Source organism: Methylophilus sp. 3sh_L, from assembly GCF_046766015.1.
Taxonomy (GTDB): Bacteria; Pseudomonadota; Gammaproteobacteria; order Burkholderiales; family Methylophilaceae; genus Methylophilus.
Genome location: NZ_JBKOUF010000001.1, coordinates 395013 through 852229 on the forward strand (window position 1 = coordinate 395013; position 457217 = coordinate 852229).

General features: G+C 50.7%; 459 protein-coding genes, 7 tRNA genes and 1 pseudogene (2 of these 467 cut by a window edge). 284 read left to right on the forward strand and 183 right to left on the reverse strand.

The window, feature by feature from the left end; translation table 11 throughout:
* Window positions 1-397, reverse strand: the 5' end (the start) of a protein-coding gene (locus ACIDF8_RS01995; protein ID WP_412008950.1) for a PLP-dependent aminotransferase family protein. The gene continues 1022 nt to the left of window position 1, outside the view; the window shows 397 of its 1419 coding nt (coding positions 1-397); its start codon is at window positions 395-397; its stop codon lies beyond the left edge, outside the window.
* A gap of 112 nt (window positions 398-509) precedes the next feature.
* On the opposite strand from ACIDF8_RS01995, the gene ACIDF8_RS02000 reads away from it, so the two are divergent.
* The 7 genes from ACIDF8_RS02000 to ACIDF8_RS02030 all read left to right on the forward strand — a co-directional run bounded on the left by ACIDF8_RS02000 (window position 510) and on the right by ACIDF8_RS02030 (window position 5713).
* The gene (locus ACIDF8_RS02000; protein ID WP_412008951.1) at window positions 510-854 is read left to right on the forward strand and encodes a hypothetical protein; all 345 of its coding nucleotides are present in this window, start codon (window positions 510-512) and stop codon (window positions 852-854) included.
* Between the two features lie 135 nt (window positions 855-989).
* Entirely contained in the window at window positions 990-1304 is a 315-nt protein-coding gene (gene rplU / locus ACIDF8_RS02005) for a 50S ribosomal protein L21 (RefSeq protein ID WP_018986099.1), read from the forward strand.
* A gap of 47 nt (window positions 1305-1351) precedes the next feature.
* Complete coding sequence (gene rpmA / locus ACIDF8_RS02010) at window positions 1352-1609, forward strand: 50S ribosomal protein L27 (protein WP_049637894.1); 258 nt, start codon at window positions 1352-1354, stop codon at window positions 1607-1609.
* A gap of 216 nt (window positions 1610-1825) precedes the next feature.
* Window positions 1826-2878 (forward strand): Obg family GTPase CgtA, encoded by a 1053-nt coding sequence (gene cgtA, locus ACIDF8_RS02015; protein ID WP_412008952.1) that lies wholly within the window; start codon window positions 1826-1828, stop codon window positions 2876-2878.
* A gap of 5 nt (window positions 2879-2883) precedes the next feature.
* Window positions 2884-4005 carry a glutamate 5-kinase gene (gene proB / locus ACIDF8_RS02020; RefSeq protein WP_412008953.1) on the forward strand — a complete coding sequence of 374 codons (1122 nt, stop codon included), beginning with the start codon at window positions 2884-2886 and terminating at the stop codon, window positions 4003-4005.
* A gap of 68 nt (window positions 4006-4073) precedes the next feature.
* A complete protein-coding gene (purE, locus tag ACIDF8_RS02025) occupies window positions 4074-4568 on the forward strand; it encodes a 5-(carboxyamino)imidazole ribonucleotide mutase (protein ID WP_412008954.1) in 495 nt (164 codons plus the stop codon).
* Entirely contained in the window at window positions 4565-5713 is a 1149-nt protein-coding gene (locus ACIDF8_RS02030; RefSeq protein WP_412008955.1) for a 5-(carboxyamino)imidazole ribonucleotide synthase, read from the forward strand. The genes purE and ACIDF8_RS02030 overlap by 4 nt, the downstream gene beginning before the upstream one ends.
* A gap of 64 nt (window positions 5714-5777) precedes the next feature.
* Here ACIDF8_RS02030 and ACIDF8_RS02035 read toward each other — a convergent pair whose 3' ends face one another.
* Window positions 5778-6242: a PH domain-containing protein gene (locus tag ACIDF8_RS02035; protein WP_412008956.1), complete on the reverse strand. Its 465-nt coding sequence runs from the start codon at window positions 6240-6242 to the stop codon at window positions 5778-5780.
* Window positions 6243-6392: 150 nt separating this feature from the next.
* Window positions 6393-6764, reverse strand: coding sequence for a 30S ribosomal protein S20 (gene rpsT / locus ACIDF8_RS02040; protein WP_412008957.1), 372 nt, complete (start codon window positions 6762-6764; stop codon window positions 6393-6395).
* A gap of 209 nt (window positions 6765-6973) precedes the next feature.
* Here rpsT and murJ point away from each other — a divergent pair, with 209 nt between their 5' ends.
* From murJ to ACIDF8_RS02080, 8 genes are all read left to right on the forward strand, one after another.
* On the forward strand, window positions 6974-8518 hold the full coding sequence (murJ, locus tag ACIDF8_RS02045; protein WP_412008958.1) for a murein biosynthesis integral membrane protein MurJ: 1545 nt from the start codon (window positions 6974-6976) through the stop codon (window positions 8516-8518).
* A 34-nt stretch (window positions 8519-8552) separates the two neighbouring features.
* The gene (locus tag ACIDF8_RS02050; RefSeq protein ID WP_412008959.1) at window positions 8553-9266 is read left to right on the forward strand and encodes a hypothetical protein; all 714 of its coding nucleotides are present in this window, start codon (window positions 8553-8555) and stop codon (window positions 9264-9266) included.
* 12 nt (window positions 9267-9278) lie between these two features.
* Window positions 9279-10433: a M48 family metallopeptidase gene (locus tag ACIDF8_RS02055; protein WP_412008960.1), complete on the forward strand. Its 1155-nt coding sequence runs from the start codon at window positions 9279-9281 to the stop codon at window positions 10431-10433.
* A 24-nt stretch (window positions 10434-10457) separates the two neighbouring features.
* Window positions 10458-11027 (forward strand): PsbP-related protein, encoded by a 570-nt coding sequence (locus tag ACIDF8_RS02060; protein WP_412008961.1) that lies wholly within the window; start codon window positions 10458-10460, stop codon window positions 11025-11027.
* Window positions 11028-11036: 9 nt separating this feature from the next.
* Window positions 11037-11939: a bifunctional riboflavin kinase/FAD synthetase gene (locus tag ACIDF8_RS02065; RefSeq protein ID WP_412008962.1), complete on the forward strand. Its 903-nt coding sequence runs from the start codon at window positions 11037-11039 to the stop codon at window positions 11937-11939.
* Between the two features lie 83 nt (window positions 11940-12022).
* Complete coding sequence (gene ileS, locus ACIDF8_RS02070) at window positions 12023-14881, forward strand: isoleucine--tRNA ligase (protein WP_412008963.1); 2859 nt, start codon at window positions 12023-12025, stop codon at window positions 14879-14881.
* Window positions 14874-15347 carry a signal peptidase II gene (lspA, locus tag ACIDF8_RS02075; RefSeq protein ID WP_412008964.1) on the forward strand — a complete coding sequence of 158 codons (474 nt, stop codon included), beginning with the start codon at window positions 14874-14876 and terminating at the stop codon, window positions 15345-15347. The genes ileS and lspA overlap by 8 nt, the downstream gene beginning before the upstream one ends.
* Before the next feature lie 57 nt (window positions 15348-15404).
* A complete protein-coding gene (locus ACIDF8_RS02080; protein ID WP_412008965.1) occupies window positions 15405-15779 on the forward strand; it encodes a DUF1905 domain-containing protein in 375 nt (124 codons plus the stop codon).
* A 67-nt stretch (window positions 15780-15846) separates the two neighbouring features.
* On the opposite strand, the gene ACIDF8_RS02085 is transcribed toward ACIDF8_RS02080, so the two are convergent.
* Window positions 15847-18147, reverse strand: a complete 2301-nt coding sequence (locus tag ACIDF8_RS02085; protein ID WP_412008966.1) for a putative bifunctional diguanylate cyclase/phosphodiesterase — start codon at window positions 18145-18147, stop codon at window positions 15847-15849.
* Window positions 18148-18191: 44 nt separating this feature from the next.
* Window positions 18192-19088 (reverse strand): DUF808 domain-containing protein, encoded by an 897-nt coding sequence (locus tag ACIDF8_RS02090; RefSeq protein WP_412008967.1) that lies wholly within the window; start codon window positions 19086-19088, stop codon window positions 18192-18194.
* Window positions 19089-19151: 63 nt separating this feature from the next.
* On the opposite strand from ACIDF8_RS02090, the gene ACIDF8_RS02095 reads away from it, so the two are divergent.
* The 6 genes from ACIDF8_RS02095 (at window position 19152) to ACIDF8_RS02120 (ending at window position 26232) form a co-directional block, all read left to right on the forward strand.
* Window positions 19152-19586: a DUF2946 domain-containing protein gene (locus ACIDF8_RS02095; protein WP_412008968.1), complete on the forward strand. Its 435-nt coding sequence runs from the start codon at window positions 19152-19154 to the stop codon at window positions 19584-19586.
* A 64-nt stretch (window positions 19587-19650) separates the two neighbouring features.
* Window positions 19651-19899, forward strand: a complete 249-nt coding sequence (locus tag ACIDF8_RS02100; RefSeq protein WP_412008969.1) for a helix-turn-helix domain-containing protein — start codon at window positions 19651-19653, stop codon at window positions 19897-19899.
* Between the two features lie 77 nt (window positions 19900-19976).
* Window positions 19977-20726, forward strand: coding sequence for a PEP-CTERM sorting domain-containing protein (locus ACIDF8_RS02105; protein WP_412008970.1), 750 nt, complete (start codon window positions 19977-19979; stop codon window positions 20724-20726).
* Window positions 20727-20788: 62 nt separating this feature from the next.
* Complete coding sequence (locus tag ACIDF8_RS02110; RefSeq protein ID WP_412008971.1) at window positions 20789-21508, forward strand: PEP-CTERM sorting domain-containing protein; 720 nt, start codon at window positions 20789-20791, stop codon at window positions 21506-21508.
* Window positions 21509-21570: 62 nt separating this feature from the next.
* Entirely contained in the window at window positions 21571-23850 is a 2280-nt protein-coding gene (locus ACIDF8_RS02115; RefSeq protein ID WP_412008972.1) for a TonB-dependent receptor, read from the forward strand.
* Window positions 23851-23880: 30 nt separating this feature from the next.
* Window positions 23881-26232 (forward strand): TonB-dependent receptor, encoded by a 2352-nt coding sequence (locus ACIDF8_RS02120; RefSeq protein ID WP_412008973.1) that lies wholly within the window; start codon window positions 23881-23883, stop codon window positions 26230-26232.
* A gap of 38 nt (window positions 26233-26270) precedes the next feature.
* On the opposite strand, the gene ACIDF8_RS02125 is transcribed toward ACIDF8_RS02120, so the two are convergent.
* Both ACIDF8_RS02125 and ACIDF8_RS02130 read right to left on the reverse strand, forming a co-directional pair.
* On the reverse strand, window positions 26271-27548 hold the full coding sequence (locus tag ACIDF8_RS02125; protein ID WP_412008974.1) for an HD-GYP domain-containing protein: 1278 nt from the start codon (window positions 27546-27548) through the stop codon (window positions 26271-26273).
* Window positions 27541-30480, reverse strand: coding sequence for an EAL domain-containing protein (locus ACIDF8_RS02130; protein ID WP_412008975.1), 2940 nt, complete (start codon window positions 30478-30480; stop codon window positions 27541-27543). Before ACIDF8_RS02130 ends, ACIDF8_RS02125 begins: the two co-directional genes overlap by 8 nt.
* Window positions 30481-30575: 95 nt before the next feature.
* Between ACIDF8_RS02130 and ACIDF8_RS02135 the strand changes: the two genes are divergently transcribed.
* The 5 genes from ACIDF8_RS02135 (at window position 30576) to ACIDF8_RS02155 (ending at window position 35902) form a co-directional block, all read left to right on the forward strand.
* Window positions 30576-31802, forward strand: a complete 1227-nt coding sequence (locus tag ACIDF8_RS02135; RefSeq protein WP_412008976.1) for a sialidase family protein — start codon at window positions 30576-30578, stop codon at window positions 31800-31802.
* Between the two features lie 118 nt (window positions 31803-31920).
* A complete protein-coding gene (gene clpB, locus ACIDF8_RS02140; protein ID WP_412008977.1) occupies window positions 31921-34503 on the forward strand; it encodes an ATP-dependent chaperone ClpB in 2583 nt (860 codons plus the stop codon).
* A 99-nt stretch (window positions 34504-34602) separates the two neighbouring features.
* On the forward strand, window positions 34603-35136 hold the full coding sequence (locus ACIDF8_RS02145; RefSeq protein WP_412008978.1) for a hypothetical protein: 534 nt from the start codon (window positions 34603-34605) through the stop codon (window positions 35134-35136).
* Window positions 35137-35146: 10 nt separating this feature from the next.
* Window positions 35147-35566 (forward strand): secondary thiamine-phosphate synthase enzyme YjbQ, encoded by a 420-nt coding sequence (locus tag ACIDF8_RS02150; protein WP_412008979.1) that lies wholly within the window; start codon window positions 35147-35149, stop codon window positions 35564-35566.
* Window positions 35567-35599: 33 nt separating this feature from the next.
* Window positions 35600-35902: a hypothetical protein gene (locus ACIDF8_RS02155; protein WP_412008980.1), complete on the forward strand. Its 303-nt coding sequence runs from the start codon at window positions 35600-35602 to the stop codon at window positions 35900-35902.
* Window positions 35903-35908: 6 nt separating this feature from the next.
* Here ACIDF8_RS02155 and ACIDF8_RS02160 read toward each other — a convergent pair whose 3' ends face one another.
* Both ACIDF8_RS02160 and gpmI read right to left on the reverse strand, forming a co-directional pair.
* Entirely contained in the window at window positions 35909-37282 is a 1374-nt protein-coding gene (locus ACIDF8_RS02160) for a murein hydrolase activator EnvC family protein (protein ID WP_412008981.1), read from the reverse strand.
* Between the two features lie 14 nt (window positions 37283-37296).
* A complete protein-coding gene (gpmI, locus tag ACIDF8_RS02165) occupies window positions 37297-38847 on the reverse strand; it encodes a 2,3-bisphosphoglycerate-independent phosphoglycerate mutase (protein WP_412008982.1) in 1551 nt (516 codons plus the stop codon).
* A 146-nt stretch (window positions 38848-38993) separates the two neighbouring features.
* Here gpmI and ACIDF8_RS02170 point away from each other — a divergent pair, with 146 nt between their 5' ends.
* The 4 genes from ACIDF8_RS02170 to ACIDF8_RS02185 all read left to right on the forward strand — a co-directional run bounded on the left by ACIDF8_RS02170 (window position 38994) and on the right by ACIDF8_RS02185 (window position 41317).
* Window positions 38994-39413: a rhodanese-like domain-containing protein gene (locus ACIDF8_RS02170; RefSeq protein WP_412008983.1), complete on the forward strand. Its 420-nt coding sequence runs from the start codon at window positions 38994-38996 to the stop codon at window positions 39411-39413.
* A gap of 11 nt (window positions 39414-39424) precedes the next feature.
* Window positions 39425-39682: a glutaredoxin 3 gene (gene grxC, locus ACIDF8_RS02175; RefSeq protein ID WP_412008984.1), complete on the forward strand. Its 258-nt coding sequence runs from the start codon at window positions 39425-39427 to the stop codon at window positions 39680-39682.
* A 95-nt stretch (window positions 39683-39777) separates the two neighbouring features.
* Window positions 39778-40254 carry a protein-export chaperone SecB gene (gene secB / locus ACIDF8_RS02180; RefSeq protein WP_412008985.1) on the forward strand — a complete coding sequence of 159 codons (477 nt, stop codon included), beginning with the start codon at window positions 39778-39780 and terminating at the stop codon, window positions 40252-40254.
* A gap of 70 nt (window positions 40255-40324) precedes the next feature.
* Window positions 40325-41317, forward strand: coding sequence for an NAD(P)H-dependent glycerol-3-phosphate dehydrogenase (locus tag ACIDF8_RS02185; protein ID WP_412008986.1), 993 nt, complete (start codon window positions 40325-40327; stop codon window positions 41315-41317).
* 37 nt (window positions 41318-41354) lie between these two features.
* On the opposite strand, the gene ACIDF8_RS02190 is transcribed toward ACIDF8_RS02185, so the two are convergent.
* From ACIDF8_RS02190 to ACIDF8_RS02210, 5 genes are all read right to left on the reverse strand, one after another.
* Window positions 41355-41777, reverse strand: a complete 423-nt coding sequence (locus ACIDF8_RS02190; RefSeq protein WP_412008987.1) for a cupin domain-containing protein — start codon at window positions 41775-41777, stop codon at window positions 41355-41357.
* Between the two features lie 137 nt (window positions 41778-41914).
* Window positions 41915-42529 carry an FKBP-type peptidyl-prolyl cis-trans isomerase gene (locus ACIDF8_RS02195; protein ID WP_412008988.1) on the reverse strand — a complete coding sequence of 205 codons (615 nt, stop codon included), beginning with the start codon at window positions 42527-42529 and terminating at the stop codon, window positions 41915-41917.
* A 294-nt stretch (window positions 42530-42823) separates the two neighbouring features.
* Window positions 42824-44461, reverse strand: coding sequence for a chaperonin GroEL (gene groL, locus ACIDF8_RS02200; protein ID WP_412008989.1), 1638 nt, complete (start codon window positions 44459-44461; stop codon window positions 42824-42826).
* Between the two features lie 109 nt (window positions 44462-44570).
* Window positions 44571-44858 (reverse strand): co-chaperone GroES, encoded by a 288-nt coding sequence (locus ACIDF8_RS02205; protein ID WP_018986062.1) that lies wholly within the window; start codon window positions 44856-44858, stop codon window positions 44571-44573.
* Between the two features lie 341 nt (window positions 44859-45199).
* The gene (locus ACIDF8_RS02210; RefSeq protein WP_412008990.1) at window positions 45200-45562 is read right to left on the reverse strand and encodes a helix-turn-helix domain-containing protein; all 363 of its coding nucleotides are present in this window, start codon (window positions 45560-45562) and stop codon (window positions 45200-45202) included.
* A gap of 430 nt (window positions 45563-45992) precedes the next feature.
* Here ACIDF8_RS02210 and ACIDF8_RS02215 point away from each other — a divergent pair, with 430 nt between their 5' ends.
* From ACIDF8_RS02215 to ACIDF8_RS02240, 6 genes are all read left to right on the forward strand, one after another.
* On the forward strand, window positions 45993-46910 hold the full coding sequence (locus tag ACIDF8_RS02215; RefSeq protein WP_412008991.1) for a Tn7 transposase TnsA N-terminal domain-containing protein: 918 nt from the start codon (window positions 45993-45995) through the stop codon (window positions 46908-46910).
* Between the two features lie 9 nt (window positions 46911-46919).
* Window positions 46920-48905: a hypothetical protein gene (locus ACIDF8_RS02220; RefSeq protein ID WP_412008992.1), complete on the forward strand. Its 1986-nt coding sequence runs from the start codon at window positions 46920-46922 to the stop codon at window positions 48903-48905.
* Window positions 48906-48910: 5 nt separating this feature from the next.
* Window positions 48911-49849: a TniB family NTP-binding protein gene (locus ACIDF8_RS02225; protein WP_412008993.1), complete on the forward strand. Its 939-nt coding sequence runs from the start codon at window positions 48911-48913 to the stop codon at window positions 49847-49849.
* Complete coding sequence (locus ACIDF8_RS02230; RefSeq protein WP_412008994.1) at window positions 49846-50859, forward strand: TniQ family protein; 1014 nt, start codon at window positions 49846-49848, stop codon at window positions 50857-50859. The genes ACIDF8_RS02225 and ACIDF8_RS02230 overlap by 4 nt, the downstream gene beginning before the upstream one ends.
* Window positions 50860-50861: 2 nt before the next feature.
* Entirely contained in the window at window positions 50862-51800 is a 939-nt protein-coding gene (locus tag ACIDF8_RS02235; protein ID WP_412008995.1) for a TniQ family protein, read from the forward strand.
* Between the two features lie 213 nt (window positions 51801-52013).
* Window positions 52014-52190 carry a hypothetical protein gene (locus tag ACIDF8_RS02240; protein ID WP_412008996.1) on the forward strand — a complete coding sequence of 59 codons (177 nt, stop codon included), beginning with the start codon at window positions 52014-52016 and terminating at the stop codon, window positions 52188-52190.
* 84 nt (window positions 52191-52274) lie between these two features.
* On the opposite strand, the gene ACIDF8_RS02245 is transcribed toward ACIDF8_RS02240, so the two are convergent.
* The 4 genes from ACIDF8_RS02245 to ACIDF8_RS02260 form a co-directional block, all read right to left on the reverse strand.
* Complete coding sequence (locus ACIDF8_RS02245) at window positions 52275-53699, reverse strand: hypothetical protein (protein WP_412008997.1); 1425 nt, start codon at window positions 53697-53699, stop codon at window positions 52275-52277.
* A 116-nt stretch (window positions 53700-53815) separates the two neighbouring features.
* Entirely contained in the window at window positions 53816-54271 is a 456-nt protein-coding gene (locus tag ACIDF8_RS02250; protein WP_412008998.1) for a DUF6527 family protein, read from the reverse strand.
* 8 nt (window positions 54272-54279) lie between these two features.
* Window positions 54280-55479, reverse strand: coding sequence for a ThiF family adenylyltransferase (locus ACIDF8_RS02255; RefSeq protein ID WP_412008999.1), 1200 nt, complete (start codon window positions 55477-55479; stop codon window positions 54280-54282).
* Window positions 55451-55678, reverse strand: coding sequence for a multiubiquitin domain-containing protein (locus tag ACIDF8_RS02260; RefSeq protein WP_412009000.1), 228 nt, complete (start codon window positions 55676-55678; stop codon window positions 55451-55453). The genes ACIDF8_RS02255 and ACIDF8_RS02260 overlap by 29 nt, the downstream gene beginning before the upstream one ends.
* Window positions 55679-55792: 114 nt before the next feature.
* Here ACIDF8_RS02260 and ACIDF8_RS02265 point away from each other — a divergent pair, with 114 nt between their 5' ends.
* The 3 genes from ACIDF8_RS02265 (at window position 55793) to ACIDF8_RS02275 (ending at window position 58964) form a co-directional block, all read left to right on the forward strand.
* Window positions 55793-56956, forward strand: coding sequence for a patatin-like phospholipase family protein (locus ACIDF8_RS02265; RefSeq protein WP_412009001.1), 1164 nt, complete (start codon window positions 55793-55795; stop codon window positions 56954-56956).
* Window positions 56957-57001: 45 nt separating this feature from the next.
* Window positions 57002-57646 carry a PEP-CTERM sorting domain-containing protein gene (locus tag ACIDF8_RS02270; protein WP_412009002.1) on the forward strand — a complete coding sequence of 215 codons (645 nt, stop codon included), beginning with the start codon at window positions 57002-57004 and terminating at the stop codon, window positions 57644-57646.
* A 394-nt stretch (window positions 57647-58040) separates the two neighbouring features.
* Window positions 58041-58964 (forward strand): 3'-5' exonuclease, encoded by a 924-nt coding sequence (locus tag ACIDF8_RS02275; RefSeq protein WP_412009003.1) that lies wholly within the window; start codon window positions 58041-58043, stop codon window positions 58962-58964.
* 528 nt (window positions 58965-59492) lie between these two features.
* Here ACIDF8_RS02275 and ACIDF8_RS02280 read toward each other — a convergent pair.
* The 4 genes from ACIDF8_RS02280 to ACIDF8_RS02295 all read right to left on the reverse strand — a co-directional run bounded on the left by ACIDF8_RS02280 (window position 59493) and on the right by ACIDF8_RS02295 (window position 63287).
* Window positions 59493-59822, reverse strand: a complete 330-nt coding sequence (locus ACIDF8_RS02280; protein WP_412009004.1) for a hypothetical protein — start codon at window positions 59820-59822, stop codon at window positions 59493-59495.
* A 128-nt stretch (window positions 59823-59950) separates the two neighbouring features.
* Window positions 59951-60835 carry a plasmid partitioning protein RepB C-terminal domain-containing protein gene (locus ACIDF8_RS02285; RefSeq protein WP_412009005.1) on the reverse strand — a complete coding sequence of 295 codons (885 nt, stop codon included), beginning with the start codon at window positions 60833-60835 and terminating at the stop codon, window positions 59951-59953.
* Window positions 60832-61719, reverse strand: a complete 888-nt coding sequence (locus ACIDF8_RS02290; protein ID WP_412009006.1) for a plasmid partitioning protein RepB C-terminal domain-containing protein — start codon at window positions 61717-61719, stop codon at window positions 60832-60834. Before ACIDF8_RS02290 ends, ACIDF8_RS02285 begins: the two co-directional genes overlap by 4 nt.
* Window positions 61719-63287 carry a recombinase family protein gene (locus ACIDF8_RS02295; RefSeq protein WP_412009007.1) on the reverse strand — a complete coding sequence of 523 codons (1569 nt, stop codon included), beginning with the start codon at window positions 63285-63287 and terminating at the stop codon, window positions 61719-61721. The genes ACIDF8_RS02290 and ACIDF8_RS02295 overlap by 1 nt, the downstream gene beginning before the upstream one ends.
* Window positions 63288-63477: 190 nt before the next feature.
* Here ACIDF8_RS02295 and ACIDF8_RS02300 point away from each other — a divergent pair, with 190 nt between their 5' ends.
* Both ACIDF8_RS02300 and ACIDF8_RS02305 read left to right on the forward strand, forming a co-directional pair.
* Window positions 63478-63810 (forward strand): YegP family protein, encoded by a 333-nt coding sequence (locus ACIDF8_RS02300; protein ID WP_412009008.1) that lies wholly within the window; start codon window positions 63478-63480, stop codon window positions 63808-63810.
* Window positions 63811-63897: 87 nt separating this feature from the next.
* On the forward strand, window positions 63898-64311 hold the full coding sequence (locus tag ACIDF8_RS02305; RefSeq protein WP_412009009.1) for an ester cyclase: 414 nt from the start codon (window positions 63898-63900) through the stop codon (window positions 64309-64311).
* A 46-nt stretch (window positions 64312-64357) separates the two neighbouring features.
* On the opposite strand, the gene ACIDF8_RS02310 is transcribed toward ACIDF8_RS02305, so the two are convergent.
* Complete coding sequence (locus ACIDF8_RS02310) at window positions 64358-64669, reverse strand: hypothetical protein (protein ID WP_412009010.1); 312 nt, start codon at window positions 64667-64669, stop codon at window positions 64358-64360.
* 328 nt (window positions 64670-64997) lie between these two features.
* Between ACIDF8_RS02310 and ACIDF8_RS02315 the strand changes: the two genes are divergently transcribed.
* From ACIDF8_RS02315 to gspN, 12 genes are read left to right on the forward strand one after another with little or no spacing between them, the layout of a single operon-like run.
* Window positions 64998-65600, forward strand: coding sequence for a type II secretion system protein N (locus ACIDF8_RS02315; RefSeq protein WP_412009011.1), 603 nt, complete (start codon window positions 64998-65000; stop codon window positions 65598-65600).
* Window positions 65601-65622: 22 nt separating this feature from the next.
* Window positions 65623-67818 (forward strand): type II secretion system secretin GspD, encoded by a 2196-nt coding sequence (gene gspD, locus ACIDF8_RS02320; protein WP_412009012.1) that lies wholly within the window; start codon window positions 65623-65625, stop codon window positions 67816-67818.
* Window positions 67815-69281, forward strand: a complete 1467-nt coding sequence (gene gspE, locus ACIDF8_RS02325; RefSeq protein WP_412009013.1) for a type II secretion system ATPase GspE — start codon at window positions 67815-67817, stop codon at window positions 69279-69281. The genes gspD and gspE overlap by 4 nt, the downstream gene beginning before the upstream one ends.
* The gene (gene gspF / locus ACIDF8_RS02330) at window positions 69278-70483 is read left to right on the forward strand and encodes a type II secretion system inner membrane protein GspF (protein ID WP_412009014.1); all 1206 of its coding nucleotides are present in this window, start codon (window positions 69278-69280) and stop codon (window positions 70481-70483) included. The genes gspE and gspF overlap by 4 nt, the downstream gene beginning before the upstream one ends.
* A gap of 10 nt (window positions 70484-70493) precedes the next feature.
* On the forward strand, window positions 70494-70922 hold the full coding sequence (gspG, locus tag ACIDF8_RS02335; protein ID WP_412009015.1) for a type II secretion system major pseudopilin GspG: 429 nt from the start codon (window positions 70494-70496) through the stop codon (window positions 70920-70922).
* Between the two features lie 29 nt (window positions 70923-70951).
* Entirely contained in the window at window positions 70952-71440 is a 489-nt protein-coding gene (locus ACIDF8_RS02340) for a prepilin-type N-terminal cleavage/methylation domain-containing protein (RefSeq protein WP_412009016.1), read from the forward strand.
* Entirely contained in the window at window positions 71437-71814 is a 378-nt protein-coding gene (gene gspI, locus ACIDF8_RS02345; RefSeq protein WP_412009017.1) for a type II secretion system minor pseudopilin GspI, read from the forward strand. Before ACIDF8_RS02340 ends, gspI begins: the two co-directional genes overlap by 4 nt.
* Window positions 71811-72389: a type II secretion system minor pseudopilin GspJ gene (gene gspJ, locus ACIDF8_RS02350; RefSeq protein WP_412009018.1), complete on the forward strand. Its 579-nt coding sequence runs from the start codon at window positions 71811-71813 to the stop codon at window positions 72387-72389. Before gspI ends, gspJ begins: the two co-directional genes overlap by 4 nt.
* Window positions 72386-73288, forward strand: coding sequence for a type II secretion system minor pseudopilin GspK (gspK, locus tag ACIDF8_RS02355; RefSeq protein WP_412009019.1), 903 nt, complete (start codon window positions 72386-72388; stop codon window positions 73286-73288). The genes gspJ and gspK overlap by 4 nt, the downstream gene beginning before the upstream one ends.
* Window positions 73285-74496 carry a type II secretion system protein GspL gene (gspL, locus tag ACIDF8_RS02360; protein ID WP_412009020.1) on the forward strand — a complete coding sequence of 404 codons (1212 nt, stop codon included), beginning with the start codon at window positions 73285-73287 and terminating at the stop codon, window positions 74494-74496. The genes gspK and gspL overlap by 4 nt, the downstream gene beginning before the upstream one ends.
* Window positions 74493-74987 carry a type II secretion system protein GspM gene (gene gspM / locus ACIDF8_RS02365; protein ID WP_412009021.1) on the forward strand — a complete coding sequence of 165 codons (495 nt, stop codon included), beginning with the start codon at window positions 74493-74495 and terminating at the stop codon, window positions 74985-74987. The genes gspL and gspM overlap by 4 nt, the downstream gene beginning before the upstream one ends.
* Window positions 74988-74992: 5 nt before the next feature.
* Entirely contained in the window at window positions 74993-75748 is a 756-nt protein-coding gene (gene gspN, locus ACIDF8_RS02370; RefSeq protein ID WP_412009022.1) for a type II secretion system protein N, read from the forward strand.
* A 52-nt stretch (window positions 75749-75800) separates the two neighbouring features.
* On the opposite strand, the gene ACIDF8_RS02375 is transcribed toward gspN, so the two are convergent.
* The 6 genes from ACIDF8_RS02375 to ACIDF8_RS02400 all read right to left on the reverse strand — a co-directional run bounded on the left by ACIDF8_RS02375 (window position 75801) and on the right by ACIDF8_RS02400 (window position 82401).
* Window positions 75801-76658, reverse strand: coding sequence for a helix-turn-helix domain-containing protein (locus ACIDF8_RS02375; RefSeq protein ID WP_412009023.1), 858 nt, complete (start codon window positions 76656-76658; stop codon window positions 75801-75803).
* Between the two features lie 347 nt (window positions 76659-77005).
* The gene (locus tag ACIDF8_RS02380; RefSeq protein WP_412009024.1) at window positions 77006-78622 is read right to left on the reverse strand and encodes a carboxylesterase/lipase family protein; all 1617 of its coding nucleotides are present in this window, start codon (window positions 78620-78622) and stop codon (window positions 77006-77008) included.
* A gap of 267 nt (window positions 78623-78889) precedes the next feature.
* Complete coding sequence (locus ACIDF8_RS02385; protein ID WP_412009025.1) at window positions 78890-79645, reverse strand: AAA family ATPase; 756 nt, start codon at window positions 79643-79645, stop codon at window positions 78890-78892.
* 78 nt (window positions 79646-79723) lie between these two features.
* Complete coding sequence (locus ACIDF8_RS02390; protein ID WP_412009026.1) at window positions 79724-80401, reverse strand: class I SAM-dependent methyltransferase; 678 nt, start codon at window positions 80399-80401, stop codon at window positions 79724-79726.
* A complete protein-coding gene (locus ACIDF8_RS02395; RefSeq protein ID WP_412009027.1) occupies window positions 80391-81935 on the reverse strand; it encodes an MFS transporter in 1545 nt (514 codons plus the stop codon). The genes ACIDF8_RS02390 and ACIDF8_RS02395 overlap by 11 nt, the downstream gene beginning before the upstream one ends.
* A complete protein-coding gene (locus ACIDF8_RS02400; protein WP_412009028.1) occupies window positions 81928-82401 on the reverse strand; it encodes an Rrf2 family transcriptional regulator in 474 nt (157 codons plus the stop codon). Before ACIDF8_RS02400 ends, ACIDF8_RS02395 begins: the two co-directional genes overlap by 8 nt.
* A 258-nt stretch (window positions 82402-82659) precedes the next feature.
* Between ACIDF8_RS02400 and ACIDF8_RS02405 the strand changes: the two genes are divergently transcribed.
* The 4 genes from ACIDF8_RS02405 to ACIDF8_RS02420 all read left to right on the forward strand — a co-directional run bounded on the left by ACIDF8_RS02405 (window position 82660) and on the right by ACIDF8_RS02420 (window position 87691).
* On the forward strand, window positions 82660-83217 hold the full coding sequence (locus ACIDF8_RS02405) for a flavin reductase family protein (protein WP_412009029.1): 558 nt from the start codon (window positions 82660-82662) through the stop codon (window positions 83215-83217).
* 409 nt (window positions 83218-83626) lie between these two features.
* Complete coding sequence (locus ACIDF8_RS02410) at window positions 83627-84136, forward strand: sigma-70 family RNA polymerase sigma factor (protein WP_412009030.1); 510 nt, start codon at window positions 83627-83629, stop codon at window positions 84134-84136.
* Window positions 84133-85116: a FecR domain-containing protein gene (locus ACIDF8_RS02415; protein WP_412009031.1), complete on the forward strand. Its 984-nt coding sequence runs from the start codon at window positions 84133-84135 to the stop codon at window positions 85114-85116. The genes ACIDF8_RS02410 and ACIDF8_RS02415 overlap by 4 nt, the downstream gene beginning before the upstream one ends.
* A gap of 100 nt (window positions 85117-85216) precedes the next feature.
* Complete coding sequence (locus ACIDF8_RS02420) at window positions 85217-87691, forward strand: TonB-dependent siderophore receptor (protein ID WP_412009032.1); 2475 nt, start codon at window positions 85217-85219, stop codon at window positions 87689-87691.
* 183 nt (window positions 87692-87874) lie between these two features.
* Here the strand turns inward: ACIDF8_RS02420 and ACIDF8_RS02425 are convergent, their stop codons facing one another.
* The 8 genes from ACIDF8_RS02425 to ACIDF8_RS02460 form a co-directional block, all read right to left on the reverse strand.
* On the reverse strand, window positions 87875-87985 hold the full coding sequence (locus tag ACIDF8_RS02425) for a hypothetical protein (protein ID WP_412009033.1): 111 nt from the start codon (window positions 87983-87985) through the stop codon (window positions 87875-87877).
* 23 nt (window positions 87986-88008) lie between these two features.
* Window positions 88009-89337, reverse strand: coding sequence for an allophanate hydrolase (gene atzF, locus ACIDF8_RS02430; RefSeq protein ID WP_412009034.1), 1329 nt, complete (start codon window positions 89335-89337; stop codon window positions 88009-88011).
* Between the two features lie 49 nt (window positions 89338-89386).
* On the reverse strand, window positions 89387-90949 hold the full coding sequence (locus ACIDF8_RS02435) for a hypothetical protein (RefSeq protein WP_412009035.1): 1563 nt from the start codon (window positions 90947-90949) through the stop codon (window positions 89387-89389).
* 33 nt (window positions 90950-90982) lie between these two features.
* A complete protein-coding gene (locus ACIDF8_RS02440) occupies window positions 90983-91666 on the reverse strand; it encodes a cysteine hydrolase family protein (RefSeq protein WP_412009036.1) in 684 nt (227 codons plus the stop codon).
* A gap of 185 nt (window positions 91667-91851) precedes the next feature.
* Window positions 91852-92220 (reverse strand): oxalurate catabolism protein HpxZ, encoded by a 369-nt coding sequence (gene hpxZ, locus ACIDF8_RS02445; RefSeq protein WP_412009037.1) that lies wholly within the window; start codon window positions 92218-92220, stop codon window positions 91852-91854.
* A 14-nt stretch (window positions 92221-92234) separates the two neighbouring features.
* Window positions 92235-93599, reverse strand: coding sequence for an AtzE family amidohydrolase (locus tag ACIDF8_RS02450; protein WP_412009038.1), 1365 nt, complete (start codon window positions 93597-93599; stop codon window positions 92235-92237).
* 5 nt (window positions 93600-93604) lie between these two features.
* Window positions 93605-93817 carry a hypothetical protein gene (locus ACIDF8_RS02455; RefSeq protein ID WP_412009039.1) on the reverse strand — a complete coding sequence of 71 codons (213 nt, stop codon included), beginning with the start codon at window positions 93815-93817 and terminating at the stop codon, window positions 93605-93607.
* 99 nt (window positions 93818-93916) lie between these two features.
* Window positions 93917-94615, reverse strand: a complete 699-nt coding sequence (locus tag ACIDF8_RS02460; protein ID WP_412009040.1) for a GntR family transcriptional regulator — start codon at window positions 94613-94615, stop codon at window positions 93917-93919.
* A 459-nt stretch (window positions 94616-95074) separates the two neighbouring features.
* Here ACIDF8_RS02460 and ACIDF8_RS02465 point away from each other — a divergent pair, with 459 nt between their 5' ends.
* A complete protein-coding gene (locus ACIDF8_RS02465; protein WP_412009041.1) occupies window positions 95075-96985 on the forward strand; it encodes a putative bifunctional diguanylate cyclase/phosphodiesterase in 1911 nt (636 codons plus the stop codon).
* Between the two features lie 8 nt (window positions 96986-96993).
* Here ACIDF8_RS02465 and ACIDF8_RS02470 read toward each other — a convergent pair whose 3' ends face one another.
* Window positions 96994-98175: an EAL domain-containing protein gene (locus ACIDF8_RS02470; protein WP_412009042.1), complete on the reverse strand. Its 1182-nt coding sequence runs from the start codon at window positions 98173-98175 to the stop codon at window positions 96994-96996.
* Between the two features lie 341 nt (window positions 98176-98516).
* The gene (locus ACIDF8_RS02475; protein ID WP_412009043.1) at window positions 98517-99665 is read right to left on the reverse strand and encodes a diguanylate cyclase domain-containing protein; all 1149 of its coding nucleotides are present in this window, start codon (window positions 99663-99665) and stop codon (window positions 98517-98519) included.
* 322 nt (window positions 99666-99987) lie between these two features.
* Between ACIDF8_RS02475 and ACIDF8_RS02480 the strand changes: the two genes are divergently transcribed.
* The 22 genes from ACIDF8_RS02480 to ACIDF8_RS02585 all read left to right on the forward strand — a co-directional run bounded on the left by ACIDF8_RS02480 (window position 99988) and on the right by ACIDF8_RS02585 (window position 125067).
* Window positions 99988-100491: an RNA polymerase sigma factor gene (locus ACIDF8_RS02480; protein WP_412009044.1), complete on the forward strand. Its 504-nt coding sequence runs from the start codon at window positions 99988-99990 to the stop codon at window positions 100489-100491.
* Window positions 100492-100520: 29 nt separating this feature from the next.
* Entirely contained in the window at window positions 100521-101573 is a 1053-nt protein-coding gene (locus ACIDF8_RS02485) for a FecR family protein (RefSeq protein ID WP_412009045.1), read from the forward strand.
* 337 nt (window positions 101574-101910) lie between these two features.
* Window positions 101911-105531: a TonB-dependent receptor domain-containing protein gene (locus ACIDF8_RS02490; RefSeq protein ID WP_412009636.1), complete on the forward strand. Its 3621-nt coding sequence runs from the start codon at window positions 101911-101913 to the stop codon at window positions 105529-105531.
* A gap of 193 nt (window positions 105532-105724) precedes the next feature.
* Window positions 105725-106708: a hypothetical protein gene (locus ACIDF8_RS02495; protein WP_275356146.1), complete on the forward strand. Its 984-nt coding sequence runs from the start codon at window positions 105725-105727 to the stop codon at window positions 106706-106708.
* A gap of 109 nt (window positions 106709-106817) precedes the next feature.
* Complete coding sequence (locus ACIDF8_RS02500; protein WP_412009046.1) at window positions 106818-107606, forward strand: hypothetical protein; 789 nt, start codon at window positions 106818-106820, stop codon at window positions 107604-107606.
* 60 nt (window positions 107607-107666) lie between these two features.
* A complete protein-coding gene (gspG, locus tag ACIDF8_RS02505; RefSeq protein WP_275356144.1) occupies window positions 107667-108086 on the forward strand; it encodes a type II secretion system major pseudopilin GspG in 420 nt (139 codons plus the stop codon).
* A 31-nt stretch (window positions 108087-108117) separates the two neighbouring features.
* Window positions 108118-109311 carry a type II secretion system F family protein gene (locus tag ACIDF8_RS02510; protein WP_412009047.1) on the forward strand — a complete coding sequence of 398 codons (1194 nt, stop codon included), beginning with the start codon at window positions 108118-108120 and terminating at the stop codon, window positions 109309-109311.
* 126 nt (window positions 109312-109437) lie between these two features.
* Window positions 109438-111147: a GspE/PulE family protein gene (locus ACIDF8_RS02515; protein WP_412009048.1), complete on the forward strand. Its 1710-nt coding sequence runs from the start codon at window positions 109438-109440 to the stop codon at window positions 111145-111147.
* Window positions 111128-112033, forward strand: coding sequence for a hypothetical protein (locus ACIDF8_RS02520; protein ID WP_412009049.1), 906 nt, complete (start codon window positions 111128-111130; stop codon window positions 112031-112033). The genes ACIDF8_RS02515 and ACIDF8_RS02520 overlap by 20 nt, the downstream gene beginning before the upstream one ends.
* Before the next feature lie 11 nt (window positions 112034-112044).
* The gene (locus ACIDF8_RS02525; protein WP_412009050.1) at window positions 112045-112557 is read left to right on the forward strand and encodes a hypothetical protein; all 513 of its coding nucleotides are present in this window, start codon (window positions 112045-112047) and stop codon (window positions 112555-112557) included.
* On the forward strand, window positions 112545-113147 hold the full coding sequence (locus ACIDF8_RS02530) for a hypothetical protein (RefSeq protein ID WP_412009051.1): 603 nt from the start codon (window positions 112545-112547) through the stop codon (window positions 113145-113147). The genes ACIDF8_RS02525 and ACIDF8_RS02530 overlap by 13 nt, the downstream gene beginning before the upstream one ends.
* Window positions 113144-113701, forward strand: coding sequence for a hypothetical protein (locus ACIDF8_RS02535; RefSeq protein ID WP_412009052.1), 558 nt, complete (start codon window positions 113144-113146; stop codon window positions 113699-113701). The genes ACIDF8_RS02530 and ACIDF8_RS02535 overlap by 4 nt, the downstream gene beginning before the upstream one ends.
* Window positions 113698-115686 (forward strand): type II and III secretion system protein, encoded by a 1989-nt coding sequence (locus tag ACIDF8_RS02540; RefSeq protein ID WP_412009053.1) that lies wholly within the window; start codon window positions 113698-113700, stop codon window positions 115684-115686. Before ACIDF8_RS02535 ends, ACIDF8_RS02540 begins: the two co-directional genes overlap by 4 nt.
* On the forward strand, window positions 115686-116168 hold the full coding sequence (locus ACIDF8_RS02545; protein WP_412009054.1) for a type II secretion system protein: 483 nt from the start codon (window positions 115686-115688) through the stop codon (window positions 116166-116168). Before ACIDF8_RS02540 ends, ACIDF8_RS02545 begins: the two co-directional genes overlap by 1 nt.
* Window positions 116169-116171: 3 nt before the next feature.
* Window positions 116172-116543: a type II secretion system protein gene (locus tag ACIDF8_RS02550; protein WP_412009055.1), complete on the forward strand. Its 372-nt coding sequence runs from the start codon at window positions 116172-116174 to the stop codon at window positions 116541-116543.
* Window positions 116530-117018 carry a type II secretion system protein gene (locus ACIDF8_RS02555; protein ID WP_412009056.1) on the forward strand — a complete coding sequence of 163 codons (489 nt, stop codon included), beginning with the start codon at window positions 116530-116532 and terminating at the stop codon, window positions 117016-117018. Before ACIDF8_RS02550 ends, ACIDF8_RS02555 begins: the two co-directional genes overlap by 14 nt.
* Before the next feature lie 282 nt (window positions 117019-117300).
* Entirely contained in the window at window positions 117301-117939 is a 639-nt protein-coding gene (locus tag ACIDF8_RS02560) for a MotA/TolQ/ExbB proton channel family protein (RefSeq protein WP_412009057.1), read from the forward strand.
* Window positions 117940-117943: 4 nt separating this feature from the next.
* Complete coding sequence (locus ACIDF8_RS02565; RefSeq protein ID WP_412009058.1) at window positions 117944-118357, forward strand: ExbD/TolR family protein; 414 nt, start codon at window positions 117944-117946, stop codon at window positions 118355-118357.
* Window positions 118358-118363: 6 nt separating this feature from the next.
* The gene (locus ACIDF8_RS02570) at window positions 118364-119179 is read left to right on the forward strand and encodes an energy transducer TonB (protein WP_412009059.1); all 816 of its coding nucleotides are present in this window, start codon (window positions 118364-118366) and stop codon (window positions 119177-119179) included.
* A gap of 531 nt (window positions 119180-119710) precedes the next feature.
* Window positions 119711-120232: an RNA polymerase sigma factor gene (locus tag ACIDF8_RS02575; protein WP_412009060.1), complete on the forward strand. Its 522-nt coding sequence runs from the start codon at window positions 119711-119713 to the stop codon at window positions 120230-120232.
* On the forward strand, window positions 120232-121212 hold the full coding sequence (locus tag ACIDF8_RS02580; protein ID WP_412009061.1) for a FecR family protein: 981 nt from the start codon (window positions 120232-120234) through the stop codon (window positions 121210-121212). Before ACIDF8_RS02575 ends, ACIDF8_RS02580 begins: the two co-directional genes overlap by 1 nt.
* A gap of 90 nt (window positions 121213-121302) precedes the next feature.
* Window positions 121303-125067 carry a TonB-dependent receptor domain-containing protein gene (locus ACIDF8_RS02585; RefSeq protein ID WP_412009062.1) on the forward strand — a complete coding sequence of 1255 codons (3765 nt, stop codon included), beginning with the start codon at window positions 121303-121305 and terminating at the stop codon, window positions 125065-125067.
* 127 nt (window positions 125068-125194) lie between these two features.
* Here ACIDF8_RS02585 and ACIDF8_RS02590 read toward each other — a convergent pair whose 3' ends face one another.
* From ACIDF8_RS02590 to ACIDF8_RS02605, 4 genes are all read right to left on the reverse strand, one after another.
* The gene (locus tag ACIDF8_RS02590) at window positions 125195-126052 is read right to left on the reverse strand and encodes a DUF6279 family lipoprotein (protein ID WP_412009063.1); all 858 of its coding nucleotides are present in this window, start codon (window positions 126050-126052) and stop codon (window positions 125195-125197) included.
* A 162-nt stretch (window positions 126053-126214) separates the two neighbouring features.
* Window positions 126215-126745: a YMGG-like glycine zipper-containing protein gene (locus ACIDF8_RS02595; protein ID WP_412009064.1), complete on the reverse strand. Its 531-nt coding sequence runs from the start codon at window positions 126743-126745 to the stop codon at window positions 126215-126217.
* Window positions 126746-126754: 9 nt separating this feature from the next.
* Entirely contained in the window at window positions 126755-127174 is a 420-nt protein-coding gene (locus ACIDF8_RS02600) for a hypothetical protein (protein WP_412009065.1), read from the reverse strand.
* A 132-nt stretch (window positions 127175-127306) separates the two neighbouring features.
* Window positions 127307-128743: a diguanylate cyclase domain-containing protein gene (locus ACIDF8_RS02605; RefSeq protein ID WP_412009066.1), complete on the reverse strand. Its 1437-nt coding sequence runs from the start codon at window positions 128741-128743 to the stop codon at window positions 127307-127309.
* Window positions 128744-129039: 296 nt separating this feature from the next.
* On the opposite strand from ACIDF8_RS02605, the gene ACIDF8_RS02610 reads away from it, so the two are divergent.
* The 4 genes from ACIDF8_RS02610 to nhaA are packed head-to-tail and all read left to right on the forward strand — an operon-like array spanning window position 129040 to window position 133012.
* On the forward strand, window positions 129040-129597 hold the full coding sequence (locus ACIDF8_RS02610; RefSeq protein WP_412009067.1) for a hypothetical protein: 558 nt from the start codon (window positions 129040-129042) through the stop codon (window positions 129595-129597).
* On the forward strand, window positions 129597-130655 hold the full coding sequence (locus ACIDF8_RS02615) for an aldo/keto reductase (protein WP_412009068.1): 1059 nt from the start codon (window positions 129597-129599) through the stop codon (window positions 130653-130655). Before ACIDF8_RS02610 ends, ACIDF8_RS02615 begins: the two co-directional genes overlap by 1 nt.
* A gap of 28 nt (window positions 130656-130683) precedes the next feature.
* Window positions 130684-131805, forward strand: coding sequence for a phospholipase A (locus ACIDF8_RS02620; RefSeq protein WP_412009069.1), 1122 nt, complete (start codon window positions 130684-130686; stop codon window positions 131803-131805).
* A gap of 37 nt (window positions 131806-131842) precedes the next feature.
* Window positions 131843-133012, forward strand: a complete 1170-nt coding sequence (gene nhaA, locus ACIDF8_RS02625; RefSeq protein ID WP_412009070.1) for a Na+/H+ antiporter NhaA — start codon at window positions 131843-131845, stop codon at window positions 133010-133012.
* Window positions 133013-133038: 26 nt separating this feature from the next.
* Here the strand turns inward: nhaA and ACIDF8_RS02630 are convergent, their stop codons facing one another.
* A complete protein-coding gene (locus ACIDF8_RS02630; protein ID WP_412009071.1) occupies window positions 133039-133242 on the reverse strand; it encodes a hypothetical protein in 204 nt (67 codons plus the stop codon).
* A 351-nt stretch (window positions 133243-133593) separates the two neighbouring features.
* Between ACIDF8_RS02630 and ACIDF8_RS02635 the strand changes: the two genes are divergently transcribed.
* Window positions 133594-133821, forward strand: a complete 228-nt coding sequence (locus ACIDF8_RS02635; RefSeq protein ID WP_412009072.1) for a DUF2171 domain-containing protein — start codon at window positions 133594-133596, stop codon at window positions 133819-133821.
* 86 nt (window positions 133822-133907) lie between these two features.
* Here ACIDF8_RS02635 and ACIDF8_RS02640 read toward each other — a convergent pair whose 3' ends face one another.
* The 3 genes from ACIDF8_RS02640 to ACIDF8_RS02650 all read right to left on the reverse strand — a co-directional run bounded on the left by ACIDF8_RS02640 (window position 133908) and on the right by ACIDF8_RS02650 (window position 136149).
* Complete coding sequence (locus ACIDF8_RS02640; RefSeq protein ID WP_412009073.1) at window positions 133908-134180, reverse strand: hypothetical protein; 273 nt, start codon at window positions 134178-134180, stop codon at window positions 133908-133910.
* A 234-nt stretch (window positions 134181-134414) separates the two neighbouring features.
* A complete protein-coding gene (locus ACIDF8_RS02645) occupies window positions 134415-134879 on the reverse strand; it encodes a PA2169 family four-helix-bundle protein (protein ID WP_412009074.1) in 465 nt (154 codons plus the stop codon).
* 148 nt (window positions 134880-135027) lie between these two features.
* Window positions 135028-136149, reverse strand: a complete 1122-nt coding sequence (locus ACIDF8_RS02650; protein WP_412009075.1) for a mechanosensitive ion channel family protein — start codon at window positions 136147-136149, stop codon at window positions 135028-135030.
* A 197-nt stretch (window positions 136150-136346) separates the two neighbouring features.
* Between ACIDF8_RS02650 and ACIDF8_RS02655 the strand changes: the two genes are divergently transcribed.
* A complete protein-coding gene (locus ACIDF8_RS02655) occupies window positions 136347-136982 on the forward strand; it encodes a Yip1 family protein (protein ID WP_412009076.1) in 636 nt (211 codons plus the stop codon).
* A 12-nt stretch (window positions 136983-136994) separates the two neighbouring features.
* Here ACIDF8_RS02655 and ACIDF8_RS02660 read toward each other — a convergent pair whose 3' ends face one another.
* From ACIDF8_RS02660 to ACIDF8_RS02680, 5 genes are all read right to left on the reverse strand, one after another.
* Window positions 136995-137651 (reverse strand): LuxR C-terminal-related transcriptional regulator, encoded by a 657-nt coding sequence (locus ACIDF8_RS02660; RefSeq protein ID WP_412009077.1) that lies wholly within the window; start codon window positions 137649-137651, stop codon window positions 136995-136997.
* A 67-nt stretch (window positions 137652-137718) separates the two neighbouring features.
* Window positions 137719-138456, reverse strand: coding sequence for a hypothetical protein (locus ACIDF8_RS02665; protein WP_412009078.1), 738 nt, complete (start codon window positions 138454-138456; stop codon window positions 137719-137721).
* Between the two features lie 64 nt (window positions 138457-138520).
* A complete protein-coding gene (locus tag ACIDF8_RS02670; RefSeq protein ID WP_412009079.1) occupies window positions 138521-138925 on the reverse strand; it encodes a hypothetical protein in 405 nt (134 codons plus the stop codon).
* On the reverse strand, window positions 138900-140306 hold the full coding sequence (locus tag ACIDF8_RS02675) for a PQQ-dependent sugar dehydrogenase (protein ID WP_412009080.1): 1407 nt from the start codon (window positions 140304-140306) through the stop codon (window positions 138900-138902). Before ACIDF8_RS02675 ends, ACIDF8_RS02670 begins: the two co-directional genes overlap by 26 nt.
* 60 nt (window positions 140307-140366) lie before the next feature.
* Window positions 140367-141680 carry a class I SAM-dependent methyltransferase gene (locus ACIDF8_RS02680; protein WP_412009081.1) on the reverse strand — a complete coding sequence of 438 codons (1314 nt, stop codon included), beginning with the start codon at window positions 141678-141680 and terminating at the stop codon, window positions 140367-140369.
* Window positions 141681-142230: 550 nt separating this feature from the next.
* Here ACIDF8_RS02680 and ACIDF8_RS02685 point away from each other — a divergent pair.
* The 3 genes from ACIDF8_RS02685 (at window position 142231) to ACIDF8_RS02695 (ending at window position 144044) form a co-directional block, all read left to right on the forward strand.
* Entirely contained in the window at window positions 142231-142572 is a 342-nt protein-coding gene (locus tag ACIDF8_RS02685; RefSeq protein WP_412009082.1) for a hypothetical protein, read from the forward strand.
* Between the two features lie 117 nt (window positions 142573-142689).
* Window positions 142690-143553 (forward strand): SDR family oxidoreductase, encoded by an 864-nt coding sequence (locus ACIDF8_RS02690; RefSeq protein WP_412009083.1) that lies wholly within the window; start codon window positions 142690-142692, stop codon window positions 143551-143553.
* 98 nt (window positions 143554-143651) lie between these two features.
* A complete protein-coding gene (locus tag ACIDF8_RS02695) occupies window positions 143652-144044 on the forward strand; it encodes a hypothetical protein (protein WP_412009084.1) in 393 nt (130 codons plus the stop codon).
* 126 nt (window positions 144045-144170) lie between these two features.
* Here the strand turns inward: ACIDF8_RS02695 and ACIDF8_RS02700 are convergent, their stop codons facing one another.
* Window positions 144171-144296, reverse strand: coding sequence for a hypothetical protein (locus tag ACIDF8_RS02700; RefSeq protein ID WP_412009085.1), 126 nt, complete (start codon window positions 144294-144296; stop codon window positions 144171-144173).
* A 116-nt stretch (window positions 144297-144412) separates the two neighbouring features.
* Here ACIDF8_RS02700 and ACIDF8_RS02705 point away from each other — a divergent pair, with 116 nt between their 5' ends.
* From ACIDF8_RS02705 to ACIDF8_RS02715, 3 genes are all read left to right on the forward strand, one after another.
* Window positions 144413-144964 carry a c-type cytochrome gene (locus ACIDF8_RS02705; RefSeq protein ID WP_412009637.1) on the forward strand — a complete coding sequence of 184 codons (552 nt, stop codon included), beginning with the start codon at window positions 144413-144415 and terminating at the stop codon, window positions 144962-144964.
* Between the two features lie 122 nt (window positions 144965-145086).
* Window positions 145087-145428, forward strand: coding sequence for a hypothetical protein (locus tag ACIDF8_RS02710; protein WP_412009086.1), 342 nt, complete (start codon window positions 145087-145089; stop codon window positions 145426-145428).
* Between the two features lie 148 nt (window positions 145429-145576).
* Window positions 145577-145915 carry a four-helix bundle copper-binding protein gene (locus tag ACIDF8_RS02715; RefSeq protein WP_412009087.1) on the forward strand — a complete coding sequence of 113 codons (339 nt, stop codon included), beginning with the start codon at window positions 145577-145579 and terminating at the stop codon, window positions 145913-145915.
* 119 nt (window positions 145916-146034) lie between these two features.
* Here ACIDF8_RS02715 and ACIDF8_RS02720 read toward each other — a convergent pair whose 3' ends face one another.
* Window positions 146035-146343, reverse strand: coding sequence for a BON domain-containing protein (locus ACIDF8_RS02720; protein ID WP_412009088.1), 309 nt, complete (start codon window positions 146341-146343; stop codon window positions 146035-146037).
* 337 nt (window positions 146344-146680) lie between these two features.
* On the opposite strand from ACIDF8_RS02720, the gene ACIDF8_RS02725 reads away from it, so the two are divergent.
* Window positions 146681-147475 carry an alpha/beta fold hydrolase gene (locus ACIDF8_RS02725; protein WP_412009089.1) on the forward strand — a complete coding sequence of 265 codons (795 nt, stop codon included), beginning with the start codon at window positions 146681-146683 and terminating at the stop codon, window positions 147473-147475.
* A gap of 122 nt (window positions 147476-147597) precedes the next feature.
* The gene (gene pqqA, locus ACIDF8_RS02730; protein ID WP_081624291.1) at window positions 147598-147669 is read left to right on the forward strand and encodes a pyrroloquinoline quinone precursor peptide PqqA; all 72 of its coding nucleotides are present in this window, start codon (window positions 147598-147600) and stop codon (window positions 147667-147669) included.
* A gap of 64 nt (window positions 147670-147733) precedes the next feature.
* Here pqqA (ACIDF8_RS02730) and ACIDF8_RS02735 read toward each other — a convergent pair whose 3' ends face one another.
* The gene (locus tag ACIDF8_RS02735; protein ID WP_412009090.1) at window positions 147734-149869 is read right to left on the reverse strand and encodes a TonB-dependent receptor; all 2136 of its coding nucleotides are present in this window, start codon (window positions 149867-149869) and stop codon (window positions 147734-147736) included.
* 251 nt (window positions 149870-150120) lie between these two features.
* Between ACIDF8_RS02735 and pqqA (ACIDF8_RS02740) the strand changes: the two genes are divergently transcribed.
* Window positions 150121-150192: a pyrroloquinoline quinone precursor peptide PqqA gene (gene pqqA / locus ACIDF8_RS02740; RefSeq protein WP_081624291.1), complete on the forward strand. Its 72-nt coding sequence runs from the start codon at window positions 150121-150123 to the stop codon at window positions 150190-150192.
* Between the two features lie 66 nt (window positions 150193-150258).
* Here pqqA (ACIDF8_RS02740) and ACIDF8_RS02745 read toward each other — a convergent pair whose 3' ends face one another.
* Window positions 150259-150792, reverse strand: a complete 534-nt coding sequence (locus ACIDF8_RS02745) for a carboxymuconolactone decarboxylase family protein (RefSeq protein WP_412009091.1) — start codon at window positions 150790-150792, stop codon at window positions 150259-150261.
* A gap of 105 nt (window positions 150793-150897) precedes the next feature.
* Between ACIDF8_RS02745 and ACIDF8_RS02750 the strand changes: the two genes are divergently transcribed.
* From ACIDF8_RS02750 to ACIDF8_RS02775, 6 genes are all read left to right on the forward strand, one after another.
* The gene (locus ACIDF8_RS02750; RefSeq protein ID WP_412009092.1) at window positions 150898-151716 is read left to right on the forward strand and encodes an AraC family transcriptional regulator; all 819 of its coding nucleotides are present in this window, start codon (window positions 150898-150900) and stop codon (window positions 151714-151716) included.
* A 180-nt stretch (window positions 151717-151896) separates the two neighbouring features.
* On the forward strand, window positions 151897-152445 hold the full coding sequence (locus ACIDF8_RS02755; RefSeq protein WP_412009093.1) for an RNA polymerase sigma factor: 549 nt from the start codon (window positions 151897-151899) through the stop codon (window positions 152443-152445).
* Between the two features lie 8 nt (window positions 152446-152453).
* Window positions 152454-152891: a cupin domain-containing protein gene (locus ACIDF8_RS02760; RefSeq protein ID WP_412009094.1), complete on the forward strand. Its 438-nt coding sequence runs from the start codon at window positions 152454-152456 to the stop codon at window positions 152889-152891.
* A 59-nt stretch (window positions 152892-152950) separates the two neighbouring features.
* A complete protein-coding gene (locus tag ACIDF8_RS02765; protein WP_412009095.1) occupies window positions 152951-154015 on the forward strand; it encodes a YheT family hydrolase in 1065 nt (354 codons plus the stop codon).
* A gap of 429 nt (window positions 154016-154444) precedes the next feature.
* Window positions 154445-154921: a DUF4394 domain-containing protein gene (locus ACIDF8_RS02770; protein ID WP_412009096.1), complete on the forward strand. Its 477-nt coding sequence runs from the start codon at window positions 154445-154447 to the stop codon at window positions 154919-154921.
* Complete coding sequence (locus ACIDF8_RS02775) at window positions 154918-155223, forward strand: DNA adenine methylase (RefSeq protein ID WP_412009638.1); 306 nt, start codon at window positions 154918-154920, stop codon at window positions 155221-155223. Before ACIDF8_RS02770 ends, ACIDF8_RS02775 begins: the two co-directional genes overlap by 4 nt.
* A gap of 201 nt (window positions 155224-155424) precedes the next feature.
* Here the strand turns inward: ACIDF8_RS02775 and ACIDF8_RS02780 are convergent, their stop codons facing one another.
* The 4 genes from ACIDF8_RS02780 to ACIDF8_RS02795 all read right to left on the reverse strand — a co-directional run bounded on the left by ACIDF8_RS02780 (window position 155425) and on the right by ACIDF8_RS02795 (window position 158205).
* Window positions 155425-155859 (reverse strand): GlcG/HbpS family heme-binding protein, encoded by a 435-nt coding sequence (locus ACIDF8_RS02780; RefSeq protein ID WP_275356106.1) that lies wholly within the window; start codon window positions 155857-155859, stop codon window positions 155425-155427.
* 281 nt (window positions 155860-156140) lie between these two features.
* Complete coding sequence (locus ACIDF8_RS02785; protein ID WP_412009097.1) at window positions 156141-157388, reverse strand: type II toxin-antitoxin system HipA family toxin; 1248 nt, start codon at window positions 157386-157388, stop codon at window positions 156141-156143.
* Window positions 157369-157713, reverse strand: a complete 345-nt coding sequence (locus ACIDF8_RS02790; RefSeq protein ID WP_412009098.1) for a helix-turn-helix domain-containing protein — start codon at window positions 157711-157713, stop codon at window positions 157369-157371. The genes ACIDF8_RS02785 and ACIDF8_RS02790 overlap by 20 nt, the downstream gene beginning before the upstream one ends.
* Window positions 157714-158128: 415 nt before the next feature.
* Window positions 158129-158205, reverse strand: a tRNA-Met gene (locus ACIDF8_RS02795).
* 125 nt (window positions 158206-158330) lie between these two features.
* On the opposite strand from ACIDF8_RS02795, the gene ACIDF8_RS02800 reads away from it, so the two are divergent.
* Window positions 158331-158981, forward strand: a complete 651-nt coding sequence (locus ACIDF8_RS02800) for an HD-GYP domain-containing protein (RefSeq protein ID WP_412009099.1) — start codon at window positions 158331-158333, stop codon at window positions 158979-158981.
* Window positions 158982-159037: 56 nt separating this feature from the next.
* On the opposite strand, the gene ychF is transcribed toward ACIDF8_RS02800, so the two are convergent.
* Entirely contained in the window at window positions 159038-160123 is a 1086-nt protein-coding gene (ychF, locus tag ACIDF8_RS02805; protein ID WP_194748399.1) for a redox-regulated ATPase YchF, read from the reverse strand.
* A 213-nt stretch (window positions 160124-160336) separates the two neighbouring features.
* On the opposite strand from ychF, the gene ACIDF8_RS02810 reads away from it, so the two are divergent.
* Window positions 160337-163105, forward strand: a complete 2769-nt coding sequence (locus ACIDF8_RS02810; RefSeq protein ID WP_412009100.1) for an EAL domain-containing protein — start codon at window positions 160337-160339, stop codon at window positions 163103-163105.
* A 33-nt stretch (window positions 163106-163138) separates the two neighbouring features.
* Here the strand turns inward: ACIDF8_RS02810 and pth are convergent, their stop codons facing one another.
* The 8 genes from pth to ACIDF8_RS02850 form a co-directional block, all read right to left on the reverse strand.
* The gene (pth, locus tag ACIDF8_RS02815) at window positions 163139-163711 is read right to left on the reverse strand and encodes an aminoacyl-tRNA hydrolase (protein ID WP_412009101.1); all 573 of its coding nucleotides are present in this window, start codon (window positions 163709-163711) and stop codon (window positions 163139-163141) included.
* Window positions 163712-163821: 110 nt separating this feature from the next.
* Window positions 163822-164430: a 50S ribosomal protein L25/general stress protein Ctc gene (locus ACIDF8_RS02820; protein WP_412009102.1), complete on the reverse strand. Its 609-nt coding sequence runs from the start codon at window positions 164428-164430 to the stop codon at window positions 163822-163824.
* 110 nt (window positions 164431-164540) lie between these two features.
* The gene (locus ACIDF8_RS02825) at window positions 164541-165476 is read right to left on the reverse strand and encodes a ribose-phosphate pyrophosphokinase (RefSeq protein ID WP_412009639.1); all 936 of its coding nucleotides are present in this window, start codon (window positions 165474-165476) and stop codon (window positions 164541-164543) included.
* Between the two features lie 124 nt (window positions 165477-165600).
* Window positions 165601-165677: transfer RNA gene (locus ACIDF8_RS02830), tRNA-Gln, on the reverse strand.
* Between the two features lie 45 nt (window positions 165678-165722).
* Entirely contained in the window at window positions 165723-166604 is an 882-nt protein-coding gene (ispE, locus tag ACIDF8_RS02835; RefSeq protein ID WP_412009103.1) for a 4-(cytidine 5'-diphospho)-2-C-methyl-D-erythritol kinase, read from the reverse strand.
* Between the two features lie 38 nt (window positions 166605-166642).
* Window positions 166643-168118: a surface-adhesin E family protein gene (locus tag ACIDF8_RS02840; RefSeq protein ID WP_412009104.1), complete on the reverse strand. Its 1476-nt coding sequence runs from the start codon at window positions 168116-168118 to the stop codon at window positions 166643-166645.
* Window positions 168119-168195: 77 nt separating this feature from the next.
* Window positions 168196-168822 carry a lipoprotein insertase outer membrane protein LolB gene (gene lolB / locus ACIDF8_RS02845; RefSeq protein ID WP_412009105.1) on the reverse strand — a complete coding sequence of 209 codons (627 nt, stop codon included), beginning with the start codon at window positions 168820-168822 and terminating at the stop codon, window positions 168196-168198.
* 5 nt (window positions 168823-168827) lie between these two features.
* Window positions 168828-170546: a tetratricopeptide repeat protein gene (locus ACIDF8_RS02850; RefSeq protein ID WP_412009106.1), complete on the reverse strand. Its 1719-nt coding sequence runs from the start codon at window positions 170544-170546 to the stop codon at window positions 168828-168830.
* A 283-nt stretch (window positions 170547-170829) separates the two neighbouring features.
* Between ACIDF8_RS02850 and ACIDF8_RS02855 the strand changes: the two genes are divergently transcribed.
* Genes ACIDF8_RS02855 through mutM form a run of 5 tightly spaced genes read left to right on the forward strand, consistent with a single transcriptional unit; the run spans window position 170830 to window position 175755 of the window.
* The gene (locus ACIDF8_RS02855) at window positions 170830-171771 is read left to right on the forward strand and encodes an ABC transporter ATP-binding protein (protein WP_412009107.1); all 942 of its coding nucleotides are present in this window, start codon (window positions 170830-170832) and stop codon (window positions 171769-171771) included.
* A gap of 23 nt (window positions 171772-171794) precedes the next feature.
* Window positions 171795-172538 (forward strand): ABC transporter permease, encoded by a 744-nt coding sequence (locus ACIDF8_RS02860; RefSeq protein ID WP_412009108.1) that lies wholly within the window; start codon window positions 171795-171797, stop codon window positions 172536-172538.
* Window positions 172539-172568: 30 nt separating this feature from the next.
* Window positions 172569-173963, forward strand: coding sequence for a GldG family protein (locus tag ACIDF8_RS02865; RefSeq protein ID WP_412009109.1), 1395 nt, complete (start codon window positions 172569-172571; stop codon window positions 173961-173963).
* 36 nt (window positions 173964-173999) lie between these two features.
* On the forward strand, window positions 174000-174896 hold the full coding sequence (locus ACIDF8_RS02870) for a DUF4340 domain-containing protein (protein WP_412009110.1): 897 nt from the start codon (window positions 174000-174002) through the stop codon (window positions 174894-174896).
* Window position 174897: 1 nt separating this feature from the next.
* Complete coding sequence (gene mutM / locus ACIDF8_RS02875) at window positions 174898-175755, forward strand: bifunctional DNA-formamidopyrimidine glycosylase/DNA-(apurinic or apyrimidinic site) lyase (RefSeq protein ID WP_412009111.1); 858 nt, start codon at window positions 174898-174900, stop codon at window positions 175753-175755.
* Here the strand turns inward: mutM and ACIDF8_RS02880 are convergent.
* From ACIDF8_RS02880 to ACIDF8_RS02910, 7 genes are all read right to left on the reverse strand, one after another.
* A complete protein-coding gene (locus ACIDF8_RS02880; protein ID WP_412009112.1) occupies window positions 175752-177203 on the reverse strand; it encodes a sensor domain-containing diguanylate cyclase in 1452 nt (483 codons plus the stop codon). The two genes, mutM and ACIDF8_RS02880, sit on opposite strands and share 4 nt — an antisense overlap.
* Before the next feature lie 154 nt (window positions 177204-177357).
* A complete protein-coding gene (locus ACIDF8_RS02885) occupies window positions 177358-178824 on the reverse strand; it encodes a sodium:solute symporter family protein (RefSeq protein ID WP_412009113.1) in 1467 nt (488 codons plus the stop codon).
* A gap of 136 nt (window positions 178825-178960) precedes the next feature.
* The gene (locus ACIDF8_RS02890) at window positions 178961-179407 is read right to left on the reverse strand and encodes a DUF2147 domain-containing protein (protein WP_412009114.1); all 447 of its coding nucleotides are present in this window, start codon (window positions 179405-179407) and stop codon (window positions 178961-178963) included.
* A gap of 8 nt (window positions 179408-179415) precedes the next feature.
* The gene (ubiB, locus tag ACIDF8_RS02895) at window positions 179416-180963 is read right to left on the reverse strand and encodes a ubiquinone biosynthesis regulatory protein kinase UbiB (RefSeq protein ID WP_412009115.1); all 1548 of its coding nucleotides are present in this window, start codon (window positions 180961-180963) and stop codon (window positions 179416-179418) included.
* Entirely contained in the window at window positions 180963-181559 is a 597-nt protein-coding gene (locus ACIDF8_RS02900) for a ubiquinone biosynthesis accessory factor UbiJ (protein WP_412009116.1), read from the reverse strand. Before ACIDF8_RS02900 ends, ubiB begins: the two co-directional genes overlap by 1 nt.
* 4 nt (window positions 181560-181563) lie before the next feature.
* The gene (gene ubiE / locus ACIDF8_RS02905; protein WP_412009117.1) at window positions 181564-182331 is read right to left on the reverse strand and encodes a bifunctional demethylmenaquinone methyltransferase/2-methoxy-6-polyprenyl-1,4-benzoquinol methylase UbiE; all 768 of its coding nucleotides are present in this window, start codon (window positions 182329-182331) and stop codon (window positions 181564-181566) included.
* Window positions 182315-182710 (reverse strand): gamma-butyrobetaine hydroxylase-like domain-containing protein, encoded by a 396-nt coding sequence (locus ACIDF8_RS02910; RefSeq protein ID WP_412009118.1) that lies wholly within the window; start codon window positions 182708-182710, stop codon window positions 182315-182317. The genes ubiE and ACIDF8_RS02910 overlap by 17 nt, the downstream gene beginning before the upstream one ends.
* A 227-nt stretch (window positions 182711-182937) precedes the next feature.
* Here ACIDF8_RS02910 and ACIDF8_RS02915 point away from each other — a divergent pair, with 227 nt between their 5' ends.
* A complete protein-coding gene (locus ACIDF8_RS02915) occupies window positions 182938-184893 on the forward strand; it encodes a dynamin family protein (RefSeq protein WP_412009119.1) in 1956 nt (651 codons plus the stop codon).
* A gap of 79 nt (window positions 184894-184972) precedes the next feature.
* Here the strand turns inward: ACIDF8_RS02915 and rpoH are convergent, their stop codons facing one another.
* Window positions 184973-185827 carry an RNA polymerase sigma factor RpoH gene (rpoH, locus tag ACIDF8_RS02920; RefSeq protein WP_412009640.1) on the reverse strand — a complete coding sequence of 285 codons (855 nt, stop codon included), beginning with the start codon at window positions 185825-185827 and terminating at the stop codon, window positions 184973-184975.
* Between the two features lie 520 nt (window positions 185828-186347).
* Complete coding sequence (locus ACIDF8_RS02925) at window positions 186348-186800, reverse strand: hypothetical protein (RefSeq protein ID WP_412009120.1); 453 nt, start codon at window positions 186798-186800, stop codon at window positions 186348-186350.
* A gap of 412 nt (window positions 186801-187212) precedes the next feature.
* On the opposite strand from ACIDF8_RS02925, the gene ACIDF8_RS02930 reads away from it, so the two are divergent.
* The 3 genes from ACIDF8_RS02930 to ACIDF8_RS02940 all read left to right on the forward strand — a co-directional run bounded on the left by ACIDF8_RS02930 (window position 187213) and on the right by ACIDF8_RS02940 (window position 191422).
* Window positions 187213-187377 carry a hypothetical protein gene (locus tag ACIDF8_RS02930; protein ID WP_412009121.1) on the forward strand — a complete coding sequence of 55 codons (165 nt, stop codon included), beginning with the start codon at window positions 187213-187215 and terminating at the stop codon, window positions 187375-187377.
* A 119-nt stretch (window positions 187378-187496) separates the two neighbouring features.
* Window positions 187497-189368, forward strand: coding sequence for an alpha-amylase family glycosyl hydrolase (locus ACIDF8_RS02935; protein WP_412009122.1), 1872 nt, complete (start codon window positions 187497-187499; stop codon window positions 189366-189368).
* A gap of 2 nt (window positions 189369-189370) precedes the next feature.
* Window positions 189371-191422, forward strand: a complete 2052-nt coding sequence (locus tag ACIDF8_RS02940; protein WP_412009123.1) for an amylo-alpha-1,6-glucosidase — start codon at window positions 189371-189373, stop codon at window positions 191420-191422.
* Between the two features lie 36 nt (window positions 191423-191458).
* Here the strand turns inward: ACIDF8_RS02940 and ACIDF8_RS02945 are convergent, their stop codons facing one another.
* Window positions 191459-192067, reverse strand: a complete 609-nt coding sequence (locus tag ACIDF8_RS02945; protein ID WP_412009124.1) for a hypothetical protein — start codon at window positions 192065-192067, stop codon at window positions 191459-191461.
* 161 nt (window positions 192068-192228) lie between these two features.
* Here ACIDF8_RS02945 and ACIDF8_RS02950 point away from each other — a divergent pair, with 161 nt between their 5' ends.
* The 17 genes from ACIDF8_RS02950 to ACIDF8_RS03030 all read left to right on the forward strand — a co-directional run bounded on the left by ACIDF8_RS02950 (window position 192229) and on the right by ACIDF8_RS03030 (window position 208106).
* Entirely contained in the window at window positions 192229-193413 is a 1185-nt protein-coding gene (locus tag ACIDF8_RS02950) for a porin (protein ID WP_412009125.1), read from the forward strand.
* A 41-nt stretch (window positions 193414-193454) separates the two neighbouring features.
* Complete coding sequence (gene fmdA, locus ACIDF8_RS02955) at window positions 193455-194678, forward strand: formamidase (protein ID WP_412009126.1); 1224 nt, start codon at window positions 193455-193457, stop codon at window positions 194676-194678.
* Window positions 194679-194690: 12 nt separating this feature from the next.
* Window positions 194691-195029, forward strand: a complete 339-nt coding sequence (locus ACIDF8_RS02960; RefSeq protein WP_124552087.1) for an FmdB family zinc ribbon protein — start codon at window positions 194691-194693, stop codon at window positions 195027-195029.
* A 61-nt stretch (window positions 195030-195090) separates the two neighbouring features.
* Entirely contained in the window at window positions 195091-196329 is a 1239-nt protein-coding gene (gene urtA, locus ACIDF8_RS02965) for an urea ABC transporter substrate-binding protein (protein WP_412009127.1), read from the forward strand.
* A gap of 121 nt (window positions 196330-196450) precedes the next feature.
* Window positions 196451-197368: an urea ABC transporter permease subunit UrtB gene (gene urtB / locus ACIDF8_RS02970; protein ID WP_412009128.1), complete on the forward strand. Its 918-nt coding sequence runs from the start codon at window positions 196451-196453 to the stop codon at window positions 197366-197368.
* Between the two features lie 111 nt (window positions 197369-197479).
* Window positions 197480-198772, forward strand: coding sequence for an urea ABC transporter permease subunit UrtC (gene urtC, locus ACIDF8_RS02975; RefSeq protein WP_412009129.1), 1293 nt, complete (start codon window positions 197480-197482; stop codon window positions 198770-198772).
* Window positions 198769-199512 (forward strand): urea ABC transporter ATP-binding protein UrtD, encoded by a 744-nt coding sequence (gene urtD, locus ACIDF8_RS02980; protein WP_412009130.1) that lies wholly within the window; start codon window positions 198769-198771, stop codon window positions 199510-199512. Before urtC ends, urtD begins: the two co-directional genes overlap by 4 nt.
* A 30-nt stretch (window positions 199513-199542) precedes the next feature.
* Entirely contained in the window at window positions 199543-200232 is a 690-nt protein-coding gene (gene urtE / locus ACIDF8_RS02985) for an urea ABC transporter ATP-binding subunit UrtE (protein WP_412009131.1), read from the forward strand.
* A 143-nt stretch (window positions 200233-200375) separates the two neighbouring features.
* Complete coding sequence (locus ACIDF8_RS02990; protein WP_412009132.1) at window positions 200376-201242, forward strand: urease accessory protein UreD; 867 nt, start codon at window positions 200376-200378, stop codon at window positions 201240-201242.
* Between the two features lie 49 nt (window positions 201243-201291).
* A complete protein-coding gene (gene ureA / locus ACIDF8_RS02995; RefSeq protein ID WP_018985924.1) occupies window positions 201292-201594 on the forward strand; it encodes an urease subunit gamma in 303 nt (100 codons plus the stop codon).
* A gap of 251 nt (window positions 201595-201845) precedes the next feature.
* Window positions 201846-202154 carry an urease subunit beta gene (locus ACIDF8_RS03000; RefSeq protein WP_412009133.1) on the forward strand — a complete coding sequence of 103 codons (309 nt, stop codon included), beginning with the start codon at window positions 201846-201848 and terminating at the stop codon, window positions 202152-202154.
* 10 nt (window positions 202155-202164) lie between these two features.
* Window positions 202165-203868 carry an urease subunit alpha gene (gene ureC / locus ACIDF8_RS03005; RefSeq protein ID WP_412009134.1) on the forward strand — a complete coding sequence of 568 codons (1704 nt, stop codon included), beginning with the start codon at window positions 202165-202167 and terminating at the stop codon, window positions 203866-203868.
* 197 nt (window positions 203869-204065) lie between these two features.
* Window positions 204066-204566 carry an urease accessory protein UreE gene (gene ureE / locus ACIDF8_RS03010; protein WP_412009135.1) on the forward strand — a complete coding sequence of 167 codons (501 nt, stop codon included), beginning with the start codon at window positions 204066-204068 and terminating at the stop codon, window positions 204564-204566.
* Complete coding sequence (locus ACIDF8_RS03015; protein ID WP_412009136.1) at window positions 204563-205261, forward strand: urease accessory protein UreF; 699 nt, start codon at window positions 204563-204565, stop codon at window positions 205259-205261. Before ureE ends, ACIDF8_RS03015 begins: the two co-directional genes overlap by 4 nt.
* Window positions 205262-205290: 29 nt before the next feature.
* Window positions 205291-205944 carry an urease accessory protein UreG gene (ureG, locus tag ACIDF8_RS03020; RefSeq protein WP_412009641.1) on the forward strand — a complete coding sequence of 218 codons (654 nt, stop codon included), beginning with the start codon at window positions 205291-205293 and terminating at the stop codon, window positions 205942-205944.
* A 176-nt stretch (window positions 205945-206120) separates the two neighbouring features.
* The gene (locus ACIDF8_RS03025; RefSeq protein ID WP_412009137.1) at window positions 206121-206684 is read left to right on the forward strand and encodes a HupE/UreJ family protein; all 564 of its coding nucleotides are present in this window, start codon (window positions 206121-206123) and stop codon (window positions 206682-206684) included.
* A 180-nt stretch (window positions 206685-206864) separates the two neighbouring features.
* On the forward strand, window positions 206865-208106 hold the full coding sequence (locus ACIDF8_RS03030; RefSeq protein ID WP_412009138.1) for a leucine-rich repeat-containing protein kinase family protein: 1242 nt from the start codon (window positions 206865-206867) through the stop codon (window positions 208104-208106).
* Between the two features lie 63 nt (window positions 208107-208169).
* Here ACIDF8_RS03030 and ACIDF8_RS03035 read toward each other — a convergent pair whose 3' ends face one another.
* From ACIDF8_RS03035 to ACIDF8_RS03050, 4 genes are read right to left on the reverse strand one after another with little or no spacing between them, the layout of a single operon-like run.
* Window positions 208170-208862: an N-6 DNA methylase gene (locus ACIDF8_RS03035; RefSeq protein ID WP_412009642.1), complete on the reverse strand. Its 693-nt coding sequence runs from the start codon at window positions 208860-208862 to the stop codon at window positions 208170-208172.
* Between the two features lie 14 nt (window positions 208863-208876).
* Window positions 208877-209326, reverse strand: coding sequence for a hypothetical protein (locus ACIDF8_RS03040; RefSeq protein WP_412009139.1), 450 nt, complete (start codon window positions 209324-209326; stop codon window positions 208877-208879).
* Entirely contained in the window at window positions 209319-209489 is a 171-nt protein-coding gene (locus ACIDF8_RS03045) for a hypothetical protein (protein ID WP_412009140.1), read from the reverse strand. Before ACIDF8_RS03045 ends, ACIDF8_RS03040 begins: the two co-directional genes overlap by 8 nt.
* Window positions 209482-210021: a PDDEXK nuclease domain-containing protein gene (locus ACIDF8_RS03050; RefSeq protein WP_412009141.1), complete on the reverse strand. Its 540-nt coding sequence runs from the start codon at window positions 210019-210021 to the stop codon at window positions 209482-209484. Before ACIDF8_RS03050 ends, ACIDF8_RS03045 begins: the two co-directional genes overlap by 8 nt.
* A gap of 161 nt (window positions 210022-210182) precedes the next feature.
* On the opposite strand from ACIDF8_RS03050, the gene ACIDF8_RS03055 reads away from it, so the two are divergent.
* A complete protein-coding gene (locus ACIDF8_RS03055; RefSeq protein ID WP_412009142.1) occupies window positions 210183-213650 on the forward strand; it encodes an ATP-binding protein in 3468 nt (1155 codons plus the stop codon).
* Window positions 213647-214579: a response regulator gene (locus ACIDF8_RS03060; RefSeq protein WP_412009143.1), complete on the forward strand. Its 933-nt coding sequence runs from the start codon at window positions 213647-213649 to the stop codon at window positions 214577-214579. The genes ACIDF8_RS03055 and ACIDF8_RS03060 overlap by 4 nt, the downstream gene beginning before the upstream one ends.
* Before the next feature lie 82 nt (window positions 214580-214661).
* Here the strand turns inward: ACIDF8_RS03060 and ACIDF8_RS03065 are convergent, their stop codons facing one another.
* Entirely contained in the window at window positions 214662-215216 is a 555-nt protein-coding gene (locus tag ACIDF8_RS03065) for an outer membrane protein (RefSeq protein ID WP_412009144.1), read from the reverse strand.
* Window positions 215217-215251: 35 nt separating this feature from the next.
* Window positions 215252-215902, reverse strand: a complete 651-nt coding sequence (locus tag ACIDF8_RS03070; RefSeq protein WP_412009145.1) for a hypothetical protein — start codon at window positions 215900-215902, stop codon at window positions 215252-215254.
* A gap of 260 nt (window positions 215903-216162) precedes the next feature.
* Between ACIDF8_RS03070 and ACIDF8_RS03075 the strand changes: the two genes are divergently transcribed.
* Window positions 216163-217581 (forward strand): DHA2 family efflux MFS transporter permease subunit, encoded by a 1419-nt coding sequence (locus ACIDF8_RS03075; RefSeq protein ID WP_412009146.1) that lies wholly within the window; start codon window positions 216163-216165, stop codon window positions 217579-217581.
* 65 nt (window positions 217582-217646) lie between these two features.
* Here ACIDF8_RS03075 and ACIDF8_RS03080 read toward each other — a convergent pair whose 3' ends face one another.
* Genes ACIDF8_RS03080 through ACIDF8_RS03090 form a run of 3 tightly spaced genes read right to left on the reverse strand, consistent with a single transcriptional unit; the run spans window position 217647 to window position 220153 of the window.
* Window positions 217647-218426 carry a ferredoxin--NADP reductase gene (locus ACIDF8_RS03080; RefSeq protein WP_313986601.1) on the reverse strand — a complete coding sequence of 260 codons (780 nt, stop codon included), beginning with the start codon at window positions 218424-218426 and terminating at the stop codon, window positions 217647-217649.
* A 48-nt stretch (window positions 218427-218474) separates the two neighbouring features.
* Window positions 218475-219404, reverse strand: coding sequence for an FAD-binding protein (locus ACIDF8_RS03085; protein ID WP_412009147.1), 930 nt, complete (start codon window positions 219402-219404; stop codon window positions 218475-218477).
* On the reverse strand, window positions 219401-220153 hold the full coding sequence (locus ACIDF8_RS03090; RefSeq protein WP_412009148.1) for an electron transfer flavoprotein subunit beta/FixA family protein: 753 nt from the start codon (window positions 220151-220153) through the stop codon (window positions 219401-219403). The genes ACIDF8_RS03085 and ACIDF8_RS03090 overlap by 4 nt, the downstream gene beginning before the upstream one ends.
* Before the next feature lie 150 nt (window positions 220154-220303).
* Here ACIDF8_RS03090 and ACIDF8_RS03095 point away from each other — a divergent pair, with 150 nt between their 5' ends.
* Complete coding sequence (locus tag ACIDF8_RS03095; protein ID WP_412009149.1) at window positions 220304-221242, forward strand: LysR family transcriptional regulator; 939 nt, start codon at window positions 220304-220306, stop codon at window positions 221240-221242.
* Between the two features lie 13 nt (window positions 221243-221255).
* On the forward strand, window positions 221256-222902 hold the full coding sequence (locus ACIDF8_RS03100; RefSeq protein ID WP_412009150.1) for an electron transfer flavoprotein-ubiquinone oxidoreductase: 1647 nt from the start codon (window positions 221256-221258) through the stop codon (window positions 222900-222902).
* A gap of 778 nt (window positions 222903-223680) precedes the next feature.
* On the opposite strand, the gene ftsX is transcribed toward ACIDF8_RS03100, so the two are convergent.
* Genes ftsX through ftsY form a run of 3 tightly spaced genes read right to left on the reverse strand, consistent with a single transcriptional unit; the run spans window position 223681 to window position 226248 of the window.
* A complete protein-coding gene (gene ftsX, locus ACIDF8_RS03105; RefSeq protein WP_412009151.1) occupies window positions 223681-224571 on the reverse strand; it encodes a permease-like cell division protein FtsX in 891 nt (296 codons plus the stop codon).
* A 10-nt stretch (window positions 224572-224581) separates the two neighbouring features.
* Window positions 224582-225259 carry a cell division ATP-binding protein FtsE gene (ftsE, locus tag ACIDF8_RS03110; RefSeq protein ID WP_412009152.1) on the reverse strand — a complete coding sequence of 226 codons (678 nt, stop codon included), beginning with the start codon at window positions 225257-225259 and terminating at the stop codon, window positions 224582-224584.
* Window positions 225260-225261: 2 nt separating this feature from the next.
* Window positions 225262-226248: a signal recognition particle-docking protein FtsY gene (gene ftsY / locus ACIDF8_RS03115; protein ID WP_412009153.1), complete on the reverse strand. Its 987-nt coding sequence runs from the start codon at window positions 226246-226248 to the stop codon at window positions 225262-225264.
* Window positions 226249-226396: 148 nt separating this feature from the next.
* Here ftsY and ACIDF8_RS03120 point away from each other — a divergent pair, with 148 nt between their 5' ends.
* Both ACIDF8_RS03120 and ACIDF8_RS03125 read left to right on the forward strand, forming a co-directional pair.
* Window positions 226397-227797: a M16 family metallopeptidase gene (locus ACIDF8_RS03120; RefSeq protein WP_412009154.1), complete on the forward strand. Its 1401-nt coding sequence runs from the start codon at window positions 226397-226399 to the stop codon at window positions 227795-227797.
* Between the two features lie 32 nt (window positions 227798-227829).
* Window positions 227830-229155 (forward strand): M16 family metallopeptidase, encoded by a 1326-nt coding sequence (locus ACIDF8_RS03125; protein WP_412009155.1) that lies wholly within the window; start codon window positions 227830-227832, stop codon window positions 229153-229155.
* A gap of 52 nt (window positions 229156-229207) precedes the next feature.
* On the opposite strand, the gene ACIDF8_RS03130 is transcribed toward ACIDF8_RS03125, so the two are convergent.
* Window positions 229208-229405 carry a PLDc N-terminal domain-containing protein gene (locus ACIDF8_RS03130; protein WP_412009156.1) on the reverse strand — a complete coding sequence of 66 codons (198 nt, stop codon included), beginning with the start codon at window positions 229403-229405 and terminating at the stop codon, window positions 229208-229210.
* 148 nt (window positions 229406-229553) lie between these two features.
* Here ACIDF8_RS03130 and rsmD point away from each other — a divergent pair, with 148 nt between their 5' ends.
* From rsmD to ACIDF8_RS03155, 5 genes are all read left to right on the forward strand, one after another.
* Window positions 229554-230114: a 16S rRNA (guanine(966)-N(2))-methyltransferase RsmD gene (gene rsmD / locus ACIDF8_RS03135; RefSeq protein WP_412009157.1), complete on the forward strand. Its 561-nt coding sequence runs from the start codon at window positions 229554-229556 to the stop codon at window positions 230112-230114.
* 71 nt (window positions 230115-230185) lie between these two features.
* A complete protein-coding gene (coaD, locus tag ACIDF8_RS03140) occupies window positions 230186-230674 on the forward strand; it encodes a pantetheine-phosphate adenylyltransferase (protein ID WP_412009158.1) in 489 nt (162 codons plus the stop codon).
* A 35-nt stretch (window positions 230675-230709) separates the two neighbouring features.
* Window positions 230710-230964 (forward strand): YfhL family 4Fe-4S dicluster ferredoxin, encoded by a 255-nt coding sequence (locus tag ACIDF8_RS03145; RefSeq protein WP_275356035.1) that lies wholly within the window; start codon window positions 230710-230712, stop codon window positions 230962-230964.
* 55 nt (window positions 230965-231019) lie between these two features.
* Window positions 231020-231427 (forward strand): lactoylglutathione lyase, encoded by a 408-nt coding sequence (gene gloA, locus ACIDF8_RS03150; protein WP_412009159.1) that lies wholly within the window; start codon window positions 231020-231022, stop codon window positions 231425-231427.
* Window positions 231420-231674 (forward strand): hypothetical protein, encoded by a 255-nt coding sequence (locus ACIDF8_RS03155; protein WP_412009160.1) that lies wholly within the window; start codon window positions 231420-231422, stop codon window positions 231672-231674. The genes gloA and ACIDF8_RS03155 overlap by 8 nt, the downstream gene beginning before the upstream one ends.
* 34 nt (window positions 231675-231708) lie before the next feature.
* Here the strand turns inward: ACIDF8_RS03155 and ACIDF8_RS03160 are convergent, their stop codons facing one another.
* Window positions 231709-231927 (reverse strand): hypothetical protein, encoded by a 219-nt coding sequence (locus tag ACIDF8_RS03160; RefSeq protein ID WP_412009161.1) that lies wholly within the window; start codon window positions 231925-231927, stop codon window positions 231709-231711.
* A gap of 57 nt (window positions 231928-231984) precedes the next feature.
* Here ACIDF8_RS03160 and ACIDF8_RS03165 point away from each other — a divergent pair, with 57 nt between their 5' ends.
* Complete coding sequence (locus ACIDF8_RS03165) at window positions 231985-232116, forward strand: hypothetical protein (protein ID WP_412009162.1); 132 nt, start codon at window positions 231985-231987, stop codon at window positions 232114-232116.
* Between the two features lie 113 nt (window positions 232117-232229).
* Complete coding sequence (gene ppc / locus ACIDF8_RS03170; RefSeq protein ID WP_412009163.1) at window positions 232230-235010, forward strand: phosphoenolpyruvate carboxylase; 2781 nt, start codon at window positions 232230-232232, stop codon at window positions 235008-235010.
* Between the two features lie 145 nt (window positions 235011-235155).
* Here ppc and ACIDF8_RS03175 read toward each other — a convergent pair whose 3' ends face one another.
* Window positions 235156-235359 carry a CsbD family protein gene (locus ACIDF8_RS03175; protein WP_412009164.1) on the reverse strand — a complete coding sequence of 68 codons (204 nt, stop codon included), beginning with the start codon at window positions 235357-235359 and terminating at the stop codon, window positions 235156-235158.
* Window positions 235360-235585: 226 nt separating this feature from the next.
* Between ACIDF8_RS03175 and ACIDF8_RS03180 the strand changes: the two genes are divergently transcribed.
* From ACIDF8_RS03180 to kdsB, 9 genes are all read left to right on the forward strand, one after another.
* Window positions 235586-236884: a lipoprotein-releasing ABC transporter permease subunit gene (locus tag ACIDF8_RS03180; RefSeq protein WP_412009165.1), complete on the forward strand. Its 1299-nt coding sequence runs from the start codon at window positions 235586-235588 to the stop codon at window positions 236882-236884.
* Window positions 236877-237581, forward strand: a complete 705-nt coding sequence (lolD, locus tag ACIDF8_RS03185) for a lipoprotein-releasing ABC transporter ATP-binding protein LolD (protein WP_412009166.1) — start codon at window positions 236877-236879, stop codon at window positions 237579-237581. The genes ACIDF8_RS03180 and lolD overlap by 8 nt, the downstream gene beginning before the upstream one ends.
* 5 nt (window positions 237582-237586) lie before the next feature.
* Window positions 237587-240010 (forward strand): DNA internalization-related competence protein ComEC/Rec2, encoded by a 2424-nt coding sequence (locus ACIDF8_RS03190; protein WP_412009167.1) that lies wholly within the window; start codon window positions 237587-237589, stop codon window positions 240008-240010.
* A gap of 129 nt (window positions 240011-240139) precedes the next feature.
* Window positions 240140-240745, forward strand: a complete 606-nt coding sequence (locus ACIDF8_RS03195) for a MotA/TolQ/ExbB proton channel family protein (protein ID WP_412009168.1) — start codon at window positions 240140-240142, stop codon at window positions 240743-240745.
* A 33-nt stretch (window positions 240746-240778) separates the two neighbouring features.
* Complete coding sequence (locus ACIDF8_RS03200; protein ID WP_412009169.1) at window positions 240779-241207, forward strand: ExbD/TolR family protein; 429 nt, start codon at window positions 240779-240781, stop codon at window positions 241205-241207.
* Between the two features lie 95 nt (window positions 241208-241302).
* Complete coding sequence (msbA, locus tag ACIDF8_RS03205; protein ID WP_412009170.1) at window positions 241303-243057, forward strand: lipid A export permease/ATP-binding protein MsbA; 1755 nt, start codon at window positions 241303-241305, stop codon at window positions 243055-243057.
* The gene (lpxK, locus tag ACIDF8_RS03210; RefSeq protein WP_412009171.1) at window positions 243057-244082 is read left to right on the forward strand and encodes a tetraacyldisaccharide 4'-kinase; all 1026 of its coding nucleotides are present in this window, start codon (window positions 243057-243059) and stop codon (window positions 244080-244082) included. The genes msbA and lpxK overlap by 1 nt, the downstream gene beginning before the upstream one ends.
* Window positions 244072-244254: a Trm112 family protein gene (locus ACIDF8_RS03215; RefSeq protein ID WP_412009172.1), complete on the forward strand. Its 183-nt coding sequence runs from the start codon at window positions 244072-244074 to the stop codon at window positions 244252-244254. The genes lpxK and ACIDF8_RS03215 overlap by 11 nt, the downstream gene beginning before the upstream one ends.
* Window positions 244255-244256: 2 nt before the next feature.
* Window positions 244257-245003, forward strand: coding sequence for a 3-deoxy-manno-octulosonate cytidylyltransferase (gene kdsB, locus ACIDF8_RS03220; protein WP_412009173.1), 747 nt, complete (start codon window positions 244257-244259; stop codon window positions 245001-245003).
* 53 nt (window positions 245004-245056) lie between these two features.
* Here kdsB and ACIDF8_RS03225 read toward each other — a convergent pair whose 3' ends face one another.
* From ACIDF8_RS03225 to ACIDF8_RS03260, 8 genes and pseudogenes are all read right to left on the reverse strand, one after another.
* Window positions 245057-245560, reverse strand: a complete 504-nt coding sequence (locus tag ACIDF8_RS03225) for an FxDxF family PEP-CTERM protein (RefSeq protein WP_412009174.1) — start codon at window positions 245558-245560, stop codon at window positions 245057-245059.
* A gap of 115 nt (window positions 245561-245675) precedes the next feature.
* Window positions 245676-246021 (reverse strand): annotated as a pseudogene (locus ACIDF8_RS03230) (DMT family protein).
* 59 nt (window positions 246022-246080) lie between these two features.
* Window positions 246081-246419, reverse strand: coding sequence for a P-II family nitrogen regulator (locus ACIDF8_RS03235; RefSeq protein WP_412009175.1), 339 nt, complete (start codon window positions 246417-246419; stop codon window positions 246081-246083).
* Between the two features lie 99 nt (window positions 246420-246518).
* Window positions 246519-248120: an NAD+ synthase gene (locus tag ACIDF8_RS03240; protein ID WP_412009643.1), complete on the reverse strand. Its 1602-nt coding sequence runs from the start codon at window positions 248118-248120 to the stop codon at window positions 246519-246521.
* A 22-nt stretch (window positions 248121-248142) separates the two neighbouring features.
* A complete protein-coding gene (locus ACIDF8_RS03245) occupies window positions 248143-249165 on the reverse strand; it encodes an ankyrin repeat domain-containing protein (RefSeq protein ID WP_412009176.1) in 1023 nt (340 codons plus the stop codon).
* Window positions 249166-249176: 11 nt separating this feature from the next.
* Complete coding sequence (sucD, locus tag ACIDF8_RS03250; protein WP_412009177.1) at window positions 249177-250058, reverse strand: succinate--CoA ligase subunit alpha; 882 nt, start codon at window positions 250056-250058, stop codon at window positions 249177-249179.
* Between the two features lie 2 nt (window positions 250059-250060).
* A complete protein-coding gene (sucC, locus tag ACIDF8_RS03255) occupies window positions 250061-251230 on the reverse strand; it encodes an ADP-forming succinate--CoA ligase subunit beta (RefSeq protein WP_412009178.1) in 1170 nt (389 codons plus the stop codon).
* A gap of 137 nt (window positions 251231-251367) precedes the next feature.
* Window positions 251368-252138: an elongation factor-1 alpha gene (locus ACIDF8_RS03260; RefSeq protein ID WP_412009644.1), complete on the reverse strand. Its 771-nt coding sequence runs from the start codon at window positions 252136-252138 to the stop codon at window positions 251368-251370.
* A 162-nt stretch (window positions 252139-252300) separates the two neighbouring features.
* On the opposite strand from ACIDF8_RS03260, the gene serB reads away from it, so the two are divergent.
* The 6 genes from serB (at window position 252301) to infA (ACIDF8_RS03290) (ending at window position 256857) form a co-directional block, all read left to right on the forward strand.
* Window positions 252301-253140, forward strand: coding sequence for a phosphoserine phosphatase SerB (gene serB / locus ACIDF8_RS03265; RefSeq protein WP_412009179.1), 840 nt, complete (start codon window positions 252301-252303; stop codon window positions 253138-253140).
* 142 nt (window positions 253141-253282) lie between these two features.
* Window positions 253283-254803: an LA2681 family HEPN domain-containing protein gene (locus ACIDF8_RS03270; RefSeq protein WP_412009180.1), complete on the forward strand. Its 1521-nt coding sequence runs from the start codon at window positions 253283-253285 to the stop codon at window positions 254801-254803.
* Between the two features lie 289 nt (window positions 254804-255092).
* Window positions 255093-255689, forward strand: coding sequence for a nucleotidyltransferase domain-containing protein (locus ACIDF8_RS03275; RefSeq protein ID WP_412009181.1), 597 nt, complete (start codon window positions 255093-255095; stop codon window positions 255687-255689).
* The gene (locus ACIDF8_RS03280; protein WP_412009182.1) at window positions 255661-256074 is read left to right on the forward strand and encodes a hypothetical protein; all 414 of its coding nucleotides are present in this window, start codon (window positions 255661-255663) and stop codon (window positions 256072-256074) included. The genes ACIDF8_RS03275 and ACIDF8_RS03280 overlap by 29 nt, the downstream gene beginning before the upstream one ends.
* 269 nt (window positions 256075-256343) lie before the next feature.
* Window positions 256344-256550 carry a cold-shock protein gene (locus tag ACIDF8_RS03285; RefSeq protein WP_194748312.1) on the forward strand — a complete coding sequence of 69 codons (207 nt, stop codon included), beginning with the start codon at window positions 256344-256346 and terminating at the stop codon, window positions 256548-256550.
* Window positions 256551-256620: 70 nt separating this feature from the next.
* On the forward strand, window positions 256621-256857 hold the full coding sequence (infA, locus tag ACIDF8_RS03290; RefSeq protein WP_018985872.1) for a translation initiation factor IF-1: 237 nt from the start codon (window positions 256621-256623) through the stop codon (window positions 256855-256857).
* 100 nt (window positions 256858-256957) lie between these two features.
* Here the strand turns inward: infA (ACIDF8_RS03290) and groL (ACIDF8_RS03295) are convergent, their stop codons facing one another.
* From groL (ACIDF8_RS03295) to ACIDF8_RS03305, 3 genes are all read right to left on the reverse strand, one after another.
* Window positions 256958-258577, reverse strand: coding sequence for a chaperonin GroEL (gene groL / locus ACIDF8_RS03295; protein ID WP_412009183.1), 1620 nt, complete (start codon window positions 258575-258577; stop codon window positions 256958-256960).
* Between the two features lie 35 nt (window positions 258578-258612).
* Window positions 258613-258930, reverse strand: coding sequence for a co-chaperone GroES (locus tag ACIDF8_RS03300; protein WP_412009184.1), 318 nt, complete (start codon window positions 258928-258930; stop codon window positions 258613-258615).
* Between the two features lie 151 nt (window positions 258931-259081).
* Complete coding sequence (locus tag ACIDF8_RS03305; RefSeq protein WP_412009185.1) at window positions 259082-259975, reverse strand: LysR family transcriptional regulator; 894 nt, start codon at window positions 259973-259975, stop codon at window positions 259082-259084.
* 121 nt (window positions 259976-260096) lie between these two features.
* Between ACIDF8_RS03305 and ACIDF8_RS03310 the strand changes: the two genes are divergently transcribed.
* The 3 genes from ACIDF8_RS03310 (at window position 260097) to ACIDF8_RS03320 (ending at window position 264484) form a co-directional block, all read left to right on the forward strand.
* Window positions 260097-260315 (forward strand): hypothetical protein, encoded by a 219-nt coding sequence (locus ACIDF8_RS03310; RefSeq protein ID WP_412009186.1) that lies wholly within the window; start codon window positions 260097-260099, stop codon window positions 260313-260315.
* Window positions 260316-260389: 74 nt separating this feature from the next.
* Complete coding sequence (locus ACIDF8_RS03315; protein WP_412009187.1) at window positions 260390-261919, forward strand: NADH-quinone oxidoreductase subunit L; 1530 nt, start codon at window positions 260390-260392, stop codon at window positions 261917-261919.
* Window positions 261920-261955: 36 nt separating this feature from the next.
* A complete protein-coding gene (locus tag ACIDF8_RS03320; RefSeq protein ID WP_412009188.1) occupies window positions 261956-264484 on the forward strand; it encodes a YbcC family protein in 2529 nt (842 codons plus the stop codon).
* A gap of 89 nt (window positions 264485-264573) precedes the next feature.
* On the opposite strand, the gene ACIDF8_RS03325 is transcribed toward ACIDF8_RS03320, so the two are convergent.
* The 4 genes from ACIDF8_RS03325 to ACIDF8_RS03340 all read right to left on the reverse strand — a co-directional run bounded on the left by ACIDF8_RS03325 (window position 264574) and on the right by ACIDF8_RS03340 (window position 268375).
* Entirely contained in the window at window positions 264574-265278 is a 705-nt protein-coding gene (locus tag ACIDF8_RS03325; protein WP_412009189.1) for an EAL domain-containing protein, read from the reverse strand.
* Between the two features lie 187 nt (window positions 265279-265465).
* Complete coding sequence (locus tag ACIDF8_RS03330) at window positions 265466-266290, reverse strand: ferritin-like domain-containing protein (RefSeq protein WP_412009190.1); 825 nt, start codon at window positions 266288-266290, stop codon at window positions 265466-265468.
* A complete protein-coding gene (locus tag ACIDF8_RS03335; protein ID WP_412009191.1) occupies window positions 266220-267683 on the reverse strand; it encodes a sensor histidine kinase in 1464 nt (487 codons plus the stop codon). Before ACIDF8_RS03335 ends, ACIDF8_RS03330 begins: the two co-directional genes overlap by 71 nt.
* An 11-nt stretch (window positions 267684-267694) precedes the next feature.
* A complete protein-coding gene (locus ACIDF8_RS03340; protein ID WP_412009192.1) occupies window positions 267695-268375 on the reverse strand; it encodes a response regulator in 681 nt (226 codons plus the stop codon).
* A gap of 196 nt (window positions 268376-268571) precedes the next feature.
* Here ACIDF8_RS03340 and ACIDF8_RS03345 point away from each other — a divergent pair, with 196 nt between their 5' ends.
* The gene (locus ACIDF8_RS03345; RefSeq protein ID WP_412009193.1) at window positions 268572-268766 is read left to right on the forward strand and encodes a hypothetical protein; all 195 of its coding nucleotides are present in this window, start codon (window positions 268572-268574) and stop codon (window positions 268764-268766) included.
* A gap of 176 nt (window positions 268767-268942) precedes the next feature.
* On the opposite strand, the gene ACIDF8_RS03350 is transcribed toward ACIDF8_RS03345, so the two are convergent.
* The 14 genes from ACIDF8_RS03350 to ACIDF8_RS03415 form a co-directional block, all read right to left on the reverse strand.
* Window positions 268943-269794 carry an SMP-30/gluconolactonase/LRE family protein gene (locus ACIDF8_RS03350; RefSeq protein ID WP_412009645.1) on the reverse strand — a complete coding sequence of 284 codons (852 nt, stop codon included), beginning with the start codon at window positions 269792-269794 and terminating at the stop codon, window positions 268943-268945.
* Window positions 269795-269836: 42 nt separating this feature from the next.
* Window positions 269837-270469, reverse strand: coding sequence for a hypothetical protein (locus ACIDF8_RS03355; RefSeq protein WP_412009194.1), 633 nt, complete (start codon window positions 270467-270469; stop codon window positions 269837-269839).
* A 7-nt stretch (window positions 270470-270476) separates the two neighbouring features.
* A complete protein-coding gene (locus tag ACIDF8_RS03360) occupies window positions 270477-271694 on the reverse strand; it encodes a PQQ-dependent sugar dehydrogenase (protein WP_412009195.1) in 1218 nt (405 codons plus the stop codon).
* A complete protein-coding gene (locus tag ACIDF8_RS03365; protein ID WP_412009196.1) occupies window positions 271691-272983 on the reverse strand; it encodes an FCSD flavin-binding domain-containing protein in 1293 nt (430 codons plus the stop codon). The genes ACIDF8_RS03360 and ACIDF8_RS03365 overlap by 4 nt, the downstream gene beginning before the upstream one ends.
* Complete coding sequence (locus ACIDF8_RS03370; RefSeq protein ID WP_412009197.1) at window positions 272983-273333, reverse strand: c-type cytochrome; 351 nt, start codon at window positions 273331-273333, stop codon at window positions 272983-272985. Before ACIDF8_RS03370 ends, ACIDF8_RS03365 begins: the two co-directional genes overlap by 1 nt.
* Before the next feature lie 182 nt (window positions 273334-273515).
* Window positions 273516-274001: an ankyrin repeat domain-containing protein gene (locus ACIDF8_RS03375; RefSeq protein WP_412009198.1), complete on the reverse strand. Its 486-nt coding sequence runs from the start codon at window positions 273999-274001 to the stop codon at window positions 273516-273518.
* A gap of 95 nt (window positions 274002-274096) precedes the next feature.
* Window positions 274097-278008 (reverse strand): phosphoribosylformylglycinamidine synthase, encoded by a 3912-nt coding sequence (gene purL / locus ACIDF8_RS03380; protein WP_412009199.1) that lies wholly within the window; start codon window positions 278006-278008, stop codon window positions 274097-274099.
* Window positions 278009-278165: 157 nt separating this feature from the next.
* Window positions 278166-278675 (reverse strand): PepSY domain-containing protein, encoded by a 510-nt coding sequence (locus tag ACIDF8_RS03385; RefSeq protein ID WP_412009200.1) that lies wholly within the window; start codon window positions 278673-278675, stop codon window positions 278166-278168.
* A gap of 88 nt (window positions 278676-278763) precedes the next feature.
* Window positions 278764-280554 (reverse strand): ferrous iron transport protein B, encoded by a 1791-nt coding sequence (feoB, locus tag ACIDF8_RS03390; protein ID WP_412009201.1) that lies wholly within the window; start codon window positions 280552-280554, stop codon window positions 278764-278766.
* Window positions 280551-280817, reverse strand: coding sequence for a FeoA family protein (locus tag ACIDF8_RS03395; protein ID WP_412009202.1), 267 nt, complete (start codon window positions 280815-280817; stop codon window positions 280551-280553). Before ACIDF8_RS03395 ends, feoB begins: the two co-directional genes overlap by 4 nt.
* A gap of 163 nt (window positions 280818-280980) precedes the next feature.
* Complete coding sequence (locus tag ACIDF8_RS03400; protein ID WP_412009203.1) at window positions 280981-281790, reverse strand: peptidylprolyl isomerase; 810 nt, start codon at window positions 281788-281790, stop codon at window positions 280981-280983.
* Window positions 281791-281847: 57 nt separating this feature from the next.
* Window positions 281848-282111, reverse strand: a complete 264-nt coding sequence (locus ACIDF8_RS03405; protein WP_412009204.1) for a BolA family protein — start codon at window positions 282109-282111, stop codon at window positions 281848-281850.
* The gene (locus ACIDF8_RS03410) at window positions 282111-282410 is read right to left on the reverse strand and encodes a YciI family protein (protein WP_412009205.1); all 300 of its coding nucleotides are present in this window, start codon (window positions 282408-282410) and stop codon (window positions 282111-282113) included. The genes ACIDF8_RS03405 and ACIDF8_RS03410 overlap by 1 nt, the downstream gene beginning before the upstream one ends.
* A gap of 79 nt (window positions 282411-282489) precedes the next feature.
* Window positions 282490-283029, reverse strand: a complete 540-nt coding sequence (locus tag ACIDF8_RS03415) for a septation protein A (protein WP_412009206.1) — start codon at window positions 283027-283029, stop codon at window positions 282490-282492.
* A 131-nt stretch (window positions 283030-283160) separates the two neighbouring features.
* Between ACIDF8_RS03415 and ACIDF8_RS03420 the strand changes: the two genes are divergently transcribed.
* The 3 genes from ACIDF8_RS03420 to ACIDF8_RS03430 are packed head-to-tail and all read left to right on the forward strand — an operon-like array spanning window position 283161 to window position 285296.
* Window positions 283161-284012, forward strand: coding sequence for a 3',5'-nucleoside bisphosphate phosphatase (locus ACIDF8_RS03420; RefSeq protein WP_412009207.1), 852 nt, complete (start codon window positions 283161-283163; stop codon window positions 284010-284012).
* 9 nt (window positions 284013-284021) lie between these two features.
* A complete protein-coding gene (locus ACIDF8_RS03425; protein WP_412009208.1) occupies window positions 284022-284633 on the forward strand; it encodes an L-threonylcarbamoyladenylate synthase in 612 nt (203 codons plus the stop codon).
* Between the two features lie 21 nt (window positions 284634-284654).
* Window positions 284655-285296: a site-2 protease family protein gene (locus tag ACIDF8_RS03430; protein WP_412009209.1), complete on the forward strand. Its 642-nt coding sequence runs from the start codon at window positions 284655-284657 to the stop codon at window positions 285294-285296.
* Window positions 285297-285482: 186 nt separating this feature from the next.
* Here ACIDF8_RS03430 and ACIDF8_RS03435 read toward each other — a convergent pair whose 3' ends face one another.
* Window positions 285483-289127, reverse strand: coding sequence for a DUF748 domain-containing protein (locus ACIDF8_RS03435; RefSeq protein ID WP_412009210.1), 3645 nt, complete (start codon window positions 289125-289127; stop codon window positions 285483-285485).
* Between the two features lie 192 nt (window positions 289128-289319).
* On the opposite strand from ACIDF8_RS03435, the gene ACIDF8_RS03440 reads away from it, so the two are divergent.
* Window positions 289320-290180, forward strand: coding sequence for an HlyC/CorC family transporter (locus ACIDF8_RS03440; protein WP_412009211.1), 861 nt, complete (start codon window positions 289320-289322; stop codon window positions 290178-290180).
* A 95-nt stretch (window positions 290181-290275) separates the two neighbouring features.
* On the forward strand, window positions 290276-290689 hold the full coding sequence (locus tag ACIDF8_RS03445; protein WP_412009212.1) for a hypothetical protein: 414 nt from the start codon (window positions 290276-290278) through the stop codon (window positions 290687-290689).
* Between the two features lie 90 nt (window positions 290690-290779).
* Here the strand turns inward: ACIDF8_RS03445 and mscL are convergent, their stop codons facing one another.
* Window positions 290780-291199, reverse strand: a complete 420-nt coding sequence (gene mscL, locus ACIDF8_RS03450; protein ID WP_412009213.1) for a large conductance mechanosensitive channel protein MscL — start codon at window positions 291197-291199, stop codon at window positions 290780-290782.
* A gap of 163 nt (window positions 291200-291362) precedes the next feature.
* Here mscL and panC point away from each other — a divergent pair, with 163 nt between their 5' ends.
* The 6 genes from panC to ACIDF8_RS03480 all read left to right on the forward strand — a co-directional run bounded on the left by panC (window position 291363) and on the right by ACIDF8_RS03480 (window position 296351).
* A complete protein-coding gene (gene panC / locus ACIDF8_RS03455; protein ID WP_412009214.1) occupies window positions 291363-292217 on the forward strand; it encodes a pantoate--beta-alanine ligase in 855 nt (284 codons plus the stop codon).
* Between the two features lie 107 nt (window positions 292218-292324).
* Window positions 292325-292705 carry an aspartate 1-decarboxylase gene (gene panD, locus ACIDF8_RS03460; RefSeq protein ID WP_194748281.1) on the forward strand — a complete coding sequence of 127 codons (381 nt, stop codon included), beginning with the start codon at window positions 292325-292327 and terminating at the stop codon, window positions 292703-292705.
* 35 nt (window positions 292706-292740) lie between these two features.
* Window positions 292741-293091, forward strand: a complete 351-nt coding sequence (gene rsfS, locus ACIDF8_RS03465) for a ribosome silencing factor (protein ID WP_412009215.1) — start codon at window positions 292741-292743, stop codon at window positions 293089-293091.
* Between the two features lie 32 nt (window positions 293092-293123).
* A complete protein-coding gene (gene rlmH / locus ACIDF8_RS03470) occupies window positions 293124-293591 on the forward strand; it encodes a 23S rRNA (pseudouridine(1915)-N(3))-methyltransferase RlmH (RefSeq protein ID WP_412009216.1) in 468 nt (155 codons plus the stop codon).
* A 2-nt stretch (window positions 293592-293593) separates the two neighbouring features.
* Complete coding sequence (locus tag ACIDF8_RS03475; RefSeq protein ID WP_412009217.1) at window positions 293594-295027, forward strand: cryptochrome/photolyase family protein; 1434 nt, start codon at window positions 293594-293596, stop codon at window positions 295025-295027.
* Between the two features lie 256 nt (window positions 295028-295283).
* Complete coding sequence (locus tag ACIDF8_RS03480) at window positions 295284-296351, forward strand: VacJ family lipoprotein (RefSeq protein ID WP_412009218.1); 1068 nt, start codon at window positions 295284-295286, stop codon at window positions 296349-296351.
* Between the two features lie 104 nt (window positions 296352-296455).
* Here the strand turns inward: ACIDF8_RS03480 and pmbA are convergent, their stop codons facing one another.
* Window positions 296456-297778 (reverse strand): metalloprotease PmbA, encoded by a 1323-nt coding sequence (gene pmbA, locus ACIDF8_RS03485; RefSeq protein WP_412009646.1) that lies wholly within the window; start codon window positions 297776-297778, stop codon window positions 296456-296458.
* Window positions 297779-297851: 73 nt separating this feature from the next.
* On the opposite strand from pmbA, the gene yjgA reads away from it, so the two are divergent.
* Window positions 297852-298415 (forward strand): ribosome biogenesis factor YjgA, encoded by a 564-nt coding sequence (gene yjgA, locus ACIDF8_RS03490; protein ID WP_412009219.1) that lies wholly within the window; start codon window positions 297852-297854, stop codon window positions 298413-298415.
* Window positions 298416-298486: 71 nt separating this feature from the next.
* Window positions 298487-298738 (forward strand): sulfurtransferase TusA family protein, encoded by a 252-nt coding sequence (locus tag ACIDF8_RS03495; RefSeq protein WP_412009220.1) that lies wholly within the window; start codon window positions 298487-298489, stop codon window positions 298736-298738.
* Between the two features lie 74 nt (window positions 298739-298812).
* Here ACIDF8_RS03495 and ACIDF8_RS03500 read toward each other — a convergent pair whose 3' ends face one another.
* Window positions 298813-300798 (reverse strand): site-specific recombinase, encoded by a 1986-nt coding sequence (locus tag ACIDF8_RS03500; protein WP_412009221.1) that lies wholly within the window; start codon window positions 300796-300798, stop codon window positions 298813-298815.
* 51 nt (window positions 300799-300849) lie between these two features.
* On the reverse strand, window positions 300850-301644 hold the full coding sequence (locus ACIDF8_RS03505; RefSeq protein WP_412009222.1) for a PDZ domain-containing protein: 795 nt from the start codon (window positions 301642-301644) through the stop codon (window positions 300850-300852).
* An 84-nt stretch (window positions 301645-301728) separates the two neighbouring features.
* On the opposite strand from ACIDF8_RS03505, the gene mog reads away from it, so the two are divergent.
* From mog to ACIDF8_RS03530, 5 genes are read left to right on the forward strand one after another with little or no spacing between them, the layout of a single operon-like run.
* Window positions 301729-302334: a molybdopterin adenylyltransferase gene (mog, locus tag ACIDF8_RS03510; protein ID WP_412009223.1), complete on the forward strand. Its 606-nt coding sequence runs from the start codon at window positions 301729-301731 to the stop codon at window positions 302332-302334.
* A gap of 24 nt (window positions 302335-302358) precedes the next feature.
* Entirely contained in the window at window positions 302359-302715 is a 357-nt protein-coding gene (locus tag ACIDF8_RS03515) for a VanZ family protein (protein WP_412009224.1), read from the forward strand.
* Window positions 302708-303652 (forward strand): thiamine-phosphate kinase, encoded by a 945-nt coding sequence (gene thiL, locus ACIDF8_RS03520; RefSeq protein ID WP_412009647.1) that lies wholly within the window; start codon window positions 302708-302710, stop codon window positions 303650-303652. The genes ACIDF8_RS03515 and thiL overlap by 8 nt, the downstream gene beginning before the upstream one ends.
* Complete coding sequence (locus tag ACIDF8_RS03525) at window positions 303636-304139, forward strand: phosphatidylglycerophosphatase A (protein WP_412009648.1); 504 nt, start codon at window positions 303636-303638, stop codon at window positions 304137-304139. The genes thiL and ACIDF8_RS03525 overlap by 17 nt, the downstream gene beginning before the upstream one ends.
* A complete protein-coding gene (locus tag ACIDF8_RS03530; protein ID WP_412009225.1) occupies window positions 304139-304663 on the forward strand; it encodes a CinA family protein in 525 nt (174 codons plus the stop codon). Before ACIDF8_RS03525 ends, ACIDF8_RS03530 begins: the two co-directional genes overlap by 1 nt.
* Here the strand turns inward: ACIDF8_RS03530 and ACIDF8_RS03535 are convergent.
* On the reverse strand, window positions 304660-305028 hold the full coding sequence (locus tag ACIDF8_RS03535; protein WP_412009226.1) for a hypothetical protein: 369 nt from the start codon (window positions 305026-305028) through the stop codon (window positions 304660-304662). The two genes, ACIDF8_RS03530 and ACIDF8_RS03535, sit on opposite strands and share 4 nt — an antisense overlap.
* A gap of 245 nt (window positions 305029-305273) precedes the next feature.
* Here ACIDF8_RS03535 and recA point away from each other — a divergent pair, with 245 nt between their 5' ends.
* From recA to ACIDF8_RS03570, 7 genes are all read left to right on the forward strand, one after another.
* A complete protein-coding gene (gene recA / locus ACIDF8_RS03540) occupies window positions 305274-306302 on the forward strand; it encodes a recombinase RecA (protein ID WP_412009227.1) in 1029 nt (342 codons plus the stop codon).
* A 5-nt stretch (window positions 306303-306307) separates the two neighbouring features.
* Complete coding sequence (gene recX / locus ACIDF8_RS03545; RefSeq protein ID WP_412009228.1) at window positions 306308-306766, forward strand: recombination regulator RecX; 459 nt, start codon at window positions 306308-306310, stop codon at window positions 306764-306766.
* A complete protein-coding gene (gene alaS, locus ACIDF8_RS03550) occupies window positions 306756-309392 on the forward strand; it encodes an alanine--tRNA ligase (RefSeq protein WP_412009229.1) in 2637 nt (878 codons plus the stop codon). The genes recX and alaS overlap by 11 nt, the downstream gene beginning before the upstream one ends.
* A gap of 25 nt (window positions 309393-309417) precedes the next feature.
* Entirely contained in the window at window positions 309418-310647 is a 1230-nt protein-coding gene (locus ACIDF8_RS03555; protein ID WP_412009230.1) for an aspartate kinase, read from the forward strand.
* Window positions 310648-310804: 157 nt separating this feature from the next.
* A tRNA-Ser gene (locus ACIDF8_RS03560) sits at window positions 310805-310898 on the forward strand.
* Window positions 310899-311008: 110 nt separating this feature from the next.
* Window positions 311009-311085 (forward strand) — tRNA-Arg (locus ACIDF8_RS03565).
* A gap of 229 nt (window positions 311086-311314) precedes the next feature.
* Complete coding sequence (locus ACIDF8_RS03570; RefSeq protein ID WP_412009649.1) at window positions 311315-312244, forward strand: polyprenyl synthetase family protein; 930 nt, start codon at window positions 311315-311317, stop codon at window positions 312242-312244.
* Window positions 312245-312293: 49 nt separating this feature from the next.
* On the opposite strand, the gene ACIDF8_RS03575 is transcribed toward ACIDF8_RS03570, so the two are convergent.
* Window positions 312294-312692: a hypothetical protein gene (locus tag ACIDF8_RS03575; RefSeq protein ID WP_412009231.1), complete on the reverse strand. Its 399-nt coding sequence runs from the start codon at window positions 312690-312692 to the stop codon at window positions 312294-312296.
* Between the two features lie 214 nt (window positions 312693-312906).
* On the opposite strand from ACIDF8_RS03575, the gene ACIDF8_RS03580 reads away from it, so the two are divergent.
* The 5 genes from ACIDF8_RS03580 (at window position 312907) to ACIDF8_RS03600 (ending at window position 315888) form a co-directional block, all read left to right on the forward strand.
* Window positions 312907-313779, forward strand: coding sequence for a prepilin peptidase (locus tag ACIDF8_RS03580; RefSeq protein WP_412009232.1), 873 nt, complete (start codon window positions 312907-312909; stop codon window positions 313777-313779).
* A gap of 12 nt (window positions 313780-313791) precedes the next feature.
* Window positions 313792-314394, forward strand: coding sequence for a dephospho-CoA kinase (gene coaE, locus ACIDF8_RS03585; RefSeq protein WP_412009233.1), 603 nt, complete (start codon window positions 313792-313794; stop codon window positions 314392-314394).
* Between the two features lie 69 nt (window positions 314395-314463).
* Window positions 314464-315237 carry a cell division protein ZapD gene (gene zapD / locus ACIDF8_RS03590; protein ID WP_412009234.1) on the forward strand — a complete coding sequence of 258 codons (774 nt, stop codon included), beginning with the start codon at window positions 314464-314466 and terminating at the stop codon, window positions 315235-315237.
* A gap of 26 nt (window positions 315238-315263) precedes the next feature.
* Entirely contained in the window at window positions 315264-315425 is a 162-nt protein-coding gene (locus tag ACIDF8_RS03595) for a DNA gyrase inhibitor YacG (RefSeq protein WP_412009235.1), read from the forward strand.
* Between the two features lie 19 nt (window positions 315426-315444).
* Window positions 315445-315888, forward strand: coding sequence for a copper chaperone PCu(A)C (locus tag ACIDF8_RS03600; protein ID WP_412009236.1), 444 nt, complete (start codon window positions 315445-315447; stop codon window positions 315886-315888).
* A gap of 1 nt (window position 315889) precedes the next feature.
* Here the strand turns inward: ACIDF8_RS03600 and ACIDF8_RS03605 are convergent, their stop codons facing one another.
* The 5 genes from ACIDF8_RS03605 to ACIDF8_RS03625 are packed head-to-tail and all read right to left on the reverse strand — an operon-like array spanning window position 315890 to window position 318955.
* Window positions 315890-316117, reverse strand: coding sequence for a VF530 family DNA-binding protein (locus tag ACIDF8_RS03605; protein ID WP_412009237.1), 228 nt, complete (start codon window positions 316115-316117; stop codon window positions 315890-315892).
* Window positions 316118-316161: 44 nt separating this feature from the next.
* Entirely contained in the window at window positions 316162-316563 is a 402-nt protein-coding gene (locus ACIDF8_RS03610; RefSeq protein ID WP_412009238.1) for a DUF1801 domain-containing protein, read from the reverse strand.
* Between the two features lie 56 nt (window positions 316564-316619).
* Complete coding sequence (locus ACIDF8_RS03615) at window positions 316620-317138, reverse strand: hypothetical protein (RefSeq protein ID WP_412009239.1); 519 nt, start codon at window positions 317136-317138, stop codon at window positions 316620-316622.
* Between the two features lie 2 nt (window positions 317139-317140).
* Window positions 317141-318094, reverse strand: coding sequence for a Nudix family hydrolase (locus ACIDF8_RS03620; protein WP_412009240.1), 954 nt, complete (start codon window positions 318092-318094; stop codon window positions 317141-317143).
* 3 nt (window positions 318095-318097) lie between these two features.
* Window positions 318098-318955 (reverse strand): ATP-binding protein, encoded by an 858-nt coding sequence (locus ACIDF8_RS03625; RefSeq protein WP_412009241.1) that lies wholly within the window; start codon window positions 318953-318955, stop codon window positions 318098-318100.
* Between the two features lie 179 nt (window positions 318956-319134).
* On the opposite strand from ACIDF8_RS03625, the gene ACIDF8_RS03630 reads away from it, so the two are divergent.
* Entirely contained in the window at window positions 319135-319701 is a 567-nt protein-coding gene (locus ACIDF8_RS03630; RefSeq protein WP_412009650.1) for a Maf family protein, read from the forward strand.
* Between the two features lie 46 nt (window positions 319702-319747).
* Window positions 319748-321214, forward strand: a complete 1467-nt coding sequence (gene rng, locus ACIDF8_RS03635) for a ribonuclease G (protein WP_412009651.1) — start codon at window positions 319748-319750, stop codon at window positions 321212-321214.
* A gap of 56 nt (window positions 321215-321270) precedes the next feature.
* Here the strand turns inward: rng and ACIDF8_RS03640 are convergent, their stop codons facing one another.
* Genes ACIDF8_RS03640 through ACIDF8_RS03650 form a run of 3 tightly spaced genes read right to left on the reverse strand, consistent with a single transcriptional unit; the run spans window position 321271 to window position 323371 of the window.
* Window positions 321271-321819: a YggT family protein gene (locus ACIDF8_RS03640; RefSeq protein ID WP_412009242.1), complete on the reverse strand. Its 549-nt coding sequence runs from the start codon at window positions 321817-321819 to the stop codon at window positions 321271-321273.
* Window positions 321819-322649, reverse strand: a complete 831-nt coding sequence (gene proC / locus ACIDF8_RS03645) for a pyrroline-5-carboxylate reductase (protein ID WP_412009243.1) — start codon at window positions 322647-322649, stop codon at window positions 321819-321821. The genes ACIDF8_RS03640 and proC overlap by 1 nt, the downstream gene beginning before the upstream one ends.
* Window positions 322650-322654: 5 nt before the next feature.
* Window positions 322655-323371 carry a YggS family pyridoxal phosphate-dependent enzyme gene (locus ACIDF8_RS03650; RefSeq protein WP_412009244.1) on the reverse strand — a complete coding sequence of 239 codons (717 nt, stop codon included), beginning with the start codon at window positions 323369-323371 and terminating at the stop codon, window positions 322655-322657.
* A gap of 66 nt (window positions 323372-323437) precedes the next feature.
* Here ACIDF8_RS03650 and ACIDF8_RS03655 point away from each other — a divergent pair, with 66 nt between their 5' ends.
* The 6 genes from ACIDF8_RS03655 (at window position 323438) to ACIDF8_RS03680 (ending at window position 329793) form a co-directional block, all read left to right on the forward strand.
* Window positions 323438-324481, forward strand: a complete 1044-nt coding sequence (locus ACIDF8_RS03655; RefSeq protein ID WP_412009245.1) for a type IV pilus twitching motility protein PilT — start codon at window positions 323438-323440, stop codon at window positions 324479-324481.
* 9 nt (window positions 324482-324490) lie between these two features.
* On the forward strand, window positions 324491-325654 hold the full coding sequence (locus tag ACIDF8_RS03660; protein ID WP_412009246.1) for a PilT/PilU family type 4a pilus ATPase: 1164 nt from the start codon (window positions 324491-324493) through the stop codon (window positions 325652-325654).
* 288 nt (window positions 325655-325942) lie between these two features.
* Window positions 325943-327148 (forward strand): helix-turn-helix transcriptional regulator, encoded by a 1206-nt coding sequence (locus ACIDF8_RS03665; RefSeq protein WP_412009247.1) that lies wholly within the window; start codon window positions 325943-325945, stop codon window positions 327146-327148.
* A gap of 266 nt (window positions 327149-327414) precedes the next feature.
* Window positions 327415-328251, forward strand: coding sequence for a PEP-CTERM sorting domain-containing protein (locus tag ACIDF8_RS03670; RefSeq protein ID WP_412009248.1), 837 nt, complete (start codon window positions 327415-327417; stop codon window positions 328249-328251).
* A gap of 247 nt (window positions 328252-328498) precedes the next feature.
* A complete protein-coding gene (locus ACIDF8_RS03675; RefSeq protein WP_412009249.1) occupies window positions 328499-329092 on the forward strand; it encodes a PEP-CTERM sorting domain-containing protein in 594 nt (197 codons plus the stop codon).
* A 53-nt stretch (window positions 329093-329145) separates the two neighbouring features.
* A complete protein-coding gene (locus ACIDF8_RS03680; protein WP_412009250.1) occupies window positions 329146-329793 on the forward strand; it encodes a PEP-CTERM sorting domain-containing protein in 648 nt (215 codons plus the stop codon).
* Window positions 329794-329895: 102 nt separating this feature from the next.
* Here the strand turns inward: ACIDF8_RS03680 and ACIDF8_RS03685 are convergent, their stop codons facing one another.
* Genes ACIDF8_RS03685 through ACIDF8_RS03715 form a run of 7 tightly spaced genes read right to left on the reverse strand, consistent with a single transcriptional unit; the run spans window position 329896 to window position 335511 of the window.
* Entirely contained in the window at window positions 329896-331197 is a 1302-nt protein-coding gene (locus ACIDF8_RS03685) for a dihydroorotase (RefSeq protein ID WP_412009251.1), read from the reverse strand.
* Window positions 331194-332150, reverse strand: coding sequence for an aspartate carbamoyltransferase catalytic subunit (locus ACIDF8_RS03690; protein ID WP_412009252.1), 957 nt, complete (start codon window positions 332148-332150; stop codon window positions 331194-331196). Before ACIDF8_RS03690 ends, ACIDF8_RS03685 begins: the two co-directional genes overlap by 4 nt.
* On the reverse strand, window positions 332143-332676 hold the full coding sequence (gene pyrR / locus ACIDF8_RS03695; RefSeq protein WP_412009253.1) for a bifunctional pyr operon transcriptional regulator/uracil phosphoribosyltransferase PyrR: 534 nt from the start codon (window positions 332674-332676) through the stop codon (window positions 332143-332145). The genes ACIDF8_RS03690 and pyrR overlap by 8 nt, the downstream gene beginning before the upstream one ends.
* A 12-nt stretch (window positions 332677-332688) precedes the next feature.
* On the reverse strand, window positions 332689-333192 hold the full coding sequence (ruvX, locus tag ACIDF8_RS03700) for a Holliday junction resolvase RuvX (protein ID WP_412009254.1): 504 nt from the start codon (window positions 333190-333192) through the stop codon (window positions 332689-332691).
* Window positions 333185-333790: a YqgE/AlgH family protein gene (locus ACIDF8_RS03705; protein ID WP_412009255.1), complete on the reverse strand. Its 606-nt coding sequence runs from the start codon at window positions 333788-333790 to the stop codon at window positions 333185-333187. Before ACIDF8_RS03705 ends, ruvX begins: the two co-directional genes overlap by 8 nt.
* Window positions 333791-333811: 21 nt before the next feature.
* A complete protein-coding gene (ribBA, locus tag ACIDF8_RS03710) occupies window positions 333812-334918 on the reverse strand; it encodes a bifunctional 3,4-dihydroxy-2-butanone-4-phosphate synthase/GTP cyclohydrolase II (protein ID WP_412009256.1) in 1107 nt (368 codons plus the stop codon).
* Window positions 334918-335511: a riboflavin synthase gene (locus ACIDF8_RS03715; RefSeq protein WP_412009257.1), complete on the reverse strand. Its 594-nt coding sequence runs from the start codon at window positions 335509-335511 to the stop codon at window positions 334918-334920. The genes ribBA and ACIDF8_RS03715 overlap by 1 nt, the downstream gene beginning before the upstream one ends.
* An 80-nt stretch (window positions 335512-335591) precedes the next feature.
* On the opposite strand from ACIDF8_RS03715, the gene ACIDF8_RS03720 reads away from it, so the two are divergent.
* From ACIDF8_RS03720 to ACIDF8_RS03735, 4 genes are read left to right on the forward strand one after another with little or no spacing between them, the layout of a single operon-like run.
* Window positions 335592-336428 carry a neutral zinc metallopeptidase gene (locus tag ACIDF8_RS03720; protein WP_412009258.1) on the forward strand — a complete coding sequence of 279 codons (837 nt, stop codon included), beginning with the start codon at window positions 335592-335594 and terminating at the stop codon, window positions 336426-336428.
* Window positions 336429-336481: 53 nt separating this feature from the next.
* Complete coding sequence (locus ACIDF8_RS03725; protein ID WP_412009259.1) at window positions 336482-337072, forward strand: NUDIX domain-containing protein; 591 nt, start codon at window positions 336482-336484, stop codon at window positions 337070-337072.
* Between the two features lie 9 nt (window positions 337073-337081).
* A complete protein-coding gene (locus tag ACIDF8_RS03730; protein WP_412009260.1) occupies window positions 337082-337918 on the forward strand; it encodes an NAD-dependent epimerase/dehydratase family protein in 837 nt (278 codons plus the stop codon).
* Window positions 337911-339134: a lytic murein transglycosylase gene (locus ACIDF8_RS03735; protein WP_412009261.1), complete on the forward strand. Its 1224-nt coding sequence runs from the start codon at window positions 337911-337913 to the stop codon at window positions 339132-339134. The genes ACIDF8_RS03730 and ACIDF8_RS03735 overlap by 8 nt, the downstream gene beginning before the upstream one ends.
* Before the next feature lies 1 nt (window position 339135).
* On the opposite strand, the gene ACIDF8_RS03740 is transcribed toward ACIDF8_RS03735, so the two are convergent.
* A complete protein-coding gene (locus ACIDF8_RS03740; RefSeq protein WP_412009262.1) occupies window positions 339136-339804 on the reverse strand; it encodes a 2OG-Fe(II) oxygenase in 669 nt (222 codons plus the stop codon).
* 96 nt (window positions 339805-339900) lie between these two features.
* Between ACIDF8_RS03740 and ACIDF8_RS03745 the strand changes: the two genes are divergently transcribed.
* The 10 genes from ACIDF8_RS03745 to ACIDF8_RS03790 all read left to right on the forward strand — a co-directional run bounded on the left by ACIDF8_RS03745 (window position 339901) and on the right by ACIDF8_RS03790 (window position 347839).
* Window positions 339901-339977, forward strand: a tRNA-Val gene (locus ACIDF8_RS03745).
* 103 nt (window positions 339978-340080) lie between these two features.
* Window positions 340081-342003, forward strand: coding sequence for a threonine--tRNA ligase (thrS, locus tag ACIDF8_RS03750; protein ID WP_412009263.1), 1923 nt, complete (start codon window positions 340081-340083; stop codon window positions 342001-342003).
* Window positions 342004-342046: 43 nt separating this feature from the next.
* Window positions 342047-342613, forward strand: a complete 567-nt coding sequence (gene infC / locus ACIDF8_RS03755) for a translation initiation factor IF-3 (protein ID WP_412009652.1) — start codon at window positions 342047-342049, stop codon at window positions 342611-342613.
* A 68-nt stretch (window positions 342614-342681) separates the two neighbouring features.
* Window positions 342682-342879, forward strand: coding sequence for a 50S ribosomal protein L35 (gene rpmI / locus ACIDF8_RS03760; protein WP_018985786.1), 198 nt, complete (start codon window positions 342682-342684; stop codon window positions 342877-342879).
* Between the two features lie 10 nt (window positions 342880-342889).
* Complete coding sequence (rplT, locus tag ACIDF8_RS03765; RefSeq protein ID WP_194748232.1) at window positions 342890-343249, forward strand: 50S ribosomal protein L20; 360 nt, start codon at window positions 342890-342892, stop codon at window positions 343247-343249.
* Between the two features lie 75 nt (window positions 343250-343324).
* Window positions 343325-344326, forward strand: coding sequence for a phenylalanine--tRNA ligase subunit alpha (pheS, locus tag ACIDF8_RS03770; protein ID WP_412009264.1), 1002 nt, complete (start codon window positions 343325-343327; stop codon window positions 344324-344326).
* Window positions 344327-344378: 52 nt separating this feature from the next.
* Window positions 344379-346727 carry a phenylalanine--tRNA ligase subunit beta gene (gene pheT / locus ACIDF8_RS03775; RefSeq protein WP_412009265.1) on the forward strand — a complete coding sequence of 783 codons (2349 nt, stop codon included), beginning with the start codon at window positions 344379-344381 and terminating at the stop codon, window positions 346725-346727.
* A 167-nt stretch (window positions 346728-346894) separates the two neighbouring features.
* Window positions 346895-347209, forward strand: coding sequence for an integration host factor subunit alpha (locus ACIDF8_RS03780; RefSeq protein ID WP_194748229.1), 315 nt, complete (start codon window positions 346895-346897; stop codon window positions 347207-347209).
* A 14-nt stretch (window positions 347210-347223) separates the two neighbouring features.
* Window positions 347224-347652, forward strand: a complete 429-nt coding sequence (locus tag ACIDF8_RS03785) for a MerR family transcriptional regulator (protein ID WP_412009266.1) — start codon at window positions 347224-347226, stop codon at window positions 347650-347652.
* Window positions 347653-347762: 110 nt separating this feature from the next.
* A tRNA-Pro gene (locus ACIDF8_RS03790) sits at window positions 347763-347839 on the forward strand.
* A 291-nt stretch (window positions 347840-348130) separates the two neighbouring features.
* Here ACIDF8_RS03790 and ACIDF8_RS03795 read toward each other — a convergent pair.
* Window positions 348131-350233, reverse strand: coding sequence for an EAL domain-containing protein (locus ACIDF8_RS03795; protein WP_412009267.1), 2103 nt, complete (start codon window positions 350231-350233; stop codon window positions 348131-348133).
* A gap of 213 nt (window positions 350234-350446) precedes the next feature.
* Here ACIDF8_RS03795 and ACIDF8_RS03800 point away from each other — a divergent pair, with 213 nt between their 5' ends.
* The 4 genes from ACIDF8_RS03800 (at window position 350447) to thiD (ending at window position 355231) form a co-directional block, all read left to right on the forward strand.
* Window positions 350447-351439: a hypothetical protein gene (locus ACIDF8_RS03800; protein ID WP_412009268.1), complete on the forward strand. Its 993-nt coding sequence runs from the start codon at window positions 350447-350449 to the stop codon at window positions 351437-351439.
* 11 nt (window positions 351440-351450) lie between these two features.
* Window positions 351451-353133, forward strand: a complete 1683-nt coding sequence (gene recJ / locus ACIDF8_RS03805) for a single-stranded-DNA-specific exonuclease RecJ (RefSeq protein WP_412009269.1) — start codon at window positions 351451-351453, stop codon at window positions 353131-353133.
* A gap of 85 nt (window positions 353134-353218) precedes the next feature.
* On the forward strand, window positions 353219-354325 hold the full coding sequence (gene rluB / locus ACIDF8_RS03810) for a 23S rRNA pseudouridine(2605) synthase RluB (RefSeq protein WP_412009270.1): 1107 nt from the start codon (window positions 353219-353221) through the stop codon (window positions 354323-354325).
* Window positions 354326-354358: 33 nt separating this feature from the next.
* The gene (gene thiD / locus ACIDF8_RS03815) at window positions 354359-355231 is read left to right on the forward strand and encodes a bifunctional hydroxymethylpyrimidine kinase/phosphomethylpyrimidine kinase (RefSeq protein WP_412009271.1); all 873 of its coding nucleotides are present in this window, start codon (window positions 354359-354361) and stop codon (window positions 355229-355231) included.
* A 73-nt stretch (window positions 355232-355304) separates the two neighbouring features.
* On the opposite strand, the gene prmB is transcribed toward thiD, so the two are convergent.
* The 8 genes from prmB to xseA all read right to left on the reverse strand — a co-directional run bounded on the left by prmB (window position 355305) and on the right by xseA (window position 365302).
* On the reverse strand, window positions 355305-356207 hold the full coding sequence (prmB, locus tag ACIDF8_RS03820) for a 50S ribosomal protein L3 N(5)-glutamine methyltransferase (RefSeq protein ID WP_412009272.1): 903 nt from the start codon (window positions 356205-356207) through the stop codon (window positions 355305-355307).
* Window position 356208: 1 nt separating this feature from the next.
* Window positions 356209-357351, reverse strand: a complete 1143-nt coding sequence (dapE, locus tag ACIDF8_RS03825; protein ID WP_412009273.1) for a succinyl-diaminopimelate desuccinylase — start codon at window positions 357349-357351, stop codon at window positions 356209-356211.
* A 23-nt stretch (window positions 357352-357374) separates the two neighbouring features.
* The gene (locus ACIDF8_RS03830) at window positions 357375-357728 is read right to left on the reverse strand and encodes an ArsC family reductase (protein WP_412009274.1); all 354 of its coding nucleotides are present in this window, start codon (window positions 357726-357728) and stop codon (window positions 357375-357377) included.
* 79 nt (window positions 357729-357807) lie between these two features.
* Window positions 357808-359880: a putative bifunctional diguanylate cyclase/phosphodiesterase gene (locus tag ACIDF8_RS03835; RefSeq protein WP_412009275.1), complete on the reverse strand. Its 2073-nt coding sequence runs from the start codon at window positions 359878-359880 to the stop codon at window positions 357808-357810.
* Between the two features lie 272 nt (window positions 359881-360152).
* Window positions 360153-360980 (reverse strand): 2,3,4,5-tetrahydropyridine-2,6-dicarboxylate N-succinyltransferase, encoded by an 828-nt coding sequence (gene dapD / locus ACIDF8_RS03840; protein WP_194748213.1) that lies wholly within the window; start codon window positions 360978-360980, stop codon window positions 360153-360155.
* A gap of 100 nt (window positions 360981-361080) precedes the next feature.
* Window positions 361081-361908, reverse strand: a complete 828-nt coding sequence (locus ACIDF8_RS03845; RefSeq protein WP_412009276.1) for a M48 family metallopeptidase — start codon at window positions 361906-361908, stop codon at window positions 361081-361083.
* 174 nt (window positions 361909-362082) lie between these two features.
* The gene (locus ACIDF8_RS03850; RefSeq protein ID WP_412009277.1) at window positions 362083-363966 is read right to left on the reverse strand and encodes a potassium transporter Kup; all 1884 of its coding nucleotides are present in this window, start codon (window positions 363964-363966) and stop codon (window positions 362083-362085) included.
* 121 nt (window positions 363967-364087) lie between these two features.
* Window positions 364088-365302: an exodeoxyribonuclease VII large subunit gene (gene xseA / locus ACIDF8_RS03855; RefSeq protein ID WP_412009278.1), complete on the reverse strand. Its 1215-nt coding sequence runs from the start codon at window positions 365300-365302 to the stop codon at window positions 364088-364090.
* A 161-nt stretch (window positions 365303-365463) separates the two neighbouring features.
* On the opposite strand from xseA, the gene ACIDF8_RS03860 reads away from it, so the two are divergent.
* Both ACIDF8_RS03860 and ACIDF8_RS03865 read left to right on the forward strand, forming a co-directional pair.
* Window positions 365464-366492 (forward strand): transglycosylase SLT domain-containing protein, encoded by a 1029-nt coding sequence (locus ACIDF8_RS03860; RefSeq protein WP_412009279.1) that lies wholly within the window; start codon window positions 365464-365466, stop codon window positions 366490-366492.
* A 174-nt stretch (window positions 366493-366666) separates the two neighbouring features.
* Entirely contained in the window at window positions 366667-367167 is a 501-nt protein-coding gene (locus ACIDF8_RS03865; protein WP_412009280.1) for a disulfide bond formation protein B, read from the forward strand.
* Here ACIDF8_RS03865 and ACIDF8_RS03870 read toward each other — a convergent pair.
* Both ACIDF8_RS03870 and ACIDF8_RS03875 read right to left on the reverse strand, forming a co-directional pair.
* Entirely contained in the window at window positions 367112-368188 is a 1077-nt protein-coding gene (locus ACIDF8_RS03870; protein WP_412009281.1) for a hypothetical protein, read from the reverse strand. The genes ACIDF8_RS03865 and ACIDF8_RS03870 overlap by 56 nt on opposite strands.
* A gap of 50 nt (window positions 368189-368238) precedes the next feature.
* Window positions 368239-369366, reverse strand: a complete 1128-nt coding sequence (locus ACIDF8_RS03875; RefSeq protein ID WP_412009282.1) for a GGDEF domain-containing protein — start codon at window positions 369364-369366, stop codon at window positions 368239-368241.
* 227 nt (window positions 369367-369593) lie between these two features.
* Between ACIDF8_RS03875 and cysM the strand changes: the two genes are divergently transcribed.
* The 4 genes from cysM (at window position 369594) to ACIDF8_RS03895 (ending at window position 373212) form a co-directional block, all read left to right on the forward strand.
* The gene (gene cysM, locus ACIDF8_RS03880) at window positions 369594-370487 is read left to right on the forward strand and encodes a cysteine synthase CysM (RefSeq protein ID WP_412009283.1); all 894 of its coding nucleotides are present in this window, start codon (window positions 369594-369596) and stop codon (window positions 370485-370487) included.
* Window positions 370487-372472, forward strand: a complete 1986-nt coding sequence (locus ACIDF8_RS03885; protein ID WP_412009653.1) for a hypothetical protein — start codon at window positions 370487-370489, stop codon at window positions 372470-372472. The genes cysM and ACIDF8_RS03885 overlap by 1 nt, the downstream gene beginning before the upstream one ends.
* Window positions 372473-372544: 72 nt before the next feature.
* The gene (locus tag ACIDF8_RS03890) at window positions 372545-372766 is read left to right on the forward strand and encodes a hypothetical protein (protein ID WP_412009654.1); all 222 of its coding nucleotides are present in this window, start codon (window positions 372545-372547) and stop codon (window positions 372764-372766) included.
* The gene (locus ACIDF8_RS03895; RefSeq protein ID WP_412009284.1) at window positions 372763-373212 is read left to right on the forward strand and encodes a YdbL family protein; all 450 of its coding nucleotides are present in this window, start codon (window positions 372763-372765) and stop codon (window positions 373210-373212) included. Before ACIDF8_RS03890 ends, ACIDF8_RS03895 begins: the two co-directional genes overlap by 4 nt.
* 95 nt (window positions 373213-373307) lie before the next feature.
* Here ACIDF8_RS03895 and ACIDF8_RS03900 read toward each other — a convergent pair whose 3' ends face one another.
* Entirely contained in the window at window positions 373308-373955 is a 648-nt protein-coding gene (locus ACIDF8_RS03900; RefSeq protein ID WP_412009285.1) for an outer membrane beta-barrel protein, read from the reverse strand.
* 486 nt (window positions 373956-374441) lie between these two features.
* On the opposite strand from ACIDF8_RS03900, the gene ACIDF8_RS03905 reads away from it, so the two are divergent.
* Window positions 374442-374921: a hypothetical protein gene (locus ACIDF8_RS03905; RefSeq protein WP_412009286.1), complete on the forward strand. Its 480-nt coding sequence runs from the start codon at window positions 374442-374444 to the stop codon at window positions 374919-374921.
* A gap of 129 nt (window positions 374922-375050) precedes the next feature.
* Here the strand turns inward: ACIDF8_RS03905 and ACIDF8_RS03910 are convergent, their stop codons facing one another.
* The gene (locus ACIDF8_RS03910; protein WP_412009287.1) at window positions 375051-375758 is read right to left on the reverse strand and encodes a hypothetical protein; all 708 of its coding nucleotides are present in this window, start codon (window positions 375756-375758) and stop codon (window positions 375051-375053) included.
* 291 nt (window positions 375759-376049) lie between these two features.
* On the opposite strand from ACIDF8_RS03910, the gene ACIDF8_RS03915 reads away from it, so the two are divergent.
* Entirely contained in the window at window positions 376050-376820 is a 771-nt protein-coding gene (locus ACIDF8_RS03915) for a 3'-5' exonuclease (RefSeq protein WP_412009288.1), read from the forward strand.
* 152 nt (window positions 376821-376972) lie between these two features.
* On the opposite strand, the gene ACIDF8_RS03920 is transcribed toward ACIDF8_RS03915, so the two are convergent.
* The gene (locus ACIDF8_RS03920) at window positions 376973-377458 is read right to left on the reverse strand and encodes a hypothetical protein (protein WP_412009289.1); all 486 of its coding nucleotides are present in this window, start codon (window positions 377456-377458) and stop codon (window positions 376973-376975) included.
* 272 nt (window positions 377459-377730) lie between these two features.
* On the opposite strand from ACIDF8_RS03920, the gene rlmD reads away from it, so the two are divergent.
* The gene (gene rlmD / locus ACIDF8_RS03925) at window positions 377731-379104 is read left to right on the forward strand and encodes a 23S rRNA (uracil(1939)-C(5))-methyltransferase RlmD (RefSeq protein WP_412009290.1); all 1374 of its coding nucleotides are present in this window, start codon (window positions 377731-377733) and stop codon (window positions 379102-379104) included.
* Between the two features lie 67 nt (window positions 379105-379171).
* On the forward strand, window positions 379172-380575 hold the full coding sequence (locus ACIDF8_RS03930; protein ID WP_412009655.1) for an ABC transporter substrate-binding protein: 1404 nt from the start codon (window positions 379172-379174) through the stop codon (window positions 380573-380575).
* Window positions 380576-380672: 97 nt separating this feature from the next.
* Here the strand turns inward: ACIDF8_RS03930 and ACIDF8_RS03935 are convergent, their stop codons facing one another.
* Window positions 380673-381362, reverse strand: coding sequence for a VIT1/CCC1 transporter family protein (locus tag ACIDF8_RS03935; RefSeq protein WP_412009291.1), 690 nt, complete (start codon window positions 381360-381362; stop codon window positions 380673-380675).
* A gap of 145 nt (window positions 381363-381507) precedes the next feature.
* Between ACIDF8_RS03935 and ACIDF8_RS03940 the strand changes: the two genes are divergently transcribed.
* From ACIDF8_RS03940 to ACIDF8_RS03990, 11 genes are all read left to right on the forward strand, one after another.
* Window positions 381508-381996 (forward strand): L,D-transpeptidase family protein, encoded by a 489-nt coding sequence (locus ACIDF8_RS03940; protein WP_412009292.1) that lies wholly within the window; start codon window positions 381508-381510, stop codon window positions 381994-381996.
* Window positions 381989-382900, forward strand: coding sequence for a nickel ABC transporter permease (gene nikB / locus ACIDF8_RS03945; protein WP_412009293.1), 912 nt, complete (start codon window positions 381989-381991; stop codon window positions 382898-382900). The genes ACIDF8_RS03940 and nikB overlap by 8 nt, the downstream gene beginning before the upstream one ends.
* Window positions 382897-383694 carry an ABC transporter permease gene (locus ACIDF8_RS03950; RefSeq protein WP_412009294.1) on the forward strand — a complete coding sequence of 266 codons (798 nt, stop codon included), beginning with the start codon at window positions 382897-382899 and terminating at the stop codon, window positions 383692-383694. Before nikB ends, ACIDF8_RS03950 begins: the two co-directional genes overlap by 4 nt.
* Window positions 383691-384395, forward strand: a complete 705-nt coding sequence (locus ACIDF8_RS03955; protein ID WP_412009295.1) for a queuosine precursor transporter — start codon at window positions 383691-383693, stop codon at window positions 384393-384395. Before ACIDF8_RS03950 ends, ACIDF8_RS03955 begins: the two co-directional genes overlap by 4 nt.
* The gene (locus ACIDF8_RS03960; protein ID WP_412009296.1) at window positions 384392-385510 is read left to right on the forward strand and encodes a methyltransferase; all 1119 of its coding nucleotides are present in this window, start codon (window positions 384392-384394) and stop codon (window positions 385508-385510) included. Before ACIDF8_RS03955 ends, ACIDF8_RS03960 begins: the two co-directional genes overlap by 4 nt.
* A 22-nt stretch (window positions 385511-385532) precedes the next feature.
* Window positions 385533-386579 carry a beta-N-acetylhexosaminidase gene (gene nagZ / locus ACIDF8_RS03965; RefSeq protein ID WP_412009297.1) on the forward strand — a complete coding sequence of 349 codons (1047 nt, stop codon included), beginning with the start codon at window positions 385533-385535 and terminating at the stop codon, window positions 386577-386579.
* Window positions 386580-386649: 70 nt separating this feature from the next.
* Window positions 386650-387549, forward strand: coding sequence for a lipid A hydroxylase LpxO (gene lpxO, locus ACIDF8_RS03970; protein WP_412009298.1), 900 nt, complete (start codon window positions 386650-386652; stop codon window positions 387547-387549).
* A gap of 113 nt (window positions 387550-387662) precedes the next feature.
* On the forward strand, window positions 387663-388349 hold the full coding sequence (locus ACIDF8_RS03975; protein ID WP_412009299.1) for a Bax inhibitor-1/YccA family protein: 687 nt from the start codon (window positions 387663-387665) through the stop codon (window positions 388347-388349).
* 242 nt (window positions 388350-388591) lie between these two features.
* Complete coding sequence (locus ACIDF8_RS03980; RefSeq protein ID WP_412009300.1) at window positions 388592-391165, forward strand: TonB-dependent receptor; 2574 nt, start codon at window positions 388592-388594, stop codon at window positions 391163-391165.
* Between the two features lie 317 nt (window positions 391166-391482).
* A complete protein-coding gene (locus ACIDF8_RS03985; protein ID WP_412009301.1) occupies window positions 391483-392397 on the forward strand; it encodes a PEP-CTERM sorting domain-containing protein in 915 nt (304 codons plus the stop codon).
* 82 nt (window positions 392398-392479) lie between these two features.
* A complete protein-coding gene (locus ACIDF8_RS03990) occupies window positions 392480-393301 on the forward strand; it encodes a PEP-CTERM sorting domain-containing protein (protein WP_412009302.1) in 822 nt (273 codons plus the stop codon).
* A gap of 87 nt (window positions 393302-393388) precedes the next feature.
* On the opposite strand, the gene tadA is transcribed toward ACIDF8_RS03990, so the two are convergent.
* Genes tadA through ACIDF8_RS04005 form a run of 3 tightly spaced genes read right to left on the reverse strand, consistent with a single transcriptional unit; the run spans window position 393389 to window position 395265 of the window.
* Window positions 393389-393853: a tRNA adenosine(34) deaminase TadA gene (gene tadA / locus ACIDF8_RS03995; RefSeq protein WP_412009303.1), complete on the reverse strand. Its 465-nt coding sequence runs from the start codon at window positions 393851-393853 to the stop codon at window positions 393389-393391.
* Window position 393854: 1 nt separating this feature from the next.
* Window positions 393855-394310: a phosphate-starvation-inducible PsiE family protein gene (locus ACIDF8_RS04000; protein WP_412009304.1), complete on the reverse strand. Its 456-nt coding sequence runs from the start codon at window positions 394308-394310 to the stop codon at window positions 393855-393857.
* Window positions 394311-394347: 37 nt separating this feature from the next.
* Window positions 394348-395265 (reverse strand): LysR family transcriptional regulator, encoded by a 918-nt coding sequence (locus tag ACIDF8_RS04005; protein WP_412009305.1) that lies wholly within the window; start codon window positions 395263-395265, stop codon window positions 394348-394350.
* Window positions 395266-395426: 161 nt separating this feature from the next.
* On the opposite strand from ACIDF8_RS04005, the gene ACIDF8_RS04010 reads away from it, so the two are divergent.
* From ACIDF8_RS04010 to ACIDF8_RS04120, 23 genes are all read left to right on the forward strand, one after another.
* Window positions 395427-396137: a pirin family protein gene (locus ACIDF8_RS04010; RefSeq protein WP_412009306.1), complete on the forward strand. Its 711-nt coding sequence runs from the start codon at window positions 395427-395429 to the stop codon at window positions 396135-396137.
* Window positions 396138-396168: 31 nt separating this feature from the next.
* Window positions 396169-396741, forward strand: coding sequence for a flavodoxin family protein (locus tag ACIDF8_RS04015; protein ID WP_412009307.1), 573 nt, complete (start codon window positions 396169-396171; stop codon window positions 396739-396741).
* Between the two features lie 53 nt (window positions 396742-396794).
* Window positions 396795-397367: a YceI family protein gene (locus tag ACIDF8_RS04020; RefSeq protein WP_412009308.1), complete on the forward strand. Its 573-nt coding sequence runs from the start codon at window positions 396795-396797 to the stop codon at window positions 397365-397367.
* Between the two features lie 66 nt (window positions 397368-397433).
* The gene (locus ACIDF8_RS04025) at window positions 397434-398513 is read left to right on the forward strand and encodes an alkene reductase (protein WP_412009309.1); all 1080 of its coding nucleotides are present in this window, start codon (window positions 397434-397436) and stop codon (window positions 398511-398513) included.
* A 174-nt stretch (window positions 398514-398687) separates the two neighbouring features.
* Window positions 398688-399479: a triose-phosphate isomerase gene (tpiA, locus tag ACIDF8_RS04030; protein WP_412009310.1), complete on the forward strand. Its 792-nt coding sequence runs from the start codon at window positions 398688-398690 to the stop codon at window positions 399477-399479.
* Window positions 399480-399531: 52 nt separating this feature from the next.
* Window positions 399532-399876 (forward strand): preprotein translocase subunit SecG, encoded by a 345-nt coding sequence (secG, locus tag ACIDF8_RS04035; protein WP_412009311.1) that lies wholly within the window; start codon window positions 399532-399534, stop codon window positions 399874-399876.
* 6 nt (window positions 399877-399882) lie between these two features.
* Window positions 399883-399967 (forward strand) — tRNA-Leu (locus ACIDF8_RS04040).
* Window positions 399968-400107: 140 nt separating this feature from the next.
* Window positions 400108-400437: an NADH-quinone oxidoreductase subunit A gene (ndhC, locus tag ACIDF8_RS04045; protein ID WP_036307833.1), complete on the forward strand. Its 330-nt coding sequence runs from the start codon at window positions 400108-400110 to the stop codon at window positions 400435-400437.
* Window positions 400438-400443: 6 nt separating this feature from the next.
* Entirely contained in the window at window positions 400444-400923 is a 480-nt protein-coding gene (locus ACIDF8_RS04050) for a NuoB/complex I 20 kDa subunit family protein (RefSeq protein ID WP_018985714.1), read from the forward strand.
* A 43-nt stretch (window positions 400924-400966) separates the two neighbouring features.
* On the forward strand, window positions 400967-401563 hold the full coding sequence (locus ACIDF8_RS04055) for an NADH-quinone oxidoreductase subunit C (protein ID WP_412009312.1): 597 nt from the start codon (window positions 400967-400969) through the stop codon (window positions 401561-401563).
* Window positions 401556-402809 (forward strand): NADH-quinone oxidoreductase subunit D, encoded by a 1254-nt coding sequence (locus ACIDF8_RS04060; protein WP_412009313.1) that lies wholly within the window; start codon window positions 401556-401558, stop codon window positions 402807-402809. Before ACIDF8_RS04055 ends, ACIDF8_RS04060 begins: the two co-directional genes overlap by 8 nt.
* A gap of 57 nt (window positions 402810-402866) precedes the next feature.
* Window positions 402867-403346 carry an NADH-quinone oxidoreductase subunit NuoE gene (gene nuoE / locus ACIDF8_RS04065; protein ID WP_287032018.1) on the forward strand — a complete coding sequence of 160 codons (480 nt, stop codon included), beginning with the start codon at window positions 402867-402869 and terminating at the stop codon, window positions 403344-403346.
* A gap of 10 nt (window positions 403347-403356) precedes the next feature.
* Window positions 403357-404691: an NADH-quinone oxidoreductase subunit NuoF gene (nuoF, locus tag ACIDF8_RS04070; protein WP_412009314.1), complete on the forward strand. Its 1335-nt coding sequence runs from the start codon at window positions 403357-403359 to the stop codon at window positions 404689-404691.
* Window positions 404692-404717: 26 nt separating this feature from the next.
* Entirely contained in the window at window positions 404718-407150 is a 2433-nt protein-coding gene (nuoG, locus tag ACIDF8_RS04075) for an NADH-quinone oxidoreductase subunit NuoG (protein WP_412009315.1), read from the forward strand.
* Between the two features lies 1 nt (window position 407151).
* Window positions 407152-408180, forward strand: a complete 1029-nt coding sequence (nuoH, locus tag ACIDF8_RS04080) for an NADH-quinone oxidoreductase subunit NuoH (RefSeq protein ID WP_412009316.1) — start codon at window positions 407152-407154, stop codon at window positions 408178-408180.
* A gap of 41 nt (window positions 408181-408221) precedes the next feature.
* On the forward strand, window positions 408222-408713 hold the full coding sequence (gene nuoI / locus ACIDF8_RS04085) for an NADH-quinone oxidoreductase subunit NuoI (protein ID WP_412009317.1): 492 nt from the start codon (window positions 408222-408224) through the stop codon (window positions 408711-408713).
* Between the two features lie 16 nt (window positions 408714-408729).
* Entirely contained in the window at window positions 408730-409353 is a 624-nt protein-coding gene (locus tag ACIDF8_RS04090) for an NADH-quinone oxidoreductase subunit J (protein ID WP_412009318.1), read from the forward strand.
* 2 nt (window positions 409354-409355) lie between these two features.
* The gene (gene nuoK, locus ACIDF8_RS04095) at window positions 409356-409661 is read left to right on the forward strand and encodes an NADH-quinone oxidoreductase subunit NuoK (protein WP_194748169.1); all 306 of its coding nucleotides are present in this window, start codon (window positions 409356-409358) and stop codon (window positions 409659-409661) included.
* A gap of 5 nt (window positions 409662-409666) precedes the next feature.
* Window positions 409667-411742: an NADH-quinone oxidoreductase subunit L gene (gene nuoL / locus ACIDF8_RS04100; protein ID WP_412009319.1), complete on the forward strand. Its 2076-nt coding sequence runs from the start codon at window positions 409667-409669 to the stop codon at window positions 411740-411742.
* Window positions 411742-413250, forward strand: a complete 1509-nt coding sequence (locus ACIDF8_RS04105; RefSeq protein ID WP_412009320.1) for an NADH-quinone oxidoreductase subunit M — start codon at window positions 411742-411744, stop codon at window positions 413248-413250. The genes nuoL and ACIDF8_RS04105 overlap by 1 nt, the downstream gene beginning before the upstream one ends.
* 17 nt (window positions 413251-413267) lie before the next feature.
* Window positions 413268-414713 (forward strand): NADH-quinone oxidoreductase subunit NuoN, encoded by a 1446-nt coding sequence (gene nuoN, locus ACIDF8_RS04110; protein ID WP_412009321.1) that lies wholly within the window; start codon window positions 413268-413270, stop codon window positions 414711-414713.
* A gap of 1 nt (window position 414714) precedes the next feature.
* Complete coding sequence (locus ACIDF8_RS04115) at window positions 414715-414996, forward strand: DUF2818 family protein (RefSeq protein WP_412009322.1); 282 nt, start codon at window positions 414715-414717, stop codon at window positions 414994-414996.
* A gap of 158 nt (window positions 414997-415154) precedes the next feature.
* Window positions 415155-415688 carry a phosphatase PAP2 family protein gene (locus ACIDF8_RS04120; protein ID WP_412009323.1) on the forward strand — a complete coding sequence of 178 codons (534 nt, stop codon included), beginning with the start codon at window positions 415155-415157 and terminating at the stop codon, window positions 415686-415688.
* Between the two features lie 73 nt (window positions 415689-415761).
* On the opposite strand, the gene ACIDF8_RS04125 is transcribed toward ACIDF8_RS04120, so the two are convergent.
* Window positions 415762-416016, reverse strand: coding sequence for a DUF2798 domain-containing protein (locus tag ACIDF8_RS04125; RefSeq protein ID WP_412009324.1), 255 nt, complete (start codon window positions 416014-416016; stop codon window positions 415762-415764).
* Window positions 416017-416134: 118 nt separating this feature from the next.
* Between ACIDF8_RS04125 and ACIDF8_RS04130 the strand changes: the two genes are divergently transcribed.
* From ACIDF8_RS04130 to infA (ACIDF8_RS04140), 3 genes are all read left to right on the forward strand, one after another.
* Window positions 416135-417064, forward strand: a complete 930-nt coding sequence (locus ACIDF8_RS04130) for a LysR family transcriptional regulator (protein WP_412009325.1) — start codon at window positions 416135-416137, stop codon at window positions 417062-417064.
* Between the two features lie 257 nt (window positions 417065-417321).
* Window positions 417322-417528: a cold-shock protein gene (locus tag ACIDF8_RS04135; RefSeq protein WP_018985697.1), complete on the forward strand. Its 207-nt coding sequence runs from the start codon at window positions 417322-417324 to the stop codon at window positions 417526-417528.
* A gap of 100 nt (window positions 417529-417628) precedes the next feature.
* Window positions 417629-417865, forward strand: coding sequence for a translation initiation factor IF-1 (gene infA / locus ACIDF8_RS04140; protein ID WP_412009327.1), 237 nt, complete (start codon window positions 417629-417631; stop codon window positions 417863-417865).
* Between the two features lie 15 nt (window positions 417866-417880).
* On the opposite strand, the gene ACIDF8_RS04145 is transcribed toward infA (ACIDF8_RS04140), so the two are convergent.
* From ACIDF8_RS04145 to ACIDF8_RS04165, 5 genes are all read right to left on the reverse strand, one after another.
* Complete coding sequence (locus tag ACIDF8_RS04145; protein ID WP_412009656.1) at window positions 417881-418363, reverse strand: arsenate reductase ArsC; 483 nt, start codon at window positions 418361-418363, stop codon at window positions 417881-417883.
* A 1-nt stretch (window position 418364) separates the two neighbouring features.
* The gene (arsB, locus tag ACIDF8_RS04150; protein WP_412009328.1) at window positions 418365-419405 is read right to left on the reverse strand and encodes an ACR3 family arsenite efflux transporter; all 1041 of its coding nucleotides are present in this window, start codon (window positions 419403-419405) and stop codon (window positions 418365-418367) included.
* 4 nt (window positions 419406-419409) lie between these two features.
* Window positions 419410-419868, reverse strand: coding sequence for an ArsI/CadI family heavy metal resistance metalloenzyme (locus ACIDF8_RS04155; protein WP_412009329.1), 459 nt, complete (start codon window positions 419866-419868; stop codon window positions 419410-419412).
* Entirely contained in the window at window positions 419865-420200 is a 336-nt protein-coding gene (locus tag ACIDF8_RS04160; RefSeq protein ID WP_412009330.1) for an ArsR/SmtB family transcription factor, read from the reverse strand. Before ACIDF8_RS04160 ends, ACIDF8_RS04155 begins: the two co-directional genes overlap by 4 nt.
* A 367-nt stretch (window positions 420201-420567) precedes the next feature.
* Window positions 420568-421311, reverse strand: a complete 744-nt coding sequence (locus ACIDF8_RS04165; RefSeq protein WP_412009331.1) for an SDR family oxidoreductase — start codon at window positions 421309-421311, stop codon at window positions 420568-420570.
* Window positions 421312-421443: 132 nt separating this feature from the next.
* Between ACIDF8_RS04165 and ACIDF8_RS04170 the strand changes: the two genes are divergently transcribed.
* Entirely contained in the window at window positions 421444-422088 is a 645-nt protein-coding gene (locus ACIDF8_RS04170; protein WP_412009332.1) for a TetR/AcrR family transcriptional regulator, read from the forward strand.
* Between the two features lie 6 nt (window positions 422089-422094).
* Here the strand turns inward: ACIDF8_RS04170 and ACIDF8_RS04175 are convergent, their stop codons facing one another.
* Both ACIDF8_RS04175 and ACIDF8_RS04180 read right to left on the reverse strand, forming a co-directional pair.
* Window positions 422095-422649 (reverse strand): TetR/AcrR family transcriptional regulator, encoded by a 555-nt coding sequence (locus ACIDF8_RS04175; protein ID WP_412009333.1) that lies wholly within the window; start codon window positions 422647-422649, stop codon window positions 422095-422097.
* Window positions 422650-422687: 38 nt separating this feature from the next.
* Entirely contained in the window at window positions 422688-423422 is a 735-nt protein-coding gene (locus tag ACIDF8_RS04180; protein WP_412009334.1) for a hypothetical protein, read from the reverse strand.
* A 221-nt stretch (window positions 423423-423643) separates the two neighbouring features.
* On the opposite strand from ACIDF8_RS04180, the gene ACIDF8_RS04185 reads away from it, so the two are divergent.
* The 6 genes from ACIDF8_RS04185 to ACIDF8_RS04210 are packed head-to-tail and all read left to right on the forward strand — an operon-like array spanning window position 423644 to window position 429002.
* Entirely contained in the window at window positions 423644-424690 is a 1047-nt protein-coding gene (locus tag ACIDF8_RS04185; protein WP_412009335.1) for an AAA family ATPase, read from the forward strand.
* A gap of 16 nt (window positions 424691-424706) precedes the next feature.
* On the forward strand, window positions 424707-425567 hold the full coding sequence (locus ACIDF8_RS04190) for a DUF58 domain-containing protein (RefSeq protein WP_412009336.1): 861 nt from the start codon (window positions 424707-424709) through the stop codon (window positions 425565-425567).
* A 9-nt stretch (window positions 425568-425576) separates the two neighbouring features.
* The gene (locus ACIDF8_RS04195) at window positions 425577-426542 is read left to right on the forward strand and encodes a hypothetical protein (RefSeq protein ID WP_412009337.1); all 966 of its coding nucleotides are present in this window, start codon (window positions 425577-425579) and stop codon (window positions 426540-426542) included.
* A complete protein-coding gene (locus ACIDF8_RS04200) occupies window positions 426542-427510 on the forward strand; it encodes a vWA domain-containing protein (RefSeq protein WP_412009338.1) in 969 nt (322 codons plus the stop codon). The genes ACIDF8_RS04195 and ACIDF8_RS04200 overlap by 1 nt, the downstream gene beginning before the upstream one ends.
* A complete protein-coding gene (locus tag ACIDF8_RS04205; RefSeq protein ID WP_412009339.1) occupies window positions 427507-428043 on the forward strand; it encodes a hypothetical protein in 537 nt (178 codons plus the stop codon). Before ACIDF8_RS04200 ends, ACIDF8_RS04205 begins: the two co-directional genes overlap by 4 nt.
* Window positions 428043-429002, forward strand: a complete 960-nt coding sequence (locus tag ACIDF8_RS04210) for a vWA domain-containing protein (RefSeq protein WP_412009340.1) — start codon at window positions 428043-428045, stop codon at window positions 429000-429002. Before ACIDF8_RS04205 ends, ACIDF8_RS04210 begins: the two co-directional genes overlap by 1 nt.
* On the opposite strand, the gene ACIDF8_RS04215 is transcribed toward ACIDF8_RS04210, so the two are convergent.
* Together ACIDF8_RS04215 and ACIDF8_RS04220 are read right to left on the reverse strand one after the other, a co-directional pair.
* Window positions 428999-430156 (reverse strand): metallophosphoesterase, encoded by a 1158-nt coding sequence (locus ACIDF8_RS04215; RefSeq protein WP_412009341.1) that lies wholly within the window; start codon window positions 430154-430156, stop codon window positions 428999-429001. The genes ACIDF8_RS04210 and ACIDF8_RS04215 overlap by 4 nt on opposite strands.
* A gap of 104 nt (window positions 430157-430260) precedes the next feature.
* A complete protein-coding gene (locus ACIDF8_RS04220) occupies window positions 430261-431133 on the reverse strand; it encodes a zinc dependent phospholipase C family protein (RefSeq protein ID WP_412009342.1) in 873 nt (290 codons plus the stop codon).
* 146 nt (window positions 431134-431279) lie between these two features.
* Here ACIDF8_RS04220 and ACIDF8_RS04225 point away from each other — a divergent pair, with 146 nt between their 5' ends.
* From ACIDF8_RS04225 to ACIDF8_RS04235, 3 genes are all read left to right on the forward strand, one after another.
* Window positions 431280-432479, forward strand: a complete 1200-nt coding sequence (locus ACIDF8_RS04225) for a glycosyltransferase (RefSeq protein WP_412009343.1) — start codon at window positions 431280-431282, stop codon at window positions 432477-432479.
* A gap of 126 nt (window positions 432480-432605) precedes the next feature.
* On the forward strand, window positions 432606-432974 hold the full coding sequence (locus ACIDF8_RS04230; RefSeq protein ID WP_412009344.1) for a putative quinol monooxygenase: 369 nt from the start codon (window positions 432606-432608) through the stop codon (window positions 432972-432974).
* A 108-nt stretch (window positions 432975-433082) separates the two neighbouring features.
* Window positions 433083-433805, forward strand: a complete 723-nt coding sequence (locus ACIDF8_RS04235; protein WP_412009345.1) for an MgtC/SapB family protein — start codon at window positions 433083-433085, stop codon at window positions 433803-433805.
* A 91-nt stretch (window positions 433806-433896) separates the two neighbouring features.
* Here the strand turns inward: ACIDF8_RS04235 and pstB are convergent, their stop codons facing one another.
* From pstB to ACIDF8_RS04265, 6 genes are all read right to left on the reverse strand, one after another.
* On the reverse strand, window positions 433897-434676 hold the full coding sequence (gene pstB, locus ACIDF8_RS04240) for a phosphate ABC transporter ATP-binding protein PstB (RefSeq protein WP_412009346.1): 780 nt from the start codon (window positions 434674-434676) through the stop codon (window positions 433897-433899).
* A gap of 25 nt (window positions 434677-434701) precedes the next feature.
* Window positions 434702-435640 (reverse strand): phosphate ABC transporter permease PstA, encoded by a 939-nt coding sequence (pstA, locus tag ACIDF8_RS04245; protein WP_412009347.1) that lies wholly within the window; start codon window positions 435638-435640, stop codon window positions 434702-434704.
* A gap of 103 nt (window positions 435641-435743) precedes the next feature.
* The gene (gene pstC / locus ACIDF8_RS04250) at window positions 435744-436670 is read right to left on the reverse strand and encodes a phosphate ABC transporter permease subunit PstC (protein WP_412009657.1); all 927 of its coding nucleotides are present in this window, start codon (window positions 436668-436670) and stop codon (window positions 435744-435746) included.
* Window positions 436671-436778: 108 nt separating this feature from the next.
* Window positions 436779-437774, reverse strand: coding sequence for a PstS family phosphate ABC transporter substrate-binding protein (locus tag ACIDF8_RS04255; protein WP_412009348.1), 996 nt, complete (start codon window positions 437772-437774; stop codon window positions 436779-436781).
* Window positions 437775-437896: 122 nt separating this feature from the next.
* Window positions 437897-438898 carry an inorganic phosphate transporter gene (locus tag ACIDF8_RS04260; protein WP_412009349.1) on the reverse strand — a complete coding sequence of 334 codons (1002 nt, stop codon included), beginning with the start codon at window positions 438896-438898 and terminating at the stop codon, window positions 437897-437899.
* A 9-nt stretch (window positions 438899-438907) separates the two neighbouring features.
* Window positions 438908-439564, reverse strand: coding sequence for a DUF47 domain-containing protein (locus ACIDF8_RS04265; protein ID WP_412009350.1), 657 nt, complete (start codon window positions 439562-439564; stop codon window positions 438908-438910).
* 170 nt (window positions 439565-439734) lie between these two features.
* On the opposite strand from ACIDF8_RS04265, the gene prfB reads away from it, so the two are divergent.
* The 5 genes from prfB (at window position 439735) to ACIDF8_RS04290 (ending at window position 446007) form a co-directional block, all read left to right on the forward strand.
* Window positions 439735-440839 (forward strand): peptide chain release factor 2 gene (prfB, locus tag ACIDF8_RS04270; protein ID WP_412009351.1). Its coding sequence is split into 2 segments (ribosomal slippage): window positions 439735-439815 and window positions 439817-440839, totalling 1104 coding nucleotides; the frame shifts between segments, so codons are not numbered across the junction.
* Window positions 440840-440842: 3 nt separating this feature from the next.
* Window positions 440843-442111 carry a hypothetical protein gene (locus ACIDF8_RS04275; RefSeq protein ID WP_412009352.1) on the forward strand — a complete coding sequence of 423 codons (1269 nt, stop codon included), beginning with the start codon at window positions 440843-440845 and terminating at the stop codon, window positions 442109-442111.
* A 4-nt stretch (window positions 442112-442115) separates the two neighbouring features.
* A complete protein-coding gene (locus ACIDF8_RS04280; RefSeq protein WP_412009353.1) occupies window positions 442116-442769 on the forward strand; it encodes a hypothetical protein in 654 nt (217 codons plus the stop codon).
* Window positions 442770-442802: 33 nt separating this feature from the next.
* Complete coding sequence (locus ACIDF8_RS04285) at window positions 442803-445583, forward strand: ATP-binding protein (RefSeq protein WP_412009354.1); 2781 nt, start codon at window positions 442803-442805, stop codon at window positions 445581-445583.
* Window positions 445584-445704: 121 nt separating this feature from the next.
* Window positions 445705-446007 (forward strand): EF-hand domain-containing protein, encoded by a 303-nt coding sequence (locus ACIDF8_RS04290; RefSeq protein ID WP_412009355.1) that lies wholly within the window; start codon window positions 445705-445707, stop codon window positions 446005-446007.
* A 40-nt stretch (window positions 446008-446047) separates the two neighbouring features.
* Here the strand turns inward: ACIDF8_RS04290 and ACIDF8_RS04295 are convergent, their stop codons facing one another.
* Window positions 446048-446389, reverse strand: a complete 342-nt coding sequence (locus tag ACIDF8_RS04295; protein WP_412009356.1) for a YchJ family protein — start codon at window positions 446387-446389, stop codon at window positions 446048-446050.
* A 457-nt stretch (window positions 446390-446846) separates the two neighbouring features.
* Here ACIDF8_RS04295 and ACIDF8_RS04300 point away from each other — a divergent pair, with 457 nt between their 5' ends.
* From ACIDF8_RS04300 to ACIDF8_RS04310, 3 genes are read left to right on the forward strand one after another with little or no spacing between them, the layout of a single operon-like run.
* A complete protein-coding gene (locus ACIDF8_RS04300) occupies window positions 446847-448292 on the forward strand; it encodes a TolC family protein (protein ID WP_412009357.1) in 1446 nt (481 codons plus the stop codon).
* Between the two features lie 7 nt (window positions 448293-448299).
* On the forward strand, window positions 448300-449502 hold the full coding sequence (locus ACIDF8_RS04305; RefSeq protein ID WP_412009358.1) for an efflux RND transporter periplasmic adaptor subunit: 1203 nt from the start codon (window positions 448300-448302) through the stop codon (window positions 449500-449502).
* A complete protein-coding gene (locus ACIDF8_RS04310) occupies window positions 449503-452559 on the forward strand; it encodes an efflux RND transporter permease subunit (RefSeq protein ID WP_412009359.1) in 3057 nt (1018 codons plus the stop codon).
* A 72-nt stretch (window positions 452560-452631) separates the two neighbouring features.
* On the opposite strand, the gene ACIDF8_RS04315 is transcribed toward ACIDF8_RS04310, so the two are convergent.
* Together ACIDF8_RS04315 and acs are read right to left on the reverse strand one after the other, a co-directional pair.
* Window positions 452632-454206 (reverse strand): peptide chain release factor 3, encoded by a 1575-nt coding sequence (locus ACIDF8_RS04315; protein WP_412009360.1) that lies wholly within the window; start codon window positions 454204-454206, stop codon window positions 452632-452634.
* A gap of 134 nt (window positions 454207-454340) precedes the next feature.
* Window positions 454341-456317 (reverse strand): acetate--CoA ligase, encoded by a 1977-nt coding sequence (gene acs / locus ACIDF8_RS04320; RefSeq protein WP_412009361.1) that lies wholly within the window; start codon window positions 456315-456317, stop codon window positions 454341-454343.
* 117 nt (window positions 456318-456434) lie between these two features.
* On the opposite strand from acs, the gene glnE reads away from it, so the two are divergent.
* A protein-coding gene (gene glnE / locus ACIDF8_RS04325; protein WP_412009362.1) for a bifunctional [glutamate--ammonia ligase]-adenylyl-L-tyrosine phosphorylase/[glutamate--ammonia-ligase] adenylyltransferase crosses the window boundary here: on the forward strand, window positions 456435-457217 show its 5' end (the start). Its footprint extends 1935 nt past the window's final position; only the first 783 of its 2718 coding nucleotides appear in the window; the start codon lies at window positions 456435-456437; the stop codon falls past the right edge of the window.

The following is a 457217-nucleotide window of genomic DNA, read 5'->3' on the forward strand; positions in this document are numbered from 1 at the left end:
CTGTGCTGGCCATATGGTCGGCCAATTTGGCCAGCGGGAACAGGCCTGGGTTGGGAAAGGCAGAGCCAAACGGGATTTGCTGCGGGTCTTTGATGCGCTCCAGCAAGGTGAATACCAGATCGCTGACTTGCAGCGTGGTTGGTTGACCGGCATTGTGAGCGGGTTGCGGCACCAGACGTTCGCCTCGCAATGGTCCCACCACATAGTAACCAGAGCGCGGACGCGTCACAATCAGGCCGCGTGCCTCCAGCAGGTAGTAAGCCTGGAATACGGTGGAAGCATTGACTTGCTTGCTGGCCTGGATTTGCCGGATAGAAGGCAATTTATCACCCCGCTTCAGCAATCCTTGTTGAATCGCGCTGGCGATTTCTTCGGCAATCATTTCATATTTTTTCAAGCCATATCCTGACGAGCGGGTTCATCTGATATGGTCAATTTAAAGCAAACTGCTGCTGTCATGCAATATGGGGTGGCATTAAGCTTGGCGTTTTTACTAGTCGGAATGATGAATGACTTTTTTGGGGAGACGCAATACAGGCGTCGAGTGGATGACGCAGCAAAACAAGAAGCTTTACGCGGTCATGTTGCAAGATGGCCAATCGCTTGTGCTTGCGGTAGAAGATATGTTTACAGTGCAATTGAGGCAAAGGAGCCGCGTGTTGCTTAATGTGCGATTTCAGCCTTTAAGCTCGCTCAATAACCTTGAAATGCAACCGTTGTACCGGGTGGCTGACGTGCAGAGGGAGGGTGCGCTAGATCCTCTGCTCGAAGAAGAGTTGCTTGCATGTGTGTTTACGGTCTACCAGTATTATACGCAGGGCAGTATCCACGCCTGGCGACCTGGCTTAAAATAACGCGTTGCCGCAATCCGGCGGCCTGGGATTGGCCGTTCCTGCGCATGATTGAAATTAAGCTGAAATATATTTGCATTATCGAATAAATTGCGTATAATTGCGGGTTCTTTAAAAGGCGATGTTTAAGGCATTATTATGTACGCAGTGATTAAAACAGGTGGCAAACAGTACAAAGTAGCCGCTGGTGACAAAGTAAAAGTTGAGAAATTGACTGGCGACGTTGGCTCCACAGTAGTGATTGACAAAGTGTTGTTGATTGCGGACGGCGAGACAACTACGATTGGCGCACCGTTGGTAGCTGGTGCAAAAGTGAATGCCACAGTGGTTTCACATGGCCGTGGTGACAAAGTGATGATCTTCAAAATGCGTCGTCGTAAGCACTACCGCAAGACTCAAGGTCATCGTCAGAGCTACACAGAAATTCAAATCGACACTATTTCAGCAAAATAAGCACGTTCTGCTTGAGTAGAGCAGATTGCTAGAATAAGGAATCAAACATGGCACACAAAAAAGCAGGCGGTAGTTCACGTAACGGTCGCGACTCACAAGCCAAACGCCTGGGCGTTAAAGCTTTCGGTGAAACAGTAGTTAACGCTGGCAGCATCATTGTTCGCCAACGCGGGACTAAAATGCACGCTGGCGAAAACGTCGGTATGGGCAAAGACCACACCCTGTATGCATTGGTAGAAGGCAAAGTGAAATTTGCTGTTAAAGGCGCATTGAAGCGTCATACCGTGAGCATCGAAGCGGTCTAATCGCACTTTTATGAAAAAAGCCCTGTCGCTTGACGGGGCTTTTTACTTTATAGTTATCAGATTGTAGCCTTGTATGGTTGTGCGCTGGATTTGTCCGTGCGCCATAGGAATTTTAAGATGCAGTGCAAGGCGCACGGTAGGCAAAAACTTGAATCTACAATACGGGTTTTTGCGCGCCAGGTTACGCAGTAATGCGCTTAAAAGGCAAATTGAATCATGAAGTTTATTGACGAAGCGACCATCAAAGTCTACGCCGGTGACGGTGGTAACGGTGTGGCGACGTTCCGCCGTGAAAAATACGAGCCTATGGGCGGCCCTAATGGTGGCGATGGCGGCCGTGGCGGCTCTATCTTTGTGGTGGCTGACCGTAACATCAATACGCTGGTGGATTACCGTTATACGCGTACCTTTAAAGCACAACGCGGCGAGAACGGCAGTGGATCTGACTGCTACGGTAAAGGCGGTGACGACATGATTCTGCGCGTCCCTGTCGGCACAACCATTAGTGACAAGGCGACTGGCCAGATGATGGTCGACCTCAATACAGATGGCCAGAAAGTGCTGATCGCCAAAGGCGGCACCGGCGGCCTCGGCAATATTCATTTTAAAACCAGTACCAACCGCTCACCGCGCCAATGTACCAAGGGTGAGCCTGGCGAGGCTTTTGAGTTATACCTAGAGCTGAAAGTGCTGGCCGATGTGGGCCTGCTGGGCATGCCCAATGCCGGTAAATCTACTTTTATCCGCTCAGTGTCTGCGGCGAAACCTAAAGTGGCGGATTATCCATTTACGACTTTGCACCCTAATCTGGGGGTGGTGCGTGTGGATAGCAACCGCAGCTTTGTGATTGCCGATGTGCCTGGCCTGATTGAAGGTGCGGCAGAAGGTGCCGGCCTAGGTCACCAGTTCTTGCGCCATTTGCAGCGTACCTCCTTGTTATTGCATCTGGTAGACCTTGCTCCGTTTGATGAAAGCGTGGATCCGGTGCAAGAAGCCAAGGCCATCGTTAACGAGCTGAAAAAATACGACCAGGAACTCTATGAGAAGCCACGCTGGCTGGTGCTCAATAAAATAGATATGCTGGAAGACAGCGCAGAAAAAGTCGCTGACTTTATCAAAGCCTATGGCTGGAGTGGTCCGGTATTTCCTATCTCCGCCATCAGCGGTGTTGGTTGCCAGGCCTTGACCTATGCCATCATGGACCATATTGACCAGTCACGCGCGCAACGTGACGTAGAAGAAGCGCAGACTCAGCCCATTACAGAATAAGTTTTATGAGCGTTTCACTCATACAAGACAGCAAAACCTTGATCGTCAAGGTCGGTTCCAGCCTGGTGACCAACAATGGTCAGGGCTTGGATAAAACTGCGATTGCCGCTTGGGCGCAGCAAATCAGTGCCTTGGTGAAGCAGGGCAAACAAGTCGTGCTGGTCTCCAGTGGCGCGGTTGCAGAAGGCATGCAGCGCCTTGGCTGGAAAAAACGTCCGGTAGAAGTGAATGAGTTGCAAGCCGCCGCGGCTGTCGGCCAAATGGGGCTGGTGCAGATGTACGAACAATGTTTTGCACAACATGGGTTGCATACGGCACAGTTATTGTTAACCCACGAAGATCTGGCCGATCGCAAACGTTACCTGAATGCACGCACCACCTTGCGCACACTGCTAGACCTCAATGTCATCCCGATTATCAATGAAAATGATACGGTGGTGACCGAAGAAATCCGTTTTGGCGATAACGACACTTTGGGTGCGCTGGTGGCCAACCTGATTGAAGCCGATGCATTGATTATTTTGACTGATCAAAAAGGACTTTATTCCGCGGATCCGCGCAAAGACCCAAATGCCGTGTTTATCAATTTTGAAACCGCAGGCAATCCTGAACTCGAAAGCATGGCTGGCGGCGCAGGCTCCGCTGTAGGGACTGGTGGCATGTTAACCAAAATATTGGCCGCCAAGCGCGCTGCTAACAGTGGTGCGCACACCGTGATTGCCTCCGGGCGCGAGCCTGAGGTCTTGGTGCGGCTGAGTCAAGGCGAGGCAATTGGGACGCACTTGAAAGCCGTACGAATGAAAACGCTGGCCAAAAAACAATGGCTGGCTGATCATTTGCGCGTAGGGGGTAAATTGGTGCTGGATGACGGCGCGGTGAACGTCTTGACCAAAGACGGCAAAAGCCTGTTGCCGATAGGTGTGGTGGATGTGCTGGGCCAGTTTGAGCGCGGGGATGTGGTGGCTTGTGTCGATGCCGCCGGTAAAGAATGGGCGAGGGGCATCGTCAATTACAATGCTAATGAAGTGCGGCGCATTAAACGCAAACCCAGTAGCGAAATAGAAAGCGTGCTGGGCTATGTGGAAGAAAAAGAATTGATACACCGAGATAATTTGGTGTTGTTATAAGCAAATGTAGATGGCTTCAGAAGCCATCTACGCATGACAAGTGAACACATTGATTAAAAGGTAACGGGATGAGTAAACCTTTGGTAGCGATTATTATGGGGTCCGACAGTGACTGGCCGGTGATGAAGAATGCCGCGCAAATGTTGGCCGACTTCGGTGTGGCTTATGAGGCGCGAGTGGTCTCTGCCCATCGGACGCCTGACCTGATGTTCCAGTTTGCGGAGTCTGCTGCTGGCAACGGTTTTCAGGTGATTATTGCTGGTGCTGGCGGGGCTGCACACTTGCCTGGCATGGTGGCAGCAAAAACCACCTTACCGGTATTGGGTGTGCCCGTCCCTTCCAAACATCTGCAAGGCCAGGATTCATTGTTGTCTATCGTGCAGATGCCTAAAGGGATTCCAGTGGCTACTTTTGCGATTGGTGATGCAGGTGCGGCCAATGCCGGTTTGTTTGCGGTGGCCATGCTTGCCAATCAAGACCAATCCTTGGCTCAGAAATTAACAGCCTTCCGCACCAAACAAGCTGAAAAAGTGCACGCAATGGAGTTGAGCGAAAAACCATGACATCATCCGTGATTCAACCTCCTGCCATGTTGGGCATGTTAGGCGGCGGCCAGCTCGGTCGCTTTTTTGTGATTGCAGCGCACGAGATGGGTTATAAAGTCACCGTGCTGGATCCTGACCAGAACAGTCCGGCAGGCATGATTGCCGATGTGCATTTATGTGCTGCCTATGACGATGCGGCCGCCTTGAAAACCATGGCGGAAACCTGCCAGGCAATTTCTACCGAGTTTGAGAATGTGCCAGCCGAAACGCTGGCGACTTTGGCCAAGTCTACAGTCGTCCATCCAAGCGCGGGTGCGGTAGCGATTGCCCAGCATCGGGTGAAGGAAAAAACCTTCTTTCAAGAAGCAGGCTTGCCGGTGGGACCGTTTGTGCCGGTCATGGCCGAGACTGATTTGCCTGCCGATGGCGAGATGTATCCAGCAGTATTGAAAGTCGCGCGCTTTGGTTACGATGGTAAAGGTCAGGCGCGTGTTGCCAACCGTGAACAAGCGGTGGCCGCGTTTCAAGGCTTTAAGCAAGAAGTCTGCGTGCTGGAGAAAATGCTGCCTTTGGATCTGGAAGTCTCTGTTGTGCTGGCCCGCGATGTGCACGGCAATATTGCCGCCTTCCCAACCGCAGAAAATAGCCATTTGAACGGGATTCTGGATGTCAGCATCGCCCCTGCGCGCTGTTCTGAAGTGATCAAAGCCAATGCACAAGAGCTCGCCAAAAAGCTGGCGACCAAGCTCAATTATGTAGGCGTGTTGGGCGTTGAGTTTTTTGTGGTGGGCAACCAGTTGCTGGTGAACGAGATTGCGCCGCGCCCTCATAACTCGGGCCATTACACCATCGATGCTTGTGTGACCAACCAGTTTGAACAACAGGTTCGCGTCATTACTGGTCAGGCATTGGGTAGCGCAAAGCTGCATAGCAATGCCGTGATGGTAAATATTCTTGGCGATAGCTGGTTATATAGCGGTAAGCAGTTAGAGCCGGCCTGGGATAAAGCCTTTGCCCACGGCAACCTCAAAATGCATTTATATGGTAAGCATGAGCCGCGCAAAGGCCGTAAAATGGGTCATTTTACGGTGATTGGCGATGATGCGCAGGCCGTGTTGAATGCCGCCAAAGTGGCGCGTAGTGAGTTACATATTGGCGAATAACTGAGTGCCAGCGCCATTAAAAAAGCCCGGTTATCCGGGCTTTTTTCGCTCTGAAGCAGGGAGATTAGGAGAGGTTTGCCTGCACCTGCTTTCTAAATTCAAGCGGTGCAGCAATCTGGTCAAATGTTTCTTTGGTGCCACCTGTGCCTGTGACGGTAATCGTCCCAAAGCCTAATACTCTGCCGAGGATGCTTTGATTGACGCCTATGCCCTCCACTTTATGCAGCAGTACTTCCAGCGAGTGGCGTCTGATAAAGCCGATTTTGATCAGGACGCGTTTGTTGGTAATGGCAAACTCGGACGTTTTGTAGCGAATGTAGCTGCTGATGCCGCTGATCAAGGCCAGTAACAAGCCGAGTAGGCTCAGCGCCCATAGCAGTTGATGAGCCTCTGCCAGGCGCAGGTTGAAAGCGCACGCCAGTACGCTGAGCAATAAGTAGACAAAAGTATTCAGGAAAATAATCCAGTGTACTTGTGCATGGTAAATCACTACCTCATTAGCAAGCAAGTTTTTGTCAATAAAGCTCAAGGGGCTCTCCTGGGCAAGATGGTGATTTCAGCTGTGATCATAACAGCAAGAGCGGTTTTAATGATGCGTTAGATCAAGGCGGCAAAAAGATTTAGACAATAAAAAAGCCGGACATCTGTCCGGCTTTTTTAGTACGCACCCCTACTGAAATTATTCAGCGGCTTTTTTCGCGCGAGGCTTGGCAGCTTTTTTAGCTGGTGCAGCTTCGGCTTTAGTGGCAGCTGCTTTTTTCACAGAAGCCAAAGTCGCTGGTGCGTCACCGGACAATGCTTTGATTGCAGCAGTCAAACGGCTCTTATGACGAGCAGCTTTGTTTTTGTGAATGATTTTTTTGTCAGCGATACGGTCAATCACGCTAACATTTTCTTGGTAAGAAGCCACAGCAGCAGCTTTGTCACCAGATTGAATCGCTTTGATTACTTTTTTGATCGCAGTACGCAAAGTTGAACGCAACGCAGCGTTGTGTGCATTAACTTTGACGGATTGGCGCGCGCGTTTGCGGGCTTGTGCGGTATTTGCCATATTCGTTTTATCCTGTAACTTTCAAAAGGGGTGTGATACGAAACCGTGCATCATACTGTTTTTGCTTTGTTTTTGCAAGATAAAAACGCATTTTCCTCGACTGCGGATGGCTGCATGGTAAAATCTGCCAAAATTTTAACCAGTTAACCGTTCGTTGCGGGCGGGCGACGGTCAAAAAAATAAACCAAGGCCTCTATTCTCCACCATTTATGAACTTGCTCAAAGCATTGGCCACCGTGGGTGGCATGACCTTTATTTCTCGCCTGCTCGGGTTTGTGCGAGACACGCTGATTGCCCGTATCTTTGGGGCGGGGATGGCCACCGATGCTTTTTTTGTCGCCTTTAAAATTCCCAACCTGTTGCGCCGCATTTCAGGCGAAGGGGCTTTTAGCCAAGCATTTGTTCCTATCCTCTCCGAATATCGAAAACAACGCACCCCCGAAGCGACCAGGGCGTTGATCAATCATGTTGCCAGTTTGCTGGGCTTGTTCCTGGTGGGCATTACCATTGTCGGCATGCTGGCAGCACCGTTAATTGTGCGGCTCACCTCACCTGGTTTTGTCAGTGATCCGGCCAAATTTGCGCTGACGACAGAGCTGTTGCGTATCACCTTTCCTTATATCCTGTTTATTTCGCTAGTCTCCATGGCTGGGGGCGTACTCAATGCCTACAGCAAGTTTCAGGTGCCCGCATTCACGCCTGTCTGGCTCAATTTGAGTTTTATCACTGCCGCAGTTTTTATTGCGCCTCACTTTCACAACTCGGTGTATGTGCTGGCTTGGGCTGTGTTTGTTGGCGGCATTATCCAGTTGCTGTATCAACTGCCTTACCTGCAACAGATCGGTATGTTGCCGCGCTACGAACTGAATTTGCAAGATGAAGGCGTGCGCCGCATTCTCAAACTTATGGGGCCCGCGATTTTTGGCGTCTCCGTCGCGCAAATTTCGATTGTGTTGAATAACATTTTTGCTTCATTCATGCCCACCGGCAGTGTGTCCTGGCTATATTACGCTGATCGCCTGATGGAATTCCCGACCGGCGTGCTGGGCGCGGCATTGGGCACGATTTTGTTGCCTAGCTTATCCAAGGCGCATGTGGATAAATCCAGTGCCGAGTTTTCCCAGTTGCTGGACTGGGGCTTGCGCCTCACATTTATGCTGGCGATTCCGGCGGCTGTGGCGATGGCTGTGCTGTCCAAACCATTGGTGGCGAGTCTGTTTTATTACGGCAAATTCACCCCGGTCGATGTGGCGCAAACCGAACGCGCCCTGATTGCCTACAGCCTTAGCTTGCTGGGCCTGATTATGGTCAAGGTGCTAGCCCCTGGCTTTTATGCCCGCCAAAACGTCAAAACGCCTGTCAAAATCGCAATTTTTACCCTGGTGATGACCCAAGTTATGAATGTCGGCTTTTTACTGTTCACTCAGTTGCAGCATGCCGGACTGGCCCTGGCCGTCGGGTTGGGGGCTTGCCTCAACGCAACCTTGCTGTGGGTAACCTTGCAGAAAACCGGTGCTTTCCAGCCACAACCTGGCTGGACGGCGTTTTTAGCCAAGCTCCTGGTTGCCGTGACCGTGATGGCAATCGTGCTACATCAGGTTGCGATTGCGTTTGGTGAATGGCTGGCTATGTCTCCTCTGACACGAATCTACCATCTTGTTGCGATCGTTTTGTTAGGAATGTTCGTGTATTTTGCTATGCTAGGATTGCTAGGGTTTAAGCCTAAGGATTTTTCACGCAGAGTACAACGCTAGCGTCAGATTCAACAAAATAATAAAGGGAGAATGTATGAAAAGAAGCCTCATCGTTTTTTTATTCGCATTAATAACAACGCCGCTTCAAGCGGCGGATACCAGTATTAAAAAAGCCCATCTGGATGTTGCAAGCTTACCCAAAAAAATCTTGCTAATTGAGCCTGAAATTTACGTCAAAGAGTTGTCCGTGGGTGGCGTTGCTGAAAAAGTAGATGATTGGTCTACGCAAGCAAAAACCAATGTGCGCACTGCATTGGCTCGTCAAATTAATGACAGACGTTTATTTGACAAATTAGAACTGCCTGAAAATATGACTTCTGAAGAGCTGGCCAGCCTGGACGAGCATGTTGCCTTATATGATGTGGTTGGCTCTAATGCTTTTTATTTTGGGCGGGCAGAGTTTGATGCATGGAAGCACAAAAAGAATGATTTTGATTACACGCTAGGCCCTGGATTAAAGGCGCTTTCAGATAAAACCGGTGCAGATGCCGCCTTGTTCATTATTGGCGAGGATTTTATCTCAACAGGAGGGCGTAAAGCTGCCCGTGTTTTTGCTGCATTATTTGGCGTGGTGATTCCTGCGAGTCCAACCTTTTTGTCTGCTGCCCTGGTCGATTTGAAAACCGGAGACATCCTTTGGATGAATTATGGGTTTGCCTTGGATAGTAAAGACCTGCGAAAGCAAGAGGATGTGAATAAAATGATGAATGATATGTTCATCAACTATCCTGGTCGTGTTGGTTCGTAGGGAATGCACATCATGTGGGCGCATTGCAAAAAAATCAGCACACTGATGATTGGTTTATTCATTTTTAATCAATCTTGCGTTGCAGAAATACGCCAGCCTTATGCGGACGCGAATGCGTTGCAAGCACTTGAGCCTGATGAACAGCGATTATGGTCAGCCAGTAACGATTTTGAAAAGGCGATTCGCAAAGGCGGGCAAATCTATGCCTCGCCTGAGCTAGAGGCTTATTTGCAAAGTGTTATGGACAAGCTTTATCCGGAATTTGCTGGCAAAATTAAAGTACATGTTGTTAACTCGCCAGTATTAAATGCCTTTGCTATTCCTAACGGCAATATCTATATGCATACCGGATTGCTTTCCCGGTTCGATAACGAGGCTCAGCTCGCTACTGTTCTTGCCCATGAAGGCGCACATTTCGTTTACAGGCATGGATACTTTAATCAGCAATCTGTTAAAGGTTCCTCTGCTTTTGCAACAATCACCGCAGTGATCGGTGTGCCGATAGTCGGGCTGATTGGTAACATCATCGCCACCTCTTCAATATATGGCTACTCTCGAGAGCTAGAAACCGAGGCTGACAATATGGGTTTTAATCGGCTGATTAAAGCCGGTTATGATCCCAGCGAGGCGCATAAGGTTTTTGAGCATCTTGCCAAGGAGGTGAAGCTGTCTGATGTTCAGGAGAGTTTCTTCTATTCCACCCATCCCAAGCTTAAAGACCGGGTTGATAATTTTACTAAATTAGCAGCCTTACACCCGAATAGCGGGGTGATGAACACCGAACAATACTCGGCTAATGTGGACAAGCTACGGATGGAGTCTTTGGAGCAGGAGCTCAGTTTTGGCCGCTATAAGCATGTGATTGCGTTGTTATCTGATGAAACGGTGCTTCAGCGCTATCCATCGACTGTTCATTACTACCTAGGCGAGGCCTATCGTAAGCGTAATGAAAAAGAGGACGCCGAAATTGCAATGCGCGAGTTTGACAAGACGATTGCGCTTAATGCGTCTTTTGCACCCGCTTATCGAGCAAGAGGCCTGCTTTTGATGAGCCAAAATAAAACTGAACAAGCCATTTCCATGTTCAGGCGATATTTGGAGTTGGCGCCTGAGGCTAGCGATCAAAGCTATGTAAATGGATATCTTGAAACACTTGCTAAACAATAACTTAAAATTTCATAAAGGCAAAAAATGCGTTTTTTTAAAATAACCTTAATCGTTGGATTGATGATCTTAGTGGCTTCATGTGGCGGCCCATTTACGCGGTTAACAAAATCAGAATATGTCGATGCGAATAAAAGTTTTAGAGTGAATCTCCCGATTGGTTGGGTGCAGGTAACCGGGCCGCAAAGTGGTGATGCATTGTGGATATCGAAAGATGGCTACAGCTTGCAGTCGATCAGAATTGATGCAGTGAAACCAGAAAAAGCGTTTCCTACCATTAAAAAAGCAGCATCGGCGACGCTACCAATCTCTGATCTGGCAGAGTTAGAACTGGCCGAAATAAAAGCGAAGAGTAAAAATGCAGCGAGTATTAAAGTGCTTGAAAATACATTGGAAACTATTTCTGAGCAAAAGGCATTCCGGTTACATATTCAATATCTAAACGAGAAAGGTCTTCGATTCGAGCAATTAACGTATGGACTGGTGAGTGCTAAAAATTATTATCGGATCACTTATCAAGCGCCAACACTGCATTATTACGAGCGTGATAAACAAGCATTTAACCAAACGGTGACAAGTTTCAAGGTTATTAATTAAGTCGGTTACGTGAAAATCTACAGACACTTCCCCCAAGCATCTCAGCCGCAGGCAATTGCCATTGGTAATTTTGATGGCATGCATTTAGGCCATCAGGCGTTGCTCAGGCAGCTGATTGCTTACACGCAAACCTACAAAATCACGCCAGCGGTTATGACGTTTGAACCGCACCCGCGGGAATTTTTCACGCCACAAAATGCCCCTGCGCGTTTGGCTTCCATGCGTGAGAAGCTGGAATATTTTGCCGAGTGTGGGGTGCAGCATGTCTATGTGCAGCGCTTTAACCAAGCCTTTGCCGGGCAGAGTCCAGCTTCGTTCATGCAAGTGCTGCGCGACCAACTCAATGCCAATGTGGTGATGGTTGGGGAGGATTTCTGTTTTGGTGCCAAGCGGGCAGGCAGTGTGCAAACCTTGATTGAGCATGGATTCAATGTGATCCCGCTACCGGAGGTGCAATTGCAGGGCGAACGTGTGTCGAGCACCTTAGTCCGCGACGCATTGGCGGCAGGGGACTTGCTCAAGGCGCAGGCCTTGCTGGGCCGCCCTTACAGTATCAGCGGCAAGGTGGTGCATGGCGCCAAACTGGGCCGCCAGCTTGGCTTCCCTACCGCGAATGTGCATATGCGCCACGAACGGCCTGCACTGACGGGGGTTTATGCGGTAAAATTGAACAATTTACCGGCTGTGGCCAATTTGGGCAATCGCCCGACGCTGGAAGGCATCCCGAAACTTAAGCTCGAAGTGCATGTGTTTGATTTTAATGGTGATCTTTATGATCAGCATGTGCATGTGCAGTTTTTCCATAAACTGCGTGACGAACAGAAGTTCGCCGGACTAGATGCGTTAAAAGCGCAGATTGCGCTGGATGCCTTGCAGGCAAAGCAATATTTTACCGCCGATGAACGCGGATAAACGCCGATAGCCTTCTATATTTTGATAGAGGGTTTTATCGGCGTGCATCTGCGTTCATCGGCGGTTCACATATGGATTTTTAAATGACCGACCAAAGCAAAGATTCAAAATATAAACTGAATTTACCGGAAACCAGTTTCCCCATGCGCGGAGACCTCTCCAAGCGTGAACCCGCCTGGTTGAAGAGCTGGCAAGAGCGCAAGGTGTACGAGCGTATCCGCGCCAAGCGCAAGGGTGCGCCAGCTTTTATCCTGCATGATGGCCCTCCCTACGCTAACGGTGATATTCATATTGGTCACGCCGTCAACAAAATCCTGAAAGACATCATCATCAAGGCCAAAACCATGAGTGGTTTTGACGCGCCTTATGTGCCAGGCTGGGATTGCCACGGCCTGCCGATTGAGCTCGTTGTCGAGAAAAACCACGGCAAGAATATAGACCCGGCCAAGTTCCGTGAACTTTGCCGCGCCTACGCCGCCGAGCAGGTCGAAAAACAGAAGAAAGACTTTATCCGCCTGGGTGTGCTGGGCGATTGGGATCACCCATACCTGACCATGGCGTTTGATACCGAGGCCGATATCATGCGCGCCTTGGGCGAAATCTACCAGAATGGCTATTTGTATCAAGGCTCCAAACCCGTGCACTGGTGTGTGGATTGCGGCTCTGCGCTGGCTGAAGCTGAGGTGGAGTATGAAGACGTCAATTCACCTGCGATTGATGTTGGGTTTAAGGTCGTGGACAACACGGCGCTTGGCAACGCATTTAATACCACGGTGAGCGGCGATGCGTATGCTGTGATCTGGACAACGACGCCTTGGACCTTGCCTGCCAACCAGGCGGTGAGTGTGAATGCCGAGTTGGAATATGATTTGATCCAGACCAGCAAGGGTTTGCTGATACTGGTGCGTGACCTGGCCGAAAAAACCTTGGCCAGATATGCGGAAGAAAATACTTCTGTGCTGGCCAGTTGCAAAGGCGAAGCCTTGCGTGGACTCTTGTTGCAACATCCGTTCGATCACCGTCAGGTGCCAGTGATCACCGGTGACCATGTGACGACCGATGCGGGTACCGGTTTGGTCCACACGGCGGCAGCGCACGGTAACGATGACTGGCTGGTCATGCGCGCCAATTTCCCTAACGAGAAACCGCGCGTTTTGATTGGTGGCGATGGCAAATTCTTTAGCAGCGAACTGGTTGAGCTGGCCGAGATTCGTGGATTAAGCCGCCAAGATGCGAATAAAGTCATTCTCGCTAAATTGCAGGAAAACGGCGTGCTGTTTGCCTCTGCCCGTTTGAACCACAGCTTCCCACATTGCTGGCGTCATAAAACGCCATTGATGCAATTGGCAACACATCAGTGGTTTATCGGCATGAATTCGGTAGGCAAAGATGGCAAAGCCTTGCGTGAACATGCGAACACAGCCGTAGATGCGACACAATTCTTCCCGAGCTGGGGCCGTGCCCGTTTAGAGGCGATGATCAAAAACCGCCCGGACTGGTGTGTCTCCCGCCAGCGTAACTGGGGCGTGCCTATGCCGTTCTTTGTGCACAAAGAAACCGGAGAGCCGCATCCACAGACCATGCAACTGCTGGAAACGGTATGTAAACAGGTCGAACAGCAGGGCATCGAAGCCTGGTTTAGCCTGGATGGCGATACTTTCCTCGCGCAACATGCGCCTGAAAATGCAGCCCAGTATAAAAAAGTCACTGATACGCTGGACGTCTGGTTTGACTCTGGCGCCACGCATTACGCGGTGGTACGGTCAGCGCATCATGCTAGCTTGTCTGTGGCAGCCAACCAGCGTGAGGCTGAACATCAGCCAGTGGCTGACTTGTATCTCGAAGGCTCTGACCAGCACCGTGGCTGGTTCCAGTCCAGCTTGCTGACTGGGTGCGCTATTGATGGCAACGCACCTTACAAAGCTCTGCTCACGCATGGCTTTGTGGTGGATGGTGCGGGTCACAAAATGAGTAAGTCCAAGGGCAATGTGGTTGCGCCACAAAAAGTGATGGATACTTATGGTGCTGATATCCTGCGCTTGTGGGTAGCCTCGACCGATTACTCTGGCGAGCTGACCATCAGTGATGAAATCCTTAAGCGCGTGGCCGATGGCTACCGCCGTATCCGCAATACACTGCGTTTCCTGCTATCTAATCTGGCTGATTTTGATGCCAGCAAAGACCTGCTGCCCGTCGATCAGTGGCTGGAAATTGACCGTTACGCGCTGCATCTGACACAACAGCTGCAGACAGGCATCCTGGCGGACTACGATAAATACGAATTCCACTTGGCGGTACAGAAATTCGTCAGCTTCTGCTCTGAAGACCTGGGTGGTTTTTACTTGGATATCCTTAAAGACCGTTTGTATACCAGTGGTGAAACTTCACATGCACGCCGTGCAGCACAAAGTGCGTTGCATCACATCACACATGCCATGATGCGTTTGATGGCGCCGATTTTGAGCTTTACGGCGGATGAAATTTGGCAGACCTTAGGCCTGGATAATGTCGCCACTGTGTTTGAAGAAGATTGGTATGAGTTGCCTGCGCATGGACTGAGTGACACGCAATTACAACACTGGCAAAGCATTATTGCCCTGCGTGCGCAAGCCGCTAAAGAGATTGAAGTCTTGCGCGGCGAAGGCAAAGTGGGGTCTTCATTACAGGCCGAGTTGGAGTTCCATGTTGCGCCAGAAGCCTTTGAGGCTTTAAGCAGGCTGCACGATGACTTGCGCTTTGTCATGATTACCTCTAGCGCGACCACCTACAAAGTGGCTGATCCCGCCGCGCAGAAAATCCTGGTGAAGCCGAGCGCACACCAGAAGTGCGACCGTTGCTGGCATTACCGTGCTGATGTCGGCAGTGATGCTGCTCATCCGACCATTTGCGGTCGTTGTGTGAGCAATCTGTTTGGCAAAGGTGAAGTGCGCAAATATGCCTAATGTGCGTTCGGCTTTGCCCTGGTTGGTGTTGAGTGCGATTGTGGTTGCGCTCGACCTGTATACCAAACACGTGATCCAGCAATTATTTGTGTATGGCGAGCATCTGCCGGTGACAGGCTTTTTTGACCTGGTGCGCTATCACAATACCGGTGCGGCATTTAGCTTTTTGGCCAATGCCGGCGGCTGGCAGCATGGCTTTTTTACCGCGGTCTCTACGCTGGCCTCCGCCGTGATGGTGTATTTACTGGTCAAGCATCCACAGAAAAAGTTATTCTGTTTGGGGCTGGCGCTGGTGTTGGGCGGTGCCTTGGGGAATCTTTATGATCGCCTCACGCTTGGCTATGTGGTGGACTTTCTGCTGTTTTATTATCAGCAATGGGCTTGGCCTGCGTTTAATGTGGCAGACAGTGCCATCTGTGTCGGCGTGGGTGTGTTGATGCTGGATAGCTTTAAACAGCCTCATTGACACGCGCCAAGCTGTGCTTCCAGCATCCTGTGAACCTGAGGTGAGGAGGTGACTGACATGGATGGTTTGGAATATACGTTTACTGATGTGGTCAGGCTTTGGCAAGGCAGCAAAAGTAGCTGGCATTACGTTAGCCTGCCGCAAACAATGTCTGATGAAATTCACACCCTCAGCCAATACCATCAAAGCAAACGGCGCGGTTGGGGAGCGGTAAAGGTGGTTGCGACTGTTCTTGCCTGCCAAAGCCAATCCATACTCAATCAATCAAGGTCAGATTCATCAATGCCAGGCGAATCCATTATCTGGCAGACCTCTATTTTTCCGGCGTTTGACCACAAGCGCTATGCTTTATTTTTAAAAGCCGAGATTCGCAAACGTGCGGAGTTGTATGCGGGCGATGAAGTGACGATTCAGCTCCAACTGCAGTTTTGACGCGCTAAGGATGCACGTGGAGCCGGTCTTAAAGATGTCCTGGTTTGTTCGTGTGCAATCGTCAAGTTTAAGCACTGAGCGGTTGTGTTTTGGCCGCGGCCAGTAGTGGATAAATATCTGCAATGCCCATTGGTCGGCCGAGCAAAAAGCCCTGGATGCAGTCGCAGCCGATTTTACGCAAAAACTCCAGTTGCGCTTCGGTTTCAATCCCTTCTACCACGACCGACAAGCCCAGAATGCCAGCGGTTTTGATAATGGTGCTGACAATTTCGCTGTCTGCGCTGCTTTCCGGCACATCAATCATAAAGGCACGGTCAATTTTGAGCTCATCCAGCGGCAGGTGTTTGAGTTTAAACAATGACGAGTTGCCCACACCAAAATCATCAAGCGAGATGCGTACACCCAAGGCTTTGAATTGTTTTAAGGTCTCCAGCGCTTGCTCTTCATGTTCAAAGACGGCGCTTTCTGTGATTTCTAGGGTGAGCAGGGCGGCAGGCAGGTTGTAGCGTTGCAGTTGCCCGGCAATGCGCAAGGGCAGGCTATGGTCACGGAACTGGCGCGGGGAGATGTTAATCGATAGCCCGATCTCATGACCGCTGTCTTTAAGCAGTTTGGCCCAGTGCTTGAACGCCTCGGCAATAATCCATTCCCCCATAGGCAAAATCAGGCCAGATTGCTCTGCATAAGGGATAAATTCGGCCGGTGACACGATGTCGCCCTTGCTGGTTTTCCAACGGATCAGGGCTTCAATATTGGCAATACGTGGCTGTTGTTTGCCCAGGCTGAAAATCGGTTGAAACTGTAAAAAGAATTCTTGTTTTTTGATGGCTTTGCGCAATTGCACATCCAGCTTGAAACGGTTTTGCGCCAGCCGGGTATGCTCTTTGCAATAAAACAGATACGGATGTTGGGTGCCGTGTTTGGCATGCGCGAGTGCGGTGTTGGCATTACGTGCCAGATGTTCGGCATCCTCGGCATCTCGGGGAAACAGGCTGATGCCGATATAGGCATCCAGGATCAATTCGTGACCTTCAATCAGCACCGGCTTATGCACAATTTTGCATAAGTTATTCGCCAGATGGACCAATTCAGCATCGGTTTTGCGCGTGGTAATCAGGGCAAATTTATCGCCATGCACGCGGCCTAATTCGCCAGATTCGTGCGTGATATATTGCAGGCGCTGGGCGATTTCCAGTAAATACAAGTCGCCGGTATGGTGGCCGAAACTGTCGTTGATGCTTTGAAAATGCTTTAAATCAATCATGAGCAGGGCGACGGTGTCGCTGGCATCGGCCGCTGTGATGATGGCGTGTTCTAGCAGGGTGTGTATGGCCAGCCGGTTGGGGAGCCGCGTGAGCGGGTCGTTGCGTGAGAGCTGCTGGAACTGACGCTCTTTTTCGGCCAGCAGGTTTTCGGCGAGTAGCAGTTTTTCACTCTCACGCAGCAAGATACTTTGCCGTAGGGCCGAGAACACCAGGATCATCATGACCGAACCAATGGCAATGTAATAGGCATAAGGGTGCGGGCCGCTTTGCCACCAGATGAGCGCCAGTGTACACATGCTAAAAACAAAGGTAATGGCAGGAATCCAGCCGCGAACGCGTCTGCATTGCCGGTGATACGACACTCGCTTGGCAATCCTGACTTGCCAGCCATAAAGCCCGGTGCCAATTAATAGATCTGCCACTGAAAAACCATAATTGGTCCAGAGGTTAGTTTGCGGCACATGGTTGAGTGCGTTCAGGTTCCATTGCATCCAGCACGCGCCCAGCAAGGTCAGGCCAGCGCTGAGCATGAGCCAAGGCATCATCCATGCGGGCCGCAGGTAGGGGATCAGCAGCAAGGAGACCAGTGCAGCACTGAGCAAGCTGGCAGGATAAGCACTGAGTACGGCCAACTGTAGCGGGCTGACTTCGGCAGATTGCGGCAAATATAGAATTAAAATGTAGCTGAGGACGGCGATACTGAACGAAATGGTATCAATCGAAAAGGCCCAGGTTTTGGCGGCAGAAAGCTGGCTACGTAAGGCGGTGATAAACCCAATGATCAGGAAGATCCCCATCAGCGGGTAAAAAATATCGGACTGGGCAGGGAAGGCGGTTTGTTTGGTCAGTACTTCAAATATCCACAGCACGCCACCCGTGAAGTAGGCCAGTGCGCCAAAGACAAACCAGCGTTTACAGGGGCGCTGTGAGGCATTTGTCCGGTAGTATCCCAATAAGGCCAGCATCAGGCACGAAGCATTGGTCACAAACCAGTGCACGTTATCCAGCCATAACATTTGTGCGGGTGTTGCCTGCAAAGAGCCGAGCAGGCAAGCAACGGAAACCGATAAAGCAACCACTACAACTTTACGCGAAAGTATCATGAAGCCCCCTTTTTAAGTAATTCTAACAAGGGCTTAGAAAAAAACTAGTGTTTCTTTCTAAATATCATCGCGATATGGATTAATGTGTAGCAGATGGCACCTGCCAACAGTCCGGTAAGTGCGTTCCACAGCAGCATCCACTGTGGGAATTGCTCAATCAAAGCATGCAATGGGTGGATGCCATGGACGAGGATACCGCCGCCGACCAGAAACATGGCCGCGGTGCCGACGATGCTGAGTAAACGCATCAGGGATGGGACGGTTTGCACTAAGCCCCAGCCGGTTTTGCGTGCGGCAGAGGCCATAAAATGATTGCCGCTTCGTTGCATCAGCCATAAGCCGATATCATCCATTTTGACGATCAAAGCGACGAGGCCATACACCCCCAACGTCATGACCACAGCAATCAGGGAGAGTACCAGAATGCGTTGCGTGATGGCGGCATCGGCGACAACGCCCAAGGCAATCACAATAATTTCGGCGGACAGAATAAAGTCTGTACGCACTGCCCCTTTGATTTTTTCCTGCTCTAGGGCGACCAGGTCAGTCTCCGGTTGCTGCATGGCGGCGTGGATTACTTGTTCACTGCTGTCTGAGTGCTTGTCGTGGCGCAGTTTGTGCCAGACTTTCTCAAAGCCTTCAAAGCATAAAAACGCCCCACCCAACATCAGCAAGGGGGTGATCAGCCAAGGTAAAAATGCACTGATCAACAGCGCGGCAGGCACCAGCACCAGTTTATTCAGCAATGATCCGCGCGCCACTGCCCATACCACTGGCAGCTCTCTCTTGGCAGCAATTCCGGTGACTTGCTGCGCATTGAGCGCAAGGTCGTCACCCAGCACGCCCGCGGTTTTTTTGGCTGCAAGTTGGCTCATCACGGAGACATCATCCAGCATGGTGGTGATGTCATCAAGCAGTGCCAGCAGGCTAGGAGTGGCCATGGTTTGTCCTGTATCAATCAGAAGTGGTTGTTTATTTTAAAGGATTGCCGTTAAAATGGCGGCATGGTAACGCGCAAATTTCAACGTTGGATGGCACGCATGGCCTTGATGGCAATCATGCTGGCTGCGCTCGTGCCGACGTTAAGCCTCGCGTTTCCCATGCAATCAGGCAAAAGTTTTATTCAGGAAGTGTGTTCCTCACAAGGCAGCAAGCTGGTGATTCAGGTAATCACCACGCAAGGAAAGTTACGCGCCACCTTGATTGACTACCAGCCTGCACAAAAGCCAGTTTCGCTGGGGCATCATCTCAATCATTGTCCGTTCTGCCATATGGCGATGGATGATGTGATGTTGCCAGGCTATAACCCGGCATACATTCTGTTTCAACAAGCCCAGGCTGAGATTGCTTTAAGCGATTATCAAGCCCCGGTTGTTGCCAGTGTTTTCCCCACCGCGCACCCCACGCGCGCACCCCCACTGACTCCAAACTCAATCTAGCACCGTCTGTTTTCTGGACGGTTTATGGGTATGCCTGCCATGCAGGTACAAATGGAGTCATGACATGATCGTCATCAACCTTCAGGCAATGATATTTGCCAAACAGGTGGAGTGGAAACGCCACATCACCCTCAAAGAAATCGCTGAGTCTACCGGCATCAGCCGCATGACTTTGCACCGCATGGTCAAAAATCCTTCTTACAACGCATGCACCGAGCATCTGGGCAAACTTTGCACCTATTTCGCTTGTGACATCAGCGCGCTCATCCGCTGGCAACCCGAAACGGATGCCAGGCAAGTGTTTGCCGCCTGATGCGTGATGTTTTCCCTGCTGGTGACTAACCAGTAGGGCGCATGCCGTTTACAAAAAATATTTCTGAGGAAAAGTCTATGAAAAAAACCTTCTTGGCCCTGGCCTTGCTGGGACTCACACAACCTGCGTGGGCGCATTTAAGTTATACCGGACGTGACTTTGGCACATTCTCTGGCCTGGTCAATGCCAGCAATAGCATCACCACCACCGTCAACACCAACTATGGATGGGCGGGCGCCGCTGACGGCAACCTGGGCGATAGCCATATCGGCCGCGCTTTCCGCTTCACTCTGCAAAACAATGCCTGGGTGGATTTCACCGTGAATGCGGCCTCTGCCGATTTATTGCCTGCCTTCTCGATTTACTCTGGATTAGCCGCCATCAGAACGGGCGGTGTTTTCCCTGGCACGCAAACCAGCGCCGATTACGATAGTGCCAACGCTTCTATCGTCTGGCGCTACAGCTGGGCGCAAGCCAACCTGGGCTCCAACAAGTCGTATACCGACACCGATGGTAGCTGGAACGCACTGGGTAACTGGAAAATGGGCGGTGATGGCGATGCGATTGGTATCGACAGTGAGTTGAGCAGTTTTATCTACAAAGGCTCTGCCACAACCGCGACTGATGTGGTCACCGGCAAGTTTCTGCTGGGCGCAGGCGATTACACCATCATGATCGGTGGTAACAACGCCGCAAACCAGCTGGCGACCACTTTTGGCTATACCGCCTCACTCAATGTCACTGCCGTCCCCGAGCCGGAAAACATGGCCTTGGTGCTGGCAGGTCTGGCATTGATCGGCTGGCAAGTGCGCCGTAGTAGCAAATAACCCACCACATGAATCGTTGGTGAGCGTGCTGAACGCCCTCACCAACATGATAGGAGAAGATAATGAACGCATTGAAAAAAACATTGGCAATCACTGCCCTGACCTTGGCAACCAGCCCAGCATTTGCTGCGGTATCTACTTACAACGTGACCACCACCTGGTTTGAGCCAGACACCCAGCCAAAAAATTCTATTTTTGAAGGGTCGTTTAGTTACGATTCAGCAACAAAAACGATTACCGGTCTGGCGGGTAAATTGAGCGAGTCTATGACTGGTACAGATGCCTCCAATATGACCTGGTTAAATCTGGATTACCAGTTGGTTTCTTGGTACGACGCTGCATTAGGCGGTACTTTTGCTGCCACCTTTAAAAACAGTAACACGAATACCTTCTCAACCCTGGCTGGTGGGGATGGCTGGAGCCCGCAGGCGGGTGTGGATATCGGCGGAGTTTATTACGGCTATCCGCGTCCGGCAAACAATCCAGGAAACGCTTACGCCCTGATCTTTGTGCCTGACAGCCCGTTGACTGCACTGACACAGGCTCAAATCAACAAACTGGCTTATGCCGACTGTGCGCCTGGCGGCATGATGGGCGCTGTTTGCATGACTGGGACCTCAGCGGCTGGATATGGCTCGGTGGGGACCATGAGTGGTTATCCCGTCAGTCAGGTGATCAGCATGGTAACTGTCCCGGTGCCTGAGGCAAGCAGCTATGCAATGTTGAGTTTGGGCCTGGTCATGACCGGCATGATGGCGCGCCGCCGCCGTGAGCAAGTATAACTAGGGCGAGTGTTAGGACATGGCAAATGCATGCGCATTTGCCATGCTTGACTGAAGAAACCATGAAATTATTTAGATTGTTCACGGCTTTGCTCATCTCGCCCATGCTTGGTTACGCTGGCCAGAGTGCCGAGAAAAGCGAAAAAAGCTTGCAATTACCAGCCGTACAAGTTGATCAGGAAGAGTCGCTAGGCGGGATTCATTTCAAGGGCGATAACATCCCTTTGCAAGCGATCCGGCAAAAGAGTGTTAACACGACTGACACCGCTCAATTGCTGGAAGAGATTCCTGGCGCCAGTAGTTTTAGTGCTGGCGGCATTTCAAGTCTACCAACCATACATGGGTTTGCAGATGACCGTAACCGTACGCAAGTGGATGGCATGGATTTGATGAGTGCATGCCCTAATCACATGAATCCGGCGTTGTCGTTTATCAATCCGGCGCAAGTGGGCAGCATTCAGGTCTATACAGGCGTTGCCCCAGTCAGCGTGGGTGGCGATAGTATCGGCAGCACCATACAAGTGGATTCAGCACGCCCGCACTTTGCGAATGACGATCAAGCTTATACCAGCTTTGGGCAATTGGGGACGTTTTACCGGAGCAATGGAGCGGCAAGAGGGGCCAATGTGGCCGTGGGTGCGGCAACCCGTCAGTTTAGCCTGGCCTATACAGAAACTTATGCTGATGCGAATAATTACCAGGCAGCAGGCAATTTCAAAAAACCAATTCTGAAAACGACTCCGACTGAAGATCGGGTGGGCGAAAAAGAGGTGGCGAGCTCTGCTTTCCGCCGATCGCATAATCAAGCGTTGGGCATGGCGTGGAACGTGGATGACAAACACCTGTTTGAATTGAAGTGGGGTCGGCAAAGCATAGATTGGGAGGGGTTTCCCAATCAGCGTATGGACATGGTCTCCAGCGAGTTCGATCCGAATAATGGTTCCAGCCTGTTAACGCACAAGCCTGCAAACGTGAATAAAAACGTCAACATCCACTATCTGGGGACATACGATTGGGGCGAGCTTGAGATGCGCTATTTTCATCAAGACACCAGACACGCCATGGATATGTTACGCAGCCGCGCGTTTGGCATGTATATGCCGATGCTAAGCGACGCACGCACTGATGGCGGCAGCATCAAGACTACTTTGCTACTGAATGCGCGTGACACGCTGCGACTTGGGATGGATTTCCAGAATTACCGCCTAGATGATTGGTGGACGCCTATTGATGGTTTCAATATGGGGCCCAACACTTTCCAGAACATACGTAATGGCAAAAGAGACCGTCTGGGTGTCTATGGCGAATGGGAGGCGATATGGGATCCAGCATGGGTGTCCTTGTTCGGGCTACGCACAGACAGTGTCCGCTCATCTGTTGATCCGGTGCAAGGGTACAACACCACCTATAGCGTGGATGCTGCCAAACTGAATAATGGCAATCGCAACACTCAGGTGCAGCAATATGATTTAACAGCGCTGTTGAAATATCGCCCTGACGCCAACCAGGCTTATGAAGTTGGTTTCGCCCGCAAGAATCGCTCTCCCAATTTATACGAACGCTATGCATGGTCAACCAATAGCATGGCTGCCTTGATGAATAACTTTGCTGGGGATGGCAATGGTTATGTGGGTAATCCCGATTTAAAACCTGAGCTCGCCTATACCTTGAGCATTGCCGCAGATTGGCATGATGCCAATCATGAAAAGTGGTCGTTGAAAACGACGGCTTATGCCACTTATGTTGACAATTATATTGATGCTAAACGCCTGCAACGCAACACTTCTGCCGGAAGTGGCTGTAATGGTACTAACGTCACCACCACCAATTGCTATGTCTTGTTGCAGTATGAGAACGTAGATGCGCTGTTATACGGGGCGGATTTGTCCGGCAGCTATCAGTTTGGACGATGGGCCAGTGTGGGCAACTTTTCAGCGACAGGCGTAATTAGTTACGTGCGCGGCAATAATGAGACCACTGGCGGGCACCTTTATCACATGATGCCGCTTAATCTGAAAGCTGGCGTTCAGCATCAATTGGGTAAGTGGACCAATCGTTTTGAACTGCAAAGCGTGGCAGAGAAAGTACGTGTCTCAGAAGTCAGAAACGAAGTAAATACGCCTGGATATACGATCTTTCATTTGCGTAGCAGCTATGAGTGGCAGCATGCGCGCCTCGATTTTTCTGTCGAAAACCTGTTCAACAAATTTTATTTATTGCCCCTGGGCGGGGCATATGTGGCTGAGGGCAACTCCATGACGACGGGGGGCGCGGCCTATTACGGGATGAATGTGCCCGGCATGGGGCGGTCAGTTAATGTGGCCTTTAATGTGTTTTATTAACCAACTACTTAAAAAATCAGGGAAGAAGTCATGATGCAGTTGCGTTTGCCAAACAGCGTTTGCTGGGGTGCCAGCCTGGTGTTGGGGGTGGCATCCATGCCAGTGTATGCCGATCATAATCTGGTCGAGCTGGATGATGTCGAGGTGTCCGGGACGGTGGATAGCCGGATTGTGGATTATCCTGCCACGGTAGAAAGCTTTAACAAAAAACAGATTCAGGACAGCGTGAATGCCACCACGGCTGCGCAGTCGATGAAGTTTTTGCCCAGTTTGCAAATCCGGGAGCGCTATATTGGCGATAGAAATGGCATTATTGCCGGGCGGACCGTGGGGACACTTTCAAGTGCGCAAACCATGCTGTACGCAGATGGTGTGTTGCTGTCCAATTTGCTTGGAAACTCGTTTGCCTTCCCGCCGCGCTGGGGCATGATTAGTCCGGATGAAATTGAGCAGATTAGCATGATGTATGGCCCTTTTTCTGCCATGTTTGCCGGTAACTCTTTTGGCGGCGTGGTCAGTGTAAAAACCAGGATGCCTACCAAGCTGGAGGCGCATACCAATGTGCAGTATTTCCGCCAGAATTTTGATTTATACCATTCAACACTGAATCTTGAAGGCCAGCACCTTTCTGCCTCGCTGGGCGACAAATGGAATGATCTGAGCTTATCGCTGAGTGCTGATTATTTGAAGAATGAAGGTCAGCCCATGGACTTTGTCGTCCGCGATTTGAGTGCTGGTGGCAGTGCTGCCGGAGGCGTAGCCGTCACCGGGGCTTCGATAGATAAAAATGATAAAAATTTGCCGCGTAATGTATTTGGTGCCGTAAGTATGGAGCGGCCGGAGCAAACGAACCTGAGATTCAAGGCCGCATACGATGTGACGGATACTGTCAAAGCGACCTATACGCTGGGGCTTTGGCATTTAAACAGTCACACGGATGTGCAGTCTTACCTCAAGGATGCCAGCGGCAACACGGTTTACAACAACCGCGTCCGGCTCAATGGCCTGCGCTACGATTTGAACGGGTTTAATCCGTCAAAAGCTGATGCAACTCATGTTATGCAGGCCATAGACCTGAAATCGGATAGCAAAGGGTTTTTTGACTGGCAACTGACGTTTTCTGATTATGACTATCAGCAGGACAATAACAGCCAGTCAAATCTTACGACCTCGACCACGACACTTGCTGCCGGTAACCCTTATATTACCCGTACCGGCCGCGTCACAGATATGTCAGGCACGGGTTGGACGACGTTTGATGCACGTGCCACCTTCAGGCCGGCAGAGGCTGGCTGGGGACGTCATATTGTCGATGTGGGCTATCATATTGATGAGTATGATCTTAGCAGCACTACCTTTGATACGGCAGACTGGCAAGTGGCTAATAAAGGTAACCTGAATAGTAGCTCGCGTGGCAGTACGCGTACGCAAGCGTTGTTTATTCAGGATAAATGGCAATTTCACCCGCAATGGTCGCTCACTGTAGGCGGCCGCGCTGAGCGCTGGCAAGCCATGGATGGCCGCAATCAGGCGGTGACTAGCGGAGTGTTATCTACTGCGAGTTATGCGACGGCTGAGGCAAACCGGTTTTCACCCAAGGTCTCATTGAGTTTCGAACCCGTACCTGAGTGGGGATTCCGTGCGTCATTTGGACAGGCATTCCGTTTTCCGACGGTGAGTGAGCTGTACCAGCAAGTCACCCAAAGCAGTCAAATTGTTCAGAACAACCCCAATCTCAAACCGGAGGAGGTGTTGTCAGCTGAAATCACTGCCGAACGAAGATTTGCCAGTGGGCTGATTCGCGCCAGCGTATTTAATGAAGAAAAATATGATGCCTTGATCTCGCAGACCATCGCCAATGGCCGTGCGATTCCATATGGTACTGGCGTGTGTACGGCGGGTGCAGGGGGCTGTTCCTTTATCCAGAATTTAGATCATATCAGGACCCGTGGGATAGAATTATCCACGGAATGGCAGGATGTCTGGATCCATGGCCTGGATATTCTGGGCAGTGCCACGTTTACTGACGCAGAAATTGTGCGTAATCGTGTAGACCCCAGTATTCAAGGCAACAAGGCACCGCGGATTCCACGCGAAATGTTCAAATTGGTGACGACTTATCATCAAGGCAACCAGATCACTTACAGTGTGAGTGCCAGGTATAGCGGCCGCCAATACAACCTGCTGGATAACAGTGATGTGAATGATGATACCTACATCGCAGCCAGTAAATTCTTCTTTGTCGATGTTAAGGCTAACTACCACATGAGTAAGCGCTGGACGGCCAGTGTCGGCATCGATAACTTAAACAATGATCAGGCCTACGTCCGGCATCCCTACCCGCAACGGACGGGGTATGTGCAAGTGAAGTTTGATTATTGACCCACACAAGGCATCGTGCGGGTCATCCCAAACGATATTCAGGCGCTGGCGTAAACCTTGTCCAGAAAATAACTGGTCCGCTGTTTAAGCCGCATTCTCTTTTGTAAAATCTCGGGCAGCTGCTCTGGCTTGAGGCATTGGATAATATTAATATCCAGTGCCTCCCTGAGGTCGATAGTCTCGCCTTCTGTCTCCGGGTCATCTTCCAGAATCTGCACGAACGGACGCAACGGTTGTTGCGGGTTGGTTGACAATACCGTCGCCAGTTGCTGGTCAGACATGCGTACCACGCTGCCTGGCGGATAAATGCCTAGACACTTGATAAAACGCCGCAAAATGGTCTGGTCGAACTGATGACGTTGCTGTGCAAACATCATGCTCAAGGCCTCATAGGGAGTTTTGGCCAGGGCCGGGTTTGCCGGGTTGCACAGGTTGTCATACACGTTGGCGATGATCAAGATATGTGACAACGGGTCAATCTGTTCTGCCCGCAGACCTTTGGGGTAACCGCTGCCATCGGCAAATTCATGGTGCTGGGCAATCAGCGTCATGATTTTTTTCGGTACGGCCACCTCTTTGAGCATGTTCAAGCCTAAGGCGACGTGCGTTTTATAAATCCCGGTTTCCTGCAAGGTCAGCGGTTCTTTTTTCAACAGGATCTTGTCGCTGATCTGCCGTTTGCCGATGTCGTGCAGAATGGCTGCCATCCCTAACACAACCGCATCTTCATCACTAATATTCAGATTTTTTGCCAGAATCATGCTGGCGACCAAAGTATTCAGCTCATGCTGATAATGCTGATCGCCGACGCGGTGACCGCTCATGGCATGAATCGCAATATCGCCTTCGGTCAAGGTACTGCTGACCAGATCCTGTACCAGGGTCTGCGCCAGCCCATAAGCCTGGTCGGGATGCTCGGTAGAGAGCTTCTGAATATTTTTGACCTCGGCACTGGTGCGCATGAACTTTTGTTCACTCTCATTGATGACCTGCTTGAGCACTTGCTGTTTCTTTTGTGCAGCATTGAGCGGTGCGGTTTCCTTGGTGGTTTCCTCTTCCGGGAATAAGGCTTTCTTGACCAGAAACTCCACCACATTGGCATTTTTCTTCAGCGGTGCGCTGCTGCTCCGTCGCGGGTCATAGCGCAATTGCTTGAGCCCTAGCGATTTAATCGTGTCAATTTGCGCACTTTCAGTGATCTTGAAATTGCTGACCGAGAATGGATGATCCATCCAACCGAGATCAAGGTGGATATACAACCCCACTTGCAGTTGGTCTGGGCTAATGTAGTAAGTGTCGGAGGCTTGATTATGCATGGCGTTTTATTTTTCTTTGATTGTTTAATGTTAACAGTTTTACAAAATCGTCCGCATTGACCGGATAGGCGTACAGATAGCCTTGCGCTGTCTGGCACCCCAGTCGCTGTAAGAATTTCTCCTGCGCTTCGGTTTCTACCCCTTCCGCCACCACAGTAAATCCCAACTGGGTGGCCATGGCGTAAATCGCGCTGGTAATGGCGGCATCATCTTTGTCATCTGGCAGGTCTTTGACAAAGCTGCGGTCTATCTTGATCTGGTCTAGCGGCAACCGTTTCAAGTGTGACAGCGAAGAATAGCCGGTACCAAAATCATCAATCGCAATGCTGATTCCCAACAGCTTGAGTTGATTAAAGGTATCGATCACGTGTTGCGTGTGCTGCATTAAGGTGCTTTCGGTGATTTCGAGTTCAATGATGGAAGGATCACATTCACTTTCCATCAGGATGCCATAGACCGTATCGGCAAACTTGCTTTTCATGATTTGCACGCCAGAGACGTTGATCGCAATTTTCTTGAACTCCGGGTGCTGCTGATGCCAGGCGTGCGCTTGCCGTACTGCCTGGGCGAGCGCCCATTCGCCTATGCTCAGAATCAAGCCGGTTTCTTCTGCCAGCGGGATAAATTTGGCTGGCGAGATAATGCCTTGCGTCGGATGCATCCATCGGATCAGGGCCTCAGCCCCAATAATCATGCCGGTGTTGAGGTCAATCTGCGCCTGGTAGAACATATTGAGCTGGTTTTTATTGAGTGCCTGCCGCAACTCGGTTTCCAGTTGAAAGTGCTCTACGGCATCGCGGCTGAGCGCAACATCGTAAAAGGCCACATGATTTTTACCATTATTTTTGACCTGGTACATGGCCAGGTCGGCAGCCTTGATCAGGCTCTCGACGTCCTGGCCATCCTGAGGGTACATCGAGATACCAATGCTGCCACTGATAAAAATCTGGTGATGATCAATATTGAATTCACGCCGTAATGCTTCCAGAATGTCGTGCGCTTTTTGCGCGGCATCGGCTTTGCTGCGCAGGTTCTCGAGCATGATGATGAATTCGTCCCCGCCGAGGCGGCCAACAATGTCAGACTCCCGCACCGCGTTACGCAAACGGTCAGTTACGCTCAACAAGAGTTGGTCACCTGCATAATGGCCGAGGCTGTCATTGATGTTTTTAAAGCGGTCCAGGTCGATAAACAGGATCGCTGCCTGTTGTTCATTGCGGCCAGAGCGCTGAATCGCATGTGCAAACAGGTGATTGATCAGGCGGCGGTTAGGCAGGCCGGTCAGCGGGTCATGATTGACCAGCGAGTTCAATTGCCGCTGCGAACGCTTCATTTCAGAGATGTCCGCAAACACCCCTACATAGTTGGTGATGGCATTGGCATGGTTACGCACGGCCGTAATGGTCATCCACTCGGTATAGCTTTCACCATTTTTGCGCACATTCTCAATTTCACCAGACCATTTGCCATGGCGTTTGAGCGCGCCAAACAAGCCGCGTGGACGCTGCTTGAAGATTTGCGGCTTGCTGCCCAGGACCTCTTCTTCCGTGTAGCCGGTGATCAAGGTATAGCCCTGGTTGATCCCTACCAGCTCGCCGGCCGGGTTCACAATCATGATGCCTTCGGTGGTGCTGTCAAACGCGATTTTTGCCAACTTGAGATGCTTGCCGGTCTGTTCACGGTTGATGGCGACGCTTAAGGTGCGGCCGATGGCCATCAGGGAGCCCAGCTCTTGTGAGCTGGTGGGTTCTGCGTCAAAGCAGCGCTCAATTACCATGGAGCCCCACCAGTGGTCGTCCAGCATGAGCGGCACGATCACCAGGTTCACCGTGTCATGAGACTTGAGCAGTGCACGTTCCGCTTCTGGCAAGTTGAGTGCCTCGCACATCACCGGTTGCCCTTTAGCGAGCAGGGCATACCAGCGCTGCAGCTCTGGCGATAAGAAAGAGACTTTTTCCCAGTGCTCGTAGGTGGCGTGAAAACCGTTCATCGCCCAGTGGAACAGGGCTTTGGAACGGATGTCGGTCTTATTGCGGCTATGAGTGGTTTCATGTTGCAGCAAGGTTGCCCGGCTAAAACGGAAGGACAGGCAGCATTGTTGCAGCACGTTTTCTGCCACACTTTGCCAGCGGTCAGTCGAGTGCAACATCCAGTCGCATGAGATCAAGGTATCCAGCACCGCGCTACGGTTGTTGAGCTGGGTTTCAATAAATTTTTGTTCACTGACATCGCGTGCCACCGTGATCAGGTGACTGGGCTCGTCATTACGGTCGTAATACGCGACTTTATGTACTTCCAGGGTTTTGTGCCCGCCTTGTGGCAAATGCACCAGCTCTTCATTGTGATAAGGCTGGCGGGTTTGCCAGACCTGCTGGTCTGATTTTTCGTGATGTTCAAAGCTATTGCGGAATACCGGATGCAGGGTGTCTGCAATTTGACGGTTATTCAGGAACTCAAAGTCAAAACTGTCGATCTGGAACGTGTTGAGCATTTGCTGGTTGGCCACCATCCAGCGGTTGTCACTGTCCTTGATGCTAATGAGGTCTGGGCTCATATCTATCAATGAATGCACAATCGATTGCATATGCAGTAATTGATCAGTTAAGGTCCGCTCTTCCTCTTCGAGCAGGAGGCCGACTGCCCCACGGCTGTGTTGCGGGTAAAACAGTCTGCAGGTGAAGTTGCGCTTGCGCCCCTTCAGGGTGAGGCTGATTTTAAGCTCGGTGTTGCCTTGTTGTATGGCTTCGGTGAGCTGCTGGCGCACCTCTTTGGGCAAGGTTTCTTCCTCTGGCGCAAGTAGCGTCAAGGCTTGTGCATTTGCCGCCAGGCATTTTGCCCGGCGATTGATGGCCAGCATAGCCAACTCTGGCATGGCGACCGCAAATGGCTGCAACCATGCTGTGCTATGATGATCAAAAGCGGTGGGTAACATAATTAAATCTGCTTGATTCCGGGCGGTTATCTAGTTCGGATAAGTGGGTTAACGGCGCAATTGGCGCTAAACTTTAGCGAGTTTCACTTGTGTTAATGAACGTCAATCTTATTGGTAAAAGTCGCCTGCACAGGCTGAGTTTAAACGTGTTTTTGAGCCTGTTTCTGCTGATGACAGCATGGCTGGATTGTGCACACGCACATGAGGGGCATGACGGACATGCTGAAGCCCCCGGCCTGGCCATTAGTGTGGCCGCTGATGCCACAGGCCGGATCTGGCTGGCTCAAAGCAGGCAAGGGCAGGTGTGGGTGACATCGCTGGATGCCAGTGGCAAGCCGCTGGGCCGCGAGACCGCGGTGAATCAGGTCGCGATGAAAGTGGCTGCGGATGGCGAAGCCCGGCCTAAAATCGCGGTTGCGCCCAATGGCCATTTATATGTCACCTGGACCGAATCCCTGAAAAAACCTTATGCGGGCTATGTCTGGTTTGCGCGCTCCGTCGATGGCGGTAAAAGCTTTGAGGCGCCATATATCGTGCATCAGCACCGCGATGAAATTACCCACCGGTTTGACAGCCTGCAGGTTGCGGCCAATGGCACCATTACCGTGGCCTGGGTCGACAAGCGCGATTTGCTGGCCGCCAAGGCGGCGGGCAAGCCTTATGACGGTGCCGCGATTTATTATGCGGTTTCAACGGATCACGGCAAAACGTTTGCGCCGGAACAAAAACTGGCGGATAGCAGTTGCGAATGTTGCCGGATTGCCATGACTAGCAAACCAGATGGAACGGTGGCCGTGCTCTGGCGGCATGTGTTTGAAGGGAGTGAGCGCGACCACGCCATGGCCGAGATTGGCTCATCCGCCAAACCGGTACTGGTGCGTGCCAGTTATGGCCACTGGAAAATTGATGGCTGCCCGCATCATGGGGCGGCGATTGCCGTGGGTGAGGGCTTTGGCTACCATCTGGCTTATTTTGACGGTGCAGGCGACAAACCAGGCTTGCGCTTGGCGCGGATGGATGATCATGCCTGGGTGACTTCCCCGCCCAGGCGGATTGGTGACCTCAAACGTAACGCCAGCCATCCCGCACTGCTCAGCCAGGGCGATCAGGTCTGGCTAGCCTGGCAAGAGCGCGATGCCAATGGGATGGATATTCTGGCCATGGCCTCTCAGGATGGCGGGCGCACCTGGGGAACGCCCAGTCTCATGTTGCATAGTGCTGGCAAGCTGGATTACCCGCAATGGCTGACATTACAAGGCCAAGTCTCCCTCGCCGTGAACACCGCTGATCAAGGGTTGAAAGTGTTGCCGTTTAACCGCTGACGGCAGCAAAAACGGTTCAATTTGATCTGGCTCTATTGAAAACGTAAAAACCCGCCGCATTATATGGGTATCCAGCCGCAAGTCAGCGGCGATACTTTAAATCAAGAAAGGGTTTGCCATGCGTTTTGATAAACTCACTACCAAATTTCAACAGGCACTGGCCGATGCGCAGAGCATGGCCGTGGGTGCCGATCATCCCACCATCGAGGCGCCACACTTGTTGCTGGCCATGCTCAATCAGGACGACAGTGGCGTTTCTGCCTTGTTATCACGCGCTGGCGTGCAAGTGAACCCGCTCAAAACCAGTTTGCAGCAGGCTATAGACAACCTGCCCAAAGTCAGTGAAAACAGCGGTGATGTCAGCGTGTCGCGCGACCTCAATAATCTGCTCAATGTCACAGACAAGCTCGCGCAAAAGAGTGGCGACAGCTACATTGCCAGTGAGATGTTCTTGCTGGCCTTGGCCGAAGACAAAGGTCAAACCGGGCAATTACTCAAGCAGCATGGCTTGAGTCAAAAAGCACTCGAGCAGGCGATTAAGGCGGTGCGTGGCAATGAATCCGTCAACAGCCAGGAGGCAGAAGGCCAACGCGAAGCACTCAAGAAATATACGCTGGACCTGACCGAGCGTGCGCGTGCGGGCAAGCTGGACCCGGTCATTGGCCGTGATGATGAAATCCGTCGTGCGATTCAGGTGTTGCAACGCCGCACTAAAAACAACCCGGTGCTGATTGGCGAACCTGGCGTGGGTAAAACCGCCATTGTCGAAGGCCTGGCGCAACGTATCGTCAATGGCGAGGTGCCTGATTCGCTCAAAAACAAAAAAGTTTTAAGCCTGGATATGGCCGCCCTGTTGGCAGGGGCCAAATACCGCGGCGAATTTGAAGAGCGCTTGAAAGCAGTGCTCAAGGAGCTGGCCCAGGACGAAGGCCAGACCATCGTATTTATCGACGAAATCCATACCATGGTGGGCGCTGGTAAGTCTGAAGGCGCCATGGATGCCGGCAATATGCTCAAACCCGCCCTGGCACGTGGCGAATTGCACTGTGTGGGCGCGACCACGCTGGATGAATACCGTAAATATATTGAGAAAGATGCTGCGCTTGAGCGCCGTTTCCAGAAGGTGCTGGTAGACGAGCCCAGTGTCGAGGCGACCATTGCCATCTTGCGTGGTTTGCAGGAGAAATACGAGCTGCACCATGGCGTCGAGATTACCGACCCGGCGATTGTGGCGGCGGCTGAGCTTTCCAACCGCTATATTACGGACCGCTTCTTGCCGGATAAAGCCATCGACTTGATCGACGAGGCGGCCTCGCGCATCAAGATGGAAATCGACTCCAAACCAGAGGTCATGGATAAACTTGATCGCCGCCTGATTCAGCTCAAGATTGAGCGTGAAGCGGTGCGCCGCGAAAAAGATGAAGCCAGCCAGAAACGGTTTAGCCTGATTGAAGATGAAATCAGCAAGCTGGAAAAAGAGTATGCCGACCTGGAAGAAATCTGGAAAGCTGAAAAAGCCGCCGTACAAGGCTCGGCAGGCGTGAAAGAGGCGATTGAAAAGGTCAAACTGGAGATGGAAGCGGCCAAGCGCAAAGGCGATTGGCAACAGGTCTCAGAGTTACAGTATGGCAAATTGCCACAGCTGGAAGCCCAATTGAAGCAGGCCTCGACCGCAGAAGCCCATGGTGCGGTCAAACACAAAATGCTGCGCACCGAAGTAGGCGCCGATGAAATCGCTGAGGTGGTCAGCCGCGCGACGGGAATCCCGGTCAGCAAGATGATGACCGGCGAGCGCGAAAAGTTGCTGAATATGGAAGGCCGGCTGCATGAGCGTGTCGTCGGGCAAGACGAAGCGGTACGCCTGGTTTCGGATGCGATTCGCCGCTCACGCAGTGGCTTGAGTGACCCTAACCGGCCTTATGGCAGTTTCCTGTTCCTGGGGCCGACTGGCGTGGGTAAAACCGAGTTGTGCAAGGCACTGGCTAACTTTTTGTTTGATAGCGAAGAGCATCTGGTCCGTATCGACATGAGCGAGTTTATGGAGAAACACTCTGTCTCCCGCCTGATTGGTGCGCCCCCAGGCTATGTGGGCTATGAGGAAGGCGGTACGCTCACCGAGGCGGTCCGCCGCAAGCCTTATTCTGTCGTGTTGCTGGATGAGGTGGAAAAAGCACACCCGGACGTCTTTAACGTGTTGCTGCAAGTGCTGGATGATGGCCGTTTGACCGATGGTCAGGGCCGCACGGTAGACTTTAAGAATACCGTCATCATCATGACTTCTAACCTGGGTAGCCAGATGATACAGAGCATGAGTGACCAGGATTACCAGGTAGTGAAACTGGCGGTCATGGGCGAGGTGAAAACGCACTTCAGGCCAGAGTTTATTAACCGGATTGACGAAGTAGTGGTGTTCCACTCATTGGGCGAGGCGCATGTGAAATCCATTGCCAATATCCAGTTGCAACTGCTGGCTAAACGGCTGGCTGCCATGGACATGCAGCTGGACATCACTGATGCGGCACTGGCTGAAATTGCCAATGCCGGTTTTGACCCGGTGTATGGGGCCCGGCCACTCAAACGCGCGATACAAAGTGAAATTGAGAATCCGCTGGCACGTGAAATCCTGGCTGGGCAATTTGCGGCCAAAGACACGATACAAGTGGATTTTCAGGGTGGAAGAATGCAGTTCCGTAAAGCCTGATGCGCTGAGGTGGCTGCAAGCCGTCTGAACCTGTCCTGCGGGCAAAGGGTCATATTCGTATGACCCTTTTTTATGGGGCCCGTGTAAAATGGAGCAACTATGCGTGACTCACAAGTTTGGCGTTCGTCCCTGATGATTTTATTGCTCGGTTTGATGGCCGGCTGCGCGACGCAGCCGCCCCAGCCGGTGCAAATTGACCGTATCTCTCCCGAGCAATTGGCTGCGCTGGTGCCGCCACCGCAGTCTACCCTGACGCTGGATGAGATTGTTGTGATGACCAAGCAAGGCAAGACCGATGCCGAGATTATTGATGCGATCAAGCAGTCCCAGTCCCGCTACGCATTGACGCCTTCACAGGTCGTGTCCTGGCACCAAAAAGGCATTTCCAAAGGCGTGCTGGACTACATGCAGCAGGCCAATGCCCTCGCCGAACAAAATGCAATTGCCGATGAAATTAACAAGCGCGAAAAAGCACGCGCTGAGGCGGAGGCTAAATTAAAACGTGAACGGGATTACGCCAGATTGCGTAGCATGGATCCGTGGTTTTATGGCCCTGGCTTTTATGGCGGCCCCGGTTTTTATGGTCCATGGGGGCCAAGGCCCTATTGGGGCGGCGGCTGGCGTTACTGGTAAGGGATGATGAATGCGACAATTGCACGAAACACTTTCTATTAATGCCCAAGGCCGGCGGTTGTATGACATCACGCCGCAGGTATTGCAGTGGGTGCAGCACTCCGGCATCCAGTCCGGCTTGCTTACCCTCTATATCCAGCATACTTCAGCCAGCTTGCTGATTAATGAAAATTACGACCGCGATGTGCTAGTCGATCTGGAAGCCTTTTTTAACCGGCTGGTGCCCGACGGCGATGATCTGTTCATCCATACGGTTGAAGGGCCGGACGACATGCCCGCCCACGTACGCACGGCGCTGACGCAAACCAGCTTGTCTATCCCGGTGCTGCAAGGTCGCGTTGCGCTTGGCCAATGGCAAGGGATTTTTTTGTTTGAGCATAGACACCTGCCTGCGCGCAGGCGTGTCCTTATGCATGTGATGGGCGAATAAGATTTTTAATTGTTTTGAAGTATTGGTATAGACGTGCGTTATTCTGAATTAATGGTATCCCTGACTTGTAGTTTTTTTGTGGTGGCTTGTAGCGAAGAGGCCCCCGACCAGACTTCTACCTCGCTGCCGCTGCCTGCTGGGGATGTGTCACCAATCGCAGATGCGATGCCTGCCAGCGTTGCCCAGCCGCGATTACAGCAAACGCCATTACTGCATACCGCCGTACAGCAAGCGCAGGACTCATCGCTGACGATGTCGCAAGCGGAATTGGACAAATTGTACCTAGAGGCCAGACAGCAGATCCGTGAAGCGGCGGTCCCGGTCGAGCATTACTAGGATCAGTTAACGCACGCTGCTCCATTGCAGCGGATCAAACGGCACACTGTTGCGGCGCAGCTCGTAATACACCCCATTTTCAGCGTTGCCGCCGCTATTGCCCACTGCGGCAATCGTATCTCCCGCTTTAACGCTTTGGCCTGAGGATTTGTACAAGGCTTCGTTATTACCATACAAGCTCATGTAGCCGTTGCCATGGTCAATCACAATCAGGTTGCCAAAGCCGCGCATCCAGTCTGCAAATACCACTTGCCCGCCCGCCACGGATTTGACCTCGCTACCCTCTCTGGCACGGATGAAAATGCCTTTCCAGCTGACGCCGGTCTCGGCGCGTGCTGAGCCAAACCGGTTGATCACGTCACCACGTACTGGCAAGCGTAAGCGGCCTCGTAGCTGGGCAAAGTTTTCCTTGTTGGCGTTGTATTCAGGCAGGGTTTCATTTTTGGCAATCACGGTGCTGTTTTGTGTGTCGCTGCCGGCGTCATCGACCGTCGCTTGCGGCGTATGCTCAAACGTGCGCCCCCCCGATTTCTTTTTGCGGGCCAGTTCGGCGGCTTTTTTCGCCGCGGCTTCTTTTTCACGCTTGGCTTTCGCCAACGCTTCCTGCTCGCGCTTCTTGGCCTCCGCCAGCAACCGCTGGAACAGTTGCGACAAGGCTTCTTCGTCTTTTTTCAGCCGCGCCAGTTGTTGTTCCTGGGTTTCGATTTGCTTGGACAGCTCTTTTAATGCCTCACTGCGCCGCGATTTCTCGTTTTCGAGCTTCTGTGTGGTATCGCTGTACTGGCTGGCCAGACGCTCGGTCTCTTGCAGCTGCTCGCTTGTTTGCGCACGGACGTGATCTATGGCTTCCTGGTTGCTTTGTAAGGACTGAATCTGCTGCTGATGCGCCGCAGTCAGGTAGCCCAGATACTTGAGATTGCGCGCCGTATTGTTAGGGTCTTGCTGTTGTAACAGCATTTGCAGCGGGCTATGGTTGCCGTGACGGTATTGCTGGTTGAGTTGCGCATTCAGGGATTGTTTTTGCTGGTTGACCTGGCGTTGCAGCCCGGACAATTGCTTTTGCAGGTCTTGCAGTTTGCTGCGGTTTTCCAGTTGCGCATCTTGAATTTCGCGCAATTTTTTGCGCGAGGCACTGATGGCGGTCTCCGAAGCCTTGAGTGCGTCATTTGCATCTTGCTTGGCGGCGTGCGAGGCTTTAAGCGCATTGGCGAGTTGCTGGATTTTCTCCTTAACCTGCTCCAGGTCGCCTTTTGCTGTTTCTGCTTTATCAGTGGATGCCGCTTCTACTGGCGTGACTAAGCTGGCAAGCAGCAGCCAGACGGCAACCAGCATGGCGCTGGTTGCCGGTGTTGCACGCCGGCGAATGATGGATTCAGTCATGCCCCGCCGACCCGTCAGGCCGCTGCATGCAGCTGTATGAGCGGCTGGCCGGTCATTTCAACGGGTCGTTGCAGCCCCATCAGGGAGAGCAGGGTGGGGGCGATATCTGACAAGGCGCCACCGCTGCGGATGCTGGCTTCGCGGCCAATATAAATGAACGGTACCAGGTTGGTGGTGTGCTGGGTATGGGCCTGTGCGCTGGCGTGGTCGAACATGCTTTCGGCATTGCCGTGGTCGGCGGTAATAATCACTTCGGCCCCGGCTTTTTGCGCAGCAGCCACTACGCGCCCGATACAGCTGTCCAGCGTTTCCACGGCTTTAATCGCCGCTTGCAGGTTGCCGGTATGGCCCACCATGTCACCGTTGGCATAGTTGCAGATCACCGCCTGGTATTGTTGGGATTCAATGGCCGCGACCAGTTTGTCTGTCACTTCTGGCGCACTCATTTCCGGTTGCAGATCATAGGTGGCGACTTTAGGGGAGGGGACCAAAATGCGATCTTCGCCAGCGAAAACGGTTTCTTCACCGCCATTAAAGAAAAATGTCACATGAGGATATTTTTCAGTTTCGGCAATCCGCAGTTGCTTGAGCCCGAGCTTGGCGACATATTCGCCAAAGGTATTCGGGACGGTGTAGGGGGCGAAAATCGGTTCCGCCAGCGTCTGGTTTTTGTCGTACTGGGTCAAGGTAAAATAATGGCTAAAGTGCGGCACGCGGCTGCGCTCAAAGCCAGTAAACTGCTGGTTGAGCAAGGCATCAGTCAGCTGGCGGGCGCGATCACTCCTGAAGTTCATAAACACCAGGCAATCACCGTCTTCCATCCGCACTGGTGGCTCGCCCGCCGCGCGTATGGCGGTGCACTTCACAAACTCATCGCTTTCATCGCGCGCATACGCCTGCTGCAAAGCTGTCAGGCTATCTGCCGCCACATATTCAGACGTGCCATTGACCAATAACTCATAAGCGACAGATACGCGCTCCCAGCGCTTGTCGCGGTCCATGCCATAAAAACGGCCACCGACAGAAGCCACTTTGCCAACGCCAAGCGTCTTGATATGGTCTTCTAGCGCTTGCAGGTAAGGCTGCGCGCTTTTAGGCGGCGTGTCACGGCCATCGAGGAAAGCGTGCACATACACTTTGTTCAGGCCTTGCTGCTTGGCCATCTCCAGGAGGGCATGGATATGCGGCTGGTAACTATGCACGCCCCCATCAGACAGCAGCCCCAATATATGCAAGGCTTTGTTGTTGGCCTTGAGTGCCTGCATGGCATTGACCAGCGCCGGTAACTTGAAAAACTCGCCACTGCTGATGCTGTTATTAATACGCTCAAAGTCTTGAAAGATAATACGGCCCGCCCCAATATTGAGATGACCCACTTCAGAATTACCCATTTGGCCATCCGGCAGGCCGACATAATGTTCGGAGGCATTGATCAGGCCATGCGGGTAAGTGGCTTTAAGTGTGTCGAGGTTGGGGGTGTTTGCCTGTAAAACGGCGTTGTGTTCGCGGGTCTCGCTGTGACCAAAACCATCGAGGATCAGCAATATGACAGGTTTGATAGACATGGCTAACAATCTTTAAAAGTGGTGACGAAACGTCGGATTGATGAATTCGTCTATTATAATCGCAACCGCTGGCCACGCCTACCCGACAGGCCAGTGTCCTGACGAGCATGTGCTGATCGTCCTAACCCAAATAAGTGAGTATGGCTGTGGAATTTTTTAAACATAATGTATTGTTAATCGGGCTGGCAATTGGTTCTGGCCTTGCGCTGGTCTTGCCCATGTTCAGCCGTTCTGCAGCGGGGGCCACTGTGCTCTCGGTCACTGAAGCCGTGGTGCTGATGAATAGAAAATCTGCTTTGGTACTGGATGTGCGCGAAGCAGATGAGTTTGCGCAGGGCCATTTGCAAGGTGCGCGCCATGTGCCGCTGGCGCAGCTGGCTGACCGCCTGAGTGAAATCCAAAAGTTCAAGGAGAAACCGGTGCTGCTGGTTTGCCAGCGCGGCCGCCGCGCCAACGCAGCCGCCAAATTGCTCAAGGCGCAGGGATTTACCCAGTTAAATGTGCTCAAAGGCGGGATGGCCGCCTGGGTGGAGGCCAAGATGCCAGCCACCAAATCCCCTGCTTGAAAGGAATGATGATGGCAAAAGTAGTGATGTACACCTCCGCAGTCTGCCCTTATTGCATCAATGCCGAACGGTTATTGAAAAACAAGGGCGTGACCGAGATTGAAAAAATCCGCGTCGATTTGCAACCGGAATTGCGTGAGGAAATGATGGAGAAAACCGGGCGCCGTACCGTGCCGCAGATTTTTATTGGTGAGCATCATGTGGGGGGCTTTGATGACTTGCATGCCCTGGATGTACAGGGTGGGCTGGACCCGTTGCTGGCGGCGTGAGTTGACCTGTCTGCTGTCATAAAAAACCCATAGTCAGGCCAGGGATGTCCGGTTAGAATAGCGCCTTTGTGTATTGATAATTTTAAGGACGATTCATGGCTCAGGAACCACAAAACCAAGCGGACCAAAACGCAGCACCGATTTTCAGCATCGAAAAATTGTACGTGCATGATGCCTCTATTGAAGTGCCAAACGCCCCAGCGATTTTTACTGAGCGCACCACTCCACAAATCAACGTAGAGCTGGGCAATGCTGCACAACAGGTTGAAGACGGTATTTTTAACGTCTCTATCAAAGTGACCGTGACTGCGAAAATCGAAGATAAAACCGCGTTCCTGGTAGAAGTGAACCAGTCCGGTATTTTTGCCATCCGCAACGTGCCGCAAGAAAACATGGAGCCTATCCTGGCAGTGGCTTGCCCTAACATCCTGTTCCCATACGCACGCGAAGCCATCTCAGATATGGTCACCCGCGCAGGCTTCATGCCAGTGCTGTTGAACCCGATCAACTTCGAAGCCTTGTACCTGCAACAGCAGCAGCAAGCCGCGCAAGCTGCTGGCGCGCCTAACTAAATTTTTCACTTACTTTTGCTTCAATTAGGCAGTCACCGCAAACGGCGGTGACTGATCAGGATCCATCCAAATGAGTAAAGTTGCCGTTCTTGGCGCGGGTGCCTGGGGTACTGCACTCGCCATGCATATTGCCTTGCAACACGAGGTGGTGTTGTGGGCGCGTAATAGCGGGCACGTGTCCGGCATGCGCAAAGCGCGCGCTAACCCGCTTTACCTGGGCGACTTTGTTTTCCCTGAAAAACTCACAGTAGAAGATGATTTGGCGGCTGCGATTGATGGCACCGATTTGATTTTATCTGTGGTGCCTACGGCAGGTTTCCGGCCAATTTTGCAGCAACTTAAAGGCTTGGGCATTCAACAGCCCTTGATCTGGGCGAACAAAGGCCTGGAACCGCAAACCGCCAAATTGCCTTTTGAAGTCGCACAGGAAGAGTTGGGCGCTGAATACCCTTGGGGCGTGTTAAGCGGCCCCAGCTTTGCTGCCGAACTGGTGCGTGGCTTGCCGACGGCCATTACACTCGCCGCTAATCACCGCGAACTGGCGCAGCAATCCGCACAGCTGATTCATGGTGGCTGCCTGCGTGTCTACGATAGCATAGACGTGGTTGGTGCCTCGGTGGGCGGGGCGGTGAAAAACGTGATGGCGATTGCCGCCGGCATCTCAGATGGCATGGGCTTTGGTAACAATGCGCGCGCGGCCATGATCACGCGGGGCTTAGCCGAAATCACCCGGTTTGGCATGGCTTTAGGCGCCAAGGCCGAGACCTTTATGGGTCTGGCAGGGGCGGGGGACTTGATCCTGACCTGTACCGGCCAATACTCGCGCAACCGCGAAGTCGGCTTGCAACTGGCTTCGGGTAAATCGCTAGAAAGCATCCTGGCGGGCTTGGGCCATGTGGCCGAAGGCGTGAATACCGCACGGGAAGTCATGCGCCGTGCCGAAACCATAGACGTCGAAATGCCGATTACTTTTGAAGTCAATCAACTCCTCACTAACCAGAAAACGGCGCAAGAAGCCGTTAGTGCCTTGTTAGGCCGTGGTCAGCGCCAAGAGTCCGTCTAAGCTTTTTTGCTTTTTGTTTTTTCTACGGCTTGATTGATCAGGCAAGCACGGTGGCCTGGGCGGCATAGACCCGCACACTCTCCTGTTCATTCGCATCATTACGCGCAACCAGCGCAATGGCTTCGCTGTCTTGGCTCAAGTTGACCGGCTGATGCGGTACCCCTGCAGGGATGAAAATAAAATCACCTGCCTTGTTGAGGCAGGACTTGCTCAAATTTTCCCCATAAAACGTTTGTACTTCGCCCTTAAGCAGGTAAATCGCCGTTTCAAATCCCTGATGGTAATGTGGCTGCGCTTTGGCGGCAGGCGGAATCACCACGATATTCATCGAAATCCCGCTGGCCCCCGCCGTCATTTGAGAGATACCCACGTAATTGGGAAGGTGCTGAATGGTGTCTATGCTGTGCTCAGGGCGCACAGTGACAATTTCACCCGTTAAATTTAATTGAGGATCTTGCATCGCTGGCGCCCTGTCATGTGAAAGATGCATAAAGTCTAACAATAGCCCTGGCGTGAAAGCAAGCGGAAGAACCGCTCCATGAAAAAAGGCGCCCAACGGGCGCCCTAATCAGCATTTATCTGTGTGCGTTGGCGGGCTTATTCAATCGCTAATAACTCAACCTGGAAAACCAGGGTTGCATCTGGACCAATCACCGGGCCGCTTCCATTGGCGCCATACGCCAAGTTTGACGGAATCGTCAGTTCAAACTTGCTACCCACGTTCATCAACTGCAAGCCTTCCACCCAGCCAGCAATCACGCCAGTCACCGGGAACACAATCGGCTCACCACGCTGGTAAGAGCTATCAAACACGGTGCCGTCAATCAGGGTGCCGTGGTAATGCACTTTTACACGGTCAGCGGTGGTCGGCTTGGCGCCATCACCCGCTGTCAGCTGCTTGTACTGCAAGCCACTCGCGGTCGTCGTCACGCCTTCTTTTTTCGCGTTCTCAGCCAAATAAGCCTCGCCCGCAGCTTTGTTTTTAGCATGTGCAGCCATCTGTCTTGCCTGGCTCTCTTTTTGCACTTGCTCCACCGTGCTTCTTTTCTCATCGTCAGATAAACGTGAAGGATTGCCTGCCATCACATCGCTCACTGCCAGCGCAACCGCAGCGGCATCTAGTTCCAAGCCATCATTGTGCAATTGATGGGCCATGTTTTCACCCACAATATAGCTAAGGCGTTGAGTGAGTGAGTCAAGTTGTGTTGTCATGGTGTCTACTTTCGTGAAGTGATGAGGTTGCGGAGAGGTTCCGCGTAGTCTCTCATTATCGCTGAGAATGGCAGATAAAACAAAACCCGCCGAAGCGGGTTTTGTTTAGCTGAGTGCTTATTAGGGCAATTCGGCGAGATAAAGCGGGGAGTGTAAGGCGCTGATCCGAAGACAGTACAATAAGTACGGCAAGGATAAAGCAACGCAGCAATCGCCGCTTTAGCGACGCTGAATTTACATCATGCCGCACCATAGGTTTTGTATGGGCGGCTAAATGATGTAATCAAACAAAGGCTACATCATGCCGCCCATGCCACCCATCCCGCCCATATCCGGCGCAGCTGGTGCATCTTCTTTAGGCAGTTCAGCGACCATGCAGTCAGTCGTCAGCATCAGGCCAGCGACAGAAGCTGCGTTAGTCAATGCAGAACGGGTCACTTTGGTTGGGTCCAGCACGCCCATTTCAACCATGTCGCCATAGGTTTCGTTGGCAGCGTTGTAACCGTAGTTGCCTTTACCAGCAGCTACGTTACTTACAACTACAGATGGCTCAGCACCAGCGTTAGAAACGATCTGGCGAAGTGGCTCTTCAACCGCTCGCAGAACGATCTTGATACCAGCATCCTGGTCAGCGTTTTCGCCTTTGACTTTAGCAATCGCGTCACGAGCACGGATCAATGCAACACCGCCACCAGCCACGATACCTTCTTCAACCGCAGCGCGAGTCGCGTGCAACGCATCTTCTACGCGGGCTTTTTTCTCTTTCATTTCAACTTCAGTGGCAGCACCTACCTTGATCACAGCAACACCGCCAGCCAGTTTGGCTACGCGCTCTTGCAGTTTTTCACGGTCGTAGTCGCTAGAAGCTTCTTCGATTTGGGTTTTGATCTGGCCGATACGTGCTTTGATCGCTTCTTCGTTACCAGCGCCATCAATGATGATGGTGTTTTCTTTACCCACTTCGATACGTTTCGCTTGACCCAGGTCGTGCAGTTGCACGCCTTCCAGTTTCAGGCCAACTTCTTCAGAAATCACAGTACCACCGGTCAAGATCGCGATGTCTTCCAACATGGCTTTACGACGGTCACCAAAACCAGGTGCTTTCACAGCGGTGGTTTTCAGGATGCCGCGGATGTTGTTCACAACCAAAGTTGCTAATGCTTCGCCATCTACATCTTCTGCGATGATCAACAATGGACGGCCGGCTTTAGCCACTTGCTCCAGGGTTGGCAGCAGGTCACGGATGTTGGAGATTTTCTTGTCGTGCAACAACACGAATGGGTTATCCAGCAACGCAATTTGGCGCTCTGGGTTGTTGATGAAGTATGGAGACAGGTAACCGCGGTCAAATTGCATACCCTCAACCACGTCCAGCTCGTTGCTCAAGCCAGAACCGTCTTCAACAGTAATCACCCCTTCTTTACCCACTTTGTCCATCGCATCCGCAATGATCTGGCCAACAGAAGTGTCAGAGTTAGCAGAGATAGAACCTACTTGAGCGATTTCTTTGCTAGTCGTACAGGGTTTGGATTGCACTTTCAATTCAGCAATCGCAGCTTCAACCGCTTTGTCGATCCCGCGCTTCAGGTCCATTGGGTTCATGCCAGCAGCCACAGATTTCATGCCTTCACGGATGATGGCTTGCGCCAATACAGTCGCAGTGGTCGTACCGTCACCAGCGATATCGTTGGTTTTAGAAGCCACTTCTTTTACCATCTGTGCGCCCATGTTTTCGAATTTGTCTTTCAATTCGATTTCTTTGGCGACAGACACACCATCTTTAGTGATGGTTGGTGCGCCAAAAGAACGCTCCAATACCACGTTACGGCCTTTAGGGCCCAAAGTTACACGAACAGCGTTAGCCAATACGTTAACGCCATTTACCATTTTTTGGCGAACGTCATCACCAAATCTTACGTCTTTAGCTGCCATTTAAATTCTCCTAAATACTTCAATCAGTTTTACTAGAAATTGTTTAAAACCATGACGTGCTGAAACGGGATGAGTGCAAAACAGCAATCGCCCGTTGCAAGTCGTCAAATTACTCAACAATCGCCATAATGTCTTCTTCGCGCATCACCAACAGCTCTTCACCGTTGACTTTCACTGTTTGGCCGGAGTATTTGCCGAACAATACTTTGTCGCCGACTTTCACGTCCAAAGCGATAGCCTTGCCGTTTTCATCTTTTTTGCCATTGCCAACTGCCTGAACCACACCTTGGTCTGGTTTCTCAGTCGCACTGTCAGGGATCACAATGCCAGAAGCAGTAGTGCGCTCTTCAGCAGCGCGTTTAACAATTACACGGTCGTGCAACGGACGAATGTTCATTAGATTCTCCTTGGAGTTTTCCTAAAGTGTTATAGGGATAACGTTAAAACTAAAACAATAAAAGCGGTACGCATTTTAGCACTCGCGCACCTTGATTGCTAATTGGGGTGGGATTTTTTGATTTCAAGGGGGAACACATAAAAATTTTGTGGGTTTTGTTGTCTTCAGCTCTCGCTTGCAATTTAACTCTAGAGTTTTGCAACTTAACTCTAGAGAGTCATCTGAATAAAATCATATAGTTAGTGAGTTTTTTGATATTCAAAGTACGATTGAAAGAGTTTTTAGAGAGTTTGGACTCTAGATTAATAAATCGAATGTTCTTAAGTTAACAGGTTAATTTATTAAAGGTTAGAAATAATCAACCTGTACATCTGAAGCCTTTTTTCATCATCCATCACACCGATTTCAGCTTCACTTTTTGCAAGTATACTCAGCGCCTTTTTTTCAATCTCGTCTTTCCGGCTTTCGTCGAAACTTTTTTTCTCATTCGGGCTTAAAGTCCCAAACAGTATGTAGTGAATATTGATACCCAGTCCTGAAAGTGCGTCCAGATATTTCAGGGTGGGCAAATTAATACCTTTTTCGTACTGAAATTGTGTGGCCTTACCAATCCCAAGCTTGTCGGCAATACTATCCTGAGTAAAGCCATGCTTTTTACGTTCTTCCTTAAGGCGCATGCCTATTCCATCTTGAAGTGTCAGCATAAGAGTCAATATGGTTCCTGTACAGATGTTCAATAATTATTATACATTTGTATAATAATTTTCATATATATAAATAATTAATTATATTTATGATGTTTATATGTTTTTTATTATGGTGATATTATGACTTTTATTGGGTGTATTATTGAGTTGGGATTTAAAAAAACTAGAAATCTATGCTGTAGTCCACCTTCATATCCATCAAGGTTAGGTGCAGCCGAAACAAAAGACGAAGGCGTTTAAGACAAAACGCTATAAAAGAAAGGATAGTTTAATGACATAAAAAAACCGGAATCATCATTTAAGAATCATCCGGCTTCTTACCGCTAACGCGGGGTACCACTTCGTCAAAGTTAGTATCTCTCAGTGTGCGAATGAAGTCAAGGTTTTCTATTGCCTAAAAATTTGTATCAATAAACTGGGAGTTTTGATGAAAAGTCATCCTAAGGACGACGCTCGACCTGCAAGGTCGTTGCACAAGTCTGCACCTTACCGCACTGTTGGCGGTATCCAAGTTAACGGCTTTGCCGTTGAGTACGAGTCATACAACGAGCGTAATGCGATTCTCTTGCTCGCAATTTGCCATGACGTTATAAGTATCAGAAGTCAGCCAATCACCCTTCGCTATAACGATGAAAAAGATCATAGTCGACATCACATTCCAGACTTTGAAATCGTGACAAGCGGCGGAGATGTTTACTATCTAGAAGTTAAAGCGATTGAGAACCTTCTTCAGCCTGACAACCTTCAGAAGTACAGCCTCATTGCGAGGGCTTACATCAAGCAACAACTTGCCCTTAAATTTCTGACGAATATACAGATTGAGCAACAACCATTATTTGATGCTGCCAAGTTGCTATTTAGGTATCACAACTTTCCGGTTAGCACGCAGCTTATCCAGCAAGCGAGCTTAGTTCTGGCAAATGGTGCGATGGGTATTCGGGATTACATTCAAGTCACCAATGCTCAGTTGCGCGACGTGTATGCACTCATCGCACAAAAACATATTGCTTTCGATTTAAACAGACCTTTGGGCATGAACTCTTCCATAAGCTTACCCAATCAGCCATATGAAGGGGTTACCTTTGAAAAGATTATTTCCTCAACCCGGTATGGTGATTTTCTGGAAAGGTTGGCTGTGGGTCATGTCCAGGCAAATCAATCACTCATGGCAACTGCGAAGGCTTGGCGACAACTTGATAACCGTCCTCAGCTTTGGGGAGTGGTCGGAGGGTTTAGCGAGTTACCGCCTCTACGTGATGCCCGTCAGGGAGAGTTTTATCGCAGCCCTGGCCGCAGAAGATCTTCTGCGCCTGGTCAACGTAATCAGAACACTGATTGTGAGTGAGGGGCCAAAATGCGACAGTTCCAAATTGCAAAAGGCCTGGTTATCAGAAGCCATGGTCAACTTTACGAGTTCACAGATAGAGCGATAAGTGAACTCTACTTTCAGTCACCTGAAAATGGTCAACGAATTGTTATCAAGGAGGCTGACTTCTTGTCCTCTGTCGAGGATGGCACCGTGCATATTTTAGATAGCCGGTCATCCCAGAAAATACTTCTCACGGAGGACTTGCAACAAACTGCAGCACCACTGATTGTCGATGTGGAAAATAAGTATCTAAAGGATTTACAGCGGCGTTTATATTACATCCATAGCATACAAAAGGCTGAAATAAGTAGAGGGTGCCGCGAAAAAATCAAAAACGAAATTCCTAAACTCGCCGCAGAGCTAAAGGATGAGTCTCCACCATCGGCATCTGCTGTTCAGGCATGGCTACTCATATATGAAAGAGCAATTGATCCTAATATAAAGTTGATCACAAAAAATGCTTACAGAAAGCGCGTCAACCAGATCGATCTTGAAAGTGAGCTGTTTTTGCAAGATCAGATACAGCTGCATTACGCTCAAATGACTCGCCCAAGCGTTGCAGATGCGTTCAAACATTATTTGCGGAGCTTGGAGCTTGAAAACAAGGGCCGTTTGGCGGATGGCGCAGCCATCTTGCAGCAAGTGTCTTACAAAACCTATTACAACCGCACCAAGCAACTTCCCCAGAAAGAACTTCTTATTGCAAGACACGGCTACGAAGTAGCACGCAAGCAGTTAAAAGTCAGTCAGGGACATCTGCCTGCCGATTATCCATTAGATGTGGTCGAAATTGATCATACCTTGATGAACCTTTATGTGGTCGATGATATTTCTTATCTCCCATTAGGCCGACCCTGGATTACAGCAATCAAAGATCGCCATACAAATGTATTGCTCGGATTCTATATTTCTTTCCATGCTGGCGGCTTGCAAGCAATTTTTGGTGCGATTAAACACTCGCTTCGCTCACATCAATATGCTTTTGAAGAGTGGCCAGAACTTGAAAATAGTTGGACTGCATTTGGTCTAGGAACTATATACTGTAGTGATCGAGGTGCCGACTTTATGTCACAGCAATATTGGCGCGCATTGTTGGATTTGGGTGCCAGTTATGAACTCTGCGAACGTAGAACGCCATGGCTAAAGGGTTCGATCGAAAGGTTCTTTTTGACCTTAGAGCGGACCTTTTTTGAAACGTTACCGGGTAAAACCTTTAACAGTCTGGCTAAACGCCAGGATTATGATCCCAAGCAGCATGCGGTGATCCGTTTCTCAACGCTAGTCTTTTTAATGCATAAGTGGGCGGTTGATTATCATAATGTCACGCCTCACTCGCGCAAAATGGCTACCCCTTTGGAGCTTTGGAATGAAGGGATTGGGTTTGCGCCACCCCCTTTACCAGCCTCAACACAATCCCTGGATATTATTTTGGGCGAGCGCCATCAAGGGATGGTTCGAAATGAGGGCATTCAATACTTGGGGCTCCACTACGCTGATCCTGGACTTCAGGAGCTAGTAGATGAACTGGGTCGTGGCTTTACTGCTGATTTCGTCGTTAACCCCGATAATCTGGGCTATATCCAACTCAAACATCCTCGTACTGGCCAATATCAGCGCGTCAATTGCACGCGACCTGATTACTCTCATGGCTTGACACTATTCCAGCATAAGTATCTGAGGCATGAAGCCAAGATTTATTCAAAAAGTAATCACTCCATTGAGCAACTGCTTGATGTTCGCGCTGTGATGGAGGACAAAATCAAAGAGGATATTGCGCTTAAGGATTCTGCGCATAAGAAGCAACTAGGTCGAATTGCAGCAATTAACTCGAATGCCGTTTTGGAGAAACAAACACGATCCACAACTGCGGTGTTCGCGAATGTACAGCGAAGCAAAGCGTTGGTTGTTGACGGAGATGCTACTGAAATTCCAACACCATTTACAAACATCCCACATTATCAATGGGAGTAAAGTTTATGGCCGGATTATTTGATAAACAACCATCCCTGAGATTTAACCAACGTATCACCAAATTCGACCGCCAACATGCACTGAATGGCACTCCCGCCCAGAAGTATGCATTTATGGAGAATGTTGCCATTAATGTAGATAGTTTTCAGAATGCACGTGATTTTATTGATGCGCTTTTGATGCGAACCACAAGGGCTAAACGTCCAGGAGGTCTTTGGATTGTCGGTGAAGGAGGTGTAGGGAAAAGCTTTATATTAGCGGACCTGATAAACCGCTACCCCCAAATGGATACTGATGTTGCAAGAATTACTCCTGTACTGGGTATCAGTTTCGAAGAGCGACCTTCAGTTTCATCAATTTTAATTGAATTATTGATTCAGCTTGGCCAGGACCCGCAGCTTATTCATTACCGGCGTAATGCAGACTTACAACGCATGTTAATTGATGCTTTACCAAGTTGCGGCACGATGGCTATTTTTTTTGATGAAGCCCAACATCTCTGGTTAACTGCAAGGTCAAGGAAAAGTCTTGATCGCAAGGGCGGTGCGTTGGGTGACTTCATCAAGCAGCTATACGATAAAACGCATGTTGCTTTTATCTTCTGCGGCACTCCCGGATTGACTGAGATATTCAAAGAAGACTCTCAGGCTAACACTCGATGGTCCGGTACCTTGCAGCTTAAGTCTTTTAATTACGATAGCGTCTTCATAGGCTTATTGAAGGTACTTGATCAAGCCGCTCCATTAAGGGAAGAATGTGGACTTGCTAAAAACTATGCCGAAAAACTCTATCAATCGACACGAGGTAATTTTCGATTACTAAAACGGCTGCTTGCAGAGGCGGTGTATATCGCGGCAATGCAGGATGCCGACAAGTTAAGTGCAGAGCATCTGGCAGAGGCGCATTTTGGGATTTTTTGTGATCAGGAGAATCCTTTTAAATGAGTGCTCCTGTGCGTTTGATTCATCGTGTTGAGCCTTTGTTAGGGGAGAGTGCCACTGGCTTCTTGATGCGAGTTTCGCATTTAAATGGGTTGCAGTCTCCCTTGGAGTTGCTTAAGTATGTGACTGGTAGCGAGTCAGCGACAGTGCAGTATCAGCATATCTCTGAGCTGGCTTATTTCTGCAGGAATACAGTTGATGAAATGCTACAGCTTTCAGGTTATGAAAAATGGGTCAATTCAGAACCGCATTGGTCACTGCAATCAGAATGGCTAACAAAGTCAGTCTTTGTGCAAAATCGGCTCACGAAAGTTTGCCCTGTTTGTCTCGCAGAATCCCCTTATTTACGTGCGCTATGGGCGTTGAGTTTCTACAATCATTGCGCCTGGCATGACTGTCAATTGATTGAGCGATGTCCTGGTTGCAAACGACTGTTGAAATGGGATCGACGTCGGCCGGAATATTGTAGTTGCCGCCAATATTTAGGCAGTGTAGGCGTTGGGAGTTTGCAAGGTAATGGCTTGTTACTATCAAAAGCGATTGCCTTTAGGCTGACTGGTGATGATTTTCTCGTAAGATCTACCATGAACCAAAAGCTCTTTGAGCAGTTGGTAGGGTTGAGTATCGATGGGATCTGTAAATCGATCTGGTTCCTAGGGCATTGCCTTCCGGAGTTGGGGCAGCATAGCACAGGCCACGGGAGAAAAAAGCCATCCTCAGGGGTGTTTGAATTGATGGTGGATAATGCCTTTTTTAACTTGTGCAATTGGCCGGGTGCCATTGGCCAACAATTAGAGCGGCTGATCTCTCAGCAATTACAGCCAGAGTTTTCTGCGGTGGCCTTTCACTATCTTCTTAGACCCCTGGATCACTATCTAAAAACTAGCCTGGATAATGCAGAGCTTGCGTTTATTGGTCACGTTTATGAGCAACATTTACAGAAAATCTGGCGCAGGTTTGGCAAAAAGAACACTGGTTCTCGCTATGAAAAACAATTGATTCTGGATTTTTGAATATGCACATTAGACCAGATAGGCGTGTTTTACTTGCGCAGCAACGATTACAGAGAATTCATCCTGAAGTAGATTTTTCTGCGATACAACATCGATTACTTGGGATGCCACCAGTCATGGAGGGCGAGGTGTTTAGCTCGTGGATAGCGAGAGGGTTACACACAGGCATCATCAAGAGAAAGCAGATTCGTGAATTGCTTGATTTTTCTTCTGCTTTTTATCTCGCAGATACTCAAGCAAATCGATTTAATCTGCCTGATCTGACAATGAGGTTTAATCTGGGAGCGAGTCACCTATTGCCAAGCATGTTTATTTTTAACGAAGCTGTGTTGAGCCTTTTTCAATTATTGAGCATAACAACCAATGTCATTGAGAAGTCTCCCATTTATCGTTTTTGTCCGCAATGTTTGAGTGAGGATGAAATACCTTATATGCGTAAGTTCTGGCGATATGCATTCTCATATGTCTGTCAAAAACATGGCTGCTTGCTTATGGAGAGGTGTCCAAGCTGTCAATTGACAATTGATCCAGAAGCTTATGATTCGCGCTCGGCTAGGAATACTAAGCTTTCGATATTTCTTCAATGTGCTCATTGCTACTCAATGTTGTATCCATCCAAATCTGTTCAGATCAGTGATCGCTTATTGGATATTTTATTTTCTGCTCAGAACATCTTGATAGATAGAATGGGCAAGCATCAGCCAATTAGCGATTATCTGATGCAAGTGAGCTATCCAACTAAGAAAGAAACTCATCAGCTTTATATCGGCATCCGTGGTCAAAAACTATTTGATGATTCTTCAGGAAAGATTCAATCATTATTTAAGCGCCAAGGTCTTTTTAATACGACGCATTGGTACCCGTCAAAAACAATCGTTGTTGTAAATGCAACTTCAAAGTTAAAAGCGGCTGAACGCTGGATATTATCTAGTATGCGCTAGATGTAATCGTTCAAGTTGAATTATTGAGGAGATAACTGTGGGTATTGAAAGCTATACATTTAACGTGATTTGGTCTGAGGAGGATGCCGAGTACGTGGGCCTTTGCTCAGCATTTCCATCTTTAAGCTATTTGGCCAAGACTCAAGAGGATGCGCTAGCCGGTATTCAATCGGTCGTGGCAGAAGTGGTTCTAGATTTGATGGCGGATCACACATGATGCAACGCTCTAGCAGCATTCGTTATGAACTCGAGGCTGGAAAATGGCCAACGAATTATATCTGTGTGGCCGTCGTTCGTTCAGAAGGAAACCTTGGCAGAGGACATGTCCAGTTTTTTCTGGATTTGAAATTCGACTTTCCAGAACTGTCAGCTGTTGAAGGTGTGACCTGAATGCAAGGCTACCATTGAAAAAGCACGTGAGTTCACCTGATTGGTTAACACCATCAGAATGCTCATTATTGTGAGCGCTCAAGCTTATTGGAATGCTCTATTCTTAAATAAATCCTGTTGGCTTGTATAGCTTTGAATTGTTTTGATGCCTTCTTCAAATAGAATATTTGCATTTGGTAGACGCATAATTTCTGTATGTGCCCACTCTAAATCTTCCCTTGTAAGAACTAAAATTCCTGAGCTTTTAGCTGCCTCAACATCTACCTTCACTTGTTCCAAAGTCATTGCTGTGATAATGGCCGGTAAAGTTCGGATATGCTTCATATTGGAATTATCAAGCACCTGTCTTAATCCGGCTACACGTGCCGCTAACTTGGACAATTTACTCTCGGCTCTTAACAAGCCTAAAGTGCATTCAACTACAACAAAATCTCCATTTGGTGTAGCTAAAACGGTATCGAAAGAATCACGGGTTTTATTATTCAATCCAAAATTAGCTGGAGCGAAACCCAGAGCCCATAGTACCCAGCTGATTGCCGCTTCAAAGTCATCAGCTGCGCGTCCTTTAGGAGGAAGTTCAGGAAATAGATAGCTACGCAGTAAAGAACTATTAGGATCTACAATCGATAGAATTGCAGAGCGGGGATTTTGCAAGCAATGAGAGTCTACAAACCACTTAACCTCATGAGCAAGACCATCATAGGAAGCAATACATTGAACAACGGCCCCTAGAGGCACCTTGATTTCGACTGAACCTTCGTTTGCTAACTCTTTTTTTGTCCAAGATAACTCATTACCTTGTTTGGCATCTCTAAGTACTACTCTACCTTTATCGACTACTCGATAACCGATTTGTACTTTTTCAACATCCAATTCTTGAGACAGCCATATTCCGATTTTTGCAACCTCACCCTGTACTTCAGACGTTCCAAGCACTTCAATCGCTGTTAGTGCCACTACTTCTAGTAAGGAGATATCTAAGTCGTTTCCAGACAATAAACCATATTCAGATTTAAGTTCGTTCAAGTTATCAAAAGGAACTGTAGCTGCTTTTAATTTCCAATCTGTATCGGGTTGCTGCACGTAAGAGTTTATGTGAGCTCCTCTGATGCTCAGAACAGCTAATCTGTTTCCCGCTTTAATTCCATCATGATGAAGCAAGATTGGAGAGGACGCAGATATACCAGTATCCTCAGAAACAGGCATTATTAAAACTCCATGATCAGGTATAGTCAGGCCCTCTGGAGAAGTTAGTGACTCAATAATTGATTCGATAGTTTGTCCGCTTTCCCCGATATTCCATTCACCACATTCTAAATTACCGGCTTTGAACTTCTTGGGAGGGGCTTTTCTATCATTGACTGCTAAGTAAATTCTCGCTGTTATGATTATTAATTTATCCCCGTCTTTCGCAGCAAGATATGTCAACCTGGCAGTGCTGTATCCTTTTCGCCAACTATTTAATGACTCAAAAAATTTTGATACTTGCTCGCTTGAATAAGAATCCATTTTCCCAACCTTATGATATTTGATGTGCTTAAACCTGCTACGTAAGTATTGATGAATCTATGACCAACTAAAAGCACTCAAATTTGAGAAAGAACTCATGTGGGAATTTCAAATAGCTATGAGAAGAAGCCTTTTAACCACTTTTTGAAACTATCGAAAAAACCAGAGGATAACGGAACTTCAGCAGTCGGTTGAGTATTGGTCGATGGATTTAGACGATCCCGATTGATTCTATCAATCTCAATTTTTTTATCAGCTGCATCTCTTCGTCTAACCCCTCTAATTTCCTCTTCACTAAATTCTCTGGACCAGCGGATCGCATTATTGGTAATCCAATAATGTGATTTGCATGGAAAATTCCAATTACCAATAGATGGATATAAGCTGACCAGGCCACCTTTTACCCTTAAACTCCAACTTGCAGGTGATAAGGGCGTAACAACCTTATTGCCGCATCCGCAAGCGCAAAGATGAGCTGCTATAGAGTATTTTTCACTGATATAAAGTTTTCCCTCTTGTAGTTCTTTGGGGATAAAATCCACAAATTCTGGAGTGATGGTTTCGATTTTCATGAGAAAAATCAACCCTTCTTAGTTCTGGCCAGTGACATAAAATTGACAGTAAATAGCGCATTTGAAAAATTGAAATCATCTCTGTAGAAGTTAGAGAATTGCTTCCACTTCATCACTGCTAATTGCGCATTCAAAGCGTTCATATCTGCAATCTGAATATTGAGTTTGTAAACTTCATCTTCAGCAACGACTTCGTTGAGTGGAGCATTTTGTTCAAAAAAATCTTCAGCACCTGGCTCATATAAAGTTACCCGGCACACGCCTGCCAATTGCTCTACTCTTTTATCGATATAAAGATTCATACCCACATCAATAAAGGGTATTCCTTGAGCCTTCAGATGTTCATAAATAAGCTTTCGAGTAGTTCCATTATCGACGCTTAGGAAAACGAAACTGAAATTTGTTAACTCTTGGAGGTTACTGGCATCAAGAAAATATGGATGTTCGAATATCCCGGTATGCATAGCTTGATACTTTGTTTTGAAGTATTGCGTTTTAATCTGTCTTACCGAAATCTCCTCGAATGTGGCCGCCCCTGGAGCTCTAAAAGCATTGTGTTGTTCGAACACATCCCCATCAAAAAGATGGATTTCTTTCACTGGCGTTTTAGCCAACTGATCTAGAATGTAAGAACCAGTTCCGCCAACGCCTACGATTGCAATTCTTTGATGTTCTAATCGCGCAGTAATTGCCTTAATTTCGGCTCTAACCGACGCCGTATCTGAGTAAGCAAAGGGTCCTGATGAGTCGGTGATTAACTCAGCCTCGTTTCCCATATCTTTAGCATCTACAGTGCTATCTATAGCCTTTGCTTGGGCTTGAATCAAATTTAAATAGTGCGTGAGCTTACAGTAGTAATTTGGATAACTATCTACTCCGAGCGGTTTATTGGAAAACCGATGTTTTATGGTACAACCGGGGTAGATCTCTCGCACACCATCTTCATTTCTGAAGGCTTCAATTGGATTACCGTTTGATAAGCAAGGGTATTCCTCAGTCCACCATACTTGATGGTTTTCTGGTGGCTGTATATTGCCAGCACTTGAGATGTAAGGGCAAATCAGCGTTCCTCTAGAAACAGTCCGTGCGGAAGTAACGAAAGGAACATTGAGTATCTTAATATGATCTTGTTCTAAGACTACCTTGTATCCATCTGCAATTAATAGGTTTAACCCAAGATCAGGACCTATAGGTTGTGATAACTTCAAATTGCATTCCATTCTGAACTGCTACTGACTGACCGAGCGCCAATGAACCTGTTGCACCATTTTCTAATGCATAAGTTACGGAAAATAAAGTGTCTGGTTGACTGCCTGGAAAGGCAATCTGCACGATCTGCGCATATGTAACATTTGTATCAGTCCAAAACTCTTGTGAGCCATTGACTACTATAGATATTTTACTCATTCTTACTGCTCCATTTTTTTGAAATTAATTAATAATATCTGATATTCTCCTTGAAGAAAATGAATGATATTTAAATATAAAAAGTGCAATTAAACTTTTAGGGAGAGTTGATAAATGGCATCACCTAAAATGTATCAAACCATTGTTCTAAGTGGCGGCGGTGCTAAGGGGCCATATGGGCTTGGCGTGTTGTTAGCGTTAGAAAAGTATCACACAAAATTCCAAAAAAATGTCGAGAAAATATACTGTGGATCATCAGTAGGCGCGTTGAATGCAACAATTGCAGCCCAAGGTGACTTAGCTGTGCTTGATAGCTTATATAGTACTATCAGAACTAAAGATATTTTAGGAACTGATTCACCAGATGTCAGTATTCCTAAACTTGTTTGGGCACACTTAAAGAATGATCCTTTTCATTATTTCAAGAATGATGCTCTGAGAAAAACAATTGAAAAATATGTTGAATTTGAAAAACTTTCAAATGCTCATTTGTTAATAACAGCTACCAACTACATCACTGGCGAATTGGAAACTTTTTATATTTCTAGCTTGATGGATGATTTTGTTGAACAAGATAAAAATCTTGCTCCAGAGAGAAGACGATTAGCACATTATCATCGAATTAGTAATCAAGAGGAGCTGGTGAATGTTCTCTTGGCAACAACTGCTATACCGTTTTATTTCCCTCCTGTAACAATAGGCGACTCGAAATATGTAGATGGAGGGATTGGGAACAATACCCCATTCAAACAAGCTGCGTATTTCCAAAGATTTCTGGGGTTGGATGATTCAGTTATATTTGAACCGGTAATTGCCGTCATAAACGACCCATCGCGTTTCAAAATCGAAAATAGTCAACATTGCGATATGTCTGGCGTCATCAGACGAACTTTAGATATATTCAATAACGAGTTGATGAGCGAGTCACATTCATCTTGGGAGAGAATCAATTTTGATCTCGGAATCGAAGAAGACCGTGATCGTTTAATTGACAGTCAAATATCTAGCTTTGAGAGTATTAATAAAGAAACCCGTGGTGAGCTTGCAGAAAAAATCAGCAATGCAACAAGTACACTTAAGAAAAAACTACCTCAAAAAAGATTTCCATTATTGGTAATTAGGCCTAACGAAATCATTCATGAAAATATTCTAGATTTCAACCCTGATAAATCCAAAAAAATAAAACGCAATGGCGTTGCTTCTTGTTTGTTACTATTTTATCTACAAAACTGGATAACTAGAGAGAATCAAAAAGACTGGGATAATGAAATTAGTTAGCAATGTAAAATCCAATTGAAGCTTTGACTGAGAGGAGATATGACAATGATTAAATTCTTAGCGTGCCTGTCGCTGTTGGCTTTCGGGACAGCTCAAGCAACTGTAATTGATACTACAACTGGTGGCTATGTGTCGGTATCACCTTTCGGTGAGCCAACGACCGCCACTTTTGGACAAACGATTACTACTGATTCATCAGGTGGCTATCTAGACAACTTTTCGTTTTACATGACTGGCTTGAGTGAAAATTTCAAGGCATATGTATATGCATGGGATGGATTCAAGGCTGTTGGAAATGCCCTATACGATAGTGCAACCACCAACATTGGAAATCCTGGCAGTACGTTTCAAGAAGTAACCTTCAACCCAAATGTTTTATTGGCAGGCTCAACACAATACGTACTTTTCTTCTCAACCGCCGGATTTCATGACGGCGTTACTAATGTGAATAGTTGGGGTTATGTGGACAATGAGAACGCTTATATTGGAGGCAGTTTTGTCTATGACAGAAATGGAAATGATTTTCTTCAACTGACTACCAATAGATGGGACAGTCATGGAACTGACGGTTGGGGTGATTTGGCATTCAAATTGCAGATTTCTGCAGTTCCAGAACCATCGGCTATATCCGCTTTTTTCTTAGGCATGGGTGTTGTGTTAACCGCATTCAGAAGAAAACACAAGCGATGATGAAACAGAAACCCGGCCTAAAGCGTTTCTGTTTCTAGGTTAATGGGAGTTTTTTGACCTGGTTAATTGTGATCATAATTTTTCGAAGAATATTAAAAGCCGCAAACATTTTTCTGATCGCTGGTTTGCTAACTATCTGATCATTACGTTGACTGTCCATCAAGGCATTGAGAATGACAGTGCTGATTAAGAATACTTAATATCTATTAAATATAAACATGACACATTCTTCTAGGGAGGGCATTATGATTTGTCTAGCAGAGCGGGTGAAGTCCAATAAGTGCTCTATGTTTTAGAGCTTGTAAATGACAAAATCAGTTTCGCTGACCTTTTTCCAACAAAAAAACTGTTCTGAAAAATAAAAGTACCCATCAATCATCAATGGAATGTCCACGTGAAAAACACAGAAAGTAATGAAGAGCACCTTGAAGCGCATTTAGAAAGCCTCAAGTCATTAGGCTATCGCTTCACACGTCCTTTAGTAATCAGATCCAGTTATCTCATTGCACCAACCAGTGAAAAGATGTTGCGTGCTGTTATTTTGGATACCGAGACGACTGGAACCGACTATGTTCAAGACAAGGTGATTGAACTGGGTATGGTAGCTTTTGACTATTGCCCGCAGACCGGCATGATTGGGGATGTGCACGGTACTTACAATGAGTTAGAAGATCCAGGATTTCCCATTCCTCCAGAATCCACAAAGGTACATCATATTACTGACGACATGGTCGCTGGTAAATCTATCAACGATGAGGAGGTGGAAGCTTTCATTGCCCCGGCTTCAATCATCATCGCTCACAACTCCAGATTTGATCGGCGTTTTGTTGAGTCTCGCTGGCCAATCTTCAAATCAAAGCCATGGGCTTGCACATTTGCCCAGATTGACTGGGATTCAGAAGGACTAGGTAGCAGTAAACTAGAGTTTCTTGCCTATCGCTCAGGATTTCATTACGAAGGCCACAGAGCCTCAATTGACTGTCATGCCTTGTTAGAGGTGCTGCACTGCGCCCCAACGGAGTCAGGTATTTCACCCATGAAACAAATGTTGGATAACGCCAGGCAAAAGGAATATAAAGTTTCTGCACTGAATGCGCCTTTTGACTCTAAAGATTTACTCAAACTTAGAGGGTATCGCTGGAACCCAGATCGCAAGGTTTGGCATACATTCATTCAGGAGCCTTCGTTCGAAGCTGAGGTCGAGTGGTTGAAGGCAGCGGTCTACAATAACAGGAGCTCTAAAATAGAGAGAGAAAAAGTCGATGCATTTAATCGGTTTTCTGAGCGCGCCGGCGTCGTAGAGATCATAGATATCTAGGTCTTACTTTTTACTCTGTAATCACACATTTTGCTCCACGAGCCTATACGGTATCTGATCTCAAACACGGGAGAGTTTTCTGCAGACGTATAAGTTAATTCCCTTTTGTTTAATAGAGCCCAGTCGATACCGCCCTCTAGGTTGTCTACGTATCTTGGCTTTTCCCAATCACTCCATTCACTACAATTCTCATATGGAAATTTAAAAGTGAATATTTGAGATGGTGAAAAATAGGTCTGATTTTCAGTGAGGAATTTTAGTATTAAAACCCTACGTTTTCCGTCCAGAGATCCTTTCCCGTTGTATATGTTGTAAGCCCCATCTTTTTTTACCCAATTCATCTTCAGTGTTTCACTTGTAGTGTAACTATCTCCAACAAACTCTGTTTGGGGTTTACCAGGGAGTATCTCAGACTCATTCCATCTGAGTTGCCACTGAATATGTAAATCAGGATCTCTAGCGTGAGCGATGGAAAATGTAGTTGAGCATAGGGAGCTAAGAAGGAACGTCTGAATCAATGTTATGAGCTTAAGCAGATAAAAGCGATTCATTATTTGAAACCTTATTGTTATTTGTTTTGTAAGGGCTGGTGAGCGAGCGTAGCCAACGAATGACCGCGGCTAATTCAGCTTCATCAGTTAAGAATTTCAAACTATTAATTGTGGATTTCGTTTCATCAATTCCATTTTTTGCTCTCACAGATATGTACCCATCAAATCTGTTAGCCGATACTTCACAAGAATAATGGGTATTCATAAAGTTGACCCGCCAGCTTCCTTGATTAGAGGGGTAATCTTCAAAAGACAGTATTTTATATCCTGCTTTTTCCAATGTTTCATAGAGAATTCTTTGGTTCAAATTGCACCCCCCCTTGTATTTATTTTGGTTGAATTTCCTCCGGATATGATCTTAGCTCTTTTTTGATAATATTTGTTAAGTTTTGGTTGGGCCTTGCATATGTAAGTCTCCCTAGAAGAAGTGGCTCACTATATTTCAGCAATCAGTTGTAGTTGCTCCAGATACTCTTTATTGCTTTTGGATAGCCAGTTAATGACGCGCGCATTGTTGAGAATTGTCTTGATATGAGTTTTGATAATGGTCAGTTGAAGATTGTCTGGGCCGTAGCTTTCTTCTAGCAGCTTTGTGTCTGCCTGGACTAAGGCCAGTTCTTTTTCCAATTGTTGCAGGCTTTGAAGAGCGCTACTGTTTTTTGCAACTTTCGGGTTCTTGCTTTCTACAAGCTGGTCGGATGGCGTTGCATGAAGCATTGCCGTTGCGAACTTTAATGAGTAGTTATTCAGATTAATCATAATGTTCGCTACATCTATCTGTCGAAAAGCTTTCATACACTTGAGTACTGGAAATACTCTTTTGGGTACGGGTTTATCGGCCAGAAGGGTTGCAACCTCGTCACAAATCCCATCCAGCAATCTAAACCGTTGTCGAATAGCGTCAACTGAAATGCCAAGTGCCGCAGCCAATGTTTTCGCATCAACGCCATTTTCTTGAGCCTGGACGATCATCCGATGCTCCTGAATAGAGGATAGTCGATTAACACTCTTATTATATGTATAGCCCTCATCATCTTTGGAAATCAGGCAGGTCGCTTCCTGAAGATTCAGGTCTTTCATTGCTTCAGCGCGCAGATGCCCATCTAACAGCAGAAATTTATCTTGATGTTCCGGGTGCTGAATAACAACCAATGGCTCTACCAAGCCAATCGCCTTGATTGATATCTTGATTTGCTGATATTTGGTGCCGTTCTTGATGGTTGGCGGTAATTGTAGAGAGTAAATCAGCCTGTCGACAGGAATCTTCACCGTGTGATTTTCAAAGCCCAGATGCACCTGCTTTTTGGATACTTGGATCACAGATAACCTCCATTCCGAGCAAAATCAATTAACGGTTTGGGTACATTGTTCAGATTCTCTGATATCAACAAATCACAAAATTCTTTATCACTGTAGAGTTCTTTGAATATTTGTTGAGCCAGCAAAATTGTATTTTTTGCATGCTCAGATTTCTTTTGAATGAGCCTGTGTCTTTCAGTGTCTTCTTGGTAGAGTTGGGCTAGCTCTTCCGTGCTAAGTTTTTTAGTTGGCTTATTAAGTCCAAAGCCTCCAATTGGCTTTCTTTTGCCACTTCGAATACGTTGTTCCAGAATCCGTCTGGCTGCACTGATTTTCTTGCCTTTAAGCTCACCTCTTTCATAAGACTCTAGCAGCAGTAACTGGGCATCTGAATCACTTACTCTAGAAATCTCGACGGCTAAATTTAAAGGGATATGACCAGCTTCGGCAGCAGCTAATAACCTACGCTCCCCTTTTTCAAGCAGGTGAGTAACGTTGTTGACCCATGAGGCTGTATAGCCAATCTTCTTGGCAATTTCAGTATCAGTGTACCCACGATTTTTAAGGCTAGTTATCTGATCCATCATTTCACTTGCTCTTGGCGTACGTCGTGCGATGTTTTCAACGATGCTCATGACGTAGCCAGTCTCGCTGTCTACATCAATGATGATGGCTGGGACCATGGTTTGTCCTAACATCTGAAAAGACTCTAATCTTCCCTGACCACATACCAATGCATAACGGCCATCAGCAGGATCCCCCAGCCGCCTCACCGTGATTGGTCGTTTAAGGCCAACCGTATCGATGTTTTCCGTGATCGATTTATGTATTCTGGCATTCCGGACTCTTGGGTTCGCAATTTTTATAGAGTCAATTGGAATCATTTGTATAGCGGTTTTAGTCATTAAGCGACCTCCTGAAGCGCTTCACGACTGGTTAACTGATAAAACAATTCCAGTGTATCGACGCGGTAAACATCCAATATAAAAGTATTGAATTCATTGAAGGGCAGAGTTTCTGGAGAGAAATCCGTAAGGGGCAAAATGTAATAATCAAATATGGTTGTATTGCATGGAGCCATGCGCACCACAATTGTCATGTCAGGTTTAAGGCTGCTATCTAGCCTGATGATCCATCGATTCCTGCCATTCTGGCCAAGCTTGCATCTCGCTATGACGAGCGAGATCGTGAGTTCACCATTGACCGTAAACAGGCCGCTATCAGGATTTGAGGTAACCCAGCCGCCACGCTTTTCGATGTTAGATGTTATTTCTGAAATAAGATCAGGGTACCGTTTACGTAATGTTCGATTGATTTCAAGGTAAGCGTAATCGCGCCGAGGATGAAATCCGATCAGGCTGTACGCTCGTAACAGAGTGCCAAATCGATTCCGGTATGTCATGCTGGATGGAGCATCATCCTCTTCATCAATGATGATGGCGGAAAGCGCGCCATGACGCGCCAAGATTCCTTTCAGGATATCAAGCATATGGTTGTCATCCAGGTGTTTGGATCTTTTCTCAATGACAGCCTGAACTTGCCTGAAGGTTTCTATCGGAACGATTGCTTCAAAAGCACCATCTTTGCGCACCCATTTGGATGGGTCATTTTTCTCAAGTCTCATTTTCAGTTTGAATGAAATGCGATTGAAAACGTTATTGCCTATGTACTTTTCATTGGTCAGTATCTGGTGGACTACTGCTCGGGTCCATGGTCGACCCGTTTCTGAAATAATTTTCTGATTATTGAGGAGGTTGGCGATATCACGCTCAGGCATGCCATCCTTCAGAAATAAGCGATAGATGAAATTGACGGTTTCAATTTCTTCAGGTGGCCCGGGGACAAGGAGTATGCGATCTGTTTGGATGCTTTTATGCTCACCCCGTTTAAGCATCCCTTTAACGTTGTGATTTTCATCAATCAGTTGCCGACGTAGACCATATCCCGGGGAGCCACCTTGGCGGTAGCCCTTTTTAATTAGTGTGGTTTGGCCGGCGAATACCTTGACTGACAGTTCCCGCGAGTATTCCGCTGCCATACTGCGTTTGATGTTTTTGATGATGGTAGACTGAAGAGAGCCATCGTTACTAAACTGCTCAGCACAATAGATGACTTGAATGCCATTTCGTTTGCATGTCTGCTCATACATGGCAGCTTCATCAGGGTCTGGAAAACGTCCCCATCGGCTGACGTCATAAACAAGAATGGCTCGGTATTCAATATCGGACTTTTGAACATCTTCCAGAAGCTGTTGCAGCTCCTGTCTTCCGTCAATTCGTAGACCGCTTTTGCCTGCATCAGCATAAGTGCGCACAATACGCATGCCATGACGTTTGGCATATTCTGCAATGGCTAATTGTTGATTTTCAGTGGAGTAGCGCTGATGCTCAGTCGACATGCGTACATACTGCGCAACTGGTATGTCAGCATCGGCACTTTTTTCTATACTGCTTATGTTGTTTTGGTAAGACACCATTACTCCACACACCAGCAAAAGAGCCTCTTATGCTTCCATCGTTTAATGATATTTAGATGACGGTTTGATGAAGATTGGTTATGACTCAATAAAAGATGAAAAGTGGTAAGTTTGTCCTACAAAACCTAAATATGCTAAAGTGATTTTGCGATGTATAGATTTCTAATTACTTCTAAGGAGAGATAGCATGGCTGGGTGGTACGAATTGAATAAGCATAAAAATGAACAGTTTGGTTTTGTGTTAAAGGCGGGTAATGGGGAGGTGATTCTTACCAGCGAGCAGTACACCACAAAAACATCTGCTCAAAGTGGAATTGCATCAGTACAGGTTAATAGTCCAATTGATGCGAGATATGAAAAGAAAACGGCTTCAAATAATAGCCCCTACTTTAATTTGAAAGCTTTGAATGGCCAAGTGATTGGCACTAGTCAAATGTACTCTAGCACCACAGCCCGTGATAATGGAATCGAGTCTGTTAAAACCAACGGACCTACAACAACAATCAAGGACAATACCTAGCAATACTATAAAAAAAGCCTGTAATACAGGCTTTTTTAATTTATAGCGCTTGTTTTAGATATCTCATGAAGGATAGAGGATACGCTAATGACAAAAGCTGAATTACAAAGCATCTACCGCGACTACATTGCTTGCCTCAATAAGCAAGACTGGCCGATGCTGGCGTGCTTCGTTGACAATGATGTAAGGCATAACGGTAACCAGATAGGGCTTGCGGGCTATCGTAGTATGCTGGAAGCAAACTTCGCCGACATCCCTGATTTGCACTTCAACATTGAGTTATTGGTTGCCGAACCACCTCATATAGCAAGCAGGTTGCACTTCAACTGCACGCCACGTGGGAAGTTTCTTAACCTCAACATTAACGGAGCAAACGTATCGTTTACCGAAAACGTCTTCTATAAATTTCATGACCAGAAGATCGTACAGGTGTGGTCGGTCATCGACAAGACTGCAATCGAAGCTCAGCTCATGGCCGATTCCGATCGAAGTGACGCCTAACCCATTATTCCAGCAGACTACCTTTGGCTGCCGCTGAGTTTAAACGTTATCCATCGCGCTCAAACAACCGCTGAAGCATTCTTTCCGGATTGGCTAAAAAATCATGCGTAATTTGGTAGTGCTCTGTTTTTTTGTATTCGACACGAGAGAGTCCAGCTTGCGAGCAAGAGTATATCCAAGCGTCTGGATACGCCATGAGAATCGGTGAGTGCGTGGCAATAAGAAACTGCGAATCATCATCAATCAAATCATGGATTCTACAGAGCACTGCTAATTGTCGTTGAGGTGATAACGCCGCTTCAGGCTCGTCAAGAATGTACAGTCCTTTACCTCCGAAACGATTCATCATCAGTGCCAAAAATGACTCACCATGCGATTGTTCGTGAAGGGAGCGCCCTCCGTAAGAGTCAATGACTGGAGGTCCAAAAGATGGCGCATCATCCAGTCTTTCAATCTCACTAGTGATTAATCACCAGCCGTTTTAAAGCCGACACCTCATCTGGACCACCTTCAATTTATAGCTCAAGTTCCAATCGTAGGAATTTACCAAAATCGCTTTTTTTTGATATCTCTGTAATATTTGCTTAGATATACTTCGCCGAAAATAAGCTTGTAAATTGAGTGAGTCACTCAATTTATAGAGATAAAAATATTTAAAAGCGATTGGGTGTGGGGTTGATAGAGCAATGGTTTTTAGTAGGGTTGTATATCCACTATTTAGCTGGATTAAGCCAATCAATTTTGGCTTAGCTCTAGTTAATTTATTTTCTCTCTGTATAGCAGCGTGGGTAGGCTCTGATTTATTTTGGAGTTTGCAAAATCATCCTAAGCCCCTTATACCGAACCCAATCATCACTGATCCAGTAAAAGCTAGTGAGGCCATTACTAGTCGGTTTCCATTTGGAAAAAGAACTACAGAAAAGTTTATAGGCACTCCTTCTGTCGATTCGAGTTTTACGCTCCAAGCAGCAATAACTAAAAGCGCCAAGCAACCAGGTTGGGCTGTGCTTTCTGATAGTGCAGGAGCTCAATTCTTTTTGGTGGAAGGACAGGTGGCTGTAAATGGTATAGCACTGGAGAAAGTATTTCCGGACAGAGTTGAGGTGTCCAGGAATGGAGGCTCTTTAACAATTCCCTTGGCAGAGCGAAAAGTACTCTCGACCCAGTCAAATCAAATGGTTCAATCTAAGACTGTATACGGTCCACCTAACTCTCAGCCGTTAGTAAATACCCAACCACTACAAAGCCCAAGTCAGTTGTTTCCAACGGGCTTGCCCACACAACCGTGAAGTACACGGGCGATTGCATATCATGAATACCACTGTTCACTCCACGTCATTCAAAATCAGGCATTTATTGTCCACCTTGGTTTTGTTAATCACTCTTGATTCGTCAATTTCATGCGGAGCTTTAGATAGTAAAACCAACCTAGACGATTCTGTCTCCCTCAGTTTTGTTAATGCTGATATCAATGTGGTCATTCAGGCAATATCTCAAATATCAGGTCGCAACTTCATTGTAGATCCAAGAGTGAAAGGCACACTCAACATCGTTACTACCAAACCAGTAACGCACAACATGTCTTATTCAATTCTTTTATCGGCTTTACGCTTACAAGGTTATGCAGCAATTGAAGGTGAAGGCATCACAAAAATCGTCCCGGAAGTTGATGCAAAGTTACATGCCGTTCCAGTGGGGAAAAGTAGATCTGGAGACAGATTACTTACACAAATCTTCAACTTGAAAAATGAGTCCGCCACGCAACTGCTTCCAATCATCAGACCCTTAGTTTCTCCCAATAATACTGTCGCAGCGTATCAAGGCAATAATTCAATTGTCGTCACGGACTATGCAGACAACATTGAGCGTATTTCTCAAATCATTGAATCAATTGATCTGCCGCAAGGAAATATGCGCATCATCCCTCTAAAGCATGCTTCAGCTTTGGACTTAGCACAAACGGTGACACGCTTACTAAGCGATGCTTCTTTTGGTGGGGTTGGAGCAGGTGTTACTTCAGGAGTCATTGGAGACTCTAGTCAAAGAGTGTCAGTGATTGGAGATCCAAGAACGAATAGCTTATTAGTTCGTTCAGATAACGCTTCAAAAATAAATGCAGTACGGCAGTTGGTGACGAATCTAGATTTACCAGGTGCCTCAGGCAACATTCACGTAGTGTATTTGAAAAATGCTGAAGCCATTAAATTAGCACAGACATTAAGATCTTTGATGTCGAATGACAATGTCATGGGTGCAGAAACCTCTTCCAACCAAATTAGCATGTCACAACCAGTCGGTGCAGGCAATGCGTTAGGAACTGGTGGTGTGATAGGCAGTGCTACTAATACTACAAGTACCACGACTTCATTTAGTGGCAACAACTCAAACAACAACAGCTTTAGTGGTCAGAGCTTCATTCAAGCGGACTCCAACACTAACTCTCTAATTATCACTGCTCCAGAGGTGGTCTATAACAATATACGCAAAGTAATTGATCAGCTCGATAAAAGACGAGCTCAGGTTTATGTTGAAGCTCTCATCACAGAGGTGAGCACAGAGAAAGCAGCTGAGATCGGCATTCAGTGGTTAGCTGCAAAAAGTGGATCTACAAGCCTAATTGGAGGTACAAATTTCAACACAGGTGGAAATAACTTACTTACTTTGGCTTCAGGCTTGACTTCGAGTACGTCCTCTGCCCTTCCAGGCACAGGTCTGAATTTGATTCTAGGGGGCGGAACTGTAAGTATCGCCGGTAGAGAAATTGCAAACCTGAACTTGTTAGCTCGCTTTTTGGAGTCCGATTCCAAAGCTAATATCCTATCAACTCCAAACCTCATTACTTTAGATAACGAGGAAGCAAAGATTGTGGTTGGTAGCAACTTACCTTTCGTCACAGGCTCATACGCTACCACTGGTGGCAACACCACCACATCACCTTTTACCACCGTTGAGCGGAAAGATGTTGGTCTAACTCTAAGAGTTAAACCTCAAATCTCTGAAGGCGGTACGGTTCGTTTGCAGATTTACCAAGAGGCATCTGCTGTCATTGATTCAACTGTAACTGCCGTTAACGGACCATCCACTACTAAGCGCTCAATTGAATCAACTGTACTTGTCGATGATGGATCAGTAATCGCACTGGGTGGTCTGGTAGAAGACACCTTCAACGGAGGAATGCAAAAGGTGCCACTCTTAGGTGATTTGCCGGGAGTTGGTAGCTTGTTCCGTTACAGCACTCGCAAGCGAGGGAAAACTAATCTCATCGTATTTTTGAGGCCAGTAATTCTCAGAGATGCTGCCAGTCTGAATAGCATTTCCGCTGATCGCTATGAGTACGTGATTGGACAGCAAAGAGCTATCGAAAAGGCTGATGATTTGATGCGTGGAGAACCCAGCACTCCTCAACTCCCACCTAAAAGCACGCCCGCACCCACTGTTCCTTATTATCCGGATTCTCAACCGGTCCCGGAAGCTAATGGTCCGATATCTCATACCCAGGTGAAATGAAAAACGCGACACTACCTTACGGGTTTGCCAAGTCCCAAGGGATATTGATCTCAACCTCGGAAACAGAACAACCTAAAATAATTATCCGTGAAGGTGCAGACTTGACGGCATTAGCTGAAGTGCGTCGAAACATTGGCACTCCAATGCAAATCAAAACTGTGCCGAAAGCTACTTTCGAATTACACCTCTCTGAAACCTATTCCAATAACGACACCAATGCAGCAGAAGTCGTGGCAGACGTTGGGCAAGAGATAGATCTTAGCCAATTAATTACTGAATTGCCGGCTGTTGAAGATCTTTTAGACACACAAGATGATGCTCCCATCATTCGTATGATCAATGCACTTCTGACACAAGCAGTGCGACAAGGCGCAAGTGATGTGCATATTGAGCCGTACGAGCGAAATTCAGTTGTTCGTTTTAGATGTGATGGCGTATTAGTCGATGTTGCTCAACCTCATCGAGCATTGCATGCCGTCATGGCATCCAGAATAAAAATCATGGCTAGTCTTGATATTTCTGAAAAGCGATTACCCCAAGACGGTCGTATTGCACTGAAATTGGCTGGTCGCCAGGTAGATGTCAGGGTTTCCACATTGCCTACCACTCATGGCGAGCGTATCGTCTTACGCTTACTGGATAAGGGCAACGGTCAGCGTACCTTGGACAGTTTGGGTATGGCTGAAAGTACGGTGAATGGTTTTACTAAACTTCTTGAAGAGCCGCACGGCATAGTGCTAGTCACAGGCCCAACTGGCTCTGGCAAGAGCACTACACTATATGCTGCATTACAGGGCATGGATGCATTGTCTTTAAATATCGTTACGGCTGAAGACCCAGTTGAATATGACCTTCCAGGAATAGGTCAGATTCAGGTAAATACCAAAATCAGCTTGAGTTTTGCACGGGTATTGAGGGCAATACTTAGACAAGACCCTGATGTCATCATGATTGGCGAGATACGGGATTTAGAAACTGCACAAATTGCAGTTCAAGCCAGCTTAACCGGCCACTTGGTATTGGCATCTTTACATACGAATGATGCAGCATCTGCAATTACTCGCCTTGTAGACATGGGAATAGAACCTTTCCTGCTTTCATCGACATTGCGAGGTGTTCTAGCCCAACGGTTAGTCAGAAAGCTTTGTTCCAAATGCAAAGTCCCTTATGAAGTCACCGCTGCTGATACTGATCTATTAGTTCATCCCATTCCTCAAAAACTTTGGAAGGCCGCCGGCTGTCCAGAGTGCTCACAATCAGGGTACGGAGGTCGCACAGGTGTTTATGAATTGATAGTCGCTGACGAACCATTTCAACGTTTAATTCACAACAAAGCAGATGAATCGGCTCTTAGAGAGTATGCGATAGGCAATGGTAGTTCCAGTCTTCGTACAGACGGGAATCGTTTACTTGCCGAGGGGGTTACCTCGATTGAAGAACTATTGAGGGTGACGAGAGAATGAGTGCTTTTTACTATAGAGCAATTGATTCAAAAAATAATGAGTCTACGGGGGTCCTAGAAGCTGAAAATAGCAAAGCAGCCAGAGCCCTTTTACGCGATAGAGGCTTATTCCCAATTGAGGTATTTTCGATCAATTACGCAAACTCTGGAAAAGTAAGCAAGTCTCGTAAAATAAAGGAAACCGAACTTGCGCTACTCACTCGTCAATTGGCCACATTACTCACTTCTGGTTTAACAATTGAGCAATCTCTAGCCGCGCTAATAGAGCAAGCTGAAAATGAAACCAGCCGACAATTATTAGCGGGCGTCCGTTCTGAAATATTGAGTGGTTATAGTTTCAGAGCTGCTTTGGATCGTTACCCATCTGCTTTCTCGACTCTGTATAGAGCTTCAGTAGCTGCTGGCGAAAAGTCAGGAAAACTCGCCAGCATCATGAGCGAACTGGCTGACTATCTAGAACGCAGCCATTCACTTCGTAGTAGTACTTTGCAGGCCTTGCTATACCCCATGATCGTAGCCTGTGTGGCTTTAATGGTCATCATAGGTTTAATGACTTACGTTGTGCCACAAGTAGTCACGGTGTTCCAACAAGGCAAACAAGCATTGCCCCCATTAACGACAGCTCTAATTTTTGTCAGTGATTTTTTACGCAGCTGGGGATGGTTGCTGCTGTTAATTATCATTACAGCAGTGTTTGCATTACGCACTGCGCTTCAGGATCAGAATCTCAAAAGACGTTGGGATGATTGGTTGCTGACCTTGCCAGTGATTGGGCGCCATCTGCGTACACTAGATGTCACCAGGTTTGCTAGTACCATCTCAATTCTGTCTAGTAGTGGAGTGCCCTTGTTATCAGCTCTAGATGCTGGCGCTCAAGTAATTAGTCGAATACCTCTGGCTGAAGCTGTAACTGCCGCATCTTTGAAAGTCCGTGAAGGGCAACCATTATCTAAAGCTTTGGGAGGGAGTCGTCAATTCCCGCCATTGCTAATTCATATGATAGCTAATGGCGAAGCTACAGGGCGGACTGATGAGCTCCTCGCTAAAGTTGCTCAACTGCAACAAGCTGAACTTGAATCAAAAACCTCCACATTAACAACTTTGCTCGAACCGGTTTTACTTCTGGTCATGGGCGGGTTTGTGATGCTAATCGTCATAGCAGTGATGCAGCCCATTATTGAGATTAACACCCTCATGAAGTAAAGGAATCTCCATGCCAAATATTAAAAGTACTAATCGCGGTTTCACTTTGATCGAAGTGATGGTTGTTATCGTCATCTTGGGGGTATTAGCAGCACTTGTTGTTCCCAAAGTGATGGGTCGTCCGGATGAAGCAAGAGCTGTAGCTGCAAGACAGGATATCTCAGCCATTATGCAAGCCTTGAAACTATACAAACTCGATAATCGCCGTTATCCAACTAACGATCAGAACTTGAGTGCTTTAGTCATCAAACCTTCAACACCTCCAGTACCAATCAACTGGAAATCGTATCTGGATAAATTGCCAATGGATCCATGGGGCAATCCTTACCAATACGTAGTACCTGGCCGCAGAGGTGAGGTAGAAGTAATGAGCTTTGGTGCCGATGGCACTGTTGGTGGTGAGGGTCTGGAAGCAGATATCGGATCTTGGGAGCTGTGATCTCAATTCAAAACAAATGAGTCCAGATCATGTGTAAATGTTTGATCGTCAGTAAAGGGTTTAGCCTCATTGAGGTAATGGTCGTACTGATCATTATTGGCGTGGTTGCAAGCGGTGCAGTGATATCTTTCGAAAGCATCCAAAAGCGTGACGCTGAACGTACGCTTCGTAGACTGAAGTTAGTGTTAGAAGCATGCGCAGATCGAGCTATCGTAAATGGCCGACCCATTGCATTGGAGCTACTTCCAAACGGCTATCGCTTCTCTGCACTTGATGCAGATGACACATGGCGTCCGCTGGAAGATCCTCCAGTGTTTACCGAGAAGCAACTTTCAACTGGCTTATATTGGGCAGGTTTAAGCATTGAGGGAAGATTGGACCAATCTCTAAATCGGCTTCAGTTTGGCACTCAGCCCACTGAGTATGTACTTCGAGTTACTACTTCAACTGGTGAAGTCAGATTTATTGGTAAAGCCACAGGGAATGTGGAAGTGAGCATCTTGGGTAGTCCATCATGAAGCATCGTTCCCAATTTGGATTCACATTGTTAGAGACCCTGGTAGCGTTAGCGATTTTGGCTATTGCTCTGACTTCGATATTCCGTGCATTAGGAATGGCAACATTAAGTTCTATAGAGATACGTAATCGACTGGTTGGAAATTGGGTGGCAGAGAACAATTTGGCAGAGTTACGAGCTTTAAAGGCATGGCCATCGCCAGGTACATCTGAGGGTACTTCTGAGCAAGCAGGTTACAACTATCGATGGAGAGCAGAGGTTATTTCTACTCCCAACCCATTAATAAGAAGAGTAGACATCGATGTGTATGCTCAAGACTCTAGCACTCATAGCGTCGCTCATTTGAGTGGTTATGTTTCTAAGGAGCAGATGTGAGTTATCGCACCTCTTTAGGACTGACGTTGATTGAGCTAGTTATCGCTATCGCAATTCTCCAGATTTTAGGATTGTTGTCCTATCGTGCCTTAGCAGAGGTCATTCATTCAAATGAGCGCTTGGATAGTGAGTTCACACGGTGGCGCAGTATCAGCCATAGTATTCAGCACATTGATACAGAGTTGCAACAAGTCATCGGTACAAGTAGAAAAATTGATGCCAAAGACAAACCAACTCCCCAAGCAACAATGACATTGGTGCGTAATGACTTCGGAAATCAAGAATTGCATTTTCAACGGTTGGACAACAACCAAGGATCGATTCGAGTTTCTTATAGGATTAGGCAAGGCAACCTTGAGTGGTTGAGATGGAATTCACTTGAAAGCGGCAATATGCCTAAAGTGGATGTTTTGTTAGAGAACGTAGCTAGGATTAACTGGCAGTTCATCAATAATGGAGAACGCCTCGCTAATTGGCCACCAAGTTCATCTACATCGCAAATTCCAGATGGCGTACTTATAAAACTGGAGCTACCCGATCAAGGGACTATAACCCGAATGGTTGCCTTGCGATGATCAGTTTGACCAAAGCGAGTTCAAGTCAGCAAGGTGCTGCAGTAATCATGGCTCTATTTACTGTGGCACTGGTAGCTGGCATCGCCACAACATTGGTGAGTAATTTGGGCGTTGCAATGAATTATGTAGAGGGTCGTCATGATCAGGCTCAAGCGAAGCAACTTGCGAGGGGCGCATTAGACTGGGCTAGAAATGTACTTGCCGATGACTTTCAAAATAATGCCGAAATTGATCATTTTGGTGAGGCATGGGCTGTGAGAGTTCCTCCCACGCCAGTGGAAGAAGGCCAAATGAGTGGAGAATTACAAGATATGTCTGGGCGATTCAATTTAAATAGCCTGGTAGCTGCTGAGGGCCCAAACGCAAAGAATGCAGAGATTTTTGTAAAGTTATTAGGTTTAAACGGTGTCCCGCAGAACGAAGCTCAAAAGCTATCGTCAGCAGTGCAGCAATGGCTAATGAAGAACAAACCTACATCTACTCGTTTGGTAGATGTAAAAGAACTACTTTCAATCAAAGGGTTTACTCCTGAAGTAGTAACTAGACTAAGTGCATCAGTTGCTGCGCTTCCTACTGAAGAAAATATCATCAACGCGAACACAGCACCAGCTCTCGTTCTTGCAGCCGCAGTCCAAAATCTGAGTATAGACCTCGCTAGGCAGGTTGTAGCAGAAAGAAACCGCACTTGGTTCAAGGATGCATCCGATCTTAAAACAAGGCTGGCAAATCATCAGCTCGAAATTGGAAGCTCAACATTCGGTGTCATGAGTCGATTTTTCTTAGCCACAGTAAGAGCCAAGTATGGCGTGTCCATGATCAGGATGGAAGTCTTGCTTGATCGAAGCCCTCAACTATACGGCAGTGCTTGGCCCGCAATTATTTGGCAAAAAACGTTATGACAAGACTGATACTTTCTATTGATGAACATTGGCCTTCTAAACCGGAGTGTTCTTGGGTTTTACTCGAAGGTGATAATAAAGTTATTTCCGAGGGCAATTCATCTGCACACCATTGGCCAACTGCAACCACTCACGATGTAGTTTTGGTTGGTTCACAATGTCTGTGGTTAGAGGTTGCTCTCCCCAAAGCATCGAAACGAGATACTCCACGGTTAATAAAATACGCGTTGGAAGATAAATTAATCCAAGACCCAGAAACTCAGCATCTCACAGTTACACACCGTAGAACAGCAGATGATGAAGACATTAATATTGTTGGAGTTTTAGTAGTTGGTCGCGAGCGCATGCGGCAGGTGCTTAATTTATTAAGCGCAGTGGGACGTAACCCCGACCGAATCTTATCTGAATTACAAACTGCTCCACTGAGCAGTGAGGGCTGGCAAGTTAGCTTAAGTAAGAATCATGGTGTCTTAAGAATGGACTCACATAAAAGTATTTCCGTGGATGTGGCCGTGATGGAGGAATTTTTGGAAGCACAACTTGCAACAATAATGGGAAATGAACGAAGGCCAAATGAGGTATTGTTCTCAGTAACACCTGGTGTACAAGATCCAGACTTTCAGTCTATTGCTAAACAAGTGGGTGTTAAGGTAACGAAAACAAAGCCCTATATTTGGTGGAAGTTTTTACGTGATAAAACCAGCAATTTATTGCATGGCGAGTTTGAGCTGAAAAATTCAAACTCTATTTTCACAGGGTTTAAGGCGCCGTTATTAATTACCTTGGTGTTTCTATCAATTTGGGGCTTTGCTATTTTGTTCGAGGTCGCTTGGCTTAGCTATCAACAGAAAACGTTAAACAGTCGGATTGAGCAAATTTATCAAAACCAATTTCCCAATTCTGTGATGGTGGCCCCGGCTTCTCAGATTAATCAGCATCTGAATGTTGAACGATCAAAGCTTGGTTATTTGAGAGATGACGATGCTCTTGCTTTATTGGCTAAATTAATTGAAGCCATGGGGGCCAATGCAGCTAACGGTATCTTAGAAGTTAACTATAACGAAGGGTTGTTAGATGTGACTCTGACTGAACCAGCCTCTACAAAAGCGGAGCAAATAGTTAGCTTACTTTCAAGCCGTGGGCATGCTGCTCAATTGGAACGAAGTGAAAACCTCGCACGAATCACACTTCATCTGGAGACTCAATGATGAAGCAGCCTAACTCCATACTTCGATTGTCTCAATGGTGGCAAAACGCCTCTTCTAGAGAACGAAGCTTAGTTTTAACTGCAATATTAGTATTGAGTCTTTACTTAGGTTCTGAACTCTTTACTTGGGCTACTACTTCCAGAGAGAGATTGCTCAAGAATGTGCCTAAAACTGAAATGAAGTTGAAACAGATTCAAGAAGCAGTTAACGAGATGTCCAAATTGAAATCTGAACCTGTTTTAGTGCCTCCTAGAAATGATACCTTGCTGAATATCGTCAAAATATCAATACAGTCACATGGACTTAATGTCACCGTTGCTCAATCTGGAAATGAGCTTCTAATGAAAGGGAGTGTCAATTTCAACGCGCTCATAGAATGGCTTGCTATTGTACAAAAAGATTATGCACTTAGGATCCAAAGAATGAAAATCACCCGCGAAAATGAAGGCACGATGGTTAATTTGTCTCTCATTCAATTTGAAGAAGTGTAGCTCAAATGCCTTGGGGTAAATTTCTAATTTTTGGAGTTTTATTGGTGGGGTGCGTTGTTGCTAAAGCCCCTGCATCTAAGGTTGATGAGTTATTAATAAACTATACAGATAGTAGGTTGAGACTGTTACAGCCAGAGGGTACTCTATGGCACGGAAAGGGACTGCTGGCGAGTCAAACTTTGGATGGCCGGAGCTTGGTTACTTGGTTACCTCTGACATGGGATATTGATCCAGCTTCTATTAGTCATTTGAGTTTCATTTGGAATTTCAAAAATGCTGGAATTCCGTTTGGCAAGGTGGAAGTATCTTCGAATGAATTTAGCCTTCAGGAAGTACAACTCAACGCGCCATTGGAGGCAGTGACTGCAATATCATCTGAACCACTTGCGCGAATTGGTTGGCATGGCGACATCAGCTTAAATCTTGCCAATTTGAATTGCACAAAACTACTCAAATGTGACGGTAAGGGGACTGTCTTATGGAAGAATGCGCATGCAGATCCATTTCCGGGGCGTGCCTTCGGTGACTACCAGGTTGTAGTTGTTGCTAATAAAGGCAATATTGAATACTCACTTAAAACCCTTGACGGAGAAATCAAAGCGGTTGGGGATGGAACAGTATCTCATAGTGGTACTTATTCCTTTAAGGGAACTGTTATCGGTGATCCTGAGTTTCTAAAACGACTGCCAAATATTACGGATGGGAAAGCAAGAGCAACCGAAGAGCCGGGTAAATTTCAAATCAACATATCTAATAGTTGAATTGCCTCAATACGACTCTCTATCCGGTGCTTATAAACTTAAGATTTCTGGATCAATTTTTAGACTCTCGAAAATAAACTAATGGTGTTACGCCAGTCACCTGTTTAAACGTTTTTGTGAAATGACTCTGGCTGCTGAATCCAAGTGTAAGTGCCAAATTAGCAATGTTTAATCCATTTTGGGTAGATTTCAGTAACGCTTTCGCTTTTTCTATCCTTCTAGTAATCATATATTGATGAGGTGAACAGTTTGTCGTGGCACGAAATGCTAAACAAAAATGACTGACTGATAGCCCTACCAAATTAGACAACTCTTCAAGTTTGATATTGTTACTTAATTCATCTTCAATGTAACTTAGAACCAAATTCGATTTATTTTTGCTAAGTTCTAACTTAGTGGAATTCAGTTTACGATCCGCTGCTTGTAACAACTTTGCAGTCAAAAATGCAGCACTCCCATCTATTAGTAAGGAATCATGGGGGTCAGCATTATGCATACTTAGCATAAGTTCTTGTATGACAGCCTTGCTGCTCATATCACACAAATATGAAAAACTTGGGCTTTTATACAGAGCAGATTTAGTTCTAGGGCTAAATTGGTCTATAAATTCGTCTTTTACAGTAATTTCTAGAAATTGGCATTTAGCCAAGAACTCCCCAGAAATCCTTGAACCCGCATTGATGAAGGCAACGTGGCCGCTAGTAAATTTAGCGTCTGGTCGACTTAACCCATCCAGTTTTCGATTAATGTGATCTCCGTGTCCTTTAACAATAATAAAAATTGAGGCTAGAGAGTTTTCAATGTCGTAAGAGTCCCATTGTTCCGACTCGACAGTATCTGTAAAACATGCCCCACCAAACCAACTTTTTGTTAACGAAGAGTTTCGTATTTCTTCAAGCTTCCGGTTCATATATCCCCCACCAGATAATGCAATAATGTTTTTTATTATTCAAAAATTATAATATTGAATATTTTAAAAAGTAATATTTTACATATAAAAATCAGCATCTTACCACTTTTAACATTGTGATTTGTAAGCTTGCAACAGGCCTAAATTTTATTTTTAAATATAAGATTTTTTTATAAAAATCAGCAGTTTTTGATATACATACTTAATAGCAGGAAAGGAATTCATGGGCGGCAATATTCAAACACGTTGATATGTTCAAAGTACCCTGGCGAAACTTTTAGAAATTTATTTCCATACAAAGCAAATAAAAAAGCCGCTTTAAAGCGGCTTCGATACTCGAAATACTCTTAAATACTATCCCAAAGTGCGCAATTATGACTATCAGCGAAGTTTGTGATTGTTTGAGGTCTTGGCAATTGTAAACTTTGCACCGACTCTCCTACTAAGTCATATGCTGGCCAAGTTGGAACAGTTCCAGCATTTGGGGTACCGCTCTTAGCGAAGTTGGTCCAATAGCTCACCATATCGTTAGACAATATTTCTTGACTCGCATTAAGAGCTTTAGCTACGCCACTGCCTCCTTTGTATAGCGGAAACAAGTATTGCATTTCTAAAGTATGTGCGGCGAGATGAGGAAGAAATGTTGATTCTGGAGCATAAGACGGTGCTGTTCTATCCGCAAATTCATAAGCATAGACTGGAACATGCTGAACCATTTTTCTCATTATCCGGTGAGTTGAGCATGCAAATGAGCTATCAGTTATAGTTGCTACCAGTGCTTGAGAAGGTGAGGGGTAATTAGCTTCGGGATATTGTGCCAACACTGCTGCAGCATTAGCTCCATAAGCAGTATTTATTCTTGCAGCATATGTACCTGGAGCAACTTCAAGAGATGGGTCCAAAGCCGCAAAAAAGTTCCATTCATCTTTATTTAGACCCACTAGCAGAGGTACATTGGAAATATTTCCATTATCAATTGCTGTAATAAATGATTCAGGAATGATTGTGCCATCGACAATTACTCCTACAGAGTAGAGATTATCACCGCCAATTTGTAAAAGTTGTTGAGCAGTCAAAGATCGTAAGCAATCAGCGGTCTGAACAGTACATCCAGTATTGTTAATCGCGTTTTGTCCGATAGCCTCTGCAGCAGCCAATGTTGGTAGTGGTTGTTCAACAACCCCGTTGGGTGAGCTTTCTGAAATGGCCTTTTGAAATAATCCATTTGATGCTGGCGCAACATAATGGGCCATAACATTGAATCCACCTGCTGATTCACCGAAAATTGTCACGTTATTTGGATCACCTCCAAAATTTGCAATGTTTTGCTTTACCCATCTCAATAGTTGTTGTTGATCCATAATTCCGTAGTTAGAATTTGCGTGACCTTCTGCAGTTATTGCTGGGTGCGCGAAAAACCCAAAAATATTTACACGATAATTAAAGGTGACTACAACCGTATTACCATCACGGACTAACTTACTCCCGTCATAATGGCTACCACTGCCATTGAAATTACCCCCACCGTGTATCCAGACCATTACCGGCAAAGGAGTTTTAACCTCTTTAGGAGTGAAAATGTTTGCATATAAGCAATCTTCACTGGTGCTTGGGTTTCCAAATACGCCCAATGTATTGCTTTGCGCACAGTCGGAACGATAGCTTTTTGTATCTAAAATTTGGCTTCTTTTAGCAGCGGCAGTAGGGGGCATCCATCTTAGGGCGCCTACCGGAGGGGAAGCGTAGGGAATGCCTCGGAATTGACGAACACCACTCTCTACAAAACCGTTAATTGTTCCCTCGGTAGTTTGTGCTGTCACTGAGTCATCATGATGACTCCCTCCGCCACAAGCTCCAAGCATCAATGTCAGCCCAGTCATTATGACCAAACCTGCACTTTTAATTATTCCTTGTATTTGCCCACCTGTCTTTATTGGATATTTTCCCAATCCTAATAATTTCATTATATTTTTCCTCACATAAATTTTGTTGTTACTCGGACCTCTTATCCAAGTAGCAAAAATTTTATAAGGGCAAAAGTAGTGCATATATCAAATTCAAAGTTTTTTGATATTTTCAACTTTTGAATTGTCGTCTGCAATTTAACCCAAGATCAAAGTCGGTCATCGACAAGACTGCAATCGAAGCTCAGCTCATGGCCGATTCCGATCGAAGTGACGCCTAACCCATTATTCCAGCAGACTACCTTTGGCTGCCGCTGAGTTTAAACGTTATCCATCGCGCTCAAACAACCGCTGAAGCATTCTTTCCGGATTGGCTAAAAAATCATGCGTAATTTGGTAGTGCTCTGTTTTTTTGTATTCGACACGAGAGAGTCCAGCTTGCGAGCAAGAGTATATCCAAGCGTCTGGATACGCCATGAGAATCGGTGAGTGCGTGGCAATAAGAAACTGCGAATCATCATCAATCAAATCATGGATTCTACAGAGCACTGCTAATTGTCGTTGAGGTGATAACGCCGCTTCAGGCTCGTCAAGAATGTACAGTCCTTTACCTCCGAAACGATTCATCATCAGTGCCAAAAATGACTCACCATGCGACTGTTCGTGAAGGGAGCGCCCTCCATAAGAGTCAATGACTGGAGGTCCAAAAGATGGCGCATCATCCAATCTTTCAATTTCGGTGGATACATTGAAAAAGCTTTCAGCTCTTAGAAAAAATCCATCTTTGGGCTGCCGGATACCTTTTGCAATCCGAATGTATTCATTTAATTCTGAATGTGATGCTCTTGTTCCAAAACGGAAATTCCTTGTGCCGCCTTCAGGGTTAAAGCCTAGAGAAACCGCAATAGCTTCAAGTAATGTTGATTTTCCTGAGCCATTTTCACCGACGAGAAATGTGATCTTAGGATGCAACTCTAGAATATCTAACGAGCGGACAGATGGCAGGGAAAACGGATAGCGTTCAAATGAATCAATATTCTCTCGCTTTAAACTTACATGCCTCACATATTGAGATGAAATCATTGGTCTCATGCTTTCCTGTAACTTGGGCAGATAATTGGAAAGGTGTCGAAATTAGCGATTACTCTTGAAAACGATCGTTCAGGATTTATATCCTACCCAGCCTCTAAATGTAAATCCGGCATAGAATAATTCAATATTATTAAAACCGGCTTTCTTCAAAAGGGCTGAGTCTTCTGCAGGTTCTAAAATGGGTAATTGAGATCTCAGCGTAGCCATCTGGTTATTCATAAGTTCTGCCGGAATTCCAGAACTGATTGCGAAGGCTCTGCATCTCTTTTCATTTCGTTGATCATTAGAAAAACTATGGTGAACAACGACAAGTGGGGCATGAGGCTTTAAACGCTGATGTATTGCTTGTAATGTTTTCAGGCGTTTTGCCGAATCCATAAAATGGAGTGTCAAAAGGCATGATGCTGAATCATAGGGCCCATCAGGAGCAACTTCAATTTCTCCAAGGCAAAAATTTACCTTATTGGCGTTTTCTTTTAGTCTCTCTGATGCAAGTCCGATCATTTCGATTGATGTATCTACACCATCAAAAATCCAGTCTGGGTACATCTCTATAAACTTTTCGAGCTCGAGGCCGCCACCTGCACCTAAAACTAATACTTTGGCATTAGGAGGCGCATTTTCTGCAAGCAATATTCCAGACATTCTGTACATGTCAATCAGTCCTGGAACAATTTTCTGCGTGCGCTCTGCGTAATCCAGGTTTAGGTGGACCTTATGAAATTCAGGTGCCTTTCTAGCTTGCATGCTTTTTCCGCCAATAATTATCTATGTACTCGGTTGCCAGGATATACATAAAGAGCATCGCTAATATTAAAACGCCAGCCCACATGGATGATCTCCATCCATCAATAAAGGAAACCTTGGCAATCTGGATCAATGACTGGTCAGCGCTTTCAATGGCGTGAGCAATACCCATGTGGATGGTTTCCCATAGATCACTGGATTCGCTATTTTGATGTTGATTGACCGAAGTATGATATTGCGTTGCAAACACACCTGCCAGAATTGTGACTCCTAATGCTGTTCCCAACTCTCTTGTAAGATCGTTGATGGCAGAAGCAACGCCTTGCTTTTCAGGAGGTATAGACCAGGTAATTATCTCTGTAGAAGGGGCCATGGCTAAACCGGTTCCGATTCCCCATGCCAGCATTCCAGGAAGTAAGGCCATATATCCACTCTCAAAAGATACACTCATAGCCATATATGCGAGCCCTAATCCGCTTAGAAGCACACCAAGCGCAATGGTGATTACCAACCCAATTTTCTTAGTTATCTTGGATCCCATTCCAGATGCGGCCATCATCACAAATGCCATCGGCATTAACGCAGATGTGGCCTTCAAGCCTGACCAATGTAGTACTGATTGAAAGTACGGAAAAATGACAATGAATACACCGGCTTGCACTCCAAACAGGACAAATAATGTTGCAGCACCCATTAACAGAGATTTATCACTCAAAAATCTCAATTCAAGTAAAGGTTTGATTGAACGCGACTCCTGATTGATAAAGCAGATAGTGCCAATAACCCCCACCAACATGCTTCCCACAGACATGGGCGAGCACCAACCAGATTTAGCGATGCTATCTAGTGCGATGATCATACTCAAGACGGAAATAATTGCCCAAAATGCGCCATAAAAATCGAATGGATCTTTTACAGCCAGTGTTGAGTTGGGTATCTTTTTAATAGTGATTGCTAACGAAACTATAGCCAAGATGACTGGCAATACGAATAGCCATCTCCAGCTAACTACATCTACTAGAAATGCTGATAGAAACATTCCAATGATTCCACCACCTCCAGCCACGGCCGTCCAGATTCCAATTGCTTTGGAGCGTTCATCTTTGGGAAAGTTAGAAGTTATTACTGCAAGCGTAACGGGCATTACTAAAGCTGCCGCAACACCACTTAATGTTCTGGCAAAAAGCATGATGTATAAATTAGGCGCTGCAAACGAAATGACATTAGCCAAGCTAAATAAGATTAATCCATATATCAAGCCGTCTCTAGATCCAACACGATCGCCAACTGCACCCATAGGAAGTAAAAGCGCAGCCAAACTCACAGCATAAATATTTACAATCCAAAACACTTCATTTTGAGTCGAATTTAGTGCTACAGCCATTTGCTGTTGAGATACATTCAATCCGGAAACGGCAGCGATGACAGCCATTAACGCAACACAGGCTCCGGCTAGTATCCACTTCCGCTGTTGGGGAGAGCTGAGTAATGAGGCATCCTCATTACTCTTATCCATACCTAATAAGTCATTCATTGTTATCTGCCTTGGTATTTTTTTGAGCTTGAATTTTCCGTTTCTCAATCCGCTCAATTACATCGTGAGTTAATGAAGCTAAAGTGATTGCATCCAAACCTGCTATTAATATCTCTTGTGCCTGGCGATAGGTGACTTCCAAAGCCGAGTTGACTGATGCTTCAACAATGCATTCTGGATGTTCGGATCGAGGGCCAATTGCCAACAGGGATGGAGGGCCCAATGCTTCATAAACATCTTTAAGAGTGGTTGTTGAAAGATCGCAAGTCAGTAGCCATCCACCGCCATGACCTTTCTCTGATTGGACGTATCCTTTTCTGCGAAGTCCGGCCATGACTCTTCTAGCTACCACTGGGTTTGTGTTCATGGCTTTTGCCATATCCTCAGATCGAAGTGGAACCTCCGGTTTCTGAGCCATGTGAAGAAGTACATGTAATACGTTTGATAATCTAGAGTCTTTTTTCATGTAACAAATTGTGTTACATGAAAGGTTTTATGTCAAGACTCTCCACAGATGTCTTGTAATTCTGTTTTTGTAATCTGCGTACTACTCTCGATGCCATGAAAATGGAGGCTCAACATTGGGCTGGGTAATAACTGCAAATTTAAAGGCGATTCTTGCCGATTGAATTAACGTTTGAGATTTATGTCATTTATCAGTAAGAAAATTCTCAAAAGAATTTGGTACGGAAGTTTTTGTAGTACTGATCTCAAAGGAAAAAAGATGAGAGAAAAAACAGACTTTCCAGTTAGCAATACGCGCCAACTGTTAGAGCCCGGCCCCATTGTCTTGATAAGCTCAGCGCATAATCGAGAACAAAATATCATGACCATGGGATGGCATATGATGATGGAATACACTTTGATAGGTTGTTACATATGGGACCAGAATTATTCACGCCATTTAATCGAAAAAAGTGGTGAATGCGTTATCAATATCCCAACTGTGGAGTTGATTGAGAAGGTCATTGATATTGGAAACATGCATCATGTACCGAAAGAAAAGGACAAATTTGAGTTGTTCGGCCTAACACCCCGGCCTGCAAAAAAGGTGAACGTACCTCTGATTGATGAGTGTTACGCCAATATTGAGTGTAGTCTAATTGATAAAAGCTTAATCAAAAAATACAGTCTATTCATATTCGAGGTTTTACACGTACATATTGATGAGCAAGAGTCTTTGCCTGAAACCTTTCACTACTTAGGAGACGGGCAATTCCGCATAATGGGGGATGCGCTAAAAAGTTATAAAGATCGCTTCCAACCAGATCGATTACAGTGAACTTAATTAAGACTCAGTAGCTACTAAATATCTGCATCAGTAATTTTTTACTGGCTTGGTCTATTTGAGTTCAGTCCACAATTTAGAAACAAGATTAGACAAGCCCTAGGGTTGAGTCTCAAGTTGATTTGCAAAAAACCTGTTAAATCTCAACTTTTGTTGCAAATGGTTTGAAATATGGCTTTGCAAGACTTGTTGTAAGCCTTTGATTCATATTGATGTTGGATCTTGATCTAAATTGCAGACGACATCAGCAATTTAAATTGAGATTTCTAAAACTTAACTCTAGAGTTCTTTATTTTGGCGCATCGATCAAAGTATTGAGAATAGTCTCTAATTAGGCATTGAACCTAAGTTTGATCTTCTGATTGTGTTAAAATGAGAACTATTATCATTTCCATTAATTATCATGTTAGCGAAAGAATTGATAGGACATCAGGCTGTTGAAAGTCTTTATAACGATCATCATCACTGGTTAAAAAGTTGGCTGCGTCGACAGCTGTATTGCAATGAAAGGGCCGCCGATTTAGCACACGATACGTTTGTCCGTGTGATCTCTGCACGAAACGCCAGCCAGATCGTGGAACCTCGGGTGTACCTGGCAACGATTGCACGGCGGCTAATGGTGGATTACTTTCGCCGGGCTACCTTGGAGCGTGCTTATTTGGATGCCTTAAGTACCATGCCAGAACCTATACATATTTCGGCGGAAGAGCGCGCGGTTATGGTTGAAACCTTATGTGAAATTGATGCCATGCTGGATGCATTGGGTGAAAAAACACGCCAGATATTTTTAATGTCACAGCTAGATGGCATGACGTATCCTGAAATATCCGTCCAAATGAACCTCTCTGTCAGTGCTATCAAAAAATACATGGCGCGAGCCATTGAGCATTGTCTGTTATTTTCCCTTGCATGAGTGCATTGTTACCAGACCCTAAAACCGCTAGGCGTGTGATCCATGAGGCAGCAGGCTGGTATAGCCAGCTCTGCTCAGGCGAGGCCACAGCCGAAGATCGAACTGCATGGCAACGATGGCTCGCGCAGGGCTGGGAACAGCAATGGGCCTGGGCGCAAGTTGAGTCCTTGCAACAACAACTACAACTTGCACCAGCAGAAGTGACGCATGAGGTATTGCATGCGAGCAGCGAATCCATGCAGGCTCGCCGCCGCGAATGGCTAAAAGGGTTGGGTATATTTGCATTTATGACGCCATTCGCCTGGTATGGCTGGCGCAATCAGTCATGGCATTACATGCTGGCCGATTACAGTACAACGACCGGTGAGCGTCGCGAATGGATCCTCTCTGACGGTACGCGACTGGTATTAAATACCAACAGCGCAGTCAGCATTTCTTTTGATGCACACATGCGCGTAGTGAAGCTCATCAAAGGGGAAATTTTCATTCAAACTGGACACCCAGACCTTGGGAAGCGTCCTTTTATTGTGCAGACTGCCCAAGGCAGTCTGCGTGCACTGGGCACCCAGTTTATTGTCAGGCAACAACAGCTGACCGCGATCTGGTTGGGCGTGATAGAACATGCCGTTATCGTCACACCAAACACCGGTCGACCGGCGTTTCAGGTCAATGTCGGCCAGCAGGTCACGCTGGATGACGGCGGCGATGGTGATGTCAAGCCATTAACTGGAAATGAGAAGGGTTGGTTACGTGGCATGCTGGTCGTTACTGATTGGCGCTTGGCAGATGTCGTTGCAGAGCTCAGTCGTTACCGGGTCGGTGTGTTGAGATGTGATCCCAGGCTTTCTGATCAGCGCATTTCAGGTGTTTTCCCGCTCGATCAACCTGAGATCGCACTGGAAGCTATCCAGACGGCATTGCCTCAAGTAAGTATTGTGTATTTCACGCGCTACTGGGTCAACTTATCTATTGCAACTTAAAGTTCTTTCAAAAAAACATAAAAAACTCTGTTTTGCGTTGTCCCTTTTTAAGTTTCGTTCGACCAATGCTATGAAAACATGCATCGCAAAGGAAGACGAAATGAATATAAAGCAACCAGCCCGAACACGAGCCTATATGAAGCAGCGAACGCTGGCCCAGCTTCTCACCGTGACATTGGGGCTAGCCGTATTACCGCTTTCTGCCGGGCTCTCACTGGTGATGGCCGCAGAAAACGAAGCGACGCGTATTTACAATATTCCTGCTGGTGCACTGGATAGTGCGCTCGCTAATTTTGCCAGTGAAGCCGGGGTTGTACTCTCATTTGAGGCTGAACAGGCAAAGCTACTCATGACTCAAGGCCTGAAGGGGAGTTACACGCTTAAGAAAGCATTTGAGGCACTACTGCAAGGATCAGGGTTACAAGTGATAGAAGTACACCCTGGCCGTTTTACCCTCAAAAAAATCGATCTTACAGCTGGAGCAACAGGTGTCGCGGATACTTTGCCAGAAGTCAAAGTCATTGCCCAGGCTGATAACCAAACTGACCTGATGTCTGCATATGCTGGAGGACAGGTGGCCCGTGGGAGTCGTCTCGGCTTGCTTGGCAACAAGGATGTCATGGACACGCCTTTCAATACCACGAGTTACACCGCTGAGCTTATGGAAAACCAACAGGCGATCACCGCTGCTGATGTCGTTCTCAACGATCCTTCAGTGCGAACAGTGTCTTACAGCCTAACTAACGCAGCCGCAGGGGGGGATATTTTCCTGATTCGCGGATTTCAGGTTCAGGATTCTGTGTTATTTGATGGGATCAGCGGCATTGCATCCAATCGATCCGCGCCCGTCGAGATGGCGGAGCGTATAGAGGTGTTGAAGGGATCTAGCGCCCTCTTGAATGGCATGGCGCCCGGTGCGGGAGGATCTGTCGGCGGCAGTATCAACATGGTGCCAAAGCGGGCGGGTGACAAGCCATTGACGCGGTTGACCACCTCATATATGTCTAATAGCAACTTCGGAGGTCATGTCGATATTGGGCGCCGTTTCGGCGAGGATAACGCCTGGGGTGTCCGCTTCAATGGCTTATATCGTGACGGCAAAAATGCTACCGCCGGGCAATCGATTGAAATGGGCATTGCTAGCCTCGGTATCGATTACCGAGGCGATCATCTGCGTACATCGCTGGATGTAGGCCATCAGATCATGAACAACGAGGCCCCTCAGGGCGCGGCAGGCTTCGGCATAGCAGATAACATCAGCATTCCCTCTCCTCCAAACGCAAAGAAACGGATTGCTCAGAATTGGGAATATGCCAACTCCAAGAGCAATTACCTTCTGATAAAAGCCGAGTATGACCTCACCTCCAACTGGACACTTTATGGCGCAGCAGGTGGCAGCAATACTGCCTCAAGTTATCTTTCCACCGACATCAATGTGGTCGATACACAAGGCAATGCACAGGCTACGGTGTACTACTGGCCCAACTGGACAAATTATCGCACTGCTCAGGGCGGGATACGTGGCAGTTTTAGCACAGGTGCTGTGAGCCATCAACTCAATCTCAATGCCAACTATCTGATGAAAGATAGCGGTTATACGGCGCAGTACTATGGCTTCAGCAGCTTTGATACCAATATCTATAACCTGCCTAGTATTAGCCGCCCATCCACTGCTAGCATGGACTCGCACCCCGATAAGACCAATCGCTTGCAACTGCCATCATTGGCGGTGGCCGACACTTTGGGCCTGCTTGATGACCGCCTGACCGTTACCTTAGGCGGACGTTATCAACGCGTGGAAGTGATTGACTACAGCAGCACTGGGGAAAGCACCACCTCCTATGACAGTGATGCTGTGACACCTGTGCTGGCCGCGGTGATAAAACCAGGGGCAAACTGGTCGATATACAGCAACTACATTGAAGGCTTGACACAGGGCGATACCGCGCCCATCGGCACTACCAATGCAGGTAAGGTATTTCCCCCGGTCAAGACCAAACAACACGAGATCGGAGTGAAATACGACTTTGGTTACTTTACTACTACACTTAGCGCATTCCAGATCGCAAAGCCAAACGGACTGAATGTTTCTAATGGGGATGGCATCTCGACCTATCAAATCGTGGGCGAGCAACGCAATCGTGGTGTTGAGCTGAATATTTTCGGCGAGATTCAAGGCGTTCGCCTGCTTGGCGGAGCCACTTACATTCAACCCCAACTCACACATGCCAGCAGTGATGCCTATAACGGAAATACCGCGCCTAATGTCTCGCGCTGGCAGTTGAACCTAGGCAGCGAATACGATCTATCATTTGTGCCTGGAATGACACTGACCGCACGCATGATGTCGACTAGCGCCCAGTATCTGGACGAAGCCAATACCCGCACCATTCCGGGGTGGACACGTTGGGATGTTGGTGCGCGCTACAAGACCATGGCTGCTGAACGGCCATTGGTACTGAGGCTGGGCATACAAAACCTGTTTGGTCGTGATTACTGGAGCAGCGGCTCTGGCAGTTGGCTGTATCTTGGTCAGCCGCGTACGGTAATGCTATCTGCCACTATCGACTTTTAAATCGTCATCATGCTTAGTGAAACGTCATTTGGATCACTGATGCTGATACGCTTAATTGTTTATTGACTCCAGTGTTTGATGCTGTGACTCCAGATAAGCCCGCCAGCCGCCAAAACTCGATATCTATGTTGCGGTTGCGCTGACATTGGCTTCGCACAAAAAACCAGCCACTTGTCCGCCATCTTACAGGGTGTGGGTGGCGCGCACAAAGGTGGCTTGCAATGCCAGCAGTTGCGGGTTGAGTGGCTGGCCTTGCATATGGGCGCCGCAGACGGCGACTTCTATCATGCTCATGAGGTTTCCTTGTTTTTGTGGGCTTATCGTCCCAGGCGTTGGGCGAGGTCAGCCAGTGCTTGGTCGTGAAAGGCGGGGGCGCAGAGGGTGATGCCAAATGGTAAGCCGTTTTGCTGGAATCCGGCCGGGATGGCGATGGCAGATAAATCAAGCAGGTTCATAAAGTTGGTGTAGTAACCCAGGTTGCTGTTGGTTTGGATTGGGTCTTGTTCTACTTCTTGGATGGTGTAAATCGTGCCTGCCGTCGGCGTCACTATCAGGTCTACTTCGGCCCAGTGTGGCTTTACCTGTGCCTGGTTGGCTTTGAGCTGGTATAGCGTACGGTAGGCATCCGCTGCGCTGAATTTACTGGCGCCTTGAATAATCTTGCGTGTGACCGGGTGCATGGCTTCTGCGTGTGATTCGATAAAGGGCTGGATGGCCGCGTAACGCTCGGCGACGATGGCGCCTTCATAAAGCAAGCGCGCGGTGTTTAAAAACACCGAAAAATCGACTTCAACTTTTTGCGCACCGATGGCTTGCAGGGCTTGAATGGCTTGGGCAAACAAGGCCGGGGTCTCGGTATTGCCAAAAAAGTTGAGTTGGTCAGCCTGTGGCACCCCAAAGCGGAACTGGGCTGGAAATTGGCGGGGGGCGTATGTGGGTGCCGGGCGTGAGTAGGCATCTTGGCTATCTTCACCTTGTGCGATTTGCAGCACGGTTTGCGCATCCTCAGTGGTGCGGGCAAAGATGGAGACACAATCGAGTGAGCGGCAAGCTGGCACCACGCCGTGCGTGCTGAGCAAGCCACAGGTGGGTTTGATGCCCACCAGGTTGTTAAATGCGGCCGGGACGCGGCCAGAGCCAGCGGTGTCTGTGCCCAGGCTAAAACTGGCCATACCTAGCGCCACTGCGACGGCAGAGCCAGAACTGGAACCACCGGAAATATAGGCGGGATGAATGCTGTTTTTGCAGGCGCCATAAGGCGAGCGCACGCCGACCAGGCCGGTGGCAAATTGATCCAGGTTGGTTTTGCCGATCGGGATGGCGCCTGCGGCAATTAGTTTTTTAACCACTGTGGCATGTTGGTCGGCTGTGTAGGCAAAGTCCGGGCAAGCAGCGGTGGTCGGATATCCGGCCAGGTCTATATTGTCTTTGATGGCAAACGGGATGCCGTACAAAGGCAGGCTGGCCGGATCCATGGCTTCCAGTTGGCGGGCGTAGGTCAGCATCTCTTCCAGGCTGAGTCGGTAAATCCAGACGTGATGGGTGTCTTGAGCGTGGATTTTTTCTGCCAGTTGCCGCACCAGCTGGCTGGGTTTTAAACGGCCAGCCAGATAAACAGCGCGTAAATGCGAGAGGTTCAAATTCATGGGGCGCGGCTCCAGTGAGTAGGTGAGGTTTAGTGCCTACTGGCGCTATTTAGTGTTGGCTGGCGAGCCCGCTGGGCATGGGGTTCAAGCGTGCATACTTGCTGCTGAGCCCGAGCATGACCGCCACCACGAGATAGCTGGCCGCAATCGGCAGGGATTGACCGATACCAATCGCTTCGCCATGCATGAGACCGAAGAAGCTAAATACGGCCGCAGCCAGCGCAAACCCGGCGGCTGTGGCCAGTTTGCGCTCTATGACCAGGGCAGCAATGGCGCCCAGCATTAACCCGCCTAAAATGGCGCCTCCGCCCAACACCTCCAGGCCGTGGTACAACACGCCGACCTGGCCTAGCTTATCCAGCCCCAGTGTGGCGGCGTTGGTGCCAGCCACCGCGAGGACGTTGTCAATTTGCAATTTGCCCCAGGCGGCGACGTGTGGCAAAAAGGCCAGGATAATGGCTGGTGCGTGGCTTTTCGGCGTTTCTTGAAACGCTTGGGCACCAATCAGCATGCCGATATAGAGCAGGATGGGGGAGATGGCGACCACCGGAATCAATGAGGCCATGAGGGCGATGATACCCAGCCAGGAGAGTAGCAAAACGATGATGCCGGTCGCGGCTGAGTAGCCGATGCGTCCGCCCATGGCTTTCCAGCCGGGGTGGCCGATATATACCGCATTGATAAAGGGATTGCCCATCAGGCAGCCAATCAGGCTGATCACGCCATCGGCCGTCAACACCCTTGTCGTCGGGAAGCTGTCGCCCCCGGCCGCCGCGCTCTCAACGTTGTCCATCGCTTCCACCAGGTCATAAATGCCAAACGGGATGGCGGTCACCAGAATCACCCCTAAAAACTCAAAGCCGGAAAACACATGGTTGATGGCGGGCAAGGGGATGGAAAAGCCAAAATTGGCAAGGGCGGCGCTGACGTTATTCAGACTCATGTGGGCATAATCGAGTCCGAACAGGTTGGAGCCCCAGGCGATCAGCGTACCGGCGGCAATGGCGACCAGCCCGGCCGGGATGCCCTTGAAATAGCGCACGCCGCCAAACCAGCTGGCGAGGATAATGGCAAAGCAGACCACGCCGACCATGGGCGTCATAAACATCTCTAGCGCCGGGCGCAAGCTGATAAATGCGACCGAGACGCCCGCCAGCGTGCCCAATAAGGCGGCGCGCGGGGTGATTTTGCGGATCACCGGGGCAATAAACCCACCCAGCATCAGCACGAAGCTCTGGATAAATACCCAGGCTAACCCAGCCTCCCAGCCTTTGACCGGGTCGCCGCTACTGAGCGAGATCGGCAGCATAATGACAAATACCACCACAAACATGTGCGGCACGCTGACACCAGAGGGCAGTGCGCAGACATCGTTGCGACCGGTCTGCCTGGCGAGTTGATAGGCCAGCCAGGCGTAATACATCGTGCTCAAAAACAGCATGAGCCCGGTAGCAGGCAAAATGCGGCCAAATACCATCTCGTCCGGCATTTTGAGCACGAACCTGAGCAGGCCGGTGAGCACCAGCAGGTTGACCAGAATATTGGTGCCAAAACCAAAGAGCGCGTTCCAGTCGCCGGGGGACCAGAGTTTGATGCCTGAAGCCGTTTTCATGATGGGGATTCTCCTCAAATGGCGGATGCCTGATTATTTTTGCAATGCGTTGACCAGTTGCTGGCTATCGGTGACCCAGCCAAAAATCGCGCCTTGGGCGGCAAACATGCGCAGGCTGACGGCGTGAAATTCGGGGTTGTATGAGGCGCAACAGTCGCCTGGAATCAGGCATCTGAAGCCGCGGTCATTGGCTTCGCGCACACTGGTATGCACGCAGACTTCGGTTGTCACCCCGCAGACGATCAGCGCCTCGATGTTGTGCTTGCGCAATAGCAGCTCCAGGTCAGTTGCATAGAAGGCGCCTTTGCCTGGTTTGTCGATCACGGGTTCGCCTGCGATGGGTGCGAGCGCCGGGATGATCTCGTGCCCCGGTTCACCGCGGATCAGGATACGGCCCATGGGCCCTGGATCACCAATGCGTAGTTTGGGCGAGCCGCGTTCCACTTTGGCTGGAAAGGCATCCGTCATATCTGACCGGTGGCCTTCACGGGTATGAATTACCAGCATGCCTTGTGCCCTAGCCGCCGCCAGCACTACCTGGCATGGAGCAATGGCAGCTTTAAGCAAGCTGACATCATTGCCCAGACTTTGCCCAAACCCGCCTTCTTCAATAAAGTCGCGTTGCATGTCGATGAGCATGAGTGCGGTGCGTGCAGGGTCAAACACAAAGGATTCTGGCGTGGCTGAAACGGTGACGGTTGCTTGTTTGGGGATCATTTGAAATTACTTTATAAAATGCATCAATGTATACAACAAAGCAAATCATATGCCTGAGTTGTGTCTAGCCAAGGTTTAAAAAACTGCTTTTAAAACAAGGTGATTCTTTTTTGAGGATGCTTGGATGGGGCTGGAATGGATGCCTGTGCTGGCCAAAAGAGTGCGGCTCGCACCAATGGCGCGCATTAGCCTGGCATCAAGGAGACATGCGCTGCCGCAATTTTCCAGCCTTGTTCCGTGCGTATCCAGCTCTGGCTTTGACGCCCTGTGCCTTCCGCACGCCTGAACTCGGTACTGGTATTGGCATAGTCGTGACCATAGGTGGTGATCACCGTGTTAAACAAGGTGCGGGGCGGTGGGGGTGTGCGTTGTTTTCTGAACGCCACAATCTGCTCCCAGCCATACAGGTTTTCGGCCGCGCCGTAGCGGACGGCAAGCGGGCTTTGCCAGAAAAACTGGATGAGTGCGTCCACATCGTTACTCACCAGGGCGCGCTCATAGTCAGCAAAGACGGCTTCGACTTCTGCCAGGACAGGCGGATGATTAATTAGCATAGATAACCTCTATCTCAGTTTCTAACCACGGGCGACTGGCAGACCGACAACGACTGCAAATGCTGTGCGACTTGCAGTAACGTTGCTTCGCGGCCAGGGGCAGCTATCAGTTGTACCGCGATGGGTAACTGACCGGGCAAATGGACAGGCACCGCGACCACAGGCAAGCCAATAAAAGAAATGGGCTGGGTAAACATGCCCATATTCGGCCGCAGCGGCATGTGGTTGCCGTTGATCACCATGTCTTCCTGCCCCAGCGGTTGCGCGCAGCAAGGGGTGGCTGGCGCGATCAGCACGTCCGTGTGGGTAAACAGTTGCATGGCTTGCTCAAAAAACCAGCGGCGCAAGCGCTGGGCCTGCAGATACCAGGTGGCTGGAATTGTGGTCCCCGCGGCCAGCCTGGGGCGGATCAGCGGGTCAAAGTCGGCTGCCTGCATTCGCAAACGGGTCAGGTGGCGGTTACCGCCTTCACTGGCAGTAATCAGGTAAGCGGCAGAGCGGGCGCGGGCGACTTCGGGCAATTCAAGCACTTGATTCACCTGCAAGGCGTTGCAAACGGTGGTCACGGCTTGCTGCGCTTGCGCATCGCCTTGCTCAAAATAGCCGCCCAAGCGCGCAATGCGCAGCGGGCCTTTCGCCAACGGGGCGATCTCAACCTCTGACGGTTTGCCTTGCAATACCGTAAAACACAGGGACAGGTCTTGCGCCGAGCGGGCAAAAATACCGGCATGATCAAAACTGTGCACAAATGGAAACATGCCTTGTAAGGAGAGAGCGCCATAGGTGGGTTTTAAGCCAAACAAGCCGCACATGGAAGACGGGACGCGCACCGAGCCATTGGTATCCGAGCCCAGCGTCAGCGGCACCAGGCCAGCAGCGACGGCAGCCGCTGAGCCACCGGATGAGCCGCCTGCGCTACGTGTGGGGTCATGCGGGTTGCGGCTGGGGCCAAAATGATGATTTTCTGTAGTGAAGCCGTAGGCATATTCATCCATATTGAGGGCGCCGAGCAAGATGGCCCCCGCTTGTTGCATGGTGTTGACCAGCTGCGCATCGGCGGTGGCTGGTGGATGGCTTTGGTTGATTTTGGCACCGGCCAGGGTAGGCAGCCCGGCAATATCAAACAGGTTTTTCACGGCATATGGCACGCCAGCCAAAGGCGGCAGGGTCTCGCCACGGGCGCGTGCTGCATCCACAGCTGCCGCTTCTTGCAGCGCGCGGCCAGCGGTCACGGTGGTAAAGCTGTTATAGCGGCCATCATGGCGTGCAATATCGGCCAGCGCTGCCTCGGTCACGCGCACCGCACTTACTTCTCCCAGGCGGATTGCCTGGGCAATCGCAACGGCCGTTTGACTGCCATTCATCTGACTTTCATCCATGGCGATTATCCCTCTGTCAGTGGGCGGAACTCTGGCGCGGGTTCGATGTGCTCATCCAGCGGCCACTGCATGACCCGTTCAGCATGGCTTAATAGCAAGCGGTAATGCTGAGTCGTTTGTTGCAGGTCATGTTCGTTCAGCGTGATGCCCTGCAGTTGCAATTGGCTGGCAACAAAGGCGGGCGTGATTTCGGACTCAGGCAGGATAGCGTGCGACAAAACAAACTCCTCAATACAGTTTTTGATATGCAATATTGTATACAACAAACATTAAGCAATTGCTATACCAGTGCCGTGATTGGCTTATTTTTCTTGGGGTTATTCGCTGGGGTTGGATAGAAACTTTTGCCGCGCCAACGCAGTCAGCGTCAGGGTTTTGGCGAATTCCCGGCTGCGCTGGATATGCCGCTTCATCGCTTGTTTTGCCTTGCTGGTGTCGCGCTCTTTAATGTGCTGCAAAATCTCAAAATGCTCTTTATAGGTGCGCTGGCTGCGGTTATCCGAGTTCAAGTCCAGGCGGCGGATCACCCGGATGCGGTGATTGATGTTTTTCAACAGCGAGGCTAATACCGGTTTATCGCTGGCGAGCGCCAGGCCCACATGAAAAGATTCATCTTTTTCGCCGAGGTCTATGCCATGCTGCAATTCATTATCGTGAATATCCGGGTGCCATAACGCCATCATCTGCTCCAGCTGCTTGTCAGTCATGGCATTCACTGCAGATTCCACAATCAGCAGCTCAAGGGCAATGCGCGCCTCGTAATACTCCATGAGCTCATTCACATCCAGCTCACGGATAAAGCAGCCTTGTTTGGGGCGTATGCTCAAAAAACCTTCAATCTCCAGCCGTTGCAAGGCCTGGCGGATCGGGGTGCGGCTCACGCCAAACATTTCCGCCAGTACCTGCTCGGTGACGCGCGTGCCAGGATACAGCTCAAACGAAATGATTTTCTGTTTGAGTTGGGTATACAGGCCATCTACGGTGGAGCTTTTACCTGGCTTTTGTTGTTTGGTCATAACCTACATTGATCTTGCGTGTGAGGTTTAAAGATACTTGGATAAAGCGCTTTCGGCAACCGTTGCAATCGGTATTTTTCCGGGTAATTGCGGGGCCAATGCTACCCCGGTAGGCATAGTCCGATTGGGCTATGAGTAAATGTTTACATCCGTTTTATAATCTTTCAAATAAAACATGGGTTGGGTTAATACACAAAGGCACGTGCTTCTAAATAAGCCTTTTTCTCAAAAAAGTCGGACAGATTGCCTGGCAATTATCTTCGATGAATACATTTCCAATATAAGTGGCTTGCCGTTAGGCGAGGACTTTCTGGTCAATATACGTTGATCTCTCACTATTTTTGCATTATTTAACCGTGTACCAACGGCGTTCGACCATATACTGCATGGGCCTTTGTTTCATGCGTTGTGGCCGTGAAGCGGTGGTGCTGAATTTTTTAAGAATTTAATGTATTGCCAATGATTAACCTGAGTTATTACGATAATTTTGACGATGAGCTGCTACGTGCCAGATATGTCTCATTGTTGCCTTATATCCCGGTAGTGATTGTGGCTGCGGTCGTTGCTATGCTGACGCAGATTTCTGTGTTTCGTGATAGCGAGCCTTGGGTCTGGACCTTTGTGGTCCCAGGCATGCTGACCCTGGTTTCTGCTGCCGTCTTCGTCTACTGGTTTTTTCACCGTAATGAGCGGCCACAAAGTGATGTGGTGAAAAAACGCTTGCGATTTTTCTCTGCCTTGCTGATTGTGGCAGGTGTGACCACAGTCATTTGCGACTTGCATTTGTTACAGGGCTCGTCGGGCTGTAGCCGTTATTTTCTGATTGTGCAAATGACGCTATATGGCATTTGTTTTCCATTTCTGCTGGTGAGTCTGGGGCGTCCAGCCTATGTCTATAATCTGATACTGATTGTGACGACGCTGGCTTATATGCTGTATGTTAATGTGGAGTACGGCCAAGCGTTTGCCTTTATGATCCTGGTGTTTGAAGTTGGTATGTTGATCGCCATGTATCGCCGTAACAAAAGTTTTGACACTCTCTTCTACAGCTCAATGCATGCGCAAAAGCTGGCTGCAGAAAATGCCCGTCTGGCTAATATTGATATGCTGACAGAGCTGCCAAACCGGCGGCAGTTCTTTGCCACCATCAAGTCACAGACACTTGATGCACTGAAGGCGGAACATAAAAGCTTTGCCATCGGCATTATTGACCTGGACAAATTTAAACTGGTCAATGATACGCACGGCCACCGCGTCGGGGATGCGGTGTTGGTTGAAATTGCCCGCCGTCTGGCCAATTATGAGCATTGCCATCATCCTATTCATTTTTACCGTCTGGGCGGCGATGAGTTTGCGTTCCATAAATTTTTTGAGGGGGATGAGGCCGCGCTCAAAAAGTTAGGCCAATCCCTGATCAGTCTGATTGAACAACCGGTGATGGTAGAAGGCTTGCTGTTTAGTTTAAGTGCGTCTATCGGCATTGCTGTGTTTCCCGAGGTGGATGACACTACTGAAAAACTCTATGAATATGCTGACTATGCCTTATATCAGGCAAAAAATAGTGGCAGAGGGCACCCAGAGTTGTTTTCTAAACGCCATCTTGAGGGCTTGCAGAGTCGCGTGCAAATTGAGCGTGCCTTGCAAGTGGCCCAGATCGCTAAGGAATTTTTTCTGGTCTATCAACCGATTGTCGAGGTCGCTACAGGGCGCACCATCGCGTTTGAGAGCTTGGCCAGGTGGCGCAGCCCAACCTTGGGCATGGTCAGCCCGTGCGTGTTTATCCCGGTCGCCGAAAGTGTAGGCATCGTCTCGCAGATTACGCTGGCATTATTCGCGCAGGCGCTGCAAGCAATGCGAAGCTGGCCGTCGACGGTAGGTATTTCTTTCAACCTGTCTGCTTTTGATGTCACCAATGATCAAGTGGTGCAGGATGTAATCTTGATGCTTAAAGCGAGCGGGTTGGATGCGTCGCGTATCACCTTTGAGTTAACCGAAACCGCGCTGCTCCAAGACTTTGTCTCCAGCCGCAAGAATATTGAATTATTGCGCGCCATTGGTGTTTCACTGGCGCTGGATGATTTTGGCACCGGCTACTCCAGCCTGAGTCATGTGCAGGGCTTGCCACTCAATAAAATCAAGGTGGATAGAAGCTTTGTGCACGACATGGAGACCAACCCAAAAAGTAAAATGATCGTGCGCTCCATTTTGGCGCTATCCCATGGGATAGGGGTGGATTGTGTGGTGGAGGGCGCCGAGTCCGAGCAACAAATTGCGCTGTTAACGGCCATGGGTTGCCAGACCATCCAGGGCTTTTATTATGCCAGCCCGATGGCAGAGCCAGAGATTGCCGACTATTTGCAGCAGGGCTAGTGTTGTTGTTAACGCTGGTTGTTCCAGTGCATCAGCCAGACGCGGCTGGCAGTTTCATCCATGGGCCTGGCAAAAAAATACCCTTGGCCATAACGGCAACCTAACTCACGCAAGCCGATGGCCGCCAGGCTGTTTTCTACACCTTCGGCGATGGTTTCCAGTCCCAGGCTCTCAGCCAGCTTGAGCGTGGAGGCAATCACCTTGCGTGACTTGGAAGAGTTCTCCATGGTCATCACAAACGACTTGTCTATTTTGAGCTCGGTAAACGGCAAGTTCGCCAATTGCGCCATTGAAGAATAGCCCGTGCCAAAATCATCAATGCTGAGCTTGAAGCCTAGCTCGCGCAAGTGACCCAAAATCTGTTCTGCCTGCCTGGTATCCAGCATGGTGGCGGTCTCGGTCAGCTCCAGAATCATGCGTGACGGATCAAAGGCAAAGCGTTGGCAGGCTTGCTCCAGCATCACAATCAACCGGTCATTATGCAAGCTCTTGGCCGAGATGTTGACGGACAAGGTCAGCGTGTTGTTGATGGATTGGATAAACTGGATGCCTGCCACAATCACACATTCGGTCAGGGCTTCAATTTGCCCGGTCTGCTCCGCGACATGAATAAATGCCTCAGGCAACTGGATGCCATATTGTGGATGTTGCCAGCGTAGCAAGGCCTCAAAACCCATCACCTCTCCGGTAAATAATTCAATTTGCGGCTGGTAAAACACCTTGAGTTGCTGTTGCGCAATTGCTTGCTCCAGGCTTGCTTGGTCAATGGTTAAGGTGGAGGCAGCATGTTCGCTGTGCGGTGCATGTAGATCAACGGAAGGGTGGTTCGCCAGCAGTTTTTGCAACAGGTGCGGCAAAAATGGCTGGTGCAGAATCCCGCAAATATTCAGTTCATGTTCCAGGGCCGTGATTTGGGCGAGGGGGAGCATGGCAGAACCAATGCCGCTGGTCAGGATAATGCTGCTACGACAGTCTAACCTGGCCAGCATCTTCAGGATTTCTATACCATCAATGCTGGGCATGACCAGATCTATGGCCACATGCGAGGGTTTCCAGGCGATGAACGTATCCATAAATTGCCGGCCATCGGTGCAATGCTTGACCTCAAAATCCAGCTGGATGGCTTCTTCCATGATCATGGACGCAAGCTGGTCGTCATCATCTAGAATCAAGAGCGTATTTGTACTCATGCACCACCTCCTTTTTTATGGCATTGGATGCCGGGTGAGTGTTGTTACTGAGTTGCAGGCATTTCGCAAAAGCGAATTTAGCTAGGGCGTTTACCTTGGCTAGGCGCCGGTGTGGCGGCGCTGGTTGTCGCTAAAAGGTTTTATGGTAATGTAATTTGCTCAAGAAATGAACATTTTTTTGGCTGTATTTATCCAGCAGGACTATCGGGATGGTTGTAGTAAACCAGTTCGACGGGTGGAATGCAATAAAACCCCATGAGAGATTGAGGCTAAGGGCGCGTGCGGCAGGCGTCCAAGCGGATGATCACCATGGCACCAATTGGTGTTTTACGCCTGGTGTTTTAAGCGCTTTTTTGAATCTCGAACGGTTCGCTGTAAATCTGCAAATGCCCGCGTCCTGCGCGTTTGGCCTGGTAAAGCGCCTGGTCGGCATGTTCATACATGGTTTGCGCCGGGAGTTGGGCGTCACAGGTGCTGCAGGCGCCAATAGAGGCATTCACCGTCAGCGCCAGGGCATCAATATGCATGGGTTTTGCAAGCGTCTTGTGAATTTCTTCTGCCACTTGTCTGAGCACCACATGTCCGCAGTCAGACAATAAATGAAAAGCGAATTCATCGCCCCCTAGCCGGTAAAACTGCACGCCTGCGCTGTTAATCGCAGACAGCCGTTTGCCAACTTCACTTAACACCAGATCGCCCACATGGTGTCCGTGCACATCGTTGACAGGTTTAAAGTGGTCCAGATCCAGGATGCCGACTACAAAACAGGTATTGCCTATACTTAAGCTGGATTGCGTTTGTTGCAAAGCGGCTTCTATAAAAAACTGGCGACGGTTGGGCAGCTCTGTCAGTACATCCAGCTGGGCCAGCCGCTGGTTTTCCTTGAGCAGCGATTCTGTTTCAAAGGTCGCGTTCACCCATTGGTCAAAGGTCTTGTTGCTGGCGCGCATGGTTAACAGCATGCCAACTTCAAATACCAGAATCAGCGCCGCGACCAGGATGGGATGCTCAATATCGCCAAGAAACACGCAGGTAATCGCTGCGCCTATCAATAACACATTGTAGGCGTAAGCCGCCGCACCCAGCTTGCTAAGAATGAACGCAAAGCACAAGCCATACAGCGTGTTATGCACGATTAAAAAATAATGCGCAAAGCTGCCCGTGATGGGAAACAGGTACAAACTGCGCCAGAAAGTGAACAAGCCTGCCAGGATCAGCAGGCTGGAGGCGGTATCCAGGCGGCGGCGGATATTTTCAATCGGCGGTTGGTCATGCCTGTGCTTAAACCAGAACCACAACAAAATGGCGCCTATTGCCATTCTTATGATTGGCGGGATCAAGGCAAATTTCCAGTCAATTTCGCCTTGCAACGCTACCATCTGGATGGTGAGCGCACTGATTGCGGTAAAAATAACCACTGGCACGTCCTTGACCAGGCTATGGTAACGGGCGCGCAATAAATTAGGAACTGGTTTCTGGAGCAGTGGCATTGCAATCAATGGTGTTTGGGTTGGTCGCTTAATATTAGGCAATCGGGCGAGATTTTAATTGATAAAACACTGCGGTTTTAGCTAATTAATTATAGCTTTTATAAAGAGTTGTATCTGTGTTGCAGCGCTGGTTGCAATGCCTTAAATATGGTTTATAACAGCCATTTTTGATCAAATTTGGTTGTTATAAACCAGTAAATAGTCAGGAAAATTTCCCTATTCTTTTTTTTTACAATTGAGAATCAATCTCTTATGAGAGGCCGCCATAAGTGGCATGTGTTTTGCACTTTATTACTATAAATATAAAGCAGGGTGACAGGATATGAGCGAGACACTGGCATGGTGCGGCATCGATTTAAAATGGGCTTACACAGATGTATTGCGGCGCATTGGTCGGCGAACGGCCTGTGTACAGCGCGCGAAAGATATTTTGCATGATGCGCTGGTGTTTTTTGCCGTCTCCAGTCATCCGGCACGAGAAGAGTCGCCACAGGCCTATTTAAACGGCATCGTCAATCATCTGCTGGTCGATGAGTTCAGGTACCGTACCCGGTTTGTCGATGAGGAGCAGATTGACGAAGCTGCGCTGATTCTCGACTGCACGCCAGAGCAGCTGTATGAAACCCGGCAAAAACTGCATCATTTGCAGCGTATTGTGGATTTATTGCCAGAAAAATGCCGCCAGGTATTCTGGCTCTACCACGTCGATGAAATGAAGCAACGTGAAATCGCCTTGCATCTGGATATCAGTACCAGCATGGTAGAAAAACACCTGATCCGCGCCATGCTGGACATTCGTGCCTTTCAGCAAAGCCTGAATCATTAACCGCATGCTTACTGACGTTCACCGTGCGCATGTCAAAGCCTAACCAGTCCAAGCCACTCAATGCCAAATCGCTCACCTTGAGCGAGATGGCGGCACGCTGGTATTTGCGCTTACGCGAACACGAGCAAAACGCACGTGGTAGCGAGCAGCAAGCATTTGAGGCGTGGCTGGCCGATGATCCGCGCCATGCGGCGGAATACGACAGCATTGCCCGTGCCATGCGGCAACTGGATTCAGCCGAGAGCCTCTCTAGCTTGGCCGATGCCGCCGAGCAGCGAATGTTTTTAGCCAATGAGGCCAAACGCAAAACCCGGCAGCGCCGGCTCGGCCAACTGCTGATGATAGGCATGATCAGTATCATGGGCTATTTCTCGCATCAGCAATACCAGGTATGGCAGGCCCAGCCCGTCATGCAATTGGCCGCGCAAAACCCAGTCGGGCAGATCGTCACCAAAACGCTGGATGATGGCAGCAAAGTCACCCTCAGTGCCAAGAGCGACATGCAAGTCACCTACTATCGCCACGAGCGCCATGTGCTGCTTAAAGAAGGTGAAGCCATTTTTGAAGTGACCAAAGACCCAGCGCGCCCCTTTATTGTTGAAACCGATACCGCCAAAGTCACTGTGTTAGGCACGCGCTTTGCTGTTAACCGTTTGCAACAACTGGTGCGTATCAGTGTGGATCATGGCCGGGTCAAGGTCGAACCAAATCTTGAAACCAAAGCTGAACAAGCCACCTCAACCGCTGAAGGCCAGCCCGCCATCGCCAGAGAAATCACCAACGGCCAGGTGCTCGAGGTCTACCCCAATCACGCCATGGCACTGGTCAATCGTCCCGCCTCAGACGCCTTTGCCTTCATGAAAGGCCGCCTGGTGTTTGACCGCGCCGATATCGACGAAATCGCCTACACCGTTTCGCGCTACCGCGTTAAGCCCGTGCAAGCGCAAGGCAAGCAGGTGCGCAATATTTCTGCAGATATCAATATTCAGGATATCGACCATTTCCTGCGCGGCCTGCCCAATATTGCCCCGGTCAAGCTGCAAGAAACGCCGCAATATACTTTGCTCAATAGCAAGCGCTAATCACTTTATGCGAGGTGCTGAGTAAGGGCGTAATCAATCACGTTACTTCAGCCTTTTCTCGTAGCAAATGAGTCTTTGCAAATACGCATAAGATTGAGACTTCTTGCCAATTCCTGATCTCCAATCGCGCCATATTTTTCTTCTCATCGGCTTTTAGTAAAGCGATTTACTAGCCCTCAAAAAGACATAATCAAACCCATTTTGTAAAGTTAGGTTAACAACGTCAGGGTTTTGCCGCGCTCACAGATGAGTCAATAGGACAGGAGAAGAATCTGTGAACAAAAATACAAAAAATCCTAGAAGAGGAATACAAACCGCCCTCACTGCATTGAGCGTGATGGCATCGCAGCCACTATGGGCGGAAGCACTGAATACCCAATTGCCAAAGCAGCAAGAGGAGATTTTTAGCGTGCCAGTGAATGTGGATATTCCAAAACAGCCTTTGGCGAACTCTTTGCACGACCTAGGCAAAGCCACTGGGATGAATATTTCATTCCCTAACGATCTGGTCTCGGGTAAAACGGCCCCAGAGGTGCGGGGTCGTATGACCAGCTCAGAAGCCTTGAGGCAGCTATTGAGTGGCAGCGGGTTAATGCCTAAGGTTGAGGGCAACAATATCTTTATTCAAAAAGCCCCTAAAGAGGCCAAGCCGCAAGACATTCAACTCGAAAAAATCGAGACCATCGCCAAGCGTCGTTACGATGTGGGGCCTTTACGCGGGCTTGCTGTGACTAAAGAAGAAATCCCCGGCAACGTACAAAGTATCAGCGCCAAAGAGATCAAAGAGTCTAAAGCGGTCAGCTTGACTGACCTCATGAACAGCAAGTTGCAGTCGGTGAACGTTAACGACTACCAAAGTAATCCGTTCCAGATGGACGTCACTTATCGTGGCTTTACTGCCAGCCCGCAATTAGGTACCTCACAAGGCTTGAGCGTGTTTCTGGATGGCATCCGTGTGAATGAACCGTTCGGTGACGTGGTGAACTGGGACATGATCCCCATGAACGCGCTCAACAGCCTGGACGTCTTCCCAGGCTCGAATCCCTTATTCGGCCTGGGCACACTCGGTGGCGCCATCAGCATGAAAACCAAAAGCGGCTTCGACAGCAACGAAGGCACAGTGGAATACCTCGGTGGTTCTTTCAAGCGTAACCAGTTTCAAGGCTCAGTCAGTGGCAATAACGGCGTAGTGGCTGGCTTTGCCGCGGCCAATATCTTTAGAGAAGACGGCTGGCGGGTGAACTCCCCCAGTGAGGTCAACCAGATATTTGCTAAAGGCGAGTGGCGCAATGACAAACTGCAACTGGGCTTAAGCATGCTGTATGCAGGCAACAAACTCATCGGTAACGGTTTGCTACCCACTGAAATGGCCAAACAAGATGGCAGCCAGATCTTTACCAGCCCAGATGAAACCAAAAACCGCCTGCTGCAATTTCAGCTCAACGGCATCTGGGATGTCAGTGACACCTTCAACATCACCGGACAAGTTTACAAACGTAAGAGCCGCAGAAATGCCAGTAACGGCGATGTAAACCAAAACTTTGGTGGTAGTGCGACTAGGCGACCTAACCCAGGTGAACAACTTGCGAATGGAGTGCCTGACTTTGATGGGGATGGGTTGCCAGATATTGAATCTAGTAGTTTATCGATTGAGAATGTGGCTGCACAGACTGTGCCGGATGGAAATGGTGGCACTATTCTGGCAATGTTGGATATTAATGGCGAACCAGAGTATTTTGGCATTGATTCCAGTGGAAATGTTTTATTAAATTCCGCATTCTCTGCATACGATTCATCGTCCCCCTCCGGATATGATTTAAGTCGATTAGCCATAGGTAGTAATGCAAATTCGACTGCTGTGACAGGGCAATCTGTAGATGCAAGCGGGAATCCAATCTGGACGCTTAATCCGCAGAATCCTACTACTGCACCAGCATTTACTCCTGAATTTTATCAATATGCTTTGAATGCCTGGAAGCTGCGCCAAATTTCGGTGCCAGATCCAAGAACCGATGGGCAGCGCTTTGATCCTCAAGATTTAACTTATGTATATAAGGATGTTAATGGTTTTATTGTTGGGGGTGATTCTTACTCTGTGCCAGCAGTAGACCCCGTTACAGGTGCAAATCTAATTCGGGTATTTTCAGGGAGTAATCCCGGGATCAACAAGCCGCTGGGGTTGATTGTGACTGATTCGAATGGGACACCAATTGATCGCAATGGCGCTAATTGTAATTCCGGGCAGATCGGGCAAGGCAAATGCTCTGGTTATGTCGAAGGCACGCCGACCGCACTGATTACCCAAACCGAGATTGATCAGACAACCGATGGTGCATCGATGCAGCTTAACTGGAATTTTGATAAGCATAAATTCATGTTAGGGACTTCGATCGACGCCGCAGATGCCACCTACCAGAGTGGTCAATACTTGGGTTTGTTTGATGCAAACCGCCGGTCTTACTTAGACCCAAGCCAGCTTGGCTACGAGTTTTATGCGGCTGATCATCGCATAGACCTGAATAACTTTGCAGGCAACAGTACCACCAAGAGTATTTACTTCAGCGAAACCTGGACGCCGACCAAAGAGTTGGCGTTTACCGCCGCCGGTAGATTCAACCATACAAAGATCAAGAATCAACTGGCAATTAATAACATCTTGGGTTTGTCAGGGCCCACTGCATTTAAAAACTTCTATCAAGATACGGTACTCTGCCCTGATAGCAATGGAAACGGTACCTTAGAGCTGGAGGAGTGTCCTGCGGTGAGTGTGCTGCCGTTTAGTCCGGAGCTTGCAGGCGGGCTAGGCTATCTTGGCCAACCAGAAACAGAGAAGTTTACTTATCGCTCGTTTAATCCAAGTTTAGGGGCCACCTGGCAGCCTACGGAGACACTTAACCTTTATGGCAACTGGAATAAGGGTGCTCGTACTCCCAGTGTGATTGAGCTTGGCTGTGCGTTTGACGATACACCAGTCTACAACACAAATCCTAATACAGGCGAACTCGTCTACGTCGGACCTCGTTCTCTGGCTGAAAGACGTTTTTGTAGCTTACCAAGCACCTTATCTGGTGACCCATACTTAAAACAAGTACGTTCTGAGACGATTGAGTTTGGTGGACGCGGCTATCTGACTCCAACCATACAGTGGAATGCCACTGCCTATCAAACTGAACTGACAGATGATATTTACTTCGTTTCTTTTACTGCTGACCGTAGTTTCTTCCAAAACATAGGGGACACTCGCCGCCGTGGGATTGAGCTTGGGTTGCAAGGCAAGGTCGATAAGCTAGGCTTTAGAGTCAACTACTCACTGACTGATGCGACCTTTCAAGACCGCTTTACAGTCGCAAGCCCTAATAACAGCAGTGCAGGCAATGTGTCTGGGCGTGGCAATGGCTACGAGCAGATTACTGTCTCCCCCGGCAATCGTATTCCAGGTGTGCCTCTACATAACCTGAATGCCACTGTGAGTTATGACATCACACCCGATTGGACTGTGAGCCTGACCGGGATACTGCATTCAGAAAGTTTTGTGCGTGGTAACGAGAACAATAAACACCGACCTAATACGCCGAACATACGTTATTTGAGCTGTACTGATCCGACGGTGATTGATGGGATTCAGTATGGTAACGATAGCTGTGCAACGCAAATCGAAAGTCCTAACTTTCGCTATCCAGGCAAAGTACCAGGCTATGCAGTGTTTAACTTCAAAACTGCCTATAAATTAAACAAGAACTGGACGGCAGGCTTGATGATTAACAACCTGTTTGACCGAGAGTATTACAGCGCTGGTCGTTTAGGTGTCAATCCGTTTTCACCTTCTATCAACGGTGCAATCGGCCCTGGTGGATTCAATTACAACAGCAATGACTGGTTAGCAACAACCTTCCTTGCGCCTGGGGCACCGAGATCTGCTTTCATCACACTCACTTATGACTTTGATGTAGGCAAGTAGAGATGTTCATAAGTTTGGCTAATGATTTTTATGGAATGGGCATTTGTGAACTGCAATGCCTAATGTCATCAGTATTCAACCGCATTCAGATTAGAACTCACAAGGCGCTAACAGAGTGTGATGAATTGGTGAAGCAGTATGCAGGCAGCCACAAATGCCTGCTCATTTTAACCTTAATTACTAGGAGCATGTAATGAGAAATCACTTACTGAAGTTAGCTGTTATTAGCGTATTCAGTTTATCAACCACAGCTTTTGCTACAGGCTTGGAGAGCCTGCCAGCAGCAGGTTTTACGGTAACTGCGGGAACTAACCAGGCAGCAGGCACAACCGGTTGGCGTGAGTGCAATACGACTGGTTTGTATGGGAGCTTAGATTACGACGCACCGACAGCAACGACTGATAATACTTGCGCGGTGTTTCCATCTGGAGGCAACGATCCAGGTACTCCAGTATCAGGGTTTACCAATGTTACGCTGTCTACAGCTAAGCGAAGTGTCACTATTACAGCCAACGGCGAAACGCTTGCAACTATGCGTCAACGTGTTTATAGAAACTCTGCGGCGACAGAGTGCGTATTTGAAAAGCGTTTTGTCATGGCCACTACAGGATCGTTTGACTACAACCCGGATTTAACAGGCAGCCAGCGCTTAGAAGTGAACGACTTTGTCTTGGGTGGTTTTAGTGGCACAACTGATGTGAGTGCTGGCTACTACCATTCAGCCAATACTGACTCCCCAGTATTTAGAATGGGGCGTTCATTCACTTCAGTTCAAATTCAAGGCAATGATTTTGACGCTGCGACTGCGTTGAACACGGGTTATGTTCGCCGTCCAGTGAATAGTCCTGCACCAGCCTCTGGCACAGAAATTAATGGTGTTGGTCAAACATTGGTTAGTCCAGGCACACCAACAGCAGCTCAACAAACCGCTGAGATTCGTACCAACTGGGTGGACTTTACTGTAGATGTTACCGGCGGCGTGGATGAAGATGGTACGACTGCTAAAGATAGCCCATTCTTATATGTGCGTGCTGGTTGCGGTTCAGGTACTGAAGCAACCGCATTCCCAACCACTAATAACACTGTACGTATTCGCCAGACTGGCCAAGAGTCTCAACCATGGGTCACTGTGGTCACCAATGGTGTGACACGTAGTGGTGCAAATGCAAACTTCTAATTTTTAATTAGTTTGTTAATCGTGTAACAACTGTCGGCGGTGCATTTTGCCGCTGGCAGTTACCCAGCTTTGGGAGCGTAACGTGTTAAAAATAAAGCATTTTAAATTAATGTCATTATTGGGCTTCTTTATCTCAATAGCCTGTCAAGCAGGGTTTGTTGAGTTGTTGCCAAACAAAACCTCATCTTATGTCGCTTGCAACAACTCAGGCTTATTTGGCCTGCAAGAGAGCGCTATTCCAGAGATTGCTCAAAAACAAAATGATGCATGTGCTGTGAGCAGTGAGTTGCTGCTGGCCAGCCCGATGAATGCGCCTTTAGAGGGGTTCAATATGGTCGGCATGATTTCGCGCGGTGTGGCGCCACCGGCGCCTGAGGGCAATGATAATGAAGAATTTGCCACGTTGACCGACACCATTTGGTGGAATAAAGACACAAAAGAGTGCATTTTTGGGACGCATGTGCTCATGAAGGAAGCAAAGCTTAGTCATGGCGAACAATGGGAGGTGAATGACATTGTGCGTGGCGGCTTTTCTGGTAGACCGGTATCGGTGGCCTATTTTATGAATCCAAAACCGAATGCAAGTTATGGCATGCCGGAGGCGCTGTATCGTGCGGGCCGCACCTTTACCTCGGTGAGCCAGCCTGGATTGCCTGATCTAAAAACCGCCCCTTATCACGAGGGATGGGTGGACTTTACGACAGACGTGAATTTTGATGATCCAGATGGCACTACGCGCAAAATGACTGCGATGTTTTATATCAAAAGTAAGTGTGATCAAAAAGAACCAGAAGAAAAAGAGGGCGCGATCCGGTTGCGCACTACTGGGCAGAATGGGCAAAAAAAGCTTGAAGTTGTGTTGCCGGGATTAGTGCCTGCGGGTGCAACGTTGGATTAATTGGGTGACGCTAACCCTAAAAAAATAAAAGAGTAATTAGCCATTTGGTTGGAGGGAAACATGTTAACTAAACAAGAAAAGTCGGCTGGCTTTACCTTGCTGGAGCTGCTGGTGGTGATGGTGATTATCGGCTTGCTGGCTGGCTACGTCGGCCCAAAGTATTTTGCGCAGATTGGCAAGTCTGAAACCAAAACCGCCAAAGCGCAGATTGAGGCCTTGTCGCGCGCGCTGGACACCTATCGGCTGGACACTGGCCATTACCCCAGCACTGAGCAAGGGCTGGCGGCGCTGAATCAGGCACCCAGTGGCGAGACCAAGTGGCAGGGGCCTTATCTGGCCAAAGGCGTACCCGCTGATCCTTGGGGGCGGCCGTATTTGTACCGCGCACCCGGTGAGCATGGTGATTACGATGTGTGGACCTTGGGCAGCGATGGCGCGGCGGGTGGCCAGGACGCCGATAGCGATGTGGGTAACTGGTAAAACTATCATCCTATAGAGCAGGCATATCGGCATGAAGTTTGAGCTCAAGGTATTGCAGGGCAGTGAGGTGAGCTGGTTGTCGCTGGAGGCGGCAGACCCGCAGGCGGCACGGCAGCAGGCGCAGGCGCGAGGTTATGGCGTCTTGCAGGTGCGTCAGCCGCGGCCGGTCGGGGGTCTCCCGTCATGGCCGGCCAAGAAAAACAGCTTTCAGCTCAGTTTGTTCAGCCAGGAATTGCTGGCCCTGCTGGAGTCTGGCCTGAGTTTGATAGAGGCGATTGAGGGACTGGCCGAGAAAGAGCAGCAGGAGACCTCGAGAGCGGTGCTGACTGCCTTGCGTACGGCATTGTATGAGGGCTTGCCGCTGTCGCAGGCGCTGGCCTTGCAACCCACTGTATTCAGCCCTTTGTATGTGGCCTTGATCCGTGCCAGCGAGCGCACCGGCGATATGGCGCAGGCGCTCAAACGCCATGTCGCTTACCAGGCCCAGGTCGATGCCATCCGCAAAAAAATCATCTCAGCCTCGATTTATCCGGTGTTGCTCATAGTGGTGGGCGGGCTGGTGGTGTTGTTTCTGCTCGGCTATGTGGTGCCGCGCTTTAGCACGATTTATGAGAGTGGTGGCGACAAGCTGCCCTGGGCCAGCCAGATGTTGCTGCGCTGGGGGCAGTTGCTGCAAGGGCATGGCGAGCTGGTGTTATTGAGCACCATCAGCGGTATCGCCATGCTGTGGCTGCTGTTTTCGCGTCCGGCTTGCCAGGCCTGGATCATGAAAAAAATCTGGCAGATTCCGAGTTTGGGCGAGGCCTTGCGCATTTACCAGCTGGCGCGCTTTTACCGCACGCTGGGGATGTTGTTACAGGGAGGAATTCCCTTGTTGACCGCGCTGGGCATGGTGCAATCTTTGTTGCCGCAGGAGATGCAACGCGCCTTGCAGCAGGTGATCGCTGACGTTCGTGAGGGCAAGCCGCTTTCTGGTGCCATGGAGGTGCATGGTTTGACCACTTCCATCGCCAACCGCATGTTGCGCGTGGGTGAACGCAGCGGCCAGCTGGACGAGATGCTGGGCCGCATTGGGGTGTTTTATGACGAGGATACCGCGCGCCGCGTCGAGTGGTTGAGCAAGCTGCTGGAACCGGCACTGATGGTAATCATCGGCCTCATTGTCGGGCTGGTGGTGGTGTTGATGTATATGCCGATTTTTGAGTTGGCCGGCGCGATTGAATAATGAGCACCGCAAATGAAAAGTCTCGATTGAATCATGAGCCCCCAAAAAAAGAGGTGCGTTTTAGTAGGTGTGGTAGAGGATAGTCGTGCCAGAGAATGGAAGTTTTAGACGGGATGCAAGCTTAAAATGAATATGCAGGATTTATCCATGCTGGAGCAGCCCCTGGGCGAGGCCCCCGTGTTGTCCGGCGACTTGCTGCAGCAGGCACGACTGTTAGCCGCGCAAAGCGGCCGTCCACTGGTCGAGGTGCTGGAGTCACTGAGTGGCTTGGCCGCCGATGCCTTTGTCGAAGCGTTGGGGCGCTGGCTGCATTATCCGGTCAAGACCGCGCTGGCCATGCATGCCATGCAACCGATGTTTGACACGCTCAGCCTCAATGACGCCAATACCTGGCATGTGATCCTGATGCAAGCGGAGGATCAGTCTTTGCACATGCTGATGGCTGACCCGTTTGACGAGGCCTTGCAGGTACGCTTGCAGCATCTGGTGCGGCAACCGGTGCAGTGGTCACTGGCGCATCGCAATGATATTGCGGCCTGTTTGCAGTTTCACGAGGCGCAAATGCGGGCGCTGGACCAAGTGCATGCGGGTGATGCTACCAGCCATGAAGAAGAAGCGCCGGTGGAGGAGCTCTCGCTCAAATCTATCAGCGAAGACAGCAGCCCGGTGGTGCGTTTTGTGCGCTCTACGCTGTATGACGCACTCAAGGCCGGGGCCAGTGATATTCACCTCGAATCGACATTGCAAGGCTTGCGCGTCAAATACCGGATTGACGGCGTGCTCACCGAAGTCGGTGGTTTGAATGGCGTGATGCAGGCCGAGCAGGCCATTTCGCGCATCAAGGTCATGTCCGAGCTCGATATTGCCGAGCGCCGTATTCCGCAAGATGGACGCTGCAAGGTGCATGCCTTGGGCCGCGACATCGACCTGCGCGTCTCTATCATGCCCAGTGTGCTGGGCGAGGATGCGGTGTTGCGCGTGCTAGACCGCAAAGCCCTCAGTGAGGCGCAGGGCATCAGCCTGGAAGTCCTTGGCTTTGCCCCGGCTTTGCTGGCGCAAATCCGCGCCCAGGCCGAGGCGCCTTACGGCATGTTGCTGGTAACTGGCCCCACCGGTAGCGGTAAAACCACCACGCTGTACGGCATGATCTCCGAGATCAATCAAGGCCAGGACAAGATCATCACTATTGAAGACCCGGTGGAATACCAGCTGCCCGGTGTCTTGCAAATTCCGGTCAATGAGAAAAAAGGCCTGACCTTTGCCCGTGGCTTGCGCTCCATTTTGCGGCATGACCCGGACAAAATCATGGTGGGCGAAATCCGCGATGGCGAAACCGCCCAAATTGCCGTGCAATCGGCGCTGACCGGGCATTTGGTGCTGACCACGGTGCATGCCAACAACGTGTTTGATGTGATTGGCCGCTTTACCAATATGGGCGTCGATGCCTACAGCTTTGTCTCTGCGGTCAATGTGATTCTGGCGCAGCGCCTGATCCGCGTCATTTGCCCGTATTGCAAGGTGGATGACCATCCCGATGCGGCCTTGCTCACTAAATCCGGGCTTACCCAGGCCACCGCCAGCCAGTATCAGTTTAAAAAAGGACAGGGCTGTGGCCAGTGCCACGGCAGCGGCTACAAGGGCCGCAAGGGTATCGCCGAATTATTGTTGTTTGATGACCGCATGCGCGAGCTCATCGTATCCAAAGCCCCCATCAGCCAGATCAAAGCACTGGCAGCCACCACCGGCACCCGTTCCATGCGTGAAGCCGGGCTGGCGCTGGTGGCCGCAGGCGAAACCACCTTGCAGGAGATTAACCGTGTTACATCATTGGCCTGAGCCCGGCGTCGATTGCCATGCCGCCGCCAGCCGCCGCTGGTGGCAAGCGTATAGCGCGCCGGAGTTGCGCATAGTGATCACGCATGATCGCATTGAAGCCTTTGAGTGCTCGCGGCGCGGGCGCTTGGGCGGCGCTGCGCAATGCCTGCAACACACGGTGCATATGGTGGATGATCACAGTGATGCCCATGCTGCATCCCCATCTGCGCCATTGTGGGAGACCTTGCGCCAGGCATTAACGACGTATGCTGGGCAACGCTGGCATGTGGTAGTGGTGTTATCCAACCAGTATCTGCGCTGGCTGGCCTTGCCCTGGCAAGATCAGATCCGTAGCCAGGCGGACCAGCAAGCGTATTTTACCCACGGCTTGCAGCTGGCATTTGGCCCCGAGGCGCAGCCTTGGCAATTACGCAGCCAATGCCCGGGTTACGGCAAACCATATTTGATCAATGCCATGGCCGAAGAGTGTGTCAGGCAGTTACACAGTGTGTTTGATGCAGCCAAATTACCCATTGGTCAGTTGCTGCCCGCCTGGCAACTCTCGGCTAACCAAAGCCTGGCGTGGATGCGGAAACAGGGCTTTGAAGCGGCTGGCTGGGTCGTGTGTCGCGAATCAACCAACCTGACGCTGGCTTGCCTGCAACACGGTGCCTGGCAGCAGATTCGCACATTGCCGGTAGATCACACCCCAGACCGCGATTGGCGGCATACCTTGCAGCAGGTGCTATTGCGCGAGCAGGCCCTGCATCCTGAGCGGGCGCAGTTGCCGGTCTACCTGGCCCAGACCGCACTCGCAGGTCTGCGCGCAGAAGATTTCTCGCCGTTTAAAGTCATTGTTTTACCCACGACTGAGCCCGTGGGCCAGCCTAAGTGGAGCCTGGCCTGATGCGTGCCGCCATGCCAATTTTGGACTTTAATCATGCCGCCGGTCGCCTGCCAGGCCCGGTCGCTTGTGCGCTCGGCCTGATCTTGCTGTTGCTATTGCTGGTGCTGGTACCGCTTTATCAGCACCTTAACCAGCAAAATCAGGCCTTGCAGCAGCAGTGGCTGGTCAGGCAGGCTGCCAGCCGCCCAGCCCCGGTGGTACAGCTTGCGCCTATCAGCCCTGCCTTGCAGGCCGAGTTGACGCAGGCGCAGGCGCAGATTGCCACGCCGTGGTTACCTTTGCTGCATGACCTCGAACGCGCGCAACAGGCCGAGCTTTACTGGATGCAGCTGGCACCCGATGCCAAGCGCAAACTGGTCCGCATGACGGTGCTCGCACACAAGCGGCAGCAGGGCTGGGCCCTGGTGGAGCGGTTGCGTCAGCAAGCCTCGCTGGCGGCCGTCAAACTCAATAGCAGCGAAAGCACCGAAGTCAATGGCGAGCGCATGACCAGCTTGCAACTGGAGGCTGCATGGCAGTTTTAAATTCCAGGCGCAATCGGAGCGAGGTTCTGAGCCACGTGTGGGCACGCCTGCAGTTTGCCTGGCAGCGCAGCTCATGGCGCCAACCCTGGTTACTCGGCCTGCTGGTGTTGACGCTGATCGTGATGATCATGCTGGCGCAGGCCTGGTGGGCGCAGCAAAATTGGCAACAGCGATTGCATGCTCAGCATGGCGCGCAGGTTGCGAAGGCGCAAATGGATACTCAGCCCACCCTCCCAGCAAGTCAACCCTTACCGCAGCCCATGCAAGTGTTGGCGCAATGGCCCAGTGAAGAAGACGCCGACCGTGTCAGTGCCGAGATTCTGGCCCTGGCCGATGCCATGGGCATGGTGTTTGATCGCGCAGAGTTTCAATCCGGCGCGACTGCGCAAAGTGATTTATATGTGCAGCGCATCAAGCTTCCTTTGAGTGGCGACTATGTACAGCTACGGCATTTTCTGGCGCTGGTTTTGCAGCGCTACCCCAGCCTGGCGCTGGCGCAATGCAAGCTGCAACGCAGCGATGTACAGCAAGCCGGGTTAGAGGCCTATATTGAATTTAACTTGTATACGCGCAAACGGAGGCCTGCATGAACCGGCAAATCGGCTTATTGACCGCGTTGGCCATGACCTTGTTGGCCTGCTGGTGGGTCAGCCAGTCTGAGACCGAAACCCCAGCTACGACGGCCATGCCTGCCGGGGCGGCCAAACAGCGCAAACCCTTAGCGCAGGCGATGCCTGCATTACATGCCGCGTTGACCGATGCGCAACCCGCCAAGGCTTTGCCGCCTGCGTTGAATGCAAACACGCCGGGGCGTGATCAAGCAAAGATGGAAGCGCCGACTATTGATGAAGCAAACATGGACGAACCGGTAGTCAACCTGTTTGCTGTCCTCCCACCGCCAGCGGCACCAGAGGTGGCAGCCGTCGACGCGGGCCCGGTGAATCCGTATACCTATGCGGGCCGCTTGTTGGAAGAAGGGCGCTGGCGGGTGTTTTTAAGTGATGGACAACAACAATATGTGGTGCGTGAAGGTGACCGCTTTGCCGAGGGGTGGCGGGTCACCCGGCTGGATCAGCACACACTGGTGCTGCAACATGCCGGAGCGCGCTTTGAAATGATGCTGGAAAACGGGGGAATGCTTTGAGCAAACAGAAGAAACAAACAGGCTGGCGTTGGATGTGGTTGTTAGGCAGCCCATTGCTATTGCTCAGCTGTAGTCACTGGCAAGCGGCTGACAAAACCGGCGATGCGACGCTGGAGCAAGCCAGACTCTATGCTGCGCGCGGCCAGGATGACGAAGCGATCCAGCTGCTACAGCCGTTGGTAGACGCCAATCCGCGTCAACCGCAATACAAAAACTGGCTCAGTTTGCTGCAAGAAAAAAAGCTGCAAAAGCAGTTGCAAGAAGCGGATGGATTACTGCAGGCCAAACAGTATGACGCGGCCATGGCGGGCTACCAGCAAGTGTTGCAAGTGGCGCCGAATAATCGTGCCGCCAGTGACGGCTTGCAAAAGGTCACGCAGGCCCGCCAGCATGACCAGCAATTAGCGCAGGTAAAAAACGCCATTGTCGCCGAGGATTGGGCCGGCGCCGAGTTTGGCTTGCGCAGCGTACTGGCCGAGCAACCGGCGCAACCTGAAGCGCGCCAGTTATTTGAACAGCTCGAACAAAAGAAAAACGAGCGTAGCAGTGTGGTACGGCCGTTGCAGTCATCGCTCAAAAAGAAGGTGACGCTGGAGCTTAAAAACACCCCGATCAAGCAGGCATTTGAATATCTGGGTAAGGCCGGTGATTTGAATTTCTCATTTGATCAGGAGCTGAGCGAGGGCATCCGCGTCAATGTGCTGCTGCGCGATACGCCGATTGAACAGGCGCTGGAGGTGATCCTGACCAGCCACCAGCTGGGCAAAAAAGTCCTCAACAGCAATACCTTGCTCATTTACCCGCAATCGCGCGCGGCACAATATGAGGAGCTGTTTGTGCGCAGTTTTTACCTGACGCATATGGATGCCAAGCGTGCGCTCAATATGATGAAAACCGTGCTGCGGGCCAGCGATGTGTATATGGATGAAAAACTCAATACGCTGGTGATCCGTGACACCCTGGACCGCATCAAGGTGGCCGAAAAACTGATTGCCTCGCAGGACCTCAACGAGCCGGAAGTGATGTTGGAGGTGGAAGTGATGGAGATCAACCGCCGTAACCTGGAAAACCTGGGCATCCAGTATCCCAGCCAGATTGGGGTGGGGGTGCAGGGCAATGCTGCAGGCAGCACGAGTGGCACGCAACCACAGGCAGGTAAGTTAACCTTGACAGAGTTGCGCAACTTTAACGGTAGCCTGGGTGTGTTTTCGATTAACGATCCGGCTGTGGTGTTGAATTTGTTGCATCAGGACACCGACACCAATTTGTTGGCCAGCCCGAAAATCCGCGTCAAAAACCGTGACCGCGCCAAGATTCATGTCGGTGACAAAATCCCGGTATTGACCAGTGTCGCCAGTGCGCAGGGCTTTGTCAGCCAGAATGTGAATTATATTGAGGTCGGCATCAAACTCGATGTGGAGCCCGTGATCCAGATGCAGGATCAGGTCAGCATCAAGGTCGGCATGGAGGTCAGCAATATTACTGACCAGGTCACCACCAGCTCTGGTGTGCTGGCTTATACCATTGGTAGCCGCAACGCCAATACCACCCTGCAATTGCGCAATAACGAAACCCAGATTTTGGCCGGCCTGTTCCGCGATGATGAGCAGCGCACCCAGCGTAAAGTGCCTGGCCTGGCCAATTTGCCCTTGATCGGCAGGCTGTTCAGCAACAACAATCAGGACAAGCGTAAAAACGAAATTGTGCTGCTCATCACGCCGCGCATCATGCACAACCTGAGCCCGGCCAATGCGGTGTACAGCCTGATTCCATCCGGGGTGGCGGCGACGGCGAATCCGGTCGGGGCGGGTGGTGCACGTACGGTGCAGTCTGCGGATGTGGTGCCGCAGTCGCCCATTGCTAGCCCATCCTCAGCACAGAATGACCGTTCCAGAGTCGATGCAAATTTTGCTGATCAATTGATTAACTCTGCACCGCCTAATCCTTCAGCCAATACGAATACGATGATTATTCAGGGGCAGTGATGGTGCGTGTGTCCGCAAGAGCCTGTGCTGGTTTCACATTGATTGAACTGTTAGTGGCGTTGGTGCTGCTTGCGTTGTTGGTCACCGCCGCCAGTCCAGTATTACAGCTCAATGGCAAGCGTGAAAAAGAGCGTGAACTCAAGCGCGCTTTATGGCAAATCCGTGATGCGTTAGATGCTTATAAAGAGGCCGCAGATCAGGGACTCATCAAGAAAACGGCAGAGGATAGCGGATATCCGCCTAACCTGACGATTTTGGTGACCGGTGTTGAAAATGCCAAAGATGCAAAAAAAAAGAAATTGTTTTTTTTACGCCGGATTCCGCGCGATCCGTTTGCCACTGACTCCCAGCTGAGCAATGCCGATACCTGGCGCATCCGTGCCTATGATGGTGCCATCGACGACATGGCCAAGGATGTCTACGACGTTTCATCACGCTCGTCTGCTATCGGCATCAATCAGCAACCTTACAGTGAGTGGTAGGCAATGAAACGTGGATTTACCTTGATCGAGATGTTGGTGGTGTTGGCGATTTTGGCCATGTTGCTGACCATTGTGTCGCCACGCTTTATGCACATGTTGCAGCGCGCCAAAGAGACCACTTTGCGGCATGACCTGGTCACCATGCGTGACGCCATCGACAAGTTTTATAACGACAAAAACCGTTACCCGGAAACGCTGGACGAGCTGGTCGAGCGCCAATACCTCAAGGCTGTGCCACCCGACCCGATCACCGAGCGTGCCGATACCTGGGTGATTACCCTACCGCCCAATATCGACGAGCAGGGTAGTGTGTTTGATGTGCATAGCGGCTCGGCATTGCTGGCTGAGGATGGAACCCCGTATGCAGTGTGGTAGCCGAGCGCAGGGCTTTATCCTGATCGGCATGTTTATGCTGATCATGCTGAGCGGGCTGATCTTGTCAGAAGCGGCCACACGTTGGCAGACGCAGGTACTGCGCGAGCGTGAGCAAGAGCTGATCAAGGTCGGCCTGGCTTACCGCGACGCCATTGGCCGTTATTACAACCAGACGCCGGGTGTAGTTAAAACCTTTCCTCCTACACTTGAGGCGTTGTATAACGATGAGCGTTTCCCAACGCCTCGACGTCATTTGCGCAAACTCTACCTAGACCCGATCACACAAGCAGAAGGATGGGGCGTGTTAACTGCCCCAAGTGGCGGGATTATGGGGGTGTATAGCCTATCTTATAAAGAGGCCTATAAAACGAAGGGTTATCGCGGAGCATTACAGTATCTCAATGACAAACGTACTTATGGTGAATGGTATTTTGTCTATGTACCACAACCCATCAGTGGCCGTAATGCCTTGTAATCGCAATAGCTTCGGTTAAAGCGTGTTTTTCCCATACCCCTCCCCATCAAGGCTGCATTCAATCACTTTTTAGTTTATTGGTAAAGTTATGTTAACGACGTCAGGCTTTTTACGTCGCCAGCGATTAAACAAGTAAGAGGGTGTAAATGTGAAAAATTCCCGTTGTGTGTATGGATTTTTCCCGATTGGTTTTTGCGGCAGTAATTTTTGGTTGCGCTTGGCCTTAGTCCGGTAATTTGCATTTGAGCAGTTTTTATTGATACGTTTATTTTGGAGCGAGCTGTGGATTTAGTGCCTGATATTGTTGATCTCGTGTTGTATTTGCTGGGCGGGCTGTCGGTGGTGGTGTGGGCCATTATCATTGTTAAAAGCTGGGCATGGTTCAGGTCTCGCCATGAGTCGAGCAGTTTTTTATCTGAGTGGCAGCAGGTGAAGACTATTTATGAGTTGCCGCGGATTATCTCGCATAGTAACAGCAGCTTTGCGCGCCTGTGTGATGCGGGGATGCGGGCGATGAATGAGGTGATGGCGAATTCGGTGTTGCGCCGCAACGAGCGCCAGGAGGTGATTTTGCTCTCGCTCAAGCAACAGGCTTATCTGGAGCAAAAGCGCATGGATGGCGGCGTGGCGGTATTGGCTAGCATTGGTTCTACCGCCCCGTTTATCGGCTTGTTTGGCACAGTGTGGGGCATTATGAATGCGCTCAAGACCATCACCGCGACTGGCTCCGCCGGGCTGGATGTGGTGGCCGGGCCGATTGGTGAGGCGTTGATCGCGACGGCGATTGGCATTGCCACAGCAGTGCCTGCAGTGTTGGCCTATAACTATTTTATGCGCAAGCAAAAAGTGCTTAGGGCAGAGATGGAGCAAGTGGCGAGCCGTTTTCAGTCGTTGCTGACCCAGTCCGGCGTAGAGGGTTAATGCCATGGCGATGTTTAGTGAGGCTGAGAGCGAAGATTTGGTCAGTGAAATCAACGTGACGCCGCTGGTCGATGTGATGCTGGTGTTGCTGACGGTGTTTATTGTGACCGCGCCATTGCTGATGAACGCGGTGAAGGTCAAACTGCCGCAGGCCAGCGCCGAGGTGGCGGTGACCGTGCCTAAAACCGCCCACATTAGCGTGACCGATGCTGGCGAGGTGTTTTTAGACCAGCAAAACATGCCGCTAGACACCTTGACTAAAGAACTGGGCGTACTCAAGCAGAAGCATGACCCGGCGGTGGAGATTTATGCCGATGAGCATGCGCAGTATGGGGTGGTGGCCAAAGTGCTGGCGGCAATCCAGCGCGCGGGCATCAGCAAGTTCAGTTTTGTGATGTCTCCTGAGTCACGGAAGTAAACTGCCATGAGCACCCTGATTTATCCTCAAACACATGACGGCGCACTGCTTTGGCGGGCCGTTGTGCTGTCGCTAGGATTGCATCTGGTGGTGGTGTTGCTGTATCCCTCATTGAGCAAGATGGAGTTACCTGCCATCCCAGAGCGCATGGAAATCGAATTTTTTTCGACCAAAGCGCCTGCCCCAGCCGTGCAACAGGAGTCACCACCCGTGGAGACGCCCAAGCCTGCTGAGCCTCTTAAAGTCGAACCCAAGCCGATGGTAAAGCCTGTGACGCCGGTAGAGGCGCCCAAGCCAATACTGGCAGCGCCTAAGAATAATGACTCGGACTACCGCGTGCAGGAGCAGCCTGTACAGCCGCCCGCCAAGGTTGAGCCCAGCCCGGCGCCACCTGCGCCCAGCAATACGGCAGAGAGTGCGCCACATGCGGCAGCCAGCAGCAATGAAAACACGGCTAAAGACGCCAAGCCCAGCGCTGCTGTCACCACAGCAGCAACCACGGCAGAGTCAGACGAACTCAGTGCAAGTGATAGCGATGCCTGGGGTGATTACGGCGAACAGCTGCGCTCGCTGGTGAATAAAAGCAAACAATATCCGGCCATTGCTATCCGCCGTCATTTGGAAGGCGAGGCCACGGTGGTCGCGCAGTTTGTGCGCGGTGAGTTGGTCAATGTGACGGTCGCTGATAGCAGTAAACATGTGCCGTTGGATGAAGAAGCCATGCGCATGGTGAAAAAAGCCATTGCGCAACTCGGCGTCAAAGACAGCCTAAAAAAGAAGAGCTTCAAAATCACTATACCGGTTTCATTCAAGCTGGAATAACACGCGGTTTCATGAAGTCAGGCATACTGAGAAAGTTTATCCCTCACTTTCGCTAGCAGGTATGTCTGCTCTCCAACCCCTGTACCTGCCACTTTCCTCCGGTGGGTACAGGGTCTTTTTTTAAGAGAATATTGGGAGGAATCAATGGTGATCAATCGTGGTAGGGCTGGTGACCGTTTAATGTAATAAACATAAGCTTTGGGAGAAGCATAGTGATATCAAACACAATTAAGGATTCGCCGAATAAATGTCTGCGCGAGCGAATTGCTGCGTTGCGCGGTACTCGCAATCGACAGGATGATTTATACGCCTGATAGTGTGGCTGCAGTTCCCGCCCCACCTGCCATGGTTGTTTGCTTGTGGTTTGTTATTGATCGGTGGGGTGCGTTTAAACAAACGTAGCGCGTAAGCCGGTGTTTGGTTGTTTATAGCCAAAGTGGTGGCTGAAATCACTCAGTTTTGTGCGATTCGGCCCGAATCGGCCATTTTTACCGCTCAAATAGCATGGCACAAATTTTGCGAAATCCTTGCATGGAAAAAACAATGCATTGGTGCGGCATTAATCTGCAGTGGGCGTATACCGACTTGCTCGGTTATATCCGCTTTAAGGTGGCTTGCCCGCATGTGGCTAAAGATATTCTGCACGATGCATTTATCCGCTATACCGTCTCCACTAGCCTCAACAAAGACCAAGAGCCGCATGCTTACATGCGTAGCATCGCCAAAAACCTCATCGTGGATAGCTATCACCACCAGCAGCGCTTTATTTCGCTTGAAGCCGAGGTGGGGCTCAACCGCGAGTGGCTGGATGCGCCAGCCATGTCGGTGGAGCATCTCAACGACATCAAACAGCGGCTGGAGATGATTCAGCAGATTCTTGAGCAGTTGCCACCGCGCTGCCGCCAGGTGTTTTGGATGTATCGCGTTGAGGGGTATACCCAACCTGAAATTGCTGCCAATCTTGGCATCAGCAAAAACATGGTCGAGCGCCATGTGATGCGTGCGATTCTGGACCTCACCAGTGCGCGTGAGCTCATGTTGGTTGAAATGTGATGCACAAGCACGACGAGGCGATCAGACAGGCTGCCGTGCGCTGGTATATGCGCATGCGAGAGGCCGCCCCAGATGCGCCTGAGCGCACGACATTTGAAGTGTGGTTGATGACGGACCGCAGGCATCAGGCCGCTTACCAGATGGTGGAATCCACCATGGAAGACTTTAGCTCGACCGAGCGGCTCAAGGCGCTGTCTAGTGCCATGTCGCAAAAGCAATACTTTGAACAAAGCGCGCGCCGCAAAAAACTCAGCAAGCTGGGTTCAGGCCTGGCAGTCATGCTGCTATGCGTAGGCTTGGGCTTTTTCGGTCGCAGCCAATATGTGCAGTGGCAAGCACTGCCTTTGTCGACGCAAGTGCACACCACCAGTGTGGCACAGCTCTCAAAACAAACCCTGGCGGACGGCTCGGTGATCACTGCGAATGCCAACACGACCATGGAAATTGTCTACTATCGCCATCAGCGCCTGATCAAACTCAGTCGTGGTGAAGCCATCTTCGAGGTGACCAAAGACGCTCAACGTCCATTCGTGGTCGAAACCCCGCAAGCTAAAGTCACCGTATTAGGCACACGCTTTGCCGTCAACCAGCTCAGCAAAAAAGTGCGTATTAGTGTCGACCATGGCCGCGTGCAAGTCGGGCGCAGTGATGGCAGCGCCCCCACCTTGATTCTGCATAACGGTGAAGTGGCCGAGATCGAGCCAAACAGCACGCCGCACAAAGTCAATCGCCAGGCGGCAGACAGCTTCAGCTTTATCAGTGGCCGCATCGTGTTTGACCGTGCGGATATGTTTGAAGTGGCCGATACGCTATCACGCTACCGCAACCCGCCCGTGCATGCGGCGTTTGCAGCAGAGACGCCCAAAGTGAATGCCGTGCTCAAAATTAGTGAGCTGGAGCGTTTTATCAGCACCTTGCCGCAGTCGGTGCCTGTCACCGTCAAACCCAAACAGGATGCCCTGGTCATCGCCCCTAAATAATCTTTACAAGTATTTTTAATCCCGCATATCAGGCATTTTGCCTGCTCGTCAGTTACCCCTCTATCAACCCCTGTAACTGACGGATGCACTATGCAAAATCATAAAATCACAGCCGCCATTATCGCCGCGCTCATCGCGGCCGCGTTGCCCTTTGCCAGCCACGCAGAACTCAACACCCAACTGCCCGCCGAGCAAGATGACAGTTTTGCCTTGCCGCTCAACCTCGACTTGCCCGCACAACCGCTCGCGGCCTCGCTACGGCAGTTCGCCATACAGTCCAACCTCTCGCTCACGGTAGACAGCGCCCTCATCGTCGACAAAAAAGCCCCGGCCGTTAAAGGCCGCATGACCCGCAAAGAAGCCATCAAACGCCTGCTGGATGGCAGCGGTTTGCAAGGGCGAGTAATGGATCAGCATTTATTGATTGAAAAAAAATCAATAACCACTAGTGCAGACACTCTAAAGCTAGATGCGATTCCTGTCAGAGCGCAACGTATGTATGAAGTAGGGCCAATGAAAGGGTTGGCGCTGACAAAAGAGGAGATGGCTGGAAATATACAATCCCTCACAGCAAAAGAGATTAAAGAGGCGCATGCGGTGAGTATTGCAGATTTGTTGAATACCAAACTGCAATCCGTCAATGTCAATGATTATCAGGGCAATCCGTTTCAGATGGATGTGACCTATCGGGGCTTTACAGCTTCACCGCAACTAGGTACCGCTCAAGGACTATCAGTTTTTCTGGATGGTATTCGGGTTAATGAACCTTTTGGTGATGTGGTCAACTGGGACATGATTCCTCTGAATGCGCTGGGTAGTTTGGATATCTTTCCAGGTTCAAATCCTTTATTTGGCTTAGGGACTTTAGGCGGTGCATTGAGCATGAAGACCAAAAGTGGGTTTGACTCAAAAGAGGGATCGATTGAATATCTAGGCGGTTCTTTTAAACGCAACCAATTTCAAGGTTCGGTGGGTGGCAATAATGGCGTGGTCGCTGGGTTTGTTGCCGCTAATTTGTTCAAAGAGGATGGCTGGCGCGATAATTCACCAAGTAAAGTGAATCAGGTATTCAGTAAACTGGAGTGGCGTGGCGAGTCGTTGCAACTGGGCTTGAATATGTTGCTGGCGAGTAATAAGCTGACTGGGAATGGGTTACTACCTACAGAAATGGTTGAGAAGGATAGGTCTAGTATTTTCACCAGTCCTGACCAAACCAGTAATCGCTTGCAGCAATTTCAGCTTAATGCGCTTTGGGATGTTTCAGATACGTTTAACATCACAGCTCAAGTTTATCACCGCAAAAGTCGGCGTTTTTCGAGTACCGGTGATGTTAACCAAGACTTTGGCGGTAGTGCGACGCGCAGACCCAACCCCGGTGAAAAGCCTGGTTATTTTGCACAAGACTTGAATAATGATGGCCTGCCAGATTTGGACCTTTCCAGGACAAGCATTAACAATATTGCAACCGTTGATGTGGTGGACCCATTTGGTAATACGGTACAGATGGCAGCAGATGCAGATGGGGATGCACAATATATTTATGGGCCTATCACGCAAACTGGCACAGATCAGGATGGTAATCCAATTTTTGACAGCCCTGTCAGCATCAATCCAGCTTATGATGCCAGCCGTCCAGCGATTGGTACTCAAGCCAATACCGCTTATGTATTTACCAATCCGAATATCACACAGTCTACCGTCACGGTAACCAATCCTGATGGATCAACTAGTACAGTGCCTAATTGGACTTTTAATGAGCAGCTGTCAGCACAGCCTATCTACAGTCAAGAGTTCTACGAGGCAGCTCTTGAGATCGCTAAAGCTGTACCAGGATCATTGAACCAACAAGAGTTGGAAGCCAAACTGAGTGAGAGAGGGCTGAGTTTTAGCTTTTCTGACCAAGGCGCCATTTTTGTAGATGCAGGTGGCTTTACCGGCAGTGGCTCATTTTTGGTGCTAGATAAGAATTTGGACGCCAATGGTAACTTTATCCTGACAAGTTTCTCAGGGGTCAGCAAAGGTTTAGGCTCTCCATTAGGGTTGTTAGTGAGAGACCCCGTCTCCGGCATTCCATACATGCGAAACGGAGCCGACTGCGAAGCAGTCGTCCTGCAATGGTTCCCTGATTGCAAGAAGGGGTACGTGGAAGGGACTCCCGTGGCTTTGGTGACGGAAACGGAAATTAACCAGCTCACAGATGGTGGCTCTCTTCAGTTTAACTGGAACACTGAAAAGCATAAATTCATGATAGGCATGTCTATGGATTCGGCCGGAGCAGATTACAACAGTGGTCAATTATTGGGTGTCTTTGATAACAACAGAAAAGTCATTCTTGACCCCAATAAAGTGGGTTATGAATTTGCAGCCTCCACGCAAAAGTTAGGTTTAAATGACTTTAGTGGGACCAGCATTACCAAAAGTATTTATTTCAGCGAGACCTGGACACCGACGAAAGAATGGGCATTTAGTGCTTCGGGACGTTATAACCAGACGAAAGTAAAAAACGAATTGGCCATCAGCAATATTTTGGGATTGGCTGGTGCAACGCAATTCAAGAACTTTTATGATCCCCTGGTGGTTTGTCATGATCTCAATGGTAATGGGACCATTGAATATGAGACGGACGAGTGTGCAACTGGATACCGTCCCTTTTCGTTTGAGCTGGCGCAGAATGCTGGTGCCATTGGCCCAGGGGAAACTGAAAAATTCAGCTATTACTCATTTAATCCTTCTTTGGGTGCAACTTGGCAAGCGAATGAAAATTTAAATCTCTATGCCAACTGGAGCAAGGGCGCCAGAACGCCGACTGTGATTGAGTTGGGCTGCGCTTATGATGACACACCGGTTCGCGTCGGGGTGGATTCTCAAGGAAAACCTACATTCGGCCCACGTTCACTGATAGAAAACCGTTTCTGTAGTTTGCCTACCACATTGTCTGGTGATCCGTATTTGAAACAGGTGCGGTCTGAGACCTTTGAACTGGGCGCACGTGGATATATAACGCCGGATATCCAATGGAATGCCAGCATTTACCAGACCGAATTGACCGATGATATCTATTTTGTAGCATACAGGCCTGAGCGTAGTTTTTTCCAGAATATTGGAGACACCCGCCGTCGCGGCATCGAAATGGGCTTGCAAGGCAAATGGGGAAACACTGGTTTTAAACTCAATTACTCACTTACCGATGCAACGTTTCAGGACCACTTTCAAATGGCCAGTCCAAACAATAGCAGTGCGGGCAACGTGATACAGTCCTTTAGAGCGACTGGTAACTTTGTCAGCAATGGCTACCAGAATATTGCCGTTAAGCCTGGCAATCGTATTCCGGGCATTCCATTACACAACTTGAATGCGACTGTGACCTACGACATTACACCCAAATGGACAGTTGGGCTTACTGCTGTCATGCACTCGGAGAGCTATCTCAGAGGCAACGAAAACAACAAGCATCGTGCAGGGGCGCCGAGCGTGGAGTATGGATGTCAGGCAAATCTGGGAGGCATTCCTACGGTTGTTGACGGAATTGCGTATGGCAACAGCAGTTGTGGTACACCCAGGGCTGTACGCCCTAATTATCGTTATCCTGGCATGATCCCTGGCTATGCGGTATTTAACTTCAGTTCCACTTATAAGTTTAGCGATCAACTTTCAGCTACATTATTGATTAATAATCTTTTTGACAGAGATTACTACACGGCTGGTAGATTAGGGATCAATCCTTTTTCTCCCTCAATCAATGGCGCAATCGGGCCTGGTGGGTTCAATTACAATAGTAATGACTGGCTGGCTTCAACCTTTCTGGCGCCAGGGGCACCAAGGGCTGCATGGCTTAATATGCGATACGACTTTTAATTGATAAATCGCTCTTCAATTACTATGTATATTGGATACTTGGGGGCAGAGTAAAAAGTGAAGAAATTTCACTTTTACCCTGACCCCATCGACATGACTTTTAAGTGTCAGGTCAATCGCTTTAAGATCATTGGATTTGCAACTGTGTAAATTGTGTCTTGTAATCATCCACCCATTGCTGCGCATGATGGCGTTGTTTAGCGGTTGTACTGGCATGTAGGCTCGCGATGGTTTCACAGGTTTGCTGCGTTAATTTATCGATATAAGCCTGGTAAGCCGAATTCGGACTGTTTTGCATACGTTCAAAGCCTGCGCGGACCAGTTGCGATTTTTCTTCGTTTGACGAGGCGGGATTGCGTAATGCCTTGAGGATAGACAGTGTATCTTCGTCGCGCCGCAAAATCTCGGCGTAGATGATGGCGGGATCAATGTCACTCCTGGCAATGGCCTGTTTTATAAGGGTGATTTGTTTTTCGTTCAAATCGCCATAGACTTTTTCAGCAAAATCCTTGGATTTCTCTAACCTCACTTCTCGCTGTTCTTCTATCGTTTCCTGCCACCATTCCTCTTTCCATTCCTGGTTGCGTTTTTCCAGCTTTTTCTCGAACTGCTGCAGTTGTTTATCACTTAGCGTGTCGGCGACGTCGACGATGATGGGGACGATTTTTGTTTGAAGCGTTTGCACATTTGATTTGATGGATTCAATGCGCTGGCAGGCCGTTTGTGCGCTCACCTCATGGCTGAGGTCATCGTGTATCTCATCCAGCAACGACACATAGCGCGGTAGTTCATTTTTACGATGCCAGGCATGCAAATCCCGCAGGGCGGGTTTGAGTTTGGCTTTTTGCGCTGCAGTAAAATCAAAATAATCATCCAGCCGCCATGCGATGAGTGCAGGTGCATTGTTGTAAGCGGTCTTGACCACGCTACAGCTCATGATTGAAAAAGCGAGGGTGAGGGTTAAAATTTTTTTGATGATTTGCATGTTCCTACGACCAGGCCTGCCGGACTAAGTTTGCGATACTGTCTATTGGCAAGCTGTGTTTTCAGCGCGAAAGCAATGGCGCCTATAGCCTGCCTCTCACGGACCAGGTCTGGCATAAGAGATGAGACTCGTCAGGCAGCGGCACACGGCCTGACGGCAGGGTTAATGTTGATAACCAGGCGGGGGAGGTGGGGGCGGGGGATAATAGCTTGGAACACTCGCTGATGAGGCGCGCTGGCTGCCTTGCGAATAGGTCCTTGCCATGCTGGCAGGCACTGGAATTTTATGCCCGGCGGCATACATGCATTGGTAATAGGCATTGTCGTATTTATCTTGTGCATTCATGCCACTGACATTGGCTGCATTGGCGCCAATGGCGCCGCCAGATAATGCACCTACGCCAGCGCCTATGGTGGCACCTTGACCGCCACCTGCTGCGGCACCAATCGCTGCACCGACGACGGTGCCGACCGCAGTGGTGCTGGCGAGGCTGGCGTTATATTGCTGGTTGACGGTTTTGCCGCCAATTTGCGTCAACGCAAAATCCCGACAGGAGAGATCATCGGCCCTGAAGGCATTAAAGTCTTTGCCGGTGCCTGGGAGGGCCATGCTGCTCGGGCCAGTGGGGTTAGTCGCGCAGGCAGTCAGGCCCAGCATGAGTAGTAAAACTGTCAGAGTACGAGTGACATGCATGACAGTCTCCTACTTGCTTGGTGGATTAGCTGGCGGCGTGGGGGTGACTTGTTTCCAGCCGGCAGGGCACTCTTTGACATAAGGGTAATAGCCGTTGGAGGCTTCGCAGTAATACCAGTAGGCATTATTGTTACTGGCGCTGGTGGCTGGGGCTGCATTCGAGTTGTTGTTACTGTCTTGCTCGATATAAACCTGTGACTGCGGCTGCGTAATCACCACAGGCGGTGGGCTGTACACATACGGGTAAGGGTAGGCGTAGGGTGAGTAGGCATAAGGAAAAAACGGGTAAGGGGCGCCAAAGTAGAGACCGACGCCACCATGCCAGCCACGGCCGGGCGGATGTGCATATGCAAGCTGGCTAGCGAGGGCGCAGGCGATGCCCAGGCTAAGGTAAATCATTTTTTTGAGTGTGGATGTTAGTGCTCGCATAAGCCCTCCAGAAAACGCTATGTATATAGCCATTCTGACAGTAGGGCCTGCAAAACTCTCCCCATGACCGGGGTTGGGTTTGTAACGGAGTGTATCTTTAAAACAACTGAGCGTGAAAATGAGCGAATGCGGCTATGGGTGGTGTGGATGGTAAACCACGCAGGTATTTTTGCCGGACTCTTTCGCTTCATACATTGCCTGATCTGCATGACGGATCAGCGTATCGACCGTGCAACCATGATCCGGGAAGATGGCGATACCGATACTGATGGAGACCGAGGCGGCATAGCCATTGAGCGGGATCGGTTCTTTCACCACTTGCAGGATTTTGTTGGCGTGTAGCACCATGTCTTCGCTATTGCTGATATTGATGGCCAGAATGGCGAACTCATCCCCGGCGAAGCGGGCGAAGGTATCCGCTTGTCGCGACATTTTCTGGATACGGCTGGCAATCTCAATCAGTAGCTGGTCGCCTGCCAGGTGGCCATGCTGGTCATTCACTGCTTTAAAGCCGTCCAGGTCCATAAAAAATAGCGCAAATTTTTTCTGTTCACGCTGGCTGCTGTAAATGGCCTGTTGCAGCCGATCCAAAAACAACCGCCGGTTAGGCAGGCCGGTGAGGTTATCGGTATGCGCTTGCTGCCAGATGGATTGTTCGAGCAGTTTGGATTGCGAGATATCGGTGTGCGTGCCTATCATGCGTTTGGGCGTATCTTCGGCGGTGCGCTCCACCACCATGCCGCGTGAGAGTACCCATTTGTACTCGCCATTTTTACAGCGGATGCGGTACTCGATTTTGTATTCAGGGAATTGCCCCTGGAGATAGCCTTGCAAATAGGTCGTGAAACGTGGCTGATCTTCTTCGTGGATCAGCGCCCGCAGGGTCTCTAATTGCGGCAACAGCGGTTCGTTTTGGTAGCCCAGCATTTTGCGCCAGTTGGGGCCAAAAAAGTAATGCCCAGTGATGAGGTCATAATCCCACACCCCATCGCCGACAGCATCCATGGCCTGTTTCCACAGCTCCTGGCTTTTGGCCTGCTGTTCATAAAATACTTGTAACTGCTTGCTCAGTTCCGTCCGCTGCACGATCTCCCTGCGTAGCTCCATCAGTTTCATGGCCTGGTTGGCCAGGATGGTTAACAACGTGAGTTCGGTCTCGCTAAAGCGACGGGGTACATGGTCCATCACGCAAAAGGTGCCGATGGCATAGCCTTCCTCATTGATGAGCGGGATGCCAGCATAAGCACGAATAAACGGCGCATGGACAACCAGCGGATTATCCCTGAACAACGCATCCTGCTGTGTGTCTTCAATCACCAGGCGGGATTTTTGTGCCACCGTCAACTGGCAAAAAACATCCTGGCGCGGCGCCTCGCAAACATCCAGCCCTTTGGCAGATTTAAACCATAAGCGATCTTCTGCCATCACTGTTACGCTGGCAATCGGCGTTGAAAATAAGGTCGAAGCCAGGGCAACCAGCTGATCAAAGTCAGCATCAGGCGGGGTGTCAAGAATGCGGTAACTTTCAACGGCCGCCAGACGTGCCAGCTCTGTATTATGGGTTAGCAAGTGTACGGACTCCATCAATGCAGATATTCAGTTGATCCCAAGCTTGGTAAATTGGTTCTTAACGCAATCATACGCCAATTAATCTTAATGGATTTGTTGAAATGCTTAACATTTTTTATTTTGTTTGCTAAATATTGCTTCGATAGCTTATTGTTGGCGAGGAGGCTGGTTTTTGATGCAAAGCGGTCAGGGGATGTCATTAAATGCCGCATGGCTAAAACTCTGCATGCTTAGAGGTAGGCAGTTGCGAATCAACACGGTATGCTAATACCTATCCCGTCATAGGTTAAATCCGCATGCAACCGCAATCCATACAGCAAATCAATCTTTCTTATGACCAGCATCAAGACCGCCTGCTGATGCGGGCCGCGGTCAATGATGAGCAGGAAATCCAGGTTTGGATTACTTACCGTGTCGCCCGGCAGATTTTTAAAGTATTTAATCAGGAGGCGCACCTGCCTGTGTCTGGTCCGGCCCCGTTATCCGAGCAAAGCCTGCCCGAAGCCACCAAGCAGTTTGCACAAGAGGCGGCAGCGGTAGAGGCGCTGGATGAGCTTGATTTTGAGACTGCCTACCAGGCCCCCAAAAATACGGTGACAGATCAAACCTTGCTGGTGGTCGAGACCCGTTTTGTCTCGGTCAACGACCAACTCAATCACGTGCAGCTGGTGTGCGCCAATGGCATGAATGTGAATATGAACGTCAACCACGAGCTGGTGCTGGCCATCACCCGCATGTTGTTACTGGCTGGCAAGGAGGCTGGCTGGACCTTGGCCTCCACGCCAGCCAAGGAACCTCAGCCCGTTTCGAGTATCGTAATGGACATCCCCGTAGAAAAACAGGTATTACATTAATGGACCAGATTACCTTAGGAGACAGCGGTATCCGTGTCTCCCGGATCACCTTGGGCACCATGACCTATGGTGACCAGAACACGCAGCAGGATGCCGACAGCCAGCTGGACTTTGCGCTGGCGCAAGGCATTAACTTTATCGATACGGCCGAAATGTACCCGGTGCCGCCGCGGGCAGAAACCGTGACGCGTACCGAAACCATGCTGGGACACTGGATTAAAAAGCAGCCGCGTGACCGCTTTGTGCTTGCGAGCAAAGTGGCGGGACCACGCCGTGGCATGCACTGGATCCGCGGCGGCCCGAGCGGCATGGACCGCGCCAATATCCGCCAGGCCGTGCATGACAGTTTGCAGCGATTGCAAACCGATTACCTGGATGTGCTTTACCTGCACTGGCCCGAGCGCAATGTGCCCATGTTCGGGCAATACCAGTTTGATCCGCGTGCCGAACAGGATGCACAAGGTCAGCCGTTCAATTGGGTGCCTATCCAGACCCAGCTGGAAGTGCTCGATGAGTTGGTTAAGGAGGGCAAGGTCCGTGCAATCGGGTTGAGTAACGAACAACCTTGGGGGCTGATGGAGTTTTTACGGATAGCACGCGAGCAAGGCTTGCCACGCATTGCCGTGCTGCAAAACTGCTATAACCTCATGAACCGCGGCATGGAGTTTGGCATGACGGAAGTACTTTACCGTGAGGGGGTAGCCTTGGCGGCTTATTCGCCGCTGGCGTTTGGCCACCTCACCGGCAAGTATATTGACGACCCGGCTGCTTCCGGCCGTGTGACCTTGTTTGAGGGCTACGCCCAGCGCTATAAAAAGCCTGCTGTGCCAGCGGCCGCCAAAGCCTATGCTGAGTTGGCGCGCAGCCATGGCTTGACGCCTGTCCAGTTAGCCTTGAGTTTTGTGTATCACCGCTGGTTTGTGGGCACCACCATTATTGGCGCCACCAGCATGGCACAATTACAAGAAAATGTGGCGGCTTACCAGGTGCAATTGAGCGAACAGGTGTTAGAGGCCATTGAGCAACAGCATCTCATCATGATGAATCCAGCCCCTTAAGTTCGGGCGCAACCAAAAGGGAATCTCTATGCTATTTTTTCGCAGATTGCGCAGCCAGCGGCTGCGTGAGCCGGTGTTGGCTGTCTTGTTGCTGACTGGCCTATTGTTGGGGCAGGCAGGGCCAGCACAGGCAGCCTTGGTAAACGAGATGCAGACGGCCTTACGCACCTGCCAAACCGAGTTTGCAGACGATGCAGGCCGGCGGTTGGTATGTTTTGATAAAGTGGCTGAACAATATGCCCCCAGCCATGTGGTCGCTCCTATTTTGGCCCCCAGCCAGGAGGCGCTGGTCAAAAGCGTGAGTGCAGACACGGGCTATCTGTCCCGCAAATGGCATTTGAATAGCCAGGATGAATTGCATTTTACTGACCTGGAAACCCACCAGCTGAATTACATTGTCACCAGTTATTCGAGTAACCCCAATGACATCCCGACCTCGCCGTCACGCCCTAACACGCTAAACCGTGAGCTCGGGCATAACGACCTGCACTTCCAGATCAGCCTGAAAACCCAGCTGATGAATATGTCAGACTGGTTACCCAAAAACCAGTGGGTACAAAGCGCACGTTTGTGGGGGGCTTACACGCAGCAATCGTTCTGGCAGGTGTATAACGAAGCGCAGTCACGGCCCATGCGCGACCACAATTATTCCCCCGAGCTGATTTTGTCGCTGGGGCTGAACAAGCCTGCAGAAGGCGGCTTGTGGACAGCCATGCCGAATATGCTCAACCTGGGTCTGGTGCATGAATCCAACGGCCGTTCACAACCGTTATCGCGCAGCTGGAACCGGCTCTACCTGCAAGGGGGCTGGCAATTGAATGAACACTATAGCCTGCTGGTCCGGCCATGGTGGCGTATCCCTGAAAACAAGTCAGATGACGATAACCCGGACATCAGCAAATACATGGGCTATGGCGATATGACCTTGCATTGGGATAACGAGCCGCACACCCTCGCCGCCAGTGTCACCTTGCGTAACAACCTGCGCAGTGACAACAAGGGCTATATCCGCACCGATCTGCAATACAAGCCGTTTAAAAACGAGAGCGTGAAATTTTATGCCATGCTGGCCAGTGGCTATGGGGTTTCGCTGCTTGACTATAACCAGGCCCAAAACATGTTTGGGATTGGTTTCGCGATTGGCGAATAGCGGCGCTATGTTGACTTGATACAGGGATATAAAAAGCATGTTACTCATCAGCAAAACCTTTCAACGCTTTCTGGATTCAGAGCAAGCGAGCAGCGTATTGCTGATGCTGACGACCGTGTTGGCATTGCTGATCGCCAACAGCCTGTTTGCCAGCCACTATCATGATGTCTGGCATAGCCACTGGCTGGGTTTAAGCCTGGAGGAGTGGGTGAATGATGGCCTGATGGCGGTCTTCTTCCTGCTGATTGGCCTCGAGCTCAAGCGTGAGTTATATGTCGGTGAACTCTCCAGTCTGAATCACGCTTTACTGCCAACCATTGCCGCACTGGGTGGCATGCTGGTGCCTGCGCTGATTTTCTGGCTCATAAACCAGGGCACCCCTTATCAAGCAGGGGTAGGGATTCCGATGGCCACCGACATTGCCTTTGCCCTGGGCGTATTGTCTATCCTTGGCAACCGGGTGCCTGCCTCGTTAAAAGTTTTCCTGGTGGCTTTTGCCGTGATTGATGACCTGGGCGCCGCGATCATGATCGCGGTGTTTTATACCGCTTCTATCTCACTGCCACATTTACTGGCTGCGTTCATCGTGCTGGCTTTGCTGTTTGCACTCAATCGCCTGCGCGTCATATCAGTGGTGCCTTATGTGTTAGGCGGCGCCTTCATGTGGTGGTTAACGCTCAAGTCCGGTGTGCATGCCACGCTGGCGGGGATTGCGCTCGCATTTGCCATCCCGTTCAAACACCACGCTGGGGATGAGGACTCGCCGTCACACCAGTTGGAACATGCCTTACATCGTCCAGTGGCCTTCTTGATTTTGCCGCTGTTTGCGTTTGCCAATACCGGCGTTCACCTTGAAGCGGGTAGTTTGCAGGCCGTCTTCTCGCACAGCAATAGCCAAGGTATCCTCGCTGGCCTCATTCTCGGTAAACCGCTGGGAATTACCCTGGCGGTAGCACTTTCGGTATGGCTGGGGCTATGCAAGTTGCATGCCCCCTTGCGCTGGACGCATATTTTTGGCGCGGCCATGCTGGGCGGGATAGGCTTTACCATGTCCATTTTTATTACCAACCTGGCGTTTGACAGCATGCCGGAGGCCATTAACTTGTCAAAAATGGCCATTCTGGCGGGCTCTGTGGTGTCGGGCCTATGTGGCTGGCTGTGGCTGAATGCTACGCTGGACCGTTCTGCAATTGCTGCCTCCCGCTAGCGACGCGTATACCATGATCACAATTTTTAGACGGTGATAGAGGGTTCTACGCTATCGCCTTCGGCCAATAGGGTCAGCGTCGCCAAATCCCAATCCGGGTGTTCTGCGGCCAGGCGCGTGCGGCCTATCCGGTATGCTTCTTCAATGCTAAGCGCCAGTACATTTGCTTGCCAGAGCCGTTCACTGGCATCGGGCGCGCCTTTCCAAACGCTGATATAAAAAATCGCCATCTTATGCTCCTTGATCAACAGGATGACCCAGGCGCATGTGCGCCTGAGACCTTTATAGTTTAGGGGCAATGCTCACGGAACGCTGTCGTCGCCGCACATCTACTGGCGTCAGAATTTCTAGACGCAGCGTTTCTATCGTTCCGCGTTTCTATTGCTCCAAGTGTCCCCCGCTGGGGACCTTACGCGGATTCTCAGGATTCCTACAGCAGATTCAGTCTTGCCGTGATAACCGCCAAGGCCGTCGCCTGCGACACTTTTTATGCCGAGGATAACCCACTTGATGACAATGTAAGTCATCAAGCGGGATCAGTCCGCACGGAGGATAAGCAATCACAGATGAGAGGAGAACCTATGATAGAAGCAAGCGGAATTAAGCCGGATATGCCGGTGACCACAGCCCAGGCCGAGCACTTCGCGGTGGTAGATCACTTGGTCAGTGATGACTTGATCAAACTGAAAAAAGATGCGTCCGGCGTGCATCATTTTATCCCGGTCAGCTGGGTCATTTCGACGGAAGGCGGCATTGTGAAAATCAACCGTACCTTAGCGCAAGTGACCGAGGACTGGGGATCAGAATAAATGACTAAGCTACGCTGGTGAGTGAGCAGCCTGTGGTCGCCGGAACAGTTGGACGGGGCGCATTTATGTGTGCCCCGTTCACTTGATCAGCCTTTGGCCGAGCGGGCGTCCAGGCTGGTTTCTTCTGCCTGATGGTAAGTCTGCATGACGGATTGCATAAACTGCTGACTTTTTTGCAGCGCCTGCGTATGGCGTGCCCATAAATGTTCCAGGTGAGCAAGTTCGTCTGGCGTAGGTAAACACCCATTGCCGCGTAAAAACGAATGCATTTTGTCATCAATCACCGCTTGCCTGAGTTTGGCTTGTTTGAGGCTGTCTGCCCATTCCTGTCTGCTTATTCTAAGATGAGCTGCTCCCATTTTTCACTATTAAGGTTCATTGACCTCTCCTGATCCTTATGTATCGAAAATACGTTATCGAAAATAGCAGCGTGTTTATCAGATTGCTGCGTTCACACCTGGTCTTATTACTTTATTGGTCTCGATGCTTTTTTCCTTAGACGCCTCTACAGCGCCACCCAAAAAGCAAAGCGAAAACCTGTGCAAACAGGTTTCGCTTTGAGGAGGAAGAGCAGAAACTGGGCGTGTTTTGCGTTAATGCGCGCTGGCTTCTGCCTCTGCCGCATCACGCAGTTGCTTGACCTCATTGTGGTTGCGTTTGGCACCTTCCAGCTGGCGCACCACCACAAAGCGGATATGGGTGGGCAGATCCATGTCAGCCGCTTTCTGGTAAGCCGCCAGTGCAACATCTTCACCGCGCTCTGTTTCATTCAGCACGGCGAGGGTATCGTTACTGGTCAGGGCAGTTTTCAGGTCTATCCAGCGTCTGTGTAACGCACCCCCCAGGCTGCTAGAAGAGGCCGGTTCGCCACCCAGCGAGCGCACTAAGTCTTGCAATTCGGGTACGCTGCTTGCCACTTCTTGCGAACGGCGCATAAAGTAGGCTTTGAGCTGAGGGTCGTCTACATTTTCTGCGGATGAGCGAAAGCCTTCTTCACCATCTTTAGAGACCTCAATCAAGTCATTGAGGGTAGAAATAATGTCGTCATTGTCTGCCATGTGATTGTCTCCAAAAGCTGATATACATCGTTGTGTAGGAGACTGTAGTATGACGTAGCCCTCCCAGAGGCCCCATCGGATGAATGCGTAAGCAGATGTAGGAATGGCTAATATCCCTTGACGCCTACCCACGACGCAGGCCCCATGGCTAGCCGCCGCTTGCTTGCAATGAGGGAATGTCTTGGGCTTGTGGGAGGTGTACGGTGAGGGTGGGCAGACCGAAGGCGATGCCTTCTGTTTGAAACGCCCGGATCAGGTCGAGGTTTACCTGCTGCTGGATGTCCATATACAGATTAAAATCAGCCGTGTTGATAAAGTACACTGTTTCAAAATTCAACGCGTTACTGCCAAATTCCTTGAAATGGGCGCGGTCAAAACGCGTCTTGTCAAACGCTTCAATGGCAGTGCGCACCATTTGTGGGATCCGTGCGTTTTTTTCGACTGGCGTGGCGTAGTTGACGGCAAAGGTAAACACCACACGGCGCTCTTCCATGCGTTTGTAATTGTGGATGGTGTTTTTGAGCAGCTCGGTGTTGCTGCAAATCACCTGTTCGCCACTGATGCTGCGGATGCGGGTTGTTTTCAAGCCAACGCGTTCGATGCTGCCGGCAATATCGCCAAAAATAATAAAGTCGCCCACTTCAAAAGGCTTATCCAGGCCAATGGCGAGCGAGGCAAACAGGTCACTCAATATATTTTGTACCGCCAGCGCCACGGCCACCCCGCCCACCCCCAAGCTGGCCACAAACGCTGTGATATTGACGCCCACATTATCCAGCACGGTCAGTAACAGCACAGACCAGATAAACACCCGCAGAATCCAGGACAAAATGGTGGTCATGACCGGGTTAGCGGCCGGGGCTGGTCCATCAATTGCGCTCAGGTGTTCCCGCGCCCAGATGCCGACGCCCTTATTGAGCCAGACCGCAATTTGAATCCCCAGTGTGATCCATAACAAGTGGTCAAGCCTTGCAGCCCATTTGACAGGGAGATCCAGCACGTGCAGGCCAAACAGCAAGGCCAACAGCAGCAGCGTCCATTGCTGTGTGCTTTGTAGCACTTCAATCGCTACATCATCCAGCCGGGTCGCCGTACGCTCGGCCAGGCAGGCGAATTTTTGCATCACCAGCCGCCAGCCCTGGTAAAACACGAGGTAAAGCAGGGCAGAGACCAATAAGGCGGTCAGCCAGTCATTGACCGGCTGGCCCAGCCAGGTCGATTGGGCCCACCAGCCCGGTAATTGCGCTTGCCATTGATTCCAAAGAGACACTTGCTTTTATACTCCTGATGAAAAAAACGGTAGCCCTTGATGTTAGCTATGCGTGTCGGCTTTTGACTGTCAGCACAGACTGATCTCTCTGTCAGAACCCGCTGAAAGCAGGGGCACCACGCTGGAGGGCCCATCAGTGATTTCTGACAACCATATCAGTGGATTGCGGGTATAGCGCTGCCAGGCCGGCTTGCATAATGACGCATCGTGCTATGCAGGAGATGATGATGAACCCTATCCGCTTATTCGATTATGTATCCCCCCGTAGTGAACAGGCCAAGCTGCTCTCGGCCCCCAAACCGGGCGTTGCCCAGTTATTGCTGTTTTATGTGCTACCGCTGTCTTTGATTCCTTGCATCACCATGTACTTGCGGCTGTATCACCAGTTTCCCAAGCTCTTCTTTGACCAATTGCCAGGTAACCGCTTACTGATGGTGAGCGCCGAGTTGCTATTTCTGCAATTGCTGGTGGTTGTGGTCATGGCCTGGATCACGCAAAACCTGGCCGAAATGGTGGATGTGAAACCGGGCTTTCGTGATGCCTTGCTATTAATGACGCTGGCAACCACGCCGTTATGGCTTACTTCCCTGTTTTACCTGGTACCCAGTCTGAGTTTTAATGTGCTGGTGCATGGGGTGGCCGTGCTGATTGCGATCGCGCTGGTCTACCGTGGCGTGCGCTATGTGTTCGGCATCCGCGAGCGTGGCGCCTTGTTCTCGCTCACTTTAGCCATTGTCTGTACTGCCGGGCTGGGCTTCGGCGTCATCCTGATTGGCTCGCTGATTTCCTGGGAGGCCATTGAGCAACTGCAATTTGCCGTCAAAAAACTTTAATCCTGCGACCTGTCAGGGTTCCCGCTTGACCTCGCGGCTCAGCGTGGTAGGGGCGGGGACCAGGCCGTGCTCCAGGGCATAACGGATCAAGGCTGCGTTATTGGGCACTTCCATTTTTCTTAAGATTTTTGAGCGGAACACACTGACTGAACCTGGGGCAATCGCCAGCTCGTGGGCCACCGCGTTGACTGGTTGCCCTTTGATCAGCTTGAATAACACCTGTAACTCACGTAACGACAGTTGCTCATGGCGCATGGACTGCACATTGTTCAAGAGCTCGCGGTGGCGTGGCATCAGGTAGGGCTTGCCACGCGTAATGGTGCGGATGGCCGGGATCACCTGCGAAGTGTCTGTGGTATAAGGGAGGTAGCCATGACAGCCCAGACGGACAAAATGAATCATGCGGTCCGGCCGCTCACTGCCATTCAGCACCAGCACCGGCAGACCGGGCGCAGCATGTTTGAGATCGCACAAGGTTTCCAGGCCGTTTTGATTCGGGGCCGAAATGTCGAGGATAATCGCATCCAGCGGTTGCTGGCGGATCACACTGATGGCCTCCCGTACTGAAGGCGCTTCATGCACCAACTGCAAGTGGGGATCACTTTGTAATAGGATGCGTAATGCGTTGTGGCTCAGGGTATGGCCGTAGACCAATAATAGTTTTTTCATGGCGGTATCTTCTCGTGTCAATATGATTAAAACCGGTACACACTGCCACCGGCACTCAAAACTCCTTTCAATTATTTTTTAATATTTTTAAGAGCGTGCATTCCGCAGAACCTAAGCCAGTGAGACTGCTGCCACTGAGGCCTGTTGGTGGACGCTGCGCTGTGTTTCCCTCATGCCAGCGAGGCTGGCGTCGACCCGGTTTAGGTGGACGGTCTGGCAGGGTTTGACGCCGACTGGCACTGGCCCCCAGCGTTCCCTGGTCGCTGGCTGCCAATGTTCCATCCAAGTAATGCTTGATCAAGGCCGGGTGTACATAGCTGCGGCGGCAGACTGCCGCAGTGTTGCCCAGCCTGGCGGCGGTTTTCCGGATCGCTTCCGCCACATTTCTTTTTGCCTGGTGCGCATGTTCCACTGGGGCGAAGCTTTGCAATAGTTGCAAGGCATACAAGCTGCCAAACCAGGTACGAAAATCTTTTGCCGTGACTTGTTGCTGCGAGGCCTGGCTTAAATAAGCATTCACCTCTGCTGAACCAATGGCATGCCGTTGCCCCTGCCGGTCTACATACTGGAACAAGCGCTGACCCGGCAAGGCCCGCAAGCGGCTTAGCCAGCGCGCCAGCCTTGCATCATGCAGGCGGATACGGTGGACAATGCCACGCTTGCCCCTAAAGCCAAATTGCAGGTCATGCTGGTGAATCTGCACATGCCGGTGCCGCAGGGTACTCAGCCCAAAGGAGGCATTGCTTCTTGCATAAGCATCGTTGCCTATGCGGATCAAGGTGTGTTCAAGCAAATAAACCATCATGGCCAACACTTTTTGCTTGCACAGCCCAGGCGCCTTCAGGTCTTGTCGCACCTTTTTAATGGAGCTAAGTTGGCGCACGGATCCGTGGCAAGGACAGTCCAACCGCCAGCAGGTGGGCATATTTGTGTTGTTCTTGCTGCGCCCGCCATTGGGCGTGATACAAGTATTGCTTGCGGCCTTTGGTATCCCTGCCCGTGGCTTGCAAATAACCATTTGCATCCGGGCAAATCCATACCGCTAGCCAGGCGGGTGGGATCTTAAGGGCCGCTATCCTGGCCAGGTGTTGCCGGTTTTTCAGTGGCTTGCCCTGGCAATCCAGGTAAGTAAACCCTTGCTTGCCAGTGGCCACCCGGCGAAAGCCAGGCATTTCATCATGCATCTCTAACACTGTGGCTTCCTGCCCTTCTGGTGCGGGAAGCCGGTGGCGGATATCCGCCACCGCGTCAGTCTTCGGTGACCGCTTGCGCATCGGCGCTAGCAGCCACTTCAGCCGGGGCGCCGGGGTCTGTCTGCTGCGCAGTTTGGTGGCTGCCTTTGACATTCCAGATCACATTGCCGACATCATCCGCTACCAGTAGCTGGCCTTTTTTATCCACAATGACCCCCACCGGGCGGCCTTGGGCTTGGCCATCTTCGTTTAAAAACTCTGTGAGGACATCAATGGGTTGCCCGGCGGGCTTACCAGCTTCAAACGGCACGAAAATCACTTTGTAACCGTTATAAGGCTGGCGGTTCCATGAGCCATGCTGGCCAACAAACATGCCGTTTTGAAACTGTTCTGGCAGTTGGTTGCCTTTGGCGGGCGCCAGGCCCAACGAGGCGGTATGGGTGCCGAGCGCGTAATCCGGTTTGAGGGCTTTTGCCACCAGGTCAGGGCGGGCTGGCTGTGCCCGGTCATCCACATGCTGCCCATAATAGCTATAGGGCCAGCCATAAAAGCCATTCTGTTTCACCGAGGTCATATAGTCCGGCACCAGGTCACTGCCCAGTTCGTCGCGCTCATTCACTACCACCCATAGGTCGCCACTATGGGGCTCCCTGGCCAGGCCGTTGGGGTTACGCAGGCCAGACGCATAAATTTGATGCTGGCCAGAGTTTGCATCCACCTCCCAAATCGCTGCCCGTTCTTTTTCTTCCTCCATGCCGTTTTCACCCACATTGCTGTTGGAGCCGACCGTGACATACAGTTTGCTGCCATCGTTGTTGGGCAGAATATTTTTAGTCCAGTGATGATTACGTTCAGCAGGCAGGTCGGTGACTTTGGTCGGTGCGGCGGTGATTTCGGTTTGACCTTGCTGGTAGGGGAACTTGACCAGCGCGTCCGCATTGGCCACATAAAAAGTATCGCCTATCAAGGCCATGCCAAACGGCGAATGCAGGTCTTTGAGAAACACATGCCGTTCGTCAGCCACGCCATCGCCGTCATTGTCGCGCAGCAGCGTAATCCGGTTCATGCTTTTGGCGCTGGCGCCGCCATCTTTCATAAACTTGCTGGCCACCCAGCTTTTGAGGCTGAATTCTTCATTTTTGGGAGGATGGTTGGTTTCCGCCACCAGGATATCGCCATTGGGTAACTCATATAGCCAGCGCGGATGATGCAGGTCGCTGGCAAACGCCACCACATGTGTGCCAGGTGCCGAGGCGGGCTTTTTGCCTTCTGGCCACCCCACGGCCTCGGCGACATGTATGGTCGGAAACCAGTTGGCATGGTAAGAGGAGAGGTCTGGATCCGGCCCATAGCTGGCGGATTCCGGTAATTGTGCGGGAGGTGAACACGCACACAAGCCGAGCAGGCAACAGGTGATCAATGGCAATTGCAAAAGTGTTGTACTGCTTGGGTGCGTGTGCATGGTGTGCTCCTCTTCAATGCGCTGTTTGTGGTCTCTGGCCGGACGTTGTTTGCGCGTTTGCTAACGCCGGGTCGCCACAATCTGGTGGATGCCGGTCAACCCCTGTTCAAACTGGATCAGGCTGGCAGTCATATACAGCCGCCAGGCGCGGTAATTGCGCTCGCCGATGGTGGGCGTGACGTCCTGGTGTTGCGACTCCAGCCCGCGCAGCCAATGGCGCAGGGTCTGTACAAAATGCTGGCGCAGCCCCTCCACGTTAAATACCTCAAACCGTGCGGCATCCATACATTGCAGCAGTTGTGGAAAGCTGGCTAGTTTGCCTTGCGGGTATAGCTGCTCATTGACCAGGCGGTGGGTCGCATCTTCGGGTTGCCAGGCCGCCCGCTCGTTAGTCATGCCATGGCTTAAAAACAGCCCACCGGGGGTGAGGGCGGCATGCACTTTGTTTAAAAAGGCTGGCAAATGCGGTTCGCCCACATGTTCGGCCACGCCTATGCACACGGCTTTGTCATACTCGCCTTGCGCGGTCACGTCGCGGTAATCCCCCTGGGTCAGGGTGACCAGATGGCTGAGTTGCTGGTTTTGCACCAGTTTGCTGGCATAGGCAAACTGGGCGGGATTCTGGATATAAGCATGGACAAAGACGCCATAATGTTTGGCCGCCCAGCAAGCGAGTCCGCCCCAGCCCCCACTCAAGTCCAGCAAATGATCGCCATGTTGCAAACGCAACTTGAGGCAAATCAGGTCGAGCTGGTTTTGTTGCGCCTGGCTCAGGTCGCGCGTCTGGCCACAAAAATAGGCACACGAATGCAGCATGCGTTCATCCAGCCAGTGGCGGTAAAAATCAGAGGGCGCATTGTAATCGAGGCTTAGAGTGGCCGCCTCAGGGCGCAAGGCTTGTGTGGTGAGACCGGGCTGACTGCTCTCTGCCTCCTCTGATGGCATTAACGGCGCCACTGCGCGCAATGCACGCGCTAATGAGGTGGCCATGGGGATGGGTAATGCTTGAAAGTACTCCAGGCATTGCAGGGCTGCGCGCAAGTCGCCCAACACCTGGACGTCACCGCGGAGGTATGCCGCCAGCCAAGGCAGGGGCGTGGTCAGCAAGTTGCGGTCTCGCACCAGTGTGGCCGAGAGGCTGATGGTAAAGGCCGGTGCTTGTTCTCCTACGTATAACATCTGGCCGTTCCACAAACGCAGCGCAAATGCATCCGCATAGCTTTCAAATAACTGGCTCAGCAATAACCGGGCATGGGTCAGGGCCGGGTGATCTTCCGATTGCTTCGCCTGACTCCATTGCCAAAACTGTTCCAGTGTCAGGACATCCAGTGGGCGTGCATCCAAAGGCAGCACATTAATAGGGCGGTTATACATGGAGACTCCTCATTGTGGTCCGCGTTTCCGTCAAAAAAATAAAGCCATGCGTTTGTCATCCGGGTTGCATCAACTTGCGGCGCTTCAGTCTTGCGGGACTGCCCTGAATGGCAGCAGGGTGTTCCCGTATGCCTGGCCTGTTAGCCATGGCGGGATGCACATTCCTGACTCCGCAAGATACTGAATTCGCAACATAAAAGCGCAGATGAAAAAGCATGTGCTGTGGCTTGCGTTGAGGCCTGAAGTGTAAGAAAAGCGCCCAAGTCGCAAATATAGGCACATGACTGATTGTCCTGTCAGACAGGTCTGACAGGACTGTATAGCCCGTTTGAGCGCGTTACTACTTGGGTTAATTGCGCACCGTCTGCGTGGGCGTGACAGCCTTTTGAGGGGCGCGCGTCCCCGCTTGTAGCCCGTGCTGCCGGGTCGGGATGTCCTACATTCAAATCAGTACTGGGCTTACGCCTCCCCGCGCCAACGCTGAATACAATGAGTTCCATGGTGTATGACTGCTCATATTGTTGAGCCCCCTTGTTTTTGAGGAGTAGAGATGATGAAAACCCGTATACAATGCATCGCCCTATTGATGAGCGGCATGATCGGCGTGGCTTGGGCCGCACCGCCAGCAAATCCGGTTCCGCCTGTCGATAACACTGTGCCGCCTTGTGACAATACCGCCAATCGTGGCAAGCCTGGCTGTCACCTGGATTCAGATAGCGTCAGCCCTCCGCCGCCGACCCGCGACGAACGCGGCATCGTCGTGCCGCCTGAAGTCCCTGCGGAAGGGTTGCCTAACCAGGATCAACGGCGTCAACAGCAGCGCCCAGACCCGCCGTCTCATGCGCCAGCCGTCCCCAGCACGCGGGCACCCGCCAATGAGTTAAGAAATTAACGGATAGGCCTGGGCGGTGCGCTTGAGCGGCAACGCCCAGGCAACCTGCACGCTGGCGCAACCCGCATGCCGCAGATGCAGCCGTATGAAACATTGAATTGAAGATAGGAGAATCGTATGCAAGTCGTAGAAGACACCTTGAATCCGCCCCAGCATCAACATGTACAACCTGGCTTGGAAGAAGACATGGAGCCACAGCCCAGCTTTATTGAAGCGGGTTACCAAGGCAGTGAAAAACTCAAAGGCAAGGTCGCCTTGATCACGGGCGGGGATAGCGGCATTGGCCGCGCCGTGGCCGTACATTTTGCTGCCGAAGCCGCAGATGTGGCGATTGTGTATTTGGATGAGCATGAAGATGCGGAAAAAACCCGTGCACTGGTAGAAGGCTATGGCCGCCGCTGCCTGTTACTGCCGGGCGATGTGTCGGACGAGCGCTTTTGCCAGCATGCCGTGCAGGAGACTTTGCAGGCATTGGGCAAGCTCGACATCCTGATTAACAATGCCGCCCAGCAGTTTCCGCAAACCAGCATTGTCGAGATCAGCCAGCGCCAGCTGGAACACACGTTCCGTACCAATATCTTCTCTATGTTTTACATGGTCAAAGCAGCGTTGCCGCATTTGCCTAAAAACAGCCATATTATTAACACGGCTTCTGTCACCGCTTACCGGGGGAGTCCCGAGTTGCTGGATTATTCTGCCACCAAAGGGGCGGTGGTCTCGTTCACGCGCTCGCTGTCGCGGCAATTGGTACATCGGGAGATTTATGTGAATGCCGTTGCGCCCGGCCCTGTGTGGACGCCGCTGATCCCCGCCAGTTTTGAGGAGGATAAAGTCAGCGAGTTTGGCAGCCAAGTGCCGTTAAAACGGCCTGCCCAGCCGAGTGAAATTGCCCCCGCCTATGTTTTTCTGGCCAGCCAGGCGTCTTCATATATGACCGGGCAAGTAATACACCCCAACGGCGGTGAAATCATTAATGGTTAATTGTCCTGCATCGCTTCGCAGATGAATGCTGCATGGGCGGTGCACCACTGTCCGCACGCGAGGCCTTTTATATTGAGCTTATATTTTGGAGAATTGTCATGACTTCTGATTCCGATCACGCAGCCACTTCGATTGGTCAGCCAGCCCCTGAGCCCGTCACGCAACATTCAGGGAACAACATCACTCCACGGCCTACGCCTGATGATGAAGCGCTTCCCGTCAAACAAGATCCTGAAATGGATCCACAGCAGCCCGAACACGAGAAGCTGGATCAATGGAAGCTGGAGCAGCATACGCGTGGCGAATCCACTGCGCCGCTGCCGGATACGGGGTCGCCTGAACCCTGCCCGGCAAACAAGCCGCCAGAACAAATGGCTGCAGATAAAAATCCGCAAGTGCCGGCTAATCAACAGCACCAGGCGCCAGGCAGCGCACCCATTAACGGCGTGAAACAGCAACAAGGGCTGGATGTCCTGGTTGGCAAACAATGACTGTTTAACCGTTTTGTTAGGCCTTTCCTTCCGCTGACGATAGAGGTGCGTCGTGGCGTCCAGCGTCCTTTCTGCTAGCCTGTGTGCTAGGTGATCTTCGCTGATTACACTCTTTAAATGGGCCATTTAAGTGTGCCAGGCTTGCCGGTATGCCTTGGTCAGCCCGGCCTGAAAATTCCCCATTTTTTGTCCGACAACTCCTACAGTAAATTGCGCCTTTGTGACATGGGCAGCGCTGGCGGTTTTCACCATAATCATTCCTACATTCTTTGTTGAAATCCCCCTTACCATTTCAGGAGAACACAATGACTTTAAAACTGGGCTTAAGCCATGTTGAAAAAAATAGTCAGGCAGCCGCGGTGCAGCCCATGGCATTCGGTGCCAAACTTGCGGCCGGTGTATTCATGTTGGCCAGTCTGGCCGGTTGCGACAAGACCCCCAGTGGCGCGGCTGAATCTTCTGGCACCACAAAAGCGGCGTCCAGCACAGAGGCGATTAAATTTGTCACCACCCAGGATGGCTCACCGCTAGAAATCAAGCCTGAGTTGTTTGATACGCCAGCCGCCAAAGAATTTTTAGCCACGGGTAAAAACCCTTATGTGGGCAAAGACGATGCGATTGCAGAAGGTAAAAAAATCTTCCAGCTGTATTCCTGTACCCAATGTCACGGACCGGAAGCAGGCGGCCAAGTGGGTCCCGCGCTGACCGGCCCTAATTATAACTATGCCAAAGACGCCACCAATAAAGGCATGTTTGAAACCGTGTGGCATGGTACCAATGGCGGCATGGGCGCCAAAGGCAAAGGCTTGATGGACCCTTCCGATCCGAATAACGGCATCACGCCGGATGAGTTGCTGAAAGTGATTGCCTGGATCCGTAGCCACGGCCAGTTGACCGGGAACGAAGATGCCGCTTCGTGATAATCCTACAAATCCGTCGTAGGCAGGCTGACATACAGCCTGCCTAGGCATCCTTAGCATAGGGACATGCCTGCCTGCTTAGGCAGGTTTTCCATCAATATCTTTTTGAGAAGGATGCCCCTATGTCCAATACCCTGAAAAATACCCTTTCTGTTGTGACCGCCGCCCTGTTAATGGGTAGCACGACCCCCAGCTTCGCGGCACCCGATAACATGTCCCCTGACGCTGTGCCACCTGCGCATAAACAAAAAAATCAGGTGCCGGATACCAACCAAAACGGTAACTATCTGGAGACGCAGCAAGATAACAACAATCTCCCGCAAAACCCTAAGGGCACCGGTGACCAGCAGCAAAATGGCCGTCAGCAGCAAAATGCCCAGCCTTCCAAGCCTGCCAACATGGAAAAGAGCAAACGTTTTCATCAAGACCCTCAACAAGGCGGGACAGGCGTAAAGCAACCATAACGCGTGCCCAAGGCCCTGAAGCCATGTTGTTATGGTTATTGCTTCAGGCCCATGCCGCCCGATCATCTTCTTAAGCCTGCAGTCGGCTGTGGAAGGAAAAGGGGCGAGTGCCACGTGTGTATGTTTCATTGATGAAAGGAGAACTGTGATGACTGAAGAAGAAATGCAAGCGTGTATGACCTTGTGCAAACAATGCGCCGATGCCTGTGAAAATTGTGCGGTGGCTTGTGAAAAAGAGGCAAATCCCATGCTGACCACTTGCATAGAACTTGATATGGACTGCGCAGACTTTTGCCGGTTGACGGCGTCATTTATTGCGCGGCGTAGCGAGTTTATGGAACTGGTTTGCCAGGACTGTGCAGAAATCTGCACCACTTGTGCCGAAGAGTGCGAGCAACATTTGTTTGACCACTGCCTGATGTGTGCACAAATGTGCCGCCGCTGTGCAGAAGCCTGTCTTAAAGTAGGCGCTTCGGCGCTCGCTTAAGACTATCCGACCATTTCACAAGATGGACTGACCATTTCACAAGCTGGGCTGATCAGGTAAACAAATGCCCCTGGCCAAGTGGCACAGGGGCAACGGAGAGAAGATCGTAGCGGGGCGGCTTACTGTGCGACCACAATATCGTCTTTCACAGCAGTCACACCTTTGACATTTTTAGCCAATTGCACTGCTTTATCTGCTTCAGCCTTGGATTTGGCCACGCCAGACAATTGCACCAGGCCATTGCTGTCGGTTTCCACCTTGATGTCGGTCGCACTCACGGCTTTATCTTTGGCCAAGGCCGCTTTCACTTTAGCCGTGATGACGGTGTCTTCAACCTTGGTGCCAATGGAGTCACCGTCCGCAGCAAAGCTTGCCATTGGCAACAATAAAGCGCTGATCAGCAAAATGGATTTCAATGTCGTTTTCATGTGCAGTCCTTTCAAGATTATGGAGCCCTCATTATTCAAAAAACGCTGAGGGCAGGCCATACACTGGATTCTGATCCTATCGTAGGAGTTGGCTGACGAAGATTTTCTGACAAATACGGACTCACTCGCTTAGCCTCGCTTCACAGGGGGTCACGATGGCTTGGGATCAGGATGGCTTTGGATCACGGCAGACTGGCGTACTACAGATTAATGCACTACACGATTAATGCCCTACACAGATTGGCTAGAGATTGGTTGAGCGCCAGCGCCTCAATCGCGGGTTAACTACGTTAAGATAGCGGCTTCGCTTTTTGCCCACCTTCAAACACGCTACATCATGACCACCGGTTTACCGCTGCTGTATTATCAAGTCCATCATGCGCCTAGTGGCACCACGGGCACACCGCTATTGTTAATGCATGGCCTGTTTGGCTCTGCCGACAATTGGGGCAGTATTGCCAGGCAGCTTGCACAACACGGCCCCGTCATCAGTGTCGATTTACGCAATCACGGCCGCTCACCGCATCATGCCTCACAGACCTATGCTGAGATGGCTGCCGATGTGCTGGCGGTATGTGATCACTTGGACTTGGCGCAAGTGCATGTGCTAGGTCACTCGCTGGGCGGTAAAGTCGCCATGCAGTTTGCCATGCAATCCCCGCAACGCGTCAATAAGCTGATTGTGGTGGATATGGCGATGCGCGCTTATGCGGACGTGCACACGGCGCTCATAGACGCCATGCTGGCGGTGGACCTGAGCCTATGCGCATCCCGTAGTGAGGTGGATAAAGCGCTCGCACCCGCCATCCCCAACCTGATGGTGCGTCAGTTTTTGCTCACCAATCTGCATAAGGTGGATGATCGCTTGCAGTGGCGGCTCAATCTCGCGGCCCTCAAAGCCAATTATGGGCAACTGCAGTCAGCACTTTTGCCGCCAGAGAATACTGGCCTGACGATGCCTAGTCTGTTTATTCGCGGGGAGCGGAGTGATTATGTCAATGCGCAAGACATGCACACAATTAGCCAGCACTTCACTCAAGCCAGCTTTGTCAGCCTGCCCACCGATCATTGGGTGCATGCAGAACAGCCGCAATTATTTATGCAAGCAGTAGCAGCGTTTCTGGCGGAATAATGCTTTAGTCTCTACTGGTGAAAATCATGAGCCTGATTCAGGTAAAACTGCGCTCAACAATTTTCAAGCAGGCGCACATACTAGTCACATGTTTGAGTGTTAACTTTTCTAGGAGATCTACCATGTGGACTAAACCAGCAGCGACTGAAATGCGTTTTGGCTTTGAAGTAACCATGTACGTCATGAACAAATAATTTTAGCTGAGGCTAAAATGACAAAAGCCCGACGAAATGTCGGGCTTTTTGTTTGGCACAGGCATTAGAAATGCATGGTCAGCGTAACTTCTGCACGGCGCGGCGCGCCTGGGCCATTGAGGTTATTGCTGGTACCGTGGCCAGCCGCATAGTAACGCTTATCGGTGAGGTTTTTCAGATTGAACGCCAGATCGTACCGCGAGCTATGATAAATGGCTGCTGCATCTGCCGTCATATAACTGCCGAGTGCGACCAGGTTGTCGTTAGACGCATAGCGATTGCCCACATAATTCAGGCCACCGCCCACACTCCAGCCTTCGTTAAGTTGATGCATCACCCACAAGTTGGCGCTGTTTTTCGGTGTGAGGGCTGCCCGTTTGCCTTGTAAGGCCACGCCGTTTTGTACCGCGACTGAGTCTGTGATGCGCGCATCCAAATAGGCGTAGCCAGCAAACACTTGCCAACGTGGCGCAATTTCACCCGTCATGGTCAACTCCAGGCCTTCCGTTAATTGTGTCCCAACACCGATCAACGCATTGTTAACCGGATTGGTGCCCTTGATGTTTTCGCGTTCCAGATGAAACAGGGCAGCGGTGGTAGACAATTTGCCATTAAAAAAATCTGTTTTGCTGCCGACCTCGATATTGTTGGTTTCTTCTGGGGCCAACTGGCTTTGCTGTTGTGAGAAACTCAAGGTTTCGCCAGAGGGCTGGTAAGAGCGGCTCAATGAAATATAGTAAGACTGCCAGTCCGTGGGCTGGTAGACCAGCCCGGCGCGGGGGCTCCAGGTATGATCGGTGCGCTCGGGGTTCACCGAAGACAAGCGGTCTTCAACCTTTTGCGCGAAGCGGTCATGCCGGCTGCCGACCAAGGCTTTCCAGTGTTCAGAAAGTGTGATCATGTCCTGCACGTAGATGCCAGTCACTTGCAAGATAGTCTGATTGCTCAGGTTAGGATTGCTGCCGCGCACGCCAAACTGTGACAGGCTGGGTAATACCGGATCAAACAGGGAGACTGTGACGGTTGGATTGCTCCAGCCCCAGCGCTTCATGGTTTTGCGTTGCTCACCCACTTCCAGGCCATAAAGTAATTGATGTTGCATGCCTGCCCATTCCGCTTTTTGCAGCACTTCAAACTGGTTAAACCAGCCATCGTCCTGGCGCCATAGCTGGTTATGCGTCAAGGATGCCGTCCGCAAGTTTTCATTCACTGCCGAAACCAGCGTGTTGTTGCGATCCATTTCATAGTGGTAGGCACCCACCATATTGCGCACCGACCATTGGTCGTTAATCTGGTGTTTCAACACCGCGCGGCCGGACAGCACGTCCGAGTCGGTGTAATCGTCATCACGTGCATTGCGTGAGCCATAATAGGTATCCGGATCAATGTTGAGCGGCTTGCCCCGATAAGCCGGAATGCCAAAATCAGTCACTCGGCGGTCATGCAGTTTTTCTACCTGCAACAACAGGCTGGTATCTTCTCCCAGTTGCAATTGCAAAGAAGGGGCAAGGTTTTGCCGCTCCAGAAACCCCTGGTTTCTAAAGCTGCCGGAATCCTCGACAGCACCATTGATTCTGAACGCGGCTGAATCTCCCAGTTTGTCACCGACATCAAACTCGCCGCGGCGCTGTTTGTAAGAACCACCGTTAAGCTTAATGGTGCGGATTGTTTCGCCTGGTTTTTTGGTAATCCGGTTAATCAAGCCGCCAGAAGAACCACGTCCATACAGCACGGCTGCAGGTCCCTTAAGCACTTCCACACGCTCAATGTTAGAGAGGTCACGGTAATACAGCGCGTCATCGCGCATGCCGTCTATATACATATCGCCCATCGCATCAAATCCACGGATCACAAACTGGTCGCGCTGGCCGTCCCCCAGGTTCAGAGAAACGCCAGGTACGTTTCTCAATACATCCTGTAACGAGTGCGCTGCCTGGTCCTGAATAATTTGCGCGGGGACCACATCGACGGTTTGCGGAATATCCCGCAGCGGGGCAGCAATCTTGGTCGCTGTCGTATTCACCAGCGGCTGGTAGTCTGTACGGCTGCTTTTCTTTTCCTTGACCGTAACTTCAGGCAGGGTGTCCGTCCCGCTATCATTTTTTGCAGAGGCTTCTGCGAGGGCATAGGTAGAGTGGGCCGCACCGGCCAACAGCAATGCCAGTGTAATCGGCCGTAACGTCGATGAGTGGTAATACATGAAAACTCCCATAGGATAAAAGGCTCTGCCAGGCAGAGAGGCGTACGGTTGAGTCCAGGCTCAACTTCTGTTAATAGTAATGATAACGATTTTCATTAATTATTTGAAGGATGCAGCAGAGAATTTGCTTCTGTTAACATCAGGCTGGTGAAAATCATGAGCTGCATACGCGTAAAAGCGCGCTCAACAAAAGGCTGGCAGGCAGGCATACTGGTGACACGTTTGATCGTTAACTTTCTAGGAGATCTACCATGTGGACTAAACCAGCAGCGACCGAAATGCGTTTTGGCTTTGAAGTAACCATGTACGTGATGAACAAATAATTTTAGCTGAGGCTAAAATGACAAAAGCCCGACTAGAGGTCGGGCTTTTTGTTTGCTGGGGCAGGGTTAAACAGTGACGACTGGAAAATCGATTTCAGTTTGCACAATATGATTGGTGTAATTGGTCAGGGTGTTTAAAGCCACGTGTGCAATCACCTCCAGCAGCAAGCCATCATCCACGCCAGCTGAATAGGCTGCCGCGATATCTGCCTCCGACAAGATGCCGCGTTGATTGACGATCTTAACCGCCAGTTTCAGTAAACCGTCAGTCACAGGGTCGGCGGCCTCGCCCCGGCGGGCGGCTTGAATCGCTTCTGCATTCAGGCCGGTGCCGCGGGCCACCAAACTATGCGCTGACAGGCAATATTGGCAGCTGTTTGCCTGGCCGATAGCGAGTGCCAGCGATTCACGCTGTTTTGCCGTTAAGCGGCCATGGCTGAGCGCTTCGCCAAAAGCCAGTTGGGCCGTTAACACCGCAGGTGCTTGGGCAACAGTGGCATACAAATTAGGCACTTTACCCAATTTGGCTTGCACAGCGTCTAATGTGGCATTTACTTCTGCGCTTGCGGTTTGACGGTTAATGGGTTGAATACGGGCCATGATCAGTCTCCTTAAGTTTAGTAAATTGGAACGCTTGGTGCGTTGGAGATATCATGCAATACTCATGATTATTAAAGGTCTCATTATGTTGATCAGGAGTCTCGTTTGGACCCGTTATTGCCACTATTGAATCAAATCTCGCTCTCCGCCCAGGTATTTTTCACCGGTGATCTTTGCCAGGTCGTGAACTTTGATGGCACTGGAGCGGTAGGGCACATTCATTTGTTGCGGGCGGGAAAGCTAGACCTGATGTTTCGGGATAAACCTCTCGCGCGTATAGACCAACCAAGCGTGGTGTTCTTCCCCAAGCCTAGCAGTCACGTGCTCAACCCTGTAGAGGGTGAACCGTGTGAATTGGTGTGTGCCATGATTAATTTGGGCGCCAACGTACGCAGCCCGCTAGCCACAGCCCTGCCTGAATATGTGATTGTGCCTTTAAATGACATGCTACAAATTGCACCGACCTTGCAACTGCTGTTTCATGAAGCCTTTGCGCAAGACTTGGGGCGGCAACCCGCACTGGATAGGCTGGCAGAATATTTCCTAATCCAGATTCTGCGGCATGTGATTCAGCATGGGCAGTTGCAGCAAAGCATTTTTGCCGCATTGGCCGATACCCGGTTGGCGTTAGCCGTCAAAGCCATGCATGAGAGTCCATCCCATCCGTGGACATTAGAAACCCTGGCGGATGCGTCCGGCATGTCGCGTGCCAGGTTCGCTGCCAACTTTAAAACCATGGTGGGCACGACACCACTGGATTACCTCACCGACTGGCGGCTTTCAATAGCACAAAATCTGATCCGGCAAGGCAAGCCCCTCAAAAGTGTTGCTACACAAGTGGGCTACCAAAGTGCCGCTGCCTTTAGCCGTGTGTTTGCAAAACGGCTGGGGGTAACGCCTGCTGAGTGGTCACAGATGAGCTAGTTAAAAATATTTCAGCCTTCATACAATATTTCCATCTGTCAAACGTTTTTAGCTCACTCGACAGTGATCTGCGTCATGCAGGGATGTATTTTATTTCTCTAAACTGCATCCAATCAGAGCTGTTCGTCGTATTTAAAATTGGGTGCAATTTAAATATCAAAAGAAAATTTGGAATGAATTGTGAGAGATGACATCGAGGACTTGATAGCTCGAATAATAGATAGGAATGAGGATGCTTTTAACGAGTTGTATGAAGCTACTTTTAGCAAAATCTATAGTTTGGCTTTGAAAATTACCAAAGATCCAAGTACTTCTGAAGAGGTGGTTGAAGATACTTATTATCAGGTATGGCAGGAAATATATCGCTACGATTTTAACAAATGCCCGCTGTACAACTGGATGTTAATCATTTGCCGTTCTCGTGCCATTGATGCAGTAAGAAAGCGTAATGCGATGCCTGAAATGGTCGTTAATTTCGACTGGGCAATAGAGTCAACAGATTTGTCCGCGGACGATAGGCTACAAGGCAAACAAACGTCGCTGGCCGTCGTAAAAGCTTTGTCAGAAATTAAACCCTTGCAAAGGCAGCTGTTACATCATGTTTTTTATTACGGATTATCGCATCAAGAAATATCTCAGTTGATGAACATGCCGCTCGGATCCGTGAAATCAACCATTAACCGGGCACAAAGATCATTAAGAGAGAAACTCAAAGGTGAACAGTTTTGAATAAAGAAATGACAACCAATAAACCTGAATCATTGGATTTTGATTTATTTCTTGAGCTGTTTGAGGCGACGCCAGATGTGGCGCCTAAGCACGAGACGAAAAACCAGATCAAAACAAAACTGATGCAACGGGTTTCACAAAGCCGTGACGCACAATTTTTTGTATTTTCAGAGCAGGGTCACTGGAAATCTATCAAGCATGGCATCCAAATAAAAATATTGAAAAGCGATGCCGAGGCCAAGTCGTTTCTGCTCAAGCTCGAACAAAATACGCGTATTCCCTATCACGATCATCAAAAAAATGAAGAAACGTTTGTGGTTGATGGCGAGGTATGGCTGGACGGGATTCATTGTAAAAACGGTGATTATCACTTTGCGGGCGCCGGGACCTATCACAAAGAAATCCGCACTGAAAATGGTTGCACGCTTCTGATCAAGACTTATTGATGCGCCTGCCACCTAAACTTATGAGGCTAGTTTATTTAATTCTGACCATGGCAGCTTGTATGTTTTCTGCTTCAACCTGCTTGGCAGCGAAAGAGTTTAAGGCGCCGATATGGCAAATCGGTGGGCATCTGCAAACCATCGTTCCCTCCCTGTTCCCGCAGGTTGCAAAGCAGTCGTATGTCAGGGAGCGCTGGGAGTTGCCAGATGGAGACTTTGTGGATGTTGATTGGACCGAACCCCTGGCGCAGTTGGATCACACGCAGAATAAACCAGTATTGGTGTTATTTCATGGCTTGGAAGGGAGCTCCCAAAGTCATTATGCGCGGGTGATCATGGCTGCTGCCAAGCAACGTGGCTGGCTTGGTTTAGTCGTTCATTTCCGTGGCTGTTCAGGCGAGCCCAATCGGCTGCCCCGCGTGTACTATGCCGGGGATGCTGAAGAGATCAATACCTTTATTTCAATCATTCATCAAAAACTCCCTGAACACGCTATTTATGCGGCAGGCGTGTCATTGGGTGGCAATGCACTCCTAAAGTGGTTGGGTCAATACCCGAATGAGGCGCGCCAGTTAGTCAAAGCGGCGGCAGCCATTTCAGCGCCCATCGATTTGAAACAAACAGCTCACAGCCTTGATACAGGCATTAATTACCTGCTTTACAGCAAACACTTTGTGGCGTCGATGAAGCCAAAAGCGTTGCAAATGGCCGAGCGCTTTCCTGACCATCTGGATGCCAAACGTATACAGGCGGTCAGTACCGTTCAAGACATGGATAACGCGGTGACCTCGGTGTTGTTTGGGACAAAGAGTGCAGACGAATACTATGACGTAAACGCCTCCAAGCCCTGGTTGCCTGCTATACAAACGGAGACGCTGATTTTAAATGCCAAAAATGATCCGTTTGTGCCCTTTGAAAGCTTACCCACAGAAGCAGAAGTATCAAGCACGGTTCATCTGGATTATCAAGCTGAGGGTGGGCATGCAGGCTTTTACGGACGGGGTGATAAAGAATCGCCATGGCTTGCAGAGCGCATTTTCAATTTTTTTGATGCCGCAGACCATACGCAATTAGACGCTGTGGTCGATCCACTCATATATTTTCATCCTGCCTCGCTTTATCAGTAATCTCTCAAAATCAATTATCTGGCTCACCGATTCGCGAGGTCATCTGTTTGATCTCATTTTCTAACGATTAATCAATACTCGGCTAAATAATGCAGGGCTGAGTGCATCCATTTTCAGACGCATTACGTATATCAGGTACGAGAAAAGTTTTTCACTTTCGAAGTAAGCATAAGGTGAATGAGCGCATTTAAGCGCACGATTACTGCTAATTTGTTAATGCGATAATTTGTTACGTGAGAATCTTTCTTGAGCGTGGTTGCTCTAAGCCGTTCAGGAATTGATATGAAAACGGTTTTTTGTAGTGATTGTTGGGAGCGTAAGTGCTGTGTTTCCTGGCTTGGTTGGCTTTTGATAAAGCTAGTCCCCGTTTAGGTCACACGGTTTTGTAAGTCATTTTAATAACTGAAAATATATTTTTGAGAGGTTAGCATGAAGAAAAGTGTAATTTACAAGGCAATATTGGGCACGAGTTTGCTAGTGGCGGCTTCACAAGTAAATGCGGATACATTGTACGGCGTGAACAGCAGCAGTATTGCTGTGATTGATACCTTGAATGTAGGCGCAGTTTCCTACATCAATATTTCAGGGTTGGCAGCGAATGAAAGATTGCTGGGCGTTGACCTAAGACCAACTGATGGCTTGGTTTATGGGCTCACCAGCCAGAACAGGTTGTATACCCTCAATACAACCACTGGGGCAGCAACCTTCAAGAGCAACCTCACCGGTGCTTCCCTGGCTGGGCAATCTATCGGTATCGACTTTAACCCGGTTGCAGATTTTGCTGGGAATGCTTCACTACGTGTCGTCACGGGCACTGGCAACAACTATGCAGTTAATGCCAATACAGGCGTAGTAGGCAATACTGCGGGTGCAAACATTGGCAGAACGATTTTGAAGAAACTATAGATCGGACTGAGAAAGGCGACTTCCTCTTTGTTGATCCGCCATATACTGTTCGTCATAATATTAATGGTTTCGTTAAATATAATGAGGTTCTATTTTCATGGGAAGATCAAGAAAGACTCGCAGAATCTATAGAGAGGGCAGGAAAGCGAGGTGTTCAAGTTTTAGTAACTAATGCGAATCATCCTTCTGTAAAAAAATTGTATTCAAAACGATTCAAAAAGTTGGTCGTATCAAGATATAGCTCTATATCAGCCAGCAAGAATGGACGTAATACATTTGAAGAGTTAATAATTACCTCTTAGCTTAAAAGAAATTTCTCAACCTCACTTCGAAGCTTGATTTAGGAAGTTTAATTTCGGGCCAGTAATAAAAATAAAGCCGTTGATTTTGAGTCAATAGTTCTTTAATTTTCTGGGAAAGAGGAGTTCAATCTCAACCTCGGATTATTAGTTTTGTGCTCTAACAAGATGATTTTGTCCATTTGACAATCTAAGAGTATGAAACTAAGTCCTCCAGGGGTGCTTAGGCACATCACAAACACCCGCGACATTCACGCCCGCCTGCGCAACCAAATGATCATTCTCAACCGTATCCCCGCTGACGCCAATTGCTCCAATGAGCATCCCTTCTTCATCCACAATGGGTAAGCCGCCTGGGAAAGTAATCAAGCCATCATTGGAATGCTCAATGCCATATAAAGGTGAGCCAGGGACTGAAAGCTTACCGATTTCACCCGAAGGCATGGCGAAGTAACAAGCGGTTTTTGCTTTTTTGATGGCGATATCAATACTGCCGACCCAAGCATCATCCATTCGGGTGAAGCTTTTCAGGTTGCCACCAGAGTCCAGTACGGCGATACACATCTTGACGCCGATTTGTTTGGATTTCTCAACGGCTTTTTCAATGATTTCTTGTGCGACTTCAAAGCTTACGTGCATGTGTTTTCCTTATTGTCTAATTGATTGGTATCAATGTGACTATGCCCACAGGTTTAAATTCATTTAACTTTGCATGTGCTTGAAATAGGGTGCTTTACAGCAGGTCGCGATAAATAAAAACGGCTCCCATTTCTGGAAGCCGCTTTGGAATTTGGTGGTGAAAGAGACCACTCAGCACTATGTGTAATGCAATGATTTAAATCATTATTTATAGTTAAATAAATCTAACTTACCCCAACCGCCGTGACAGTCAACTGAATTCTGTCATTGAAGACATATCACTATGCGTTAATCACTTCCTGTTGACGATTTATGCATTGTTGTATGCGCGTCTTAAGCACTTGGTTTGCGCCAAAGTGATCAGCAATGCTGATGATTTGTTGATGAACGGTTTCTTGAATAGTGCTGATGAGATGACTCGCCTCATGAATACCGAGCCCAAAGTGGGGGGCAGCATCTAGAGCTAACTGTAAACTGGATGTGTGATTGCCTGGCGTGATGGCGAGTTGCTGATAGCCCAGGTTTGTGAGTTGCATGACCACATCAAACGCCGGTGCCAGTTTGTAGTGACCCTGGCTCACGTGCAGCATGCCATGGTTTTTCACGTGATCGTCTGTATTGTCTACCATCAGATTGAAAATCATTCTTCTGTATAGCTGATCCAGGTCGTGCTTAGGGTTGATTGAAAGCTTGCGTATGGTCTGTGCAAATTCAATATAACTGCCGCCATCACTTTCATAAGGTACATTTAAGAGTGCCGATGCAGATAGGTAATGTATGCGGCGCTCGTGATGAATGTCGCCCGTACGGTCAAAGCGTTTAAGCAGGAGTGCATGTCCATGAGGGATTTTTTCGAGGTGGGCAGGGGAGACTTCAATTCCACACAGCTCAGCGAGTTTTAATAAGCATATCTCCAGCAACTCCACATCATGGTCATCGCCTTGCGCAGGAAACTTTGCAATCCATTGTTGATTGTCATGCACAAAAGTCGCTTTTGGCCTCGCACCGCCGAGCGTTCCGCCGCGCTGAAGTAATCGGCGCATTTCTGGTGTGACCTCCATTGAAAGCTCAAGCATTCTGACCGCAGCAGACATCTCTTCCAAGGTCATTAAGGCGGTGTCAGGATCGAATGACGCCAGAGGGAGTGCTTCACTAAAGCACATGGCACCTACGCGATGGGTGTTTGTGAATAGCAAAGCATCAATATCATCCAATGTGCGGCCATATTGTGCCTCCAGCACTCTACGACCCCAGCTATCTGGCAGTGCATCGCGGAGCGTCAGGGGTAAGGCTCCCCCCTCTCTGATCCGCCGTTCAGGGAGTGACATGATCGCACTACTCAAAGGCATGAATTCATTATTTAAGGCAATTGCATTCGGCGAGGCGAGGTATTGTTTACCATACGCATACTCTCCTGATTCAATCACGCCTCTACGCGCTATTTTTAGCAGGCCTACCGGGGTGGGAGCCTGGTCAGGTGCATTTGCCAGGCCTACATATATCCTGCGATCAGAAGTTGCGCTCATCATCTGAGATGACTCCTGCAGTTGGTTTGGTTTTAGATTTTCTGACGCGAATCGTGGAGTTTGCGCTCAATGGCACTGGTGCCAGCGCATTTAAAGAGTCAATCTGACCAAATAACCACAAAGCATTGGCGATGATCCCAATGCTCGCTGTAGGCTTGCCTGCCTCAATCCCCCGGTAAGTGTTTTGGGAGCAAAAGAGACGGTCTGCCATGTCTTTGATCGTCCACCCCTGGGCGATGCGATTGGCACGTATTCGGAGGCCAAGATTTTCCAAAGACTTAAGCGTCTCTGGATTTGCACTGATAATTGAATTCGAATTTTTTGGCATCAATAAAATGATATTAAAAATACTTAATGTTCATTTTATTGAATATTAATTCAAAATCAAGCTGATTCTAAAGAGGCTATGAGATTGCCATGAGTGAGTGATATTTTGTTGGATTTATATCACTTTGGGACTGAGTTCTCGATACCAGCAATAAAACTACATGTAATTGGGTAGTTATTCATCAATTAGCTGAGGGCGTAGCACCGCCTAATCAACGCTCCAAGCTAGTACCAAGAGAAAGAATTTTTTTATTGTCGAAACGATATTTAAACCGCCACCACTTACTTCAGAAGATACTCTTGTTAGTTTGGGGGTATCAAAAAGTGAGGTCATACTGCTGAAGGCAATAAAAAAGCCCCGAAGCTAATATCTACGGGGCTTTTGAGGCTTCATGACACGTCATGAAGTAGTATTTTGGTGGTGAAAGAGGGACTTGAACCCTCGACCCCAGGATTATGAATCCTGTGCTCTAACCAGCTGAGCTACATCACCAGATTTGAAAGACCGCGATTATAGCAGTTGTATCAGGGCACGACAACAACCCTTTGTGACCTTTTTTACTACGCATTTTCTTGAATTGAGGCTGTTAGGGTTTTCAGGGGATTCATTTTGGGAGTATGCTAAACCGTATAAATCAATTAAAACTCGGGGATGCGATGAGCGAGGCTGTCAGCAATCACAGCGGGGTCTTGCATTTAGGCAAGGTATTTGCCGATGCTTTGCGGATGCGGGATGCGTATACACGCTTGCACAGCGACCGTGTAATGGCGCTTTCTCATGGGATCGGGCTGGATATTGGTTTAACTCGCCAGGAGCTGGATGCTTTAGAGTTAGGTGCTTGTTTGCATGACATAGGCAAGATTGTGGTGCCGGATGCCGTATTAATGAAACCTAGCAAGCTCAATGATGAGGAGTTTGCCATCATGCAAACACATCCGTCGGTGGGGGCGAATTTGATTGAGGTCTATGAGCATGAGGATGCTAAGCGGATTGCGGACATCGTGCGTCATCATCATGAGTGGTTTGATGGCAGCGGCTATCCAGGCCATTTGGTTGGCGAAGCGATCCCGTTATTGTCACGCATTGTGACAGTGGTGGATAACTATGATGCGATGGCGGTGCGGCGGGTGTACCAGGGCGCGCGGCCACACGATGAAATTTTACGCATTATGGAAAGTGAGTCTGGCAGCAAGCTGGATCCTGAATTGCTCAAGCGGTTTATCAAGGTGATACATGACCCGCGTTATGCGGTGTTTAAGGCCTCTTAAGCTGCCTATAAAAAAGGCTGGAGATCGCTCCAGCCTTTTGTTTTTAGCCTAATGCTTTAGACATTGAATCTGAAGTGCATGACGTCGCCATCTTGCACGATGTATTCCTTGCCTTCGAGGCGCATTTTACCGGCCTCTTGTGCGCCTTTTTCGCCTTTGTATTGCACGTAATCGTTGTAAGCAATCACTTCGGCTCGGATAAAGCCACGTTCAAAATCGGTGTGGATGACGCCAGCGGCTTGTGGGGCAGTGGCGCCTTTTTTCACGGTCCAGGCGCGCACTTCTTGAACGCCAGCGGTAAAGTAGGTTTGCAGGCCAAGCAGGTCATAAGCGGCACGGATGACGCGGTTGAGGCCAGGTTCTTCTTGTCCAAGCTCTTGTAAGAATTCGAGTTTATCGGCGTCGTCCAGCTCAGCAATTTCGCCTTCAATTTTTGCGCAGATGGTGACAACGGGGGCTTTTTCGGTTTTGGCCAAGGCAAGCACTTTGTCTAGATGCGGGTTGTTTTCGAAGCCGTCTTCAGTCACGTTGGTGATATACATCACGGGTTTGACGGTAATCAGGCACAGCGGTTTGAGCAAATTGAGTTCTTCGGCATCCAGATTGAGGGTGCGCACGGCTTTAGCTTCGTTGAGGCAAGGCAGCACTTTATCCAGCACTTTGATCAGCGCAATGGCGTCTTTGTCACCGCTTTTGGCTTTTTTGCCTTCGCGCTGCATGGTTTTTTCGACCGTTTCCATGTCGGCCAGCGCCAGTTCGGTGTTAATGACTTCAATGTCGGCGAGCGGGTCTACCTTGCCTGCGACGTGAATGACGTTGCCGTCTTCAAAGCAGCGCACCACGTGTGCAATCGCGTCGGTTTCACGGATGTTGGCCAGGAACTTGTTGCCCAGGCCTTCACCTTTGGAAGCGCCAGCCACCAGGCCGGCAATGTCGACGAACTCCACAATGGCCGGTTGGGTTTTTTGCGGTTTGACAATGTCGATCAGCGGTTGCATGCGCTGGTCGGGAACTTCAACGATGCCGACGTTAGGCTCAATCGTACAGAAGGGATAGTTCTCTGCGGCGATGCCCGCTTTGGTGATGGCGTTAAACAGGGTGGATTTGCCTACATTGGGCAGGCCGACAATACCGCATTTCATAATGGATGAACCTTAGCGTGAAGATTGCTGCCGCATGAGACGGCAGCAAAGAGTCAATAAAACCAATATTTTACCGTTAGTCACAAGATAGAGCCAGAAACAATCTTGATTTGACTTAAATCCTGAACAGGATTAAGTTTTAACCTCAACAATTAATCGCATGACCGGGGGATACTGAATGGTGTCATGCGACTTCCTGATAAAGGATGATAGATGTTTCGCATGAAGATTGCCTCATGGCAACAACTGTTGACGTCGCGCTGGCTGGCTGCCGTGATTTTGGTCTGCGGCTTGCAGCTGACTTTTGTTCTGTGGCTGAATGCGCGTGAGCATGCAGAAGCCTTGCAGGCGTTCAAGTTCCGTCAGGCCATGCTGTCGGCGACCGAGGCCATTCAGCATCGCATGGACGCTTACCGCCAGGTGTTGACCGGGGTTGAGCATCTTTATCTTTCCTCGCAGTTTGTTTCCTCCAAAGAGTTCCGCCAGTTTGTCGATGACTACACGCAAAGTGCCCAGTTCGGCAGTTTGAATGCGATTGGCTTTATCAAGTATATCCACCTCAATTATCCTGAGACGTTTAAAGAACTCGAAATGCCAGTGAAAAGCCTGCTGGCCAAGCTGGAGTTTGTGCAGGGCGATGATGAGCTGGCCCCGGTGCTTTATATTGAACCGCGCAATGACCAGAACCAGGAAGTCTTGCTGAAAAATGCTTTTCTGGATGCCAGGCTGCGGGCAGATTTATTGCAGGCGAGTGAAACGCAAGAGGTGGTGATGTCTGGGCAGGCCTCTGTCAGCCAGCCAAGCGGGCGCCAGTACTTTTTGCATGCGCCGGTGTATCACGGGCGGCCGGATGAAATTGCGGCAACCGAACGCCGCCGCATGTTGAACGGTTGGGTATTTTTGCGTTTTGATATCCATGCGTTTCTGGCAGAAGCATTGCAAGTAGTTGAGCAGCGGCAGGTGCATTTTGATGTGTTTGATTTGAACGGCAAAGACGGGCAGATACCGCTTTATCATAGCCCTAGCCACAATGACGAACATCCGCATGAACGCGCAGCCCGTTTTAGTGCAGCACAGACGCTCAATATGCACGGCCACTTGTGGAGTATGCGTGCACGCTCCACGCAGGCGTTTGAGGCCATGACGGATATGGATGAAGCCAATGAAGTGGCGGTGATTGGTGTATTTACCAGCCTGCTGCTTGCCGGTCTGGCCTATCTCTCAATGGTGCTTAGCCGTGAACGCTTGACGGTAGAAAAATATAGCCAGGCGTTGACCAGCAGTGAGCAACGCTGGAAGTTTGCCATGGAGAGCACCGGCGATGGGGTGTGGGACTGGAGCGTGCTTGAGTCACGCGTGGTGTTCTCTGACCATTGGAAAAAAATGCTCGGGTTTGCCCCGCATGAGCTGGAGCACAAACCTACCACCTGGATGCAGCGAATACACCCGGAAGATATCGAGTCGGTACGGGCTTTGCAAAAGCAGGTGCTGGACGGGGAGCGGGAGCAGTATGCGATTGAATATCGCATGTTATGCAAGGATGGCAGCTGGAAGTGGGTCTTTGACCGGGGCATGGTTTTGATGCGGAACGAGGCCGGGAAGCCTACGCGTATTCTGGGCACGCTGGCGGATATCTCCAAGATCAAGCATTCTGAAGAAGTGGTTTGGCAATTTGCCAATGTCGACACGCTGACTGGTTTACCGAATCGGCGCCTGTTTTTCGAACGCCTGGAGCAGGCCGTTTCTGCCATTAGAAGCAACAGTCAGAAGCTGGCGATTATCTTTCTCGATCTGGACCGCTTCAAGGAGGTGAATGACAGCCAGGGCCATGATCAGGGGGACAAGTTATTGATGCAGGCGGCCAAACGCTTGTCGGCCTGTGTAGGCAATAAGGATTTAGTCGCCAGGTTAGGCGGCGATGAGTTCGTCCTCATGCTGGCAGATGCTACGGCAGGCTATGTCGAATCGCTGGCGCAGCGTGTGCTGCAAACGTTGTCACAACCTTTCCAGCTAGATGATGCGCTGGCTTATGTGTCTGCCAGTTTGGGGATTGCCATTTTTCCTGATGATGCCAGCAATAAAGAAGACCTGATGAAGCGGGTGGATCAGGCCATGTATGCTTCCAAGCAAAAAGGCGGCAACTGTTTTACCTACTTTACACCACGCATGCAGCAGCATGCCGAAAACCGCATGCGCTTGTCGCATGATTTACGCCAGGCCATCGCCAACCAGGAGTTTTTTCTTGAGTATCAGCCGGTGGTGAGTCTGCAAACCAACCAGGTAATCAAGGCTGAGGCATTATTGCGCTGGCAACATCCGGTCAAAGGCTTGATTCCGCCGATGGAGTTTATTGGCATTGCCGAAGATAACCTGTTGATTGCCCCGATAGGGGAGTGGGTGTTTAAAACGGCCATTGCCCAGTGCAAGGCTTGGCGCAATGCATTACATCCGCAATTTCAGATGGCGATTAACAAGTCACCGGTGCAATTCGCGCCAGACCACCGCAAACAGGAGGACTGGTTGTCTGAGATGGGCAAAGTGCCTGAGCAGCGTGGCATGGTGGTGGTTGAAATTACCGAGCGCTTGCTGCTGGATGCGAATGCGCATGTGAGTGAACGCTTGGCACAATACCGCCATGCCGGGGTACAGGTCGCCCTGGATGATTTTGGTACCGGCTATTCTGCCTTATCCTACCTGAAAAAATTCTCGATTGATTACGTTAAGATAGACCGTTCGTTTGTGCGCGAACTGGGGGTCTCCAGTGAGGATGGGGCCTTGTGCCAGGCGATTATCGTCATGGCACACAGCCTGGGGATGCAAGTGATTGCCGAAGGCATAGAAAACCTGCGGCAATTGCGCATCCTGCAGGAAATGGGCTGCGATTTTGGGCAGGGCTATTATTTCTCGCCACCGTTACGTACCGAGGATTTTGTGGCCTGGTATCAGGCTTGGCAGCGTCATCCGCTTAGCACGACGCGCTAGAACATGGCTGGCGCTAAGCGGTTCTCAAGCCTGCTATTTGCTGTGTAATTGCAGCATGGCTTTTTCAAACTGGCCTAGTACAAGCCAATCCATGATGCCAGTGCTTTTAATGATGCTGTCATCAATCGCCTGCTGCTCCTCTTTACCTGCTGCTTTTAAGACGAAATTGACGACTTCGGCCTTGTTGCCCGGATGGCCGATGCCGATACGCAAACGCCAGTAATCCGGGGTGCCAAGTGCAGCATGAATATCACGCAAGCCATTGTGGCCGCCATGCCCGCCGCCGAACTTGAGCTTGGCCTGGCCAGGCGGCAAGTCCAGTTCGTCATGCACCACCAGAATTTCGGCTGGGGCGATCTTGTAGTAATTGGCGATGGCCGCGACGGCTTTGCCACTGGCGTTCATAAAGGTGGTGGGTTTGAGTAGCCATCTGTCGCTATGAGGCTGCCATTTGCCAGCGATCCCAAATAGCTTGGCTTCTGCTGCCAACTGGCTGCCGGATTGTTGTGCCAGCAGGTCTACAAACCAAAAGCCGGCATTGTGGCGGGTCATGGTGTATTTGTCGCCAGGATTACCCAGGCCTGCAATCAGTTTTATTCCACTCATCTTGATACGCTAAGTAAATATACTTTAAGTAAATTGGGGTGCGATAGGCACCAAAAAAAACGCGCACATGACTGTGCGCGTTTATTGTAGCGGATAACCGCCGTAGCCACTTAAGCTGCAGGCGTTTCTTCTGCCGCTTCGTCGCTACCACCGCGTGGTTTGGCAATAGAAACCACTGCTGCGTCATCACCGTGAGCCAGTTGTACAAACTCAATGCCTTTTGGCAGTTTGATTTCGGACAAGTGGATAGAGTGACCAGCTTCCAGTTTGCCCAGATCCACTTCGATGAACTCTGGCAGGTCTTTTGCCAGGCAGCTAACGTCAGCTTCAGTCTGGATGTGGGAGATGTTACCACCACCGGTTTTCACGCCTGGGGCCACATCTTCGTTGATGAAGTGGAATGGCACTTTCACGTGGATTTTCTCAGTCGCAGAAACGCGCTGGAAATCGATGTGCTGAATGGTGTTGCGTACTGGGTGCAGTTGGTAATCACGCAACAAAACGCTTTCAGCTTTGCCATCCAGCACCAGGCTCAGGATGGAAGCATGGAACGCTTCGTGACGGAATTGCATGAACAATTCTTTGTGGTCCAACTCGATAGACACAGCAGCTTGTTCACCACCATAAACAACACCAGGCACGTTGCCAGCGCGACGAAGGCGGCGGCTCGCACCCGTACCTTTAACGTCACGTTTGACGGCTTTAATTTCGATACTCATAGGAGACTCCTAAAAACGCCCGAAGGCGGTACTGCACTAAAAACTGCAAGCCGCGACCAGCTTGCAGCACAAAAAATTAATCCATGCGTTACAAATTGATGTATGGCGTTTTAATCCATAAACAGCGAAGACACTGACTCTTCCTGGCTGATACGCTTAATGGTTTCGGCCAGTAACGGTGCCGCGCTCAACTGGCGGACTTTGCTGCAGGCCTGTGCCTCTGCATTGAGGGCAATGGTATTCGTGACCACCAATTCATCCAGCGCCGAGCCGGAAATACGCTGACCGGCACCGCCGGACAGGACAGGGTGGGTCGCGTAAGCCACAACCTTGCTGGCACCCCGGTCTTTCAACGCAGCGGCTGCTTCACACAAGGTATTCGCGGTATCTACCATGTCATCCATGATGACGCAGGTGCGGCCTTCAACTTCACCAATAATGTTCATCACCTTGGCTACATTGGCTTTGGGGCGGCGTTTATCAATAATCGCCAGGTCGGCATTCAACTGCTTGGCCGCAGCACGGGCACGCACTACACCGCCAACATCTGGTGAAACCACCACTAGGTTTTCATGATTCTGTTTGACTAAGTCATCCAGCAAAATCGGGGTGGCGTAAATGTTATCGACCGGGATATCAAAGAAACCCTGAATCTGGTCAGAGTGCAAATCCATGGTCAGCAAACGGTTCACGCCAACGCTGGTCAGCATGTTGGCGACCACTTTAGCGGTAATGGCGACGCGGGCAGAGCGTGGGCGTCTGTCCTGGCGTGAGTAACCTAAATAAGGGATGGCAGCGGTAATACGGCCTGCGGATGAACGGCGTAAGGCATCCACCATGACCATGACTTCCATCAGGCTGTCATTGGTTGGGTAGCTGGTTGATTGCAGCACAAATACATCGCGGCCACGCACATTTTCCAGCAGTTCCAGCATGATTTCACCGTCAGAAAAACGGCCGACATCGGCACGCCCCAATTCAATGCCCAAATGCTGGGCCACTTCTTGTGCCAGTACCGGATTGGCATTGCCGGTAAATACCATCATGTTGGCGTTACTCAACGTTGTACCCTTTTTGCGATGACGATGTCTTGAAACCTGCACCCGTGCGCTTGGCTGGGCGCTATAAAAAATTTAAGCGTGTAAATCGTAAAATCTACACGCTTATGTTTGGCTGAGGAGGAAGGATTCGAACCTTCGCATGCCGGAATCAAAATCCGGTGCCTTAACCAGCTTGGCGACTCCCCAAAAAACTTGTCTTTACTACTCTCTTTAACACACGCATTGTGTGGCTTAGTCACCCTCGGCAACTGAAGCAAAAAGCGGATGGTATTCTAACCCTTTTGCCCAAAAACCAGAAGTGTTTTCTGGCCGATTTGCAATTAACTGCGCCGCTTTTTCTGCACTATCCACGGCTACAAACACTGAAGCACCGGATCCACTCATACGGGCATCGCCGTATTGTTTTAACCAGGCCAACGTTGCGCCGACTTGAGGATAAAGCTTGCAAACAACCGCTTCCATATCGTTTCTGACTTGCTGCCAGAACGCGCTGGAATTAGCGCCGTTTGAAAAGTCCGCTATTCTCAATGGTTTCGAGTCTCTTGTCAATGCTTGATGTGCAAAAATTTGTGCAGTAGGGACGGCGACATGCGGCGTGAGTACCACGTAATACTGGTCGAGCAGCGGAGGCGGCAGTGAAACCGCAGATAATTGTTCGCCAATGCCCTCGGCCCAGGCGGGCTGGCCAAAGATAAACACAGGCACATCTGCGCCCAGGCTGACGCCCAGTTGCATTAATTGTTGACGGGTATAGCCCAATTGCCATTGCTGGTTGAGCGCCATGAGGACGGTTGCGGCATCCGAGCTGCCACCGCCCAAGCCGCCGCCCATGGGGGTGCGTTTTTCAATGCTAATATCAGCCCCCAATGTGCAGCCGCTGACTTGCTGTAAATGGCGGGCCGCGCGTATGCAGAGGTCTTGTTCAGCCGGGACCCCGGCGATCGGGTTCAGGTGGATGAGTTGCCCGTCCTGGCGGGTACGGATATGCAGGGTGTCCCCGTGATCTAGCAGTAAAAACAGGCTTTGCAGCGTATGGTAGCCATTGGGGCGACGCCCGGTAATGTGCAGAAACAGGTTAATTTTGCAGGGGGCAGGGTAGCTCAGTGTATGCATGGCCGCTATTGTAAAGCATGCCTGAGGACGTGGGCGGCTTATTCAAGCACCATGCGGCCCTGGCTGTCTTGCAACGGACGCTGGTTGGGCGCGCCGATGGCTTGTTGCAGGCTGGCCAGCTGGTACTTGGAAACCCTGAGCGGTTCTTTCATGATGACCCACTGTACGCCTTCGGTGCAGGGAGGTGCAGTCAATGAACCGCTATAGCGATAGTACGCTGGCTTGGCGGGCATCAGGTCTGCCGGGGTGACCCGGATGCTGAGCGGTTTGCTTTGCTCTTTTTCTCTGGGCAGGCTGCCTAACAATTTTTCAATGCCTGCGTGCGAGCTGCCTTCTTCTATCATGATGGCAATAATCACGCGGTGTCCGGCTTTATCTTCATGCACCATTTGCATCTCGGCAGCATACGACTTCTGTTTAATCTGATGTTCGCCAGGCACATGCACGCTGATATATTTGAGCTGGTAAGGCTTCTGGTCCAGCACCATCATGTTGCCGGTGCCCGCGTCCAAAACCAGGCTGTGGTCCTTAAGCGCAATATTCTTGATCGGGAATTTTTGCAGGCGCTTGATCGGTTTAAGGGCTGCGGTAATCGTATTATCTACATGGATAGGCGATTGCTGGCTCCCTGCATTGCACACGGCAAATTGCGGATTTAAGCTGCCCCACTTGTCTGGGCCGTGTTCGCCGCTATAGGCCCATGACTTGTCATCTGTGGCCGCTGTTTTACCTTTGTCTTTTTGTTTGGTGTGATCTGCCGCAGGCTCGGCTTTTTCAGTCTTGCCGGCTTTGGCGGCGTCCTCTTTGGACTTGGCTGCTGCGTCTTTACCTTTGGCTTCATTACCTTCTTTAGGCGTGGCCTCTTTGGCAGGTTTGTTGTCCGCTTTTTTCTCTGTGGGTTTGGCGGGTTCTGCTGCGGGCGCAGGGGCTGGCTCCGCGACGCTATCGGGTGCGGCAGGCTTGTCTTTGCTATTGGCGACGGCTGGCATGACCGGATTGGCGGCACGTTTGGCGATCGCTTCTGCGCGCTGCTTCTCTTTCGCTTGCCACTTGCAGACATACTGCTGGGTGATCTCTACCTCAGAGTCCGGCAACGGCTCTACAAAGTCGGCTTGTTTGGCGGTGATGCCAGCAGAATAGACCAGCTCTTCACCTTCGTACTGGAATACCTGGATCGTGGCCGCCTTGCGCTTATCGCAATCAAAATACCAGAGTGCTTTTGCGTGGGTATACACGCGGTCAACCGATTCTATGTTTTTTTGTGGGATGCGGTAATCGACCTTGATCCAGGCTTTGATATAGGGTTTTTCTTCAAGCAGTGACTGCTTGTCTATCATGAGCTGGCTATCGTCCGTTTTTTTGATCGACAACCATTGTGCAGCTGCGCTGACGCCAGGCAAGGCCAGGCTCAGCCACAGGCAGGCCAGCAGCCAAATTCTAAACGAGAGAGGGGTGAAAAGATTGCAACGCATATAGCCATTATCGACGGCATGGCCTGAATCTTTAACGCGCAAGCTGTTAAAGCTGGCAGGGGATGCCTCCCCCTAATTGATGCGATGCGCTGCGGTTGCCGCAGGTGTAGGGCGCCGGGCTACCAGTGTTGAATCACCAGCTTTAGGCGGACATCCTGTTGCTGCAGGCGAGTGATATGTGGCAATGGTAACGAGACCCCTTGCAGTGATCCCTGGCGGTAATCATCATAGTCGATTTGCCACTGGTCCTGCATGAGGCGGGCAGGTTCGCCCTGTTCCAGATAGCTAGCCTGAAAGGGGCTGGTGGTATGGGGCGACCCTAAAATCCACTGGCTTAAACCGGTCAATGGCAAACGCCAGCCTAACAGCTGCTCGGTCAGGCTGGAAACATCATTTGCCTGATGTATTTTGCCACTTTGATCCGTCAGGGTCACCTGCTTGGCATCGCGCTCTATGAGTGCCACTTGCTGCCCGAGGGGGCTAAAAATACGCATGCTATCTTGTGCCGGGCTGTGTTGCCATTCCAGCCTTGCTGTGTAACCTTTGCCTGCATATTGCACGGCAAGCTTGGCCTCAAGCGCGAAGGATTGCACCGCTTGCAAGGTCGAAAAACGGTGGAGCGCCGCTGGCGGTACGCTGCTTTGCGTGGGCTGGATGGCTTGGCTTGCACAACCGGCCAGGATCAGGGCAAATAAGCCAGTGCCACAGCTTTGAGCTAGCCGTGTGAACGCATGGGTGGGCAGCATAGGGCCTACAAGGCAGATTTCAGTTTTTGTGCCACGGCGACCAGGATTTCGTTGCCTGGATTGGCTGATAATGCCTGATCCAGAATACGTTGCGCTTCTTCACGCTGGCCTTGTTTCCACAATACTTCGGCCAGGTGGGCAGCGATTTCAGGGTCTTGCTGAATGGCATAGGCGCGACGCAGTTCCTCATTGGCGCGGGATAAGTCGCCCAGCCGGAAATATACCCAGCCCAGGCTATCCATGATGTAGTGATCTTCGGGGGAGAGCTTGGTGGCGGTCTCAATCAGGCTCTTTGCCTCAATCAGCTTGATATTGCGGTCTGCATAGGAGTACCCCAGTGCATTGTAGGCCGCAGCAAAGTCAGGCTTCATTTTGATCACCCGGGTCAGCGTCTCTTCCATGATGTCGTATTTGCCCTTGCGCTCGGCGCTGAGGGCGTAGTCGTACTGCAACTCGGGGTTGTCAGGGAAAGTTTTGGCCGCTTTTTCGAGCAGGGTATACGCGTCATCGCCGCGTTTGGCCTGGCTCAACATCAGCGCCTCATTTTGAATCACCAGGGCCTGTTGTTCTGGTGTGAGCCCATCCACATTGTCCAGCATGGTAATCGCGGCATCGACCCCGTCGCGGCGGGCGATAATCCCGGCTGCCGCCATCCGCGCTGCCAAAAATTGTTCGCCATCGGTGATCTTGTCAAACCATTGCAAGGCCCTTGACTCGTCTTTTTGCTCAAGCGCAGAGCGGCCCAGGTTAAAGTAGACCTTGTTGGGCTCCTTGAAGCCTACTTCTAGCGCATGCTCCAGGTAACGGTCTGCAAAAGTGTATTCTTTGGCATCCAGTGCCAGTAAACCCACAATCACGTTCATATCGGGATTGTTCTGGTGACGTTCCAGCAGCTTGGTGAATTCGGCCTTGGCTTCGGTCGTATTTTTTTGCATGAGCAAGGCGCGCGCCAATGCCAGGCGGATTTGATCCGCTTCCGGATATGTTTTCAAAAAGTCGCGGTAATAAGCCAAGCCTTTCTGTACGTCTTTTTCCATCAATACTTGCCCATAAATCTGGGCAGGTGGTTCCCAGCCTGGACGCAACTTGGACGCCTCTTTCAGTTCGGCTTTCATCAGGCTCTCGTCATGCGCAAAATAAGCTGCTTGCGAAATGGCAAAGTGTGCTTCGGCGAGCTTGGGATAAGGCTTGGCCAGTTGCTGTATGGTTTTGAGGACGCTGGTTTTATCGGTGATACGCACCATCAGGCTGTTGAGTTCCATAAAGGCATTGGCGCGGATATTTTCATTCGCCAGGACTTTCTGGATCTGTGGAATGGCTTTTTCCAGGTTGCCATTGGCAATCAGCAATTGGCTGGCGGTCTGGGCGGCCGGAATTGAATCGGGGGCCAGTTCAGACCACAACTCGGCAGAAGGCAAGGCCAGTTGCGGGGTGCGTGCAATGGTGGCCGCTTGTGTTGCCCGCTCAGCCAGTAGCGGATCGCGGGTTTGTTTTGCCAAATCAAGAAACAGTTGCCCGGCCAGTACAAATTCGCCGCGTTGAGCTGCGACTTCACCTAGCAGGTATTTGTAGACAAACTCTGCAGTCGGCGTCGTGATGGTGGCCGTGCCGCTGGCAGACCAGGCTGGGCTACCCATCAACGCCAGCCCCAGTCCCAGCCATACAGCCAGTCTTGGACGGCGTAATGACGGAGTTTTCAAATTGAAGCGGCGGGTGTGAGGCATACTGGATTCCTGTTTAAAAAGAGGTTGCATGAATGAGTTCATCACTGTGACTGGGGTGGATGGTGTCCATCTAGATTTTTAGTTTAGTCCGTGACAGTTGCTGCAAGTTCATCCATAATGTGCGATTTGTAACTAAATTGTAATCGGCGTTTAAGTACAGGCGAAAGCGTCGTCTACAGCACTATAACTTTTTGGTGAAATAGTTGTCTAGGGATTTGCGTTTTGGCGGCCAGCGGGCAGGCCTGAATGCAAGATTCCCAGTCGCAAGGTGTGTGAAGAAATCATGGCAAATTTGACAGTTGAAGCAATTGAATTGACCCGTTTATATGGGGGGCGAGCAGCCGTCAGCGATGTGACGTTTAGTTTGCAGCAAGGGCAGGTGTTGGGCTTTTTGGGTCCGAATGGTGCTGGCAAGTCCACCACCATGAAAATGTTAACGGGAAACCTCGCGCCCAGTGCCGGCAGTGTCAAAGTCTGCGGCATCGATATGATAGAGCAGCCCAAAGAGGCGAAAGCTTTGATCGGCTACCTGCCGGAAATGCGGCCACTCTATAAAGAGTTTACGGTGGATGAATACCTGACGATCGCTGCCAGATTGCATAATGTGTCAGGCAAACATATCAAGAAAGCGGTAGAGCACGCCAAAGAGCGCTGTGGCCTCAGCCATATGAGCAAGCGGCTGATCGAAAACCTTTCTAACGGCTATCAGCAACGCGTCGGCATTGCGCAGGCGATCATACACAATCCCATGGTGGTGATTCTGGATGAGCCGACTGTTGGCCTGGATCCGATCCAGATTCGCGATATCCGTGCCTTGATCAAGGAAATTGGCCAGGCGCACAGCGTCATTGTCTCTACCCACATTTTGCCCGAGGTTGAGATGGTGTGTGACCATGTGCAGATCATCGACAAGGGTAAGCTGGTGTTTAATGGCGGTATTGATGTACTCAAGCAGCAGCGCGTCGGCAACAAGTTGCTGGTGGGGTTGCGCAATCCGCCACCCGTGGCTAGCCTTGCCGCCATTGCCGGTGTGTCTGAAGTCGAGCCCGTAGAAGGCATGTGGCGCATCCGTTTTCATGAAGGTAGTCAGCCACACGAGGCGATTGTGCAGGCAGCAGTCCAGCAAGGCTGGGGCTTGTTCCACATTGCGCCCGATCAAACCAGCCTTGAGGATGTGTTTGTGCAATTGACTTATCATGAGGCAGACGTTGCAAAAGCAGCTTAAGTCGATTTAGAGAGCATTAACCTATGTTGAATATTGCAAGAAAAGAACTCAAAAGTATGTTCGCCTCGCCGATGGGGTGGATTATTTTGGCCCTGCTGACGTTTTCGTTTGGGACTTACTACCTCAATGGCGTCAATAACTACTTTGAAGTGATGTCCGGCTCCATCCGTCCGGCCGAGCGGATTGGGGTCACCCAATTTGTGGGTCAGACCGTGTACGGCCTGGCTTCATTCATCATGTTGTTTGCCGTGCCTTTGCTCTCCATGCGCCTGATTTCAGAAGAGCGCCGCAGCCAGACCTTGCCATTTTTGTTCAGTGCACCGTTATCCATCAGCGAGATTGTCATTGGCAAGTTTTTAGGCCTGGTGGTGTTCCTGAGTGTGCTGGTGGTTTACATCGGCGTTATGCTCACCACCCTGAATATCTGGGCAGACATTGATTTTGGCTATATTTTCGCCAATTCGCTGGGGCTGTTGCTGCTGGTGTCCAGCTTTGCGGCCTTGGGTTTGTATTTCTCCAGCTTGACGGCGCAGCCGATCATTGCCGGTATTTTGAGCTTTATTGCCTTGTTCGTGCTGATGATTCTGGATCGTTTTTTTGCGGGTGACCCGACCAGCACCATGCTCAAATTTTCACTCATGCGTCATTTCCAGTCATTTGCCGGCGGTTTGATTGATACGGCTGACCTGGCTTATTTTGCCCTGTTTATCCTCACCTTTATTACCCTGACGATCCGTCGTCTGGATGCAGATCGTTTGCGCGGTTAAGCCCGCATTGTTGTCGAGTTTGAAAGTACTATGAAAATTAACCGTAAGTTTAGATGGCAGTTACTGGCACAAAACTGGATGTTTGTGCTGGTGTTTCTGGCGCTGGTGGTCATGCTGGGCTATTTGTCCAGCCAATACCGTTGGGCCAAGGATATTACCCAGGCAAACCGTAATATCCTGACCCAGGGCAGTGTGAATGTCCTCAAGCAGATGGATGGCGACATCAATATCACTGTGTTTGCCACCAATGATGATGCCAATAACGGCGACACCTTCCGTAAAGGCATGCTGGATTTTGTTGCCCGTTACCAGCGTGAAAAGAAAAATGTATTTATCAAGTTTATCAACCCGTCTGAAGAGCCCAAACTGGCCCAAGAGGCCGGCGTAAAAGTAGATGGCGAAACCATTGTTGAATATAACAAGCGCAGCGAGCACATTACCCCCCCGTTTGCCGAGCAGGAAATGACCAATTTGCTGGTGCGCCTGTCGCGTACCAACAACCAGCCGGTGATGTATCTGGATGGTCATGGTGAGCGCTTGTTGCAAGGCGTCAAGAACCATGACTTGGGGGAGTTTGGCAAACAGCTGGAGAGCAAAGGCTTTAAATTTGCTAACCCTGATCTGACCATTGCCCAGGCTGTGCCTGCCAACGGCGCCATGCTGGTGATTGCTGCGCCACAGGTAGATATTTCTGCGGTAGAAGCGAAAAAGATCAAAGCCTATATCGAGGCGGGCGGCAATGTGTTGTGGCTATTGGATGACGATAATCTGCATGGCTTGCAGGAAGTGGCGGATTATCTTGGCATTAAGGTGTCCGCAGGCATTGTGGTTGACCGTGCCGCCGAGCAATATGGAGCAGACCCGAAAATGGCGTTTGCCAGCCAGTATGGCGATCACCCGATTACCCGTAACTTTATGCTGCGCACGGTGTTCCCTGAGGCACATCAAGTCGATGGCCAGGCGTCGGATGACCTGGGCTGGAAAGTCGGGCGTCTGATTGATGTGGCCCCCAATGGCTGGCTCGAGTCCGACAAGATTCCGGCCGGGGCACAAAACCTCAAGGTCAGTTTTGACCAGGGCAAGGATAAGGCGGGTCCGATCAATATTGGGGTCGCACTGGAGCGCCAATACGGTAAAAAAGGCCAGCGTGTCGTGGTCATTGGCAATGCCAACTTCCTCGCCAACACTTTTATCACCAATGGCGGCAACCTCGATTTAGGCATCAATATCATCAACTGGCTGGCGGGAGATGACCGCTTGATTACTATTCAGCCTATGCCGCTCAAGGATATCAATGTCACGATTCCTGCCACTGACCAGGGCCGCCTGGTGGCCTGGAGTGTGTTCCATGCCTTCCAGTACTTTATCCCGGTCGGGTTGTTTGTGGCTGGCTTGTTCTTGTGGTGGAGACGCCGCAAGGCATAATGTCGGTTGCGGTAAGCGGTGGGGAGTCGTTGAGTCATGAAAAAAAGATGGTTATTGAATCTGTTGTTATTGGCGGTGGTGGTGGGCATTGCGGTGTTCCTGCATTTGCAACCACAAGCGCAAGCGCCGTCGTCCAAGTTTGAGGTGTCCAGCCTCAAAATGGCAGATTTTGATGCGGTAAAAGCCGAGTTTGCTGCCAAAGCGCCGACCATTTTTGAAAAACAAAATGGCTACTGGATGATGCGTAAACCCTACGCAGCCCGGGCTGACCAGCCTTCGGTACAACGGATTATTTCCATTATTGCCGCTACCACAGCCACCAAGCTGCCGCTGCAAGACGCGGCTAAATATGGCCTTGATCAACCGGTGTTGAAACTGACGCTCTCAGGTCCTAAAGGGGATCAGGTGTTTACTTTTGGCACGTATAACCCCGTTACGGAAGAGCAATATGTGGGCTATGCCGGTCAGGTTTATCTGCTGGCTGGCCAGTATAGTGAGGCAGCCTCGACCCAACCAATTGAGATGGTGGATAAGATGCCATTAGCGCCCACTGAGCGCAAGCAATTGGCTGGCTTTGACCTAGCCCACCTGGAACAGTGGGAAGCCAATGCCTTGAAGGTTCAGCTCTCTACCGATGGCAAGTGGACCGTCAATGATCCTAAAGCCAAACCAACACAAAATGAACTGAATGAGTGGATGGATTTCAGCTGGGTGCAGGCGCAAGCGGTGTCTGTCGAGTTTTATACGCCAGACCGCAGGCAAACCTACCCCTCCTTTGAGGTGTTGTTGCGGGATGGTAAGAAAATCCACTTTGATAAACTGCAGGAATCCCCGGAATACCAGTTGGCACGTCCGGACGAGGGCATTATTTATCACTTTAGTAACGACACGGGCTTTACGATGGTGAACCCACCCGTCAACCTGCAGAAGTAATATGCCTGAATTACCCGAGGTCGAGGTCACGCGCCGTGGCTTGTTGCCGGTAGAGGGTGCGCTGATTGAGCAGGTCACGATCCGTCATCATGGGCTGCGCTGGCCGATTCCTGCCGAATTGCCGCAGCACCTGCAAGGACAACGCCTGCTCAAGCTGACCCGGCGTGCAAAATATATTCTTGCCGAGATTGGCACCGATGCGCCCGCAGGCGTGCTGTTATTACACTTGGGGATGTCTGGCCGGTTGTGCCTGCTGGAACGCGACTTTCCTGCAGAAAAGCACGACCACTTTGATATCCGCTTTGCCGATGGCCGGGTGATCCGTTTACGCGATCCCCGCCGCTTTGGCGCCGTGTTATGGCTGGGGCAGGCGCCATTGCAGCATGCGTTACTGAGCAGCTTGGGCCCGGAACCGCTTGAAGATGCATTTAATGCCGAATATCTTTACCAGCAGTTACGTACGCGCAACGCCCCGATCAAGACCACCATTATGGATGGTCATGTGGTGGTCGGTGTCGGTAATATCTATGCAAGTGAGTCGCTTTTCCGTGCCCGCATCCACCCTGAAACACCAGCCAAAGCACTGACGCTGGCACAGTGCGCGTTACTGGTACAAGAAATCAAGGCGACCTTGCAGTCTGCGCTAGCCGCGGGTGGAAGCAGCTTGCGTGATTTTTTTGGCGCAGACGGCAATCCCGGGTATTTTCAGCAGACGTATACCGTGTATGGCCGTACTGGCGAGCCTTGCCGCGTGTGCGCGCGTCCTATTCAGAATATCCGCCTTGGGCAACGCTCGACTTTCTACTGCGCCCATTGTCAGCCACGACCAGCCGATCTGGCCGTGCTCAAGCAGCGTTAGGCTTCATCGACATCGGGGCGTATGCAATTGCGCCCGGCCCGTTTTGCTGCATATAAGTGGTGGTCGGCGCGCTCTACCACCTGGCCCATGGATTCATCGTTGTGCATCTCGGCCACGCCGGCACTGACCGTGATATGAACCACCTTGTTGTTAAAATGAAACTGCAGTCCGGCCACCGCAGAGCGGATCAGTTCAGTAATATCGCGGGCATGCTGCAGATTGCAACCTGATAGCAACAATAAAAACTCTTCGCCACCCCAGCGGCACACCACATCCTCTTCACGCACATGTGATTTAATCAGTTGCGCGACACGGGCCAGAACGCGGTCCCCCGCTTCGTGACCATAAGAGTCATTTACCTGCTTGAAGAGATCAATGTCAATCAAGACCAGCGATAAAGCCTCATCCCGGCGTTTGCGGCGGGCCTCGGCCTGCTGGAAGTAAAACTCAAACACCTGGCGACTGGTGACGCCGGTCAATTTGTCCTGGGTGGCCATGGCCTCCAGTTTGTCATGGTAGCCACGTACAGCCACGTGGGCGAGGAACAGCACGATGGCACTAATCACCAGGGCCACCGCCAGGTTAATCATAAACGCGGTTTCAATGCGCTCAGAACTTGGATCATTCACTTGCTCCACAATCAGGTACCAGTCAAACTCGGGCACCAGACGGCTATTGAGGTAAAGCGTGCTACCGTTATTGGTTTTAAAAGAAAACGACGCGCTCGGAGAGGTCAGTACCTTTAAAAACGCTTTGTCCAGGCCGGACTTGTTCTGCAGGTGCAGCTCAGAGTGGTAATGGCTGCTTTGTAGCATCACCTCGCCCTGGCGGTTGACGAAGTAAATTTCACGGCCATAGCGTTTCTGGTAGTTTTCAATCAATTCCACCACCGTTTGCAAGGACAAGCCTACGCCGATCACGCCAATAAATTTGCCGGATTTATCTTCAATGCGGTAATTGACGAAGATGCTGAGCCGTTTGTGGTCGGCGGTATCACGGTCTATATTAATCACATAAGGGTGTGGGGCATCCTTGGCGGTGAAATACCAGCTGTCGTCTGGATTCTTTTTGGAAACCTGCTTGATGACGCCAGTAGGGTGGTAGTAGTTCAGTGAACTCTCTGAGACAAAGAAGGCGGTGATGGTGTTATATTTTTTTTGGATTTGAGCCAGGTAACTGGTCATTCTGCTGGCATCTTGTTCACCGCCATTGACCCAGTCAAACACAAAGACGTCGTTCGCCATGAGCGATGAAATCAGCAAGGGTTGTAGCAGGTCCCGCTGGATTTCAGAGTAAATGTTATCGCTGGTCAGCGGCAGCATTTCCTGCTGCAAGCGCTCAGTCAATGAGTCTTTGGCCACGAAGTAGCCGATCAGGCTAGTCGCCACAAACCCCGCCAGTACGATTGCACTGAGAATAACGGTATAGAAACGCTTGTTTACGACCATAAAATAACCTGAAGATGCCAGAACAGCACTATAAAGTGCTGAGTTAACGGTGGATTATCACAAATTCCCAACCGTGTTGTTTGCGTGAATAATCCGCTTTTTAATGCCGTATTCACGCAATTGGCATGAATGTTTCCCGGCGGCGATAGCTTGGCTAATGCGGGTGCGACCTGGCAGCATGTTCATGCAGGTAACCCGCTGCCGGGGCAGGGGTGCCGCCCATTTTTTGTGGTAACAATGAGCCTATGACCATGGCTACGGCACTGACCAGCAGCCCAATCAATTGCGCCGGGATCAGGCTGTTTTCCACCATCACTTCGAGCAGGACCCAGCTGGCAATGCCCAATACAATGGCTGCGAGTGCACCCTGGCTGGTCGCCCGTTTCCAGAAGGCGCCAAATAACAAGGGCACAAAAGCACCGGCCAGCGTGACCTTGTAAGCACTTTCCACCATGCCAAAAATAGACAGTTCGGAGTTGAGGGCGTAAAACAGCACCATGGCTGCGAACCCAACCAGGCATAGCCGCATGACACGCAAAAAGTGATGATCACTCATATGGGGCATGAAGCCTTTGACCACGTTTTCTGCAAAACTGACCGACGGGGCCAGCAAGGTGGCAGAAGAGCAGCTCATGATGGCAGAGAGCACTGCGCCAAAGAAGATCGCCTGTGCCAGCAATGGCGTATGCGTTAACACCAGCGTGGGTAAGACACGCTGTGAATCAGTGTCGACCAGGGTACCAAACGTGGCCGGATCAATCAGGGTTGCCGCATAGGCAATAAACATGGGCACAAAAGTAAAGCAGAAGTAAATACTGGCGCCAAATAATGAACCCCACAAAGCGATTTTTCCGGATTTGGCAGAGGTGATACGTTGAAACACATCTTGTTGCGGAATAGAACCCAACATCATGGTCAGCCAGCCTCCCATAAAGGTCAGCCAGATACTCCAGTCCGTGCTTTGCGGGAAAAAATGTAATTTGCCGGCATCGCGGGCATGGGCAATCACCGGGGCGATGCCACCTGTTTGGCCGGAGACCAGATAGGCGATAAATAGCAAGCCGCCTATGACCACAATCATCTGCACAAAATCGAGGATGGCGACAGACAGCATGCCGCCCAGGGTGGTATACGTGAGCACGATGGCTGTGCCCAGAATCATGCCGGCTGGTTCTGAAATCGAGCCATTGCTGATCAGGTTGAAAATCAGCCCCAGCGCTTTGATTTGCGCTGCCACCCAACCCATGTAAGAGATCACGATGGCCAGTGTGGTCAGTACCTCGACGCTGCGGTTGTAGCGCATGCGGTAAAAGTCGCCTAAGGTAAGGATGTTGAGTTTATACAGGCGGCTGGAGAAGAAAATCCCGGCCAGAATCAGGCACATGCTGGAGCCGAACGGGTCTGCGGCCACCCCCGTTAAGCCTTCGCGCACAAACGTGGCGGATACGCCAAATACGGCTTCGGCGCCAAACCAGGTCGCGAACACGGTGGCGGTGACCACCGGTAACGGCAAGTGCCGGCCTGCAACCGCGTAATCCTTGGTGCTGTGCACATTCCTGGCAGCGAACAGGCCTATCCCGATAGAAACCAGTAAATACGCCACCACAAACCAGATCAGCACAGTCCGTTTCCCCTGATGAATGACAAAACGCAGATTTTAAAACAAAACCCGGCCCGCACAGGGGTTCTCACTCTGGATGCAGTAAAAAAGGCCTGAAAATCAGGCCTTTTTTACAAATCTGCACGTTTGTTTGCCACTATTCCACCCGTTTCCAGGTTTGCGAACGGCCAATGAGTGAAATTCCAATAAAGCCACGTACGTCAAGCTCGTTCCCGTTAGGGCTGAGTGTCATTTTACATTGGTAGGTTTTACCATTTTCCGGGTCCAGAATCTCCCCGTTTTCATACACATTGGCTTTGCCACTGGCTTTCAAGTGTTTGGCGATGGTCATGCCGATGATTTTTTGCCCTTTACGCTCGTCGGTGCATTTGTCACAGACCGCGTCACCGGTGTCGGTCGGTAACAGACCTTTTTCAACGGTGGCATGGTATTCACCGCCAGCCTCGGCAATGCGCACCAATGAGCGGGGTTTGCCGGTTTTATCGTCCGTGGTTTGCCATAGACCGCTTAAATCCGCGGCCTGCAAGACCATTGGTAACATCATCAATACTGCAACCAGTGACTTTGTGGGGGATACCATCATGCACTCCTTTAGTGATTGAACAGTAAAAACAGGCTGGCAAATTGTAACAATACCAGCACGAGAATAGCCATGGTTGCCCATTTTTGCCAGCTGGCCTGCTTGTGCTGGCGGTCTAGCAAAGCATCCATCCGGTGCTGTTGTTTTGCCATGTCAGTTTGATTGCGCAGATATTGTTCCAGCAGGCGTGGCATTTCAGCGGCATGCGCAAGCACATAGGGAAGCTCGCGTTTGGCTGATTTAAGCAGGCTGCGCCAGCCGATCTGTTCACTCATCCAGCGCTTGAGAAATGGTTTGGCACTTTGCCACAAGTCGATGTTCGGATCGAGCTCACGGCCCAGACCTTCAATATTGAGCAAGGTTTTTTGCAACATGATCAGTTGTGGCTGGATATTCACCCCAAAGCGGCGGGACATCTGGAACAGGCTGAGCAAGGTACGGCCAAACGAAATTTCCTTAAGCGGCTTTTCAAAAATGGGTTCACAGATGGCGCGTACGGCTGTTTCCAGCGCCTCAACATTGGTATCTGCCGGTACCCAGCCTGACTCGATATGCGCCACGGCCACATCGCGGTAATCACGATTGAAAAAAGCAAGGAAGTTCCGGGCCAGGTAATATTGATCGGTAGGCGTCAGGCTACCCATAATGCCAAAATCCAGCGCAATAAACTTGCCTTTGTCTGGCCCCTCGGTGACTACCTGGATATTGCCCGGATGCATGTCCGCATGAAAAAAACCATCACGGAATACCTGCGTAAAAAACACTTCTACGCCTTCATGGGCGAGCTGGGTCAAGTTGATACCATGGGCTTTGAGGGTTGCGGTTTCGCGGACTGGCGTGCCAAACATACGCTGCATGGTCATGACTTGCTTGCGTGAATAGTCCCAGTACACGGTCGGCACCAGCAAACGGCGGTCGCTGAAGTTGCGGCCCAATTGTGCACATTGCGCGGCCTCCAGCGTCAGGTCGAGTTCGTGCTCGGTGTGACGGGCAAATTCCTCTACCATTTCTTCCGGCTTCAGGCGCCGCCCTTCACTGGAAAGTTTTTTGACCCACCAGGCCAAGGTACGCAGTAAAGCGATGTCTCTATGGATAATGGTGGCAATGTTGGGACGCAGCACTTTCACGGCGACCTGTTCGCCGCTATGCAGTTTGGCAAAATGCACCTGTGCTACTGAGGCACTGGCCACCGGAACCGCGTTAAATTCGGCATAAACTGTCGTCAGCGGTGCATCAAAGGCCTGCGCAATAATCCGCTCTACCTCTGGGTAAGGAAATGGGGGTACCTGGTCTTGCAGTTTGGTCAGTTCATCAGCGACATCTGGCGGCAACAGGTCGCGCCGGGTAGACAGCATCTGGCCAAATTTGACAAAAATCGGGCCGAGTTTTTCAAGGGCCAGGCGTAGGCGCACGGCACGCTTTTCTGGCGCATGCCGCCAGAAAAGCAACCCGTTGAGTAGTCGTGAACCCAGGCCGGGTTGATCGTCAAGGACAAAGAAAATATCCAGCCGATACCAGATCAGCATGCCGATAATATGAAAAAAACGTATCCAATGCATCAGAGCTGACTTTCTGCGGGGGCTTTTGCGGCCAGTAGTTTTTCTACGCGTTGCTGCAGGCGGTCAGTATCTTCCCTGAGCTGGTCCACCGCCTGGTTAAATTGTGCGATGCGGCTCTTTTTGGCCAGTAGTGGTTGTTCCTCTTGCCAGTATTCCACCAGCATTTCACCCAAGTTTTTGGCCTGGCCCTGCAGGCGCTGCATGGTTTGCTGGCCAAACTGCACCACCTCAAAAGCAGCTACATCGCCAACGACTTTACTCAGGTCTTCTTCGACATCCCAGCGGACGGCGGCCAGAATCTTGCCGATTTCCATCCCCATGGCACTGTCACCCTCAATCTTGATCAGGCTGTGCGCCTGCGGGTCTTGCCGCAACAGGCGCATAACCAGGCTAGGGGGCAGATGGATGGTGGCCTCTGCCGTAGCAGTTTCACCAGCGACCGCCAGCTCACCATTGCTCAACACGGTCAGCATCACTTTGGCGACTTTAAAGTCCAGGCAAATTTGGGTGTGGGCGTAAGGCTGTAACTTGGGCGCAGTCCAGCGGTTTTGCTGCATGAGATGCTGCAGCACAAATTGGATCAGAGGTTTGAACATGGATTTAGAGCTTTATCCCTTTATGCAGCGCGACTACGCCAGCTGTCAGATTGTAGTAGTCGACCTTGTCAAAGCCCGCTTCATGCATCATTTGTTTCAGGGTTTCCTGGTCGGGGTGCATACGGATGCTTTCGGCCAGGTAACGGTAGCTGGGCTCATCATTGGCGATCCATTTGCCAAACTTGGGCAGCAATTTGAATGAATAGGTGTCGTAAAGTTTCTCCAGCGGTTGCCAGACCTTGGAAAATTCCAGCACCAGCAAGCGTCCACCACGTTTGAGCACCCGTTGCATTTCTTTGAGCGCAACGTCTTTGTGGGTCATGTTGCGTAGACCAAAGGCGACAATGACGCAGTCGAAGCTTTCATCCGCAAACGGCAACCCCTCGGCATTGCATTGGGTGGCCGGGATCGTCAGGCCGGCATCAATCATGCGGTCACGTCCCACGCCCAGCATGGAGGCATTGATATCGGTCAAAATGACCGTGCCGGGGTTGCTGGCTGCTTGTGTCCCCACTTTTTTGGCAAACAGCCGAGACAGGTCGCCACTGCCACCTGCAATATCCAGCACCTTGTCACCCGGCCCCACGCCACTGATGTCGACGGAAAAACGCTTCCACAAGCGATGCATGCCTGCCGACATGACGTCATTCATGATGTCGTATTTTTGCGCTACCGAATGAAAGACTTCGCCGACCTTTTTTTGCTTGTCGCGTTCATCGACGGTTTCAAAGCCAAAGTGGGTGGTTTTTTGCTGATCAGTGTTGGGTTGCATGCTTGGGTTCCTTGCGCGTATGGCCTGCCATCGTCAGTTTGGCGATGTAGTCTTGCCACAGGCTTTCATAATGTTGTGCCAGATAATACAGATAATCCCATGAATACAGCCCGGTATCATGACCATCATCAAAAATCAGTTTGATTGCATAGCGGCCGACCGGTTCAATCCCGCTGATGTTCACATCCTGCTTGTCCAGTTGCAACACTTCCTGGCCTGCACCATGCCCGCGGACCTCGGCAGAAGGGGAGTACACACGTAAAAACTCACAAGACAACATGCATTCCGTCTGGTTATCGAAATGAATTTCCAGCAAGTGGGAGCCCTGATGTAACTGGATCAGGGTAGGGATCGGGCAATCAGGATGTAGACCGCTCATATTGAAGAAAACCGTGTTTGGAGCCGTTAACTTGAATATTGCGCATGATAGCAGATGCACGCGGCTACCGCATGGCAAGCAAATGTTTCATCTTAGGGTTGATAATTCATTTTATTTATGAATTAATAGCTGTACTTGCATGATTTATTTGATCTTTTAATAATTCATGTTAGATTATAGAAAAATAACAAAAAGTAGGTCACCTTAATAAAATTGCAGCAGGTCCTATGGAAAATAACCGACTGGCACAACAATTTGATTTGTATACACGCTGGCGTCAATCGATTGCGGATGTATTGGGAGAATATCGGCGCTGGATTGCTGACAAGCAACTCAGTGACGTGCAACTAGAAGAGCGCATCCAACAGCAACTCAACCGTTTACGCGAAGACAAGCTGAATGTGGCGTTTGTCGCCGAGTTTTCGCGCGGCAAGTCTGAACTCATCAATGCCATTTTCTTTTCCGGTTATGGTCACCGCTTGTTACCTTCCGGCGCAGGACGTACCACCATGTGTCCCACCGAGTTGCGTTATGACACCGGTAAACCTGTGAGCCTGTCACTGCTACCGATTGAAACCAACAGTCACCAGATTTCCATTACTGAATATCGCCGCATGCCCCAAGCCTGGTCTGTGGTGGAGTTTGATGCACACTCGCGCGAAAGCATGGTCGAGGCTTTTAAAGAGGTGAGCCGTACCCGCCGCGTCACGGTGGAAGAGGCGCAGTCTTTGGGCTTGTACCATCCTGACAATGCAGACGACGCCATGCTGATCGGCACGGATGGCTTGATGGAAATCCCTTGCTGGCGCTATGCCATGATCAACTTTCCACATCCCCTGCTCAAGCAGGGATTGGTGATTCTCGATACCCCTGGCCTCAATGCCATTGGTGCCGAGCCTGAGTTGACCATGAGCATGTTGCCTAACGCGCATGCCGTGCTATTTATTCTGGGCGCAGATACCGGCGTCACTAAGTCCGAAATGGAAGTCTGGCGCCGTTATATCAGTGGGGCACGCTGGAAGCAAAAGGGCCGCATGGCGGTGCTCAACAAAATTGACGGGTTGTGGGACCCGCTCAAGACGGACGATGAAGTAGAAACCGAACTCTACCGCCAGTTACAACAGACGGCAGAGTTGCTCGGCTTGTCTCGCGACCAGATTTTACCCACCTCTGCCCAGAAGGGCTTATTGGCCAAGGTGAAGGGTGATGTCGCCTTGCTGCAAAAAAGCCGCTTGCTGCAACTGGAGAAAAATCTCTCAGATGAGTTGATTCCGGCCAAACAGGAAATTGTGCGCGAGAGCTTGCAGGGCGAAATCGACGACATGATGCAACAAACGCGGGTGACGCTTGAAACCCGCTTGCAAAGCGTGCTCGACCAATCAGATGAATTGCGCTGCCTGCAAGGTAAAAATGAAGATGTGATTGCGCAGATGATGCGTAAGGTTAAGCAAGATAAAGTCAATTTCGAAGTTGGCTTGCAGCGTTACCAGGCCTTGCGCAGCGTGTTTGCGGTGCAATCCAATCAGCTATTCCATCATTTAGGCATGCCTGCGCTCAAGAACAAAGTCCGCGAAACGCGTGACACCATGATGAAGGCGGCCTTTACCAAAACCATGCGCCAAGCCATGGATGATTTTTTTGGCGATCTGAAACGCCGGATGATGGACGCCGACGTGCATGTGCTGGAGATCAAGAAAATGATGGAAGCCATGTATGAAAAATTCTCCAAAGAGCATGGCTTGTTACAAAAATCGCCGCCACCGTTTTCCACCTCGCGTTACCTCAAGGCGTTGAATAAACTGGAAGGTATTTACCGGGATCAGTTCAATACTACCTTTAACATGATTGCGCACGAGAAGCTGACGTTGACCAGCAAGTTTTTTGAGACGCTGGCCAGCCATGTCATTCTTGAATATGAAGCCGCTAACCGCGATACGGAAAGTTGGCTCAAAGCAGTGATGGCACCGATGGAGAGCCAGATGCGCGAGCATCACGTGCAGCTCAAGCGCCGGGTGGAAAGTATTAAACGCATTTACCAGGCCACAGATACCCTGGAAGAACGCATTGCTGATCTCGAACAATTGGAGCTGTCTATCCGTCAGCAATTGGCGGATCTAGAGCATCTGCATGCCAAAGCGATGGCAGCATTGATTCATGAAGAGGTGGTCGTGCAGGCGGCCTGAGTGGCGGTGCGTTAAGGCGGCGCGCTTAATACGGCTAGAAGGTGAATATAAAAAAACGGGTGCCTGGCACCCGTTTTTTTTATTTGCTTTCCAGCATATAGGTTTTGATTTTTTGCATCGCCTTTTGCTCAATCTGGCGGATACGCTCGGCAGAAACACTGAATTCTGCGGCCAGGTCATGCAAGGTGGCGGCATTGCCTTCGGTCAGCCAACGCGCCTGCAACACGCGACGGCTACGTTCATCCAGTTGCTGCAAGGCCATACTCAAACCTTCTGTCTGCATGTGTTCGGTTTGCAGATTCTCCAGCAAGGTAGAAGGCTCAGGGCCTTCATCTTCGAGGAAGGCAATCGGGCTATACACTTCTTCGCCATCTTCATCCACTTGCGCATCCAGCGAGATTTCCTGGCCATTGAGGCGGTATTCCATCTCTGTGACTTCTTCTGGCTTCACATTGAGTTCAGTGGCAATGCGTTGAACATCATCCTGGCTCAAGGTTTCGAAGCCTTGCTTCATGCTGCGCAAGTTAAAAAACAGCTTGCGTTGCGCTTTGGTTGTCGCTGTTTTGACCAGGCGCCAGTTACGAACAATGTATTCATGAATCTCTGCCTTGATCCAATGCATGGCAAAAGAGACCAAGCGCACGCCACGATCCGGGTCAAAGCGTTTGACGGCTTTCATCAAGCCGATATTACCTTCCTGGATCAGGTCTGATTGTGGCAGTCCGTAACCGCTGTACCCACGGGCAATGCTGGCGACTAGGCGTAAGTGCGAAACAATCAGCGCACGCGCAGCCTCAAGATCGCCGCTCTGTTTCAGGCGGGTCGCATAACCGTATTCTTCTTCAGCTGTCAGTACCGGAAACTGCTTGATGGTTTGCAGGTATTTATCCAGGCTGTCAGCCGATGAAACGACAGGTAATGTAAAAGCGTTGATAGCAAACTCCTTAGTATCAAAAGAGGTTTAAAACAATTTTAGCACTCAATGAGAGAGAGTGCTAGCCTCTGGTAAAGTTCCTGGCTACTGTCGCATTTTATAAAGTCCATCATTGTTGAAACCGCGGATAAGCTCTTGTTTTTACCATCAATTTTTCATCACTATCTGCTGCTTGGCTGGGGCGTTGGCAGGCGGGGAATCATGGGTGGATATTCATATGGCGGACAGTCAATGCGGGCTTGAATATGCGGGCAGAACTGCGAGGGGCGTCGGTCGTGCAACTTCACTGGTCCTTGTAAAACAACGAGGCCAAAACAACGGGGCGCACCCGCTGTATCAAGCTTGGCCGCACGGCCAGCATTTAAATCAGTCGACTACTATCCGTTGTGATCATTGGGCTTTTCTCATGACGTATGAGAGCCTCATTCTTCAGAGATTGCCATTTGCTGGAATCAATGAAGGATGAGGCATGGTAAAGGGTTTTGCTGACGTAGTGCTTACAGGTTAGTCTGATTGCAGACTAATCCCGGCCATGACCATGGCCGTGGCCTGGGCCACCACCAGGTCTGCCCCCTGGTCCGGGTGGGCCACCCTCCCGGCGATCCCAACCGGGGCCTGGCCCAGGTGGACCAGGATGGTCCCGGTAATGCGGGACATAGACATTCTGGTACCAGTTGTCTTGGACAAAATACACTTGATGGCCACATGCGCCATACCCGCCGCAATAGCGTGCCCAATGTTTCATGTGACCGGGCGGCACATGCAAATACATCGGCGGTTGTACGACGGCGACTGGGGGTGGCTGGATAATCACCGGCTGCGGATAGACCACTTGTGGGGCCGGATAAGCATCCCCAATGACAATCTGCCCATAGAAGCCGGGTTGCCCCACGCTCACAGCAACCCCTGCCTCCGCAGGGATGGCCATTGCTCCGGTCCAGAGGACGACACCCGCGATACATTTTCTGATCATTGTTGCCTTCTTTCTTAGTAGTAACACAACATGAAGTTTTAATGACATGGGCGGATTGTAGAAAGGATATGTCTCGTCGAGCAGTCTCATGATTCTGATAGCGTTGTCAGATTGTGCTGACAAGCGGCCAGACGATTTTCCTGTTCAGGGACTTTCTCAACGGGTGCTGGTGACAATGCCGTGCGTCGAGGTCGCAGCATACTTCCCCTATGGTCACTAGTAAGCTCGAAATATGGCTAAGTGACGGCAGTGAGCCTGCTTTAATAAATTCTGACAAGGCTATCAGTGCTCACCCGATAATCGCCTCACCGCTCGCGTCTTAAGATGGCCTCACACATTGCAAATATCACTCTAATCTTCCAGATTAAACGGTGCAATGTGACGGTAATCTGGATACGAAAAGGAGATAGTCATGGCTTCAAATCAAAGTAATACCCGTGGTGGCTCTAGTGAACAACATGCAAAAGCTGGTAGCCAAAGCCATAAAAACCAGAGCAGTAACCAAGGGTCTTCTACCCGCGGAGGGACCAGCGAGCAACACGCGAAAGCTGGTAGCCAAAGTCATAAAAACGACTAGTTTATGACCAAGCCCGGCGAACTTATCCTTCGCCGGGTTATTTTTTTGAGCTGCCTGGCGGATGCTCCCGCAGGCACAATTTATTCCTCTAGGGGAAGATTAATCAGGCAACCCAATCCATGAATAGACGCCTCCCTGTCGGCGCAGAGCCCCATCCAGAAGGGGGCATGCATGTCCGGGTCTGGGCACCGCAAGTCCAGCAACTTTCCCTGATCCTCAATAGTGATACCGACCATCCTTTCCGTATGCAATCTGAAGCCGATGGCTATTGGGCCGTGTGGTTATTACAGGCGCAGGCCGGTGACCGTTACCAGTTTCAGCTGAATGAGCATCATCAGTTGTACCCAGACCCTGCCTCATTTTATCAACCCGAAGGGCCGCACGCAGCCTCGTGCATGGTCAACCATGCCGCTTTTAGTTGGGAGGATTTAGCGTGGACTGGTGTCAACTCGCCACGCCAAGTGCTTTATGAGATGCATATCGGCACCTTCACTGAGGCAGGCACCTTTGCCGCCGCCGCAGCGCGGCTGGAAGCACTGACTGCGCTGGGGATTACTACTATTACTTTAATGCCGGTTGCAGAGTTTGATGGTGACTTTGGCTGGGGCTACGACGTAGTCGGGTTTTACGCTCCTTATCATGTTTATGGGACGCCAGAGGACTTCAAGAGATTTGTGAACGAAGCTCACCGGCATGGATTGGCCGTGATCCTCGATGTGATTTATAACCATGTCGGTAACAGCGGTGCTTATTTATCTGTCTTTAGCGATCATTATTATTCGCGCCACTACCGGAGTGACTGGGGCGCTGCCATAAACTTTGACAGTCCCGGCTCCGCCCAGGTGCGGACTTATTTCATTGCCAATGCGGTTTATTGGATAAACATTTTTCATCTGGATGGCCTGCGCTTTGATGCAACGCATTTTGTTTACGACGCTTCCGAGCAACATGTGATTGCCGAGATGGTGACGCAAGCCCGGCAAGCCGCGCCAGACAAAACCCTGTATTTTATTGGCGAGAATGAACCGCAACATGCCTCAGCCACTGATCCGGTTTTACTGCACGGGCTGGGGTTGGATGCCGTCTGGAATGATGATTTTCACCACAGTGCCAATGTTGCCTTGCATGGCAAACGCGAGGCTTATTTTCATGATTACCGCGGCCATGCCCAGGAGCTGGTATCGTCGGTTAAATGGGGATATCTGTATCAGGGCCAGTATTATGCCTGGCAAGCCAAGCTGCGTGGCACACCTGTACTGGGTAAGGCCGCCAGTTGTTTTGTGCATTACTTGCAAAATCATGACCAGATAGCCAATTCCGGCTTTGGCCGTCGCATTCATCAACATGCCAAACCGGCTGATTTGCGGGCAATGACGGCCTTGCTACTGTTGGCTCCGCAGACGCCGATGTTATTTCAGGGCCAGGAGTTTGCCGCCTCGGCGCCTTTTCTATTTTTTGCGGATCATGCGCCTGACTTGGCTGCTAGTGTGGAAATTGGCCGCATCGAATTTTTGTCGCAGTTTCCGAATTTGCAATCGCCCTTGAGTCTAGCCTATCTGGAGAAAGCGGAAAGTGAAAAAACGTTTGCGCGCTGCAAGCTGGACCATGAAGAGCGGGAGCGGCATGCCGACATTTATTTGCTGCATCATGATTTGCTGAAATTACGCCGCGATGATCCGGTATTTGCGGATCCGCTCAATGTCGATGGTGCGGTACTTTCCGAGTCCGCTTTCCTGCTCCGTTTTTTTGCCAATCCCCCGCATCAGGATCGTTTGTTGCTGGTTAACCTGGCGGCAGATTTATGGTGTGAGTCGGTGGCTGAGCCACTGCTGGCGCCGCCTGCGGCGGGTAGCTGGCAGCTCGCCTGGTCTAGCGAACATCCCAAATATGGCGGCGAAGGCATCCGCGAGATTGATTTAGGCAGTTCATTTGCGTTGCCGCACAGCTCGGCCCAGGTGTTTGCCGCGGTTGTGCCATCTGCTCAGGAGTAATCATGTCCTCGTTATTACAGATTAACCGCATCTTGCCCATCACCAGTGATGCTGAAAGCTTGCTCAATCAAGAGTGGCTGGTCACCAATGGCTTGGGGGGCTACGCTTCCGGCACGATTTCAGGCGCCGTCACCCGCCGTTACCATGGTTTTTTGACGGCTTCGCTCCCGGCACCGCTAGGCCGTATCGTCATGCTGAATCATTTGTCCGAGCAAGTGATCCGCCCAGACGGTGTACGGGTGGACCTCACCGCCGAGGAGTTAAGTGGCCGCCGCTTGCAATTGCCGGGTTCGCAATCGCTCAAGGCCTTTCGGCTTGAGATGGGGCTACCGGTCTGGCGCTACGAAATTGATGGCATGGTGCTGGAAAAACGCGTCATGATGCCTTATGGGCAAAACACGACCCATATCTGTTATGAGTTGCTGGAAGGCGATGTCTTGCAACTGGAGCTCCGGCCATCCATTCACTTCCGCCCGCAAGAAGCCACGGTTGAGCGCGAGTTTGTCAAAAACTACACGCTGATGGTCAATGACGACCAGTTTGAGATTCACGCGGACTCAGACTACCCGCCCTTAAGGCTGTGTTTGTGTGGAGAACATGCGATTTTTGTCATGGACAGGCGCAAACGTTCTGATATTCATTTCCGGGTGGAGGAAGCGCGTGGCTATCCGCACACCGGCCATCACTGGAGCCCAGGCGCCTTTGCACTGACCTTGTTACGTGAGCAGCCGGCGACCTTGATCGCCTCCACCGAGTCGTGGGAGGTGATACGCTCCAAGCCGCCAAGAGAGGCCTGCGCGCTTGAAATGAGCCGCCGCCAGGCATTGATCCAGGCGGCGGCACCGGCCTTGCAAAGTGGCTTGGGTGCTGAACTGGTGTTAGCTGCAGATCAATTCATCATTACCCCGGCTGGCCGGCCGGATGAAGCGGTGAACGCCAAGGCAGGCGGCAGTGAGGCACGCACGATTATCGCCGGCTATCACTGGTTTACCGACTGGGGCCGCGACACCATGATCAGTCTGGAAGGGCTGACGCTGGTGACCGGACGCCAGCAAGAGGCCGGTTATATTTTGCGCACCTTTGCCAATCACGTAAAAGAGGGCCTGATCCCCAACATGTTTCCAGAGCATGATAAAACGGGCGTATATCACACTGCCGATGCCAGTTTGTGGTTTTTTCATGCGTTGCATCGCTACCTGCAGGCAACGCATGACCGTGAAACCTTGCGCGTGGTCTTGCCCAAGCTGATCGAGATTGTCGAACACCATGTCCGCGGCACGCTGTTTAATATTGGTGTAGATCCGGCCGACGGCTTGCTAAGGCAGGGCGCCGAAGGCTACCAACTCACATGGATGGATGCCAAGGTCAATGGCTGGGTGGTGACCCCGCGCCGCGGCAAAGCCGTGGAACTGAATGCGCTCTGGTATAACGCCTTGCGGCTACTGGCAGGCTGGGTGGCACAAGAGGATGGCGAATATGCCATGCCATGGCTGCACGAACTGGCCGAACAGGCCTACCATTCATTTAATGCTCGCTTTTGGTATGCAGAAGGAGGTTATTTATATGACGTGGTTGATGGCGAGACCGGCGATGATAACGCTTGCCGGCCTAACCAGTTGTTTGCCATCGCGCTGGATCATGAAGTCCTGCAAAAAAGGCACTGGCCAGCGGTGTTCGCCACCATCCGGCAAGAACTGCTCACCCCTGTGGGATTACGCACCCTTTCCAAGCGGCACCCCGACTATAAACTGGCTTATGTGGGCGACCTGATGGCGAGGGATGCCGCTTATCACCAAGGCACAGTATGGGCCTGGTTAATGGGCTTATATATTGATGCTTGGTTAAAAATCCATCCTGAAGCCAACGCAGAAGCACGAGCCTGGCTGATCCATTTTGACCAGCATTTGAACCAGGCCGGGGTGGGCACCATCAGCGAAGTGTTTGATGCCGAGACCCCTTATACGCCCGGCGGCTGTATTGCCCAAGCCTGGAGTGTAGGTGAGGTATTACGCTGCCTGGCCAAAACCGCACCAACCAATGTCACTGTCCAGTAGCGGGGCAACTGCTGAGTTTCAATGCAATAAGATTGCTTATTTCACATTCCTGACCGCCATCCAGCCTAAGTCATGCATACAAGAAACGAACGCCCGTTTAAAGGTTTGCGTCTTGTAGTTGGGTAGATAGGGCTCGCCCAACTTTTTCTCGCAGCTCGCCTGATCCCTGGATAACTGGTTGGGAAAGGCCCCCATTTTCCACCAAGAGTTAATCGAATACTCCACATCTGGCCCATCATTCACCGTGCTATGGGTGGCTGGCGCGGGCTCTGGCGTCTCTGCAGACTGGACAGAAGAGCCAGTTGTAGTTGGCGTCGCCGCAGGCATGGCTTGTGGTTTTTTTGCAACAGGCGCAGGTTCGGCTTTGGTTGCTGTTTCTTTAGATAAATCAATAAAAGGACTCGGCTTGCTTTGCATGCCAGCGCGGTTATCTGTCGCCTCAATGGTCGCAAATAAAGGATCAAAAGCATCCATCTGTGGTTTTTTCCAGCCATGCTCTGCCAAACACGCTGAGAACTGGTCACCTGTGCCGCGACAGGCTTGATGCGCCCGCTCAATGTCCTGCTGGCTCGCTCCCTGCTTATAAGTAAGTTGTCCACACCCCGCTAATATAGTGGTGATGAATAGGTAAGTTAAAAGACGCATTGCGAGTCCTGTTCGTGATTTGTTATGCGCAGTCTAGCGGGCTTTTCACACCCTCGCCACTACGCAAATTGACGTATTTGTCCTACATGCCCCTCTCGTTAAGCTGAGCGCAAGTTTTGATCAACTGTGATTGTTTGAATTTAACGAGAAAGGGAACTTAGATGATGAACTTGAAAAAATGTGCCTTGCATACTGCAGTAGCAATGGCTTGCGGCTTGGGTGCACAACTGGCAAATGCAGGTGCCACAATCAACTTTGGCGAAGACAAATATGTTGGCCTGGGTTTTGGCTTTATCAGTAGCTATAACTCAAAAGAAGATGCTGTGAATCAAGGCAGTGATCGTTCGAATGACTTTGCACTGGACAGCGCTCGTATTTATATCTCCGGTTCCTTTAACAAGTATATCAAAGGCATGCTGAACACTGAAAAATCAGGTGGCGGTTCAGCTGGCTCTAATGTTGAAGTGATTGATGCCAACGTGCAATTCCAGGTGACGCCTGAAGTATCCATCTGGGCCGGTCGTTTCCTGTCACCAAGTGACCGTGCCAACATGGCAGGTCCTTACTACTCTATGGGTGGTGGTTACTGGGCAAACATCGCTTCACGTTATGGCTGGAACGGTGGTGTGATTGGTCGTGATGACGGTGTGGCCATGGTTACCAGCTTTCTTGAGGATCATCTTGGCGTTTCATTCGGTGCCTTTGAAGGTAACCAGATTTTCCGTTTTAGCGGGGTTGGCGCGCAGTCACAATCTTCAACGCACAAAGATAACCTGATGTATGCCGGTCGCGTGCAATATGACTTCTGGGACGCTGAACCAGGTTATTACGGTACCGGTAACTACTTTGGTGCTAAAGACATTCTTGCCATCGGCGTCGCTGGGCGTTACAAAAAAGATGGTGTCGTCAGCCCTACCAATGTGGTGGGTGATTACAAAGCCTACAGTGTCGACTTCTTGTTAGAGAAAAAAGATGTTGGTCCTGGCACTTTCTCTGCTGAAGCCGCTTACTACTACTACGGCACTGATGGTGTGTTTAAAGGTGAGCAAGGTCATGCATACTCCGCTGGCTTGGGCTACCTGTTCCAGGAGCAAGTAGGCTGGGGCAAATTCATGCCTATCATCCGTTACCAAAAATTTAACGCTGATGGTGTGACAAGCTACAACTCGACAACCACAGCTTTTACCAATACTACAAGCGGCGGCACAAGCAAACGCTTTGAAGTGGGTACCAATTACGTGATTGCACCTTACAACGCGACTTTGACTGCCGTCTATGGCAAAGAAGATACCGCGACGGCTTCTAACAAAGATTTCGTCCGAGTCGCCCTGCAGATGCAGTTCTAATCAACACCTTATAACCCTTTCCCACAAAGGAGATGAGCGTAATGAAAACAATAGTGAAGTTGGATTTGGATAAAAAACCATGGGAGCAGGACGGCCAGATTCATAACCGCTGGCACCCCGACCTGCCAATGATTGCCATGGTGAAGCCAGGGGATGAGTTCCGTGTCGAGTGTATGGACTGGACAGGTGGTCAGATTGGTAACAACGATAGCGCCAATGACGTGCGTGACGTAGACCTGACCCAGGTGCACTACCTGAGTGGCCCGATTGGCGTGGAAGGTGCCGAGCCGGGTGACTTGATGGTCGTGGACATTCTGGATGTGGGTACATTTGATGACTCACAATGGGGTTTCAATGGCTTGTTTGCCAAGGAAAATGGGGGCGGCTTCCTGACCGACCATTTCCCTGAAGCGAGCAAAACCATTTGGGACTTCCATGGCGTGTACACCACCTCGCGTCATGTGCCTAAGGTGCGTTATGCCGGCATTATGCACCCAGGCCTGATTGGCTGCCTGCCATCCAAGGAGTTGCTCGATACCTGGAACAAGCGTGAAGGTGACTTGATTGCGACGGATCCTGACCGCGTACCTCCACTGGCTTGCCCACCGACTTCACAATCTGCCGTCATGGGCCGCCTGAGCGGCGATGCTGCCAAAAAAGCAGCCGCCGAAGGGGCACGTACCGTGCCACCACGCGATCACGGTGGTAACTGCGATATTAAAAACCTGACCAAAGGCTCACGTGTGTACTTCCCGGTCTACGTGAAAGATGGCGGTCTCTCCATGGGTGACCTGCACTTCTCTCAAGGCGACGGTGAAATCACTTTCTGTGGCGCGATTGAAATGGCCGGTTACCTGGATATCAAAGTGGGCCTGATCAAGGATGGCGTGAAGAAATACGGGATTAAAAACCCAGTCTTCCAACCCAGCCCAATCACTCCGACCTACCGTGATTACATGATTTTTGAAGGGATTTCGGTAGACGAAGCAGGCAAGCAACATTACCTGGATGTGCATATTGCTTACCGCCAGGCTTGCTTGAACGCCATTGAGTACCTGAAAAAATTCGGTTACAGCGGTGAACAGGCGGTTTCCATCCTGGGGACGGCACCAGTAGAAGGCCATATCAGTGGCATCGTCGATATCCCTAACGCTTGCGCCACCTTGTGGATCCCGACCGAGATCTTTGAGTTTGATATCCGTCCTAACGCGGAAGGGCCGAAGATCATGGTGCCGCCGGGTGTAGATGTTTCATTTACCTCATAAGGAGTTGCGCAGATGCCTTTGTATGAATATGAGTGTGACAGTTGTGGCGTGTTTACCGCGCTCCGCAAAATGAGTGAGTCCAGCTTGCCTGCCGAATGTGACTGCTGTGGTGCCGTGAGCCCACGCATCCTGTCGGTGCCCAAGCTGGCCATCATGGACAAAATGCAACGGTCCGCGCATGAACGTAACGAGAAATCTGCGAACGAGCCGCGTACAGCCAGACGTTCCAGCTGTGGCTGTACCGGATCACACACTTGTAAAACCAAGCCGCCGGTGAACCAGGATACAGGGAAACCAGGCTTGCAAATGCAGACCAAGAAAACGGCCAGGCCGTGGATGGTCGGGCATTAATCAGCGACATCAATCCCTTAATTATTGATTTTATTGATTTATCCATAAAGGAGAAGAAGTAATGAGTACCTCAAACAGACGCGGTTTTATGAAAGGCGCATTGGTCGGTGCCATGATGGCCGCAGGCCTTATCAGCGGTCATGCTTTTGCAGCGGATTACCCGACAGCAAAAGTGAATACGACTGGCTTGGCAGTGACTGACTCCACAGTAAAAGTAGGTATTCTGCACTCCGCCACTGGCACTATGGCGATTAGTGAAACTGGTTCTATCCAGGCTGAAAAGCTGGCGATTGAACAAATCAACGCCATGGGCGGCATCTTGGGCCGCAAGATTGAAGTGATTCAGGAAGACGGTGCGTCTGACTGGCCAACTTTTGCCGAAAAAGCAAAAAAACTGCTTGAGAAAGACAAAGTGGCTGCTGTGATGGGCTGCTGGACTTCAGCTTCCCGTAAAGCGGCATTGCCAGTGTTTGAAAAAGACAACGGCTTGCTGTTCTACCCAACGTTCTACGAAGGTTTGGAACAATCCAAAAACGTGTTCTACACCGGCCAAGAAGCCACACAGCAAATTCTGGCAGGCTTGGACTGGATCGCTAAAGAGAAAAAAGCCAAGACTTTCTACCTGATTGGTTCTGACTACATCTGGCCACGTACTTCCATGAAGATTGCCCGTAAACACATCGAGCAACATTTGCATGGCACCGTTGTTGGTGAAGAATACATCGCTTTGGGCGACACCCAGTTCGGTTCTGTGATCAACAAAATCAAACTGAAAAAACCTGACGTGATCTACGCAGCGGTGGTGGGCGGTAGTAACGTAGCCTGGTTCAAACAATTGAACGCTGCTGGTTTGAACTCCAGCAAACAAACCATGTTGACCATCTCCGTGACCGAAGACGAAGTGTTGGGTATCGGCGGTGAAAACCTGGCCGGTTTCTACTCAGCCATGAAGTACTTCCAGTCTCAAGACAACGAGTCCAACAAGAAATTTGTTGAAGCATTCAAAAAACGCTGGGGTAAAGATGCTGTGATCGGTGACGTAACGCAAGCCGCTTACCTGGGCCCATGGTTGTACAAAGCGGCAGTTGAACGTGCTGGTAGCTTCGACGTAGACAAGGTACAAGCTGCATTGCCAGGTTACACCTTTAAAGATGCGCCAGAAGGTCCAGTCACTGTGGAAGCTAACCACCACTTGACCACCAAACTGCGTATCGGCCAATGGGGTAAAGACGGTCAGGCGAAAGTGGTTTACACCTCTGACTACATCAAACCTGATCCATTTCCAAAAGGCTATCAATAAGCTAGTCCTGTCGTAAATGCTTGAGCGGTAGCCGGTTTCGCCGGCTACCGTTTGGCGCAAGTAGTCAATCAATTCTAGTAGTAAAACAACTTAAGAGAAGTTGCATTTTAAGGAGACCGATATGTTTGGTTATTCGATGGCAGATATAGGCAATATTGTGGTGATGCAGGGCTTTTCCGGCCTGAGCATGTTTACAGTGTTGCTTCTCATGGCTCTGGGTCTCGCGATTATTTTCGGGCAAATGGGTGTAATTAACATGGCGCATGGTGAATTTATGACGATAGGCGCCTATACCACCGTGATGATTTCCAAGTTCGCGGCCACCTATGGCTTCACTAATTATTACTTTGTGTTCGCCATCCTGATTGCCTTCGGACTGGCTTTTGCCGTCGGTTATTTTGTTGAATTCGTCATGATCAGGCATTTGTACAAGCGGCCGCTGGATACCCTGCTGGCGACTTGGGGCTTGAGCCTGGTCATGCAACAAATCTTCCGCTCTACCTTTGGCGCCAAAGAAGTGAGTGCCGAATTGCCAGAGTGGATGCTGGGTTCGTTCAAACCTACCCCTGACATTGATATCCCGATCAACGGCGTGTTTGTGATGGGGTTGGCTGCACTGGTGACTTTTGGTGTCTACATGTTCATGTTCAAATCCCGCTGGGGCCTGCGTGTGCGTGCCACCGTGCAAAACCGCACCATGGCGGGCGCAGTGGGTATCAACACTGCCAAAGTGGACCGTGTGACCTTTGCGCTGGGTTGCGGCATTGCCGGCATTGCCGGGGCGGCGTTTACTACCATTGCTTCTACTGGCCCAACCACCGGTACGCTCTACATCGTAGACAGCTTCATGGTGGTCGTGTTCGGAGGGGCTGCCAGCATTGTCGGGACGATTGCTTCTGCCTTCGGTATCGCCCAGGCGCAATCTGTACTGCAATTCTTCATGACCAGCTCCATGGGCAAAGTGTCCACACTGCTTGCCATCGTCACCATCCTGATGATGAAACCAGAGGGCTTGTTCGCCTCCAAACTGCGTAAATAACAGATAGGGCAACGCGTGAGCATACTTGTCACGCGTTGCCATAAGTAAATAGACGTATTAATACTTTATATCTGTCGCACTAGAATCAACGCATCAACAGAGGAGATTTTGATGACATTATGGGAAAAAATGAAAGCCAGTCCTGTACTGGGTGGTAAGGAGGGCATCGTCGGCCTGGCGGTATTGGCGGCGATCATCTTCGTTGTGTTGCCACTGAGCGTGGATATTTTCCGCCTCAACCTGATTGGTAAATACCTGACCTACGCATTTGTTGCGGTTGGCCTGGTGATGCTGTGGGGGCATGGCGGCATCCTGAGTTTGGGCCAAGGCATTTTCTTCGGTCTGGGTGGTTATGCCATGGCCATGTTCCTCAAGCTGGAGGCCTCCGATCCTGAAAGTACCAAAATCCAGTCCACACCAGGCATCCCTGACTTTATGGATTGGAACCAGCTCACTGCCTTACCCTGGTTCTGGGAGCCGTTCAAGAGCTTGCCGTTTACCCTGATCGCAGTGCTCACCATTCCAGCCATCTTTGCTTATATCATCGGCTACGCCATGTTCAAGCGCCGTGTTGGTGGGGTGTATTTCTCCATCATCACCCAAGCGATTGCCTTGATCCTGAGTATCCTGATTGTGGGTCAGCAAGGCTACACCGGTGGTGTCAACGGCATGACGGACTTGCGGACCATGCTGGGTTGGGATATCCGTACTGACTCTGCTAAATACATCCTCTACTTTGTGAATGGCCTGTTGCTGTTTGGCGCGATTTTCCTGTCCCGTTACATCATGAGCAGCAAGTTCGGCATGCTATTGCTGGCCATGCGTGACAAAGAAGAACGCGTACGTTTCTCTGGCTACGATGTGTCTAACTTCAAGATCTTTATCTTCTGCCTGGCGGCCATGATGTCTGCTGTTGGCGGTGCCATGTTTACCTTGCAGGTCGGGTTTATGTCGCCTTCTTTCGTCGGTATCGTGCCTTCGATTGAAATGGTGATTTTCTGTGCCGTGGGTGGTCGCGCCTCGCTGATTGGCGCCGTCTATGGCACCTTGCTGGTCAACTACGGTAAAACCGTGTTTTCTGAAACCTACCCTGAGTTGTGGTTGTTCCTGATGGGCGGCTTGTTTATCTCTGTGGTGATGTTCTTCCCGGATGGCCTGGCAGGCATTTGGGACAAATTGGCCACCAAGTATGGCTGGTTTAAAGACAAGGTTGCCGCAAAAAAGCCTGAGGTAAGTACTTCTGAGGTAGAAGCACAAGCAGTACTTACCGAATCCTCAACCACCAGCGCTGCGGTTTCTACCGACGCGGCAGCGAAAACAACAGCACGCAAGAAAGCGGCGGCCAAAGAGATGGATCTGCCGTCCGCAATCGAAAGCAACAAAATGAGAGGAGCAGAAGCATGAGTAATACCGACTTCGTCTTGGCAGTAGAAGACCTGACCGTCTCCTTCGATGGCTTTAAAGCAGTAGATAGCCTCACCATGTATATCGACAAAAACGAATTGCGTGTACTGGTGGGCCCTAATGGCGCGGGCAAGACCACGGTGCTTGACCTGATTTGCGGTAAAACCAAATCCACGGCCGGTTCTATCAAGTTTAAAAATACCGAGTTGACCAAGTTGTCTGAGCACGAGATTGTACGCTCAGGGGTGGGCCGCAAGTTTCAGAACCCATCCATTTATGAAAACCTGACCGTCTACCAAAACCTGGAAGTGTCTTATCCCAAAGGCCGCGGCGTGTTTGGCAGCCTGACCTTCAAGCGCACGCAAGAGGTCGAAGACCGCGTGCGCAAGGTGGCGGCAGACATCATGTTGACTGAGTTCCTGGATATGGAATCTGCCTTGCTGAGCCACGGCCAGAAACAATGGCTGGAGATCGGCATGTTGCTCATGCAAGAGCCTGAGCTGTTAATGCTGGACGAACCGGTCGCCGGCATGAGTGCCAAGGAGCGCGACCAGACCGCCGATTTGCTCAACCGCATCTGCCAGAACCGCTCGGTGATTGTGATCGAGCACGATATGGAGTTTGTGAAGAAAATCGCGCACAAGGTCACCGTGCTGCACCAGGGCAAGATCCTCGCCGAAGGGCCGATGGAAAAAGTCCAGGCCGACGAAAAAGTGATTGAAGTCTATTTAGGCCACTAACGTAAAGCGCCATTACTTGAGGAGTATCGCATGTTTGAAATTGAAAATTTGCAGGTAAGTTATGGCCAGAGCCAGGTGATCCATGGCTTGAACTTTAAAGCCAACAAAAACGAAACACTGGCCATTATGGGCCGCAATGGCATGGGTAAAACCACCTTGTTCAAATCGCTGATGGGCATTTTGCCAAGCAAGGCCAGCAAAGCGACAGTAGACGGGGTGGATTTGCAAGGCGCCGCTACCCATGAGCGCGTGATGAAAGGTTTGGCCTATGTGCCACAAGGCCGCTGGATTTTTCCTAACATGACCGTGCAGGAAAACATCGAAACCGGTCTTGAAAAGTCGGCTTCACGCGAGATCCCGGATGATATTTTTGCCCTGTTTCCGGTGCTGCATGAAATGCGCAAGCGTAAAGGCGGCAACCTGTCTGGTGGTCAGCAACAGCAACTGGCGATTGCCCGTGCGCTGGTGACTAACCCCAAAGTGTTGTTGCTCGATGAGCCGACTGAAGGCATTCAGCCTTCTATCATCAAAGACATTGCCAAGGTGCTCAATGAAATCCGCAAAATGCGCGAAATCACCATCATTGTCTCCGAGCAGGTGTTGAGCTTCACCATGGAAGTCGCCGACCGCATTATCGTCATTGATAAAGGCCGCTTTATCCATGAGGATACCCGTGACAATGTCGATGCCGCCAAGGTGAAAAGTTATCTGTCTGTGTAAGTGCTTTTTAGCCACAGAGGTCACAGAGCACACAGAGAAAAGCTAAATTCCACGCATGCTGGGGTTTGAAGTCTCTGTGCACTCTGTGACCTCTGTGGCAATTAAAAAATAATGTTCTTGATGTGTCTGTGGCATGATGCGGTATGGATGATTTGAACCTGGCGATTGCCTCTCCCGCACAACAGCGTCTCGCCAAACATTGGCAAGCAAAGCTTGAACTCGGATTTTGCAGACGTGAAGCGCGTTCCTATCTCGCCCACCGCTTACATAAAGGCCCATTGGTTGTTCAAAAAAGCCTGCATCCTGAAGGCGAAGCCATTTGCCATGCCGTCATTGTGCATCCACCTGGCGGGGTGGCAGGGGGCGATGCGCTGCATTTGCAAGTCCAGGTGGGTGAGGGCGCAAACGCCTTGTTGACCACTCCCGGTGCCGGTAAGTGGTACAAGGCCAATGGCACATATGCGACACAAGCACTGCATTTTGAGTTGGCGGCAGGCAGTGGCCTCGAATGGCTGCCACAAGAAAATATCCTGTTTGACGCGGCTGAGGTCGGCTTTAGCGCCGAGATTGACCTGGCTGCCGATGCTACCCTGGCGGCCTGGGATATTGTGTGCCTGGGGCGCCAGGCGCAACAGGAAGTTTGGCAGACTGGCACCTACAAACTCAATCAGCGCATCCGTCGCAATGGCCGTTTGATCTGGAATGAGCGGGCGCACATGCACGCCAATGACCTGCTTAAACAGAGCCGGGTCGGGCTGGGTGGCGCGGTGGTATTCGGAACGTTTCTGGTCTGCGCCGGCGCCGTCCCCGCTGAGGTACTGCAAGCGTGCCGGGACATCGTCTTGCCAGAGGCTAACACTGGCGTGACTGCCTTGCCGGAAGTGCTCTGTATCCGTTATGTGGGCCAGGCCTCGCAGCAAGCCCGCCACTATTTTGAACAGTGCTGGCAGTTGTTGCGGCCATGGTATTATCAAAAAGACGCAGTCAGGCCACGGATTTGGAACACCTAATGAGCTTATTTCCGGCGGCGAATGAGAAAAATAGACAAGAGATTAAGCAATGGAACTGACCCCAAGAGAGAAAGATAAACTGCTGATTTTTACCGCAGCGCTGCTGGCAGAGCGGCGCAAGGCGCGTGGCTTGAAACTGAATTATCCTGAAGCCGTGGCGTTTATTTCCGCAGCGATTATGGAAGGTGCGCGTGACGGTAAAACCGTGGCGGAGCTCATGAGCTACGGCACCACGCTATTGAACCGCGATGAGGTGATGGAAGGCGTGCCGGAAATGATCCCGGATATACAAATCGAAGCGACCTTCCCGGATGGGACCAAGTTAGTGACCGTCCACCACCCCATTCCCTGAGTAATTTGATGATGAAAATGGCGAATTGCGGCGTTGCGCGGTACTCGAAATCCTCATGTACTACATGTACATTCCGGTTTCTGTGTTCCGGGCGCCTTGCACTTCATCCATTTTGATCATTAAATTATCTCAGGGACGAAAGTGTGGGGGAATGCGGATTTGCGCCTTGCCCTCCACGCCTACATCAATATGCTTGAGAGTGTCGGTTTGAACCGATTTAATAAACACAATCATACTCACTGGAGATATCAATGATTCCCGGCGAAATGCAGGTCGCAGCAGGCGACATCGAACTCAATACAGGTCGTGAGACGGTCACTTTGGATGTCGCAAACAAAGGCGACCGGCCGATTCAGGTTGGGTCGCATTACCATTTTTATGAAACCAACGATGCCTTGTCGTTTGATCGTGCGCTGGCCTATGGCTATCGCCTGAATATTGCGGCGGGGACTGCGGTGCGGTTTGAGCCGGGGCAGACGCGTACCGTGCAACTGGTCAAGCTGGCGGGTGCGCGTAAAGTGTATGGTTTTGCCGGACGTGTGATGGGGGCCCTGAAGTAGGGGAGATGCAATGACGATTAAGATGGATAAACGCGCATATGCCGAAATGTTCGGCCCGACGGTTGGCGATAAGGTGCGCCTGGCGGATACCGAGCTGTGGGTAGAGGTGGAAAAAGACTTCACTATCTACGGTGAAGAAGTGAAATTTGGTGGCGGCAAGGTCATCCGCGATGGCATGGGCCAAGGCCAAGGCTTGGCCGCTGAGGTGGCGGATACCGTCATCACTAACGCCCTGATCATCGACCACTGGGGCATTGTCAAAGCCGATATCGGCATCAAAGGCGGCTATATTTCTGCCATCGGCAAAGCTGGTAATCCGGATATCCAGCCCGGCGTCACGATTGCGATTGGTGCTGGCACCGAAGTGATTGCCGGTGAAGGCATGATTATCACCGCGGGCGGTATTGATACCCATATCCACTTTATTTGCCCGCAACAGATTGAAGAAGCCTTGATGTCAGGCGTCACCACCATGATTGGCGGCGGCACTGGCCCGGCCACTGGCACGTTTGCCACCACCTGTACGCCTGGGCCCTGGCATATCCACCGCATGTTGCAATCTGCTGATGCCTTCCCGATGAACCTGGGCTTTTTGGGCAAAGGTAACGCCAGCTTGCCTGAGCCGTTGCGCGAGCAAGTCCGCGCCGGGGTCATCGGCCTCAAGCTGCATGAAGACTGGGGCACCACGCCTGCGGCGATTGATAACTGCCTGAGTGTGGCGGATGAAATGGATATCCAGGTTGCCATCCACTCAGATACGCTGAACGAATCCGGCTTTGTCGAGACGACGATAGGCGCGTTCAAAGGCCGTACTATCCACACCTTCCATACCGAAGGGGCCGGGGGCGGTCATGCGCCGGATATTATCAAAGCGGCCAGCCATCCCAACGTGTTGCCGTCATCGACCAACCCAACGCGGCCATTTACCGTCAATACCATAGACGAACACCTGGATATGTTGATGGTGTGCCACCATCTGGACCCGGCCATTGCCGAAGATATCGCCTTTGCCGAAAGCCGTATCCGCCGCGAAACCATTGCCGCTGAAGATATTTTTCATGATCTGGGTGCGTTTTCCATGATGTCATCCGATTCCCAAGCTATGGGCCGTGTCGGCGAGGTGATTATCCGTACCTGGCAAACCGCGCACAAAATGAAAATCCAGCGTGGGCCATTGGCTGAAGATGCGGCGGGTAACGATAACTTCCGCGTCAAACGCTATATCGCCAAATACACCATTAATCCGGCCCTGACACATGGTATTTCACATGTGGTCGGCTCGGTTGAAGTCGGCAAGCTGGCAGACCTGGTGGTGTGGAAACCGGCCTTCTTTGGTGTGAAGCCATTTACGATTATTAAAGGCGGCATGATCGCGGCCGCGGCGATGGGTGACCCGAATGCGTCTATTCCGACGCCGCAGCCCGTGCATTACCGCCCTATGTTTGGTGCCTATGGCGGCGGTCTCAAAACTGCCCTGACCTTTGTCTCGCAAGCCGCGCTTGAGAACCCCGAAATTATGGCGCTCGGGTTGCAAAAACCATTGGTGGCGGTCAAGGGCACGCGCGACGTTAAAAAGGCAGACATGGTGCATAACACCTGGATGCCCAAGATAGACGTGGACCCGGAAACCTATGAAGTGCTGGCCGACGGCATGCCGCTGGTGTGTGAACCGGCAGAGGTGCTGCCGATGGCGCAGAGGTATTTTCTGTTTTAATTTTTTCACCACAGAAGCACAGAGAAACCACTACCGTTACATGAAAGAATATCCGTCATTCCCGCGTAGGCGGGAATCCAGGCAGCCTGCAACGAGGTAAACACATGGATACCCGCTTGCGCGGGTATGACGTGCGTGGTGTGCATAGGGTTTATGACACTTTTTTGTAGCTTGCGGCTAATCAGAACGATTTAAACATGATTCATTTAACCGAACGCATCGCCCTCAGTGGCCATATTGACGACACGCTGGAGCTGCCTTTTGATCAGCGCCAGAAAAGCCGTTTGCGCGTGACCTTGGCTTCGGGCCGTGAAGCGGCTCTATTTTTAAGTCGCGGCATTATTCTGCGTGGCGGCGACCTGATCCAGTCTGAAGATGGCAGTGTGGTGGTGCAGATCGTGGCGGCGCAGGAGCCGGTGTATAACGTGATTGCACCCACGCCGCGCGACCTCATGCGCGCGGCTTATCACTTGGGCAACAGGCACGTGCCGCTACAAATTGGTGATGGCTGGTTAAGGCTGGAGCAAGATTATGTGTTGCGCGACATGTTGCTTGGTTTAGGCATGCAAGTGAGCGAAGTCCAGGCGCCGTTTGAGCCTGAAGCAGGCGCCTATGGTGGCGGTCACCGGCATGGCCATGATGAGGACAGTTTGCAAGCTTTACGTCCACGCGTGAAACATGGGCAGGGCAACGAATGAGCACCTCCCCCTTAAACGCGAGCCTGGCCTTAAGCCGCTTGCTGCAATTGGCCAGCCCCTTGCTGCCCGTCGGCGCCTATTGTTACTCGCAAGGGCTGGAGTGGGCGATTGAGTCTGGCCAGGTCAAAGATGTGCCGACCGCGCAAGCCTGGATAGGCGATAGCTTGCAGGTCTATCAGGCGCGCTTCGAGTTGCCCGTGCTCTACCGTTTGTACCAAGCCTGGCAAGCCGATGACTTAGCGCAAGTGCAAAGCTGGGACGACTTTTACCAGGCCGGCCGCGATACCGCCGAAGGCTACGCCGAAACCCGGCAAATGGGCTATTCACTGCGGCGTTTGCTGACTGAGCTTAAAGACATCCCGCCCGCATTGGTGGCCAAGCTGAATACCTTACAGAGTCCGGCTTTCCCCACCATGTATGCCGCTATCGCCCAACACTGGCAGATTGCGCCTGAGCACATGCTGCATGGCTACGCCTGGGGCTGGCTGGAGAATCAGGCCAGTGCCGCCATGAAAACCGTGCCGCTGGGCCAAGTGGCCGGGCAAACCATTTTACTAGCGCTGGGTGAGCAACTACCGCAGGTGGTTGCCAGCGCCATGGCCCTGGCCGACGATGAAATGAGTAACTTTAACCCGCTACTGAGTATTGCGGGTTGCTTGCACGAAACCCAGTACAGCCGATTGTTCAGGTCATAAGCTGTTTTTAAAAGAGCCTTTAACCCATGATGAAAATACACACCCAATTTAATAGCCCCATGCCAGAAGTCACCGAGTTTAAAGAGCCGCTGCGCGTGGGCATCGGCGGCCCGGTCGGCTCCGGCAAAACCGCACTTACGTTAGCTTTATGCCAGCGTCTGCGCGAGGTGTATAACATTGCCGTCGTCACCAACGATATTTACACCAAAGAAGATGCCGAATTTTTAACCCGCAACGAAGCACTGGTGCCCGAGCGCATCATCGGCGTCGAAACCGGCGGCTGCCCGCATACCGCCATCCGTGAAGATGCCTCCATGAACCTCGAAGCGGTGATGCAACTCAGTAAGCGTTTTCAGACGCTGGATATCGTGTTTGTTGAAAGTGGTGGCGACAACCTGGCCGCCACTTTTAGCCCGGAATTGTCCGACCTCACCATTTACGTGATTGATGTCGCCGCCGGTGAAAAAATCCCGCGCAAAGGCGGCCCTGGCATTACCAAGTCTGACCTGTTGGTGATCAACAAGATAGATCTGGCGCCCATGGTGGGCGCCTCGCTGGAAGTGATGGACCGTGACGCCAAAAAAATGCGTGGTGAGAAACCGTTTGTGTTCAGTAATTTGAAGACGGGGCAGGGATTAGAAGACATTGTCAGATTCATCGAAAAACAAGGCCTCATGCTTTGAAAATTGGCACTACGCGTCCGTGGCGGTGTTGTATCAGCTTGCCGTACTCCTGTGTACTGTCTGCGCCGATACGCCTTGCCACAAACGCGCATTGCCAATTTTAGGGTTGAAATCGAAGTGAAAATGGTGGGTGCAAGACAGACTCATCGAAATGTAATTCGTTTGGAGAAGATTCAATGAAAAAAAGTATTCTTTTATTTTTAGGTGCGCTGACAGCTTCAACCAGCGCGGTAGCCCATCCCGGCCACGGCCTGGAGTCTGGCTTTGCCGCTGGCTTTATGCATCCATTCAGTGGCTGGGATCATCTGCTGGTGATGTTCGCGCTGGGGGTCTGGGCCGCACGCCGTCCGGCCGCGCAAGGTTGGCAGTTGCCAGTACTGTTTGTGACGGTGATGGCAGCCTCTGCGTCATTCGCCATGGCTTGGCTGCCGGTTGCATTGGTTGAAACCCTGGTGGCGGCCAGTGTGCTGGTCATGGGCTTGTTGCTGGTCAGTAATTTAAAAATGAACCGTGCTGTGCAATTTGGCGTTGTCAGCCTCGCTGCCGCGGCGCATGGCTATTTGCATGGCATGGAAATCGGCAATCAATGGTCTGGCTTGGCGGGCATGGTGCTGGCAACCGCTGTACTGCATGGCTTAGGCTGGGTATTTGGCCGCCAGACCAATCCGCAACTGCAAAAAGCCACGCAATTACTCGGCGGCTTGATGCTGGGCTTAGGCGCGGTGTGGATGTTGGCCTAAGCAATATAGCGCGATTGCAATATAAAAGCGCCGAGGACATTCAGCACGTTCTGCAATGCCGCAAGATAATAAAAGCCAGTGTTCAGTGCTGGCTTTTATTTTTGTTTCAAGACACTCCGTTCGCCTTGCAGGCAAAGTAATTGAAGTAACATAGCGCATCCATAAAATACATGCATTGTGATGAAACCCACCCCAGCGCCCGACGACACCCTCGCTCAACTCAAGGCAGGCAAACTTCAAGGGGCCAAACAGCTCAAATTAAGTGCGCAGTTAACGCAGTTCCCCGCTGAGATTTTCCAGTTGGCCGATAGTCTCGAAATTCTGGACTTGTCCGGGAATGCGCTGACTGAGTTGCCTGCTGATTTACATCGCCTGAAAAAACTGCGCATTCTGTTTTGCTCAAACAACCAGTTTACACACCTGCCAGAAGTGCTGGGGCAATGCGAAAACCTAAGCATGATTGGTTTTAAAGCCAACCAGATCAAACACATCGCTGAAAGCGCCATCCCCACCCAAACTTTACGCTGGTTTATCGTCACCGATAATGCACTGACTAAAGTGCCCCATGCCTTGGGAGAGTGCAGCAAACTGCAAAAACTCATGCTGGCTGGTAACCAGCTCAGCAGCTTGCCCGCCAGCCTGGCAAATTGCCACGCCTTAGAGTTATTGCGGATTTCCGCCAACCAGTTTGAGACCTTGCCCGAATTTTTATTCGACCTACCCAAACTCACCTGGCTCGCCTATGCCGGCAACCCCTTTTGCAACGCCATCGAGCAAACGTTAATCAGCCAACATCACATACCGCGCATCGATTGGCCAACCCTCACGCTGCAACAGGTGTTAGGCGAGGGCGCCTCTGGTGTCACTTACCAGGCGGTAATGCAAGACAAAAACACACATGAATCTGTGGCAGTAAAACTCTTCAAAAGTGGCCTCACCAGCGACGGCCTGCCACGCTGTGAAATGCACGCCAATATGCTGGCAGGTGAGCAACCCAATTTAGTCGGCGTTAAAGGCGTAATACATAATCACCCGCAAGGCATTGAGGGCTTGGTCATGCCCCTGTTGGACGCCGATTTAAAAGTGCTGGCCAAGCCCCCCAGCTATGAAAGCTGCACGCGCGATCTATACACGGATGATTTAACACTCACGCCGCAACAAGCCGAATTTATTTTAAAAGGCATCACGCAAGCTGCAGAGCATCTGCATGCCCATGGCCTCATGCACGGCGATTTATATGCACATAATATTTTGTGGGGGCCTGAAAAAGTGGTGTTAAGTGATTTGGGCGGCGCCTCTTTTTTGCCGCTGGATAATCCGGCACTTACGCAAAAAATACTTAAACTGGAGGTCAGGGCACTAGCGGTGTTGGCTGAAGAGTTGGTTGCGGTTGTGAGTAATAGCGGTGGAGGCGTAATCTAGAGACAATCCATTTTGCGCATATCCGCAAAATGCTATGCTACAGAGGTAGAAGACTGAGTTCGTTCAGGGGTATTGGTAGGTGCTGACAATCTGGTCAATATGATTGTCTAGCAAACGGTTTTGCCGTTTGCCTTTTTCAAAATGTTCAGCCGCATTGATAAACAACACATCATCCGGCTTTTTGCAGCGCTTAAGCACCAAAATACACACAGGGATGCCCGTGGAGTAGAACAGGTTAGCAGGCAAGCCTATCACCGTATCCACATGCCCATCTTTCAACAGTTTTGTGCGGATGCGTTCTTCAGCGCCACCACGGAACAACACGCCATGCGGCAGAATAATCGCCATCACGCCGCTATCACTTAAAAAGTGAAAGCCATGGAGCAAAAAGGCAAAATCCGCGGCTGATTTTGGCGCAAGGCCATAGTTGGCAAACCTAAAATCTTTGCCCATTTCTTCGGTGGGGTCCCAACGCAAACTAAATGGCGGGTTCGCCACAATCGCGTCAAACTCAACTTTGTTGGCTGGGTTGCGCTCATTGAGCTTGGGCCATTCGTTAGCTAGCGTGTCACCGTGAAAAATCTCAAACTCGGTATCTTTCACGCCATGCAGCAGCATGTTCATCCGCGCCAAGTTATAGGTGGTGATGTTTTTTTCTTGGCCGTAAAACTTGCCTATGCCATGCTCACCCAACTGGTGGCGCACATTCAGCAACAGCGAGCCAGAGCCACAGGCAAAATCCAGCACGCGTTCTATCTTGTTCTTTTTGCCTAATGTGGGGTCTTGGCTATTTTAATTTCAGTGGAAATAAATGATTCATGTGTTACTTCGTCAATAAATACAATATCTTCCAGAAGCAACTCACCCCAGCCCACATTTTGACTTCTTACAAAAGGGCGACCTGATTTTTTGTAGTTTTTGTCACCACCTGTCGGAGTGATGCCACTCCCGACCTTTGTTGTTAACGACCCTAACTCAACCTCTACCCACTCCCCATCATTCTCAAACTCAGGAAAGCGGAGTTTGGGGACGGTTTCTCCTTCATCGGGGAATAGTTGTTGCATCAAGCCTTTTTTGTGTTGTTTTAGGGCTTCGACTTTTTGGTTTTGTGCGGTGATTAAATCATCGAGTGAAGATAAAGGTTTACGCTCCCACGCCCCATCATCTGCAAAAACAGGAAACCGAAACTTAGGCACTAACTTTTTAACTTGCTCACTCATACGCCACCAACCCCGAAATCTCTCTACCCTGCGCTTGTTTTTTGAGCAGTGGCACCATGTCTTCCATCAGGGCGAGTTCTTTTTGTGTGCGGGCTTTCCAACCTAAATCTTGCTCGGCAAATAGCTCACTGAGTTTGTCACCGTCAAAAATCATGTTATTCATCTCTCGCCCCCAATTCTTGAGCCAGTAGCTCATGTAGCTTAGCTTGAATCAGCTTTTTATCGGGCAATTGCAATTGGTATTGTGCGACCAAGGCGGGTGAAAGGTTGCGCGAAAGGGCGTATTCCACCACTTCGTCATCTTTATCGCGGCACAGCAATACGCCTATGCTGGGGTTCTCGTGTGGTTTTTTAACGTCTCTATCCAGCGCTTCAAGATAAAAATTGAGTTGCCCCATGTGCTCTGGGCTAAATTGGCCGATTTTGAGCTCAAAGGCTACTAGGGCGGCCAAGCCACGGTGGTAAAACAGGAGGTCAATGTAAAAATCTTGGTTGCCGACTTGCAAGCGATATTCTTCGCCCATAAAAATAAAGTCGTTGCCTAGCTCTAAGATAAACGCTTTGATGTGTTGGGTGAGGGCTTTTTGTAAATCGCTCTCGCTGTGGGTTTCTGGCAGGCCTAAAAACTCCAGCACGTAGCTGTCTTTAAAGGTGGTTTGGATAGTGGGGTGTCCATTTTTGATTGTTATCAACATGACGAATCTCAAGCAGACTTTAATGTAGCGACAGTTATGTGCCAGTAAGTCACGCTGTACGTCAATTAACGTAGTGATTGCATGAACGAACTCTCCTAGTATATGCTCGGGAAAAAGCTGGCCTTGTTCCCCACTTGGCTATTGATACTAAGGATTGTTGATTGTCTAACACCTCCGCTGCCGGATTCACACCCGAAACAGAGTCATCCCCACGCGCTGAGCCGATTCAGCGGATCGTGAAAATTCGTCGCGACTATAACAATTGGGTGGCGAATGAGACGATTGAGGATTATGCCTTGCGCTATACGCCGCGGGCGTTTCGCAAGTGGTCTATTTTGCGGGTCTCTAATACGGCTTTAGGGGCGATTTCGTTTTTGGTGCTGGAGGCGATAGGCGGCACCATTACCATCAATTATGGCTTTCAGAACGCCTTGTGGGCGATTATGGCGGTGGGCCTGATTATCTTTTTAACCGGGTTGCCGATTAGTTATTACGCGGCCAAGTATGGCCTGGATATGGACCTGCTGACGCGCGGGGCGGGCTTTGGCTATATCGGTTCGACCATCTCTTCGTTTATTTATGCCTCGTTCACTTTTATCCTGTTTTCGCTGGAAGCGGCGATTATGGGGTATGCGCTCGAATTGTATTTTCATTTGCCGCTGTATCTCGGGTATCTGGTCAGTGCGCTGATTGTGATTCCGCTGGTGACGCATGGGGTCACCTTAATTAGCCGTATTCAGATGATCACGCAACCGATCTGGATTGCGCTAATGTTTTTGCCTTTTTTTGCCATCATTAAAATGGACCCGGGCGTGATTGAACGGCTGAGTCATTTTGCCGGCATTGCGCCTGAAGGCGGGCATTTTAACTGGGTGATGTTTGGTGCTGCGACCGCTGTGGGCGTGGCGCTGATCCCGCAGATAGGCGAGCAGGTAGACTTTTTGCGCTTTATGCCGGTGCGCAATAAAGAAAACTATTGGCGCTGGAACCTGGGCGTGTTAATGGCAGGGCCGGGCTGGGTGGTGCTGGGCATGCTCAAAATGCTGGCGGGGGCCTTGCTGGCTTACCTGGTGTTTAACCGCGATATGCCTTTAAGCTCTGCTGTGAATCCAACGCATATGTACTGGATAGGCTTTGAGCATGTGTTTAGCAACCACCATGTGGCGCTGGCGGTGACGGCGCTGTTTGTCTGCGTGTCGCAGCTTAAGGTGAATATGACCAATGCCTATGCTGGCTCGCTGGCGTGGTCTAACTTTTTTGCCCGGCTGACACATAGCCACCCTGGCCGCATTGTGTGGGTGGCGTTTAACGTGATGATTGCCATTGTGCTGATGGAGCTCAATGTGTTTCAGGCGCTGGAAGAGATTTTGGGCCTGTATGCCAATGTGGCGATTGCCTGGATTGCGGCGGTGGTGGCGGATCTGGTGATCAATAAACCGCTGGGGCTGAGCCCCAAAGGCATTGAGTTTAGGCGCGCTTATTTGTATGACATTAACCCGGTGGGCGTGGGTGCCATGTTTATTGCCTCAGCGGTGTCGATTGCGGCGTATACCGGGGCGATGGGTGTGGTGGCGCAGTCATTTTCTACGTTTATTTCGTTGATGACTGCGTTGGTGATGTCACCGCTGATTGCCTGGTGGACCCAGGGAAAATATTACCTGGCCAGACCGCGGCCCAAGTATTTGCAACCAACCAAGACCCAGCGTTGCGTGATTTGCGAGCGTGAGTATGAAATGAATGACATGGCACATTGCCCGGCTTATGGCGGCGCGATTTGCTCGTTATGCTGTTGCCTGGACGCACGTTGCCATGACGCGTGCAAGCCGCAAGCGCGGCTCAGTGCGCAGTGGGAGGCGTTAAACAAACGCTTTTTGCCACAACGCTTGTGGCCGCACCTCAACGGTGGCGTGGCGCATTTTCTGTTGTTGATGGTGATTGCGGTGGTGCTGTTTGGCGCCACCATCGGCTTGATCTACCTGCATGATGCCTTGACCATCGGCCGCGAATATCCTGAGCTGATGCGCCATTTCAGGCTGGGATATTTAAAGATTTTTGTCACCTTGCTGTTTTTGGGCGGTATTGTTGCCTGGTGGCTGGTGCTGACCTCGGCCAGCCGCCGGGTGGCGCAGGAAGAGTCTAACCGGCAAACCGGCTTGTTGCTCGAAGAGATCGAGTCGCACAAAAAAACCGATGCCCAGTTACAAAAGGCGCGCCGCCTGGCAGAAGAGGCCAACCAGGCCAAGAGCCGCTACATTACCGGCATTAGCCATGAGTTGCGCACGCCGTTGAACAGTATTTTGGGCTATGCGCAGTTGCTCACCAACGATGCCAGTATCCCCGAGCACCGTAAGCAGGCGATTAGAACCATTAGCCGCGGCGGCGAGCACTTGTTGTCGCTGATTGAGAGTACGCTGGATATTGCGCGGATTGAAAGCGGCAAAATGACGTTTGATGTTAAACCGCTGCATTTCCCTGAGTTTATTGACCAGATTGTCAGCATGTTTGAGATTCAGGCGCAAAACAAAGGCCTGGCGTTTATTTTTGAAAAGCAAGGCAATTTGCCTGAGTATGTGCGGGCTGACCACAAGCGCCTGATGCAGATTCTGGTCAATATTGTGGGCAATGCGGTTAAGTTCACCAGTAAGGGCAGCGTGACCTTTAAGGTGAGTTATGCGCGTGAGATTGCGCAAATTGATATTGCCGACACCGGGCCCGGTATTGCCCCCAATGAAGTGGAAAAAATCTTTGAGCCGTTTGAGCGCGGCAGTGCGGCCGATGTGGTTGGTATAGGCGGCACCGGCCTGGGCCTGACCATTAGCAAGTTGTTGACGCAGTTAATGGGCGGTGAAATGCAGTTTGAGAGTGTGCTCGGCCACGGCACACGCTTTGAAATCCGGCTGTTCTTGCCGCAGATCCGTGAAACTGCGCACTTGTCTAAAAAAGCCGTGCGCCAGCGCCTGGGTTATGAAGGGCCGGTGAGGACCATCTTGGTGGTGGATAACGAAGAGGTAGACCGCGAGTTGCTGCGCAATACCTTGCAGCCGCTAGGCTTTATTGTGCATGAGGCCGCCAATGGCCAGGCATGTGTGAATCAATACCAGATGCTCAAGGCCGATGCCATTTTAATGGACTTGGCGATGCCGGTGATGGACGGCTGGGAAGCTGCCTATATCATCCGCCAGGTGCACCACTCGCAAGTGCCGATTGCGATTGTCTCTGCCAATGCTTATGACCGTAATCTGGATAACCAGGCCAAGATTCCGGCGCGCGACTTTTTTGTGAAGCCGGTGAATCTCGAAGAGGTGTTGGACTGGATAGGTAATCAGTTAAACCTGACCTGGCGTTATGAAGCTAGCCTGGCTACTGCGTCAGCACATGAGGCACCCGCCATCACGGCGCCCGTGATGCCAGAAGCTGGCAGCGCGCCTACTGAGCCTATCCCGCCCGTGTTGCTGGAGAACCTGGTGCAGTTTGCGCGCATGGGTTATGTCAAAGGCGTGCGCGAGGTGCTGGCCGCACTGAGCCGCGAGCATCCGCAACATCAAACATTTATTTACGCATTGCAACAGGCCATGGAACGCTTTGATTTTGCTAAACTGCTGCGCTTGATTGAGGAGTACGCCAAATGACCAGTCCCAGCCATACCGTGTTAATTGTGGATGATGTGCCAGAAAACTTGGCCTATCTGCACGACGCGCTGGATGAGTCCGGGTATCAGGTGCTGGTGGCGAACTCTGGCGAAATGGCTTTGCAAATCGCCCACTTGATGCAGCCGCAAGTGATTTTGATGGATGCCATGATGCCTGGGCTGGATGGCTTCGCCACCTGTAAACGGATTAAAGCGGCGGCAGAAACCCAGCATATTCCGGTCATTTTCATGACCGGGCTAACAGAAATCGAGCATGTCACCATGGCGTTTGATGCCGGTGGGGTGGATTACGTCACCAAGCCGGTCAGGCCAGCAGAAGTGCTGGCGCGCCTCAAGGCACATGTGCAAAATGCCACACGCATGCACCAGGCCACCTCAGCACTGGATGCGTTTGGCCAGGCGACCATTGCCATCTTGCCAGGTGACAAGCGCCTGGTCTGGCAAACACCGCTGGCCAAACAATACCTTGAACACTACTTTGCCGAATGGGCGGCCAAAGAAGCCTATCATGCCGTGCAAACCTTACCGCCCATGATTTACCAGTGGCTGGAAAACTGTGTACAACAGTTCTCAGAAGGTCAGTCCATGCAAACCCTGAATGTGAACCAGGGCAGTGCCCGCCTCAGCTTAACGGTAGCCAATACCAGCGAAGAGCAATGGGTGGTGGTGTTACGTGAGTATTCTGACGAAGCGCAAATTGAGTCTTTAGGTAAGCTGTTCCAGCTCACCAAGCGCGAGTCCGAGGTGTTGTACTGGACGGTGAAGGGCAAAACCAACAAGGATGTGGGCGAGATTCTAGGTACCAGCCCACGTACCATTAACAAGCATCTTGAGCATGTGTTCCAGAAGCTGGGCGTAGAAACCCGAACCGCTGCTGCCTCACTGGTGGCGTCTAAAATCAAGTTCTAGCGGGCTGGCAGACGCGCTTGCGTGGCCAGCTGCTATCAGCCCAGCATTAGAAAATTAATGCCGGGCATTCAATATTCCACGATTAGAAGTTGTAGATCAGACCGACGGTGCCGACGTTGGTGTCAAAGCCTTTACTGCCACCGCCATTGACATCGACTTCCGCCCGGTAGTGATCCCAGCCTACGCGCATGGACAGGGTTTTATCATAGTGATATTCCGCCCCCAGGCCATAGGTGGCACCGGTGTGTGTCGCATCGTTATAGGCGCTCAAGCCAGAAGACACTTTGCTTTTTGTGGCAGCGACACCGAGTTTTCCGTAAAAGTCAAAGGACTCATTGAGCGGTATGCTACCCACCGCGGTCAGGCTGAGTGCATCGGCCTTGGCGCTGCCACTGACGTTGTCGGTCACTTTGCCGATGCCGGTATATTGGCCTTCTACGGCAATATACTGATTGAATCGATAGCCGCCGACGACGCCAGCAATCGCCTGGTTGTCCTTGTCCACGCCATTGGGCGTGCTAAGGTTGTTGTTGGCGACACCGACATTAAAGCCGGCATAAAAGCCTTCGGCATGCCCCAGCAACGGGGCTGCCAGCAATAGGCTGCTGACCAAAAGATTGAAAACAGATTGACGCATCAGTGCTTCTCCAAGTGATGTTGTTTCAAATACGGTTATTTCAGTTTGCTTTGTGCCAGGCGCAGACCTTCTTCAATTTCCTGCTTGCGGCCAGCATCGGCATCTTCACGGCCAGGGCGGGCAGGGGCTTGCAGGGCTTTCTGGTAGTAGGTGACAGCCTGGCTGTAATCGCCCTGGGCGCGCAAAAAGTCCGCATAGAAGTAATTACTGTCTATGCCAGTCGGATTCAGTTGCAAGGCTTTTTCGAGGTACTCGCGGCCTTTTTTCTTGTCACCAAAGCCAATCGGCCAGCCTGGGACGCGGAAATAGAGTGAGCCCAGTGTGGTATAAGCAGAGCCATGCAGGGCTTGTGGATTGGTTTTGATGCTGGCCAGCAACAGGTCGCGGGCTTGTTCAGCGGCTTTTAATGCACTCAGGGGTTGCAGCGGCCCCATGCTTTTTGCATAACCACTTAACACAATGGCTTCCCAGATCATGGCCTCATTGGCCTCTGGATGCTGGGTTGTGAGATGGTGGGCCTGCTCGGACAACGACTTGAAAGCGGCTTCTTGTTGATCTTTGCTTGTTTGGTAGGTCGCTTTTGCCCAGGCATGTTGCAGGGTGGCCAGGTCGTTGTCTAACATTTCATCAGCAAAAGCAGCACTGGTCAGCAATGCCAGGCAGGTATAAATCATCCAGCGTTTCACAATCACTCCTCGTATCTATCGTTTGAATTAGCTTAGGGTTACTGCCCATCATTTTGCAAAAACGATGCCAAGCCAGCCCTATCCGCGCGCCGGATCGAATGCGTATAGAAATCAAGCAGTTGCTGTTTGGGCCCTAAAAGCTTGAAAGCTGGGTGTAAGCTTGGGCGCGCGAACTCTGCTTTTTTTGCAGGATGGTGACGCGTGACACTGCAAAAAATGCATGCTAAGGTCTGCTTTACTAGTCTATTAAGCCATCACATATGACCCTGTTTCCACAGCCGCGCGCGTTTGAAGCCTTATCCCAGCATTATGGGGAGCGCTACAAGTGGATGGTGCTATTGATCATTGGGCTGGGCACGATAGCGGGGGTGTTATGCACTTCGAGCTTTAATGTGGCGGTGCCCGCCTTAACGCGGACATTTCATTTGGGCCAGGATCATGTGCAATGGGCGATGACGGCCTTTTTGGCAGCCATGACCATAGGCATGCTGCCTGCCGCCTGGTGGCTGCAACGGTTTGGGTTGCGGCGTGTGTTTATGTTTACCTTATGGCTGCTGGTGGTGGCCAGTGTGGCGGGCTTTTATGCACACAGTTTTGTGCAGGTGGTCATCGCGCGGTTATTGCAGGGCCTGGCGGCGGGGGTGTTGCAACCGCTGGGGGTGATGGCGCTGATGCGCCTATTTCCGCCCGATATTCAAGGCCGCGCTTCAGGGATACTGATTGTCGGCATTGCGTTTACGCCCGCCATTGCACCTTCTATCAGCGGCTGGTTGCTGGACCAGTTTGGCTGGGAGGCGATTTTTCTGCTCGGCGTACCGTTTGCGCTGATGGCGCTGGTGTTTGCCTGGTGGTACTTGCCTGCCCCTCGTCAGCAAACGGTTAATGCTTTCGACTGGGCTGGGTTGGGCTGGCTGTCAGCGGCCACCATTGGCTTGATTGAGTTTGTCTCCAGTTTGCATCACAGTGGGTTGCTGGCACCGTGGACCTTGGGGCAAGCCTTGCTCGCTGTGGGGTCGCTGTGGTGTTATGTGCGGCATGCGCAGCAGCTACCGCACGCCATCATACAACTGCACCTGTTTCAGCGGCCCACTTTTAGCCGCGGTACGGTAGTGGCCTTTGCCTACGGGTTTGGTCTGTATGCCTCGACTTACCTGATCCCGGTATTCTTGCAAACGGCCATGGCGTTTTCGGCCACCGAGGCGGGCATGTTGCTGTTACCTTCTGGCATTGCATTGGTGTTGACGATCCCGATCGCTGGCCGGATGGCAGATCAACTGTCGCCACGCCGGATAACGCTGGCTGGCCTGGCAATATTCGGTGCGTCTTTTATCGTGTTTGCGGTGGCGGCTGACGAGGTGTTGTACTGGCAAATTGTCGCGGCGACCATTGTGGGCCGTATCGGCCTCGGGTTGATTTTGCCCGCATTAAACCTGGCCACCTTGCATGAAATGGAGCCGCAGCATTTAGGCCAGTCTTCGGTGGTGGTCAGTTATGCCCGCCAGTTAGGAGGCGTGGTAGGGGTGGCCATCATGGCCGTGTTTATGGAGTGGCGGGAGCGTATTTATGGGATGCATGCGCCTGGTATTTTCGAGGCCTATGCCCAAGGCTTTTTGCTGTTATCTGCAGTCATTGTGCTGGCTATCATGGTGGCGCTGGGCATGCAGGACCGCAAGCGCTAACGATGATGGGCGGCTGTCATGCGGGGATCCATTCATGACAGCCAGGTCTATCGTTTTCTAAAGCCTTATTTTTCCACAAAGGCTTTTTCAATCACGTAGTCACCCAGTTCGCCAATGCGTGGCGAAACTTTGAAACCGCGTTTGTCCAGCATGGCCGCTGTATCGACCAGCATGGCCGGGCTACCGCAGATCATGGCGCGATCTGTTTCCGGATTCAATGGCGGCAGGCCGATATCAGTAAACAGTTTGCCATTTTCCACCAGGTCAGTCAGGCGCCCCATGTTTTTAAATGGCTCACGGGTGACGGTAGGGTAGTAGATCAGCTTATTGCGTACTTCTTCGCCAAAAAATTCGTTATTCGGTAATTCTTTGGTGATGAAGTCTTCGTAGGCCAGCTCGTTCACGTAACGCACACCGTGAATCAGGATGACTTTTTCAAAGCGGTCATACACTTCGATGTCCTGGATCAGGCTCATGAACGGTGCCAGGCCGGTGCCGGTAGAGAAGAAATACAGGTTTTTACCTGGCTTGAGGTCTGAGGTAATCAGCGTGCCGGTTGGCTTGCGGCTCACCAGCAGCGGGTCACCCACTTTCAGGTGTTGCAGGCGTGAGGTCAGCGGGCCGTTCGGCACCTTGATGCTGAAAAACTCCAGATGTTCTTCGTAGTTCGGGCTGGCGATACTGTAAGCACGGGTCAATGGCAGGCCATCAACTTCGAGGCCGATCATGACAAACTGGCCGTTTTCAAAGCGCAGGCCTGGGTCACGCGTAGTTTTAAAACTGAACAGCGTGTCGTTCCAGTGATGTACGCTCAACACCGTTTCGGTGGAATATTTTTTACTCATGAGATGAACAGGTTTCTGAATTCAAAAGGTTAATTGGTAAACACTTAATTATAACGCAGCCGTCAATTGCGGCACGGCTTCAAATAAATCTGCCACCAGGCCGTAGTCGGCAATCTTGAAGATTTGCGCTTCTGGATCCTGATTGATGGCGACCACGACTTTACTGTCTTTCATGCCATAGGCATGCTGGATGGCGCCGGAAATACCAACGGCGATATACAGCTCAGGCGCAACCACTACACCGGTTTGGCCCACTTGCAGGTCGTTGGGGGCATAGCCCGAATCAACTGCGGCGCGGCTGGCACCAATGGCGGCATGCAGTTTGTCTGCCAGCGGGGCCAGCACGTCTTTAAATGCATCCGCACTGCCCAGCGCACGGCCACCAGATACCACCACTTTAGCGGCGGCCAATGGGGGGCGCTCGGATTTGTTAAAGGCTTCTGCCACCCAGCGGCTGCCTTCTGGTGCAGCTGGCGCAGTCACTGATTGAATGGCTGCATTGGCGCCCGTTGCAGCGGCAGAAAACTTGCTGGCGCGCACGGTAAGCACTTGTTTGGCATCACTGCTTTGCACCGTTGCCAGCACGTTACCGGCGTAAATGCCACGCACATAGGTGTTGCTATTGACGATCTCAAGTACGTCAGACAGCATGTTGACGTCCAGCAAGGCGGCCACGCGCGGCAACACATTTTTGCTAAAAGCGCTGTGTGCAGCCAGCACCACGCTGTAATTGGCTGCCAGTGGCACAATCAGCGCAGCCAGGTGTTCTGCTGTCGGGTGTTGCAAGCCGGCCTCTGTTGCGACCAGCACATTGCTGACCCCTTGCAGCGCGGCCGCTTGTGCAGCCAGGCTGTCAGCCTGGGCGGCTGCAATCAACACATCCACCGGTTGCTGCCAGTGTTGCGCCGCAGTCACGGCGCGTGCCACTTGTTCGTTTAAATGTTGGCCGTCATGTTCGGCAATAATCAATGTTCTCATGGCAGCAGTCCCTCGTGCGTACGCAGTTTGCTCAATAATTCAGTCACGTCTTTTACCATCACACCGGCAGGGCGCTCTGGCGGGGCAGCCACTTTCAATTGCTGCACGCTATGCGTGAGTGACAGGTTGAGCGAATCGAGCGGAAGCGTCTCAATCGGTTTTTTTCTTGCCATCATGAGGTTAGGCAATTTGACGTAGCGCGGCTCGTTCAGGCGCAGGTCGGCAGTAATGACCGCTGGCAGGCTCACGGACAAGGTTTGTGTGCCGCCATCAATCTCGCGCACCACGCTGGCCTGATTGTCGGCGATGGTGATTTGCGAGGCATAAGTGGCTTGTGGCAGGTTGAGTAACGCCGCCAACATTTGGCCAGTCTGGCCGGCATCATCATCAATCGCCTGTTTGCCGAGCAGGATCAGGGAAGGTTGTTCACGCTCGACCACCGCTTTGAGCACCTTGGCGACGGCCAGCGGGGCCAGGCTGTTCGCTGTTTCAACCAGCGTCACACGATCCACGCCCATGGCCAGGGCATGGCGCAAGATATCCTGGTGCGTCGCGGCACCAATGGTGACGGCGACGATTTCTGTGACGATGCCTTTTTCTTTGAGTCGGATGGCTTCTTCAATGGCGTTTTCATCAAATGGATTGATACCCATTTTCACGCCCTCAATGTCCACATCCGAACCATCCGCCTTGACGCGGACTTGAATGTTATAATCAACGACCCGTTTGATCGCTACCAATGCTTTCATAAAACGTTTGCCTTTGTTGGGGGTATTTACTCGTAACCGGGCATTTTAAGCCAGCTTGTAATATTTATTAAATTGATTATTATAATATTATATATCTATTCTGTAGATTGATTTTGACGCGGCGCAAATCCCTGCCAAACAACCCCTTCCATGAAATATACGCTCAGGCAACTGGAAATTTTTGTCGCCATCAGCCGCACCGGTAGTGTGTCGCGTGCCTGCGACCAGTTGGCCTTGTCGCAATCTGCAGCCAGTACCGCCCTGATTGAACTGGAAAAGCAATTTGATATCCAGTTGTTTGACCGGGTAGGCAAGTCTTTGCGTATTAATGAAGCAGGTCAGCAATTATTGCCCAAGGCAGTAGAGTTGCTGGACCGGGCGCGTGAAATTGAGCGCATGCTGCAAGGGCAACAGGGCTATGGCAACCTCAAGATCGGCGCGACTCTGACCGTGGGTAATTATCTGGTCACCTTGCTGGTGGCCAAATTCTTGCAGCAGTATCCGCAAAGCCACATTCAGTTGCAGGTACAGAATACGCGGACCATCGTCGAGCAGATTGCCAACCACACCCTGGATTTGGGTATGATAGAAGGCGAGTGCAATCATCCCGATATTGCAGTCGCCCCATGGATTGCGGATGAGCTGGTGATTTTTGCTGCCCCGACCCATCCGCTGGCGCAATGGGCCCAAACCGGCAAACCCATCCACAAATCGGATTTATTGCTGCAGCCCTGGATCGTCCGCGAAAAAGGCTCAGGCACGCGCGAGACCTTTGACCGCGCTTTTAAACAGGATTATTCAAAACTCAATATTACGCTGGAGCTGGAACATACCGAGGCGATCAAACGCGCGGTAGAGTCTGGCCTCGGCATAGGCTGTATTTCGCGGTTGGCCCTCAAGGATGCATTCAGGCGTGGCAGCCTGGTGCCGATTGAGAACCACGGCTTGCAATTTCACCGCAATTTTTATTTTTTATGGCACAGGCAAAAATACCAGACCGGTGGCATTCGACAGTTTCTGGCGTTCTGCCAGGCGTTTACCCAAGGGGCAACGCGTAGCGACCTGATCGATATCCCGGCCATTGCCTGACGAAGGAGCAAAGATGGAAAGAGATGTCATGGAGTATGATGTGTTGGTCGTGGGCGCAGGCCCGGCGGGCTTGTCCGCAGCCATCCGGCTCAAACAACTGGCGCAGTCACAAGGCCAGGAGCTGGGCGTGTGTGTCCTGGAAAAAGGCGCCGAAGTCGGCAGCCATATTTTCTCTGGTGCCGTGCTGGACCCGAAAGCCCTGCAGGAGTTGTTCCCTGACTGGCAGGCCTTGGGCGCGCCGCTCAATACCGCCGTCGATAAAGATACCTTTGTGGTGCTGGGTGAAGAAAATGCCTGGGCCATGCCGGAATGGTCATTGCCGCCCTTGATGCGCAACCACGGCAATTACATCATCAGCCTGGGCGAAGTCTGTCGCTGGCTGGCTGGCAAGGCTGAAGAACTGGGCGTAGAAATTTATACCGGCTTCTCTGCGCAAGTGCCAAGCTATGATGAGCAAGGCCGCATGATAGGCATCATCACCGGCGATATGGGCCTGGACAAACAAGGCAACCCGACCGCCAACTACACCCCTGGCATTGAAATCCGCGCTAAATACACACTGGTGGCTGAAGGAACGCGTGGCTCCCTGACCAAGCAGCTCGAGGCCCGTTATGGCTTGCGGGCAACGTCCAGCCCAGCCAAATACGGCATCGGCTTTAAAGAGGTTTGGCGCGTGAAGCCCGAGCTGCACCAGAAAGGCCTGATTGAACATACCTTGGGCTGGCCATTGGATGCCAGCACCGGTGGCGGGGGCTTTATTTATCACCATGGCGAAAACCTGGTGTCCGTCGGCTATGTGGTGCACCTGGATTACCGTAATCCCTATTTATCGCCCTTTGATGTATTCCAGACGTACAAGACACATGCCAAGCTCAAAGCCTTGCTGCAAGACGGTAAGCGCTTAAGCTATGGCGCACGTGCCATTTCAGAAGGCGGTATCCAATCATTGCCTGAGATGGCTTTTCCAGGGGGGGCCTTACTGGGTTGCAGTGCAGGCCTGGTCAATGTGCCTAAAATCAAGGGTACCCATTACGCCATGAAGTCCGGCATGCTGGCGGCTGAAGCCGTGTTCGAAGCCATGGCACAAGGCAGCCCTGAAATATTGAGCGCTTATCCGCAAAAACTGCGCGCCTCCTGGGTCTGGCAAGAATTGTCTGCAGTGCGTAACGTTAAACCTTATTTATCACGTTTTGGTACCTGGGGTGGCACCGTGCTGGGTGGCATAGAAATGTGGCTCTCCAGTTGGGGGGCAACCTTGCCGTGGACACTGAAACATAGCCGGGCCGATCATGAAACCCTGGCCGAAGCAGCCACCAGCCGCCCGCCCGTGTATGCCAAACCGGATGGCGTGTTGATTTTTGATAAACTGAGTTCAGTCAGCTTGTGCAATATTTCGCATGACCATCAACAGCCTTGCCATTTGAAACTCGGCGTGGCGGATAGACCTGAGCGGGTCAATTTGCCGAAATATGCCGGGCCGGAGCAGCGCTATTGCCCGGCTGGGGTGTATGAGTTTGTCGAGCAGGCCGGTGAAAAGACCTTGCAGATTAATGCGCAGAATTGCATTCATTGCAAAACTTGCGATATTAAAGACCCAACGCAGAATATTAATTGGGTACCGCCGGAAGGGGGCAGTGGGCCGAATTATGTTTCGCAGTAATTAAGCGAGCTAGCTTACCTGAATGGTTCCTTGGATGGCTTATACGAGATGAAGTGGGGTAGGGGTAACTCATCTAGTAACTGTTCTTTTCGCCTCTCGGCGAGTTACTTTCTGTTGCTTGCCCCACAGAAAGTAACCAAAGAAGAGGGCACCCAGCCATCACGGCCTAACGGCTGCCTTGCGTTGCTCAACAAAGTAAGCGGTCACGAAACTCGCCCTAGCAGCTTGCACACACCGCAAGCTGCTGCGGAGCTCAGACAGTCGCTCCCTTCTTCCTTACTTTGTCTCCGCTACTCAGCGCGATGGAATGGGATTTATCTCACCAAACTCGCATCGTTGAAGTTTGGACCGTTGAAAAGCACCAATTATTTCATTTATTCCATAAATGCTTGCGGTCGCATGGTGTTCGGGGTCCCCATCTGCCGCGCCGAGCAACGCAGGGTTGGCGGGAGTACTCGGCCATCGGCTGTCCGAGTTCCGCAGTGGCTTGCGTCTTGTGCAAGCCGCCAGGGCGAGTTTCGATGGCCGCCCGGCAAGCCGAGTAGCGCAGGGAATAAGCGGAAGCTGGGGTGCACTTTCTTTTGGTTACTTTATCTTTGTGCAAGCAAAGAAAAGTCACTCGCCGAGGGGCGAAATGAATGATTCATCCATCTTGGCTGTACTCAAGAGAGACACTAAATCGTAACTAACCAAACGCTACTGAGTCCAGGAAAAAATTTAATTATTCACGGAAGGGCTGTGTCAGGATCTGGAGCTATTAACTAAGTGAGGGATATTGCTATTTCTTCTGCGTCAGCGCAATAAATGCGGCAATCCACCCAATCGCAGTAGTACACAACAAGATCAGCCCACCCACGTGAACCAGGTGGAAAGCTAACTGGAAATGGCTTTGATAGTTATTGGCCAGCAATTGCACCGGTTGGCGCAGGTTCCAGACAATGGCAAACAACAACACGACGGCAATCAACCCACCGCCTAAGCCATAAGCGCCGCCCATGTATAAAAACGGGCGGCGGATAAAACTGTGCGTGGCGCCAATCAGGCGGCTGACTTCAATCTCGGCTTCATGGGTGAGCACTTGCATGCGCACGGTATTGCTGATGACGGTAATCATGGCAATGCCAAGCAGGCTGGCAAAAATGAAGGCAATACGTTTGCCTAGCAACAGCATAGAATGCAGCCGCTCAATCCACACGCTATCAATGACAATTTCATCGACCTCGGGCCGGGTTTGCAGCATGGTTTGTACCGGTTTGACGGTGGCGGGCTGCGTGTCACTCAGGGTAATAAATACAGCATCGGGCAATGGGTTTTGTGGTAAATCCACCAGCAGGTCTTTTTGGGAAAACTGTTGGGACAATTGCTGAATGGCGTCTTCTTTGGAGACGTACCGGACCTCTTTGACCTGCGGCAGGCTTTGCGTGTCGTTGATCAGGCGCTGAATCAGGTTGCTGGGTGTTGCTGGTTTGAAAAAGACGCTGATTTGCGCATCCTGCTTGATGGCGCCTGACATGTCCTGCAAATTGTCCAGCGCGACAAATAGCAAGCCGGGCAGTGTGACCGTAATGCCAATCACCATGCAGATGATCAGGGTGTTGAGCCAGTGATTTTTTAAACGCTGCAAGACCAGGTCTAAAGCCAGTGTGTGTTGGTTAAGCCAGTTTTTCATGCACTTGTTCTCATAACATGGCCGTTTGCGCAGGCAGGGTGCTAATGGTTTGGTGGTCGATATGCAGCGTCCGGTAGGCGATGCTGCTGACTTGGGCGACATCGTGCATGGCAATCACCACGGTCACGCCCACTTCATTAAAGGCTTTGAGTAGCTGCATGATTTCAAGCGACGCCGCTTGATCGAGGCCGCCAGTCGGTTCATCGGCAATCACAATGGAGGGGCGGCTCACCACGGCGCGCGCAATGGCCAGCCTTTGTTGCTCGCCGCCGGACAAGGTGATGGGCATGGCTTTTTCTTTATTGAGCAGGCCGACTTTGTCCAGTGCGGCCCGCACGCGGCGAGCAGCCTCTTCGCCAGTGATGCCCTGAATGCTGAGTGGCAAGGCCACGTTGTCAAAGCTGTTGCGGTCGTACAGCAGCTTGTGGTCTTGAAACACCAGGCCAAAGCGGCGGCGCAAATAGGGCACGGCATTCGGATGCAGTTTGCCGATATCCTGCTGGCTAATCAGAATTTGGCCGCTAGAGGGCGCTTCAATGCCCGCCATCAATTTGAGCAGCGTGCTTTTGCCCGCTCCAGAGTGGCCGGTGACGAGCACGAAGTCACCTTTGTCTATATTGAAGCTGACTTGGCGGAACAGGTGTGCGCTATTGGGGTAGCGCATGCTGACGTTTTTAAACACAATCATGGCTAGTCATCAATCAAGGCGTCGATAAAGTCATGGGCGTTGAACGGGCGCAGGTCATCTATGCTTTCGCCCACCCCTACAAAACGCACCGGGATTTTGCGTGCCGATTGCTGGCTTAAGTGCGCAATGGCGGCGATGACGCCGCCTTTGGCGGTGCCATCAAGCTTGGTTAAAGCGAGGCCAGTCACCCCCAGCGCATCATTAAAAGCTTTTAACTGGTTGACCGCGTTCTGGCCGGTGTTGGCATCCAGCACCAGCAAAATTTCGTGTGGCGCACCAGGGAGCGCTTTGTCGATGACGCGTTGTACCTTTTTAATTTCATCCATCAAATGCAATTGCGTGGGCAAGCGGCCAGCGGTGTCGGCGATGACCACGTCGATTTTTCTGGCTATGGCCGAATTGACTGCATCGTAAATCACCGCCGCCGGATCGCCGCTTTCGGAGGCGATCACATGCACATCATTACGCTCGCCCCACACTTGCAATTGTTCCCGGGCAGCGGCCCTAAAGGTATCGCCTGCGGCAATCAGCACGCTTTTGCCCTGGGCCTGCAAATACTTGGCCAGTTTGCCAATAGTGGTGGTTTTGCCAGCGCCATTGACGCCGACCATCATCATGACGAATGGTTGGTGGTCATTGACGTTTAGCTGTGCTTGCAAGGGTGTCAGCAATTCAAGCAACGTGTCTTTCAGTGCTTGTTTGAGCGCAATGGTGTCTTGCAAGTCATGCTTTTTAACACGGCTACGCAGTTGTTCGAGCAGGTGCTGGGTGGCACTGACGCCAACATCCGAGGTCAGCAGGATAGTTTCGAGTTCTTCATAAATGTCTTCATCAATTTTGCCGCCACCGAATAAGGCGCTTAATTGCCCGCCGAGGTGTTGGCGGGTTTTAGCCAGCCCATTTTTGAGACGCTGCGTCCAGCTCAGGCTGGACGGTTCAGGTTGCGCAGGCGTCGCTGGCTCGGATTTTTTGGCGAATGGATTAAACATGGCAATTCAAAACTCTGTAATATGACTATTTTAAGCCGAATCGGCGTTTACCGCCACGGCAAGCTTGTGAGAACTTAGTCTGCATGGCATGAGTCACACGCTTGGCTGGCAAGGGCTAGCTTTACTCTCATCATTCATTAAGTCAGTTATGAAAACATCCAACCCTTTTGCAAAGCACCCCTGGTCTGCCCTGTGTCTGGCGATGCTGGTCAGTAGTTTTACACTGCCAGCGCAGGCGGAGATTGCACAGAAAACCCTCAAGAATGGGCTCAAGGTGATTGTACAGGAAGACCATAGAGCGCCCGTGGTCGTCTCGCAAGTCTGGTATCGCGCTGGTTCGCTGGATGAAGTGAATGGCAAGACGGGCGTCGCCCATGTGCTTGAACACATGATGTTCAAAGGCACGAAAAAAGTACCGGCTGGCCAGTTTTCACGGCAGATTGCTGCTGCGGGTGGCAAGGAAAATGCCTTTACCAGCAAGGACTACACCTGTTATTTTCAGCAGCTGGAAAAATCGCGCTTGCCACTGGCGTTTACGCTGGAGGCGGACCGCATGGCTAATTTGCAGATTACCGATGCCGAGTTTGCCAAAGAGATCGAGGTGGTGAAAGAAGAGCGCCGCTGGCGCACTGAAGATAAGCCACAATCACGTGTCAATGAGCAGTTCGAGTCCTCGGTCTACCGCGCTCATCCTTATGGCCGCCCGGTTGTAGGGTTTATGAATGACCTCGAAAACATGACTGCGGACGATGCGCGCGAGTGGTACCGCACTTGGTATGCGCCGAATAATGCCACAGTGGTGGTGGTAGGCGATGTGAAGGCCGACGAAGTGTTTGCGCTGGCAGAAAAAAACTTTGGCAAACTTGCCGCCAAGCCTTTGCCTGTCCGTAAACCGCAAGTGGAGCCGGTGCAAATTGGTGAGCGGCGCGCCATCGTCAAGGCGCCTGCCAAGTTGCCTTATTTTGTGATGGGCTTTCATGCCCCCGCACTCAAAAATGCCACGGCCTATAGCGAGCAGGATTGGGAGCCTTATGCACTTGAGGTCTTGTCCAGTATCCTCAGTGGCAATGATGCCTCACGCCTCAACCAGAAACTGGTGCGTGAGCAAGCCGTGGCGCTTGAAATAGACACTGGCTACGACAGTACCAACCGCGGCCAGGCCTCAACCTTTGAGGTGGCGGCTTCGCCAAGCGAAGGCGTTTCGCAGGAGGCTTTGATTAAAGCGATCTGGGCACAAATTGATGAGGTTAAAAATAACGGCGTCACCCCTGCCGAATTACATCGTGTGAAGGCGGCCGTCATCGCGGCGGATGTGTATAAACGCGACTCCATGTTTTATCAGGCCATGCAGATTGGTCAGCTGGAGACCCTGTTCTATCCCTTGTCACTTCTGCAAACCAATGCTGCCCGCGTGCAAGCGGTAACCTCAGAACAGATACAGGCGGTGGCCAAAAAATATCTGGTCGCCGATCAAATGACGCTGGTCAGCCTTGATCCGCAACCCATGGATCCTAACCAGAAACCCGCCGGCCGGCCGCATCAACATTAATCCGTTCATCGAACGTTGAATTTGGAAATTTCATGAAAGTCGTCACTTTATTTAAACACCGGGTATTCAATACGGTCTTGTTGATCAGCCTGTTGCAGGGCTATGCCAGCCTGGCGTGCGCCGCGCTGAATATTCAGCACTGGACCACCGCTGAGGGTAGCGAAGTCTATTTCGTTGAAAATCATGCCTTGCCGATGATGGATGTCAGCATCAATTTTCGTGCAGGCAGCGCTTATGACCAGCCAGAAAACAGTGGCGCGGCCGCATTGACCCATCATGTAATGGGCATGGCGGCAGGTGGCCTGGCAGAAGAAACCCTGACTAACCGCTTTGCCGATGTGGGGGCCGTGTTGGGGGGCAGTTTTGATGCAGATCGTGCCAGCTTTAAGTTGCGTACCCTGACCAGCGAACAGCAAGCCGCACTGGACGCGTTTACGCTGGTATTACACCAACCGGATTTTCCTGAAGCCGTCGTGAGCCGGGAGCAAACCCGGATTGTGGCTGCATTACAGGAGGCTGAAACGGAGCCGGATAGCATCGCGCAAAAAACGTTTATGCAGGCGGTGTATGGGATGCACCCTTACAGCCTGGATCAAAACGGTGAAATCAGTACCGTGCCTTCGCTTACGGTAGACCAGTTGCGGCAGTTTTATCAAACCCACTACACGGCAAAGTCTGCGGTGATCGCACTGATGGGGGATTTGACCCCGGACCAGGCCCGGCAAATTGCGCAACGCTTGAGCGCCGGCCTGCCAGCAGGCCCTGCGGTGGCTGATATCCCGGCTGTGCCTGAGCTGGCTGCGCCTAAGCTCAAAAAAATGCCACACCCTGCCGTGCAAGCGCATATTCTGATTGGGCAGCCCGGCAACAAGCGCGGGGATGCTGATTTTTTTGCATTGTATGTGGGTAACTATATTTTGGGCGGCGGCGGTTTTGTGTCGCGCCTGACCGAAGAGGTGCGTGAAAAGCGTGGGCTGGCCTACAGCGTGTATAGCTACTTTTTGCCCATGAGCCAGTTAGGGCCCTTCCAGATCGGGTTGCAAACCAAAAAAGAGCAGAGTGAAGAGGCGCTTAAACTGGTGATGGCGACGGTACAGCAGTTTGTCGACCAAGGGGTGACGGACAAGGAGCTGGCGGCGGCCAAGGATCACCTGATTGGTGGCTTCCCCATGCGCATAGACAGCAACAGCAAGATTTTGGAATACCTGAACATGATTGGTTTTTACAAGTTGCCACTCGATTACCTGGATAGCTTTAATGACAAAGTGGCTGGCGTCACGGTACAACAAGTGAATGATGCCTTTAAGCGCCGCATCCATCCGGAGCGCTTTGCGACCGTGATTGTTGGTGCGGAATAACAAAAAGCCGGCTGCGAGCCGGCTTTTTTGACGGTGTTCGGGTCAGGTCACCTTAAACCAGGCGTTTTTTTCTCGCTAGCCAGTAATATAAAAAAGCACCCAGCAGGTTTAAAAAGAAAATCACCAGAAACCACACCAGCTTGTCTTCGCTTTGATTGGCCAGGCAATCAATTAGCATCCATACCCAAAACAGCGAGAGCGCCAGGGCGATGACACCACCCAGCAGGCCAAAGCCGAATAAAAACTCCATCGTGTACTTCCTTAATAAACGTCTTTGATAATGAATGGAATCATAACACGATGCCCCGTGTGCAATCCCTGTTAAGCGCATGCCATCACTAGGCATGGTGCAAAATCTGGGATAATGCTGTTTTATTTCACTGAATCCACTACCGCTCATGAATCAGGTTCGATTGAATGCCGGCATCTGGCGTAGCCGGGTGCTCAAGTTTCCCGATGCCGAAGGCTTACGCCCTACGCCAGACCGCGTTCGGCAAACCTTGTTTAACTGGCTGGGCCAGGACTTGACCGGCAAAACCTGCCTGGATTTGTTTGCTGGCACCGGTGCGCTGGGGTTTGAGGCGCTGTCCCGTAATGCCAAAGCAGTGACCATGCTTGAGCTAGCCAAAGCGCCTTACACTGCCTTGTGCCAGAACCAGCGCCTGCTGGATGCCCGCCAGGCCCGCATCCAGCAAATGGATGCCAGAACTTTCCTGACCAGCAATCAGCAGCTGTTTGACGTGATTTTTTGTGATCCGCCTTACCGCCAGGACTGGCTGGCGCAATTGCTGCCCATGCTGCCCAGGCATTTGGCCCCTGCAGGCTGGTTATATGTGGAAGCCGAATATGCGTTAAAATCCGATGCATGTTGGCAAGTGGTCAAGTCCGGCAAAGCGGGTCAGGTGTATTTTCATCTGCTGCAAGCGGTGACAGCCGAAGCGGCTGCTGGCACGGATTGAGATGCTGAAGTCAGCCGCAGCCAGCATAGGATATCCAGCATACGATATAACGATCATTACGGAATCAAACGATGAGTAAAACCAGAATTGCCGTTTATCCAGGCACCTTTGACCCCATCACCCTGGGGCATGAGGATATTGTGCGCAGGGCGGCCAATTTGTTTGATCTGGTGATTGTGGCTGTCGCTGGCAGTACCAGTAAACAAACCTTGTTCAGCCTGCAAGAGCGGGTTGCGCTGGCAGAGTCTGTGTTTTCAGGCGATAACATCCGCGTGGTGGGCTTTGACGGCTTGCTAATGCAGTTTGTACAGGCGCAAGGCGGGCAGATGGTGATCCGTGGCTTGCGCGCGGCCAGCGATTTTGAGTATGAGTTTCAGCTGGCCGGTATGAACCGCAAGCTTTACCCAAAACTGGAAACTCTGTTTATGACCCCGGCGGAAGAGTTCATGTTTATTTCCTCCAGCCTGGTGCGTGAAGTGGCGCGCCTGGGGGGCGATGTGAACCAGTTTGTCTCACCAGGCGTCGAACGGGCAATCAAGCAAAAACTGGCAATGGCCTGAGCCCTGGCGACCGCTATTGCGATGTAAAGAAAATCATGGCCCTATTTATTACTGATGAATGTATCAACTGCGATGTTTGTGAGCCGGTGTGCCCGAATGAGGCCATCTCGCAAGGCGCAGAAATCTATGAAATCAACCCCGACTTGTGTACCGAGTGCGTCGGTCATTACGATAAGCCGCAGTGTCAGCAAGTTTGCCCGATCAGCTGCATTCCGCTAGACCCGGAGCGGCGCGAAACCAAAGAACAATTGCTGGAAAAATATCAGCGTATTGTGGCTACCAGGGGTTGATACGGTTAAGCCGTTTAAGTGCATCCCCCATTAAAAAGAGATCAAGGAGAAATAAATGCGAGTGTTACATACCATGTTGCGCGTAGGCGATTTGCAACGTTCAATCGATTTTTATACTGGGGTGCTGGGGATGAAATTGATCCGTACCCAGGATTATCCTGATGGCGAATTTACCCTGGCCTTTGTCGGCTATGGTAACGAGTATGACAATACTGTGCTTGAGCTCACCTACAATTACGGCAAAACTGCCTATGACATGGGGACGGCTTATGGTCATATGGCGATTGAGGTTGATGATGCGTACAAAGCCTGTGAGTTGGTCAAAGCCAAAGGTGGCAAAGTCGTGCGTGAGGCTGGGCCAATGAAACACGGCACCATCGTCATTGCCTTTATTGAAGACCCGGACGGCTACAAAATCGAATTTATCCAGAAGGGGACCATCGAGTACCCCACCCATGTCTAACCGTACCCAGTTACTGCAGGCAGTGAGGCTGGCGCAAGCCGGAGACTGGCATGGCGCACATCAGATTGCGCAGGATTACAGTGACCCCACTGCCAACTGGATTCATGCGGTGTTGCATAAAATAGAGGGTGACCGCTGGAATAGCGAATACTGGTATGCGAGGACGGCCGGTCACCAATACACAGAGTTTGACCATGACAGTGCAGCAGAACTCGACGCGATTGCCGACTGGCTGACAGCAGCGTAGCGCTTAATTTCTTCTGTTCTTAGCGCTACCTGGCTTACTTATGCTCGCCATCGCTGTGGCGGCCCGCTGTAAAAATCCCCCACAGGGATTGTACAAACAGGCCAATGACCGTTCCAAACAAAAATAGCAACACGCCAATCAGCAAACACATCAACAGCAAGAAGCCGTCTTGCAGCCAGACGCTCTGTTCGCCCAGCGACTGCCAGACAGACAGGATTTGTGCGATCCATTGATCAAGATTGATGCATTTCATGAATGTATTATGCCTCAGGAAACGGAATGTGATGCATCGCTGCGACGGATTTGTTTAATGCCTGATTTTCCATACGGTGGCTTTCAATTGACTTACACCGCTGGACTCAAAACGACGCTTGCACAGCTTAGTGTACTACCCAAATCGGTGCACCAGTTTGCTAGCTGGCAGTGCATGTTTGCCAGCTAAAGACATTGGTCTGTGTCTGAGCTATTCCAATACGCTGATTTTAAAGTAAAAAATTATTTATTTTAGATGGCCTGCTTGTTGCTAGGGATAACTTAAGCTAGAGGAGAGGCATCATGATAAAAAAACTTGCAGCCGACGCCATGCTAACGGCGGAAATGCGGCTGTCCAACAATATCCAGTTGTTAAGTGATTTACTTGATCAGGCAATCTTAGAGGTGGAGGGGGAAGCGGTGGCGCAGAAAATCGCCGCTATCCGGCAAGCCGCATTGCGTTTTCACCAGCATCATGACCAGCAGGCTTCGTTAGATCTTGAACAGTTGCTCGCTGACCTGAGTCTGGAGCATACGGTGCGGGTGGTGCGCGCACTGGCGTATTTCAAACACCTGGTCAATTTGGCAGAGGATCTTTACGGACAAGAGCTCGGCCATTGCCAGCAAAATACACCCGCGCCGGGCATGTTGTCGCACACCCTGGCGCAAATCAAGGCTTCGGGCATTGCCCCGCAAAAAATTCAGCAACTGCTGCAAGATGCGCTGATCTCACCGGTGCTGACTGCCCACCCCACAGAGGTGCAGCGTAAAAGCGTGCTGGATATTGAGCAATTGATTGCCGAATTGCTGGCACAGCGTGGAACGATGGTGTCTGAGCGTCAGCTGGCCCGTAACAAGCTGTTATTGCAAGGTGCGGTGTCAGCGTTGTGGCAAACCCGTATGATGCGCTTCTCCAAGCTTAGTGTGCTCAATGAGATTGAAAACGCACTGACCTATTACGAAAGCACGTTTTTACATGTGATTCCTGAGATTCTGCAGGATATCGAGCGCGACCTGGCTGATTGGCTGCCCGGCATGGACTTGCCGGGTATTTTGCGCATGGGCAGCTGGATAGGCGGCGACCGCGATGGCAATCCGTTTGTGAATGGCACCACCTTGCGCGACAGTGTGCGCCTGCAGGCCACGACCTTGTTTAAGTTTTATCTGCAAGAGCTGGCCGCGCTCAAACGGGAACTGGCTGTGTCCACGCGCGTGGTTGGTGTGGATGAGGCCGTGCTGGCGCTGGCAAAAGCTTCGCGCGACCAGTCTTCACACCGTCTGGATGAACCCTACCGGCTCGCACTCAATGGGGTACATGACCGCTTGCTGGTCACAGCAAGCCATCTGTTGCCGGATGCGGGCTGGAGTTTGCCGGAAGAGGTTGGCAACGAAGCTTACGAAGACCCACAGGCGTTGTTGTTACCGCTGCAAACCATTGCCGACTCTTTACGCCGTCATCATGGCGAAGCCTTGATTTATCCGCGGCTGGGCAAGCTGATCAAGGCCATCGGCACGTTTGGTTTCCATTTGGCGACGGTGGATATCCGCCAGTCCTCTGACGTGCATGAAGCGGTGATCAGCGAGCTGTTACACAAGGCGGGTTATGATTTTGACTATGCCAGCTTTAATGAGGAAGAAAAAATCGGCCTGTTGCTCGAAGAGCTGAAGCAACCCCGCCTGCTGTTTTCACCTTTCCAGCAATATTCCGAGCTTGTGCATAAAGAAATCGGCGTGCTGGAAGCTGTACGTGAGGTGCGCCAGCGTTTTGGTGAGCATGCCGTGCGCCAATATATTATTTCGCACACTGAAACCTTGTCTGACTTGCTTGAGGTCGCCTTGCTGCAGCGTGAGGCAGGCTTGCTAAGAGGGGTGTGGGGGTCTGCCAATATCCAGGTCGATCTGAATATTGTGCCGCTGTTTGAAACCATTGCCGACTTGCGTGATGCGCCCATGATCATGGGCAAATGGTTGAGCCTGATTGGTATCCGCCATGTGATCCGCTACCAGGGCAACGAGCAGGAAGTCATGCTGGGTTACTCGGACAGTAACAAAGATGGCGGCTTTTTGACCTCGAACTGGGAGCTGTATAAAGCGGAAATTTCGCTGGTGGAACTGTTTAACCAGGCCAACGTCAAGCTGCGCTTGTTCCATGGCCGCGGCGGCACGGTTGGCCGCGGCGGTGGCCCGACCTACCAGGCCATCATGGCACAACCCATAGGCACGGTTGACGGCCAGATCCGCCTGACTGAACAAGGCGAAATCATTTCTACGCGCTATGCAGACCCTGTGGTCGGCCGCCAACACCTGGAAACCCTGATTGCAGCCACGCTGGATGCCACCCTGTTTCCGGCGGATCAGCTAGAGCCCGCCAAGCGCCGGGCCTTTGAAAGTGTGATGGAAACCTTGTCGGCGACGGCCATGACCAGCTACCGTAGCCTGGTGTATGAAACCCCGGGCTTTGCCGATTACTTTTTTAATACAACGCCGATAGAGGAAATTGCCGGCCTCAACCTGGGCAGCCGGCCTGCCGCACGTAAATCGACGCGCAGAATTGAAGATTTAAGGGCGATTCCGTGGGGGTTCTCGTGGGGACAATGCCGCTTGTTGCTACCAGGCTGGTATGGCCTGGGCAGTGCTATCCACCAGTTTTTATCGCACGACCCAGCCTTGAAGCAAACCCGGCTGGAGATGTTGCTGGAGATGCAGGCGCACTGGCCGCTGTTTAATACCTTGATTAACAACGTTGATATGGTGCTGGCGAAAACAGACCTGATCGTGGCGCGCCATTATGCCCACTTGCTGGCTGACAAAGCCTTGCGGGAAGAGATTTTCAGCAGGATTGCGCATGAACACAAACTCACCACCGATGCCGTCAATCTGTTGCTGGGCACCACCCAGCGGCTTGCCAGTCAACCGGTCATCGCCAAATCTATTCGCGACCGCTTGCCCTACCTGGATCCGCTCAATCACTTGCAGGTGGAAATGATCCAGCGTTACCGCAATGGCGAAACCGATGAAAAGCTCAAATGGGCCATCCCGCTGACCATTAATGGGATTGCCACCAGTTTGCGCAATACGGGTTAGGAACCACTTGGCACAAAGAATACAGGACAAGCCTAGCTTGTCCTGTGAAATCGTCGTTTAGCGCAAGATACTAAAACGCCAAGCATTGCTGCATGCTTGGCGTTGCTGTGCCCTAGTACTGCATTACTTTAAGTACTGCAGTACTTTAGTGGCGATGCTTGTCTTCCCAGGCTTGAAGCTGTTTCTCGGCTTCATCCTTGGTAATGCCATAGCGTTCCTGGATTTTACCTGCGACCTGATCGCGTTTGCCTTCGATCACATCCAAGTCATCATTGGTGAGTTTCCCCCATTGTTCTTTGACTTTGCCTTTAAGCTGCTTCCAGTTGCCTTCGAAAATGTCTTTATTCATCTCAAGTCTCCTATGATTACATTATTGATTTAGATTGCTGTCAAAGCCGATGTACATGCCATCGACCTGAATGCATATTAAAGGCAAGCTTGCCTGTATTCAGTCGGCCAGGCCCGCATTTTCGGGTCGGATTTGGCTGACAAGCGCATAAAAGCCCGTGCCCTGGAAACGTGTTTTAGCCCCCGGCGGGTATCGCGATGCCATTAAATGCTGTTAAGATGCGGCCATGAAGAATGACTCCTTTTCTAATGCGCTTGCGCGGCGCCTGCCTTATGAATTTTGGATCGGCTGGCGTTATACACGTGCCAAACGCAACAATCACTTTATTTCGTTTATCTCACTCACCAGCATGATAGGCATTGCCTTGGGCGTAATGGCGCTGATTGTGGTGTTGTCGGTTATGAACGGTTTTCAGGATGAGCTCAGAAAACGCATTTTAGGGGTGGCTTCGCATATTGAAGTGCGCAGCTTTGAGGCCGGTTTGCCGGACTGGGAGCATGTGCAGCAACAGATAGAAAGTATCCCGGCTAAGGCAGTGGCCAGCCCGATTACCGGTGTTGCGCCTTACATCATGGCGCAAGGCATGCTGACGCATGATGAGGCGGTACAGGGCTTGCTGATTCGTGGGGTGCTGCCTTCGCAGGAGTGTAAGGTTTCTGACCTGGCGACCCAGATGAAAATTGGCAAGCTGACCGATTTGCAGCCAGGCCAGTTCAATATCGTGTTAGGGGCTGATCTCGCGATGGCGCTTGGCGTAAGGGTTGGCGACAAAGTGGTGTTGATGGCGCCGCAAGGGCAGGTGACGCCGGCCGGACTGGTGCCACGAATCAAGCAATTTACCGTGGCGGGGATTTTTCAGGTTGGCATGTATGAATATGATGCCGGGTTGGCTTTGATCCACTTGGACGATGCGGCCAAGCTTTACCGGCTGGGCGACCAGGTCTCGGGCTTGCGGCTCAAGCTGGATGACTTGTTTATGGCAGACCGCGTCAGCCGTGAGCTGGTGCAGGCGCTGGGGCCGAATTATTACGTCACCGACTGGACCCAGCAACATGCCAATTTCTTCAAGGCGATCCAGCTCGAAAAACGAGTGATGTTTATTATCCTGGCGCTGATCGTGGCGGTGGCGGCATTTAATATTGTGTCTACGCTGGTGATGGCGGTGACTGACAAGCGCGCAGATATTGCCATTTTGCGTACTATGGGCGCGACCCCGCAAAGCATACGTAAAATGTTTGTGGTGCAGGGCGCGATGATAGGCATTATCGGCACTTTGTCTGGGGCTGTGCTGGGCGTGTTGCTGGCCCTCAATATCGAGACCGTGGTGCCCTGGATCGAGCATACGTTTAATGTGCAGTTTTTGTCCAAAGACGTGTATTACATCAGTGACTTGCCTTCCAAGTTGATGTGGTCGGATGTGTCTGCCATCGTTGGCTTATCCATCTTGCTCAGTCTGGTGGCGACCTTGTATCCGAGTGCCCGTGCGGCGAGCATGAATCCGGCGGAGGCCTTGCGTTATGAGTAATTGGGTATTGCAGTGCCAGGGCTTGGCTAAGCGTTACGAGAGTCTGGATACCTCTGTGTTAACTGGGGTCGATTTACAACTGGCGGCAGGCGATCATGTGGCCATTGTGGGCGCTTCTGGCAGTGGTAAAAGCACCTTGTTGCATTTGCTGGGCGGGCTGGATGCGCCGACGCAAGGTGAGGTGCAGTGGTTGGGCAAGCGACTTACCACGCTCACTGAAGCTGAAAAAAGTGCCATGCGTAACCAGTATCTGGGGTTTGTTTACCAGTTTCACCACTTGTTGCCAGAATTCAGTGCGCTGGAAAATGTGGCTATGCCGCTATTGATTCGCCGCATGCCTCGGGCACAGGCGCTGGAGCAGGCAGCCCATTACCTGACGCAAGTCGGCTTGGCACATCGTCTGGAGCATACACCGGGTGAGTTATCGGGCGGTGAGCGTCAGCGTGCAGCCCTGGCCCGGGCATTGGTCACGCAACCCCGCTGCGTGCTGGCCGATGAGCCGACCGGCAACCTGGACCGGCAAACCGCACAACAAGTGTTTGAGCTGCTGCTGCAGATTCAGGCGCAACAAGGTACCGCCCTGGTAGTAGTCACCCATGACCTGTCGCTGGCGGCGCGCATGCATCAGCAATATCGCTTGCAGGATGGGCGCTTGCAGTCCCTGTCGCAAGAGGCACAAGGGCAGACTGACGAGTAGCCATCATGTTGCCGGGCGCCACACTGGGATTACTGTTCGGTGTCTGGCTGTTTCAGCAACAAGCGCAGGTATGGTCGCTTTCAGTATGGCTGGGCTGGTTATTGGCCCTGGGGCTGGCCGCGCTGCTGGCGCACATCCGCCAGATTGGCGCTGATAGGCTTCCGTCAGTACTTTCGCTTTCTTTTCGTCCACTTTTTTTTCGTCGGCTAGCCCTGATTGTGCTGGTGGCTGCCATCGGCTTTGGCTGGGCGCAGTCGCGCGCTGCCTGGCGCTTGCAAGCGGCATTGCCGCAAGCATGTGAACAACAGCCGCTCAAGATTGAGGGCGTCATCGTGAGTGTGCCTACACGCGATGCACGCGGTCAGCATGTCGATTTTGCCGTCGAGCATCATTTCGATGCGCATTGCCCGGTGCCGCCCAGGCTGCGTTTGCATCTTTACGAACAATCCTACCGCCATGGCCCAGCCCAGCCTGCGAGCACATTGCCGCTATTGCAAGCCGGTGAACGTTGGCAGTTCACCGTTAAGCTCAAACGTCCGCATGCCACGCGCAATCCACATGGCTTTGATTATGCGGCCTGGTGTCTGGCCAACCAGGTGGGTGCAGCTGGCGCGATCGTCTCCAAGGCCCCCATGCGCAGATTGCAGGCCATGGTTTGGCAACCGGCTGCCATTATCGCCCGCTGGCGCGCACAGGTTGGTGCGCGTATCCAGCAGGTGCTTGGCGTCACCCCGGCTAGCGGCGTGTTACGTGCTTTGGTCATCGGCGATGATAGCCAGATTTCGCGTGCGGATTGGCAGTTGTTTGTCGATACTGGCATTAACCATTTGATCAGCATCTCCGGCTTACATATCACGATGTTGGCGGCGCTTGGCTATCTGGTGACGGGTTGGCTGTGGCGGCAGCAACCACGCTGGGCGCTATGGCTACCTTCCACCCTGGCGGCCAGGACGGGTGGGGCATTGGTGGCGGTGATTTATTCGGCGCTGGCTGGTTTTTCCATCCCGACGCAGCGCACCTTGTGGATGTTGCTCACCATGCTGGGGATGCTGAGTGTGCGCCGGCAATTACCTTTTTCCTGGATCCTCAGCGTGGCGTTATGGGTAGTGCTGCTGCTTGATCCATGGGCCGTGTTGACGCCTGGCTTCTGGTTGTCTTTTGGTGCAGTCGCCCTGTTGGCTTTTGGCATGGGTGGGCGTTTACGTCCAGGCCCTGCCTGGCAGGCAGCGGTGCAGACGCAATGGCTGGTCACCCTGGCATTTGTGCCTATTTTGATCCTATTGTTTAACCAGGTGTCTGTGGTGTCGCCGTTGGCCAATGCCCTGGCCATTCCACTGGTCAGTTTGGGCGTGGTGCCATTGGCGATTGCAGGTGCTGTGCTGCCAGTGGATGCCTTGTTAGTGCTGGCTGCACAGCTGTGGCGATGGCTGGCATGGGGCTTAGCTCAGTTAAGCCAATTTTCCTGGGCCGTCTGCTATCTGCCTACGCCATCAATGTCTGCTTGGTTGCTCGCAATGTTAGGCATGCTGGTATTGCTGTTGCCCAAAGGCTGGCCATTACGCTGGTTTGGTTTTGTGCTATGGCTGCCTTTATGCCTGCCACCCCCGTCAACCCTCAAACCGGGTGATATGCGCGTCACCGTGCTGGATATCGGGCAGGGCTTGAGTGTGCTGGTGCAAACAGCTAGCCACTCCATGCTTTATGATGCGGGGCCGATCTATCATGAAGAAAGTGATGCCGGTCAACGTATTGTCTTGCCTTATTTGCGGCATTTGGGCCTGTCCCGCTTGGATTTGGCCGTGGTCTCCCACGACGATAATGATCATGTGGGTGGCATGGCTTCGGTGCTGGCTGGGGTGCCAGCGACACGCTTGTTAAGCTCACTGACTGAAGAGGCGAATTTTTTTGCGCAATTGAAGGCGATTCCGCAGGCGGCAACCATGCCGCATCTTGCTTGTCATGCCGGGCAGCATTGGCAATGGGACCAAGTCAGTTTTAAGGTCCTTTATCCGATTGAGGAGGCCGGGATTCCCCTCAAGGATAACGATAAAAGCTGTGTGATCCAGGTATTGTCTGCACATGGCAGTCTGCTATTGACTGGGGATATTGAACAATACGCAGAGCAGCGCTTGCTGGCGCAGGCCGGAGAGACGCTGTCGTCTACCGTAATGACCATGCCACATCATGGCAGCAAAACTTCTTCTAGCCCGGCTTTTGTGCAGGCAGTCAAACCGGCGATTGCGATTGCCACGGTCGGTTACCTGAACCGGTTTGGACATCCCAAACAGGCGGTTTTATCGCGCTATGAAGCGGTTGGCAGCCAACATTATCGCTCTGACCAGCATGGTGCAGTGGTACTTGATTTTATTCAGGGCGATCGTCCAAAGGTGGTGAGCTGGCGGCAGGTGGAACCCCATTATTGGGACTGATTGCGGCCAGGATAAACCAGCTTGCGCTAAAACGGCTTTGTAACCTGTTGGATACCGCGTAAAACTTGCCCTCAGGACGGGTTAACGCTAAAGTAGCGAAAGTTTAAAAAAACCATTGGAGTCTTCACTGTGTGGGAAATTATTTTAGCGGCCGGTTGGCCGATCTGGCCTCTGATTATCGCTTCTGTGATCTCGTTTGCCATCATTGTCGAGCGATTCTGGGCGTTGAGATCTTCGGTCGTTACCCCAGACCAGTTATTGCCTGAAGTACAAAACTGGTTAAAGCAAGGTGGCGTGACGCGTGAAACCCTAAGCCGTCTGGAAGCACATTCATTACTTGGCCGCGTGTTTGCCAGTGCACTGGCGAATATGGGCCACTCCCGTGAGGTCACCAAAGAAGCGATTGAAGAGACTGGCCGTGCCGTTGCGCACAAGCTGGAGCAATATCTGCCTACCCTTGGGACGATTGCGACTGTCTCGCCTTTGTTGGGGTTACTGGGGACGGTGATCGGGATGGTCGAGTTGTTTGGCTCATTCACAAACAGTGGTCACGATGTGGCACAGTTTGCGCGTGGTATTTCGGTGGCCTTGTACAACACCGCTGCCGGGATTGTGGTGGCCGTGCCTTCGATGATCGCCTACCGTTATTTCAAAAGCAAAGTGGACGGTTTTCTGGTGGATATGGAGCAACAAGCCATCAAGCTGGTAGAAATCATCCACGGTGACCGCGGATAAGCATTTTGCGACCGGATAGAAAAAGGCAGTCTCATGAATTTTAAACGTGGTAGCCACGACGAAGAACTCGAAATCAACTTTATTCCGTTGATTGACGTGTTGCTGGTAATTATTATTTTCCTGATTGTGAGTGCAACTTTTTCACGCACCAGCGAGTTGCAGATCAACTTGCCGACGGCCGATGCCAATGCGCCACAAGAAAAGCCATTGACCATTACGATCGAGGTGGATGCCAATGGCCGTTACCTGGTCAATGGCAAAGAGGCAAATGGTGCCGTGGTGTCTGATTTGTCCGCTGCCTTGCTTGAGGCAGGTAAGGCAGGCCCGGCAGATAAAGAGCCCACCATTATTATTAATGCCGATGCCAAAGCCACACACCAGTCTGTGGTGAACATCATGGAAGCGGCCCGGACGGCGAATTACACCCATATTACCTTTGCCACACAGGTAAACAGCCATTAATGTTTTTTGGCTGTTTGTGAGCTGTCCCGTTGAGCGCCAGGCAAGCCCGTTGTGACCGACGGGCTTGCTTGTTTTTAAGTAATCAGAGAACCCGCATGGCCCGCAAACAAAAAGTCGATTTACCTAAAATCGTCAATCCCAAACTATTATATAAACGCCTGTTTTTATATGCCTGGCGCTATAAGTTTTATTTTCTGGTGTCCATGGTGGCTACCACCGTGTTGTCGCTCAGTAACACCGCTTTTCTGGCCCTGATTAAAAAAGTCACCGATGAAGGCTTTGTCCAGCATTCTGTGCAAGAAGCATTGACCTTACCCCTGATGCTGATTGGCTTGATGGTCATCCGTGCCGTGGCTTCCTTCTTCTCAATTTACTGCTTGCGTGCCGTCACCAGGCTGGTGGTTGAAGTGATGCGCAAACAGGTGTTTGCCAAGTTGATGTTATTGCCGGTCAGTTTTTTTGACATGCACTCCAATGGTTCGCTGGTATCCAAGATGACCTATGATGCCGAGCGCTTATCCATCGTCGTCACGCGTTCGGCACATAACGTGGTACGGGATGTGCTAACGGTGATTGGCCTGATTGCTTACATGTTGTACCTGGACTGGAAGCTGACGCTGGTATTTGCCCTGGTGACACCGCTGATGGGTTTTTATTTATCCAAAACCACACCAAAGTTGCGTGCCAATGCCAAGCGGGTGCAGCAAGCGGTGGGCGACATTACCAAAACGGCAGAAGAGGCGATTGCCGCGCAACGGATCGTCAAGATTTTTGGAGCACAAACCTTTGAAAATACCCGCTTTGGCGAGGTGGTCGGCAAAAACCGCCAGCTGGAGTTGCGTAGCGCGCGTATTTCTGGACTCAACAGCTTTGTGATTGAGGTGTTGTCTGCGCTGGCGTTGGGGTTGGTGGTCTACTATGCGTTGGGGCAGTTTACCGTCGGTGAGTTTGCTGCATTTATTGGGGCATTGATGATGCTGATTGCGCCAATTAAGCACATCACTTCGGCCAATGAGGATTTGCAAGTCGGCCTGGCGGCGGCACAGAGTATTTTTGAGGTGCTGGATTTGGCGTCCGAAGAGGATCATGGCCACCATCAGATTGGACGCGCACAAGGCGACCTGGTGTTTAAAGACGTAACCTTACGCTATCCGCAGGCTAAACATAATGCCCTGGACCACATCCATGCCACGATCCGCGCCGGTGAGAAGGTGGCTCTGGTTGGCCGTTCCGGCAGTGGTAAAACGACGTTGGTCAATTTGTTGCCACGCTTTTATGCGCTGCAAGAGGGCAGTATTTTGCTGGATGGCGTGGATATCCGTGAATATGGTCTGGAGAATTTGCGCGAACAGTTTTCGCTGGTGAGTCAGGATATCGTGCTGTTCAACGATACCATTTATAACAATATTGCCTATGGTGCCTTGCGTGAAGCCACCGAGGACGAAGTGATCGCGGCTGCCAAAGCCGCCAATGCCTGGGAGTTTATTGAGCACATGCCGCACGGGCTGCAAAGCGAAATCGGTGACCGGGGTGTGCGCTTGTCCGGGGGCCAGCGCCAGCGTCTGGCGATTGCGCGCGCGATTTTAAAAGATGCACCGGTGTTACTGCTGGATGAAGCGACCTCTGCGCTGGATAGTGAGTCTGAGCTGCATGTGCAGATGGCGCTGGATCGCTTGATGCAGAACCGGACGACTATCGTAATTGCGCACCGATTAAGCACGGTAGAGAATGCGGACCGGATTCTGGTCATGGACCAAGGCAAGATTATAGAAGAGGGGTCGCATAGCAGTTTGCTGGCACAAAGTGGCTATTACAGCAGGCTTTACCATAAGCAGTTTCAAGACGACTGATGTTGCGGCGCTGGTTCGAAGAGCAGTGGCAGAAGGCTGGTTGGGCACAAGTCTTGTTGTTGCCACTGTCTGGGCTGTTTGCGGTGTTATCAGGTTTGCGGCGATTTGCTTACCGAGCCGGGTTCTTAAGCAGCCATGCCTTGCCCGTGCCTGTGGTGGTGGTGGGCAATATCTCAGTGGGCGGGGTCGGCAAAACGCCGGTGGTGATTTATTTAGCGCAGCAATTGCTTGCCGCAGGCTACCGTCCGGGCATTTTGAGCCGCGGCTATGGGGGACAATTTACTGGAGAAGTCACGCCTGATAGTCTGCCACAGTCACTCGGTGACGAACCGGTGCTGATTGCAGGGCGGACTGGCTGCCCCATCTGGGTCAATCCCAACCGTGTCGCCGGTGGCCAGGCGTTACTCCAGGCACACCCTGAAATCAATGTGATTGTTTGCGATGATGGTTTGCAACATTATACGCTGCAACGCGATATTGAAATTGCCGTTGTCCAGCGGCCACTGGGGATTGGTAACGGTCATTTATTGCCTGCCGGGCCGTTGCGCGAGTCTATGCGCCGCTTGCAGTCTGTCGATATCATCGTGGAGAGTGGGCAGGTGCCAGCAGGACCCTGGCCTGTGCCGCATTATGTGGTTGGTTTGGAGCTTGGACGCTGGACTGCGGTGACCGATTTGAATACTCATCTGGCAAATGCCGAGTTACAGCAACAGCCATTGGTGGCGATTGCCGGTATCGGCCACCCGCAACGGTTTTTCAATACCTTATCGAATCTGGGTATCCGCTGCGAGACGGTTGCATTTGCCGATCACCATGCGTACAGCGAAGAGGACTTCCTCCCGTTTAAACAAAAAACCATACTGATGACAGAAAAAGATGCCGTAAAATGTCAGCATCTTGAATTGACCAACGCCTGGTATTTACCTGTGAGTGCGCAAATCACACCACTTGGTGAGCATCCTCCGCTAATGCAAAGCGTCATCACTCGATTGCAACAATGCAAAGGACATAAGCATGAATCCTAAACTCTTGGAAATTTTAGTATGCCCGGTGACGAAAGGGCCACTGGTATACGATAAACAAAAGCAGGAGCTGGTATCAAAAGCGGCCCGCCTGGCTTATCCGGTCCGTGATGGTATTCCAGTCATGCTGGAAGATGAAGCCCGTCGCCTGGAAGAACATGAATATACCGAATAGCCATGTTTAAAGTTGTTGTTCCTGCCCGGTTTGCCAGTACCCGTTTGCCGGGTAAACCCTTGCTTGATATTGCCGGCAAACCCATGGTGGTGCGCGTAGCCGAGCAGGCGGCCAATAGCAAGGCTAACCAGGTGGTGATTGCCACTGATCATCAAGAAATCCTGCAAGCCGCCAAGAGTCACCATATCGAAGCCTTGATGACACGTGCCGATCATGTTTCTGGCACAGACCGCATTGCCGAGGTGGTGCAAAGCATGCAATGGCCAGATGACACGATCGTGGTCAATGTGCAGGGCGATGAACCGTTGATTGATCCAATGCTGATCAACGAGGTTGCCCAGACCTTGGCCAGGGACGAGCAAGCGGTGATGTCTACCGCTTGCCATGCCATCGATGACGAAGCTGTCTTAGCAAATCCGAATGTGGTCAAAGTCGTATTCAATGCCAAGCAACGTGCGTTGTATTTCAGCCGGGCGGCGATTCCATTTGCTAGAGATATGGAGTATCGCCAACAAGCACTCCCTGCCTATCGCCATATCGGAATCTATGCCTACCGCGTGAGCTTTTTAAAGCAATATGCCAATCTACCAGCCACTGCGCTGGAAAAAACGGAAAGCCTGGAGCAGCTACGGGTGTTATATCACGGTTACCAGATTGCCGTCACTGTGACGCATCACGCACCTGCTAGCGGCGTGGATACGCCAGAAGATTTGGCGGCGGTCCGGCAGCTCTTCGCCGGCAACTGTTAAAAACAAAAAAGCCTCACTCACGTGAGGCTTTTTATTGGGCATTAGCTGATGAATTAGCTGTTTTTCTGACGACGGAAGGCAATTAATCCCATCATGGCCAAGCCAGCAAACATCATGCCGTAGGTTTCTGGTTCTGGGACAGGCACAGTGATTGGGTTAATGGTGTAGCTACCTTCGTAACGGCCACCACCGATCAGGTTAAATTGTAAAGTGTAGCTGCCTGCAGCCAGGTTCGAAACACTGAAAGTCCATCTTGTTAAATCAGAGCCAATCAGGATAGGCGTGATAATTGGTGCCCATGTGAAAGTGGCATCTGCATCGCTAATCAGGGTGACACCTTGGTAAAGGCCTGAATTGACTTCGTTTAACAGTCTGAACTCTGGATCCAGAACGCCTGTTAAGTCAAAGCTGCCAGCAGTGTAAGAAATATTCACTTTAGCTGTTTTTGCAAGACTGCTTCCTGACAAGTCAGTGCCACTAAAATTGGTTGTCGTGGCAGTCGCAAATGCTGAGGTGCTGACTAACAATGATGCTGCAACTAAGATATTTTTCAACATATTCGTATCCCCTAATGAATTAATTAACAATTTCTGGGAGCGATTATGACAAGATCAATCGTGCAAGCATATAGCCCGTTAGGGTCATCGGACTAACGGGCGTTTAAAAACGGAGTCAAGTACGGAATATAAAATAGACTGCTCCCATCATACATAAGCCCGCCCACAGATAATCCCATTTTAAGGGTTGCTGCATATACATAACAGCAAACGGTACGAATATCACCAGGGTGATGACTTCTTGCAGGATTTTGAGCTGTGCAAGGTTGAGTTGGGTAAAGCCAATGCGGTTGGCAGGGACCTGAAAAGCAATATTCAATCAGTGCGATCCCCCAGCTGACCAGAATGGCGATCCAAAGCGGTTTCTGATGCAAGTCTTTCAGATGTCCATACCAGGCAAATAGCATGAACAAGTTGGCCGTGGCGAGGAGCAGGATGGTTTTAATCAGTGTGAAAGACATGCAGCATCAGGCAAGAAAAAGGTGACTTGGAGCAAGTCACCTGGGGATTGGACAAGCGTTTAAATAGCGGCTTCGCCGGTTTCGCCGGTACGGATCCGGATCACCTGTTCTACTGAAGAGACGAAAATTTTGCCGTCCCCGATTTTTCCAGTATGAGCTGCTTTAATAATGGCTTCAATTGCACCATCGACCATGTCGCTGCCCAGAATCACTTCGATTTTGATTTTTGGCAGGAAGTCGACCACATATTCTGCACCACGATATAACTCGGTGTGACCTTTCTGGCGGCCAAATCCTTTGACCTCGGTGACTGTCAGTCCATTGACGCCAATGGCAGATAAGGCCTCACGCACTTCGTCCAGTTTAAAAGGCTTAATAACGGCTTCTACTTTTTTCATATGTGCTCCGTGGATAAATCTCTCAATGGCATTTTACGCAAGCAGTGCTTTTTATACAAATATCCTGTGACAGGAGACAGTTTGCACGCCTGACTGATGTTAAAAAGACAGGGTGCAGGTAATGGGATAACGGCGGTCCTTACCAAAACCACGCTCGGTAATCCGTACCCCGACTGCCGCCTGCCGCCGCTTGTATTCATTGCGGTCTATGAGCCGGGTCACGCGCTGGACATCGCTGGCGGCATAACCCAGTTGTATGATGCGCTCAATGCTGAGGTCTTTCTCGACATAAGCTTCCATGATGGCATCTAATATCTCGTAAGGCGGCAGGCTGTCCTGATCCGTCTGGTTTTCCCTTAATTCTGCACTGGGGGGACGCGTAATAATACGCTCTGGTATGACCTGGCCCAGGCTGTTACGGTAAGCCGCAAGCTTGTAAACCAGGGTTTTAGGCACATCCTTGATCAAGGCAAAGCCGCCAGCCATATCGCCATACAAGGTGCTGTAGCCAACAGCTGTTTCAGATTTGTTGCCGGTGGTGATGACCAGGCTGCCAAACTTATTACTGATCGCCATCAATAACATGCCGCGGATACGTGCTTGCAAGTTTTCTTCGGTGGTATCAAAAGGCTTGCCGGCAAACTCTGCCGACAAGGTGTCGCAAAACCCTTCAAACAGCGTTTTAATGGGTAATACGCTGTATTCTACGTCAACCAGTCCTGCCATTTCAGCCGCATCTTCCACGCTGATACTGGCGGTAAATTCTGACGGCATCATCACTGCTTTGACACGCGCTTGCCCCAGCGCATCTACGGCAACGGCGAGGGTGAGGGCAGAGTCTATGCCACCAGATAGACCCAGTACTACACCGGGAAATTTATTTTTATTCACATAGTCGCGTAGGCCTAGCACCAGTGCCTTGTAGACGGCGGCTTCGGTGCTTAATGGTGCAGTCATTTCTGCTGCGAGCGGTTGCGTGCCTGCCAGCGTGAGATAGGCCAGCTGTGCTTCAAACATGGGTAGCTCTTGCACCAGCTCACCCAGGCGATTCATGCTAAAAGAGGCACCATCAAAGACCAGTTCGTCCTGGCCGCCCACCATATTGGCATAGATCATGGGCAAGCCGGTTTCGCGGATGCGGTCCCGCAAAACCTGATAACGTGTTTGCTGTTTGTGCAAGTGGTAAGGCGAGGCATTAATGGTCAGTAACACCTGTGCATTGGCCTGCAAGGCTTGCAAGGCAGGACCAGATTCCCAGCTATCGGCGCAGATCAAGATGCCATAACGCACCCCGTGCCATTCAAATACGACGGGCAGGTCTCCTGCCTCAAAATAGCGTTCTTCATCAAACACGCTATAGTTAGGGAGATGGTGTTTGTGGTAAGTCGCCTGGATTCTGCCAGTATGGATGACCGAAGCAGCGTTATAGCGTTTGCCCGCCACTTCATCTGGATGCCCAATAATCACCGCCATGTCTTGGGGCAGCCGCTGTACTAACCAAGTGAGTGCCTGCCGGTTGGCCTGATAAAAGTCCTGCCTGAACAGCAAGTCTTCTGGCGGATAACCACATAAGGCCAGTTCGGGGGTCAATAGCAGGCGGGCACCTGCAGCATAAGCCTCCTCGGCCTGGGCAAGAATGTGTTCAGCATTTTGTTGCATGGCACCGACCATGCAGTTCATTTGAGCAATTGCAAGTTTCATCTGTTTGAGGGCGTCCGACTGGTCAATACTTTCCACCGGCCGCTTTGATCAACTCTACCATGGCTGGATTTTGGCCTTTGAGGGCGTAAACGTAGGCGGTCAAACCATATTGATCACGCGTTTTGACATTGGCCTCATGTTCGAGTAACAAACGCGCCATTTCTGGGGCATTATTACTGACTGCCAAGTGAAGTAAAGGTGTTCCTTCACTATCTTTCTGATTGGCATCGGCCTCATGCTCCAGCAGGGTTTTGGCAGCTTCCAGCTGGTTTTTCTTCACGGCCCAGGTCAATGCCGTCCAGCCATGCTCATCTTCTTGATCAACTTTGGCACCATGCTCAACCAGATAAGTTACCACCGGGGCATGGCCTTCCCGGGCGGCAATCATGAGGGCCGTGGTCCCCAGTTTGTCTTTGAGATTGGCATCTGCACCATTGGTCAACACTGTGGTAACGGTAGGCACATCGCCACTTTTTGCCGCATACATCAGCACCGTTTTACCGTCTGAGGACCGGACATTGGCATCAAAGCCGCGTGCGATAATCAGGCCCACCAATTCGCTGTAGCCGGAGGTGGCCGCGAGACCAAGGGCACTCCAGCCTGCCGGGTCGCGCATTTTTACGTCGGCCCCTTTATCCATCAGCACTTTTGCTGCATCCAGATTATTTTTTTTTGCTGCAAACATCAGCGCTGTCCAGCCACCCTGATCTTTGGCATTGATGTCAGCGCCAGCTGCCAGCAACTCGCGGATCACTTCTGCCTGATTTTTGCGTGCCGCATACATGATAGGAGTCATTTTATCCCCATCAGTGACGTTAGGGTTGGCACCACTTTTCAGTAGGGCCTTTACTGTGGCCAGGTCACCTTTAGAGGCGGCAATCAGCAGGTAAGAGACTTCGTCATCGCGAAAAGGCGCGCTATCTTCAGCGGCAGGTTTTTTGTTGGCAGCCTCTACGGATAACATTGGCCAAGTGAGGCCAAGCAGCACTGCGCTGCCAACAACCAAGCTTGTCCAAATTGCGTGAGCGCGAGAGCCAGTTTGCATGCCAATTCCTCTTATGCGTTTGCGCGTTGAATCGCCGCGAGTACAGCTTCACCCAGGCCGGCAGGCGAGGCTGCCACGACACAGCCAGCGGATTCCAGCGCGGCAATCTTGTCTTCTGCGCGGCCGGAGCCACCAGAAATAATCGCCCCGGCGTGGCCCATGCGCTTGCCTTTAGGCGCGGTTAAGCCAGCAATATAAGCCGCTACAGGCTTGGTGACATGATGTTTGATATAGTCAGCTGCAGCTTCTTCATCGCTGCCACCAATTTCGCCCACCATGATAATCGCTTCTGTTTCAGCGTCTTTCTGAAAGAGTTCCAGGCATTCAATAAAGTTCAAGCCTTTGATTGGGTCGCCACCAATGCCGACACAGGTGGTTTGGCCCAGACCCAAGGCGGTGGTCTGGTGAACGGCCTCATAGGTCAGAGTGCCGGAGCGCGACACGACGCCGACCTTGCCGCGTTTGTGGATGCTGCCAGGCATGATGCCGATTTTGCATTCATCCGGGGTAATGACCCCCGGGCAGTTGGGACCGATCAGCTTGGTGCCGTTGGCACGCAGGGCTGCTTTGACATTGAGCATATCCAGGGCAGGAATGCCCTCAGTAATGCAGACGATTAACTCAATGCCTGCATCTGCCGCTTCCAGGATGGAGTCAGCAGCAAAGGGGGGCGGTACATAAATGACACTGGCATTGGCCTCGGTTTCCTTCACGGCTTCGCGCATGGTATTAAATACCGGTAAGTCCAGATGGCGCTGGCCACCTTTGCCTGGCGTCACGCCGCCCACCATTTTTGTGCCATAAGCCAGTGCTTGCTCGGAGTGGAAGGTTCCCTGTTTGCCGGTAAAGCCCTGGCACAATACTTTGGTATTTTTATTGACTAAAATCGCCATGACTACACACCTTTGTTCACTGCATTCACTGCCTGCTGGGCAGCATCGGTCAGGCCTTCTGCAGAAATAATATTCAAGCCACTTTCACGCAGCATTTGCTTGCCCAGTTCGACATTGGTCCCTTCGAGCCTCACCACCACCGGGATGGTCATGCCTACCTCTCTAACAGCGGTGATGATGCCGGTGGCAATAATGTCACAACGCATGATGCCACCAAAAATATTGACCAGGATCGCGTTTACATTGGTGTCAGCCAGAATGATTTTAAAGGCCTTGGTCACGGTTTCTGCCGTAGCGCCGCCGCCCACATCCAAAAAGTTGGCAGGCATGCCGCCATGGTGCTTGATCAAGTCCATGGTTGCCATGGCGAGGCCGGCGCCATTCACCATACAGCCAATGTTGCCATTGAGGGCAATGTAATTCAGGCCGCTGTGATGCGCTTCTGCCTCTTTGGCATCATCTTGTGACCAGTCACGAATCTCTGCAAACGGTTTTTGACGGTATAACGCGTTGTCATCCACCGTCATTTTGCAATCCAGCGCGACCAGTTTGCCGTCCGCCGTCACAATCAGCGGGTTGATTTCGAGCAGGGATAAGTCATTGTCTTTAAATAATTTATACAGGCCTTTGGCCAGCTTGGTAAACGCGCCAATCTGGTCACCACTCAGGCCTAAACCAAACGCCAGGTTGCGCGCCTGGAAATCAACCAGGCCATTGAGCGGGTCACACACTTCCTGCAGGATTTTTTCTGGCTGGGTAGCAGCGATTTCTTCGATATCCATGCCGCCTGCACTGGAGGCAACCATCACCACACGCTCAAGCGAGCGGTCTACCAGCATGGATAGATACAGTTCGCGTGCAATGGGCAGCGTTTGCTCTACCAGCACTTGGTGTACAGGCTGGCCATCAGGCGCATTCTGATAAGTCACCAGATGCTTGCCAAGCAGGCTGCCTGCCACGGTTTGCGCTTCTAATGCAGATTTAACCACTTTGACACCGCCTGCCTTACCGCGGCCTCCGGCATGCACCTGGGCCTTGACCACCCAGGCCTCGCCGCCCAGTTCTTTGGTCGCTGCTGCTGCTGCCTCTTCGGATTGAACGACCAGGCCGGTCGGTGTGGCCAAACCATATTTTTGCAGGAGTTGTTTGGCTTGGTATTCGTGCAGATTCATGAAAATGTAAGCGCTTTTAATAGTTAAGCATCTATTTTCGCGCAAATACCCTATCAAGGCTAGACTGCAAACAAAAAAACCGCACAGTTGTGCGGTTTTTAAACACATTTAACTGCGTTGAAATGCCGTGTGGTCGCTTATAAATCTTGCGCCCAGGCATTGCCATAGACCTTGCCATTGCGCGAAAGCACCAGCATTTGGTACATGCTCACCACCCACATGTAGCTGGAGGCCAGGCTATAGCCGATGCCGCCGATAATGGTCAGCCAGGCAAAGTGGGGTGACAATTTGGTGAGCCACCATGACATCACGTCCACAATCAAAAAGGCAAACGGGAAGGCGATGGCAATGATTTTGGCAGGCTTGGGTACATTCACGGCAAAACTGAAAATCAGGCCAATAAAAAAGAAAATAAAACTGATGCCAAACAGGTGAATATGCGAGACACGGGTCAATCCGCTAATCGTTGCACCTTCGTTCACCTCGGCGCGCGCTTTGACTTCATCATAGTTGTTAAAGTTGGGGATGCCAGGGATATTGCTATGGCACATGACGCAATGCTGGGCAAATACTTGTTTGAAATGTGACTCCCACTGATCTTTCGGTGCGCCTTGCTGTGCCCATTTGATGATGTCCTGACGGACCTCTAAAGGCGCTTTGTCAGACATGGAGCCATTCAGCTTGCTGGCCAGTTTGGTCCCACTACGGTCACCGTAATAGCTGTAGACAATATCATTGACTGATAAACCGAATTTGCCATCGGCCATGCCGTGCGTCAGCATGATTTGCAGGCCAGCCATACACAGGCCCACGCCAATCACGAGCAGGTAGCCGATAAACAGGGCTTTTAGCGGTAAGGGCAGGTTAGGCAGGTTGAGCCATGGCAGCGTTTGAGTCTCTTGTTTCATCATGTTCCCTAGGGTTTTGTTATGCAGCAAGTTTTAATTTTTGCCAAGCATATCATTGCCAGGGGCAATCCAAAAACAGAAATACTCCCAAAAAAGCCTGCTTATCAGTGTGATTGTCAGCCAACTGCTATAATCCACACTTTTAAATCTACGGTAGTGATCATGCGTTTAGTGGTTCAAGGACCTGCCATCACCATGGCTCATCTTTCTCATCTTCATGGTCTGGTTGGCGGGCATGCGCAGTTTATGCAAGTGGCCGAGCATGCCTATTACCTGCCTGTGCCAGACGGTGACTATCTGGAGGTAACGACTTTTTGTGCTGTCCAGCAGATAGACTGCGCGCTGGTGCAAGACACTCATAGGCTTCAAAACATGGGCTTATGCGTCATGGACATGGACTCCACCCTGATCTCCATTGAATGCATAGATGAAATTGCCGACATGATGAACCTCAAGCCCCAAGTGGCCGAGATCACCGAGGCAGCCATGCGTGGCGAGCTTGACTTCTCTGCCAGCTTGCGTAAACGAGTGGCCTTGCTCAAAGGCCTGCCAGCGACAGCCCTGCAGCGCGTGATTGATGAGCGTTTAAGTTTTAACCCCGGCGCGCAAGCCTGGATCAACACCTGCAAGCAGCATGGCATTAAAACCATGGTGGTGTCCGGTGGCTTTACCTTTTTTGCTAACCACGTACAACAGACCTTGGGCCTGGATTACGCTGTTTCCAATACATTAGAAATCATAGACGGTAAACTCACCGGCCAGGTGCTGGGCGAGATTGTTGACGCCCAGCGCAAAGCCGATGAACTGCTTAAATTGCGTGATCAGCTGGGTCTTTCGGCCGCGCAAACCATTGCCATTGGCGATGGCGCCAATGACCTCAAAATGATGGCGGTTGCCGCGGTGGGCGTGGCTTATCACGCTAAGCCAGTGGTGCAACAGCAAGCCATGTATGCACTCAATGTGGTCGGTCTGGATGGGGTGGCGAATTTGCTGACAACATAGATTCGTTTATGGTTGAAATCCGCCGAAAATAAACACAATTTATCGAAGCCGCCGCCCAGGTCGTTCTTGATGCAAGTGCCGCGCACCACAACGCCAGTTTTGTACTAGTGGAAAAAGCAAAAAATCGAGAAAGCTAGATCATATGAGTATTCAGAGGTCTTTAGAGCAACTAGCTAAAATGATTGATGAAGCTGATTTCCTTTTAAATGAACAGCTTGCGAACGATGCTCTGGCCAGGGCTGATGAATTAGAAAGCAAATTGGAGTCAACGCAGTTTGTTGAGTTTTACTATTTCAAAGCTAACGCTTGGTCTTCTTTGCGACGCATTAAACATCAAGATGAGTCAAGGATTTGGGGATGGCAACAAGAAGAAATACTTCATGAGATTTATTATTTAAGATGTGCAATCACTCATAGTGCATTTGAAACAACTGATGATTTCCGAAAGTGCCAAATTTTGGTTAATACAGGCAATATTCTCAATCATATTGGTAGACCCATAGAAGCAATTGAGTATTGGCGTAGAGCTTTAACCATCATTCCAAGTTTTGCAATGGCTAAAGTGAATCTTGCATTAGGTTGGGAAGTTTATGGAAAGCTGTTATATGACCGACGTCATTCCTGTCTTTTGTTAAACCAAGCTTACAAAATGTATAGTTCGCTAAAAACTGGTAGGCTTATTTGGGATTCTGAGGATTTTAAGCAAATTTTTTCAACTGTAATTGAACACGAAAATCAAATTCGATTGCATGTGGATGTTGAAAAAATTGATTCAATACCTTTAGATGGGTATAGCTTGGGTCGATCAAAAGTGGAGAGAATTTATCGTGTTTGGGTATTAGAAAACACCTTGTTTCTAAATCCTTTAAACGATATTGGTGCCCATTCAATCGCTTCAACAGACATTTTGCATTTGCCCAGCCTAGTGACTGATCAGTATATGGTGCCCCACCATTACGGTTTCTTTAATCAGTTAAAACAAGAGTTTGCAAGTGCACGATATCAACTTTGGCAATCAATTAGTGAGTGTGATTTATGTAAAAAGCATGTTTCTGATAAAGATGTTTATCTAGTTGATACCCTTGATTTTTCACGCTATGGCATGGCGATTGAACAAGTGAAGTTGGCTTTTCGCTCTAGCTATTCATTATTAGATAAGGTTGCATATTTTATTAACGACTATTGGGATTTAGGTCTGCCCAAACGGCAAATCACTTTTTCAAAAGTCTGGTACAAAAATGCTAAAAAAATAGATGGGATACATCTGCAACTAGAGAATTTGGAAAATAATTGCTTAAGGGGGTTATATTGGTTGAGTAAAGATTTCGTGGACGAGGGGAATGAGGGCGAGTTATTACTTGGCAAAGTTATGGAGCCTGATGCAACAAAACTTGCCGGATTGAGAAATCACTTAGAGCATAAATATGTAAAGGTTCATGATGAATTCTTTTTCGACAGAGACCTGAGTGGCGGAAATTTCTTTGATGATGAACTGGCTTTACATATCTCGACTGAGGAGCTTATTGCCAAGAGTATAAAACTTTTGAAATTGATAAGAGCCTCTTTGGTTTATTTATCTTTAGCTGTCCATAGAGAAGAGCAAGTCAAAGCATCCAAAAAACCAAACTTCAAAATGCCCGTAATCATGACGCCAATTAAATAAAAAGCGACCGCTGCACCGATCGCTTGTATGGCTTTGATTTGAGAGTTGTGCAGAACCACAGCTTCGCTACCACCATTGCATTGTATTGCTCATGCAGTTTTCTCACAAGTTGTCGAATAAAAAGCGCCCAAGGAAACCAAGGGTGCTTTTGCTGGATACGGTGTAGTAGTGCGAACTCAGTCGCAGCACTAAAGAGAGTATTCATTGAATATGTACCAGTAATTCACATGATTGGATAAAACCCATTTTGGGTATTATAATTCCCAAATTGGGTTTTATTGGGGTGGCTATGAGTATTTCTGATGCTTTGTTTACAAAAACGCAACAGCGAGTAATGGGGTTGTTGTATGGTAAGCCTGACCAAGCTTTTTACACCAATCAGATTGTGCGTTTGGTGAGTATGGGGAGCGGAACTGTGACGCGCGAGCTTGCGCGTTTATCTGATGCTGGGCTTTTGGTGGCGAGGCAAGAGGGGAATCAGTTGTATTATCAAGCCAATCCACAAAACCCGATTTACCATGAGCTGTTGGGGATTGTAAAAAAAACGTTTGGCGTGTCCGATGTGTTGCGCGATGCGCTAGCGCCTTTATTGAGTCAGATGGATTTGGTTTTTGTGTATGGCTCGATAGCAAAAGGCGAGGCGACGGCGACCAGCGATGTGGACCTGCTGGTGCTTGCTGATGCGTTGGCTTATGCGGATGTGATGGCTGCTTTGCAAGTGGCTGAAGGAAGTTTGGCACGCAAGGTGAACCCCTCTATTTATACAGTGGCGCAGGTGCAACAAAAGTTGGCGGAGGGGAATGCGTTTTTAAGCCGTATTGTGGCGCAGGACAAAATTTGGATAAAGGGCTGTGACGATGACCTTGGAAAACTTGTTCAAAATTAAGCAACTAAAACAAGAGCCACCAGACCAAAAAGAGTTTGATGGCTTTGTGCGCTCTGCGAGAGTTAAATTGCAGGATGCAAAATTGGTGGGTTTGTCAGAAGAAAGCCAATTTTCGTTGGTTTATATCGCCGCACACACCTTGGCATTGGCGGCTTTACGCTGGCATGGTTATCGGTCAGAGAATAGATACACGGTGTTTCAATGTTTGCCACATACCGTGGGGCTTGAAAACGCAAAGTGGCGCGTGTTGGATAAGTGTCATCATCAACGTAACTTGGCAGAATACGAAGGCCATTTAGAAATCACACCGCAGCTGATGGCTGAGTTTGTGGCAGTCACTGAGGAGCTGTTGGGGTTAGTTAGTAATATGGAGCCTTTGCCCTAGATAAAAGCCTCATTTTGATACATAAGTCTTTCAGAAGGCTTGTTTAAAAGGGGGTCATAGACTAAAAGCTACGCATAAATATTTGATTTATTTTAATTTTTTGAAAATAACATTTGCTATTGTTCTGCATAAAGCGCATAGTGGGTGCACGCGACGTTCAAGCATTGTTGTTTTCTCTGGTGGTATCTTCTGGTTCTCTCGTTAATCCTGCTTACTTGTTCCTCGCCCTTCAAGGGTTATCCCTTTCATTTTTTACAAAGGATTTAGATATGGCTACAGGTATTGTCAAATGGTTTAACGATGCAAAAGGCTTTGGTTTTATTACGCCGGATCAGGGTGGCGATGATTTGTTCGCTCACTTTTCCGAGATTCAATCAGCAGGTTTTAAAAGCCTGGCGGATAACCAGCGCGTTTCATACAACGAAACGACTGGCCCTAAAGGCAAACAAGCTTCTGCGATTCAGGTGATTGCATAGTCACGCCTGACCAAGTGGCGCAGTAAAAAGCCCGGTTTCGGGCTTTTTTCATTATTGAAAAAGGAATCGCATGGCTAAAGAAGAATTGATTGAAATGCAGGGTGCAGTGACTGAGGTGTTGCCGGATGCGCGCTATCGCGTGACGCTGGACAATGGGCATCAGTTGACTGCCTACACTGGTGGCAAAATGCGCAAGCACAAAATACGTATTTTGGCGGGCGATAAAATCACCATCGAAATGTCGCCTTACGACATGGGCAAGGGACGCATTACGTTCAGGCATCTGCCGCCCAGAAGACCTGCTTGAGTCCACCTGCCGCTCTTTTCGGCGTGTAGTTGATCTTGCTCAGCTAGAAAAAAAGCCCCTTGCGGGGCTTTTATCGTTGATGGCATCACGCTGATCGCGCTTAGTAGTCCATCTCAGGCATCGCAGGCGTTTTTTTGTCCTCTTTGGGCAATTCGGCCACGGTCGCATCGGTGGTCAAAATCAGCCCGGCAATCGAGGCGGCATTTTGCAGCGCGGTGCGAGTCACTTTGGTGGGGTCGACCACACCGGTTTCCACCATATCCACATATTCACCTGTCGCGGCGTTGTAGCCGGTGTTACCCGTTGCCTCAAGCACTTTGGCGATGACGACTGAAGGCTCTTCTCCGGCATTTTTCACAATCGCGCGCAAGGGTTCTTCGATTGCGCGCAACACGATGCGGATGCCAGCATCCTGATCATCATTATCCCCCTTGAGGGCACCGATGCGGCTGCGAGCCCGCAGTAAAGCCACACCGCCGCCTGGGACGATGCCTTCTTCCACCGCTGCTCGGGTGGCGTGCAAGGCATCATCCACGCGGTCTTTTTTCTCTTTCATTTCGACTTCTGTGGCCGCACCGATTTTAATTACCGCGACGCCACCGGCCAGCTTGGCCACGCGTTCCTGCAGTTTTTCCTTGTCATAATCTGAGGTAGCTTCCGCTATTTGAGTCCGGATGGACTGCACACGGGCCTTAATCTTGGCTGCATCGCCTGCGCCATCAATGATGATGGTGTTTTCTTTTTGCACTTCAACGCGCTTGGCGTGGCCCAAGTGTTCAAGGGTCACTTTTTCCAGTTGCATGCCGGTTTCTTCGGACACCACAGTGGCCCCGGTCAGGACGGCAATGTCTTCCAGCATGGCTTTGCGGCGGTCACCAAAGCCAGGTGCTTTCACAGCAACCACTTTGAGGATACCGCGCATGCTATTGACTACCAGGGTCGCCAGGGCTTCGCCTTCCACGTCTTCGGCAATGATCAGCAAGGGTTTGTTAGCCTTGGCGACGTTTTCCAGAGTTGGCAACAAGTCACGGATATTGCTGATTTTTTTGTCGTAAAGCAGAATCATGGGCTCATCAAGTGCCGCCACCTGCTTGTCAGGATTGTTGATGAAATAGGGGCTGATATAACCCCGGTCAAACTGCATGCCCTCGACCACTTCGAGTTCATTTTGCAGTGACTTACCTTCTTCCACCGTAATCACGCCTTCTTTACCGACTTTTTCCATGGCATCGGCGATGATCTGGCCAATGGCATGGTCAGAGTTGGCAGAAATCGCACCGACTTGGGCAATTTCTTTATGGGTGGTGATGGCTTTGGACATGGATTTAAGCTCATCCACCAGGGCTGTCACGGCTTTATCAATCCCACGTTTTAGGTCCGTGGGATTCATGCCGGAGGCGACTGACTTCATCCCTTCTTGCACAATCGCCTGAGCCAGCACGGTAGCGGTAGTCGTACCGTCACCGGCCACGTCAGCTGTTTTGGAAGCGACTTGCTTCACCATTTGTGCGCCCATATTCTCCAGCTTGTCCTGCAACTCGATTTCCTTGGCGACGGAGACACCATCTTTTGTAATCACCGGGGCGCCAAAGCTGCGCTCCAGCACGACATTACGGCCTTTGGGCCCTAAGGTAACCTTGACCGCATCGGCCAGGATATTCACGCCTTTTACAATTTTAGTGCGGGCATGGTCATGAAATTTCACATCTTTTGCTGCCATCGTTTATTCTCCTATCTGTATTACTAGTTCAGTGATTAAGCGACTTTCTTGAGATCATTAGCGCTGGATTCAATCACGCCGAGAATGTCTTCCTCGCGCATGACTAACAGTTCCTCGCCATTCAGTTTGACGGTCTGGCCAGCGTATTTGCCAAACAGGATATGGTTGCCCACTTTCACTTCCAGTGGTCGCAGGCTACCGTCTTGCAGCTGTTTGCCGCTGCCGACAGCAACCACTTCTCCCTGCTCGGGTTTTTCTGCGGCGGTATCAGGGATAACAATGCCGGAAGCGGTCGTCCGTTGTTGTTCGACTCGCTTGACAATGACGCGGTCATACAGGGGACGAATATTCATGTTCAATTCTCCTTAGCGAATAAGTTCAACAAAAATACCGCTGGAGAAATTTGCAGACGCAACTGGCAATCATGCCTCCAGCGGCGAAGTGAATATCAGCAGAGCTGCTGATATCGTGAAAATAGGGGCGGCCAAAAAAATTTCAAGAGGGCTAAAGCGCTCTTTTTTTGACTAAAAACTGATTCACTAACTGGCTGATTTCAAATTTGCGGAAATGCTTTTTAATGGTGACCGCATAAAAATTTTCGAAGATGCCGTCCAGTTGTGTGAATGACTTGAGCACGCCATTTCTCAACTCATCTTTGACCACGACCTCGGGCATTACCGTTAGTGCCTGACTATCGCGGGCAAGCAGCCGCAGCATGGCCATGTCGTTGGCTTCGGCAACAATGTGCGGCTCAATATGTTGTAACGCACACAAGCCATCAAACGCGGCACGAATCGGACTGTCCTGGTTCGGCAAAATCCAGTTGTACTCAGCATATTTGCCGGAAAAACCGCTCTTGATCTCAAAGCTAGCAGGGCCGATCACGCTGATCGGCTGCCGGTCAAGCAGGATGCACTCCCATAGTTGGTCGGCATTGCCGCGCACCTCGATATTGGTTAATGCCAAATCCAGCTGGTGATTCGAAAGCGCATTGAGCAAGTTTGTTTGCCCGCTGGCTGAAATTTCGAGCTTGATCTCCGAGTGGTTTAACAGGGGCTCAACAAAACTCTCAATAAAGTTTCTCGACATGGTGGAGAGTACGCCAATCCGCAAGGTTTGACTCTCAGACTCGATGCCTTTTCTCAGCAGGTTTTCAAGTTCAATGCCTTTGGTGAAGATCGAATCAGCATAAGAAAAGGCCAGGTTGCCAAATTCAGTCAACACCAGCTTACGCCCTTGCCGCAAAAACAGGATGCAATCCAGACTCTCTTCCAGTTGTTTGATCTGGGAAGAAAGCGCCGACTGCGAAATGTGCAGTTTTTCCGCGGCCTTGGTCAGGCTACCTACTTTCACAATGTGCCAAAAATATTGCAGGTGATGATAGTTTAGTCGGGCCATATATATGAAAAATAGAACTAAAAGTTAATATTTATATATTTTACCTAATTAAATGCCTGCGTCAAAATGCGACTTACTTGTTATTTATGTTTTTAAAGATGGATATATAGGTGACATTGTGATGATGAAACGGCTAGAAATTGACGGTCGAATTGTGACGGTTTATCCCAAGCGAATAGAGATTAATGGGGAAGAGGTTGTGACGCAAGGTGAGGTTTTGATTGAGCTGCAGCCTGAGGTATGGGTGACGGACCAGATGGAAACAGCTTTCAATAGTCCGCCTGAGGGTGCGCTGACAGCAGCCTTGCAGCCTGTGGTTGAAGAAAGTCATCCTGGCTAATCTTTAACTTCTATAAAAGTTAATTTTATATTCTGTTTTATAAATGTATTTTTTTGTGCTGAAAGGCGATGTGGATGGATGGGATAGTATATTTTACGCTGGTGCCTGCGCTGGTCATGGGCCTGGCGGCATTGCTGAGTGGCGGGCTGTCTTGGCAGCATGATCGTGGTTGGCGGCTTTTTAAAGGGCTGACCATCACCGCCTTATTGGCAACGGTGGTTTCTGCCGGAATAGTTGCCGTGCATGCCTGGTCCGCGCCGCCTGCTTCTTTTAGCATGTTTGGGCTGTTTGTTTCGCCTTTGCAAGCCATGATGGCTTGCCTGGTGCAATTGCTGGGCTGGGTGATCGGGCAATTTTCCGCCAGATACCTCGAGGGTGAAGCAAAGCAAAAAAACTTTGTAACCGCCTTGAGCCTGGTACTTGCCAGTGTGCATGTGCTACTGATTGCAGATCATTGGTTGCTGTTTGTCGCCGCATGGTCAGCCATAGGGTTCTGTTTAAAACACTTGCTGTGTTTTTATGCGGAGCGGCCATTTGCGTTGTTGGCCTCTCATAAAAAGACGGCCGCAGATGTGCTAGCTGACAGCCTGTTAATGTTGACGGCCTTGATTGCCTATGTAGAAACCGGCAGTGCGCACATCTCAGTATTTGTGGCACACGTTGCAAGCCATGGCTTATCGCAACTGAGTAGCTGGTGCGCTTTGCTGCTGGTTGTGGTGGTAGTTTTAAAAACAGCGCTGTTGCCGGTGCATGGCTGGTTGATCCAGGTGATGGAAGCGCCGACACCGGTGTCCGCCTTGTTGCATGCTGGGGTGGTTAACCTTTCGGGCTACGTTCTGATCCGCTTCGCACCGTTGTTTGAGCAAGCCACGCTGGCCAGACATGTGCTGTTAGCTATCGGTCTGGTTACGTGCCTGTTTGCTTCGCTGGTGATGTTTACCCGTGTCAGTATCAAGGTGCGGCTGGCCTGGTCTACGGTGGCGCAAATGGGCTTTATGGTGGTGGAGTGTGCATTGGGTTTATATACCTTTGCCGCCTTGCACCTGTTGGGACACTCAATTTACAAAGCCTACGCTTTCCTGTCTGCCGCAGAGATCGTGACGCATACCCGGGTGCAGCGCATGGCCGGTAAATCTGTGTTTGCTAAATTGAGCCTGATCCTGGCACCAGGACTGACCACATTGCTGGTATTTGCAGTGCAGTACAGCGCTGGCGCCCAGTTGTGGCCTGCCTGGTGGAGCCTGGTACTAGCCCTGGCCTGGGCACCGTTGTTGTGGCAGGTAGTCGGGCAGTCCTCTTCTTTGCGTCTGCAATCCTTGCTATTCGGCACGCTGCTTACCCTGCTATTAACCCTGGTGAGTGTGCTGTTCCATCATTTGCCATTAGGGATACAAGATCACCCCGACCTGGCGGCTGGCTGGCTGACAGTATTGGCCATGGGGCTGTTATACGCTGCGACCATCATGATCCAATGGATGCCGGCACGCTTGGACGCGCTGCACCGCTGGGTATATGCCGGATTCTATCTGGATGAATTTTATACCCGCTGGGTGTTGCGACTGTGGCCTGTCAGTTGGGGCAAAAGCACACATGCCAATTACTAAACGCGATTTTCAGATTAATGCATAAGGGAGCCGTAAATGTTTTTCATTGAAGACCAAGTTTTCCCAGGGCGTCGTAATCCACAAACACACGCTATCCGTGATGAGGCCATCGCCCAGGCTTGCCAACGTGCCTGCGATAGTATTGCACCGACTTGGCCACTGGATCAGTCCATCGCTGTGAACCCGCACTGGAAACGCATCCATCTGCCCCTGAGAACCGTGGCTGCGCGCATGGCAGTGCTGGGCAATATGCAAGTGTTCCCGGCCAGGAGCGATATGCTCAATGCCTGGCAGCGGGGACGGATTACAGCGCAGGACCTGACCCAGGCCATGACCCAACTGGGGCTAACACAGCTCACAACTGCAGATTGTTTGGCGCAGCTATCCCAACCGCTGGCGATTAACCAGTTACCGTTGTTGATTGATGTACTGGACGATGATGCCCAGCGCTTCCAGCGCCTCACCTGGCGTGATGCGATTACCCATCAGGTGAGCCAGACGTGTGCGGCTTATTTTGACCGTGACCAGTCTGACTGGCAGCCTGCGCGGGCTGGGGGCTTATACCAGTTCTGGCGGGACATGATCGTGCATGACCATGGCATCGGCGTGTTGATGGGCTTGCCGAATATTCACCAGTTTCTGGATTACTTACCAATGAACCGTCAGCAGGCTGAACGCTGGGTGGTGGAGGCGTTAGGCCTGGATGAGTCGGTGCTGGCAGATTATTTTGAGGCCGTATTGCTTACCGTCAATGGCTGGGCATCCTGGTGCGCCTATCTGGATTGGCAAGCTCAATTACAAGGGGAGAGCGATGACAGCCTGCGTGACTTGCTGGCGATCCGGCTGGCATGGGGCGTGATTTTAATGCAATGCAAGGGCTTGAATGCCACCAATAGTGCAATCAAGGTCATTCAGCACAAATGGCAGCATGCGGCAGCGCAAATTCAAGCGGCAGAGCAGGCATTACAAGTGGATGAGCTCTGGCAGCTGGCGCTTGAAACCGGTTATCAGCGCCAGCTGGCACAACAACTCAGTCAAGTGCCAGAGGCTGTCACAGCGGCTCCCACGCCGTTGATTCAGGCTGCGTTTTGTATTGATGTGCGCAGCGAACCTCTCCGGCGGGCAATCGAATCACTGTCACCCAATATCCAAACGTTGGGGGCAGCGGGCTTTTTTGGCTTGCCGATTGCCTATCAACCTTTGGCCTCCGGTTATCAGCGGCCACAGTTGCCAGGTTTGCTGGCACCTAGCTTCACTGTCCATGACCAAGTCATAGCCGGTTCTGAGCCTGTCAGCGCAGCGGCGCCGGCCGATAGCAACGCATTGCAGCTGAAAGTCGGTCAAAAACGGCTCAGGAATTTTATGGTCTCTGGCCAGGTTAAGCGCCTGAGCAAATATCCCGGTGCAGCGTTTTCCTTGGTAGAGAGTGCCGGTCCACTGTTTTTAAAACCGTTGCTGGACATGATCAAGCCGCAGTTGCAGGCACGCAGCTCACTTGATCAGCAGGGTTTGCCGAAAAAATACCGTTCTATCACCCGGCCACAGTTGCAAACGGCGACCGTGGCTGAAAAAGCAGAGCTTGCCGCGCTTGTACTCAATAGCTTGGGTTTGGCCACTGGCTTGGCGCCACTGGTATTACTGGTCGGGCACGCCAGCCAGAGCAAAAACAATGCGCATGCCTCCAGCCTGGATTGTGGGGCTTGCTGCGGGCAGTCCGGCGAAGTCAATACGCGTGCGTTGGCTGCCATGCTGAATGATGCCGAAGTCCGGGCGCAACTGGCGACCATGGGGATGGTGATTCCAGCCGAAACCGCTTTTGTGGCAGCGTTGCACAATACCACCACGCAAGAGATACAAGGCTTTGACCTTGACCTGCTGAGTGCGGCGGGCCAAAGCTGCTGGCAACAGGCAACTGCACTGTTTGCCGCCGCCGGTGAAGTGGTGCGGGCGCAATTAGCGTCTACTGCAATGCCACAAACAAAACCCGTCGATGCGGTTCGTTTGTTTAAAGCGTTTCGTCAACGTGCCAACGATGCTGCGCAGACCCGGCCAGAGTGGGGGTTGGCCAATAATGCGAGTTTTATTCTGGCCCCGCGCGCGCGTACCAGACATCTCAACCTGGCAGGCCGGGCATTTCTGCACGAATATGATGTTGAGGCTGACCAGGATGGTCGCTTGCTGGAGCAGCTGATGACCGCACCGATGCTGGTGACGCACTGGATTAACTGGCAGTATCATGCCTCGGCCTGTGAGCCAGCCAAACTGGGTAGCGGCAACAAACTGTTACATAACGTGGTTGGTGGGCGCATTGGCGTGTTTGAGGGGAACGGCGGTGACCTCAGAATCGGTCTTTCCAAACAGTCATTACATAATGGCCAGCAGTGGATGCATGAACCGCTAAGGTTGACGGTGGTCATCCTGGCTAGCCAGCAGCACATTGAGCGGGTGATTAACCAGCATGCCACGATTCGGCATTTGCTTGACCATGGCTGGTTGCATTTATGGTGTGAAGACCAAGGGCAGCGCTGGCGTTACCAAGCAGGACAATGGCACTTGCTGGATTAATTCCCGCAGTGCTGCCTGCTTAAATGACTTTTCTGCCTATGACCATGCATGCTTGATGAGGGGATCAAACATCCAGCATGCATGTTGTTTTATAAGATAAAAGCCTGGTCTGCGACCTCTGGCAGGCCTTCAAACAAAGGCTTGGCAAAGTAATAGCCCTGAAACAGGTCGATCCCAAAATCGACCAGCACCGCCAACTCTTGTTTGGTCTCAACGCCTTCTGAAATGACTTCAATATTGAGTCCACGGCACACATCCAGAATGCTTTTGACGATCAGCTGTTTGGTTTTATTCTGGTCTATGTCGCGGATCAGGTTCATGTCGAGCTTGATAATGTCTGGCTGCCACTCGGCCAATAAATTTAAGCCGGAATACCCCGCACCAAAATCATCAATGGCCGTCAGGAACTGATGTTTTTTATACTCGGCAAAAATATTTTTTAAATGCGCATGATCGGTGATTTTTTCAGCCTCAGTCACCTCAAACATGATGCGTTTTTTATCGAAGCCGAGCTCATCGCAAACCGCCAAAGTGGGCTTAATGCAATTTTCCGGCTCGTAAACGGCATTGGGCAAAAAGTTGATTGAAAGAATCTGCTCAAAATGCAAGTTATGGGCCAAGCGTATGGCTCTAGAGCGGATCGTTTGGTCAAAGCTGTGAATCTTGGATAAGTCAATCTGGTCTAGGATGTAGGCTGCGGGTTGATTATCTGGACCACGAACCAGGGATTCGTAACCCCAGGTTTTTTGTGCATTAAATTGAACAATCGGTTGAAAAGCCATTGAGAACGCCATGTCTAATTGCTTGGGATTACACTTGCCACATTGCATAAACTTACAGGTTCCCACAAATTAAACATACATTGATCAGTATACATTGATTATATGCCTCTGGGTAGCAGCCAAAGTAGCATTTAAAAGCTGTTCTATTCAAAGCGGAGAGAGGCAATCCTCATTGCTTGCTCTGTCACTGATTACTGAATTAACCGAAATCGCTATTCAGATAAGCTAATTCTTGCTCAGTGAATCCGGCTTGTTTGCGCGCTTCAAGATTAAACGGTGGCCGCAGTTTAGGCGCGTGGTATTGTTGCCGCAATGCTTCAAAAGTCTCTACCATCTCGAGTTGGCGCTGCGCGCACAAATAAGCAAACCAGCGGTTACCAATCGCCACGTGGCCGATTTCATCGCGCAGGATAATATCCAGGATAGCGGCAGCGGCCTGGTCGCCTGCTTGTAACAGTTTTTGTTTGAGCGGAGGCGTGGCATCCAGACCGCGCGCTTCCATGGTGCGTGGTACCAGTGCCATGCGCGCCAACACATCAGATTGCGTTTTTTCCACCATCTCCCACAGGCTGTTATGGCCATCAAAATCGCCGTAGTCAAACCCAAGCTGTTGTAGATGTTGGCGCAGTAAAGAAAAGTGGTAGGCCTCTTCTTTGGCCACTTGTAGCCAGTCAAAGTAATACGCGTCAGGCATCCCGGTGAAGCGCCAGACCGCATCCAAGGCCAGGTTGATGGCATTAAATTCGATATGGGCCAAGGCATGAATTAAAGCGGCACGTCCTTCGGCCGTATTCATGGCCCGCCGTTGTACTTTGCCAGGGGGCACTAGCGCCGGCCGCTCTGGCCGCCCTGGAATCGGCTGCCCATTCAGTTGCGCATGTTCGGCAGATAACGCCAGCTTTGGCTGGATAAGCAGTTGGCCGCTTTGGCTGGCCTCCCACAGGGCAGTCACCTCAAGACATTTTTGTTGGGGGTCCTTTAGCGTCAAGGCTTGCAGGGCGTAGGTTCTCAGGCAGTTCGTCATAGCGTTCGAATTTTACCGTGAATTGGCTGCCAATGTGACCGCTGACCGGATGTGTCAGGCCTGGGGAGACACTGATGCTGGCATTATGGTGCTCAGCAATCTCGGCGACAATCGCCAGCCCAAGGCCGCAACCATTGCCCTGGTTAGGATCCAGACGGTGAAAACGCTCAAAAATCAGCGTGGTTTGATCGGCTGGAATACCGATGCCGCTATCGGCCACTTCCAGCATGGTGTATTTGCCTGATTGCCATAAACGGATTTGCAGCAGCCCTTGGCGTGGTGTGTATTGAATCGCGTTTTCCAGCAGGTTGTTTAATAGCTCAGAAAGCATGACTGCATCGCCGAGCACCAGATCCTGTTGCGTTTCGATTAATACATCCAGCTCTATCTGTTTGTTACTGGCAGGGCCGATCCAGCGTGCACATTCATCTGAAATGATGTTGGTGAGGGAGACTGGTTGAAATTGTAATTGCGACACAGCGGCATCGGTTCTCGCCATCGTCAAAAGACGCTGTATCAGGTGTGATAGGCGGGTGGTGCTGCGTAACATAAAGTTAAGCGGCTCTTGCAGGGCTTCTGGCGGTTGGCTACGCAAGGCCAGTTCGGCCTGGGTTTGCAGGCCGGCAATCGGCGTCCGCAACTGGTGTGAGGCATCGGCAATAAATTGCTGTTGCTGTTGCAAGCCAGCCTTGACCCGCGAAAGCAAGGCGTTCATTGCTTGTAGCAAGGGTTGTAATTCATGCGGGGTAGCTTGCGTATCCAGCGGACTCAAGTCGCGGTAAGAGCGCTGGTGTAACGATTCCCTGAGGTCTTTCAGCGGTTTAAGCGCAAAATAAATCCCCAATTCAATCACAACGGCGGCCAATAACATCATGAGCACTTGTGGTAACAGCATTTCTTCCACCATTTCGGCCACCATGGCGTCGCGTTTGCCTGTGGTTTCGGCCATGCTGATCAGGATATTACGCGCATTGGCCGCTTCGCTTTCTGGTAAGCCAAACGTCACAGCGCGGATAGCTTCGCCTTTGTAATGACTGTTGTAGTAAATCTGCTGATTGCCTGCGGGCAGTTGCTTGGGTAAGGGTAAATGCGCTTCGCCAAACACCAGCTTGCCATTGGGGTCACTGATGTTGATATAAATATGATCGCCTTCGTTATAACTAAGCAAATGGCTGGCGATTTCAGGGATTTCAATTTTGACCTGATTATGACTATCAATCACCACCTCATCTGCCAGCGCGAGCACTGTGCGCAACAAGGCCTGGTCATAGGCTTGGGTCGCATACAGCAGGGCGCGTGAGTAAGAGAGTGCAGCAGAAACACCAAGTACAACCAGCATGGGCAAGAGTAGCCAAAGCCGCAGCTGGCTTTTGAGTGACAGGGGGGGCATCATGCGGTCACCCTTTAAGACTGCGCATGTTGTTCAGCCTCTAGCATATAGCCCAGGCCACGCACTGTGCGGATATTGGCGCCACTGGGCTCAATTTTTTTACGCAGGCGGTGTATATAGACTTCAATGGCGTTATCCCCCAGCGTTTCATCCCAGTTACATAAAGATTCCATAATTTGCTCTTTGGCGATGATTTTGCCCATTCGCATCATTAAGGTTTCCAGCAAATGCAGTTCACGTGCAGATAAGGTGACGGGCTGGTCGTTGATGGTCGCCAGCTTATTGGCTACATCCAGTTTAAGGTTGCCACATTGCAAAGGCAGGTTGTTGCCTAATTTGCTGCGACGGATCAGCGCCCGCACCCTGGCTTCCAATTCTTCGAGATGGAACGGCTTGGTCAGGAAGTCATCGGCCCCCACATCGAGGGCTTGTACGCGGGTGGCGACGTCTTCACGCGCAGTGAGTATCAAGACGGCGATCGGGTTAGCTTGTTGGCGCAGGTGTGATAGTAAGCTCATACCGTCCATGGTGGGTAAGCCCAGATCCAGAATGACCAGGTCATATACATCATCGTTAATCGCCCGTAAGGCTTGTTTGCCGTCAGTGACATGATCGACGGCATATTCTGCTTGCGTCAATGCGCGAACCAACCCGTTTGCAATTACCAAATCATCTTCCACTATTAATAGACGCATTATTGTCACCTGCTTGTTTGAATGCATTCAGTTTACATCAATGGCAGCGTGATGTACGGCTTGTAAGCTTGGTGCAAGGCAAGCGTAAGTTCGGTGTAAGGCCGGAGGCGTATTGTTGCACCTGTAGACAGCGAGGCAAGAAAAAAGCTGATCAATAACAAAGTGGTCAACGGGTTTGAACGTTTATGGAGCGATCATGAAAAAGAGCATGCTTCTGATCATGGGTTTTACAGGATATTTACTTTCGATGCCAGTGCTGGCGGGGACCAATCCTCAGCCGCATGACCAAGTAGAAATGCAAAGACATCTGAAAGTTGCCAAACACGCTGGTGCGCAGCCAGCGGTCAATTCCCAAAAGGAGATTGACAAAAAAACTGCGCAAACCAAGTAACTGTGAAGTTGCCTAAGCGCGCTGAATTCCCTGCAGCGACGTTTAGGCAATCAGCGGTTTCGTGTGTATCCTCTCACTTTAACCACGCTCCCGCGTGGTTTTTTTTGCCTGTTATCAACAAAAATCGCCAGAAAATTTCTGGCGACGTGATTGAAACCTGAGTGAATAAATGGCGTTTAGCGTAAAGGCAGGATATCCAGCACGCCAGCTTTCATATCGGGGACTAGCAGGTGATGGTCATCCTGGCTTAACGCAATGTCGGCAGCCGATTGGTAGCCTTGCTTGATCAGCGTGACTTTATGTTGCGTATCCACACGGAATATCTTGCCGGACTTCCAGTCACTGACATAAATCGTGCCATTGGCTTGCCGCACCAAGCCGTCACCTCCACCAAACCCTCGTGCAATCTCTTGCAGCGATTTGCCTGCCAGATCGTAGCTGTAAAGTATGCCCGAAGTGAAATCGACCAACAGTAAGTGTTCGCCCTTGGCATCGGCTAACAAACCATTCGGTGCCAGGATACGTTCATCAATCTTGCCATCCAGGAGCAAGGTGACCTGGCGTTGCGGGCTTACTTTGTAGATGGCGCCACCTTTGCCTGTGCCTAGGATGTCCCCGCTATCACTGATATACAGATTACCGTTGGCATCCGCCGCGAGGTCGTTCAGGAATTGCGGCGGCTGGGTGAACTCATTGGCAGACAAAAACACCTCAGTGGTAGCGCCTGGCTGGTTCAGTGCAACACGCAGTACACGGGTTTTGTCAGCAATATACAAATCGTTGCCAATAATGACCAGGCCTTTGGGATCATCCAGCCCTTTTACCAGAATGGAGGATTGGCCATGGTCCAGTACACGGATTTGGCCGTCGCCATCCTGGCCAAAACCATTGATTTCTGACACATAAATTTTGCCATCGGCCGCTTGTACGACGGACTCAGGTGTTAGCAGGCCTTTTACCGGCTCCAGGGGTTGCGCATAGGTGACCAGGCTGGTCAGGCTAAGGCTACTGGCTAAAAGCCATTGCATCCATGTAGTTGTGTTCGGGATAAATGATCGCATATTTTCTCTCTAGAACAAGGCTTTAGGTTGTGACAGCGTATCAATGCTATTGCACAAGGCTTGATAAGTTTGTACGGGCGCGGCCACGACAGAGGGCTCATAAGCCGGATTTTGCTGGATTTTCTGGATCACCTGCTCAAATGCCTGCTGGTAGGACTGGCGGGCAAAGTTCTCTACATTGTAGGTCAGCCAGCCACGCGATTGGCCTTCGCCTTTCACCGTCATCAATGGTTTACCCAGTGCGCTATCCGCGGCAGAAGTGTTATACACTCTGGCCGTGATCTCACTGTAAAACACGCCGGTTTGCGGGTTGTAAAACATATTGGGTTCGATCACCACCAATGCCTGGCCTTGTGCTTCAGCCTGGCAGCTGGATGTCGTGTAATGTTGTGCCTGAAAGCTGTTTAAGCCGACCGATTCTGCAATTTCAGCGCGGTTATGCCAATAAACAAAATAAGGGTTCAGCAAACGCACCGGATGCTGGTAAAAAGACTCTGGCACCTGAATCACCAATGCAGGTTGGGCACCTGCATGGCTGACAGGTGTTAAGGCCAGGCACAAGGCACCGGTTAAATAGGTTAAAAGACGTTTCATTTCAATCTCCTCAAACAATTCACCCAGACCAAAACGGGTCTGTGGCATGAATCCTTTATGACAGCGTTTTGTGACGGATACGGTAAATCCAGCCTGTCAGGTCATCACTCACGTATAACCATCCGTCTGCGCCGACGATGACATCGACGGGTCTGCCCCAGGCCCCGCTATCCTGCAGCCAGCCCTCAATGAATGGGACGGCCGCGACAGGCTGTTGGTTCCTGAATTGTACACGTAGCAAGGCGTAGCCGCTGGGTTGTTTGCGGTTCCATGAGCCATGCAATGCCACAATGGCATCTTCACGCAGATCGGCTGGCAAGCGGCTCTGCTGTAGAAAACTGATGCCGATAGGCGTGCTGTGCGCAGGCAATAGCACGGCAGGGGCTTGGGCTTGCTCACACACCTGTGCTGCGCCTGGCATGTTAGGGTCTGCAAAGAGTTTGCCAGGGCGTGCCGGGTCTCCCCAGCAATAGGGCCAGCCGTAGGATTTTCCGGCTTCTATCCGGTTCAAGTGCTCTGGTGGCAGGTCGTCATCGGTTGCCCCATTCAGGCGGCCACTGCGATTATCCGCGCCATTATTGGTGGCAAACAGCGCACCCGTTTGCGGGTGCCAGGCAAGGCCTTGCGTGTTGCGCAAGCCAGTGGCCCATACTGCGCTTTGGGCATGCCAACCCACGGTAACCAGCGCACCGGCTGGCCGGCCCTCTGCGGTAAAGCGTAACAAAGTTGCACGCAAGGGCGACTCTTCGACGCAGACATTACAGCTGGAGCCGACATTGACAAACACAAAGCCATCTGGCGACACCTTAACCGTTTTCAGGCTATGGCCACCACTGGGCAGGTTGCGGATAAACGGTTGCGCAGGCCCCCAATGGTCGTTTTGCCAGGCCAGTTTTACGACGCCGGTTTGCTCCGCAACCAGTAGGTCTTGCCCCTGTAAGGCGAGCCCCTGCGGGGCATTCAGTCCTTGCGCCACGACCACCGCTTGACCGTCCGCTTCAATACGCAGAACGCGGCCGGTGTCTGGCAGACTCACCAGTAATTTTCCTTGTGGGTCTAGTGCCAGCATGCGGGGCATGCCCCAGGCGCTGACATCACTAAACCGTTCAATCTGCAGCCCGTCAGGCACCCGCAGTTGCTTCAATGCCTCTTCTGCCAGCAAGGGTTGCGCCTTGGCATAGTGCAAACCGGTGGCCATGCCCAAGCCTATCAGCAACCAGCAAAGCAGGCGCACGCGCTGGTCACTGGCTGAATGCAGTCTGCGTGAGATCATGTCAAGGTATCCGCCCAGATATTCTGCGCCCAGGCCTGTGCATATTCACCTTCCTGCACACTGGCTTTGGCAGAAACGCCGCCGCCTTCTGCAGAGACCATGCTTTTCTTGAGCGGGTCATAGCGGTAAACATTCGCCACATGCATGGCTTGCTGGTCATCTACAAAGCTGTAGCAGGTATTGGCAAACACCGGCAATGGGTTCGGCGCATCGCCCGTCTGCAACGCAATGATTGCAGCGGCACATACTTTGGCCTGGGAGGTCGCCATATGCGCGGACTTGGGCAAGCCGGCAGAAATACTGTCACCAATGATATGGACGTCTTGTTGCACCGATGAGGCATAGGTGACGAAGTCTACTTCGCACCAGCGCTGATCCACATTCACCAGCCCGGCGACTTGGGCCACTTTCCCTGCCAGTTGCGGTGGGATCACATTCAGCACATCGGCCTTGACCGATTCAAAATCGGTTTTGACTGTTTTGCTCACTGGGTCCAGCTGCAGTATCGTACTATTGTTGTGATACTCAATCAGGTCTTTATAAGCGCCCTGAAAGCTTTGTAAAAACAAGCCTTTTTTCGAGACGATGTCGGCATTCGCATCCAGGATAATCACCTTGCTGCGAGGTTTGTGTTGCTTGAAATAATGCGCGACCTGACAGGCGCGTTCATAAGGGCCGGGCGGGCAGCGGTAAGGGCCGGGCGGAATCGTCATCACGAACACGCCACCATCGGGCATGCTCTCCAATTGTTGCCGTAACTGCAGTGTCTGCAGGCCCGCTTTCCAGGCATGCGGAATGTCTGCGGCAGGGCTGGTCATGCCGGTGATCTTCTCATAATTGAAATCCACTCCTGGCGCCAGAACCAGACGGTCATAATGCAGCTTGCCACGGCTGAGCTGGACTTGTTTGTTGGCTAGGTCAACACGGGTGACCGTGTCTTGTACCCAATCAATGCCATGCTGCTTGCGCGAGAGTGCATAGCTAAAACTCAAATCGTCTAGCGTGCGGCTTCCGCCTAATACCAGATTGCTTTGCGGGCAGGAAATAAACTGCGGATTCGGTTCAATCACAGTGACTTTGAGATTGCCCATGCTCCAGTCGCGTAAATATTTGGCGGCAGTCAGGCCTGCAAAACCGGCACCGACGACAACGACATGTCCCAGCGGCGGTTTGTTGGCACGGGCAAATGCAGGCAATCCATAAAAGGCCAACCCGCCATAAATGATTGAGCGCACAAATTGTCTGCGACTGCGATTATTGGCAGGGGGATTTTTAAATAACGCATCCATTATTGTCTCCCCAAAAAAGACTGGTGAGGTAACGCGGGAGGCGTCTGCCTGGGCTGCTGCGCAAAATAGGCAGCCAGGGCTGCGATTTCCTCGCTGGTCAGCCCTTTGGCATGCTGGTGCATCACCGTCGCGCTGACTGACCCATCTTTAAAGCCCTGCATGCGCTGGATGAAGTAATCCTGGTTAAGCGCTGCAAGCGTTGGTGTGCCGCCCAGGCTGTTGCCCGCAGGCCCATGGCAAGCAGCACAAGAGGCTGCCAGCGTCCGTATTGCCAGCGGATCTTGCGTATATCCATACACGGGTACGCTCATCAAATAGATGCATAACAAACGGCTTAATAATGACTTCATTGCTCCCCCCGAAACACATGATCAGTTTGAAGCCCCATTATTCTGAATGGCTAAGGTCATGTGAGTGACTGCGGTTACACAGAGGATTCGGTTACCGCGAAATTTATGAGCACGTACAAACAAAAAACGGCCATGAATTTCATGACCGTTTTAATCTTAACACCCTCTCGCAAGCTCGCCGATTAGAAGCATTTTTCTTCCTGGCAACCATCATCTTTGGTGCCCAGCTTCGTCAACAAATCGACCATTTTCTGGTTATTTTCTTCTCTAAAGTAACGGATCAGGGACACATCGCCTTTGAGCTTGATGTTCACATCTGCACCAGCGGATGCCAGGTACTTCATCGTTTCTGTATCGCCAATAAACGCAGACATATGAAAAGCGGTATTGTGGCTGGCCGGGTGCACATAATTTAAATCAGCGCCTTTAGAAACCAGGTATTTGACGACATCCAGTCTGCCTTTGGAAGCGGCCATTTGCAGTGGCTCCCAGGCAAAGAATTTTTGTTTGACCAATGAAGGGTCAGCTTCGACAAACTTTTTCACCACTTTGACATTGCCGCCGGTCAGGGCCTCGGTAAATTCCATGTATTCCTCATCGGTCAATGCAAAGGCTTGCAATGCAAATGACAGTGAGAATAAGGCCAGTAAAAACTTAATTGATTTCATAATCTCTCCAAACACCTGATTTCATTTTTTAAAAATAACCACTTGATTTTGATTCTAAAATACCTGGGAAACCCAGGTATTTCAAAACAGTTGGCTTAACCCACAAACTTGCGTGCGTTTCTAAACATGCGCATCCAAGGGCCGTCCTCTTGCCAGCCATCTGGCCGCCAGGAGTGTTGCACTGCTCTGAATACACGCTCAGGATGAGGCATCATGATGCTGAAGCGGCCGTCTTGCGTGGTGAACCCGGTTAAGCCCTGAGGCGAACCATTCGGGTTAAACGGGTAGACTTCGGTTGCTTGTGCAGCATGATCCACATAACGCACTGTTGCCAGTTGCTGTTGTAGCACACTTGTGACCGCGCCCGCATCAGTAAATTCCGTAAACCCTTCACCATGGGCCACTGCAATCGGCATGCGGCTGCCTGCCATGCCATCAAAGAAGATAGAGGGCGAGGCTAAAATCTCTACCAGCGCCACGCGGGCTTCAAACTGTTCTGACTTATTGCGTACAAAATGTGGCCAATGGGCAGCCCCAGGAATAATGCTGTGCAGGTTGCTCATCATCTGGCAACCGTTACAGACGCCCAGTGCAAAGGTATCTGCACGATTGAAGAACGCGCTGAATTCATCACGGGCACGGCTATTGAACAGTACAGACTTGGCCCAGCCTTCGCCCGCACCGAGGACGTCACCATAAGAGAAACCGCCACAAGCCACCAGGCCAGCGAAATCCTTGAGGACCACACGGCCACTGATGATGTCACTCATATGCACGTCGACACTGTTAAAGCCTGCTCGGTCAAAGGCGGCCGCCATTTCGGTCTGGCCATTCACGCCTTGCTCACGCAAGATCGCCATCTTGGGGCGGTTGCCGGTGTTGATGTAGGGGGCGGCAATGTTCTCGTTAATGTCAAAGGTCAGTTGGGCATGCAAGCCGGCATCGTCGGCATTGAGGATGCGGTCATATTCTTGTTTGGCACACGCTGGATTATCGCGCAGGCTCTGCATGCGGTAAGTGGTCTCGGACCACATGCGGTGCAGGTCGATGCGCGACGCCTCGTAACGGCCATTTTTCTGCACAATGACAATCTGCTGGCCTGGCGTGACCTGGCCAATGGCGTGTACACAATCTCCCAGCTGTTGTTGCAATTGCTGCATGACCCCAGCTACATCGCTGGCGCGCACCTGCAAGACTGCACCCAGCTCTTCGTTAAACAGCAGGCTGAGATTGTCTCCCGACAGGCTGGAAACATCCACTTGCAGACCACAGTGGCCGGCAAATGCCATTTCTGCCAGCGTGACAAACAGGCCACCGTCTGAACGGTCATGGTAAGCCAGCAGTTTGCCGTCGCTATTCAGTTGCTGAATCGCGGCAAAAAATGCTTTCAGTTGCGCAGGCTGGTCTACATCAGGCACGGTGTTGCCCAGTTGCTGGTAAACCTGGGCGAGGGCGGAGCCACCCATGCGGTTTTTGCCATTACCCAGGTCGATCAGGATCAGTTCGCTGTCACCCAGGTCGGTACGCAACTGGGGCGTCAGGGTTTTACGCACATCTGGCGTATTGGCAAAGGCAGAAATCACCAATGAAATCGGGGCCGTAACCGCTTTGTTTTCCCCCTGGTCCTGCCAGACGGTTTTCATACTCATCGAATCTTTGCCGACGGGAATGCTGATGCCCAGGGCTGGGCACAATTCCATGCCCACGGTTTTCACCGTTTCATACAGGGCAGCATCTTCACCCGGATGTCCCGCCGGGGCCATCCAGTTGGCAGACAGCTTCAAGTTGCCAAGATCACTGATCGCTGCTGCGGCAATATTGGTAATCGCTTCGCCAATCGCCATGCGGCCGGAGGCTGGGGCATCAATCAACGCCAGCGGCGCTTTTTCACCGATGGCAAACGCTTCGCCAATGTTGGTCTCAAAGCCAGCACAGGTGACGGCGACGTTACTCACGGGCACTTGCCATGGACCGACCATCTGGTCCCGAGCAATCAAGCCGGTGACGGTGCGGTCACCGATGGTGATCAGGAAGGTCTTGTCTGCTATGCCAGGCAGGCGCAACACGCGTGATATGGCATCGTGCAATTCCACTTTGCTGGTATCAAAAGCTGTGAGTGCCTTGTTGACGGATTTGACGTCGCGCAGCATTTTGGGCGGTTTACCCAACAAGACGGATAAATCCATATCGACTGGCTTGTTGTCAAAGTGGCGGTCTTCAACGGTTAAATGACGTTCTTCGGTGGTGACTCCCACGACGGCAAACGGGCAACGTTCGCGCTCACAAATCGCTTCAAATAATGGTAACTGGTCTTGCGTGACGGCGAGCACGTAACGCTCTTGCGCTTCGTTACTCCACAATTCACGCGGACTCATGCCTGGCTCTTCGTTATGTACATCGCGCAACTGGAACACGGCGCCAACCTTGGCGTCGTTGACCAGTTCGGGGAAGGCATTTGAAATACCACCAGCACCGACGTCGTGAATGCTCAAAATCGGGTTCTTGTCGCCCATTTGCCAGCAGCGGTCGATGACCTCTTGTGCACGGCGTTGCAACTCGGGGTTGCCACGCTGGACGGAGTCAAAGTCCAGGTTTTCAGTGTTGGCCCCTGTATCCATGCTGGAGGCCGCGCCACCACCAAGGCCAATCAACATGGCCGGTCCGCCCAGTTGGATCAGGGCGGCACCAGCAGGAATACTGTTTTTATGGCTATGGCTGTCAGCAATGTTACCCACACCACCGGCCAGCATGATGGGTTTGTGATAGCCACGCACTTCTGTTTTACCATCGGCGCCAGTGGTTTCCAGTTCAAAGGTACGGAAGTAACCGGCAATATTCGGGCGGCCAAATTCGTTGTTGTAAGCCGCGCCACCCAGTGGGCCATCTATCATGATTTGCAATGGGCTGGCGATACGGCCAGGTTTGCCGTAATCGTTTTCCCAGGGTTGCTTGAACTCGGGCAGATTGAGGTTAGAGACTGAGAAGCCAGTCAGGCCTGCTTTGGGCTTGGAGCCTATGCCGGTCGCGCCTTCATCACGGATTTCTCCCCCAGCACCCGTCGCCGCCCCGGCAAAGGGCGAAATCGCAGTCGGATGGTTATGCGTTTCCACCTTCATCAGGTAATGCATGTCGTCTTCGACAAACTGGTAGCTGTGATCAGCCGCCGGGAAGAACCGCTTGGTTTTCTGGCCTTGCACAATCGAACTGTTGTCAGAGTAGGCGACCACGGTATTGCCCGGGTTGAGCTTGTGCGTGTTGCGGATCATATTGAACAGTGACAACTCTTGTTGCACGCCGTCAATCACCCAGTCGGCATTGAAAATTTTGTGACGGCAATGCTCTGAGTTGGCTTGCGCAAACATCATGAGCTCGACATCCGTCGGGTTGCGGCCCATTTTGCGGTAATTTTCCAACAGGTAATCGACCTCGTCAGGGGATAAGGCCAAGCCCATCTCGCTGTTGGCAGCCTCCAATGCAGCTTTGCCGCCGGCCAGGATATCCACGCTGGATAAAGGTTTAGGATCTGCATGGTGATAGAGCTTTTCTGCATCCGCCCGCGTATCCACCACGGTTTCGGTCATACGGTCCTGAATGGCAGCGCGTAACGCCTGTTTCTCAGCGACGGTCAGTGCCTGGCCATTTTTGGTGGTGACGTAATAAGCAATGCCGCGTTCCAGGCGCAACAGGCTGCCCAGGCCACAGTTGTGTGCAATGTCGGTCGCCCGTGAGGCCCATGGTGAGATGGTGCCTATGCGCGGAATGACCAAGAGCAACTCCCCAGCAGGGGACTCGATATCGGTATGTGGCCCATAAGTCAAAATCTGGCGCAGGGTCTCTTGTTCGCTCGCACTCAAGGCAGATGCACTGAAAGCAAAGTGCACGAATTCAGTATAAATATGGGCGATATTTGGCGCGCTGCTATTGAGGGCGCGATACAGTTTATCGAGACGGAATTGAGAGAGGGCGGCGCTGCCGCGCAGGCTTAGGAATTGCGCTTGACTAGACATGAGGCGGTTGGATTTTTCAATGAAAATTCAAACCGCTATTTTAACAGAAAGCGCGTCTGATATCGAATGCGCTGATAGCGCATCCAGCCACAGCAGCCGCCCAAATAAAACAGCAACCCGTAGGTTGCTATGTATGTATGCCAAGGTGACTAAAGAATTAGTCTCTACCGATTTCGTAGACTTCTTCTTCAGTCTCCCCGATTTTTCCGGTGACGGCATCCACTTCAACTTCAATTTCCTTGCCGTTAGCTTGTTTGATATCAAACTCATACACCGGGTTGCCATTTTCCAGCTCATATTCTATGCTTTCCACATCCCCTGGATATTTTTCCAACGCCGTTTTCTTGGCTTGCTCCATGGTCACTTTGGCTTTGGACTTGAATTCGTCACTGTTGGGGTCGACATCAACCTCTTCCTCAAATACTTTGCCAGTTTTGGCTTCGCATTCCACTTCCCACTCTTTGCCATCGGTGCCGACAATATCAAACTCATAAATGGCACCATGGTCTTTTTCAATTTCGGCTTCCAGTGAGACCACTTTGCCTGGGTGTTTGGCCAAAGCGGCTTTCATGCATTTTTCCATCGGGCCGTTGTGGCTAGTGTTGTTTGCATGCGCGGAAAGACTGAACAGGGCGGCGACCGCGGCAATCAGTAATGGTTTGTTCATGGATAAAGCTCCTGATACTTGTCACGTTAAAAATTTACTTTAACGTAGATTGAATTTTCCCCGATCAGTTTCCGCCGTGGTGTGGTTTTTAGTAGCCAAGCGCGCGAGCCGTTTGGTAAAAGGCAAAGCTGACCAGCCATGCCAGCAACAGCGACCAGCCTAGAGATAACCACATGAATCCAGTGCTTTTGCTCTCGGATTTGAGCGTGGCAATGGTCGATAAGCAAGGCGTGTAAATCAGCGTGAACAGCATAAAGCTCATGCCTTGGACCCAGTCGATATTGCTGGCAATCTGGTGACTGAGAGCATCGCCTTGCAGGCCATAAATCACAGCCAGCGACCCGACCACGATTTCCTTGGCCACAAAGCCAAAAATCAGGGCAATCGCCAGTTGCGTGTCTATACCAATCGGGTCCAGTACCGGCGCAAAAAAACGGCCTATGCTCCCGGCCCAGGTTTCTGGGCTGGCGGGGGTGGCGCTGAGCGGCAAATGCGTGAGCAACCAGACCATGACCACGCCAATGACAATAAACTTGGTGGCACGGGCCAAAAAGTGTTTCACTTCTTGCCAGCCACGCATCCAGATTTGTTGCGGGGTAGGGAAGCGGTAAGGCGGCAGCTCAAGCACAAATGGTTCGCGGCTTTGAAAACTGCGCTTAAACAGGATTGCGGTAATAAAGATGGTGGCGAAGCTGACCAGGTACAGCGAGAACAACACCAGTGCCGCTTGTGAGGGCGGGAACAGAATGGCGATGATAAATAAAAATACCTGTAACCTGGCCGAGCAGAGGGATAGGGGAATGGTCAGCATCGTTAACAAGCGCATCGGGCGGCTACGCATCACGCGTGTGCCCATCAATGCAGGCACGTTGCAACCAAAGCCCATCAGCATCATGACAAAGCCCCGGCCATCCAGCCCCATTTTTGCCATCAATGTATCCATCAGAAAGGCTGCGCGCGATAAATAGCCGCTGTCTTCCACCATGCTCATGACCAGGAAAAATAGGACGATGATGGGCACAAACGCGGCAACGGTACTAAAGCCGGTATACAGGCCATCCAGCAACAGACCGTTGAGCCAGCCCGGCAGGCTGGTCAGCGCGGGCTCCAGCAAAGTACTGCGTAGGGTGTCAAACAGCCAGCCCATGGCTTCTTGCAAAGGCGCGCCTACGCTAAAAATGAACTGGAACAGCAAAAAAACGGCGAGTAGAAATAGCGGCAGTCCGAACCATGGATGCAGCAACACCTTGTCCAAGCGGTCTGTCAGTGAGTCATTCAGTTGTAACGGGAACTGCACGCTCTGATCAATAATCTGGTGCATTTCCTGTTCGATCGCATTGTCTAGCTCCAGCTTGCGGGCGATGCTGTCTGGCGAGACCAGGTTCGGGTGTTGCTGCATGGTGGCCGCTGCCAGTTGTAGCGCTTCCGGGCAGCCTTGCCCGTATTTGGCGCTAATGGTGCGGATAGGGATGCCTAACTGTTTGCTCATGGCGTCAGTGTTGATGGTGATGCCAGCCCGTTTAGCTTCATCCTCCATATTAAGCAAGAGTACGGCAGGCAAGCCCAAGGCGCGGATTTGTAAAGCCAGTGACAGCTGGCGGTCAATTTGCGCGCTATTGAGGATAATCAGTACCAGGTCAATCTGGTGATGGCTCAAGAAATGCCTGACCACCTGTTCGTCATCAGAAAAGCCATGCAGATCATACAGTCCCGGCAAGTCGATCAGTTCAGCAATGTGCCCACCCAGCAGTATTTTTGCGCTCATCAGGTCGACGGTAATGCCAGGCCAATTGCCGACACGCGCAGAGGCACCGCTCAAGCGGTTAAACAGGGTGGATTTGCCGGTATTCGGCATCCCAAGTAAGGCAACACGTTTCATACGGCGGCAGAATCTTTGAGTGGGTCTAATTTGAGAGGGTCTAACAGGTGTAAATGGATGGCGTTGGCATCATGCAAGCGGATGATGACATCAGTGGAGCCGATGCGGACATGCAGGGGGCCATTGAAAGACGCTTGCCTGATCACTTCAATCCGTTTGCCGCTACGGAATCCCAGCGCATTCAGGCGTTGCGCGAGCGCTTGCTCGGCATGAATGCGGTCTATGATGGCAGTTTGCCCTGGTTTTAGCGCGTCAAGATGCATGGCTGGATTCAAATGAGAATAATTCTTGATTGTAGCTTAGAATGGGCATGAAATAAATTATTCTTTTTAGGATATTTACTACTAAGGACGTGCTGCCGGAGGCCTGGCAGGCAACAAAAAAGCCAGCGTAAGCTGGCTTGTTTGCATGGGGATACGGCTAGCGTTATTTCTTCTCCAAACCGCTCACGTCGATTTTGGCTTTATCTTTCAGGCTCAACATGTATTTTTCGAGTTTACGTTGTTGAATGGTGCGCTCAAGGCCTTCTTGCACTTTTTCATACGCAGGCGCTTGCAGGGCACGGGTGTCAACCAGTTTAATGACGTGCCAGCCAAACTGTGATTGCACTGGCTCTGGGGTGGTTTCGCCTTTTTTCAGGGCCACCAGCGCGTCAGCGAAAGGTTTGACCATCCCCGCTGGAGAGAACCAGCCCAAATCGCCACCTTTGTCTTTAGAGCCTGGATCCAGCGATTTCTCCTTGGCAACTTTGGCAAAGTCTGTCCCTTTTTTCAGGTCAGCAATAATGGCTTTGGCTTCGGCTTCAGTTTTTACCAGAATATGGCGCGCGTTATATTCTTTGTCGCCCAACTCTTTTTTGTATTGCTCGTAAGCTTCTTTTTTCTCGGCATCGGTCACTGGGTTTTTCTTGATGAAATCGGCCAGGAAGGCATTGACCAGCAATTTGCGGCGGGCGAGTTCTTCGCTGACAACAAAGTCCGGCAGCTTGTCGATGCCAGCTTTTTGCGCTTCTTGGTAGGCCAGTTCAGAGCCAACCAGTTCGTTCACCACTGCGGCTTTCATGCCATCGTTGGCTTTCTGGCCAGTACGTGCTTCTGCGTCCTTGAGGATAAAGTCAACCCAGGATTTCTTGATTGGTTTGCCATTCACGGTCGCTACCGCGTCGGCATCCGCTGCGTACAGGTGTGGCATTGCGCTCAAGCAAGCAATAGCCAGCAATACTTTCAAAAATTTCATGCAATATCCTTAAATAACGTTTTGATATGAGGTGCGATATTAAAAAACAGGATTGTTTCAAATAAATGACTCATCGGTCGATAAGGCCGTAATACTGAGCGCGTGGATGCGATGAGGCATTAAATCTTGCAAACATTGATATACCATGCGATGGCGCATTATCTGCGATTTTCCTGAAAATAGCGAGCTTTTTACCTTCAAGGTAAAGTGGCCGCCGCCCGTGTTGCCAGCATGTCCGCGGTGCAAATCACTGTCATCCTGAATTTCGATTTGTTCAGGGCTCAGGCTTTGCAGCCGCTGCTCAATTTCGGCCCGCAACATTATGGCAAGGTCTTTCTAAAGGGTTTGACTAACACTTGACCGTACACACCGGCATGCACGAAGGGATCATCGTTGGCCCAGGCGGTCGCTGCCTGCAGGGAGTCAAACTCCGCCACGATCAGGCTGCCGCTAAAACCGGCTTCGCCAGGGTCTAGACTGTCAATGGCTGGTAAGGGGCCTGCGAGGATCAGGCGCCCTTCGTTTTGCAGTTGTTGCAATCGGGCCAGGTGTGGCGGCCGGTGCTCTAGCCGCAATGGCAAACTGTTTGGCGTATCCTGGGCATAAATCATGTAAAGCATGGCGGTGTTCTCAATCTCGTCAATCAACGCGTCCAGACGATTGATTAATTGATTCGTCTGGACGATTCATTAGTCTAGGCTAGGGCGTGTTTTGTTCAACCCAGTGGGCTTTGAGGGCAAACACCTGCGCAATAATAAAGATAAACATCAGGCTGGTGGCACCAAACAGTTTGAAGTTGACCCAGTCGTCTTCACTGTAGTGAAAAGCCACGTAAAGATTCAGGATGCCCATGCCAACCAAAAATGCAATCCAGTAAAAATTGAGTTTGTCCCACATAGCAACAGGCGGCGCCATCATCTTGCCTAGCATGCTTTCAATCAGGTTACGCTTCAACACATAGCGGCTAAATAACAGCGCCAGCGCGCCTATCCAATAGATCGCGGTTGGTTTCCACATAATATAGGTTTTGTCATGTAGCAACAGGGTAATGCCACCAAGCACGGTAATCACTGCGCCATTGATGGCGAGCATTTTGTCTATTTTTCCACGCTTGATCCAGATCACCAGCATGAGCAGCAGCGTACTGGCCATGGCGACGGCAGTGGCCGCGAAAATGCCCGCTTTTTTGTAGGCAATAAAGAACAGGATGACGGGTAATAAATCGGTGATGATTTGCATGCTTGGCGTCAGTAGACTGAATTCTTGCTATGTGTAAGGGCACTATTTTGCTATGATTCCTGTCATAAAGTAAAGTTTATATGTTGACAATCCTGTCCCCGCATCATTTGCAAAACCGCACTTAATCCATCATGTCCGTTCCGATAGACTTGCATTGCCACTCCACGCTTTCTGATGGCTTGCTCTCGCCTGAGGAGTTGGTTGCGCACGCCGCGAGCAAAGGCGTAAAGGTGCTCGCTTTGACTGACCATGACGAAGTCGGTGGCTTGGCGCGTGCACGCGCCGCCGCCGCGGAACATGGCGTGACCCTGGTCAATGGGGTAGAGATTTCGGTCACCTGGAAAAAGCGTACCCTGCATATCGTAGGGTTGCGGATTGATGCCAATCACCCGCAATTAATCCAAACCTTTCAACAAGTGCATGCTGCACGCGATACGCGTGCCCGGCAAATGGCCGATGGCCTGGCCAAAGCGGGTATCGCGGGCGCTTATGAGGGGGTGAAGCAGATTGCGGGCAATAGTGTGATGACGCGTAGCCATTTCGCCCAGTTTATTGTCAAACAAGGGCATGCCAAAAACATTAAGTCCGTATTTAAGAAATATATGGTCAAAGGCAAGCCTGGCTTTGTCAATCATGAGTGGATGAGCTTGGAGCAGGCCGTGACCTTGATTCGTGAGGCGGGTGGGGTGGCAGTGCTCGCGCATCCTGGCCGTTATGATCTGGGCTTTGTGAATATGCATTTGCTGCTACATGAGTTCAGGAGCTATGGTGGACAAGCCATCGAAGTGGTGACGGGTAGCCATCAACCGCCGCAATACGACCAGTTTGCCAAACTGGCGCATCGGTTTGATTTAAAGGCCTCACAAGGTTCTGATTATCATGGCCCCGGGCTCTCTTACATGGAAATGGGCCGTTTGCCAGCGTTGCCAGCCAATTGTGTACCCATCTGGCAGGATTGGCCTGAGGCCAGTCTGCTACAGTAGGCGAGATTTATGGCCCAGTACTTTGTGATTCATGCGCAAAATCCACAGGCGCGGTTAATCCAGCAAGCGGTGCAGCTGCTAAAGCAGGGCGGTATCCTGGCTTGCCCGACTGACTCGAGTTATGCACTGGTCTGCCTAATGGAGTTCAAGGAAGCGCAAACACGGATCCGCCGATTGCGCGGCGTCGATGATGAGCATCCCTTTACCTTGATTTGCCGGGACTTGGCCGAAATTGGCACTTATGCCAAGGTTAACAATAGCCAGTTTCGCCTGCTTAAAGCCCTGACACCAGGGGCCTATACCTTCTTACTGGAGGCGAGTCGAGAAGTCCCGCGCCGACTGCAGCATCCTAAACGCAGTACCATCGGTTTGCGCGTCCCCAAGCACATTGTGACGCAATCCTTACTGGAGGCACTGGACTCGCCGATGCTGAGCATGACTTTGCAGTTGCCAGGGGATGAGGCGCCCCTGTCTGTGGGTTGGGAAATCCGCGAAGCCCTGGAACACCAGATTGATGCCGTCATTGATAGCGATATCGTACATGTCGGGGCCACCACCGTGTTGGATTTGACCGAAGACCCGCCGAGCCTGATCCGTGCCGGCGTTGCGCCCTGGCCTTAATGTTGTCTGAAAGTTGTTTGCATGGAAGAACTCACCGTCGTACAAAAAATTGCTGCTTACGCATTGCCCATCCTGTTTGCGATTACCGTGCATGAAGCGGCTCACGGCTATGCTGCCAAGTATTTTGGCGACCTGACCGCGGAACGCATGGGACGGATTACCCTGAATCCCTTCAAGCATATTGATCCTATCGGGACTATTTTATTGCCCGCTATCAGCATTATGTTTGGTGGCATCCTGTTTGGCTGGGCCAAACCGGTCCCTGTGAATTTTGGCCAGTTACGCAGACCCAAGCAAGATATGCTATGGGTAGCCTTGGCCGGCCCCGCTTCCAATTTTGTCATGGCATTGGCTTGGGGATTAATCCTGGCGAGGGTAGGGTATTTTCCAGACTCCGCTCAGGCTTATCTGTCGCAAATGAGCCTGGCAGGTGTCCAAATCAATCTGGTATTGTTGGTGCTTAACCTGTTCCCGCTGCCACCGCTGGATGGTGGCCGCATTGCTGTCAGCCTGTTGCCCATGCCCGCTGCAATCAAGTTTGCGCAGCTGGAGCGTTACGGTATGCTGATCCTGATTGCACTCCTGTTTACCGGTATTTTGGGGATTGTGCTATCGCCTGTGCTGCGTTTTTTTCAGCATTTGCTCACTGTGTTGGTGTTCTAACAGCGAGCCCAGCTTTTTTGCTTCGTTGTGGCTTGAGTCCGCTGCCTCTGCTTTTCAAGCCTGAGGTTATACATTAATCTTGGCTATATTTTTAAGCCACAGAGGACTCAGAGGGCACAGAGAATAGTCAAATCGACTCGCTTTGAGAGTAAATTCAACGTTTCAGGCGTCATTACACCGCTTACATTAATGCTTGATCGCGTCCAGGGTCAGCTTGGTGGGAACCAAAGCGCGCTCAGCTTTTGCAGCCACTGGCGGTGCGATTGCGATGCGATCCTGGCTTAGGCCCGCGGCCAGCAATTGCTGCTGAATTGCGTTTGCCCGCGCTTGGGCTAGAGCCTGCAAGTCCGCATCCGAGACCGTGATGCTGGTCGTCAAGGTCTCTTGTGCTTCTTCGTAAAATCCGGCCGGTGTTTTTTCCAGCTTTGAAGCAAGCCGTTTCAGCAAGCCTTTGTTGGTCAAGCGATCATGCAGTGCCTTGAGCGCAGATTGCACTTTGGGATTGTTCAAGTCTATCGGCCCTGGGGTTTGGTTTGCCTGTAGGGTGATGCCCATTTCTGCGGCGACTTGCTTGCGTAATGTGGTTTCCTGAATGGCGCGGCTGTCTGCTGCCACATCGTACCCAGGGACAATACCCAATTTGAGTTGCTGGCGCTTGCTGAGGGCGCTGCTCACTGCCTGCAGTTTTTCCTGCTCAGGCGGGGATAAAGCCGCCGTACCGGGATCAAACACAATGGCCTCCAGCTTTTCACTGCTGCCAAACAGCTTGCCCAAGGCGCTAAATGGCGCTGTTACGATTTTGGTCAGGATATTGGTAAAGGCTTTCCAGACAATCCCGCCTATGCTGAACTTGGGGTCATCCAGGCTGCCACTGACTGGCAGGTCGAGGTCAATGACGCCATTGCTGTCTTCAAGAATGGCAATCGCCAGATCCAGGGGCAGGTTGGCGGCATCCTTGCTGTCTACGCGCTCGCCCAAGGTCAGTTTGTGAATAACGAATTTGTTTTCTCCGGCCAGCTTGCGCTGCTTGATCTTGTATTCGAGATCGACAGACAGCTTGCCTGAGGTGATCTTGCGCCCGGCAAATTTGCCGGAATAGGGGGTTAGCCGGTTCATTTCCAGATTGGTGAACGCCAGCTTAAGGTCGGTAAATTCGCCGGTGTGAAATGGCTGCAAGCTGCCACGGATGCGGGCAGCGCCATAGTCATCCACCTTGCCATCCATCTCCACCTGGGCTGTGGAGGCAGGATTGCTCGAGATGCCGTTAATCACCCCGCCCAGATTGTTAATATGCGTGCCAAACGGTTGTGGTAATGACAAGTCGGCAAAGTCCAGTTCGGCATTGTTGATTCGCACACTGTCTATATTGACCGGAAAATCACTCTGTTTACTTGCGTTTGCCACCGTGGGGGCTGCGCTTGTACTGGTCGATGTTGTTGCATTGCTTGCAGGCGGATGGTCAGATGCTGGCGCAGTACGCATGAGCTTGCTTACGTTCAGGCTGCGATCGGCAGCAATCATAAACTTGGTCTGCGGTTGGCTCATACTCAAGGTGTCGATTTGCAATTTGTTCGGTGCCAGCGATAGCGACACGCCGTCTGCCTGTAAGGTTTGCCAGCGCAAGAATGGTTGCTGGCTTTCTTCCTCAACAATCGAGAGCTGGTTGACGGTGAAGCCGCCATCAAAGCGGGTTGAGCCTTGCGTGGATTGTTGTAATCTGCCTTCTAAACCGACTGCGCCATCTTCCAGTTTCAGTAAGGCGACTTGTGCTAGGAGGGGCGCAAAGGGTTTTAAAGATAACTGACTCAGTTGTGTTTGCAGGTCTACTTTAAACGGGGCCGCCGCGATCTTGCCTTGCAGATTCAATTGACCGCCTTGTTTGACCTTGAAGCCAGCCTTGACCGGGAGCCAGCGAGTCAGATTCTGGGTCAAGTCAGTCAGCGAGAGTTGACCATCGGTCACATCCAGGATCATGGGGCTTGAGGTCGATTGATCCTCAATATGCACCTCAGCCTGCTGCAAGGCTAGCTGTTTGAGATTATAGGTCCATGCAGTTTTCTGCGTTGTCGCGGTGGGTGAAGTCGCCGTATTCTTGGGGGCTGCTGCCGGGGGTGTTGCGAGCAGTGTTTGCCAGTTCAAGCGCTGGTCAGCCTGGCGAATCACCGAGGTTTTCAGACCGCTTAACTGGATCGCCGCGACCTCAGCTTTTTGTTGCGCCAGCGCCAGATGTCCTTTGCCTACCGATAGCTTGCCGAGTTGTGCCAGCGTTTGTTTATCCGATTGCAGCGCGAGTTGGCTGGCATCCAGTTGCATGTTACTGAGCGTCAGGTCTTCAGCATGATCCAAGGCTAATTGCAGATTCATGTCGCCTACCGTTGCCTGCAGCGGTTTGGCAAACTGGTGGCTGGTATAGGTCAGGTGCCAGTGCGCGAGAGCTAATTCGTCAATGCTCAAATGGAACGGCTTGCTTTCAGTTGTTTGAGCTGTTTGCTCGGCTGTGGGTTGGGTGGTTGACGTATTTTTTGCGACGGTTGGTTCGAAGCTCTGTTGCCAATCCAGCAAGCCAGAGGCCAGCTGCGTGGCGGATAATTGTCCCTGATTGAGATGGACGAGCCCGATCTTCGCACGACGGTCAGCCAGGTTGAAACTGGCGTGTTCCAGCGCCAGTTCAGGCAGGCTGAGCAAGGTTTGCTGGCCATGCTGTACCTGCGCCTGTTGCAGATGAACATCCAGATTTTCAAACTGAAGCTGTGCTTGTTTATCCAGCGTGAAACTGAGACTGGGCAGTGACAGCTGGCTGCTGTCCATTGAGACGACCGCTTGCGGCTTTTGTAGCTTGAGCTGATTCAGGGTCATGTCGATACCATGACCCTGCAGGCTGAGTTGCGCAGCAGGGAGTAGCGTCAGCTGTTTGGTGGTGACCATGAATGAGGCCCAGGTAAGCTTGTCCGCTGGCGCCATTGTCGCCCCCAAGTTCTCAATGCGCAGCTGGACATCACTGAGCTGCAGCTTTGGTTGTTGCTGATGCATGGAAAATGCATAGTTCAACTGACCAGAAAAAGCCCCGGTCTCAACTTTAACGGGCAGCGCCGCTGTGTTGACCCACTGCACCACCTTGGCAATTTGTAACGCCTCAATCGCCAGTTGCCCTTGCGATGCGAGGGGATTGACGCCGAAATTACCTTTCCACTTCACGGTGCCGCCCTGATAGGGCAGTTTTGCCGCGATCAGGTAGTCGCCGCGGTCTTGGGGCAGGGTAGAAAAGCCTTCCAGTTCAAAATCCAGCGGCTTGAGGGCGGCGCGCAAAGGCTGGTCGTGCTGTGCATCCAGGTATTCAATATTGCCCTGGCTCAGGATAATTTTTTCAATGATGACTCGGGGCAGGCCCTGATCTGGCGGCGAGGGATTTTCATTGAGTTTGGCGATCAGGTCTGCCCAGTTGAGTTTACCTTGTTTGGAGACCATCACATTCACATGTGGGCCTGTCAACTGGATCTGCTTGAGTTTCCATGCCCATTTAAACAGTCCGCTTGCCTCAAGGTCGATCACCAGGCGGTCAAATGCTGCCAGGGGCGCGCCTTGCTGATCAGCCAATGCCAGTTTATCGATGGTGGCGGTGAGGCTAAAGGGGTCAAACGTCACTTTTTCTACGCTGGCTTTGCTGGCCAGTTGGGTTTCGGCAACCCAAGGCAGCAGCCATTTTGCCAGTGGGTTAATGGCAAGCCAGGCAAACAGGTAGTAAAAGACCACCAGGCCTGCGGCGACTTTGACGCCACGTGACTGCGTCAACCCAGGCAGCCGACTCGCACGGGATAAAGTAAAACGAGACAAATAGGATCGCAAGCGGTTAAACATAAGCGCTAATTTAGCAGAATTTTAAGGTTTATACCGTTATTGCGGCGTTTGCCGCAGACGTTTCATGCGCTAAATCATGCTGTGTGAGGTCTGAAGGTGACAGGGTCATCGATTTTCAGGTATGCTTAAGACAACTCGTTACACAGGATGCTGTTTTCAGCAGTACATATGGCTTCGGAGCCGGATAAGTTATCTCATAAACCCTCACTTTTAGAACGATTAAGCCATTTTCTGCTGCGTGAGCCAGAAGATCGGGAGCAGTTGGTCGAATTGCTGCACGGTGCTTATGAAAATCACCTGATGGATGGCGATTCACTGGCCATGATCGAAGGTGTTCTACAAGTCAGTGAAATGCAAGTCCGCGACATCATGATTCCACGCTCACAGATGGACGTGATTGATATCTCCCAGCCGCCTGAAAGTTTCCTGCCATTTGTGATTGAAACCGCACATTCGCGTTTTCCGGTCATTGAAGACAATAAAGATGATGTGATTGGTATTTTGCTGGCCAAAGACCTGCTACGTTATTATGCCAATGAGTCTTTTGAGTTGCGCGATATGTTGCGTCCGGCGGTCTTTATCCCGGAATCCAAGCGCCTGAATGTGTTGCTCAAGGAGTTCCGTAGTAACCGTAATCATATTGCCATTGTGGTGGATGAATACGGCGGCGTGGCCGGCATGGTGACGATTGAAGATGTGCTGGAGCAGATTGTCGGGGATATTGAAGACGAATACGATGACGACGAAGGCGAGGGCAATATCATCCAGCAAGCGCCGGGCAAATACCGTGTCAAAGCCTTGACTGAAATCCCTGAATTTAATGAGGCGATCGGCACCGAATTTAGTGACGAAGAGTTTTCAACCGTGGGTGGGTTAGTGGTTAATCATTTCGGCCATTTGCCCAAACGCGGCGAGCATGTCCGTATCCAAAATCTGAATGTGACTGTGGTGCATGCGGATAGCCGGCGTGTCCATGTGTTGCTGGTAGAGCAATTGCCTGAAGAGGTTTATCCTATCGAGTCTGTTTAATAAGCGGTGCTGTCAGCCGCCTTCCCGGAGCGGATGCTCCAGGTGGAACCTAATGATCGTTTTGGTTGCCTGAGTGTTTGAACATAAGGAGAGTCATGATGAGCACACAAACTTGGTTGAACGGGGTGTTGGCAGTTGGGTTGTTATCTGTGAGCAGTGCATTATGGGCGGGCCCCACGCCGGGTGTGGCTGCACCTGGCGCAGTTCCAGAAGATGAGCAGGCGTTTGTCGATAAAGTAGGCAAAATGAATCGGGCTGAATTGATTGCATGGCTGGGCGAGCCTGCCCGTGCGGAAGACGTGAAGCTCAAGGATAGTGGACGCGTGGTCGCTTCTATCTGGCATTACCACAACATCAACAAGGATGCGAAGGGCGCTTATTATCCCACCACCGAACTTGATATTATCGAAGACCAGGTCAGTGTGGTGGTGTTTTTGAATAATGATGGCTCTGATGCCAGCAGCGGTCAAACCTACGAAGTGCCCAACACGAATCCTTCGGGCATTTAATTTGTGCAGCATCAAATTTGGTGGCATTAAACATAAAGGGCGCTTCAGCGCCCTTTATGTTTTTAATTCCGTTAACGCTGATTCAAGCGATTATTTTTTCAAGCTGTCACGGATTTCGCGCAACAGTACAATATCTTCTGGAGTAGGGGCGGGTGCGGCCGGCGCTGGTTCATCTGCGGTTTTCAGGCGGTTCATGAATTTAACCATCTGGAAAATAATAAACGCCAGAATAATGAAATTGAGCACGATGGTGATAAAGTTACCGTAGGCCAGTACTGCGCCCAGTTTTTTGGCTTCAGCCAATGCCAGATCTGCCGATTGACCGTTCAGTGGCACATATAAATTGCTGAAATCAAAGCCGCCAAAAATCTTGCCGACGATAGGCATGATGACATCATCTACCAGTGAACTGACAATTTTGCCAAAGGCCCCCCCAATAATGACACCGACTGCCAGGTCCATGACATTGCCTTTAAGGGCAAACTGCTTGAATTCTGAAATGACGCTCATGACTTCTCCCACCATTGTTATTGAAGATTAAGATTGTAAGGTGACTATAGGCAATGATCGCTTGCCTTGTCAATGCTCGCGCTAAAAGCCAGTCGGTAGGCGGCTGGTGCGGGTGGGCTGTGATATATTGCCGGAATTGTGTTTTTGTTGGATAAGATGATTCATGCAAGTGTGTCATAGCGTACACGAGTTACGCGCCTTTATAGCCCGTGATCCGCAAGCAAAAGTTGGCTTTGTCCCTACGATGGGCAACTTGCATGCGGGGCATTGCCAATTGGTGACGCAAGCCAAGCAGCTGGCGGAGATTGTCGTAGTGAGTATTTTCGTCAATCCCTTGCAGTTTGGCGCGAATGAGGATTTCGGCAGTTATCCGCGGACTTTGGCGGCTGACTGTGAAAAGTTGGAAGCGGTGGGGGCGGATGTGGTGTTTGCGCCCGCAGTCACTGAAATGTACCCGGATTTTGACGGGCACGATTTACACCAGCAAGTGGTGATCCAGCCACCTGCCCTGGCCAACGATTTATGTGGCGCCAGCCGCCCTGGGCATTTTGCGGGTGTGGCAACGGTGGTCGCCAAGCTGTTTCATATGGTGCAGCCGCAGGTGGCCGTATTCGGCAAAAAAGATTACCAGCAGCTGATGGTGATCCGTGCGCTGGTTCGTCAACTCAACTTTAATGTCGAGATTGTGGCGGGTGAGACGGTGCGGGAATCTTCTGGCCTGGCGATGAGCTCTCGTAATAGCTATTTGACACCCGCAGAAAAAACGCAGGCAGCACAACTTTATCAGCAATTGCAATCGATCAAACAGGCCTTGTCGGCCGGTCAACGGGATTATGCTAACCTATGCGCGCAGGCAAAAAGTGAATTGACCGAGCAAGGCTGGCAAGTCGATTATGTAGAAATCCGCCGGCAAACAGACCTGACCTTGCCTAATGCGGGAGACCATGCGTGGGTGATTCTGGCAGCGGCCAAGCTAGGCAATACGCGGCTGATTGATAACTGCGAAGTGCGCGCGTAGGTGAAACCAAGTTGTCGCCTCACGTAAATTTATTTTGCGCTAAGCCCTTGATAACTTTATAATTACGTCCTTTTCCGCGCAAGCGGGTGTTCGAGTTAAGGAACGCAATGCAAAGAACCATGTTGAAATCAAAGCTGCATCGGGTGCGTGTGACACATAGCGAGTTACACTACGAAGGCAGTTGTGCGATTGATGAGGCCTTGCTGGAAGCCGCCAATATTCATGAGTATGAGCAAATACAGATTTACAACATCAACAATGGTGAGCGTTTTACCACCTATGCGATTCGTGCCGAGCGCCATTCCGGCGTGATTTCTGTCAATGGTGCGGCTGCCCACAAAGCCGATCCTGATGACTTGATCATTATTGCCAGCTACTCGCAATACACTGAGGCTGAGCTGGCAAATTACCATCCACAACTGGTTTATGTTGATGCACAAAACCGCATCGTCCAACAGAAAAACCATATTCCAGCGCAAGCTGCCTGAATTTGAATCCCCCTATGCAAGCAAATACTACATTAATGTCTCTTGAAGACATGAAACTGGCCGTTGTTGACGCGCTGGAAGACATCAAAGCCTTTGACATCACGGTGATGGACGTGCGCGACATGACCGCCATGACCAGCTACATGATTGTCGCCAGCGGTAATTCCACCCGTCAATGTAAAGCCATTGCCGATAATGTGCGCGAAAAGCTCAAAGAAAAAGGCGTGGATGCACGCGGTATTGAAGGCGAAAAAGAAGGCGAGTGGGTGCTGGTCGACTTAAGTGATATTGTGGTCCATGTCATGGTGCCTGCGACACGTGCCTATTACAATATCGAACAACTGTGGAGCGAGTCCCAGTCGCGCCGCGCCGCTTCTGCCGCCTGATCCTTTGCGCTAGGCATTTCTTTTTATTCCGCATGAAACTTAATATCATCTCGGTCGGCCACAAAATGCCCGACTGGGTTGAGTCTGCCTGCGCGGAATACCTTAAGCGCATGCCGCGCGAACTCGAGACGCGGATCATTGAAGTTAAGCCGGATAAGCGTGCTGCGGGCAAAAACAGTGAGGTGGTCCAAGAGGCTGAAGCCAAGCGTATTCTCGAAGTTGTCGGCAAAGATTATCTGGTGGCGCTTGATGAGCGAGGGCAAGCTGTCACTACTTTGCAACTGGCCGATAAACTCAAATCGTGGCAGGAAATGGGGCGCGATGTGGCCCTGGTCATAGGCGGCGCTGACGGCTTGCATCCGCAACTGAAGACCCAGGCGCAATGGTTGTTCAGCCTCTCCAAACTCACGCTACCGCATGGCATGGTCAGAGTGATGCTGAGCGAGCAACTTTATCGTGCACACACGGTTCTAAGCAATCATCCTTACCACCGAGAATAAGAATGTCCAACGCCCTGGTCTGGCTGCGTCGCGATTTGCGCGACCATGATCATGCTGCTCTCTACCATGCGCTCAAGCAACATGCGCAAGTCTATATTGCGTTTGTTTTTGATACTGAAATCCTGAATGTCTTGACCGATAAAGCCGACCGCCGGGTCGAGTTTATCTGGGAAAGCGTACGGGAGCTTAAGCAGGCATTGCAAGCCAAAGGCGCTGATTTAATCGTTTTGCATGGAGCTGCCAGGGAAGAAATTCCCGCCTTGGCTGCACGTCTGAAGGTCTCTGCTGTTTACGCCAACCGCGATTATGAACCCACTGCTATCGCGCGCGACGAGGCAGTAGGGCAGGCACTGTCTGCTTGCGGCCAGTCATTATTTTTGTTTAAAGATCAGGTCCTGTTTGAGCAAGATGAGATCCTGACGCAAGCAGGTAAGCCATATGGCGTCTTTACGCCTTACAAGAATGCACACCTGGCAAAACTCAATGCCTTTTATTTGCAGGCGTATCCCACTGAAAAGTATGATGGCCAACTTGCACAGCTGCCACCGCAAGCGATGCCTTCATTGGCTTCACTAGGCTTTGAGCAAACCAACCTTAAAGCGATGCGTCTACCCACCGGAATGTCAGGTGCGCAGCAGCTTTTCGCGGATTTTTTCCAGCGCATCAGCCAGTATCATGAAGCACGCAATTATCCTGCCATCAAAGGCGTGTCTTACCTGTCTGTGCATTTGCGGTTCGGCACCATTTCTATCCGCCAGTTAGCGAGTGCGGCCTGGCAATTGACGCAGGTTGGCAATGAAGGCGCAGCGATCTGGCTCAATGAGCTCATCTGGCGCGATTTTTATTTCCAGGTTTTATATCATCGTCCAGATTTGCAGCAAGGGGCTGCCTTCAAGGCAGAATATGATGCCTTGGCTTTTCCAAATCATCAGCCCTGGTTTGAGGCCTGGTGTGCTGGCCAGACCGGTTTTCCGATTGTGGATGCCGCCATGCGGCAGCTGAACCAGACTGGCTATATGCATAATCGTTTGCGCATGATTGTCGCCAGTTTTCTGGTCAAGGATTTGCTGATTGACTGGCGGTGGGGCGAGCAATATTTTGCACAAAAATTGCTAGATTTTGACTTCGCTGCCAACAATGGCGGCTGGCAATGGGCGGCTTCTACCGGGTGCGATGCGCAGCCCTATTTCAGGATATTTAATCCGCAGTCGCAATCTGAAAAGTTTGATCCGCAAGGCAAGTTTATCCGCAAATATGTCCCGGAATTGGCCCATCTGCGTGATGATCAAATTCATGCGCCATGGGCAGCGAAATATCACAAGCAAAGCTTATTTAATCAAGGCGTTGCATTGAATTATCCTCGGCCTGTTGTAGATCACGCAATACAGCGGGAACAAGCGCTGCGCCTATACAAAAATAATGTGAAGCCAGAATGACATTTGAGGTAGAATGAATCAGTTTTACTTGAGTTTAAGAACTTGGGATTGAGACGAAGTGTGGATCAAGGCAAACAGCGCTACCTTGCACTATCTCACGGTGTCTTTACTAAATGCTCTTTAGTTTTCCGTAAGAGATTCCGTTAAGAATAGGCATTGCTTACGAGATTAGCTATTCGTTGCGAGATAAAACTACAAGCAGTGTTGGGGAATAAAAATTGAATGCGCTTGAACAGCTTCTGAAATAATGACTAATATGAAAAAATTAAGAGCGATAGTACTGGTTGCAACACTGGCCACTGTGTCAGGGTGTGCAACCACCAATAAAGACCCACTTGAAGGCCTCAACCGTGGGATCTATAAATTTAACGATGTCACTGACCGTTATGCACTCAAACCCGTCGCCAAGGCTTACAAAGCAGTAGCGCCTTCACCGGTTCGTACTGGCATCAGCAACTTTTTCAGTAACCTGGGCACCTTGACAACAGTTGTCAACGATCTGCTGCAGTTGAAATTTGCCCAAGCGTTTAGTGATGCAGGCCGCTTTGTCATCAACACCACCTTTGGGGTGGCAGGTTTGATTGATGTTGCCAGCATGGATAATATTCCTAAGCATCAGGAAGATTTTGGTCAAACGCTGGGGTATTGGGGCATGGGGTCTGGTGCTTATCTGGTGTTGCCAATCTTGGGGCCTAGTACGGTTCGTGATGCAAGTGGTCTGGTCATAGATACTGTCACCTCAGATCCGATTCAATATTTGCATAATATTGGCCAGATTCGTACCTATAACCAAGTGCGTGCTGTTCAGTTACTGGATAAACGTACACAATTGCTAGATGCGACAGATCTGGTCGATAATGCGTCGATTGACCCTTATGCCTTCATGCGCGATGCTTACTTACAGCGCCGAGCCAGCCTGATTCAGGATGGCTTAGTGCCTAAAGAACTGTTGCAGGATGAGTTTGAGCCAGCGGATGAGGATCTCCCTGCTAATAAACCAGCGTCAAGCTCTTCTGGCAATGGTGAGACGGAAGTGATGCAGTCTGCGAATGCAATCGCGCCGACTGAGACACAAGTAGAGCCGTCTTCCGCCAACACCGTTGAAAATACCAAAGTCAATGATGCCGAGACTTCTGTCCCTGTGACCATGGATACCGAAGCAGCAGAGACGACTGCACAAATTGAAGAGGAAGTCTTACCGCCCTTATTGGAACAAAACACTGAGAGCAGTGAGGAAGTGCCTGTTGTAGAAAAAGAGGCTGCTGAAGTGGTTGCTGCGATAGAGGAAACATTGCAGGGGCTGCCTGTTCTGGTCGCGCCTTAATGACGGCCCCTGCTGCCTAAGCTACGGTCTTAGTCGCGCTGCTTCAATATAAAAAAGGCTTTGCACATGCAAAGCCTTTTTTATTGGTTGCGGTTATTTTCCGTTTATTCGGACGAGGCAACCGTCATGTGTTCAATCAAAATTGATCCTGTCAGTTTTGAGCTGTTAGGGATCACATCGTTACCGATGGCGATGATATTTTTCAGCATGTCTTTCATATTGCTGGCAATCGTAATTTCTTCGACCGGATGCACGATCACGCCATTTTCCACCCAGTAGCCTGCCGCGCCCCGTGAGTAGTCTCCGGTTACCATATTGAGGCCATGACCCAGCAGTTCGGTGACAAGTAGACCTGTCCCCATGGTGTGTAGCAATTGTTCCAGTGAGTGACCGCTGGAGCGGACCATAATGTTATGGGCGCCACCCGCGTTACCCGTGGTTTTCAACCCAAGCTTGCGCGCCGAGTAACTGCCAAGCAAATAGCCTTGTAGCACGCCATTCTCGACCAGGGTACGCGTTTGGCAAGCCACGCCCTCACTGTCAAACGCACTGCTGGCTGCGCCTTTGAGTACAAAGGGATTATCTTCAATATGCAATAGGGGGCTTGCAATGGTTTGGCCGAGGCTATCCAGCAAGAAGGAAGATTTCCGGTACAGGTTGCCGCCGGAGATGGCACTCATCAGGGTGCCAATTAGCCCGCTGGCCAGTGGCGCTTCAAACAGTACCGGATATTTCCCGGTTTTGATCGCACGGGCGCCCAGGCGTTTGGCAGTGCGTTCGCCAGCAATTTGACCCACTTGTTCAGGGCTGGACAGGTCATTGGCATCGCGGGCGCTGCTATACCAGTAATCGCGTTGCATCAGGCCGTCGGCCTCGGCAATCACCGAGCAACTTAGACTATGGCGTGAGCTGGCATAGCCACCAACAAAACCATGGCTGTTGGCATAGGCAAAGGCACCGCTTTGCGTATACACGCTGGCCCCTTCGCTATTGCTGATTCTACGATCTACTGCCAGTGCTGCACTTTCGCAACGCTTGGCAAGCTCAAGGGCCTCATCCACCTCTATTTGCCAGGGATGGTGCAAAGACAAATCAGGAAAAGAAGTGGCCATCAAGTCAGCGTCCGCCAAGCCGCAGAATGGATCCTGGGCCGTATACTTGGCGATATTGCAAGCGGCCTCCACGGTGTCGCGCAAGGCTTGCGGGCTCAGGTCCGAAGTGCTGGCATAGCCTTTTTGCTGACCAAAATACACCGTGACTGAACAACCTTTATCGCGGTTATATTCAATATTCTCGGTTTCGCCCTGACGCACTGACACACTCTGTCCCATGCCAAAACTGACCTCGGTTTCAGCGCTACTGGCGCCAGCTGTTTGTGTCAAACGAATAATGTCTTGGGCGATTTGTTGTAGTTGGTCAACTTGCATGCTGTCTTGCTTGTTTTTAGCTTGGCGGTTAAAGCTGTTATCATACCGTGATTTGGCAGAGATTGCTTTTAACATGACATCTGAACCGTTTGATGATTCCCAACCCAGTAAAACCCGCCTCAAGGCTGAGGCGGATGCCGCGCAGGAAATCGGCAGGCAATTGGTGGCGCTGCCCAAAGATAAATTAAAAAAACTGGTCCTCGAAGAGTCCTTGATGGACGCGATTACTGAAGCTAAGCGCATTACCTCCAATGGCGCCATCCGCCGCCAATTGCAATATATCGGCAGACTGATGCGCGAGACGGACCTTGCCCCGATTGTTGAGCAGCTGCAAAAATGGGAAGGCAAGCACCAGGAGGAGAATGCCCGTTTTCACCATATGGAACGCTGGCGCTCACGCTTGCTTGAAGATGCCAAGGCGATAGAATTATTTATTGCTGAATATCCGCAGACGCCTGTGCAGCAAATGCGTACCTTGATCCGCAATGCCAATAAAGAACATGCTGCAGGCAAACCACCTAAGAGTAGCCGTGAGCTCTTTAAAATGATCCGTGAACTGATGGAAGGCGTGGCTACGCCCGAAGTCGAAAACGAAATGGATCAAAATGGAACGGATCATGGACTAGAAGAGGATTGATGAAGTTCGCTTCTCGCCAAGCTGGTTTGGCTTGGTTTCGTTGATATAAATAGTATTAAAAGGGGGTAAGAATGCAAACACCTGTCGATATGGAACTCGATTTGATCGGTCTGGATAGTCCGCTACCGATGTTGAAGACGATAGAAAAGCTCGAAGAGTTGTTGCCGGGCCAAATATTGTCAGTGAAAACCAGTTCATTAGGCAGTGAACAGAATATCCGCAATGTGATCAATCATCATCCGGTCAAGCTGTTGTCTGTGCAAAAAGAAGGCGGCGTCTTTCACTTTCTGATCCAGAAAGAAACCGCTTTGGTGGCCGAGTAGGGAATTCTGTAAGCCGCTAAAAAGCCAGGAGCCTTCAGGCTAAGAGCAGGGACGGGTTTCCCAGCCCCTTTTTCTCAGACCTTGGTGTCAATATTGGTTTTTTTAGGCGGTAACAAAAACTTGCCAGGTTGGCGGTAGAGCGAAGTCAATAACTCCAGCCAGAACGCCTTCCAGTGGCGATAACGTACTTTTCTGGACTTCATGGCGACGTATATTGCTAGCCCAAAGCTCGTGATAAGGTTAATGGTGCCGACCAGCGCAATCCCCAATATCGTTGTGCCCACAATATAGTGGCTGACCTGGAAATCCAGGGCCGGAAACGAGTATCCGGCAAAAGCTGCTACAAAAGTCACATGGCGGATATCCAACGGTAAGCCCAGCATCACCCCCAGCCCAGAAGCGAATCCCAACAGGCAACCAAAGTAAAAGTTGCCTGCCAGCGCGCCCAGATTGTGCCGAATATAATCGGTGATCCGCCACAAGCGTTCTTTACCGAGCAAAGATTGCAACCAGCCCAGGTGTTGTAGACGCTCAGGAATCCTGTTGTACGCAGCCAGGTTATCGTGATAACCGGCAATCAGGCCAGACAAAAACAAGCATACCCCAGCCACGGCGGCATACAGGGCGGTCAGGCTGATGAGCGGGTTATTGTTATCCAGCAGGCTATGTGCTTTCTCACTGCCGATAAAGTGATGGCCAGTGCCTTGCATGAACAGCCAGTCAATCAAAATGGCCACCGGAATCACCACCACCACGTTGCCTAAAATCGCTATCGTCTGGCTACTTGTGGTTTGCGCCACAATATTGATCAGGTTATGGATGTTTTTGCTGTCATGGCCATGGTCATCTATCGTTGATGCAATGGTGGCTGCGGTCATTGCCGGCTGCTTGGTCGCCACCGTAAAGTGCAGCAGGTGAATAATCACGAACCCCAGTCCATAATTCAGGCTGAATAAAATGGCTTCGGTCAGGGGCGGCAGGTGGTAGCTGGCAATCATGATTTTGAACATGGCCATAAAGGCAATGATGATGCCGGCACCCATCGCTGAGCCCATGAGCTTAAAGTATTCCCCACGGTGCTGCGCAATATAATGTTCACCGGTATGGCTGGCGTTTTCAGTGACGCGCAACGCCAATAGCTCCGTATTTTGCCGCCAGTAGTCAGACAGGTTATTTTTTTTGCATTCAGCGTCCACCAGTTGTTTGAGCAATCGTGTAATCGCCTGGCTGACATCATGCTTGAGGATCAGCCCGTGCAGAATATCCACCACCAGCTGCATACGCTGGATTTGCTGCAGAATGCGTTGCATCAGCGCTGTCAGCGAGATGCTGGTCCCGGTTTTAGCATTGGCTTTGCGGATTTCATAAGTCAATTGTTCGCAGCGCTTGAGCACGCTATACAAATGCTGCACATCCTCAGCCTGGACACTGCTCAAGGCCAAAAACTTCTGGATTTCGATGTTTTGCGTGATAAAGGGCGAATTATTCGATTCGAGGTCCTCGTGTTGCAAAATCAACTCGGGGTCTAGACCTGAAGCCGATAAGCGGAAAGACAGCACCTGTAGCGCATCCTTAAGCTCCTGGATGCAGTTTTGCTGCAATTGCCAGTCGCCACGGCTGATATCCAGCGTTAACATAAAGTCGCGCCAGACCTGGTCTGGCATGCCGGTCACCCAGTCGGCGTCATCACTATGATGAAAAATCTGGCCAAACACATCCTTGAGGTATTTGGGATCGGGTACATCCGGCAGAAATTTATGCGACAGCCTACGATAAATCTCGGTAAAAAAGCCCAGGTCTGACTGAATGCCGTGGTCAGAGTAAAGCGAAATCACACTTTTTTCATTCAGCAGGCGTAGCACGCTGTTGCGTAACAGCAGGGCAAATTGCGGTTGTTGTTGCAATAAAAAGCACAAAGCCTGCAAGGCATTGCTTGCGCTTTCAATATCGGTCGAGTCTTTGGGGCGGATATTGTCGAATAAAGCGCGCAGAAATTGAATGTCATCAATATCACCTGCTACTTCGCGGGCGGTCTGGTGATCAAAAATCGGTTGAAACATGCAAAACACTTTCTCTGAAGCAGGTTGAAGCAAGGATAGCACGCCGGGGCGTTAAAGCTGTGCCTCAAGCAGCATGGGTTCACTTTCACGCTCTAGTTCTAATTTGACTGCTTTACCGCGGTATTTACGCACTAGGCTCGAAAGCGTCGCAGCGTCTTCCACTTTTTCCTGGTTGATCTTCAGAAGTTGATCGCCACGTAACAAGCCTGATTTTTCTGCGACAGACCCATGAATCACGGCGATCACGCGGACGCCAGGCGTGGATAGGTGCTCGCCCTCAGCGGCACCAGATTGGCGTTGTACCAGTTTTATCACATGCACGCCGAGTACTGGTGGCGGTAACTTGGCCCAAAACGTGGCGTAGTAGTGATACTTTCCAGGAGTGGCTGCCATGTCCTTTTCAGTCAGCGTCTGTCCTTTTTTGACCGCTTCCTTAATCATCTCCATTTTTGAAGCGGCGGAGACGTTCCCAGCTTTTTTGACATAGACCAGAATATTGTCGGCTTTAATGCTACGGCCAAATTCAAGCGCCAGATCGGGCGCGACTTCTTCAGCTTCAAAGTTGCTGAAGCCCATCAAGTCATAGCCATCTTCCAACATCCTGATGTTGTCATCTTCACGGCGAACCCCACTCAGTAATTGGGTATTTGGCGTATCTTGCAGGGAATGCAAATTGCCCTGGTTTTGGGCCTGATAATGACTGGCATAGGGGTTTTCTTCAGCGGAGGCAAGGCGACTCACCAGCAGGCATGACAGGGTGAACAACAGGGATAAGCCCCAGATCCGGTAAGGGCTACGCGCATCACTCAATAGGGGGATTAATCTGCTTGCATGGGGGTGATTCATCTTGTTCTCCATGATCGAATGTCATATTGTAATGTTATGATGTATTGGTACATTAACACATACCAATGTCACATAGACCACGTTATGCAACAACAATTCACGCGCATTGGATTGGTTTCCATCAGCGATCGCGCCTCGCAAGGGATTTATGAAGATAAAGGCATTCCATCGCTGACCGCATGGTTGCAACAAGCGTTAACTTCGCCGTATCTAGTGGTCAGCCGACTGATTGCAGACGATCAGGCCACCATTGCCGATACTCTTAAGCAGTTGGTCGATCAAGAAAAATGCCACCTGATTTTGACGACCGGAGGCACTGGTCCGGCGTTACGGGATGTCACGCCGGAAGCGACCTTGGCGGTCGCGGACCGTGAAATGCCAGGTTTTGGCGAGCAAATGCGCCAGATCAGCCTGAAATTTGTGCCAACGGCGATTTTGTCACGGCAAGTGGCCGTCATTCGCAAGCAGTGCCTGATTATCAACTTGCCTGGTCAACCTAAATCCATACAGGAAACCCTGGAAGGTCTTAAGGATGGTGAAGGCAAGACGGTGGTGCCGGGCATTTTTGCCGCAGTGCCTTATTGCCTGGACTTGCTGGCAACACCAACTGCTCCCATGCCTTACCTGGAAACAGATGCGCGCGTGGTGCAGGCCTTCCGGCCCAAGTCTGCGCTCAAACCACAGCCTTAATTTTTGTTTTAATTCAGGATAGTCATGCGTTTTTCCCAAATTGCACAATTCATCTTCATTGTTTGCTTGTTACTGCTGAGTTATTTGCTGCTGATAGAAATGGCACCTGCCGAGCAGCAGTTTCCTTACCTGGATAAGTTGCAGCATATCATCGCGTTTGGTGGCGTCACGTTCTGGGGATGCTTGGCCTATCTCTCCCGGCAAAAAGTTGTGGTGATAGGGCTATTTATTTACGGTGGATTGATGGAAGTGCTTCAAGGCTTGTTTACCGTGACACGTCAGCCTAGTGTGTATGACTGGCTGGCAGATGGCGTGGGTATTTTGCTGGCATGGGGCGTTGCCGTGTTGTGTCTGCGCTGGTGGTCTGCTCGCCGTGGCTGAATTCGACCTGATTGCCAAGTATTTCACCCGGCAAGCCGAGGCTGACCTGGGGGTAGGTGATGATGCTGCGCTCATCAGCATGCGTCCGGGCTATCAATTGGCCGTCTCAGCCGATATGTCTGTCTCAGGGACACATTTTTTTGCGGATGCCGAACCCTATGCTATCGGCTGGAAATCAATGGCGGTCAATATCAGTGATATGGCGGCCATGGGGGCCGAACCGAAATGGGCCACCCTGTCTATCGCTCTCCCTGACGTCGATCACGAATGGCTGCGTGGCTTTAGTGATGGCTTGTTTGCGTGTGCCGATGCGTTTGGCGTTTCCCTGGTTGGCGGGGATACTACCCGTGGGCCACTTAATATTGCCATCAACATCATGGGCGAGGTACCTCGTGGTCAGGCCCTGCGCCGTGATGGCGCACAGGTGGGTGATGATGTCTGGGTCAGTGGCTGTCTGGGCCAGGCAGCGTTATGGTTACAATCGCAGTTGGGTCATCTGTATCTGTCTGCGGCAGACATCCACATGCTGGCTCAAGCCATGCACCATCCGCAGCCGCGTGTGAGTCTGGGATTGGCCTTGCGGGGTGTTGCCAGTGCTGCGCTGGATGTTTCGGATGGCTTGCTGGCAGATTTGAACCATATTTTGCAGGCGTCAAAAGTGGGGGCCGAACTGGAGTGGTCTGCAATCCCACAACCCATTGTGCAGTCTACCGTCGACGAGCATGCATGGCAACAAGCGGTTCTGGCAGGTGGGGATGACTATGAATTATGTTTTACCGCCGCACCTGAGCACCGGCAGGGATTGTTGGCGCTGTCACAGCAATTGGACCTGCCTTTAAGCCGCATTGGTAAAATAAGCGCCACTACTGGTCTGCGGATACTGAATGGCCAGTCATCTATCGATCTTTCAAGCAAAGGGTATTCACATTTTGTCTAATCAAAGACAACCAACACTCCCAAGTTGGGGATTATTATGGTCTCATCCCTTGCATTGTCTGAGCTTTGGCTTGGGTACTGGTTTGTCGCCAAAAGCGCCTGGCACAGTAGGAACCTTACTGGGATTCCCTTTATATTGGCTGTTGCTGAGTTACCCTTTGGCCCAGCAATGGCTGGTCCTGAGCATGCTTTTTTTGCTGGGGATCTGGTGCTGTGAGTTTACGGGGCGGGCACTCGGGGTCAGTGATCATGGGGCTATCGTCTGGGACGAGGTGGTGGCCATGGCAGCAGTTTTACTGACTGTGCCTGCCAATGTTTACTGGGGCGTGGCAGCGTTTGTATTGTTCCGTCTGTTTGATATCTGGAAGCCTTTCCCGATAGGGTGGGTAGATAGGCGTGTCAAAGGCGGCTTGGGTGTCATGCTGGATGATGTATTGGCCGCGGTGATGGCCATCGTGCTATTGCAGTTAGTCAAAGGAATTCTGTAATGCCATCAATCCTGGAGCTTAGCGCAAGCCTAGGGCAGGCACTTCAGTCAAGAGGCTGGCAATTGGCGCTGGCAGAGTCGTGTACCGGTGGCATGATTGCGCAAGCCATCACCGCGATCGCTGGCAGTTCTGCCTGGTTTGACCGTGGATTTGTCACTTACAGCAATGCCGCCAAAATGGATATGCTAGCTGTGCCCGAGGCGCTGATTGCCGAACATGGTGCTGTGAATGAGCTGGTCGCAAAGGCGATGGCGGTGGGGGCCTTGACGCACAGTTTGGCGGATATCAGTGGTGCGGTAACTGGCATTGCTGGACCCGGGGGCGGCTCTGCACATAAACCGGTGGGGACGGTTTGCTTTGCTTGGGCTAGCCAACACGCCGGACTTTCTCATGTTTATGTTGAAACCCGGCATTTTGAGGGCGATCGCCAGCAGATACGCGAGCAGGCCGCCAATTATTTATTGGCTGGCCTGCTCAGGATGGCTACTCAGGATTTCAGAAATCCGTTGGATGTGAGAAATTAGTCATGGCGATGATGGTGGTGATGACCACGGCCCCAGCCGCCATAACCGCCACCATTGTAGTTGCGAGGGCCGTAGTTGTAGCCGCCGTAACCACCGTTTCCATATGAAAACTGGATGAAACCCGGGCCGGGAGGCGGCACTGGTGCAGAATAAGCCACGGCTGGCGGGCTGTAATAATAACGGCTTTGCGGGTGTGGATAAATCACCACTGGCGGCGGTGCATAAACGACGGCTGGCGGTGCGTAATATGCTGGTGGATAAGGGTTGCCTACAACGACGCCTACCGACCAGTTGTCTTGTGCCTGCGCGCTGACGGCCGCCGTGCCTGCCAACATCAGCGCAAAAATCAATTTAAATATTTTCATAAATGCTCCTCTCGCGGAAAACAAATACTTGCTCCCTGGTCAATTAACGCGGCTGGCAAGTCGCGGTTGACAATCCTAGACAGAAATCCAAGCGCGCTATTTTCTGCAGCCGGATGCCTGGCGATTGAATTCATGGCTTCGCCATTTCACTGATGGTCGATTTATGAAATAATTAGAGGTTATTGTTTGGATTATATCGCGTTTGTACAAGCAACGCATTTTATCGCTAAAAGAAGGTAATCAGCATGGATGACAACAAAAGCAAAGCGCTCGCCGCCGCACTTTCCCAGATTGAAAAACAGTTCGGCAAAGGCTCCATTATGCGCATGGGCGATGCTGATATCGGCGAAGACCTGCAAGTGGTTTCCACCGGCTCACTCGGCCTGGATATTGCATTAGGGGTGGGTGGCTTGCCACGCGGCCGCATTATCGAAATTTACGGCCCGGAATCTTCAGGTAAAACGACACTCACCTTGTCCGCGATTGCCGAGATGCAAAAGCTGGGCGGGGTTGCAGCATTTATCGATGCTGAACATGCGTTGGACCCGCAATATGCGGCCAAACTGGGCGTGAATGTGCCTGAATTGCTGATTTCACAGCCTGACACCGGTGAACAAGCGTTGGAAATTGCCGATATGCTGGTACGTTCCGGTTCTGTGGATATCGTGGTGGTTGACTCGGTGGCTGCCTTGACGCCACGCGCCGAAATTGAGGGTGAAATGGGTGACAGCCACATGGGCTTGCAGGCGCGCTTGATGTCACAGGCGTTGCGTAAGTTGACAGGCAACATCAAACGCACCAATACGCTGGTGATCTTTATTAACCAGATCCGTATGAAGATCGGTGTGATGTTTGGCAACCCGGAAACAACCACGGGTGGTAATGCACTGAAGTTTTACTCATCTGTCCGTCTGGATATCCGCCGTACCGGCGCGATCAAAAAGGGCGATGAAGTCATTGGTTCTGAAACCAAGGTCAAAGTCATCAAAAATAAAGTGGCACCGCCGTTCAAACAGGCTGAGTTTGACATTATGTATGGCGAGGGTATTTCCCGTTTGGGCGAAGTGATTGAGTTGGGTACCAACCTTAAACTGGTTGAAAAATCTGGTGCGTGGTACAGCTACAACGGTGAAAAAATCGGCCAGGGTAAAGAAAACGCTAAAGAGTTCCTGCGTGAGAATCCAGCCATTGCGGCCGAAATTGAAGCCAAGATTCGCGACAACTCCAATGTGCTGGCTGATAGCATGACTGCGGCCAGAAGTGAAGATGATTAAGCAGCTTGCGACAGCCGGTTGAAAAGTCGCTGCGTCAGCGTGCACTGGAGTATCTAAGCAAACGCGAATATTCTGCGGCTGAGCTGGCGAAAAAGTTAAAAGGCTATGCAGAGGAGGCGGATGATATCGCTGCCTTGATTGCAGATTTCACAGCGCGTGGCTGGTTGAGTGACGCGCGTTATGCCGAACAGATGGTTCATGCACGCCAGGCCAAGTTCGGCACAGCCCGGGTGGCACATGAGTTACGCGAAAAAGGCGTCGATGACGCCTTGATCAGCGAAGCCATTGCTGGATTGCAGGACAATGAAGTAGAACGCGCCAGCGAAGTCTGGCGCAAAAAGTTTAAAGCGGCCCCGACAACACGCGAGGAATGGGCAAAACAGGCCCGTTTTTTACAGAGTCGGGGTTTTACGTTTGAAGTGATTAAACAAATTTTGAATAGACACGCAGAAGATGACAGTTAAGTTCGGGCAAAAACCATCCAGCAAACAAATCCGCCAGGCCTTCCTGGATTTCTTTGCTTCCAAAGGCCACCAAGTCGTGGCTTCCAGTTCGCTGGTGCCGCACGGTGACCCAACCTTGCTGTTCACTAACGCGGGGATGAACCAGTTTAAAGACGTGTTTTTAGGTTTTGACAAACGCGCCTACACACGTGCAGCCACGGCACAAAAATGCGTACGTGCCGGTGGTAAACACAACGATCTTGAGAACGTGGGTTATACCGCCCGTCATCATACTTTCTTCGAGATGCTGGGTAACTTCAGCTTTGGCGATTACTTCAAGCGTGATGCCATCACCTTTGCCTGGGAATTGCTGACCGAAGTATACGCTTTACCCAAAGAGCGCCTGATGGTGACAGTGTATGCTGAGGACGACGAAGCCTACGATATCTGGAACAAAGAAGTCGGTGTGCCAGCAGACAAGATTGTCCGCATTGGTGACAACAAGGGCGCCCGTTACGCCTCAGACAACTTTTGGATGATGGGGGACACCGGTCCTTGCGGCCCTTGTACCGAAATTTTCTATGATCACGGTGCGCATATTCCAGGCGGTCCTCCCGGCTCGCCAGACGAAGATGGCGACCGTTTCATTGAAATCTGGAACAACGTGTTCATGCAGTTTAACCGCGATGAAGCGGGGGTGATGCATCCGTTACCTAAGCCATCCGTCGATACCGGCATGGGGTTGGAGCGGATTTCTGCCGTGCTGCAAGGCGTGCATGCCAACTACGAAATTGATTTGTTCCAAGCGCTGATCAAAGCCGCAGCGCGTGAAACGCATACTGCTGACTTAGATAGTCCTTCTCTCAAAGTGCTGGCGGATCATATCCGCGCCTGTTCTTTCCTGATTGCTGATGGCGTGATTCCTGGTAATGAAGGCCGTGGCTATGTGTTGCGCCGTATTATCCGCCGTGCGATTCGCCATGGTTACAAGCTGGGCTGCCGCGCTGCTTTCTTCCATAAGCTGGTGCCGGACCTGGTGGCCGAAATGGGCGAAGCCTATCCTGAGCTAACCCAAGGTCAATCGCGGGTGGTGGATATCCTCAAACAGGAAGAAGAACGTTTCTTTGAAACCATTGAAAACGGCATGCAGATTCTGGAAGCCGAACTGGCGACCAAGCCCGCCGTGTTTAATGGCGATTTGGCTTTCAAATTGCATGATACATTCGGTTTCCCGCTGGATCTGACTGCAGACATTTGCCGCGAACGCGGCGTGACGGTAGATACCGCCGGTTTTGATGCCGCCATGGCGCGCCAGAAAGAGCAGGCGCGTGCTGCAGGTAAGTTTAAAATGGCGCTAAACCTCGAGTACGAGGGCGCTGCAACAACCTTCCATGGCTACGATAAACTGGAAGTCCCTGCCAAAGTCCTTGCGTTGTATAAAGAAGGCAGTGCTGTAACCTCGCTTAATGAAGGTGACCTCGGCGTGGTCGTGTTGGACCATACGCCGTTCTATGCCGAGTCTGGCGGCCAGATTGGCGATAGCGGTGAGCTCAAGTCTGCCAATGGTATTTTTTCGGTAGAAGATACACAAAAAATCCAGGCGGCTGTCTTTGGACATCATGGCGTATTGAAAACCGGTAGCTTGTCGGTAGGCGACGAGTTGGCGGCCAAAGTTAACTTACAAATGCGTGCCAGCACGATGCGCAACCACTCGGCGACCCATTTGATGCACAAAGCACTACGTGAGGTGCTGGGTGAGCATGTGCAGCAAAAAGGTAGTTTGGTCGATACCGAAAAAACCCGTTTTGACTTTGTGCATAATGCGCCGATGACGGATGCAGAGATCGCCAAGGTAGAAGCCTTGGTGAATGCCGAGATTCTTGCCAATGTGGCAACACAGGCGCGGTTAATGGACATTGAATCCGCGCAAAAAACCGGTGCCATGATGCTGTTTGGTGAAAAATATGGCGATGAGGTGCGCGTGCTGGATATCGGATCCTCACGAGAATTATGTGGTGGTACTCATGTCAGCCGCACCGGCGATATTGGCCTCTTCAAAATTACGTCAGAAAGCGGCGTTGCCGCCGGTGTGCGCCGTGTAGAAGCTACCACAGGCGAAGGTGCCCTTAAGCTGGTGCAAGCACAGCAAACGCTGATTAATCAAGTGGCTGGCGAGCTCAAGGCGCCTGCACACGAGCTGCCGGCTAAAATCGCGCAGGTGATGGATAACGTGAAATCACTTGAAAAAGAATTGGCCCGCCTGAAGTCCAAGTTGGCCTCCTCGCAAGGCGATGATCTTGCGACGCAAGCGTTAGAGATCAAAGGCATCAAAGTGTTAGCCGCCACCCTGGAAGGGGCAGATGCCAATACCTTGCGCGAAACTATGGATAAGCTCAAGGATAAACTCAAATCTGCCATGATTGTGCTGGCGAGCGTCGCTGACGGTAAAGTTAGCCTAGCTGCAGGTGTGACTGCAGACTTGACTGGCAAGGTTAAAGCGGGTGAGCTGGTCAATCATGTCGCTGGTCAAGTTGGCGGCAAAGGTGGTGGTAAGCCAGATATGGCGATGGCAGGTGGCACTGAACCCGCAAATCTGCCGCAAGCGCTGGCGAGTGTCAGAGCCTGGGTAGAAGCTAAACTAAATTAATTCAATTGATTAACAGAGCAAAATAATGGCATTAATCGTACAAAAATATGGTGGCACATCCGTCGCCAATCCTGAGCGTATCCGTAATGTGGCGCGTCGTGTGGCACGTTATAAAGCCATGGGGCATCAAGTGGTTGTGGTAGTGTCTGCCATGTCAGGCGAAACAAACCGGCTCATTTCACTGGCTAAGGAAATTATGCCAGATCCAGATCCACGCGAGCTGGATGTGATGGTCTCTACCGGCGAACAGGTCACCATCGGCATGACTGCCCTCGCGCTAATGGAGCTCGGTATCAAGGCTAAAAGCTATACCGGTACCCAGGTGAAAATCCTCACGGATGATGCATTTAGCAAGGCCCGTATTCTAGATATTGACCAGCACAACCTGAAAAAAGACCTTGATGACGGCTACGTCTGTGTCGTGGCTGGTTTCCAGGGTGTGGATGCCAATGGCAATATTACGACCTTGGGCCGGGGTGGCTCAGATACTACAGGCGTGGCACTGGCTGCAGCGCTCAAGGCAGATGAGTGCCAAATTTACACGGATGTCGATGGTGTCTACACCACGGATCCGCGCGTGGTGCCAGAAGCGCGCCGCCTGGACAAAATCACCTTTGAAGAAATGCTGGAATTGGCCTCTCAAGGCTCCAAAGTCCTGCAAATCCGTTCGGTTGAGTTTGCAGGCAAATACAAGGTTAAGTTACGTGTGCTCTCCAGCTTTGAGGAAGAAGGCGATGGCACACTGATTACATTCGAAGAAAACGAGGAAAACATGGAAGACCCAATTATCTCCGGCATCGCCTTCAACCGCGATGAGGCGAAAATTACCGTAGCGGGCGTGCCAGATAAGCCTGGTATTGCTTACCAAATTCTTGGTCCTGTGGCTGATGCCAATATCGATGTCGATATGATTATCCAGAATGTGGGGGCCGACGGCACAACAGATTTTACGTTTACCGTACATAAAAACGAAATGAACAAAGCGCTGACGATTCTGCGTGACAAGGTTCAAGGTCATATCCAGGCGCGTGAAGTCACTGGCGACGATAAGATCGCTAAAGTGTCTGTCGTAGGGGTAGGGATGCGTTCGCATGTTGGTATCGCCAGCCAGATGTTCCGTACATTGGCTGAAGAGGGCATCAATATTCAAATGATCTCTACCAGTGAAATCAAGATCGCAGTGGTGATCGAAGAGAAGTACATGGAACTGGCTGTGCGCGTGTTACACAAAGCGTTTGGCCTGGAAAACGCATAATCGCAAACGCACGAATAAAGAAATAAAACATTCTTCTTTTTTGCGTTGATTTTTGAAGGGTTTTCACGTAGTATGGCGCCCTTCGATGCAGTAGCAATACTGCAAAGAAAACAGCATCAGCTGTGTTGGTATTATTAAAGCGTGATTGTTTTAATAAGGTGAGCTGGCCGAGTGGTCGAAGGCACTTCCCTGCTAAGGAAGCATATGGGCTTAAACCTGTATCGAGGGTTCGAATCCCTCGCTCACCGCCAAAAGCTTGGGTTTGACCATGCAAGCATTTGGTAAATGAGAGCGTTTTACTACTCCACAAAGCTGAAAATCATGTTATAATGCTGTTTTTGTTGCAAAGCAACAAACCTTGGCGCCCGTAGCTCAGTTGGATAGAGTATTTGGCTACGAACCAAAGGGTCGGGCGTTCGAATCGCTCCGGGCGCGCCAAAAATAAAAGCCTTGTTTCTTTCTGAGAAACAAGGCTTTTTTCTTTGCTTGAACACTCAGTGATACATTCCGTTAGGCATTACATTTTTTAATGCTTCGCAGTGTTTTGATACAACGCCAACACGCGCTGAACATAGCGATGATGGTGTCGGTATGATATGCTTTAACTTTTAATTCAATTGGTGTTTCAGTGTCTCTTCAGGCTTGTTTGGCGCGGATTGCAGGCGATATGCAGCAGGTGGATGCCGTTATTCGCCAGTCTTTGTCATCCCAAGTTCCGCTGATTAATCAAATTTCGGAATATATCATTCACAGCGGTGGCAAACGTTTGCGGCCGACGCTGGTGTTGATGGCTGCTGATCTGGCCGGTAATGTGACGCCCGCTCACCACTCACTGGCCGCTATTGTCGAGTTTATTCATACCGCCACCCTTTTGCATGATGATGTGGTTGATGCCTCCGAGCTGCGTCGAGGCAAATCTACGGCCAATCATGTGTATGGCAATCCTGCCAGTGTGCTGGTGGGTGACTTCCTGTACTCGCGCGCTTTTCAGATGATGGTCAGGCTACAAAATATGCGGGTGATGGAAATCCTGGCCGATGCCACCAATGTGATTTCCGAAGGCGAAGTGCTCCAATTGCTCAATGTGCGCAATATCGGCGTCAGTGAGCAGGATTATTTACAGGTTATCCATTTTAAAACAGCCAAGCTGTTTGAAGCAGCCACCCGCCTGGGGGCTGTGCAATGCCAGGCCAGTATTGAGCAAGAAGAGGGCTTAGCCAAGTATGGCATGCATCTGGGGACAGCCTTTCAGCTGATTGATGATGTGCTGGATTTAACTGGCGACAGTGAAAAAATAGGCAAAACCCTAGGCAATGACCTGGTTGAAGGTAAAGTGACGCTGCCTATGCTGTATGCCATCCAGCAAGCGCCGGCTGCCCAGGCAGATTTGGTCAAGCAAGCCTTGTTAGAGGGGCAGGTCACGCAGTTAGATGCTGTGCTGGAGATTTTGCATGCTGTGAACGCATTTGATTATGTGCGTGCAGTGGCGCAAAAAGAAGCTGAACAGGCTTGCGCAGCGTTAGCGGTCTTTGATTTGACTCCGGCAAAACAGGCTTTGCTGGATTTAGCCCAGTTTTCAGTCAACCGGCAACACTAAATGGCCGCAGCCTGCTGACGCACAGGCCTTGGCATTTAAAATAAGCTGGTTAATTGAGGGCGATGGGCTCGCCACTCATGTGGTAGTAGCTGAGCCGGGCGCAATCGTTGGTCGCATGCGTTAATGCACCGTCAAACAAGGATTTTCCATTGACATCAACAACGGCGTAGCCGTTGTGATACAAGGTAACCTCGGCCTGCATGTCACTCTCTTGTGCTTCGATGGCTTTGTGCAAGCGGTGATGATTCGAAGAGCGCATCGCAAAGCTCACGCAGTTTTCCTCTTCCTCTTCACTGTAGACTTCCCAGTGCGCTTGTCCGGTCAGTTTGGTGAGCCATCCAGGTAAATCGACTTCTACTCGACAAATCACTGGCTCATCCCAGGCAGGGTGCTCAACCTCGTTCAACTCAACTTCGGTTGGCGATGTAAATTTGATTTGATCAGACATAGGCAACTTCCTTCTCTAGATAACAGATGCCACTTCACACAGACACAAACCATAAAAGCTGCTGTGCTATGACCATCTTACACATAAATGGTGACTTGCAAACAGTTTTCAAGGCAGAACAATATGCTTTTAAAGCAGTTTTGCACTTTGCCAGCCTTGCCTACCGGCATTAACGATGAGATGATGCAGCAACCTTCACTTTGTTATCGGCATCATGCAAGAAATCCTTGAACCTGTTTTAAGTCTGTTGCGCACCCAGCCGCATGCCCTGCAAGCCACCTGCCTGGTCTTTGGTTTGCTGGTCGGCAGTTTTCTCAATGTGGTGATTCATCGCCTGCCCAAGATGATGGAGCGCGAATGGCAGGCCAGTTGCCTGGATTTACAGGGGCAAGAAGTGCCGGAGCAGCCTAAATACAATCTAGTGGTACCGCGTTCGGCTTGCCCGCATTGTGGGCATCAGATTACGGCCTTCGAAAATATTCCTGTGATCAGCTATCTATTTTTACGCGGACGGTGCAAAGCATGTCAAGCGCCTATTTCCATGCGCTATCCCTTTGTGGAGTTACTGACAGGCCTGCTGTCGCTGGCGGTGGCAGTGCAATATGGCTATAGCCATTTGACCCTGTTTGCATTGGCATTTGTGTTTGCCTTGGTTGCACTGACCTTTATTGATTTTGATACACAGCTTTTGCCGGATGACATTACCTTACCGTTATTGTGGTTGGGGCTATTGCTGAACCTCAAATATGGGTTTACCGATCTGTCGTCTGCTGTGATTGGTGCCATGGCCGGCTATCTCGTGTTGTGGGCGGTTTATTGGCTATTTAAACTGGTGACGGGCAAAGAGGGCATGGGCTATGGCGACTTCAAACTTCTGGCGGCAATCGGCGCCTGGTTTGGCTGGCAATTGCTCCCCGCAGTCATTTTATTGAGCTCGGTGGTTGGTAGTGTGATTGGCATCGGCTTAATTTTGCTCAAAGGCAAAACCCGCCAGACGGCGATCCCTTTTGGTCCTTTTTTAGCCCTGGGTGGTATTGCCGCCTTGTTTTATGGGCAAAGCCTGGCCGCTTACTATTTAGTGCCTTAATGGGAGCAATCCATGGCGAAAGTAGTGGCCGTGACTGGCGGTATCGGCAGTGGTAAAAGCGAGGCTTGTACATCGTTTGCTGCCTTAGGCGTCCCTGTCGTTGATTTGGACCGGATTGCGCACGAAATGAGTGAACCAGGCAGTCCGGCTATGCAAGCCGTGCGGGCGGCTTTTGGCGACGATATGTTTGAGGCCGATGGCCGCCTGAGCCGGGCAGCACTCCGTGCGCATGTGTTTGAGCATCCGGATGCGCTGGAACAACTGAATCAAATCATGCACCCGGCGATCCGTGCCGAGGCGGTGCAGCAAATTGCCCAACTTGCCGGGCATCCCTATGTGATTCTGGCGATTCCTTTATTAGTCGAAAGCCGTGAAGACTGGTCCATGATTGATCATGTCCTGGTGATTGATTGTGATGAAGAGACGCAGTTGCGCCGGGTGATGCAACGCAGCCAGCTCTCTGTCGAAATGGCACAAGCAATTATGGCGGCGCAAAGCACACGAGAAGAGCGGCTGGCGATTGCAGACACAGTGATTGTAAATCACCTTACGCTGGCCGATTTACAGCAAAAAGTGCTGCAATTTCACAAAAATTTCTCTAAAACTTGCCTCTGAGGTAAAAGGGTTTCATAATCAAACTTTTATTGCATACTTTTCAAGTATCAGCTGACAGAAAAGGCTGCCGTGTCGAGCTACGAATTTCCATTTAACGAGCGCATCAGAACCTATCTTCGCCTAGAAGACCTGTTCAAAAAAATGTTGCACCACATCGCCATCGGCCATGAGGTTAGTCATCATGTGGCCCTGATTTCCATGCTGCAAGTATTGGATGTCATTGATCGTGGTGATCTCAAGGTGGATTTGCTGCAAGAGTTAGATCGTCACAAAGTCCAGCTTTCCCTGTTGCAACATAATCCCAACATCGATCAGGATGCGCTCGAAAGCACCTTAAACAGCCTTGAACGTTGTGCTAGTACCCTGCGGGCAGACCATCAAAAACTCGGGCAAACCTTGCGTGACAATGACTGGCTTATGAGTGTTAAGCAACGCACCAGCATTCCTGGCGGCGTCTGCGAGTTTGATTTGCCCTCATACCGCCACTGGCTCTACCTTGGCGTAGAGCGCCGTAAGCAAGATTTTACGCAGTGGTTATCACGCTTGATGCCAATGTATGAAGCCATCAGCCTGATTTTGCAGTTGTTGCGCGGTAGCGGCCAGGTGTTATCACTGGTGGCGCATAATGGTGCCTATCAGCAACAGCTTTCAGGTCACAAACCCGCCCAATTATTGCGCATTGAAATTGACCATGAAGAGTGTTTTCCGGAAGTCAGTGCGAATAAATATGCAATAAACATCCGCTTTCAAAAGCTAGACTTTGTACAGCGCCCCAAAGGCTGTGAGCAAGACATCCCGTTCAAGATGATTATCTGTAACTTTACCGGAGCCAGCCACAATTGACACACGCGGCAGTTAAACCCCGCAAAGTGGCGTGTCCTTCATGTGGCGAGACCACTGAATACTCGCCGGCGAATGCGTTCCGGCCATTTTGTAGCGAACGCTGCAAACTCATGGACCTGGGCGACTGGGCCTCGGAAAAGTTTCGCATCCCTGACAGCACGCCACCAGATTTATACGAGCCTGAATAATCTTGCCCTGGATTAGCGTATGCAAACAAAACACCCATTTTTAAAACTCATCATCGCTTTGTGCCTGTTAGGTGCATCTGTGCTTGCCCGCGCAGAAGTTAAACTCACAGATGCCTGGGTGCGCGCATCCAATCCTGGCCAGTTTGTGGGTGCAGCCTATCTGACGCTTAACAGCCCACAAGATGTGACGCTGGTTTATATTGAAACCGAACGCGCTGGTAGCGTAGAAATGCATAGCATGACCATGCAAAACGGCATCATGAAAATGCGCAGCATGGAAGAACTGCCGGTGCCTGCAGGCAAGCCAGTGAAACTGGCACCAGGCGGTTTGCACTTAATGTTATTTGAATTACCCACGCCATTTAAAGCTGGCGAGCAGGTGAAATTCAGACTGTGCTTTAAAGACAAACAAGGCAAGATTACAGACCAGTTTGTCACCATGCCGGTGAAATCTGCACCGTAAATTAACTCCCTGCGCCTTTTACAAAAGTCGCGACATACAAAGCTTCTACTTGAGTCCTCGCCCAAGGCATTTTTCGCAAAAACTTCAGGCTGGACTTCACCGAAGGATCATTCTTAAAGCAATTGATATTCACCTTAAGTGCCAGCCCTTCCCAGCCATAATGCGCTGCTAGGTGTTCGACGATCTGTTCAAGGGTAATGCCATGCAATGGATTGTTAAGTTGGCTCATGAGTTAATGATGCATTCGTGTCTATGTGCAATTATTTTGTCCGTTTAGCGCGCTTTATTTGACGATCCGTTGTGCGCTGCCGCTGCCTGTATCAATGCTTTAAATGCTGCGACATCAATCTGCGCTCCTTCAAAGATATCAATCGCTCGCCGGGTGTTCCCCTCCAAGCTTGAATTAAAGAGCGTAGCTGGATCTTCAAGCATCGCCCCTTTAATGAAAGTCAACTTGACTTTAGATTGATAAGTTTCACCTGTACAAATGATTCCATCTTTAGACCATACAGGTGTGCCCATCCATTTCACTTCTTCTATGACGTCTGGAATTGCGTCATGAATAAGCGCACGCATATTGCTCAACACGGCTCCACGCCAATCGTGAAGCCCTGCAATTTTTTGATCAATGAGCTTTGAGGCTTGCACTGGTGTTTGGGGGCTTGAGCTACTCACTGCGTTTCCTAATATGCGTCTACTTCGCTAAAAAGCAAATAATCGATTGAAGTAAATTATTTTGGATGTTTCCGTTGGAAAGAGTTGTTAGCCATTGCATTAGTCATTTGTTTGAGAGCTTCTATTATGCCAAACAGCTCTTCTGGAAAGTAACGGAATGTCGCTTGTTCTAACGGCGCACCCGCTTGAATCCAGTCCTCACTTTTTTGGTGATATTCTGCTTCGGTGAGTCCTTCGTATTTTTCATATGGATAGCGAAGGCTAATAAAGTTGTTGCCCCACTCTTTCAAAATATCTGATGTCTTTGTATCCAATGCAGAAGGACCAATTCGGTCATGTGCTCTTTCGAGAATTTCTTTTTGAGTTTCTAAAGGCAAGTCGTGAAAAATAAGGTGATATTGGTGGCGGTGTGATGTTTTTTTTCCTACAACGACTTCATGTACTAACTTCAGCAAAAGCTCCAAACCCAGAAGAGAGAGCAAGTGAGCTGAATCTCCTCTGTTATGCAAAAATTTAGCATCTTCAAGGCGGCGGACAGCCTCCCGATGCATGAGCTGAAGATAGAAATCGGACATAATTACTCCCAAATCGCACGCTGCATAGCAACACCTCGTGCGCCACTGGCTTGAGCTTGGCGGAGATGCTCAGGTTGCACCCCACCCAGTGCATACACTGGAATTTCAAGCCCATTTAACATTTCACCAAATTGCTCCCAGCCTAGTCCAGTTGCTTCAGGGTGGCTTTTTGTTGGTAGCACAGGGGAGAGCATTGCAAAGTCTAGTTGTAATGATTGTGCTTGCGCTAACTCTACGCGGTTATGGCAAGAGGCACCTACTAACAATTTATCCGGTTTTTGTGTGAGGGCCAGCAGGCGCTGGCTATTTAAATGCACGCCGTGGTAGCCGAGTTGTAATGCTTGTTCGGGGCTGCCATTGAGTAAGCAGCGGCAGTCATAAGGCGCACATAGCTGTAATACTTCCTCGCTCAATTTGGCGAGTGCTGCGTCATCAAGCTGTGATTCGCGGATTTGCAGCAATTGCAGGCCATGGTCGAGCTGCTGCTTTAACGCTTGCAAGAATGCGTGTTCACCCATTTCCTGGAGATTGCTGATGGCATACACAGGCGGCAGGCTGAGGGATTGCATGATGGGTGCATTGGCAGGCAGCACGGGGCTGACGTTGAGGGTGCGTGGATGCTGCCAGGCAAACTGCTGGCCTTCACGTGCTTGTAATTCGCCTTGCCAGGCATGCACAAAGAAAAAGTGCAGCAGCACGGTTTTGGCTTCGGCGTCATGTGTGGCCGGGTAGTCGTAGCGGCGTTTGATCCATGGCTGGATTTGTGTGGGCGTAATGCCGAGTTCCTCTTGCGATTCTCGGATCAAGGCATTTTCTGGTGTTTCGCCAGATTCGATTTTGCCGCCGGGGAATTCCCACCAGCCAGCCCAGCCTTTGCCGTTGGGACGGCTGGCGAGCAGGTATTCGCCATTGGGGCGGATCAGGATAGCGACGGCGACTTGGACGAGTTTTGTCATGGCTCAGGATTTCAGTTGCAGTTGGCCGGCATAGTCTTTGGCAAACTGATAGGCTACTCTGCCGCTGCGGGCGCCACGCGTATGGTAAAACTGCAGGGCAGCGTGACGGGCGGCATCATCCATCTTAATGCCGAAAGTTTTTAGCCAGTGCGCGGCAATATTCAGGTATTCATCCTGGTCGAAACTGTAAAACGATAGCCATAGGCCAAAGCGCTCTGCCAACGAGGTTTTTTCATCTATGGTGTCGTTTTGGCGGATTTCACCTTGATCAAGAATGGGCTGGTTGTCCGCCATGTATTCCGGCATCAGGTTTTTGCGGTTGGAGGTGGCGTAGACCAGCAGGTTGGAGGATGCATTTTCAATCGAGCCATCGAGGATGACTTTGAGGGCTTTGTAACCCAGATCATGCGCTTCAAAGGTCAGGTCATCGCAAAAAATAATAAACTTTTCCGGGCGTTGGCGGATCAATTGAGTGATTTGCGGCAGGTCTGTGAGGTCTTGCTTTTCGACTTCGATCAGACGTAAGCCTTCGCTGGCGTAGGCGTTGAGCACTGCCTTTACCAGCGAGGATTTACCGGTGCCTCGTGCGCCTGTCAGCAATACGTGGTTGGCAGGCAGGCTTTGTAAAAACTGGCGTGTATTGCGTACCACCTCATTTTTTTGCCGGTCAATAAAGCGGATATCATCCAGCAGGATTTGGTGGGGATGTGCAACGGCCTGTAACTGGCCGTGCCCGTTATGTTTGACCCAGCGCCAGGCCACGGCTTGCCAGTCTGGCTCGGCAGGAGGGGGTGGCAACAGGCTTTCCAGGCGGGTAATCAGGTGGTCGGCGCGCTGTATGAGCTGTTCAATGGCGTTCATGGGCGAGGCTTCAAATGTCAAACGAGGTGGTATTGTACACAAAGCAGGCAGGTCCCGCTCAACCGGCAAAGTCTGGTTAAACCTGGGCTGGAATAAGACATAATAGCGTTTTTAATGCTGCGCGCAGCAGGCTAAGCCACGCTGCCGCACGCGGTCCATTGGGTAAAGACATAAAGATGATGAATCGTCGCACTATTATTTTGGCCTCGCGCAGCCCTCGCCGCGTCGAGTTATTGGCGCAATTAGGCGTGCATTGTGAAATTTTGCCCGCAGATATTGATGAATCTTGCCTGCTTGGCGAAGATCCCGCTGTTTATGTACAACGTTTGGCGGTGGCCAAAGCGCAAGCGATCCATGCGGCGCATAGCCAGCGCGGGTTGCCCATTCTGGCGGCAGATACCACGGTGGCGCTGGGTAACGAGATATTGGGCAAGCCTGCGGATGCCGCTGAGGCAATGGCGATGTTAACGCGCCTAAGTGGAAGTTTGCATGAAGTCCATACCGCCGTGGCCGTGATGCACCAGGGACAAGTGCAATGTTTGCTGAGTACGACGCGGGTGCAGATGATGCCGGTGCCGTTGGCGGCGTTACAGGATTACGTCGCTTCGGAAGAGCCCATGGATAAAGCGGGTGCCTACGGCATCCAGGGCCGTGCCGGGGCCTGGATTTCGCGCATTGAGGGCAGTTATAGCGGGGTGATGGGCTTACCACTGCATGAAACGGCGCAGTTGCTTAACGCGTGGTAAACTGCTGTCAAAAAAATAGATTCGGGATTGGATAAGCACTATGTCGTTGGCACAGGAAGTTTTGATTAACGTCACGCCGCAGGAAACGCGCGTGGCGATTCTGGAGCAGGGCATCGTTCAGGAGTTGCATATTGAACGCGCTTCGTCGCTAGGGATTGTCGGCAATATTTATCGTGGTACTGTTGTGCGCGTGTTGCCTGGCATGCAGTCTGCCTTTGTGGAGATCGGCCTGCCGCGCGCGGCATTTTTGCATGCGGCCGACATCATGGAGTGCCATACTGAGGAGGGGGCGGTAAAGACCGACCGCCCGATTCAGGAGGTGTTGCATGAAGGGCAGTCGATTATCGTCCAGGTGATTAAAGAGGCGATCGGCACCAAAGGTGCACGGCTGACCACTGAAATCAGCATTGCCGGCCGTTTTTTGGTCTACCTGCCTTACCAGAAACATATTGGCGTGTCGCAACGCATTGATCACGAAGAAGAACGCGAGTTTTTGCGCAACCGTTTGCTCGGTTTGTTGCCTGAAGCACGCGAAGGTGGCTACATCATCCGCACGATGTCAGAGAATGCGACGGATCAGGAGTTGCTGGCGGATATTGAGTATTTGCGCAAAGTCTGGCAAAAAATCCAGACCGAGAGCACCAAAGTGGGTGAACGCTCGCTGATTTTTTATGACTTGAGCTTGCCGCGACGCATTTTGCGCGATGTGGTATGTACCGAAACTACCAGTATCCGTGTCGATTCGCGCGAGATGTTTGAGCGGCTGAAGGAGTTTGCCGAACTCTACGTCTCGCATGCGGTGAAACCGCTGACGCACTACAAAGGCGAACGCTCGCTGTTTGAGTTTTACGATATTGAAAACGAAATCGAAAAGGCGCTGGCGCGCAAGGTAGAACTCAAGTCTGGTGGCTACCTGATCTTTGACCAGACTGAGGCGCTCACCACGGTGGATGTGAACACCGGGAGTTTTGTCAGTGGCAAAAACCTCTCAGATACTATTTTTAAAACCAACCTCGAGGCAGCACAAGCAATTGCCCGTCAGCTGCGCCTGCGTAACCTGGGTGGCATCATTATCATCGACTTTATTGATATGGATGAAGATGCACAGCGTGCGGCGGTGCTGGAAGAGTTGCGCAGTGCTGTGACGCTGGACCGTGCCCGGATTAATGTGAATGGCTTCTCTGCGCTCGGGCTGGTGGAGCTCACGCGTAAACGCACGCGTGAAAGCCTGGCGCATTTACTGTGTGAGTCGTGCGAGGTATGTCAGGGCCGTGGCGAGCTCAAAACTGCGCAGACGATTTGCTATGAAATCATGCGTGAGCTACTGCGCGAATCCAAACAGTTTAAGAATGCCAAAGCCTTCAAGATTCTGGCGTCGCCTGAGGTGATTAATATGCTGGGCGACGAGGAGTCGCAAAGCCTGGCGAGCTTGTCTGACTTTATCAAACGCCCGGTGTCCTTGCACATGGACACCCAATACGGGCGTGAAGAGTTTGATATTGTCTGGGTTTAGGCCTTAGTTTCACCGGTCCGGGACGCCATATGCGATGGCTGTCCCGGGCACGATCTTTACAGCATGCCGCCTGCCAACCCTGGCAACACGATATGGCTGATCATTTGCAGCAGCAGCAAAGCGACCAACGCTGAAAAATCAAAGCCCTGAATTGATGGCAGCACGTTACGTAGCGGGTTGAGGATAGGTGCTGACAACTGGTTCAGCACGCCATAAATCGGGCTGTAAGGGTTGACCCAGCTTAAGATCGCCATGAGCAGGATGGCGTAAAAAAACACATCCAGTATTTGGCCTAACACGGCGACAAACGCTTGCCAAAACCAAAACACAGGGGATACCGGCGCGCCGGCAAGCAAGGTCAGCAAGACAAATAACACGACTTGTGTCAGCCATGCTAGCAACAAAGTGGATAAATCCAGCTGGCGGGCGGGCGGAATCAGTTTGCGGGCAGGCTTCACCATGAAGTCAGTTAAGGCCATAGCCATTTGTCCGAGCGGATTCTGGAATGAAGTCCGGGTCCATTGCATTAAAAAGCGCAACACCAGTAAAAAAGTCAAAATGCCAAATGCGGCATTCAACAAAAAAGTCGTCATGTTTTGCAACATTATTGTGCTCCCAATTGATCGCCAAGTTCTTTGGCGCGGCGTGCTGCCTGTGCTGCGGCATGTTGCATCATGCCATGAATATCGTGTTCGCGCATACTGATCAGCCCCTGTTCGGTGGTGCCCCCTTTGGAGGTGACTTGCTCACGCAGGGTAGCGACCGGGGTGGCGCTGGATGCTGCCAGCAAACTCGCGCCTTTAAACGTGGCCAGGCTCAGTTGTTGTGATTGGGCCTCACTGAGGCCAAGCGCGACGCCTGCGGCGGTCAGGGCTTCTATCATCAAAAAGACATAAGCTGGGCCACTGCCTGAAATCGCGGTCACCGCATCCAGCTGGTCTTCAGCTTCTAGCCAAACCACTTCACCTGCCGCTTGCAATAACTGGTCGGCAATGTCGCGCTGGCCAACTGAGACGGCTGGCAGGGCATAAGCGCCAGTAATGCCGGCCTGAATTTGTGCCGGGGTATTGGGCATGGTGCGTATCAAGGTCTGGTAGCCATCCAGCCAACGGCTTAAATCACCAGTGCGGATTCCGGCGGCAACCGAGATCACCAGTTGTGACTGCAAATGCGGAGCCAGCGATTGCGCCACAGCTTGTAATTGCTGGGGTTTGACTGCCAGCACCACAGCATCTACGGCTAGCGCGGCTGCTGAAAGCACTTCACTGGTGTTCACACCTAGTTTGGCTTGCAGCGCGGCGTGTTTGCTGGCGTCTGGATCTATGACCGTAATATTGGACATGGAAAAGCCACGTTGTTGCAGGCCTATCATTAACGCTTGTGCCATATTGCCGCCGCCAATAAAGGCGATGCGGGTGGCTGACAGTGATTGCATGATGTTCAAGTTCCTTCTTTTGCTGAGTCGTTATCGGATTTGTGCGGACGGGCCCCAAAAATGGCCGTGCCTATGCGCACCAGCGTCGCGCCTTCGGCAATCGCTGCGGTAAAGTCACCACTCATGCCAATAGAGAGGGTATCCAGTTGCACGCCTTGCGCGTTCAGGTGATCAAACAGGGCCCGCACCTGCCGAAATTGGTCACGTTGCTGGTTGAAATCTGCCACGGGGGCGGGAATCGCCATCAGGCCACGCAAATGCAAGTGGGGTAACTGCCTGATATTTAAAGCCAGATCCAATACCTCTTGAGCGCTGGCACCACTTTTGCTTGATTCCTCGCTAATATTGACTTGCAGGCAAATGTTTAACGGCGGCTTGTCTGCCGGGCGTGCATCAGACAGGCGTTGTGCGATTTTAAGGCGGTCCACCGAATGCACCCAATCGAAATGCGCGGCAATCGGCTGTGTTTTGTTGCTTTGAATCGGGCCAATAAAATGCCATGCTATTGCACAGTCTTGCAATTGCTGTTGTTTGGCGAGAGCCTCTTGCAGATAGTTTTCACCAAAAACGGTTTGTCCGGCCTGATAGGCTTCCCTGAGGGCAGATGCCGGCTGTGCCTTGCTGACCGCACAGAGTGTCACGCTTTGTTTGGCCTGGTAACTTTCACGTGCCTGTGCCAATTGTTGGCGTATCAGGGCCAGATTGTCAGCGATGTCAGTCATGGGAGGCAATACAGTGCAGGGTCGCGGTAAAAAATAATATTATATAAATAATCACTGGAGTGGATTGTGGATATTTCAGATTTATTGGCATTTTCAGTTAAAAACAAAGCCTCGGACTTACATTTGTCTGCCGGCTTGCCACCGATGATACGTGTGCATGGCGATGTGCGTAAAATCAACTTGCCAGCCATGGATCATGCCGAAGTACATAACATGTTGTACGACATCATGAATGACAGCCAGCGCAAAGTCTATGAAGAGAAACTGGAGTGCGACTTTTCATTCGAGATTTCTGACCTGGCGCGTTTCCGGGTGAATGCGTTTAACCATCAACGCGGGGCCGGTGCGGTATTCCGTACCATTCCAAGCAAGGTGTTGACGCTGGAAGAGCTCAACGCCCCGCGTGTATTCAAGGATCTCGCCGATACGCCGCGCGGGATTGTGCTCGTCACCGGGCCGACTGGTTCCGGTAAGTCGACGACTTTGGCGGCCATGATTGATTACATCAACGAATCACAGATGTCGCATATCCTCACCGTGGAAGACCCGATTGAGTTTGTGCATACCTCGAAAAAGTCATTGATTAACCAGCGCGAAGTCGGGCCGCATACCATGTCGTTTGAAAACGCCCTGCGTTCAGCCTTGCGTGAAGACCCGGATGTGATTCTGGTAGGTGAAATGCGAGACCTGGAAACGATCCGTCTGGCGCTGACTGCGGCCGAAACTGGTCACTTGGTGTTTGGTACTTTGCATACCAGCTCTGCGGCCAAAACCATAGACCGCGTGGTCGATGTGTTCCCGGCGGCAGAAAAAGAAATGGTGCGCTCTATGCTCTCAGAGTCGTTACGCGCCGTCATTTCGCAAACCCTGTGTAAAACCAAGGACGAGCAGGGCCGGGTCGCTGCGCATGAAATCATGATCGGCACCCCCGCCATCCGAAACCTGATCCGCGAAAACAAGATTGCACAAATGTATTCTGCCATCCAGACTGGTCAGAGCGTGGGCATGCAAACGCTGGACCAGAATCTGCAAGACCTGGTGCGCCGTAATGTGATCAGTGCAGACGAGGCACGCACAAAGGCCGCTAACCGTGACGGCATTATCGGGTAAATATTAAAGATGGATAGCAGCATGCAGACCGGCGCCGATCACGCGCAAACCGAAAAGTTTATCAACGACCTGTTGAAGCTCATGGTCACGCGTAAAGCCTCGGATTTGTTTATTACCGCAGGCTTTCCGCCTGCCATGAAGATTGATGGTAAGTTGACGCCGATTACCTCACAAACTTTGAGTACCCAGCAAACCGCTGAAATTGCGCGTGTGGTGATGAATGACAAACAGGCGCAAGAGTTCAAGGAGACCATGGAGTGCAATTTTGCCATCAGCATGCCATCGGTAGGCCGTTTTCGCGTCAATGCCTTCGTGCAGCGCAGTGCGATTGGCCTGGTGATCCGTGTGATCAATACCAATATCCCCAAATTTGATGATTTGAACTTGCCGCCTGTGCTCAAAGATGTGGTGATGGCAAAGCGCGGCCTGATTATTTTTGTCGGCGGCACGGGCTCGGGTAAGTCAACCTCGATGGCTGCCATGCTGGGTCACCGCAATGAGAGCAGCTACGGCCACATTATCACCATTGAAGACCCGGTAGAATTTGTACATAGCCACCGCAACTGTATCGTCACCCAGCGCGAAGTGGGCGTGGATACAGACAATTGGCACGCCGCACTCAAAAATACCTTACGCCAGGCGCCGGATGTGATCATGATCGGCGAAATCCGCGACCGTGAAACCATGGATTATGCGATCGCCTTTTCTGAAACCGGCCACTTATGCCTGGCTACCTTGCACGCCAACAGCACCAACCAGGCGCTGGACCGCATTATTAACTTTTTCCCCGAAGAGCGCCGCCAGCAACTGCTGATGGACTTGTCGCTCAATCTGCGCTGTATTGCCTCACAACGCCTGATACCTAAGGTGGATGGCTCTGGTCGTGTGGCTGCAGTAGAAGTGTTGCTGCATTCCCCCCTGCTTTCAGACCTGATTTACAAAGGCGATGTCCATGGCATTAAAGAAGTCATGGCCAAATCCCGTGAGTTAGGGATGCAAACCTTTGACCAGGCTTTGTTTGACCTGTTTGAAACTGGTCAGATCAGTTACGACGACGCCTTGCGTAATGCCGACTCTGTCAACGACTTGCGACTCAAGTTTAAACTCAACAGCAAAGTCGCCAACCCGGAAAATCAGGAACGCAGCAAGATTTCTGATCTGGATATTTTATAAGGTATCAAATACTTTTTTCTGTACATGCTCGTTAGTGAGGCAACCATTAATGAGCACCTTCTCCGCAGATTTTTTCAACAAAATAATTCTGATTTCTTCCCAACTTATCAAAAAAATCACTTGCTCTCAGTTAAAAGTGGCTTGTTAATTGGTGGCCGTTTGTTGCTTCAATACCCCCCATTTGTGCATGGATATTTTCCATACAAATATTTAATATATGTGAGTATTTGTGCTCTGAATTTCTATTTGACAGCTTTTTTAGTTAAAAGCTAATTTAGTGGGTTATTCATGAAATCGGTAAGAACTTCAAATGACATTCAAGTCAATTTTTCTGACGAAAGTATTAATCAACTGACTGAGCTTCTTTACCAAAGCCTTGAGGATGAAACGGGTTGGGAGCCATTTTTACTTCACTTGAGCAAAGTGCTGGGTATAAAGGTTATTCACATGATTGCACAGGATAAAAGTAATCATGCTATATCGTTTAGTGAACATGCCAATGTGTCAGTAGAGTCCGAGTTCGCATATTTGCATAAATATCAATTTGTTGAGCTACGGCTACAACATTTGACTGATAAATTACCAGGTTACTGGGTTCATGATTATGAAACAGTTGGTGAGGAGGTTATGGCTAAACATCCTATTTACCAAGAATTTCTCGCGCCAGCCGATGTTAAATATTCTTCCATATGTAAGCTGGTTGATGATGAGCGTGCAGTTGTCTACTTTGGGGTTTTCACGAGCCCTATGCAAGGACCAATTTCCAAAGAGTGTCTTAACTTCCTAAATAAGCTACTTCCTCATATGTGTAGGGTTTGTCGCCTTTCAATTCAGAACTTTATTTATTCAACTCAAGCTTTGGTCGGACACACGCTAGTCAATAAATTAAGACAACCTGTCATACTTACTTCTGTGCATGGTGAAGTAATGCATGTAAATGAATCAGCCAAACAAATGCTGAAAGTCACTGACTTAGTTAGCATTAAGGAAGGTCGTTTACAAATGCCGCCTAAATATCAGCAGATCTATTTGAATGAGTGCGAAGTTATGGAAATCGCCATCAAAACATCAAGTTTTGATGAAACTTCTAACTTTAAAACCTTACAAATCTCATCCTCAATTGATCATAAGACACTTTATGCTTTTTATACAATGTTGCCACCACAAAGAGTAATGAGAGCTTATGGGTTGCGTCCACTCGTAATGCTTTTTTTTTATCACCCCGAATCTGCACCCAAAGTTGATGCCTCTCTTCTAAGTGCCGCATTTGGTCTAACACCTGCCGAGTGTCGAATAGCAATATTACTGGCGGAAGGTTTTGCACAAAAGGAAATAGCACAAAGACTTGGTTTAAAACACGATACAGTCAGAAAACAATTGCAAATAATTTACCAAAAAACTTCAACTAACCAGCAGTCTGAATTGATTCGACTCATGTTGCATCTACCGAGCAATTTCCTACAAAAGTCAGCTAAGAATTTGAATGCTGATTAGCATGCGATAAATGTGTGCAGCAAATGCAACACCACAGTAGTTTCTAAATTCTTGCGCTGATTCAACAGACTTTAATTTCACACCATCCCATAAGCACTTAAGCTTTTCATGAAAATAATGATTGCTCCCCCAGTTGGGGGATGTGCGATTTTATTTCCATCCCTACCATAGCTCACATAACACGCGACCAGTCACTGACGCCGTGAAAATTAAATAAAAACGACTGGCGACCGCTTTACAGGCTTCTTATCCTAAGGGTACACACCATGCAATTGATTACACCAACCAAACCACTGCTGGCTGGCTTGATGCTACTGGCTGCGACGCAAGCCCACGCCAAACTCACCAGTTATACTGCCAATGGTACAGATTTAGTCTACAGCTCAGTGAGTGATGTGACATGGACTAAGGATGCAAATTTATTAGGCAGTATGTTTGCCAGCCAGGGTTTTGATACGGTTGTGAATGCCATTATTGCGGCCAGCCCCACCATCAGCAACACGCCTAACTTTTATAGTCCCACAGGCACTTATATCATCAGCGCCAGTGATTTTTCCAGCAACGGTAGTACTAGCTGGTTTGGTGCTATCGCTTATATAAACTACCTTAACAGCATTAGCTATGCCGGCGGCAATCAGTGGCATCTCCCCACCATAATAGACCGTGGTACACCTGGGTGTGATTTTTTTGCTTACAGTGGTACAGATTGCGGCTATAACAGCGCCACCAATGGCACAGCCAAAGGTGATGAGCTGGCTGAGCTGTACTATCAAGAGCTAGGTAGTTTGGCAAGCAAAGATATCTATGGAGATAATCAACCAGACTATGGCATTAAAGACCCGAACAACACATTTGTAAACGAGCAATCTTCATTGTACTGGTCTGGCACGGAATCCGCGCCGAATGCTGATGGTGCGTGGGGCTTCGGTACCAACTATGGCTACCAGTCACCATCCGTTAAGAACGACAGCTTTACGAACAGCCTATTCTATGCATGGGCTGTAAGTCCCGGACAAATCGCGGCTGTGCCAGAGCCTGAGAGCGTGGCTATGCTGCTGGCAGGTATAGGCTTGCTAGGTGGCGTGATGCGTCGTCACGGTTGAGACTCTGGTGCTTTAGTAATTAGGTATTTGGAGGCGCATTGAAAAGCAAACTCCCCTTGTGGCCTGATTACGCTCTCTGTGAAACAGCCGACAGTGAATCAAGCGATTAATTATAGCGCCAGGCACAATTTTTTCAGTTTGCACCATGAGTTCTCCGCAATAGCCATCCACTAAGTTGGCGAACTTAAAAGAGATTGGCAGCAAACGATAACTTGAATTTTTTTCACTTCATCTTTAAGGAGTTTTTATGAATAAGTTATTTTTTACCGCAGCTATGATGTTGAGTTTAGGCACTGCGCAAGCAAACTCAACAGTGAGTTTTATATTAGGGGCCGACGATTATGCCGATATTTTCATTTCTACTGATGATACTCAGCAGGGAAATTTAATCGGCTCAACTTCATTTTTCAGTGGGCCATTGCAAACAATCACCAGCAATTTGACATCCGGTATTACAAATTACATCCATATTCTTGTTCAGAATTATGGCGGCCCTGACTCAATCGCTGGAGAGTTTACTTTAATTGGCGCTGGTTTCGAGTTCTCTAATGCCAAGCAGTTTTTATCTACCACACCTTCAACGGTTAATTTAAGTGCCACAGGTTTTGGTGTTGATTATCAAGTACCAGTTAGTTACGGAGCGATGATTGATTACGGCACTTATTACAGTGATCAATTTGCATTCCCTTTGATTACAGAGAATATTAGCGGTGTTGGCGGCCCTAGCTATTTTTCTATACCTGTCTATGCAGTGGCCGCAGTTCCAGAGCCTGAAAGTGGGGCACTGCTATTAGCTGGTTTGGGGTTGCTGGGTGGTGCATTGCGCCGCCACCAGAGCTAATTATTTTCTAGTTTGATCTTTATCCAATTTGTTTTAAACCGAAAGGATTTTTTATGCAGATCACAAAAGCTTTGAGTTCGCTGGTCATGTTCGTTAGTTTGTCGACATTCAATTTTTTTGCAATGAATGCTAATGCAGCTACTTACAATGTTGAACAAACTTACAGCGGTCTTTTTTCGCAAACAGTCACAGAAGTGGATACTGGTCTGGGTTATAGCAATATTCTTTACAAAACCACGGTCAATTTATTGCCTAATAATCTCGTGAGTGGGGATGCTAGTCTTTTCTCGACTTCGCTCACGACCTCAACTGAGTTTTTGTTTAACGTGGCAACCAGTGTTTTAAGCTGTGCCGGAGTGTGCCAATTCACCGAAACTTTAAAAAATGGGGATACTATCTTTGGCACCATTTTATCCAACGGACCTTACGCGACAGAGGCAAATGTTGATCCTGCAATTGCGTCTCCGTTTAGCAAAATTTGGTATACAGGCGATTTGCTGATCACTGGCGGTACAGGCTTGTTTGCCGGTGCAACTGGCTATGGCACATACAAAGGGGTAGATGATTACACCACCATGACCCAAACACTCACTTCAACTTTTAGTGTTACACCCGTACCAGAGCCTGAAGGTTTTGCTTTATTGCTAGTGGGTTTAGGTTTGATAGGGGTTCTGGTACGACGCAATCGAAAGGCGACTTAGCAATAACAAAACTTTTATTCGAACATTTATTAAGTCAAATCCTGCCCTAAGAGCTTAGGGCAGGATCATCGTCCTTTTGGCACTAATCCTATTCCCAAGCTATCAGGATTGGCTATTCAGTTGCATGGTTTCCTGCTGAAATACCAGGTTCCCTTGGGTAATGGTTGCCGTGACCTTACCAGACAGGCTGTGATTCACAAATGGCGTATTCTTGCCTTGGCTGATCAGGGCTCGGCCATCGACGCGCCACTCCATTTCAGGGTCGTAAATCACCACATCAGCCGTTGCACCGGTTTGTAAAGTGCCAGCACTGACGCCCAGAATTCGGGCGGGTATCTGCGTTACTTTGGCCAGGGCTTGCAAGGGCGAGAGTTTTGCCTGGGCTGACCATTTCAAGGTCAGGGGTAGCAAGAGCTCTAGTGCGGAAGCCCCGGGGTGTGATTCGGCAAACGGGAGTGCCTTGGCATCATCGTCAACTGGCGTATGATCCGAACAAATCGCATCTAGCGTACCGTCCAGCAGGCCAGCGCGTAAGGCATCGCGGTCACGTTGGGTACGAACGGGCGGTTTTAGATGCACCATGCTGTCAAAAAAGCCGATATCCATGTCGGTCAGGTGCAGGTGCTGGATACTGACATCCGCAGTGACGGTCATGCCCGCCTGTTTGGCTTGCCTGATCAACTCAACTGACTCAGCGGTGGAGACGCGGGCAATATGCAATTTGGCGCCTGTGGCTTGGGCAATGCGCAGCATGGTTTGCAGTGCAATGCTTTCTGCCGCCGCCGGGATGCCTTTGAGACCCAGCCTGGAAGCGACTTCACCGTCATGTGCGACCCCGTTTTTTGCCAGATAGGGATCCTCAGGCCGCATAAACAGCGTATAGCCGAAAGTCGCGGCATATTCAAACGCCCGCCAGAGCACCTGGGTATCGACAATCGCTGCATCCGCCTGCGAAAAGCCTACGCATCCGGCAGCAGTCAAGGCATACATTTCAGTCAGTAACTGGCCTTCTAATTGCCGTGTCACCGCACCAAGCGGGTAGACATGGGCCAGCGCCTGCGACTTGGCGCGGTGCTTGAGCATCTCAACCAGTCCAGGCTCGTCGAGCACGGGATCAGTATCTGGCGGGCAAGCCAGGCTGGTAACACCACCTGCCATCGCCGCACGCAACTCACTTAGCAAGGTTGCCTTGTATTCGCTGCCTGGTTCGCGCAGGCGGGCACACAAATCCACCAGGCCGGGCAACACCCATTTGCCTTGGGCATCCAGTGTCTGGTCAGGCTTGAAGCCTGTTGGTGCCTCACCTATGCCGACAATCTTGCCTGCGCTGATATAGAGGTCTTGTACTTGGTCCAGTTGTTGGCTGGCATCCATCAAGCGGCCTTGTGTAATCAGGATATTCATGCGGCGCTGCCTCCTCCCAGAATTGCCATCACCGCCATGCGTACTGCAATCCCATAGGTTACTTGCGGCAGGATGACGGATTGTTTGCCATCCGCCACTGCCGAATCAATTTCTACTCCCCGGTTCATTGGGCCTGGGTGCATCACAATGGCATCCGGCTTAGCCAGTGCCAGGCGTTCAGGGGTCAAACCAAAGGTCTGGAAAAACTCCTGTGAGCTGGGTAACAAGGCCCCGGACATGCGCTCGTTTTGCAGGCGCAACATCATGACAACGTCTACGTCTTTGAGGCCTTGCTCCATATTGTGGAATACTTGCACACCCAGCTTTTCCACATCGGCAGGCAGCAGGGTACGCGGTGCGATCACCCGAATTTCAGGGACGCCCAAGGTGGTCAGCGCATGGATTTCACTGCGGGCAACGCGCGAATGCAAGACATCGCCCACAATCGCCACGCGCAGGTTGTGCATCTCTGGCTTGTATTTGCGGATGGTGAATACATCCAGCAAGCCTTGGGTCGGGTGCGCATGGCGGCCATCGCCGGCATTGATCACGCTGATGTGCGGTGGCACGTGTTGCGCAATGAAATGCGCGGCACCGCTTTGCTGGTGACGGACCACAAACATATCCGCATGCATGGCAATCAGGTTGTTCACCGTATCAAGAATGGTCTCGCCTTTGGATTGTGAAGAGGTGCTGACATTGAGGTTGAGCACATCGGCCGACAGGCGTTTGGCGGCAATTTCAAACGTGGTGCGCGTACGCGTACTGTTTTCAAAAAAGATATTGCAGACGGTTTTGCCACGCAGCAGCGGCACTTTTTTCACTTCGCGTTCGGCAACGCCGACAAAGTTTTCGGCGGTGTCCAGAATATCGGTCAGGATGCGCTTGGGCAGACCTTCGATGCTTAGCAAGTGTTGCAGCTGGCCCTGGGCGTTGAGTTGCGGGTTATACATGGGCATCCACTCCATTCGCTGCCGAGGTGGCAATGCTCAGGTGCAGTTTGCCCTGAGTGTTGATCGCCAGTTCAAACGATTGATTGGCCTGCAATGGCAGATCGGCGCCAGTCATATCGGGGCGGATCGGTAGTTGGGCGCCGCCACGGTTGATCAGTACGGCCAATTGCACCGATGCGGGACGGCCATAATCAAATAATTCATTCATGACGGCACGTGTGGTGCGGCCCGTATAAAAAATGTCATCAATCAGGATGATATGTTTACCGTTTACATCAAACGGAATTTGTGCAGGCTGCGCGGCTGTTTTCAGGCCGCGTTGCGCATAATCATCGCGGTACATGGCGGCATCCAGCTTGCCATGCACGATGTCGTGGCCTAATTCGTCCTGCAAACGCTGCAACAGTTTTTGCATAAGCCAGACGCCGCCGGTATAAATACCTACTAGGGCAGTCTCGGCCTGGATACGCGGCTTGAGTTGCGCATACAAATGATCAAGTAATTGTTCGGGATCAGGTAAAGTCATGGGCATCCTGTGCTACGCACCTGTGTGATAAGCATCAAAATAAGATTGTAATATAGTTTGGGCAGCAACCTGGTCCAGCATCTGCTTTTGCGCCCGGCCGTGGATGCCTGCTTCGCGCAGCGATTGCGAGGCCTCCGCCGAAGAGAGCCGTTCATCTACCATGACGACTGGCAAGTTAAAGCGGCCTTCCAGGCGTTGGGCAAACTTTTGTGCCAAGGCCGTCATGGTGTGTGCCTCCCCATCCAGTGACATCGGCAGGCCGACTACCAGCAGTACTGGTTGCCATTCTTTTAGCAAGGATTCAATTTGCGCAAACTTGGTAGCGTTTTCTTCAGCTTCTATGGTCAACAGCGGATGGGCGAGTTTGAGCAGGGTGTCGCCGACTGCGACGCCAATCCGTTTTTCACCAAAATCAAACGCCAGTAAGGTGCCGGTGATGTCAGGATAGCGGCGTTGGGTAATCGGTAAATGGCTCTGGTTGAGTGGCTGTTTGCCAGGCCTGGTTGCATCAGGCATGCCCGGCAACCTCGGACAAGGTGGCAAAATCCACGCCTAATTGCTGCATGGCCCAAGCAAGTTTGTCATCACTGGGCAATTTAAAAATCAATTTATGTAGTTGATGATCTTCAGTCAGCGGCAGTGTCAGCCAAGCGTTGTCCTGGATTTCCTGTTCAAGCTGACCAGCAGCCCAGCCGGTATAGCCCAGTGCAATAAACATGTCTTGCGGCGCTTCATCACGGGCGGCGGCTTCGAGGATATCTTTAGACGAAGTCATCGCTAGTGTGGCGGACAAGCCCATGGTGGTGTTGAATTCCGTGGCGGGTGCATGCAGGACGAAGCCACGTTCAACTTGTACCGGCCCGCCAAAATGCACGGGGCGGGCTTGTTGTTGCGCAACCTCGCATGCCATGTCCAGTTGCTCAAACAGATCGCCCACATTCAGTTTTAGCGGATGGTTGAGGATCATGCCCATGGCGCCATCTTCGTCATGGTTACAGATCAGGATCACGCTTTTGGTGAAGTAGGGGTCCTGCATGGCGGGCATCGCAATCAGGATTTGGCCAGTCAGGTCCAGGCGGTTTGCCTGCTCATTCAAAGTCAATTGCTCAGTCATCGGGGAGGCTTTATCACAAAGTCATGCATGCGCTTCCTCTGCGCTCAAGTACCCGGTAATTTCAAAACCAAAGCCATCCATACTCGGCATTTTGCGTGGGGCAGCCATCAGGCGCATTTTCTTCACGCCGAGATCCAGCAGGATTTGTGAGCCGATACCGTAATTACGTAATTCCTGATTGAGGACCAGTTTTTGGTCGGCGCGCAAAATGCGATCAGTCAGGCCCAGGCCATCTTCATCATGGTTGATGAGTACGATGACGCCACAAGCCGCCTGGCTAATGGTGCGCATCGCTTGCAGCAGATTCCAACTATGCGATTGGTGGCTGCTATCCAACAGGTCTATCATCGATAGTGGCTCATGGACACGGACCAGCACTTCATCACTTTGCTCTGGCTGGCCTTTGACCAGCACCAGATGGGTTTCCTGGGCAATGTGGTCGCGGTAGGCAATCAGTTGCATCGCTCCAAACACGGTTTCTATCTCGCGCTCGGCGCTACGCTCAATCAGTCTTTCGTGTGCGGCACGGTAGTGGATCAAGTCGGCAATGGTACCAATCTTGATATTGTGTTCGGCGGCGACCTGCATCAGGTCTGGTAGCCTGGCCATCTCGCCGTCATCCTTCAGGATTTCACAGATGACGCTGGCAGGTTCACAACCTGCCAGTTGTGCCAGGTCACAACCTGCCTCGGTATGGCCGGCGCGTACCAGCACGCCGCCATTCATGGCAGATAAAGGAAAAATGTGACCTGGACTGACGATACTGGCGGCACTGGCCTGTTTGGCAATGGCCGCACGGATGGTGGTTGCACGGTCTGCGGCGGAAATACCCGTAGTGACGCCCTCAGCCGCTTCAATGGAAACCGTGAAGTTGGTGCCCAGGCGCGTGCCATTTTTTTGCACCATGGGTGGCAGGTTTAATTGCCGGCAGCGCTGTTCAGTCAAGGTCAGGCAGATCAGCCCGCGGCCATACTTGGCCATGAAGTTGATGTGTTCAGCAGTGACAAATTCTGCGGCAATGACAAAGTCACCTTCGTTTTCGCGGTGTTCGTCATCTACCAGAATGACCATTTTTCCGGCACGGATATCGGTAATAATGGCTTCAATAGGACTAATCTGTGCTGACATTACTCTTGCTCCCAGGCTTGCATCCGCTCGACATAACGCGCAATCACGTCAATTTCGAGATTCACCAGGTCGCCTGCTTTGGCATACTGCATCATGGTGTGTTGCATGGTATGCGGAATCAAGTTAATGCTGACCTCATCCCGCACAATTTCATTGACGGTGAGGCTGATGCCGTTGACGCAAAGTGAGCCTTTTTTTGCAATGTATTTGCTGATCGCGTGAGGGGCGCTTATTTTCAGCTCCCAACATTCGCCCACCGGCGCGAGGGCGGTGATCTTGCCTAGCCCGTCGACATGGCCTGTGACCAGGTGACCGCCAAGACGGTCCGCCAGGCGCATGGCTTTTTCCAGGTTAACGGGGCCAGGTTTGCTCAGGCTGGTAGTCACGGCAAGCGTGACTTTGGATACCATGACCTGAAAACTGCGTGAATTAAAGTCTGTGACTGTCAGGCACACCCCATTCACGGCAATGCTGTCTCCCAACTGCACATCTTCCATTCCCAATCCAGGCGCTTCTATGCGTAATGCACAATCTTCGCCATGAGGAACGACTTCGGCAATCCGGCCGACGGTTTGAATAATCCCAGTAAACATGGTGTGATTTTATCAGTGCTGCATGCTAAAGTAATCACATTCCCGCAACATTTTTCATTCATACGGATAGAGAGATTTTTGTGCGACTCGACGATTTGGAAGAAAGCCAGCATGTTGAAGACCGCCGCGGTAGCGGTTTGGGTGGGCGCAGTATTGGCTTAGGGACGGTTGCGCTGGTGTTGGTCGCCATGTATTTTGGGGTGGATCCACAGATGGTGTTAAACCTGGCGCAGCAGGTCCAGCCTGCGGCTGAGGCGCCACAGACTCCTGCCGAAAGGCAGGACCCAAAAGTGAAGTTTGTGTCTCAGGTGCTGTGGAGTACCGAGCAAATCTGGAAACAGCAGTTTGCCGCCTTGGGACGTCAATATACGGTGCCTGGCTTGCAGATTTTTAGTGGGATGACCAGCACTGCCTGCGGTCAGGGACAATCGGCCATGGGCCCTTTTTACTGTCCGCCAGACCAAAAGGTCTACATTGATTTGAGTTTTTACCAGGAGCTGCAAGACCGCTTTAAAGCTCCAGGCGACTTTGCCCAGGCCTATGTGATTGCGCATGAGGTTGGGCATCATGTACAAAATCTGCTGGGGACCTCGGCCAAAGTGCAGCAAGCCAGGCAGCAGGCGGGTTCTGAGGCCGAGTCCAATGCTTATTCGGTTAAGCTGGAGTTACAAGCGGATTGTTATGCAGGTGTCTGGGCTTATTATGCAGATCAGCAATACCATGTGCTGGAAGCCGGGGATGTCGAAGAAGCGCTACAGGCGGCGACCGCGATTGGCGATGATACCTTACAAAAGCAGGCGCAGGGGTATGCCGTGCCGGATAGTTTCACCCATGGCAGTTCCGAACAACGGGTATATTGGTTCAAACAAGGCTTGCAGTCAGGTGACCTGAAAGAGTGCAATACCTTCAAAAGTTAAACATTAAATAAACAGTTGGTTTTATCAAACCGTTTCAGTCAGTAAAGAGAAATATGACAGAAGTCACAGCCGTAGTTGAGGATACACATTTAATTGAAACGACCGTTTCCAGTGCGGTCATGGCACAGGGCAAAATGCTGACAGTGCGTTATGACGAAGCGCGATTGCCCAATGGCCGGGTGAGTAGTCGCGAATATGTTACCCATCCCGGTGCAGTAGCTATTGTGGCATTGACACAGTCGGGTGAGGTTGTCCTTGAGCGCCAGTTCCGTTACCCACTCAAGCAGGTGTTTATAGAGTTGCCCGCCGGTAAGATCGACGCGGGGGAGCCAGTGTTGACCACGGGCCAACGTGAATTGCTTGAAGAAACAGGGTATACGGCAAAAACTTGGGTTAAGTTGGGGATACAACATCCTTGCATCGGTTATTCCAATGAGGTCATTCATATGTATCTGGCGACAGAATTGTCGCTGGGCGCTCATGCCAGGGATGTTGATGAGGCCATGGATGTGATGGTGTGGCCGTTTGCGCGTGTGATGCAAGCGATTGAAGACGGTGAAATTACCGATAGCAAAACGATGTCAGCGATGTTGATGGCCGAGCGCTATTTGCGCAAGCATCCTGTGGCTGGCCTTGCGCTGTAAAGGGATGCGATGCATGTGTTGCAGATAGGCTGTGGTGCGCTGGGTCAGCTGATTGCACAGGCGACCTTGGCACAAGGCCATACACTCACCATCGTCCGGCGCTCGCCACAGCCAGGGCCAGCAGGCGTGCAGGTGTTAGCGATGGATGTGGTCACGCAAGCAGAAATGCCTGCCTTGGCGAACCAGTCGCCGGAAATATTGTTGTATTGCCTGGCGCCGGTGGCCGGACAGACTTACCAGCAGACGTATGTTGACGGCTTGCGCCATGTACTGGCAAATATTGATCAACGCGCGTTAAAGCATGTGTTTTTTGTCTCGAGCACCAGTGTTTATGGTGAGCAGCAAGGACAGTGGATAGAAGAGGATACGCCAGCCATACCGGCTGAAGAAAATGGCCAGGTGATTCTAGCGGCTGAGCGGTTGCTGGATGGCCTGTCTTGTCCGCACACCGCGTTGCGGGTATCAGGGATTTATGGCCCACAGCGGCTGTATCTGCTCAAATTGCTGCAAAGCCCAGCGCGCTGGCCACAACATATTCAATGGACCAACCGCATTCATGAGTTGGATGTTGCCGGTGCGGTGGTGCATTTTTACCGCGAGATTGAAAGCGACAGGCCGCTGCCAGCACATATTATTCTGACAGATGGTAAGCCAGTGCCGCAACATGAGGTATTGCAATGGTTGGCGCAGCGTCTTGAGCAGCCAGGACCGCTCACGCCACCGTCCAGCTTGCAGACGGGTAAACGTATCCGCAACCAATTTTTGCAGCAATCGGGTTACCGGTTTTTATTTGCCGATTATCAGGCAGGCTATGCAGCCATATTATCTGAGATGGATCATGCATAAAAAAATTATTCTTACTCTGTTTTTTGTATGGCTCATGACGGCACTGAGCCTGACTGCGCAAGCAGGGGCTGCACAAAATGCGTCGCCGGATGGTTTTCAACCCTGGTTAACTGCCTTGCGCCAGGAAGCATTAACGATGCAGATTGCCCCCGAGGCCGTTGATGCGACGCTGACGGGGGTAGTTTATTTACCACGCGTAATAGAGCTTGACCGCAAGCAGCCAGAATTCGTCACCAGTTTTTCTGCCTATGTAAACCGCCGTATTAATCCGCGTGTGGTGAGTAAGGGCAAGGGCATGATGCAGGATTATGCGGGCGTATTTTATGTGGTAGAAGAGTTGTACCAGGTGCCGAGAGAGGTGCTGGTAGCCTTTTGGGGCTTGGAAACCAATTTTGGCGGGTTTACCGGGGATATTCCATTGGCCTCCGCGCTGGCAACCTTGTCATTTGAAGGGCGGCGCGCAGCGTTCTTTAAAAAAGAACTGCTGAACCTGATGCGCGTGGTAGAGCGCGATCAGCGCTACGACAGCCCTGTGGTTGGCTCATGGGCGGGCGCGACAGGGCATATGCAATTTATGCCTTCCACGCTACTTAAGTACGGTGTTGATGCGGACGCGGACGGTAAAATCGATATCTGGGACTCTTATCCGGATATCTTCAGTTCTGCGGCCAATTATTTGTCGCAGGCGGGATGGCAGCCCGGGCAACCGGTCAGCATCCAGGTCGCCTTGCCAGCAGGTTTTGATTACAGCCAGGCGCAATGGCAACAAAATAAGACTGTAGCTGAGTGGGTTAAGGCCGGGGTGGCAGGCGTTCCTGCTAGTGTCATGGAATTGCAGAAAGCGGCGATTGTGTTGCCGCAAGGTTTTGATGGCCCGGCATATATGGTGTTCCCCAACTTTGATGTGATCATGCAGTGGAACCGCTCCATTAACTATGCGCTCGCTGTTAGCCTGCTCAGTCAGCAATTGCGCCAGGATACTTACACATTGCAGCTACCCCCAGAGCCCCCCGCCTTGAGTTACCAGCAGATGTGGGTATTGCAGGAAGCCCTGAATGCGCAAGGTTTTGACTGCGGTGCGCCAGATGGTTTCCCCGGCGCTAAAACCCAGGCGGCGATCCGCCGTTATCAGGCCAGTCAAGGCTTGCCGCAAGATGGCTATGCCGGCGCTGATTTGTTTGGCCGTTTAACGGCACAAGTGCAGTCAGCCCAGTAAATCAGCGCGTTTTAAACCAGCCGGTGACGCTGATTCGCGCTTGGTTGGCGGGTAAAACCTGGTGCCAGAATCGGCTCGACAAAAACAGGACCAGCCTGCCCCCCACCGGTAAGATGTCAACATGCCGTGCATCGTGTGTTGGGGGCTGTGTATGCTCATCCAGATACAGGCGCAAGGCGCCCCCGGCATGGGCTGGCCAATCATCATTCAGGTAGAGGATTGCGGTCAAACTGCGGATGCCACTTGGTGTTTGCATCCCATGCTGGCGAAACTGGTCGATATGGGTGGCATAGCCGTTGGAACCGGCAGGGTAGAGGGCAAAATGGGTTTCGTAAGTAGCCAGTCCCATCATCAGGTGGCGGTTCGCCATCTGTTGCACCTCAGCCATCAAGTTAAAGTATGTTTGCAAGGCGGGGTCAGGGTCGTCGGCTTCCAGCCAGGCAATGCGGTCCGCACGCAGATTGGGGTTGGTAATGGCGGCTTTGCTGGTGCCCGCCTGGTGCATCTGTCCTCGCTGGTCGCGCGCCAACGCCAGTGTGCGCAACGCGGTGATGGTAGCGGAGGGCAGGCATTGATCGATCAGGCAATATTGTTGTTCACTGAGGGTGTCCATGATGGCGTCAGTCAATGTGGAGATTGCTGCGCCCAAGGGTAACTGAAGAATCTGCATGGCAATATTATAAGCGTGATCCCATTGCCTAACGACGGGCTTTCGGATAGAATGCGCAACCTTATTGATTGCAGTCCCTGTAATCAATCTTAAAATAGTCGCGTAGCTCAGCTGGTTAGAGCACCACCTTGACATGGTGGGGGTCGATGGTTCGAGTCCATTCGCGACTACCAAAATTCAAAAAGCCGTTATAATTAACGGCTTTTGTTGTTTTTATCAAATGCTTTGTATAGGCCTTGTTTCAAGGTTGTTCGCTAAAATTTTGACGGATCTGGCATGCCAAATATTCGATTACCCGATGGTTCTGTAAGACAGTTTGAACACGCCGTAACGGTGGCGGAGGTGGCTGCCAATATCGGCACCGGTTTGGCAAAAGCCGCCCTGGCTGGCAAGGTGACCTATCCTGGCCAGGAAGCAAAGCTGGTCGATACCAGCCATCAGATTACACAAGATGTCGAACTGGCGATCATTACTGACAAAAATGAAGAGGGGCTGGAAATTATCCGTCACTCCACTGCACATTTGTTGGCCTATGCGGTAAAAGAGCTGTTCCCGGATGCGCAGGTGACGATCGGGCCTGTGATCGACAACGGGTTTTATTACGACTTTAGCTACAAGCGTCCGTTTACCCCCGACGATCTGGTTGCCATTGAGAAAAAAATGGCTGAACTGGCAAAGAAAGACGAAAAGGTCGAGCGCAAAGTGCTGCCGCGTGATGAAGCGGTGGCTTACTTCAAAAGCATTAACGAGCACTACAAGGCTGAGATTATCGCCAGTATCCCCAGCAATGAGGATGTCTCGCTGTATTCTGAAGGCACATTTACTGACCTGTGCCGCGGGCCGCACGTGCCGAATACTGGCAAGTTAAAAGCGTTCAAACTCATGAAACTGGCGGGCGCCTATTGGCGTGGCGACAGTAATAACGAAATGCTGCAACGCGTTTATGGCACTGCCTGGCGCAACAAAGAAGAGCTGGAAGCCTACCTGCATATGCTGGAAGAGGCTGAGAAGCGCGACCACCGCAAACTGGGCAAGCAGCTTGATTTTTACCACATGCAAGACGATGCCCCAGGCATGGTGTTCTGGCATCCGCGTGGCTGGGTGATCTGGCAAGAGGTCGAGCAGTACATGCGCGCCAAATTCAGGGAATATGACTACCAGGAAGTGCGCACGCCAACTGTGTTAGATAAAACCCTGTGGGAAAAATCCGGCCACTGGCAAAATTACCGTGACAACATGTTTGTGACGCAATCGGAAAACCGCGACTATGCCGTGAAGCCGATGAATTGTCCTGGCCATATCCAGATTTTTAACAGCAGTTTGCACAGCTATCGTGATTTGCCCCTACGTCTGGCAGAATTTGGTTCCTGCCACCGTAACGAGCCATCAGGCTCATTACATGGCTTGATGCGCGTGCGTGGCTTCACGCAGGATGACGCCCATATTTTCTGTATGGAGTCCCAGGTTGAGGCTGAAGTGGCTGATTTCATCAAGATGCTGTATGAAGTCTACAAAGACTTTGGCTTTGATGATGTGATCGTTAAATTGTCTACCCGTCCGGAAAAACGTGTGGGCACCGAAGAAGCCTGGGATATGGCAGAAACCGCCTTGGCTAACGCAATTAAGGCGAACGGCCTTGAATTTGAGTATCAACCGGGTGAGGGCGCTTTTTATGGCCCGAAAATTGAATTTACGCTGAAAGATTCGCTGGGGCGGATGTGGCAATGCGGCACCATTCAGCTCGACCCTAACTTGCCTGAACGCCTGGGGGCGGAGTATGTGGCAGAGGACAATACGCGCCAGCGTCCGATTATGTTGCATCGCGCCATTGTCGGGTCTATGGAGCGCTTTTTAGGGATTCTGATTGAAAACTTTGCTGGCGCGATGCCTGTTTGGCTATCGCCAGTGCAGGTCATGGTGCTCAATATTTCAGACAATCAGGCTGATTACGTGCGCCAAGTAGTTGAAAACTTGAAGAAAAATGGCATTCGATGCGATTTTGACTTGAGAAACGAGAAGATTACCTATAAAATACGCGAACATAGTTTGCAAAAAATGCCTTATCTGATTGTTGTTGGGGATAAGGAAATGCAAAATGGTCATGTGGCCGTACGTACCAGAAAAGGTGAAGATCTGGGTGCGATGTCGGTAGATGCGTTTGTGGCGCGTGTACAGCAAGACATCAAAAACCGGGTCTGATTTTTAGGTGCCGTGCGGCTTTGTTTATTGTTAGGGGATTGTTATAGCTCAGGATAAAGATACACGCATTAATGGCGATATTACTGCGCCACAAGTGCGTCTGATTGGTGTAGATGGCGAACCATTAGGCATTATGAGTCTCAAAGAGGCCTTTGCCAAAGCGGAAGAAGCTGATATTGATATTGTTGAAATTGCACCAAATGCTGCACCACCCGTGTGCCGTTTGATGGATTATGGCAAGTTCAAATACGCCGAGAGCAAACGTCTACACGAGCAAAAACTCAAACAAAAACAGGTGCAGATCAAAGAGGTCAAGTTTAGACCTGGCACCGATGATGGCGATTACAACATCAAGCTGCGTAACATCATCCGCTTTTTGGCAGATGGCGACAAAGCTAAGATTACCCTGCGCTTCCGTGGGCGTGAAATCACGCACCAAGAGTTTGGTTTGGCTTTATTAAAGCGCTTGGAAGCAGATTTGGTTGAGCATGCTGCTGTTGAGCAGTACCCGAAAATGGAAGGCCGCCAAATGGTAATGGTGTTGGCTCCGGCTAAGAAAGCCGTGCCCGCCGCTAAAAAAGCGGACAAACCTGCTGAAAAAGCAGAATAAGTTTTTTGGAGTGATATGGCTAAATTGGCTGCCTACTCACTCTTTATTTAACCTCTAAGGAGACCAAAATGCCAAAGATGAAGACAAAGAGCAGCGCGAAAAAGCGCTTTAAGTTCTTGGGTAACGGCAAAGTGAAGCGTACACACTCTCACTTGCGCCACATCCTGACCAAGAAAACCACCAAGCAAAAACGTAAACTGCGCGGTACCGCAATTATTTCTGCGACCGACGTGAAACGCGTTCGCGCAATGATGCCAACACAATAAGGAGACCGACATGCCTAGAGTAAAACGTGGTGTCATTGCACGCGCAAAACACAAAAAAGTTTTAAATGCTGCTAAAGGTTACCGTGGTCGTCGTAAGAACGTCTACCGTGTTGCCAAACAGGCGGTGATGAAAGCCGGTCAATATGCATACCGTGACCGTCGTCAGAAAAAACGTCAGTTCCGCGCATTGTGGATTGCCCGTATTAACGCGGCAGCCCGTGAAGCTGGTTTGACATACAGCCGTTTCATGAATGGCTTGAAAAAAGCGGCGGTTGAAGTTGACCGTAAAGTACTGGCTGATCTGGCTGTGTTCGATAAAGCTGCTTTTGCTAAATTCGTAGAATTGGCTAAAACAGGTTTAAGCGCCTAATCAGACCTACCAAAAAAAGAGGCTGCGGCCTCTTTTTTTATTTTAATGTTAGTTAAAACTTAAAGAATACGCACGATGGCTGATCTTAATCACTTAATCGCAGAAGCAACACAAGACTTTGCCGCTTGTCATGATATCCCTGCCTTGGAAAATGCCAAGGCAAAATTCTTAGGCAAGTCTGGCGCGATTACCGAAGCGTTGAAAGGCTTGGGTAAACTGAGCGCTGAAGAGCGTCCCGCCGCAGGGGCAGCGATTAATGTGGTCAAGCAGGCGGTCGAGCAAGCCTTAAATGACCGGCGTGACAGCATTTTAGCGGCAGCACAGGCCAAACAGCTAGCGAGTGAAACCATTGATGTCACCTTGCCTGCACGGGCGCAATCCAAAGGTGGGTTGCATCCGGTCACGCTGACCTTGCGTAGAGTAGAAGAGCTGTTTCACTCGATTGGTTTCAGTGTGGCCGATGGTCCAGAAATTGAAACCGATTTTTATAATTTCACTGCGCTGAATATTCCAGATAACCATCCGGCGCGTGCCATGCACGATACCTTTTATGTGGAAACAGGCGATGACAGTATGGAGTACGTCTTACGTACGCATACTTCGCCAGTGCAAGTGCACTATATGCAGAACAACACACCGCCTTTAAAAATTATTGCGCCTGGCCGTGTCTACCGCGTTGACTCTGATGCAACGCACTCACCCATGTTCCACCAGGTGGAAGGATTGTGGGTCGATGAGCAGATCAGTTTTGCCAATCTTAAAGGTGTGGTGCAGGATTTTCTGCAGAAATTCTTTGAGCGGGATGATTTAACGGTCCGTTTCCGTCCGTCCTTTTTTCCATTTACCGAGCCTTCTGCCGAGATTGATATGAGCTGGAACGGTGGCTGGCTGGAAATCGGCGGCTGTGGCATGGTGCATCCTGAAGTACTCAAGCACGTGAATATCGATAGCAGCCAATACCGTGGTTTTGCCTTTGGCCTGGGCGTAGAGCGCTTGGCTATGTTGCGTTATGGCGTCAATGATTTACGCCATTTCTTTAATAATGATTTGCGCTTTTTGCAGCAATTCATCAAATAATTTTAGCGCCAGCGCAGTTTATACAGCAGAATTCAGACAAGGTTAGACAGATATGCAGTTCTCCGAACAGTGGTTACGTTCCATGGTGAATCCAGCAATGGATACCGAGCAGCTTGGTCACGCGTTGACCATGGCGGGCCTGGAGGTTGAGGAATTAACAGCAGTCGCCCCCGCTTTTAGCCGTGTGGTGGTCGCAGAGATTTTGGAAGCAGCCAAACACCCGGACGCTGACCGTTTGCAAGTTTGCAAGGTAAAAGTGGGGGATGAGGTATTGCAGATCGTTTGCGGCGCACCCAATGCGCGTGCCGGCTTGAAAGCCCCTTGCGCCCTGGTGGGTGCTGAACTGCCTGGTATTCAAATCAAACAGGCCAAAGTGCGGGGCGTAGAATCTTTTGGCATGATGTGCTCGGCAAAAGAATTGGGCATCGCTACCGAAGCCAACGGTATCCTTGAGCTTCCTGCCGACGCGCCTGTGGGTCAAGATATCCGTGAATACCTGGATTTGAATGACCATACTTATACCTTGAAACTCACGCCGAACCGTGCTGACTGTCTGAGCATTGTCGGCATTGCCCGTGATGTGGTTGCCATGACGGGTGCGCCCATGACTGCACCAGCCATCCAGCCTGCGGCAATTTCTGGCGCGCTAAGCAAAGGCGTCACCCTGCAAGCCAAGGCTGCTTGCCCAGCGTATTATGGCCGGGTGATTGAAGGCGTGAATGCACAAGCGCAGACCCCAGACTGGATGATCCGTCGTTTGGAGCGCAGTGGTATCCGTAGCATCAGTGCGTTGGTGGATATCACTAACTACGTATTGCTTGAGCAGGGACAACCTTTACATGCCTTTGACCTTAATTTGTTGCAAGGGGAGGTTCAGGTTCGCTTTGCTCAAGCGGGTGAAAAATTACTGCTGCTGAATGATACAGAGGTCACCTTAAAAGCCGATGACCTGGTGATTGCAGATCAGAATGGCCCTGTGGCTTTGGCCGGCATTATGGGTGGCAAGCCAAGCTCTGTCACTGATGCAACACAAGCCATCTTTTTAGAAGGTGCATTTTTCACCCCAGACGTGATGGCGGGTAAGGCTAGACGTTTAGGCTTGAGCACTGACTCTTCATACCGTTTTGAACGTGGTGTCGATTTCGGCAACACATTAAATGCCCTTGAGCGTGCAACGGCACTGGTATTGCAGATTTGCGGTGGTCAAGCAGCGCCTGTGACTGCCGTTACAGCTGATTTGCCAGTGCGTAAACAAGTGAGTTTGCGCTATGCCTACCTGTTGTCAGTGCTTGGTATTGAAATTAGCCAGGCACGTGTCGGCCAGTTACTCACGCAACTCGGATTTGTTTATACCGAAACCAATGGTGTCTTTGAGGTGAATGCGCCAAGCTTCCGTTTTGATATTGCGCGTGAAGAAGACTTGATTGAAGAAGTTGCCCGCTTGCATGGTTACGAACATATCCCGGCACTGACGCCTGTGGCGTCACAAGGCATGTTGGTTTCACCAGAAGCACAGCGTAGCAAGCACTGGTTGCGGGATGTGATGGTAGATCAAGGCTACCAGGAGGTCGTCACTTACAGCTTTGTGGATGCGAGCTGGGAGCGGGATTTATATGGGAATCAAGCCCCAATTGCACTGAAAAACCCGATTGCCAGCAATCTGAGCGTGATGCGCTCCGGGTTATGGGGCGGACTGCTGGATGCATTGGACTATAATCTCAAACGCCAGCAAACTCGTGCCATGCTGTTTGAGCTTGGCGGTCGGTTTGAAAAGGGCGCCCAAGGCTTTGTGGAAACCTTAACCTTGTCTGGCCTGATTTATGGCAGCGTACAGCCTGAACAATGGGCTGCAGAAGCCAGAGCCTTTGATTTTTACGATGCCAAAGCTCATGTTGAGGCATTGTTTGCGCAACCTTTGCGCTATGTGGTGGAACAGCATCCTGCATTGCATCCAGGACAATCTGCGCGTATTTACTTAGGTAATCAGGCGATAGGCTGGCTGGGTAAGTTGCATCCACAATGGCAACAACAATATGGCCTCACGAACGCCTGTTATCTGTTTGAGCTTGATGCGGCAGCTGCTCTGGCGACGCAAGTGCCGGTGTATAGCGAGGTCAGCAAGTTCTTGCCCGTACGCCGGGACCTGGCCATGATTGTCGACCAAAATGTATCGGCGCAAGCCATGATAGAGGCGATTATTTCAGAGCAAATTCCGCAAGTGCAAACCCTGAAATTGTTCGATGTTTATCAGGGTAAAGGGGTGCCAGAAAACAAAAAAAGCCTTGCATTTCTTGTACTTATGCAAGATACTTGCAAGACAATGGTCGATGAGGAAGTCGATACTATCATGGCACGAATCCTCAACAACTGGTCATCCAATTTTGCTGCATCACTCAGGTAGTATCACTTGAGATAGTGAGATCAGTAAGGTAATTAGACTAACAATCATTCAACTGCAATAGTCATCAGGATCGTGTCATTGAAATCATCATCGCATCCATCCAAGGTTAAACAGTTGATACAACTCAGGCGTCATCTCGCATAATAAGAAGGTTCAGGGGATCGTTAATGACACTCACAAAAGCTGACTTGGCCGATTTGTTGTTTGAACAAGTCGGGCTGAACAAGCGCGAAGCCAAAGACATGGTAGAAGCGTTTTTCGAAGAAGTCCGAAACGCATTGGAAGAAGGGGACAGCGTCAAGCTATCCGGTTTCGGTAATTTTGAACTGCGTACCAAATCCGAGCGCCCAGGCCGTAACCCAAAAACCGGTGAAGAAATTCCAATTTCTGCCCGCCGCGTCGTGACTTTCCACGCCAGTCAAAAATTGAAATTACGCGTAGAAGAACATTACGCAGAACATCCATTACAAGCGCAAGCTTAAGCTGATTACACATTATGCTAGAAACGCAAAAAGTGTCGTTGCCTCCCATCCCAGCCAAGCGCTATTTCACCATTGGTGAGGTCAGCGAATTATGCGGGGTGAAGCCACACGTGTTGCGTTACTGGGAACAAGAGTTCACTCAGCTCAAGCCGGTCAAACGCCGCGGTAATCGCCGCTATTACCAGCACCACGAAGTGCTGCTCATCCGCAAAATCCGGGAGCTGCTTTACGAGCAAGGCTTTACCATCAGTGGCGCCCGCAACCGCCTGGATGGTGTGGATGAAAAAACAGATAAACCACGTACCAACACCGAATCAACGGTTTCAACCAGCCCACAACCCCAGGGCTTGATCGCAGAAGAAGCATCGAAATCCGCTGTGGATGTGGTTGCACTCAGAGAGCAGATTCAACAAGTGTTGCAACTGCTTAAAGTCCCCGCATAAGCGCACGTGCAAGCCATAAAAACCGCATATTCTACTTAGCGAATATGCGGTTTTGCTTTATAATGCCACCTTCTTTTTCAAACGGTTTTACCTTTTATTTAAGAAATCATCGGGGCGTAGCGCAGCCTGGTAGCGCACTTGCATGGGGTGCAAGGGGTCGCGAGTTCGAATCCCGCCGTCCCGACCAGATACAGCCTGAGTTCTTATGAGCTCAGGCTTTTTCTATTGGGCCGAACGTAACTAATTCGACTGCTTACTCTTTTACTTCACTGTCGGTAGTACTTGGCTGTCGATTATGTTTGAAACATTCTCAACATGGAGTTTATGGCAATTGTTACTTATATGGCCATCACTGCTTGTTTAATACTGATTGGCATTTTTATCGCAATGCAAAGCTGATTGAATTGCGGGGAATGGCTGATTATTTAAGCAGCACGCGATCTAAGACAGCAGACTCTATTAAAAGTGGGGCGCAAGCCTAGACTGCCAAGTCTGGCGTAATCGTGGCAGCTGTTTGTATAGGCGGGCTGATTGTCCCCATGTGGCGGGCGAGTGCTTCATTAAGCGGCATAGGGCGGTTGAGATAGAAGCCTTGTGCATAGGCGACACCCATGTCTTTCAGGCAGTCTAGCGTGGCCTGATCTTCAACATATTCTGCAATGGTTTGAATTTCCATCGATTGGGCGACGCTTTGAATAGCTTTGGCCATGGCCAGATCGACTTTGTTACTGGTGATATCTTTAACGTAGGCGCCGTCCATTTTTAGGAAGTTGACGGGCAGGTGCTTGAGGTAGCTGAATGAGGACATGCCGCTTCCAAAGTCGTCCAGCATAAAGCGGGTGCCCATTTTTTGCAGTTCACGGATCAGTTTGATCGTATGGTCGATGTTGATAATCGCCGAGGTTTCAGTGACCTCGAAGCAAACGTGGCTGGGTGAAATGTTGTAGGTTTCAAAGCAGTTTTTGATGTAGGCCAGGAGTTGTGGATCACCTAGCGACATCCCCGACAGGTTGATGCTGACAAAAAATGGTTTGGTGCGGGATTGCAGTTTAAAGATGGGTTCCAGTGCCATAAAGGCATGTTGTATCACCCAACGGTCAATTTTGGTCATGAGATTATAACGTTCAGCCGAGGGCAGGAACTCGGCTGGCGGGATAATGCCGCCATTCTCATCACGCTTGCGGATCAGGATTTCATAGAAGGGAGGCAGTTCTTTTTGCTGTAGCGGAAAAATCCCCTGGCAATACAAGACAAAGTCGTTATGTTCGATCGCTTCATTGATGCGTACTACCCACTCCATTTCCGCATGGCGTTTAAGCATAACGTCATCTTCGGTGTGGAACAGGTGAATTTGGTTGCGGCCATTATCTTTGGCCACGTAGCAGGCAGCGTCAGCATGGCGGGTAATTTGGCCGACATCCTTGAGATCGGCGGTAATTTCAACAATGCCGATACTAATGCCGGTTTGAAACAGGCGGCCTTCGTGCATAAAGCGGAAGGCTTCCACCATTTGCCGCAGTTGTGCGGCGATTTCAATAGCTTTTTCCACCTGGCAGTAGCTGAGTAACAAGCCAAATTCGTCACCACCTAAGCGGGCAAAGGTATCTTCTGCACGGATGCGCTGGCTCAGGATCATGCTGATCTGACGTAGCATTTCATCCCCGGCAAGGTGGCCGCAGGTATCATTGATCACTCGGAACTGGTCGAGGTCCATGTAGCAGAAAACATGATTCGCGCGGTGTTCTTTGACATCTTGCAAGGCTTGTTGCAGGCGTCTTTCCAGTTCCTGGCGGTTGACCAGCCCGGTCAGGGCATCATGGCGTGCCTGATAGCGTAGTTGGGCTTGCGCATCTTGAATGCGGTGACGCATATCTGCCTCAACATGCTGCATTTCCCGCGAGATCTGGTTGATGGTGCTTTGCAGGGACTTGATTTCTGGCAGGGTGTTTTTAACCTGGTTGACTTGCTGGCTGCCAATCATAAAGCGTTTGAGCGCCGCCGTCATATCCCGTATCGGCTGGCTGATGGAACGGCTGACCCAGCTGACGAGAATGGAACATAGAATAAGCGTGAGCGTGATATAACCCACATTCTTGATAAACGCCTGCCTGTGATCCTCAATGAGTGCAGCCTTGTCGACTGACACAAACACATAGCCTAACAAGCTGCGGGCGGGCGTCGTTGAAAATACTTTGACCATGGTGATGTCATGCGTGCTTTGCTGCATGACCATGGTGTCCTGTTGTGGCAGCAGCTCTTGAACGTTAAACACGGCACCCACGTGGGCGATAGGTTGGTGATTGTCGTCAGTGATGATCAGGGAAAGATATGGCTCGCGGCTGAGCTGGCTGGCTTTAAGCAGACGCTCGATATAAGGTTTGCCGTGCAGCTGGTTTTGATTGTGGATAACCGCCGAAAGAAACTTGGCTGTAGTTAACGCATGCTGGCTGAGTTTTTCTTCTTCATGTTGTAGTTGCTCTTTAAAGTCAAACAACAGAAAAATGCAAGAGAGCGCGAAGACGGGGCCGATGACTAGGAGTAATAGTCGGGACTGAATACTCAGGTTTTGGAAAAATTGCATGGATTCCAGGTCAAATACTTATTTACATCAACGTATAGACGAAAGGTGAAATTGCCATCGCCGCTGGTTCATGACATGCCCCCCAATTTCGTGTATAAGTTTAATGTTTGTCACTACAAAAATTGTTACTTGCAAAGTGGTGGCGCTTTTAGCGCCGCGAAACATCTAGCAAGTACTCAAGTTTTCGATTCATTCTAGTGTATTGGTTTTCTCATGATTCAGCAAATTTATATCACAGATTATTTATCTGCGGCGGCGACCCAGCCGGTCGCCCAGGTTGAATCGATAGTCAATCATTGCCCGGCATTATTACACGCGGATTGGCAAACCCATGCGCAACCGCCGCTCACTGTGCTTTTTGATGCCTTGTTGCCGCCTGCGATGCAGGCCGCGACTGTTTCGCCAGTGAGCAAAGTGCTGTCCGCCAGCCAAATGTGGCAAATTCCTCTGTGGCAAATTCCGCCTGTTTTTTGCCTGTTACCGGTCCATTTGGCCATGCGGCGTGACACATTCAGCTTGCAGGCGGTCGTGCCACTGCCTGCGGCAATCTATCAAATCTTGACGCAGCGTCTTCAGCAACATTTTGCCGAGGACTTTGTGCTGCATGTTGATCCAGGTCAGCGATTCTGGTGGGTGCAACCATTGCGCCAGGTGCAGGCCGAGTGTCCTTGGCCACAAGCATGCCTGTTTCAGCAGGCCATACACTGGCAGCCACAAGGGCTTGAGGCTAGCCTCGTCCGCCAGTGGACCAACGAAATACAAATGCTGCTGCATGAAATGGCGAACCAAATGCAAGACTGGCCCGCCGCCCTCAACAGTTTATGGTTTGCCAGTGTCGGGCCTACACCAGATTGGCAACATAACTTTGACCTCGTGTCTGGGCAAGGCGAGGTGTTTGCGGGGTTAAGTGCCTTGCAATTGCCGGCGCTTAAGACCATGCCGTTTTCAGACATGTTAAAGACACCGCGCACCCAACGGCGGCTATGGATTGCTGATGAGGTCTCTTCAGTCGATTGGCCTGCGCTTAATCACGCCTTGCAACAGGGCGTGGTTAAAAAATGCACACTTGTGATTCCATTTGCTGAACGCCATGTGCAAATTCACTATCAACAAAAACCACGCTGGCAGTTCTGGCACAAGCCTGCCACTTTGAACCAACTGTTGCAGCAACTCGAGCAATCGCTGCCTGCAGATAGCTTGCGGTAAATACTCAAGTCATGAGAATTAAACAAAGAATCTATGAAGACGCTGTGGCAGAAGCACTGCAAGGGCAGGGCTTGCCGCCATTGATGGCAAGGTTGCTCGCAGCCAGGGGCGTGACGGGTGCTGACTGGGGCTTGCAAGACATGCCGCATCTGCTTAAACCGGAGTCATTGACTGGCGCCGCTGAAATGGCCAGCCAATTGGCGGATGTGATTACACAACAGCAACGCATCTTGATTATTGGCGATTATGACGCCGATGGCGCGACGGCAACCAGCGTCGCCATGCGCGGTTTGCGCATGATGGGTGCAGAAGTCGATTTTCTGGTGCCTAACCGCTTTGAATATGGCTATGGGCTCACGCCGGAAATTGTCGCGTTGGCAGCGACGCGCCAGCCGCAGGTGCTGCTGACCGTGGATAACGGCATCGCCAGTATAGACGGCGTGGATGCGGCCAAGGCACTAGGCATGCGGGTTCTCATTACCGATCATCATTTGCCCGCCGAGAAAACGCCTGCCGCCGATTGCATTGTGAATCCCAACCAGCGTGGTTGCGGCTTCCCGAGCAAACATCTGGCAGGCGTCGGCGTGATGTTTTATGTGCTGATTGCTTTACGTGCCGAGCTCAAACAACGCGGCCGGTTGGCTGAAGACCAGGTTCACTTGGGGCGCCTGCTTGATCTGGTCGCGCTGGGCACCGTCGCTGACCTGGTGCGGCTGGATGCTAATAATCGTATTTTGGTTAGGCAGGGTCTCAAACGTATCCGCCAGGGACAAGCCTGCCCCGGCATCCAGGCCATCCTTAAACTCGCCGGGCGTGATCCGCAGCAGGTGAGTGCACAAGATTTGGGGTTTTATGTGGGCCCACGACTCAATGCAGCGGGCCGTCTCGACGATATGACCATCGGCATACGTTGTTTGCTGGCGGAGACGCCGCAAGAAGCCATGCAATATGCGCAGCAGTTGCACCGCCTCAATGCCGAGCGCAAGCAGATTGAAGCTGAGATGCAATTCGATGCCATGGCTGATTTGAATCAGGATTTCCGGCCAGAGCAGTACACCATCAGCGTGTTTCAACCAGACTGGCACCAAGGGGTGATTGGCATTCTCGCTTCGCGCATCAAAGAGCGCTTTCATCGTCCTGTAATTGTGTTTGCCGATGCCGGAGACGGCCTGATTAAAGGTTCCGGCCGTTCAATTGCCGGCTTGCATTTGCGAGATGCACTTGACTTGGTGACCAAGCAGCAGCCCGACCTCATCGTCAAGTTTGGCGGCCATGCCATGGCGGCAGGGTTGAGTATACGCGCTGAAGATTTTGCGCGCTTTCAGCAGGCGTTTGAGCAGGTTGTACAAAGCCTGATCAGCGCCGAAGTACTGCAAGAAATGCTGGAAACCGATGGCGGCCTTGCGCCCGCTGAGATGTCCTTGCAGACCGCAGAATTACTGACCCAGCATGTCTGGGGTCAAGGCTTTCCGCAGCCGGTGTTTTATGATGAGTTTGTGGTGTTGTCACAAAAACTGCTGGCAGAAAAGCATTTGAAATTGCGCCTGCAAAAACACAACCAGCAATTTGATGCGATTTATTTTCAGCACGCAGAACCGTTGCCAGAACAAGTTGCGCTTGCCTACTCTTTGCAAGTGAACGAGTACAACGGCAACCGTAGCTTGCAATTACAAGTGGTGCATGCGCTGGTTTGATTCTGACGCAATTTGTGGCGAAACCAGCTTTAGGCCCTTTACCCTAAATCAGTTAAAATATAGCCTTCATTCAAGAGGTTGAAGTATGGCCCGTCCGTTTAAAGCTCCCAAAACTCCAATTCGTCCGCCACGCGCGCCCAAAGTGACGCCGCCCACTGTAGAGGCTGGCGAAGAAGCCCTGCCTGCGCCGCGTGAAGGTCAACGCTTGCATAAATTGCTGGCGATGGCGGGGTTTGGCTCACGCCGCGAAATGGAAACTTTGATCGAAACTGGCCGTATTACCATCAATGGCCAAGTGGCCCTGATAGGTGCGGTGGTCGATGAGCATGATGTGGTACGTATGGATAGCCGGATTCTGCATTTGCCGTTTGAGGCAGAGTTGCCGCAAGTGTTGCTGTACCACAAGCCGGAAGGCGAAATTGTCAGTCAGGATGATCCGGAAGGCCGTGCCACGGTATTTGACAAGCTGCCACGCATCAAACAGGGCAAATGGATTGCTGTGGGGCGGCTGGATATGAATACCAGCGGATTGCTTATATTCACCAACTCAGGCGAGTTGGCCAACCGGTTTATGCATCCACGCTATGAAGTTGAGCGCGAATATGCGGTGCGTATTCTGGGGGAACTGACTGAAGAGCAGATGGCGCAACTCAAGCACGGCATAGAGCTTGAAGATGGCCCGGCCAACTTTGAAAGTATTTTCCCTAACGGTGGCGAAGGTGCTAACAAGTGGTATCAGGTGGTGATTAAAGAGGGCCGTAACCGCGAAGTACGTCGCTTATTTGAAGCATTTCACTTACCGGTGAGCCGCTTGATGCGTGTGCGCTTCGGGCCAATTGCGCTACCGCCCCGCCTCAAACGCGGCACCATGCTCAAGCTGGAGCAAAAGCAGGTCGTGGCTTTGCTGGAGTGGGCAGGCCTGCCTGTGCCGCGCAAGCCACTCAAGCAAATGAGCCCGCATGACCGTGACCGTGCGACACGCGTGTTTACCCCCAAAGTACGCAAGCAACGCCGTAGTTTGCTGGAGGCCGCAAACAATCCGGTGGATGCACAGCAAGAGCGTCCGATGCGCGCACCGGCCGGTAACCGCCGTATCCGCCAGGACTCAGACCTGAAACAGGCTTCGTTACAAAATGCACGTATCAATAGCGGCGCTAAAAAACGCAGTGACCGCAACCGGGGACGTGGGTAGTCTGCACATGTTGTGGCCACAAAAGTTGATGACATGACTGAGCGTGATATGCAGCAAACCATGGCTACGCATCGCTACCCGCGCGTGTTATCTATTGCTGGCTCTGATAGTAGTGGTGGCGCAGGGATCCAGGCCGACCTCAAAACATTCTCTGCACTTGGTTGCTATGGCATGACGGCGATTACTGCGCTGACAGCCCAAAATACGCAAGGCGTGCGTGCCATTCATAGCGTGCCGGTCAGCATGCTGCGTGACCAGATTGATGCGGTGGTGGAAGACATCGGCGTCGATGCGGTCAAAATCGGCATGCTGCATTCTCCTGAAGTGGTGGAGGCGGTGGCGCAGGCGTTGGATGCGCATCATCTCAAGCAGGTGGTGCTGGACCCAGTGATGGTGGCGGCCAATGGCGCAAAGCTGATTTCTGACGAAGCGATTGCCGTGTTGGTCGCTGAACTGTTTCCACGGGCATTGGTGGTGACGCCTAACCTGGATGAGGCATCGTTGTTACTTGGCTATCCACTGACCGAGAGCGATGCACTTGTCGGCGCGGCGCAAGCTTTACTTGCGCAGGGCGCACACGCGATCTTACTCAAGGGCGGCCATCTTCCGGGCCACGAAGTACTGGATATTCTGGTACAAGCGCAAGCAAATGGTCAGGAAAGTGTCATGCAGCGCCTGCACTCTGTGCGCATTTCTACGCATAACTTGCATGGTACCGGTTGCACGCTTTCATCTGCAATCGCTGCCTATCTTGCGTTAGGGTATTCGCTGGCTGATGCGGTATTGGCTGCCAGAGCCTATGTGCGGGGCGCCTTGCATGCAGGATCGCATGTCCGCACTGGTGAGGGCGTTGGGCCACTCAATCATGGTTTTGCACCCGAGGCGATGAAGGTTTACGGCAAATAGCCAGCAATTGCTGCAAACCTCAGGCGATCAGCCTAAGCATAGGTATCATTGCCATGCCTAAGCTGCTAAAACATTATTCAGCGTGCAACCCAGCTTCCAACAAATCTTCTTTAGACAGCATAAACACAAACTGGTCGCCGCCGCTGGTATCCAGCCAGGTAAAAGGTAAGTCTGGGTAGGCTTCATGCAAGGCGTCACGGTTGTGGCCAATCTCTACCACTAACACGCCACCGTCATTCAAATATTCAGCCGCCTGCGTCAGCAATATATGGGTATGGTCTAGCCCGGCAACCCCGCTACCCAGCGCCAGTTGTGGCTCCTTGCGGTATTCTTCCGGTAACTCAGCCATGCTGGGCGCATCTACATAAGGCGGATTACTGATAATCACGTCATATTTGCGGCCTTTCAGCGCGGTAAACATATCGGATTGCACCGCTTGTACCTGATGCTCAAGACCGTAGCGTTTGATATTGATATTGCAGACCTCAATGGCATCCGGGGAGAGATCTACCACGTCGATGTGTGCATTAGGGAAGGCCTCTGCCAGTAAAATGCCCAGACAGCCAGATCCGGTACAGATATCTGCCGCTGACTCCACCATCTCCGGGAACTCCACCCAAGGCTGCAAACCATCTTCCAGCAACTCGGCAATAAATGAGCGTGGAACGATGACACGCTCATCCACGTAAAACTTGAATCCGCGCAACCAGGCTTCATTCACCAGATAGGCCGTCGGTGTATGCTCTGTCACCCGTTTTTCGATCAGGTTTGCCAGATGTTGGCTTTCCTCTGAGGTTAAACGCGCATCAAGAAAGTTATTCAGGGTGTCATGCGGCAAATGCAGGGCGCTCATGATCAGCCAGACGGCTTCGTCATAGCTGTTATCGGTGCCGTGACCGTAAAAAATATCAGAATTTTCAAAACGGCTCACGGCGTAGCGCAGCCAGTCGCGGATAGTGTGTAAGTTTGTCGGCATATTATTTCAGTAACAATAATTCCATGGTGCGCTTATAGGTTTCTTTGAGTGGCTCAATATCGGCCACGGCGACACACTCATTCAATTTGTGGATGGTGGCGTTGAGGGGGCCGAATTCAATCACTTCTTTGCAAATGTCGGCAATAAAGCGTCCATCAGAGGTGCCGCCAGTGGTGGACAGCTCGGGCGTGACCCCGTAACTCTGCACAATCGCGTTACTGATTGCTTCTACTAGCTTGCCGCGGGGCGTGATGTAAGACTGGTTATGTTCCCAATCCAGGCTATATTCAAAGCCGTGGCTGTCTAGAATCGCGTGTACGCGTTGGCGCAAGCTTTGCTCAGAGCTGCCTTGCCCATCCACTTCGGGGCAGTAGCGGAAGTTAAACAGGATTTCGACATGCCCAGGCACCACATTGGTCGCCCCGGTGCCACCATTCATGTTGGAGATTTGCCATGAGGTCGGCGGAAAATATTCGTTGCCGTTATCCCATACGGTTTCCACCATGTCCTTGATGGCTGGTGCCGCCAGGTGAATCGGGTTTTTCACCAGGTGTGGGTAAGCAATATGGCCCTGGATGCCTTTGACGATCAGTTTGCCGGATAATGAGCCACGTCTGCCATTTTTGATCATGTCACCGACCACTTTGTTGCTGGTAGGCTCACCCACAATGCAGTAATCAAAGGTTTCGCCACGGGCTTGCAGCGCTTCAACCACTTTGACGGTACCCTCAATCGCAATGCCTTCTTCATCTGAGGTGATCAGCAGGCCAATGGAACCAGGGTGCTCAGGATGTTCAGCGATAAATTCTTCGATGCTGGTGATGAACGCGGCCAGTGAGGTTTTCATGTCGGCCGCGCCGCGTGCATACAGCATGCCGTCTTTAATGGTCGGTTCAAAGGGAGGCGTATGCCATTGGTCCAACGGACCAGTGGGGACGACATCGGTATGGCCGGCAAAGACGATCAATGGCCCTGTGGTCCCCCGTCTGGCATAAAAATTATCTACCTCACCAAAACGCATGCGCTCAATTTTGAAGCCGAGGGGCGCCAGGCGGGCAATCATGGCTTCCTGACAGCCAGCATCTTCTGGCGTCAGTGAACGTCGTTTAAGCAAGTCGATCGCGAGATCCAGTGTTTTTGACATAGCAGCAGTGACTCTCTAAGCGGTTATTTTTGGGCTAGCAGGTGTTGGTAATCGGCTTCATTAAAGCCAAGGGCGACGATGTTCCCGGCATGAACTAATACCGGCCGTTTAATGACAGAGGTTTTAGACTGCATCAGGGCCAGGGCAGAGGGAGCATCTACGATGGCATTTTTTTCTGCATCGCTCAGGTTACGCCAGGTCATGCCGCTGCGGTTCACCAGTTTTTCCCAAGGGTATTGTTGCAGCCAGGAGAGTCCAGTCGCGCTATCCAGGCCCTGTTTTTTGAAATCGTGAAATTCGTATGCAACCGCGTGCTGGTCCAGCCAGTCACGTGCTTTTTTGACGGTATTGCAATTGGGGATGCCGTATAGTTTCATGGCGGATCATCAGGCTAAAAAACTTATTTTACCAGCCACCGCTGTAGGCGTCGCCATTTATTGTGGTGGCTGTTGAATTTCAGAACAGGTTTTGGGTGGTTGATTGCGATTGCAGCTTGCTGAACACATCAAACAGGAATTGTTGCTCTACCGGTTTTGAAAATAGGAAGCCTTGCATTTGGTCACAGCCGATATTGACCAGCGCTTTGCGTTGATCTTCGTCTTCAACCCCTTCGGCGACCACGTTCAAGTTGAGTGCATGTGCCAGCTTGACAATCGCATCGACGATAGAGAGTGAGGTGTGTGAGTTCGCCACATTTTTGGTCAGTGAACGGTCGAGTTTGACTTCACTGATTTCAAGATCCGCTAAATTGGTCAGGCTGAACGGATGCAGGCCAAAATCATCCAGTGAGATTTTAAGGCCTTGATGTTTAAATTGGCGCAAGGTGTCCTTGAATTGGCCTTGATGATGGATGGCATTTGTTTCAGACACTTCCAGGATCAGGTTGCGTGGCTCTACGGCGTGTTCTTCCAGAATCGATTGAATCAACTCGCCCAGCTGCTTGTTGCGGAATTGCTGGTTGGACATATTGACCGAGATGCTTAAGTCTATGCCGCGGTCACGGGCCAGGCTGATCGTGCGGCAAGCCTGCGAGATGACCCAGGCGTTGATTTCTTCAATCATGCCAAAGCGTTCTGCCGCCTCAATAAAACTGTTGGGGGAGAGTAATCCGCGTACCGGATGTTGCCAGCGTAATAGCGCCTCGGCACCATGCACCATGCGGGTGATGGCATCCACTTTGGGTTGGAACAGCAGCCTGAACTCTTGACCGCTAATCGCTTGTTTAAGCTCAATGCGGGTTTGTTGCATCTCGTCAGAGGCCTGCTCAATCTCGGCATCAAAGAAGCGGTATTGGTTTTTACCGTTTTCCTTGGCTTTATACATCGCGGCATCTGCATTCAATTTGAGTTTCTGCAGATTGCCATCTTGCGGATACATAGAGACGCCGATTGAGCAGGAGATCTCAATGACGTGATCTTCAATGACAAAGGTTTCCCGCAAGGCATCCACCACGCGTTGTATGACGGTGACCACACTCTGGTGGTTTTCAATTTCACTCAAGACGGCAATAAACTCATCTCCGCCTGCACGGGCCACATAATCACAATTACGGATAGCATTGCTGATGCGTTTGGAGACTTCAATCAGCAATAAATCACCAATATGGTGGCCATACTGGTCATTGACCGGTTTGAAGTGGTCGAGGTCGATATAAGCCAGGGCCAAAGACTCTGCATTACGGTCACAGCGTTTGGCGCTCAGGATCAAATGCTGGTTGAGGGCATCGCGGTTAGGCAAGTGCGTGAGCGGGTCGTAGGCGAGAAACTTTTTGTTGACGGTTTGCGTATTGCGGAAGGTCAGTTTGCTTTGTGCCAGGTCAATATTGCGCTCATAGAAGATCACCAGGATGAACGAGGTGATAAATAAAAATACCGGGACCAGCACCAGTAACAGCATTAAATAGTTTTCTGCCTGGTCACTCGGTTGCCCAATCAGCATGTTGTTATGCACAATGCTCAAGTTGATCGCGGTATGTGAGGCTAAAAAGCCCAGTGCAATTTCTACCGAGAACATCCATTTCAGGCGTTTTTCGAGTTTACCGCTGTAGCCTTTAAGCCAGAGGATAGTGACTATTGCCAATGCTGCTGTCAGGCAAGCCAGAAACAGTGAAAACAGAGCGGTCCACGTATCTATGCGGATATTGATGGCACCAGCGCTGATTTGGTAAAAATAAGACAGCAGGTAGCCACTAAGGCCTGTGGCCGCTGAAGCGGAGAGCAGCTCGCGCAAAGGCAATCTTTTTTTATGGACCGTTTTGAGGATGGATGCAGCGAGTAGATAGCTGCATAGCATACAGCCGATCAGGTCTATCGGATGTTGACTGATTTTGGGAATATTATCTGCTAGAAACTGGTAGCCAGCATGCAGGCAAAAAATGCCGCTTGCCATAATCACGGCGTATTTCTTGAGCGTGAAATCATGCTCTTTTGCTGTGACCAGACGCAAATTATCGACAAGTTTGAACGCAAAAAAACAGCCAACCACGCTGGATGTAAAAAATGCGACCAAAAGCATTTGCGTTGTCATCATAAGTAATTGCACGTTTATTGTGATTGTTGAATGTGTGGCACTACTACTTTTTTGTACATCTTTGCTGCTTGTACTTTTTGTTACTGCTTGCCCGCAAGCGCGGCTGGTTTTGCTACAGGAATTTCGCTCGCTACTGACTCTCCAACAGAATATCTACTTAATATTCAGCATCATTGAGAATCACCCCTATAACGGAACAAGCTTAATATAACTTGAGCCGCAACTTGAGTCGCTCAGTGGAAGTGATTCTCTTGCTAAGGCAATGGTGCGGATTAAATGCCGCGTAACAACTCGTTGATGCCTACTTTACCCAACGTTTTAGCATCTACTTTCTTCACAATCACGGCGCAATACAGGCTGTATTTGCCATCGCTGGAAGGCAGGTTGCCAGAAACGACCACAGAGCCTGCGGGCACGCGGCCATAATGCACTTCACCGGTTTCGCGGTCGTAGATTTTGGTCGATTGGCCAATGTAGACGCCCATGGAGATCACGCAATTGTCTTCCACGACCACACCTTCAACCACTTCTGAACGTGCACCGACAAAGCAGTTATCGCCAATAATGGTTGGGCCTGCCTGTACGGGTTCCAGTACGCCACCAATGCCTACGCCGCCAGACAAATGAACGTTTTTACCGATTTGTGCACAGGAGCCCACGGTTGCCCATGTATCTACCATGGTACCTTCGCCGACGTAGGCGCCAATGTTGACGTATGAAGGCATCAATACGGCGTTTTTAGCAATAAAAGAACCTTTGCGCACGATGGCGTTAGGCACCACGCGGAAGCCCCCGGCTTTGAAGTCTTCTTCAGTGTAGTTGGCAAATTTTGGATCGACTTTGTCGAAGTAGCGGGTAACGCCATCATCCATCAGGTAGTTATCTTTGAGGCGGAAAGACAGCAACACCGCTTTTTTGATCCACTGATGTGTTTCCCATTGCTGGCTATCGCCAATGCGGGTCGCGACACGCAGTTTGCCTGCATCCAGGTCATCCAGAATCGAAGCGACGGTCGCTTTGACGTCTGCCGGCGCATTGGCAGGGTTGATGTTGGCGCGGTCTTCAAAAGCCGCTTCAATAATGCTTTGACGTGGATCCATAATCTTCTCTAGTTCGATTGAAAAACAGTAAACCTGAAATTCTAACCTAATTTTGAAAGGGTAGGGGCCGTCGTTAAAAGACAGCCCTTTTCATCCGGGTTTATTTGCCTTTAGCGGCGAGATACAGAGGCATGACTTTAGGGATCAGTGCTTGCAAGTCTTTAATCCGGTTTTCGCTGGAGGGGTGGGTGCTCAAGAATTCCGGCGGCGCCTCTTTGCTGGCAGCCATCATTTTTTTCCATAGAGTGACTGCGGCTTCCGGGTTATAGCCAGCACGTGCCGCCAGTTCCAGTCCCATCCGGTCCGCTTCACGTTCCTGTTCGCGGCCATTTGGCAAAGAGAAGAACAACTGGCTGCCCATGTTGGCACCTTGTGCTGCCATGTTGCCAGCCGTGCCACCAATATACGCAGCTAGCGCCTGTAAACCGAATTGTTGAACATAGGCTTGCGACATGCGTTCACGGCCATGCTCACGCAAGGCATGGGAAATTTCGTGGCCGATCACCGCAGCTAATTCATCATCGGTCGCATTGAGTTTTTCTGCCAGGCCGGAAAACACCATGATTTTGCCACCAGGCATGCAGTAGGCATTCAGCTGCTCATTTTTCTCTACATTCACTTCCCATTTCCATTTGGTGGCATCTGGCCTAAATACGCCCACCTGGGCGATGAGCCGTTGGGAAATCGTGTTCACGCGATTTAACAAGGCCTTGTCTGCGTTAAGGGTGTGGTTCTTTTGCGCATCTTGCAGGGTTTGTGTATACGATTGCGCAGACATTTTATCGACGGTCGCTGACGGCAGCAGCAAGAGCTGGCTACGTTGTACGCCGGAGACGCTATTGTTGGTGGTGCTGGCGCAGGCTGAGAGCAAGGCGCACAGGCAAGCGATGCTAAGCGTTTTTAACCTAGGGGTTTTGATAGTAGGCATGTGTTTCTCCTCTTCAGTCATGGTCACTTGTTGCAGTGACTATTTATTTTTATCAACATTCCATTCACTTGGTAAGGTGATCTGTCTTGCCATGGCGTGGTTGATACCGTGTGGTGCTGATCGCTCAATGTTTTATTCCAAATGCAGGCGGTTATTAAGTATAGGTAATTTTGGTTAAATTTTTACTTGTGAACCTAGTTCTACCACGCGGTTAGGCGGTAGCTTAAACTGGTTGGTAATCGACTCTGCGGTTCTAAACAGGCCAATAAAGATTTTTTTGCGCCAAAATGCCATGCCGGGCTTGTCTGATGCCAGCAGGATTTCCTTGCCGATAAAGAACGAGGTGTCCATGGTATCCAGCGTGAGGCCAAACGGTTCAGTCAGTGCCAGGTCCCGTGGCAAGTCAGGTTCGTCCATGTAGCCGTAACGCAAGGTCACGCGGTAAAAGCCGTAGGGCAGAACCTCCATCGAAGCACGCTCTTCTATGGTGGTATAGGGGTAATCGACAAAACGCACCGTCAGAATGACGACTTTGTCATGCAGTACCTTGTTATGTTTGAGGTTGTGCAGCAAGGCATGTGGCACGCCATCCGGGTTGGGCGTCATAAACACGCCAGCCCCATTGACGCGGGCAGGCGGATGCGCACCGATGGCTTGTACGAAAGGCACCAGTTCCATCGATTCGGATTTCAGGATTTGGTAGAGCAGTCTGCGGCCGGTTTTCCAGGTACGCATCAATGTGAAGATGATGAGGCCGATCAGTAAAGGCACCCAGCCACCATCCGGGATTTTGAGAATATTGGCCGCAAAGAACGATAGGTCAATTACCAGAAAGAGCGAAATCAGGCTGGCAGTTTTGAGTTTGCTCCAGCCCCACAGGTGGTGGAATACCACAGCCGCCAGCAAGGTAGTGATCACCATATCGCCGGTGACGGCAATCCCATAGGCTGCTGCCAGGTCGCCAGAGCTGCCAAAAATCAGCACCAGGCCCATGACGGCTACCATCAGACCCCAGTTGACGCGAGGCATGTAAACTTGGCCTTCAGTTTGTTCTGAGGTATGCGAGACATGCATGCGCGGAATAAAGCCCAATTGCAAGGCCTGGCGCGAGACTGAAAACGCGCCGGTAATCACAGCCTGGGAGGCAATTACGGTCGCCAGCGTGGCCAAGATAATCAGCGGGAACAAGGCCCAGTCTGGCGCCAGGTGATAAAACGGGTTTTGGATGGACTCTGGCTCAGCCAGGATGAGCGCACCTTGTCCAAAGTAGTTGCAAATCAGGGCAGGCAGCACGAATAAAAACCAGGCGAGGCGGATCGGCTTGCGGCCAAAGTGACCCATGTCAGCGTACAGGGCTTCGGCCCCGGTCACGGCCAGAACCACCGCCCCCAGCGCGATAAATGCAATTTTTGGCTGGGTGGCAAAAAACTGATAAGCATAGTAGGGGCTTAAAGCCTTGAGAATTTCGGGGTGATGACTGATATTGAGGATGCCCAAAATGCCTAATACAGTGAACCAGGTCAGCATGATAGGACCAAAAAAGGCACCGACGACGGCGGTGCCTTTGCTTTGAGCCCAGAACAATACAAACAGTACGCACAAGGTAATGGGGACGATCCAGCTGTCCAGTTGCGGTGCCGCAACTTCCAGGCCTTCTACCGCTGACAGGACGGAAATGGCAGGGGTAATCATGCCGTCGGCATAAAACATGCAGGCCCCGATAATGCCCAGCAGCATGATGCGCTTGCGCTGGTCGGGTTCGCCGCCGGCATAACGGCTGGCCAAAGACAGCATGGCCATAATGCCGCCTTCTCCACGGTTGTCTGCCCGCATGATAAACGCGACATATTTGAACGACACAATCAGCAGCAGTGCCCAGGTAATCAGCGACAAAATGCCATAGACATTGGCCTGCGTCAGCAACAGCGGGTGATGCCCGACTGCAAAAACTTCTTTCATGGTGTATAGCGGGCTGGTGCCAATATCACCGAAAACGACACCTAGCGCGGCGAGAGCCATGGTATGGAGCGCCGTTTGCTGATTTTTTGTATGGTCCATTGTGTGAACAGCTAAAGACAAACGATTATTATCGGGTAATTTTAGAGCTTCACCAAAGATTTTGACGCAAATTATCTTGAAGACGCAAATGCATGTGGACGATTACACAAAAGTGGAAGGTTTAATCGGGGATGATGTGTGTCACCACGACCTGCGCCTGACCTCGATGTAAGGTCACCTGCAATGACTCTTGCGGTATGAGGTCTTTGCTGGCAGTGACCGCGCGGCCGTCTGCCTGTTGCACAATGGCATAGCCGCGCGCGAGGACCTGGTGCGGGTTAAGTTGCTGCAGGCTGGCGGAGAGGTATTGCAATTTGCGGCGCTGGGTTTGCAATCCTTGCTGCATCGCCAGTTGTAACCTGTGTTGCCATTGCTGCAGGTCACGGCGCTGTTGTTGCAGATGCTGTGCAGGTGAGATCAGGCGTCTGGACAAATAGTCCAGCGTCTGGCTGTGCTGGCGCAGGCCGGATTGCATCGCCCGCGCCAGCCTCGATTGCAGTTGCCGGAGTTGGTCAAGCAATTGTGCCTGGTCCGGGCAAGCCAGCTCTGCCGCAGCTGTCGGCGTGGCTGCGCGTAAATCGGCGACAAAATCAGCAATGGTGAAATCTGTTTCATGGCCTACGCCACTAATGGTTGGCAGGCGGCAGGCAGCAATGGCACGCGCGACGACTTCTTCATTAAATGACCATAAATCCTCTATGCTGCCACCCCCGCGGCAAATCAGCAGCGTATCGACCTCTTGCCGCTGGTCCGCCAGCTGAATGGCTTGCGCAATCAGTTCAGCCGCTCCTTTGCCTTGTACCGGAGTGGGGTAAATGATGACAGACATGGCTGGTGATCGCCGGCTGATAGCTGTCAGCACATCGCGCAAGGCGGCGGCATCCGGTGAAGTCACGACCCCAATGCGTTGTGGATTGGCCGGAATGGCTTTTTTACGCTCGGCGTCGAACAGGCCTTCGTTTTGTAAACGCTGCTTGAGTTGCTCATAGGCTTCATACAATTTGCCCAGGCCTGCGGGTTGCATAAATTCTACCGTGAGTTGCACATCGCCTCTGGCTTCATACAAGGTGATGGTGGCCCGCGCCTCAATCAGGTCGCCTTCACGCGGCATCATACCCAACACGCTATTGCGTCCCTTGAACATCACACAACGGATTTGTGCCCGCTCATCCTTGAGTGAAAAATACCAGTGACCACTGGCCGCACGCGTGAAGTTAGAGATTTCCCCCGAAATCCAAAACAGCGGAAAGCTGGTTTCCAGCAACTCTTTGGTGAGTCTGGTGAGGTCGCTGACACTCAAGATTTGTTTGAATGATGTCGATAAATAGCTAGCCATAGTTGCGCATTATCGCCCAGGCCCGCCAGGTCTGGCTATGTGTTTACTACGCACGCTCTGCAAAAAATCGGGCACTTTTAGCACATCAGCGCGTCTTGATCATTGGGCAATGTGGCAATCGTGGGCGATCCGCAGCACTCTTTAACGGCCTTTAGGACGGTATGCGATTGAAAAAATATTTCATTTGTAAACAATCTTTTGCGGTGTTTTATTACTTGTTTATTGGCTGGCTTGGGCTAGGCATGGTCACTTGGGTACATGCCGAAGAACGGGGGCAGTCCGACGAGATGCTGCACGCTGACGAGCCTTCTGACAGAACGCCGCCTCAAACGGAGCTTGCCACTGCAGCACCAGATGATCCGGCCATTGCGCGCTATAAACGTGAGCAGGCTGTGATGCAGAATGACGCTTACAAGCAATTCATTAAATTACAGGTTAGTCTGGCCGCAGGGACAAAAAACGCGCTGGGTATCCATAGTTATGCCGAAGCCCATACCCATTATTGCGCATTGGCTGCAGAATCACGGGATCCTGATGCACAATTTGCCATGGGCTGGTTTTACAGCTTGGGCAAAGGTGTGGAAGTTAATCATGATATTGCTGCACGTTTCTTTAGCCTGGCTGCCATTCAAGGGCACCGGGATGCCCGGGTCTGGTTAGACCAGGAGCCTGGTGATGCCTCGCAAGCTAAATTGCCTGCTTGTATGCAGAATCAGGGGCAATCAGCCGCCGAAGTCTTATTCCGCAAACGTGGGCCGGTTTATGCCCTGGTAAAAAAACATGCACCTGCTTATGGGGTGGATATTGAGCTGGCGATGGCTGTGATTGCGGTGGAGTCTGGTTTTAACCCCCAAGCCACTTCACGCAAAAAAGCGCAGGGCCTGATGCAGTTGCTGCCGGAAACGCAGGCCAGGTTCCATGTCAAAGATGCCTATGATCCCGAGCAGAATATCAAGGGCGGCTTGTCCTATCTGCGTTGGCTGATCAAGTATTTTGATGGCGACGTCGAGCGTGTGGTCGCGGCATACAATGCCGGCGAGCATGCGGTCGCCAGGCACCAGGGCATCCCGCCTTATCCCGAAACGCGTGACTATGTGAAACGGGTGGCGCGCTACTATAAAAAGAAACATCACGAAATCAGGCAGGCCTCTGCGATGGGCAATGCGCAAAACGTAGCCTCTAGTTCATAAATATAGAGAGGTTGAGCGGGCAACTCTTCTGGGGTAAGCCTAACCAAGCCAGTAGATGGCTATGAGTCAGACTGCGATCAAACAGGGAACGATCTTCTCTCCGGCTGCCTCTTATCTCCGTTATCCATTACAATTTGGGTTTGATTTAGGTTGGATTGGCTTAGGAGAGGCAGTATGGGAGCATGGTTTAAAGGGCGCGGCGGCTATTTAGTAGGTTTTTTGGCTGGATTTGGCATCGTTGCACTCGCTTTATATATTCAAGTACAAAACCAGTTAGAACCTTGCCCTTTGTGCATCTCGCAACGCATCATTTTCATGAGTCTGGGCGCGCTGTTTTTGCTGCATGCTTTCGTCTCTCCCCAGTCTTGGCTACATGGACTGCTGGCGCTGATTGAAGTGCTGACTGCGTTGGGTGGGGCCGGTGTGGCGATCCGACATTGGTGGTTGCAGGCGCACAAAGAGGAAATCATCGCCGATTGTGGTGTCGGCTTTGATTATATGTTTGAAAACTTCCCGTTGAAAAAAGCGCTGACACTGGTGTTTCGTGGCACAGGGGATTGCGCGGCGATTGACTGGACCTTCCTGGGCTTGACGCTGCCGCAACTGGGCCTGATCAGTTTTATTCTGTTTGCAGGTTATGCTGGCTGGCTATATCGTAGCCGTCGCGCTGGATAGCAAAGGTTTCAACTTCAACCTCGGGCATGCTCTCATCGAGCATGGCCGCCTGTTTTTCAATCGCTTCATGCCAGGCTTTAAAATGGGATTCGCAAGACTGCTCTGCTTGCTGTGATAGGCTATCTGCCGCCACATTCGCCGCTTTCAACCTGGCTGTTTCACGTTTGAGACAACCCAAGTACTTAGCCTTGGCATATATTTCTTCTGTTTGCAGGCTGGCAATAGCCTGGTCTGCCTGGTTTAACGACTGGCAAAGCGGGATAGGCTCACTTGGGATGGTCCAAGGCTTGCCTGAGCTTTTTTGCATGTGAATCACGCTGGCAATATCGCGGCCACGCTGGTTAATCCAGTACTCCAGAATCTCGTTGCCACAGCGTTCATCCTGGCAGCGCATCACCCTTTTCAATAACCAGGCAGCCTGCTTGGTCATGCGTTCATCGGAAATACCACAGTTATGAATCACATCATGGGAGCGGGATAGGTAAAGTTTGTAATTGGCGCGCCAGTTGGCATGGCTGGCACAGGCTACTTTGTAGAGTGGGTTCGAGACACTACACTGGTCTTGCTGCATGCTTTGCAAGCGTTCTGGGGCCCGGTTCCCAGTTAAGCGGCATACCAGCGAAATTGCCTGGCCATAAGCTTGTGTCACCCCCCAAAACGACAGTCTGGCAGAGGCATAGTCCGGCCGCTGTTTGAGGCTGGCATCGTTTTTCCAGTCCAGGGTTTCTGAGGACAGGCTTGATTTATGAAAGACGATTTCGCGTTCAACCTCCATCGAGAACTCACTGCAAGAGGCCTGCACTGCTTTGGTGGTCAACGTATCGTCATGATCGTCTGCCCGCAGTTTGAAAAAGATCATGTCTTCTTGTTGGCCGACTTGCATAGAATCTAAATCAACCGAGACGGTCAGGAATTTTTCTCGTCCTTGCACCGTATGCCATTGCTCGGCATGCAGGGGCAGGCTGATCACCCAGCTCAATATCAGAATAAGGGCGGTGGGCAGCGTGTTTCTAAAAGACATAAATGGGGAAGGAATCAATAATAAAAGACTAACGGCGGGCATTGTAAAGCTTATTCCGAGCCATAGATAGCCACCTGGTTACGGCCTGCTTGCTTGGCCTGGTACAGCGCCTGGTCTGCCCGATGCAGCAATTGCGGTAAGCTGTCTTCGAGATGCAGCATGGCTACGCCGCAACTGATACTGATATTGCCGATTGGCGGTAAGGGTTTGTTGTTGAGCTGCTGCCTGATTTTTTCTGCCAGTTGTGTCGCCTGTTTGAGGGTGATGCGCGGGGCATAAATCAACATTTCATCGCCTCCCCAGCGTACGGCAATATCGGAAATACGCGTATTTTTCTTGATGCATTGCGCCACCATCTTGATGACCTGGTCACCGAGCAGATGGCCATGGGTATCGTTGATGGATTTAAACCGGTCAATATCTATCAAGATCAGGGCATCTGAAAATTTTCTGCCTACTTTGGGTGTATGTTGGGTAAATACTGCCTCAAAATAATGGCGGTTACTGAGCCCCGTCAAATGATCGGTACTAGACAGCGTTTTCAAATTTTCTTTTTCAATTTCGAGGGCGGTATTGGCCGCGGCCAGTTGTTCTGTACGCTGTTTAACCAAGGCTTCGAGATCGGTATTTAACGCTTTCAAGTGATTGGTCTGGCTCTCACGCAGGCACTCATAATTGCGGATAATGAAAAATTGGGCCAGCAAATAAAAACATAAACTCAGGATATCAAGATGGCTATACTCAGAGAGGAACCATTGGGTCGAATGATTGCCAATGACAAGCAATAGCAAAATAGCCAGCATGTAGTAACCCATTTGCCGGCCTTTAAGATAAAACGCACCGGCCAGGATCAGCAACAGTAGGCCACTGCGCGTACTGTTGCCATGTGCCAGCAGGTAGACGGTAATAAATTGCACAAAGCACAGCCACAGGGCGATGCTAGATATAAACTCGATATTTTTTTTATCCCGGTGCAAGGCCCATAACAAGCCAAAGGCAATCAGCGAAAATGCAATATCAACTTTGCCGATGAATGGATGTACATTCCAGCGGATAACGCCCATGGTGAACGACACCACGCCGGAAAAGGTGAATACGTTATTGAGAAAAATGATTTTGTAACGCAGATTATCTGCATCGCTCAGCGCTGGAAACCGCTTGATCGGGCGCATTATCATGACAAGCACTTGGCTAAACCACTTCTTCACCATCCGGTATCCTAGGCAATAATTGTTTTTGCGTTGCGATGAGATTATGTAAAATTGGGACTTCGCTGGGTGGTATTCACACTCGCAATTGATTTTACATATATTAAGCTGTGGCGGGTAACCGTTAGCAAGCACATTCACAAATTTTTATGTTTCGGCCAGATGCAAGTCCGTGCCAAAACAAAGTATCGGTCCCTATGAAACCTTACCTGACCCTGGACAATTTTGTTGGCAACACTCCGCTGGTGGCTTTGCAGCGCATGAACCCGAATCCGAGCAACACGATTTTGCTCAAGCTGGAGGGCAATAACCCTGCTGGCTCGGTCAAGGATAGGCCTGCTTACAGCATGATTCTGCGCGCAGAACAGCGCGGGCAAATCAAACCTGGGGATACCCTGATTGAAGCCACCAGTGGCAATACAGGGATTGCGCTAGCCATGGTGGCCGCCATGCGGGGCTATAAAATGGTGTTAGTGATGCCGGAGAACCAATCTGTCGAACGTCGCCAGAGCATGAAGGCTTATGGCGCTGAGCTGGTATTGACTCCCAAAGACGGCAGTATGGAGCTGGCGCGTGATGTCGCGTTGAAATTGCAAGCCGAAGGCGAGGGGATTGTCCTCGACCAATTTGGCAATCTGGATAATCCGCAAGCGCACTATGAAGGGACGGGGCCTGAAATCTGGCGCGATACGGATGGTGCGGTGACGCATTTCGTTTCCAGCATGGGCACCACTGGCACCATCATGGGCACCTCACGCTACCTCAAGGAACAGAATCCTGCCATTCAAATCGTTGGTGTCCAGCCCGAAGACGGTGCACAGATTCCCGGGATCCGTAAATGGCCAGAAGAATATCTGCCTAAAATTTATGATGCCAAGCGCGTAGACCAGTTGCGTTATGTGAGCCAAAAACATGCTGAAGATACCACGCGCAAACTGGCGACCAAAGAAGGGATTTTTGCCGGTATCTCCAGTGGCGGTGCTTTGTATACAGCCATGCAGCTCTCCAAGGAAGTGAATAATGCCGTGATCGTAACGATTGTTTGTGACCGCGGCGACCGCTATTTGTCTACAGGGGTGTTCCCCGGTTGATGCGCATATGGGCGCTAGTACTGTGTGCCTGGTCATTGCCACTCGCGGCGATGACCGAAATCAGCCTTAGCGCAGACAGTATTCAAGGCGGGTTCTTTCAACTCGACCAACCACACGCTGTTGTCAAATTGCAGCGCAATCAGCAAGTGCAAGTACATGCAAAGCGTTTGCAAGTGGGCAGTGCCAGTATCGACAATCCCGATATGATGCTGGATATCGGCACGCATCCTAGCCTGCTGATCACCTCAGAACAGTTAAAAATGCCTGCTTACCAGGTACGCCGGCCACGCATTTACCTGGATTACGCCGCTCAACGCCGCCACCCGGTCATGCGTGTGGATGCCGAAGTCAAAGCTTTGCAAGATGATGTGTGGGGCAAGTTTCATGTCCATTGCCAACTCCCATCGCAAGCCAGCCAGGAAACCTGGCAATGTGACGATGGCTTGTATCAGGATGTGCGTTCAAATATCCCGTTTCATTTGACGGTAAAACCGACTTGGCATGCTGCATCGGAGGCACAAGTTACCCGCGGCCTGGAAATGCAACTGGCGGTGAAGGAGGCCAAATTTAGTGATGCTTCAGGCTTGCACGCAGGAGAAAGACTGACAGGGGTAATGAATCTTGCTGCACATGAAGCAAGCGATGGCTGGCGTTGGCAAGGTGTCTTTGAATGGCAAACGGGAGAGTTATTCTGGCAGCCCTTTTATTTTGCCGAGGGAAATAAGCGTTTTGAAATCCGAGGGCGTTACCAATCGCCTGTGGTGGATATTGAGCAGGCAACATTGTCTTTGCCAGAGGTAGGCACCTTGCAGAGCCAGAGCCGCTTTAATCTGGACACGCAAACCTTCGAACGTTTAAAACTGCAGGCAAAAGCGGTGGATTTTAAAGGCCTTTACCAGGCGTTTATCCAGCCCTTGTTGCCGGATTCTGTGTTTGGCCATCTCAACGTGGAGGGAAAAGCGGATTGGTTGTTTGAGGCGAAAGACATGCACCCCGTCAAGTTTCAACTGGATATTGCGGATGCCAGTGTCGAAGATCAACTGGGCAAGTTTGGGTTTTCGCATCTGAATGCGCATATTCCCTGGGATTACGAACAACCGCAACAAATCAGTATGGGGTATCAATCCGGGCATGTGCTCAAGATCCCGCTGGGTAAAACCCAATGGCAGGCTGACGTCGACCGGTTTTCTATTACAACGCCACAGTTAAGCCTGCCTGTGCTGGATGGTGCCTTAATTTTTGAGGATGTCTCTGCCGCCTGGGTACAACAGAGCATGGTCTGGCATCTGAAAATGGACATGCAGCCGATCGGTATGGCCAGTTTTAGCCAGGCCCTCGGCTGGCCGGCCATGCGCGGGCAGATCAACGGGCAGATTCCACTCGTGACTTATGCTAACCATGTCTTGCGGATGCAGGGGGAGATGTATTTCAGCTTGTTTAAAGGGCAGGTGGGCTTGTCCGAGCTGGTGGTGGATGACCCCTTGGGCAATGTCCCCAGGTTACATGCAAATCTGCGTATGCGTGAGATTGATATGGGTGAAATGACGCGTACATTTAACTTTGGGTCGATTACCGGCAAGCTGGAGGGCGATATTCAGCATTTGCGCTTGCAAAACTGGAAGCCCGTGTACATGGATGCCCATGTCCAAACGGCAGAAGGTCCTTTTGAGAAAAAAGTGTCGCAACGGGCAGTGGAAAACATCACAGCTTTGGGCGGCGAGGGAACGGCTGCCGCCCTGCAACGCACCTTTTTACGGTTTTTCAAGGAGTTTGGATATGAAAAAATCGGGCTGCGCTGTGAGTTGCGCGGTGATATTTGTAAAATGAGTGGTGTTGAGCCAATTGCAGGTGGATTTGTCATCGTCAAAGGGGAGGGCATCCCCTCGGTCAATGTTAATGGCTATACTGAATATGTCAGTTGGAAGGATATGTTGGCCCGAATGCGGCGTATCACCGATAGCAATAGCAAAATGATCGTCAAATAGAAACGCTTTACGAAAGGATCTCTCGGGATGCTTGCAGTCATAACAAAATGTGCTGACCCGCGCAGCTTCGTCATGGCAGGAGGGATCACCTGTCTTGCCCTCACACTCAGTGCCTGTGTCACCATTAACATTTATTTTCCAGCCGCGGCAGCCGAAAAAGCCGCCGATAAAGTGATTGATGAGGTCTGGCAACTGCCGGCTGGCCAAGCAGCGCCGCCTACTCCAGCCATGCCTAACAGTCCCGCTACCACTCAAACACCGGAACCCCAGCCTGCCGAGGAGTTGAAGCCATGATGAATCATCACCCTACATTAAAAGGCTATGGCTGGTTAGTCCGATTGTTATTGGCAGTGATGCTACTTCTGGTCGAATGGCCAGTGGCGATGGCAGCGGTCGATATGGATGTGAACACACCTGCGCTGGCCGCCATTAAAGCCAGTATGCAAGCGCGGCATCCGCAATTATTGCCTTACTATCAAGCGGGTGCCATCGGCTTCACGGCTGAAGGCTTTGTCGCTATCAGAGAGGCCAGTGGTATCCCGCTCTCACAACGTAACCTAGTCACCGGGTTAGTCAATCAGGAGAATAGCGACCGCACACAGTTATACCAAAGCATCGCTGCAGCAAATGGTCACCCGGAGTGGGCTGGCGAGATACAAAGGACATTTGCCCAGCGTTGGATGGATAAAGCGCAAGCGGGCTGGTTTGTCCAAAAAGAAGGGCAGTGGGTCAGGAAGTAAGCGATCTGCATTAAGTAAAAAAGCCGGAATGCATGACTACATTTCGGCTTTTTATTTTCCTTTGCCAAGCGATTTAGCCGCCTGCAAACCGAGGCTTAAAAATGATATTGGAACCCCAGAGACAACAGGTTCATGTGTGAGTCACTGTCGCCAGCCATTCTGCCATAGTAGGCATAGGTCGCTTTAATATCGACGACTTGATTGACCGGGTACTTATAGCCAAAACCAGCCACATAGCCCCATCCTTTATCGTTGACAGAACCACTTCCTACGGTGTTACCCGCTGATGCGCGAATACGTGCATCTAATTCTGAGTAGATTGCCCCCGCTTTAACGAAAAAATTGGGAAACTGGCTTGGACTAAACAAGCCGGATAGCTCGACGCCTTTTGCATCATATTTGATGCTTGCTGATCTGATGTTATCAGAGGCATCAATTTTTTCTTTGGTGGTCTTGAAGTATGCCAGTTCCAAGGAAAGATTTTCGTTGACGCTATAGCCGGCAAAGATTCGCCCTGCGCCTGCATTTCTATCCTGTTTTACAGATGGTGTTGTACCAAACTCATCCGCCCACGCTTCTTTGAAGTCACGTGTTTGATTTTGTAAGCGAAGATAAGCAACATCTAACCCAAAATAGAATGGTGTTTGTTGTAAGTTATGCTGGCTTTCTGGTTCAGCTGCATAAACACTACTAGCGGCTGAAATCAGCATGAATCCCAAGGTGGAGGTGGATAGAAGTTTCATAGAATTGCCTTTACGGTCTGATTGAGTGATGAGTTTTTATGACTCTAGCATGAAAAGTTAAATTTGGTAACTTTTAGTATGACTATGTTTGCTGGTAGGGATTGTCATAAAAATTTCATCCATGCCATAGAGGCGCGAAGTGACAGCATGGTGCATAAAAGCGGCATCATTGCCAAAAAAACTGGATAAATGATTGCCATAGATGGTCACTCTTGACCGCTGACGCTTTGCAATGGCATGGCATGGTTTTAATCGCGATTTTTTGGGGTAATCGAAATAAAATGCCCGCATGCGCTCAATCAAATCAATTGCTTAAGGCGATCAGCAGGCAAAAGAATGCATCACTTTTTGTCTTAAAATGAACATTTCTTTGCCAACCTTTCTCTCATCTATATCCTGAATAAACAGGGAAAAGCCATTGATTTCAGTTTCAGGCATGTTCATTGCATACAATTAAAGTGCGTGTCCCAATGAAAGGAGTCTGTTGTGCCAACTAATCTTTTCGTTCTACCCCGTCTCGGTGAAAGCATTCATCAACAAGACCTGGGGATTTACTATATCCTGAATCATCACACGGGAAGGGTGCGATCATTAATCCAATTGGCGCGCGAAAACGTGCATTGGTATTTAATGCAATTGCAGCCGATTGCAGATGGACTGGATTACCGCTGGTCTGTCTTGTCTCGTGAGCAGGATTGCGCGCTCAAGGCCGCTACCGACAAACAGATCGCGCACTATTTTTCCAAGCCTGAATACACGGAGCCCTCAGGTGCCTGGCAAGTCATGCGCAATGCCCACTTTGGTTTTGGAAAATTCACGCCCATGGCTGCGCCGAATGAAGTGAGCTACGCCATTCTGACCTTTGACGGCGAAGAAATGCAAACGCCTATCCGGTTACATAAAGCGCCTGCAGAGTGGTTAGAGGAAGATTCTGAGACGGATATTATGCAACTGGAATTCGCATAACCTGCCTTTAATAAAGGTAGGGTTTGAATGGGGAGCTTGATTCTAAATCAGCTGAATCAAGCGGCAACTACCACCGTTAGCAGGCGATACACAGTGGTAGTTGGGTGATCAAGCGTTGCCGTCTAGGCCTTAAGCCTCGGTGCTGACGACATTGCCCGCCGGCCCCCGGTTTTGCATATTGCTGGATAAAGCCTGCAAGAAGCCTGTGAGGTTGGCATTGCTGCTACTGCCTCCCAGTGCGCTGACCAAAGACTGGAAACTGCTTTCCAACGCATTGTTCTGGCTGGTGGATGTAGAAGTCGTGCTGCCACTGGCAGTGGTATTGTTAGCGTCGCTGCTGGTACTTAACGAGCTAATCAAGCTTTGTAATTTGGCTTCCATATCTTGTTTGCCATGTCCGCCATGATGATGGTGTACGCCTTCTGTTTTCGTGCTGCCAGTGTTGGTTTTGTCAGTACTCTCTGTTGTATTTTCGGTGTTGTTTCCATTATTGGTGCTCGATGTCCCTTGTGATTGCAGGGCTCCCATCAGGTTTTGTAAAAAACTGCTTAATGCTGCATTCGCGTCTGTACTGTTAGCGGTGGTGTTATCCGCGTCAGTGCTGTCAGAACTGGTACTTGAACTGCTTGCCCCCTGATTGCCGAAGATGGAATCCAGGCCGCCTGAAATCCCCGCGCTTTTCAGGGCTGAGTCTATCGCCCCCAAAAGACCGCCACCCTGCTTGCCTGGTCCATCGCCATCTGGTGGAGGAGGGGGCGCTTGCATGCCGTTGCGCTGACCGACTTGCGACATTGATTGAAGATAATTATTACTGCCGATTGAACTGATAGATGTCATGATGAGTACTCCGTAAGTGTTTTAAAGGTTCAGGGCTGAGGCGGTTGCTCCCTGGCAATGCCTTTGTTAACTGAACACAGACAGCGTAATATGCCAAGTACATTTCTGATGGGCTAAAAAAACACAAAAAACCCTTATAAATCATATATTTAAATGTATCAAATGATACAAGTGTGGGTTGTTTGTATCATTTGATACAAATGCAGGCTGTTTTGTACAAAACCAATACATGGATTGCTGCCACCGCGGGCGCTGTGCTATTTTAAAAACGAATTTTTAACGGGAAGTCCCATGCTTAGTTTGGTTTTTGATATTGAAACGATTCCTGATGTTGCCGGAATCCGCCAGTTACATGACTTGCCAGGCCATTTGACCGATGAAGAGGTGGCGAATATCGCTTTTCACCAACGGCGTCAGCACAATGGGACCGAGTTTCTGCCGCATCATTTACAGCGCGTATGCGCGATTTCGTGTGCTTTGCGTGAGGGGAGCCAGTTTCGCGTCTGGACATTAGGCGATGAGCAGTCCAGCGAAGCGGAAATGATCCAGCGTTTTTTTGATGGCATCGAAAAATATACCCCCAACCTTGTCAGCTGGAATGGCAGCGGTTTTGACTTGCCGGTGCTGCATTACCGGGCGATGGTGCATGGTATCGCCGCACCACGGTATTGGGATCTGGGGGAAGACGACAAGGATTTTAAATGGAATAACTACATTAGCCGTTACCACATGCGTCATCTGGATTTGATGGATGTGCTGGCCATGTATAGCGGACGAGCCAATGCGCCATTAGATGAAATGGCACAACTTTGCGGCTTTCCGGGCAAACTGGGGATGGATGGCAGCAAGGTTTGGCAAGCCTATCTCAAGGGGGAAATCAAGGCGATCCGCGATTATTGCGAAACCGATGTCGCCAATACGCATCTGGTTTACCTGCGGTTTTTAAAAATGCGCGGGCATTTGAATGAGGCCAGCTACCAGTCTGAAATTCAACTGGTGCGTGAGACCTTAGCCGGTTACGCGGGTGAGCACTGGCAACAATTTATGGCGGCCTGGGACTAAGAGCCGCACTATTTTGGCATGTGAAATAAACCAAACGTATTTAAACCACAGCCATCTTAAACAGCAGCCATCAAGGACCAGGCCTGACTAAAGCAAATCTGGTTAACAGACCTGGCAACAGAGTGTGTTACCGAATGTGATGTGATGTGAAGTTAAGGGGATTCTGTGGTGGTCGCATCCGCAGGGGCATCCTCCGATATCGGTTCAACCGTATCTTCATCGATTTTGTTTTTCCAGTTAAGAATAATGCGCTGGGTTTTTTTGGCGTCGTGCACAAAACGGTAACGTTGCTCGCTGCCAAGGTAGCTGGCAACCGCCTGGTATTTTCCGCTCGGTAAGTTAAGTAATACTCTGGGCGCAGCATGGGCAAGCTCAAATACCGGCTGGTTTTTAGTATCCAGAATTGCCAGCTGGATATCATCGATGACCCGTCCGGCCTTGCCTTCAGAAAACAAAAAATAAAGGTTGAACTGTTTTTTGAAGGCTTCCATAGCCTCCACTTCTTCGGAACCTATGCCGCCTGTCACAAACTGCACGCCATGCACGTCTTCTTTAATAGCAACTTCATCGGCGTGGCAAGCACCTGTGGCGGATAGCGAGAGACTGATAGAAAGTAAAAGACAATATTTCTTTAACATCACGGACTCCTCTTGTTTTGATCGATTCCAGATTTTCCACGAGACGGTTTTCAATGACCTTGATCAACGTCAATTTGTTCAGTCTGCCTCTTTCTGAGATAAATTTCCAGTCTAAAGCGTGACGATGCAGGTGCTCACGAACGATGCTTCAATCTGCCCAGTGTTACCATTTCAAGTCCTAATAGGCTGTCTGTGCCAAATCATAAAGCGTCAACTATCAAGCGCGCAAACCAGCAGCGATAGTCTGCCCAAATCGGGTAAAATAGCAGGTTATGAGAAATAGCCGTCAACGATCATCCAACCTGTCTCCAGCCGCCAAGGCAGAGCAGATTCCCCGTCATGCCAGCATTGAATCCCTAGACCAGGAAGGACGTGGCGTTGCCCATGTCGATGGTAAGGTGATTTTTATAGAAGGTGCCTTGCCGTTTGAAGAGGTCATGTTTGTTTCGCATCATGTCAAATCGACCTATGAGCTGGCAACCACTACTGCGGTGCTCAAACCCTCGAGTCAGCGCGTGACGCCTGGCTGTGCTTATTTTGGCATCTGCGGCGGCTGCGCCATGCAGCACCTGGAGTTTTCAGCACAAGTGGCTGCCAAGCAGCGCATGTTGGAAAACGATTTATGGCACATTGGCCGCGTCAAGCCTGCCAAAATTTTGCCGCCGATCCAGGGTACGCCTTGGCATTACCGTCATAAGGCACGCTTGCGTGTGCGTTATGTTGAGAAAAAGGGCGGTGTGCTGGTCGGGTTTAATGAAAAAGGCAGTAGCTACGTCACGTTTATGGATAGCTGTGAGGTGCTGACCAAACCAGTCTCTGACTTGATCGTGCCCTTGAAAGCCTTGATTGGCCAGCTTTCAGTCAAACAGTCCCTGCCGCAGATTGAGCTGGCGGTGGGCGAAGATGCGACGGTATTGGTGCTGCGTATTCTTGAGGCGCTGACCGAGGCTGATATTGCCTTGCTCAAAACCTTTGAGGAGGCACACGGCGTACAAATGTGGACGCAAACCAAAGGTCCCGATACCGTCAAGCCGCTATTCGACCATGGCGATAAACTGCATTACAGTTTGCCTGAATTTGGCTTGGCGTATCCTTTTAATCCTACCGAATTTACCCAGGTGAACCCGGCCATTAACCGTGTCATGATCCGTCGTGCCATGCAGTTATTGCAGCCGCAGGCGGGTGAGCGTATTGCCGACTTTTTCTGTGGTCTGGGTAACTTTACCTTGCCGATTGCCCGCAGTGGGGCCAGTGTTTACGGCGTAGAAGGTTCACAGGCGCTGGTAAAACGCGCGATTGAAAATGCTGGCCTCAATGGCGTCAGCAATGTCGAGTTTGCAGAGTCCGACCTGTTTGACATGACGGCAGAGTCTTTGTTGGCCTTGGGCAGCTTTGATAAGTGGTTGATTGATCCACCGCGCGATGGCGCAATCGAGCTGATCAAGGCCTTGCCTGACGCTGAGGATCCCAATGACAGTCATGCGCCCTCGCGTATTGTTTACGTCTCTTGTAATCCTTCCACACTGGCACGCGACGCGGCCATTCTGACCCAGGTAAAAGGCTACCGATTAGAGGCGGCGGGGGTCATGAATATGTTCCCGCATACCGCACACGTTGAATCGATTGCCGTGTTTGAAAAGGGTTGATGTGCTAGCAGTTGCTCGGCGCTGGTTTAGGCTGGCGCGTTTTCTTGGTGTGTTTGCCGTCAGTACCGTGTTGGTAGCATGTCATTCTGGCCATGCCCCGAATACGCTGGTGTTTGCGGTGGCACAGGCGCCACTTAATCTAGATCCACGCTATGCCACCGATGCCGCTTCAGAGCGCGTCAACCGGCTGATTTATCAACGGCTGGTTGAATTTGATACCGCTTCGCACGAAGTGGCCGGTTTGGCTTCCTGGCAACAAATAGATGCACTGCATTACCGGTTTCATTTGCTGCGCGCCCCGAAATTTCATGATGGCCAGCCCCTGACTGCAACAGATGTGAAAGCCACTTACGAGAGTTTGCTCACGCTCAAAGATTCGCCACACACCGCTGAATTCAGGCATATTCGCCAAATCAGTACCCCTGACGCAAAAACGATTGATTTTACGCTGGCACATGCAGACCCGCATTTTGCGGCAAGATTGATTGTCGGCATTCTGCCTGCACGCCTGATTGCAGCGTCACATGATTTCAGCCATGCACCTGTCGGTAGTGGGCCATTTAAATTCGACGACTGGGCATCTTCGCTGGTGCTGGAGCGTTTGGGGGATGGGCTCAGGGTTCGCTTTGAGGAGGTTAAAGACCCGAATGTGCGCGTGCTCAAACTCAAACGTGGTGAGGCCGATTTGATTCAGGGCGATTTGCCGCCGGAGCTGGTGAAGTACTTGCAGACACAACCTAACATCACGGTGGATACCGTGGTAGGGGCGAATTATTCTTATCTGGGCATCAATAACCAGGCAGATTTTTTAAAGGATGTACGCGTTCGCCAGGCCATTGCGCACGCGATTGATAGCCAAGCGATTATCGATAAAGTCATGGTCAGCCATAGCCGCCAGGCGAATGCAATCTTGCCGCCAGAACATTATGCCGGGAATGCGCAATTGCAGCCATACGCATATGATCCGGCGCTGGCACGGCAGTTATTGCAAGCCGCGGGCGTCAAATTGCCGCTGACGCTCATTTATAAAACCAGTACAGACCCGCAACGGGTGCGGTTGGCGACCATTTTGCAGGCACAGATGCAAGCGGCAGGCATAGATTTGCAAATCAAAAGCCTGGATTGGGGCACTTTTTTTGCGGATGTGCAAAAAGGGAATTTTCAGCTTTATGGCTTAACTTGGGTGGGCATTAAAACGCCGGAAATCTACAGCAAAGTATTTGCCTCGCAAAACGTGCCGCCTACCGGATTTAACCGCGGCCGTTACCAGGATGCTGAGCTTGACGCATTGCTGGAGAAAGAGGATTGGCCAGCCGTGACAAGACGGATACATCAGCAACTGCCAGTGATTCCGCTATGGTATGAGGGGCAGTTTGCCGCTTATGGTGGTTCGATTAAACAGTATATTCCCGCAGCGGATGGTAACTGGGATGGTTTGACCAAAGTGGCCTTTCACGCGGTGCCACGCTAAAGCTTTACCTATTTTAAGCTTGGCACTTGATGCTGTGACCTTGGATACCAAGGTGCTTAGGTTCATGCTTGAGGGGGCGTAATTGAGGGCTGGTACTTTAGGCTTGTACACCAAACCAGTGGCCAATCAAAGCAGTTGATAGCATGGCCACTGCGCCCCAGATCACGACGCGTAACACGCTTTTGCTGACGCTGGCGCCACCGGTGCGGGCGGCGATGATGCCTAGCAGGGCTAAAAATGGCAAAGTGCTAACCATGAGCCAGGATTGTACTTGCGCATGCGGGGCAAGCAGGGTGGTCAGCAAGGGGAGCAGGGCGCCACTGGAGAAGGCCAGTGCAGAAGCCAGTGCTGCTTGTAAAGGCTGTGCCTGATTCATGTCGTGCAAGCCCAGTTCGTCGCGCGCATGGGCCGCCAAAGAATCATGTTGCGACAATGCCAGTGCCACTTGTTGTGCCAGGGCGGGCGAAAGTCCGCGCTGTATGTATATGCCCGAGAGTTCGCGCAATTCGCTTTCCGGGTTTTGCTTGAGTTCTTGTGCTTCCCTCGCAAGGTCGGCCTGTTCGATATCGGTTTGCGAGCTGACTGAAACATATTCACCTGCCGCCATGGACAAAGCCCCTGCGACCAGACCGGCCAACCCTGTCATGAGTAAGGCGTGCTGCTCTGTGCCGGCGGCGGCAACGCCCATTAACAGGCTGGCAGTGGAGATAATGCCGTCATTGGCGCCTAGTACGGCGGCACGTAGCCAGCCGCTGCGCTGTAGAAAATGTAATTCATGGTGTGACATGTCAGTACCTGCTGGATGGATGAATGTCGATCAGCCATTAATGGCGAATCAAGATTAAAAAGATTTTAATGTAATTCTTAATTGAGCAGATTGCGGTGGCGCAAATCTGCCATGAATTATCCTCAAATCGCTTAGAATAATAATTATGCATATTGATATTTCTATTCCAGCTCAACGTCTTACCTTATTGGATGAGCACGGCGAGCAGGTGCGGCAATACCTGGTTTCTACAGCTGCTAACGGTGTCGGCTGTGTGAAAAACAGCGGCTGTACGCCGCTGGGTATGCATATTATCCGGGCAAAAGTAGGTGAGGGTGAACCAGAAAACACGGTCTTCGTTGGACGGCGTCCTACTGGTGAGATTTTTACACCCGAATTAAAGTTGGCGTTTCCCGATCGGGACTGGATTTTAACCCGCATTTTGTGGCTCAGTGGCACTGAGCCAGGTAAAAACCGCTTGGGCAATGTTGATACCATGCAGCGCTACATCTATATCCATGGCACCCCAGATACAACTGAATTAGGCAAGCCAGGCTCACATGGCTGTGTCCGCATGCGTAATGCTGACTTGATTGAATTGTTTGATCTGGTGTCGGTTGGGACCACCGTGCATATCCACGAGGTGGATGATTAAGCGCGTCCTGACATTACTGCCGGTCGTCCTCGGGGTACTGTGCCTGACCTTTATGCTGATGCATCTGGTGCCAGGCGACCCGGTGGATGTCATGCTCGGTGAATCTGCCAGCGCGGCAGACCGGGAGGCCCTCAAACAACAGCTGGGCCTAGACTTGCCGCTATGGCAGCAACTATTTCACTATACCGCCCATCTCCTGCAGGGAGACTTTGGCGTCTCGATTCATACCCATACGGCGATTGCCGCTTTGTTGCAGCAGAGCTATCCGGCGACGTTGCTGCTGGCCCTCGCTGCCTTAGCGATCGGACTCACGGTGGGGGTACCGTTGGGGGTGTGGTCAGCCCTTAAGGCTGGGCATTGGCAGGATGTGATGATTACCTTATTGAGCATCCGCGTTGCCGCCATGCCCGCTTTTTGGCTGGGACCATTACTGATGCTTGTATTTGCTGTCTGGCTGGGCTGGCTCCCAGTGAGTGGCATGGACAGTGCTGCCAGCCTGGTCTTGCCTGCCCTGACATTGGGGCTAGGCTTGAGTGCTATTTTAACGCGCATGACCAGAACCAGCCTGCTGGAGGTTCTGCATGAAGACTATATCCGTACTGCGCGCGCCAAAGGCTTAAGCGAGCAACAAGTGATCCTTAAACATGCCCTGCGGGCCGCCTTGTTACCGCTGGTGACCATTGTTGGCCTGCAAATGGGCAGCCTCCTAGCCGGGGCGGTGATTACGGAAACCATTTTTGGCTGGAACGGGATAGGGCGCTTGCTGGTAGAAAGTATCGAAAAACGTGATTACCCGGTCACGCAAGCGTGTGTGCTGGTGATTGCATTGAGTTACGTGTTGATCAACCAGGCGACCGACCTGGCTTATCGCTGGCTGGATCCGCGTACGCGAGGCCGGGCATGAAGACCTTTTCTCTGTTGACCTTGGTATTTTGGTTGGTGGCTGTGCTGCTTGGTCACCTGACGGACTTGCGTCCCAATCAGATTGATTTGAATGCGATTTTGCAATGGCCGAGCATGCAACATTGGTTAGGAACGGATGATCTGGGTAGGGATATTCTGGCGCGCGTGTTGCATGGCATAGAAGTGTCCTTCATGGTCACGGTGATTGTGACAGCACTGACCATGGTGACTGGCCTGACCATAGGCCTGCTGGCCGGATATCATGGCGGCAAAGTGGATCAGCTACTCATGCAACTCACCAATATCTTTCTGGCGTTTCCTGGGATATTGCTGGCGATTGCGTTTGCCGCGGTATTGGGGGCCGGGCTTAATAACCTGATCCTGGCCTTGTGCCTGACTGGATGGGTCACTTATGCCAGATTGTCGCGCGGGCAAGCCATGGCGCTGCGCCAGCGCCTGCATGTGCTGGTGGCAGAGTCTTTAGGTGCCGGGGCATGGCGCATTATGTTGCGTCATATCCTGCCATTATTGCTGTCGATTTTAATGGTTGAGGCGGCCTACAGCATGGCCAGTGTCATGATCGCCGAAGCTTCATTGTCGTTTCTGGGCCTGGGCATACAGGCGCCAGAGGCCTCGTGGGGCGCCATGTTGCGTGATGGCGTGCGCTTTATGCTGGTGGCACCGCACTATGTGCTCGCGGTTGGCCTGTGCATGATGAGCCTGATTCTGGCCATTAACCTGGGCGGCGATGCGTTGCGGGATCAACTCGACGTGCGCCAGGGAGAACAAGCATGAAAAAACAATACCGTTATTACGACCTCATCATGGCTGCATTCGCGGTGGTGCTGGTCTGCTCCAACCTGATAGGCCCCGGCAAAATCACAGAAATACACCTGCCGCTGCTGGGGGCACTGACCTTTGGTGCAGGCATCATGTTTTTCCCCATCAGTTTTATTTTCGGCGATATCCTTACCGAGGTGTATGGCTATGCCGCCTCGCGTCGCGTGATCTGGACTGGCTTTATCTGCCTGGCTTTTGCCAGCCTGATGTCTTGGGTCATCGTCACCCTGCCACCAGCACCCGATTGGCATGACCAGGCGGCCTACCAATCGGTGTTTGGCTCCACGGCGCGGATTGCGTTGGCCTCGCTGGTCTCTTTTGCAGCTGGTGAGTTTGTCAATTCTTTCGTGCTCGCCAAAATGAAAATTCTCACGCGTGGCCGCTGGCTATGGAGCCGCACTATCGGTTCGACCATTTTTGGCGAGGCGGTAGATACGATGCTGTTTTTCCCATTAGCGTTTTACGGCTCAGGCGAATTTCCTGATGCCATGATGCCGCAAATCGTGCTGGCACAATTCACCGCGAAAGTACTGGTTGAGATTGCCTTTACGCCAGTGACTTACAAAATTGTCGCGTTTCTCAAGCAAGCAGAGAATGAAGACTATTACGATACAAAAACAGACTTTAACCCGTTTACACTGGAAACCAACCGATGACCGACAATACTATTCGCTGGAGTCATGCCGGCGAAACCCACCAGGCAGAATGGTTGACCAGCATACAGCCCAATCCGCCCAAATGGTTTGAAGTCATTGGTGACCAGACCAACGCCGATACAGCTTACCGTCTGGCCTCTGAGGGATGTGGCATGATTTACCAGGGGGATTTTCAGAACGCGCGGCAGTTGTTGCAAGCCTTGGCCAGACGCATAGACAAAAAGCCCCTTAAAGCTGCGTCGACCATGCTAGAGACTTTTCACCTGTATCGTGCCCGCCAAATCCAGCGCGCAAATATCCTGAATAAAGTCATTCTGCATCTAGCGCAAGGGCGTAGCTCACTCAAACGCGCCCCTGACGCCAGCGAGGCGCTGGCATGTGCCTTGGATAGTGCTGTACCCGCATCATTATTGATTCCCTTGCAAATGTTGCAAGGCATGGTGGGGGCCTACGAATGGCGCAAAAAAGGCGTAATGATCCCTGTGCTTGGTCAAAACATCTACCCGTATTACGGTGTGTATTCACCTGTGCGTGGTGAGTATTTGGAATTGATTGCGCAAGCGCCATTACAGGCTAAAACTGCAATGGATATCGGCACCGGTACGGGTGTCATTGCTGCCTTGCTGGCCAGGCGTGGCGTGCCCAATATCATCGCGACGGATAACCAGCCGCGCGCACTGGCTTGTGCACAAGATAACCTGCAACGCCTGGGCTTCGCCAATAGGGTCAAGGTGGTTGAGGCAGACTTATTTCCGCTCGCATCAACGGTTGATTTGATTGTTTGTAATCCGCCGTGGCTGCCTGCGAAAGCCAATGCACCCATTGAGCATGCCGTTTATGACCAGGACAGCCGTATGCTGAAAGCCTTTTTAGCTGGTGTAAAAGCACACCTGAATGTTAATGGCGAAGCTTGGTTGATTATGTCTGACCTGGCTGAACAGATTGGCTTGCGTAAACCCGGTGAACTGGCTGGCTGGATTGCGGATGCCGGGCTTGAGATTGTGCAACGGTTAGATACGCAACCCAAGCATGCCAAAGCACGGGATGAGCAAGATCCTTTGTTTGCTGCAAGATCAAAAGAAGCAACCAGCCTTTATCGTTTAAAATCACGTTAATTCAGAATCAAAGGAAGCCCGAATGTCTTTAGGTCCCGTCATGCTGGATGTCGTAGGAAAAGAATTAAGCGCCGACGATATCCGCCGTTTGCAACATCCGCTGGTGGGCGGGGTAATTCTGTTCGCGCGCAACTTTGAGAGCTGTGAGCAGCTTAAGGCGCTCACGGCGAGTATTCATGCCGTGCGTCAACCGCCCTTGCTAATTGCGGTGGATCATGAAGGTGGCCGTGTTCAGCGCTTTCGTGAAGGCTTTACCAAAATCCCGCCTATGCGTGAATTTGGGCATATTTGGGATAAGAACCCCCGCAAGGCAAAAGAGTTGGCGGTAGAGGCTGGGTATGTCCTGGGTGCTGAGTTACGTGCGCATGGCGTAGATTTTAGCTTTACGCCAGTGTTGGATATGGACTATGGCGATAGCCTGGTGATTGGTGACCGCGCATTTCACCGCGACCCGCAAGCGATTAACGAGTTGGCGTTCAGCCTGATGCAGGGCCTTAAAAAGGCCGGAATGGCCGCCGTGGGTAAACATTTTCCTGGTCACGGTTTTGTCGTCGCCGACTCACATGTCAGTATTCCGGTGGATGAGCGCGAGTTTGACCAGATTGCACAAAATGATATGCAACCATTTGTGCGCATGATAGACGAGGGCTTGCATGCGGTGATGCCCGCACATGTGATTTATCCCAAGGTGGATGATAAACCGGCCGGATTTTCGCCGCGCTGGTTGCAAAAAGTGCTGCGTGAGCGCTTGGGCTTTAATGGCGTGATTTTTAGTGATGACTTGAGCATGGAAGGCGCGACGGTTGCTGGCGATGTCACGGCGCGTACACTGGCGGCTTTGAACGCGGGTTGCGATATGGTGTTGTTATGTAACCGACCGGACTTGGCCGATGAGTTGTTGAGCAAGCTGGAATGGAAGATTTCTGCACAAAGTATTGCGCGCCTGGCACGTATGCATGGCGGCCATCATCCACACGATATGGTGGCATTGCGCGAATCTGCGGCCTATGTGGAAGCGGTGAAACGTGTGGCGATGGTCGGTCAAAAAGAGGCGGATTTGTTTGCTTGAGCCCGTGCGGTTGCGGTAAGCTAGTCTAATTGATGACAATCTAATCACGGCGAAATAATCGGTAGCAATTATGAAATGGATCATACTCGGCATTTTCCTGGCTTCGGTCAGTTATGTGCACTTCAGGGGCAAGGTGAGGCACCGCTTTTACCGGCAGGTGTTTGATCATTCTGGCATCGTCTCCCCCTTTAATGTTTTTTTATACCTGTTCTCTAAAGCGCCGACCACGCCTTATCTGCCAGTGAATGATTTTCCGGAACTGAAAGCCATCACCGACCGCTGGCAGGAAATCCGCGAAGAAGCTTTGTATGTGCGTGAGCAGGAGCGGATTGCTGCGGCCAAAACCAATAACGATGCCGGATTTAACTCATTCTTTAAAACCGGCTGGAAGCGTTTTTACCTCAAGTGGTATGACGCACATCATCCCTCGGCCAGTATTTATTGCCCGAAAACAGTCGCCTTGCTGCAAAGCATTCCCAGCGTCAAGGCCGCCATGTTTGCCGAGCTCCCACCCGGTGCGCATTTGCGTCCGCACCGTGACCCCTATGCCGGTTCTTTGCGCTTTCACCTTGGCTTGGCAACGCCCAATAATGATCAGTGTTTTATCCGTGTTGATGGCGAAGACTACAGTTGGCGCGATGGCCAGGCTGTCATGTTTGATGAAACCTATATTCATGAAGCTTACAACAAGACAGACGAAACACGCGTCATCCTGTTTTGCGACATTGAGCGTCCCATGCGCTACCGCTGGGCGCAAGCCGTGAACCGTTTTCTGGCCAACACTATCGTCACTGCCGCCAGCTCGCCAAACGAAGCAGGGGACCAGACCGGGGTCATTAACCGGCTGTTTCACTATGCCTGGGTGATTGGTCAATACCGCCGCCGTTTTAAAAAGTGGAATAAAAACGTTTATCAAATCACGCGTATCGTGTTGATCGCGTTGGTCATTTACGGGCTTTGGAAGCTGTAAAACCAGGCGTTTGTTCACACAAATGTCATGCAAAGCCTTGAAACTTTAGGTGTTTGCCATTATCTTAGCTACAGAAGCTGTTTTTAGTTTTAATTGTAAAGAGGAAATACACTATGTCAGATATGCAAGTTTTAGGTCGTGACGGTCAATTATCCGAAACGCAAAATCGCGTACTGCGCAATACATACGCCTTGCTGGGTTTGAGCATGGTGCCCACTGTAATTGGTGCCTATGTCGGCCTGCATATGAATTTTGGTTGGATGGCAGCTCACCCATTCATGTTTTTTATCGGTTTTATGGCCGTGATGTTCGGCATGTTCAAGCTGATTGCGGTTAATCAGAACAGTGGCGTAGGCGTATGGTTGTTGTTAGGCTTAACCTTCGTCTTTGGCGTGATGCTTGGCCCTATCCTGCAATTTGCATTACACCTGCGTAATGGTGCCGAGATTGTAGGCTTGGCTGCTGCCGGGACTGGGATCACTTTCTTAAGCTTGGCTGGCATTGGTTCTTCCCCAGCCCGTGACTTCAGCGGTATTGGCAAGTTCCTGATGATAGGCCTGATTCTGGCGATTGTCGCTGGTTTGGCTAATATGTACTTCCAAATTCCAGCCTTGTCATTGGCGATCTCTGGCGTCTCAGTACTGATTTTCTCCGGGTATATTCTGTATGACGTGAACCAGATTGTACGTGGCGGCCAGACTAACTATGTGATGGCAACATTGAATCTGTATCTGGATATTTACAACCTGTTTGTAAACCTGTTGAATATCTTGCTGGCTGTATTAGGCAACCGCGACTAAAAGCCAAATCGTTCCACCTTAAAAACCCGCCATTCGCATGGCGGGTTTTTTATTTGCATCAATTTAGTTCATGCGAAAAAAGAGTTTGTGATTGGTTGTTTTTAGCCAGCGTGGTTTATTTCAACCAATTTATATGGTTGTTAAAGTTTAATTATTATTTAAGTGTTTGATTTGATTTGAATAAAAGTTTCGTTTTATATGGATTGATTTTTGCATTGAAGACTCCTTGATGGAGGGGTGAAGTGCTAAACAATAAAATCAAATCAATCTTATTTCTAGCGTGTTATTCATGCGTAACAATCGCTGCTGATACTACTGAAGAATCTATAAGCAAGAAACCACAGGGCTCAGACTCTACAGCCACTATTGAGTTGGATGAGGTTGAAGTTAAGGCAAAGCGTAGGAGAATTATTACGCCATTACCTGGGGTGCCGATTGATAAAGCTACGGCAACGACAAACATTCAGAGTGCTACTGGTAAGGAAATTGCTGAATCTAAAGCGCTAAATGTTACAGAGTTCATGAATAATAATTTGCAATCGGTAACGACAAATGATTATGCCGGTAACCCTTTTCAGCAAGACCTCAATTTCCGTGGGTTTACTGCTTCGCCTCAGATTGGTACTCCTCAAGGAATTTCAGTTTACTTAGATGGCGTCAGAGTAAATGAGGCTTTTGGGGAGGTTGTGAATTGGGATTTGATACCGATGAATGCTATATCAAGCTTAAATCTCATTCCTGGATCAAATCCCCTTTTTGGACTTAACACCATTGGCGGTGCACTAGCAATACGGACAAAGGATGGGTTCTCGGATAATTATTTGCGTACTCAATATTTAACAGGCGCTTGGGGAAGAAATCAGTTTCAAATATCTAATGGGGTGAATAATGGTCAGTTTGGTTTCTTTACGGCTTACAATCATTTTGCAGAGGATGGTTGGCGAGATAATTCGCCAAGTAATGTTCGGCAATTATTTAATAAGGCAACGCTCAGATTTGATAAAGCTGAGTTTAATTTGACTGCATTAAATATAGATACCAATTTAGTCGGAAATGGCATGTTGCCATTTGAAATGGCAGAGCAAAATCGCAAACAGGTATTTACATCTCCAGATCAAGTACAAAATTCCCTAGAACATTACAATTTTAGTGGCAGTTGGTATGTGAATGATAATTTCACGCTTTCAGCGATGGCTTATAAAAGAAAGATGAGTCAGAGTGCGATTGGTGCCGATGTTTATGATGCTTATTCACGACTGGTGTCTGCCTGGGGGGATGATATTGATGGTGATGGGATTGTTGATGCTGGCAAAATTAATGGCTTATTCAATTACTCCAACTTAAAACAGGGGAGTGATGGTTTTAATCTACAGGCTGCTTTTGATTTAGATAAGCATCAAATTGTCGCAGGGATATCGCTAGATACGAATAAGGTAAGCTTTTTACAATCTCAACGATTAGGTGAGATTAATGATGCTGATCACGCAGTCACGGTAGTGACTGACCCGATTTTTGGAACCTTTGGTTTTTTTCCAGCATACATGACAATTGAGCGTAACAATCTAAAGGGTACTAGCAAGACTGAAAGTATTTATGCCTTTGATACATGGTCACCTACCGATAGTTTGCACATCAGTCTTGGCGCACGGATGAATTGGGCAAATGTAAAAAATACCCTTGTTTCAGACAGTGGAAAAGAGTTTTACAATTTTACAACTAACGATTTGCGTCCATCCAGACAAAAGTGTCTTGTTCAAGGAGATACTAGCCCTAATCGTGGACGCTTTATTTGTAGTGAAGGTGATTATGATTACAGAAGTTTTAATCCTTCATTAGGTATCACTTGGGAGGTTAAGGATAGCCTCTCAACTTACGCTAATGTCAGTCGTGGAGCAAGAACCCCAACGGTAATTGAGCTTGGTTGTGCAAATGACCCTACTAAAAGTAATGCACCTGGCAGTACAAACTATCAGTTCGGTTGTTCAATTCCAACCTCCCTGTCCTCCGATCCATATCTAAAACAAATTCGTTCTACAGCCTATGAGACTGGTTTTAGGGGGGAGACTGGCGGTTGGGATTGGAATGTTGGCTACTTCAGAACAGAAATTACAGATGATATTTTGTTTGTGCCACTTGGTCGAAAAAATCGAGGGGTCTTTAACAATTTTGGACGCACTTTAAGGGAGGGATTGGAGTTTGGAATCAAAGGGGACTTTGAGAAAGACAAGTTTAGTTTGAACTATACTTTAATGGCTGCCACATTTGAGTCCTCTGCCCGTATTATTAATGATGCCAACAGTACTAATGGACAGACTGTCGCGGCGAATGCAGCACAGGCATTTGTGGATGTTCATTCCGGAGATGAGATTCCGGGAATGCCAAATAATATTATTCAGGCTAGTTGGAATCATCGGTTTAGTGAGCGATTTGATGCAACATTGTCTATGGTTATGCATTCATCAGCTTATGTTCGTGGCAATGAAAACAATAAACATCAGCCTCGAGCGGCACTGCCAGGAGAGTTATACGATTATATTGGTGAGGGATCTACATCTGGATATGCGGTATTTAATTTAAGAGCAAACTATAAATTCCGTCCGGGTGTAAATGCATATCTAAAGTTCGATAATATTTTTGATCGAGAATATGCCACCGCTGGTGCACTTGGTAGAAATCCATTTAGCGCGTCAGGAAGTTTTCAAACAAATACAAGTCAATGGAACAATACTACTTTTATAGGGCCAGGAGCACCTAGAGCTATTTGGATTGGTGTTTCAATAGATTGGGACTGGAAGAATAAAACGTTCAAAGATTAGTTATATTCATCTTAACTGTTTCAGAGGCCATGATTAAAAATCATGGCTTTTTGTTTGGTGGCTATGAGCAACCATCAATGGTTGCTTTCAACCAGGTTGGAGCTGATGCCGGACCGTTGTTCAATTAAAACAATGCGGACTTGGTGTTGGTTTCTTGTTGACTATCTTATTTAAAACAATAGGTTATTTAGTTTTATCATATGAGTTGTGTGAGTAAATGAAAAGCAAAGAATGTTCTGGCACAGCATTTGCACATCAAATCTTACTGTAATAAGCCACTTTAAATTAGGCATATAAAGATTATCCCATTGGGAGCAGTGAAATTCACAGGCCATGAAATGCTGTGTGATGAAAAAATTAATGCTTTTTTAATTAGGAGAATATGGATGAAGTTGAAAACATTAATGCTCGCAACATTGATGACATTTGGTGTCAGCGCTGCGCATGCCGGTCAATTTGTTACCTTGACCAATGGTAACGGTACAAACTTGACTTTAGCTAACGGTGGATTGATTAACGGTGCAAACAGTTTAAATGCAGATAAATTCTACATTGAGAATTTATCAACCAGTACATATTTGGCAGGGTATGAGTATGGCTCAGATAATGGGACTATCGCTACAACGCTGAACTACAGAGCTTTTACTGGTGCAAACTCAACCTTTGGTACATTAACTTTGGTTGATTATAAAATTACTCAAAATGTTCCTCTGCTGCCAGGTGTGCCACAAGCGACTATATTTGACTATGTCTATCGTGATAGCGTTGACGGTAAATTGGTTTTTGGTACGCGGTACATGAACTTGGTTGATAACGATCAAGAGGTTAACTATTTATATCGTCAGGGTGCAGGCGGTAATGTTTCAACTTCTTGGACATTTTTGAGTGACTTCGACCTTCGTATGTATCAGGCTGGTCAAACAAATGACACAACTTATAACTCTTCAGTGCAATACGTAAACGGAGTTGTACGTCAGAAAGCTGACATTAGTGTATCTGAAGGCAATCCATGGTCTGGCTTGTATCTTGTGAAGTCTGATGCAGTTAATTACGCTCTAGGAAATAATGCAATTGGCTTCTATCAAGCGGGTGAAGAAGGTCAAGTTGTAGTCGGTAACTATATCAGTGGTTTCTTGGCAGCGCCTATCCCTGAGCCTGAAAACTATGCTTTGATGATGTTGGGCATGGGTGTTATTGCAGCCGCACGCCGTCACAAAAAACAAGCTAAATAATAAAAACTAAGTTCACTTTAAACTTGAAAAATATTTTTTAAATAAGGGCGGTAACTCCGCCCATTTCTTGAGGGGAATCTCTATGAAAAATGTAATTAAAACTTCTGTACTGGCTGCATTGTTGGCTGTATCAGCTCAAGCCTCTGCTAAAACTGCAATCTTTGATTTGAACTTTATTGCTACAAATAACTACGGCACAACTTCAAGCAGTGTAGGGTCCGTTACGATGACTGATTTGGCAGACTTGAACTTGGGTGACGGTGCCAGTGGCGTTCGCGTAACCGTGCGATTGAATAATCTGAGCCAATTTGCTTCTGGTAACACCGGTGCAGTTTGGATTTCATCTTACGAGATGAACTTTGCAGGTACAGATACTTTAGGGAATGATAATTACCGCAATGTGGCTGGTTTAGGTACAAACGATATTGAGTGGGAAGAAAATGGTTGCGTTAGCTACGGCACAAACTGTGGTACTCCTCAAAAAGGTTGGGGTGGTGCGACGGGGGATGCTGCTTGGGGACAAGAAATCAATTTTGCAACCAGCACTTTTACCAATGGTCAATTCTCAACGATTGATTATCTGAACGGTGGTGTTGCTGGCTACACAGGTTTCTCAGTGGATCAGTTTCTGGCTAATGCTGTAAGTAATAATGGCGACACTAATGCGCCTGATGCATATTTCTGGATTCGTATCCGTGGTAACACCGCTCAAAACGGTGGTGGTATGGCTTCAAGTGGCTACTGGGGTAATAGCATCACTAACAGTTCTGGTAATGGTTTGAACTACCGATTGAATGTGTTGGCTACAACTGCAACCGTTGTACCAGAAGCTGAAACATTCGCCATGATGATGGCAGGCTTGGGTCTGATTGGTGGCATCGTTCGCCGTCGCAAAGCTGTTTAATTTTAAGCTGTATCCGTTGTAAAACAAACCCGCCTTTGGCGGGTTTGTTGTTTTATATGGCTGTGATATGCGCTTGTGATCTGGTCGTTATCCATTTGATTTGGCTAAGCGACGCTGCCTGAAGAAATCACTTAATAACGCGCCACACTCATCAGCCAAGACGCCATGACTCACCTCACAGTGATGATTAAGTTTCTGCTCCGCCATCAAATTCACTACACTGCCGCAACAACCCGTTTTAGGGTCGCTGGCACCGTAGACCAGGCGGGCAATTCTGGCATGTTGTATGGCGCCGCTACACATGGCGCAGGGTTCTAGGGTGACGTACAAGGTGCAGCCAACCAGTCTGTAGTTACCTAAGTGCTGCGCGGCTTCACGCATGGCCTGGATTTCCGCATGCGCAGTGGGGTCATTGAGGCTGATGGGGGCGTTGCGGCCTTGGCCGATAATTTGGCCATCTTTGACTACAATGGCACCGACCGGGACCTCCCCCTGGCTCGCTGCTTCATTTGCCAGTGCGATGGCAATGCGCATAAATGCTTCGTCTTGCATGTTATCTAATACTATTCTTGTCGGCGAGTCTAATCAGGATGTACACCAGCCCCATGACAAATGCGCCGGCCAGCCAGATGGCGATTTCTTCATAAGTCGGTGTGGCATCTTGCACAGGGAGCACAATCAGTTTGCGCAAGAACATGACCAGCACCACCTCGACAAAGGTTTCTACCAGTAATTTATGGCCGCGCAGGTAGCGGATTTCTGCCGAGATGAGGGCAGAGATTGACCACAGCAGCATCAAGGTGCCCAAGGCGCGCAAAAAGCCATGAACCAGATTGTGTGCGTAAGCGGCTTCCTTCACGTCGAGGAAAAATAGCCAGGTAAACATCAGCACCGAAGTGGCCAGGGCGAGGCCAATAATAATATGTGCGAAGCCGTTGAGCCACAGCATGGCCTTAATGGCGATGCGATTCAGCGGTTCGAACTCTTCTGGGAGTTGTTCTTGTGACATGCAAAATCCAAATCAAAGTGACAACAAGGATGATAAATCATTTGCTGAGCAATTGCTCCAGCGGAATGTCGCAACAGGCTTTGAGCAGCCACTGCATAGCTTTGCCCATTTCGCTGGGACGCTGTTGCCGCCAGGCAATAAAGGTGGGAGCTACCGGCTTAGGTTCTGAAACTTGTTTTAGGACCAGCTGACCCTGTGCAGCGGCAGCCTGCGCCATAAATTTGGGCAGATATCCGATCGCGATGCCTGCCGTCTGTGCTTGTAATTTGGTTTGCATATCCGGCACGGTGAGCACATCTTGTCCAGAAAGGATGCCTGAGCTCCTGGGAGGTAAGTTGCGCGAACTGTCGGCTGCCGCTACTACGCGGTATTGCACAATATCACTTGCGCTGAGCGGTTCCGGCAGCTCTGCCAACGGATGATGGGGCGCTACTGAAAACACAAATTCCAGTTGGCCCAGTAAATGCGTCGCGAAACCGCCGCCAGGCGGTGCATCTCCAGGCGCGCCGATCGAAATATCTGCGCGGCCGGATTGCAAGGCATCCCAACTGCCACCATACACCTCGCGCAGGAGTTTTACACGCGTGCCAAAACCTTGTTGATAAAAGTCCTGCAGAAGATTGAGCACCGGGCTAAAGTCGAACAGATCGCTGATTGCAATCGCAATATCGGTTTCAATGCCGGTTGCAACACGTTGCACGCGCCGTTCCAGCGCATGCGCCGCGTCCAGCAAATAGCGGCCTTCTTTAAGCAATTCGGCCCCGGCTTCTGTGAGCGTGGCGCGGTGGCCGCTACGGTCAAACAGCTCCAGTCCCAAGTCTTCTTCCAACCTGCGTATGGTGTAGGTGAGCGCAGAAGGGACGCGGTACAGCGATTCTGCCGCGGCGGCAAAACTGCCTTTGCGGTCGATCGCATCTATGACTTCAAGGGCTTCGAGACTCAGTTTAATGGCCATGGCTAATAATTAAGAAAGCTTGAAAGAGATGGGAGGACGCATGATCATGCTGCTGCGAGTGGCTTCATCAAAAAATCTGAACAAGTGGTGCAAATAGTTTTGCTATCTAAAGATTAAGTGTTTTTTTATCATACATTTAAACTTTCAAATGGAGTGAATAAATGTTACATGTTCGCCCTTCAAATAGCCGTGGTTTTGCGAACCATGGCTGGCTAGAAAGCTTCCACAGCTTTTCTTTTGCCGGTTACTACGATCCAGCCCACATGGGCTATTCAGTGTTGCGTGTGATTAATGAAGACAAAGTTGCGCCGGATACCGGTTTTGGTATGCATGGTCACCAGGATATGGAAATTATTACCTACATGCTGGCAGGGGAGTTACGTCATACCGACAGTATGGGACATACGGCGGTGATCCGTGCTGGTGATGTCCAGCGCATGACTGCCGGGACGGGTGTGCGTCATAGCGAGATGAATGCCTCCTCACAAGCCACGGCACATTTTTTACAGATCTGGATTCTGCCTGATACACAAGGCCTGGCCCCGGATTATGAAGATAAAACAATTGCATTGGCTGACAAGCATAATCGTTGGGCCTTGGTAGCTTCTTCAGACGCCCGTGCAGGGTCATTAAAAGTACATCAGGATCTGTCATTGTATGCCACGGTACTGGCTGCAGAAGCCTCTTTGCCGATCACGGTCTCTGCCGGGCGTTGTGCTTACTTGCATATTGTCTCTGGCGCTGTGGTAGTAGATGGTCAGCCTTTGCAAGCCGGGGATGCGCTTAAAGTGGATGCGCCAGCAGCCCTCACCATGCAAGCCATGCAAGACAGCGAAATATTGTGGTTTGATCTGCCTGAAATGATCGAATAGTGTTTGTATTAATTTTTTTAAGGAGCTAGAAATGACGCAAGTTTCAATTGTTTATCACAGTGGGTATGGTCACACGGCTGAGCAGGCCAAAGCTGTGGCACGTGGCGCGCAAAAAGTCGAGGGTGTGACTGTCAATTTGCTGACTGTAGATGAAGCGCAGCAGCAGTGGGAGTTGCTCAAGGCCAGTGATGCCATTATCTTTGGCAGTCCTACCTATATGGGTTCGGCGTCTGGTCAATTTAAAACATTTATGGATGCCAGTTCCAAGGCCTGGTATACCCGCGACTGGAAAGACAAGATTGCCGCGGGCTTTACCACTTCTGCCAGCCAGAGTGGCGACAAGCTCAGCACCTTGATCCAGTTGGCTGTCTTTGCAGCACAGCATGGCATGATCTGGGTCGGGCAAGATTTGCTGCCAGGGAACAATAACAGCAATGGTTCAGTCAACGACTTAAACCGATTGGGCAGCTTTTTAGGCGCGATGGCGCAAGCGAATGCTGACCAAGGCCCGGATTTGGCGCCGATCCAAAGTGATTTGCTGACTGCCGAGCACCTGGGTGAACGCGTGGCCACGGTGGCGCAACGCTTTACTAAAGCGGCTTAACAAAAGCAGTATGACCACACACTTGCTATTCACAATCTAACAAGGAGAAAACAGTGAAAAAATTAATTCTGTCGCTAGGCTTGATGATGGCCACTCAGGCCTGGGCGGTGACTGATACCTACAATATCGATGGCACCCATAGCTTTGCCAATTTCAGTATTCGTCATGTCGTTTCTAAAACTTCAGGCACCTTTAATGATGTCAGTGGTGTCATTACACTGGATCCAACCAATTTGAACACAGCGACTGTGCATGCGGCCATCAATGTGAGCAGTGTGAATACCGGTTTTGGCAAGCGTGACGAGCATATCAAGGCGGATAAATATCTGGATGTTGGTAAGTACACCCAGATTTTGTTTGAAAGCACCAAGATCACTGCCAGCAACCAGACGCAGGCGGTGATGCAAGGTAAACTGACCATGCATGGTGTGACCAAAGTGGTCGATATTCCTGTGAAAGTGCTCGGTTATGGCGCTGACCCATGGGGTGGCCAGCGTGCTGGTTTCGAAGGCCATTTGACCATTAAAGCGTCTGATTATGGCTTTGGTTGGGCGACTGGCGCCAATGCGCCAGTGGGCGACGACATTGAAATCACCTTGTTGATTGAAGGTGTGAAAGCAAAATAATTTTAAATCCATGCGCGGACTTAGTGTCCGCGCAGTCTTTATTTATTAAAGCGATGAGGAGTGAGTATGGCATTGGATTTGTTTTCTCCGGGTAAGTTGGGCGGTATTGAGATCAAAAATCGCATGGCGATGGCCCCACTGACACGTAACCGTGCAGGCGAGGGTGGTGTGCCGCAGGCCATGAATGTGACCTATTATGAGCAACGGGCAACTGCAGGCTTGATTATTACCGAAGCAACGCCGATCTCACCCATGGCGCATGGTTATCCTGCGCTCCCAGGCATTTATACCGATGCACAAGTCGCTGGTTGGAAAAAAGTCACCGATGCGGTGCATGCCAAAGGCGGAAAAATCGTCATTCAGCTGTGGCATGTAGGCCGTATTTCACATCCTAGCCTGTTGCCAAACCAGGCGTTGCCAGTGGCGCCCTCCGCGGTTAAGCCAGCAGGCCAGGCCTTTACTTACCAAGGCTTGCAAGATTATGTGACTCCGCGAGCGCTTGAGGTTTCTGAGTTGCCTGGCATTGTTCAGGACTATGTCCATGCCACAAAATGTGCCATTGCGGCGGGTTTTGATGGCGTAGAGGTACATGCTGCCAATGGGTATCTGCTCGACCAGTTTTTGCGTGACGGCAGCAACCAGCGCCAAGATCAATACGGTGGTTCGGTAGAAAACCGTACGCGTTTGTTACTGGAAGTGGTGCAAGCCGTTGTCGATACCATAGGTGCGGATAAAGTGGGGGTGCGCTTGTCACCAGTGAACCCGTTTAATGATATGCAGGATAGCCAGGCGCAGCAAACGTTCAATCATGTGACGCAAGCCCTGAATCAATTTAAGCTGGCTTATTTGCATGTGGTAGAGGGCGGCATTCATGGCGGCGGTAAGTCTGAGCCATTTGATTTTGCGGCGATGCGTAAATTATTCAAAGGCGAATATATCGCAAACTTGAGCTATGACAAGGCGCGGGGTAATGCTGCAATTGCCAGTGGCCATGCGGATGCAGTGGCGTATGGTGTTCCGTTTATTGCAAACCCGGATTTGGTGGAGCGGTATGCTAAAGACGCGCCATTAAATGAAGCAGATTCCAAAACATTTTACGGTGGCACAGAACACGGTTACACCGATTATCCATTCCTGACTGCTTAATGTCTGGCGAGCATGCGCTGCTTTGGCAGGGCATGCTCGCGTCACTTGGCTACAGTAATGCTTGCCGCTAGTGATGTGCCAGCGTAAAATTTGCGCAACGCAAACTTTGCAGGCTACTCTGGCCTTTAGTATTGAATGCATATCACGAGTCAATCTCTGCGAGCTTAATTCTGCATGTCCAGCACTAGTATCGTTTCATCCCCCCCCAAACTTGTCGTTGCCAACTGGAAAATGCATGGCAGTCTCTTGCGCAACCAGCAGCTGATAGAGGCGTATTTGCAAGGATTACGCTCAATCACACGCGCAGAGGTGGTGGTATGTGTTCCTTATCCTTATTTGGCGCAAATGACTGACCTGTTGTCGGGAACTTCTGTCGCTTGGGGTGCACAAAATGTTGCCAAGTATGAGGAAGGTGCTTATACCGGTGAGGTGGGTGCGCAAATGCTCAAGGATTTTGGCGCGACACATGTAATTATTGGCCACTCCGAGCGCAGTACTGCCTATTGTGAGTCCGATGAAAACATTGCCGAAAAATTTATGATGGCAAAGCGCTATGGCTTAACCCCCATTTTGTGTGTGGGTGAAACGCTGTTGGAGCGTGAGGCAGGTGTGATGGAGCGTGTGGTTGGTAAGCAGTTGGAAACGATCATCCGCTTGTTTGGCGGTGAAGCGTTTGCTAACACGATTGTTTCGTATGAGCCGATCTGGGCAATTGGCACCGGATTGGCCGCCAGTTCTGAGCAAGCTGTCGCTATGCATGAGTTTATCCGGCACACGGTTGCCACCGCTGATAAAACGGCGGCGGGTACAGTAAAAATCCTCTACGGGGGCAGCGTAAACCCGCAAAATGCGGTACAATTGTTAAATCAGAAGGAAATTGATGGCGCGCTGGTCGGTCGTTGCTCGCTAGATGCAGAGCAATTTATAAAAATATGTCAGGCCGTCCCTGAAAACAGCGTCATCTAGATAGCGAAAGTGCCAAAAGCCGAATCGTTATTACTTAATGGATTAAAGAAATATGGAAAACGTCATTCTCGTCATTCATGTGCTGGCAGCTGCTGCCGTGATTGGCCTGGTCTTATTGCAGCATGGTAAAGGCGCCGATATGGGCGCCGCATTTGGAAGTGGTGCCTCCGGCAGTCTGTTCGGGGTATCAGGTTCTTCTAATTTGCTTAGCAAGCTGACATCGATTTTTATTTCAGTGTTTTTTGCAACTAGCTTGACGCTGGCTTTTATATCCAGCCACAAAGCAGGTTCTGGCAGTGTAGTGAAAGCTACAGTGACACAACAGGCTCCGGCCAAAGGTGAAGCGGCGGAAGCTGCTAAGCCGGTTGAAAATACACCCAAAGATATTCCTAACTAAACATTGGCCGTCGTGGTGAAATTGGTAGACACGCTATCTTGAGGGGGTAGTGACGAAAGTCGTGCGAGTTCGAGTCTCGCCGACGGCACCAGCTCAAGTTGTTTGCGGCTTGACTCTGGCAGGGAATAGATGGTTTGGGAGTGTTTTGATGGGCGGCTAGCTGCATTGAAATAACTTGTTAACATGATCGATTAAGGCAAATCAGTGTTAGAGAACTATTTCCCGATTTTGATGTTTATCCTGGTGGGGCTGGGCGTAGGCCTGGGTCCGTTACTTGCAGGTAAAATTCTCTCTCCGCACAAACCTGATGCGGAAAAAAACTCCCCATACGAATGTGGCTTTGAAGCCTTTGAAGATGCGCGCATGAAGTTCGATGTGCGCTACTACTTAGTCGCTATTCTATTTATTCTATTTGATCTCGAAATTGCGTTTCTTTTTCCGTGGGCCGTAGTGATTCAAGAAATTGGATCTGCCGGCTTCTGGGCAATGATGGTGTTTTTGTTTGTGTTGGTGGTCGGCTTCATCTTTGAATGGATGAAGGGCGCCCTTGAATGGGATTAATGCAAAATGAGCATTGAAGGCGTATTAGAAAAAGGCTTTGTTACCACCACGCTGGATACGGTGATTAATTACACCCGTACTGGTTCATTGTGGCCTATGACATTCGGTTTGGCTTGCTGTGCGGTTGAAATGATGCATGCCGGCGCTTCCCGGTATGACTTGGACCGTTTCGGGATTGTGTTCCGCCCGAGTCCGCGTCAGTCTGATGTGATGATTGTGGCCGGTACGCTGGTGAATAAAATGGCGCCTGCGCTACGCAAGGTCTATGACCAAATGGCAGAGCCGCGCTGGGTGATTTCTATGGGCAGCTGTGCCAATGGTGGTGGTTACTACCATTATTCCTATGCGGTAGTGCGTGGCTGTGACCGTATTGTGCCAGTGGATGTTTATGTGCCTGGCTGTCCACCCACTGCAGAGGCTTTGCTATACGGCATTATCCAGTTGCAAAAGAAAATCAAGCGTACCAATACGATTGCCAGAACCTGATGGTGACGCGCACTGACAACACATTAAGCCCTAGAAATTAACTATGTCTGCAAAACTCGAACATTTGTCCGCACAGCTCAAGTTAGCCTTGGGTGAGGGTGTGGTCAGGCTGGAGCAACAACTGGGTGAACTCACGGTTGAGGTCCACGTGAAACACCTGCTGGCTGTGGCTGAAAAATTGAAAACCCATGCTGAGCTCAAGTTTGAGCAATTGATTGATTTGTGTGGTGTGGACTATCTGGACTACGGTGATGGCCGTTGGGAGGGTCAGCGCTTTGCGGTGGTTCTACATCTGTTGTCTGTCAGCTTGAACCAACGCGTCCGTATCCGTGCGTTTGCTGCCGATGATGACTTCCCTGTATTTCCTACCCTGGTGGATATCTGGCCAGTGGCTAACTGGTTCGAGCGTGAAGCGTTTGACTTATACGGCATCATGTTTGAAAACCACCCAGACTTACGCCGCCTGCTGACAGATTATGGTTTTGTTGGTCATCCTTTCCGTAAAGATTTCCCCATGATTGGTAACGTTGAAATGCGTTATGACCCTGTACAGCAGCGTGTGATCTATCAGCCGGTCTCTGTCGAGTTGCGGAATAATGTGCCGCGAGTTATTCGTGATGAAGGTGCGCACCATGGCTGAAATTAAGAACTACACAATGAACTTCGGCCCGCAGCACCCGGCGGCGCACGGGGTATTACGCCTGGTGCTTGAGTTGGATGGTGAAGTGATCCAGCGTGCGGACCCGCATATTGGTTTGCTGCACAGGGCCACGGAAAAGCTAGCTGAAAACCGCACTTATCTGCAAAGCGTGCCGTATATGGACCGCCTGGACTATGTGTCCATGATGGCCAATGAACATGCCTATGTGATGGCGATTGAAAAGATGCTGGGCATAGATGTCCCCGTGCGTGCCCAATATATCCGTGTCATGTTCGACGAAATCACCCGTATCCTCAACCACTTGCTGTGGCTGGGGGCGCATGCGTTGGACGTGGGCGCGATGACGGTGTTCCTGTACGCTTTCCGAGAGCGTGAAGATTTGTTTGATGTGTACGAAGCGGTCTCCGGCGCGCGTATGCATGCGGCCTATTACCGTCCAGGTGGCGTCTATCGTGACCTGCCGGAAAAAATGCCGCAGCATGAGACCACCAAATTCCGTAGCGCAGAAGAAATCAAGAAGCTCAATGAAAACCGCCAGGGCTCCATGCTTGATTTCATTGAAGATTTCACTAACCGTTTCCCGACCTATGTCGACGAATATGAAACCCTGCTGACAGATAACCGTATCTGGAAACAGCGTACGGTAGGGATTGGTGTGGTGACCCCTGAGCGTGCACTGGCACTGGGCCTGACAGGCGCCATGCTGCGTGGTTCTGGTATCGCCTGGGATTTGCGCAAGAAGCAGCCCTATGAAGTCTACGACAAAATGGACTTTGATATCCCGATTGGTGTGAATGGTGACTGTTATGACCGTTATCTGGTGCGCGTAGAAGAAATGCGCCAGTCCAACCGCATTATCAAGCAATGTATAGACTGGTTACGTAAGAACCCAGGCCCGGTCATCACCGATGATAACAAAATTGCGCCGCCTAACCGCGAAGGCATGAAAACCAATATGGAAGACTTGATTCACCACTTCAAGTTGTTTACTGAGGGTTTCCATGTGCCAGCGGGGGAGGCGTATGCTGCGGTCGAGCATCCTAAAGGCGAGTTTGGTATCTACATGGTTTCAGACGGCGCCAACAAGCCTTACCGCCTGAAAATCCGTGCGCCGGGCTTTGCGCATTTGGCCGCATTGGATGAAATGACCAGAGGTCACATGATTGCTGACTTGGTCGCGATTATTGGTACACAAGACATTGTGTTCGGTGAAATCGACAGATAAGCAGAACGCAACTACGGAATGAAGCGATAGCACGGATCGAAAAGACAAGGTACAAGCATGCTCAGTGCAGAATCCATTGAAAAGATTGAATACGAACTGTCCAAATACCCTCAAGACAGACGTCAGGCCGCGGTGATGTCCGCGTTGCGCATTGTACAAATGGAGCGCGGCTGGTTATCCAAGGAAAGTATTTCTGAAGTAGCCAAATATCTGCGCATTCCCGAAATTGCAGCACTTGAAGTTGCGACTTTTTATAACATGTACGATCTGGAGCCTGTTGGGGAGTACAAAATTACCATCTGTACCAACATCTCTTGTATGTTGCGTGGTTCAGATGAAATTGTTGAGCATCTGCAACACAAGCTGGGTGTCGGCTTTAACGAAGTGACTCCCGATGGCAAATTCTGCCTCAAAGAAGGTGAATGCATGGGCTGCTGTGGTGGTGCGCCTTTGTTGCATGTGAATAATAGTGAAATGCATGAATTTCTGACCACTGAAAAGGTGGATGCCCTGATTAACGAGCTAAACAAGGGCTAAGGGACTGGACATGGCAAAGACTTCAAACATGACTGTGAACAGCAAATCGGTGGTTAAAACGGATTTAGCTGGTCAAACGCTGGTGACATTGCGCACCTTGACTGAAGAAAACCCTGCTTCTTTGGCGACTTATGAGAAATTAGGCGGCTATGTTCAACTCAAGCGCCTGGTTACTGAAAAGGTGAAAGCGCCAGAGATTATCAGCCAGGTGAAAGTATCCAATCTGCGTGGCCGTGGTGGTGCTGGCTTCCCGACTGGGCTCAAGTGGAGCTTTATGCCGCGTTATTACGATGGCACTAAATACCTCGTTTGCAACACCGATGAAGGCGAGCCAGGCACATTTAAAGACCGCGATATCATCCGCTACAACCCGCACCAGTTGATCGAAGGCATGGCAATTGCGGCTTATACCTTGGGCGCACGCGTCGGTTATAACTATATCCACGGCGAAATCTGGCAGGATTACGAAATTTTTGAAGCCGCACTGGCTGAGGCCCGTGAAGCTGGCTATCTGGGTGAAAACCTGTTTGGTACCGAATTCAGTTTTGACCTCTATGCGGTGCATGGCTACGGTGCTTATATCTGTGGTGAGGAAACTGCACTGATTGAGTCTATTGAGGGTAAAAAAGGTCAGCCACGTTTTAAACCACCGTTCCCCGCCAGTTATGGCGTCTTTGGCAAACCAACCAATGTGAACAACACTGAAAGCTATGCGTCTATCCCATGGATCATGCAGCATGGCGGCCAGGCGTTTGCTGATCTCGGTGTGCCTAACTCCGGTGGCAGTAAGTTGTTCTCGGTATCTGGTCATGTCGAAAAACCAGGCAACTACGAAATCAAAATGGGCACGCCATTTAAAGAACTGCTGGAAATGGCGGGCGGCGTCTGGAAAGGACGCAAGCTAAAAGCCGTGATTCCTGGAGGCCCTTCCACAGCAGTCATGCCAGCGAGTGCGATTGAAAATGCCACCATGGACTATGATGGCCTGAGCAAAGCCGGTTCCAGCCTGGGTGCAGGCTCCATGATTGTCATGGACGAAACCACCTGCATGGTGAAAACCCTCAAACGCTTGAGTTATTTCTTCTATGAGGAAAGCTGTGGTCAATGTACGCCTTGCCGCGAAGGGACCGGTTGGGTGTATCGCATCATTGAGCGTATTGTTGACGGCAAAGGCAAGATGGAAGATCTCGACTTGCTGACAGATTTAAGTAATAACATTTCTGGCCGAACCATCTGTGCTTTGGGCGATGCTGCAGCCACTCCGGTACTGAGTTTCATCAAGCACTTCCGCCCCGAATTTGAATACTACATCCAACATGGTAAATCCATGGTTGACGGTAAATAAACGGTTTTAAGCTTAACGGTAATCACATGCTAAACATCGAAATTGACGGCAAACCACTAGAAGTCGAACATGGCAGCACCATCATTGATGCTGCGGATGCCGCAGGGATCGCCATCCCGCGTTTTTGCTACCACAAAAAGCTATCGGTGGCCGCCAACTGTCGCATGTGCCTGGTTCAGGTAGAAAAATTCAATAAACCGCTGCCTGCTTGTGCAACACCGGTGGCGGATGGCATGAAGATTTACACACGTAGTAAGTCAGCCGTCGAAGCCCAGCAGAGTGTGATGGAATTTCTGCTGATTAACCATCCGCTGGATTGCCCGATTTGCGACCAGGGGGGCGAATGTGACTTGCAGGATATCGCGGTCGCTTACGGCGCTTCAGGCTCCCGTTATACCGAAGAAAAACGCGTGGTATTCAACAAAAATATCGGCCCGTTGGTGAGCACCGATATGACCCGTTGTATCCAGTGTACGCGTTGTGTGCGCTTCCTTAAAGAGGTTGGCGGCATGCAGGAGCTGGGCTTGGTGAACCGGGGCGAGCATGCCGAGATTACGGCCTATGTAGACCAATCTGTAAACTCCGAACTGAGTGGCAACATTATTGATTTGTGCCCAGTAGGCGCATTGACCAGCAAGCCTTTCCGTTACTCCGCCCGTAGCTGGGAACTGGTACGTCGTCCTTCCATTGCGCCGCATGACGGCCTGGGTTCGCATATTGAAGTGCATGTCAAAGACAATAAAGTCATGCGCGTGTTGCCGCGTGAGAAAGAGTCGATTAACGAGTGCTGGCTGTCTGACCGTGACCGTTTTTCTTATGAAGGCCTGAATAGCCCTGACCGTTTGAAAGTGCCTATGATTAAGCACAACGGCCAATGGCAGGAGACCGACTGGAAAACCGCCATTGAATTTGCAGCGGGTCAGCTTAAAGACATTACCAAACAATATGGCGGCGATGCCTTAGGTGTGCTGGTTTCACCCAATAGCACCATGGAAGAAGGCTACCTGGTCAAGCAATTGGCGGATGGCTTGGGTTGCGGCAACGTGGATTACCGCCTGCGCCAGACAGACTTCCGCCTGGATGGTAAGCGCACCGGCACACCATGGATGGGCTGTAATATTCAGGAAATCGAAGAGCTGGACCGCATCCTGCTGATTGGTTCCAATATCCGCAACGAGCATCCCTTGTTAGCACAACGTATCCGTAAGGCTGTGTCTAACGGAGCGGAGTTGTGCATTGTCAGCCCGCTCGATAATGATCCGTTGATGGACATTGCGCACAAGGTGATTGTACGTCCAAATGACATGGTCAATGTACTGGGTCAGATTCTCAAGGCGATGTCTGGGTTGCAAAAACTGTCTTTGTGCTTGCCACCGACATTGAACAAACTGCTAGAAGAAATCCAGGTCCGCCCAAATACACAGAAAATTGCCGAATGTCTGGCTGGTATCAGCGAAGAGCTGATCCTGATTGCCCCTAAGGTAGGTATTTTCCTGGGCAATATGGCTTTGAGCGACCCACGGTTTACTGAAATGTACAGTATGGCTGAAGCGATTGGCGGGATTACGGGCGCTAAAGGCGGCATTTTGCCGCCAGCCGCAAACAGTACCGGTATGCACCTCATGGGTGTGATGCCATCAGCGACTGGCATGCATGCACGCGCCATGTTAGAGGTGCCACGCAAGGCTTACCTGTTATTGAATATTGAGCCAGAACTGGACTGCCAGCATGCGGCCTTGGCCAGTACAGCCATGGCGACAGCCGAATGTGTGATTGCATTGACTGCTTACAAGTCACCAGCGCTTGAAAATGCAGACATCCTGTTGCCCATTACGCCTTTTACTGAGTCATCGGGTACGTTCATGAGTATGGAAGGCAGGGTACAAAGCTTCCAGGCGGTGACACGCCCCTTAGGCGAAGCCCGCCCAGGCTGGAAAGTCTTGCGCGTACTCGCCAACACGCTGGACTTGCCAGGCTTTGAATACAACAGCACCGATGAAGTGAAAAATGCAATCTTTAATGGAGAAAAACCTTCTTCTGTGGTCTGGCGCAGTCTCAATAACAACCTTAAAGAGCTGGTAGAAATTCAGGTCAATATCAAGAAGGAGGGCTTGCAGCGGATTGGTGAAGTGCCGCAATATGAGTCCGATCCGATTGTTCGCCGTTCTGCGCCTTTACAAAAAACCAAATACAACATCCGTCCGATGGCGCGTATGCGCGCTGAGCAATTAGCAGAGTTAGGCTTGCAGGATGGGGATATCGTTGTTGCCCGTCAGGATAAAGGCAGTGCCATCCTTAAAGCCCGCCTGGATAACCATGTAGCCAAAGGCTGTGTGCGTGTGGCCGCTGCCCATCCGCTGACTGCTGGTTTGGGTGATCTGATGGGGGATATCACGATTGAAAAAGCGTCTGCCGAACAAGTGGCAATTTACGAAAAACAACTGACCGAGATGGCATAACATGCAATTCTTTGCTGAATTATTTGGTTCCTACTGGACAGACGTACAACTGGTCGTGTGGACCCTGATCAAGATTGTGGCCATTGTGTTGCCACTGATGATTGGTGTGGCCTACTTAACGCTGGCAGAGCGTAAAGTGATCGGCTATATGCAGGTACGTATTGGCCCTAACCGTGTGGGTTATTTTGGTTTGTTACAGCCGCTGGCTGATGGTCTGAAGCTGCTGTTTAAAGAAATTATCCTGCCCACAGCTTCTAACAAAGCATTGTTCTTTATCGGGCCTGTCCTGGCGATTGCGCCAGCGTTTGCCGCTTGGGCGGTAGTGCCTTTTGATGCCACTTTGGTCTTGGCGAATGTTGATGCAGGATTACTGTACATCCTTGCCATGACTTCTGTTGCGGTCTATGGGGTAATTATTGCGGGTTGGGCGTCTAACTCAAAATACGCGTTTCTGGGTTCGTTGCGCTCTGCTGCACAGATTGTGTCTTATGAAATTGCCATGGGGTTTACGCTGGTCGGCGTGCTCATGTGCGCCAACTCGCTCAACCTGGGCAAGATTGTCATGGGGCAGGAGGGCGGTTTCTGGCATTGGTATTTCCTGCCATTGTTCCCGCTGTTTGTCGTGTATTTCATCAGTGCTGTGGCTGAAACCAACCGCGCGCCGTTTGACGTGGCCGAGGGTGAGTCCGAGATCGTGGCGGGTTTTCACGTCGAGTATTCAGGGATGGCATTTGCGGTGTTCTTCCTGGCCGAATATGCCAACATGATGCTGGTGTCTATGCTGGCTGCCTTGATGTTCCTGGGTGGCTGGTTATCCCCAGTTCCTTTCCTGCCGGATAGTATCTTGTGGCTGCTGGCAAAGGTCGCTTTCCTGTTGTTCCTGTTCCTGTGGTTCCGTGCCACGTTCCCGCGTTACCGTTATGACCAGATCATGCGCCTGGGCTGGAAAGTATTTATTCCCATCACGCTTGTTTGGATTATTGTGGTTGGTGGCATGATGCAAACCCAGTGGGCTTATTTGTTCCACTAAGCAGGAATGCACAGACAGACAAGGATTTTGGAAACCTTACCATGTTGAATTCGATTAAAAATACATTGGGTAGTTTGATGTTATGGGAGATGCTGAAAGGCATGGCCCTGACTGGACGCTATTTTTTCGCCAAGAAAATTACCATTCAATATCCGGAAGAGCGTACGCCGCAATCCAACCGATTCCGTGGTTTGCATGCATTGCGCCGCTACCCGAATGGTGAAGAGCGCTGTATTGCCTGCAAGCTGTGCGAAGCGGTCTGTCCGGCGATGGCGATTACCATTGAGTCCGAGCAAAGAGATGATGGTACCCGCCGCACGACCCGTTATGACATTGACCTGACCAAGTGCATCTTTTGCGGGTTTTGTGAAGAATCGTGCCCCGTGGATAGTATCGTAGAGACCCGGATTTTCGACTATCACGGCGAACAGCGTGGCGACCTGATTTATACCAAGAAAATGTTGCTCGAAGTAGGCGATAAATATGAGGCGCAAATTGCAGCAGACCGCGCCCAGGATAAAGCTTACCGATAAGCCCGGACAGGACCCTATGTTATTTACCGATATTGTTTTTTATGTGCTGGCAGCAATACTGCTGTTTTCCGGTATCCGTGTGATTACGACGCGCAACCCTGTGCATGCCGCATTGTTTCTGGTGCTGGCCTTTTTTACTGCGGCTGGTATCTGGTTGCTACTTGAGGCGGAGTTCCTCGCCATTGCCCTGATTCTGGTTTATGTAGGGGCGGTGATGGTGCTATTCCTGTTTGTGGTGATGATGCTGGATATCAATATTGATAAATTGCGTGAGGGCTTTTGGTCCAACTTGCCTTTGGCACTCACATTTGGCGTGGTCATGATGGCTGAAATGGTCATGGTTCTTTCGGCTAAAAACCTGAATCCAAGCCAAGCGGTGTCTGCTCCAGTCGGTTTCAGTAATACGGCTGCGCTGGGCAAGGTACTCTATACCGATTATCTGCTGCCGTTTGAATTGGCTGCCGTTGTGTTGCTGGTGGCGATGATTGCTGCGATTGTGTTGACACTGCGCGAGCGCAAAGACAACAAATCGATGAATCCGGCCGAGCAGGTCAAAGTGAAGCGTAACGACAGATTGCGTATTATCTCTATGCCTGCTGAAGTCGAAGTCGTGGCACCGTCTGCAGAGGAGCGTAAATAATCATGGTCGGTTTGTCTCATTACCTGATTCTGGGCGCGCTGATGTTTGCCATCAGTGTGATTGGTATCTTCCTTAACCGCAAAAACGTGATCATTCTGCTCATGGCAATTGAGTTAATGTTATTGGCGGTGAATCTCAATTTTGTGGCTTTTTCGCATTACCTCAACGATATTGGCGGCCAGGTATTTGTGTTCTTCATCCTGACGGTGGCGGCAGCTGAGTCAGCGATTGGCCTGGCAATTCTGGTGGTATTGTTCCGCAACCTGCGGACCATCAATGTCGATGATCTGGATCAATTAAAAGGTTAAGCGTCATGACAATAAAACAAATCCTGATCTTGATTCCGATGTTGCCTTTACTGGCTGCGGCTGTGGTAGGTATCTTCCGTAATTATTTACCACGCTGGGCTGCACATGTGCTCACTATCGCTGGTGTCGGTGCGGCATTTGCCTTGTCTGCTTACATTTTTAATCAGACCTTGAATGGCTTTACGCTGAATGAAGCGGTGTACACCTGGCTGAATTCTGGCGATGTGCATTTTGAAGTTGGCTTCCTCATTGATAACCTCAGTGCCATGATGATGGTCGTGGTGACTTTTGTGTCACTCATGGTGCATATTTATACCATCGGCTATATGGAGGAGGATCCTGGCTACAGCCGTTTCTTTAGCTATATTTCGCTGTTTACCTTCTCCATGCTGATGCTGGTCATGAGTAACAACTTTATGCAGTTGTTTTTTGGCTGGGAAGCTGTAGGCCTTGTGTCTTACCTGCTGATTGGTTTCTGGTTTACACGTCCGACCGCCATTTATGCCAACCTGAAAGCCTTCCTGGTTAACCGGGTAGGGGACTTCGGTTTCTTGCTGGGCATAGGCATGGTGTTGTATTACTTTGGTAGTCTGGATTACGCCACTGTGTTTCATCGTGCGCCCGAGTTTGCTAATACCCAGGTGAATTTGATTGGTAGCTGCAACTGGTCATTGATGACGGTCACTTGTCTGTTGCTGTTTATCGGTGCGATGGGTAAATCCGCACAAGTGCCTTTGCATGTCTGGTTGCCAGACTCGATGGAAGGTCCTACGCCGATTTCTGCGTTAATCCACGCAGCGACCATGGTGACCGCCGGTATTTTTATGGTGGCGCGCATGTCGCCGCTGTATGAACTGTCGACGACTGCCCTATCAACCGTGATGGTGATCGGTGCGATTACCGCCTTGTTTATGGGTTTCCTGGGGATTATCCAGAACGACATCAAACGGGTGGTCGCGTATTCCACGCTGTCACAGTTGGGTTATATGACCGTCGCTTTGGGTGCGTCTGCCTACTCAGTCGCTATTTTCCACCTGATGACACACGCTTTCTTTAAAGCCTTGTTATTCCTTGGGGCGGGTTCAGTGATTATGGGCATGCATCACGATCAGGATATCCGGAATATGGGTAACCTGAAAAAATACTTGCCGGTGACCTGGATCACTTCATTGATTGGGTCTCTGGCCTTGATTGGTACGCCCTTCTTTGCCGGTTTCTACTCGAAAGATAGTATTATCGAAGCTGTCGAGTTATCCCACATTCCCGGTAGCGGTTTTGCTTATTTCTCAGTGATTGCCGGTGTATTTGTCACTGCGTTCTATTCTTTCCGTTTGTATTTCCTGGTGTTCCACGGTGAGGAAAAATGGCGCCATGCCAAACATGATGACCATGCGCATGCAGCACATGCAGATGCTCACCATGATGACGCGCATCATGACGATGACCACGCACACGATGAAGAGCATCACCATGGCCTGGGCCCGAACGACAACCCGCATGAGCCAGGCTGGGTAGTGACATTGCCATTGGCATTGCTGGCAATCCCGTCATTGGTGATAGGTTACATTGCTTTGGAACCCATGTTATTTGGCGATTTCTTCAAAAACGTGATTTTCGTTAATCCGGAAGCGCATCCGGCCATGGAGCATCTGGTGCATCATTACCATGAATTCATGCATAGCCCCGCTGGGATGGCGATTCACGGTTTTACTAGCCTGCCGTTTTTCCTGGCGGCGTCAGGCGTGGCGCTGTCATGGTTCTTCTACATGAAACGGCCTGATATTCCGGCAGCGATCAAGGAACGTTGCATGGTGATTTACAACATTCTTGAAAACAAATATGGCTTTGACAGCTTTAATGAAAAATTCTTTGCTGGTGGCTCACGTTTCTTGGGTGGCTTGTTGTGGAAATTTGGTGATATCACGCTGATTGATGGTGCCATGGTGAACGGTACAGCCAATACCATGGGCAAAATTGCGGCCAAGATGCGCAATCTGCAATCCGGTCTTATTTATCACTACGCCTTTGCCATGATTATTGGCGTATTCCTCCTTATGACTTTCTTTATCAAAATTAACTAATGATGCAAGCCGACCTCACAAGTATTTCCTGGTTAAGTCTGGCCGTCTGGCTGCCGGTATTCTCTGGCGTGCTGGTATTGTTGCTAGGGGGTGACCACAAGGCCACATTGACGCGCTGGCTGGCATTAGCAGGCAGCCTGGCCAGTTTTCTGGTGACCGTGCCACTGTACACAGGGTTTGATGTACAGGATGGATTCTTCCAGTTTGAAGAGTTGCTGCCTTGGGTACCGGCGTTCAATATGCATTACCATTTGGGGGTGGATGGGTTCTCCATGCCTTTGGTCTTGTTAACCAGTTTTACCACGGTGATTGTGGTGCTGGCGGGTTGGGAGGTGATCACCAAGCACGTGGCGCAATATATGGCCGCTTTCCTGATCATGAGTGGCATCATGATTGGCGTGTTCACCGCATTGGATGCAATTCTCTACTACGTGTTCTGGGAAGCGATGCTGATTCCGATGTTCCTGGTGATTGGTATCTGGGGTGGACCTAACCGGGTTTACGCGACCATCAAGTTTTTCCTGTATACCTTGCTGGGTTCCCTGTTAATGTTGGTGGCATTCATTTACCTCTATCATCAGACCGGCAGTTTCGAGTTGGCTGATTACTATTTGTTACCGCTCAGCCTGCAGGCGCAGATTTATATCTTTATTGCTTTCTTCATGGCGTTTGCAGTGAAGATTCCAATGTGGCCGGTACATACCTGGTTGCCGGATGCCCACGTGGAAGCACCTACCGGTGGTTCTGTGGTGCTGGCGGCGATTGCACTGAAACTCGGTGGTTATAGTTTCCTGCGTTTTGCCATGCCGATCGCCCCGGATGCGGCTCATTACTTCACTTCTGCCATGATCGCGCTGTCACTGATTGCGGTGGTCTATATCGCACTGGTGGCACTGGTGCAAAAAGACATGAAGAAGCTGATTGCTTATTCTTCGATTTCACACATGGGCTTTGTCACATTGGGCTTTTTCATGTTTAGCCAACTGGCGCTCGAAGGCGCCATGGTGCAAATGATTTCACATGGTTTTATTTCTTCGGCAATGTTCCTGAGTGTAGGGGTTTTATATGACCGCGTGCATAGCCGTGAAATCGCCGCCTACGGCGGAGTAGTGAACAAAATGCCGGTATTTGCAGCGTTTGCTGTTTTGTTTGCGATGGCGAATAGTGGTTTACCAGGCACCTCAGGCTTTGTTGGTGAGTTTATGGTGATCCTCGCCGCAGTGAAATTCAATTTCTGGGTGGCTTTCTTCGCTGCGACCACCTTGATCTTTGGTGCGGCGTACACCTTATGGATGACTAAACGGGTGTTCTTTGGCAATGTGACTAATCATCACGTGGCTGAATTGAGTGACCTCAACAAGCGTGAGTTTCTGATCCTGGGCATTCTGGCAGTGCTGGTCATTGGCTTTGGCGTCTATCCGCAAGCACTGACAGAAGTCATGCAGGCCACCAGTACAGAGTTCCTGAAACATATGGCGATTTCCAAATTGCCCGTCACAGGCTATTAAAAGCAGGATTTTAAAAAATGGATAATATGCAATTTGACTTGCTCGCCCTGTTGCCGGAACTGGTTGTCCTGGGCATGGCCATGTTTATTTTGTTGCTGGATTTGTTCATCCTGCCACAAAACCGGTTCATGATTTATGGCTTAAGCCAGTTCACCTTGTTTGCGGCCGCCTTCTTTACTTTTAAAACACATACCCCTGCCGTAGGCTTTGCTTTTTCGCATATGTTTATTGATGACACCCTTTCAGATGTCATCAAAATGATGATGTATCTGGGTACCTCATTGATTCTGGTCTATACCCGCAAATACCTGCAAGAACGCAACCTCTACCGTGGCGAGTTTTATGCCATGGTGTTGTTTGGTTTGCTCGGCATGATGATTATGGTGTCAGGTCACAATCTGCTCACCATATACATGGGTCTGGAGTTGTTGTCACTGTGCCTTTACTCACTGGTCGCGTTTGACCGGGATAATCCCAAGGCCTCTGAGTCTGCGATGAAGTATTTTGTGTTAGGCGCATTAGCCTCAGGCATGCTGCTTTACGGGATGAGCATGCTGTATGGCATGACCGGTAGTCTGGACGTCAGTGATATTGCCAACAGCATTACGCAGCAGCCCAAGAGTCCAGTGCTGATCATGGGCCTGGTATTTCTGGTTGCCGGTATTGCCTTTAAATTTGGCGCTGTTCCGTTCCAGATGTGGGTTCCCGACGTCTATCAGGGTTCACCCACGCCAATGACCCTGTTAATTGGCTCTGTCCCCAAACTTGCGGCTTATGCCATGACGGTGCGTCTGTTAGTGCAGGGCCTGCACCCGCTGGCCATGGACTGGCAAGACATGCTGGTATTGATGGCGGTATTGTCCATCATCATCGGTAACTTTAGTGCGATTGTGCAGACCAACCTCAAACGCATGTTGGCGTACTCGACCATTTCACATGTCGGGTTCATTCTATTTGGCATGATGAGCGCAAATGCCAATGGTTTTGCTTCCAGCTTCTTTTACATCAGTGCCTATGTGCTGATGTCGATTGCAGGCTTCGGTATCATTCTATTACTGAGCCGTCAGGGTTTTGAAGCCGAAGAGATTAACGATCTTAAAGGGTTGAATCAGCGCCATCCGTGGTTTGCGTTTCTCATGCTGATCATTATGTTTAGCATGGCGGGGATTCCGCCCACCATTGGTTTTTATGCCAAATTCACGGTGTTGCAAGCCGCCTGGCAAGCTGGGTTTACCTGGCAGGTGGTGTTTGCGGTGCTGATGGCCACCATCGGTGCGTTCTACTACCTCAATATCGTGCGTAAAATGTATTTTGATGCACCGGAAGACCATACGCCATTGTCTGCACCGATGGATATGCGTTTTATCCTCAGCGTGCATAGTTTGGCCTTGCTGGGCTTAGGCTTGTTCCCGGAAATTCTATTAGGCGTCTGCGGGCATAGCTTGCTGATGAGTCTGCAATAACATGGCTACCAAACTGATTTTTTTATTGCTGATGTTGTTTCTGGCAAACCTGGCCTGGATGTCTGACAAGTGGTTAGGATTGTTCGGTAACATCCAGCAGGTATGGCAGCGTTTTGCGGCCATGTTGCCTGCCTATTTTATCACGCTGCTGATTGGTTATCTGGTCGAACGTTATGTCATGGGGCAAGTCTGGCCGCAAGGCTGGGAGTTTTACAGTGTCACGCTATGCCTGTTTCTGGTATTTTCATTCCCAGGTTTTGTCTACCGGGTACTCTGGAAATAAAATCTGCCCGCCTGCCGGAGGGTAACCATAGGCGTACTATCCGGTATAAGCACCCGTCACATTTAATTCATCAATCTTTCACGCTAATTTAAAGCAGCCGGTTCAGACTATGCTTACCCAACAAGCATAGTCGGGGGAAGCCCCGGAAAGGACCTGCGATGCTGAAACTACAACAAACACTGGGATGGGTGCAGTCGGTTGATAGCCGACTGTGTGTCAAAGTGAGCCATACCGGACAATATCGCCTGATACGCAACCTGTTTCGTGCCATTTCGCGTATGGGCGACGGCATGTTCTGGTATTTACTCATGCTGGTGATTGCCATCAGCCAGGGTCAGCATGGTTTGTATGTCTGCCTACACATGTTAACGGTGGGTTTGACTGGGACACTGGTCTATAAGTGGTTAAAACACCGCACCAGCCGCCCACGACCTTTCCAGGTCCGTCAGGATGTGTTGCTAAGCGGTACGCCTCTGGATTACTTCAGTTTCCCTTCGGGACATACCTTGCACGCAGTCGCATTTGGCATGGTCGCCGTGCATTATTACCCACAATTATTTCCCATCGTTTACCCGTTTGTTGTTTTGGTTGGTATCTCACGCGTGGTTTTGGGTTTGCACTATCCCAGCGACGTATTGGCTGGCGGCTTCATTGGCTATACCTTAGTTGCTTTGTATTCGCCACTTTTTTAGCACTCACAAGCGATGTCAGGGTTAAAACGGATACTATGGTATCCGTTTTTGATTTGTGGCGGCACTCGGTCCATTAATGGCTGTCGACCAATTGGCTGACTAAATGCATGACGATCGGCCGTACAATCAATACGCAACAGAAAGCGACCGGCATTGCCAGTGTATAAGCATGTATCACTCGTCCGACATAGCCTGCGTGCAGGCCGCTATTGGCGGCTACAATCACCATAGACATTAAAAATGCCATGATCCCAGCCATAAAGAAGGCAAAGACATAAGGCGTAAATTGTTTTGGAATCTTACGGAAAGTCGTGTTTGTTTGATTCATCAGTGTTCTCCTAAAGTGTGGTGACACTATAAAACCTGACGCATACACCGGGTAGAGGCTTGAAGATTTAATCACTATAAAGTTAAACTATCGAATCAATCGATAGATTCGATAGTTCATGGATACCTTAAGAAGTATAGAAAGCTTTGTAAAGGCCGTGCAGGCGGGCAGTATTGCAGCCGGGGCCCGGTTGCAAGGCATTACGGCAGCCGCAGCCAGCCAGAATATCCAGCGGTTGGAAAAGTCATTGGGGACGCGCTTGTTGATACGTACCACACGTAAACTGGCGCTGACAGAAAGTGGCGCGCTTTATTATGCTGAGGTCCGGCATCTGGTAGATGTACTAGCCAGGGCGCAATCGGTCATTACCGAATTTCATGGCCAACCACAAGGCCGCTTACGGATTGGCTCATCAGTGGCTTTTGGCCGCTATGTCTTGATGCCATTAATCCCGGCATTTAGCAGTCTTTACCCGAAAGTGTCACTGGAGCTGATTCTGTCTGACCGCAGTCTGGACCATGTGGCCGAGGATATTGATATCAGTATCCGTTTTAAACAGCAGCTGGAGCCTGGTTTGATCGCCAGAAAGATCGCTACCGTCCCTGTATTGTATTGCGCCTCTCCAGACTACTTGCAGCGCAAAGGCATCCCTAAGATGCCTGAAAACTTATCGCAGCATGATTGTCTGTTGTTCCGCATTCCGGTGGATGGACGTTTGTTGAACTGGAGCTTTAACCGCAATGGCATGTTATATGAGCCTGAAATTAATCCCAGCATTGTGTGCAATGATATCGACTCCATTTTGCAGCTTGCGTTGGCCGGGGCAGGCATTGCGCGGCTGGCGGCATTCGTTGTTAATCATGCCATTAAAAAGGGAACGCTGATCCCGTTGTTTCAGCCATCTGTGCAACACCCGGAGGCGATGGCCGCCGAGAGCGTGCCATTAGAGTTTTATGCCTGTTACCGCGATAAGTACGCCATGACCAACAAGGTACGCGCATTTATGGATTATCTGGTGAGTGCGGTGCCGCAGTCTTGGTCAATTTGACGGTTATTCCGCACTGAAATCTGGTTTACACACAGAATTCCACGCACTTTTTGACGAAGATTGTCGCGGTATCTTTCAATTTGTCAAATACTTGTTGCTAATATTTGATATTACGTGCATAGTACCGATTCACGAAGTTCAAGTAGTGTTGTTGTTCTCCGGTTCTATCTTTTGGTTCTATCGTTACTTCTCGCCATCTTGATCCTCGTTTTAATGGGCAACCGCCCGCATTTTTATTTTTTGTACAAGGATTTATTATGGTGACAGGTTCTGTTAAATGGTTTAACGACTCTAAAGGTTTTGGTTTTATTACTCCGGATAACGGCGGCGAAGATTTGTTCGCACACTTCTCTGCAATTCAATCTGCAGGCTTCAAAACACTGAAAGAAAACCAACGCGTAAGCTTTGAAGTGGCTACAGGCCCTAAAGGCAAACAAGCTGCAAACATTCAAATCATTGAATAATTCAATGGTTTTCGGCAAGGTTGCCTATGCAGCCTCCGAAAAAAGCCCGGAGTCCCCGGGCTTTTTTATTTTCAAACGGATTACTGGTTAGGGGGTAGCGATGGCTAAAGAAGAATTAATCGAAATGCAGGGTGCAGTGACAGAAATTTTGCCTGATGCGCGTTATCGGGTGAAGCTGGATAATGGCCATGAATTGATCGCTTATACTGGCGGCAAAATGCGTAAACACAAAATCCGTATTTTAGCTGGCGATAAAATCACGATTGAAATGTCGCCTTACGACATGGACAAAGGCCGGATTATTTTCCGCCACCTTGAGCCACGTAAGCCTATTTAGGCGTTTCTGCGTGCGCTAGTACGCCTCACTGAGCTTGCCAATGTGCTGCAAGGCAGTCTCTAGCGCCATCCTATCGGTGTATATTGCGCTTTCCAGATTAAGGAAGGCCTCAATGCGCGTGCGCAAAATCCGATAAGCTTGCTCAAAGCTGGCCGCAATCTCAGCCTCGGTGCCTGTTGCCTTGGCTGGATCATCCACTCCCCAATGTGCACGGAGCACATTGCCTAAATAAGCTGGGCAGGCTTCACCAGCTGCGTTACTACAGACGGTGATCACAATATCAGGCGTCTGCCCAATCTCATCCCAGGACTTACTGAAATAACCTGCTGTGGCAATGCCTTTCGCCTGCAATAATGCGATTGATCGGGGATGCACCTCCCCCGTAGGCTGGCTACCAGCACTTTGTGCCCGCATGCCTGTTGGCGCAAGGTGATTAAAGGTGGCTTCGGCAATGATGGAGCGGCAAGAGTTGCCGGTACATAAAAACAGGATGCGCATATTACACACTTTCATACCAATGTTTGGAACGGTTGACGATGGCGACGATAGACAGCATGACCGGCACTTCTATCAACACACCGACCACTGTTGCAAGTGCGGCGCCAGAGTCAAACCCGAACAAAGCAATCGCTGTCGCCACAGCAAGTTCAAAAAAGTTAGATGCGCTAATCAGTGCAGAAGGGCCCGCCACACAATGGGCGACCTTGAATTGTTTATTCAGCCAGTAGGCAAGCAAGGCGTTGAAATAGACCTGGATCAAAATCGGCACTGCCAGTAAGACAATCACTAACGGTTGCGACAGGATTTGCCCGCCTTGAAAAGCAAACAGCAACACCAGCGTCAACAATAAGGCTGACATGGAAAAGGGTTGGATGGTTTGCAGGGTGACTGCGAAGCGATGAGGCCCTTTTGCTAGTAGCCAACGCCGTAGCAGTTGACTCAATATCAGTGGTACAACGATAAACAGGCTCACTGACACCAGCAAGGTTTGCCAGGGGATGACAATGCTGGACAGCCCGAGCAGGAGTGCCACGAGGGGGGCAAATGCGACCAGCATGATGGCATCATTGATGGCCACCTGCGACAAGGTGAATTTGGGCTCACCCTGACATAAATTGCTCCAGACAAATACCATCGCCGTACAGGGCGCGGCGGCCAGTAAAATCAGCCCGGCAATATAACTGTCATTGTGTTCGGCGGGTAACCAGTCGGCAAACAGGTGACGAATGAACAGCCAGGCGAGCAAAGCCATGGAAAACGGCTTCACCAGCCAGTTAATCACCAGGGTGACCGTGATCCCCTTGGCATGGCCCAATACCTCGCGCATGGCGCCAAAATCCACCTTGAGCAGCATGGGGATAATCATGAGCCAGATCAAGGCGGCGACGGGCAAGTTCACCTCTGCCCATTTCAACGCTCCCAACGCGTGAAAAAAATCTGGGGCGATTTTGCCCAGCGCGATGCCGGTGATAATGCACGCCAGTACCCACCAGGTCAAATGGCGCTCAAAATTTCCAATACCTGAAGTTTGATTGGTCATCGGCTTAAACATCCTTCTTTTTTATTTGAATACTGACTGGCTGTGCCATTGGCGTGCAGCAAGGGGTTGTAGCGGCTGCTTCCCCTGCATTGTTAAAGGTAGGGGCGCTTTCCAGCGTCAGATAACTTTCCCAGGCTAAACCGGATGGGTCCTGCACCCAATGTTTATCGGATTTGGCATAACAGCAAGTGGTGCCAGGTTGTGATAACACCGCGAGGTCTGCGGCTTGTAATCTTGCCTGAATGACTTCCAGTTCATCGGCGGTTTCTACTTGTATGCCAACGTGATCTAGCCCTGGTGCCTGACCACGGGCACTGATGGCAAAATTCACGCGCGGATCTTCAAGCATCCATTTGGCATAGTCTGCCTTTTCAACGCTAGGGCCAATGCCAAACAGCGTTGAATAAAAGCAGATGCTTTGTGGCAGATCGGTTACGCGTACATGCAGGTGCATACGTTTCATCGTGTTTCCTTTGGTGGCAAACATTGTAGGTCAGGGCAGCAGGTGCTCTCGCCGCCACAACAGTTTTCGGTCAGATAAGCCAGCAAACCATTCATCTGTGCGTAGTTGGCGGAGTAATAGATAAAACGGCTTTCCTGTCTGGCGTTAACTAGGTTGGCTTGGGTTAGCGCCTTTAAATGAAAAGACAGCGTGCTGTTGGCAATTTGTAATGATTCGGACAGCACGCCTGCCGCCAAGCCTTCAGGGCCTGCCTGCACCAGGCATCTGAAAATGTCTAATCGGGCGGATTGGGCAATGGCGAAAAGGGCAGTCAGTGCTTGTTCTTTATTCATATTTCTATATTTCCATAAATATGGAAATATATCAAGCGATGAATCTATTGGAAAAAGATCACGCTAGGAAAAATACAGCGTTTATTCCAGTGGTGGAACAGCCCTGCGAGGCAGGGCGGGAGACTTTATTCCGAAGCTGGCAAGAGCCATTCAGTCAGGCGTAGCAGCCATGGTGCGATCCCTAAGATACTGAAAAACACCGTCGGCCAAACAAAACGCAAGCAGAATTGCCATTTTTCTACAGCCAATGCGAATGACATTGGCTGTGTTAAGAGCAGGACCAGGCAAACCACATGTACGGTCACACACGACATCAGGGCCGCAAACAGAAGCTTGCGTGCGAGTTCTCGCTGGCGTGGGTTAAGGCTTACCATGGCAACGGCTGGTCTTCATGAAAATAAGCGCCACTGGGGCCATCAGCAGGGAGCGTCGCCAATCTGACTGAGGTTTTCCAGCTATCACTGATTTCCATTGGCGCATGCTCACCGCCCAATTCGGTTTTTACCCAGCCTGGATGGGCTGAATTCACTTTGATATTGCTGTCTTTCAAGGCATGCGCCAAATGAATCGTAAACATATTCAAAGCAGATTTCGATGCGTTGTAAGCCAAGCCTTTGGCAACCTCAATCGGTGAGTTTGCGCTGCTGTGCAAGGTTTGTGAACCTAATATGCTGGAGAGATTGACAATCCGGCCAGCAGGCGAGCGCTGCAATAACGGGATTAAAGCCTGTGTCAACGCGACCACGGCAAAGAAGTTAGCTTCAAAGGTTGTTCTTAATGTGTCCTGGTCGACGGTCAGGCTATTATTCTGACCGACCAGCGCTTCTTTAAGAATGCCCGCATTATTGACCAAGACATCCAGTCGGCCGAATCGGGCTTCCAATGCAGCTGCCACCGCTTGTGGGGAGGCAGGTAGCTCGGCGTCGTAATGTAAATATTCTGCATCTACGCCCATTTGTTTAAGTGCGGCCACGGCTTGTTCGCCTTTACTGGCATCCCTGGCGCCAATAATGACTTTCATGCCTTGTTCGCCCAGCTTTTTGGCGGTTTCAAAACCGATCCCGCGATTACCACCTGTAATGAATGCAATGGATTGTGTTGTAGCGTTCATGTTGATTTTCCTTTTCTTTAATTAAATTATTTACCAATCGGTAAATAAATAATATTGGACGGCTGCAAGGATGTCAACATATTTTTTACCAAGTGGTATAATATTATTTAAAGCATAGATGAAAGTGGATGTATGACTGAATTAAGCGCACAAAAAAAACGCGGGCGGCCTGCGGCATTTGATTACGATACGGCCTTGCAACAAGCGATGTATGCCTTCTGGCAACATGGCTATGAAGGGACGTCTATGAGTACATTGATGGAAGCGATGCAGATGAACAAGGCGAGTATGTATGCCGCCTATGGCAGCAAAGAGGCATTGTTCCAGAAGGCCGTCGAGCGATATGTGCAGGGGCCTGCCGCTTTTTTGGCCGCTGCGTTGAGCCAACCAACTGCACAATTGGTCATAGAGAGCATCCTCTTGCAAGCCGCCCATATGCTGGCTGAAACACATCATCCTGCGGGGTGCCTGGTCACCCAAGGGGCACTGGCGTGTGGCACCGACGCCGAAGCCATGAAAACATTATTGAATGGCTATCGCAACACCATGGAGCAGAAATTAGGCGAGCGTTTTGAAATTGCAGTACAAACTGGGGAAATTGCGGCGAGTGTAGATGTTAAGTTGCTGGCTAAGTTGGTGATGACCGTGCATCAAGGCATGACGGTGCAAGCCGTGCATGGCGCGAGCCCGGAAGCACTCGCGTCAGTAGCACGTACCATGAGCAAATTATTGACACAGGACTTCATGCAGGCCCGGCCTAGTCAAGACAAGGCCTGAGCGCTGTTAAACTGCGTTGCGCACCAAGGTAATTGCGGCCAGTTTGGCGCGGTTGGCGGCACCGGTGTTAGGGGTGAGCCGTTCAACCAGGGCGGCACCTTCAAACAGGATGGTCAACTGCTGGCCAAGCGCTTCCGGGTCTTTGGCGCCAGCGTCTCTGGCAATTTTGCATAAAAAGCTTTGCAGCTCTTTAGACAGTACCACCGAGTATTGATTGATCGGATGATCCGTCTCGGGAAACTCGACGGCTGCAATGTGAAATGGCAGGCCACGAAACTCCGGCTGGCTGATCCATTGTTCCATCAATTCGCACAATAACAGTAACAACTCTAGTGATTCTGCCTTGCGGGAACTGAGCTGGGTAGTCAGCCAGTGATAAAACTTATCCGACTTATCGCGCAAATAAGCAGTAATCAGCAGGTTCTTGCTCGGAAAGTGTTTGTATAGCGTCGCCTTGGCGACCCCGGCTTCGAGGATGATCGTATCCACACCAGAAGCCTGGATCCCCCGGCTATCAAACAAGGTACTTGCAATGTTCAGAATTTTATCTCGCATATTCATTTTGTATATCCCTTTTTCCCGGTTCAGGGCTAGCATTTTTATTCTCTTGGTAAACGATCTCGCCCTTGCGGCCGCATTAACTCTTGTGGATACAGGCAGCTGACATAGCCCAGCGCCTGTCTTAAATGTTCCACTTGGTCGACATCAACCTTGCCCTCAGTGACGAACACCACAAAGGCCTGGCGCTGGGCCTCAGGCAACATCGCTGCCTGCGGTAACTGGCAACTGCCACTCTGCATTTTCTGGTAGGCCAGGTTAAGCAAACTCAGGGTGACCGGATCAGCCGTGCCACCACCAGACTGGCTGGCTGAAGTGGCCAATGGTGATACTTCTTCTGCCACTGGCTTTTGCTGCCCAGTGCTTAAACTCATCCAGATCACGCAGGCGGTGACCAGTAATCCAAACGACCAGGCACGTTGATGCTGGCAACCCCTCAGTTGGCTATGCACGGATTGCTCAAATAATTGCCACGCGCGTGACGAGCCTGTTTGCGCATGAACTTGAATTGCCCCTACTGCCAGAAAAAACCACTGGTCGAGCAGGGTGGCCGGCAACGCCGCGGGGGACTGTTGATGGGCCTGTTCCAGTACTTGCCGTAAAGCCATAATGTCCTGCGCATTGAGTGCAGCCTTGCTGCCGCAACGCTGCAACCGTTGCTGGTTCCAATCGATCAACGCATCCCGCAACTGGTAAAACGGCGCATGTTTTGCCCATTGCCGTAGCCCCAGTCGCCACAGCGCTTGGCTGGCATAGGTCATGCCCCTGCGCATCATGTGCTGCCTGGTCTGATTCACAATCGCTAAAAAATTCACCCGGTGACCCCTAAAATTCGCTTGCTTTTTTTTTGTTGGCTGAAGTAGACTGGAAAAAAGTGAACAGACCTGTCTGCATATTAACGTGTGACTGGCTAAATTGCAAGCAGGCGTTCATTCATCTTTTCAGCGGCCCGATTGGCATCATAGCCCTGGCTGCATTGCTTAACAAGGGATACTCAATGACATCTGCATCTGTAGCAAGTCAACTGGCGGACTGGCGCGATCATGCGCTGACGCTGGAGCATGAAGTGAAAAAAGTGGTGGTGGGTCAGGACCAGGCCATCCGTGCCATCAACATTGCCATTTTTGCCCGTGGCCACGTTTTGCTCGAAGGCGGCGTAGGGGTAGGTAAAACCACCTTGCTGCAATCGATTGCGCGGGGCTTAGGGGGGGCTTATGAGCGGATTGAGGGCACGGTAGACCTGATGCCCAATGACCTCATTTACCATACCTTTTTAGGGGAGGATGGCCGCCCCAAAGTCGAGGAGGGGCCATTGCTGCGCGCGGGTGAGCAACTGTCTGTCTTTTTTTTCAATGAGATTAACCGTGCCCGGCCACAAGTCCATGCTTTGATGCTGCGTGTGATGGCTGAGCGTCATTTAGGCGCGTTTAAAAAAGAATACCGCATGCCACACATGCTGGTATTTGCAGACCGTAACCAGGTCGAGAAAAATGAAACATTTGAGATTCCTTCTGCGGCGCGCGACCGGTTCATGATGGAAATTGCGATTGATATTCCAGACGACCGCGATTTGCGTAAAGCGCTGATGTTTGATGTGAAGTTCCAGCATGCAGAACGCCTCACCCAGCAAGTCCAGTCCGGCGTGCTGGCGTATGACCAGCTGAATGCGTTTTCGGATGTATTGCAAAGCCACATTCAGGCCAGCGATGTGCTGCAGGATTACGCATTGGATTTATGGCAGGCGACCCAGTCTCCAGCAGCGTTTGGCGTCCGCTTGGAGAGTGTTGATGTTAACCGCTTGATCCATACCGGTGCCAGCCCGCGCGGGATGGGCATGTTGTTGAAGGCCGCACGTGTCCATGCCTGGCTGATGCAGCGCGAACATTTGTATCCTGATGATATTCATGCGGTGTTCCATGAAATTATCGCGCACCGTCTGGTGTTGAATCCCATGTTTGAAAGCCGCCGCACCCAGTTGTCGCGCGAACTGACCAACCAGATTCTCGCCACTGTGAGTGTGCCTGAACGGGCCAAAGCCGCTTGATGACTGACGAAAAATCATGATTCCCGATCACCTACAGTCTTTTTTTTACCAGGTGCCCTGGCGATCAGCCAGCGTGCATGCCGGTGCCCATCAGGGGGTGCAACGCGGCATCGGTGATGAGTTCAGCAAGCACGTCTCCTTAGTCGATTACCCCGATGCCAGGCGGCTGGATTTGCGGCAAACCCTGCGCGACCCTTATGAACAAATCCAGATCAGGGTCTTTAAACAAGAGGCTTCTACCCCCCTGTATGCCTTGTGCGATTTGTCCAGTTCTATGCAGTTCAAGGGACAAGTCCGCAAAGTGGAGACCATGCAGGCGATTGCTGCTTCCATTGCCTGCTCTGCGCATGAAAACAGCGATTTGTTCGGCATGGTGTGCTATCAGCATCGCGTGCTGCCAGCGTTGAGCCTGGCACCTGGGCACCATGCGCAACAATCTTTTGACACTATTGCGCAACTCACCCAAGCCGTGGCAGGGCCGCAGGATGGCCAAGGCATTGTGGAGGCCACCGGTTGGCTGGGGCAGCAAAAAGGGCTGGTGTTCTGGATCTCGGATTTTCATGTGCCCTTGGCGCTGATTGAGCAAAGCCTGAATGGTCTCTCTAACCATCAGGTGATTCCGCTGGTGTTATGGGATCCGCAGGAGTATGAACGTTTGCCTAAGTTGGGCTTTGGCAATTTGCAGGACCCCGAAACCGGGCAGCAAAAAACCATTTTTTTCCGGCCATCATTGCGCGCGCGTTTTGTTGCGCAGTTTGAACAGCGCAAACAAGCGCTGGATCAGCTCTTTGCAAGGTTTGAGATACGTCCGCTGTATGTCAGCGGTGCGTTTAAAGCGGCCATGCTTTCCGATTATTTTGAACAACTTATTCAATAGTGTGTTGCGATGAAACCCTTTTTTAGCATGTGCTTGATAAGCCTGATCTGCCTGACGCCAGCCAAGGCTGAACCCCCGGTGGCCGAGAATGTGGCAAGCCCGCAAGCGGCGAGCTCAACTGAGAACCAAGCCAAGACACAAACCAAGACACAAACGGTGCAGCTTGTGCATATCCAAAATCCGCCACACTATGCCGGCATTCAGCTAGGCGATGTGTTGCAGCGCCGTTTTACGCTGTCTGCCCCAGCCACTTTCACGCTGGATAGCAGCAAATTACCGCTGAAAGGCTTGCAGCGGAATGGGGTAGAGTTGAGGCAGGTACAAGTGACGCAAGCGCCGCAAGGCGGCAATATACGGTATACGCTGGCTTTTGAATATCAGGTATTTGCCAGCAGTGGCCAGCCTGTGCAGTTACATTTGCCAGCTGAACAGATTGTATTTAGCGGTAGCGGGCCGGTGACGATTCCTGCCTGGCGTTTCTGGTTGATGGCGCAATTGCCTGACCGTCTGCAGCCTGCCAAGCCTACGCTACTCGGGCAGCGGCCCCCGCAGTTCCTCGAGACAAAAACCATCAGCCAAGGGTTGGTGGCCAGTCTGGCGCTCACTTTGCTAGGCGGTTTGCTGTTGTTGTACCGCAATGCCAGCTGGGCGTGGTTGCCCATGTTAAATGGTCCGTTTGCACAGGCATATAGACGTCTGCAACGTTTGCCCGCCACCCCGGAGTGCGCTACCCGGGCGTCACTGCTCATGCAGCAAGCATTTAACCAGCATTTTGGCCAACAGATGCTGGCCAGCCATGTGCCAGCGTTTTTGGCCCTAAAGCCCACCTTTAATGCTTATGCTGCGCAGATTCAACAGTTTTATGCGCAGGCTAACCGAGTGCTGTATGACGGCCAGGTGCCAGCGGTGACTGATTATTTGCAGCAATGCAAAGCCTTGACGCGGCAATTACGCAGTTGTGAGCGGGGCGTTTGATGCATAGTTTACATCCATGGTTTTTACTGTTGTTGCCAGTGATTGCTATCCCGTTTTTACTGAGTAGCCGCCACGCACAAGCTTATTCTTGGCTGGAGATGGTGCCGGATGATCCGTTCTCTGAGCGTATCCATTGGTTGGTGAAGGCGGCGACTAGCCTGATGTTGCTATGCCTGGTGTTGGCGCTGGCTGGTTTACAAGGCGATAGCCATCAGGCACAAAAAATCGGCAAAGGCGCGCAAAGCGTGTTTGTGATTGACCGTAGTGTTAGTATGGATCACCCGTTTGCCGGGCAAAGCGTGGGCGGACAGGCGGCCGAAATCAAGTCTGCTGCGGCCAGGCGCTTGATTACCGCCTTTATTGACTCCCGTCCTGATGACATGATGGGGGTGGTCGGTTTCACCAACTCGGCCTTATATGGCATGAAAATCACCACCAACCGTGACGGCATTCACGCTGCAATCCAGGCGGCGACCGGCCCGGCCATCAACCAGACCAATATTGGGGCCGGCATTACGCATGCGGTCACCTTGTTTGAGCAGATTCCCAGCACTGGCTCCCGGGCGATTGTGCTGCTGTCAGATGGTGCGGGCAAGTTAAGCCCCCGCGTGAAATACCAGATCCAGAAACAGCTGGTGGGCAAAAAACTTAATTTGTATTGGATTGTGCTGCGTGAACCAGACGACATCAGTATTTTTACGCAAAACACTTATGACGATGACCACCTCCCCGAGGCGATTGCGCTAGACCGTTTTTTCCGCTCGCTCAATATCAAATACAAAGCGTTTGAGGCGGATAACGCCACGGCGCTGGAATCTGCCTTGCACGAGATTGATGCCAAGGAGAAGAACCTGATTCAGTATGAAATCATGATTCCCGGCCATGATTACGCCCGGGATTTGATTGTAGTGGCTTTGCTGCTGGGGCTGGCCCTGTTGTTGATTAAACAGATAAAGGTATACGAATGAGCATTTACCGCAAACATGCCAATACACTTTGGGCGGCATTGACGCTGGCCGGCTTGGCAGGCGTATTGTATTTTGGCTGGCAATTACACGCTGCACGCGCGTTAAACGCACAGCTTGCCGCTGGCGAGGTGATTAAAACGGGCGGGCAGGCTTACCTGCAAAAATTCACTGCCGCCTACGACCAGGGGCAGCACGGTGACTACAAGCATGCGGTGCAAACCTATGGCCAGGCACTTGCGCTATCGCCACCTGCAGACGAATTGCCGCATATTCACTTTAATATCGGCAATAACCTGTTCTTGTCCGGCCTGGTGCGGACAGTCAACGAAGATGGTTCGTTTCAAGACGAAGCGCGCTATGCGTTTACCCAGGCCAAGATTGCCTATGAGCAAGCCTTGCGTTTGCAACCAGAGGATCAGGCCGCAAAATTCAATTTATCAATGTTGCATTCGGTGATGGCACGCGGCATGCAGGCCGCCAGTAAAGAGCAATCGCATATGGAATTGAGTAACCTGCCGATAGGATTGCCATAATGCGTGCGTTTGACTGGGTAAAACAACATTACGAACCGCTTTGCTATGGCCTGGCATTGACGCTACTGGCGCTGGCGCTGGTGAAGCCTGAAATCCAGCTCAGGCAGCAAGTGCCGCACTATTTGCTGATTGCCGATGTGTCACAAAGCATGAATGCGGAAGATGAACGCGTCAATCAGCAGGCGGTGAGTCGGTTAGCCTATAGCCAGCACTTAATGAAACAATTGGTGCAGCGGGCCTCGTGCGGCACCTATTTCAGCCTGGGGATTTTTGCCTCGGATAATATCGCCATGCTGCAAACGCCGCTGGAAGTGTGTAAAAACCTGGATGTCATCACTGATGGTATCGACCATCTGGAGTGGCGCATGGCCTGGAAGGGCAATAGCCGCCTGAGTTTTGCCGTGCATGCGGCCACGCATGTCTATGATGCACTGAATCAACCGGCACAAATCCTGTTTTTTACCGATGGCGACGAAGCCCCGCGTGTGAATGTCACCATCAAACAGGATTTGAGCGGCGTACAGATTGGCGAGTTTTTTACCTTTATTGGGGTTGGTGGTGCAGAAAAAGTCGCGATTCCGCGCTATAACTCTGCGAATAAACGTGTCGGCGACTGGCCTGTCAGTGACAATAATAACGCTGGAGCGGTTGGCGTGACTTATGCCGACCCCAGTCAGGATGAGCCAGATCCTCCGGTGGCATACGCCGAGTATGACCGCATGCTGTCGCAATTGGAGGAAGACTATTTGAAGTCACTCGCGGGCGAGTTTAAAGGCAGCTATCTTAAAGGCACCGACCAGCCTGCCTTTTACCAGGCATTGGCAGCCAAACCTGCCACGGCCAGCTTTGTTACGGATTACCCTTTGCGCGCGTTTTACCTGTTATTGGCATTGCTACTGCTATTGGCGACCTACGTGCCAGACTTGCGCTTGCGCAAAACAACGGCCATCAATGATTAATCCTGTGCCGGCATCAAGGTCAGGCAGGTAATTTCAGAAGGGGAGCCAAAGCGGTTGGGTGGTCCCCAATAACCGGTGCCGCGACTGACATAAACCCATAAGTCTTGCAGACGGTGCAGACCGGCAACATAGGGTTGTTGCAAGGGAACAAAGTATTTCCAGGGCCAGAACTGGCCGCCGTGGGTATGCCCTGATAACTGTAAATCAAAGCCGGCTGCCTGGGCGGCTTCGGCAGAACGTGGCTGATGCGCGAGCAGGATTTTAGGGACTTCCGCCGGCGCCCCCGCAATCGCAGCGTGGGGATCACTGCGGTGGTCCTCATAAAAGCTGCCTGCCGTATAGTCTGTGACACCCGCCACCACCAGGGTAGCTTCTTCGTGCAGCAGTTGCACATGCTCATTGAGCAAAACGCGTATACCAAGACGTTCCAGTTCATGAATCCAGGCGAGGGCGCCGGAATAGTACTCATGATTGCCGGTGACAAAAAAGCTGCCATGGCGCGCCGATAACTGCGCCAGTGGGCGTGTGTGTTCCGCCAGTTCATGCACACGCCCATCCACCAGGTCGCCGGTAATCGCGATCAAATCCGCTTCCAGCGCATTGACCGCTTGCACGATGCGTGACAAATAGGGCTGCTTGATGGTCGGGCCGACATGAATGTCACTGATTTGTGCAATCTTGAAGCCATGCAGGGCGGCCGGCAAGTTGCGTAACGGCACGCTGACATGGATGACACGGGCCAGTTTGCGTGCGTGAAAAAAACCAATCAGGCTGATGGCGCAGGCCATCAGCAAGGTAGCGAAAGCGGTTTGCCGTTCCAGCCATAAAAAGTCCACCTTAAGGATTCCTGTCGTATGTAAGCCGGCGACGGCCAGTAGCAAGATATCCCGCAGCACAGAGAACACGAGTAAGGACGAAAACAGCCCCATCACCGTCATGGCGATCCAGCTCACTCGGTCTCGCAGAGCTTCACTACGTAAGCCCCGTGCCAGGAAAGCGACAGGTTGTAGCAAGGCGGAGAGTGCCAATGCCAGCCATCCCAGCCATAACACTGTGCTTGGCCAGTCCAGACCAGACAGCAAGCGGCTGCCAATGTAGTAATGCATTAACCCGACCAGGGTTGTGGTAATGATTAAAAAACGCAGGGGAGGCATGGTTGAGCTGGGATCTTTTATGAGGAGGTCTTAGCTTAGATGGCGTTTAAACGTTAAGTTTCAAGCCATGCGGTGTGGATGACCGCTGGAGCGGCCTGAATGCGTCAGCAATCCAGCTGGTTAAACCATTGGTGCTGGTATTGCTCAAAGGCCTGGATCGCCCGCGTAGGCCTTAAACGCGCATCTTGCAGACATTTGCGGCGCCAGTCATCCAGTTGCTCCATGCTCAGGTGGATGTGTTCGGCATGTAAAGACGGAAAGTGGCCGTTGAGCAGTTGCGGCATATCATGCAAGGCGAGCGAGACCTGGCTGCGGTAGTACGCCAGTTTGTGTTCAAACTCGTTATCCAGTCTGCGATAGCGTTGCAGCAGGTAATTCGGGATGCGCGAAAAGCGCAGGGCCTGGTCAGCACTGGCCAGTCGGCTGACTGCACGGTGCACGATGTTGGCATCGCAATGCAGGCCCTGACTCAGCGTATCTACAATAGTATTGCGGTGAATGCGCAATAGTTTGCCAGGGGTCGGAATCTCAGGCTGGTGCAAATAGGCATCCATGGCCCATTCTGCTGCGGCGTGCGTGAGCAGGCTGTGGTGTTGCCACTTGGCTTCAAACGTCGGTACAAAGTGCTGGTGGGCCACCACGTCAGTCAGTAGATGCAGGTTGTAGCCGACACCTAATGCGCGCTGACGTTCATTTTTACTCTGTAACAGCTGTTGACCGATGCCCCAGCCATGGCTATGACTGAAGGAACGCGAGACAACCGCTAGATCGGGCAGGCAGGCGCCTGCCATGACTAATGAAGGGTAACGCTGGATCACGCTCAGCCAGGACAGTGGCAACAAGGGCAATGTTTGTAAAGGCAGGCTTTGTATCCATTGATGGGTATACGCCACATGTGAGTACAATCCCCAGGCGTGTGCTTCACCTGGGAGGGCAAACATCAAGCATAAACTAATCAGGGATAAGCGCAGTAACATGCGCGCACTTTGCGCTAGCTAAGTGACAGCTGGATGAAAACTGTATGACATTGATATGAAAGCGCTTTTGGTCATAAAACCATCATGAAGCGTTGTTAGACTCTGTAAAGTTTTAAATATGGAATCTGTGTAATACAGTTTATCTCATGAAAATTTTGATGATTTCAGATGTCTATTTTCCGCGTGTGAACGGGGTGTCTACCAGCATACGCACTTTTGCCCAGAGCCTGCGCCAGCAAGGCCATGTGGTGCATCTGATTGCGCCCAAGTATCCGGTGGCTATTGAGCAGTCGCAAGCCGAAGACGAGCAGTGGATTACGCGTATTGAGGCCCGCAAGATTGTATTTGATCCAGAAGATTACCTGATGAAATGGTCCGCTTTGATGGACTATGCCGCGCATTTACATGCCGGTGATTACGATCTGGTACATATCCATACGCCGTTTATCGCGCATTATGCCGGGCTCAAAATTGCTAAAAAACTGCAGGTGCCTGCAGTGGAAACCTATCACACCTTCTTTGAAGATTATATGCACCACTATTTGCCCTGGGTGCCGCGCAGCCTGGCGGTGCGTATTGCGCAATCCGTTTCGCGCAAACAATGCCAGCAGGTTGATACCGTGGTGTCACCTTCGGCGCAAATGAAGGATGTCCTGCAACAATACGGCGTGACAACCCCGATTAATGTGATTCCGACCGGTTTGGATGCCTCGCGCTTTATCCCTGGCGATGGTGCCGCTTTCAGGGAAAAATATGAGATTCCGGCCCAGCGCCCCTTGTTGCTGTTTGTCGGCCGCGTGGCCCATGAAAAGAATATTCAGTTCTTGCTGGAAATGCTTTCGCTGGTGATTCAGGACCATCCAGAAGTGTTGCTGGTAATTACCGGCGAAGGTCCGGCAGAAGCCATGCTGAAGAAAATGAGCCGCGATATGGGCTTGCAACAGCATGTGATGTTCCTGGGCTACCTTGATCGCGCCATTGGCCTCAATGCAGCCTATCAGGCGGCCGATATTTTTGTGTTTGCCTCCAAGAGCGAAACCCAAGGGCTGGTGTTACTTGAAGCCATGGCACAGGCCACGCCGGTGGTCGCGATTGCCGAGTTGGGCACGGCGTCTATCCTGCGCCAGGAGCAGGGCGCCCTGATTGCCAAAGATGACGAGCTGCATTTTGCCGAACAGGTACAGACCTTGCTGATTGACCGTCAATTGCGCGAACGTATCGGCAAACAAGGTAAGCGTTATGTAGAGCAAGTCTGGTCAAGTGATGCACAGGCGACCAAGCTGATCGAATGCTACCAGCGTTTGCTGCTTTCACAGTTGAATTTGGCCGCCTCAGCGACAGCTTAAACGAGATACCCTTCATTCGGTTCCGATCGGGAAGATTTGCGCTTGACGCCGGTAACATGCCCAGCCAAGATGTGTACAAGTTTGTTTTTGGCAAACTCACTATAAAACATATCAGGAGAATCAAACATGTTTACTACCGATCAATGCTGTACGCTGGTGCCTTATTTTGAAGTACAGCCCGAGCACCTGGCTGCATTTAAAGCACTAGGGGCGGCATTCGTTGAAAAAACACGCCAGGAAGCTGGTTGCCTGCACTATGCTTTTTCGTTCAATGGTAATATCGCGCATTGCCGCGAAGGCTACCGGGATGCTGAGGCGCTGCTTGCACATCTTGAAAATGTGGCCGAGCCCTTGGGCGAGGCATTGAAACTGGCCAAAATTATCCGTCTTGAAGTGCACGCACCTGCCAGCGAGATTGAAAAATTGAAGCAGCCGCTGGCTGCCTTGAATCCAGACTTTTTTGTGCTGGAGCCGGGGTTACGCCGCACCGCCTGACGGTTGGTTATCACGCGACTCAGGTCGCGTGGGCCGGATCCAAGCGCCACGAGTTTCGTGGCGTTTTTTATTGGCTCAATTTAGAACTTAAGTGATGAAGGAGGTCGCATGACCTTGCAGGCGATTCAAAATATTAATCTGGTGTCGTTGCTCGATTCACTCTTGAGCCTGACGACTGCATTTGTTTGTGGCGCGATTATTGGTTTTGAGCGGCAGTACCGTCAACGTACGGCGGGTTTGCGTACCAATGTGCTGGTCGCGATTGGCGCCGCGATCTTTGTGGATATGGCGAACCGGCTCATGGCGCACGATGGAGCGGTGCATGTGGTGGCCTATGTGGTGTCCGGTATCGGTTTTCTGGGGGCAGGCGTCATCATGCGCGAAGAGGGCAATGTCCGCGGCCTGAATACCGCAGCGACCTTATGGGGGTCGGCGGCAGTCGGGGCCTGTGCCGGCGCGGATCTATTACTAGAGGCACTGCTGGGGACTTGTTTTGTGCTGGCCACCAATACCTTGTTACGTCCGGTGGTCAACCAGATCAACCGCAAGCCTATCGATACCTTGCATGTGGAAGCAACCAGCACCGTGTATGTGATTGCCGCGCGGCGATACCAGAAAGAAGCGATGACCTTGCTTGAAAGCACGTTGGAGCAAGCCAAATATCCACCCAAGCATTTGCAAATGCATGCGTTTGGTGCTGATTGTGTTGAGATCGAGGCGGTGTTGCTGGCCAGTGCGATCCGCGAAACAGAACTGGATGCCGTGATTCAGCAACTGTTGACTTCGCCGTATGTGTCGCAGGCGTTCTGGAGCCCAAGTATGCTGGATTAGCTTATTTCCCATACTGTTTAAAGGCCTCGGAAGCATAAAAAAACGCCGCAATTTGCGGCGTTTTTTTATGGGGAATAAGCGGGACTGGCAATTAACCGAATTTGCCGGTGATGTAGTCTTCAGTTTCTTTACGGCTGGGGTTGGTAAAAATTTTGTCCGTGTCATCGTACTCGATCAAGTCACCCAGATACATATAAGCGGTATAGTCTGAAACCCGTGCCGCTTGCTGCATGTTGTGTGTCACCACCAGGATGGTCAGCTTGTTGCGCAGCTCGACCATCAACTCTTCAATGTTGGCGGTCGCGATCGGGTCCAGCGCAGAAGTCGGTTCGTCAAACAGCATGATTTCCGGGTCTGTGGCTAATGCGCGCGCGATGCACAAACGTTGCTGTTGGCCGCCAGACAGGTTAAAAGCCAGGTCATGCAAGCGGTCTTTGACTTCATTCCACAGTGCAGCGCCTTTAAGCGCTTCTTCAACCTTGTCATCCATAATGCGCTTGTTGTTTTCACCACGCACACGCAAGCCATAAGCAACGTTCTCGTAGATGGACTTGGGGAACGGGTTAGGCTTCTGGAACACCATGCTAATGCGCATACGCACTTCGATTGGGTCTACGCCAGCATCCAGCACATTGGTGTTATCCGGGTGCATGACGATTTGGCCCTGGTATTTGTTGCCAGGATACAAATCATGCATGCGGTTGAAGCAGCGCAGAAAAGTGGACTTTCCGCAGCCTGAAGGGCCAATAAGCGCTGTGATTTTGTTCTCGTACAAAGGCATGGTAATGCCTTTGAGTGCGCGTGCGCCGTTGCTATAAAAAAAGTTTAAATCGCGTGCTTCGGCTTTAATTGCAGTAGTGACAGTGGCCATGAAGTTTCCTAATTCTTGTGTGGCATTACCATTTAATATTTTTACGGATTTTGTAGCGCAACCAGATGGCAGCACCATTCATTAACAGGGTGACGATGATGATCAGCGCCCCGGTGGCTGCCGCATTGACATGAAACGCGTGGTCAGGGCGGGACAACCAGTTAAACATTTGAATCGGCATCACCGTAAAGCCTGAAGACAGCCATTCAAAATTCAGGAATGGTGGCTCCAGCGTGATTGGGCTGGGTGGCAGGAAGGCAATAAAGGTCAGTGCGCCAATCGTAATAATGGGGGCTGTTTCACCCAGGGCACGCGCCATGCCGATGATGATACCGGTCAGGATACCGCCGTAAGAGTATTTAAAGACGTGGTCATACACTACTTGCCATTTGGTGGCGCCCACGCCATAGGCCGCCTCACGGATAGACAGCGGGATAGAGCGGATCGCCTCCCGGGTAGACACAATGACAATCGGTAAAATCAGCAAGCCCAAGGTAAGCCCCGCGGTCAGGATACTTTGACCGAAGTCCAGCATATAGACAAACAGGCCCAATGCCAGCAAGCCATAGATAATGGAAGGTACCCCAGCCAGATTGGAGACGTTGATTTCAATTAAGTCAGTAAACCAGTTTTTTGGGGCATATTCTTCGAGGTAAAGCCCGGCAGCGACACCCACCGGCACAGCGGTAATAAAAGTCACTGCCATCACCAGCAATGAGCCTACCCAGGCGGACAGCAAGCCAGCGCGGGCAGCGCGACGCGAGGGGAACTCAGTCAAAAAATCCAGGTTGAATTTTGGGTAACCGTCAGCAATCAATTGCCATAACAGCAGCATCAGCGTAATCAGGCCCAGCATGAGGCAGATCAGGCCAATGGTGGCAAACAGGGCGTCATTACGCTTATGACGTTTGATCATGGCACGTACTTCTGCCAGATTTTCTAGGACTGAGGCTTTATGTTCCATTTGGTATAACTTCCGCAAGTGCCGGTAAGCAAGGTGTTACCGGCAGTGTATGGTGGTGATATTTCAGTAATAAGACAATTGATAGACTTTTGTCAGTCTTTCATTAGTAATTCTCGCGGTATTTCTTACGTACCCAGTGACCGACGATATTAAACGACAGGGTCATGATCATCAGCACCAGGCCCGCTGCAAAAATACTTTGGTAACCAATGCTGCCGTGTGGCAAGTCACCCATGGCCACCTGTACGATGTAGGCGGTAATGGTAGCTGCACTTTCAAGCGGATTGAAGGTCAGGTTAGGCTGTTGGCCCGCGGCAATGGCGACCACCATGGTTTCACCTACCGCACGTGAAATGGCCAGGATGTACGCAGCAACAATGCCTGAGACAGCGGCTGGCGTGACCACTTTAATTGCTGTCTGGAAACGGGTTGCACCCATGGCATACGAGCCTTCGCGCATGCTCATCGGTACGGCACGCATGGCATCTTCAGACATGGAGGCAATGTAAGGAATAATCATGATGCCCATCACAATCCCGGCGCCAAGCATATTAAAACTAGGCAGTTCTGGGTAAATGCTTTGCAGCATCGGTGTGACAAAAAACAAGGCAAAGTAGCCAAACACGACGGTTGGTACACCCACTAGTAACTCAAGGATAGGCTTGATGATTTCGCGGGTTTTGTGTGATGCAAATTCGGATAGGAAAATCGCTGAGATAGTACCAATTGGCACGGCCACCGCCAGCGCAATCGCAGAGGTGGTCAAGGTGCCTGACACTAATGGCATGATGCCGTAGTGCGCATCTTCGAACAGGGGAGTCCATTCACTATCGGTTAAAAACTCCACCACGGAGACCGTTTTAAAGAAACTCAGTGATTCGAACAGCAACACCCCGACAATCGCAAAAGTGGTTGCCACTGCAACCAGGGCCGCAGTCATCAGGATTAATTCGATGATGCGTTCTTTAACGTTACGGCGAATATTTTTCGCCAGTCGAGGGCTGATAGTCAGTTGCGCAGGTACTTGCATTGCTTGAGTCGCCATAGTGTGATCTGTCAGGGGTGGATTTTAGCGGATAATCGGCTGTTCAGGCCGGCTTGAGATTAAAAAAGGGGCATTCAAGCCCCTTTATCATTATTACTTGATTCGGGACAACAAATCAGTAATTTTGATACCGACTTCTGCTGTACCGTTGAAGCCTGTGCCTGGTTTCATGGCTTTAAAGTGTGTTTTCACTGCTTCGTAATCTTCTTTTGGCAGTGGAACGTATTTCACTTCTTTCACCAACTGCGGCGCATTTTCCAGGTAGTAGGTGACAAACGCTTTCACCTCTGGTTTGAACGCTGCTGCAGTCGCATTAACGTAGATGAACAGAGGACGTGACAATGGCTGGTAGGTACCGTCCATTACTGTTGCTTCAGAGGGCAGCACTGGTTTCGCGCCTTCTTTGGCAACCACTGGTACCGCTTTCAATTTGTCGGTGTTTTCCTGGTAGTAAGCCATACCGAAGTAAGCCATACCACCTACGTTACCGGCAACCCCTTGTACCAGGACGTTATCATCTTCTGAAGGGGTGTAGTCTGTGCGGCTGGCTTTTGCTTTGCCGTTCACCGCTTCAGTAAAGTAATCAAATGTCCCAGAAGCAGTGCCTGGACCATACAGGTTGATCGCTTTGTCTGGGTAAGTAGCGTTTACTTCTTTCCAGTTTTTTACTTTGGAACCTGGTTCCCAGATTTTTTTCAGTTCTGCGACGGTGATTTGTTTCACCCAGTCGTTTTTGCTGTTCACCACCACGGTCAGGGCGTCATAAGCGATAGGCAGTTCAATAAATTGCACGCCACCTTCTTTACAGGCGTCGATTTCTTTTTGAGAAATCGGGCGGGAAGCATCGGAAATATCGGTTTCGCCGCGGCAGAATTTCTTGAAGCCGCCGCCAGTACCGGATTCGCCTACCGTTACTTTTACGCCTTTGCTACGCTGAAACTCTTCAGCAACGGCTTCAGTGATTGGGTAAACCGTACTGGAACCATCGATTTTGATGATTTTGTCCGCAGCCGCTGCGGTATGCGCGAAGGTAAATGCCTGTGCGACCAAGGCGGCCATCATAGTATTGCGGAACAAACGGGTTTTCATCTATAGACTCCTGTGTTTAGGGTGGTTTGTTGTGATGTCGGAATCATAAAAACTTAATATGACAGAAATGTGACAAAAGCTAAAAAAGACCTTTGGCAGGTCTTTTTTAGCTTACGCACGCCTTACAGCACACTTTCGCCAATATGGTAGGCAATGGCGGCCATGATGGCGGCACAAGGGATGGTCAGTACCCATGCCCAGACAATGCGCGAGGCCAGGCCCCAGCGTACCGCGGTCATGCGGCGTGAAAGACCAACACCGACAATCGCGCCGGTAATGGTGTGCGTGGTTGATACCGGTATCCCCAGGCTGGTCGCCAGAAATAGTGCAATCGAACCAGAGGTTTGCGCGGCAAAGCCACCAGTGGGGCGGATTTTGGTTATGCCCATGCCCATGGTGCGCACAATGCGCCAGCCTCCGAACAGGGTGCCCAGACCCATGGCCAGCTGGCAGGCAATCACCACCCAGAAGGGCACGTGAAAGTCCCCTTGCAGGTAGCCATTGGCAAACAGCAGCACGGTAATAATGCCCATGGTTTTTTGTGCATCGTTGGCGCCATGGCCGAGGCTAAATAAAGAGGAAGAGATGAATTGCAGTTTGTTAAACCGGCTTTCGATTTTATAAGGCGAAGATTTCTGGAACGCCCACATGATGCCAATCGAAAGCATCAGCGCCAGCAACATGCCAAATAAAGGCGACAAGATAATGGCAATGCCAGTGCTGATGAGTTTACTGCCGAAAATCACCCCTTTAGTCCCTGAGTGCGCCATGCCTGCCCCAATCAGGCCACCGATTAATGCATGCGAGGAAGAGGAGGGGATGCCGAACCACCAGGTGATGATGTTCCAGGCAATGGCACCGAACAATGCCCCAAAGACCACGGTGTTGTTGACGATGTTAGGATCAATGATACCTTTGCCGACCGTGTCAGCCACATGCAGGCCGAAAAACAGAAAGGCGACAAAGTTAAAAAATGCAGCCCAGATGACGGCCGCTTGTGGTGTCAGTAAACGGGTAGAAACCATGAGTGCAATCGAATTGGCTGCATCATGAAAGCCGTTCATAAAATCAAAGATCAGTGCCACCACGACCAGCACTGCCATGACCAAAATCACATGATCCATAGCCGTGTCCTAGATGCGTTCGAGTACGACACCATGAATCACGTCGGCGACGTCTTCACAGCTATCGACCGCTTCTTCAAACAGGTCATATAATTTTTGCGAGCGGATCAGGCTGCGCGCGTCGCTGTCTTCTGCAAATAAGCGGTGCATGCCAGAACGCATGATGTGATCGGCCTCACCTTCAATTTGGCTGATTTCCTCACAGGTGCGCAAAATGCGTTCTGCATTTTTCATGTCAGAAAGCATATGCACCGCATCCCGTACTTTTTCTGCGGCTCTTAACAGGATCTGGGCCAGGGCTACCATTTCAGGGGTAAATTTGCTGTGCCCGTAAATCTCGGCGCTTTGGGGGATGGCTTCCATAAAATCAATGATGTCATCCAGCGCCATCGCCAGTTCGCGGATTTCCCGGCGGTCAAATGGCGTAATAAAGGTTTTGTGCAGCGAAAGCAGAATTTCCTTGGTGTATTCGTCTGCCTCAGATTCAATTTTGCGGATTTCAGCAAAATGCGTTTCAAAGTCTGCCTGATCTACCACTGCCGCCATCAGCGCAAGCACTTTGGAGCCACGGACTGCACAATCGGCTAAACGGTTAAACAAGACAAAATAGTTATCGTTTCTGGGGCTGATCGCAGCCATGATCCGGCCGAAAGTGGCATTCGCCATTGAGGACTCCCTATGCTTTCATAAAAAATGTGACAGTAATTTTACTATTTTGTGACAGTAATTGTGACAAAAATATAGGGTTGCCTGTCTGGAGGCAGTGTAAGTTACGCCTGAATCAGGGCAAGAGCTGCGGTATAATGCTCGTTTTTTCACCCTTACTCTCAAAGCCTATGGAAGCTGAACAACTCAATGCCATCGCTAACGCACTGAGCGACCTGACTCAACGTCACCATGCCCTACGGGGGTATCTTTGACTACGAAAACAAGTCGCAACGCTTAGCTGAAGTCAACGGCCTGCTCGAAGATCCTAAAGTCTGGGACGACGCTGAAAAAGCGCAAAAGCTGGGCAAGGAAAAACGCATGCTCGAAAACGTCGTTTCGACGCTGGATGAGGTCGCGCAAGCCTTGTCTGATAGCAGTGAGCTATTCGAGATGGCGCGCGAAGAAAATGACGATGACACGCTATTGAGCGTGGATGAAGACGTTAAAAAGGTTGAAAAAACCATTGCCGATATGGAGTTCAAGCGCATGTTTTCGCAACCGATGGATGCGAATAACTGTTTTATTGAATTCCAGTCAGGCAGTGGCGGTACCGAGGCGCAGGATTGGGCGGGCATGTTATTGCGCATGTATCTGCGCTATGTCGAACGCAAAGGCTTTACCGTAGAGGTGCTAGAAGAATCAGAAGGGGATATTGCCGGTATCAAGGGGGCTTCCATCAAGGTGAGTGGCGATTATGCCTTTGGCACGCTACGTACCGAAAGCGGCGTGCACCGTCTGGTGCGTAAATCCCCCTTTGATGCCAACGCCAAACGCCACACCAGTTTTGCCAGTGTGCAGGTGTTCCCCGAGGTGGATGATTCGATTGAAATTGAAATCAATCCGGCAGATCTGCGGATTGATACTTACCGCGCCAGTGGTGCCGGTGGCCAGCATATTAACAAAACCGACTCAGCGGTGCGGATTACCCACTTGCCGACCGGCGTGGTGGTGCAGTGCCAGAACGACCGCTCACAGCACCGCAACAAGGACGAAGCCATGAACATGTTGAAAGGCGCCTTGTATAACCTGGAATTGCAGAAGCGTAATGAGGAAAAACAGGCGCTCGAGGATGCGAAAACCGACATCGGCTGGGGCCACCAGATCCGTAGCTATGTACTGGACCAAAGCCGTATCAAGGATTTGCGTACCAACGTTGAAATCGGCAATACCCAAGGTGTGTTAGACGGCGATCTCGACCCGTTTATCATGGAAAGTTTGAAGCAGGGCCTGTAATCGATGTCGGAAGTCAGTGATGTAAACGCGTTTGAGGAGTTCCTCAAACCGGGCGTCTATGTGCAGGACATTGATGCTTTATTTCCCTTGTTACAGTCCTCGCACATTATTGATGTGCTGATTGGTCTGTTCCGCGGTGGCCGTGATGAAGTAATGATCCGGCTAGCCGTCATGCGTGAAATTGCCGCTAGGGCAGAGTTGCCAGAGTGGACGCCTGCGCAACTGCAAAACCATCTCTCCTTTATTGACGCTACCAAGCTGGAAACGGTATTGCACCGCTTGCGCAGCCATGACTTGCTGCAATGGGATGCAGACCGCCGTGTGTATCAGATTTCAGCGGCAGGCCGTATGGTATTGTCTGCCATCAGTGGCTTGCTGCGTTTTGGTGAGGCCGATGACGAGCTGGGCTACCTGATGTCGCAGGCCGCCGGTGGTAGCGCCGTTGGTGAGCTCAGTGCCGAACATCTGAGTCATGTGCTGGCAAAACTCACTGAGTACGAACATTTTTTCCAGGAGGCCATTGCCTCTGGTTCGGAGTTTAGGCTCAAGGCTGCTCAGGCCAGGTTAAGCAAGGCGCAGCCCTGGATTGAAAAAGCCACTGCGTTGATCAACACCATTTCTGAAAATGGCATGGACGATGCCGGTTGGCAGATTGTGCATAAAATTGCCAGCCAGCAGTCGCGCCTACTCAATATGGCTTCTGTCTTCCAGCGAGAACTGGCCAAGGTGGCCAGGCAGCGGGTCATGTTGTCGCAGGGCGGGCTCAGTTCTACCGAGTTGTCTGCCTGGTTGCAACAACGTAACGTCGACACCTTGGCGCAAATGGGCGCGCGTATGGCACTGACGCCAGAGCCGCTGTTTATGTTGCCGGACGTGATGCTGGATATTGCCGATGATGTGCTGGAACGTGAAGTGGCAGCACCCAAAGTTTCGATTATGCCGCCGGATGTCGAAGTCAGCCCTGCGCAAACCGAAGCGTTTTCATACCCGCCACAATTGGCAGACCTTACGCGCGTGCTGACACAACTTGAAGCAGATAGTGCTTTGCCGGATGTGGTGGTCGGAGGCGGCTTTGCCCAGGCGTCTTACCGGTATTCTTTGCTGACTTTCTTAGGTGAAAAGCATGAAGATGCCGATTTGAACGCGTTGGCAGAACAACCATTCCGCCTGGCTCATGTGCTGGATGCACCGTTGCAAGCGGTAAACCGAAACGAGGTGGCCGCCATGACCGCCGGACAACTGATTAAACAAACGCCAGCCAAGGAGGGTTAACCGCATGCTGCAAACAAGCGAACAACTGGCCGCCAGACTCATTGCTCACCGTTACTTACCACGCTCTGATGAAGCCATCAGGCGTGTGCTGTTCGATCTGGATTTTCGAGTATCGCTCGAGAACAATCTCAAAACATGTGGATTACGGTTACTGGATAATCCCTATGCCAGCCATGTGGCGGTAGGGCTACACCAGGATGCAGAACGTGCGGTCATGGATGATGGCCAGCAATGGTTGAGTAACAATATTGGTTTGCCCAAAGATACACTGGCATTGACGGTGGTGCTCTGGGCCTTGATCATCCTGCCCAAGCGTGAACGCCAGTTAGGGCGCGAAGCCGCGCTGGAAGCACAGGGTGAGCTATTCGGCACGCTGGTGAAAGCTGAGCCTTCTGAAGAGCTATCCCGCGGCATCCCCGAAAATGTCTTGCTTGAGGACTTTGGCAAGTTGCTCGGTGGCAAAGGCCGGATCAGTAATTTTGCCCTGCCACAATTGTCACGCCTTGGCCTGATAGAACGCCGGAACAAAATTATCTATGAAGGGCCTTTGCTGGACCTGGTGTTTGATTATGCTGAAATGGCGCCACGTATCATCCAGGGCGCGCTGGGCGACCTCATCCGTCAGCAGGCCCAAGCCGCTGGCGAGCGTAATACTTAAAATTAATGAACACACAGAAAGACGATCGATAAGATGTTCAGATTAAACCGACTGGAAGTTGTACATTGGGATTACTGGCAACGTTTTGTTGTGCCTTTGGATGCCTCCATCATTACCATCGTCGGGCCCAATGGCTCTGGCAAAACCACCTTGCTCGATGCCATGCGTACCTTGCTGGCACTGGAGTGTTCGGGTTCTGGCTCAGGCAAACGTGATTACAAGCGCTATGTGCGCCGCAACGGCGAAGATTTTTGCTGGTTACTGGGCGTGGTTGATAACAGCCGCCCCGTCGGTAGTAGCAAGCGTCCATTCGGCATTCCATTCATGCAGGACAAAATCACCCTGGCTTGCCACATTGAGAAAAAAGGCGGTGACTGGGTACGGCATTACTGGGTGGCTGATGGTGAAGTGGCGCTCAAGGACATGGCGCAACTTGGTCAGGAATTTGGCGTACGTGACTATCAGCGCTTGTTACATGAAGCCGGTCTGTCACCCGCGATTGCCCGCGTACTGTCTTTGGAGCAGGGCCAAACCGACAAGCTGTGTGAATACAAGCCGCGTGAATTGCTGGATCTGGTGTTTGATGTCTTTGGTGACAAAGAGATTCTGACACGCTATCAGGAGGCCAGGCAGCATCAGCGTGCGACTGATCAGGAGTTACAGTACACGCAAAACAACCTTAAGGCGCTGGAGCACAGCCTGCAAACACAAGAACAGCGTGTAAACCGTTACCTGGAGTGGCAACAACTGACTCAAGAGCAGGCCTTGCTGGTGGATGAAGTCAAACCGCGGCTGGAGTTTTACCAACTGCAGGAAGAAGCAGAGCGGGCAGCACGTAGCCTGGATGCAAACCGCAAGGAGCGCGAGGGCTTACAGGCAGATTTAACGGCCAAGACCAGTGAGCTGGATTATCACAAGACCCAAGCGGAACAGCTTCAGAGCCAGCAGCAGGCGACAAGACTGCATGAAGCGGACTTGAGCCAGCAAGTTAACCAGCTCAATAAGGAAGAGGGCAAGCTTGAAGCTTTGCTCGAGCAAAAGAAACAGCTGGAGGCTCAGGCGGCTTTAAGCGGCGATGTGGTTCAAGCAACCAGCGAGCTCGGACAACTGGAGCAACAGCGTACAGCTTTGCAAAACCGTTTGTGGACCAAGCAACAGCAACAGCAGCAATGGCAGCAGACCCTTGAGAACCTCAGTAGTGGCCGCCGCGCCGATCCGCATGAAGTGACTGAGTTCAGACAGGCGCTTAGCAAAGCCAATATTGCCCATGACACATTGGCTGATATTCTTGAAGTGACTGATGCCGGCTGGCAAACCGCTGTAGAGGCGGTGTTGGCACCGTTTGCCCATGTCATCATGCTGCATAGTGAAAAACACGCCGAGGCGGCATTCGCGCTGGGTGAGAGTCTTAAATACAGGCATCTGATTGTGCCGGAAAGACAACTTGCGGGCTTGCCACCTAAAGGCTCTTTACTGGAGGTGATTAAGCTCAAACAACCAGTCGCGCCCTGGATGCTGGCTATGCTGGAGCGCACACAGCGCGTTGAAGACACCGCTGCGGGGGTTGCTTTGCCCCGTGGTGAAGACTGGGTCACCCGCCAAGGCTATCTGCGCGAACGTCGAGGTGGCAGACACGCCGCACCGAGTGAGCCCCGATTCGGTAAAGCCAGGCTGGAAAGCTTGCGCCAAAACTTGCAGCAGATCGAAACTGAGATCAATCGCTTGCAGGACGAATTGCATCCTTTACGCCAGCAGATTCAAACACTGAAAAACGCATTGGCCGGGGTAGATGCTGCCTCACAATTGGCGGCAAGAGCCGAGCAATTTGCCAGTGTCGAGCGACAGTATGCTGACATTAAGGCACAGCGTCAGGCGGCCGGGGAAAAGTTGTATGAAGTGACGCAATTGAATGCGCAACTGGAGGAGCGTATCCGTGAGTCTATCCGTGCGCAAGAAAGCATACGCAACAAGATTGCCCAATTGCAAAAAGAAATACTAGAAAAAGAGAACCGCGAAGGCTGGGCTGAGCAAGAGCGCCGCCTGGAGCGTATCCGTCACGACCAGCAAAAACTGCCAGCAGCGTGGCAGGATCCCGTGGCTAACAAGCAACTGCTGGAAAAATGGGAGAGTCCCCGCCTGGTGGATATTCAAATCGAACAGATCGCCAAACGGCTTGAAACCCAAAGCTGGGAGACCGACCCTTATGTCATCGCTATGCGTGACAAGATGCAGGCAGATTACCTGGCGCAGAAAGAGGATGTGGAAAGCCGCGAGCGTGACAACCGTGCCGCACAAACGCAAACCGAACATGCGCGCGAGGCTTATATCGGCCGCTTGCGCTATTCGGTGAGCAAGTACAGCAAAAACCTCAAGGAACTGGCCAAAATGGCCGATGTGGATGTCGATTGCGCGCCGGTTGCCCTGGAAGCCGATGATTTGACGTTGGCGCAAGCAGGATTGGAAGTACGCTTCGGTTTTGATGACAAAGGCTTGTCAGGGATGAACGATGGCGATGCTTCCGGTGGCCAACAGGTGATGAAATCCCTGATTTTGCTGGTGGCGCTGATGATGGAAGAGACACGTCCGGGTGGCTTTGTCTTTATTGATGAGCCATTTGCGCACCTAGACATTTTCAACATCAAGCGTGTTGCCAGGTTCTTGCAGGCAACCAAGGCGCAATATTTGCTCACAACGCCCGTCACCCATAATGTAGACGTGTACGACCCTTCAATGTTGACGTTGGTGACGGCCAAGAAGCAAGCGAATGCTGGCTGGGCGCCACGGGTGGGGGTCTTGGTGCGGGAGCATTCATAGAGGTGTCCAGCTGAGGCTGGACGTCCCATCTTTTCCGATACAAACTGCTACATTACGATACACCGTTGCCGACTTGCCAAGTCTAGAATCCTGTTTGTGATCATTTCAAAAGGATACGGATATGGCTAGTATTCTCTGCACTGTTAGCGCGCAAATCACACAAAACATTTTTGCGCGTATCGATTTGGATCAATGTGGCTTTTTGGACCAGCAAGCCTTGCAGCGCGCACTCAATGACCTTAGCCAGGAGCAGGTACGCAGCCTGTTAAACAAGCTGGATCAGGATGGCGATGAACGTGTGTCACCATACGAACTTAACCTGGCGATCATTGACTGGTTGAGCCAGTCGCATTTACAAGCAAAATTGACCCCAGTCAGTCCTTTTTTTACCAGATTGGTCTGTGATTACGGGCCTACGCACTAACGCTTTATGCCGCACTTTACCTGCACGTCATAGCGTCACGTCATTTTTCTACTTGGCCGCAATATAGCCATTGCCCGTTGATGCGTTCGAACTGGCTATGTTCTGTCATGCTTGATTTTTTCTGCTTAGCGCTTTGATAGGTGGCAACAAAGTGCACCTCAGCATGGGTGTCGTCCCGCTGCTGATGCGCTAGAACTTCAAGTTTTAACCATTTGATGCCTTGCAAGTCTGCTTGCGTCAGGCTTTCAGGCCGGGTGTCTTGGTGCCAGGTTTCTAAAATATACTCAGGCATTTTAAGTGCATAGGCGCTGTAGCGTGCGCGCATCAGGCGCTCGGCGTCCGGAGCAGGTGTGCCTTGGTGTAAAGGCTGGCAACACGCCATATAGGTGTTTCCACTGTAACAAGGGCAGGCAGTTTTCAACTTGAAGGGTCCTGATAAAAAGTGCGTTTAGGTGTTGCAAATGGCGGGTTTGCAAGCTATTTTAAATGATGTAAATATGTTTACTCGTTTGAAAGAAGATTTTAAACTATCGCCCACTAAGGTGCCCTATGCAAATTTTTAATTTTCTTTCCGCAAACAAGCAACATACCTCTTGTTGCTTTCATGCGCTGCACGCGAATCTAGTCTCTCTGGCGGATGTTGTCATCCTTGATGGCCCGCAGTCCTGAATCTCCTTCGCTGTTTTATGTGTAAAAAACGGATTGTTTTAACCCAGCGCCTGATGAGTGCGCTTATCGGAAGGATCAATCCGGCCATCTGTCATCGGACTGACCAAGCAGGCACGCCAGCACGTCGAAGCGAAAAGCCTGTATGCGGGGGCTCATCTCTACAGACTTTCATGGCAACAATCTTGACCGCAGCCAGTTTAAGCGCATGTATGCACAACGAGATGCCGGTGTTGGATACCCCGGCACCAGCCAACTGGCGCCAAGCTACTTCCGCAGCGATGACAGACCAGGCACAACCTCGTCCAGACTGGTGGCTGGTATTTCATGATCCGTTGTTGAATCAACTGATGCAAACGGCGTTAAAGCAGAATCTGACTATGCAGCAGGCGAGTGAACGCATTCGTTATGCACGTTCGCTGCAGGCGCATGAGTTGGCGACTGAAAAACCACAACTCAGTATCTATGCCGGCCCCAATAGCCTTTCGCGCATGCTGGCAGTGGGCAATAGCTCCTCCGGTCAATCGCGCCATGCCGCGTCCGGGGCATTTTTGGCTGGCTTTGACCTGATTTGGGAACTGCCTATCTTTGGCCAGGGGAGTGGGCAGCGGCAAATCACGCAGGCTGATTTACAAATTGCAGAGGCGGATGTCTCCAGCAAACAATTGTCATTAACGGCTGAATTGGTCCGCGTGTACGCGGAGTTGGAAGCGGCTGTCCAGCGTGAAAAGCAGTTGGCACTCGCCGAAGCGGGATACGCCAACTTGCAGACACTCGCGAATAAAGGCGTGAGCGGTGGCTTTACCTCGCCCGAAGTGGCTGAGTCGTTTATGGCGGAAATACAGGGCGCCCAGCGCATGCGCAGGCAAAACCGCCTGAATCAGGAAATGGCCTTGCAAAGACTGGCTGTGCTTAGTGGCCAAGCGGAACCCGCTGAGGCTTGGTTGACAGAATTACAGTCACGTCCGGCAGGCAAGCTTGCCGAGGATGTGCAATCCATAGCGCTACCCATGCGCGTCCCTGCAGAGATTATCCGCCAGCGTCCAGATATCAAAATGGCCGAGTCACAGGTATTGAAAGCAACCGGGGCGTTGGGGATCGCCAAATCCGACCTGTATCCTAAATTATCTATTGAGGGCGCTCTGATGGTGGCCGGGCGGGTAACGGGTGAAAGCCTGAGCCACACCGGATCCTTGACCTATATTGCCCCTTCTATCAATATTCCCGTGCTGGATTGGGGATTAAGACGGGAAGTGGTGAATCAGCGCGAGTCGCAACTTCGGGAAGCCTTGCTGGCTTATAAAGAAGCAGTGTTGCTGGCGATCGAAGAAACAGAAAATGCCTTGGTTAATTTTAATGAAAGCCGGGCGCAGTTACTGGCGGACGAGCAGGCATTGAGCCGGTGGCAGACACAGTCTGCCAAGTTACAACGGGCGGTGGATGCCGGCTATCTGAGCAAGATGGATGTATTCAAGCAGGATATGCGCAACCAGCAGACCTTATTACAATATATTGACGCCAAACAGGCCTGGATGAGGGGGTATGCGTATGCAAATAAAGCGCTCTCCGGGACGGGTAGTCTGAATCCTGATCAACAGGCCACTGAAAACACACAATAAGGCACGAATGAACAAACGGCTACAAGATCAATTGCCCCTGTTTTTGCGCACACGCATGGCGTTCGCCATTTTGCTGGTGACCGTTATATTAATGGTCTGGCACTTTAGTACGCACTCAGAATCTGCCAAGCCCGCTAATGCGGCATTGACAGTCACTGCACTGACGGTGGAAAGCAAAGACCTGGATTCGACCCTGGAGTTGTTCGGTAAAGTGGTGGCGCAAGAGCAAGTGCCTGTGTATGCCGATATGATGCAGGGCCGGATTACGCAGGTACTGGTGGATGAAGGTGATCATGTCAAAGCCGGGCAGCAACTTGCAGTGGTGGATACGCAATTGGCAAAAGTGCAGCGCGTGCAGTCACTTGCCAGCAAGCAGCGGGCGATTGTGGCGTTTAGTGAGGCGGAGGCAGCCCTGGATGAAGCCAAGAAGAACCTTGACCAGGCACGTACTGAACGCATTCGTGGCGAAAAAGTGGCTGAGGATGGGCTGATTTCCAAAGAGGTTCTGGAACAGCGTGTCCAGGCAGAGCAAGCGGCAGAAACGAAAGTCAATACGGCACGTAACCATTTAAGAATGGCCTTATCTGACTTGCTGTCGGCCAATGCCCAGGTGGACGAAGCTGATTTAAAAATCAAACAGGCGGAACTGGTTGCTCCAGTCTCTGGACTGGTGATCCAGAAGAATGCGGTGGTGGGGCAATTGCTCAGCCAAACCAATCAGGCCCAGTTTTTATTGGCGAAAGATGGCACGCTGGAGATAGAGATTGAAACCAGTGCTGAGCTGGCTGCCTCGTTAAAAAACGGAATGCCGGTACGGGTGAAGCTCAATGATGCCGAGCGCAGTTATCCTGGCCATATCCGCAAAAAGGGGATCATGGTGCGGGATGAAAACCAGATGCTACATATAAAAGTAGCGCTGGCAAAAATGCCTGCCCTGATGCCGGGACAAGCGGCCAGTGTATTGGTCACGCTGCCGCAACGTAACGCCATCCGTGTGCCGGATAGCGCGATTGCGGTAGAAGGCGACCAGTATTATGTGTATACCGTTGAGCAAGGCTATGCCAAACGCGTTCATGTCCGCATCGGGCAGCGGCTGGATGGGCAGGTGGAAATTTTGTCAGGCATTGGTCCTGGCATGCAGATTATTGATCAGTTTGCAGGGTTTATCCGTGAAGGTGAGCCAGTTAACCTCATTGCGGCAACACATTAAGTGAAATTAAAACTCTCTTCCTGGGCGATTGCCAATCCCTTGCTGATTGCGTTGGCGACCTTAATCTTACTCATTTGGGGGGCTGACTGCTTTCATCGCTTGCCTGTAAATGGCATGCCTACGGTCAGAATCCCGGTGGTTTCGGTGTCGGTTGCGTTACCAGGGGCATCGTCTTCAACGATTGAGCGCCAGGTTACTATCCCGGTCGAAAACGCTGTCGCCAATATCCCCAACATCAAGCATGTCACCTCTTATATCGAAAACGGGGTTTCGGTCACACAGATTGAGTTCCGTTATGGCACCAATATCCGCACGGTGTTATCTCTGGTGCGCGAAAAAGTGGCCGGCCTGCGCCGTCAATGGCCAAATGACGTGGGTGAGCCACTGATCCAGCAGTCCGAGGATGACAATACGCCCTTGATGACGTATGCCTTTCAATCCGTCAAGCTGTCGCTGCCTGTGCTGACTCAGCACGTAGACAAGGAGCTGGTCAGTGCCTTAATGGCGATCGAAGGGGTAGAAAAGATTGAGCGCCAAGGCGGATATGACCGTGAAATCCACATCGAGCTCTTACCTGAAAAACTTTATGCGCTAGGCGTCAGTGCTGCGACGGTCAGTAAGCAGATTCAGGCTTTTATTGCGCAGGCACCTGCAGGCCAGTTTAGTCTCGGCAGCAAGCAGACCTCTTTGCGTGTGCAGGGCGACCCACAGTCGGTTGATGGCTTGGCAAACCTGCAAATTGCCGTGGGAGAGCATCGGTATGCGACGCTCGCTAGTTTAGGCAATATTCTGGATACTTATAAACAGGCACAGCAATTAACTCGGCTCAATCGCCAGCCAGCCATCGGCATTGCCATTTATAGAACGGCAAAAGCAGATGAGTTGAAAGTCGCCGAGGCGATAGAGCAGGCGATAAAGCAGTGGCAGCAGACACAGCCCTCAATCCAGGCTGAGCAAGTGCAGACCCAGATCGACTTTACTAAAAAGACCTATTTTTCTGCCTTGATGTCGTTTTTGGAAGGGGTGTTGTTGGCAGGGCTCGTCGTCTATGCATTTTTACGCTCCAGCCGCGCCACCCTGATTGCAGCCGTGGCCATTCCTTTATCTGTGATCCCGACCTTTATTGTCATGCATTGGCTGGGCTTTTCATTAAACCTGGTCAGCATGCTTGCGCTTTCGCTGGTGTCCGGCGTATTGGTCGATGACGCCATTGTCGAGATTGAAAACATTATCCGCCATATGGAAACCGGGCAAGCGCCTTATCCAGCGGCGATGCGGGCGGCTGATGAAATCGGCCTGGCCGTGATTGCCACCAGTTTTGCCATTATTGCCGTCTTTGTCCCGGTGAGTTTTATGGGCGGATTGGTGGGTCAGTATTTCATTCAATTCGGCATCACGGTGGCCACAGCCACTTTCTTCTCCTTATTGGTAGCGCGATTCATCACGCCGGTCATGGCCGCTTATTTTTTAAAGCCGACACCGACCATGGTATCGCAAGGGCGTTGGTACCATTTTTATCAACGCTGGTTGGAAAAGTCATTCAAGCATAGACGGATCAGCCTGTTGCTGGTGGGGCTGTTACTGCTGTTATCGGCCAGTTTGATCTTGATCCTGCCTGCAGACTTTATGCCGCAAGAAGACAAAGCCTATTTTATGTTGCAGGTGGAGTTGCCTGCTGAGGCACAGTTAAAACAAACGGATGCCGCCATTGAGCAGGTGACGGAAACCTTGTTGAGCAAGCCCGGCGTCAGCAGTGTTTATTCATGGATAGGCGGCCGTGATGCCGAGACCATGGTGGCAGGACAGGTCAATCGTGCCACGCTCATTGTCAAGCTGGTCGCGCGGGCACAACGTGACATGAGTGTCGAGCAGTTTAAGGCACAGGCATTATATGATCTGCGCCGTGTGCCCAATGTAAGATTGAGCGCGTTGAATGAGAATGGCAGCAAGGCATTTGGGTTAGTATTAACCGGCAATGACTCGCAGCATTTGTACCATACTGCGTTGGCACTGGAACACGATATGCGCAAACTGCCAGCCTTTTCTAATGTGTTGTCGACTGTGCCTGCGATTAAAAGCAATATGGTGGTGACACCCAAGCCGCATGAAGCGGCGCTGCTGGGAGTGAGCACCAGTGCGATTGCCGAAGAGTTGCAGATTGCTTTGAAAGGCGGCAGTGAAGAGCTATTGGCCCATGTATTGCTGGATAATCAAACGGTGCCTGTCCGCTCTACTGTGAGAATCCCTGAACAGTCTGCACTGGCCTTTTTACGCCAGTTGCCAGTTACAACCAATACCCAGCAAATTGTTCCCTTGGATGCCGCAGCTAATTTGGCATTCGTGCATGACTATGCCAGTATCACGCGCTATGACCGCATGCCACAAATCGTTATTTCTGCTGATTTGAATGGGATTTCGTTGGGGGATGCGATGCAGACGGTACGGCAATTGCCGACCCTGCAGCATTTGCCTGCGGGAATTAGCATTAGCGAAACCGGAGATTCTGAAATGCTCAGCGAGATGTTCAGTACCTTTAGTGTAGCGATGCTCAGTGGCTTGCTGCTGGTGTGGATGGTGCTGGTGCTGCTGTTCAGAAGGCTTTTGCAGCCGTTTACGATTATGATGGCCTTACCTTTATCAGTCTGTGGCGCATTATTGGCGCTGGCGCTCACCCATCAGGCACTTTCTCTGCCTGCGGTGATTGGCATCCTGATGTTGATGGGGATTGTCGGTAAAAATGGCATCCTGATTGTCGATGCCATTATTGAGTGCCGTAGCGCAGGCTTCTCTAGATATGAGGCGATGATTGCTGCCTGCCAGCAGCGTAGCCGCCCGATTATCATGACCACGATTGCCATGATCGCGGGTATGCTGCCTGTGATCATCGGTGCCGGGGCAGGGACTGGTTTCCGGACACCAATGGCTTATGCCCTGATTGGCGGGCTGGTGACCTCCACACTGCTCAGCCTGATTGTGGTGCCGTTGATCTATACACTGATGGATGATGCGGAGCAATGGGCGAAAAGAAACAGCACGCATCCGCACCTACCAAAGTAAAAAATCAATCGAATTAAAAAAACGCCTCGTCAGCTAAGCTAAACGGGGCAGTAGGGATTCATTCAAACTGGACTAGGCGATTTCACGCGTTTCCATAAACTGGATATCTGGGTAGCGCTCTTGTGCCATTTGCAGGTTGACGCGGTTAGGGGCCAAGTATACATAATCATCCGCGCTATCCAGGCCGACATTAAAGCCATATTTATCCGCAATCGCTTTCAAGTCCGCATCTGAGCCTTTGAGCCAGCGCGCGGTGTAGCAATCATAAGGCTCAAACACCATATCGACGCCATATTCGTGTTCCAGGCGGTGTGCCACCACATCAAACTGCAGCATACCGACGGCGCCCAAGATCAAGTCATTTGAAAGCAAGGGGCGGAACAGTTGCGCCGCGCCTTCTTCAGATAATTGTTTGAGGCCGATTTGCAATTGCTTCATCTTCATCGGGTTTTTAATGCGGGCGCGGCGGAAAAACTCTGGCGCAAACGATGGAATACCGATGAATTTAAGCGCTTCGTTCTCGGTAAACGTATCGCCCAGTTTGATGGTGCCGTGGTTGGGGATGCCGATAATGTCACCCGAGTAAGCTTCATCCATGATGGTGCGGTCTTGCGCCATAAAGGTGATGGCGTTGTTGACGTTGAGCATCTTGCCCGACGCCACCTGCTTGATTTTCATGCCACGCTCAAAACGGCCCGAGCACACGCGTAAGAAGGCAATGCGGTCGCGGTGTTTGGGGTCCATATTGGCCTGGATCTTGAACACAAATCCGGCAAACTTTTCTTCGTTAGCCGCCACGACGCGTGTGGCCGTATTGCGCGATTGCGGCGGCGGCGATAAGTCGACCACGGCATCCAGCAAGGATTGCACCCCAAAGTTGTTGACCGCAGAGCCAAAGAAAACAGGGGTTTGCTTGCCGCTTAAATAGCGTTCTTTATTGAATTCGTTTGAGGCGCCCCGTACCAGTTCGATATCTACGCGCAATTCTTCAGCCTGGTAGCCGATGAGTTCGTCCAGGCGTGGGTTATTGATCCCCTGTATGGTTTCGGAGGTGCCTTTTTCCGCACGCGGATCAAAAAATAGGATGCTGTCATTCACCAGACTGTAGACGCCGCGGAAGGTTTTGCCCATGCCAATCGGCCAAGTCATCGGTGCGCATTCCATGCCCAATGTCGTTTCGATCTCGTCTAGCAGCTCAATGGGCGCGCGGCTTTCGCGGTCCAGCTTGTTGATAAAGGTGATGATGGGCGTGTCACGCATGCGGCACACATTCAGCAGCTTGATGGTTTGTGCTTCCACGCCATTGACTGAGTCAATCACCATCACCGCAGAGTCTACGGCGGTCAGGGTACGATAAGTATCTTCCGAGAAGTCATCGTGGCCGGGGGTATCCAGCAAATTCACCATGTGTTCACGATAGGGAAACTGCATCACAGATGAGGTGACGGAGATGCCACGCTGCTTTTCCAGCTCCATCCAGTCCGAGGTGGCATGACGGGCCGCTTTACGGCCACGTACTTCACCGGCGACCTGGATCGCGCCACCAAACCACAGCAGTTTTTCGGTCAGGGTGGTTTTACCCGCATCCGGGTGCGAAATAATGGCAAAGGTACGGCGGCGTTCGACTTCTTGCTGCAAACTGGACATGAAAAAATAGCGCTTTGGAAAAAAGCGCTATTTTAACCTAATCAACAACTTGGCCGGATTATTTTCGCATGAGGAAAATAGCCACAGCGGCGAAAATAATCAGGATAATCAACCCTTCCATCGTCAGTACAAGGTCAATTAACGGCCTGTTTCAACTGCTCGAGGATGGCCGGATTATCCAGGGTCGAAATATCAGAGGTAATCTCTTCCCCTTTGGCCAGGCTACGCAATAAACGGCGCATGATCTTGCCGGAACGTGTCTTGGGCAGGTTGTCACCAAAACGGATTTCATCAGGCTTGGCAATCGGGCCAATTTCTTTACCCACCCAGTCACGCAATTCAGCCACGATTTTCTTGGCTTCTTCGCCTTCAGGGCGCTTGCCTTTCAGCACCACATAAGCCACGACAGACTCACCCTTGATCGGATGCGGTTTGCCAACGACCGCTGACTCGGCGACCAGGTGGTTGGCAACCAGGGCAGACTCGATTTCCATAGTACCCAGACGGTGCCCGGACACGTTCAGAACATCGTCAATCCGGCCCATGATGGTGAAGTTGCCGGTATCGGCATCACGCACGGCGCCATCACCCGCCAGGTAGAGGTTTCCGCCCAACTCAGCTGGGAAATAACTGGCTTTGTAGCGTTCTGGGTCGTTATAAATGGTACGTATCATGGAAGGCCAAGGTTTTTTGATCACCAGCAGGCCACCATTGCCCCAGCCAATTTCTTTACCAGTTTCGTCAACCACGTCAATATCAATGCCGGGGAAGGGCAGGGTGCAAGAGCCTGGCACCAGTGGGGTCGCGCCTGGCAGTGGCGTAATCACGTGGCCGCCGGTTTCGGTTTGCCAGAAGGTATCCACAATCGGGCAGCGGTTGCCGCCTACTTGTTCGTAATACCACATCCAGGCTTCAGGGTTGATTGGCTCACCCACTGTGCCCAATAAGCGCAAGCTCGCTAAATCAAAGTGGTTGGGATGGGTCGTAAAATCGGTCTCACCGGCTTTAATCAATGAACGGATCGCCGTAGGCGCGGTATAAAACACGCTGACTTTGTGACGCTGGATCATTTCCCAGAAGCGCCCCGCATTCGGGTAGGTTGGGATGCCTTCAAATACGATTTGTGTTGCCCCCATGGCGAGCGGGCCATAAGTCACATAGCTATGACCGGTGATCCAGCCCACATCGGCCGTACACCAGTAAATATCCTCCGGTTTGATATCAAAGGTCCAGCGCATGGTGTTCATCGCATGCAGCAGGTAACCTGCCGAGCTATGTTGTACGCCTTTAGGTTTGCCGGTAGAGCCTGAGGTGTAGAGCAGGAAAAGTGGATGTTCAGCTTCCACCATGACGGGTTCGCAAGTGTCGGCCTGACCCGCAATCAGGTCATGCCACCAGACACATTTGTTGTCCCAAGCCACTTCCATGCCGGTTTTCTTGAACACGACCATATGGCGGATACTGTCACAGCCGCCCATGGCAATGCCTTCATCCACCGCTTGCTTGAGCGGCAGGGTTTTACCGCCACGGTATTGACCATCTGAAGTAATCACCGCCACTGCACCGGCGTCGATAATGCGCTCATTCAAGCTCTTGGCTGAAAAACCACCAAACACCACCGAGTGGATAATGCCCAGGCGTGCACAGGCCTGCATGGCAACAATGGCTTCTACGCCCATCGGCAGGTAGATAATGACGCGGTCGCCTTTGGTCAGATTGAGCGATTTTAAGCCATTCGCAAACTGGCACACCTGATGATAGAGTTCCTGATAGGTGACTGTGCGGACATCGCCGTTATCAGCCTCAAAAATAATGGCTGTTTTATTCGGGATGGTTTGCAGGTGTTTGTCCAGGCAGTTTGCAGAAACATTCAGCTCGCCATCTTCAAACCACTTGTAAAAAGGGGCGTTATCCTGATTCAGCGTCTTGGTAAACGGCTTGTGCCAGATCAATAACTCGCGTGCCAGTTTGGCCCAGAATCCTTCATAATCTTGCGCCGCTTCCTGGCACAGGCGTTGGTATTGCTCCATGCTACCGATTGCGGCCTGGCTGGAAAAGTCCTTGCCCGGCGCAAATACGCGGTGTTCATGAAGTACAGATTCGATAGACATAGCGTCCCCCAAAAATCAATGTCAAAAAATGAAAGTGTGAGCGAACCTCAGGTGTTATTATTTTGGTTCTGATTGACAAACTCTCCGAGCACACATCCGTTACTAGAGCCTCAGCCCATGCAACAGCTTGCCCAAATTCTAACAGAAAAGCAGGTCGCGTCTACAGAGGCCGCCTATTTGCTGCATGCGGCAGCTTGTAGCCCTTTTTTTGCCAGATTCGTTACAAAACATTCAGATTTTATAACTGATCTGTTAGATAACTTATATAAGACATATAAGACTCAGGATGTTGAAAGTCTGTTTTTAATTGAAAAAAATAGTGAAGAATCTGTTTTTCTGCAACAAATCCGGCTGATCCGTCAGCGTTTGTTAGCGCATTTGATCGTCCGTGACCTGAATGGCCTGGCGGATTTTGCGGAAGTCGTCGAAACCACAAGCGCGCTGGCAGAGTCTGCCATCGCAGCCGCGGCATCTTTCTACCACGCACGCCTTGCTAACATGTATGGGGAACCACGCTCGGCTCACGGTGAGGCGCAGCAATTGATTGTGGTTGGGATGGGCAAACTGGGCGGACGGGAGTTGAATGTTTCTTCTGACATAGACCTGATTTTTGCGTATGAAGAAGAAGGTTGTACCGATGGGGAAAAGTCGATCAGCAACCAAGATTTTTTTACGCGTTTAGGTAAAAAGGTCATTGTTGCGCTGGATGAGGTCACAGCAGAAGGGTTTGTCTTCCGCGTCGATATGCGTTTGCGGCCTTTTGGCTCAGAAGGGGCATTGGTCTGCAACCTCGATGCGCTAGAGGATTACTATCAGAATTATGGCCGTGAGTGGGAGCGTTACGCCTGGATTAAAGGCCGGGTCGTCCATGGCCCAGAAGCGGCGCTGACCAAACTGATC

Coding starts and splice junctions, on each gene's coding strand:
- ACIDF8_RS03800 (WP_412009268.1), top strand. CDS start 350,447: ATGATTCAGCAAATTTATATCACAGATTATTTATCTGCGGCGGCGACC.
- ACIDF8_RS04135 (WP_018985697.1), top strand. CDS start 417,322: ATGGTGACAGGTTCTGTTAAATGGTTTAACGACTCTAAAGGTTTTGGT.
- ACIDF8_RS02935 (WP_412009122.1), top strand. CDS start 187,497: ATGAATAGACGCCTCCCTGTCGGCGCAGAGCCCCATCCAGAAGGGGGC.
- ACIDF8_RS03705 (WP_412009255.1), bottom strand. CDS start 333,790: ATGACTGAGCAATTGACTTTGAATGAGCAGGCAAACCGCCTGGACCTG.
- ACIDF8_RS03280 (WP_412009182.1), top strand. CDS start 255,661: ATGACCTTGGAAAACTTGTTCAAAATTAAGCAACTAAAACAAGAGCCA.
- ACIDF8_RS03475 (WP_412009217.1), top strand. CDS start 293,594: ATGTCCAACGCCCTGGTCTGGCTGCGTCGCGATTTGCGCGACCATGAT.
- gspG (WP_275356144.1), top strand. CDS start 107,667: ATGTTAACTAAACAAGAAAAGTCGGCTGGCTTTACCTTGCTGGAGCTG.
- ACIDF8_RS04255 (WP_412009348.1), bottom strand. CDS start 437,774: ATGAAAACCCGTTTGTTCCGCAATACTATGATGGCCGCCTTGGTCGCA.
- ACIDF8_RS03835 (WP_412009275.1), bottom strand. CDS start 359,880: ATGATGACAACGCAAATGCTTTTGGTCGCATTTTTTACATCCAGCGTG.
- ACIDF8_RS02575 (WP_412009060.1), top strand. CDS start 119,711: ATGGAAAAAACAATGCATTGGTGCGGCATTAATCTGCAGTGGGCGTAT.
- ACIDF8_RS03505 (WP_412009222.1), bottom strand. CDS start 301,644: ATGAATCACCCCCATGCAAGCAGATTAATCCCCCTATTGAGTGATGCG.
- ACIDF8_RS02515 (WP_412009048.1), top strand. CDS start 109,438: ATGAATATGCAGGATTTATCCATGCTGGAGCAGCCCCTGGGCGAGGCC.
- ACIDF8_RS02615 (WP_412009068.1), top strand. CDS start 129,597: ATGGACCAGATTACCTTAGGAGACAGCGGTATCCGTGTCTCCCGGATC.
- urtC (WP_412009129.1), top strand. CDS start 197,480: ATGACATTATGGGAAAAAATGAAAGCCAGTCCTGTACTGGGTGGTAAG.
- proC (WP_412009243.1), bottom strand. CDS start 322,649: ATGCAATCACTGTCAGCCACCCGCATCGCCTTTATTGGCGGCGGCAAT.
- rlmH (WP_412009216.1), top strand. CDS start 293,124: ATGAAACTTAATATCATCTCGGTCGGCCACAAAATGCCCGACTGGGTT.
- ACIDF8_RS03345 (WP_412009193.1), top strand. CDS start 268,572: ATGAAAAAGAGCATGCTTCTGATCATGGGTTTTACAGGATATTTACTT.
- ACIDF8_RS02825 (WP_412009639.1), bottom strand. CDS start 165,476: ATGATGGTATTTACCGGCAATGCCAATCCGGTACTGGCACAAGAAGTG.
- ACIDF8_RS03885 (WP_412009653.1), top strand. CDS start 370,487: ATGCGCATATGGGCGCTAGTACTGTGTGCCTGGTCATTGCCACTCGCG.
- ACIDF8_RS03850 (WP_412009277.1), bottom strand. CDS start 363,966: ATGGACCATACAAAAAATCAGCAAACGGCGCTCCATACCATGGCTCTC.
- rluB (WP_412009270.1), top strand. CDS start 353,219: ATGGCCCGTCCGTTTAAAGCTCCCAAAACTCCAATTCGTCCGCCACGC.
- ACIDF8_RS04215 (WP_412009341.1), bottom strand. CDS start 430,156: ATGCCTCCCCTGCGTTTTTTAATCATTACCACAACCCTGGTCGGGTTA.
- ACIDF8_RS02910 (WP_412009118.1), bottom strand. CDS start 182,710: ATGAGCGGTCTACATCCTGATTGCCCGATCCCTACCCTGATCCAGTTA.
- ACIDF8_RS02270 (WP_412009002.1), top strand. CDS start 57,002: ATGATTAAATTCTTAGCGTGCCTGTCGCTGTTGGCTTTCGGGACAGCT.
- ACIDF8_RS03900 (WP_412009285.1), bottom strand. CDS start 373,955: ATGAAACTTCTATCCACCTCCACCTTGGGATTCATGCTGATTTCAGCC.
- ACIDF8_RS03130 (WP_412009156.1), bottom strand. CDS start 229,405: ATGGAGTTTTTATTCGGCTTTGGCCTGCTGGGTGGTGTCATCGCCCTG.
- yjgA (WP_412009219.1), top strand. CDS start 297,852: ATGACATCTGAACCGTTTGATGATTCCCAACCCAGTAAAACCCGCCTC.
- ACIDF8_RS04195 (WP_412009337.1), top strand. CDS start 425,577: ATGAAACCCTTTTTTAGCATGTGCTTGATAAGCCTGATCTGCCTGACG.
- ACIDF8_RS03615 (WP_412009239.1), bottom strand. CDS start 317,138: ATGTCCGATTTCTATCTTCAGCTCATGCATCGGGAGGCTGTCCGCCGC.
- ACIDF8_RS02600 (WP_412009065.1), bottom strand. CDS start 127,174: ATGCGAGCACTAACATCCACACTCAAAAAAATGATTTACCTTAGCCTG.
- nuoK (WP_194748169.1), top strand. CDS start 409,356: ATGGTCGGTTTGTCTCATTACCTGATTCTGGGCGCGCTGATGTTTGCC.
- ACIDF8_RS02635 (WP_412009072.1), top strand. CDS start 133,594: ATGATAGAAGCAAGCGGAATTAAGCCGGATATGCCGGTGACCACAGCC.
- ACIDF8_RS02555 (WP_412009056.1), top strand. CDS start 116,530: ATGCAGTGTGGTAGCCGAGCGCAGGGCTTTATCCTGATCGGCATGTTT.
- ACIDF8_RS03060 (WP_412009143.1), top strand. CDS start 213,647: ATGACCAGTCCCAGCCATACCGTGTTAATTGTGGATGATGTGCCAGAA.
- ACIDF8_RS02305 (WP_412009009.1), top strand. CDS start 63,898: ATGACAAAAGCTGAATTACAAAGCATCTACCGCGACTACATTGCTTGC.
- ACIDF8_RS02570 (WP_412009059.1), top strand. CDS start 118,364: ATGAGCACCCTGATTTATCCTCAAACACATGACGGCGCACTGCTTTGG.
- ACIDF8_RS02490 (WP_412009636.1), top strand. CDS start 101,911: ATGGCATCGCAGCCACTATGGGCGGAAGCACTGAATACCCAATTGCCA.
- ACIDF8_RS02030 (WP_412008955.1), top strand. CDS start 4,565: ATGACATCATCCGTGATTCAACCTCCTGCCATGTTGGGCATGTTAGGC.
- pstC (WP_412009657.1), bottom strand. CDS start 436,670: ATGCAAGTACCTGCGCAACTGACTATCAGCCCTCGACTGGCGAAAAAT.
- ACIDF8_RS02930 (WP_412009121.1), top strand. CDS start 187,213: ATGGCTTCAAATCAAAGTAATACCCGTGGTGGCTCTAGTGAACAACAT.
- ureA (WP_018985924.1), top strand. CDS start 201,292: ATGGAACTGACCCCAAGAGAGAAAGATAAACTGCTGATTTTTACCGCA.
- ACIDF8_RS04015 (WP_412009307.1), top strand. CDS start 396,169: ATGACGCAAGTTTCAATTGTTTATCACAGTGGGTATGGTCACACGGCT.
- ACIDF8_RS02790 (WP_412009098.1), bottom strand. CDS start 157,713: ATGCCAAAAAATTCGAATTCAATTATCAGTGCAAATCCAGAGACGCTT.
- ribBA (WP_412009256.1), bottom strand. CDS start 334,918: ATGTCAGCACAGATTAGTCCTATTGAAGCCATTATTACCGATATCCGT.
- coaE (WP_412009233.1), top strand. CDS start 313,792: ATGGCGAAAGTAGTGGCCGTGACTGGCGGTATCGGCAGTGGTAAAAGC.
- thiD (WP_412009271.1), top strand. CDS start 354,359: ATGACTGAGCGTGATATGCAGCAAACCATGGCTACGCATCGCTACCCG.
- ftsX (WP_412009151.1), bottom strand. CDS start 224,571: ATGAAAAACTGGCTTAACCAACACACACTGGCTTTAGACCTGGTCTTG.
- ACIDF8_RS02230 (WP_412008994.1), top strand. CDS start 49,846: ATGAGTGCTCCTGTGCGTTTGATTCATCGTGTTGAGCCTTTGTTAGGG.
- ACIDF8_RS02500 (WP_412009046.1), top strand. CDS start 106,818: ATGTCATTATTGGGCTTCTTTATCTCAATAGCCTGTCAAGCAGGGTTT.
- groL (WP_412009183.1), bottom strand. CDS start 258,577: ATGGCAGCAAAAGATGTGAAATTTCATGACCATGCCCGCACTAAAATT.
- ACIDF8_RS03040 (WP_412009139.1), bottom strand. CDS start 209,326: ATGAGTGAGCAAGTTAAAAAGTTAGTGCCTAAGTTTCGGTTTCCTGTT.
- ACIDF8_RS03895 (WP_412009284.1), top strand. CDS start 372,763: ATGATGAATCATCACCCTACATTAAAAGGCTATGGCTGGTTAGTCCGA.
- tadA (WP_412009303.1), bottom strand. CDS start 393,853: ATGCAAGACGAAGCATTTATGCGCATTGCCATCGCACTGGCAAATGAA.
- ACIDF8_RS04235 (WP_412009345.1), top strand. CDS start 433,083: ATGACCTTGCAGGCGATTCAAAATATTAATCTGGTGTCGTTGCTCGAT.
- ACIDF8_RS03215 (WP_412009172.1), top strand. CDS start 244,072: ATGAATCCTAAACTCTTGGAAATTTTAGTATGCCCGGTGACGAAAGGG.
- ACIDF8_RS03640 (WP_412009242.1), bottom strand. CDS start 321,819: ATGTTGCAAAACATGACGACTTTTTTGTTGAATGCCGCATTTGGCATT.
- infA (WP_018985872.1), top strand. CDS start 256,621: ATGGCTAAAGAAGAATTGATTGAAATGCAGGGTGCAGTGACTGAGGTG.
- ACIDF8_RS02690 (WP_412009083.1), top strand. CDS start 142,690: ATGCAAGTCGTAGAAGACACCTTGAATCCGCCCCAGCATCAACATGTA.
- urtE (WP_412009131.1), top strand. CDS start 199,543: ATGTTTGAAATTGAAAATTTGCAGGTAAGTTATGGCCAGAGCCAGGTG.
- pth (WP_412009101.1), bottom strand. CDS start 163,711: ATGAGTGGAATAAAACTGATTGCAGGCCTGGGTAATCCTGGCGACAAA.
- ACIDF8_RS02685 (WP_412009082.1), top strand. CDS start 142,231: ATGATGAAAACCCGTATACAATGCATCGCCCTATTGATGAGCGGCATG.
- ACIDF8_RS02105 (WP_412008970.1), top strand. CDS start 19,977: ATGAAAAAAACCTTCTTGGCCCTGGCCTTGCTGGGACTCACACAACCT.
- ACIDF8_RS03145 (WP_275356035.1), top strand. CDS start 230,710: ATGGCCCTATTTATTACTGATGAATGTATCAACTGCGATGTTTGTGAG.
- ACIDF8_RS02290 (WP_412009006.1), bottom strand. CDS start 61,719: ATGACTAAAACCGCTATACAAATGATTCCAATTGACTCTATAAAAATT.
- ndhC (WP_036307833.1), top strand. CDS start 400,108: ATGTTTATCCTGGTGGGGCTGGGCGTAGGCCTGGGTCCGTTACTTGCA.
- ACIDF8_RS03015 (WP_412009136.1), top strand. CDS start 204,563: ATGAGCACCTCCCCCTTAAACGCGAGCCTGGCCTTAAGCCGCTTGCTG.
- ACIDF8_RS03575 (WP_412009231.1), bottom strand. CDS start 312,692: ATGTCTGATCAAATCAAATTTACATCGCCAACCGAAGTTGAGTTGAAC.
- ACIDF8_RS02900 (WP_412009116.1), bottom strand. CDS start 181,559: ATGTTCAAACCTCTGATCCAATTTGTGCTGCAGCATCTCATGCAGCAA.
- ACIDF8_RS04220 (WP_412009342.1), bottom strand. CDS start 431,133: ATGTTACTGCGCTTATCCCTGATTAGTTTATGCTTGATGTTTGCCCTC.
- ACIDF8_RS04115 (WP_412009322.1), top strand. CDS start 414,715: ATGGCTACCAAACTGATTTTTTTATTGCTGATGTTGTTTCTGGCAAAC.
- ACIDF8_RS02710 (WP_412009086.1), top strand. CDS start 145,087: ATGTCCAATACCCTGAAAAATACCCTTTCTGTTGTGACCGCCGCCCTG.
- nuoF (WP_412009314.1), top strand. CDS start 403,357: ATGGCAAAGACTTCAAACATGACTGTGAACAGCAAATCGGTGGTTAAA.
- ACIDF8_RS04170 (WP_412009332.1), top strand. CDS start 421,444: ATGACTGAATTAAGCGCACAAAAAAAACGCGGGCGGCCTGCGGCATTT.
- ACIDF8_RS02960 (WP_124552087.1), top strand. CDS start 194,691: ATGCCTTTGTATGAATATGAGTGTGACAGTTGTGGCGTGTTTACCGCG.
- ACIDF8_RS03890 (WP_412009654.1), top strand. CDS start 372,545: ATGGCAGGAGGGATCACCTGTCTTGCCCTCACACTCAGTGCCTGTGTC.
- ACIDF8_RS03430 (WP_412009209.1), top strand. CDS start 284,655: ATGGAAGAACTCACCGTCGTACAAAAAATTGCTGCTTACGCATTGCCC.
- gspE (WP_412009013.1), top strand. CDS start 67,815: ATGAAAAACGCGACACTACCTTACGGGTTTGCCAAGTCCCAAGGGATA.
- ACIDF8_RS04055 (WP_412009312.1), top strand. CDS start 400,967: ATGTCTGCAAAACTCGAACATTTGTCCGCACAGCTCAAGTTAGCCTTG.
- lspA (WP_412008964.1), top strand. CDS start 14,874: ATGCCTAATGTGCGTTCGGCTTTGCCCTGGTTGGTGTTGAGTGCGATT.
- ACIDF8_RS03555 (WP_412009230.1), top strand. CDS start 309,418: ATGGCATTAATCGTACAAAAATATGGTGGCACATCCGTCGCCAATCCT.
- ACIDF8_RS03000 (WP_412009133.1), top strand. CDS start 201,846: ATGATTCCCGGCGAAATGCAGGTCGCAGCAGGCGACATCGAACTCAAT.
- gspF (WP_412009014.1), top strand. CDS start 69,278: ATGAGTGCTTTTTACTATAGAGCAATTGATTCAAAAAATAATGAGTCT.
- ACIDF8_RS03355 (WP_412009194.1), bottom strand. CDS start 270,469: ATGCCACAGACCCGTTTTGGTCTGGGTGAATTGTTTGAGGAGATTGAA.
- pstB (WP_412009346.1), bottom strand. CDS start 434,676: ATGGCCACTGTCACTACTGCAATTAAAGCCGAAGCACGCGATTTAAAC.
- ACIDF8_RS02115 (WP_412008972.1), top strand. CDS start 21,571: ATGAAATTATTTAGATTGTTCACGGCTTTGCTCATCTCGCCCATGCTT.
- ACIDF8_RS02120 (WP_412008973.1), top strand. CDS start 23,881: ATGATGCAGTTGCGTTTGCCAAACAGCGTTTGCTGGGGTGCCAGCCTG.
- ACIDF8_RS03305 (WP_412009185.1), bottom strand. CDS start 259,975: ATGGCCCGACTAAACTATCATCACCTGCAATATTTTTGGCACATTGTG.
- ACIDF8_RS02400 (WP_412009028.1), bottom strand. CDS start 82,401: ATGAAAAAAGACTCTAGATTATCAAACGTATTACATGTACTTCTTCAC.
- ACIDF8_RS02545 (WP_412009054.1), top strand. CDS start 115,686: ATGGTGCGTGTGTCCGCAAGAGCCTGTGCTGGTTTCACATTGATTGAA.
- ACIDF8_RS02185 (WP_412008986.1), top strand. CDS start 40,325: ATGAGTAAAGTTGCCGTTCTTGGCGCGGGTGCCTGGGGTACTGCACTC.
- ACIDF8_RS03625 (WP_412009241.1), bottom strand. CDS start 318,955: ATGAACGCCATTGAACAGCTCATACAGCGCGCCGACCACCTGATTACC.
- ACIDF8_RS03045 (WP_412009140.1), bottom strand. CDS start 209,489: ATGAATAACATGATTTTTGACGGTGACAAACTCAGTGAGCTATTTGCC.
- ACIDF8_RS02460 (WP_412009040.1), bottom strand. CDS start 94,615: ATGACCAAACAACAAAAGCCAGGTAAAAGCTCCACCGTAGATGGCCTG.
- purE (WP_412008954.1), top strand. CDS start 4,074: ATGAGTAAACCTTTGGTAGCGATTATTATGGGGTCCGACAGTGACTGG.
- acs (WP_412009361.1), bottom strand. CDS start 456,317: ATGTCTATCGAATCTGTACTTCATGAACACCGCGTATTTGCGCCGGGC.
- ACIDF8_RS02245 (WP_412008997.1), bottom strand. CDS start 53,699: ATGGATTCTTATTCAAGCGAGCAAGTATCAAAATTTTTTGAGTCATTA.
- ACIDF8_RS03400 (WP_412009203.1), bottom strand. CDS start 281,790: ATGAAATTTTTGAAAGTATTGCTGGCTATTGCTTGCTTGAGCGCAATG.
- gspL (WP_412009020.1), top strand. CDS start 73,285: ATGACAAGACTGATACTTTCTATTGATGAACATTGGCCTTCTAAACCG.
- kdsB (WP_412009173.1), top strand. CDS start 244,257: ATGTTTAAAGTTGTTGTTCCTGCCCGGTTTGCCAGTACCCGTTTGCCG.
- rplT (WP_194748232.1), top strand. CDS start 342,890: ATGCCTAGAGTAAAACGTGGTGTCATTGCACGCGCAAAACACAAAAAA.
- ACIDF8_RS03860 (WP_412009279.1), top strand. CDS start 365,464: ATGCGATTGAAAAAATATTTCATTTGTAAACAATCTTTTGCGGTGTTT.
- ACIDF8_RS02770 (WP_412009096.1), top strand. CDS start 154,445: ATGAAGAAAAGTGTAATTTACAAGGCAATATTGGGCACGAGTTTGCTA.
- ACIDF8_RS02780 (WP_275356106.1), bottom strand. CDS start 155,859: ATGCACGTAAGCTTTGAAGTCGCACAAGAAATCATTGAAAAAGCCGTT.
- ACIDF8_RS02380 (WP_412009024.1), bottom strand. CDS start 78,622: ATGAAATTATTAGGATTGGGAAAATATCCAATAAAGACAGGTGGGCAA.
- ACIDF8_RS02610 (WP_412009067.1), top strand. CDS start 129,040: ATGCAACCGCAATCCATACAGCAAATCAATCTTTCTTATGACCAGCAT.
- ACIDF8_RS03650 (WP_412009244.1), bottom strand. CDS start 323,371: ATGACTGACATCGCTGACAATCTGGCCCTGATACGCCAACAATTGGCA.
- ACIDF8_RS04190 (WP_412009336.1), top strand. CDS start 424,707: ATGATTCCCGATCACCTACAGTCTTTTTTTTACCAGGTGCCCTGGCGA.
- ACIDF8_RS03795 (WP_412009267.1), bottom strand. CDS start 350,233: ATGCAATTTTTCCAAAACCTGAGTATTCAGTCCCGACTATTACTCCTA.
- xseA (WP_412009278.1), bottom strand. CDS start 365,302: ATGGCTAGCTATTTATCGACATCATTCAAACAAATCTTGAGTGTCAGC.
- ACIDF8_RS03535 (WP_412009226.1), bottom strand. CDS start 305,028: ATGAAAATATTTAAATTGATTTTTGCGCTGATGTTGGCAGGCACGGCG.
- ACIDF8_RS02220 (WP_412008992.1), top strand. CDS start 46,920: ATGCGACAGTTCCAAATTGCAAAAGGCCTGGTTATCAGAAGCCATGGT.
- ACIDF8_RS03830 (WP_412009274.1), bottom strand. CDS start 357,728: ATGAAACTATACGGCATCCCCAATTGCAATACCGTCAAAAAAGCACGT.
- ACIDF8_RS03395 (WP_412009202.1), bottom strand. CDS start 280,817: ATGCATCTTGACGCGCTAAAACCAGGGCAAACTGCCATCATAGACCGC.
- ACIDF8_RS02735 (WP_412009090.1), bottom strand. CDS start 149,869: ATGTATTACCACTCATCGACGTTACGGCCGATTACACTGGCATTGCTG.
- gpmI (WP_412008982.1), bottom strand. CDS start 38,847: ATGTCTATCAAACCTGTCATATTGCTGATCCTCGATGGTTTTGGTCAC.
- ACIDF8_RS02470 (WP_412009042.1), bottom strand. CDS start 98,175: ATGAGTACAAATACGCTCTTGATTCTAGATGATGACGACCAGCTTGCG.
- ACIDF8_RS02645 (WP_412009074.1), bottom strand. CDS start 134,879: ATGGCAGACAATGACGACATTATTTCTACCCTCAATGACTTGATTGAG.
- ACIDF8_RS02725 (WP_412009089.1), top strand. CDS start 146,681: ATGACCACCGGTTTACCGCTGCTGTATTATCAAGTCCATCATGCGCCT.
- ACIDF8_RS03350 (WP_412009645.1), bottom strand. CDS start 269,794: ATGCAATGGCTTTTAGCCAGTAGCCTTAGCCTGACCAGCCTGGTCACC.
- ACIDF8_RS02510 (WP_412009047.1), top strand. CDS start 108,118: ATGAAGTTTGAGCTCAAGGTATTGCAGGGCAGTGAGGTGAGCTGGTTG.
- ACIDF8_RS02715 (WP_412009087.1), top strand. CDS start 145,577: ATGACTGAAGAAGAAATGCAAGCGTGTATGACCTTGTGCAAACAATGC.
- gspI (WP_412009017.1), top strand. CDS start 71,437: ATGAAGCATCGTTCCCAATTTGGATTCACATTGTTAGAGACCCTGGTA.
- ACIDF8_RS03300 (WP_412009184.1), bottom strand. CDS start 258,930: ATGAATATTCGTCCCCTGTATGACCGCGTCATTGTCAAGCGAGTCGAA.
- ACIDF8_RS03225 (WP_412009174.1), bottom strand. CDS start 245,560: ATGTTGAAAAATATCTTAGTTGCAGCATCATTGTTAGTCAGCACCTCA.
- ACIDF8_RS02315 (WP_412009011.1), top strand. CDS start 64,998: ATGGTTTTTAGTAGGGTTGTATATCCACTATTTAGCTGGATTAAGCCA.
- ACIDF8_RS02450 (WP_412009038.1), bottom strand. CDS start 93,599: ATGGATGAAAGTCAGATGAATGGCAGTCAAACGGCCGTTGCGATTGCC.
- ACIDF8_RS02760 (WP_412009094.1), top strand. CDS start 152,454: ATGACAACCAATAAACCTGAATCATTGGATTTTGATTTATTTCTTGAG.
- rsmD (WP_412009157.1), top strand. CDS start 229,554: ATGAATCAGGTTCGATTGAATGCCGGCATCTGGCGTAGCCGGGTGCTC.
- ACIDF8_RS03100 (WP_412009150.1), top strand. CDS start 221,256: ATGGAAAGAGATGTCATGGAGTATGATGTGTTGGTCGTGGGCGCAGGC.
- panD (WP_194748281.1), top strand. CDS start 292,325: ATGCAAAGAACCATGTTGAAATCAAAGCTGCATCGGGTGCGTGTGACA.
- ACIDF8_RS03530 (WP_412009225.1), top strand. CDS start 304,139: ATGCCATCAATCCTGGAGCTTAGCGCAAGCCTAGGGCAGGCACTTCAG.
- ACIDF8_RS03960 (WP_412009296.1), top strand. CDS start 384,392: ATGACCGACAATACTATTCGCTGGAGTCATGCCGGCGAAACCCACCAG.
- ACIDF8_RS03915 (WP_412009288.1), top strand. CDS start 376,050: ATGCTTAGTTTGGTTTTTGATATTGAAACGATTCCTGATGTTGCCGGA.
- ACIDF8_RS02160 (WP_412008981.1), bottom strand. CDS start 37,282: ATGACTGAATCCATCATTCGCCGGCGTGCAACACCGGCAACCAGCGCC.
- rpsT (WP_412008957.1), bottom strand. CDS start 6,764: ATGGCAAATACCGCACAAGCCCGCAAACGCGCGCGCCAATCCGTCAAA.
- nikB (WP_412009293.1), top strand. CDS start 381,989: ATGATTAAGCGCGTCCTGACATTACTGCCGGTCGTCCTCGGGGTACTG.
- dapE (WP_412009273.1), bottom strand. CDS start 357,351: ATGTCAAAAACACTGGATCTCGCGATCGACTTGCTTAAACGACGTTCA.
- ftsY (WP_412009153.1), bottom strand. CDS start 226,248: ATGTTTAATCCATTCGCCAAAAAATCCGAGCCAGCGACGCCTGCGCAA.
- ACIDF8_RS03365 (WP_412009196.1), bottom strand. CDS start 272,983: ATGGATGCGTTATTTAAAAATCCCCCTGCCAATAATCGCAGTCGCAGA.
- ACIDF8_RS02375 (WP_412009023.1), bottom strand. CDS start 76,658: ATGAACCGGAAGCTTGAAGAAATACGAAACTCTTCGTTAACAAAAAGT.
- gloA (WP_412009159.1), top strand. CDS start 231,020: ATGCGAGTGTTACATACCATGTTGCGCGTAGGCGATTTGCAACGTTCA.
- ACIDF8_RS03440 (WP_412009211.1), top strand. CDS start 289,320: ATGGCTTCGGAGCCGGATAAGTTATCTCATAAACCCTCACTTTTAGAA.
- ACIDF8_RS03425 (WP_412009208.1), top strand. CDS start 284,022: ATGGCCCAGTACTTTGTGATTCATGCGCAAAATCCACAGGCGCGGTTA.
- ACIDF8_RS03030 (WP_412009138.1), top strand. CDS start 206,865: ATGAAACCCACCCCAGCGCCCGACGACACCCTCGCTCAACTCAAGGCA.
- ychF (WP_194748399.1), bottom strand. CDS start 160,123: ATGAAATGCGGTATTGTCGGCCTGCCCAATGTAGGCAAATCCACCCTG.
- ACIDF8_RS03310 (WP_412009186.1), top strand. CDS start 260,097: ATGATGAAACGGCTAGAAATTGACGGTCGAATTGTGACGGTTTATCCC.
- urtB (WP_412009128.1), top strand. CDS start 196,451: ATGTTTGGTTATTCGATGGCAGATATAGGCAATATTGTGGTGATGCAG.
- ACIDF8_RS02440 (WP_412009036.1), bottom strand. CDS start 91,666: ATGATCCCCAAACAAGCAACCGTCACCGTTTCAGCCACGCCAGAATCC.
- ACIDF8_RS02130 (WP_412008975.1), bottom strand. CDS start 30,480: ATGTTACCCACCGCTTTTGATCATCATAGCACAGCATGGTTGCAGCCA.
- ACIDF8_RS03910 (WP_412009287.1), bottom strand. CDS start 375,758: ATGACATCTATCAGTTCAATCGGCAGTAATAATTATCTTCAATCAATG.
- ACIDF8_RS02745 (WP_412009091.1), bottom strand. CDS start 150,792: ATGGCCCGTATTCAACCCATTAACCGTCAAACCGCAAGCGCAGAAGTA.
- ACIDF8_RS02145 (WP_412008978.1), top strand. CDS start 34,603: ATGCGTGACTCACAAGTTTGGCGTTCGTCCCTGATGATTTTATTGCTC.
- ACIDF8_RS03330 (WP_412009190.1), bottom strand. CDS start 266,290: ATGACGAACTGCCTGAGAACCTACGCCCTGCAAGCCTTGACGCTAAAG.
- ACIDF8_RS04010 (WP_412009306.1), top strand. CDS start 395,427: ATGTTACATGTTCGCCCTTCAAATAGCCGTGGTTTTGCGAACCATGGC.
- gspN (WP_412009022.1), top strand. CDS start 74,993: ATGCCTTGGGGTAAATTTCTAATTTTTGGAGTTTTATTGGTGGGGTGC.
- lolB (WP_412009105.1), bottom strand. CDS start 168,822: ATGCTGCCCACCCATGCGTTCACACGGCTAGCTCAAAGCTGTGGCACT.
- pmbA (WP_412009646.1), bottom strand. CDS start 297,778: ATGCAAGTTGACCAACTACAACAAATCGCCCAAGACATTATTCGTTTG.
- ileS (WP_412008963.1), top strand. CDS start 12,023: ATGACCGACCAAAGCAAAGATTCAAAATATAAACTGAATTTACCGGAA.
- ppc (WP_412009163.1), top strand. CDS start 232,230: ATGATAAAAAAACTTGCAGCCGACGCCATGCTAACGGCGGAAATGCGG.
- ACIDF8_RS03360 (WP_412009195.1), bottom strand. CDS start 271,694: ATGATCTCACGCAGACTGCATTCAGCCAGTGACCAGCGCGTGCGCCTG.
- ACIDF8_RS03270 (WP_412009180.1), top strand. CDS start 253,283: ATGAGTATTCAGAGGTCTTTAGAGCAACTAGCTAAAATGATTGATGAA.
- ureG (WP_412009641.1), top strand. CDS start 205,291: ATGAAAATACACACCCAATTTAATAGCCCCATGCCAGAAGTCACCGAG.
- nuoI (WP_412009317.1), top strand. CDS start 408,222: ATGTTGAATTCGATTAAAAATACATTGGGTAGTTTGATGTTATGGGAG.
- ACIDF8_RS03180 (WP_412009165.1), top strand. CDS start 235,586: ATGAAGAATGACTCCTTTTCTAATGCGCTTGCGCGGCGCCTGCCTTAT.
- ACIDF8_RS03420 (WP_412009207.1), top strand. CDS start 283,161: ATGTCCGTTCCGATAGACTTGCATTGCCACTCCACGCTTTCTGATGGC.
- ACIDF8_RS03500 (WP_412009221.1), bottom strand. CDS start 300,798: ATGTTTCAACCGATTTTTGATCACCAGACCGCCCGCGAAGTAGCAGGT.
- ACIDF8_RS02150 (WP_412008979.1), top strand. CDS start 35,147: ATGCGACAATTGCACGAAACACTTTCTATTAATGCCCAAGGCCGGCGG.
- ACIDF8_RS02670 (WP_412009079.1), bottom strand. CDS start 138,925: ATGCGCAAGCGGTCACCGAAGACTGACGCGGTGGCGGATATCCGCCAC.
- ACIDF8_RS04005 (WP_412009305.1), bottom strand. CDS start 395,265: ATGGCCATTAAACTGAGTCTCGAAGCCCTTGAAGTCATAGATGCGATC.
- ACIDF8_RS03630 (WP_412009650.1), top strand. CDS start 319,135: ATGAATCGTCGCACTATTATTTTGGCCTCGCGCAGCCCTCGCCGCGTC.
- nuoE (WP_287032018.1), top strand. CDS start 402,867: ATGCTCAGTGCAGAATCCATTGAAAAGATTGAATACGAACTGTCCAAA.
- ACIDF8_RS03190 (WP_412009167.1), top strand. CDS start 237,587: ATGTTGCCGGGCGCCACACTGGGATTACTGTTCGGTGTCTGGCTGTTT.
- ACIDF8_RS04305 (WP_412009358.1), top strand. CDS start 448,300: ATGAACAAACGGCTACAAGATCAATTGCCCCTGTTTTTGCGCACACGC.
- secB (WP_412008985.1), top strand. CDS start 39,778: ATGGCTCAGGAACCACAAAACCAAGCGGACCAAAACGCAGCACCGATT.
- ACIDF8_RS02415 (WP_412009031.1), top strand. CDS start 84,133: ATGAGTGCATTGTTACCAGACCCTAAAACCGCTAGGCGTGTGATCCAT.
- ACIDF8_RS03480 (WP_412009218.1), top strand. CDS start 295,284: ATGAAAAAATTAAGAGCGATAGTACTGGTTGCAACACTGGCCACTGTG.
- ACIDF8_RS02820 (WP_412009102.1), bottom strand. CDS start 164,430: ATGAGTATCGAAATTAAAGCCGTCAAACGTGACGTTAAAGGTACGGGT.
- ACIDF8_RS03050 (WP_412009141.1), bottom strand. CDS start 210,021: ATGTTGATAACAATCAAAAATGGACACCCCACTATCCAAACCACCTTT.
- nhaA (WP_412009070.1), top strand. CDS start 131,843: ATGTTACTCATCAGCAAAACCTTTCAACGCTTTCTGGATTCAGAGCAA.
- ACIDF8_RS03445 (WP_412009212.1), top strand. CDS start 290,276: ATGATGAGCACACAAACTTGGTTGAACGGGGTGTTGGCAGTTGGGTTG.
- ACIDF8_RS02640 (WP_412009073.1), bottom strand. CDS start 134,180: ATGGGAGCAGCTCATCTTAGAATAAGCAGACAGGAATGGGCAGACAGC.
- ACIDF8_RS03920 (WP_412009289.1), bottom strand. CDS start 377,458: ATGTTAAAGAAATATTGTCTTTTACTTTCTATCAGTCTCTCGCTATCC.
- ACIDF8_RS03870 (WP_412009281.1), bottom strand. CDS start 368,188: ATGTCTTTTAGAAACACGCTGCCCACCGCCCTTATTCTGATATTGAGC.
- ACIDF8_RS02475 (WP_412009043.1), bottom strand. CDS start 99,665: ATGCCACTGCTCCAGAAACCAGTTCCTAATTTATTGCGCGCCCGTTAC.
- ACIDF8_RS02630 (WP_412009071.1), bottom strand. CDS start 133,242: ATGGCGATTTTTTATATCAGCGTTTGGAAAGGCGCGCCCGATGCCAGT.
- ACIDF8_RS04155 (WP_412009329.1), bottom strand. CDS start 419,868: ATGAAACGTATGCACCTGCATGTACGCGTAACCGATCTGCCACAAAGC.
- ACIDF8_RS03495 (WP_412009220.1), top strand. CDS start 298,487: ATGCAAACACCTGTCGATATGGAACTCGATTTGATCGGTCTGGATAGT.
- ACIDF8_RS03240 (WP_412009643.1), bottom strand. CDS start 248,120: ATGAAACTTGCAATTGCTCAAATGAACTGCATGGTCGGTGCCATGCAA.
- ACIDF8_RS02480 (WP_412009044.1), top strand. CDS start 99,988: ATGAGCGAGACACTGGCATGGTGCGGCATCGATTTAAAATGGGCTTAC.
- nuoG (WP_412009315.1), top strand. CDS start 404,718: ATGCTAAACATCGAAATTGACGGCAAACCACTAGAAGTCGAACATGGC.
- ACIDF8_RS03950 (WP_412009294.1), top strand. CDS start 382,897: ATGAAGACCTTTTCTCTGTTGACCTTGGTATTTTGGTTGGTGGCTGTG.
- ACIDF8_RS02435 (WP_412009035.1), bottom strand. CDS start 90,949: ATGAAAACGGCTTCAGGCATCAAACTCTGGTCCCCCGGCGACTGGAAC.
- ACIDF8_RS03975 (WP_412009299.1), top strand. CDS start 387,663: ATGTCAGATATGCAAGTTTTAGGTCGTGACGGTCAATTATCCGAAACG.
- ACIDF8_RS03095 (WP_412009149.1), top strand. CDS start 220,304: ATGAAATATACGCTCAGGCAACTGGAAATTTTTGTCGCCATCAGCCGC.
- ACIDF8_RS02050 (WP_412008959.1), top strand. CDS start 8,553: ATGAAAAGAAGCCTCATCGTTTTTTTATTCGCATTAATAACAACGCCG.
- ACIDF8_RS02580 (WP_412009061.1), top strand. CDS start 120,232: ATGCACAAGCACGACGAGGCGATCAGACAGGCTGCCGTGCGCTGGTAT.
- mutM (WP_412009111.1), top strand. CDS start 174,898: ATGCCTGAATTACCCGAGGTCGAGGTCACGCGCCGTGGCTTGTTGCCG.
- ispE (WP_412009103.1), bottom strand. CDS start 166,604: ATGCATACACTGAGCTACCCTGCCCCCTGCAAAATTAACCTGTTTCTG.
- hpxZ (WP_412009037.1), bottom strand. CDS start 92,220: ATGCTAATTAATCATCCGCCTGTCCTGGCAGAAGTCGAAGCCGTCTTT.
- ACIDF8_RS04200 (WP_412009338.1), top strand. CDS start 426,542: ATGCATAGTTTACATCCATGGTTTTTACTGTTGTTGCCAGTGATTGCT.
- ACIDF8_RS02135 (WP_412008976.1), top strand. CDS start 30,576: ATGAACGTCAATCTTATTGGTAAAAGTCGCCTGCACAGGCTGAGTTTA.
- ubiB (WP_412009115.1), bottom strand. CDS start 180,963: ATGCATTGGATACGTTTTTTTCATATTATCGGCATGCTGATCTGGTAT.
- grxC (WP_412008984.1), top strand. CDS start 39,425: ATGGCAAAAGTAGTGATGTACACCTCCGCAGTCTGCCCTTATTGCATC.
- ACIDF8_RS03320 (WP_412009188.1), top strand. CDS start 261,956: ATGTTTTTCATTGAAGACCAAGTTTTCCCAGGGCGTCGTAATCCACAA.
- ACIDF8_RS03605 (WP_412009237.1), bottom strand. CDS start 316,117: ATGAGCCAACTTAACAATCCATTGCATGGCATTACCCTTGAACAGATC.
- prmB (WP_412009272.1), bottom strand. CDS start 356,207: ATGCCGACAAACTTACACACTATCCGCGACTGGCTGCGCTACGCCGTG.
- ACIDF8_RS04280 (WP_412009353.1), top strand. CDS start 442,116: ATGCTGCAAACAAGCGAACAACTGGCCGCCAGACTCATTGCTCACCGT.
- ubiE (WP_412009117.1), bottom strand. CDS start 182,331: ATGCAACCCAACACTGATCAGCAAAAAACCACCCACTTTGGCTTTGAA.
- ACIDF8_RS02385 (WP_412009025.1), bottom strand. CDS start 79,645: ATGATTTCATCTCAATATGTGAGGCATGTAAGTTTAAAGCGAGAGAAT.
- ACIDF8_RS02425 (WP_412009033.1), bottom strand. CDS start 87,985: ATGAGCATGATAGAAGTCGCCGTCTGCGGCGCCCATATGCAAGGCCAG.
- ACIDF8_RS02190 (WP_412008987.1), bottom strand. CDS start 41,777: ATGCAAGATCCTCAATTAAATTTAACGGGTGAAATTGTCACTGTGCGC.
- ACIDF8_RS02495 (WP_275356146.1), top strand. CDS start 105,725: ATGAGAAATCACTTACTGAAGTTAGCTGTTATTAGCGTATTCAGTTTA.
- rplU (WP_018986099.1), top strand. CDS start 990: ATGTACGCAGTGATTAAAACAGGTGGCAAACAGTACAAAGTAGCCGCT.
- ACIDF8_RS04130 (WP_412009325.1), top strand. CDS start 416,135: ATGGATACCTTAAGAAGTATAGAAAGCTTTGTAAAGGCCGTGCAGGCG.
- recJ (WP_412009269.1), top strand. CDS start 351,451: ATGAGAATTAAACAAAGAATCTATGAAGACGCTGTGGCAGAAGCACTG.
- ACIDF8_RS04205 (WP_412009339.1), top strand. CDS start 427,507: ATGAGCATTTACCGCAAACATGCCAATACACTTTGGGCGGCATTGACG.
- ACIDF8_RS04160 (WP_412009330.1), bottom strand. CDS start 420,200: ATGAATAAAGAACAAGCACTGACTGCCCTTTTCGCCATTGCCCAATCC.
- ACIDF8_RS02465 (WP_412009041.1), top strand. CDS start 95,075: ATGATTAACCTGAGTTATTACGATAATTTTGACGATGAGCTGCTACGT.
- rpmA (WP_049637894.1), top strand. CDS start 1,352: ATGGCACACAAAAAAGCAGGCGGTAGTTCACGTAACGGTCGCGACTCA.
- ACIDF8_RS03580 (WP_412009232.1), top strand. CDS start 312,907: ATGCAAGAAATCCTTGAACCTGTTTTAAGTCTGTTGCGCACCCAGCCG.
- lpxK (WP_412009171.1), top strand. CDS start 243,057: ATGTTGCGGCGCTGGTTCGAAGAGCAGTGGCAGAAGGCTGGTTGGGCA.
- ACIDF8_RS03260 (WP_412009644.1), bottom strand. CDS start 252,138: ATGAAACAAGAGACTCAAACGCTGCCATGGCTCAACCTGCCTAACCTG.
- ACIDF8_RS02390 (WP_412009026.1), bottom strand. CDS start 80,401: ATGCAAGCTAGAAAGGCACCTGAATTTCATAAGGTCCACCTAAACCTG.
- ACIDF8_RS03245 (WP_412009176.1), bottom strand. CDS start 249,165: ATGCAAACTGGCTCTCGCGCTCACGCAATTTGGACAAGCTTGGTTGTT.
- ACIDF8_RS02620 (WP_412009069.1), top strand. CDS start 130,684: ATGCTATTTTTTCGCAGATTGCGCAGCCAGCGGCTGCGTGAGCCGGTG.
- ACIDF8_RS02235 (WP_412008995.1), top strand. CDS start 50,862: ATGCACATTAGACCAGATAGGCGTGTTTTACTTGCGCAGCAACGATTA.
- ACIDF8_RS04230 (WP_412009344.1), top strand. CDS start 432,606: ATGTTTACTACCGATCAATGCTGTACGCTGGTGCCTTATTTTGAAGTA.
- ACIDF8_RS03235 (WP_412009175.1), bottom strand. CDS start 246,419: ATGAAAAAAGTAGAAGCCGTTATTAAGCCTTTTAAACTGGACGAAGTG.
- nuoH (WP_412009316.1), top strand. CDS start 407,152: ATGCAATTCTTTGCTGAATTATTTGGTTCCTACTGGACAGACGTACAA.
- coaD (WP_412009158.1), top strand. CDS start 230,186: ATGAGTAAAACCAGAATTGCCGTTTATCCAGGCACCTTTGACCCCATC.
- pyrR (WP_412009253.1), bottom strand. CDS start 332,676: ATGACTTTACCTGATCCCGAACAATTACTTGATCATTTGTATGCGCAA.
- ACIDF8_RS02095 (WP_412008968.1), top strand. CDS start 19,152: ATGGTAACGCGCAAATTTCAACGTTGGATGGCACGCATGGCCTTGATG.
- ACIDF8_RS02800 (WP_412009099.1), top strand. CDS start 158,331: ATGCTAAACCGTATAAATCAATTAAAACTCGGGGATGCGATGAGCGAG.
- nagZ (WP_412009297.1), top strand. CDS start 385,533: ATGTCTTTAGGTCCCGTCATGCTGGATGTCGTAGGAAAAGAATTAAGC.
- panC (WP_412009214.1), top strand. CDS start 291,363: ATGCAAGTGTGTCATAGCGTACACGAGTTACGCGCCTTTATAGCCCGT.
- ACIDF8_RS04145 (WP_412009656.1), bottom strand. CDS start 418,363: ATGCGCATCCTGTTTTTATGTACCGGCAACTCTTGCCGCTCCATCATT.
- ureE (WP_412009135.1), top strand. CDS start 204,066: ATGATTCATTTAACCGAACGCATCGCCCTCAGTGGCCATATTGACGAC.
- gspG (WP_412009015.1), top strand. CDS start 70,494: ATGCCAAATATTAAAAGTACTAATCGCGGTTTCACTTTGATCGAAGTG.
- ACIDF8_RS02215 (WP_412008991.1), top strand. CDS start 45,993: ATGAAAAGTCATCCTAAGGACGACGCTCGACCTGCAAGGTCGTTGCAC.
- ACIDF8_RS02850 (WP_412009106.1), bottom strand. CDS start 170,546: ATGCCTCACACCCGCCGCTTCAATTTGAAAACTCCGTCATTACGCCGT.
- cysM (WP_412009283.1), top strand. CDS start 369,594: ATGAAACCTTACCTGACCCTGGACAATTTTGTTGGCAACACTCCGCTG.
- ACIDF8_RS03375 (WP_412009198.1), bottom strand. CDS start 274,001: ATGAAATCAATTAAGTTTTTACTGGCCTTATTCTCACTGTCATTTGCA.
- ACIDF8_RS03935 (WP_412009291.1), bottom strand. CDS start 381,362: ATGTCACACCATGAATTACATTTTCTACAGCGCAGCGGCTGGCTACGT.
- ACIDF8_RS02880 (WP_412009112.1), bottom strand. CDS start 177,203: ATGGTCGTAAACAAGCGTTTCTATACCGTTATTCTCAGTGCAATCGTA.
- ACIDF8_RS02205 (WP_018986062.1), bottom strand. CDS start 44,858: ATGAACATTCGTCCGTTGCACGACCGTGTAATTGTTAAACGCGCTGCT.
- infA (WP_412009327.1), top strand. CDS start 417,629: ATGGCTAAAGAAGAATTAATCGAAATGCAGGGTGCAGTGACAGAAATT.
- ACIDF8_RS04295 (WP_412009356.1), bottom strand. CDS start 446,389: ATGGCGTGTTGCCAGCCTTTACACCAAGGCACACCTGCTCCGGACGCC.
- ureC (WP_412009134.1), top strand. CDS start 202,165: ATGACGATTAAGATGGATAAACGCGCATATGCCGAAATGTTCGGCCCG.
- cgtA (WP_412008952.1), top strand. CDS start 1,826: ATGAAGTTTATTGACGAAGCGACCATCAAAGTCTACGCCGGTGACGGT.
- ACIDF8_RS03065 (WP_412009144.1), bottom strand. CDS start 215,216: ATGCGTCAATCTGTTTTCAATCTTTTGGTCAGCAGCCTATTGCTGGCA.
- ACIDF8_RS02530 (WP_412009051.1), top strand. CDS start 112,545: ATGGCAGTTTTAAATTCCAGGCGCAATCGGAGCGAGGTTCTGAGCCAC.
- ACIDF8_RS02585 (WP_412009062.1), top strand. CDS start 121,303: ATGCAAAATCATAAAATCACAGCCGCCATTATCGCCGCGCTCATCGCG.
- ACIDF8_RS03570 (WP_412009649.1), top strand. CDS start 311,315: ATGCAGCAGGTGGATGCCGTTATTCGCCAGTCTTTGTCATCCCAAGTT.
- rlmD (WP_412009290.1), top strand. CDS start 377,731: ATGAGAAATAGCCGTCAACGATCATCCAACCTGTCTCCAGCCGCCAAG.
- proB (WP_412008953.1), top strand. CDS start 2,884: ATGAGCGTTTCACTCATACAAGACAGCAAAACCTTGATCGTCAAGGTC.
- ruvX (WP_412009254.1), bottom strand. CDS start 333,192: ATGCCTGATGCAACCAGGCCTGGCAAACAGCCACTCAACCAGAGCCAT.
- ACIDF8_RS03715 (WP_412009257.1), bottom strand. CDS start 335,511: ATGTTTACTGGGATTATTCAAACCGTCGGCCGGATTGCCGAAGTCGTT.
- ftsE (WP_412009152.1), bottom strand. CDS start 225,259: ATGATTGTGTTTAAAAACGTCAGCATGCGCTACCCCAATAGCGCACAC.
- ACIDF8_RS02340 (WP_412009016.1), top strand. CDS start 70,952: ATGTGTAAATGTTTGATCGTCAGTAAAGGGTTTAGCCTCATTGAGGTA.
- ACIDF8_RS02535 (WP_412009052.1), top strand. CDS start 113,144: ATGAACCGGCAAATCGGCTTATTGACCGCGTTGGCCATGACCTTGTTG.
- pstA (WP_412009347.1), bottom strand. CDS start 435,640: ATGGAACATAAAGCCTCAGTCCTAGAAAATCTGGCAGAAGTACGTGCC.
- serB (WP_412009179.1), top strand. CDS start 252,301: ATGCGTTTAGTGGTTCAAGGACCTGCCATCACCATGGCTCATCTTTCT.
- ACIDF8_RS03690 (WP_412009252.1), bottom strand. CDS start 332,150: ATGTATAACCCGCAACTCAACGCCCAGGGCCAGCTGCAACACTTGCTA.
- ACIDF8_RS04120 (WP_412009323.1), top strand. CDS start 415,155: ATGCTGAAACTACAACAAACACTGGGATGGGTGCAGTCGGTTGATAGC.
- ACIDF8_RS03120 (WP_412009154.1), top strand. CDS start 226,397: ATGAAAACATCCAACCCTTTTGCAAAGCACCCCTGGTCTGCCCTGTGT.
- groL (WP_412008989.1), bottom strand. CDS start 44,461: ATGGCAGCTAAAGACGTAAGATTTGGTGATGACGTTCGCCAAAAAATG.
- ACIDF8_RS03165 (WP_412009162.1), top strand. CDS start 231,985: ATGCCTGATTTTCCATACGGTGGCTTTCAATTGACTTACACCGCTGGA.
- ACIDF8_RS02860 (WP_412009108.1), top strand. CDS start 171,795: ATGTTGAATATTGCAAGAAAAGAACTCAAAAGTATGTTCGCCTCGCCG.
- ACIDF8_RS03385 (WP_412009200.1), bottom strand. CDS start 278,675: ATGAACAAACCATTACTGATTGCCGCGGTCGCCGCCCTGTTCAGTCTT.
- ACIDF8_RS04210 (WP_412009340.1), top strand. CDS start 428,043: ATGCGTGCGTTTGACTGGGTAAAACAACATTACGAACCGCTTTGCTAT.
- ACIDF8_RS03285 (WP_194748312.1), top strand. CDS start 256,344: ATGGCTACAGGTATTGTCAAATGGTTTAACGATGCAAAAGGCTTTGGT.
- ACIDF8_RS03370 (WP_412009197.1), bottom strand. CDS start 273,333: ATGAAGTCATTATTAAGCCGTTTGTTATGCATCTATTTGATGAGCGTA.
- ACIDF8_RS02240 (WP_412008996.1), top strand. CDS start 52,014: ATGATGCAACGCTCTAGCAGCATTCGTTATGAACTCGAGGCTGGAAAA.
- ACIDF8_RS02060 (WP_412008961.1), top strand. CDS start 10,458: ATGCGTTTTTTTAAAATAACCTTAATCGTTGGATTGATGATCTTAGTG.
- ACIDF8_RS02680 (WP_412009081.1), bottom strand. CDS start 141,680: ATGTATAACCGCCCTATTAATGTGCTGCCTTTGGATGCACGCCCACTG.
- alaS (WP_412009229.1), top strand. CDS start 306,756: ATGACAGTTAAGTTCGGGCAAAAACCATCCAGCAAACAAATCCGCCAG.
- ACIDF8_RS04025 (WP_412009309.1), top strand. CDS start 397,434: ATGGCATTGGATTTGTTTTCTCCGGGTAAGTTGGGCGGTATTGAGATC.
- ACIDF8_RS03405 (WP_412009204.1), bottom strand. CDS start 282,111: ATGTTGCGGGCCGAAATTGAGCAGCGGCTGCAAAGCCTGAGCCCTGAA.
- atzF (WP_412009034.1), bottom strand. CDS start 89,337: ATGAATTTGAACCTCTCGCATTTACGCGCTGTTTATCTGGCTGGCCGT.
- ACIDF8_RS03670 (WP_412009248.1), top strand. CDS start 327,415: ATGCAATTGATTACACCAACCAAACCACTGCTGGCTGGCTTGATGCTA.
- fmdA (WP_412009126.1), top strand. CDS start 193,455: ATGAAAACAATAGTGAAGTTGGATTTGGATAAAAAACCATGGGAGCAG.
- ACIDF8_RS02595 (WP_412009064.1), bottom strand. CDS start 126,745: ATGCATGTCACTCGTACTCTGACAGTTTTACTACTCATGCTGGGCCTG.
- ACIDF8_RS04285 (WP_412009354.1), top strand. CDS start 442,803: ATGTTCAGATTAAACCGACTGGAAGTTGTACATTGGGATTACTGGCAA.
- recA (WP_412009227.1), top strand. CDS start 305,274: ATGGATGACAACAAAAGCAAAGCGCTCGCCGCCGCACTTTCCCAGATT.
- nuoN (WP_412009321.1), top strand. CDS start 413,268: ATGGATAATATGCAATTTGACTTGCTCGCCCTGTTGCCGGAACTGGTT.
- purL (WP_412009199.1), bottom strand. CDS start 278,008: ATGTCTAGTCAAGCGCAATTCCTAAGCCTGCGCGGCAGCGCCGCCCTC.
- dapD (WP_194748213.1), bottom strand. CDS start 360,980: ATGGATCCACGTCAAAGCATTATTGAAGCGGCTTTTGAAGACCGCGCC.
- ACIDF8_RS02660 (WP_412009077.1), bottom strand. CDS start 137,651: ATGAAAAAACTATTATTGGTCTACGGCCATACCCTGAGCCACAACGCA.
- lolD (WP_412009166.1), top strand. CDS start 236,877: ATGAGTAATTGGGTATTGCAGTGCCAGGGCTTGGCTAAGCGTTACGAG.
- ACIDF8_RS02700 (WP_412009085.1), bottom strand. CDS start 144,296: ATGGTGAAAACCGCCAGCGCTGCCCATGTCACAAAGGCGCAATTTACT.
- pheS (WP_412009264.1), top strand. CDS start 343,325: ATGGCTGATCTTAATCACTTAATCGCAGAAGCAACACAAGACTTTGCC.
- ACIDF8_RS03780 (WP_194748229.1), top strand. CDS start 346,895: ATGACACTCACAAAAGCTGACTTGGCCGATTTGTTGTTTGAACAAGTC.
- ACIDF8_RS04225 (WP_412009343.1), top strand. CDS start 431,280: ATGAAAATTTTGATGATTTCAGATGTCTATTTTCCGCGTGTGAACGGG.
- secG (WP_412009311.1), top strand. CDS start 399,532: ATGGAAAACGTCATTCTCGTCATTCATGTGCTGGCAGCTGCTGCCGTG.
- lpxO (WP_412009298.1), top strand. CDS start 386,650: ATGAAATGGATCATACTCGGCATTTTCCTGGCTTCGGTCAGTTATGTG.
- msbA (WP_412009170.1), top strand. CDS start 241,303: ATGGCCCGCAAACAAAAAGTCGATTTACCTAAAATCGTCAATCCCAAA.
- murJ (WP_412008958.1), top strand. CDS start 6,974: ATGAACTTGCTCAAAGCATTGGCCACCGTGGGTGGCATGACCTTTATT.
- ACIDF8_RS02055 (WP_412008960.1), top strand. CDS start 9,279: ATGTGGGCGCATTGCAAAAAAATCAGCACACTGATGATTGGTTTATTC.
- ACIDF8_RS02655 (WP_412009076.1), top strand. CDS start 136,347: ATGACGCATCGTGCTATGCAGGAGATGATGATGAACCCTATCCGCTTA.
- gspM (WP_412009021.1), top strand. CDS start 74,493: ATGATGAAGCAGCCTAACTCCATACTTCGATTGTCTCAATGGTGGCAA.
- ACIDF8_RS04265 (WP_412009350.1), bottom strand. CDS start 439,564: ATGGCGAATGCCACTTTCGGCCGGATCATGGCTGCGATCAGCCCCAGA.
- ACIDF8_RS02590 (WP_412009063.1), bottom strand. CDS start 126,052: ATGCAAATCATCAAAAAAATTTTAACCCTCACCCTCGCTTTTTCAATC.
- ACIDF8_RS02260 (WP_412009000.1), bottom strand. CDS start 55,678: ATGAGTAAAATATCTATAGTAGTCAATGGCTCACAAGAGTTTTGGACT.
- ACIDF8_RS02080 (WP_412008965.1), top strand. CDS start 15,405: ATGGATGGTTTGGAATATACGTTTACTGATGTGGTCAGGCTTTGGCAA.
- ACIDF8_RS03955 (WP_412009295.1), top strand. CDS start 383,691: ATGAAAAAACAATACCGTTATTACGACCTCATCATGGCTGCATTCGCG.
- ACIDF8_RS02410 (WP_412009030.1), top strand. CDS start 83,627: ATGTTAGCGAAAGAATTGATAGGACATCAGGCTGTTGAAAGTCTTTAT.
- ACIDF8_RS02405 (WP_412009029.1), top strand. CDS start 82,660: ATGAGAGAAAAAACAGACTTTCCAGTTAGCAATACGCGCCAACTGTTA.
- ACIDF8_RS03125 (WP_412009155.1), top strand. CDS start 227,830: ATGAAAGTCGTCACTTTATTTAAACACCGGGTATTCAATACGGTCTTG.
- urtA (WP_412009127.1), top strand. CDS start 195,091: ATGAGTACCTCAAACAGACGCGGTTTTATGAAAGGCGCATTGGTCGGT.
- ACIDF8_RS02870 (WP_412009110.1), top strand. CDS start 174,000: ATGAAAAAAAGATGGTTATTGAATCTGTTGTTATTGGCGGTGGTGGTG.
- ACIDF8_RS03735 (WP_412009261.1), top strand. CDS start 337,911: ATGCATAAAAAAATTATTCTTACTCTGTTTTTTGTATGGCTCATGACG.
- ACIDF8_RS03160 (WP_412009161.1), bottom strand. CDS start 231,927: ATGAAATGCATCAATCTTGATCAATGGATCGCACAAATCCTGTCTGTC.
- ACIDF8_RS02265 (WP_412009001.1), top strand. CDS start 55,793: ATGGCATCACCTAAAATGTATCAAACCATTGTTCTAAGTGGCGGCGGT.
- ACIDF8_RS03660 (WP_412009246.1), top strand. CDS start 324,491: ATGGATAGCAGCATGCAGACCGGCGCCGATCACGCGCAAACCGAAAAG.
- ACIDF8_RS03200 (WP_412009169.1), top strand. CDS start 240,779: ATGAATTTTAAACGTGGTAGCCACGACGAAGAACTCGAAATCAACTTT.
- ACIDF8_RS04180 (WP_412009334.1), bottom strand. CDS start 423,422: ATGATGCGCAGGGGCATGACCTATGCCAGCCAAGCGCTGTGGCGACTG.
- ACIDF8_RS03875 (WP_412009282.1), bottom strand. CDS start 369,366: ATGATAATGCGCCCGATCAAGCGGTTTCCAGCGCTGAGCGATGCAGAT.
- ACIDF8_RS03025 (WP_412009137.1), top strand. CDS start 206,121: ATGAAAAAAAGTATTCTTTTATTTTTAGGTGCGCTGACAGCTTCAACC.
- ACIDF8_RS02720 (WP_412009088.1), bottom strand. CDS start 146,343: ATGAAAACGACATTGAAATCCATTTTGCTGATCAGCGCTTTATTGTTG.
- ACIDF8_RS02855 (WP_412009107.1), top strand. CDS start 170,830: ATGGCAAATTTGACAGTTGAAGCAATTGAATTGACCCGTTTATATGGG.
- ACIDF8_RS03730 (WP_412009260.1), top strand. CDS start 337,082: ATGCATGTGTTGCAGATAGGCTGTGGTGCGCTGGGTCAGCTGATTGCA.
- ACIDF8_RS02915 (WP_412009119.1), top strand. CDS start 182,938: ATGGAAAATAACCGACTGGCACAACAATTTGATTTGTATACACGCTGG.
- ACIDF8_RS04090 (WP_412009318.1), top strand. CDS start 408,730: ATGTTATTTACCGATATTGTTTTTTATGTGCTGGCAGCAATACTGCTG.
- ACIDF8_RS02110 (WP_412008971.1), top strand. CDS start 20,789: ATGAACGCATTGAAAAAAACATTGGCAATCACTGCCCTGACCTTGGCA.
- ACIDF8_RS04315 (WP_412009360.1), bottom strand. CDS start 454,206: ATGTCCAGTTTGCAGCAAGAAGTCGAACGCCGCCGTACCTTTGCCATT.
- ACIDF8_RS04175 (WP_412009333.1), bottom strand. CDS start 422,649: ATGAATATGCGAGATAAAATTCTGAACATTGCAAGTACCTTGTTTGAT.
- ACIDF8_RS02525 (WP_412009050.1), top strand. CDS start 112,045: ATGCCAATTTTGGACTTTAATCATGCCGCCGGTCGCCTGCCAGGCCCG.
- ACIDF8_RS02485 (WP_412009045.1), top strand. CDS start 100,521: ATGTCAAAGCCTAACCAGTCCAAGCCACTCAATGCCAAATCGCTCACC.
- ACIDF8_RS02950 (WP_412009125.1), top strand. CDS start 192,229: ATGATGAACTTGAAAAAATGTGCCTTGCATACTGCAGTAGCAATGGCT.
- ACIDF8_RS03785 (WP_412009266.1), top strand. CDS start 347,224: ATGCTAGAAACGCAAAAAGTGTCGTTGCCTCCCATCCCAGCCAAGCGC.
- ACIDF8_RS04300 (WP_412009357.1), top strand. CDS start 446,847: ATGGCAACAATCTTGACCGCAGCCAGTTTAAGCGCATGTATGCACAAC.
- ACIDF8_RS03675 (WP_412009249.1), top strand. CDS start 328,499: ATGAATAAGTTATTTTTTACCGCAGCTATGATGTTGAGTTTAGGCACT.
- ACIDF8_RS02085 (WP_412008966.1), bottom strand. CDS start 18,147: ATGATACTTTCGCGTAAAGTTGTAGTGGTTGCTTTATCGGTTTCCGTT.
- ACIDF8_RS03665 (WP_412009247.1), top strand. CDS start 325,943: ATGAAATCGGTAAGAACTTCAAATGACATTCAAGTCAATTTTTCTGAC.
- ACIDF8_RS03080 (WP_313986601.1), bottom strand. CDS start 218,426: ATGAGTAAAAAATATTCCACCGAAACGGTGTTGAGCGTACATCACTGG.
- nuoL (WP_412009319.1), top strand. CDS start 409,667: ATGACAATAAAACAAATCCTGATCTTGATTCCGATGTTGCCTTTACTG.
- rsfS (WP_412009215.1), top strand. CDS start 292,741: ATGTCTCTTGAAGACATGAAACTGGCCGTTGTTGACGCGCTGGAAGAC.
- ACIDF8_RS02945 (WP_412009124.1), bottom strand. CDS start 192,067: ATGCGTCTTTTAACTTACCTATTCATCACCACTATATTAGCGGGGTGT.
- mog (WP_412009223.1), top strand. CDS start 301,729: ATGCAACAACAATTCACGCGCATTGGATTGGTTTCCATCAGCGATCGC.
- sucD (WP_412009177.1), bottom strand. CDS start 250,058: ATGGCGATTTTAGTCAATAAAAATACCAAAGTATTGTGCCAGGGCTTT.
- ACIDF8_RS04165 (WP_412009331.1), bottom strand. CDS start 421,311: ATGAACGCTACAACACAATCCATTGCATTCATTACAGGTGGTAATCGC.
- ACIDF8_RS02125 (WP_412008974.1), bottom strand. CDS start 27,548: ATGCATAATCAAGCCTCCGACACTTACTACATTAGCCCAGACCAACTG.
- ACIDF8_RS03990 (WP_412009302.1), top strand. CDS start 392,480: ATGAAAAATGTAATTAAAACTTCTGTACTGGCTGCATTGTTGGCTGTA.
- ACIDF8_RS03600 (WP_412009236.1), top strand. CDS start 315,445: ATGCAAACAAAACACCCATTTTTAAAACTCATCATCGCTTTGTGCCTG.
- sucC (WP_412009178.1), bottom strand. CDS start 251,230: ATGAATCTGCACGAATACCAAGCCAAACAACTCCTGCAAAAATATGGT.
- feoB (WP_412009201.1), bottom strand. CDS start 280,554: ATGAAACGTGTTGCCTTACTTGGGATGCCGAATACCGGCAAATCCACC.
- ACIDF8_RS03340 (WP_412009192.1), bottom strand. CDS start 268,375: ATGCGTCTATTAATAGTGGAAGATGATTTGGTAATTGCAAACGGGTTG.
- ACIDF8_RS02225 (WP_412008993.1), top strand. CDS start 48,911: ATGGCCGGATTATTTGATAAACAACCATCCCTGAGATTTAACCAACGT.
- ACIDF8_RS03685 (WP_412009251.1), bottom strand. CDS start 331,197: ATGAATATCCTGATTACACAAGGCCGCTTGATGGATGCCAGCCAACAA.
- ACIDF8_RS02195 (WP_412008988.1), bottom strand. CDS start 42,529: ATGACAACACAACTTGACTCACTCACTCAACGCCTTAGCTATATTGTG.
- mscL (WP_412009213.1), bottom strand. CDS start 291,199: ATGAGCGTCATTTCAGAATTCAAGCAGTTTGCCCTTAAAGGCAATGTC.
- ACIDF8_RS03085 (WP_412009147.1), bottom strand. CDS start 219,404: ATGAGAACATTGATTATTGCCGAACATGACGGCCAACATTTAAACGAA.
- ACIDF8_RS02785 (WP_412009097.1), bottom strand. CDS start 157,388: ATGATGAGCGCAACTTCTGATCGCAGGATATATGTAGGCCTGGCAAAT.
- ACIDF8_RS02890 (WP_412009114.1), bottom strand. CDS start 179,407: ATGATGGTATCCCCCACAAAGTCACTGGTTGCAGTATTGATGATGTTA.
- gspD (WP_412009012.1), top strand. CDS start 65,623: ATGAATACCACTGTTCACTCCACGTCATTCAAAATCAGGCATTTATTG.
- ACIDF8_RS02000 (WP_412008951.1), top strand. CDS start 510: ATGACTTTTTTGGGGAGACGCAATACAGGCGTCGAGTGGATGACGCAG.
- ACIDF8_RS02420 (WP_412009032.1), top strand. CDS start 85,217: ATGAATATAAAGCAACCAGCCCGAACACGAGCCTATATGAAGCAGCGA.
- ACIDF8_RS04105 (WP_412009320.1), top strand. CDS start 411,742: ATGATGCAAGCCGACCTCACAAGTATTTCCTGGTTAAGTCTGGCCGTC.
- arsB (WP_412009328.1), bottom strand. CDS start 419,405: ATGACCAATCAAACTTCAGGTATTGGAAATTTTGAGCGCCATTTGACC.
- urtD (WP_412009130.1), top strand. CDS start 198,769: ATGAGTAATACCGACTTCGTCTTGGCAGTAGAAGACCTGACCGTCTCC.
- ACIDF8_RS02250 (WP_412008998.1), bottom strand. CDS start 54,271: ATGAAAATCGAAACCATCACTCCAGAATTTGTGGATTTTATCCCCAAA.
- ACIDF8_RS02090 (WP_412008967.1), bottom strand. CDS start 19,088: ATGGCCACTCCTAGCCTGCTGGCACTGCTTGATGACATCACCACCATG.
- ACIDF8_RS03865 (WP_412009280.1), top strand. CDS start 366,667: ATGGGAGCATGGTTTAAAGGGCGCGGCGGCTATTTAGTAGGTTTTTTG.
- ACIDF8_RS04260 (WP_412009349.1), bottom strand. CDS start 438,898: ATGGATCATGTGATTTTGGTCATGGCAGTGCTGGTCGTGGTGGCACTG.
- ACIDF8_RS02210 (WP_412008990.1), bottom strand. CDS start 45,562: ATGCTGACACTTCAAGATGGAATAGGCATGCGCCTTAAGGAAGAACGT.
- ACIDF8_RS03680 (WP_412009250.1), top strand. CDS start 329,146: ATGCAGATCACAAAAGCTTTGAGTTCGCTGGTCATGTTCGTTAGTTTG.
- ACIDF8_RS03090 (WP_412009148.1), bottom strand. CDS start 220,153: ATGAAAGCATTGGTAGCGATCAAACGGGTCGTTGATTATAACATTCAA.
- rpmI (WP_018985786.1), top strand. CDS start 342,682: ATGCCAAAGATGAAGACAAAGAGCAGCGCGAAAAAGCGCTTTAAGTTC.
- ACIDF8_RS02550 (WP_412009055.1), top strand. CDS start 116,172: ATGAAACGTGGATTTACCTTGATCGAGATGTTGGTGGTGTTGGCGATT.
- ACIDF8_RS03275 (WP_412009181.1), top strand. CDS start 255,093: ATGAGTATTTCTGATGCTTTGTTTACAAAAACGCAACAGCGAGTAATG.
- ACIDF8_RS04060 (WP_412009313.1), top strand. CDS start 401,556: ATGGCTGAAATTAAGAACTACACAATGAACTTCGGCCCGCAGCACCCG.
- ACIDF8_RS04050 (WP_018985714.1), top strand. CDS start 400,444: ATGAGCATTGAAGGCGTATTAGAAAAAGGCTTTGTTACCACCACGCTG.
- gspK (WP_412009019.1), top strand. CDS start 72,386: ATGATCAGTTTGACCAAAGCGAGTTCAAGTCAGCAAGGTGCTGCAGTA.
- thrS (WP_412009263.1), top strand. CDS start 340,081: ATGCCAAATATTCGATTACCCGATGGTTCTGTAAGACAGTTTGAACAC.
- ACIDF8_RS03845 (WP_412009276.1), bottom strand. CDS start 361,908: ATGCCTACTATCAAAACCCCTAGGTTAAAAACGCTTAGCATCGCTTGC.
- ACIDF8_RS03155 (WP_412009160.1), top strand. CDS start 231,420: ATGTCTAACCGTACCCAGTTACTGCAGGCAGTGAGGCTGGCGCAAGCC.
- ACIDF8_RS03325 (WP_412009189.1), bottom strand. CDS start 265,278: ATGGCGTTCTCAATGGCTTTTCAACCGATTGTTCAATTTAATGCACAA.
- pheT (WP_412009265.1), top strand. CDS start 344,379: ATGCAGTTCTCCGAACAGTGGTTACGTTCCATGGTGAATCCAGCAATG.
- ACIDF8_RS02925 (WP_412009120.1), bottom strand. CDS start 186,800: ATGATCAGAAAATGTATCGCGGGTGTCGTCCTCTGGACCGGAGCAATG.
- ACIDF8_RS02765 (WP_412009095.1), top strand. CDS start 152,951: ATGTTTTCTGCTTCAACCTGCTTGGCAGCGAAAGAGTTTAAGGCGCCG.
- ACIDF8_RS02810 (WP_412009100.1), top strand. CDS start 160,337: ATGTTTCGCATGAAGATTGCCTCATGGCAACAACTGTTGACGTCGCGC.
- ACIDF8_RS03740 (WP_412009262.1), bottom strand. CDS start 339,804: ATGCAGATTCTTCAGTTACCCTTGGGCGCAGCAATCTCCACATTGACT.
- ACIDF8_RS04000 (WP_412009304.1), bottom strand. CDS start 394,310: ATGTCACAAGAACAACTCCCAGAAGAGTTCGAACCGCTGAATCGCATC.
- ACIDF8_RS02990 (WP_412009132.1), top strand. CDS start 200,376: ATGGATGATTTGAACCTGGCGATTGCCTCTCCCGCACAACAGCGTCTC.
- ACIDF8_RS03335 (WP_412009191.1), bottom strand. CDS start 267,683: ATGATGCCCCCCCTGTCACTCAAAAGCCAGCTGCGGCTTTGGCTACTC.
- ACIDF8_RS04275 (WP_412009352.1), top strand. CDS start 440,843: ATGTCGGAAGTCAGTGATGTAAACGCGTTTGAGGAGTTCCTCAAACCG.
- ACIDF8_RS02665 (WP_412009078.1), bottom strand. CDS start 138,456: ATGATGGTTTATTTGCTTGAACACACCTTGATCCGCATAGGCAACGAT.
- ACIDF8_RS03410 (WP_412009205.1), bottom strand. CDS start 282,410: ATGCTTTACATGATTTATGCCCAGGATACGCCAAACAGTTTGCCATTG.
- ACIDF8_RS02100 (WP_412008969.1), top strand. CDS start 19,651: ATGATCGTCATCAACCTTCAGGCAATGATATTTGCCAAACAGGTGGAG.
- ACIDF8_RS02705 (WP_412009637.1), top strand. CDS start 144,413: ATGGCATTCGGTGCCAAACTTGCGGCCGGTGTATTCATGTTGGCCAGT.
- ACIDF8_RS02865 (WP_412009109.1), top strand. CDS start 172,569: ATGAAAATTAACCGTAAGTTTAGATGGCAGTTACTGGCACAAAACTGG.
- ACIDF8_RS04125 (WP_412009324.1), bottom strand. CDS start 416,016: ATGAATCAAACAAACACGACTTTCCGTAAGATTCCAAAACAATTTACG.
- ACIDF8_RS02675 (WP_412009080.1), bottom strand. CDS start 140,306: ATGCACACGCACCCAAGCAGTACAACACTTTTGCAATTGCCATTGATC.
- ACIDF8_RS04290 (WP_412009355.1), top strand. CDS start 445,705: ATGGCTAGTATTCTCTGCACTGTTAGCGCGCAAATCACACAAAACATT.
- ACIDF8_RS03315 (WP_412009187.1), top strand. CDS start 260,390: ATGGATGGGATAGTATATTTTACGCTGGTGCCTGCGCTGGTCATGGGC.
- ACIDF8_RS04185 (WP_412009335.1), top strand. CDS start 423,644: ATGACATCTGCATCTGTAGCAAGTCAACTGGCGGACTGGCGCGATCAT.
- clpB (WP_412008977.1), top strand. CDS start 31,921: ATGCGTTTTGATAAACTCACTACCAAATTTCAACAGGCACTGGCCGAT.
- ACIDF8_RS03940 (WP_412009292.1), top strand. CDS start 381,508: ATGCATATTGATATTTCTATTCCAGCTCAACGTCTTACCTTATTGGAT.
- ACIDF8_RS02695 (WP_412009084.1), top strand. CDS start 143,652: ATGACTTCTGATTCCGATCACGCAGCCACTTCGATTGGTCAGCCAGCC.
- ACIDF8_RS02940 (WP_412009123.1), top strand. CDS start 189,371: ATGTCCTCGTTATTACAGATTAACCGCATCTTGCCCATCACCAGTGAT.
- tpiA (WP_412009310.1), top strand. CDS start 398,688: ATGTCCAGCACTAGTATCGTTTCATCCCCCCCCAAACTTGTCGTTGCC.
- ACIDF8_RS02565 (WP_412009058.1), top strand. CDS start 117,944: ATGGCGATGTTTAGTGAGGCTGAGAGCGAAGATTTGGTCAGTGAAATC.
- ACIDF8_RS02395 (WP_412009027.1), bottom strand. CDS start 81,935: ATGAATGACTTATTAGGTATGGATAAGAGTAATGAGGATGCCTCATTA.
- ACIDF8_RS02300 (WP_412009008.1), top strand. CDS start 63,478: ATGGCTGGGTGGTACGAATTGAATAAGCATAAAAATGAACAGTTTGGT.
- ACIDF8_RS03725 (WP_412009259.1), top strand. CDS start 336,482: ATGACAGAAGTCACAGCCGTAGTTGAGGATACACATTTAATTGAAACG.
- ACIDF8_RS03415 (WP_412009206.1), bottom strand. CDS start 283,029: ATGCAAATCATCACCGATTTATTACCCGTCATCCTGTTCTTTATTGCC.
- ACIDF8_RS03515 (WP_412009224.1), top strand. CDS start 302,359: ATGCGTTTTTCCCAAATTGCACAATTCATCTTCATTGTTTGCTTGTTA.
- ACIDF8_RS03075 (WP_412009146.1), top strand. CDS start 216,163: ATGACCCTGTTTCCACAGCCGCGCGCGTTTGAAGCCTTATCCCAGCAT.
- ACIDF8_RS03175 (WP_412009164.1), bottom strand. CDS start 235,359: ATGAATAAAGACATTTTCGAAGGCAACTGGAAGCAGCTTAAAGGCAAA.
- ACIDF8_RS03620 (WP_412009240.1), bottom strand. CDS start 318,094: ATGACAAAACTCGTCCAAGTCGCCGTCGCTATCCTGATCCGCCCCAAT.